Raw genomic sequence first — 383,849 nt, 5'->3', positions numbered from 1 at the left:
TTCTTATGCGCCTAATAGTAATAAGCTAATTAAGGTTACTGATACTGGTTATGATACTAACGATACCCAAGGTTTTAAAGACGGTACCAATACTGGTAATGATTATGACTATGATGACAATGGTAACATGACCCAAGACTTAAACAAAGGGATTACGAATATTGCTTACAACCATTTAAACTTACCAACCACAGTAACTATTAATGATGGAGGTAGTAATGTAGGAACAATTTCGTATATTTACGATGCAACTGGAGTAAAACTAAAAAAACTAGTTACAGAAGGTAGTAATACTACCAATACGGAATATGCAGGGAATTATGTATACAAAGACGGTTCATTGAAATTCTTTAACCATGCAGAAGGGTATGTAGATACTAGTGGATCTGGATATGAGTATGTATACCAATACAAAGACCATTTAGGGAATGTAAGGTTATCTTATAAAAATGGAACTAGTGGACTTGAAATCTTAGAAGAAAACAACTACTATCCTTTTGGTTTGAAACACAAAGGGTATAATAATGTCGTGAATGGCACGGAACATAAGTGGAAATACCAAGGAAAAGAACACGAAGAAGAACTTGGGTTAAATACTTATGATTTTGGAGCTAGAAACTATATGCCTGATTTAGGTCGTTGGACAACCATTGACCCATTAGCAGAAGATTTTGTGAATTATACACCTTATAATTCGATGATGAACAATCCAATTATGTTTATTGACCCAGATGGACGTGCAGCAATGGCACCAATTTACGACCCAGATGGTAATTTGTTAGGAACAGATGACCAAGGGTTACAAGGGAAGGCTATTGTTATGGATAAAAAAGACTTCAAACAAGGAATGTCTCACGATGATGCTTTAAAGAAGAATAAAGGAGTAAAAGGATTAAATGGAAAAGAAGCAGAATCAAAATTAGTTGACAGTTACGATGACTTAAAAGATAGACCTGATTATGATGGTAAGTTAACTCTTAGTGAAGCTAATGACTGGTTTAGTGAGGGTAATGGAGGTCCTCTATACGTTGATTCTGCAAAAATTGATTTATCACCAGTTGAAACCTCAGACTTTGGAGATAAAAAATCTATGTACTATAATTTTTTCACTGATGCCCAAGGCGATTATACAACAGGGAGAGTATATGGTACTATAAAATTAAGTTTAACGGATAAAAAAGGAGCTGTTAAATTAGGTGGTAGCAATGGTCATTTGGATACATATGATTTTGATATTAAAGAAAATAAGAATAATAATTTTAAAACTGGTTTAAGAAACTTCGGAACAAGAATAGGTAGAGCTGTTGCGGGAAAGGGAACAGCTTATAAAATTTATACTTATGGTACTGGTACAGTAAAAAAAACAAAAAAAAATAATTAACTATGAATAAGAAATTTTATTGCTTATTAGTTTTAACTATAGTTTTTCTAACAAGTTGTTCAGAGAGAAAGTTAGACTTGAAAGACGTTTTAGGTCTTAAAATAGACCTAATAAATAAAGATTATGAATATGGTGATTATTTGAGTTTTTCAGGTGAAGGATATACAGGCTTGCAATATTCTGTTTCTGAAACTGAAATGAATTCTATTATTAAAGAAATAAAGAGTCAAGAGCTACCATTAAAAAAGGAATTATTTAAAATACAATTTTGGACTAAAACACCAATAAATAAGAAAAGTGAAGATATTATAGATTTAATATCCAGCTACCATTCTAAGGATGAGCGATTTTTAAAATTCCAAAAAGAGCTAAGAAGAATAATATATAAGAATAATAATTATTTTAGTTATTATTATAAAGAAACCGAAGGTAATATAGATGACATTGAGTTGTATTTATTAGATACTACAAGCAATAAGATTTTTATAGTTAGACATAGTGTCTAATTAAGCTTTAGAAATGAATGAGAGCCACCTTTAACGAGGTGGTTTTTTATTTATAAGCTTTTTTTGTCTGTAAGAATATGTGTTTAAATATTTTTCAGTTTCACAGCTTTAACAATATTATCAATCATATAAAAAATATGCTGTTTGTCTTCTTGTGGTAGGTTTTCAATATCATCAATGCGTTTTAGCAGTTCCTTATCATAACTAGAAAGTTGTCCTTCTCCAATAATAAAATCTACAGAGACATTAAATTCCCCGCTAGTTCTCGAATGTCTCATAATCTGGTGCTTGCATTAGCGAGTACTTTTATCATAGAGTGCGTTTCCAAACGCATTTACAAAAACAAAAAACCACAACTTACGTTGTGATTTTTTATTTATAAGCTTTTTGTGTTTTATCATCACGTAAACACATATCTATAAAATCAAAAATATACTTCTTTTTATCCTGTTATAAATTAGAAATATCTTCAATACGTTGTAAAAATTCTTTATCCTTTACCAAAACAGAAGTATCACCAGAAAGAAAGTCAAGAGAAACATGAAGAGCTTGTGCTATGTTCTTGGCAATGTCAATAGACGGTGTACGTTCGTTACGTTATCATTCAAGAATCCTATCTAATTTACAACACAACAACACTTATCATTCCTAAGGAAAAACCTTAGTTTTTTCTTAGGGGTTTCTTGTAGTTTTAAGTTTATTTCTCACTTGTGATTATGAAAAAAATTATTCTGCTGTTTTGCTGTTTTTTATGTGTTTTTACTAGTTGTAAAACCTTGGTAACACAAAACAATTTAAAAACTACTAACCAACAACTTAGCCTCGGGAGTATTGGTATTACAAATGGTCATGTTTTTAAAAAAGAATTTAAAACTACTGCGTTTCCTAGTTACAAAAATCCTATTAAAATTACTGCACGCTTGTTGCCTTTTGGTAAAAAGACATCTAAAAACTATGTTACCGCTAAAGAAACACAATTGCATCAAACCAATTTATTATCAGTAGATTCTTTAGAGGTTCCACAGCATTACGTAATATTTACATTAACAGACAAAGTAAGCCTTGTGAACAGTCTTAATACTAGCGAAAACCAAAATGTAAAAGATTATTTAATCCATCATACCTCTGCAAACATGCTTACTCAGGTTGCTATGGCTTTTAACAATAAAACTTTAGAAACTTTGCAAAAAGCAGAAGCCATTTTTTTAATAGAAAGTAGTTATAAAACTTATGCTTTACAACTGTATCAACAAGGACAAAAGACAGCACGTATTTCTTTAAGTGAAGGAATTGTTTTTGGTTATGAAACTGCCACATTTTGCTGGCAAGAAAACAATAGACATCAATTAGACCTTATTGACATTGTATCTTCAAAAAACGGTTGTGAACAAAAAGTGCATCCACAAAAAAAAGAAAAAGATGTTTTTGACTTTTAAACGATTAAAATACATAATCTTAGTTTTTATAGGTTGCTCTTGTATGGCCTGTGAATACATCACCGAAATAGAGGATATTTCTACAAAAACGGTGACTATTTTAGCTCCTAGTAACGAAACGGTTTTAGATACTTTGCCTGTTACCTTTACTTGGCAAGCTTTAGAAGGGAGTGAACAATATCATTTACAAGTGGCCACTCCTAATTTTAACAATGCTGCAAGAATTGTGGTAGATACTGTTATGAGTAAGACCAATTATACCCAAACACTTTCTAAGAATAGTTATGAATGGCGTGTGCAAGGAAAAAATGCAGGTTATGTAACGGATTATACTACTCAAAAATTTAGCATTGAAAAATAAAACCAAAACATATCTTTTATTGGCCTTGGTAGTCGCTATATGGGGTGTTTTGGGATACAAACTTACCACTACAATCCATCCACCTGAAACAAACAATAGCGTTCCCAACCTAAACGTTTCTTTTACTCCAGAAAAAAGAACTGAAAAAGATACCTTTTCAATTCAATTGGCAAAAAGAGATCCTTTTTTAGGGACGCTTTATGTTCAAAAAAAACACATGGTTAAACCCAAAAAAGTAATTCAGCCTAAAGTTGTTTGGCCAAGTATTACTTACCATGGAATCATTAGCAAGCAGGGAGATAAAAAGCAACAAATATTTGTAGTTTCTATTAACAACCAACAATTCCTGATGAAAAAAGGGCAAGTAAATGATGACATCACACTCACCAAAGGAAATGACAAACAAATTTATGTAAGCTATAAAGGCAATAAAAAAACCATTACAAAAATATGAAAAGGCCAAGTGTTAAAGCTGGAGCTTTGCAGTTGACCCTATTTATTGTGGTTGTGATCGCCTTATTGTTGGGAGCATTTATTTTAATACTCTACACAAATAAAACTTTTAAAGCTCAGACCAGTTTTACCATAGAAACGATTCGCAATGCAGACAAAGGCATTCAGCACCTTTTACAAAACACCAACCCAAAAAAAGACACCGTAACTGTTCCTTTAGAAAATCCTGACTTTAAACAACTAAAAGTCCACACAACCTTTTGGGGCGTATTTGAAAAACTCACAGCCCTTGCATCCATCAAAAACAAAACCTTTGCAAAACAAGCATTGGCTGGAGCCCAACAAAGCCCTACAAATAGGTTTGCTCTTTATTTAGAGGACCATCACAAACCCTTTGTGGTAGTAGGTGATACCAAAATTCAGGGAACCGTATATGTCCCAGAGCAAGGAGTAAGAACAGGAAATATTTCGGGACACTCTTATTATCGAGAAAAACTTATTTATGGAGCTAGTAAAACAAGTCATCAACTTCCAAAAATTGAAGCTGATATTTTAAATCAATTAGAGAAACTCCCTAAAATGATTCAACACATTTCTGCAGATGCTTTTCTAGACATCAACAAACATCAAACATTTCAAAACTCTTTTCATCAACCCACTCAAGTCATTTATAACCAAAATGACATCACCCTAATTGATAAAACTATTACAGGAAATATTATCATTCAATCAGAAACTAAAATTACGATTGATGCCTCCTCTACTCTAACCGATGTGATTTTAATGGCTCCAAGCATTCAAATTAAAAACAAAGTACAAGGTGTTTTTCAGGCAGTTGCTAGTGAAAATATTGTTGTTGGGGAAGAATGTACCCTATCTTACCCTAGTGCTTTGATTTTAGATCAAAATAACAAAACGTCTATATCCGATGCTTCGAAAGATATATCTGCCATTCAAATTCAAAAAGGAACACATATCAAAGGAATCGTCGCTTATGTAGGGAGACTAAAAAACTATCATGCTCAAGTTTTTATCGCTCCGAATGCTTTTGTTACCGGACAAGTCTATTGCAGTCAAAATCTAGAACTTTTAGGAACGGTGTACGGAACGGTGTACACCTCTAATTTTGTGGCCCATCAAAACGGTTCTAGTTATCAAAATCATATTTACAATGGTCATATTTTAAATGATTCTTTACCACAAGAATACATAGGATTGTTACTTGAAAATTCTAAAAAAGGAGTTGCCAAATGGTTGTATTAAAAAAAATAAAAGCCTCTACCCTTATGGAAACTTTGGTCGCAACCGTTTTGATTGTGGTTCTTTTTATGATGACTAGTATGATTTTGAATAACTTGTTTTTCAACAGCATCAAAAGCAATACAAGAGACATTGATGCGTATTTAAACGAACTTGAATATTTATACAGACATCAAAAAATACAACACCCTTACAAAGATAATTTGAATACTTGGGAAATTACCCTTCAGAAAACAGCCAATACAACTAAAAGTATTTCCCTTGAAGCCATCAATAAAGAAACAAACAAAACCATTTTAAGACAAATTATTGAAAACTAAACAGCACATACCCGCCTTTACACTCAGTGAAATGATTGTTGTCATCATCCTTACCAGTATGGTGGTAGGACTGGCTTTTTCTGTTTTGTCAATGGTTCAAAAACACATGAGTACCATACAAGAAAACCTAACTAAAAACACCGAAATCAACAAACTTGAAGAAGTTTTATGGATTGATTTTAACAGATATGGAAATATTTATTATTCCTCCAACAAACAACAACTTATTTTTACTTCAGCATTAAAATCAACCACCTATACTTTTTTTACAGATTATCTGACTAGAGAACTAGATACTATTGATATTGCTACAAAAGAACTTACTTTCTTTTTTGATGGAAACAAGGTTCCTAATGGTACTATTGATGCTATAAAACTAGCTACTGATAAAAATTTTCAGAACCAGTTGATTTTTGTTTTTAAACATAATGATGCTACTCAATTCATGAAATAATGGCTTTTAAACTCACACCTACTTCTCAACAAAAAACCGTTATAAAAGAAAACGTTGATCAACTGTCTTTCTTAAAAAAAGAAATTCATTTTTTTAACCAAGCTTTTTCTAACAAAATAAAGGAAGACTTCTATACAGAGTTGAGTGTATTGCTAAAAGCAGGTGTATCTTTAAAAGATGGATTGGAATTGATTGAAAACTCTCTAAACAAAGAATACAACAAAAAAATCCTTCAGGAAATAGCCCATGATGTGGTGATGGGACAAACACTGTCTACAGCTTTTAAAAAACACAAACCATTTACCGATTATGAATTCTATTCTGTAAAAATAGGAGAAGAAACCGGAACACTAAGTAAAGTCTGTGAACAGTTGGGATGCTTTTTCTTTAAAAAGAATGAACAACGTAGAAATTTAATTAGTGCTTTAACTTATCCTTTCATCATTCTAACCACCGCTGTATTGGTTGTGATATTTATGTTACAATACGTGGTTCCTATGTTTCAAGATATTTTTAAACAACAAGGAGTCACATTACCCACCATTACTAAAATCATTATAAAAGTCTCTGAATTTATAGATCACTATGGCTTGTTTATTCTCATCTTCTTGGTTCTTGGTATTTCTTTTCAATCTTTTTTAACAAAAAGAAAACGTTTTAAACAGTTTAGAGACAAGTTCCTTTTAAAACTTCCATTCATCGGTCATTTTATAAAAGTAATTTATTTGGCTCAGTTTACACAAGCCGTTGCTTTACTTGTTTCCTCTAAAGTACCTATGATTAATAGTATTCAATTAGTCAAACAAATGATTCCTTTTTATCCATTACAGGAAGCCTTACAAACTGTTGAAGAACACATCTTAAAAGGAGCTTCTCTAAGCAATAGTTTAAAAGAACATGAACTATTTGATCGTAAAATGATTGCTCTTGTTAAAGTCGCAGAAGAAACCAATCAAACAGAATATATTTTTGAACGATTACATACACAATATAGTACCCAAGTAGAACAACAATCTAAAATGCTTTCTACCGTTATGGAACCTTTTATCATTCTGATTGTGGGTGTTTTGGTTGGTGTTATTTTAATCGCCATGTATTTACCAATGTTTAAATTGAGTAGTGTGATTGGGTAGTGATCATCTTTTATCCTTACAATTGTTATCAAAAGCCACTAAATTGAATAGTTGTCGCATTCGGGAACGAACTCTGGAACCGTAACGATTATCTATTTCTTCTGCATTGAGGTTGGTGGTGGCAAAGGTTAATTTTTTGCTTTGGATAAATAAATCATGTCTTGAGAGTAAAACCTCTCCCATTACATTGCAATCTTGTCCAAAGTGTTTGCCATCTGGTTCCACACCAATATCATCAAAACAATAGGAATTGGTAGAGCCATATAATTCAATTACTGGATATCCTTTTCCATTAAATTGAAAAGTAACGTATCTGCTTGGTACTACCTGGTAAGTATTTGTTGAAGGTGTAATATTTTTTAATAATTTCATCCAACTTGTTTTTCCACAACCTACGGGACCAGAAAGTAAAATTCCTTTGTGGGGATCTAGTCCGTATTTCTCACAATTTTTGTAATCTCTGATAAAATACAAGCAAAGCTTGTAAAGTAAAAACATATCATCTTCATAAATTTTAAAGTTTTTCCCAAAGGTTAATCTTCCTTTGTAGTTGAGGTATGCTACAACTTTATCAAAATCGTATTGTATGATGTTGTTTTCTATGGTTCCTAATTCGAATAGGGTTTCTTTTTCATGTATGATGTGTGGGTGCATGAGTTTTTTATTTTTTAATTCCCATACTTTATCTTGATAAAAAGTATGCAAAAATCAAGAAGGTTCCTATGAAATTACTTCGTACCAGTCACTACATCATTCCATGCTCCTTTTCTTCGAAACGCACTTCCATGATTACATGACTTATTTCTTGGAACTTTCAAATTCTTTTTATTTTTTTTGAGTTTTAAAATCGGCCGGAACTTGTATTTTTTTCATCTCGATTCCGCTCGATGACCATCAAAGTGGTTGGCTATAATCTTTGTCATTTTCAACTTTTAAATAATCAGAATTTTTATTTTCCTGTTTATAATGTTTATTACGTTTTATATGTTTATTATGTTTATAATAAGATACCAGTGCTTGTCCCACAGGTTGTTCCACTACCTGTCCCACATCTTGTCCCAGTACTTGTCCATTACTAGTCCAAAAATTGTACATGTTGACTTCGCTACTTTTAAATGGATTTTGTGAAGGTTTGTATTTTATGAATTTCCATTTATTTAGATCACGAATACATTTGTGGTAAGTTGTTTTTGAACCTATTTTAGCCATAATCATGACTTCATTTCTGTTTACATAAAAAGGAGTTTGAAACCTATTCACATTCCATAATTGAAACAAAGCCATGTAGAGACTAATGTGAGTTGGATTAAAGCGTTGGTCATCAATTATTTTATCATAAAAAACTTTTAAGTGTTTTATGTAATTGACTTCTGACATAATCTCAATGATTGACTTTATTCTTGTCCATGACTTTCTGAATTTCTTCAGCTTCATAATAGATAATCCCGCCTATTTTGGTGTAGGGTAACGTTCCGTTGATGCGTAATGTTTGAAGTGTTCCTGGACTCACTTGAAGTAGTTCCATAACTTCGTTAGACTTTAAATACTTCTTGGTTTTAGTAGAAGCGTGAGATTTAAATATTTTTTTAAACTCTTCTAACATTTCTAATTTAAAATCTCTTAAATCATCTGTCGTAATAATTTCTTTTGGCATAATTTGCAATTTTAATGGTTCACTAATAGTTTGATTTGACTTTCATTTTTCAAAATTGCAAAGCTTTGATGGATTTTATTCGGTAGTTTTTGGAACTACCGAAAATTAATTTTCAAAAAACAAACTCCCAATGTTTATAAGGGTTGAGTTTTTTTTTGAGTTTTTATAAAACGTAAAAAAGACGAAAATCGGTAGTTCCAAAAACTACCGATTTTTAAAAGTCATCTATTTCTAACTTTGAGATTAAATTCAAAGATAAGTTTGACAAAAATTTTGCTTGATTATTCTGTCTATTTTTAATCTCCCCGAAGGTTTTATAATAGTTACCTAAATCTACATTGAACAATTGTCCAAATACTTCTGTGATTTCTTTTATTTGCGTATCTCCACCATTGATAGCACCGGTAACTTTTAATGCGTAAATAAGCTCTACCAAATCAGTTTTTGAAGCTGTCCAAGTGAAGTTATTTTTCATAAGGTTATTTGATAATGTATCATAACAACCCGCTTCAAGATTCGACAAGCAATGAAGCTCTTGTTTAAAATAATTTGAAAGTAAATGATAAGTAACAACCTCACTTGCTAATAAATCATGAGAGGTGGTAAATTCAGGATCTATATCTGGATAATCTGTTTGTGAAAACAAAGCCAATTGCTCATTTCCTCTAACAAAATACATTTTATCCAATGCTGTTTGGCCTTGTTTTATATACCTATAAAAATTGATGTTTTTCTTTTTTTTAGATTCTAACCTCCTAAGCTCTCTGTGGATGTATTTCTTTTGTTTTTCTACGGAAACAAATGGCTTTTCAGTTTTATAAGACATTTGTAATTTTAAAAATTTAATCTCTCCACAAATACTAGGCTTGATGTTTTTAAAAAAGTTAATTTCTTCTTGAGTGTTTTTAAATGATAAAGTCCTAACGTAAACTCTTATTTGATGCAAGTGTTTCTTAGCTTCTTTGAGTTTTAATTTTAGTTCATCTTCTTTTTTAAGATGTTTACTTTCAATTTTCTTAATCGTGTTTTCATAATTTTTAACTAAATCTAAAATCCTTTTCATAGTATCTAAATTTTTAAAGACTATGAATTTATTTTATTAATCAAACAAATAATATCCTGCCTGAGAAATCACGCAGTTAAAAATGATTAAAATTTATGTAAAACACTCAAATTGAGGGTTGTGAAACTTTGTTTTTTCGTGCCAAATGTGAGTTTTCCGAGAATTTATTTCTAAGAATACTCATGTCTTCACTCACTTTTTTATCTATAATTTTTGCGTAAATCTGTGTCGTGGTAAGCTTGGTATGTCCTAACATTTTTGAAACCGTTTCAATAGGAATACCATTAGATAAAGTAACTGTAGTAGCAAAGGTATGTCTAGCCATGTGAAAGGTTAAATTTTTAGTAATGCCACAACAATCTGCAATCTCTTTTAAGTAGCTATTTACCTTTTGATTAGAGATGGTTGGAAAGATTTTATTGAAATCAATTTTTCGGTAGTTTTCGGTAGATGATTTTATCAACTTTTCAGCAGGTTCTAACAAAGGTACTTTTACAGAAATTCCTGTTTTTTGTCTTTTGGTGATAATCCAATTATTACCATCAATTCCTTTTGCAATATTATCTGGAGATAAATTTCTGATATCGATGTAAGATAAACCTGTATAACAACTAAATAAAAACAAGTCTTTTACCAAACGTAGTCGTTCTATTTTAGGTTGATATATATTGATAATATTTAATTCTTGTTCTGTTAAGAATTCTCTATTTGTTTTTTCTAATGATAGTTTATAATTGACAAAAGGATTTTTATGGAGCCAATCTAGGTTGATGGCAATATTAATCATCTTGTTGATACGCTGCATGTGCTTAACAATCGTATTATTACCTATTGGTTTATTATTCCCTTTTGAAATGTAATTTCTTAAAAACAACTCAAAACCTGAGATAAACTTATAATCTAATTCTTTTAAAAAAACATCAGTGGTTTTATACCTACTTTCAATATACTCAAGTATATAGTTTTGAGTAGTTACATAATGATTTAAAGTGTCTTTGGTTACTTTGTCATTAGCAATGGAATTATGATATTTAAAGAGGTCAGTAAAAGAATAGTTTTGAGTATCTAAACCTAAATATCTTGCTTTTACCAATTGTGATGTAATCAACTTACCCTCATATTGTAATTCTTGATGTGCGTTGAATAGTCCAGCTCTTACCTGTTCAATGTATTGATTGATTTGTTTGGCTTCGGAATTAGAACCTTTGACTTTTGATTTAGAGGTATCCCATTGTGATATTTCCACCTCCCGTTTAAGGCTAATATTAGCTCTCTTTTGATTGATGGTAACTCTAGCAAAGATTTGTGCTTTGTTGTTTTTAATGCGTGATGTGTTTATCCAGAACAGGATAGAAAAAGTACTTGAAACGTTCATAGTTGTCGTCTTTTGTGGTTAAACATTGGGACGAAAGTCAAAATCAACTATAATGTTACTGATAAGCGGTCAACAGTTTTTATTAAATATTTTGTTGACCGAATTGTGAACCTAATATATAAAATAATTTAATTCTATATATAATTATGGAACACAAAAAAACCTTATAAACATACAGTTTATAAGGTTTTGCTATTTGTTGGTATAAATAGTTGCGGAGAAAGAGGGATTCGAACCCCCGGACCTGTTACAGTCAACAGTTTTCAAGACTGCCGCATTCGACCACTCTGCCATTTCTCCTGAGTGTCTCACGATTTCTCGTTTGCGAGTGCAAATATAGCAAGAGTATTTTGTTACACAAATACTCATCACTATTTTTTAACATAAAAACATCATATTTATTAGCAAAAAAGTACTTAAAAAATAATTGTAGAAATACACAGTGTCAAAAGAAACCACTATATTAGTGTAGTCCCTTATAAGATAAACATTGGTTAATTACCTCTAAAAACACAAGCTATGAGAATTTTGATTGCAGAGGATGACGCTTTGATATTAAGCACTTTAGAGTTTAGATTAAAAAAAGATGGCTATGATATTATTACTGCCATTGATGGTCGTGAAGCACTAAGAAAAATAGAGGAACATAGACCTGATTTGATTATTTCTGACATTATGATGCCCTATGTTTCCGGCTTAGAAATCATTGGAACGGTTAAAGAAAAATATAAAGATGAAATGGCCATTATTATTTTAACAACAATGGGTCAAGAAGAAGTTGTTTTGGAAGCTTTTGAATTAGGAGCTGATGATTTTATTTCTAAACCATTTAGTCCTAGTGAATTATCTATAAGAATAAAAAGATTTGCGTTAAGAAAAAAATAATGAATGATTCAACTTAAACCATTAATTTATCTCTTTTTTGGTACTTCGTTAGTATTACTTATTTACATGCTTATTTTCTTATTAATTAAAAACATCAAAAGAGAAAAATATAAGCGATGGACAAAAATATGCAATAACATTATTAACAATACCGTGTACTCTGATGATTTAAATGTAAAACATCACCATAAAAGCATTGAAAATTTACTACTAATAAAAACATTTAGAAAACTACTTACTAAAAAAATACGATCAGCTACAGTCAGTTTTTCTGGAAACTCTAACAATTCATTAAGAAAACTATATCTTAAACTACGTTTAGATAAATATGTTATCGAAAATTTAAATACAAATAATTGGCATGTTAAAGCAAGAGCGATTCAAGAAATTGGTATCATGAAACTTGAAAACATGTATGATAAGGTTTATAAAAACACCAATCATAGAAATGAATTAGTTAGAGCCGAAGCACAAATAACCATTATTAAATTAGTAGGTTTTAAAGGATTAAAGTTTCTAGACTCCGTAACTCAACCCATTTCAGAATGGTATCAAATGATTTTACTTAGAGAACTATCTCATTTTGACTATGACAGCTTTAATGGTGTTGATATTTGGCTAAAATCAAAAAACACGAGTGTTGTAATTTTTGCCTTAAAACTGGTTGATGAATATCATTTATTTGAACTTTATAAGGAAGTAGAACTTTGTATTGAGCATCCTGATGAAAAAGTTAGACAACAAACCATTAGAAGCATCACCAAAATATTTAATACCACAACTGCTAATTTGTTTACTAGTATTTTTGAAAATGAAACATTTAACAATCAGCTAGAAATAGCAAAAGCATTGCAAAAAATAGGAACAGAAGATGACATTCCTTTTTTAGTTCATCAATTACAAACAGAAAATATTGAATTAAAAATAATCTTAACAAGAACAATTGCTCAAATCAACCCTAATAATTTTGAAACAATCTGTTCAGAATTAGATCCTGACACCTACCCCATGAATTTGATTATTTTACAAATAAAAGAAGAAATCACAATATGAGTTGGCAATCTCTACTATTTGATATATTTAGTTTTGGAATTATGTTGTATTCTATAATACTCATACTATCCTACATATTCATTGGTGTTTATTCTATTGGAGAAACTAAATACTATTTAAATAAAAATAGCTTTACAGATTACAATGCCATTTCCTCTTCTTCAGAAGCTCCTAGAGTTTCTATTATTGCTCCTGCTTATAACGAAGGAGCTACCATTATTGAAAATGTAAGATCATTACTTTCTTTACACTATAATAATTTGGAATTAATTATTGTAAATGATGGTAGTAAAGACGATTCTCTAGAAAAGCTAATTGCCAAATACGATTTATACAAGACTTCTTATTTTGTAAATTCTCAAATAAAAACAAAACCAGTAAAAGGTGTTTATAAAAGTAGAAAACTAATATACCGTAAACTTATTGTGGTTGATAAAGAAAACGGTGGTAAAGCAGATGCTTTAAATACAGGAATTAACATTTCTAGTTACGAGTATACTGTTTGTGTAGATGTTGATTGTATTTTGGAACAAGACTCCCTTTTAAAATTGGTAAAGCCTTTTTTAGAAAATACTACAAAAAAAGTAATTGCCACTGGTGGAGTGATTAGAATTGCCAATAGTTGTGTCATAGAAAATGGTAGACTTATTCAAGTAAACTTGCCAAAAAAATTCTTACCAAGGGTACAAACTTTAGAATATATTAGGGCTTTTTTATTGGGTCGTATGGCCTGGAGTAGGTTAAACGGATTGTTACTTATTTCTGGTGCCTTTGGAGCTTTTGACAAAGAAATAGCCATTAAATGTGGAGGCTATGATACCGAAACAGTTGGAGAAGATATAGAATTAGTGGTAAGAATGAGACGTTATATGGAAGAGTTAGATTTGCCATACAAAGTAAGTTTTATTCCAGACCCGCTATGTTGGACCGAAGCCCCTGATAATTTTAAAATCTTAGGAAGACAACGAAACAGATGGACAAGAGGAACCATAGAAACCCTTAAAATTCACAAAAAAATGTTTTTTAATCCCGATTATGGAATCTTAGGTTTATTAAGTTATCCTTATTGGTTTTTCTTTGAATTTCTTGCTCCTATTATTGAATTTTTCGGACTAATTAGTTTGGCTTTTTTTGCTTATTTTGGAATGATTAACTGGACTTACTTTATAAATTTACTATTAATGATTTTTAGTTTCGGAATTTTATATTCCGTATTTGCCATCTTAATGGAAGTACTTACCTACAATCAATATAAAAAGAAAACAGAATTATTAAAATTGGTTCTTACAGCCGTACTAGAACCTATCTTTTTTCACCCATTTGTAGTCTATTCAGCCATTAGAGGTAATATAGATTATCTTAGAAAAAAGAAAAGTTGGGGAGAAATGACAAGAACTGGATTTGGAACAACGAACAAAACACCAACATCATGAAATCAATCAAAGACACTTCAAAGTTTCATCAGTTTTTAGAGGCCAACAGAACGTTTTCAGGGGTGTTTATCACATGGCTTATCATCCTTTTTTTATTATCATTAGGAGAAATTATCTATAACGGTATTACCAATGAATACCCTAAAGATGTTATAAAAATAGGTCTTTGGTCATTTGTGTTAAACATCGTTTTTTGGTTAAAATGGTTGTTTTATGAATACATTGTCTATTTAATCTTATTCATGAATAATAAGAAAATAGCTAAAATAATAGCATATTCATTTATTCTAATCTTGGCTATTATCCAAATTTGTTTGATACAATATTTTAAAACTGCTTTGGTCCCTTTGGGAGCAGATATTTATAACTATTCTTTTGAAGACATTAAACAAACTCTTGAATCTTCTGGAGGTATTGGCTTTTTACCTATTGTGGGAATTATTATTTCATCTGTTTTAATTGTTTTCTTATTAAATGTTGGATACAAATTCTTAAAACTACCTTATAAGATTGCTTTTGTTTTACCAATCATCTCATTGTTACTTCTCTTTTTTGATGTTCCTAATTTTTCACAATCCTTAAAATTCAAAACTGATTTTGGCAATAATTTAGTGTTAAACAAAAGTGATTTTTTTTATAAAAGTTCTTATAAACATTTTTTTCCAGAAGAATACGAACTAGACATTTATGCCGATAGTTATATTGGAGATTATGAAGGTGAAGACGTAAAATTGTTGTCTTTTGAATACATCGATGAAGAAAACCATCCCTTTTTACATCAAAACAATAGTCCAGACGTCCTAAGTACTTTTTTTAACAAATCTGATCAGAAACCTAATATTGTTATTGTATTGGTTGAAGGTTTAGGACGAGCATTTACCAACAAAGGAGCTTATTTAGGAAACTTTACGCCTTTTATAGATTCTTTGTCTACCCAAAGTTTGTATTGGAAAAACTTTTTAAGTGAAGGAGGAAGAACCTTTGCGGTACTACCGTCCTTAATGGCTTCCCTCCCATTTGGAGAAAACGGATATTTAGCTCTTGGAAACAATATGCCAAAGCATTTATCTCTGTTTAATATTTTAAATAATAATGGTTACCAAAGCTCGTTTTACTATGGTGGAGAATCTAGGTTTGACAATATGAAATTGTTTTTACAACAAAATAATGTAACTATAAATGATTATGATAGCTTTCCTCCAAATGCTGTAAAATTACCTCCAATGGCCAATAGTGGTTTCTCTTGGGGATATAGTGATAAAGCTTTGTTTAAACACTACTTAAACACCAACAAACCTAACAATACACCTAGTTTGAGTGTATTATTAACCGTAGCAACACACAATCCATTCTTGATTGAAGAACAAAACAAGTACAATCAAAAATTTGAAAAAAGATTATACGAATTAAATTTTGATGAAAAAACAAAAACTACAAGAAGAAATTACAAAGCACAATTTGCTTCTATCATGTATGCAGATGATGCAATTAAAGAATTTATAAATGAATACAAAAAAAGACCTGATTTTAACAATACCATCTTTTTAATTACAGGAGATCACAGATTGCCAGAAATTCCAATGGCTACCAAAATAGATAGATATCATGTTCCTCTCATTATTTATTCTCCTATGCTAAAGCAAAACGAATTGTTTGCTTCGGTATCAACACATTTTGACATTACACCTAGTTTATTGGCTTATTTAAAAAACAATTATAATATTAAAACTCCTAGCATTACTAGTTGGATGGGAGATGGTTTAGACACCATTCGTAGTTTTAGAAATATTCATAGTTATCCATTAATGCAAACAAAAACAGATATTAATGATTATATTTTGGGTAATTATCACTTAAATGGAGACCAACTTTTTGAATTAAACCAAAACCTAGGAGAAGTAACTTATCAGGATGATGATATTAAAAGTAGAATTAAAAACGTATTTAATACTTTTAAAAGAAAAAGTAAGAGTATTACGGTAGATAAAAAAATAATACCAGATTCTATTTATAATAAATACAGCAAGTAAAATTCATATTATTTGTTAAGAATCTCTTTTTCTTCCTCAAGAATAGTGTTTAATAAAGGATAGTAAAACTCCCAAAAAAAACTTTTTCTTTCCATTGGATTAGATTCATCATAAAACAACCATTTAAAGTAATTAATCCCTTTAAAATAAGAACTACTTATACTTATAGGGTTGTCTGCAAAATCTCCTGAAAAATAATAAAATCTGTACCCTCCTTGTTTATGTCTAATCACTGCTGGAAAGTTTTTAGGAATTTTATTTGCTTTTAGTTTTTTTGCACCATGATCATTTACCTCTAATTCATAACCAGAAATAATTTCATTCACTTTAGGATTTACATTAATAACATCAAACCAAAAAGAGTATTTAATTTTTTGTGGCAACCCGTATTTTTCTTGTCCTTTTTTACCTGAGTGAATTTGTGGTAAATCATTATTTAAATCTAAACTGTCTTCTAAAACAACTACCTGACCACCATCATTTACAAAAGCAATTCCAGATTTTTTATAAGTCCATCCATCAGAATGTTGTTTTTCATAATTTTTAACCAACCACTTTGGTAACTCTAAATTTTTGATGGTGTCAAAACTATCAAAATAACGCCCTGTCCAACCTGTCCACTGCATCCCAAAAAGCTTTTCAAATTTACGTCTAATATCAGAAGAAGTAGGAGAAGCAATCGTATTAAATTCTGCTATAATTAACTTCTTTTTTTCTTTCATATATATCAAAAAATCTAGATCCTCTTGACTTAATCCACCATATAACTTCCCATATCTTGTTTTGGTAGTATCTTTTACATACCATTCGTTATTATATATCCCGTAGGTATCTGTATAATAAGTAAAGTCAACATCATCACTTAACTTTTGTAATTGTTGATCTGTAAATCTTTCTAATCCTTTGGTTCTAAACTTCTCATCTTCTCTTGGAAAAAAACCAAAATAATCATGTTCCACTTCATAAAGTTTTGTAGAAGTTTTTGTCATTTTTTTATGATTCAACATCCACGTTAAAGAGATATGTTCTTGTCCGTTATTTGTTAATACTGTTTTGTCTACAATAGACCCAAGCATTAATGTTTTGGGGGTAAAAAACCACAACAACCACATCCAAAAAGGAAGAAACAAAACAATGGATCCAACAATATATATGTATTTTCTTTTCATTTACCTAAAACGTCTTGAATAACTAATCCCAAAATCAATTTGATTTCCTCTAGTATTAACTTTATATTCTTGATTTTCAAAGCCAAAAGTAAGTCTAATTACATTAAAGGTTTTAAAGGTTTTTCTATATTCTAGATTGATATTATTTGAAATTAATTTATAGTTAGAAGTTCCAATTAAATTGGCATTTGAAGAATCATCCGGTGACAAACCAGAACCTATTCTTATTCCAATATAATCATCTGTTCCGCTATAATAATATCTTGTAGAAAAAGAAAAAGACCTAGATAAATCACTATTTGAAGGTGTTAAATAAGTTCTAAAATTAAACCAGTAACTTCTGTAATATTTACCAACAGATGCTGTATAAATCCATGTATCACTGCCAAAGTTTAAATATCTAAAACCTGCTTCTGCTTCAAAACTTTTAGGCAAATCCGCATATAAAGAAAAGCTTGCTCTATACTTTGGAAAAATACTAGCATCAGCATAACCAATGTTCATATAGGCTCTAAAAGTCTCAGAAAAACTTGGATAAGCATCTATTTCATACTGAAATCCATTGGTTAAAAATCTATTAGCATAATTCACTCTTGCTATTACAGATCCTATTGGTGTTTGCATGCTATAATCAACACTTGCCAATTGCCATGGATCACGTCCATTAAAACCGTCATCAAAATATACATATTCATAAGAAACTCCTACTTGGCTTTTAAAAGAATTATCTTTAATTTTTATCAGCATGGCTCTTGCTTTGTCATTCTTGGCATCTTGTTTTAACACCTGCTCTACCACCTCTTCTGCTTCGCTCCATTTTTTAATATCATTTAGCAGTCTGGCTTTGTAAAGCAATAAATCTATAGATGTTGGGTGATATTTTAATGCGACATTTATAATTTTTAAAGCTTCTTTAGAATTATCATTCCAAAATTCTACATTGGCTAAAGCAATGCTGGCCTCTTCATTTTCAGGTGTTTTTTGTAAAACAATATTTAACTCTTTTCTAGCCTCAGTCTTTTTATCTGACCAAGTATAAACTCTTCCTAAAAAAATTCTGATATCAGCATAATCTGGACTTTTTTCAAGTGCTTGTTTACTCAGTAAAATAGCCTTTGAATAATCATCTTCATCAAAAGCAGCTGTTCTGGCTTGTTTAAAAAGTTCATCTGAAGATAAATCTTGAGCAAAACTATATTGTGAGCAACATACAAATATAAATAACAAAGTAACTTTTTTAAAAGTCAAATGATTTTGCCTCATATGGGATTTATTTTTTATATTGAATAAAGTTAGGAAAAAAGTAGGCTTTAACTATGCTTAATCTCATAATATATTCTTATTTTCATTTACATATATTTATATGAGAATCTACTAAAGATTTTTGAAAAATTAAAAGACATATGAACAACTTCACAAAAGGCAATTCTAAAAAAGAAATTGACAGACTAAAAGCCTTGATTGATTATGATATTTTAGACACTGAGAGTGAAGAAGAATTTGACAGAATTACCCAATTAGCTTCTTTAATTTGTGAAACTCCTATTTCATTAATTTCTTTAATTGATGAAAATAGACAATGGTTTAAATCTAAAAAAGGAATTAGCACAAATGAAACTCACAGAAGTATTGCTTTTTGTAATGATGCTATTATGCAAGATGATGTTTTTGAAGTAGAAGATGCTTCAAAAGACAATAGATACTGTAACAATCCTTTGGTTACAGAAGACCCAAACATTAAATATTATGCTGGTCAACCCCTTATAGACCCTAATGGTTTTGCCCTTGGAACTTTATGTGTAATTGATACCATTCCTAGGAAAATTACAAAAAAGCAATTAAAAGCCCTTAAAATACTAGCTAAAGAAGCAACTAATTTAATTGTTAAACGAAGAAACTTAGAAGAACACAAATATTTTAGCAAGTTGTTTTTACACTCTAAAGATTTAATTTGCATTGCTAATACCAATGGTTTTTTTAAGAAAGTAAATCCTGCTTTTCAAGATTGTTTGGAATGGGAACTAGATGAATTGATAAACAATTCTTTTTTTGAATTTATTCATCCTGATGATTTACAAAGTAGTATCGATGAAATTCATAAACTTGGGCAAGGATTAGAAACCATTAATTTTACTCATAGATTTAGAACCAAAAAAGGAGACTATAGAGTGCTTCAATGGGTAGCAACGCCTGAGCCTAAGACTGGAAATATTTTTGCGAATGCAAGAGATATTACAAAAGATATTAACCTAACCTTAAAACTTGCCAATAGCGAAAACAGATTTAAATCTTTTTTTGAAAACTCTCAAGGTTTAATGTGTACTCACGATTTAGACGGTAAATTGTTAACCGTTAATTCTTCAGGTGCCGCTGCCATTGGCTACACAGTTAAAGAAGTATTAAATTTTACTTTATTTGATATTGTTCCTGAAACCAAACACGAAGAGCTAAAACAATATTTAATAGCCATTAAACACAACAAAGTTTTTAAAGGTCAAATGGTTACCAAATCAAAAAATGGAGCTTTCCGCATATGGTTATTTAGTAATATTTTACAAGCAGACGATTTAAACAATGAATATGTTATAGGTAATGCTGTAGATATTACAGAACAATATTTTCTAGAAAAAGATTTAAAAAAGACCAAAGAATTATTAGAACGAACAAATCTAGTATCAAGAGTTGGTGGTTGGGAAGTTGATTTGGTAAACAACCAAGTTTATTGGACAGAAATGACCAAAAAAATTCATGAAGTTGATGATGATTATGTTCCTGACTTAGAATCTGGAATTAAGTTTTATAAAGAAGGTTACTCAAGAGATACTATTGTGAAAGTCATAAAAGATAGTATTGAGAACAATAAAAATTGGGATTTAGAATTAGAATTCGTAACTAAAAAAGGTAATAATCTATGGGTAAGAGCTATTGGTCATCCAGAATTTAAAAACGGAAAATGTGTAAAACTTTTAGGAACTTTTCAAGATATCAATAGCCGTAAAGTTGCAGAAATCCAATTTAAAGAATCTAAAAAATTATTAGATGATGTACTAAATGCAGCCACACATGTTGCCATTATAGCCACAGATACTAATGGAATGATTACCGTTTTTAACAAAGGAGCTCAAAATCTTTTAGGATATTCCGACAAAGAAATGATAGGAATACATAGCCCTGTTATACTTCATGACCCTGAAGAAATTAACAAAAGAAGTATCGAGTTAAGTGAATTAGAAGGAGAAAAAATTGAAGGATTTAGGACATTTGTTCATCTGGCAGAAAAACATGGCTCTGAACAAAGAGAATGGACTTATATAACAAAAGATGGAGAAAAGTTAGCCGTTTTTTTAGTTGTTACCGCTATTAAAGATACCAATGACCAAATTATAGGTTATTTAGGGGTTTCCACCAATATTACCAAACGAAAACAAACTGAAAATGATTTATTGGCTGAAAAAGCAAGACTATCTGCTTTTGTAAAGCATGCTCCTGCTGCTGTAGCGATGTTAGACAATGATATGAAATACATAGAGGTAAGTAAAAAATGGATAGATGATTACCATTTAGAAAACCAAAATATTATTGGTAAATCTCATTATGACATCAATTCTGTATTAGGAACAAACATGAAAGATATTCATGAAGAGATTTTAACCAAAGGAACTGTATTCAAAAAAGAAGAAGATGAGTATATTTCTATAACATCTGGTAGAAAACATTCTATTACTTGGATCATGAGACCTTGGTACACCTATGATCATAAAATTGGAGGGATGATGATTTTTACTCAAAACATCAGCTCTATGATTCGTCAAAAGGAAGAGCTAAAAAACTCTAAATTATTGGCCGAACAAGCAAGTGTTGCCAAATCTGAATTTTTAGCGAACATGAGTCATGAAATTAGAACGCCTTTAAATGGAGTGATTGGATTTACAGATTTGGTATTAAAAACAAATTTAACTGAAACGCAACAACAATACTTAAACATTGTTAATCAATCTGCAAACGGATTATTAAATATCATCAATGATATTTTAGATTTTTCTAAAATTGAAGCAGGTAAATTAGAGTTAGATATTGAAAAATGTGACATCTATGATATTGGTGCACATTCAACAGATATTGTTAACTATCAAATACAACAAAAACATCTAGAAATGTTGCTTAATATTTCTCCTGATGTACCAAGATTTATTTGGGCTGATGCTATTAGATTGAAACAAATTCTAATCAATCTATTAGGAAATGCAACCAAATTTACCGAAAAAGGAGAAATTGAATTAAAAGTTGAAGTACTAGAAAGTAAACAAGATGTAAAAACTATTCGTTTTAGTGTTAGAGATACTGGGGTGGGGATAAAAAAAGAAAAACAACAGAAAATATTTGAAGCCTTTTCTCAAGAAGATTCTTCTACCACTAAAAAATACGGTGGAACTGGTTTAGGATTGACTATTTCTAACAAGCTCTTGTTAATGATGGATAGTCAATTACAATTAACTAGCACAATTGGTGTAGGAAGTACCTTTTATTTTGACCTTACTCTTAAAACAGAAAAAGGAGAAGAAATTATATGGGAAAACTTGGAATCAATAAAGAACGTTTTAATTGTAGATGACAACGAAAACAATAGAAATATTTTAAAACAAATCTTAAAACTAGAAAATATTACTTCTGACGAAGCTAAAAGTGGATTTGAGGCTTTACAATATCTGGCAGAAAATAATGAATATGATGTCATTATTATGGATTATCACATGCCTTATATGAATGGAATTGAAACCATCCAAAAAATTAGAGAAAGTTTCTTTCCTTCTCCAGACATATCGCCTATTATATTGCTTTACAGTTCTTCAAGCGATGCCGATATTTTTCCTAAATGTAGAGAATTAGGGGTTTCAAAACGCTTAACAAAACCTGTAAAAGCTCATGAAATATATAAAACTTTGTCGCAATTGCGAAGTCAAAATAATGATAGCAATAGAAATATTGAATTAGCAAAAGAGGTACATCCTATTTTTAAAAACCATGTCAAAATACTTATTGTTGAAGACAATAGCGTGAACCGATTTTTAGCAAAAACAATCATCCAAAAACAATTGCCACAAGCTACCTTAATAGAAGCGGTGAATGGTTTAGAAGGAATTAAATCTTATGAATCAGACAAATTTGACTTGATCTTAATGGATGTACAAATGCCCGAAATGAATGGATATCAAGCAACCCAAAAAATTAGAGAAATAGAAAACAACAACAACATCCATACTCCTATCATTGCGATTACAGCTGGAAATGTGAAAGGAGAAAAAGAAAAATGTTTGGCTATTGGAATGGATGATTTTTTAATAAAACCCATCGTAGAAGATCAACTAATCACTATGTTTGATAAATGGCTTCCTAAAGAAGAACAATCAGACTTAAACTCAACTCAAGAGCTTTCTTTAGAAGAAATAAAACAACATTTTAATATCAACCAATTAAAAATATATTACGGTGATGATATTGAGGCATTAACCCATATAAAGCAATTAATTAAAGAACAATTAAAAGAATCTATTGATACTCTTAAAGAACATATTGAAAATAAAAATCTAAAAGGAATTACTCAGATTGGACACAAATTAAGAGGAACCTCTTCTACAGCTGGAATGAATAAATTATCGGAAATGGCTACCGAACTAGAACAATTAAAATCATTAGAAAACAATGATTTACAAAATTATTATGATGAGATGCTACAAGAAATTAATTTTGTAATATCGCTAATAAACAAATAAATTCTGACTCAGTAAACATTCATCATTAAAACAATAATTTTTATGGATGTTTACTGAGTTCTATACATCCTTCCTTTTTAAAATTTTTCCTCTAGGTTCATCCCCCTCATGAAGCACAATTTCGGAATGTAAAAAATCTGCAGCAGCGGCAGATTCTTTTACTTTTACAGCACTCCTTTCTAACATTTCAAATTCAAATTCATTTAACACGCGTTTTCTTATCCCCTCTTCTTTCCAATTAGCATCACAACCCTTTGTAATAGCTCTAGCCAAAGCCAAAGCATCTAACAAAGCTTGATTTGCTCCCTGACCTTTAAAAGGACTCATTGGATGGGCTGCATCTCCAATCAAAGTGATCTGCTGTCCTTTTTTTAATAATTTTGGAGTTAATAATTCTCTATCATATACCGGATAGCCAGAAATATCTTTTTCTAAAGTAGCTGCTAAAATCTGAGGAATAGGATCATGCCATTGGGTTCTTTTACGAGCTTCTTCTTTTAGGGCTTTAGTTCCTTTAGAACTTAACTCCTTAGCTTCAGCTTCCTTCATAGGAAAACTAAGTTGCCACATGATTGAATCCTCTGTAAAAGGCATCATATAAATTCGTTCATGACCATTTGCTGTCTGAAAAACCGTAGCAGCATCTAACAATTCACTCTCCACATTTTTTAATTCAGACAAAGGACAAATTCCTAATATAACAATACAATCTAGATAACGTAAAGGAGCAATATCATCACCGATTATCAACTTTCTAACTGAACTACGAATACCATCTGCACCTACTACAAGATCTGCTTTTTTTTGAATGATTTTATTCCCTACTTTAAAGTTAAGAGTTACGCTTCCATCTTCGTTTTGTCTAAAATCTAAAAATTGATGTCTCCACTGTACGTTATTGTCATCTCCCAATTGCTTTAACAAGCTTAAGCGTAAAGACTGTCTTGCAATATGTATATTGGTGCGCTTTGGAGTTTTATTTTCTCCCAATTGCATCCACTTCCTCATTCCCCATTCACCAATCACTTTTCCTTCTGTTGTATGAACGATATGTCTTGTAGAAATGACTCCTTCTTCCAATGAAAAAATTCCAAATCCTTCCATGGCTTTACTCGCTTGTTGCAACGTAAGTCCATATCCTTGAGATCTTGCATCAAAATTATGATCACGTTCATAAATCGTAAAAGGTATTCCTCTATGGAAACAAGCCACAGCCAAAGCCATTCCTCCTATTCCACCTCCAATAATAGCAATGTCTGGGTAATTTTTTGTGTCTGCTTTTGGAAAACTATTAGAAGATATCAATCCTGAACCGTTACAAACTGGACAACTATATAATGGTCTCTTTGGGGGACTCGGAAGTTTTCCTTCTATATTTCCATTTTTAAACTGAGCCAATTTCCATTCATAATGCAAACGCTCTTTTTTCCGAATCCTCTTCTTCTTTTTACCTTGTCCTTTACAATCTAAACAAATGGTCCAATATTCTTTTTTATGACTCTTCATATTTACTTATGATGCTTAATCAAACTAACTTTTTTATAAAAAAACATATATATTTTAATAACTTTAAGATATACTACCAAATTATTAATTTTTTCTCTCTCAAACTTTTATTTTTGAACGAGCATCTGGTAAAAAGTGTTTTTAATAATACCCCATAAAAAAAACCTTATAAACTTAAAGCTTATAAGGTTTTTTAAATATTTGCAGAGAGACAGGGATTCGAACCCTGGAGCCGATTTCTCGACCACAGCTTTCCAGGCTGCTCCATTACCACTCTGGCACCTCTCTAAATTGGATTGCAAATAAACAAAATGTAATTGATTAATTACAATCTTTCTTGCTTTTTCTTATTTCATTAATTACATAGAATACCTTACTTTTAGGTAAAATAAAATCAACCTTATGAAACAAGTTAACTGGGGAATTATTGGAGTAGGAAATGTTTGCGAAGTAAAAAGCGCACCTGCCATGTATAAGACACCTAATTCGAGTGTAATTTCTGTGATGCGTAGAGATGCCGAAAAAGCAAAAGATTATGCCAAAAGACATCATATTCCTGAGTGGACAACTAGTGCTGAGGAAATCATCAACCATCCAGACATTAATGCGGTTTATATTGCTACACCTCCCAAATACCACAAAGCTTATGCTTTACAGGTTGCTGAGGCTGGAAAAGCTTGTTATATTGAAAAACCGATGGCTATTACCCATCAAGAATGTGTGGAGATTACCAAAGCTTTTAAAGACAAAAATTTACCTTTATATATTGCTTACTACAGAACTTGTTTGCCGAATTTTTTAAAAGCAAAAGAGTTGATAGATAATGGAACTATTGGAACTTTGTTAAATGTACAAATCAACCTAACCAAACCTTTAGATGTAGTTGATGAAAACTATGTAAAAAACAATTGGAGAGTGGATCCTAAAATTGCAGGTGATGGATATTTTTATGATTTAGGTTCTCATCAAATTAATATTTTAGAATTTTTAATTGGTGATATAGAACATGTGCAAGGCTTGGCTGTTAATCAATCTAAAATCAATAAATCTAATGATGTGGTGGCGGCCAATATTCTTTTCAAGAACAATGTAGTGGGTTCTTGTTTTTGGGCTTTTAACAACGGAATTAGCACCAAACGCGATGAATTAATCATTAACGGAAGTAAAGGAAATATTAAAATGGCCTGTTTTAATGACAATCCTGTAGTACTAACACTAGCTGATGGAAGTCAACAAGTTTTTGAAATAAATTATCCAGAACATGTACAAGGCCCATTAATTGCATCTATTGTAAATGATTTAATATACAACACTAAAAAAACATATAGTACTGGTAAAATTGGAGCCAAAACAAACTACTGGATTGAAGAAATCAGTGGTTTATTATCCTCATAAAAATCTAACCTTAAACATCAATCAACATGAAATTAGCTATCAAAATAAAATCACTCCTACTCTTTTCTATCCTATTTACAGGAAGTATAAATACTCAGGCTCAGAATCCAACTGAAAAAGCCAAAGAAATTGCTTTAGAAGTGATGGAACAAATGGGAGGTGTTAAAAACTGGAACAACACTCATTTTATCAAATGGGATTTTGGGAAAAGAACCTTGTATTGGGATAAATGGACTGGAGATGTTCGTGTAGAGAATCCTGAGCAAAATTTAGTTGTTCTGGTTAATATCAACACTTTAAAAGGAAAGGCTTTTAAAAATGGAGAGTTGGTTAAAAATACTGAAGAAATCCAAAAGCTGCTAGAACAAGGTAAAAAATGGTGGATTAATGATTCTTATTGGTTAACCATGCCTTGGAAATTATTAGACCCAGGAGTACAATTAATACATATCGGTACTGATAAACTTCCTGATGGACATACGGCTGACGTATTACAAATGACTTTTGAAAATGTGGGAGTTACTCCTGAAAACAAATATTTGATTTATGTAGACCAAGAAGAGCATTTGGTAAAACAATGGTCTTATTTTCCAAAGTTTAATGATAAAACACCTAAGTTCACTATGGCTTGGAACAATTATCAAAATGCTGGAAATGTTTTACTTTCTTTTGATCGATTAAACGGAACTTTTGGACCTAAAAATGTAGTAGTAAGCAAACAGATAGAGGATAAGATTTTTACAGCATTATAATTTTTTATAACAATTCTTAATTAAGCACATCTTATTACGACTAAACCATCAAACTACTAAATTCCTTAAATTTAGTAGCAGCTTTATGCATCATTTAAAATTAAACCCATGAACAATAGAGATAGTACTTATACCGGTTTTGTTTTTAAAAAATATGAAGCTCCAGAACTGAGTATTTTCGATAAGCTTTTAGATATTTTTAAAGAATTAATTACCCACACTTCAGGTGATGTTGATGAGGCGTTTGATTGGCTAGAACAATTAGATAAAACTTACCAAATCACCACTCCAGAATATACATTAGAAGATTTTAAACGTGATTTATTCGACAAAGGATTTATACAAGAACGTGTAAAACCCGATGGAAATTCAGGAACAGGAATTACGGCCAAAACAGAAAGAGCCATCAGACAAAGAGCGTTGAATCAAATTTTTGGGAAGCTTAAAAAATCTGGATCTGGAAATCACAATACTAAAAAAATAGGTACTGGTGATGAAACTACCGGAGAAACTAGAGCGTATCAATTTGGTGATGGATTAGACAATGTATCTATGACGGAAAGTATTCGTAATGCCCAAATCAATAATGGGATTACAGATGGTTTTCAGTTACATGAAGAAGATTTGGTGGTAAATGAAACCACTCACAAATCGCAAATGAGTACAGTTTTGATGATTGACATTAGCCACAGTATGATTTTGTATGGAGAAGACCGAATTACTCCTGCCAAAAAAGTAGCCATGGCCTTGGCAGAACTCATCACCACTCGTTATCCAAAAGACACGCTGGATATTATTGTATTTGGAAATGATTCTTGGCGAATTTCTATTCAAGACCTACCCTATTTACAAGTAGGCCCTTATCATACCAATACGGTGGCTGGATTAGAATTAGCAATGGATTTGTTAAGACGTAAAAGAAACACCAACAAACAAATATTTATGATTACCGATGGAAAACCAAGTTGCTTGCGTTTGCCTGATGGAAGATATTATAAAAACAGTAATGGATTAGATCAACATATTGTTCGTAAATGTTACGACAAAGCCAGTCAAGCACGAAAACTTCACATTCCTATCACCACTTTTATGATTGCACAAGATCCTTATTTAATGCAATTTGTAAGAGCTTTTACCCAAGCAAATCAAGGAAAAGCCTTTTACACCGGTTTACAAGGATTGGGGGAAATGATTTTTGAAGATTACGAACAAAATAGAAAAAAAAGAATTAAAGGATAATATGAAACAAATAGACATCAAAACCTTAGGAGCCTTAAAAGCTGCAGGATATCAATATAAAAGCATTAAAGAAGAATTAAGAACCAATTTAATCAACTTAAAAACAGCACAAAAAGAAACCTTTACAGGCGTTCACGGATATGAAAACACGGTAATTCCACAACTGGAACGTGCTATTTTATCAAAACACAACATTAACTTATTGGGATTGCGTGGACAAGCAAAAACGCGTTTGGCTCGCCAGATGGTGAATTTATTAGATGAATATATTCCCGTGGTGGCAGGTTCTGAAATTAATGATGACCCTTTAAAGCCCATTTCTCGTTTTGCCAAAGAATTGATTGCTGAACATGGAGAGGAAACTCCGATTACCTGGTTACACAGGTCTGAACGTTTTGCAGAAAAATTAGCCACTCCTGATGTGACTGTGGCCGACATTATTGGAGACATCGATCCTATAAAGGCTGCCAACTTAAAATTGTCTTATGCTGATGATAGGGTGATTCATTACGGAATGATTCCTAGAGCCAACCGTTCAATTTTTGTGATTAATGAATTGCCCGATTTACAAGCTAGAATTCAAGTTGCTTTATTTAATATTTTACAAGAAGGAGATATTCAGATTCGTGGTTTTAAGCTTCGTTTTGATTTGGATATGCAATTTGTATTTACTGCCAATCCTGAAGATTATACCAACAGAGGAAGTATTATTACTCCTTTAAAAGATAGAATTGGTTCACAAATTTTAACCCATTATCCTGATAATATTCAGATTGCCAAAGCCATTACACAGCAAGAAGCAAAACTAGAAGAAAATCAATCTAAAAACATTTATGTTCCCGAACTTGCCAAAGATTTGTTAGAACAAATTGGTTTTGAAGCCAGAGAGAGTGAATATGTGGATGTAAAAAGTGGGGTAAGCGCTCGTTTGAGTATTTCTGCTTATGAAAATTTAATGAGTACCGCTGAATTAAGAATGTTAAGCAGTGGAGCTAAAAAAACGAGTATTCGTTTGAGTGACTTTATGGGAATTATTCCTGCCATTAACGGAAAAGTTGAATTGGTGTACGAAGGGGAACAAGAAGGTGCCGCCTCAGTAGCTGAAATTTTAATCAACGACGCTATTAAAACCTTATTTCCAACATATTTTCCTGCTATTGAAAAATTAGTTCGTAAAGGTGCCACTACTCCTTACGATGACATCATTAAATGGTTTATTGATGGAACTGATTTTGAATTGGCCAATGATTTAACGGATAAAGAATATGAACAACAATTAGAATACATTACGCCTTTAACAGATTTATTAACAGAATATCAACCTGATTTAGACAAAAAAGATCTTCCGTTTTTTAAAGAATTTGTGTTGTGGGCCTTGGTGGAATATAAAAAATTAACCAAAGTAGAACTAAGCGAAGGTTACGGATTTAAAGATTCTTTTGAGAGTTTTATTGATGGGATATAATTAATGGTATTGGGTATAAAGTAGAAAGTAGAAGGTAGTTAGGAGTTGGGAGTTGGGAGTTGGGAGTTGGAAATTTTATCAATAAAGTAATTTTTCAATAATTTCCCGACCAACACTCAAAATCAATAAAAAATGGATACTACAGACAATTATTGTGATATCAATACAGGAATATGTTCTCCAAATAATAATGAGAACAGTCCTTTGGAAAACAACCAAATTGAAAAAATAAAAGAATTAAAAATTACATATTACTACGATGCTTTTTGTGGTTGGTGTTATGGTTTTTCTAAACCTTTTCAGGAATTCAAAAAAAATCATGCTGATGACATCCACTTTGAAGTAATTAGTGGTGGGTTGTTTTTAGGAAACAGAGTAGGAAAAATTAATGATATTGCTCCTTACGTTAAAAATGGAGCTTTTAGAAGCGTAGAAGAAGTTTCTGGAGTAAAATTTGGTCAAGCGTTTGTAAATAAACTTGAAACCGAAGAGAACATTTGGTTAGACTCTACCTTACCTGCCATCGCTTTAAGTATTATTAAGGAAAATGCTCCAAACAAAGCTTTAGATTTTGCTGAACTATTGTTAAAAACCATTAATTACGATGCAAAAGATGTTAGAGACATTGACTCTTACAAAAATGCTGTTTTAGCTATTGAGTACGATTTTGAACTTTTTAAAACTCAAATAAAAGAGGACAAATACTTAAATTTAGCAAAACAAGATTTTGAAACTTTTGCCAAAAGTGGCATCAGCGGAATGCCATGTTTGGTAATTCAAGGAGGTGGAAAAAGAGCTTATTTAAGTAACGGATTTGCTAGCTACAAAGATTTAGAAGCACGTTTAAAAATATTTAAGGAACAGATTTCTAATCCTTCTTAGAAACAAGATTTTTTCTTTAAAAACCAATAAAGGCATTGAAATTATTTCAATGCCTTTATTGGTTTTTGTCATTTATTGTTTTTTTTTGAGTCTTAACAAATGCTTAAAAATGATCTCAACTACTCTACAACACTAGTGTTTTAGCTATATTTACCCTGTAAACCACCTCTATGATTGTTAAATAATTTACAAGCTTTTTTGATATTATTAAATATTAAAAAGTAGAGGTATTAAAAAACATATAAACCTTATTTTATTTTATGAAATCCCTAAAAAACAACGTAAAAGCTTTTCTACTGATTTCCTTTGTTACTATTGGTTCTTCAGCGCAAGTAGACTTAATTAAATCTTTAGATGCTAACAAAAGTAATGTTTCCAAAGAAAGTTTTCAATTTACTGATGTCATCAACTTAGAAACCACCTCTGTTAAAAATCAAGGAAGTAGTGGTACTTGTTGGAGTTATTCTGGAAACTCTTTTATTGAAACAGAAATGATTAAAAATGGTAAGAAAGCGGTAGACATTTCAGAAATTTATACGGCTAGATGTGTGTACATAGAAAAAGCGATTAATTATGTTCGTATGCACGGAAATGTAGCTTGGGGTGATGGTGGTGCTTTGCATGATGTGATCAACATCTACAAAAAATATGGAGCCTTGCCACAAGAAGTTTATACTGGATTAAACTATGGAACTGATTATAACAAGTTTGGTGAAATGCAAGCTATCTTAAAAGGAATGCTTGATGGTGTAATTCAAAACAAAAACGGAGAATTAACACCAAACTGGTTAGAAGCTTTTACTGCCGTGGTTGATTCTTACCTAGGAAAAGTTCCTGAACATTTTAATTACGAAGGAAAAACATATACTCCTAAAGAATTTGCCAATAAAGTAATTGGATTAAATGCCAATGATTATATAGAAATGACTTGTATTCCTAGTGAACCTATTTATCAAAATGTGTTTTTAGCAGTGCCAGACAACTGGAGTTTTGATTATGCTTATAATGTAAACATGGATGATTTAACGGCTTCTATAGACAACGCTCTTAAAAAAGGATATTCTGTTGGATGGGCAACGGATGTAAGTGAAAAATACTTTAGTTGGAAAAACGGAGTGGCTTATGTACCTGCTGTTGATTATAAAGACATGACAACTGAGGAACGTACAACTATGTTTAACGGTCCAAAACCAGAATTAAAAGTAACTGTTGAAATGAGACAAAAAGCGTTTGACAATTACACAACTACAGACGATCATGGAATGCAAATTATTGGTTTGGCAAAAGATCAGAATGATAAAGAATATTATATTGTAAAAAACTCTTGGGGACAATCTAACGATTACAACGGATATTTATATGTAACCAAAGAGTATGTAAAATACAAAAGCACTGCTTTGTTATTAAACAAACATGCCATTCCTAAAAACATTTATAAAAATTAGTTTCAAACTACTTTTTAAATCGTTAAAGAATAAAAAATGAATGTATCTAAATACATTCATTTTTTATTTAATATCATCTTTAAAATTAAGATAACTCTTTGGATTTTATCATGGCAATATGTGGAATTCCATCTTCTAAATAAGAATCACCTTTTTCTATAAAACCCAAATTGTTATAAAAAGATTTTAAATACAATTGGGCTGAAATTTTTATTTTTTCTTCTTTTAATTGATCTTCAATTACCTTTATGGAAGCATTTACAATAGCATAACCATATTTAAAAGAACGTTCTTTTTTAGCCACTACTACCCTACCGATACTCGCCCATTCAAAATAATCTCCTGGGTTAAAAACACGAGTATAAGCTATTATTTTGTGATTCTTAAAACCTAAAACATGTAAAGCCTTTTCATCTTTTCCATCTATATCTTGATAAATAATTTGTTGTTCTACCACAAAAACTTCACTTCTTAATTGTAGTATTCCGTATAGCTCCTGAGTGGTTAATTCAGAAAAATATTTTACTTGTATGGTTATTGACATTCTTTTTTATTTATAATGTGATTTTAATTTTATAATAAAACATCTAAACTAACCTCTCTGTCATTATTTTTAATATTACCAAGTAACAAATCTAACTTTTCTATAAATTTTATTTTTGTTTTACTATCATCGTTACTATACTGAGGAGCTGATAAAGACAATTCAAAATTCCTAATCACACCATAATGACTTTCTTTTCCTATTACTCTATCAATATTTACCAACGTATCAAAATAACCTTGATAATCTTTATAATACATAATATTGATGTTTTTTACATTTTTGTCCGTAAAAATATCATTCAGTATTTTTCTATCTGAAACACCACAGGAATGACCAATTACAAAAACATTAATCTCTTCTGAATTCACAATATTTTTATCTGATTTCTCCAAGAACTCATTAAGCTTATTTTCGTTCTGAGTTTGTTTGTAATAATAACGTTTGATGTTTTTTAAATACTCATTATCATTTTTATCAATTAAGAGTTTAGTTTCCTCTTCTATGGGTGCATAACCAAAAATAATAGGATTTGTTTTACAATTTAACTGACCGTGAAAATTTAATACTTTGAACTTTTTATTTTTATTATATAACCTATCAAAGGTATTGGTGTAATTGAAGTTTAATACTAAACTCTCTCCCCCTTCTCCTATTTTATTAAAGAAAGAAGAGAATTCTGAAATCTCATTTTGTTCCTTATTAAATTGATCTAAATATTTTTCTAATTCATTTTTAACTTGACTTAGTTCATTATTTAGTTTTTTGGGATTCTTTGACGGTTTTAATAATTCATAATACAAAACTTCAATATCACACCACTTCTCTATGTTGGTTTTAGATATAATCTCTTTTAAAAATTCATTATCTACATGTAATTCATGCTGTAAAAGTTCTTTATTTATAATCATTTTATAACTGGTGTTATTTCCTCTAGCTGTTACTTGTAGAGATTTATTTGATTCAATAATTTTCCCCTTACCATCTCTAATATTAACCACTGTTAATAAACTATTTTTAGCTTCAATCATATATTCTAAAAAAGACCTATAATCAGTATCATACCCATGTGCCAAATCAAATCCATTTCCTATAATAAAAATATTTTTCATGTGTGCAATTTTGTCAATTCCTAAAGATACGATCAATATTACTTTCTAAACAAATTAGATCAAAATACTTACACACATATTACTAACAACTTCCCTATCTTTGCAAGACTAGTAAACACCATTTATGACATTTAAAGACTTACACTTAAACGCTAAAATTTTAAAAGCGGTAGCAGAACAAAACTACACCACTCCTACACCTATTCAAGAAGTAACCATTCCTTTGGTTTTAGATGGAATAGACGTGATTGGTTGTGCCCAAACTGGAACTGGAAAAACTGCTGCTTTTGCCTTGCCTATTTTAGATCGTTTGTTTTCGCAAACAGATGCTAGTACAAAAGACAAAAAAATAAAAGCTTTGATCGTAAGTCCTACTCGTGAATTGGCTGTACAAATTGAAGAAAACTTTAAAAGTTATAGTACTTACACCAATTTAAGAACAACTTCTGTGTATGGTGGAATGTCTATGGAACCACAAATAGATCAATTAAACAAAGGGGTTGATATTTTAATTGCGACTCCAGGTCGTTTGTTAGATTTACACAAAAGAGATCTTTTAAATTTAGATTACGTTCAGATTTTAGTATTAGATGAAGCCGATATGATGTTAGACATGGGCTTTATTGATGATGTTAAAAAAATAGAACGTTTGTGTCCGCCAAAAAAACAAACATTATTATTCTCTGCTACCATGCCTCCAAAAATTGAAGCTTTGGCCAAGGAATTACTAACAGAACCTGAAAAAGTATCGGTTTCTGCTATTTCTTCTGCTGCTAAAACTGTGAGTCAAGAATTGTACATGGTGCCAAAACCTAAGAAAATTGAATTGTGTTTACACTTGTTAAGAAACGATTTACAAGGAAATATTTTAATTTTTAGACGTACCAAATTTGGTGTTGATAAATTAGAAGAAACGCTTTTAAAAAATAAATATAAGGTAGATACCATTCACGGTGATAAAACACAAGCTGCCAGAACCAAAGCTTTAAACAAGTTTAAAAATAACGATGTCAACATTTTAATTGCTACCGATGTGGCTGCCAGAGGAATTGATGTACCAGATTTAGATATTGTGATTAACTTTGATTTGCCTAACATTCCTGAAAGTTATGTACACAGAATTGGTCGTACTGGTCGTGCAGGAAAAGAAGGTCGTGCTTTGGCTTTTTGTTCTGCTGATGAAAAACCTTATTTAAAAGACATTCAACAACTGATGGGTAAATTTATTACGGTAGAAGAAAACCATCCTTATCCTTTAGATCCTGCTGCCAAACCAGAAGTTCATAAAAAACAAGGTAGCAAATATAAAAAAGGTCGTAAATCTGAAGCTTCTAAAGCCAAGAAAAAACGTTGGTATTAAGCTAAAAACCACAACCAGATCATTAAATGGAAGCTGTTTATTACACATTGAACATATTAGTGGTTGTGCTTACTTTTTTACCAAAAGTTCCTCATCAACATTGGATTTATAGGATTGCTAGTTTTGGGAAGATACATCTTACGGTTTTTCAAATACTCATCTTGTTATTTGGATTCTTAACTTTAGAATCTAACTATTGTTTGATTATCGCTCAGCTGATTTTATCAGTCACCATTGCTCATAACGTTAAGGTATTATATCCTTATATCGCTTTAAAAAACAAAAAAGTGATTGCTGATGGTGATGATTTTATTTCCATCATTTCAGTAAATGTATATCAGTTTAACAAAGAATATCATCATTTAATTGATTTGATTGCCAAGCATCAACCAGACATTTTGTTAACCTTAGAAAGCAATCAAGATTGGGAAAATGCACTAGAAACAATAGAAGACAAGTATCCTAACCATCAAAAAGTAGCGCTAGAAAACACCTATGGAATGCATTTCTACACTAAATTAGACGTTGAAGATATGAAGGTAAACTATTTTGTTTCTGATGACATTCCTAGTATTGCTGCAAAATTAAAAACCAACAACGGAATTCCATTTATGTTTTATGGAATCCATCCACCTCCTGCAAGTCCTACAGAAGAATCTAATTCTAAAGAAAAAGATGGAGAGCTACTTTGTATGGCAAAAACAGTTAAAAAACAAACATTACCTACCGTGGTTATTGGTGATTTTAACAGTGTTGCTTGGTCTAGAATTACCAAAATGTTTACTAAAATATCTGGATTAAATGATGCTAGAAAAGGAAGAGGATTTATTTCTACTTTTCCAGCTAAATATCGTTTTTTTAAAATTCCCCTGGATTTGATATATCATTCTAATAACATCAAAATTCGTACAATTAAAACACTCGAGCCCATCAATTCCGATCATTTACCGCTTTATGTAGATTTTTGTATGGATCTAAAACAGCATTCAGCTCACAATACCTCTTCTAATTTGATGCAAGAAGCTGATGAATTAATTAACGAAGGTCGCAAAGAAGAATCAGACAATAGATAAAAGAAACAATTGTCAATGTTTTTTTCTATTTTAGAGAAAAACATAATTATATGAAAAAGACTTATAAAGCGCTAATAGTTCTTGTACTATTAACACAAATTACTTTTGCTCAAGAAGAACAAAAAACACCAAGCCAAGTAAACAAAGCCACTGTTTTCTTAAACAAGGCACAAATTAATAGAGACGTTAAAGTTTCTTTAAAAAAAGGAATTACTACTCTTGTTTTTAATGAACTCTCTCCTTTTATTGATGTAAAAAGCATTCAAGTAAAAACAGCTCCAAGTATTAACATTCTTGCGGTAAATCACAAAAAAAATTATCTCAACGAAATCAAAAAATCAGAGCAAGTAAAAGCTTTGGAAGAAAAACTTGAAGCAATCACTGATAAAATCACTTTAGAAAATACACAGTCTGAAATTGTGAGTCAAAACATCGATTTTTTACAAAAAAACAAAACCATTGGAGGAACCAATCAAACCTTAACGGTAAGCAATTTAAGTCAAACCGCTACTTATTATGCCAATCAATATAAAAAGCTAAAATTAGAAGAATTGGCTATTGCTAAAAGACTAAAAGGTTTGTACGAGGAGCAAAGAAAAATTAACAATGAAATTAATACCCTTAGCAATAACAATGAATTACCAACTGGAGAAATATTTGTAAAAGTAGAAACCACCAAAATAGAAAACACAAATTTTGAAATTACTTATTTAGTAGACAATGTTAGCTGGTATCCTTCTTATGACATCAAAGCGATTGATATTAACAATCCTTTAGAAATTACTTACAAAGCCAATTTACAGCAAAATTCCCAAGTAGATTGGAATGATGTGGTATTGACTTTTTCATCAGACAATCCAACAGTTTCTGGAGTTGCACCAGAATTAACGCCTTATCAATTATCTTTTAACCAAAAAAGAGGTGCTACTAACAATATTTCTTATATAAAAGGCCAAGTTTTAAATGAAAAAGGAAATCCACTACCAGGGGTGAATGTTTCTGCAAAAGGCACTAATATTATTACAATGACTGATTTTGATGGAGAATATGCACTGAGTTTACCCAACAATACCAAAACCATTCAAGCAAGTTATTTAGGTTTTGAAACGCAAGAAAAACCAGTTACTAGTGAAACCTTAAATTTTAGATTAAATCCTAGCAGTGAATCTCTAGATGAAGTTGTGGTGGTTGGTTATGGAAATCAAAAGAAAAATAGATCTGTAGGAAGAGCTTTAGAAGGAAAAACATCTGGTATACAAATAATGGAGACAAGAAGTGATATTGATGATTATGAATCATCTCCATTATATGTAGTTGATGGAGTAGCCATGAGTAATAATCCAAATTTATCTCCTGATGAAATCAAATCTATCGATGTTTTAAAAGATGCTTCTGCTACTAGTGTCTATGGAAGTAGAGGAAGCGATGGAGTGATTGTTATTACTACTAAAAATGGAGCCAATGTCGTTACAAGCATCAACCAAACAGCTGTTAATTTTAAGATTGAAAAGAATCAAACTGTCAAAAGTACTGTAAACGTAAAAGAAATCACTTTAAAAACATTACAAGTTCCTGCAGAGTATCAATATTATACGGTTCCAAAAGTGAACAAATCTGCATATTTAACCGCTAAAATTAAGGATTGGGAAAAATATCAATTGTTAGATGGTGAAACCAATGTGTTTTTTGACAACACTTTTAAGAGCAAAGGAGTGTTAGATTTAGGAGCTGTAAAAGAAGAAATTATTATTTCTTTAGGTGTTGACAAACAAATAGATATTAACAGAAGTCCTGTGACCGAAAATGTAGGTCAAAAGTTTTTTAGTAAAAACGTAGAAACGACTAGACATTGGAAAGTTGATATTAAGAATAATAAAAATCAACCGATTAATATTCAAATCTTAGATCAAGTGCCGGTTTCTGTAACAGATGAAATTAAAGTAGAGGTTTTAAATATTTCAGATGCAGCAATGAATAGCTTGTCTGGAGAATTAAAATGGAACTTAAATATTCCTAAAACAACTAGTAAAACTTTGAATATTGAATATTTGGTAAAACATCCTAAAGACAAAAGGTTGATTATTGACTAATTAATAATCTAAAACATTAGAGTAAAAGCCCCGTTAAAATTAATTAACGGGGCTTTTGGTTATTGAACAAAAAACAAACAAATTTACTCAACAATATAACTATCTATCAAAGAATCTATTTCAGCTTCTTTACCAGAAAAGTCATCGGCAAATAAGTATTTATACAAAGGTTTTCCATCAACCTCTTCTTTTAATTTTAAATCTTGATTTCTCCCGTAAACTTGCTCCCATTTGGCTCTAACCAACGCCCAAGTATTTTTATTTTTTGTCCACCAATCTTGAGCAGCCTTACATTTACTATCATCTACTTTTACATAGGTATTCAAGCCTTTTTCTTGAGCCAACAAAACATCGGGTTGACCATCTTTACGAATCAACTTATCATTGTCTTGATTATGAATCCATCCATTTTTAGTAATTTCTTGTCTATTTCTTCTTAAAGTAACATTATAATCATTTCTTTGAGTATACTCTCTTCTCGGTAATGGAGCTGTTGCTGTATTTTCCCAATAACTCTTTCCATCAACATGTACCCAAGTAGCAAAACCTTCGTAGCGAGGACTATCATCTACCTGAAATACTTTTTGAGTCCAAGTTCCTTTTGCTTGTTTTTTAGATATATTACTATATTTCCATACTAAACCTTTATCATATTCATACAGATCTCTATTTTGATATAACCAATCTTGTCGCCAATGTTTTACTACAAATTGTCTTTTAGGAGAACCTACAATTAATAAATGTTGTAATGATATTTTATCCTTATCATCTTCTACCAATTGAACCCATTCCAATGCATTTTCTTGTTTTACTTTAGAAGCTACATAGGCTGTGTCATTAGAATACTCAAAAGTTTCTGCAAAGTTAAATCCTACTTCGTAACAGCCACACATACTTTTAATTGCCTCTTGATCTTTCTTTTTTTGTGCATTTCCAATTGTTGATAACATCAAGATACTCATAGTTATCATTGCTACTTTTTTCATGTTTTAATTTATTTTTTATTAAAAAAATCCATCTAATATTATTTAGACTTGTTTAAAATAATATATATTTGCAGCAAATATAATACAGAATGAGTTTAAATAAAAATAATAAATATACTTATTTACTAATTTTTTTTACGATTGTAATAAATGCTCAAAAAAATAATATCAATGAAAAAACAGCAGTTTTAACACAAGAATTAGAAAAAGTAGTAGTGACAGCTACTAGAACAAAAAAACTAATTAGTTCTGTAGCCATGCCTGTAGAAATAGTAAGTAAAAAGGAAATACAACAAATAAATGCCATGCGTTTAAATGAAGTCTTAGAAGAACAAACAGGACTAATCACTGTTCCCGATTATGGAGGTGCAGCTGGAGTACAAATGCAAGGGTTAGACTCTCAATACACTTTAATTTTAATTGATGGAGTTCCCTTAATTGGTAGAATAGCAGGAAGTTTAGACATTAATAGAATTAGTGTAGGAAATATAGCACAAATAGAGATTGTAAAAGGAGCATCATCTAGTTTGTATGGAAATGATGCTTTAGGAGGTGTGATTAACATCATTACCGAGAAACCTATAAGAGGAACTAAAGTAAACATGAATTATAGAGGGGATTCTTTTAATACTCATGATTTTAATAGCACTATAGCCATTAAAAAAGGAGATGTAAGTATTAGTGCATTTATCAATAGATATCAAAATGCAGGATATGATTTAAACAAAACAGATGATATTAAAACCATAGACCCTTATGTAAACCATACTTTTAACACTACTATTATTTACAAAATAAACAACAAATTACGATTAAATGTTTCTAGCAGAATATACAATCAAGAACAAGAATACGTTCCCACAGCAAATTTAAAAGGAAAAGAAAATGCGAATGAATGGAACAATCATTTGGTTTTAAAATATAAAGAAAACGAGAACTTTAATGGATTGTTTGACTTTTACATAACCAATTACAAAACAAACTCATATTTAAATAATACAGATACCAATTCTCTAGATAGTGAGAGTTATTTTGATCAACTATTGGTAAAACCAGAATTAAGAATTGTATATAAAACCAAGTATCATTCTGAAATTGTAGGAGGAATAGGATTGAATTATGAAACATTGGACAGAACAGATTTTAGTACCAAACCTTTTTTTAGTGCTCCGTATGTGTTTTTACAATACGACAAAGTCATAGGAAAAAGAACCAATGTAATTTTAGGTGCTCGTTTTGACAATCACAACAAATACAAGTCACAATTTAGTCCAAAATTTGCCATAAATTACAAAGCAAACAACCATCTAAACCTTAAAGGATCTGTTGGTTACGGATTTAAAGCTCCCGATTTTAGACAACTTTATTTTGATTTCACCAACAATGCTGTAGGTTATACCGTTGTAGGATATAATGCGGTTAAAACAGTAATCCCAAGACTAGAACAACAAGGACAGATAAACAACATTATTGTTCCTATATCTTCATTTGATAACAAGCTAAATGCTGAAAATTCACTATCCATAAACTTTGGAGCAAATTTTAAAGCCTCTTCCCTGTTTTCTCTTAGTGCAAATGTATTTAAAAATAATATCAAAAATTTAATTGATACTAGAGTTATTGCCAATAAAACAAATGGTCAAAATGTATTTAGTTATTACAACATTCACGATGTATATACGCAAGGGATAGAAATAAACACAACTCTAAAACCTAGTCAGCAATTAAAAATTAAAGCAGGATATCAATATTTAATAGCCAAGGATGAAAGTGTTAAACAAAAATTTAAAAATGGAAATGTTTTTGCCAGAGATAAAAACGGCTCTTCTTTTTTACTAGCTCGAAACGATTATTTTGGATTATTTAATCGCTCTAAGCACATGGTGAATCTAAAGTTTTACTATAACATTCCTGCTTGGAAATTAGATACCAACCTACGAACTACTTATAGAAGTAAATACGGAATATCTGACACCAATGATAATGGTTACTTAGATAAGTATGACCGTTTTATTAAAGGTTATGCCATTGCTGATTTTGCCATTAATAAAAACATAGCAAAACACTACAAACTGGGATTTGGAATAGACAATATCACCAATTTTAAAGATGCCCAAAACATTAGTAACATTCCAGGAAGAATTATATACGGAAAAATAAATATTCAATTTTAAATAAATATAAACACCATGAACACAATTAAATTTTTAACATTCGCAATCTTATTTGCATTCACAACCATTTCTTGTAATGATGACAATGACGACAACATTGCAACTTCAGAATTAAAAGTTAAAACAGTAAGTAACTTACATGCTTTACAAGAATCAGACTATACCACAAATCCTCCAACTATTTCTGGTGATTATATCAAATTTTCCTTTTCTACAGGAACGACTACTACAGGGGAAGATTGGGACATTGCCTTTAGAGGAACCACCATTTTAGTAAATAGTGGTACAGCAACTGCTGCTGACCAACCAGCAAGAACAGGAAATGCTCAATTATATATAGCCAACGAAACTACTTTTGCTAATGTTACAGAAGTAGATACTTCTTTGTTTAAATCTGATGATGCAACCAACGGATTGGCAATTGCTGTAGCACCAAACAATGGATGGTACTCTTACTCAGGTGAGCCATATCATAGAATTACTTCTACGTCAGGAAAAATAATTGTGATTAAAACCAATGATGGACATTATGCAAAAATGGAGATTGAAAGTTATTACAAAGATAAAGACGCTTCAAATTCTGCAAATCCTGATAATTCTATTTCAGGGGCTCAATACTATACTTTTAAATATGTATATCAAGCGGAGAATACTACTAAGTTTTAATTTAGACACCAGAAAAAAGCCCGTTGAAATCTCAATGGGTTTTTATTTTTTCTTATACGATAAAACAATATTATCTTCTTCCTCCAGAATACGTCATGGCTTCTCCTTTACCAAATCCGTAACTAAAACCTAGCATAAAAAATCGGCCTCTACGACTATAACTATATTGATAATTATTTATATTATCACTTTCATTTTGATCAATTCTTGAAGCAAAAAGGTCTCTAACAGCTAAATTGATTACAGCTTTTCCTTTCATGATTTTTTTTCTCACCCCTAAATCTGCAAAAGCATAATCAGAAACATTGTTTTGTAAGGTTTTGTAAGAAGATCTATAATTTCCAGTTACTTCAATATCAATATCTGCGGGCAGCCCTAATTTAGAACTGATACGACTACTCCAACTAGTTCCAGTAAAATCAAATGTTTGATTGTTGTATTTTCCATTTCTATCAAAAGTATTCCAATTAAAATCCCCGTTAAAAGTCAGCCATTTTAAAGGACTATATTTTCCATTTACCTCAATTCCTAGCATTTTATTGGTTCCAATATTTAAGGGCATGGTGGTTTTTACATTGTCTACTATGGTAAAAACCCTTTCTACCAAATCAGTTGTATAACGATGATACAAACTAGTATTCATGGTTGCTTTTCCTATTTTATAAATCCCTGTCAATTCATAAGAATCAGAAAATTCTGGCAATAAATTTGGATTCCCTTTTCGCACGTTGTAATTATCTCTAATGTTAAAAAACGGATTCAAATCCCACAAACGAGGTCTGTAAATACGTTTAGAATATCCTAATTGTAAAGAAACATCACTATTAATTTTATATGAAGTATGTGCACTAGGAAAAAAATTTGTGTATTGTTGGCTGTTTTTTTCATTGGTATTGGTCAACACCGTTTTTAAATCGGTATTCTCCATACGAACCCCTAATTTAATTCCCCATTTATCTCCTTCGTAAGCTGTAGTCCCATAAATGCCCAATACTTTTTGATTGTATTCAAAATTATTGGTTAAACTATCAATGACTTGTGGTACTCCATTATTTAAATTTCTTACTTCGTAGTCATTTCCAACGTCATTGATTAAATATTGTGTTCCAGCTTCAATGGTAACGGTTTCTGTAATCGGATCAGTATAATCTAACTTAAACGTGTAATCTGTTTGATTGTAATTTGCTGCTGTTTGTTGATTAAAATTTGTGTTAGTTCCTATCACATCAGTATTATCAAACTCAGATGAAGTCTCTTTGGCAAAAGAGCTTCCCAAGGCACTGAATAGTAAAGTGTGCTCTTCATCATCTTTAAAGTCTTTTTTATAGTTTAATTCATATTGCCATTTTGGATTGGTGGCATCTGTCACCTCTGTTCTGTACCATTTGTTTTGTAAAACATCTTGATGATACAATTCAAAATTTGTACGAGAGGGTTGATCTTCTAATTCGTAAGCATAATTCCCCGAAAGTGTTAATACATTGTACTCGTTGATATGATAATCTGTTCCTAAAATAAGATTGAAAAAACTTTCATTTCTGTAGTTGGTTCCATTGCTAACAATAGTTGTATCATTCAGCTTATTGGTGTTGATATTCTCATTATACCTTGGAACAGAGCGATATCCTACTCCTAACTGAGTAAACAAATTAAATTTTTCTGTTCTACGATTTAAACTCACCCCAACACTATGATTGTCTGGAATTCCAGTATTTAAAGAGATTGAACCATTCAATCCTTTTTTCTCATTTTTTTTAAGAATAATATTTAAAACTCCTGCAGTTCCTTCAGCATCATATTTTGCAGATGGATTGGTAATAACCTCTATACTCTCAATCATATCTGCCGTAATGGTTCCTAAAGCATTTCCTCCTTGTTCTGCAATTACCGAAGGTTTTCCGTTGATTAAAATTTGTACTCCAGCACTTCCTCTTAAACTTACTTCTCCTTCTATATTTACATTTACAGATGGTACATTGTTTAGGACTTCAAGAGCGCTCATCCCTGTACTAGCAATGTCTTTACCTACACTAAATACTTTTTTATCTAATTTAAACTGTGTTTTAGAAACTTCTGCTCTTACCTCTACAGTATTTAACATTTGGCTATCTTCTTTTAAAACAATAGTTCCTAAATTGAGGATATTTTGATTGTAATCTAAATTCTCTAGTTTCTGAGTTTTGAATCCCATAAAACTGATTTCTACATAAAAATTAGTGGCATCGGTCTTAATGTTAAACTGTCCTTTCTCATTAGAAGTGGTTCCTCCAAGTACTTGCTTTGTAGTTTTATCTGCAATTACAACTGTTGCATAAGGAATTGTTGATTTGCTAACCGCATCTTTAATTTCTCCAAAAATGCTGATTTCTTTATTTTGAGTAAATCCTTTAAACCCTATTAACAGCACTAAAAATAAAGTTGTTTTAGCTAAAATGTTTTTCATATAATAATATTTTTTACTTATAGTTATCCAAACTAGCCTTGATTCTCTCTTTTATTTTTAATGCAAATTCTGGAGGAGAAATAACTTTAATAGCCTCTCCATAAGATAAAATTTGTTGTTCTAATTCATAGTTTGGAATCACTTCTAGCACAAAAGTCAATCCATTCTCATCTAAAACTCCGTTTTTCTGACTTCCGTGTAACGGAGATGTTAATATATAAGAAGCTAAACTTTTATTTGCATGGAGCGTAATAGTTGTTAATTCATCTTCTAGCCCTCTGGTTATACCTATAATATCTTCATAACGCTCTGTAAAATCTATGTCAGAAACTTCATATAAATCTTTACTTTCTTTAATGAATGCAATTCTATCAATAGCTAAAGTGGTAACAGGATTGTATTTAGAATGAGTTCCCAACACAAACCATCGGTTGTTGTATTGTTTTAAATATTGTGGATGCATAGAAAATTCTTCCACTTCATTATTCCTAAAGGTTTGATAACCTATTATTAATACTTTTTCATATAACACAGCATTAAACAAAGTGTTTAAATGTTCCAGTCCTTTTAAATATGGATTGTTTTCAAACCCTAAAATTTCTCTTGGTGTTTCATGAAAGTCGAAATCCTTTTCTAGCTTTAAGGTCAATTCTTCTACCCAACCAAATTGAGGCATTCCTTTAATTCTGTTTAAGGTTAACAGAGCTTCTTTTAATTGCTTAGCCTCTGTTTCATTCATGGGTTGATTGTTGATAGAAAAATCAGGATTTGCATATCTGTAATAAGCCGTTCTCCCTTCTTTGGTCACTTCTAACTCAACACCATAACCTTGCTCACTTTTCATAAAGTTGATGTCATCATAAATCTGTCTACGTTTGATTCCATCTGTTTCTCCATTAAAATCATTCAAGGCCTGATTACAAGATGCTATTAAATCATTGATATTATATCGTTTTCCTGTATTTCTAAAGCATTTGTCTAACGCTTGATAACGGATAATTGCATTTTTATTAGTAGCCATTGATGTGTTTTTACTGTTATAAATTTATCACGATAACCGATAATAAAAATAATCAATTGTGCAGAAACACAACACACATGAGTTAAATATTTGTATCAAATAAAAAACATATTATTATGACAAATGAATTGAGCTTACACGAACAAAGAAAAAAGTTGAATAACATTTACAACACCATCATCAAAAGAAAGGATTTACCAGAATTTGAATTTGATCATTTGATGAGGTTGTGGATTTTAGAAAACGAAAAGTTAGAAGAAAAAGAACAGGTATTTGAAATGAAATTCTTACATCAAACCAACATTCAAAATTATGCAAATGTGGCTATTTAAATAGTATCGGGTAAATATTTTTAAGGATGTTAATATGTTTACCCATACTTTATTTTAATACAAATTGGATTTTTCCTCCTATGGGTACTTGAGATAAGGCATCACAAGATTTTTCGGTTAAATTTACCAACCTTACATAACCACCTGTGGTAGGAGCATCAGCCATCATTACAATAGGTTGACCTGCTTTGGTTATTTGTACAGTACCTTTAATAATTCCCGATGAAATGATTTCATCTTTTTCAGGAAGTATTACTTTAATTCCCTCTAAACGAATTCCTATTCTATTAGCATCTTTTCCAATGGTAAAAACTGCATCAAAAAATGCTGCTTTGCTTGTTGTAGAAAACAAGTCCCACTCAGGACCTTTTACACAAAGTAATTGAGCACTTGGTAAAAAATCAGGAGCTTTCACTTTTGATTTAATTGGTTTTAGGGTGTTGTGTAAAACGGGTAATAAATCTCCTTTTTGTAAAACCCTTCCTTTAAACCCTCCTAATTTGGCAGGCACGTAAGTAGATTTACTGCCCAATACTCTCGGAATTTTTAATCCTCCTAATACAGCAATATATCCGTAAACCCCATGAGATGCTCCCTTAAAAGAAACAATTCCATCTTTAGGAATTTCTATGGCTTTGTACATGCTAATAGATTTACCGTTTAATTTGGGTTGCATATCTGCACCTGTAATGGCAATAGTAATGGCTTGATTTGCTTTAAATTTTATTCCCAACAAAGTCATTTCTATCACCGAAGTATTGGCTTCATTGGTAACCAAAGCATTGGCCAAATGAGCAGAAGTTACATCCATAAAACCACTTACAGGAATTCCTTTATCTTGAAACCCAAAACGACCACCATCTTGGACTGTACTGCTTAATCCTGGATTTAAAATTTCTATACTCATGTATTTTTCAATTTTTCAAATTCAGCTACAGAAATAGAAACAAATTGTACATAATCTCCCATAGCCACCAAAGATGGTTTTTCTTTAGAGAACAATGATATTGGCGTTTGTCCAATAATTTGCCATCCTCCTGGAGTAATCATTGGATAAACTCCTGTTTGTTGATCTGCCAAACCAACTGCTCCAGCAGGAATTTGCAATCTTGGGGTTTGCTTTCTAGGCGTATGTAAGCGCTTATCTAAACCTCCTAAATACATAAATCCTGGAGCGAATCCTATCATGTAAACCAAATATGGATCCGCTGTATGTATGTCTATAATTTCTTTCGTACTTAAATTCAATTCTCCTGAAACATATTCCATATCTAAAGCATAAGGAGCTTCATAACATACAGGAATTTCTACAATATTTTTGGTTAATTCTTCTTCAGCAAGTTTGTAAGGAGTATTTTCTAAAAACACCTTTAAAGTTTTAGGTTCTATTTCCTGCTGATCAAACATTACCGTGATGGAATTATATGCAGGAATTAAAGATTGAACCCCATGAATATGCATTTTTTTAAGTTGCTGATAACAGGCTTTTACTTGCAAATGTGTCTCAACAGATATTTCATCTGCAAACTGGATTAAAAAAGCACTTTCACCATATGGAACAACTTTAAATGACATTTTTGACTTCTATTTTATGTTTTACTAATTGTTGTTTTACGTAAGAAAGTAATTGCACCGCTTCAGGGGTATCTCCATGAAAACAGATACTATGTAAATTTAATGGAACTTCATTTTCTTCTAAGCTGATGACTTTTTGCTCTACAATCATGCTTTGTACCTGTTCCCAAACTTGTTCTTTAGAATGAATGACTCCTAATGGATTTTTTCTAGAAACCAAAGTCCCATCATTATGATATGCTCTATCTGCAAAGCCCTCTCTTAAAAAAATCAAATTTCCTTTTTTTGCTTCCTCCTCTAACACAGAACCTGCCAAGCCCATTAAAGCTACGCTTGGCTCTATTTGTTGAATAATATTGACCAACAACAATGCCATTTCTTTATCTACCGAAGCTTTATTATACAAAGCTCCATGTGGTTTTACATAACGCACATAAGCACCTTCTTCTCTGGCAATCCTTATCAAAGTTAAAATTTGATCTCTAATGACTTTCTTTAACATTTCATCAGAAATATTCATGACTTCTCTTCCAAAAACCTCAGGATTTGGATAAGATGGATGTGCTCCAATGGTTACTCCATGTTTTACAGCCAAACGGATGGTTGCTCTCATGGAAGTATCAGTTCCTGTATGTCCTCCACAAGCAATATTACACGAAGAAATCATTTCCATTAATTCTTCATCAAACAAAAAACCTTCTCCTAAATCTGCATTGATATCTATTTTCATTTATTTGTCTATGATTTAATTTCTAAATTAATAAACTAATTTAAGGAATACGGTTGGTAATCATGTTAAATATTGAAGTACTTTAAAAGCATCAAAATTTACGATTCATTTTCCTCAAAATATTCATTCTTAAATCCTATTAAATAAACTTTTTCTTTAGCACGAGTTATGGCTGTGTACAACCAACGCATACTGTCTTTTGTTAATCCATCAGGTAAATATGGCTGTTCTATAAAAACAGTATTCCACTGCCCCCCTTGAGATTTGTGGCAGGTCATGGCGTAAGCAAATTTAATTTGTAAAGCGTTAAAGTAATGGTTATTCTTTACAGATAACATTTGCTTATATTTAGATCTTTCCTCAGCATAGTCTTGTAATACTTCTTGATACAACCTATTGGATTCTTCATAAGTTAAAGAAGGAGTTTCCGAAGTTAACGTATCTAACAAAACAACCGTATCAATAGGTTTTAAATCTTCATAATCTATCAGTCGTAGTTTTACTTCTGCAAAACGGAATCCGTATAATTCTTTAATATTATAAATTTGTTGTACCTCACAAATATCACCATTGGCAATAAAATCAGCTTCTGTAGTATCTTTTAGCCAGAAATAATTGTTTTTTACGACCATGACATAATCACCCGCAGAAATCTCACTTTCTTGACCACGAATTTTAGTTCTGATTTGTTGATTGTATTGGTTGGCTCTTTTGTTAGAACGTACAATAAAAGCAGTATCTTCTACACCTGCTCTATCATATGCATTCACAATAGCATCTTCAATATCATATCCATCTTGTAAACGAATAATGTCTGGAAATTTTAAATCGAATTGAAAATCATAAAAACCATCCATTTCTAACTGTGCTCTTAACGCTGTTGCATTGCATAAAATTCCTGAATCTTTGTGTTGTCTCATCACTTGGTCTAACTCCAATAAATAAGGATTTTTACCATAATTGATAGCCAAAGTATCTTCGGACAATGCAGGACTTAATTCTGACTTTACAGGAGGTAACTGAGCAATATCTCCTATAAAAATTAATTTACAGTTAAAACCATTGTAAACATATTCCATCAAATCATCTAACAAAGAATTGCTATCAAACAAATTTACCTCACCAGAACCATCGGCAATCATAGAAGATTCATCTACAATAAAAAAGGTATTGGTATGCTTGTTTGGTTGCTTTACAAAGGCAACATTTCCGTTAGATTGCTTCTTAGGATGGTATATTTTCTTGTGAATGGTATGTGCTTTTTTCTTAGAATAGTTCGAAATTACCTTTGCTGCACGTCCTGTAGGGGCTAATAAAACTGCTTTTTTACCAATTTCCCACAAATGATTTACATAGGTGCTTATAGTGGTGGTTTTACCTGTACCTGCATATCCTTTTAAAATAAAAATAGCATCATCATCTGTATCAAACGAAAAATCAGACAGTTGACGTAATAATTCTTGCTGAATGGGGGTTGGTTCAAATGGGAATTTTTTTAATAAGGTCTTATAAAAAACTGTAGAAGATTTTATCATGAAAAAAGTTTACACAAATATAAGGATTGAAATATGTGTAAAAGTTTTTATGAATAAAAAAAAATTGTAAATTTGGCTTCGTTCATTATAAAATTAATACAAAAAAAAAATGATTTTATTTATTCTTTTAGGAATAGTAGTAGCGGTTGCCCTGGCTATACTTATTGTAAAATATTTACCTGTTAAATTTACTCCAATTGTTTCTATCATATTACTTGGTGTTGCAGGATATATTTCTTATTTAATTTATGCTGGGATCATGGAGCCTATCAGATTTAACAAAGAAAAAAAGGTACGTTATGTTGAAGTAATTAAACAATTAAAGTTAATTGCTGATGCTCAGGATGCTCACAATACAATTACCGGAAAATTTACAGGAAATGGTGAAAATTTAATTAAATTTATTGATACTGCTCAATTTGCGATTACCAATACACATACTGAGATTGTTAAAGAAAATAGAGGTACTACATGGTCTCCTTTGATGGTTGAAGTTGAGAAAAAAGTGACTGACACTATTGGATACGAATCTGTAAAAGAAAAGATTTTTGCAGGACGTGATTATAAAAACATGTTAAAAATTCCTAACTCAGATAAAGAATTCAAAATTCAATCTGCAGTAATCATGAGAGCTAATGATGTTTTGGCTTCAGTATTTCAAGTTGAAATTGATAAAGCAGACATCTTAGAAGGAATGAGTCCATCATTAATTAAACAAGAAAAATTAGCATTAGGAGGTGATGAAATTCCTGGAGGATACATTACTATTGGTTCTTTAAACGAAGTAAGCACCGCAGGAAACTGGCCACCATTATATGATGCTATGGCAAGTAACTAGTAATGAGTAAGGAAACACTTATACATAATTATAAAAAGTTATCCATCCAATTAAGTTCGGATGGATTTTCTTTTTGTGTTTATAACAATACAGAAAACATTTACGACCATATTGTCTCCATTCCGTTTTCTAACAAAATAACCACCCCTACAAGCATACTAGAAGAAGTAAAAAATATTTTTGAAAACAATGTACTTTTGCATGATACTTATGAAGAAGTTGTATTAATTCATCACAATGAACTAAACACTTTTGTCCCTCAATCTTATTTTAATGAAGATATTCTTAACAGCTATTTACAAAATACTGTTAAAGTATTTGAGAATGATTATGTAAGTTTTGATGAGTTAAACGAATTAAACATGAACAATGTTTACATTCCTTTTGTAAACGTAAACAACTTTATTTTTGATTCTTTTGGTGAATTCACCTACCTACACTCTTCTACTGTTTTTTTACAAAACATTTTAAAATCTAACGATGTTGGTCACAAAGCCATGTTTATAAATGTTTATGAAAACAATTTTCAATTGATGGTGATAGAAAATAATCAGTTATTATTGGGGAATCATTTTAGTTATCAAAGCAAAGAAGATTTTGTGTATTATGTTTTATTTGTAGCAGAACAATTAAAAATGGATCCTAATAGCTTTGCCTTAACCTTATATGGAGCTATTAAAGAAAAAGACGATGTTTATCAGCTACTTTACAATTATGTAAGAAATGTAAACATTTATGCTACTTTAAATCCTAAAGTAGACAAAAACGTTGTTACCTTACCACAAGCACATTATAACCTATTACAATTACACTTATGAGAATTATCTCTGGTAAATACAAATCAAGAAGATTAACCGCTCCTAAAAATTTACCTGTCCGTCCAACCACAGATATGGCCAAAGAAGGACTTTTTAATATTCTTAACAATTGGTACGATATTGATGATATTACTATTTTAGATTTGTTCTCTGGTACCGGAAACATTAGTTTTGAGTTTGGATCTAGAGGAAATACTCAGATTACTTCTGTAGATCAATATCATGGATGTATACATTACATCAATCAAATTAGTAAAGAATTAGAATTTAACATCAACACCATTAAAGCAGATGTCTTTTCTTTTTTAGAAAAACACTCAGGAAAATACGATGTTATTTTTGCTGATCCTCCTTATGAATTTAGTGATGAACAATTTGCCAAAATTCCTGAATTGGTATGGGAAAACAATTTGTTAGACGAAAAAGGAACTTTAGTGATTGAACATTCTCAACAAACAGACTTAAGCAACTTACCTAATTTTACACAAGCCAAACGATACGGAGGATGTATGTTTAGTTTTTTTGAGCTTTAAAACATTAATTTATGAAAACACTAAAAAAAGGTGATGCAGTAGGATTAGCTTTAGGAGGTGGAGCCGTTTTAGGAGCAGCGCATGTTGGTGTTTTAAAAGCTATTGAAGAATTAGGTTTACAGGTAAAGTGGATTAGTGGTACTAGTATTGGAGCCATGGTTGCAGCTCTTTATGCATTTGACAACAATTGTGAAAAAGTAAAAGACATTGCTCTAGATATTAGCTGGAAAGACATTACTTCTTTTTCCATCTCTAAATTTGGTTTGATGAGTAATAACAAAATTGCTCATTTTATGAAACAAAACATAGGAAACGTTAACATAGAAGATGCTAAAATTCCACTAGCCATTATGGCAACCAATATAGCCACAGGTGAAAAAGTAGTCTTAAAAAAAGGAAATGTTGCACAAGCGGTAATGGCAAGCTCTTGTATTCCCGGAATTTTTAATCCTATTACTATTGATGACATCATGCTAGTAGATGGTGCCATCGCTGAAAATGTTCCTGTAAGTCCTTTGCAAGAAATGAAAGCTGAAACCATTATTGCCATTGATTTAAATGCTAAACATCTTTATGGAGAACCTAGAAATATGATTGAGGTTTTACAAAATAGTTTTCATTTTACTTTAGAAACTGCTGTAAGATTACAAACCCAGCAAGCAGATATTTTAATTACTCCAGATTTAGGCTCTTTTGACAGGTATCACACCTCACAAACAGAAAGTTTAATTACCAAAGGGTATCATGAAACCCTCAGATATTTAACTCCATTGATGGAGTAGTTTTATTGTTAGTGAGTAAGATCTAATCTTCTCTTCTACATAGAAATCCTTACCTTCGTATAGTGTTTATACAAACACATGCTTTCTACAAAATCAAAACACATAATTTATGGAGCCTATCATCCAAATAGACAATCTTTTTATTGAAGAAAACACTGTTTTTACGGAGCTTATAGAAGTAATAAAAAAAAACTTTGCTGAAAATAAGTTAATGGTACCTAAGAGACATCATCATGATTTTCCTAATCCAAAAATGAATAGTGATTCAACATTGTTATTAATGCCTGCTTGGAATCCTAGTGAAACTGCTGGAGTCAAAATCATTACTGTAAGTCCACAAAATAGCCAATTTGACATCCCCTCTATACAGGGAACCTATATTTACTTAGATGCTACAAAAGGAACTATCAAAGCTATTATAGAAGCCAAGAGTTTAACCGCTAAACGTACTGCTGCTGCCTCTGCTTTGGCTTCTTCATATTTATCTCGTAAAGATGCTAGTTCTCTATTAATGATTGGAACTGGGGCTTTGTCTATCAACCTAATCAAAGCACATGCTAGTGTTCGTCATCTAAAAGAGGTCTTTGTTTGGGGAAGGAGTTATAGCAAAGCACAAGCCATTTGTAAACAACTACAGAATGAAGATTTCAACATCACTCCCATCAAAACTATTGAAGAAAAAATAAGTGATGTAGATATTATTTCTTCTGCTACCCTATCTAAAACTCCACTTATACTTGGGAAATACTTAAGAAAAGGTCAACATATTGATTTGGTTGGAGCTTATAAAAAAGACATGAGAGAAGCCGATGATGAAACCATTTTTAAATCAAATATTTATGTAGATACTTATGATGGTATACACGAAAATGGAGACATTACCATTCCTTTAAAAACGGGAATCTTAAAAAGAGAAAATATCAAAGCTGATTTATTTGAACTTACTTCGCTTCAAAAACAAGGAAGAACAAAAACCGAGGAACTTACCGTATTTAAATCTGTGGGGCATGCTCTTGAAGATTTAGCAGCTGCAAATTATTTCTATGAAAAGTATGTCAATCGTGATTTGGTAAAATCATCCTAATTAAATACTACTATATTTACAAGCTGTAATATTATTATTTAATGATTAAAATTCTTTTTCAAGACGATTATATTTTAGCGGTACACAAACCGAACAATATGCTGGTACATCATTCGGTGATGGCTAACAATCAGCTTGAAGAAAAATCTTTAGTTCAATTGCTAAATGATGAATTGAAGGCTAAATTTTATCCTGTTCATAGACTAGATAGAAAAACCTCTGGAATTATTCTATTTGCCAAAGAAAAGGAATATGTAAAAGCATTTCAAGAACTGTTTATCAACAATCAAATTCAGAAAACTTATTATGGATTGGTTCGTGGTTTTATTCCCGAAGAAGGAAAAATAGACAGTCCCGTAAAAGGTCGTGATGCCAACGTACATAAAGAAGCCCTTACCTATTATAAACGTATCAAAACTTTTGAAGTCCCTATAAAAGTGGGGCCTTATGAAACATCTCGTTATAGTTTGGTAGAGTTACAACCCAAAACAGGTCGTTTGCATCAATTAAGAATTCACATGAACAAAATTAGTCACCCTTTAATTGGGGATCCTAAATACGGAGATCGTTTTCACAATAGGATGTTTGAAGAGAAATTTCAAAATCAAGCCATGTTTTTACATGCCAAAACCTTAGCTTTTGTACATCCATTTACAGAGGTAAAACATTCTCTAGAAACTGATTTCCCAGAAAATTGGAAACTTGTCATTCAAAAACTAAAAGATTAAATATTGATAAGTCAACCCTATCAAAATGGCGATTCCAAAACTTAACAAAGTTCCCACCAATATATATTCAGTTAATTTTCTATCCTTGGCTTTGGTTAAATCCCCAAAACGGAATACCGATTTTGCAGCTAATAAAAAACCAATTGCTTGCCATTGGTTCAGCACCACAAAAGCAAACACAAACAAACGTTCTAAAATTCCGATGTATTTTCCTGCATTTTTTAATGAGCTATCTTCTTTACTTACTTCTTCTATCTCCTTATTCCATACACTAAAAACCACTTTTAACACAATAGAAGTTACTGATGTTAACAGTAACAAAGCCAATACAAGTAGTAAGTTTTGTTCTGTAACAATACTCTTTACATCAAACGTTAAACTATTCCACTGTTTAACTACCAAACCAATTACCATTAAATGTGCTATTTGATCTGCAAAAAATAATACCCTATTATTCTTTAAAGGTTTTAATAACTTAATACTGTCAATTATTAAATGAGAAATACTAATCATTACAATTGTCCATAAATATTGGACTTGAAAACCAAGAAATATCAATAACAACAAAGCATGAATTACAGTATGGATATACAAATATTTGGAGGCCCATTTTTTCTTTTCTTTATGTTTAACCCATTTATTAGGTTGTAATACAAAATCTCCCAATACATGAGCAATTAATAATTTTAGTATTAACATAACTCTCCTATTTTTTGTTTGTAAAACTGAAGACAATCTTGTATCTCTTCGTATCCCGCCTTTTTTAAACTGTAGCTAACATTGCTTTGTTTTTTATTTAAAGCTTGAGCAATCTCTATTTGTTTACTTTCTGGGTTTTCTAACTGTTTATAAACAATTTCTGCCATGGCTGGTTTCCAATAATCCATGGTTAAAGTGGCTAAGTTTAGCATGATATTGATTGTTTTATCAAACTCTTGCCATCGTGTTTTTATGGCTAAAGTATTTTTCTTTAAACCGTCAAAAGCTTCACCAGCATAAACAAATGCAGGTCCATTAGAAGTCGTTACTTTTTCTGATTGATAGGTAATTTCTCCAATACCAATTCCTATTCTAATATCAATATTTGGAATTTGTTTGATTGCCGACTTTAATAAAACTGCTACTTCTAAGGCTTTTTTAGGTTGTATGATAACTTGGATACTGTCCCCTCTAAATATTTCCCAAACGGCATATTCCTCCCCTATATTTTGTAAAGTGGTTTTTAAAGTCTTTAACCAAATTTCAGGAGAAACCTCTCTTGAATTAACGATATCTGCTGTAATTACTGCTTTCATTGTTTTATATGCTTTTTATCATATATACACAAATATATGCTTTTTATCATATAAACAAGAATATATGACTTTTAAGATATATTAGAGTTTCAAAAGTATTGGTTTTTCAAAAGTTACCCATTGCTCATAGCCCTTGTCATTCAAATGAACCCCATCTTTGGTTAATTCTTTTTTCATAAAACCAGATTCATCAACAAAAACGTTATATAAATCAACTACAGAATAAAAACCTTTATGCGCTCCTTTTTTAATAATTTTATTAATTTCTAAAATTTCATCTTTTAAAAATGGACGTGTGGTTGGAAGCACGGTTCTTACAAAAATTTTAGTATTTGGTGATTTTTGGTGAATGATTTTTGCAATTTTCATGATATTTTTCCCTACATATTTAGCCGATGGAATAATTTTATCATATTTTAAATTATGACTTTTATCTAAATCATGATGCATGTTAAACAAATCATTGATCCCTATTAAAATAAACACAGCTTTGGGTTTGTAATACACAATTTCATTTAGCCTAGCAATCACACCATCGGTTACATCACCTGCAATTCCTCTATTTTTAATGTGATTTAATTCAAACTTTTCATTCCAATCACCTGCTTGTTGGGTGATGCTATTTCCTATAAAAAAAACATCTCCAAACTCTGGAATATCTTTTTTGAACGTAGCTATTCTACTTTGATAATTTTTAATTGTCCAATCATTATGGTATCTAGTAACCACTTTTTCTGTTGGAAATAAATCTGAAGGTCTATTATTATTTTCTTGAGCAAAAAGACTTGTAAAAACAGTCATTATATAAAATAACAACACAGAAAAATTCAGTTTTGTAAACATATTATGGAATTCAATAGATTTTGATAATATCACAAATATATTATCTTATATTTTTTTCTTTCAATTTATGAAACAAAAAACGCCAATCATAAATTATGATTGGCGTTTTTAATAAGTATATTTTAACCTTAGTCTTTGTGTAAAAATGCTTGTTTGGCTAACAATTCCTCTTCTGTTTCTACCACATCTTCATCAGGTACACAACAGTCAACTGGACAAACAGCAGCACATTGTGGCTCATCATGGAAACCTTTACATTCTGTACATTTATCAGGTACAATGTAATAAACTTCATCAGAAATAGGCTCTTGCTCTTCATCAGCATTCCCACTATGTCCATTTGGTAAGACAAAGTCTCCCTCTAAAGAAGTTCCCTCAGAATACTTCCACTCTTCAGCACCTTCATATATTGCATTATTAGGACACTCTGGTTCACAAGCTCCACAGTTTATACATTCGTCTGTTATTATAATTGCCATCGTTCTTTTTTCTTTAAATTTGTGCCACAAAAATAATACATTTTGTATTCATTCAAAACCCACAAACTAACTTATAATGAGTTTAGATAAGAGAAAACAAGCATTTATTACCTTAGGGCAATTTCTTTCGCAATTTACAACAACTGAGATTCTTAAAAAAGAAGATATTCCTTTTAATGATTTATTTTTTGAGGTATTTGCTACTCAAATAAAAAGAGCCGAAGAATACAACAGTTGGTTTACTCAAAACAATGTGTTATTTGCTTTTGATAGTTGGGCAAAAACACTAACTAAAAAAAACATTGATCAGTGGTTACAAGAATATAACGTTCCATCAACTAATCATAAAACCATTGCAGTTATTATGGCTGGAAACATTCCTTTAGTAGGCTTTCATGACTTTTTATGTGTAGCCATTACCGGAAATAAAGTCTTGGCCAAATTATCGTCAAATGATAAACATTTTATTCCACTTATAGCAAAATATTTAGAATATATAGAGCCTAGCTTTAAAGGAACATTTACTTTTACAGAAGAAAAACTACAAAATTATGATGCAGTAATTGCTACGGGAAGTAATAATACGGCTCGCTATTTTGACTATTATTTCGGAAAACATCCCCATATCATTAGGAAAAGTAGAAATTCTGTGGCTGTTTTAGATGGTAATGAAACCCATGAGCAACTAGAAAATTTAAGTGATGATATTTTTAGATATTACGGATTAGGTTGTAGAAATGTTTCTAAAATATTTGTTCCTAGAAATTATGACTTTGATAAGCTTTTTAAAGCTGTTTACAAACACAAAGACATTCTTAATTATACTAAATACGCCAATAATTACGACTATAACAAAGCCGTATATTTAATGAGCTTATTTGACATTAAAGAAAACGGTTTTTTAATGTTAAAAGAAGATAAAAGCTACGCCTCTCCTATTGCCTCTCTATTTTATGAATTTTATGATGATTTTGATGCTCTTAAAATCAAATTAAAAGACGAATCAGATAAGATTCAATGCATCACTTCTGAGCTAAATATTGAAGATAGTGTAAAATTTGGGCAAACACAGGTTCCAAAATTATGGAATTATGCGGATAACGTTGATACTGTTAATTTTTTAATAACATTGTAAAAAAACGTTAAAAATAAATACTCAAACGTAAAGGTAAAGTGACTAGATTTTATAAATTTGTGCTTTCCAAAAATTAAATATATAATGAAAAAACATAATTTTAGCGCAGGTCCTTCAATCCTACCTCAAGAAGTATTTGAGAAAGCTAGTCAAGCTGTATTAGATTTTGACAACACAGGTTTATCATTAATTGAAATATCTCACCGTAGCAAGGAATTTGTTGCTGTATATGACAAAGCCGTTGCATTGGTAAAAGAATTATTAAATGTACCAGAAACTCACGAAGTATTATTCTTGCAAGGTGGAGCTTCTATGCAATTTTTAATGACTGCTATCAATTTAATGAAAAACGAAGGTGGTAAAGCTGCCTATGTAGATACTGGTGCTTGGAGTTCTAAAGCTATTAAAGAAGCAAAATTATTTGGACAAGTAGATGTAGTGGCCTCTTCTGAAGACACTAATTATAACTACATTCCGAAAGGATATAGTATTCCTACGGATGCTGATTATGTTCACATTACTTCTAACAATACTATTTTTGGAACTCAATTCAAAGAATTCCCTACCACAGAAGTTCCTTTGGTAGCAGATATGTCTTCTGATATTTTCTCTAAACCCGTAGATGTTTCTAAATTCGGAATTATTTATGCAGGTGCACAAAAGAACTTAGGTCCTGCGGGAGCTACTTTGGTTATTGTAAAAAAAGACTTATTAGGAAATACTGGTAGAACCATTCCTTCTATGTTAGATTACCAAATCCATATCAAAGGAGAAAGTATGTTTAATACGCCTCCTGTTTTTGCTATTTATGTTTCTATGTTAAACTTAGAATACATGAAAGCTCAAGGTGGATTAAAAGCTGTTGAAAAACACAATGAAGAAAAAGCGGCTATGTTGTACAATGAAATTGACAACAACCCATCATTTGTAAATAGTGTTGCTAAAGAAGATCGTTCTTTAATGAATGTAGTATTCTTATTAAAAGACGAATCTAAAGATGCTGAATTCTTAGCTGCTTGTGCAGAAGCGGGAATTAGCAACGTAAAAGGTCACCGTTCTGTAGGAGGATTTAGAGCTTCTATTTACAATGCGATGCCTAAAGAAAGCGTACAAGCTTTGATTGATGTAATGAAGAAATTTTAACGCTTAGACCCTAAGCATAAACAATAATTAAATGAAAGTTTTAGCAAACGACGGTTTAGCACAATCAGGTGTTGATGCCTTAGAAAAAGCAGGATTTGAAGTAATTTTAACTACAGTTGCTCAAGATCAATTGGAAAGTTACATCAATGAGAATAACATTGATGTCATCTTAGTAAGATCTGCAACTACAGTAAGACAAGAATTAATTGATGCTTGTCCATCTTTAAAAATCATCGGTCGTGGTGGTGTTGGTATGGATAACATTGATGTACAATATGCAAAAGACAAAGGATTACACGTAATCAATACACCAGCATCTTCTTCTCACTCTGTAGGAGAATTAGTATTTGCTCACTTATTTGGTTTGGTACGTTTTTTACAAGATGCAAACAGAAACATGCCTTTAGAGGGTGATACTAAGTTTGGAGCTTTAAAAAAATCTTACGCTAAAGGAGTTGAATTAAAAGGACAAACTTTAGGAGTAATTGGTTTTGGTCGTATTGGTCAAGCTACTGCTAAAATCGCTTTGGGATTAGGTATGAAAGTAATTGCTTTTGACCCTTTCTTTGATAAAGTAGATTTAGACTTAGAGTTCTTTGATGGACAAAAAGTTTCTTTTACAGTAAATACTGTCTCTAAAGAAGAAGTGTTAAAGAATGCTGATTTTATCACCTTACACGTACCTGCTCAAGATGGTTATGTAATAAGTACTCCAGAATTTAAAATGATGAAAAACACAGCAATCATTATCAACGCTGCTCGTGGTGGTGTAATTGATGAAGTTGCTTTGATTGAAGCTCTAGAAAGTGGAGAAATTGCAAAAGCTGGATTAGACGTTTTTGAAAGCGAGCCTAAACCATCTATGAAAGTATTAATGAATCCTAATATTTCATTAACGCCACATATTGGTGCAGCTACTTTAGAAGCACAAGACCGTATTGGAACTGAATTAGCTGATCAAATTATTTCTATTTTGAAGTAATTTATTTAACTATATAAATCAATCCCCATAAACATATGTTTGTGGGGATTTTTTATTTTTACACAACTTAAAACTAATCACATGAGTATTTCTCAAAATTTAGCAGATATAAAAAAAACACTTCCTAAAGAAGTTACTTTGGTTGCCGTATCTAAAACCAAACCTGTTTCAGATCTTCAAGAGGCCTATGATGCTGGACAGCGAATATTTGGTGAAAATAAAATTCAGGAAATGGTAGAGAAATACGATGTTTTACCCAAAGATATTTCTTGGCATATGATTGGTCATTTACAAAGTAATAAGGTAAAATACATGGCTCATTTTGTAGATTTGATTCATGGAGTAGACAAGTTTTCAACCTTAAAAGAAATCAACAAACAAGCTAAAAAACACAACCGAATTATTAATTGTTTGTTACAGTTAAAAATAGCAGAAGAAGATTCTAAATTTGGATTATCGGCTGAAAAAATCAAAGATATTTTAAGTTCTGATGATTATAAAAATCTTGAAAACATAAAAATAGTCGGTTTGATGGGAATGGCGAGTTTTGTAGAGGATGAAAATCAAATAAAACAAGAATTTTCATCGCTAAAAACCTTTTATGACGAACTAAAACCTACTCAACCACAATTCAACACTGTTTCTATGGGAATGAGTGGTGATTATGAATTGGCTATCGAACAAGGAAGTAATATGGTTCGTGTAGGGAGTGCCATTTTTGGAAATAGAAACTATAACAAATAAAAAAAGTTCCAGGGAAATCTGGAACTTTTTGTTTTAATCTTTATAAATATCACTAGGCCAAACATCATTTGAACTATTGACATCTGGTAAAATTTTATCAGGATCAATCTCAACTGATTTTAACCTTTTAGTTGTTTTTAATAAATAATTCCAACTATCTCCTCTTTGCCATATTTCTACTGGAATATTTTTTATTTCAGTGGTATCATCATCATAAGTTACTTTTAACTTTACAGGCATTGGAAAGTCTCCTCTATTTTCTAAAACAATCACATAATCTCCTTTGTAAGGCTGAACGTATGAAATAGCTAAATCAATATTACCAGTTCCATAAAACCAACCTCTCCAAAACCAATTTAAGTTCTCTCCTGCTCCATTTTCCATCGCATTAAAAAAGTCTGATGGTTGTGGATGTTTGTATGCCCAATTTTTAATATACTGCTTAAAAGCATAATCAAAACGTTCTGGACCTAAAATATATTCTCTTAACATAATTAATCCCAAACCTGGTTTTCCATAAGCGGTGTTACCCAAATTACGAGTATTTACCACATCAGGATAAGTATCTATTCCTTCTCTATTTTTAGAATTGTAAATCCTTAAACTTTTTCTTCCTTTAATTAAATCATTTGGATACTCTCCATTGTTAAAAGCTTTGGCACTGTAGTAATTAATAAAAGTATTAAATCCTTCATCCATCCATGGATATAAACGCTCATTAGAACCCACAATCATTGGAAACCAGTTGTGTCCAAATTCATGATCTGTAACTCCCCACAAACCTCTTCCTGTACTTGTTGAGTTACAGAAACTCAATCCTGGATATTCCATTCCTCCAACATTTGAAGCTACGTTTACCGCATTTGGATATGGGTACTCAAACCATTGATTAGAATAGTTTTCAACAGAACCTTTTGTATATTCTGTTGAACGCCCCCAAGCATCATTACCCGACACTTCTTTAGGATATACAGATTGTGCCATTATAGTTTTTCCACTTGGTAAATTAATTTTTGCTGCATCCCAAACAAAAGCTTTAGAAGTGGCAAAAGCAACATCACGAGTGTTTTCCATTTTAAAATGCCAAGTAAGTGTACCATTTTGGGTTGGACGTGTTTTATCAACATCATTTACTTCCTCTGGTGTAATAATATAAACCCTATCATCACTTTTAGCCGCTTTAGCAAAACGATCTCTTTGAGTTGAAGTTAGTACTTCTTTATCATTTACCAAAGCACCAGAACCAACTACCACATAATCATAAGGAACGGTTACTTTATAATCATAATTACCATAGTCTACATAAAACTCTCCTGCTCCCAAATAAGGCTCTGTGTTCCATCCTTTAACATCATCAAAAACAGCTACTCTAGGATACCATTGTGCTAATGAGTATACAGTACCGTTTTCTGTAGTTAATCTTCCCATTCTGTCCATTCCTGATTCAGGAATTTTATAAGTAAAATCCATACTTACTGTGGCAACACCATTTTTAGCAGCAATAGGGTCGTTAAAAAACACTTGCATTCTGGTATCTGAAATTACATGCTTTGAAGAAGCCTTACTTCTTTTATTTGATTTTGCTTCAAGATTAGAAATATCACAACCACCATCTACATCACCAGAATAACGATTCCCCATAATTGGAGTGGTTAAGGTTCCTCTAGAAGTTTCTGTAAAACGATTTTGTTCTACATACATCCATATATAATTTAAATCATACGGACTATTGTTGTGATAAGTTAAGGTAACGTGACCTGTAATGGTATTTTTTTCAGGATCTAAAGTAGCTTCAATGCTATAATCAGCTTGGTTTTGCCAATATTGATCTCCTGGTTGCCCCAATGCAGATCTGTAAGGACTGCTCTGACGATACATGATAGGATTAAAATCACTTTGATTGTTAGGGATTACTTCTTGGGCTGTGACTGAGAAAACTTGCAAAGCAAATAAACCTAACACAGACCAATTCATTATTTGTTTCATAAATGTGTGGATATATAATAATTAATAAAAGACCCTAAAATTACGGTATTCATCCTAAGTTATCAAAAGAAAAGCTTGGTTAAAAAACTGTTTTTAAAACATATTTCTTAACCAAGCCTACTAAAAAATTTATAAGAAATTAGTTTAACTACATGAGCCTGCCAATGCTATCGATTTATTACTTATTGCTTTGAAAATTAAAAAGATGATATTCCCGATTAAAGAACAAACAAACATTCCTATTCCAATAGGTACTAAATCATTGGTATGAAAAACAGCTACCAAAGTTCCCGCTAAAAATCCTAATACAAATCTTGTAATTCCAATAGCAGCATTTGCCGCACCACTTACCTCTGGTTTGATGTCTAACAAAATGGCCGATCCATTTCCAAATATAAATCCTATACTACCAATAAATAATGCGATTAAAGTAAATACACTCCAAAAAGTAACCAAATCAAACAGGGTGATGATGAATAATGAAAATCCTGAAATTAACTGAATGGTAATTCCTAATTGGAATAATTTTTTAGCCTCATAAACTCTCAATAAATAGGTATTTGTGAACGATGCTACTACATTTAAAATAATACTTGTTGCAAAAATTAAAGGAAAAACACTTACCTCTACATTAAAATATTCTAAATATATAAACGAAGCACTGGTAATAAAAACATACAAACCAGATACAGGAAAACATAGTGCAAATAAGAAAATAACAGCGTTTCTATCGGACAATAATATTTTGTACTTGACCACCAATTGTTTGGCTGTTATTTTATTGGTAATACTTTCTTTATCTCTTGATTCTGGAACAAGTAAATAGAAAATAATAAACAAAACTATTGACATGGCAAACAGGAAATAAAACACCAATTTCCATCCTTGTAAGTTGATTAAAAACCCTCCTAATACAGGAGCAAACAAAGGAACCAACATCATAATCATGGCAGTAATGGTAATTAACCTAGCCACTTGTTTTCCTTTATACCAATCTCTTATAAATAAATTAGCCGTAACAGTAGCAAAACCACCTCCAAAGGCTTGAAAAAACCTAAGCACCAGAACCATTTCTATGGTGTCGCAAAAAGGAATGGATAAGGCTGAAAAACCATAAAGTCCAATTCCAGCCAATGCAATTTTTTTTCTACCAAAAGCATCAGACAAAGGACCACCAAAAAAATTACCAATGGCAAAACCTAAAAAATAAACTGTAATAATTAACTCGATAGTGTTAATTTCTACACCAAAGAAATGAGCCATTAAGGGCATTCCTGATAAAAAAGAATCTATAGCCAATGATGACAAAGCAGTAAGCGAAGCTATTAATACTGTAATCACTCCTATATTTTTGCTTTTATCTAACCTTAAACTTCTCATACCTAAAACTACTTTTATTGATGAGGACAAAGTTAGGCAGTTTACAAATGATACAGCAATACAAAAGTATACTAAAATGATACTTTTTATGGTAGTTTTCTATAGGCCAAAGGCGTAATCTGTTGATCCTTTTTAAAAAATTTGATAAAATTAGTAGTTTCTTTAAAACCCATGACATGAGCAATCTCATCTATAGAGTTTGTGGTTTGTACCAATAAAGATTTTGCTTTTAGAATTTGATAGTTTGTCAATACTTTTTTAGCTGATAATCCTGTTGTTTTTTTAACACATTCTGACAAATACAAAGGTGTGATGCCTAATAATTTAGCATAAGAAACAATACTTTTATAACTTTCATCCTCTTGTAAAATCATTTCTTCAAAATTAGAAGTAATTTCTTCGTAACGTTTTAGTTTTACATTTCCTGAATCTCCTTTTAAAATTCGGGTAATATAATTTAATAAAATCAAAAGGTATGATTGAATAATTTCTTTACACTGAGATTTATTCTCTAAACTTTCTTTATGGATATTCTCTAAAATATTTTTTATGTATAATTTCTCTTCTTGGCTAATTTTATAAACAGGCGTGGTGTTTAACTTAAAAAAAGGAAAATCTTGCTGAATATTATATTGATGTCTTTCTGGGGTAAAAAACTTAGCATTAAAAAACATTACATACCCTACAGGTCTTTTAATTCTGTTGATAGACAGCGACTGCATGGGTGATGTAAAAGTGATCGCATTATTTAAATCTTTTAAAACAGTATGTCCTATTTGAGTTTTATTTTCATTTTCTTCATAAAAAGAAATCTCAAAAAAACGCTTATAATGAGGGAAATTTTCAATTCTTTTTTCATAATCAAGTTCGTCATACCTAAAAATATAGAAATATGGAGAAACCATTTTTCTAGTCAAATTAATTTCGTCTAACAACTCTTTTATGGAATTAAAAACTTTCACTTTTTGTGTTTTACCTTCTCACAAAGGTAGCAAAACCAAAAATCCTTAAAACCATCTAAAATCTATATTTTTAACATAGTTGAATAATAGCTAACATCAATCAATTTGGATATGTTATATTTGTGACAAAACATAGGGCTTATAAAGCTTAATACTAACTGTTAATTGATTAGATGTACGCTATTCTAGACATAGAAACTACTGGAGGAAAATTTAATGAAGAAGGAATGACTGAAATAGCCATTCATAAATTTGATGGCAAAAAAGTAGTCGATAAATTTATTACTTTGGTCAATCCAGAAATTCCTATCCAACCTTTTGTAGTACAATTAACAGGAATTAACAACAAAATGTTACGCAATGCCCCTAAGTTTCATGAAATAGCCAAGCAGATTATAGAGATTACTGAAGACTGTGTTTTGGTTGCCCACAACTCAAGTTTTGATTACAGAATTTTAAGAAATGAGTTTAACCGTTTGGGCTATAATTTTGTAAAAGACACGCTTTGCACTGTAGAATTAAGTAGAAAATTAATTCCTGATCAAGAATCTTACAGTCTAGGTAAACTCTGTAAAAGTCTTGGAATTCCTATGAGTGAAAGACATAGAGCCAATGGAGATGCATTGGCAACCGTAAAGCTTTTTAAGATGTTACTCAATAAAGATGTGGATAAAACCATTATTAAAACCAACATAAAAGCAGAAGGAAAAACCAAGAGTAAATTAAGCAACCATTTCCAAAAACTATTAGATAAAGCACCAAGAAAAACAGGCGTTTTTTATATTCATAATGAAAACGGTGATATTATTTACATCGGTAAAAACAAAAACATTAGAACGGGAGTCAATCAACTATTGATGCGTAAATCCAATCGCTCTAAATCCTTACAAAAAAAGATTCACGATATTACTTTTGAAGAAACAGGAAGCTTGTTAATCTCTAGCATTAAAAGCAACCAAGCCATTGAGAAAAATCAGCCTAGGTTTAATACTATTTCTAAAAAAAACATTCCTACCACCGTTTTTAATTCAGGCAATGCCATTTTTATTGATAACGGAAGAGGAACAGCAGAAAAATCTATTTTTTTATTAGAAAATGGGCAGTTAAAAGGATATGGTTATGTGGAATTGGCTTATCAAATTACGCATATAGACATTATACGAAACTTAATTTCTCCTATAGAAGACAATCTTTATAATAGAGAACAGGTTAAAAAATATTTAGACACTGGTAAATTCAAAAAAATCATTCGTTTTGAATAAAAAAGAGCACAAAACTTGGAAAAAGAAATTACATGAAATTATTTATGAAGCAGACACCCCTGCAGGTAAATTGTTTGATGTAATCTTACTTCTTTTAATCCTAATTAGTGTTTTGGTAGTAATGCTAGAAAGTGTTGAACACTTACAAGCTGTTTATGGAACTTATTTTCAAATCATAGAATGGGTCATTACCATTTTATTTACCATTGAATATATATTAAGAGTTTCTACCGTAAAATCCCCTTTAAAATATATTTTTAGCGCTTATGGTCTAATTGATTTGGCTGCAACTTTACCTAAATATTTAGGTCTTTTTATAGGAAATACCGAAGCTTTATTAGTGTTAAGATCTTTACGTTTGCTAAGGGTTTTTACCATTTTAAAAATTGTTAGATATGTAGGAGCTTCTAACGATTTACTCAAGGCCATTAAAGCCAGTAGAGCGAAAATTGGTGTCTTTGTTTTTGCTGTCGTAGTACTTTCCATAGTACTTGGAACCATTATGTATTTAATAGAAGGAAATGCCGATAGTGGTTTTACCAGTATTCCAAGAAGTATTTATTGGATTGTGGTAACCATGACTACTGTTGGTTATGGTGATATAGCTCCAGTTACCGCTTTAGGACAATTTTTTGCCACTATTGTAATGATAATGGGATATGGAATTATTGCTGTACCCACAGGAATTGTTTCTTCTGAATACAGTGATGTGAAAAAACATAAAATAAACACACAAGTTTGTAATAATTGTAATGAAGATCATCATGGTGACCATGCAAAATATTGTCATCAATGTGGAGAAAGACTATAGATAAATGAATTATTTAATTACGGTTGTAGGCCCTACTGCTATTGGAAAAACAGCGTTAAGCATTCAATTGGCTCAACATTTTAACGCTGAAATTATTTCTTGTGATTCTAGACAATTTTTTAAAGAAATGTCTATTGGTACAGCCGTTCCTGAACCCGAAGAATTGGCTGCAGCCACGCATCATTTTATTCAGAATAAAAGCATACACGAAGCATATAGCGTTGGTCATTTTGAACGTGAAGCATTGCAAAAATTAGAGGAGCTTTTCTTAAAAAACAACATTGTAATTATGGTTGGCGGTAGCGGATTGTATGTAGATGCCGTGATAAACGGATTAGACCACTTCCCTACTATTGATGCTTCTGTTAGAGAAGAATTAAATAAAAGATTAGAAAAAGAAGGATTAGAAAGTTTACAAAATCAATTAAAAACATTAGATCCTGAAACTTACCAAGAAATAACTATTGAGAATCCTCATCGAATTATTCGTGCTTTAGAAGTTTGTATAGGAAGTGGACAAACCTATAGTTCTTTTAAAAACAAACCTAAAACACCAAGAAACTTTACTCCTATTAAAATTGGATTGACCGCTGATAGAGAAATTATTTATGATCGTATCAATCGTAGGGTTGATATTATGCTAGAAAAGGGACTTTTAAAAGAAGTTGAATCACTTTACCCTTTAAAAAATTTAAACGCCCTACAAACAGTTGGTTATAGAGAATTATTCCAATATTTAGATGGAACTATTGATTTTGATTTTGCCATTTCAGAAATCAAAAAAAACTCAAGACGTTTTGCCAAAAGACAACTCACTTGGTTTAAAAAAGATGAAAACACATGGTGGTTTGATTATATGGAAGATGTAAAAAATATTATAAACAAAATTGAAACCTCTATATAAACTTATTGCTATGAAAAAAAACAGAATTTTTATCTACTCCATAATACTTATAGGAATTATAAGTTGTAAAAAAGACAATGATGATTTTGGCATAAATAATAGTTCATTAGATTTTCAAATGAATGACTTTAGTCAATTTGAAAAGAAACTATTTGATTCTCTAGATTTTAATAAAACCAATACTTATGAAAATTTATTAAACGAAAATAAACCAATAGAAGATGACGAAGGTAATCTGTCAATTGTAGATATTAATTATGATATTATTTTATATCCTAACCCCTTTCAAGATATTGTCAATTTATCATTTAGTTATCCTCGTTCTATAATCAATACCATTATTGTAAACAATAAATACGAAAAAATCATAGAATCAAGATCTCTAAAAAATTTAAAAGTAGCATATCATTTGACCGACAAACCTTCAGGTTTCTACAGACTTTATTTTGTTCTACAAGATTCTAATTATAATATTCTTGAGTATGGAAAAGTAAATATTCATAAAAAATGATCTTTAGGATTTATTTTAGCATCTAAAAAAAACAAAAAGCTATCTAAAATTTAGATAGCTTTTTTGGTTTTTAATAATCAATAAATTTTACTCCACCGTTACAGATTTCGCTAAATTTCTTGGTTGATCTACATTACATCCTTTTAACACTGCTACGTGATAAGAGAATAATTGTAACGGAATTACAGACACAATTGGCTGTAACATATCCGACACTCTAGGCACTTTAAAAACAAAGTCTGCCGTATGAATCATTTCGCTATCATCTTCGTTTACCACAGCAATAATTGGCCCCTTACGTGCTTTTACCTCTTGTGCATTCGATACTAATTTATCGTAATATTCATTATTGGTGGCAATAATTACCGTTGGTAAAGATTCTTCAATCATGGCAATAGGTCCGTGCTTCATTTCTGCTGCTGGATATCCTTCTGCATGTATATATGAGATTTCTTTTAATTTTAAAGCTCCTTCTAAAGCAATAGGAAAGTTGATTCCTCTTCCTAAAAACAAAAAGCTTGTCGTTTTGGTATAATTTTTAGCAACACTTTTAATATGATCATCAATATTAAAAATATGATTCACCACAGAAGGAAGGGTTTTGATTTCTTCTACCAAACTATTGGCTTTTTCTTGAGTGATTTCATTTCTTTCCAATCCTAACTGAATAGCCAATAAAGAAACTACCGCAACTTGAGCCGTAAATGCTTTGGTACTGGCTACTCCAATTTCTGCTCCCGCATAAGTATAGGCTGTAAAATCACACTCTCTTGCCATAGAGGAGTTAAACACATTACAAATACAAAAAGTAGTAGCTCCTTGTGCTTTGGAATAACGTAAAGCCGCTAAAGTGTCGGCTGTCTCCCCAGACTGAGAAATAGCCATTACGATATCATCTTTGGTAATGATTGGATTTCTATATCTAAATTCTGAAGCATATTCCACTTCAACAGGAATTCTTGCCAATTCTTCAATAATATATTCTCCTACAATTCCTGCATGCCATGAAGTACCACAAGAAACAATGATAATTCTACTTGCTTTGACTAGTTTTTCTTTTAGTTCATCTAAATTCTCAAAATGAATGTTTGAGTTCTCTGTATTTAAGTGACTAAACAAAGTGTTTTTAATGGTAGAAGGTTGCTCAAAAATTTCTTTAAGCATATAATGCTCATAATCTCCTTTGCTAACCTTATCTAAATTTAAATCAAGTGTTTTAACTTTGTACTGTTTTTCAACCCCATAAATATCAGTCACTTTCATTTGCTGACCTCTTTCTAACACCACCACATCATTGTCATTTAAATAGACTAAAGATTGTGTATGTTCAATAATTGGAATGGCATCAGAAGCTACATAAAACTCATCATTTGTATCTGTTAAACCAATAGCAAGTGGACTCCCTTTACGAGTCACCACCATTTTATTAGGTTCTTTTTTATCCATAATAGCCAAAGCGTAAGCACCATTTACATTTTGCAAGGCTTTTCTTACGGCAACATCAATCGTTGTCTGATCTTTGTCTTGAATATATTGGATGTAATTCACCAAAACTTCTGTATCAGTTTGACCTAAAAAAGTAAAACCATGATCTAAAAGTTCATCTTTTAAGAATTTATAATTTTCAATAATTCCGTTATGAACCAATACTATTTCTTGATTGTTAGATTTATGAGGGTGTGCGTTTTCTTTGGTAGGTTCTCCGTGTGTAGCCCAACGAGTATGAGCAACACCAATGGTTTTACCCACTACTTTCTCATCAATACTTTCTTCAAGATTCACGACTTTTCCTGGTTGTTTGTAAACCAAAATATCACTATCTAACACCGCAATTCCTGCGCTATCGTAACCTCTATATTCTAATTTCTTTAACCCTTCAATTAAAATATTAGAAGCTTGTTTCTTCCCAATATACCCTACGATTCCACACATAATTTATCCTTTAATCTCTTTGATTTGAGCAATTATTTTAGTCCCTAACTTTTCTTTTCTGTCGATATGACTTAATATTTCTAACACCGTTGAATTACTTTCAAAAGCTCCACGAACACTCTTGAAATCTGCTAATTTTTCTTTTTCATCACCATCAGCCCCAAAACCTACATAAGAATGCAAATCAAACTCTTTACTAGCATCTTTATAAAGCATTTTATCTAAATCTACTACCGATTTCTTCCAATCATTTACAATACTAATAAAATCTTCTTGTGTAATTTCTTCAATTTTAATTTTATAAAAACTTTCAATCAATTCTACCGCCCAATTCCATTCGTATTCATAATAATGATTGTTGATTTGATTCAATTCCTCAATGACATCCTCAATCGTTTTTACTTCTAATTTTTCTACTTTATCTACAAAAAGATTCAAAGCAGATATGGGACATAATAAACCACTAACATCTATCCACTTTCCTTTTCCTATGTTTGATGTAGGTTTTAGTATTTCTCTTAACTCATCAATTGTTTTAATATTTTTATCTTCTACCCTACTTATAATAGAGTTCCCTAAAAATTTATTAATCACAATATTGTACATTTTTATTCCGTTATGTAAACTAGATTTTTTTACAACCATATCTTTATAGTTATATTCCTCTAATTTATCTCCCGAAAGCTCTAAAATAGTATTTAAGTATTTTAATCCTTCTGAAACTTTATGAATGGTATACGGACTCAACAAGTTAAAATTGATAATGTCCATTCTATTTTTTGAATGCCTATTATCTCTTTTTGGCCATTTTTGTGCATCCCTAACCGTTCCTACACTTTTTAAATTTGCTCCTGGAATTAAATACGATTTGTTTTTATCTTCTATCAAATAAGAAAATGGAAAATCTGAAGAATCTACATGTTGATAATGTCTTCCCATCACCAATGTAAAAGGACCTATTTTTGATGGCCACAATACATAAGAATCACTCGTTGTTTTAGCACCACGCTCCATAATTCCTTGATGAATTGGTCCTAACTTATACATGTGATTGCTTTGGTTTGATCCACTTCCGGCATTCATAAAAGAAAACAATCCTGCAATTAACAAGGTAGATTTATGGTGTGTAACCGTATAAGGTCCAGCAAAAATAGAACAAGCTTCTCCATTAAAACCTTGACAATTGGCGAAAAATATGGAATGTTCTATGGAATAATGCTTATCAATTAAACAACCTTGACCTATAAAACAATTGGTCAACACAGAAGAGTTATCAACCTTTGAATCACTTGAAATAATAAAATTGGTTGCCATTACTCCCGTTCCTACATAAACCTTAGATTCATTGGTAGAATTAATACTCCCATTAATTAATTTTGAGGCAGAATTGATATAAGCTCCATCGCCAATACAAACACCTTTTATGGTGTTGGCATTTAAAATTTTAACATCATTTCCAATATATCCAACAGTCGAAGTAATCGATTTTGTATATTCTTCAATCATTCGTTTTAGTTCATCAACCAAAACTGTTTTGTGTCTGTATAAAGCTAATAAGTAAGCAATTTGCGCAGATAATTGATTAAAAATAAGAATATCTCTTCCTCCTCCTTCATTAATTACATCAACACAAACGCCATTTCCAAAGCTACAAGAACCATCAACCGCAATAATATCAACATTGTCTATCAGTACATTATCACCAATATGGTAATTGGCAATGTAACTTTTAACGTTGTTAATAAAAGCATTGTCTCCAATTTTACAATTGTGTAAATGAACATTTCTAATACTGTTTTGTTTTACAATTCCACCATAAAATGTTCTATCTCCTTCAATACTACCAATGTAGTTTTCTCCAGAAAAAGTGACTGATGACATTTTTGAGACATCAGTTGTTGGTTTTATAAAAATTTTGTCCCACGCATCAGACTGACATCCTTGTTGAATAAGTTGATCAATTTCTTCTTTAGTGATACTTCTATAATTGTTCAAAAGCTTGAGTTTTCTAAGTTCATCAAATATAAAAAATTAACACAGATCATTTTTAAAAAGACTCGTCAATTCTTTACTTAAAATAGATATAATTAACGGAATGACAATCAGTAAATTCTGCAAATAAATGGCCGTTTTTATAGCAAAAACACCTAAAACCAATTATTTAACTTTTAATTAAGCTAGCTTTAACAATGATGAAATAGGTTTGTCTAATTAATTATTGTCATTTTATGCCTACCACAAAAAAGAAACACAAAAGAAAAGTAGATGTAGTCGTTGTTTCAGATATTCACTTGGGTACTTACGGATCTAGAGCAAAAGAATTACTTAACTATTTAAAAACTATTGAGCCTAAAATCTTAATTCTTAATGGAGATATTATTGATATTTGGCAGTTTAAAAAGAGTTATTTTCCTAAACCTCATATGAAAGTCATTAAATATATTACCTCTTTGGTCACCAAAGGAACAGAGGTATATTATATCACTGGAAATCATGATGAAATGCTAAGAAAATTTGTTGGTTTTCAAATAGGGAACTTTCAACTGGTAAACAAACTAGTATTAGAGTTAGATGGCAAAAAAGCTTGGTTTTTTCACGGAGATGTTTTTGATGTAACCATGCAACATTCTAAATGGTTAGCAAAATTAGGTGGTGTGGGTTATGATTTGTTAATTATGATTAACACCTTGGTGAATTGGATTAGTGAAAAAATACTTGGAAGAGGCAGAATTTCTTTTTCTAAAAAGATTAAAAACAGTGTAAAATCAGCTGTAAAACACATTAATAATTTTGAAGACACAGCTGCTGATATCGCTTTTTTAAACGAATACGATTATGTGATTTGTGGGCATATTCATCAACCACAACATAGAACTATTGTGAATGATAAAAATCAATCTGTAGAATACTTAAACTCTGGAGATTGGATTGAAAATTTAACCGCTTTAGAATACCACAAAAAAAAGTGGAAAATTTATCATTATCAAGAAGATGAAATTGCTCAAAAATTAAATCCAACTGACCACGATCATGAAAACGATTTGGGAAAAGCAGATTTAAAAAACAAAGATTTATTTCAACAATTGATGCAGGAAATGAATGTGATTGATAAAAAACTACAACCTTAATGAAAGTATTATACGCCATACAAGGTACTGGGAACGGACACTTAAGTAGAGCTAGAGATATTGTGCCTATTTTACAAAAAAAGGTGGATTTAGATATTTTAGTGAGTGGTGTACAGGCTGATGTAAAACTTCCTTTTGAGATTAAATATCAATTGCAAGGCATGAGTTTTATTTTTGGAAAAAAAGGTGGAGTTGATTTATGGAAAACCGTAAAAAATTCAGATTTTAATCAATTTAGAAAAGAGATGAACAAAATCAACATCAAACAATATGATTTGGTGATTAATGATTTTGAACCACTTTCTGCTTGGGCTGCTAAATTAAATAACATTCCCTGCGTTTCTATGAGTCACCAAGCTGCGGTAAAAGCCAAAGAAAGTCCAAAACCTAAGAAGAAAGATTTTATAGGAGAACGAATTTTAAAACGCTATGCTCCTACTGATGCTTATTATGGATTTCATTTCAAGAAATACAATTCACATATTTATACTCCAGTAATACGCAAAGAAATTAGAGACTTGAATCCTATATCTGGAGATTATTATACCGTTTATTTACCCGCTTATGGTGACAAAAAACTAATTGCTTTTTTTAATCAGTTTGAAGAAACTAATTGGCAGGTTTTTTCTAAACACACCAAAAATGCATACAAAAATGGAAATGTAATTATTGAACCTATAAATAACACCACTTTTATTAAAAGTTTTGAAAATTGTACAGGAATGATTTGTGGAGCTGGTTTTGAAACACCTGCAGAAGCTTTATATCTTAAGAAAAAGTTACTTGTTATTCCCATGAAAAACCAATACGAACAACAATGTAATGCACAAGCATTACTAGAATTAGGAGTTCCTGTAATTAAAAAGCTAAAAAACAAACACGCACAAATAGTAAAAGAATGGATTAACGAAGAACAATTTATTCCTGTTGAATACGCCGATGAAACCGAAGAAATAATTGATTTGATTTTATCTAAATATTCTTATCTTTAAAATCTAAAAATTAGCATTCCATGGAAATTGTTTCAAAAATTTTAATTCTTTTAGTTGCTATAGAACATTTATACATCATGTATTTTGAAATGTTTGCATGGGAAACCATTGGAAAAAAAACTTTTAAAACTTTACCAGAAAGTTTATTTACGCCAACCAAAGGATTGGCTGCCAACCAAGGATTGTATAACGGTTTTTTAGCGGCAGGGTTAATTTGGTCTTTATTAATTAGCAACCCAGAATGGTCTACCTATATTAGTATTTTCTTTTTAGGTTGTGTAATTGTTGCAGGTATTTACGGAGCCATCTCTGCAAGTAAAAAAATATTTGTAACGCAAGCACTTCCTGCAATTATAGCGATGATTTTTGTTTTTCTTAAATAAACTAAAACGCTAATTGCCTTATTGACTCTCCTAAAACCATCGCAACTGCGTTTCCTAAATTAAAACTTCTAATAGGTCCTGGAAAAGGAATGGTTCTTAATTGATTCGCATATTTTTCTTGAATTTCAGTCGGTAATCCTTCTGCTTCTTTTCCAAACAACAACCAATCTCCCTCTTTAAAATTTGTTTGATAAATAGAAGTTGATGCTCTAGCAGACAATAAAAACATTCTTTCTTGATCTTTGATCAACGTTATTAAATCTTCAAAAGATTCGTGAATAGTAATATCTAAATCCTTCCAATAATCTAAACCAGCTCTTTTTACTCTTGTATCTGTAATTTCAAACCCTAAAGGTTTTACCAAATGTAATTTTGCATTACATCCCACACAAAGCCTACCAATATTCCCCGTATTATTAGGTATTTGTGGATGTACCAATACAATATTTAACGAAGTATTATTACTCAATTGATTCTCTTTTTAGAAATCGCAAAACTAAACAATTTTATGAGTAATATAATTTTGGACTTAACTATTAAGTCCTTTTATTTTTTTATATATTCTATGTATTAATAATTTAGCCATAAATATTAAAAGAATTTAAAATGAAATTAGAAGATTTAGAAGGAAAAATGATAGACACAAAACAAAGTATGATTACTTTACAAGTGATGAATTATGTTGATAACCAATTAATACTTAAAATTTTATCAGATAAATTTAATATTGATTTAAGTGCTTATAAAGAATTAGAAAAAAAATGGCAAGAAGAAGCTTTGGACCTTTTAAGCACAAGAGATTAATCATGATATATTATCATTCATTATAAATAATTATAAAAAAAGAACCCCTCTTTGAAAATTAATTCAAAGAGGGGTTATCTTATTTACAAAACTTGACTTAAGCCAATCCCGTCAATACCCATTTACCAGTTTCTAATAAAGGAATGGCTTGTTTAAACTTAGTTTCTTTTTTCTCACCTGTTTGCACATTTTGAATCACCACTTTATCATTTCTACCAATTTTTGGTTGTTCTCTAACCATCGTTTCAGGTCTAGCCTGCTCTGGTGATTGAGAATTCTGAATCGCTTGTCTGTTTGCTGCCTCAGATGAGTTTAACACTTCTTGCTTAGAAATCTGAACATTTTGTTGTGTTCTTTGTTCTTTTGCTTCAGAAATTTGTTGATTGCTTTCTGGCAACTCACCTTTAAACAAGAAAGACAATACTTCTTTATTTATTTTATCCAACATCTTTTTGAACAATTCAAAAGCTTCAAACTTATAAATTAACAAAGGATCTTTTTGCTCATATGATGCATTTTGTACCGATTGTTTTAAATCATCCATTTTACGTAAATGATCTTTCCATTCATCATCAATAATAGCTAAGGTGATGTTTTTCTCGAAATCAGAAATTAACTCTGCACCTTGAGATTCGTATGATTTTTTCAAATCAGTAACCACTCTTAATGTTTTTGTACCATCACTAAAAGGAACTACAATACGCTCGTATCTATCTCCTTCGTTTTCAAATACGTTTTTAATGATTGGATAAGCTGAATTAGCATTTCTAGCCATTTTATCTGTATAGTGTTTCATCACTACATCATACAACTTATCTGACAACTCTTGTGGTTGTGTGTTCTCAAATTCTTCTTTAGTAAAAGGAGAACTCATAGAAGTGTTTAAAATCAACTCAAACTCAAAATTCTTAAAATCATTAGTTAATTTGTTATCATCTACAATGGTAGCACAAGCATCATAAATCATATTGGCAATGTCTACCTGTAAACGTTTACCATCTAAAGCGTGACGTCTTCGTTTGTAAACTACCTCACGTTGAGAGTTCATAATATCATCATACTCTAACAAACGCTTACGAATACCAAAGTTGTTTTCTTCTACTTTTTTCTGAGCTCTTTCAATAGACTTGGTAATCATAGAATGTTGAATTACTTCCCCCTCTTCTAATCCCATTCTGTCCATCATTTTGGCAATTCTATCAGAACCAAACAAACGCATTAAATTATCTTCTAAAGACACGTAGAATTGAGAAGAACCAACATCTCCTTGACGACCTGCACGACCACGTAACTGACGGTCTACACGACGAGAATCATGACGTTCTGTACCAATAATAGCCAAACCTCCGGCTGCTTTTACTTCTTCAGACAATTTAATATCGGTACCACGACCAGCCATGTTTGTTGCAATGGTTACAATTCCTGGTTTCCCTGCTTCAGCAACAATATCAGCCTCTTTTTTATGTAATTTTGCGTTTAATACATTGTGCTTAATTTTTCTGATAGATAACATTCTACCTAATAATTCAGAAATTTCTACAGAAGTAGTACCTACCAAAACAGGTCTACCTGCCTCTACAAGTTTTACAATATCTTCTATAACCGCATTGTACTTTTCACGCTGTGTTTTGTAAATTAAATCTTCTTTATCTTCTCTTGCAATTGGTTTGTTAGTTGGGATTTCAACCACATCTAACTCATAAATTTGCCAAAATTCTCCAGCTTCTGTAACCGCAGTACCTGTCATTCCTGAAAGTTTACGGTACATTCTAAAGTAATTTTGTAAAGTTACTGTTGCATACGTTTGAGAAGCCGCTTCAATTTTCACATTCTCTTTGGCTTCAATGGCTTGATGTAAACCATCAGAGTAACGACGACCTTCCATGATACGTCCAGTTTGCTCATCAACAATTTTTACCTTGTTATCCATCACCACGTACTCTGTATCTTTTTCGAACAAAGTATATGCTTTCAATAATTGATTTAAAGTATGAATTCTTTCACTCTTAATACTAAAATCTCTATATAACTCTTCTTTTCGAGCTACCTTCTCTTCTTCTGAAATATCTTGTTTATCAAGTTCTCCAATTTTTACTCCAATATCTGGTAATACAAAAAAGTCTCCACCTTCTTCTCCTGATAAAGTAGCAATTCCTTTTTCTGTTAACTCAATAGAATTATTTTTTTCTTCAATCACAAAATACAATTCCTTATCTACAGCTGGCATTTCTTTATTGTTATCTGCCATGTAGTAATTTTCAGTTTTTTGCAATAATTGCTTAATTCCTTCTTGAGACAAGAATTTAATCAACGCTTTATTTTTTGGTAAACCTCTGTAAACTCTTAACAATTGAAAAGCACCTTCTTTGGTATCTCCTTCTTTGATTAATTTTTTAGCATTGGCTAAAACACTCACCAAATATTGACTTTGTAATTTAACAATATCAGCTACCTTAGGCTTTAACTCGTTAAATTCATGTCTGTCTCCATCTTGAACTTGTCCTGAAACAATTAATGGCGTACGAGCATCATCAATTAAAACAGAATCCACCTCATCTACAATGGCATAATTTGGTTTGCGTTGTACCAAATCTTCCATGGTACTAGCCATATTATCACGTAAATAATCAAAACCAAACTCGTTGTTGGTTCCATAAGTAATATCTGCATTATAGGCTGCTCTTCTCTCTGGAGAATTAGATCTATGATTATCTATACAGTCAATAGTCAATCCATGAAATTGGAACAAAGGTGCCATCCACGCACTATCACGTTTTGCTAAATAATCGTTTACGGTTACTACATGTACTCCTTTACCTGATAAAGCATTTAAGTAAATTGGTAAAGTTGCTACTAATGTTTTTCCTTCCCCTGTCATCATCTCAGCAATTTTACCTTGATGCAAAACAGAACCTCCAATTAACTGAACGTCGTAATGAACCATATTCCAAGTAACTTGTGTACCAGAAGCATCCCAGGAATTGTACCAAATGGCCTTATCTTCTCCAACTAACTCTACATATGCATTGTTTGCTGATAATTCCCTATCATAAGCATTAGCAGTTACTTCTATTTGGGTATTTTCTGTAAACCTTCTTGCTGTTTCTTTAATCACAGCAAAAGCCTCTGCTTGAATTTGATTTAGTACTTTTTCAGAAGCTTCATAAGCCTGATCTTGTAAAATGTCTATTTGGTTGTAAATAGCTTCTTTTTCATCTATAGCAGCCAATTTTGCTTTTTCTTCTAAAGCAGTAATTTCATCTTCTATAGACTTTGTTTCTTTGGCTATTAAATCTTTAAAATCAACTGTTTTCGCCCTTAATTCATCAATGGTTAATTTTTTAAAAGCTTCTTCAAAAGCTCTTACTTCACTAACAATTGGTTGTAATAATTTTAAATCTTTCTGTTGTTTGTCTCCAACAAATACTTTTAATACTGAGTCTAATATGCCCATCATTTATTGTTTTATGTCTCAAAAATAAATAAAAAAAAAGCCTCTAATGAGACTTTTTCTTTATTTAATATTCAAATATTTTAATATTCTTCCTCGTTCCAAAGATAATCTTCTTCAGTAGGATAATCTGGCCAAATTTCTACAATATCATCGTAGATTTCACCTTCATCCTCTAAACTTTGTAAATTCTCTACAACTTCTAATGGAGCTCCGGTTCTAATTGCAAAATCTATCAATTCATCTTTTGAAGCTGGCCAAGGTGCATCTGCTAAATAATTAGCTAATTCTAAAGTCCAATACATTTTTTATCAAATTATAATTATTGCAAAAATAATTTTTTAATTAAAAAAGTCAAGTTTTTTTTAGTCTTTTAAAGAACTTATTTATTTTTTGATGGAATCCACTTGGTTTCAACCACCTGTAACTGTTTAGACAACATTCGTGCCAACACAAATAAATAGTCTGATAGTCTATTTAAATACTGAAGGATACCTGAATTGACAGTCTCCACAGACTGTAACAAAACACAGATACGCTCTGCCCTACGACAGATTGTACGGGCGATGTGACAATGTGACACCGTAGTATTTCCTCCTGGTAAAATAAAATGTGTCATGGGTTCTAATTGACTATCAAGTACATCAATTTCTTTTTCTAAAACGGCCACTTCATTTTCACCAAAAACATCTAATTTCAACCTATTTTTACCATTTTTTAGTGTTTCGCTCTCTTCTGGAGTAGCTAAAAAAGCACCAACAACAAATAATTCTTGCTGAATGTTGGTTAAAAAAGTTTTATGATGTTGATCTATTTCTTGATCTCTTAACAATCCAATATAAGAATTTAATTCATCAACCGTTCCGTAAGCATCAATTCTAATATGTGATTTAGAAACTCTTTTTCCTCCAAACAAAGAAGTTTCTCCTTCATCACCAGTTTTTGTGTAAATCTTCATGTTTAAAATCTAATTTTAAAATGTTCTTTTTCTTGTTCTTTTCTAAAAAAAACCAATCCCCATTGAAACAAATCTACCGTAACTTTTACTTCAGCATGATTTTTAATTTCTTCCCAAGCTTGTTCCATATCGTTTGACCAATAAATGTCATCAAAAATAAAAACCGAATCATTGTGTTTTGCTTTTAAACATTCTTTAAAATATTTTAAAGTTGCTTCTTTTTGATGATTTCCATCAAAATAAATTAAATCGTATTTTTTGACAGACAATAAGGGTAACAAATCTGAAAAATCGCCACAATATGTGGTAATTTGATCTTGATTAAAATATTTTTTGAATTGTTTCTCTGCTATATTTAAAGTTTTGTCACATCCTTCAATAGTATCAACCTTAATATTTATGTTGTTAAAGCACATTGATGCTGTTCCCAAACCTACAGAAGTACCAAGTTCTAAGGCATAGTTTATGTTTAAATGATTGACGAGCCTATTTAGTAGTAAAGCATATTTTTTTGAAACACTAACCTTACTAACCAAATCGGACACCTTTCTTTTGTTATCTTTAAAGACCTTAGAACCAGCTCCAAAATCAGTAATGGTGATTTCAGTATGATTATTTTCGAGGATTTTTTTATAATATTCAAATTCGTTTAATACCGAAGAAGAAGTTTTTTTGTAAATGCACTCAGTCACCAAACGATATACAAATGGAGAATGTACCCCATGTTGGTTGGTCGCTTTTGTTAAGAATTTTATATATTTTTTAACCATATATCACAATAAAACAGGCGTAAAAGTAAAGCAAATTAAAATTAGATACTCAATTTTATAGTTTTATATTTGTGCTTAGAGCCATTATTTTAGTTAAATGAAAAAACTCCTTATCGCCTTTCTATCTTTAAGTTTTTTAATTTCTTGTGTTAGTAACAAAAGAACAACCTATTTACAAGGAAGTACTTCTGATGAAATTTACAATTTACAACACAAAACTTTTAAAACTCAAGTAAATGATATCCTTATTATTAAAGTCTCTTCTAAAGATAAAGAATTAACAGAGTTTTTTAATTCTTTGGCCAACAGTGGACAACAATCTAATGGAGTTAACAATATAAATCCTTATTTATCTGGATATAGAATAGATCCACATGGAAACATTAGACTTCCTTATATTGGAGAAATGAATGTTCTTGGCTTTACAATAGATGAAATTAGAGTTCATATTGAAAAAGAATTAGCTAAATATATTCAAAATACAGATAGCTTTTTTGTAGAAGTAAAATATGCTGGAATAAAATATACGATTCTTGGACAAATAGGAAAACCTGGAACCAATTACTTAATGCAATACGAAGCCAATATTATTGATGCCATTGCAAACTCAGGTGATGTTACAGAATATGGTAACAGAACCAATGTAGAAGTCATTAGACAAGAAGAAGATGGTTTAAAAAAATATGAGGTTGACCTTACTGATATCAACACTTTTAATTCTGATGTTTTTTTAATTAAAAACAACGATATCATTAACATCAAACCTATTAAACAAAAGCCTATTGGTGTAGGAACTACAGGTCTAAGTGTGTTTAACACTATTTTATCAACTTTTACCGTTGCAGTCACTACATTTTTATTCATTAATTCATTATAAAACAAGTTAATGTCTACAAAAAACTTAAAAGATTTTACCAAGGATTTTGGATCTATTGATATTAAAAGTTATTTACTAAAAGTTTTTAGCTACTGGAAACTCTTTGTACTATCGGTTGTGATATCGTTAGCTTTTGCTAAATATAAAAACATGATGGGTACAGATACTTATAAAATCAATAGTTTAATTACCATTGATGAAAAAACCAACCCAATGCTTTCTGCTAGCACCAATATTTCTTTTAAATGGGGAGGAGCAAGTGATATGGTTGAATCTATAAAAGCTGATTTTAAATCTAGAACTCACAACGAAAAAGTAGTTTCAACATTACAGTTTTACATCAACTATTTAAAGAAAGAAAAAATACTTTTAGAAACTAGATATAAAGACATATATGGCTATACACCTTTTGTTATTAAAATCAACAATCCAAAAAGTTATCAAGTACAAGGGAATAAAATTCAATTGATTTTTACTGATGAAAAAACAGTAGAAATTTCTTTAGATTTAAAAGATCAAGAAAGTACCCTTAATCTATATAATTACTCAAATCACACATCTAAGTCTATTGATTTAAATACTCAAAACTATACTCAGTCCTTTAATATTACTAAAAGTATTGTTACTCCTTTTTGTGAGTTTGATTTGCATTTGGTTAACAAACCAATATTAAATACCCCTTATTACATTAGTTTTAGTTCTTTTAATGGAACAGTAGCTACTTACAAAAATATTGATATCAATACAGCTGTAATGGGTACATCACTTTTAAACTTAAGTTTACAAGGAGCAAATAAAAAACGCTTGATTGATTATATCAATAAAACTATTTATGTACTTGGAGAAGCAGAAAAAGAAACCAAAATTGAATATGCTGTAAAAACCAAAAACTTTATTGATTCTTTATTTTATGTGGAGTCTGACAAGTTAAAAGAATTAGAAAATCAATTGATTAGTTTTAAATCTAAAAATGCCCTTAATTTATCTAGTGAAGGAGAACAAGCTTATCAAGAAATATTAGATTACACCAATCAGCAAAAGGAAATAAAAAACAATACAGAATTATTGCTAAGACTTAAAAATAATGCGCTTACTAATGATGTTGATATTAAAAACATTCCTTTAACGGAACTGGGAGATGTTGGATTACAAACCAATATTGCAGAATTGATTAACTTTTTGTTGCTAAAACAGAAATTGCTATCTAACCATATCTACCCTACACATCCTGAGTTTATAGAACTAGAAAATAAAATAAAACTTTCTAAGCAAAATATTAAAAGTAGAATTGATGCTTTGATTGAATACAACGGAATTAAAGCTCGTAAAATTACTGAAGAACTAAATAGAATTAAAACTTCTATTAAGGATTTACCTCTTAAGGAATATCAATTAATTCAGTTAGAAAAAAACTACTCTATTTCTGAAAGCAACTACAATCTTTTAAAACAAAAAAGTTATGATGCCGGAGCTGCCATTGCAGCAAATTCATCAAGTATAAAAATTATTGACAACGCAAAAGATATTGGTCAAGGACCTTTGGCAAAAAAATCATCATTTAATTATATTGTTGCTATTTTACTAGCCATTATACTACCGTTAATTTTTATTACTATTATAGAAGCTTTAGATGACAATATTTATACCGTAGAACAATTAGAGCGTTTATACCATATTCCTGTATTAGGGGTTGTTGGTAAAAATAATAACAAATCTAATTTGGTGTTGTATCACAGTCCAAAATCATCTGTGTCAGAATCTTACCGAGCATTAAGATCTAACATCCCTTACTTATTTCACAAAGAAGATTTAAAGAAACCTAATAAAACCATTTTATGTACCTCATCAATTAGTGGTGAAGGGAAAACAGTAACCTCTATGAACATTGCAAGTTCTTTTGCTATGAGTGGTAAAAAAACCATCCTTCTAGGGTTTGATTTAAGAAAACCTAAAATTCATAGAGATTTTAATTTAGAGAATGAATTTGGATTGGTAGATTATATTATTGGTCAACAATCTTTAGAAGAAGTAACACAAAAAACGGAGATAGAAAATCTTGATATTATTATTACTGGAACTATTCCTCCTAACCCATCGGAATTAATTTTGAGTCAGGCTACAAAAGACTTATTCTTAAATTTAAAGCGAAAATACGATTATATCATTATTGATACTCCGCCTATTGGACTCGTTTCTGATGCTTTAGATTTGATGGATTATGCTGATGCCAATATTTATGTTACTAGGCAAGGGTACACTAAAAAAGGAATGATGAAAATGATTGATCAAAAATATACAAACAATGAAGTAAAAAACATTGCTTTTATCATTAATGATTTTGCTCAAACTTCTAAATATGGCTACAGATACGGATATGGTTACGGTTACGGTTACGGATCTTATTCATATGGACATCATACCGATGAAAAATTATCATTAAGAACTCGTATTAAAAACATTCTTAATCCTAAAAAAGGAATATAAATGAAGTTAAACTTAAAAAACAAAAAAATAATAGGGCCAATTGTTATTGTCATCTTTATTATTTGGATGCTCTTTTTTGACTCTAACTCTTATTTGTATCAACTAGAATACAACCGAGAAATTAATAAATTAGAAAAGTCTATTGAGTTTTATAAATCAGAAATTAAAAAAAATAGAAAAACAATAGAAGAACATGCCGTGCAAAAAAACATCAATAATTATGCACGAGAAAAATACCATTACAAAAAAGATGATGAGTATTTATATTTAATTGAATATGATACCATAGATTAAAAAAAAAGAGCTTTCTAAAATTAGAAAGCTCTTTTTATATTAAAGAATTAAATTCTTAATAATCGTTTTTAGAAGCTTTTTTACTTCCTTCGTAAATTTCATACTTCACAAACTTACAATCTAAATCACTGTTTTTAATCGCAATTCTTCTACTTGTTTTTAAACCTACATGTTTTAAAGCTTCAATATCCGAAGTAATAAACCAAGCTGAAGAATTATGGTAGTTATGCTTTAAAGTATCTCCTATACTTTTATAAAAACCTTCTATATCATCTAACTTTAAACGCTCTCCATAAGGAGGGTTGAACAAAATGGTGGTTGGTCCAAAAACTTCTTTTTTAGAATTAAAAAAGTTGATGTGATGAACCCCTATAAATTCTTCTAAATTAGCGCTAGCAATATTTTCATTGGCTTTTCTTACTGCTGATGGAGCTTTGTCAAATCCCATAATTTTACACTTTGGATCTCTAATTTTTTTGATTAAAGAATCTTGAATGGCAAAAAATAAATTTTCATCGTAATCTTTCCATTTTTCAAAAGCAAATTCTTTTCTGTTAATGTTTGCCGGAATATTACAAGCCACCATAGCTGCTTCAATTAAAATTGTTGCCGATCCACACATAGGATCAATAAAATTTTGATCGCCAGTGTAACCAGACAACAACACCAAACCTGCTGCTAGTACTTCGTTAATTGGAGCCAAGTTGGTATTCATTCTATATCCCCTTTTGTGTAAAGAATCTCCAGAACTATCTAAAGAAACGGTACAAAATCCATATCTATCAATATGAACATTTACTTTTAAATCTGGATGTTTAATATCTACATCAGGTCTTGCATCATGTTTTGCCATAAAATAATCAGCAATGGCATCTTTGGTTTTTAAGGCCAAATAATGTGTATTGCTTGTAATTCCGCTAAACTGATTGGTTCCTTTGGTAGCAAAAGTTCCGTTTACTTCTAAATATTTTTCCCAACGAATTTTTAATAAATTCTTATATAAATCGTCTTCGTTTTTAACTTTAAACTTAATAATAGGTTTTAAAATTCTAATGGCAGTTCTTAAATACAAATTGGCTTTATACATAAATCCCTCATCCCCAACAAACTCTACCATTCTAATACCCGCTTTTACATCCTGAGCTCCTAATTGCTTTAACTCATTACTTAAAACTTCTTCTAGACCTTGTAAGGTAATGGCTACCATTTTAAAATTCACTCCCATATACTTGTATATTTTAGACCACAAAAGTAATTGATTGTAATGTCTTTTGAATAAAACTACTAAAGAATAAATTGCCTAAATTTGAATTTCAATTAAAAAAGTACATGGAAAACACTAAAACTTGGTTTAGCGAATGGTTCAATACTCGTTATTATCATATTTTATACAAAAACAGAAACAACGATGAAGCCAAAGTATTTATGCAAAATTTGGTTTCATTTTTAAAACTTCCTAAAGACAATTCTATTTTAGATTTAGCTTGTGGAAAAGGAAGACATTCAATCTTTTTAAACACACTTGGCTATCCTGTTATTGGAGCAGATTTATCTAAAAACAGTATTGATTATGCCAATCAGTTTGCCAATAGTACTCTAAAATTTATTGTTCAAGACATGCGTAAACCTTTTGCTATAAAGGTAGATGCTGTTTTTAATATGTTTACCAGTTTTGGTTATTTTGATGACGACAATGATGATATTAAAGTTTTACAAAACATTGAAGCCTGTTTAAATAAAAATGGTGTTGCCGTACTTGATTATATGAATGTAAACAAAGTAATAAAAAACTTGGTAAATACTGAAGTAATCACACGTGATGAGATTGAGTTTCGCATTAAAAGACACGTTACGGATGGATTTATTACCAAGGAAATTGATTTAACCGAAAACAATGAAGAACTACATTTTCAGGAACGTGTAAAGGCCATCGATTTAGAAAAATTCAGACACTATACCAAACAAGCCAATTTAAAAATTAAACATATCTTTGGCGACTATCATTTATCTGATTTTGATATTGAAAACTCAGATAGACTTATCTTGATTTTAACCAAATGATATACGTTTATTTAATTCTATCTGTCTTAGCAAGTGTATTATTTGTTAGCGTTAGTCACCCAAATAAAAAGTTTATTCAGTTACTACTTTCTTTTAGTGGTGCCTATTTGTTGTCTATGACCATAAGTCATTTATTGCCCGAAGCTTTTGGGTTATTAGATCATGATCACCAACATACGGAAACCATAAATTCTAAAATGGTAGGTGTTTTTATTCTCATTGGAATCATTATCCAATTGGTTTTAGAGTCCTTTTCTAAAGGAGCTGAACACGGACATGTACATATTCACGATGCTAAAAAACAATTTCCATGGATGTTGTTTGTTAGTCTTTGTATTCATGCATTTTCCGAAGGAATTCCTTTAGGCTATGCCAATAATCAATCTTTTTTATGGGCCATTGTTATTCACAAAGTTCCTGTTGGAATTGTACTAACCTCTTTCTTTTTAAAGCATGAATATGATTTAAAAAAAGTGATATTTTTTATGACTACTTTTGCCTTAATGAGTCCTTTAGGAAGTTTTTTAGCTTCTAAAATTCATTTTTTTCAAGATTATCAACATCAAATTACCGCATTAATCATTGGTATTTTCTTACATATTTCTACGGTCATTCTTTTTGAAAGTTCAGAAAATCATAAATTTAGTTACCCAAAATTCGTTGCTATTTTGTTAGGAATGGCTGTTGCCTTATTTTAAAAAAAGCCTATTAAAACATTTTTTAGAACATTTTTTTTTTTACTTTTAATTAAAAATTTTAAAATCACACTTAAGATTATTATAATCCTTTTCTAAAATTAAGTAAAATAGAAAATGAAATAATGATTTAACTGTTTTATTATCTGCTATGAAAAAAAAACTCATTATTGCTTTGTCAATGATTATGCTTTTTTGTGTAAAGTCATTTGCTCAAAATTCTTTTAAAGATGGTTACATCATTACCACTGAAAATGATACTATCTATGGTCAAATAAAAGATCGTTTAGATACTAATAATTATATTTCCTGTTTATTTAAAAAAAATCAACAAATAAAAGAATATTACCCTAGCGAAATAAAAGAATTTGGATACAATAATTACAAAGTATTCAAATCTAGAATTGTTATAGATGAATTCGCAGAGCTCCTAGTTCAAGGAAACACTAATCTTTATAAATCTAGAGATATGTATCATTTACAAAAAGAAGGGGATGTTTTTGATTTAAAATCGGAAGTGATGCTTGTAGAAGTAAATCGTTTGATAGGTCACACGGAAGTAAGAAATAATAGGTGGAAAGGTATAGTAGCTTATTTTATTAATGATTGTCTTACAAATGCAAGTAATATTATAGTTGATTTAAAATATGACGAAAAAGAATTAACAGATTTAATTATTAAATATAATAAATGTAAAGGAGGTGGTTATAGAGAAATTAAATCATCTAAAAAATGGAATATTATAAAATATGGGATTATTGTTGGTCTAAAAAACTCGTATATCAAAGCACGAGATGAATCTAGTAGGTACTCGTATATTAATGACAACTCTATACACCCAACTTTTGGATTATTAGTATCTATTAAATCTCCAAGAATTTCTGAAAAAATTTCATATCAAGGTGAGTTACATTTTTCAAAATCTAGTTATTCTTCATCTAGTTCAGAATTTAAGTATACAACTCTTAAAAATTATGATTCCTATATAGATTTAACTACCTTATCAATTCCTATATCTTTTAAATATGCCTTTTCCAAAAAAGAAACAAATTTATATTTTCAAGGAGGAGTAAATGTTGATTATCATCTTAAGTCTAAGCTGATAAATTATGAAGAATCTATAAACAACAACATCGTATATACTACTAATAATAATGATGATTTTGAAATAAATAAAACTCAAATAGGTATTTTAGCAGGACTCGGATTCCATAAAAGCTTTAATAATTTTAATGCAGAAATTTCACTTCGCTATACACATCAACTCAACAATTTGGATGCTCAAAAAGTATTTCGAGGTCAAAAAAACAGCTTTTCAATTAATTTAATTCTATTAAAAAAATGATGCCGATATTTAAAATTATTGTTTTACTTTTTGTACTTATAATATCCATTAAGTGTACAAAAGAAGAAATTACTACAAGAGAATATCCAAGACTAAAAACTTCATCAATTAGTAAAGTTTCTGGAAACTCGTATTTTAACGCTGAATTTATACATAAAGGTGATTTTGTAATAATGGAACATGGTTTTGTTTTTGGGGAAAAAAAAAATCCAACTACTGAATTTGATAATATTCTCAAGTCTGATGGAAATATACAAGGAGATACATTTTCTATTGAAATTCCTACAGAATTAAGAACAGGAGTAGGATACCACGTAAGAGCTTATATCATTACCAATAATTATAAAGTATACGGGACTAATATTAATTTTATCAATCCTTAAATTATTATTTTAACTCTTAGTCATTTCTTAGTTTTTAGTCTCTAAAAAAATCAACGAAAATTGTTTTTTAAGAAGAAATTCTAAAATATTTCATATTAAATAATTGATTTTTTAGTTTTGCAAAAAAAACATGATTTGTCAGTTAGAAAACAAAAAATTAGAAGAACTTAACGAAACAAATATCATCACTCAAACCCCTTTTTGGGGACGAATTAAAAAAGATCAAGGCTTATCACCCCTCGGGTTTGAATTAACCATCTCAAAAGATTTGCTAAACACCAATGAAGACTCTGATGTAAAAACAGGAGAAGATTTATTGGTTCTCACAAAAAAGATTGATGACAACAAATGTTTTGCCTATATCCCTTATGGTCCAAAACTAGAACCTTCTTTTGAAAATCAAGGATTGTTTTTAGAACAATTATCCGAAGCTATAAAACCGCATCTTCCCTCAAATTGTATGTTTATTCGTTATGATTTAGTTTGGGAAAATCAATGGGCTATTGAAGACGAATATTTTGACAAATCTGGAAATTGGATTGGTGCTCCTATCTCAAAAACACAAGAATATCGTGTAAATTTTAAAACCAATCATTGGAATCTAAAAAAAAGTATAGGAGACATACTTCCTAAAAACACCTTTTTTCTTGATTTAACACTGTCAGAAAAAGAGTTACTCAAAAACATGAGATACAATACTCGGTACAATATCAAGAAAGCTTTTAAAAATGGAATTAGGGTAAAAGAATATGGTGTTGAACATATTAAAGACTGGTATAAACTTTACAAAGACACTGCTATTAGACATAACATTCCTTTACAAGATGAAGCTTTTTTCACCACTATATTTACCAATCAAGATCACCACAATAAAGGAGTAACCGTTAAAATGTTGATGGCTGATTTAGAAGGAGAGTTTTTAGCTTCTATGTTTTTAGTTTTATCTAAAGAACGTGGAACATACTTATATGGAGCCTCTTCCTCTTGTAAAAATAACCAAATGGCTAGTTATGCTCTTCAATGGGAATCTATAAAAATTTCTAAAAATTGGGGGTGTGTAGAATACGATATGTTTGGATCTGCACCAAATTTAGAAAAAACACATCCTTTGCATGGAGTCCATATTTATAAAAAAGGATTTGGTGGAAATCTTTATCACAGAATGGGATGTTGGGATTATCCTTATAATAAAGAGTTTTACGACATCTATCAATATAAAGAACACTATCTTTAGGTTTATGAAAAAAGACATCCAAAACAGAACAGACATCAATAAATTGGTAATTTCCTTTTATGATGAAATAAGGAAAGATGATTTATTAGGGCCTATTTTTAACAAGATGATTCCTAATGAAGAATGGCCTATTCATTTGGAAAAGTTAACTGATTTTTGGGAAACAAATTTGTTTGGAGTTCCTAAATTTAAAGGAAATCCTACTCAAAAACATTTAAAAACAGATGCCACTTTTAACCATATGATTACCCAAAAACATTTTGACCATTGGTTAAGTATTTGGAAAAAAACTATTGATAGTTTGTACGAAGGAGATTTGGCAACTAGAGCTCAAATGGCAGCATATAGCATTGCACATATTCAGAATGTAGTTATTGCCAGAAATAAACCGAAATAATAGTACTGAGTACTGAGTCTTTAGTCTTTAGTACAGAGCATTAAGTAGCTTTGTGCTAAAGACTGAGGACTTTGTACTGAATACTGAAAACCTACCAATCAATAGGTTTGTAATCTTTTAAAAATTTTCCACACCAATGCTTTCCTGTGTTAATTCCATCAAACAATGGATCTATCACTCTGGCAGCACCATCAACAATATCTAATGGAGGTTGAAAATCATGTAAATCTACTTTCTTTTTAGACAATTCAACAGGATCTTCATCAGTTACCCAACCAGTATCTACTGCATTCATATAAATTCCATGCTTGGCAAACGTAGAAGCAGAAGTATGTGTTAACATATTTAAAGCTGCCTTAGCCATATTAGTATGCGGATGTCTATCTTCTTTTTTAAATCGATAAAATTTTCCTTCCATGGCAGAAACATTAATAATATGTTTTTTACCTGTATTTTCTTTTTTCATCAACTCTCCCAAACGGTTGATTAATACAAAAGGAGCCACAGAATTTACCAACTGAACCTCTAACATTTCTGTCGTTTCTATCTCCCCTATTTTTAATCGCCAACTATTGGTTTTACGTAAATCTACTTGTTGTAAATCTGCATCTAATTCTCCTTCGGGAAATACTTCATTGACTACTAAAGAATTATCAAAACTATAAGGAATTTGAGATAATTTTGCCGAGGCTCTTAATCCCACTCCAGGTTGTTCACCATGCCAACTTACAGGAGCATTCTTTTTGGTTGCTACAACACTACTGCTTAACAAATTCAATTCTTCTAAACAACTATAGTGATCGCTTAACAATTCTTGAGCATTGACTGGTAAAGCAGACAAAGGTTTCTCTTCATTCTCCATCATATGCTTGTAAAACCCTGCAGGTCTTCTTACCGTTTGTGCTGCATTGTTGATTAAAATATCTAATCGATCGTATTTTTGTTCTATATAATTACAGAAAATTTCTACACTTGGAATATGTCTTAAATCTAAACCATGAATTTTTAAACGATGTCCCCATTCATGAAAATCTGCTTCCTTAGCAAAACGAATGGCAGAATCTGCAGGGAAACGAGTGGTAGCAACTACAGTAGCTCCAGCACGTAACATCATTAAAGTGATATGATAACCGATTTTTAAACGAGAGCCTGTCATAATCGCAACTTGACCAGTTAAATCGGCTGTTTGAAAACGTTTCGCATAATTGTAATCTCCGCATTCTGTACACATACTATCATAAAAATGATGCAACTTGGTAAAAAAGGCTTTACATACATAACAGTTTCTTGGCGATTCTAATTCAGGAGTGTCCTCTTTTTTAACTTCCGTAAAAGTCAACATTTTAGGAGCTTCAAACACAGCAGCTTCTCTAGCGGAACGAATTCCTGTTTCTTTACGAGCGTGTTTTTCTCTTTCACGTTGTTTACGCTTGGCTGCTTTTTTAGCATCTTTTCTTCTCCTATCTTGCTCTTCTTTTGTGGGTCTACTTAACAAACCTGCTACCTTCATCAAAGTTACACGCTGGTCTTCAGGCATTTCAAAAAGCTGATTGGTATCATTTAATAAAGACTCCAACGTATGTATACATTGTTTTACTTCTTTATCATTTACCGAGTTTAGTTTAGAATCTTCTGACATATTGGTTGTAAAAATCGAATGCAAAGATACGATATGATAGAAGATTTATAACATAAATCTTATTGTAACTTTATCATATTACTTCTCATCCTCTGATGAAATTTCATTATTCAGTTTATATAATAGCTTGTATTTTGCTTGTCGTGTTTTCCAACGCTCTCTTGCAAATTTTTGCATGTCTGTAATGGTGTCTTTTTCATCCATAATTTCTAACCCCAAAAGAGTTTCGATCACATCTTCCATAGTTACAATACCATCTAAACCACCATATTGATCAACTATTAAAGCAATGTGTTCTTTTTTATCCAACAAATTTTCCCATAGAGAAAAAAGTACAATATCATTAGAAACTACATAAATGTCTCTTTTAATATCTTTTAGTTTTAACTCATATTGGTTTTCTGCTAACTTTTCAAAAACCTCTTGTCTAAAAACATACCCTGTAATATTTTCTTCGTTTTCTGAATACACAGGAATTCTAGAAAACTTTAAATAATCTTTGCTCTTTAAAAAATCATTTAGCGATAAATTTTCATCTGCCACCACAGCCACAACTCTTGGGGTCATAATTTCTATCACTTTTACATTTTTTAACCTTAAAATATTGTGAATTATTTTATGTTCTTTTTCAGAAAAAACTCCTTCATCAGCCCCAATACTGGCGAGCGCTGCAATTTCTTCTCTACTTGTGGTTTTTTCTTTTTTATCTGATGAAAATAATTTTGTAATTACTGCAGACATCAATACCAAAGGATATGTTAAAAAAACCATTCCCGACATGGTATGTAAAGAAATTACTGCCAACTGCCTCCAATATTTAGCTCCCAAAGTTTTTGGAATAATTTCAGTAAAAATTAAAATAAGAATGGTTAGTATAGCTGATATGATTGCAAAAGAAGCTTCTCCATAAATTTTTACTGCTTGTGCCCCAACACCAGCAGCCCCAATAGTATGAGCTACTGTGTTCATAGATAAAATCGCCGACAAAGGCTTGTCTATATTATTTTTATACTCTATAAAAGTAGTAGCCCAACTAGCTCCTTTATCTTGTTTCACAATTAAAAAAGATTGCGGAATAGAGAGCAATACAGATTCAAGAATTGAGCACACAAACGATACAAATAATGCCAGAAAAAGATATAAAAACAATAAAACCATTCGTTTTTAAATTAAATATACAAATTATGAATGATTAGACTTTAACTTTAAACCATTACTATTTTATCCTAGTAAGTTTTTACTTAGTTTTACTACTCATAATTAAAAATTAAAAACCTTATGCTTACTTGGAAAGATATTGTCAATTTTACTGTAAACGGAAATCCATCTCCTGAAAAAAGAGTAGAAAAAACAGACGAAGAATGGAAAAAAGAATTAACTCCAGATCAATTTAAAATCACTCGTATGTCTGGTACAGAAATCCCACATACTGGTGCTTTTTGTACTAGTTATGATGCTGGAATTTATAACTGTGTTTGTTGCGGTAATGAGTTATTTGACTCTACCATTAAATTTGATTCAGGTACAGGGTGGCCAAGTTTTACACAACCTGTAAAAATCAATGCTATTAAATATTTAAAAGACTTATCTGGAGGAAGAGATAGAGTTGAAATACAATGTAACAATTGTGATAGTCATTTAGGACATGTTTTTCCTGATGGTCCAGAACCAAGTGGATTACGTTATTGTGTAAATTCTGAATCTTTAATCAAAAAATAATGGCAAACATAGAACAAGCAACCTTAGGAGCAGGATGTTTTTGGTGTGTAGAATCTTTTTTTAACGAAGTGAAAGGAGTTATCAAAGCAATTTCAGGCTATAGTGGCGGGTCAGTTCCTGGAACTCCTACATACAAAGAAGTTTGTTCAGGTTTAACTGGACATGCAGAAGTGGTTAGGGTTGAATTTGATGCTGATATCATTTCTTATGAAGATATCTTATATCTATTTTTTACCGCTCATAATCCTACGACTTTAAACAGACAAGGAGCCGATGTTGGAACTCAGTATCGTTCTGTCATCTTTTATCATAATGAGGAACAAAAAATCATTGCCCAAAAAGTAACAAAAGACGTTCAGCAATATTTTGAAGATTCTATTGTGACAGAAATTAGTCCTCTCATCAATTATTTTGATGCTGAAGATTATCATCAAAACTATTACAAACAAAACCCTAATGAAGGATATTGTGCCATGGTGGTAGGACCAAAACTAAACAAGTTAAGAAAGCTGCATGCTGACAAACTAAAAGATTTTTAAACAATGGAAATTGAACATCAGAAAGACAAAAACAGATTTGTGCTAAATATTGATGGAGAAATTGCAAAAGTAGAATACAGCCTTAAAAACAAGGTCATGTATCTTACTTATTCCGAAGTCCCAAATAGTTTAAGAGGTCAGGTTATTGGAAAAATATTGGTAGAAAAAACTTTTGAACAATTAACCAAAGAAGGTTATAAAGCTGTTGCCGTTTGTAGTTATGTAAAACTCATTGCTGAAAGAAGCAACAAATGGAAAAACATTATTTCCTAAAAACAAGTACATGAAATTAAACATCCAAAATACTTTTACTAGTGAATTACCTGCAGATAGCAATCCTGAGAATTATACTCGTCAGGTAGAAAATGCTTGTTATTCATTGGCAACTCCCATTACGACAAAAGCACCAAAACTGTTACACGTAAACAAAGATGTTGCGAATGATTTAGGCTTTTCTAAGGACGACATCACTAGTAAAGAATTTGAAAATTTAATTACAGGAAATAGTATCTACACAAACACTGAACCTTATGCTATGTGTTATGGTGGACATCAATTTGGAAATTGGGCAGGACAATTAGGTGATGGTAGGGCCATTAATTTATTTCAGGTAAAAACTGATAAATCTTATACCTTACAATTAAAAGGAGCGGGTAAAACTCCTTATTCTAGAACTGCTGATGGTTTGGCTGTGTTGCGTTCTTCTATTCGTGAATATTTATGTGCAGAGGCCATGTATCATTTGGGAGTTCCTACCACAAGATCATTATCTTTAGCGCTTTCTGGTGATGAAGTTTTAAGAGATGTTTTATACAACGGAAACCCTGCTTATGAACCTGGAGCCATTGTTTGTAGAATAGCCGAAAGTTTTATTCGTTTTGGAAATTTTCAAATATTTGCTTCTAGAAACGATAAAACCACTTTAGCAGCTTTAATGAATTACACCATTCGTCATCATTTTCCTCATTTAGAAGAAAATAATAAAGATGATTATGCTAAACTTTTTCAAGAAATAGTCAATGCTACTTTAAAAATGATTGTGCACTGGCAACGTGTTGGTTTTGTTCACGGAGTGATGAATACTGATAATATGTCTGTTTTAGGTTTAACTATAGATTACGGACCTTATGGCTGGTTAGACAATTACGATCCTGATTGGACTCCTAATACAACAGATAGACAAAATAGAAGATACAGATATGGACAACAACCTAATATTGGATTGTGGAACTTGTATCAACTAGCCAATACTTTTTACACTTTAACAGAAGATGCTGCTCCGTTAGAAAAAGCTTTAAACAGCTACAAAACTCAATTTGAAGAGCAAAACTTAGCCATGATGTGTGCTAAAATTGGAATCCAAACTATAAACAAACAAGATTATATTTTAATACAGTCACTAGAAACCAATTTAAAGTTGATAGAAACAGACATGACAATTTTCTTTAGATTGCTAGCCACCGCTAATAATATTGAAGATTGTATAGAAGCTTTTTACATTCCTGAACAATTAACAGGAGAAGTTTTAACAGAATGGCAAGCTTGGTTTGACCAATATCATACAAGATTAGAAAGCGAGGAGATTTCTAAAAATGAAAGAATTAAAAAAATGAATGCAGTTAATCCTAAATATGTATTACGAAACTATATGTCTCAGCTTGCGATAGAAGCTGCTGAAAAAGGGGATTACAATCTTATAAACGAACTGTATGACTTAGTTCAAAATCCATATGAAGAACAACCCAAATATCAAAAATGGTTTGCCAAAAGACCCGATTGGGCAAAATCAAAAGTAGGTTGTTCTATGTTAAGTTGTAGTTCTTAAAAATACAAAATCGGTTTGATTATTTATCAAACCGATTTTTAATTTAAATACTAGAAATAACTTCCTCTAAAGGTTTTCTGCTTTTTGGCTTTTTCTCTAACTGATTAAAATCTTCAGCATCTCTTCCTCCTATAGTAACAGCTACTACTGTTTTATAATCTGTAAACCCTAAAATTTCATCAAACTTTTCTGTATCAATTCCTTCCATAGGTGTAGAATCAATCTCCATATTTGCACAAGCACTTAAAAACACCCCTAAAGACAAATATACTTGCTTATCAAACCAATTTCTAATATTTACTTCTCCTTTAGATTTCACAAAATTGGTATAATAACTAACAGCTCTTTCTGTTAAGTTTTCATTGATTTGCTTTTCAAACAATTCAATATTATCAATTTTACTAAAAACAATTAACGTGTCGCAATCGGTTACTTTTTGATGATTTGTTAAAGAAACTTCCGCAAGTTTTTGCTTGATTTGTGCATCACTTACAAAAGTAAATTTCCATGGCTGACTATTAATGGAAGAAGGACTCATTCTTAAAATCTCTTTCAATTCTTCAATTTTTTCTATCGGTAGTTTTTTTGATGCATCATACACTTTTGTGGTATATCGTTGTTGCATCGCCTTGATAAAACTCATATTGCTACTTTTTATTTTAGACCAAAACTAAGTATAGTTTTCATCCTATGCAATAAATCATCAGTAATCCATTTTATCTATTAAAATTTAAAAAATCACACCTAAATAAACATATAGAAATTACAAATTATGCTATATTGAAAATTGTTAAATCTTTATATAATGATAGATTTAACAAAAAAATCGCAATAAAAAAATGACAAAAATTGGATTAGGATTGGCTGCCTTGGGGAGACCGGAATACATCAATATTAGAGAAGATAAAAATATTGACAAAAGCCAAGAAGCCTTTAGAAAAAATGGCAAAGAAATGCTAGAAACGGCCTATCAATTAGGCATTAGATATTTTGACACCGCTCCTTCTTACGGTAAAGGAGAACAGTTTTTACAAGAGTGGCAAACGTCTCAAAATTATACAGATACTATTTTGGCGACCAAATGGGGATATACTTATGTTGCCAATTGGCAATTAGGTTACAAAGGAGACCATGAAGTAAAGGAACACAGCATAGAAAAACTAATAGAACAATGGGAGACTTCTAAAAAATTATTGCCCAATTTAAAAGTATATCAAATACATTCTGCTACTATTGAAAGTGGTGTATTAGAAAACGACAAGGTCTTAAAAAAACTAGCTGAAATTAAAAAAAATACAGGACTATTGATTGGCCTAACCACTAGTGGAACTCAGCAAAATGATGTTTTAAAAGAGGCAGTGCAAATAAAAATAGGACAACAATATTTGTTTGATGTATTTCAGGTAACTTATAATATTTATGAGCAGAGTACTTATCACACTTTGGTTGAACTCATCAAACAAGAAAAAAAGATTATAATTAAAGAAGGGGTTGCCAATGGTAGAATTTTTAATAACACTCCCCCTTTATTAGGTAGGCTTTCTGATAAATATAATATTGGTATTGATGCTGTTGCTTTGCGTTTTATTATTGATAGCCTAACCCCCTCTATTGTTCTTAGTGGAGCTTTTTCTAAAAAACAATTAAAAGCGAATTTAAAAGCATTAGATTTTAAATTAACACAAGAAGAACTACAAAAATTACAAAGCCTAAAAATGAACTCCGATACTTATTGGAACGAACGAAAGGGTTTAAACTGGAATTAAAATTAATGGAATTAGATTATATAGAAAATGTAAACGAATTTGATGAGCATGTGGTTAGACTTTATAATTTTAACCAAGTAGAAGCCATTTTATTCAGAGATTTAATTTTAGAAGTGATCAATAACAATCTTAAATTAAACTTAGAGAAACTAAATTTCATAAAAACACGTAACTGCAACCTAATCTTAGGACTTTTAGATTCAGATGAAGGAATCTTCACCAAAGACAATGAAACTTTTTTTTGTGCATTAACAAAAGATGGATATCAAAACATCGTTAAACTATTAGAACCTTATTGTACTCAAGAAAAAAAGAATCACCAATATTTATATGATTTAGATAATAACATCAACTTATTGTTTGCACCAGAAGGTACCTGGTAAATATATCTTCATAAAAAAACCTACACTTATAGGGTGTAGGTTTTAGTCTAATATTTCTTTATAATAATCTAGGAATCCCCGGTAACTGTCCAGCCAAGGCTAAAGAAACCACACAAACAACGAACATCACTCCTGGAATAACTAATTTTTCTTTCCAAGACATCCCTTTCGCTCTTTCTCTATCACCAATCAATCCCATGTTATCTAACAACATGGTTAAAGCCCATCCAAACACCGGATTTACAAAAGCACAGGCAAAAATACAAGTCCCTGCACTTACAGAATCTTTTTCCTTTTTTACCATTTGCATTCCCGCTTCTAATAAAGGTAAAAATACACCAACAATTAATGCCACTCTTAAAACAGGTTGCCACATGGCTAAATCCATCGGATAACCAAAAACAGATGCTAATACACAAAAAAGAGCAGTTAATACAGCTCCACCTGGAATAGGTCTTTTTGCAATGGCTGCAGGAATCATATAAGTTCCCCAAGAGGATGTAATATTTCCTCCTCCTAAAAATGAACCAATTACTTGTCTTACAGAAGCTATAGACATGGTGTCATCTACATCCATCAATGCTTTTTCTGATCCTTTTGGATAATTAATTTCTTGAAAAACTCTGTGTCCTAAAAAGTCTGGAGACCACATTGCCACTGCTAAAATAGCGAAAGGAATTACTGCAATATAATTTTCTATTGTAGGCCATCCCATTTGCCAACCTGTATTTTCTCCCCACCACCACATAGGATTCATATGTGGTAAACCTGGTGCTGTTGAAAATTCAAAATGAGCTCCCATAAAATAAGCTACTAACCCTGCTAAAGTAGAACATAGAGGAATCGCAATCCATCGTTTACCTACTCTAGCCAAATACGCATAAATCAATATAGTCATTCCAATAATTACAAATGATATAGTGCTTTGTCCCGATGAGGATGCCCAACCTTCTAACTTATCTATTTGACTAAGTAACCCCATAGCACCTAAATAAATTAACAAACCACCACGTACACCAATTCCTGTCAAATTCATCAATTTAGACCCTCCTTTAGTAACGCTTAAGATGATTCCAAAAACACCTATTAATATTCCAAGCGCTAAAGGATGCCCACCTGCTGCCGCGATAATTGGAATTAATGGAAGCATGGGGCCATGGGTTCCTGATAAATTTGCATTGGGATTTAAAATAGCAGAGAAAATAATCACAAAAATTCCTCCAGCAATTAACAATTCGTATCGTACATTTTCTGCAATAAATTCTGGAGACAAACCAAACTGAGCAGCAAAAGCTGCAACCACAGCTGTTACCATTACTACTTTTCCTATAGTTGCTGCAAGTCCTGGAGCAACATCTTCTATTTCTATAGAATAATCCCTAAAAGGTAAATTAACTCTCCATTTCCTAAAATTTAGAATAGACAATTCATGTTCTAAGTATTCTTTTCTATTTTTAAATTCTGATGATTTTTTCCTTTTTTCCTTATAGGTTTTATGATCCATTATTAAAAGTCAAGTTTAATTAGTAAAAACCTAAAAATATATATTTTATATTAACAATCCACACTGCACAATCCTGTTTTGTTAAAAAGTTATCAAAAAAAAATCCCATCATAAAATGATGGGATTTTTAAACTTATTTATTTTGTCCTTATACTAGTGATGACAAACTTGCTTTTATCGTTTCTATTTTTGCCAAGGCATCTGCCTCTTTCTTACGTTCACTTGCAATTACCTGTTCTGGTGCATTGCTTACAAAACGTTCGTTAGACAACTTCTTTTGAACAGATTTTAAGAAACCTTCTGTGTATTTTAATTCCTCATTTAACTTCGCTACTTCTGCCTCTACATCAATAGCTCCTGCCATTGGCACAAAATATTCGTTAGATTTTACACGGAAACTCAATGCTCCATCAACTGCAGCATCTACATAAGATAATGTTGCTACATTCCCCATTTTAACAATTACAGCATCAAAATCTTTTGATGTATTGTCGTTGTTCAGTACTAATAAATCAATGGTTTCTTTGAATGAGATGTTTTTATCTTTTCTTATGGTTCTAATTCCTGAAATTACTTCTGAAGCCATTTCAAAATTAGCAATGATTTCTTCATTATATGAAGTTGCTTTAGGATATTCTGCAATAATTATAGCTTCTTCTGGAGTTCTATCAGAAATTAACTGCCATACCTCTTCTGTTAAGTGAGGCATAAAAGGATGTAAAATCTTTAAATTATCCTCTAACAAACCTATAATTTCTTTAAACGTAACAGCATCCATAGGAGTTCCAAAAGCAGGTTTTACCATTTCTAAGAACCAAGCACAGAAATCTTCCCAAATCAATTTGTAAATACTCATTAAAGAGTCACTCAAACGATATACTTCAAAATTAGCATCAATTTCTGCCAATGTTTTTTGGAACTTCGCTTTGTACCAATCAATAGCTATTTTAGAGGCTTCAGGTTGTGCTTCTGTTTCTGAAACTTCCCATCCTTTTATCAACTTAAAAGCATTCCAAATTTTGTTCGCAAAATTACGTCCTTGTGCACATAAATCTTCATCAAACATTAAATCGTTACCAGCTGCAGCCGACAATAACAATCCTACACGAACTCCATCGGCACCATATTGTTTCATTAGCTCTATAGGATCTGGAGAATTCCCTAAAGATTTAGACATTTTACGTCTTTGCTTATCACGTACAATTCCTGTAAAATATACGTTACTAAAAGGCTTGTCATTTCTAAATTCATATCCTGCAAACACCATTCTAGCCACCCAGAAGAAAATAATATCTGGACCAGTAACCAAATCGTTGGTTGGATAATAGTAGTTGATTTCTTCATTCTCCGGCTCATTAATACCATTGAATACAGAAATTGGCCATAACCAAGAAGAGAACCAAGTATCTAAGGCATCTTCATCTTGTTTTAAATCAGACACTGACAGTGAATTATTTCCTGTTTTTTCTATGGCCAATGGTAAAGCTTCTTCAATAGAAGTTGCTACTACAAAATCCTCTACTCCTTCTCCGTAGAAAAAAGCAGGAATTTGATGTCCCCACCATAATTGTCTAGAAATATTCCAATCACGGATATTTTCTAACCAATGACGATATGTATTGTTATAACGCTTTGGATATAATTTGATTTCTTCATCTTTTAAAACCGCATCCAAAGCAGGCTTAACGATATCTTCCATACGTAAAAACCACTGAGCAGAAATTTTAGGTTCAATTACCGCTTTGGTTCTTTCTGAGGTTCCTACTTTATGTAAATGTTGTTCTACTTTTACCAAAGCTCCAATTTCTTCTAATTCTTTGGTGATTTCTTTACGAACCACAAAACGATCCTTTCCTTTGTAATGTAATCCATTATCATTTAAGGTAGCATCGTCATTTAAAATATCTATGACATCTAGATTGTGTTTCTCCCCTAAAACTTTATCATTTTGATCATGAGCTGGCGTGATTTTTAAACAACCTGTTCCAAATTCAATATCAACATATTCATCTTCTATAATAGGAATTACTCTGTTGGCAATAGGTACAATGGCATTTTTTCCTTTTAAATGAGCATATCTTTCATCTTTTGGATTGATACAAATAGCAGTATCTCCTAATAATGTTTCTGGACGAGTAGTCGCAATGGTTACTACTTCATCAGTTCCTTCAATTTTATAATTGATGTGATAAAAGTTCCCATGCTTTTCTTCAAAAATAACTTCTTCATCAGACAAAGTTGTTTTTGCTTCAGGATCCCAGTTTACCATTCGATATCCTCTGTAGATATCTCCTTTTTTGTATAAATCAACAAAAACTTTGGTTACGGACTCACTCAAATCTGCATCCATGGTAAATTTAGTACGTTCCCAGTCGCAAGAAGCACCCAATTTTTTAAGTTGGTCTAAAATAATTCCACCATGCTTATCTGTCCACTCCCAAGCGTGCTTTAAAAACTCATCACGAGTTAAATCTTCCTTGTTAATACCTTCAGATTTTAATTTGGCAACCACTTTGGCTTCAGTAGCAATAGAAGCATGATCGGTTCCAGGCACCCAACAAGCATTGTAACCTCTTAAACGAGCTCTACGAATCAATACATCTTGAATGGTATTGTTAAGCATATGTCCCATATGTAAAACACCAGTAACGTTTGGTGGTGGAATTACAATTGTATAAGGTTCTTTATCATTAGGTGTTGAATGAAAATAATTATTTTTCATCCAGTAGTCGTACCATTTTTCTTCTACCGCAGTAGCATTGTATGTATTCGGAATACTCATTCTTTATTTTTGTTAAATAACAGGTGGCCAAAAATACAAATATCTGCACTACTAAAAAAAATAACGGTATAGTTATTGAAAGTTTGAATATAAAATTTAATTTTACTTAAAATTTATATAGACATGAAGAAATTAGCTTTTATTATCTGTATGGCCTTAGCTCCAATGTTGTCTTTTGCACAACAAGCAACTGCTAAAACAGACAATACCTTAAAACCAATTATTAAATTTGAAACTGAAGTTATTGATTACGGAACAATTGCACACAACGCCGATGGAGTTCGTTACTTTAAATTTAAAAATGTTGGAAGCGCTCCATTAATTATAGAAAGTGTTAAAGGAAGTTGTGGATGTACTGTTCCAACAAAACCAGAAGAGCCTATTATGCCAGGAAAATCTGGAGAAATTAAAGTAAAATATGCTACCGATCGTGTAGGTAGATTTACAAAAACAGTAACTATTGTTTCTAACGCTACTGAACAACCAAAAGTAGTTAGAATTAAAGGAGAAGTATTGAAAGACTAAGATTTTTAGTATTACCCATAAAAAAAGCCACTTGATTAAAGTGGCTTTTTTTATGACGTAAATTTAAACACAGTCACATTTAAAAAAATCATCTGAATAATAGGGAGAAATTTCTAAATCTACACTGTGAATTCTTTCAATAGGAATTTCTAAACCACTTTTAAGAACTACCATTTCAGCTTTATCAACTTTTTTTATTCTTACAATTAAATCTTTGATGGTTTTTCTATTTCCCAAATGATCAAAAAATTTAATTTCATTTTCAGGTTTACTACCCGCTTCCATTAAAAGGATGGAAGAATATTTTGAGGAATTTTGCATATCTAAATTGTTCAAATTTCTTTTATAGTCGATTATATCATCAAAAACCTACAAATATCTATTATTGATTGACTTGTTAACTCTAGAATAACCTATGTTCTATGCTGTAAGGAATTAAGAAATTTGTACTTTTGTAGCCCAAAAATCAATAAAAAAACAATAAATAATGCTTAGAGTTTCTAACAAAGGTCGTGCTATTCCAGAGTCTCCAATTCGTAAATTGGTTCCTTATGCAGAAGCCGCCAAGAAACGTGGTATTGAAATATTTCACTTAAATATTGGTCAACCTGATATCAAAACGCCTAAAGTTGCTTTGGATGCCGTTAGAAATATTGATATGGAAGTTTTAGAATATTCTACCTCAAATGGTTCTGAACAATACAGAAACAAGTTGGTTGATTATTACAAGAAACACAATATCAATCTTAAAAACGATCAAATATTAGTGACTACAGGAGGTTCAGAGGCTTTGTATTTTACCATTGCGAGTATTACAGACCCTCAGGATGAAATTATTATTCCAGAACCATTTTACGCTAACTACACTAGTTTTTCTATTGCTGCTGGGGTACACGTGGTGCCTATTAACACTAACATAGATAATGGTTTTGCTTTACCAAAAGTAGATGAGTTTGAGGCCTTAATTACACCTAGAACTCGTGCTATTTTAATTTGTAATCCAGGAAATCCAACAGGAACTTTATATTCTAAAGAAGAAATTAAACAATTAAAAAAATTGGTTGTTAAGTATAATTTGTTCTTAATTGCAGATGAAGTGTATCGTGAGTTTGTGTATACTGATGAAGGGCACTATTCTATCATGGAAGAAAAAGGAATGGACATGAATGCCATTATGATTGATTCTACTTCTAAACGATACAGTATGTGTGGAGCAAGAGTAGGTTGTGTAGTGTCTCGTAATCCAGAATTGATTAGTACTGTGATGAAAATGGCACAATCAAGATTGTGTCCTCCTACCATTGCACAAATTGCTGCTGAGGCTGCTTTAGAAACACCTCAAAGTTATTTTGATGAAGTTCGTAATGAATACATAGAACGTAGAAATATTTTGGTAGAAGAATTGCTAAAAATAGAAGGTGTTCAGGTGGTAAAACCTAATGGTGCTTTTTATTGTTTGGCAGATTTACCCGTAGACAATGCCGATAAATTTGCAAAATGGTTGCTAGAAAGTTATAGCAACAACGGACAAACAGTAATGGTTGCTCCGGGAAGTGGTTTTTATTCCACTCCAAACATTGCGCTTAGCCAAGTAAGAATTGCTTACGTGCTAAAAAAAGAAAAATTAATTCGTGCCGTTGCCATTCTTAAAGACGCTATTGAGAAATACAACGCACAATAATCTTAAAACCTAAAACACAATTTTATGAAGAAAATAGTTGTTATTGGTGGTGGAAACATGGGTTTCACCTACGCAGAAGGAATTTACAATGCAAAAATTGCAAACATTGAAATTATTGACAAGTCTGATGACAGAGTTGCAGAAATCAATGGAATGAATAAGATGAAAGCAGCAACTAGTTATGATGCTTTAAAAGATGCTGATATTATTTTCTTAGCAGTAAAACCACAAATTGCTCCGTTGGTTTTTGCTGACATCAAATCTATTGTAAACAAAAATCAATTATTTGTTTCTGTCATGGCAGGAATGACGATTGAAACCATTCAACAAGGATTGGGAATTGACAAAGTAATTAGATGTATGCCTAATTTACCAGCTTCTATTCAATTAGGAATGACTACTTATGTAGGTTCTAAAGAAGTAGCTAAAGAAAATTTAGACTTGGTAGGAACTATTTTAAAATCTACCGGAAAAGCGTTTGAAGTGGAAACAGAGGATATGATTGACAATACTACAGGAATTTCAGGTAGTGGATCTGCTTACATTTTTTACTTCATGAATGCTATGGCTGAAGCTGCAGAAGATTTTGGATTCTCTAGAGAAGAAGCTAAAACCTTAACCGCTCAAACTTTTGAAGGAGCAGTAGAATTATACAAACAAAATGATATTTCTTTAGAAGAATGGATGAACCGTGTGGCTTCTAAAGGAGGTACTACTCGTGCTGCCTTAAACAATTTTGATGACAATAATGTACACAATTTAATTAAAGAAGGTACTATTGCCTGCGTAAACAGAGCTAAAGAATTGGCTGCTGATAAATAAAAAATAGTTACATAATTATATTTCAAACCCTTTGCATCAGCAAAGGGTTTTGTATTTTTAAACACAACCAAACATATTTATTATCCCTGTATGAATACTTACTTAACTGATCAAAAAAATACATATTTTGTAAATTCTTTAAAAGATGGCCTTTTAATTATTATTGGAATTTTTTCTGCTTCTTTTGGGTTTAAAGGATTTCTTTTAACCAATGATTTTATTGATGGTGGAGCTACAGGAATCTCCCTGTTGATTTCAGCAGTTTCAGGAATCCCTCTTTACGTTTTAATTATTGTTGTGAATCTCCCTTTTATTTTTATGGGTTATAAAATAATGGGAAAACAATTTGCTATTAAAACAGCACTGGCCATTGCCCGATTGGCTCTTTGTGTTGCTTTTGTGTTGCTACTGTTCCTTTTCCTAATGTCACCAATGATGATTTATTAGTAGCTGTTTTTGGTGGATTTTTCTTAGGAGCTGGAATTGGGTTATCCATTCGTGGTGGAGCAGTGATAGATGGAACTGAAATTCTAGCGATTTATTTAAGCAAAAAAATTGGGACAACCATTGGTGATATCATCATCTTAATAAACGTATTAATCTTTTCAATTGCTGCTTATTTATTATCTATTGAAATAGCATTGTACTCTATGATTACATATATATCTGCTTCTAAAACCTTAGATTTTATTATTGAAGGTATTGAGGAATATATAGGTGTCACTATCATTTCTGCTAAAAACACCGAAATCAAAAAAATGATTACCGACAAATTAGGTAGAGGAGTCACTATTTACAATGGTCAAGGAGGATATGATAAAAATGGAGTAATTAATAAAATTGATATTCTTTACACCGTGATCACAAGACTTGAGCTAAGTAGATTAAACAATGAAATTGAAAAGATAGATTCCAAAGCATTTATTGTAATGAATAGTATCAAAGATTTAAAAGGTGGAATTGTAAAAAGAAGACCTTTACATTAACAATTAAAATCTTTATCAAGAAGAAATCCCCATGTATTTGAATATATGGGGATTTCTTTGTAAAATTAGTTTAAATCACTTGACTTTTTTGGCTAAATAAATTTTTGGCGATTTAGGAATTTTCATTCCTACTCCTAAATAAAAACCCGTATGTGCTGGTTGATTATACGCTACATTTTGCCACGCAATACTTGTTCTATACAAGGGATCATGCATTAAAGTAAATATTCTTTCTTTGGTACTATATGGAGTTGTAAAAAGCACCAAAGAAGTGTTGTCATCTGTTCTCCAAATAACTTCTTCTCTCCAATCCCCTAAAATATCTGCAATAATACATGGATTAGATTTTGTTCCGTTATTACTTCTTAAAGCCATACCATCATATCGAAAAGCTTCCAATAGAATATCTGTAGTTTGTGTTGAAGCATCCCATTTAGCAATGACAGTTTTATCAACCATTTCTCTTAACAAATCTCCATCCCACCAACCAAACATGTTCCAACTAGCACCTCTATGTGTTCTTGGATAAATTTCAGAAATTACTTCTCCTTTGATATTAAAAATTCCTTTTCCGTTTGACGACCACATCTCTGCCCCTAAATGATTAGGATCAATATCTGCAATCACTCCCCTACCAATATCCCCTCGACCAGGAGTACTCCAAAAAATATTTCCTGTTTTAGGATCCCTATAATCTACTTGTGGTACTCTAGGATTATTAGCTTCTTCATGAACCATAAAATATTCTAACCCCTCTCTTGCAGGATCAAAATCTCCTAAATGAATAGCATCACCATGACCTAAACGCGTGGTGTATAACCCTATTCCATCATCATCAATAGCACAAGAACCATATTGAATTTCGTCTTTTCCATCACCATCAACATCTCCTACTGTAACACTATGTGCACCTTGTCCAGCATAATGTTTATTTCCTTTATCATTAGAATCAAAAACCCAGCGGTTTGTTAATTGACCATCTCTATAATCATAGGCAGCAATAACAGTTCGTGTATAATATCCTCTACAAAAAACCAAACTAGGTCTATGTCCATCTAAATAAGCTACACAAGCCAAAAATCTATCTACCCTGTTCCCATAAGCATCCCCCCAGCTTTCTACATTTCCTCTTTGAGGAATATAATCTTGAGTAGTGATAAAAGCTCCTGTTTCTCCGTTAAAAAGACTTAAATATTCTGGTCCTTCTAACACATACCCTACTCTATTTCTATAATCAGCAGAAGCATCTCCTAATACTTTTCCTGTTCCATCTATCGTTCCATCAGCTGTTTTACAAGCAACTTCTGCTTTACCATCACCATCTAAATCATACACCATAAATTGTGTATAATGTGCTCCTGAACGAATATTGATTCCCAAATCTATGGTCCAAAAAACAGTTCCATCCATTTTTAAACCTTGTAGATAAGTTTTTCCTGTGTAACCTCTATGAGAATTATCATGGGCATTGGTCGGTGTCCATTTTAAAACAAAATCATAAACTCCATCACCATCTAAATCAGCTACTGAGATATCATTTGCTGTATATTTATAAGCCCTACCATCGGGTGAAACACCACCTTCTGGAGCAGTGATTGGAATTTTTTTATAAATATCATTCCAAACTTCTACGGATTTTGATTTTTTTAATTCTTTACCATCAACAATAGCTGCAATACAATAGTGATGATTTTCTGAAGTTTTATCAACAAAATTACTTGCTCCCGTGATAGGTTCTTTATTTAAAAGCGTACTGTCTCTGTAAACGTTATAAGTTGTATTTTCAAATTCGGTTCCTAAAATTCGCCAACTAATTAAAACTTCCTCATTATTCGTTCGAACAGCTACTGCTCCTCTATCTAAATCTTCCATTTGTTTTTGAGAAAAAACAGTTGTCGCTAATAAAAATAAGATAGAAAACTTTAGAAAAATAGATTTGAAATGAAGAATAGAGGAATGATAATTCATAAATTTTATAGATTAAAATAAATCTGTCTAAAATAAGACATGGGCAATTCTCAAATATAAATTTTAACATCCAAAAAAGTATCCTGCTCTATCTTGTAATGAAAACTTTATTTACAGGTCTTTATCTTTTTTAGCCAAACAAACAACTCATTCTTCTCTAGATTTTTCCTAAAAATTATGAAAATTTTAGCATCTTTACCTTATGCAATATCACACAAATTTCTCTCTTAAAAACCACAATACTTTTGGTATTGATGTAAAAGCTAAAAAATTTATTTCTGTTAAAACGTTACAGCAATTAAAAGATGTTTTACAAGAAAATGAATCTGTTTTTTTATTGGGCGGAGGTAGTAATATGTTACTTACCAAAGACATTGATAAAACTGTAGTTCATATAGATCTTAGTGGCGTAATTGTGAACAATGAGAATGAAAATACGGTTGAAGTAACTGCAGCTGCGGGAGAAAATTGGCATGAATTTGTTTTGTGGTGTATAGAGCAAGATTTTGGAGGTTTAGAAAACTTATCCTTAATTCCTGGAAACGTAGGAACTTGTCCTATTCAAAATATCGGGGCTTATGGTTTTGAAGTAAAAGACACAATTGTTTCTCTAGAAGCTCTGAATAAAAAAACGTTAAAAATTAAGACTTTTACCAATGCTGATTGTGAGTTTGGATACCGAAATTCTGTTTTTAAAAACGAGCTGAAAGATCAATATATTATTATTAACGTTACTTTTAAACTTACCACCAAAAATCATCAAACAAACACCTCTTATGGAGCCATTCAAGAGGAGTTAAAAAACATTAACAAGCCTAGTTTAAAAGACATTAGTAACGCAGTAATTGCCATTAGAAACAGTAAATTACCCAATCCTAAAGAAATTGGAAACAGTGGTAGTTTTTTTAAAAACCCTGTAATTGATGTTACACTATTTCAAAAACTTAAAGAAAAATTTTCTGAAATCCCATCCTATCCTATTTCTGAAACGCAAGTAAAAGTACCAGCAGGTTGGTTAATTGAAAAAGCAGGATTTAAAGGAAAACGTTTTGGCGAAGCTGGAGTGCATAGTAAACAAGCTTTGGTTTTGGTAAACTATGGAAACGCAACGGGTAAAGAAATTTTTGAAATCGCAAAAAAAATCCAGAGAAAAATCAAAACTGAATTTGAAATTCCTCTGGAAATTGAAGTCAATGTTTTTTAAAGTAATATTACTTTTCTAAATCGTTAGAAATTCTTGTTCCTACATATTCATCATTGATGATATCTAAAATGATGTTTTCTGTTTTACCGTTTACAATATAAGTAGGAATGTTATTTTTTGCAGATTTTTGAGCCACACTAATTTTTGATCTCATTCCTCCTCTACCTTCACCTTCCCCTTTTTTATTAGGCTGAATGTATTTATCTAAATTTTCGGTAGAAGTAACTTCTTCAATTAGTTCTGTTCCTTCATCACTTGGATTTCCAGTATAAACTCCATCAATATCTGTTAAAATAATTAGTTTATCAGCTTCTACCAATTCAGCAATTAAACTTGCCATTTCATCATTATCTGTAAACATGGTTGATGTTAGTGATACTGTATCATCTTCATTTGCTACAGGAATTACGCCTTCTTCTAACAAACCTTTGTAACAGTTTACCATATTATCACGGTGAACTCCTGGTTGAAAGTCTCTTTTGGTTGGTAGGACTTGCGCACAATTAATTCCAAAATCATGAAAAATATTATAATACAAACGCATCATTCTAGGTTGTCCTATAGATGAATAAACTTGTCTTCTAATAGATGGGTCTTTAATTATTGAAGGTCCCAAAACTTCTTTACCAGCAATAGCAGATCCAGAAGAAACCAAAATGGTCATAATATTACGTTCATATAAATCAGCAATTTGAGACACCAAATTTTGAAGCACTGGGCGAACAATTCTATTGTTCTTGTTTTTCATTACATTGGTTCCTACTTTTACAACTATTAATTGATCGTACATAAAATATTTTTTTGTTAAAATTTACACAAATTTACAAAAACTCATCCGTATAGACGGGAGATGTAACAAAAAATTAACACTGATCAATTATAAATCAGTCTTTTTAAAGCTACAAAAAACAACACTAATATACTCATTTTCAAAATATAAAACACAACAACTTTAACTTTCATATCTTTTTTAAATTTTATTGATATAAAAGCATATTTACTCTATAAAAACCGATTTTATCGATATTTTTCAAGTTTTACAAGTTATTTATACCCTAAAAAATTCTTAATCAATGATGTAATTTTTAATAAAAAAAACTACTAAAAACAAGAGCGCTTAATCTGTCATATATGAATTTAGGTTCCGCTTAAAAATTGTATATTTGTTAAAATTATTTTTCATGAAACTATTCTTAATTTCATTTGGTTTGTTAGCCTTGGCTTTTGCAGGAATTGCTATTAAAATATGGGGGAAAAAAGACGGAAAGTTCTCTGGAACTTGTGCTAGTCAAAATGCTAATTTTAATCAATCTGGTGAACCTTGTGGTTTTTGTGGTAAAATGCCAGAAGATTGCGAGAATAAATAATTTAATCTTCATAGCATAGGCCTTTATGACCATTCTACTTTTATCAATTTGTATACTGATTACTGTAATACATTTTGGTTATTACATTATTGTGTTTAACTTTTTTAATTTTTCCAAAACATCACAAAAAACAAAAAACACCATTCCTGTTTCGGTTATTGTTTGTGCTAAAAATGAAGAAGAAAATTTAAAAACCTATTTACCTTTTTTGGTCAAACAAAAATATGATGATTTTGAATTGGTGTTAATTAACGACCGTTCTTATGATGAAACTGCCACTATTTTTGAAGAATACGAACAAAAATATGATTTTGTAAAAGTAGTGACCATTCAAGAAACAGATTATTTTTATGGAAACAAAAAATATGCCTTAACTCTTGGAATTAAAGCTGCTACCAACGATTGTTTACTATTTACTGATGCCGATTGTAAGCCTAATAGTGACTATTGGATTCAAGAAATGGCCAATCAATTTACAGGAGACACTAAAATTGTTTTAGGATATGGAGCTCATCAAAACGTTTCTAAAAGTTTTTTAAACAAAATCATTCGTTACGAAACTGTAATGACCGCTTTGCAATATTTTTCTTTTGCCAAAATAGGCATTCCATACATGGGTGTTGGTAGAAATTTAATGTATAGCAAAGCTGTATTTCTAAAAAATAAAGGATTTCATCAACACATCAGAGTCATGTCTGGCGATGATGATTTGTTAATCAATCAAATTGCCAACAAACAAAATACAGACATTTGTTTTGATGAAAATTCGCATACTGTTTCTCCACCAAAAAAAGATTGGAAAAGTTGGGCTACACAAAAAAGAAGACACATTAGCACCGCTAGTTTATACAAACCGGTACATCAATTTTTATTAGGACTCTATACTTTTAACAGATTGTTGTTTTGGTTGGTCTTACCAGCAAGTCTTATTTATATAGAAAACACTAACTATCAATTAATTATTACCGGATTAATTGCAATTAAACTTATAAGTGAATATATTGTTGTGGGAATTGCATCAAAAAAGCTAAATGAGAAAGGTCTTTTTTTATTAATTCCTGTTTTAGATATTTGTTTGTTATTTTTTCAACTATACATTTTTCTCTACAATAAAATCAATAAACCTTATAAGTGGTCATGACCTCACAAGATATTTTATTTACCCATATCAAAGCTGCTAAAAAAGGAGATCAAACTGCTTATAATTATCTTTTAAATTTATATTGGAACGATGTTTTTACATTTTTACAATCTAAAATAAGTGATGATTCTATTGATGCCGAAGACATTACCATTATTACTTTTTCTAAAGCTTTTGATAAAATTGACTCTTATAATGATGATTATGGTTTTAGAACATGGCTATTTACCATTGCCAAAAATTTGTTGATTGATGAGTTAAGGAAACAGAAAAATGTAACCATTTCTTTACAAGATGAAAACAGAGAAGTTTATGCTTTGTCTGATGCCAATCCATCTCCTGAAGATAAAATCATCATAGAACAAAATTTAGCGGAGCTTAAAAGAAACATAAAAAAATTAAAACTTAAATACCAAAAAGTCATCAACCTAAGATACTTTCAGGACATGACTTATATTGAAATTGCCAATCACCTTGATGAGCCTATTAACAATGTTAAGGTGAAACTTTTAAGAGCTAAAAAATTATTAGCAGAAATTATTACCAACTCAGAAAATGACAATTAAGGAGAAAATTCAAGCCTTTGGCCCTGGATTATTATTTGCAGGAGCCGCTATTGGTGTATCACATTTGGTACAATCTACAAGAGCAGGTGCAGATTTTGGTTTTAGTTTGTTATGGGCTTTGGTAGCCGTACACATTGTAAAATATCCTTTTTTTCAATTCGGAGCTCGTTATGCCAATGCTACAGGAGAAAATTTATTAAGCGGATATAACAAACTACACAAAGGAACTTTAGTGGCTTATTATATCATCAACTTTGCTTCTATGTTTACCATTCAAGCAGCCGTAACGTTGGTCACAGCAGGTTTGGCGATGAATATTTTTGGATTTACAGGAAGCGCTACTACAGTCAGTATTATCATTACCTTAATTAGTGCCGTAATCTTATTAGTGGGTCGTTATCAGTTTTTAGACAAAGTGATGAAAATGATTGTTTTGACTTTAACCATTACGACTATTGGAGCCTTATTTATTGCTTCTTCTAAAAATACTACCCCCATTAATTTGACTCAAAAATTTCATTTTGAAGGCGTAGAAATGGCTTTTTTAATTGCCTTTTTAGGATGGATGCCCGCTCCTTTAGATGTTTCTATTTGGCAATCTTTATGGTCACAAGCCAAACAAAATCAATCCACAGAAAAAAGAAGTCTCAAAACAACTTTGTTAGATTTTAATGTAGGATATGTCTCAACTTTAATTCTAGGAGCATGTTTTTTAGGAATGGGAGCTTTGGTAATGTTTAATAGCGGAGAGGTTTTTTCTAACGGAGCTTTAGGTTTTAGCAAACAATTGATAGAAATGTACACCAAAAATATAGGAGGAACTGCTTTTATTTTTATTGCTGTTGCTGCATTTACCACCATGTTTAGTACCACAATTACTGCTTTAGATGCTTCTCCAAGAGCCATGCAAACCACGGCTGAATTGTTGAATTTTAAAACCACAAAACACGCTTATGCTTGGTGGATTTTATTCTTATCTATAGGAACTATTATTTTGATTTCCTTTTTTACAGATCAAATGTTAACCTTAATTAAAATAGCAACTATTTTAAGCTTTTTAACCGCTCCTTTCTTTGCTATTTTAAATTACAAGTTAATTACAAGTAAACATACTCCTGTAGCGTATCATCCAAAATTATTCTTAAAAATTCTCTCTTGGCTAGGAATTATTTTTTTAATAGGGTTTAGTGCATGGTATGTAACCACTTTGTTATAAATTTAAACCTTATGGAAAATAAAGTTGGACTTAAAGAAGCGATATCTATTGGAATTGGAGGTATGGTTGGTGGTGGAATTTTTGCTGTTTTAGGACTTGCTGTTTCTATTGCCAAAGGAGGAACTCCCCTAGCCTTTTTATTTGCAGGAATCATCGCTTTTATTACTTCATATAGTTATGCCAAACTTTCTTTAGTTTATCCTGACAAAGGGGGAACTGTAAAATTTATCAACCAAGCTTTTAACAAAGGCATTTTTAGTGGTGGTATTAATAATTTACTTTGGATTAGTTATATTATTATGTTGTCCCTTTATGCCTCTGCATTTGGTTCTTATGCTCCCAATTTATGGGAAATTACTACAAACAAAAATATAGATTTTCATATTTATGCGAGTGCTATTATCATATTAGCCACAGCGATTAACTATTATAGTATTGAGGTGGTGAGCAAAATTGAATCTTATGCGGTGATTATTAAACTTATCATTTTAATCGCTTTTATTGGGATTGGATTTTATGGAATGACCGTTGTGGATACTTCTAATCTGCATCAACTATCTCCAGAGAACTGGGAAAATCCTATTTATATATTAGCTGGTGGAATGGTGATTTTTGTGGCTTATGAAGGTTTTGAATTGATTGCCAATGCTGCTCCTGATATTATCAATCCTAAAAAAAACATAGCCAGAGCTTATTATTACTCAGTCCTTTTTGTGATTATTTTGTATATCATTATTGCTTGTGTAACCGTTGGGTCTTTACCTTTTGATGAAATTGCCACCGCCGAAGATTATGTATTGGCAGAAGCTGCAAAACCCATGTTAGGAAACACTGGATTTACCATTATAACCATAGCCGCACTAATTTCAACTTTTTCTGCCATCAACGCTTCTTTATACGGTGGTAGTAGAGTGAGTTATGAAATTGCTGAAGATGATGAATTGCCACACGAATTAACAGGACAATTATGGAACCAACCTATAGGATTGTTAATCACTTCTATTTTAACTTTAGTTTTGACTAACTTTTTAAAGCTAGAAAGTATTTCAACAGCTGGGAGTGTTGGTTTTTTATTGATTTTTGCCATGGTTAATTTATCTGGATATAAAATGGCAACCAAAACAAATAGCAAAAAATCCATCCCCTTAGTTGGTTTTGTTTTATGTCTTTTGGCTTTTATCATTTTATTAGCACAACAATTTAAAGGAAATTTAGAAGGAGTAATTGTTGCACTTTCAATTATCACTTTGTGTTTTGTTGGTGAATATTTATACAAAAAAAGAGAATCTCGTTAGAAGTTTCTTTATTCCCATAGTTATTACTTCATCCTATTCACTTTTTGTATCTTTACAGCCCAAAGAAAAACATATGAGTACGGAAGCAACTACATTTAAATCTGTATTACCAAATAAAGCACAAACAACTACAAATCCTGGTACTATTCCTGTTGGAAATAAAAAACCAGATTGGTTAAGAGTTAAGTTACCTGTTGGAAAAAAATACACTGAATTACGTGGATTGGTAGATAAATATAAACTAAACACTATTTGTACTAGTGGTAGTTGTCCTAACATGGGAGAATGTTGGGGTGATGGAACTGCTACTTTTATGATTTTAGGAAATATTTGTACTAGATCTTGTGGTTTTTGTGGTGTAAAAACCGGAAAACCAGAAACTGTTGAGTGGGATGAGCCTGAAAAAGTAGCACGTTCTATTAAAATTATGAGCATTGAACATGCTGTATTAACCTCTGTTGATAGAGATGACTTAAAAGATGGTGGTTCTATTATTTGGGCAGAAACCATTGCTGCCGTTCGTAGAGCCAATCCAAACACTACAATGGAAACATTAATTCCAGATTTCCAAGGAGACACCAAAAACATTGATAGATTGATTGCTGCTGCTCCTGAAGTAATTTCTCACAACATAGAAACCGTTCGTAGACTAACTCGTGAGGTGCGTATACAAGCACAATACGACAGAAGCTTAGAAGTGTTAAGATACATCAAATCACAAGGACAACGCAGAACCAAATCTGGTATTATGTTAGGTTTAGGAGAAAAAAAAGAAGAAGTTTTTGAAAGCTTAAGAGATTTAGCAAATGCCAACGTAGATGTTGTTACTTTAGGACAATATTTACAGCCTAGTAAAAAGCACTTACCTGTAAAAGAATACATTACACCAGAGTTATTTAAAGAATACGAAGTATATGCAAAATCTTTAGGATTTAAACATGTAGAAAGTTCTGCTTTGGTAAGATCTTCTTATCATGCAAAAAAACATGTTAACTAACTTTTTGGCACGATACTTGATAAACCATATAATATAAAAAACATCATAGTTTTTTTCATAGTTTAGATAGTTTAGTTAGTTTGAAAAAACCTCCATCCCCAATGGAGGTTTTTTTATGCATCAAAATCTAGTAAAAAATCGATTTTATTTTATCCCAAAAAGTAGTTCTTGGCACACTAATTGAATATCTATATAATGTAAAACAAAATAGTTTTTCATAGTTTAAATAGTTTAGTTAGTTTGAAAAAACCTCCATCCCCAATGGAGGTTTTTTTATGCATCAAAATCTAGTAAAAAATCGATTTTATTTTATCCTAAAAAGTAGTTCTTGGCACACTAATTGAATATCTATATAGTGTAAAACAAAATAGTTTTTCATAGTTTAAATAGTTTTAGTTAGTTTGAAAAAACCTCCATCCCCAATGGAGGTTTTTTTGTGGATAAAGATCTAGTAAATAATTGATATTATTTTATTCTAAAAGTAGTTCTTGGCACACTAATTGAATATCTATTTAATGTAAAACAAAATAGTTTTTCATAGTTTAGATAGTTTTAGTTAGTTTGAAAAAACCTCCATCCCCAATGGAGGTTTTTTTATGAGAATTTTACAGATTTAGCAGGACTAATTCTTGTAATAATATAAGAGGGAATCAACATCATTAAAACACATAAAATAAGTGTTCCTAAATTTAAAATCAAAACTTGTACAAGTGTAATATATACTGGGGCTACATGCACATAATAATTTTGAGGATCTAATTCTATAAACTTAAACTGATATTGCAAATAAATAATTAGCAATCCGGCAATATTCCCGATTAATAAACCTCTACCTATAATGTAAGAAGCATTGTACAAAAATATTTTACGAATAGACCAACTCTTTGCTCCTAAGGTTTTTAAAACCCCTATTAACTGTGTTCTTTCTAATATTAATACTAGCAAAGCAGTAATCATATTGATTCCTGCAACAATCACCATAATAATAATGATGACGGCTATGTTTCCATCAAACAATTGTAGCCATTCAAAAATTTGAGGATATTGTTCAAATAAACTTTGACTATCTAAGGTCACATCAATCTCTTGATAAATTTCTTTTGATTTGCTATCAATCTCATTAAAATCATTTACAAAAACTTCAAAACCACCTACCTGATTATCGGTCCATTTATTTAAACTTCTAATTTGATTGATATCTCCAATCATGATATTTTTATCAAACTCTTCAAAACCAGTATCGTAAATTCCTGCAATTTTAAAAACTCTCCTATTTGGCATGGTATTAGGATCTTCTTTGATAAAAAAAGTTTCAAAAGTATCATTCAATTTAAATTGCATTCTATCAGCAATTGTTTTAGAAATTAATACTTCTTTAGAAATCTTATTACTAAAAACAGGTACTTTTCCTGTCACCAAATATTCTTTAAAAAAAGACCAATCGTAATCTTTATCAACACCTTTTAAAACAACACCTTCAAAAGTATTCTCGGTTCTTATAATTCCTGCTCTGGTAGCAAAAACCTGAACATGCTTAATTCCAGAAACATTAGTAAATTTTGGATAAAAATTTTGATGAATATTTATTGGTTTCTGTGTGGTTTTAGATTGATTGTTGTCGTAATTACTAATTACTACATGACCATTAAAGCCTGCAACTTTATCTCTAATTTTTCTTTGCAGTCCAATTCCTGTAGCAATAGAAATTAACATCATCATCATACCCAATGCTATAGCTATAATTGCTATTTTTATAATGGGAGATGAAACACTATTTTTATATTCCTGAGACCTAGTTAGTCTGTTAGCTATAAATAATTCGAAATTCAAATGCTTATGCCTTTTAAATTGGTTTTCAAAAATACATTTTTAATTCTTGTATTTTTCTCCTTTACCACACTATCCTCATGTAAAGCTCAAAATAAATCTATTAATAAAGAAATTTTGGTAGCAGCTAACAGAACCAATAGCTATTTACCCTTGCTTAAAAACCATAAAATTGGTGTGGTTGCCAACCAAACTTCTGTGATTTTTAAAAAAGACGGAAATACTCATTTGATTGATTCTTTGTTATTACTAAACATAAAAATAAGTAAAGTTTTTTCTCCAGAACACGGATTTAGAGGAAAAGCTGATGCTGCTGAAAAAGTAGACAATAGTATAGATGTAAAAACAGGTTTGCCTATTATTTCTTTATATGGAAAGCATAAAAAACCCACTGATGAAGATTTACAAAATTTAGATTTGGTAGTTTTTGACATTCAAGATGTAGGTGTAAGATTTTATACTTATATCTCAACCCTACATTATGTAATGGAAGCTTGTGCCGAAAATAACATTCCATTAATCGTTTTTGATAGACCCAATCCAAACGGACATTATGTTGATGGTCCAGTATTAAACCCAACATACAGTTCTTTTGTAGGGAAACATCCTGTTCCATTGGTATACGGAATGACCATTGGTGAATATGCCAAAATGATTCATGGAGAGCAATGGTTAAACAATGGCATTCAGTGTGATTTAAAGGTGATTGAGTTAGAAAACTACACTCATCAAAATACTTATCATCTCCCTATAAAACCATCGCCTAATTTACCTAACGATAAAGCTATTAACTTGTATCCTAGTCTTGGTTTTTTTGAAGGAACGCCTATCAATGCTGGTAGAGGAACAAAATATCAATTTCAACAATACGGTAGTACTTTATTTCCAAAAGCTAATTTTAGTTACACACCTCAACCCAATGATGGAAGCAAACATCCTAAAGATGAAAATAAATTATGTTATGGAGTTGATTTAAAAAATACGCCACATTTAAACAAAGTAAATATTGAATGGTTGGTTGATGCTTATCAAAAATATCCAAACAAAGAAAAATTCTTTGGTGCTACTTTTACCATTCATGCCGGAGATACAATTTTAGAACATCAACTAAAAAAAGGATTTACAGCCAAAAAAATTGAAGATAGTTGGCAATCTGAAATTGAAAAGTTCAAACTAATTAGAACTAAATATTTACTCTACCCTTTATAATTTTAACAATTCTTCTCCTTTAGTGTAGAAAGTTTCTTTGTTAATGTTTTTAATTATAATTAAAATAACTGCCGTAATAGGAAGTGCAATAACCATTCCTACAATTCCCCATAATTGTTCCCCTATTAATAAAGCCAAAATAGCCAACATTGGATTGATGTTTATTTTATCTCCAACTATTTTTGGTGTTAAAAAATTTCCTTCTATAAATTGAATTACTCCAAACATTACTAATATATAAAACAAAGTCTCAGGATCACCTTGTGTAAATAAAGAAACTGATAACACTAATAAACCACCTATAATTACACCAATATATGGAACAATGGTAAATAGAGCTGTTATAACTCCTAAAGCAATTGCATATGGAACCCCTAAAATTAATAAGCTTAAGGAGTTTAAAACGGCTAATATTAACATTACAATCATCATTCCTTTCAAATAATCCTGAATAATAATTGAAACTTCTTTAATAACCGGAGATGCTTTTATTTTTAAAGGTGTTAAAATCTTTTTAACATAGTTTATAATGTTGATTTTATAATACAACAGAAAAAAGACATAAATAGGCACTATTGATAAATAAACTAAAAAATCACCAATATTATCTAATACAATTTCAAAAAAATCAGTTCCTGAATTTAAAAATGTTTCTGTAGCATTGTCTATTTTCTCATTTACTTTTACATTTCTAATCCCTAAATTATCTTCTAATAATTCTTCTACTGATTTGGTTACAATAACCATTTGCTCACTAATATCAGGGAAATCTTCGTAAAAACTTAATATTTGTATTGTTAAAAGGGAAAGTACACCACTTATAAGCGAAAACAAAACCAATAGTAATTTAATGGTAGAGGCAAGTCTGTTTTTGACAAAATGATTTATTTTTTCAAGTGCAGGATTTAAAACAAAACTTAATAAAATTGAAACAACTAAAGGAGCTAATACAATTTTAGCTTCTTTTAAAATAAATACACAGGCTAACAATAAAAAAATTGAATAGGCTCCATATCTTATATAATTAATTTTTAATAGTTTCAATTATTTTGGTTTTATTGAGTATCGTTATTATTATTTTCTTTAGTAGTACTGTTTTCTATTGAAATACTCTTAAGCACTTTATTAAATTGATTGGGCTTAAACTCAAGAGTCCTAATAGGAAATGGAATTCCAATATCATTTTTATCAAAAGCTTTTTTAAGTGCTATAAGTGCATCGTTTCTTGCTTTTAAAAAACCTGGCTGATCATTGGTTTCTATCCAAAAATAAAGAGTGAAATTAATAGAACTTCCTCCATACTCGTTAAAGAAGATGTTGGTTTCTTTGCTTTTACTTACAAAATCTAAACTTTTTATAGCCTCTTCTCCTACTTTTATTACTTTTTCTAAATCAGCATCATAAGTAACTCCACAATTTAATTCTATTCTTCTATGTGCTAATGCTGAATAGTTTCTAACTTTATTTTGATAAACATCTTTATTGGGAATAATTACTTCTTGCCCATTAAAAGAATGCATAATTACATTTCTTAAATTGATATGTTTTACAATTCCCATTTCATCAGCTGTTTCTATTACATCATCAATCTTAAATGGTTTTCTTACCGCCATAAAAACTCCTGAAATAAAATTAGTAGCAGAATCTTGAAAAGCAAAACTTAATGCCAAACCAACAACCCCAGCACCTGCTAAAAGAGAAGTAACAGCTTTGTCTAACTTTAACACACTTAAACTAATAAAAATACCGATACTAAAAATGACAAAGAAAGATAGGGTACCTATTAATTTTACCAAAGCCAAATTATGTATAAAACTATGTACTCCTTTTTTAACTAGAGACCTAACTAGTTTTGATATAAAGTAAAAAACAATTAACAATATTATACTTAACAACATGTTTGGTAACATGGTTATAAGAACTTTATACCAAGAGACTAGTTTATCAACTATTAGATGATATGATTCGTTTAAGTTAAAATTGTCCATGTTTATGATTTTAAAATTGCTTGAATAGAAACTCCACTTGTTGGCATATCTATAGGATCTAGCAAAAAGACTTTGCCTCTATGCAAATAAGTAGTAATTGCTGCTAAATTAATTAGAGACATGTTTCCACTATTTTTTTCATTATCTATCATGGTGGTTTTATTTACATCATCATAAACACCATAAACACCATTTTTAGAAGACACATACAAGGTTTCTATTTTACCATCGTATGCTAATGGAATAATTTTTTCTAATCTATTTGTTGTCTTTTCTTCATCAAATAACACTTCCTTAATTCTTGAAGAATCTTGTTGTAGTTGTTGATTTGTTACACTTTTAAAAAGTGGTAATAAATAATAGTTTGATGTTAAGTGTACACTTGGTTTTAATTCTTTTTCTAATAAAAAAGAAGTCATATTATTTTCATTTAAGAAAATGACTAATATTTTATTATTAGCCACTAATTTTTGTTCCCAAAAAGCAACATCGTGGTAAACCTGTTCTAATGGTTTGATGATGTTGTAATAAGATTCTCCCGTAACACGTTTAACTTTTAACTTTACTTTTAATCTTTCTAACAGTTCTAAGAAAATATTTTTTGTGTTTGATATATTATTACTCAAGGAACAATAAAAAGAAACACAATTAAAGTCTATAGTTCCTGCTAGGATTCTAAAATCATTTTCAGAAAGAATAGTTTTTGTTCTTAACATTGTTTTATTAGCTTCTATTGTTTAATAACAAAATTAAACACTAATAAAAGTATATAGATTGACTCCAGTCATTACTAATGTTGATTTACATCAACTTTTAGCAGTGCTTACCAAATTAAATCCATTTGTTGAAGTTTAATTCTATCTAGTAAAATAATACGTTTACCATCTGTTTTAATAATATCACTATTTTTAAACTCTGTTAATGTTCTTGTTAAACTTTCTTTGGTTGTGCCCGTTAATTTAGCCAAATCAGACCTTTGCAAAGTGATTTCGTCTTTTTCTGTTAACAATTCTTGCAATTTTTTAGAAACTCTTTTTCTTACCGAACTATATGCCATTAACATTAAATCTTCTTCTTTAGAACTTAAGTTTTTAGAAATTAACATCATAAACTGTTTGGCCACGACTCTATTTTCATAAATAAGCGTTAAAAAATCATCTTTAGATATTTTAGTTAGTTCAGTATCTGCCAAAGTATCTGCCATTTCATCATAGGTTCTTTCTTCAAAAACAGGTTGAAATCCAAAAAAATCCCCTTCTTGATACACCGCTGTTATGTATTCTTTTCCGTCATCATTATATTTATAGGTTTTAATTTTTCCTTTTTCTATATAATAAACATAATGTACATGCTCCCCTTCTTTATATATATTCTCTTTTGATCCGTATTTAAAAATGTTAGATTTCTCTTTAATATCTTTTAAAGAAACTACTTGCTGAGCCGTTTCTAAAAAAGCATGCATACTTTTAGGATTGTATTGCTCTTTTAACAACTCCATTTTTTTTAACCTACTTTCTATGGCTCTAATTAATTCAGTACTTTCAAAAGGTTTAAATAAATAATCATCGGCACCTAATTCCATTCCTTTTCTAAAATCTTCTTTTTCAGATTTTGCTGTTAAAAAAATAAAAGGAATAGAGGCTGTTTCTGGTTTCTGACTTAATATATATAAAACCCCATAACCATCCAACTCAGGCATCATTACATCGCAAACAATTAAATCTGGAAAAAAATTAGCAACCTTTTCAATTCCATCTTTACCATTCTCCGCTGTTTCAACTTCATAACCGGTTAATGCAACCAATTCTGAAATATTTTCTCTCATAATAACATCATCCTCAATAATTAATATCTTTTTCATATCTAATCCTTTAATAAAATATTTAAATTGGTATTGTGTTCATTAAGCTTATCTATTGTAAAAGACAACGTAAATGTTGTTCCTATATTTTCTTTACTTTTAAATGATATGGTACCATTCATTAACTCTACATATTTTTTTACAATATTTAATCCCAAACCGGTTCCTTGTAAATTGGTTACATTTTTAGCTCTAAAAAATCTTCTGAATAAGTTTTTCTGATCCTCTATAGGAATTCCCATTCCTTCATCTTTAACAGTAATAGAAATGTTATTTTTTTGAATATTAGAGGTAATGTATACATTCTTATTTTTGGGGGTATATTTTACAGCATTAGACAATAAGTTGTTCATTACATGCCTTAAAATATTTCTATCTAAACAAACAATTCTCTTTTTACATTTGTGTTTATAATGAATGATTTGATTCTCTTTAGTTAAAGTAGAAAACTCTTCTATGTGATTTTCTAACATTTCTTTTAAATCAAAAACTTCTTCCTGGTATTCTATTTTACCCTCTTCTAATTGCCCTAACGATAAAAATTGATTTAAAGTAGCTGTTAAAGTTTTTATAGATGTTTTTATTTTTACAACATGAGAGTCCACTTTTGTTTGATGTATAAATTTTTGCCACAGTTGATCATCATTCTTTAAGTAACGTTCTATCAAATCTACCGATGATAATATTCCTGCCAAAGGAGTTCTAAACTCATGAGAAGCTATGGATATAAATCTAGATTTCATATCGTTTAACTCCTGCTCCCTTTCAAGTTTTTCAATAATTAAGTCTTTGGTCTTTGTTTGCCTCTCTAGTTCTTTTTCTAATTTCTTTCTTTTGGTAACATCGTTAATCAATCCAATGGTATATAACTCATGATCTTCCTCTGAATAAAAATTTTGATTACAATCTATCTCTAAAATTTTAATTTCTTTTTTTCTTTTTAAGACAACTTCGTATTTACCATAATTCCTAGTTTCTATATCAAAACAGTTTTTAAAATATTTTTCAAACGCTCTTCTATATTCTTTGGGTAAAACATCACTTAACTTTTTATTTTCAAGTTTTTTACTTGATATCCCTAATAACACCAAACTGGATTTATTAAATTCTATAACAATTCCTTTATGATTAATAAGCATTACTCCGTGAAACAAATTGTTTAATATGGAAGTGAATTTTTCACTATAAACATGATTTTTGGGCATAAAATTTTATATATCTACTCTCAAATATAACTATAAGCCTTGTAATTACTACACTTTACATCCATAAATTGACCAAGATCAATTTTTAGTCAAATCTTCATCAACAAATACATCTAGCTTCTACATTAACTTTGCAGGTATAAACAATAAAACAATTATGATGAAAGTATCTTTAAAAAGAAAAAAACAATACACAACCTTGTTATTGTTATTAGGTTTAGGAGTTTTTACAGCAAATGCACAAATTATTTCTAAAAATGCGATTGGTATTAGAGCTGGAGACAACGATGGATTTGGTTCTGAAATTTCATATCAAAGAGCTTTAGGTAATGCAACACGTTTAGAGTTAGATTTAGGTTGGAGAGATACTCAAAATTTTGATGCTATGAAATTTACAGCCTTACATCAATGGGTATATCCTATTGAAAACAGATTTAACTGGTATGTAGGTGCTGGTGGTGGAATTGGATTTTTTGACAACAATAATATCAATTCTGATGATGAAGTTTTTGTAGTAGCCAGTGGTGATATTGGTATTGAGTACAATTTTAAAATTCCATTGTTAATCTCTTTAGATTTAAGACCAGAAGTAAGTTTTAACAACGATTATTCTGATGGATTAGATTTAGATGCCGCTTTAGGTATTAGATATCAATTTTAATTAATAACCCCCTAAAAAAAATTAAAAGATTATGAAAAAGTTAATTTTATCAACCATAGTAATGTCTGTTATATCAATAACCGCTCATGCACAAGATTTGTACAAAAAATCTAGTGTTGGTATTAAAGGTGGTTACAACTTGGCTAGTGCTCAGTTTGATGGAGAATCCAACGTAGATCAAAGACATGGATTCCATGTAGGTTTTTACAATGAAATATTTTTAAAAGAACGTTTTTCTGTACAAACTGAACTTTTATATTCTCAACAAGGATATAAAATTGAAACCGACAACGGAGACTTTACTCAAAAAATTGATTATTTAAACCTTCCTATTTCGTTAAAAGGATATTTTACTGATCATTTTTACATAGAGGCTGGACCACAAATTGGAGTAGCAGTTTCTCATAAAGAAGAAATAGATGCTAATTTTGATTTTTTTGATGTTACTAATGATATTTCACCAAACGATTTTGATTGGGGAGCCAATATAGGTACTGGTTTTAAATTTGATTCAGGTATCAACATTGGTGCTAGATATTACTTTGGATTAGGAAAAGTATATGATGAAGAAAATCAAAAAAACAGAGTTTTACAAATTTCTTTAGGATACGATTTTTAATACTTACCCGTAAAAACCTATTAAAGAAAACTAAAAGCCATACAAATTGTATGGCTTTTTTTATGCAATTAGTTTTATTACAAAACCTTTATGATTAAATTTTAATTCTTTTATATAACTACCGTGTTCACCAATGGTAAGTTTCATTTTTTTTATATGATGGTTTTCTTTAACAACCTCTATTAACTTGTTTCTTAAATAAACATCTTCTATTTCAAAAAAACGATAGTCTTTTATATTTGATTTGATTTTTTGTAAATCTAATCCTCTCATAAAATCGAAAGAAAAAATCAAACTATTCTGTTGAATGGAAACACTAAAATTCTTGGCAAAAAACTCGCTCTCCTGAAGCTCATCAGCATAGCAAAATCCAAAAAATTTAGAAGTTCTAAGAATCTTCATATTTTATCTATGTTTCTTAGGAGTACTATCTAAAGGAATCGCTTTTTTTAAAGCTTCTACAATATTATAGGCAGCAGGACAGATTTCTGAATTGGTTATGGTTAAATCTGTTAACTGAATAAACTTTTTTCTGTTGGTATGTGGGTACTCCGCACAAGCTCTAGGACGAACATTATAAATAGTACAAGTATTATCACTTTCATCTAAAAAAGTACAAGGTGCAGTTTTTAACACATAACAATCATCCTCATCCCTTTCCAAATACAAGTCCATAAACTTTTGCTCTTTCATACGTAAATGCTTTGCAATACGCTCTATATCCTTAGCAAAAAACATAGGACTGGTTGTTTTACAACAATTGGCACAGGTTAAACAATCGGTACGCTCAAACTCTTTATCATGTAAATCTTGCATTACATAATCTAAGTCTTTAGGAGTTCTTTTTTTTAATCTTTTAAAATAAGATACATTCTCTTTTTTAACCGCTTGGGCCTTTTTAGGTAATTCCTGTAAAAATTCTTCCATAAATATACTCATGCCACAAAAGTAGTTAATCAGCTTTTAATTACAGGGCTTATATAAAAATTATATACTAATGATAATTATCATTTTAATGAGATAACCTTCTCTATAAATTTGCTCAATAACTACCAATTAAATGTAATGGAAAAACACACCTTTCATATTCCCGTAATGGGAATTGGTTACACAGTAGACAGCCCTTTAAAAGTAGCTGCCTATGGAATAGATTCTGTAATTTCTTTAGTAGATGATATTTTATTAGAGAAATTACGAAAATATTATTCAGAACTTAACAAACTGAAATACATAGAAATTAGCGATAGAACTATTGACTATAGAGCTTTAAGAATTACGGCTTATCTTAATTTAATGCATGATTTAATTCAAATAAAAATTGATAAACTAAAAAATGTATCTAGTTTAAAAGCAGATATTCTGATTGATTACATCAAACATTTACCCTCTGGATCTGAATTAAAAAAACGCCTATTACAAAGTGAAAATATTGAAGAAGTAAAATCTCTTATTCAATGTAATTTAAAACCGGGTCATATTGATGTAAATATTATGACCAAAATTGATAAGACCAATTATATAGATCACGAAGCTTTACCCGTTGAATATAATGATGCACATGCAGCCTTAAGAGGTTATGCCAACGCTAAGATAACGTCATCAATTGTTTTTTCTGCAGGAATGAATCCTAAACTATACAATTACCTAGAAAACTTTGAAGATTTTTATCCTGATGCAAGTGGATTTATTAAAAAGAAAATCATTCTCAAAGTAAGTGATTATCGTTCAGCATTGATTCAAGGAAAATATTTAGCAAAAAAAGGTTTATGGGTTTCTGAATACAGAATAGAATCTGGATTAAATTGTGGTGGTCATGCTTTTGCTACAGACGGATATTTATTAGGGCCTGTTTTAGAAGAGTTTAAAAAAAATAAAAAAGAATTATATAACACTACCCATTCTTTATTCATGGATGCGTTGGAAAATAAAAATAAAAAACGTTCCTTTTGTTTTCCCGATTTAAAAATATCAGCACAAGGAGGTGTTGGAACTGCAGAAGAACATCAGTTTTTATTAAAACATTATGGTTTAGATTCTATTGGTTGGGGATCTCCATTTTTATTGGTGCCAGAAGCCACTACTGTTGATGTTGATACTATAGATAAATTAGCCAGTGCTCAAGAAAAAGATTTGTATTTAAGCAATATTTCTCCTCTTGGAATTCCTTTTAACAATTTAAGAGGAAATACCAAAGATGAAGTAAAAGAGCTAAATATTATTAAAAATAGGCCTGGTAGTGCTTGTCCTAAAAAACATGTTGCTTTAAATCAGGAATTTAAAAAAGAAGGACAGTGTACAGCTTCTAGAGAATATCAATATCTAAAAATCAAACAATTAGAAGAAAATGATGCTCTAAGTCCCGTTGAACAACAAAAAGAAATCGCCAAAGTAAAAGAAAAGGCTTGCATTTGTGTGGGGTTAGGAACTACTGCCTTGCTAAATTATGGCATAGATACCAAAACCGAAGGAAAAGGTGTTTCTGTTTGTCCTGGTCCTAACCTAGCCTATTTTAGTGAAAAAGTAAGTTTATCTAACATGATAGATCATATCTATGGGAAAGTAAATATCATTAAACGTAATGACAGACCTAATCTGTTTCTAAAAGAATTAGATATGTATGTTACCTATTTGTCTAATCAAATTAATGAGCAATTTAATCCTAAGCAAAATAAAACGTTAACAAAATTCACCAATAATTTATTAGAAGGAATTTCTTATTACCAACAGCTGTTTCAAAGCAATTTTAATGAATTGGTAGAACAAAACAAACAGGCTTTAGACAATTTATCAGATAAATATCAAAAAGTAATTGATCTACAATTACAGTTACAAAGAACCTAATAACACAAAGTCATGGATACAAACCTAATTAACAAATACAACGTTCCTGGACCAAGATATACTAGTTACCCAACAGTTCCACATTGGAACGTGCAGGACTTTAGATTAAAAACTTGGAAAAGTAAAATGATTGACACTTTTACCAAAACCAACAAAACAGAAGGTGTTAGTGTTTATATCCATTTGCCTTTTTGTGAAAGCATGTGTACTTTTTGTGGTTGTAACAAAAGAATCACAAAAAAACACGATGTAGAAACACCTTATATAAATGCGGTGTTAAAAGAATGGTCTATGTACTTAAACTTGTTTGATGAAAAACCAGTGATTAAAGAATTACATATCGGCGGTGGTACTCCTACTTTCTTTAATCCTGAAAATTTAAATTATCTACTTACTTGTATCATTAATACTTCTCGCTTAGCAGAAAATTACGAATTTAGCTTTGAAGGACATCCTAACAACACAACCAAAGAACATTTACAAACTTTATATGATTTAGGATTTAGACGTGTTTCTTTTGGTGTACAAGATTATAATGAAACCGTACAAAAAGCCATTCATAGAATTCAACCATTTGAGAAAGTAAAACAAGTAACAGACTTGGCTAGGCAAATTGGTTATACTTCTATAGGTCATGATATTATTTATGGATTACCTTTTCAAACCATGAATGATGTTATCAATACTATAGAAAAAACAAAAGAACTAAGTCCTGATAGAATTGCTTTTTATAGCTATGCACATGTACCTTGGCTAAAAGGAAATGGACAAAGAGGTTATAATGAAGAAAACCTTCCTAACGGAAAAGAAAAATTAATGATGTATGAGGAAGGTAAAAAACTACTACAAGGTTTTGGATATCATAATATAGGTATGGATCATTTTGCATTGCCTACAGATTCTCTTTACAAGGCCTTAACAAACCATACCCTACACAGAAATTTTATGGGTTATACCCATGCAAAAACTGATTTAATGATTGGTTTAGGAGTTTCTTCTATTGGAGATAGCTGGAATAGTTTTTATCAAAATGTAAAAAATATCGAAGAATATCAAGACTTGGTCAACAATCAAATATTTCCTATTGCTAAAGGACATATTTCTTCTGACGAAGATCTTATTATAAGACAACATATTTTAAATCTCATGTGTCATTACGAAACTACCTGGTCAACCGAAAACAAAACGCTAGAAAAAGCACCATTAAAAATGTTTCCTTTGGTTCATGACGGTTTAATTACTATTAAAAAAAGTAAAATAGTAGTTACAGAAAAAGGGAAACCTTTTATACGAAACATTTGTATGTCCATAGATCAATACCTTGGCAACAACAATCAATTACAATTTTCTAAAACTGTTTAAAAAAATTAAAAAAACGCTCTATTAATAGAGCGTTTTTTTTGTGATATATTCCTTATAAAGGATAAAAATATCATCAGTTTTAAAACTGTTTTTCACAAATCTGACGTTTTGTATTTTTTTATTTCCCCTCTACTCTAATGTGTTTTTGTATTTCGCTTTTTTTAATCTCCGTTAACCTACACGCTTTTTTCTAAAAAACACTTTCAAAAAACACTATTCATGCATAACAAAAAGGTCAAAAAGAAAAATCAATGTAATAAACCTAAAACAATTGTCTAAAACTTTGTTAATATAAAAGCAACAAAGTAACAAACAAAGATAAACCAACAAAATGAGGGTTATTAAACATCAAAAAGCGATAACAGTTCTAATATAATTTTCTTAATCATTTATCTTCTAAAATAGAACAAACTATAAAATTAACATTTGTATAAAAAACACATAAGTACTTGATTTACATATTATTATTTCCTTTTTATAAAATACATTTTTATCAATAATAAATAGCTGTTATAAATCATATGTAATAATGATAATTCCCTTAAATATTTAAGGTAAAAATCATGTTCACAACTGTTAAATCATAAAATAGTAAAAAACATATTCCTCGTTCTTTGAAATATCAAAAAGAATATACATCAATTAATACCCCGATTTACCTGCAAATTTTGGGTATTGATACTTTCAAAGAACCTAATTAAATATCTATAAATATGAAGCTAAAAACTCCCAAAATCTTAATGCTAATGATAGCATTAACAACTCAATTTTCGTTTGCGCAAACGAAAACAATTAGCGGAACTGTTTCCGATGATTCTGGTCCATTACCAGGAGCAACTGTTATGATAAAAGGATCTTCAGCAGGAACCTTGACAGACTTTGACGGACTTTACAACATTAATGCCAAAGAAGGAGATATTCTACAATTTAGTTATGTAGGTATGGAAACAGTTGAAAAAACTGTTGGAACGAGTAGTATTATAAACACTACATTAAAAGGAAATATTGAATCCTTAGATGAAGTGGTCATTACGGCTCTTGGAATTTCTAAAAAAGAAAGAGGGCTAGGAGTATCTGTTGGAGAGGTAGACAATGAAAGCCTAACCAGAGCAAGAAGCACAAGTCCGATAGAAGCACTATCAGGAAAAGTTTCAGGATTAAAAATTACACAACAATCTGGAACACCCGGTGGAAGTTCTTCTGTAATTATTAGAGGTGCAACCTCTTTATCGGGAAGCAATCAACCTATTTTTGTTATTGATGGTATGCCAATAAGTAACCAATCATTTAATCAAGATGATATTACAGGAGGTGTCGATGGAGGTAACAGAGCTGGAGACCTTAACCCAGATGATATTGAATCTGTTTCTGTACTAAAAGGTGCCTCTGCAAGTGCTTTATATGGAGCAAGAGCAAAAAATGGAGCAATTATAATTACCACTAAAAAAGGAAATAAAAACAGTGGTTTAAAAATAGATGTTAATTCTTCTTTGCGCTTTGACTCTCCATTAAAACTTCCAGAATACCAAAATGAATATGCACAAGGAACGTCTGGAACATATGATAAAGACGCTGTAAATGGTTGGGGACCTAAAATTTCAGATGTTGCTAACCAAACATTTACTGATTTTAAAGGTGACGATGTTACTTTATCTGCAAAACCAAATAATGTTAAGGACTTTTTTAATACTGGAATAACAAAAATAAACTCTGTTGCTTTTTCTGGAGGAGACACAAAATCTGACTATAGATTTTCCTATACAAATTCAAATGTAGAAGGAATTGTTCCTAACAGCAATTACAAAAAGAACAACTACACTTTAAATGTAGGTAGAAATTTTACTGATAAATTTACACTAAGAACAAATATCAACTACATTAATTCAACTTCTAGCGGAAGGACTCAACAAGGTTCTAATGATGGTAACGTAGTTATTGATAATATTCTAGGGATGTCTAGAACCATTTCTTTTGACGACTTAAAAAATAATTATATTAATGCGGCAGGAGATCAGATACCTTTAACACAAAGATCAAACAATCCTTATTGGGTTTTAAACCAAAACCCATTCTCTATACGTTTAGAAAGGTTTATTGGTAGTGCCACATTAGATTATAAGATTACTAAAAACCTTAAATTAGTAAACAAGTTAGGTACAGATTTTTTCAATGAGAGTAGACAAAAATTATACGCCGTAGGAAGTTTGGGGACTCTAAAAGGTAGCTTTACCAATTGGGATTATTATAACCAAATTATTAACAACGATTTTTATTTAAGTTATACTAAAGATAGTAAAGACGGAATTTCTATAAGTGCTATTTTAGGACACAACTTATATCAAACAAAATATGAGCGTACTACTTTAACGGGGAACAACCTTACTGTACCTGGGTTATATGTACTAGGTAATGCTGAAACACTTAACGGAACAGATTTTAGTTCTAAAAAAGAATTATACGGTGTATATACTGATATTAACTTAGATTATAAAAACACTTTTTTCTTAAATTTAACAGGAAGAAATGATTGGAGCTCTACTTTACCAGCTGATAATAATTCTTACTTCTACCCTTCTGTAAACGGTGCCATTGTTTTTTCTGAATTTATAGAAGACAAAAGCATTCTTAGCTTTGGTAAAATTAGAGCAGGTTATGCAGAGGTAGGTTCAGATGCAGAACCATATAGCCTTCTATTTGGTTTTGTTCCTTCAAATGATTACTACGTACAATTTAGTCTTAGTAACAATTTGCCACAAGGAGGAATTATTGGATTTGAAGCTCCTAGAGTACTTCCAAATGCTGAATTAAAACCTCAACGAAAAAAAGAATTTGAATTAGGGTTTGATCTTAAACTCTTTAAGAACATTGCTAATATTGGCTTTACTTATTATAATTCAAATACTTCCGATCAATTACTTGATATTTCAGTTCCTGAAAGTACTGGTTTTTTTAGCAAAACATTAAACGCAGGAGTTGTTAATAACAAAGGGATTGAATTAGATGTTAATCTTTCTCCTCTTATCAATACCAACAGTAAATTTCAATGGGATTTAGGGATTGTATTTAATAAAAACCAACAAAAAGTTACTAGCTTAATTGACGGTCTTGATGAATTTCAATTAAAGAGTGGGTGGTCTGGATTAACAATAAAAGCAGCTCCAGGAGAAGAATTTGGTCTTTATGGTACTAAATTTAAAACAAATGATAATGGTGAGTACATTATAAACACTGATACTGGTTTAAAAGAAGTGGTTACAAATCAAAGATTAGGAGACACTGCTCCAGATTGGACAATGGGTATCAATAACTCTTTTACTTATAAGAATTTTGGTTTAGGTTTTTTAATTGATATCAAACACGGTGGAACTTTGTTTTCTGGAACAACTGCTAATTTACGATCATCAGGATTGGCAAAAGAAACGCTAGCTCATAGAGGTGAAACCTATATAGATGCTGGTGTTAACGAAGTAACAAATACTGATGGTTCTGTTTCCTATGTAGAAAACACAACTGCAGTTACTAATATGGAAGAGTACTGGACAAACCAAAGCGGAACATCAAATACAGAAGGTAACATATTTGATGCCTCATATGTGAAATTACGAGAAATTAACTTTTTCTATAATGTGCCTTCTAAATTACTTAAAAAAACAGGTATTACAAGACTTAGACTTGGTGTAGAAGCTAGAAATCTTTGGATTATTGATGATAATGTACCTCACATAGATCCAGAAGTAAACTTTTTTGGTACAGGAGGACCTGGGGCAACAGTTGAATTTGCTAGTGTGCCATCTGTTAAATCATTAGGGTTTAACATAAACTTAACTTTTTAAATAGAATATATTATGAGAATTAAAAATATAATTTTATACATAAGCAGTCTTTGTCTCACACTAAGTTCATGCGATAGTGATGAATTGCTAAAAGTAAATGAAAACCCAAATGTAGCTACTTCAATTGATCCTGATTATCTTTTAGGATATGCCGCATATGCATGGACAGGAGTTAGAACAGGTGGTGACTTATATCTACCAGTCGGTTGGGCAAACCAAGCATTTTCAACAGGAGGAAATGCTGGTTGGGGGTATGCAGAAGATAGATATGATATTAGTCCTTTTTCAACTGGTAATACTTGGAGTGGATATTTTGTAAGTGTTGGAAACAACTTAAACATTGCTATTGAACAAGCAGAATCTGCTGAACCAAAAAACAATAATGGTGCTGCTCAGTGTAAACTTGTGTTAGCCAACACGATGTTTGAAAACACTATGATATTTGGAGATATTCCTTTTAGACAAGCATGGAAAGCTGACGAATTTACAAGTCCAGTATTTGATCCTCAAGAACAAATATTAAACGATTTATTAACAATGATTGATGAAGCAATCGCTCAAATTGATATTACTTCGGTTCTAAAAATTTCCAATAATGATCCTTACTATAAAGGTGATATGGAAAAATGGATAAAATTTGGAACTTCCTTAAAATTAAAAATCTTAATGACAATGGTTGATAAAGATCCTAGTAAAGCTTCTGATATTGGAGCCTTAGTAAACTCTTCTGAATTAATTACTTTGTCTGCAGATAATTTTGAAATTGATTATTATGATGAAACAAATTCTGAAAATCCAAAATTTAAAATTTTTAAAAATTACGCTGGAGGAGAAAATCCATGGGTATTTGCAAATACAATAGGATTTACGTTTATGGAAGACCGCAATGACCCTAGAATATCCATTTATTTTGATGCTAATGACAACGGAGATTATTTACCTGTTGATACTGCTACAGAAGCTGCATTAGATACTGATGCCAATTTATTATCATCTCCAATTAGCGTTACCAAATTATGGACTGCTGATGCTCCAGATTTAATTCTAAGTGCTTCGGAAATACAACTTTTAAGAGCTGAAATCTATGCTAGAGGAATCGGAGTTACTGCTGACTTAAATATGGCAAACACATTATACAAAGCAGGTGTAAAAGAATCATTAGTTTATTATTCTGTTTCCGAAACAGATGCTACAACTTATGTTAATGGAGATTTACCAGACATATCTACGATGAGTGCCAGTGATGCCGAAAAAGAAATTCACATTCAACAATGGATTGATTTTCAAGACAGAACATTAGAAGGGTGGATAAACTGGCGTAGATCTGGACCAGAAGGAAGTGAAGTGCCTGACTTACAACTACCTCCAGGAGCTCCAGCAGGTGGTTTATTTAGAAGATATACTTATCCTTCAGATGAATTAACATCAAATAAAAATGCACCATCTGGAGCAGGAGATTTAAAACTTCATGACAACCTATGGTTTGACTTATAGTAACAAATAATTTTAAGTAAGTTTATATTTAAAACGTCCACTCTCAATATTTAGAAAGTGGACGTTTTTTTTAGTTTTAAAATTCATAAGTATTAAATTGATATTTAAATTAACATCACAATATCGCTAGCATTAATATTTTTTATCAAGGTTCAGTTTTCATAAAAGTACAAAGTTTATAAATCTTGACAATAATTTGTTAGAACGGGTTACAGGGTTAATAAAAAACCTAGCCTAGATTTTTATATCCATTAATGCTATATTCACTTTTTAACAACAACTTCTCTAAAGATTCTGCTGCCAAATCTTCATCCTCTATGATAACAATATCCATCTTATACTTATTAAATAAATATTACTTATTGTTTTGATATATTTATCTATTTAAAATATCAAAAATATACCCACAACAAAGTAAGCCAAATCATGCTAAATAGAAAATATTAATTAACAGATTAAAATATAATAAGAAAAAATAAGAATACTAATGACAACCTACAGGTACTAATTGTACTTGTAAACTCATATCTGTTGGAGATACAAAAGCAATACCTAAGCCCAAACCTCTTAACACAAATAAAGCCCCAACTACTAACAACATTACTGGGACAGCTTTTCTAAATACAGTTCTAAAACGTTGAGTACTTAATAACTTTGCTCCCATTAACAAAAGCATTAAAGGCAAAGTACCCAAACCAAAAACAAACATATAAAAACTACTATAAGCCACATTCCCAATGGCAATAGCTCCTATTAAAGCAATATAAACGGTTCCACAAGGCAACAATCCGTTGAGCATTCCTAAACTCATAAAATTAAGAACTGAATTAGATTTTGCAATGTTTTGATAAGTATTTTTAATCAACCCTATAATTTTAGAGGATGATTTTTTTTCTACATAATTCAATATTTTTTTCTGAAACAGCGCAATGGTTATCAACACAACTCCAGCAACAATAGAAAGTGCTTGTTGCAAACCTGCCAATTCAAAGGCTTTACCAAACAATCCAAAAACAGCTCCTATACTTGCATAAGTAATTAGTCTTCCGAAGTGATAAGCAATAATTTTAGACCATTTTTGACTTTTAGATCCGGCATGTACAGGCAACGCAAACGCAATAGGTCCACACATACCAATGCAATGTAAACTACTTAACAAACCAAATATAAAAGCGGAGAAAATCATTCGAAATATAATTCTTGTTTTTTGTAAAAACTTTTTGTCTTATCTTTTTTATAATGCCAGATAATGGCAACATTCCATCTTCCTTTTACCAATTTATCTCCTGAGTAAACAAACTCGTTTTTGTTTGAGTTGATACTTTCCGTAAAATCTAATTTATCATTAGAAGGTCTATAAAATTGTATTTTTCCAACAATCATATCTTTCTCAGGATTTGGAATTACAATTTTTAATTGATTAGAAGCATTCTCAAACAAAACTTTATCTTCTAATTTATCTCTATTTTCGGCATTGTTGATGGTTTTTTGAAAAGCCAATTCATCTTCGTAATAATGACTTGAGACCAAATCATATTCATATTCTTTTTGTGTAAATGTTTTGATCACAAAAAACATGATGAACACAATAAAACAACCAAATGCCAACACAATACTTGTACCCCAATTAATTTTCATGATTTCTTTATTTTATGTTTACCACTTGTTTTTAGGACTTAAAAAATTAGTAGAAGTTGTGGTAATTTGTTCTTCACCTCTATAAACACCTATCTTAATTTTCTCATTACTATCTTCTAATGCTGCTTCAGGAATTTCAATAAAAATAGTACCCTCATACATTCCTTGTTTTTTTAGTAAAAGATGAGTAGTTCCTACCAATTGAATATTTCCTTTATGCGATATCATTTTAAAAGATAAAGAATCTATGTCTTGCGTAGTTTTGTTGACCAATTTATAGGTATAAACATTGCTAATCACTCTACCTTCTTTTACTTGATACAATTCTCCTGGTACTCTAAAAAAGTTTGCTTGCACATTGCTTCTTACTGTTAAAAGAGCAATTAACACCACCATTAATATTCCTAAAATAACAGTATAAGCCTTTATTCTTAGGGTAAATTCAAAAGGTTTGTTTTTTTCTATATTTTCTTCGGATGCATAACGAATCAATCCTTTAGGCTGATCTGTTTTTTCCATCATAAAATCACAGGCATCCATACAAGCAGTGCAGTTTACACACTCTAACTGTGTTCCGTTTCTAATATCAATACCTGTAGGACAAACTTCTACACATTGATCACAATCAATACAAGCTCCTTTACCTTGTTTTTCTCTGTCCTCATTCTTTTTAAATTTAGATCTTCCTTTGGTTCTTTCTCCTCTAATATAATCATAAGCAACAATAATAGATTTGTTGTCTAACAAAACCCCTTGCAGCCTTCCATAAGGACAAGCAATGATACATACTTGCTCTCTAAACCATGAAAAAACAAAATAAAATACGCCTGTAAAAATCCAAATACTTATAAATCCACCAACATGTTCAGAAACAGGAGAAGTAATGATTTTAATAAGCTGATCACTACTAATGATATACGCTAAAAACACATTAGAAATCACAAAAGAAATAAGTATGTAAATACTATGCTTAAAAAGTCTCTTTCTTATTTTTTCAGCATTCCAAACTTGTTTGGCCAATCTTTTTTGAGCTCCTTTATCACCATCTATCCAGTATTCTATTTTACGAAAAACCATTTCCAAAAAAATGGTTTGTGGACAAATCCATCCACAAAAAACACGTCCATAAATTACTGTGAAAAGAATGATAAATACCACACCAATTAGCATGGAAATAACCAATAAATAAAAATCTTGTGGCCAAAAAGGAAATCCTAAAATATTGAATTTTCTTTCTATGATATTAAATAGAAATAATTGATTCCCATTAATTTTTATAAATGGAGAAGACAACAAGGTAGTTAACAAAAAGATACTGACCCAAGTCCTTAATGAATAATATTTCCCTTTAGGTTTTTTTGGATAAATCCACGATCTCTTACCCTCATTATCAATCGTAGCAATAGAATCTCTAAAAACTTCCTTGTTATCTCTTTCCATTTTTAATAAACTTTATTCTTCTTCATATAGATCTCCTTGAGGTTCTTTAGGCTCTGCTGGAGTTGTTCCTTTTAAGCTTTTTACATAAGCTGCTAACATTTGGCGATCTTGAGAACTAAAACTATTTTTCCAAGCAATCATCCCTTTTCCAGCCCTACCTCCTTCTGAAATAGTATTGTAAATATCTTCCATGCTACCTCCTAAAATCCAATAGTTATCAGTTAAGTTAGGTCCAATTTTACCTCCTCCATCAACAGCATGACAAACAGCACAATTACGTTTATACAACTTTTTACCTTGAGCATTATCTCCTTCTGCCAAAGCACTCATATCTACTTTTTCTTGAGTCGCTTCATAAGCAGCAATTTGTTTTTTGGCCAATGCAACTTCTGCTAAATATTCTTGTTTTTGATCTTTTCCATCTAGCACTTCATAATAAACCATGTAACTAACAGCAAATACAATCGTCATATAAAATCCATAAATCCACCATGGAGGAAGGTTATTATCTAACTCTTTAATACCGTCATAATCATGATCTAAAATAATATCACTTTCTTCAGCTACAGGTTTTGCGGCCATCAATCCATCTAAAACACTTTTCCAGTCAGACCAATTGATTTTATTTGCATTTTTCTTTTCATAAAAAGCTTTTTTCTCTTCTTCTGATGATAAAGACAAATAAAGATTATTCATTTTAGTGACCACAAAACGGGCACTAAATATGGCAGCCATAAAAATTAAATACAAGGTAATTTTTAAAGCTATTAAAGATGAATATCCATTTTCTGAAGGAAACATCCATTCTAACAAAAGGCCTACTAATACACTGATGATTACAAAGCCTATAATTTGTTTATTTTGTTTTTTAACACTCATAGTTTAGTCTTTTTTTATTCAAAGGGTAGATTACTCACTTTTTCTAAGTATTCTTTTTTAGCTTTAAACACCCAAAAAAACAACAGGGTAAAAAAGATAAAAAAGATAGACAAAGAGATCATTGGGTAAATTTCTATTCCCTCAATGCTTACCATATAATTTTTTACAAACTTTAACATCTTATTTCGTTTTTATATCTGTTCCTAATCTTTGTAAATACGCAATTAAAGCAACAATTTCTCTTTGCTGAATTGGCACAAACTCTTCTCCTTTTGCTTTTGCTTCGGCTTGAGCCGCTTCATAACTATCTACAAAAGAAGGATCTTGCGTTAAGTTTTCTGCAATCAAATCCGCCTGAGCTTTCATGTTCTGTGCTGCATTGGCAATTTCTTCTTCTGAATATGGCACCCCTAAAGTCACCATAGTTTTCATTTTATTTTGCGTATCACTTAAATCCAACTCATTTTTTAACAACCAAGAATAAGATGGCATGATAGATCCTGGTGAAGTACTTTGTGGATCGAGCATGTGGTTAAAGTGCCAGCTATCAGAATATTTTTGACCAACTCTGTGTAAATCTGGTCCTGTACGTTTTGATCCCCATAAGAACGGATGGTCGTATACAAATTCTCCAGCTTTAGAATATTCTCCATAACGCTCTACTTCTGAACGGAAAGGACGAATCATTTGAGAGTGACAACCCACACAACCTTCACGTATGTATAAATCTCTACCTTCTAATTCTAATGGTGTATAAGGTTTAACACTGCTAATGGTTGGAATGTTAGACTCCACCATAATGGTTGGAATGATTTGAACAATTCCTCCAATTAAAATTGCTACTGTTGCAAAAATGGTTAATTGAACTGGTCTTCTTTCTAATTGTTGATGCCAAGATTCCCCTAACATTCTTCCTTTTTTTAATCTTTGCAATGGAGCTGCTTCACTTAAATCATCCTCAACTTCTGAACCTCTTTTAATGGTTGCAGAAATGTTAAACAACATTACTACAGCACCAATAATATACATAGTTCCTCCTATGGCACGCATCCAATACATTGGAATGATTTGAGTAACCGTTTCTAAAAAGTTTCCATATACTAAAGTTCCGTCAGGATTGAATTGTTTCCACATAGATGCTTGTACAAATCCTGCAATGTACATTGGGAAAGCGTAAATAATAATCCCTAATGTTCCTAACCAAAAGTGAATATTTGCTAATTTAATAGAGTGTAATTTGGTTTTAAACAATACTGGAACCAACCAATAAATCATCCCAAAAGTTAAAAATCCATTCCAAGCCAAAGCTCCAACGTGAACGTGTGCAATAATCCAATCTGAAAAGTGTGCAATAGCGTTTACATTTTTTAAAGACAACATAGGTCCTTCAAAAGTTGCCATACCATATCCTGTAATGGCTACCACCATAAACTTTAAAACAGGATCTACTCTCACTTTATCCCAAGCACCTCTTAAGGTTAACAATCCGTTGATCATACCTCCCCAAGATGGAGCAATTAACATCACTGAAAATGCAACTCCTAAATTTTGTGCCCAATCTGGCAATGCTGTGTACAACAAGTGGTGAGGTCCTGCCCAGATATAGATAAAAATCAACGACCAAAAGTGTACAATAGACAATCTATAAGAATACACAGGTCTATTAGCCGCTTTAGGAACAAAATAATACATCAAACCTAAGAATGGAGTGGTTAAGAAAAATGCTACTGCATTATGTCCATACCACCATTGTACCAAAGCATCTTGTACTCCAGCATAAACTGAATAACTTTTTAAGAAAGATACTGGTAATGCCAAACTGTTAAAAATATGTAAGACAGCTACCGTAACAAATGTTCCTAAATAAAACCAAATAGCAACATACAGGTGACGTTCTCTTCTTCTTAAAATGGTTCCAATCATATTGATACCAAATACCACCCAAATAAGAGCAATGGCAATATCAATAGGCCACTCTAGTTCTGCATATTCTTTACTAGAGGTAATTCCTAAAGGTAAAGTAATGGCTGCTGCTACAATAATTGCTTGCCATCCCCAGAAATTAATTTTACTTAGCAAATCGCTAAACATTCTAGCTTTTAATAATCTTTGTAAGGAATAGTAAATTCCTGCAAACATGGCATTCCCAATAAAGGCAAAAATAACAGCATTGGTATGTAACGGTCTTAACCTACCAAAACTTAGCCATGAAACTCCTTTGGTGATGTTTGGAAACACAAACATTAATGCTAACAGTAAACCTACTGACATTCCTATGAGTCCCCAAAACATGGTTGCGTAAATAAATTTCTTTACGACTTTGTTGTCATAATAAAATTGTTCTTTTTCCATAAAATAGTAATTCGATTAGTGGTTTTGGTTTTAAATTATTCTTGTTTATTTTTTACATCATCATTAAAAAGCATTCTAATAGCAGGAGTTTCATCATCTTCAAACTGACCATTTTTTACAGCTAAAAAGAATACGGCTAAAAACACCACCGCCACGCAAAGACTTACTATAATTAAAATGTAAATAACACTCATGTTAACTTTTATTTATAGCAAAAGTATCGGCATCATGCATAACAAAAAATGATTATTATCATGGTTTGTTTTTTTTATGTGATAAAGGAAATTGTAGTGAAATAAAAAAATATGAATTTTTTGTGACTGAAAAATTACATATATTGAAAGAGATTTCTTACACCATAAATTAACAATATATGATCAATATTAATAAAATCAAAAAAGTCGTAAGTATACTATTAGTTTTCTTAATTGTTTTAACTACTAACCTGGTTGATAAAGACAACTTTAACAGCCTAAAAAAATCAGTAACTACCATTTATGAAGATAGAATTGTGGCTAGTGATTTATTGTTTGAATCATTACTTTTAATTCATGAAAAAGAAACCGCATTAATTTCTTCTGACTCTCTTTTTTATCAAAAAAGAAATAAGCAAACCAATGATGAAATAAAAAATTATATAGAAGTCTATGATCAGACAAAACTAACGAGTAAAGAACATATCCTTTTTAACGAGTTTAAGAATGAATTTAACCATCTAAAAAAATTAGAAGAAAGTTATGTTGGTTCTAAATCTGTCAATAAATCTGAACTACTTAAAAGCATTGATAAAATCACGAATAAACTTCAAAGTTTATCAAAAATTCAACTAGAGGAAGGTAAACAGCAAATGTTTATAAGTAATAAAACCATAAAAACCATTGATTTATTTACTCAGATTGAGATTGTTTTCTTAATTATGATGGCTATTTTGGTACAGTTTATTATTTTCTATGATCCTAAGAAAAAGTAAAAAACACATCAATCATGCTGAATTCTTTTCAGCATGATTGATGTATTACCATAAGCGAACAAAAGAATTAAATTTTTCTTCTAATTCCTCTTCCCAAAACATTTGTAGCAACCGTTACAAATACTACAATAGTAATAGAGCTTAAAGGCATTAAAATAGCCGCTATCAATGGGGTTAACATTCCTGAAATGGCAAAATACAAACCTACAATATTGTATAAAATAGAGAGTAAAAAACTTATTTTAACCACTACTAAACTCACTTTACAAAATTTAAAATAAATAGGCATTTTGTTGATTTTACTAGCATCAATAATAGCATCACTGGCAGGAGAAAACACATTTACATCTTCGGCAACGGCAATTCCAACTTCTGATTGTAACAATGCCCCCGCATCATTTAAACCATCCCCTACCATCATCACTGATTGATTTTTTTGTTGACAAGCTTTTACTTGCTCTAATTTATCTTGTGGAGATTGATTGAAATAAAAATGAGCTTTGTTGGTTAATTTGTTTTCTAAAAAAACTTTAGAAGCATCATTGTCTCCAGATAAAATATTGATTTGATATTTTTTAGACAATCTTTTTAAAGTCTTAAAAATGTCATTTCTATATTGATTTCCAAACTTAAAAAAACCTTTTAAAACACCGTCTATACTTACATATACCCTACTTTCCGTTTCTATTTCTTTTTTAGAAATTCCAACAAAATTAGCGGAACCTACTTTGACTGATTTTTGATTAAAAACTCCCTGAATTCCATTTCCTTCCAACTCATCAAAATCAACAATCTCCAACAAATCAGCTTTAATTTTTTTAAATAAAGTTCTACTTAAAGGATGATTAGAATTTCTAACCAATGATTTTACCATAGACAACTCGTCGTTTGACAAAATAGCTCCTTCATAGGTAAATTCTTGTTTATTTCTAGTGGTTAAAGTTCCCGTTTTATCAAAAAAGATGGTTTGTATATTCGCTATCTTTTCAATTACAGTGCTGTCTTTTAAATAAAACCCTTGCTTTCCTAAAATACGCAATACATTTCCAAAGGCAAAAGGAGCTGACAATGCCAAGGCACATGGGCAAGCCACAATTAAAATAGAAGTAACCACATTTATGATTTGACTTTTATCTACCAAAAACCAATAAATAGCGGATGCCAAAGTAATAAATAACAATCCCCAAGTAAAATACTGACTAATAGCATCTGTAAGATTGGTTAGTTTAGAAGTTTTTTCATAAGAATTCTGACTCCACAACTTCGTTAAATAACTTTGATCTACTGTTTTTGTGACTTTAAGGGTTATGGATTTTCCTTGTTGCTTTCCTCCTGCAAAAACTTTATCACCTATTTGTTTTTCAATTAAATTGGCTTCTCCTGTCACAAAACTATAATCTAGCTTTGGATTTCCATCTACCACAATTCCATCTGTAGGAATCACCTCTTCATTTCTAATAATGATAATGTCATTGATCTGAATTTCATTTACAGGAACAATCACTTCTTTTTCATCAACCCATGTAGAAATTGCTATGGGAAAATAAGATTTAAAATCTCTTTCAAACGATAAAAAATCATAGGTTTTTTGCTGGAATAGCTTTCCTAACAACAAGAAGAAAATCAAGCCTGTTAAACTATCAAAATACCCTTGACCCGTTCCTGAAAAAAATTCATAACTACTCCTTAAAAATAAAACTAACACTCCGATACTAATAGGAACATCAATATTTAAAATTCTTTTTCTTAGCCCTTTATAGGCAGAAATAAAATAATCATTGGCCGCATAAAAAACCACTGGTAACGAAAACAAAAACATCAACAACACAAATAAAGGTTGATAATGAGCTAGCCAAATATCTGGTTTTCCAAAATAATCTGGAAAAGATAAAAACATACTGTTCCCAAAAGCAAATCCTGCAATGGCTAATTTGTAAATACTACTTTTACTCTTGTTTTTTGCTTTTTCTCCATCTTCTAAACTGATGTATGGGTCATAACCAATCATAGCCAATAACTCAACCAACTGTTGTAAAGTAATTTTGTTGTTATAGGTTACTTGAACTGTTTTTTTAGAAAAATGAACTCTTGAATTTACAATACCATCATTTAATTTTTGCAAATGTTCTAGCACCCAAACACAAGAGCTACAGTGAATTTTAGGAATATAAAGCGTTACAACTTCAATGCCATCCTCCTGAAAATCTAACAACTTACTAACAACCGTGGTATTGTTTAAAAAACCATATTTTCCTTTAACACCATCGGGAGTTAATCCAGGATTTTTTTCAAAATCATAATAAGCGGTTAAATCATTGTCTTTAAATATTTGATAAACAGTTTTACAGCCATGACAGCAAAATGTTTTTTCATCAAAAACAACAATATCTTGATCGGCAACATCACCACAATGATAACAGGATTTTTCCTCCATTTTAAACTAAATATTTATAAAGTGTAAAATTGATAATATAAGAAATGCTATACAATGACTATTATCATACAAACTTTCCGTACTTTTGAAAGTAACAAAAAAATCTTTTTACTGTGGGTAGATGTGAACAATGTTTGATTAAACAATTTAACAACTTAAACGCTTTAAGCAAAGAGGAACTATCGCGAATTTCTGATTCTAAAGATGTACATACCTTTAAAAAAGGAGAAGTCATTTTTGATGAAGGTAAATTTTCTTCTGGCGTATATTGTATTAAAGATGGAGTTTGTAAACTCTCTCAATTGAATGCAAATGGAAAAGAGCAAATTGTAAAATTTAGTAAAAAAGGAGATTTAATTGGCTACCACTCTGCCATTACTCATGAACCAAGTACCATTACGGTTACGGCTTTAAATGATGTATCTGCTTGTTACATTCCGCAAGATTTAATAAAAAAACCACTTGAAGAAAACCCTAAGTTTGCTGGAGCGATGTTTAAAACCGTTTGTAGCGACTTAAAAGAGGCTAACAACGCAATGACCAATATTTCTACCAATACAGTTCATCAACGTATGGCGGATTTAATTTTGTTTTTAAAAGAGACTTATGGAGTGGATGATAACAACACGATTAATATTCAACTAAGCAGAAAAGAAATTGCAAGCTCTGTAGGAACGGCAACAGAATCTGCGATTAGAATTTTATCTAGCTTTAAAAAAGATGGTTTAATTGATTTGGATGGGAAAGCTATTGTAATTCTTGACGAAAGTGAATTAAAACACCTTGCAGAAGGAATTTAAACATTAAATATACAAGACATTATATACAAAGAGCTATCAAATAATTTGATGGCTCTTTTTTTGTTAAAAACTATTTAGTGACCTTATAGCAACCCTAGAAATATTGTTATTTGTTAAGAACTTTTTTGTTTTGTGAAAAAGTATTTCTTTTACTCACTGCTTTTTATATGTAGTTTTATAAAAAAACTGAACTGACGAAAAACTTAATTTATAAAAAAGGTTGGGTTATTCGGAAGTTGGCTGTAATTTGAACTAAAATCTAGAAAATAAAAGAAATTGAAGAGAATTGAATACAAAAGAAATGACGAAAACCTGAAAAAAGATTTCGTTCGTGCGGGAAAACTTCTGCAAGATTTTAATTCGGCAAACTATGAGAACGAACAGCTGAAAACGGAAATATTGACCGAGCTTTTCGGAACTGTAGGAAACGGAATTTCAGTCGAACACAATTTTCATTGCGACTTAGGTTACAATATTCACGTTGGCAAGAATTTTTACGCAGGATTTAATTGTACTATTTTGGATATGGCGGAAGTAAAAATTGGCGACAATTGCCTAATCGCACCGAATGTTGGAATTTACACGGCAGGACACAATATAAGCCCGGTTGACCGACACAAAACTGGATTTGCAAAACCTATAATAATTGGAAACAATGTGTGGATTGGTGGACATTCTGTAATAATTGGTGGAGTGGAAATTGGAGATAATTCAATTATTGCTTCAGGTTCTGTTGTGACAAAAGACGTTCCAGAAAATACAATTTTTGCAGGTAATCCAGCAAAAAAACTGAAAGATATAGAAGTTGATTAATAAAAAACTACAGCCAACAAAGCATATAGCTTATGGCGGGTGAACCGGTGCCAGCAAGGTTTTCGCTCCTTAGCCAGTTTTGGTTTCGGTGGACAGGAAAGTACTTCGAAACCGCCACAAGCCATATGCAAAACGTTACTGATAGACAACAAATAACACTAAAAAAACTATGGCAGACGACGGAAGTAAAGAAGGAGCAAATTGGCCTATACCTAAGTTTAGGTTTAAAGTAGACCTTGGTACTGAACTTAAAGAAATTTTCTTTCAAGATGTATCAGGAATGGACGTTGAAAGTCAAGTAATTGAATATCGAAAAAGTAACAGCAAGCTTTTTTCTACTATTAAAACACCAGGAATAGTAAAAAACGGAAATGTTGTGATGAAAAGAGGCGTGTTTTTAAACAACAATGCTTTTTTGGATTTTCGTTCACAAATAGCCATGAATACCATCAAACGCCGAACAATTATTATTCAATTACTAAATGAGAACAATGAGGTAACCATGCAATGGCAATTAAACAATGCCTGGCCAACAAAAATAACAAGTACCAATCTTGAGTCTGACGGGAATGAGGTGGCTGTAGACACCTTAGAAATAGCACATGAAGAATTAATAATTACAAATGGATAACAACATGAAAAAAAATCTTTTTCTTACCGCAATCATCATCATTGTAAGTATTGGAACAACCAAAGCAAATTCTTTTAAAAACAATATTTACCAAGAAATTAAAAAAGATTCTGCAAGATTGTCAGAACTTGATAAATTCTGGACAGAACTATCTCGCACAGTTCGAGAAGGTGATTTTGAGGGTTACCAAGCTGCTTACCATCCAGATGCTGTTCTTGTTATTAAACAAAATAGGTCAATATCAATTACAGAAGCGCTAGACAACTGGAAACAAGGTTTTATTGATACCAAGTTGGGAAAGAAAAATGATAAGGTAGAATTTCGTTTATCAAAAAGAATTGGGAGTAAAACTACTGCGTTTGAAACAGGAATTTTCTATTTTACTTCAACAGATAGCCACGGTAACCCTACTGAAGATTATATACATTTTGAAATGCTGCTTGTAAAACGTAATGAAAAGTGGTATGCGTTAATGGAAAACCAAAAATCTGAAGCTACCAAAGAAGAATGGAAAGCTTTAGAATAGTTTTCTTACATACCTAATAACTATATAACAAATCCAAAACATTGATAATAAATGCGTTTGATATTTTTGTGAATGGTAATTTTGAGCAACCTATATTTCTTTAACCTAAGTAAGTGTTAAATTCTGTCACATATATTTTTTGTATTTTACAAGGAACCCTTGATCCATTTCCGTATGCAGTTGAAATCTTCCTTGTTTAAAAAGCACTATTTGGTATTAATATTATGTCTGTTTTTAATTAATTGTGAGCAGCCAAAAAAAAAGAATGTAATTAATAAACAGCATATTTTGAAACGTGATTTAGAGTCCATTAAAAAAGATGGTAAACTTAAAGCGCTTACAGTCTATAGCGGAACAAGCTATTTTTTATACAAGGGACAACCCATGGGTTACGAGTATGAATTACTTAAAAAATTAGCCAAACATCTAGATCTTGAACTTGAAATGGTTGTGGTTAAAGATCTTAATGAACTTATTACCAAACTCAATAAAGGTGAAGGTGATATTTTGGCACACGGACTCGCAATTACTGGAAACCGTAAAGCATCTGTATCATTTACAAACTATTTGTACCTAACCAAACAGGTATTAGTTCAAAAAAAACCAGACAATTGGCGTACCATGCATTGGCACAAATTGGAAAATGCGTTAATACAGGATGCCATAGAATTACTACAAGACACAGTATCCATTCGTGAAGGTTCATCTTACAGCGAGCGTATTGAGAATCTTAGCGATGAGCTAGGTGGTAACATTTATATTAAGAAATTATCAGGTAAAATGGCTACAGATGAAATCATTAAACAAGTAGCCAAAGGGAATATTAAATACACGATTTCAGATAATAATATCGCCAAAATTATGGCTTCCTATTATCCTATTTTGGATATTGAGGTGCCTGTTAGTTTTTCACAAAGAATTGGATGGGCCACACGTATAAACTCACCCAAATTACTAAATGCCATAAATTTATGGCTAGAAGATTTTAGAAAAGAGGTTGACTATAATGTTATTTATAACAAGTACTTTAAAAATAAAAAGAACTTTAGACGACGTGTAAAAAGCGACTTCTATAGTTTAAACAAAGAGGAAATTAGCCCTTACGATGCACTTATTCAAAAACATGCCGAAAAAATTAATTGGGATTGGCGTTTAGTAGCTTCCCTAATTTATCAAGAATCAAGATTTGATCCAAACAATAGCTCTTGGGCCAATGCCAAAGGTCTGATGCAATTGATGCCTAAAACTGCTGAAGAACTGGGAGTCCAAGATCGCAGTGACCCAAAACAAAGTATTAGTGGGGGAACTAAGTATCTTAGACAGATTTGGAATAATTTCGACAAAATTAAAGACTCTGTACAGCGAACTAAATTTACGATGGCCTCTTATAATTGTGGATTGTATCATGTTAAAGACGCTCAAAAATTAGCTGCCAAAAAAGGTTTGGATGCCTTTGTTTGGGATGACAATGTTGAAGATATGATATTGGCTTTGAGCCATCCCAAAAACTACAACAATCCTATCATAAAATACGGTTATGTTAGAGGAATAGAGCCCTATAATTACGTCAATCAAATTTTTGAACGCTATGCTCACTACACCCAATTTATTAATAAATAGCTGTTTTAAATTGAGTTAAAAGAAACTTAAAACACCTAATACCCCTAAAATCAATATAGGCTTCATTTTAGATTTAGTTCTTTTTTAAACAACTTCAAAAAATTATTTTGAGACATTAAAACACCTTGCTGAAGGAGTTTTATTTTATTCTTTTTTAATCTTAATAAGATAGTAGAGTGTATTAGATTTTTTGGTATTTTTATATTTAATAACTGTAGGTTATATCACCTATGTATTAAGAATTATTTTTTATTAATACTATTCAATAATTGCTTTGCAATTAGACAACATATAATGAACTTATCCAAGTGGTTTCAATTTATAAGACCTAATATTAGATTTTATCAAAGTGGCTTTTTTGAATTTCCTTTTTTAGCAAATAGCCCTGAACTTATGATAGAAAGTACCATAAAAACTCCGGGAAGCAAACATATTAAAAAGGATCAGGCTGTTTTTAGAAACAATCCATTTACAAAAGGATCGTTTTATTATAGAAAAATTGAAGATGGCTTATGGTTAACTGTTACTGATATACAATTTAAACATAATACCATCATCAAATCTGTTTATGATGAGAATAAACCTAGTGATCACTACACAATTACTTTTACACTTTTTGAAAGTGAAGTGAAACTTCAGAATACTTTTATAGATAAAATTCCTTTTCAAAATAAATTTTGGGGATTTAAAAAACCAGGTACTGATGTAGGTGCTTGTTTTTATAAAGGAACTAAATCTAAATTCTTTATTTATTACATCAGTCCAAATTGGATTGAAAAAAATGTGCCTTTAAATAAATTAGACAAAAATATTCCTTTTAAAAAATTTCTAGATTCTGATAAAGGATTTATCTCTTATCAAGATATTGTTCCTAATGCTGAAGGACTCTCTCACGAAATTTTACACACTCTTAAAACATTTAATGATGATATATTTAATGAAACACAATTAAAATCTCAAGCTTTTAGTTTGATATCTTCTTTTTTTAAAAATGTTTTTAGAGATGTAAGAAAAGAAAAGTATCAGGAAAAAGGTAAAGCGGATTATAAAAAAATTTCTGAATGTGAACGCTTGATATCAATTAACTTAAATGAGCCTTTTGTCGGAATTGAGATTATTGCTAAAAAACTAAATATATCTCCATCTAAATTAAAAACCGATTTTAAATCTGTTTACGGAACTTCAATAATGCAATATCATATTCAAAAGAAAATGGATTTTGCTAAACAACTCATACTTAACACCGACCTACAAATTAAATACATAGCACAAGAAGTTGGTTATGAAAGTAAAAGTAAATTTAGTATTGCCTTTAAGAAAAAACACGGAAAACTTCCGTCTGAAATACGTGTAAATAATAGTGTTGATTAACTAAAATCTTCTCTTTCACTTCCTAAAAAAAACAAAAAAATGTCTGATTGGGCTATGGATTTGTCCTAATTGGCTACTCAAATGTTTTTATGTAGAATAAATTTGATCTTAATAAATAGCCATAGATAAGTAGTCAAGTTCATGAATGTTAAATATTCTAGTCTTTGTTCTTAGATCCTAAAACAAATGTCAAAACAACTTATCTAATTAAACTATTTATAAACAATTTTTTAATAGAAAAACTCTGATTAAAAATCATTTTTATGACTACAAACACTACTTCATCAATAACACCTTTAAAACCATTATGTTTTGATGTTGAGGGGATATCATATCTAGTCACTTCTTCATCAACCGTAAAAGTAATTCCAAACAAAAACAGATTTGATTCTGGCACTGTAACAATTCCAGAAACAATTACATTTAAGAATGTGAAATATATTGTTAATAAAATTGGAGCCTCTGCTTTTTCCAATAATTATAATCTAAATAGCATTACTATCCCAAGTTCCATTTGTGCTGTAGAAGAAAATGCTTTTAACAATAATCATAATTTAATTCAAGTTATTTGTAATGTTACTACTCCAATTCCACTTGACCGAAATGTTTTTGGAGATACTACAAAAAACTGCAAATTAGTTGTTCCTAAAACAAGTTTAACTGCTTATAAAACTTCAGAAATATGGAAAAATTTTAGTTACATTACTAATCTACTACCGTTTACAGTAGCGGGTATCACTTATGAAATTACATCCGAAACAACGGTCAAGGTTGTAAAAAATTTAGACAATAATTATGTTGGTTCTATAGTAATTCCTGCCTCTATCCTTCATAATAAGGTCAAATACGATGTTACTGAAATTAGTCAAACTGCTTTCAAAAATAATGAAAATATTACTGCAATTAATATTGGAAGTAATATTACGACCATTAAAGCATTTACATTTAGTTACTGTAAAAATTTAGCATCGATAATTATTCCTAATTCTGTTACTTCTATTGAAAAATCCGCTTTTAGTTCTTCTGGATTAATCAGTTTTACTTTTCCCAACTCTGTTACTACCATTGAAAATCATTTATTCATTGGTTGTGAAAAACTAACCACTATTACTATTCCTAATACCATTACAACCATGAAAGAGTATTCTTTTGGCTGGTGTCCAAAATTAACGACCCTTGTTTGTAATATTGAATCTCCTTTAAAAATTCATTCAAATGTATTTTTTGAAACAAATATAAACGCTTGTAACTTAAAAGTTCCTTCAAAGAATATTGAAGCCTATAAAACAACTAATGTGTGGATTGGTTTTAAATCAATCATGGCCATTACAACAGTTGATACAACAAATTTATAATTTAAAAGAATATGTCTATTGATCCAAATCCGATACAAAACAATTTATTAATAGAGTTCGAAGACTCAAATGAAGCTACTATTGAAATTTTTACTGAAAATGGACAATTGTTAATGCTAAAAACAATAACTAGCTCTCAAAATAACATCAATACTAGTAACTTACAAACTGGAATGTATTGGGTTAAACTTACATCCAATAAAGGAACTACTACTAAAAAATTCATAAAGAATTAGTGTAAGTTTATTCATTAAAGGAGGGAATCTATAAATAGTGAACCTCTTTTTTCTTTAAAGATGATTGTACCTTTTGCAACTTCTTTAATTGTACCTAAAATTACATCTATACAAAGCATACATAATTTTAAATTTAACAAGTAGTCAAAAATTAATTATTTCCGTACTTTCGCAGTTCATTAGAAATAAACCAAAATGAGTATCCAAAACCATTTAGAAATTGCTGTTAAAAAAGCATTTGTAGAAATTTTTGAAACTGAAATTCCAACAGTAGAATTCCAAGCAACTCGTAAAGAATTTGATGGAGACATTACCATTGTTGTTTTTGCATTTTTAAAATTTGTAAAAGGAAATCCTGTTCAAATTGGAACTCAAATTGGAGAATACCTAAAAACCAATGTTAATTTGGTTACCGATTTTAATGTCGTAAAAGGATTCTTAAACATTTCTATCAACCCTAGTTTTTTTGTGGATAGTTTTTACGAAATCTACGATACAGATAATTACGGAACCCTGACTCCTGCTCCATCTGAAAAGGCGGTCATGGTAGAATATTCTTCTCCAAACACTAACAAACCTTTACATTTAGGTCACGTACGTAACAATTTATTAGGTTTTTCCGTAGCAGAAATTATCGCCGCAAGTGGTAAAAAAGTTTACAAAACTCAAATTATCAACGATCGTGGAATTCATATTTGTAAAAGTATGTTGGCCTGGCAAAAATTCGGAAACGGAGAAACGCCAGAAAACACAGGTTTAAAAGGGGATAAATTAGTAGGAAACTACTATGTAGCATTTGACAAAGCTTATAAAGAAGAAATAAACAACTTAATTACCCAAGGAAAAACAGAGGAAGAAGCTAAAAAACAAGCTCCTATTTTATTAGAAGCACAAGACATGTTACGCAAATGGGAATCTGGTGATGAAGAAGTGGTAAAACTTTGGAAAACGATGAACCAATGGGTATATGATGGTTTTGCTGTTTCTTACAAAAACTTAGGAGTTGAGTTTGATAAAAATTACTACGAAAGTGAAACATATCTTCTAGGAAAAGACTGTGTACAAGATGGTTTAGAAAAAGGTGTTTTTTATAAAAAAGAAGACGGTTCTGTTTGGATTGACTTAACAGATGAAGGTTTAGATGAAAAACTAGTATTACGTGGTGATGGAACTTCGGTTTACATTACCCAAGATTTAGGAACTGCTATTCAACGTTTTCAAGAATTCGATATCAATGCCTTAACCTATACTGTTGGAAATGAACAAGATTATCACTTTAAAGTATTGTTCTTAATTTTAAAGAAACTAGGATTTTCTTGGGCTGAAAACATGTATCACCTTTCTTACGGAATGGTAGATTTACCAACTGGTAAAATGAAGTCTAGAGAAGGAACTGTGGTAGATGCCGATGATTTGATGGAAGAAATGGTCAATACTGCTCGTGAAATTTCTCAAGAATTAGGAAAACTAGAAGGATATTCTGATGAGAAAAAAGAAGAATTATACAAAATTATAGGAATGGGAGCTTTAAAATATTACATTTTAAAAGTAGATCCTAAAAAACGTATTTTGTTTGATCCTAAAGAATCTATCGATTTTAACGGAAATACAGGACCTTTTATTCAATATACCTATGCTAGAATTCAATCTATTTTAAGAAAAGCAGATTTTGATTATGCAGCCAAACAAAATGTTGAAATTTCTGACAAAGAATTAGCTGTAATTAAAACCTTACAGTTGTATCCAGAAACGGTTCAATTGGCCGCAAAAAACCACAGTCCAGCATTGATTGCTAACTATACGTACGATTTGGTTAAAGAATACAACTCATTCTACCAAAGTTCATATATTTTAGGTTGTGAAGACGAAGCTGTAAAAGTTTTCAGGACACAACTCTCTGCACAAGTTGGAAATACGATTAAATCTGCCTTTAACATGTTAGGAATTGATGTTCCTGAAAGAATGTAAAAGAATTATCATATCACTTAAAAGCCCATCAACATAAATTGATGGGCTTTTTTTAGGACTTCATTTTAGATTTTAAGTACCTTAACAAGGTGAACTAAGAACACACATTGATATGATTAAAATATTTAAAACCTTTGGAGAATCTACAGAAATTGAAAAAGCAGAAAAAGGATGTTGGATCAATGTAACCAATCCAAATTCTTATGAAATAAAAACATTAACCACTAAATATAATCTTCCTGGAGATTTGGTAAATGATATTTTAGATATTGATGAACGATCTAGGGTTGAATTTGATGAGGATTGGACTTTAATCATTCTAAGAATTTCTATAGCCTCTCTTAACAACAATAACCTTCCCTTTTATACTGTTCCCATAGGTGTTTTTATCACCGAAAACTTTACGGTGTCAATTTGTTTAGAAGACAATGAGGTGTTGCCAATGAACCATCCAACCATATTTAAAGGATATACACATCAAATTTCTGACAGTATTAATTTTGTACTTCATTTATTTTTAAACTCTGGAAAATTGTATTTAAGACATTTAAAGCAAATCAACAAAATGACGAATTTGATTGAGCAAGATTTGGAAAAATCTATCAAAAACAAAGAGTTGAATAAGTTGTTAAAAATGGAAAAGTGTTTGGTGTATTTTATCACAGCATTAAAAGCCAACGAAATTGTGTTAAATAGGTTGAGAAAAAACAAAAATTTTACCAAAGACATCAATAAAGAACTAATAGATGATGCTTATATTGAAAATAGACAGGCTTTAGAAATGTCTAAAATTTACGCCAACATACAAAGCGGTATGATGGCTACTTTTACTTCCGTAATTTCTAACAACCTAAATGTGGTGATGAAAAAACTAACATTGATTTCTATTATTTTAATGATTCCAACCCTGATTGCTAGTGTTTTTGGTATGAATATTCCTAACGGATTAGAAAACATAACTTTTGCAATGCCTATTATTATTTTCGTTTCTATTCTATTATCAGTAATTGGAGTATTTGTATTTAAAAAAAGACAATGGATTTAACCTTCTATAAAACAAGAAAATAATCAACTTAAATCATACAAAATAATTACCTAACATATTGGTAACACACTCATAACATACATTTTCTGGGGTATTTTCTTTTAGCTATGTCTTAGTATAAAAGAAAAACATGATTACGTCTGAAATAGAAAAGTGTATTATTAATTACCTAAATGGAACTGCTTCTACTAAAGAATTATATGTATTAGAAGATTGGATAAAATTAGCTGGTAACAAGGAGCTTTTTAAAGAATATATAAAACTAGATTATGTTACTAGTGCCGCGCTTGCAAAAAATGATAAGTCTGATTTTATAAATAAAGAAACCCTTAGAATTAAGAACCAAACAAAAGTTAGAAAACTACTCCCGTTTAACTTGCTAAAATATGCTGCAATATTATTAATTGCGATTTGTTCTACTTATTTAGTATATCAAAATATCACAAAAAAAGAAGGTTTTATTGCTGGTACAGACCAAATTATTCTTGATTTAGGAAATGGGAAAACAGAAATTATTCAAGAAAATGGTTCTAAAGAAATTGTAGATAGTAATGGAAATGTCATCGGTGTTCAACAAGCAAATAGAATTGTTTATAATACTCCTGATAAAATATCTGAAAAAGAAATCATCAACAAATTAACGGTTCCTTACGGAAAACATTTTGAATTGGTATTGTCTGATGGAACCATGATTACCTTAAACTCTGGTACTTCAATAAAATACCCTAGTCAGTTTTCTAACAACAAAAAAAGAGAAGTATCCCTTAACGGAGAAGCTTTTTTTAATGTAGCCAAAGATCCATCACATCCATTTGTTGTAAATGCAAATCAATTAAAAATTCGTGTATTAGGAACACAATTTAATGTTTCTGCATACCCCGAAGAAAAAAACATTGCGACTGTTTTAGTTGAAGGTTTAGTAGGATTGTATGACAATGATTACTACAACACTAACTCAACAACATTATTAAACCCAGGATTTAAAGGAGTTTACAATACAGACAAACAAACCTTTTCTACTGAAAAAGTAGATACTAGAATTTATACTAGTTGGAGGACAGGAACTTTAATTTTTAGAGATATTTCTTTTAAAAATATCATCAAAAAATTAGAACGCAACTATAACATCACCATTGTTAATAACAACAAAGAATTAGATCAACAATATTTTAATGCCAGCTTTAGCGCAAAAGAAAGTGTAGAAAAAATATTAAACACTTTTAGCAAAAGTTATCCCTTTAATTATGAAACAATCAATCAAAAAATAATTATTAATTAAAAAAAGAAATTATATGAAATAAAAGTAAAGTCTAAGTATGTATCAAAAAAAAAGAAGATGCGGGAACATCTTCCTTTAGAAAAAAGTGATATAAAAATTACCACTACAATAATCTTATCAAAAATATGAAAAAAATTAAACAAATCAAGAGTAACATCTTACGCTCTTTAAAATTTAACTTAAGAACTAAGTTAACAACTATTTTCTTGTTCATTAGTTTATTTAGCACATTTGCTAATAACTACGGACAAAATATAAAAATTACCTTAAACCTTCAGAAAGTAACTATTGAAAAAGTACTTGATGAAATTGAAGCTCGTACCGAGTATAAATTCTTATATAACATTAAAGATATTGATATAAAAAAAGTAGTAAGCATTGAAGTTAAAAATGAAAAAGTTGAAAATGTGTTAAATCAACTATTTAAAAACACAAACAAAACCTACGAAATAGTAGAGAAACACATTATTATAAAAGTTAAGCCTAAAAAATTTCAAAAAATATCTCAAACCACTCCTATTGAAATTAAAGGAGTTGTAAAGGATGCTGATGGAATGCTTTTACCAGGTGTAAATATTATTGTGAAAGGAACTAATAAAGGCGTTTTATCTGGTTTTGATGGAGACTTTAGCATATTAGTTCCTAACAAAGAAAGTATTCTAGTATTTTCTTTTGCTGGAATGACTACTCAAGAAATTCTTGTTAGCAACAATACCTACCTAACAGTAACTTTAGAAGCATCTGTAGAAAAAATGGATGAAGTTGTAGTTACCGCTTTAGGGATGAAAAGAGAGAAAAAAGCGCTTGGATATTCAGTAGGTGAAATTAATTCTGAAAAAGTAAATCTTGTTCCTCAAGAAAATGTCTTAGGAGGTTTGTCTGGTAAAATTTCTGGTTTAGATATTAGAAGAGGAGGAAATGATTTAAACAACGAAACTTACGTTAATATTAGAGGAAAAACATCTTTAACTGGTAACGATCAACCATTAGTTGTTATTGATGGTTCCCCTATAGGAGACACCAATGTAATGGCTGATATTAGCGCTATGGATATTGAAAACATATCTGTATTAAAAGGAGCTAGTGCCGCTGCTCTTTATGGTTCTAGAGCTGGAAATGGGGTAATTTTAATTACCACAAAATCTGGTAAAAACACCAAAAAAGGGATTGGCGTTACTTTTAACACTACCACTACTTTTAACACTCCATATAAATATATTGACTTACAAAACAGATTTACCAATGGTCAAAAAGGACAATTTGACGAAGCTACTTGGCAACATTGGTACGGAGCTGAAGCAGGAACACCAGCGGTACAGTGGAATAGTAACGGACAAGAAACACCTTTAAAATTTCACGATAATAGCTTACAAGACTATTTTAAAACAGGTGTAACCACTATTAATGATGTAAGTGTTTCTGGTGCGTATGATAAAGGGAACTTTCGTTTATCATTATCTCACTTAAAAGGAGAAGGTTTTACACCAGGTACAGAACTAAAAAAAATTGGTGTTAATTTAACTACTAGTTATAAAATAACAGATAAAGTAACGTTATCTACCAACATCAACCTATCTAATCCAAATTCAGACAACTACCCTATTCAATCTTTAGGAGGAAATGATCAATATTTTGATATTTATAATATTGCTCCCCATATCAATATCAATGATTTAAAAGATAATTATTGGGAAGTAAAAAACACCAAACAAAATAAAATAACAGAAGGATATAACAATCCTTGGTTTTCTGCATACGAAAGAAGAAATACGTTTGATAAAATAAGAGGTTTTGGAAACATTAAATTAGACTGGGAAATTACTTCAGACCTTAATGCAATGGCTAGGGTTTCTAATAGTAGCAATAGTAACAAAACAGAAATTATTAAACCTTGGTCTTTTGATGGGTTTGGAAGTAGTAAACCTTTTGGATCTTATAACATTAGTGAAAGTACCGCTAGAGAAACCAATGTTGATGTGTTATTTTCTTATAAAAAGAAGTTAGGAGATTTCCATATAGATCCTTCTTTAGGAGGTAATATTATGAATAGCATTAGCAAATCTATCAATGCTGGAGGTGATAATTTGGTTTTGCCTGGTCTTTACACACTTTCTAACGTATCTAGAGGTGGATTATCTTATGCAAGCGCTAGCTATAAAAAAGCTATATATAGTGCATACGGAATGTTGGCTTTGGCTTATAAAGATTATGTTTTTGTTGATGTAACCGCTCGTAATGATTGGTCTAGTACATTACCAAAAGAAAACAGATCCTATTTCTACCCATCGGTATCAACAAGTGTATTGGTATCACAATTTGTAAATATGCCACAATGGATCTCTCTTTTTAAATTAAGATCTAGTTGGGCACAAGTTGGTAAAGATACTTCACCATACTTAATCAACCCTACGCTTTCGCAAGGATATTGGGGTGATGATTTTACTTACTCACTTCCAAGCAGTATGCCTAACACCAATTTAAAACCAGAAATTGCAACTTCTTATGAAGTGGGTACAGATATCAAATTTTTTCATAGTCGTTTAGGTTTTGATGCAACCTACTATAAAACTCAAAACAAAAATCAAATTTTAAATGTTGCCGTTTCTCCTTTAACCGGTTACACTAGTACAACTATTAACGCTGGTAATGTTGAAAATTACGGAATTGAATTGGGAATGAACATTGTTCCTATTAAAACAAAAGATTTGTTATGGGACATGAACTTTAACTTTACCAAGCAACAAAGTAAATTAGTTGAATTAGTTGATGGTATTGATCGTGTTTCTTTTGGTGGAGGAAGAGATATGGGGGCTTTTACCAAAGTTGGTGGTATTATTGGAGATTTATATGCTCCTTATGTTAAAAAAGTAGAAGAAGGAGAGTACAAAGGCTGGAATTTATTAGATGCCAACGGTAGATGGGAAGTAGATAGAGCTCAAGAAAATCAACCAAAAATTGGTAACTTTAACAATGATTTCACTATTGGGTTTAACACATCTGTTTCTTATAAAAACTTTACGCTTTCTGCTAGTATCGATTGGAGACAAGGTGGTGACTTCTTTTCTGAATCCATGAAAAGAATGGCTCGTTCTGGTAAAATTGAAAGCTGGAACAATGGTATTAGTACAAGTACTTTTACAGGAGTCTTAAATGCTAATTCTTATGGTGGAGATAGAACTACGTTGGCAAATGAAATTAAATCTAACCCTATTTACAGAGATAACAATGTTTGGGTTGGTGGTAGAAATAAAGATCTTGGAGGATTTGAATATAACGGAAACTACAACGGTGCCTTTTTTCCTGGGGTAATAGACAATGGAGATGGTACTTATACCGAAAACTTTGGAGCTCCAGGTACTAAATTCTTTGATGCTTATAGAGTTGTGGAATCTAGCGGTAGTTTCTGGAGAACTGGAGATACTTTTATGTATGATGCTTCTTTTATAAAATTAAGAGACATTACACTAACCTATAAATTTCCTGAAAACATTACAAAATTTGTTTCTGCACAAAACATTTCGCTTTCTATTTACGCAAAAAACATCATGTTGTGGACAAAAGCAGACATAGGTATAGATCCTGAATTGGCTTTTAACGATGGAAATCAAGGTTTTGAAAAATGGAATCTTGCTCCTTGGACAGCTCCAGTGGGATTTAGACTTAATGTTAGTTTTTAATTTATAAATACAATCAAAATGAAAAAAAATATAATCACATTTTCACTATCAATTTTAGCGCTTTTTGCTAGTTCATGTAGTGAATCTTTAGACGATATAAACACAAGTCCAAACACACTTCCTGACACTGAAGTTGATATTAAATTTGTGCTTACAGGTATTCTGTCTGGATCTGCTAAAATAAACAGTAAAATGTCTTACGATTGGGGAGAACTTTCTGCAGCGAATCAATATTTACAGAGAGATTTTACTAGTTATGAAGAGAATAATTATCAATGGGGAGCTGTTGATTTTGGTAACTTTTATGAACCTTTAAAAGATAGTGAATACATTTACAAAAGAGCCGAAACAGAAAAAAAGGATGAAGTAAAAAACTATTATCAAGCTGTTGCACTCATCATGAAATCTTATCATTTTGGATTTATTACTTCTGCTTTTGGAGATGTTCCGTATAGCAAAGCTTTAAATGCTGAAAAAGGAGGAGATGAATTTTTTAAACCTCAATATGATACTCAAAAAGAAGTGTTTATAGGTATTATTAACAGTTTAAAACAAGCAAACACACTTTTAAAAAATACCACCATTTGTAAAGAAGCCATAGATAGTGATGTGATGTACCATGGTGATGGACAAAAATGGAGAAAGTTAGCAAACTCTTTACTTTTAAGATTTTACATGCGTTTGTCAGAAAAAAATGATACAGATATTAACGTATCCACAGAAATCGCAAACATTGTTAATAATCCTAATGAATTTCCTGTTCTACAAGACAATAACGACAATGCTGTAGTGTCTTACATTGGTACTGATAGTAATAATAGCTGGCCTGGAGGAGCATTAAACTGGAGTAACCGCTCTGAATTTTACCGTAGAAAACCATCTGCTACCATTGTTAATGACTTAATAAGTTTAAAAGATCCTCGTTTAACCAAATGGATAAAACCCGTTGATGCTCAACTTGTACAAGGAGCTACGAACCAAGTAGTGTTAGAAAACAACAGAATAAAACGTTATGTTGATATAGATATCAATGCTTTAAATACTGATAACAATTTAGAAAATGATATTAACACCAATTTGTTTGTTGGTTTACCAATTGCTTTAAGTGCTCCTAATGATTTTAATATGGGAGGAACGCTTAGTGATGTTAAAAATGATATCTCTAGTCTAAATGGAAATATTTATTTAAATGCTGCTGCCAATCCTCATACTTCTTATTTAGCAGATATGTATTCTGAAAATAGCCACGAAATGGTCAAATCTATTTTTATGACTTCGGCAGAAGTAAAATTCTTATTAGCAGAAGCTAGTGCCCGTGGATACATCAATAACAATGCATATGAATACTACAAAGCTGGAATTGAATTATCATTCAATCAATACCAAATTAATGATGGTGATGCAAATGCTGTTTATGATAACGTAAACAACACATTAATTGCTTTTAATCAAAATGAATACATCACAAACGCTAAACAAATTTTTGACAATGCAGGGAATAAACTAGCACCTATTATGCATCAAAAATGGATTGCTCTTTGGTTAACTACAGAATCTTGGTTTGACTTTAGAAGAACTGGATATCCTGATTTAAACAAAAACATCATTTCTGGAACAAAAGGAAAACAAACTCCTGTTAGGTTTTTTTACACCGATCCTTATAATGAGAACAATATGTTAAAAGCAATTCAAAACCTACAACCAACTACCAATGACCAATGGTCTAACATGTGGTTATTACAATAATTAGTATTTATAACAGGAGCTTTAAAAGCTCCTGTTTACTTATATCTAAAACCAAATAAAATAAAAATGAATAAAACAATAAGTACTCTTTTAGGATTATTAATCTGTGTAGCTTGTACTCAAAAAAGTGAAGAAACTCATACGCATAATGAAGATGATCACCATCATTCTCATTATTCATCGATGGCTAACATACCGGCTCATAAACTAATATTCCCTTCTAAAGCCCCAGACAGAATTATTGTGAGTCTTACCGAAGACCCAAATCATAGTTTTTCTGTAAACTGGAGAACTAGTCAAGAAATAGACACAGCCTATGTACAAATTGCCGAAGAAACCCATGGCCCTGATTTTTTACTTGATAAAGACTTGCAACAAATTATTGCTGCTACAGAATTAATTCAAGTTGAAAACACAAGAGATGAAGAACCATTGGTAAATGCAGCATATCACTCTGCAATTATAAAACAATTAAAGGCTGGTACTACTTATGTTTATCGTGTAGGAGACGGTGGCAAAAATGATGATACATGGAGCGAATGGTTTCAGATTAAAACCCCATCAACAAACCAAAATGAACCTTTTAGTTTTATCTATTTTGGTGATGCACAAAACGATGTAAAATCAATGTGGTCTAGAGTGATTCGAAAATCGTACAAAATGATGCCCGAAGTAGATTTTATGTTGCATGCAGGTGATTTAATTAATCACAGTGAATCTGACAGAGAATGGGGAGAATGGTTTTATGCGGGTAGTTTTATACATGCAACTGTGCCAAGTATTATGACTCCTGGAAACCATGAATATGACAAAAGTGTTGACCGAAAAAAACTATCTTCTCTTTGGAGACCACAATTTACATTGCCTGAAAATGGTCCTTTAGAGGAATTAAAAGAAACTTGCTATGCCTTAGATTATCAGAACATGAAATTGATTTCTATTGATGCTCAAAGTTTTAGCAATAGCGAACGATCAAGACAAGCACAAACCAAATGGCTAGATTCAGTTTTGTCTAAAAACACTAAAAAATGGATTACATTAACCATGCACTTTCCTATTTTTTCTACAGCAAAAGGGAGAGACAATAAAGAGTTAAGAGAATCTTTAAAACCTTTAATAGACAAGTATAATGTGGATTTGGTTTTACAAGGTCACGACCACACCTATGCAAGAGGATATGCTTCAAACGAAGGTTTAGGAAAAACTATTGTACAAGATGCAGGAGCGGTTTACGCCGTATCCGTTAGTGGACCTAAAATGTATGAATCTCAAAAACAAGACTGGATGGTTAAAAGAGGAGAATATGTACAACTATTTCAGATCATTACTGTAGAAAATAGTACCATTCACTACAACTCATATACAACTAAAGGAGAAGTATATGATAGCTTTAGTTTGATTAAAGATGAGAATGGAAATAAAAAGCTCATCAACAACAAATCAGAGGTAACAATGAGATTAAAAAAAGATTATGTTAAAGAAAAATAAGTTTTGTTTCTTTGTTTATGCAATCATGGTCTTTAGCAGGTAGCCATGATGGAAAACCGTCTATTTTTTAGACGGTTTTTTTATTTTATCACCTCCTATTAAGTTACCTCTAATAATGTTATAAGCATTTGTAATATGATTTTCTACAGCCTTTACTGTTATGTTTAAATGTTCCGAAATCTCTTGATTGGTTAAACCTTCTTGTTTGCTAAGTAAAAAAACTTGTTTACACTTAGTTGGCAAATTTTCAATTTCATTATGAACCAAAGCTAACCTGTGATCATCAGCACTTATATCATCTGATAAAGTATTAATTGTCTCAAAAAAAACAGTATCTAAAGAAATTGAAGATTGTTGCTTTCTATAATTATTAATAAATTCATTATACACAGATTTGTATAAAAAGCTTTTGAAAGATTCTTTTATTTTAAGCTGTTTTCTATTTTCCCAAATTCGCATAAAAACATTCTGAACAATATCTTCTGCTAAGACTTGGCTTTTAGAAATGCTATAAGCATAAAGAAATAGTTTTTTATAGTATGTCTCAATTAAATACATGTATGCTTTCTCATCACCTTTAATAAGTTTTTTTATCAGAGTTTCTGTATCCTTACCTACATTCATGATTATACTAAGAGTAATATGAAATGTAAATTTCAGTTATAAAAACTAAAAAACGGACGAATAATAATTACCTTATCATTAAGATAATTATATCAATAAGTAAAATTATTGGAGATTATTGATATTATCTTTTTTCACTATACTAATTTTACCATTATTTAATGCTTCTAAACATATAAATCCATATCAACCTAGAGAGTTTGATATTGAAAAAAGTTAAGAGCACCATCACAACCACTATTATTGGTATAATTCTTAAATCTAACGATTTATCAAAAAATTGACTTGCCACAAAATAAGTCATCAATGCTTCGGCAACGCCTAAACCATAACTAACATACATCGCTCCAATAAAAAAACCAGGTTCTTTGATAAATTTATTGTGACAAACACTACACTCATCATTCATCTTTGGCGTTTTAAGACTCAAAAAAATATTTTTGTCTTTATAAACTTTTCCTTTACCACATTTAGGACATCTATTACCAAATATAGATTTTATTGCTTTGAACATTTTACTTATTTTAATTGTAAATAATTACAAAATATTAATATAACAAAAGTAAGCACTTGTCAATGTTAAAATAATTCTTATCTTCTCCATTTATAGCACAAAAAAGACATCATGAATAAGGTACCTGTATATAATATTCAAAATTTTAATTTTAATACTAATATTCATAAAAATCATTTATACATCAATACGTTTAAAAATCATTTGATTGAACATAGTTTTATTGAAAAATCTCATCGTCATAATTTTTATCTTTTGGTTTTATTTACCAATGGAACAGGGAGACATCAAATTGATTTAGATACATATAATATTAAAAGAGGTAGCTTATATGTTATAAAACCAGGACAGGCACATGGTTGGGAGTTATCTAATGATATTGAAGGTTATATTGTTTTTTACTCTAGTGAAATTTACAACCTATACTTTGGTAATAAAAAAATTGAAGAATATCCATTTTATCAACCTGACAAAAACATCTCAGAAATTGTGCTCAATGAACAAGAAATTATAGATTTTAACTTTTATTTTAAATTGTTGATTCAAGAGAATCAACAAAAAAAATCTAGAAAAGCAGAGAAACTATTGAATATTATAGACATCATTCACATAGAAATTTCCAGAAAATTTTTATCGGAAAACAATTATTCTTTTCAAACTTACCATCATAAAATTCAGGTTTTTAACAAATTATTAGAGCAATATTATAAGTCTGAAAAATCGCCAACATTTTACGCAAAAGAAATGAACATCACCCTAAAACACTTGAACAGAATTTGCAAAGATTTATTAGATAAAACAGTAACAGAACTAATTACCCAGAAAATTATTTTAGAAAGCAAACGGATGTTAACATTTGGCACAGCCCCTATTAATGAAATTGCGCAAATATTAGGTTATGAAGACTATTCCTACTTTTCTAGACTTTTTAAAAAACACACACAATATACACCTAGTAAATTTAGAGCATCACTAAAAAAAGATCTGTCAACAAAATAAACAGATCAAAACAATATCGTTTTTTACACAGCCATGTCAAGAATTTCTATCTTCTTAACCTATGTAATATAGTTTGTAATTCTTACATTTGCATACATTATAATATTCAATCACTAGATTAAAAAATATACACATGAAATACGACGTTATTGTTATTGGAAGTGGTCCTGGAGGATATGTTACCGCTATTAGAGCTTCACAGTTAGGATTTAAAACTGCTGTTATAGAAAAAGAATCTCTAGGAGGTATCTGTTTAAACTGGGGATGTATTCCAACTAAAGCTTTATTAAAAAGTGCTCAAGTATATGATTACTTAAAACATGTTGATGACTACGGTTTAAAAGCTGAAGCAATTGATAAAGATTTTGAAGCAGTAATCAAACGTTCTCGTGGTGTGGCTCAAGGAATGAGTAAAGGGATTGAGTTCTTAATGAAAAAGAACAAGATTGATGTGATTATGGGTACCGGTAAAGTAAAGCCTGGGAAAAAAGTAGATGTTACAGATGCTGATGGTAAAGTAACAGAATACGATGCAGATCATATTATTATTGCAACAGGTGCTCGTTCTAGAGAATTACCTAACTTGCCTCAAGATGGTAAAAAAGTAATTGGATACCGTCAAGCAATGAGTTTACCAGAGCAACCAAAGAAAATGATTGTGGTAGGTTCTGGAGCTATTGGTGTTGAATTTGCTCACTTTTACAATTCTATGGGTACAGATGTTACCATTGTAGAATTTATGCCTAACGTAGTTCCTGTAGAAGATGAAGATGTTTCTAAAGCATTTTTAAACTCATTAAAGAAATCTGGAATTAAAGTAATGTTAAACTCTGCTGTAGAATCTGTAGATACTTCAGGAGAAGGAGTTGTTGCTACGGTTAAAACAGCAAAAGGTGAAGAAAAACTAGAAGCTGATATTTTATTATCTGCTGTTGGAATTAAAACGAACATTGAAAACATCGGTTTAGAAGATGTTGGAATTGTAGTTGATAAAGATAAAATCATCGTAAACGATTTTTACCAAACAAACATCCCTGGTTATTATGCTATTGGAGATGTAGTTCCTGGTCAAGCTTTAGCGCACGTTGCTTCTGCAGAAGGAATTACTTGTGTTGAGAAAATTGCAGGTTTACATACAGAACCAATCGATTACGGAAACATTCCTGGATGTACTTATGCATCACCTGAAATTGCTTCTGTTGGTATGACTGAAAAAGCTGCTAAAGAAGCTGGTTACGAATTAAAAATTGGAAAATTCCCATTCTCTGCTTCTGGTAAAGCATCTGCTGCTGGAAACAAAGAAGGATTTGTAAAAGTAATTTTTGATGCTAAATACGGAGAATGGTTAGGATGTCATATGATTGGTGCAGGTGTTACCGATATGATTGCTGAAGCTGTTTTAGGTCGTAAATTAGAAACTACAGGTCATGAAGTATTAAAAACAGTTCACCCTCACCCTACCATGTCAGAAGCAGTGATGGAAGCTGTTGCTGCTGCTTATGATGAAGTAATTCACTTGTAAAAAGAACAAACAAAATATAAAAAAAAGGAAAACTGTAAAAAGTTTTCCTTTTTTTTATATTTTAAAACTAACTATATTTGGATGTAAACCTAACATCAATATTGTTGCCAGTAAAAATTTAATTAAAGGCAATGTAAATAGAAACTCGTGTAGATCATTTTAATTCAAAAGTAAAAAATCTAGAGACGTTGTCTTTTTAGTAGACAAAAACAATGAGAGTCCTAAAGTTGCCCCCCCTTTGAGTTTATCGGTTTCAAAAGATAAATAAAACATCAATTTTACAAAGGTTAAAAATACATCAAACTAGTAAAATTTAAATATGATCAAGAAGTTCAAAAGCTAAAAACAGTAGAGTTGATTGCTAAAAAACAATCTGAAGAAGAAAAAAGAGAAGAAGAAATGAACAGTCTTACCGATTACGGTGAACCAATGAATGGTCAAAGATTAGACCTTTTAAATGACAAACATTCTGCCTCAACATTTACAGCATTTGAAATTGTTTCAAGAATGAATTTCGTGAATACTTTGGGAGATAGTATTTTTATTAGAAGAAGTAGAAATACTGCAAAAATTGTACTTGACGGACTTGAAATTAATGAAACTTTTCTACGTTCAATTCAAGGAAATGAAATTTCTTTTATTGATGTTTTAATTGGAAGTGATGCTGCCACTTTTTCTAATGCCAGTGGTGGAGTTATTGCACTTTATTCAAATACAGGAAATGTTGGTTCTAAAAATATTAAAAAAAAACCTGGTATTATTGATTACAATGCAAAAGGATTTTATAACGCAAGACAATTTTACTCTCCAGACCATATTAATGATTTTGAACTCATAAACAGAAGTGATTTAAGAACCACTCTTTATTGGCTCCCAAATATAAAAACCAATAATAAAACAGCTACCGAAATTTCCTTTTTTACAAGCGACATCAAAAGTGACTACATCATAGAAGTAGAAGGAATTTCTGCCAACGGACAACCTATTCACGCTATTAAAACGTTTAACGTGGAATAATTAACAGTAATTTTTAATGGTACATTATTTGAGGTGGTTAAAAAACTGCTCAAAAACTATGAAAAAACTATTGCTCATTGGTATTTCTTGTTGTGCTTTGTCTTTTATTATTTACAATAAAACTGAGTTCTTTAAACTTATTGAAGAAAAACTAAATCACTATAGTCAAAAAAACACGCCTGAAAAAGTTTACATTCAAACAGTAAAAAATCAGAAAAAAATAAATTATCCTATAATTTTAGATAAAAAACATCTCCATATATTTTTTTCATACATAACAAATCAATTAAACATATAGACAGCGTAATTAATATTTTCGTAAAAAAGTATGAAACAAAAGAAATAGGAGAAAAATTTAAAATAGAATCTGGTAGTGTTCATTTAGACTATGAAAATTGGGTATCAAGAATTAAACTATATGGTAGAATAAATCACATTGGGATATTTTTTTAGTATGTTCACATTAAACATTTTGACTTACTATGAGTCTAAAAGATAAATATGCCTAAAAAACTATGAAAAAACTACTTTTACTTATTTGTATATCATTTTGTGCACTATCCTTTACTATTTATCAAACCAACTTTTTAAACTTAATTGAAAAAAAATTAAACGACTATAGTAAAAATCATTATCCTGAGAAAGTTTATATCCAAACTGATAAACCTTTTTACGCTTTAGACGATGATTTATGGTTTACTAGTTACTTAGTTAATGGAATCACCCATCAAAAAACAAATAAGAGTAACATCTTACATGTAGAACTCATCAACCCAAAAGATAGCATTGTTGCAAAGAGAACATTATTTGTAGAAAATATAAGTGTTGCTGGTGATTTTAAAATAGAAAATAACTGGGCTACGGGAAAATATTTATTACGTGGTTATACTACTTACATGAAAAATCATGGCATTGAAAACTTTTTTCAGAAAGAGATTCCTATATATAGGGTTACAAAAGACAGTATTGTAAATACAGATACAGTTGTTACCTCTACAAACATTAAAAAAATTAACAAACCCGAAATCTCATTCTATCCTGAAGGCGGTTACCTTATTAATAATTTAACTAATAGGGTTGTATTTAAAATAAAAACACCTTCTTTTTATAACAATTTTAAAGCTGTATTAAAGGATAAATCAGGAAAAGAAATTAAGCAGATTGAAAGTATAGAATATGGACTTGGTAATTTTATATTTAAACCAGAAGCAAATAACAGCTACTACATAAGTACTATTGTTAATGAAAAAGAATATAAATATCAACTTCCAAAAGCATTAAACAAAGGATATGTTTTAAGTGTAACAAATACAGCAAATTCAATTATAATTAATGCAAAAAGCACCACTGAAAACGGATTAAAAGATACTTATTTAGTTGCTCATGAAAGAGGAACATTATTATTTAATAAATATGAAAAGACTAATAAAAAGTCATATATCGTATCTATTCCTTCAAACTCTTTAGTTGATGGTGTGGTGAATATTACTCTTTTTGATAATGATGGACACCCTGTAGCTGAAAGAGCAGTATTTGTTAACAATACAGAAGATAAACTAGAATTAAATATACAAACAAATAAATCCACGTATGATTCGCGTAAAAAAATAACACTAAACTTAAATGTACGTAACAAACAAGGAATTAGTGTGCCAAGCACTTTATCTATGTCTGTAAGAGACCTAAAAGCCTATCCATATAACACTCGTACAGCCAACATAAAAACGTATCTCTTGTTAAATTCTGATTTAAGAGGAACTATAGAAGATCCTAATTATTTCTTTGAAAAAGAAAATGATTCTAAAAGAAAATACTTGCTAGATTTAGTAATGATGACTCATGGTTGGAAACGATTTACTTGGCAAGAACTATTAAATTCTAAAGACAGTATTCAAAAATATAAACCTGAAGAAGGACTCTTTATTTCAGGAACCATAAAAAAACTAAAGAAGCCTTATACACCTCACAAAGGCCCTGTTAGGTTAACTTTTCTAGGTGAAATGTTTGCACAAGTTCCAACAAAAATATCAGATTCTCTAGGGCATTTTCAATTTGGTCCTTATGGCTTTTTAGATACCATTCCAATGTTATTAGAATCTAGATTAAATAATTTTAATAATAAAGAAGCTAGCTCTAGAAATGTAGTTATTTTACTAGATAAGCCTAAAGCTAGTCCTAAAATAAATAGAACACAAAACAGTACGGAATTATCCTCCAAAATTAAAGAAAAAGAGAACTTTGTTAAAGTTACTCAATACATAAAACAATTAAAGTTTGAATATAATCAGGAAGTACAAAAATTAAAAGCTGTAGAATTAATTGCTAAAAAAGAAACTGAAGAGTCTAAAAGAAATGAAGAAATGAACAGGAGAACTAGCTATGGATCTGTTGGATTAGGAGGTAGTAAAAGACTAGATATTAATTCTTTAGATAAAGTTGGTTCTCTAAGTGCTTATCAACTGTTAATGAGACTTGGAGGTATTTATTTTTCACAAGGTAATTTGTTCTTAATAAGGACTCAATCTCAACCTCAAATATTGTTAGATGGTATGGAGATTGATGCAGACTTATTAAGGTCTATCAATTCAGATGAAATTTCTTTTATAGATATATTAGTTGGTGCTGACGCTAATCTTGTTACAGTAGGCGGAGGTAATGGAGTTATTGCAATCTATTCTAAATCAGGTAATGAGGGAAGTAAAAATATTAAAAGGAAACCTGGAATTATTAATTTTGATGCTGTAGGCTTTTATACCGCTAGAAAGTTCTACGCCCCAGACCACATTAATGGTTTTGAAGAACTAAATAAAAAAGATGTAAGAACTACCTTACACTGGGAACCTATCATTAAAATATTTGATCAAGAAGACACTGAAATTTCGTTTTTCACAAGTGACATCAAAAGTGACTATATTATAGAAGTAGAAGGAATTTCTGCCAACGGACAACCTATTCATGCCATAAAAACCTTTAATGTAGAGTAACTACCTAAAATTCATAGGAATTAATACCTAAATCATTTAGTCATCTCTATAGAAAACCATAACTTTACTCGTTCAAATTAAAAAACAGAGAGATATGTCTCAAGCAAAACAAGGAAGTACTGTACAAGTACATTACACAGGAAAATTAACAAACGAGCAAGTATTTGATAGTTCTAGAGAAAGAGAACCTTTAGAGTTTACTGTTGGAGCTGGACAAATGATACCAGGTTTTGATACTGCTGTTGATGGAATGACTATTGGCGATAACAAACAAGTTACCATTCCTGCGGAAGAAGCTTATGGTGCTAGAAATGAAGAAGCAGTTTTTAAATTACCTAAAACTCAATTACCAGAAGATTTAGAGCCTCAGGTAGGAATGCAATTACAAGCGAGTCGTGAAGATGGACAAACTCAAGCTTTATTAATTGTTGGAATTGAAGAAGAAGAAGTGGTATTAGATGCAAATCACCCATTGGCTGGTGAAGACTTAATTTTTGATATTGAATTAGTTGCTGTAAACTAACTCTTTAACATTATTAAAATATTAAAAACACCTTTTACTCTAGTAAAAGGTGTTTTTTTTATCTACAAATACTCTTGTAAATAACATATCAATCACTATTTTGTATCTTTATAGTCTTGTAAAAAACACGACAAATGTCCTATCCTCATTATGAGTAATCAAAAAAAAGCAATAAAAACTATTTACTTTAGCTTATTTGGAAATATTCTTTTAGCTATAATAAAAGGAGTTACTGGAATTGTAGGACATTCCTATGCTTTGGTGGCGGATGCTATTGAATCTACTTCTGATATTTTTTCTTCTTTATTAGTTTTACTTGGCTTAAAATATGCCAAAAGACCTGCTGATGAAAATCATCCTTATGGACATGGTAAAATAGAACCTTTAATGACTTTTCTGGTGGTGGTGTTTTTAGTAGCTTCTGCTATCATCATCGCTTATAAAAGTATTATCAACATACAAACCCCTCATAAAGTACCGCATACATGGACTTTATATGTTTTGGGAATTATTATTATATGGAAAGAAATTTCATATAGAATTGTCATCCATAATAGTCACAAAACCAATAGTTCATCATTAAAAGCAGATGCATGGCATCATAGAAGCGATGCTTTAACTTCTATTGCTGCATTTATTGGTATATTAATTGCTGTTACTTTAGGAAATGGATATGAAACGGCCGATGATTGGGCTGCGTTGGTTGCATCAGGAATTATTATATACAATGCTTATCATATTTTTAGACCTGCTTTAGGAGAAATTATGGATGAACATAGATATGATGATTTAATTGAAGAAATCAGAAAAGTATCTGAAACAGTTCCTGGAATTATGGGAACTGAAAAATGTTTTATAAGAAAAGCAGGAATGCATCATCATGTAGATTTACATGCAAGAGTAAACGGAGAAATATCAGTCACAAAAGGCCATGAAATATCGCATCTATTAAAAGACACGTTACATCAAAAAGTTCCTAATCTAGGACATATTTTAATACATATAGAACCATATCATCAAAATAAATTATCATGAAAACTAACCTATTAGTATTCGCAATATTAACCATCTTGATTACAGGTTGCAAAACCTCAGAAAAACACAATTCACATCATATTGATGCTGCTTTTCTTGATGAACATAGCAGTAAAAATTCTTTAGACTGGGCAGGAACTTACACGGGTACGCTTCCTTGTGCTGACTGTGATGGTATTGTTACCAAAATAAGTATTAATGATGACCTAACTTACACCAAAAAAATTAAATACCTTGGAAAAAGTGATGATTTTATAACCAAAAAAGGAAACTTCTCTTGGGATGAAATCGGAAGTAATATTATTATTGATGGAAAAACTTACATGGTTGGAGAAAACACTTTGATTCAATTAAACAAACAAAACGAAAACATCAAAGGTGCTTTGGCAACTCAGTACGTACTTGCTAAAATAGCCATAGACAAAATGCTTACAGATGTTCAATGGGAATTGATAGAATTGGAAGGACAAATAATCGAAAAAGAAAACAATACCATACCTTATTTCACTTTAAATAGTTCTAGTGATGATATTACTGGAAATGCTGGTTGTAATAATTTTCATGGAAACTTTATGTTAAAACATGGGAATAGAATATCATTCACCAAATTGGCATCTACGCAAAAGCTATGTTTTAATACTCCTTATGAAGCACCTTTATTAAAAGTTTTAGAAACAGCCGATAACTATACCATTAAAAACGATACACTTTCTTTAAACAAAGCAAGAATGGCTCCTTTGGCTAAATTTGCTATCGTACAGAAATAAATAAAAACAGCCCCCTTAAAAAACATCTCACGGAATTCGATTTTGTATCTTTAGCTAGATTCAAAATCGAATTTTGTTTTATACAAATAACTACTTTTATGATTTTAGAAAAAAGAATTCCATTAAAATATTGGTTGAGTTTAATTAAGTGGGATGTTCTTATTGTGACTCTTTTTTCTTTAACCACTTACACCTTTTCTCTCTATTCTCCAGACCTAAATATTCCTGTGAGTATTGGTACATTTTTAGGTACTGCCATCGCCTTATTGCTTTCTTTTAAAATAAATCAATCTTATGAGCGTTGGTGGGAAGCTAGAATTATATGGGGAGCTATTGTAAACGATTCTAGATCTTTGGTTATTCAACTTAAAAACTTTAGTACCGAAAAAGACCATCACTTAATCAAAAAAATAGCTTTAAGACAAATTGCTTGGGCTCATTCCTTAGGACAACGATTGAGAGAACAAAATCCTTTGTCTAAAATAAATCAGTATATCTCTAGTGATGATTTTAATGTCGCTAAAGAATACACCAATGCTCCGTTGTGTTTAATCAACCTACAATCTAAGGATATTAACACTTTACATCAGCAACAAAAAATTAATAATTTTCAACAAATACAGTTAGATAGTACCGTTCAAAATTTATGTGCTTCTATGGGAAAAGCTGAAAGAATTAAAAACACCGCATTTCCAAAAACCTATAGAATTACCTTACATTTTTCTATTTATATTTTCTTAATTACCTTATCACTGTCTTTAACCAACCTACATAGCATTGCAGAAATTCCTTTATTGATTATAATTTCTTTGCCATTTTTCTTGCTTGAAAAAATAGCACAAAGTCTTCAAGATCCTTTTGAAAATAGACCTACAGATACTTCTGTAACAAGCATAGCCATTACTATTGAAACCGATTTAAAAGAATTAATTGACAATAAAAAAGCACCATACCCTGTAGAAATTGATTCGTTTTTTGTAATGTAATTAGATGCACTTTTCACAAACTCCGCTCACCTCGATCTCCACTTGTTTAATGACAACATTAGGGATTTGAATTTGAATTGGATTGGTTACATCTACACAAGATACTTCCAAACATTGCAAACATTTAAAATGTACATGTTTGTGATTATGACACTCCGATGTACAATATTCCCTACACATGGCATAATATACCTCATCACTGCTAACTGATGCTTTATGAATAATTCCTCCATCTAACATAGCATTAAGAGTTCTATAAAGTGTAACCCTATCAAAATGATGTAATTTGTTTTGAATTTCGCTATACGGTATTGCTGAGTTATAATTTGCAACCACAGAAAGCAACTCCAATCTTTTAGGAGTTGCTTTTAGGTTTCTATCTCTTAGTAATGCTGTAAATTTTGTTTCTATATCCATCGTAAAAAATTAAAATGAAATTCTAAATCCAACCGTAATACTCCTTCCTGTATCATCAGCAAAATATCTTAATCTGTTTAAGTAATCTCTGTAAGCTACATTTAATAAATTATTTCCTTTTGCATAAAAATACCATTTGGTTTTATCAAAATGTTTTTCTGTACTAAATTTAAACCCTAGTAATTGATAGGCATCAGGAGCAGGAGCGTAATCTTGACTTGTCAATAAATGATTTTGTTTCCAAACATAATGATATTCTATTCCAATTGAAGTATTTTTAAAAGTATTCTCAATAGGCAATTGATAATCTAAAGTAAGTAATGCATTGTTTGCAGCCATGTTGATTAAAGGAATATTTTCTGACAAATTATCTCCTTGTAAAAAACTATACTTTGCTCCCATTTTTAAAACATCAGAAAAAGCATAACTAGTTCCTAAATCAAGTCCAAAAAGCTGTGCATTGGTTTGCTCGTAAGTAAAAACAGGAAAAGCTCCTCTGATAGTTAAACGAAATTCATCTTGTGGATTTAAATAAATATAATCTTTAATATATTGATAATATAACAAGGTTTCAAAAAACCACTTCTGATATACATTTCCTTCAAGACCTAGAGTTGTTTTTATAGAATTTTCTTGTTTTAAATTCACATTTCCTTCTTCTATACCGCTTACTCCTTGATGTAAACCATTACTATACAACTCATTGATAGCTGGGTTTCTAGAAGCCAAACCGATATTAAAAGCCCAGTGTAATTGTTTCAAAGTTCTGTATCTAACTCCTGCCGATACATTTACATTATGAAATCTATTATTATAATTAATAATGGTTCTTGGGGTAGTTTTAGAAATAGCAGCAACATTTTGATAAGTAAAATTATACCTAGCTCCTACTTCATACATCCATCTATTAATTCTTTTATTTAATAGAGCAAAAGCACCTATTTGATGAGATAAATAATCTGGAATTAAAGGTAAAATTCCTGTTTCAGAATCGTTTGTATTATTGGTAAATGTGTATTGAATTCCTTTTTTAAACTCAATGTCATCTCCTATTTTATTTTGATGTTTTGCTTCTAAAAAATGAGTCATTTGATTTAAACTCAAAGCAGGAATATCAGAACGTCCACCTCTACGAATATCAAATTCTTTTCTAATATTTAATTGCCCTGCATAGGTAAATGTATAAAACTCATCATCACTAATTTTATAGGTGTTTAACAATTTTAATAAATGGTGATGTACTTCTTGTTTAGGAGATTCAATATTATAAGAAAAGGAATCTTCTGTAAAAAAAGGAGTTTCTCTTTGCAAAGCCTCTGTTAAGTCAGTTAAATTCCCAATATGAGAACCTCTTAAAACACCTAGTTCAGTATTAAAAGTACTGGCATAGATTTTAGTCTCCCAATTTTCAGAAAACTGTTTTCTTAACTGTAAAGCCAAATTTGCTTCATGATTTCCCGTATTGTTTAAATAATAATTGGCTGTTTTTCTATCTCCAATTTTTTTAACAGTTCCATTTATTTTCCATGCAATACTTTTAGCTCCTTTTTCTAAAGTAAGATTCAATCCATTACCTAGACCATTAGATTGAAAAAAATAATTAGAGGCACCATGTAAATGTGGATCTTGACTAATGTCTTTAGGAGTAACTAGAACCACAGCTCCTAAAGTACTTCCTTGATATTCTAAAGCTCCTACTCCTTTAATTACCTTTATATTATTGGCTATTAAAGGATCTATTTCTGGACTGTGATCATTTCCCCATTGTTGACCACTTTGTGCAATTCCGTTGTTTAAAATAGTCACTCTATTTCCATACATTCCGTGTATAACAGGCTTTGCGATACCACTTCCATTTTTTAAGGTACTTACTCCAGTTAAGGTTCCTAATAAATTAGATAGGTTTTCATTAGCGTTATTTTGAATGTTTTTTGAGCTAATGTTTTGAGCTGCTTGTGTAGTATTTTCTGCTTTGTGTCCTAATAAATGAACGCCATCTAGCATTTGCACAAAATGATTCATGACAATACGAATTTTCGTATTGTCATGAATCTCTATAAATTGTTGATTGTTTTCGCAACCAATATGGGTAATATCTAAATGATAATTTCCTTCACAAATGGAGTCTATTTTAAAATTTCCATCAAAATCACTAATGGTTCCTTTGTTTAAACCTTCTAAATAAATACTAGCCCCTACAATGGGTTTATCGTTACTACTATCTATTACAACTCCTGATAAAGAATAATTACATTTTTGAGCATTTGTTGTTATCACATTTAAAATTAAAAGAATAACAAACAAAGCGTAACTTTTATTTCTCATCATTTAAGTTAAATACAACTTCTACGTCTGTTTCTCCTCCTGCATTGGTAATATCTCCTTCAGGAACATTCGCTCCAGATTTATTTGGTTGATGTCTCAATGTTATGGTTAAGTCCCCTCCATTAAAATCATTATCTGTGATAAATTTAGTACTTAATCCAATTGGATGTTGATTATCATCTTTATCTGTATAATTAATATTTACTCCTTGAGGTTTTGTAAAGAAAAACTGATGATCTAAAGCCTCTTCTTTAATCTCTAGCGTTATATCATCTACAGGATCGGTTGTTTCATTTAAGACTTTTAAAACTCCTGTATAGGTTGTATTCTTTTTAATAATACCTGTTTGAGTATAGGTACCATTATTGGTATTGGTTCCATCTGAATAATATTTTAAAACAACTGTTTCTTCTGCTGCTACTTCTGGAGTTAACGTATAAATTACAGTTGTAATTACTTCTTCTTCATTTGGAATAATAGGATCATCTTTTTGACAAGAGGTAAACGCCAATCCTACTAACATTGCAATCACTAATTTTTTTAATTTCATGGTATATGTTTTTTATTTCTTTGGCAAATATAAAACATCTTTCCTTAATTGCAACATAGTTGCGTTTATTTTTTTTAGAGATAAATAAATCCATAAAATAAAAACTTATGTATCTTTAAAACTCAAACAAATCGAATGAAAATTATAAAGTCTACGCTAATTTTTGCAGCCATTTCTTTTATTGGTTGTAAAAACATCCATAAGAATAGTACTGATGCTAAATCAACGAAATTTTATGTTGGAACCTATACCAACAAAACAGATGATTCACAGAGTGAAGGAATTTATCAGTATCAATTAAACAAAAATGGAACTATAGACTCTATAAGTCTAGTTGCTAAAACAGTAAGTCCAACTTTTTTAACAAAATCATTTGATGGGAAATATATCATCGCCTCAAATTCAAAAAAAGAAGGAACAATTACTAGTTTTTTAATTCAAAAAGATAGATTAAAAGAAGTTAGTATTAGTAATACTGATAATGATCCTTGCTATGTAACTATTAATAAAGACAATTATATCTTAACTGCTAATTATGGTAGTGGAACCACCAACTTGCATCAAATAGATGAAAATGGTGTTTTATCTTCTGCTTTAGATACGCAACAAAATAAAATGAGTGCTCCAAGCAAACATCCAAGGCAAGAAAAAGCACATACACATTCATGCTATTTTGAACCAAATTCTACCAACGTAATAAGCATAGACCTAGGAGCTAATAAATTAATATTTGGAACCATTGATACTGATTTTAATAAAATAGTACCCAATGAGTTTAGTGAGTTAGAAATGCCTGCTGAAGCTGGTCCTAGAATCTTAACATTCCACCCAACCAAACCATGGATTTATGTGGTGAATGAGTTAGATGCAACCGTTACTTTTATTAAAAAAAATATCACAAACAATTCTTATAAAATTATCCAAACCGTAGAAACTTTAGCCAAAGAAGATAAAGATGGAAATACCGCAGCGCATATAGAAATTACCAACGATGGTAAGTTTGTATACATCACCAATAGAGGTCATGATAGTGTTGGTGTTTTAAAAGTTTTAGATTCTGGAAAACTGGAATTAACACAAACCATTAGTACCCATGGTAAACATCCTAGAAATTTTGCCTTAAGCCCTAACAATAAATTTTTATTGGTTGCCAATAGAGATACCAATAACATTTGTTCTTTTAAAAGAAATGAAAAAACTGGGGAATTAACTTTTGTCAGCGAGGTAAAAGCTCCTAAACCCGTTTGTATATTGTTTTAATAAAAAAAACAAATGATCTAAAAAATCCGATGCCTCTAACATCGGATTTTTTTATTTATCTGCATATTTAATCTCGTTCATTTCAGTGTTTTGATGTTTATTTTTTGCATAAGCATAACCATCTTCCCACCATTCTGTCATCAACACTTTGTCAAAAATTAAAGAGTTAGAGGTTAAAATAGTAGGTGTATAATATAAATTTAGTTGAACATTATTATAATGTGAAGCTAATTTTCCTATGGAAACATTGTGTTTTGATACTTGTTCCAAAGTAAAATCTATCACATCCGAAATTAAAGAAAATGGATTTTTTGCGTGTACATTGGCTACCAACTTCATTTCAGTATCTAAAATAATCACATCAATTTCTGTGGCTCCTCTGTTGATAGCCTCTTTTATAGGAACCAAAGCCCCAAAACCACCATCGGCATATTGATAATTATCTTTTTCGTACAAACTCATAAAAGGCACATAGTTACATGATGTCCATATCCAATCACAAAATTGTTTTCTATCACATTCTTTAATCGATTTGTATTCTACTTTTCCTAACGTTAAATTAGATACGGTTACCACCAAATCTTTTTCTGTAGCACGTATTTCTTTATAAAAATCTTCAGTAATAGTATTATGCAATAACTTTCTTAAATTTGCACTTTCACCAAATGTTTTACGTTTTTTAATAAAATTCCACAGTACTTTAAAGTGGTTAATCGATACTGTTTTTGCTCCTCTTTTTCCTTTAATAATGAAAGGATTAACACTAAAAATAGTTGACTGATCTACATTGGTATATAGGTCTTTTAACGTTTCTATTCTCCCCAAAGCCAAATGAGAAATCATTAAACTTCCGGTTGATGTCCCAACTAAAATGTCGTATTCTTTTTTTTCGTCTTGAATTAAATATTGAGCTACACCTCCAGCAAAAGCTCCTTTACTACCTCCTCCTGAAATAACCAATGCTCGCATAAAAATATCCTTATATGTAAAATTTAAAGATACATATTTAATAAATATAAAAAGGCAACCTTTTACAAGGGCTGCCTTTTATAATAACTCTTACGAAGATTTTTTTAAAAGTTTACAACTTCTCCATAGAAACAAGCATTGTAAATATCTTTTAATTCTTCTACAGTTGGTTTTCTTGGATTAAAACCAGTACAAGGATCTATAAAAGCATTGTTTGTAATATAATCAATATTTTTATCCCAGTCTTCTTTAGAAATTCCAAATTCCTTAATAGTAGAAATATTATTTACTTCTGAACGCAAATTCTCAATTGCCACAGCAAGTTCTTCAGCAGTTTCTTTTCCTATCACTTTTGCTAAATCTGGAAAACGCTTAGATACTTTTGCATTATAACGAATTACGTTTGGTAGGAAAATAGCATTAGAAGCACCGTGAGGAATTCCATACAAAGCTCCTACTTGATGAGATAATGAATGTACAATTCCTAACCAAGCGTTATTGAAAGCCAATCCTCCCATAAAAGAAGCATCGTGCATATTTTGACGAGCTTTGATGTTTGTTGGATTATTGACAGCTTCTTTTAAGTTATTAAACACTATTTCTAATCCTCCTTTTGCCAAAACATCAGCGTAATTATCTTCTATATTAGAAACATAAGCTTCTACACAATGTGTTAAAGCATCTAATCCTGTGTTTGATGTAACGTGGGCTGGCATAGAGGCACATATTTCACCATCTACAATAGCAATGTCTGGAGTTAATTCATAAGACACAATAGGATATTTTACTCCTTTATCTCTATCAGTAATTACTGCTAAACCTGTAGTTTCTGTTCCTGTTCCACTTGTTGATGGAATCGCAATAAACTTTGCTTTGTTTCTTAAAGTAGGTACAGAAAAAGGCTTAATCATTGCTTCAAAATCAGCATCTGGATGCTCATAAAAAACCCACATCATTTTTGCAGCATCAATAGCAGAACATCCTCCTAAACCAACAATCCAATCTGGTTGAAATTCTTGCATAACTTTAGCCCCTTTCATACAAGTTGAAGATGATGGATCTTCTTCCACTCCTTCAAAAATTTTTGTTTCAATTCCTGCCTCTTTTAAATAAGCCACTGCTTTATCTAAAGAACCACTTTTTCTCATAGAACTTCCACCTGTTACTATAACAGCTTTCTTTCCTGTTACATTTTTTAATTCTTCTAAACTTCCTGCGCTATGCAGTACTTCTCCTGCAATAAATAATTTACTCATTTTTTACTTTTTTTGTTGAGACAAAATTAGAGGAGTAAAAAAGTTTATAGATTATAAAAAAAATCCTAATACTTGTAAATTCGAGACAATTCTTCTTTTAGCTCTGTAGGTGTTTCTTGTAACTTAGCATAAACAAATTTATTTAAGGCAGATGGAGAATCAAAACCAAGTTCATATGCTATTTCTTTATGATTTTTGCCTGAAAAAATAAGCAATCTTTTTATTTCTGTTAAAATTCGCTCATGTATAATATTCAAAGCAGTCTTTCCTGTTTTACTTTTACAAATTTCATTTAATTTTTTAGAAGTAATCTTTAACTCATCTTTGTAATACGTTACTGTGCGTTTAGTTTTATAGTTAGTTTCTATTAAAGTTTTAAACTTAGCAAAATAATCTAACTGATTAGGTGATTGAAATCCCTGATATTTTTGATGAGCAAGCTCTATAATTTCCAAAAGCATTATTTTGATATAAAAACGAATTTGCTCTTTTTTAATGGGAGATAAACTCCTAAATAAATCAAAAATTTGAGTTCCGTAATTATTAATCTTTTCAAAACTCATCTTTTCTGACACAACATGATTTAATTTATTAACCAAGTCGTTATTGTAGGATATCAACTCATTTTTTAACAAATCTGAGCAAAACAAAACTTCATCAAACTGAATAACAATACCTTTGGCATTTTTTTCTATTTCTAAAGAATTTATTTGATGAGGAAATACTACGGAAATTTGATGCTTCTTTAATTCTAAAGTTTCATGTTCTATCTGTTGACATACTTTACCTTGTTCTAATAAAATAACTTGAAAATAATCACTTCTATGTAATTCTTTATCTTTTTTTATAAACTCATCATTCAATCCAAAAACATGAAATGAAAGACATGGAGATTTTTTTTGATCGAAATATTCTTTGAGGGTATAGTTTTTAATTTCCATTTAGGGGATAAATTTTACAGGCAAAGTTAGTTAGAAATCATGACGATTTCATCATAGTAAAATAAATTATCCTCAACTTTAAATAAACAATAAAAAACAAAATGTTTTATTTTATCAAAACATTGGGGCAGTTGTGAACACTTGGTTATTTTTGCCAAAAACTCCCAAATACTATGCAGCATATTTTAGATAGATTTGTTCGCTACATTACGGTAGATACTCAATCTGACCCAACAAATCCTGCTTTTCCTAGTTCAGAAAAACAATGGAATTTGGCACGTATGTTAGAACAAGAACTAAAAGATATTGGTTTATCTGAAGTTGTGTTAGATGAAAATTGCTATTTAACAGCCACTTTACCAAGTAATGTAGAACACAAAGTACCAACTATTGGTTTTGTGGCACATATTGATACCAGTCCAGATTTTAGTGGAAAAAATGTAAATCCACAAATTCATAAAAATTACGATGGTGGTAATATTGTTTTAAATGCAGAACAAAACATCATTTTAGATGCCACTTATTTTGATGACCTCCAACAATACAAAGGACAAACCATTATTACTACTGATGGAACTACCCTTTTAGGAGCTGATGACAAAGCGGGAGTGACAGAAATTGTATCGGCCATGGAATATTTGGTGAAAAATCCTGAAATCAAACATGGAACTATCAGAATTTGTTTTACTCCAGATGAAGAAGTTGGTAAAGGTGCTCATAAATTTGATGTAGAAGCTTTTGGTTCCGAATGGGCTTATACTATGGATGGAAGTCAGATTGGAGAATTAGAATACGAAAATTTTAACGCTGCTCGTGCCGTAATTTCTGTACAAGGAAAAAGTGTACACCCTGGTTATGCCAAAAATAAAATGGTGAATGCTATTTTGGTTGCTCAACAATTCATTAATGGATTGCCAGCTAATGAGATTCCTGAAAAAACAACTGGTTATGAAGGTTTTTATCATTTACACGATATTCAAGGGGATGTAGAAAAAACAACTTTAGAATATATCGTAAGAGATCACGATTTAGAAAAATTCAACCAACGTAAAGAAACCATGAAGTCTTTAGTATCTTCGCTGAATCAAAAATTTGGAGACGATATATTTTCTATAGAAATAAAGGATCAATATTTTAACATGAAAGAAAAAATAGCTCCTGTAATGCATATTATTGATATTGCTGCAGAAGCTATGGAAAAAGAGAACATCAAACCAATTTACAAAGCCATTCGTGGTGGAACAGATGGTTCTCAATTATCTTATATGGGATTGCCTTGTCCAAACATTTTTGCAGGTGGACATAATTTTCATGGTAAGTATGAATACGTGCCTTTGGAATCTATAGAAAAAGCAACAAAAGTAATTATAAACATTGCTGAAATTACAGCAAACAAGTATAAGTAAGTTAAAGGTTTTAAAGCAAAAGATTCATTTTTAAACTTTTCATTAAAAACATTTATGTTTTGCTAAAACCAACCTGTAATTTCATTTAAAATAAGAAGTTCTCGACTCCGCTCGAACACCTAGGTCATCGAGCGGAGTCGAGATGTAGTCACTAAGGTGACGTTGAATATTAATAGAAAGTAGATTTAAAAACAAGAATAATGGATAATCAATTTTTAATTTCATTAACAGAAAAATACGGAGCTCCGTTATATGTATATAATGCAGATGTGATTGAACATCAGTACAACCGAATGATGAATGCATTTTCATCTGTAAAAAATGTAAAATTAAATTACGCAGTAAAATCTAACACCAACATCAACGTTCTTAAATTTTTAAAAAATTTAGGATCTGGAGGTGATTGTGTTTCTGTGCAAGAAATAAAATTATGCTTGGCTGCTGGTTTTGATGTGAAAGATATTTCTTACACGCCAAACGGAGTTTCTTTTAAAGAAATTACAGAAGCTCACCATTTAGGAGTAAAAATTACTTTAGACAACTTGTCTAGTTTAGATAAGTTTGGAAAAGCATTTCCTAACGCACCTGTTTCTTTACGTATCAATCCGCATATTATGGCTGGTGGAAACGCAAAAATTTCTGTAGGTCACGTAGATTCTAAATTCGGAATTTCTCATACTCAGATTGAAGAAATCAAAAAAATAGTAACGGCTAATGGAACTCCTGTAAACGGAGTACACATGCACACAGGTTCTGATATTAAAGATCCAAGTGCGTTTGTAGAAGCAATGGAAGTTTTATTAGGAATTGCAAGACAATTTGATACTATTGAATTCATCGATTTAGGTAGTGGATTTAAAGTGCCTTATAAAGATGGTGACCACGCGACCAACTTAGAAGAATTAGGAAAAGTTTTAGGAGCTAGCTTTAATGCTTTTTGTGAAGAATATGGAAAAGAATTAAAATTGATTTTTGAACCAGGTAAATTCTTAGTGTCTGAATCTGGTAAATTCTTAGCCAAAGTAAATGTCATCAAACAAACCCCTAATATTAATTTTGTTGGGGTTGATAGTGGTTTGAATCATTTAATGAGACCTATGATGTATGATGCGTATCACAGAGTTCACAACATTTCTAATCCTGATGGGGAAAAGCAAACCTATAATGTGGTAGGATATATTTGTGAAACTGACACTTTTGCAAGTGATAGAGAATTGGGAAAAGTAAGTGAAGGAGATATTATTTGTATGGACAATGCAGGAGCTTATTGCTTTTCCATGGCATCAAACTACAACTCAAGATTTAGACCTGCTGAAGTTTTGGTCATCAAAGGTCAAGACTATTTAATTAGAGAAAGGGAAACTTTTGAAGATATTTTAAAAGGTCAAGTAATGATTGATTCTTTATAAAAATAAAATCGCTAATCTTAATAAAAAGGTTAGCGATTTTTTTATCCCAAAACTCACCAGTTTACACCTTATTAACATTGTGTTAGCTAATTTTATTTTTAAAAAATTACATTTGCTAAAAATGCATTTTAAATAAAAATTGATGAAAAAAATACTCTTTATTTTATTCTTATGCTCTGTAAACACCTTTGCTCAAGACAAATACACCATTAGTGGTACTGTTAAAGACAAAGCTTCTGGAGAAACTTTAATTGGTGTTAGTATTATTGACAAAGATAATTACCAAGGAACAGTAACCAATGAATATGGATTTTATTCTTTAACCCTTTCCAAAGGAACTCATACCATTGAAATTTCTTATATAGGTTACAACAACATTTCTAAAAAAATAGAAATCAACAAGAACCAAACCTTAAACTTTTCATTGGCTGAAAATGTAGAAAGTTTAGACGAAGTAGTTTTAACAAGTACTTCAGAAAAAATTAGCATTCAAAAAGCAGAAATGAGTGTAAACAAAATGAAAGTTCAGACCATTAAAGAAATTCCTGCCATTCTAGGGGAAGTAGATGTCTTAAAATCTATTACTACCCTTCCAGGAGTTACTACTGCTGGTGAAGGACAATCAGGATTTAATGTTCGTGGTGGAGCTGCCGATCAAAACCTAGTTTTATTAGATGAAGCAACTATTTTTAACACCTCTCACCTATTTGGATTTTTTTCTGTAATCAATGCAGATGCCATTAAAAGTTTAAAACTATATAAAGGTGGGATTCCTGCCAAATATGGAGGTAGAATTTCATCTGTTTTAGAAATACATCAAAAAGATGGTAATAAATATTCGTTTCATGGAAATGGAGGGATTGGTAGTATTTCGTCTCGTTTAACCTTAGAAGGACCTATTGTTAAAAACAAAGTTTCTTTCTTTCTAAGTGGTCGAAGATCTTATGCAGATTTATTTTTTCCTATTGTGATGCCAGACAATGATAATACTGCCTATTTTTATGACTTAAACACCAAAGTAAACTGGGAAATTGATGAGAAAAACAAATTGTACTTATCAGGATATTTTGGAAAAGATGTTTTTTCTTTATCAAATTCGTTCATCAATAATTATGGAAACGCTGTTGGAAACGTTCGTTGGAACCACGTATTTAACAATCAGCTATTTTCCAACCTATCTTTAATTTACAGCAAATATAATTATGGTTTAGAGTTAGATTTTGTTGGATTTAAATGGAACTCAGGCTTACAAAACGTAAATCTTAAATACGATTTAAAACAATATTTTAATGATAATCTTTCTATTGAATATGGGCTAAATACTATTTTTCATGAGTTCAATCCAGGTAAAATTGAACCTAACAGAGATGATAGTGGTATAGAAGAAGAGCAACTTGCAAAAAAATATGGAATTGAATCTGGAATTTATATTGATGTTGATCAAAAACTAAGCAATAAAATTGATTTGCGCTACGGTCTTCGTCTTTCTGGATTTTCTAGAATGGGTGAAAAAAATAAAAATATTTATGCTGGAAGTCCTGTAATTTATGACGAAGATTTAAAAATATACGAACAAGCAACTCCTATTGGTCAAAAAAATTATAGTGTTAATGATTTTATGAAAACTTACATAAATCTTGAGCCTCGTTTTTCTATTGCTTACAGCTTAAACAACACCAGTTCTATTAAAGCTAGTTATCAAAGAATGGCTCAATATTTACATTTAATTTCTAATACACAATCTCCATCACCTTTAGATATTTGGACTCCTAGTGGTGAACACATCAAACCTCAATTATCTGATCAAATTGCTTTTGGATATAATAAAGATTTTAAAAATAATTATAGTTTAACCGCTGAAGTATATGGTAAAACGGTAAAAAACAGACTGGACTATATTGATGGGGCTGATTTAATTGCACAAGAAGCTATAGAATCGATTATTTTAACAGGAGAATCAAGAGCTTATGGTTTAGAATTATTATTAAAAAAAGAAACAGGAAAAATTACAGGTTGGATTAGTTATACATTATCTAGATCCGAACAACAAACCAAAGGTAGAACAGCATCAGAAATTGGAATTAACAACGGAAAATGGTATGCTACAGGTTATGACAAAACACATGATATAAGTTTATTAACAAGCTATAAAGCTTCAAAAAGTTGGAGTTTCAACAGTAATTTTACATTACAAACAGGTCAGCCTGTAACCTATCCAACAGGAAGCTATCAATACTTAGGAAGTAATGTCCCAAATTACGGTTTAAGAAATACCTATAGGTTACCTATGTACCATAGACTAGATGTTTCTGCTACTTATAAACCAAAAAAATACAAAACCAAACAGTTTAAAGGTGAATGGGTTTTTAGTGTGTATAATATTTATAATAGAAACAATTGGTCGTCAGTATTATTTAGTCAAGATGTAACAACTGGACAACCTACTACAGAGAGACTTTCTATTTTCGGAATCATTCCATCGGTTACCTTTAACTTTAAATTCTAAAATGATGAAAAAATACATATACCTATTATTTTTGATATTAACTACCATTTCTTGTACGGAAGAAATTGTAATTGATGATTTAGACAACGTAGACCCTAGACTTGTGATTGAAGCAAGTATAGACATTAACAAGTACAACAATTCTTACAAAACACAAACCATTAAATTAAGTCAAACAACCAGCTATTATAGTAATAAATATCCTCAAGTAAAAAATGCCGTTATTTCCGTAACCGATGAAAATGGAAACTCTATGGGTACTTTTTTAGATGTAAATCCTGCCATTCCAAACGATGAAGAAGATGGTGTTTATACTGCTGTTGATTTTACCCAACCAAACTTAGGTGATAAATACTTTTTAAGCATTACTGTTGATGGTGAAACCTATACTGCAGAAGATACTTACACAGGTATTGTTGATATTAATGAGATCAATCAACAAACTATTTCTTTTGGAGACGATATTATTCAAATTAATGTAAATATTGATAATGAAATAGGAGTTGATAATTATTATTTAACTAAAATTGATTCTCCCTTTAGAATTATTTCTGAGTACGGATCTGGTAATGACGAAGAATTCACCGAAGAACCTGGAAAAAACAATTTTGACGTTATTACCTATATTGACGAAGAACTTGAAAAAGATATGAAAATAGATATTTCACTTTACGGAATCAGCAAAAACTACCAAAACTACTTATCCAAACTATTTTTAATTGCTCAAGGCTCTAATGGTCCTTTTTCTACTGCTCCGGCTTCTGTAAGAGGAAACATTTTAAACACTACCAATCAAGATAATTATGCTTTAGGTTATTTTTCTGTAAATCAATTTATAAAAACTAGTTATACCGTAGAATAGTCCTTTAAAATTATATAGACTTTTTCATTGTATTTCTCTATTTTAGAAGAAAAAAACAATGAAAAAGTTTATCGGTTTAGTATGTCTTTTATTTATTTCTTCAGTAGTCTTTTTTACTAGTTGTAAAAAACAACACAAACCTATAAACAACCAGGATTTTAACTATAGCGAATATATTTATAACCATACTTCTGGAGTGGTTTCTACCCAAGAAGAAATCAAAATATTTTTAGTAAAAGCATCAGAAATCACCAATGAAGATTTAAAAAACGCTTTTAGTACACAACCAGAAACAGAAGGAAAACTAGAAGTTATAAACAACAAACAAATTGTTTTTAAGCCCAAAACACCTCTATTAAACAATCAGGAATATCTAGTTAACCTAAACTTAGAAAGGTTATATCCAAACCATATAAAATCATTAAGTCCATATAGTTTTAAGTTTAAAACAAAAACACAAGATTTTGACATCAATACCCAAGCTTTACAATCATACAGCAAAGATTGGCAATACATTGTGGGAGAAATTAAAACCAACGATGTAACCTCTATTGATAAAATAAAACAAGTTCTTACCGCTACTCAAAACAACAAACAGCTATCCATTAAGTTTGATGAAATCAATATAAACACCGATGTTTTTCCTTTTAAAATTGATAGTATTTATAGAGAAGTTGAAGATTCTAAAATTCACATCAACTACAACGGTAAAAGTTTAAATGTTGATAAAAATGAAACCCGAGAAATTAACATCATAGGTAAAAACAACTTTAAAGTAGTAGATGTTAAAGTAGTAAACAATGCGGAACAATATGTAGAAATCAATTTTACTGATGCCTTGCAAAAAAATCAAAATTTAAAAGGTTTGATTAGTATTCAGGGAGTGAATGATTTAAAATATATCATTTCAGGAAACTTGGTAAAAGTATATCCAGACAATACTTTAAAAGGAGATTTAAAAGTATTTATTCATCAAGGAATTAAAAATACTTACGGATACTCCTATCAAACAACCATTTCAAAAACATTGTCTTTTGATGAGCCCAAACCTGAAATAAAATTTTCTAAATCTGGGAATATTTTACCTAATTCAGATAATTTAAATATTCAGTTTCAAGCCATCAATCTTAATGCTGTAGAAGTCACTATTTACAAAATTTTTGAATCTAATATTTTACAATTTTTACAAGAAAACAATTTAGAAGGAAATCAAAATATTAAAATGGTGGCCAGACCTATTGCTAAAAAAATAGTGCCCCTAAACGCTAACACCCCTTCTGATTATTCTAAATGGCAAACTTACGGAATCGCTTTAGATCAGTTAATTAAAATTGATAAAGGAGCTATATATAGAGTTCAATTAAATTTTAAACAAGCCTACTCAACTTATAAATGTAAAAACACTACAACTAATCCTACCAAAACGGTTCAAGAACAAAACTTTGATGAAGAAGACATAGAAAGTAGCAATTGGGATAATGATAGTTATTATAGTGACAATGAAAATTATAGTTGGAGAGATAGAGACAATCCTTGTACATACTCATATTATGCGAACAAATCTATCTACAAAAACATCATCGCTACCAATATTGGATTAACAGTAAAAAAAGGAAATAACAATTCCTTTTTTGTAGCAACCAACCACACGGTAACTTCAAATCCTTTGGCAGATGTAAAAGTTGAATTTTACAATTATCAGCAGCAACCTATCGCCAACATCCAAACCAATGCACAAGGAATTGCGATGATTGAATTGGACAAAGTACCCTTTTTTATCACCGCTAAAAAAGACGGTCAAACTACTTATTTAAAAGTAAATGATGGGAATGTATTGTCTATGAGTAATTTTAACACCAATGGTGTACAACCTATCAAAGGAATTAAAGGATTTATTTACACGGAAAGAGGAGTTTGGAGACCAGGTGACACTATTTTTGTTGGTTTTATGTTGAATGATCTTAAAAACAAAATTCCAGAAAACAACCCGGTAACTATTGATATTAAAGACCCTAACAATGTACTAAAATACCGAAAAGTAAAAACCAAAGGAGTAAATCATTTATACACTTTTAAAATTCCAACAAAAGACAGTGATCTTACAGGAAAATGGAATGCTACTGTTTCTGTGGGAGGAGCTACGTTTCAAAAAAGCTTAAAAATTGAAACCATCAAACCTAACAGGTTAAAAATAAACATCAAAACCGATGCAAAAGTACTGAGTAAAAACAACGAAGTAAATATTGCTGCTAAATGGTTACATGGAGCCATTGCTAAGGAGTTAAAAGTAGAAAGTTCTTTAATGTTAAAACCTCAAAAAACTAGTTTTGAAAACTTTCCTAGCTTTGTTTTTGATGATCCTAGCAAACATTTTGAAACCGAAGAAACCAATGTATTAAACTCCAAACTAAACACCGCTGGAGAAATTAAATTTGTTTTAAATCCTAAAATAAACAACAATGCTCCTGGTTTGTTAAAAGCTTATTTAACCACAAAGGTTTTTGAAAATGGTGGAGATTTTAGTACCGATGTTTACAGCCAAACTTACTCGCCCTTTACCACTTATACAGGTCTTAAAAGACCACAAGGAGACAAAGCTAGAAACATGCTTCTAACAGACAAAGAACATATTTTTGAGTTGGTAAGTGTTGATGAGAATGGAAAAACTGTTGCCAATCAAAAATTAGAAGTAAACATTTATAAAATGGAAAATAGTTGGTGGTGGAACAACACCAATAACTATTCTCAATTTAGCGCTTCTTCTTTTAAAACTCCTGTATTTTACAAAACGATAAATACAACCTCTAACGGAAAAGCTAGTTTTAAATTTGAAATTAAATATCCTGAATGGGGTAGATATTTTGTACAAGTAACCAATAAAATTTCAGGTCATAGTACTGGAGAAACTGTTTTTATTGATTGGCCAGGTTGGGCTGGAAAAGCAAAAAAAGGAAATCAAAAAGAAGCTGCCATGTTGGTTTTTACAACCGACAAGGAAACTTATCAATTAAACGAAGAAGTTCAAGTAAATTTCCCTTCTGCTGAAAATGGTCATGCGTTAATCACGATTGAAAACAACGAAAAAGTGGTTCGACATTTTACGGTTGATACTCAAAAAGAAAGCACCAATTTTTCATTCAAGGTGGATAAAAATATGACTCCAAATGTATATATCAGCATTACGTCTTTACAACCACATCACAATACCAAAAATGATTTACCGATTAGAATGTACGGTGTTAAAAATATTTTTGTAGAAGATGCTAGCACACATTTATATCCAACGTTAAACATTCCTAAAGAAGTAGAACCAGAAAAAGAATTTGAATTAAAGGTAGCCGAGAAAAATGGAAAACCATTTACCTATACCATTACTATTGTAGACGAAGGTTTGTTAGATTTAACTCGATATAACACTCCTGCCCCATGGAAATACTTTAACAATAAAGAAGCTTTGGGAATTAAAACTTGGGATATGTATGATGATGTGATTGGAGCTTTTGGCGGAAAATTAAATCAGGTATTTAGCATTGGTGGAGATCAAGATTTGGGAGCTGCCAAAACACAAAAAGCCAACAGATTTAAACCTGTGGTTCTTTTTAAAGGACCTTTTACTTTGTCTAAAAACAAAACCAATACACATAAAATTACACTGCCAAAATATATTGGAGCAGTAAAAACCATGATTGTAGCGCATCATCCAGAAAACGAAGCTTACGGACAAACGGATGCTAGCATTTTGGTTAAAAAACCTTTAATGTTATTGGCCAGTGCTCCAAGAAAAGTGAGTTTAAACGAAAAAATTAAAGTTCCTATTACTGTTTTTAATGCTTTAGAAAACAATCAAAATGTAACGATTGAAATCAAAACCAATGATGTTTTTTCAATTGAAGGAAATAAGACTAAGACTTTAAATTTTAAAGAATCTGGTGATGATATTGCTTATTTTGATATCAAAACAGTCAAAACAGGAATGGGGAAAATTACCATTACGGCTAAAAACAAATCACACACAGCAAGTTATGATATTGAGTTAGATTCTTACAATCCTATCAGCAAAGTAACCAAAAGTGAAGAAGTTTATATTGAAGCCAATAGCACCAAAAAAATAACTATTGATGGTTTTGGAATAGCAAATACCAACCATGCAAACATTGAAATTTCTTCCTTTCCACAAATTAACTTTAGTGATCGATTGCAATATTTAATTCGTTATCCTCATGGATGTTTAGAGCAAACTGTTTCGGCAGTTTTTCCACAATTGTACATGCATGATTTGTTTGAACTATCTCAATCTGATAAAAATACCATCACAGAAAACATCAAAGCAGGAATTCAAAAACTAAATAGTTTTCAATTAACTTCTGGTGGATTTACGTATTGGCCAGGAAATTACAAAGCCAACGAATGGGTGAGCAATTATGCAGGACACTTTTTAATTGAAGCTGAAAAACAAGGATATGCTTTGCCATATAATTTTAAAAATAATTGGATTGCTTATCAAAAAATAGTAGCCAGATCTTGGAGAAAAACAAAAGACAATTCTTATGTAGAACAAGCTTATAGACTTTACACTTTGGCTTTGGCTCAAAGTCCTGAATTGTCTATCATGAACCGTCTAAGAGAAGATAAAAACATTGATAATATTGCTAAATTAAGATTGGCATTGGCTTATGCTATTATTGGTCAAAAAGAAGCGGCAACTGAGTTGATGAACAATGCTTCTTTAATTGATTACACCAAGGTTTTTCAAGTAAATCATGGATCTACTTTGATTAACAAATCAATCGCTTTAGAAGCTTATCAAGTCTTAAATAATGAATCTAAAGCGCGAGAAATGCTACAAGATATTGCCAATGAATTAAATAGCGATAACTATTTAAACACCAAAACAACCGCAAATTGTTTGTTAGCCTTATGTAATTATTATCAACAAACAAGCAATCAACCTTTGCTAGCAAAACTTAATACAAACGGTGTAAAAACAGACATCAATACTCAAAAATCTATTTGGAAAAAAGAAGTAAAAATCAACCAAGGAGACAATCAAATCACGATTAATAATAATGGTAAAAAAGCCCTTTACGTTAAACTTACCTATTCGGGAATTCCTGAAATAAACAACGAGGAAAGTCTATCTAAAAATCTAATCACCCAAATAAATTACATGGATAATAATGGAAAACTGATAGATATCACCAACCTTAGTCAAGGGATTAGTTTTGTAGCGCAAATTGAAGTAAAAAACATTGTAAACAAATCAGTAAAAGACGTTGCGTTGACATATCAAATTCCATCTGGATGGGAGTTAATCAATACTCGTTATGCGATGGATGACAATAGTTCTACCAGTAACATTGATTATGCAGATATTAGAGACAATGCCATCCATTATTATTTTGATTTAAAAAATAACGAGACAAAAAGTTTTAAAGTAAAAATTAATACAACTTATTTGGGAAGTTACTATTTACCGGGTACGCACGTAGAAGCCATGTATGACCAAAATTACATGAGCCACACCAAAGGAAAATGGATTAATGTGATTCCTTAATTTTGAAACAAAAAATTATTTCATACCTAAAAAAACATAAAATCATTCTTATTATAAGTTTGGTTTTATGTGTTTGGTATGTCTTTTTATTACCTAACCATTTATTTAAAGAAGATTACTCAACCGTGATCTTTTCATCAGATCAGCAATTATTAGGAGCTACTATTGCCAACGATGAACAATGGCGATTTCCTCCTACTCAACAGATTCCTGATAAAATAAAAAAATGCATTCTCTTTTATGAGGATGAATATTTTGAGTATCATTTTGGATTTAATCCTGTAGCCATGGGGAAAGCAATGGTCATTAATTTTAAAAATGATAGGATTAAAAGAGGAGCCAGTACCATTACTCAGCAAGTGATTAGGCTTAGTAGAAACCAAAGAAGAACCTATACCGAAAAACTAATTGAACTTATTTGGGCAACACGTTTGGAGTTTTCAAAATCTAAAGAAGAAATTTTAAATTTATATATACATCATGCTCCTTACGGTGGAAATGTGGTTGGATTAGAAATGGCTTCTTGGAGATATTTTGGAACTTCACCCAATAAATTATCATGGGCAGAAAGTGCTACTTTGGCTGTTTTACCCAATGCTCCCAGTTTAATTTTTCCCGGAAAAAACAAAAACTTGCTAAAAAAGAAGAGAGATTTTTTACTAGCCAAATTAAAAGACAAAGGAATCATCAATCAACTTACATATGATTTGGCCATACAAGAAGCCATTCCACAAAAACCCGTTCCCATTCCACAAGACAACCTTCATCTTTTATCAGAATTAAAACAACAATCACAAGGTAAAAGAATTGTTACGAGTATTGATTATAATCTTCAACAAAGTGCCTTAAATACCATTGAAAAATATTATCATCAATATAAAAAAAACAACATACACAACATTGCAGTATTAATCTTAAACGTTAAAACAAAAAAAGTAGTTGCTTATGTTGGAAACAGTCCTACAGACGTAGAAAACCAAAAATTTGTAGACATGGTTCAAGCACAAAGAAGTACAGGAAGTACCTTAAAACCTATTCTTTACATGGGCTTGTTAAACAATGGAGAATTGTTACCCAACATGCTTGTTCCAGACATTCCAACGCAAATACAAGAATACACGCCTCAGAATTTTGACATGACTTATGCGGGAGCGATTTCCGCAAAAAAAGCCATTGCAAAATCTTTAAACATTCCTGCTGTTCGATTGTTAAGACAATATGGTTTACATAAATTTAAAAATGATTTGAATTATTTGGGCTTAAAAAACGTTAACAAACCTGTAGATTATTATGGCTTGACTTTGATTTTAGGTGGTGCAGAAAGTTCTTTATGGGACATGACCAACATGTATGCAAATCTCGCCAGTACGGTAAATCATTATACCGAAAATAACAGTCAATACTTTACCAAAGAACATCAATATAGCAGCTATTATTTACACCATAAAACAGATTTAGGAACAAAGGCTTACGATCAAAATATTTTTGATGCAGGAAGTATTTATTTAGGTTTTGAAGCCATGACAGAACTAAGCAGACCCGAAGATGACAAGGAATGGAAACATTATAGTTCTTCTGAAAAAATTGCTTGGAAAACAGGAACCAGTTTTGGAAACAAAGATGCTTGGAGTATTGGAGTCAATCAAAATTATGCTATTGGTGTTTGGGTAGGAAATGCTGACGGAGAAGGAATTGCCAACATGACTGGAGTGAACCACGCTGCTCCTATTATGTTTGAAGTATTAGAAAAACTACCTAAAAACAATTGGTTTACAAAACCTTTAGACGAACTAAAAACCATTGATGTTTGTAGTATAAGCGGACACAAAGCCACTTCTTTATGTCCAACAAAAAAAGAATGGATTCCTTTAAAACCAAATACTACGCTTCCATGTCCTTACCATCAAACCATTTTTTTAGACAAAAACAAAAGATACAGAGTGTTTAAAAATTGTGTTGATAATAATGAAATCACTTCTAAAACATGGTTTATTTTACCTCCAAATCAGGCTTGGTATTACAAAAAACAAAACGCTAATTATATGGAATTGCCTCCTATAAAAAAAGAGTGTTTAGAAGCAAATACCCGGGTGATGGATTTCTTAAGTCCAAATGAAAATGCTACTTTTATATTAACAAAAGATTTTAATGAAAAAACAAATCCTATTGTAATTAAAGCGACCCATCAGAGAAGCGAAGAAACTTTATTTTGGTATTTAGATGATCACTTTATAAAAACGACCCAACATCAACATGAAATTGCTATTATTCCTACAAAAGGAAATCACAAAATTATTATTGTTGATGAAAACGGAAACAAAATCACCAGAAAAATACAGATTGAATAAATCATGAAACACCATAAAACTACCGAACAAGATTCTCTTTATACTAACTTAGAAAATATGTCAACATCTGAATTGGTTCAATACATCAATGAGGAAGATCAAAAAGTAGCTTTGGCTATAAAAAACAGCTTGCCAAGTATTGAAAAACTAATTGATGTGGTGGCTGATAAATTAAAAAATGGAGGTAGATTGTTTTACATGGGAGCAGGAACCAGTGGCCGTTTGGGAATTTTAGATGCTTCTGAATGTCCTCCTACTTTTGGGGTTCCTCATGAATTGGTCGTTGGAATTATTGCTGGTGGAGATGTTGCGATTAGAAAAGCAGTAGAAAACGCCGAAGATGATGATATGCAAGGTTGGATAGATTTATTAAATCATCATGTTAATGAAAAAGATGTAGTGATTGGAATAGCGGCCTCAGGAACGACTCCTTATGTTGTGAGTGCTCTAGAGACTTGTCAAAAAAACAATATTGTTACAGGATGCATCACCATGAATGCAGACACTCCATTGGAAAGAGTTGCCAACTACCCAATTGTAATACATGTAGGACCAGAATTTGTTACAGGAAGTTCTAGAATGAAAGCAGGTTCTGCTCAGAAAATGGTTTTAAACATGATTAGTACTGCCAGTATGATTCTTTTAGGAAAAGTAAAAGGAAATAAAATGGTAGACATGCAATTATCTAATGATAAACTGGTAGATAGAGGTACACAAATGTTAGTAGACGAACTTCAAATGTCTTATGCCAAAGCAAAAGAATTACTATTGACCCATGGTAGCGTTAGGAACGTTATTAATTATGTAAATAATGAGCAGTAAAAAAAATCACTTACAAAAGGGAATCAATATCATGGCAGCGGTATTACCCCTGTTAATTTTAAGTCCAGTGGTTGTAAACATCGGTTTTAAAGCCCTACAAAAAGATGGTATTTACGTTTTTTTAATTATTGGAACACTGCTTGCCATTGTAACCATTATACTATTTGTACTAGGAATTAGAGCATTGCTAAACCATTTATTTAATAATTAGTTTTTTAAAACTTTTATTTTTGGTGTAGTAGGATTTAAGCCAAAACAATCATCGTGTAAACAAATATCTAAATGATGCATCATATAACCTATAGTTGCATAATGATGTATGGTGTGACTTTGAGCTTGAGCCAACACAGCTCCTAAAGTAGATTTTACGGTACAATTTCCGTTTCCCAAATCATCTACTACTTCTATAGACAAATCTAATTCAGACACTTTTAAGTTTAACAAATGCTGAATTATATTCTCTAAATACTCCAAACCATAACTAGGAAAGGTTTCAACATTAATATTTCTTTCTCTTTTGGTTAAATCTACAACTCCATTAGGATACCCTGTGAAAATACATTGAAACATATCTAAAATATGTCTTACATGTCCACCTATACTCGAGTAATAAGGAGGTATAGACTTATCACAATACTGTTCTTGGGAAATATCAACTAGTAAACTTTTTCCTTTCTGTAAATTTTTAACTATTTCGTTTATCATCAATCAATTTTGCTTAAATGTATCGTTTTATAGGTCGTTTAAATATAAAAAATTAACACAGGTTATCATAATTTAATTCAAAATCATAATTATTAATGTCATTAAAACAAGAATGAATACGTAGATTTAACAATTAACTAATGTTAATACACATAATTTAACAAATCATTAAAAATCAACACTTTCCCAAAAAAAACGTGACAGATATTGTATTTATACTTAAATTTGAAAATATATAAAACTAATAAACTATGGCTATAACTAAGAAATTTTTAAAGACCAAACCTGTATGTAAAGTAACATTTGCAATTTCTGCCCCAGATGCTGCAGAAGCTGTACTAGTAGGTGATTTTAATGAATGGGATACTACAGCCACTCCATTAAAAAAACTTAAAAACGGAACTTTTAAAGTTGTAATCGATTTAGACACTGAAAAATCATACGAATACAAATACCTTATTGATGGGGAATATGTAAATGACGATGAGCCTGAAGCATTGATCTTTAATGAATTTGCTAATGCCGAGAACTCTTTATTAGCATTATAAAAAATAAACCAATATAAACCTGAATGCCTTTAACAATGTTAAAGGCATTTTTTATATATTTATTTTTCTAAAAAAATAATCAAAATGGCAAATATTACATTAAAAAGCAATCCTATTACAACTATTGGAAACTTACCGGCTGTAGGTACAAAAGCTCCTAATTTTACATTAAGAAATACTGATTTATCAGAAGTAAGTTTATCTGATTTTGAAGGTAAAAATTTAATTCTAAATATTTTTCCTAGTGTTGATACTGGAACTTGCGCAATGTCTGTAAGGACTTTTAACAAAGAAGCTTCTGAACTTGAAAATACAAAAGTTTTATGTATATCTAAAGATTTACCTTTTGCTCATGCTCGTTTTTGTGGTGCTGAAGGAATTGAAAACGTATTGAGTTTATCCGATATTTCTGGAAACTTTGGAAAAGATTATGAAGTGACTTTTGCAGATGGACCTTTAGAAGGATTATTATCAAGATCTATAGTTGTTATCAATACCAAAGGAGAAGTAATTTACACAGAGCAAGTAAGTGAAACTACCAATGAACCTAACTACGAAGCGGCATTAGCTGTATTATAATAAGCTTATAAAAGGCTTGTCATGACAAGCCTTTTTCTTATAACATGGAAACAAAAAAACAAAATTTTGTAGTTAATAGAATAGAAAGCTTAAAGTATGCCATTGTAGGTGCTTTGTATTTAATTAAAACTGAAAACGCTATTAAAGTACATTGTACAAGTACTTTATTACTGAGTATTTTAGGTTATTTTACAGAACTTAGCAGAATTGAATGGATGTTTCAATTTTTAGCCATTGGACTTGTTATTAGTGTAGAGGCATTAAATACTTCAATAGAAAAAATAGCTGATTTTATTCAACCTGATTTTGATAAAAAAATAGGAACAATTAAAGATGTAAGTGCTGGTGCCGTTTTATTTGCAGGCTTATTTGGAGCCATCATTATTGGCTTTATTTATATCCCTAAATTAATGCTTTTCCTGTATCAGTAATTCTGTATCTTTACCAAAAATTTTATCGTCTTTAAATGCCCAAAAAAAGCAACAAAAAAGTTACTAAAAATACAGAACGAAAAGAAAAGCTACGAGAATTTGCAAACAACAGGCAAACTCAGACCGTTTTCGGTTTATTTATGCTGTTATTTAGTATATTCTTATTTACCGCCTTTATCTCTTTTTTCTTTACTTGGCAAGCCGATCAATCTACCGTTAATCAACTAGCTAATAAAGCTATAGAAGCTCAAAATTTACTTGGAAAATTAGGAGCTAACTTAAGTTACTTCTTTATTTATAAAGGTTTTGGAGTTGCTGCCATTCTTATTCCAGTTCTTTTATTTTTTACAGGGCTCTATATTTTATTAAAAATACCAATCAAAAAAATTTTTAAATCTTGGAACTGGGGAATGTTGGGTTTAATTTGGACCGCTACAACTTTTGGTTTTTTTGCTGATAAAAATGCTTTGATTGCTGGAGTGGTAGGTGTTGAATTAAACAGCTTCTTAATTCCATATCTTGCTCCTTTAGGATTGATTATTTTAATTGTTTTTGGATATGCCACATACTTTGTGATTCGTTTTAAAATCACACCTGAAAAAATTAAAGGATGGTTACCTAAAAAAGAAGACATCAGTGAATTAAAGAATAGTTTTAAAGCCACTGAGTCAGATGAAAACCTTGATGATGAAGAGGATAACAAAGATTCCGAAGAAAAAAATACCAGTATCAATGATGAAAATGAAATTATCAAAGAAAAGATAATTTCTTTAGATGAGTTTGAAGAAAAAGACCAAGAAGTAAAACCAACTTCCACTTTTGAAATGGCAGTAAAAAATGTAAGCCCTACCATTCAAAATCACTCAAACATCAACGTCTCTAAAAAAGAAGAGATCAAAGAAGAGCTTAAGATTGATGTAGAACAAGTAAAAAAAGAAGAAATTACAACTTCTAATTTATCAGATCAATTAGTCAAAGATTTTGGAGAATTTGATCCTACTTTAGATTTAGGAAACTATAAGTTCCCTACTCTAAATCTACTTAGAGAATTTGATGATAGTATTTCTGTTGATGCAGGAGAACTTGAAGCCAATAAAAATAAAATTGTTGATACCCTTAACAATTACAAAATAGGAATTGCACAAATTAAAGCAACGGTAGGACCTACTATTACTTTGTATGAAATTGTGCCTGAAGCCGGAATTAGAATTTCTAAAATTAAAAACTTAGAAGATGATATTGCATTGTCTTTATCAGCTTTAGGAATTCGTATCATTGCTCCAATTCCCGGTAAAGGAACTATTGGTATAGAAGTTCCTAACCAAAAAGCAACTGTAGTTTCTATGAACTCGGTAATTGCATCAAATAGATTCCAGCAATCCAAAATGGAATTGCCTATTGCTTTAGGAAAAACCATTGCTAACGAAACTTTTATTTTCGATTTAGCCAAGGCTCCTCACCTATTAATGGCAGGTGCTACTGGACAAGGTAAATCGGTAGGGCTAAATGCTATTTTAACCTCATTGTTATATAAAAAACATCCTGCAGAAATTAAGTTTGTATTGGTAGATCCTAAGAAAGTGGAATTGACATTGTTTAACAAAATAGAACGTCACTACTTAGCCAAATTACCAGATACTGATGAGGCCATTATTACAGACACCACCAAAGTAGTACATACTCTAAACTCTCTGTGTATAGAAATGGACAATCGTTACGATCTACTTAAAGATGCCATGGTTCGTAACATTAAAGAATATAATGAAAAATTCAAAGCACGTAAGTTAAATCCTAATGAAGGACATAAATTCTTACCATACATTGTTTTGGTGATTGATGAGTTTGCTGATTTAATTATGACTGCTGGTAAAGAAGTAGAAACACCTATTGCTCGTTTGGCTCAATTAGCCCGTGCCATTGGAATACATTTAATTGTAGCCACACAAAGACCTTCTGTTAACGTAATCACAGGAATTATTAAAGCCAATTTCCCTTTAAGAATTGCTTTTAGAGTAACTTCTAAAATAGATTCTAGAACCATTTTAGATGCTCCAGGGGCAGATCAATTAATTGGTCGTGGAGATTTACTAATTTCTAGCGGAAACGATTTAATTCGTGTACAATGTGCTTTTGTAGATACTCCAGAGGTTGAAAAAATTACTGACTTTATTGGTTCGCAAAGAGCATACCCAGAAGCATACCAATTACCTGAATATGTTGGTGAAGATGGAAGTGGTACAGAACTTGATATTGACATTGCCGACAGAGATAAATTATTTAGGGAAGCAGCTGAAACTATTGTGATTGCACAACAAGGATCGGCTTCCTTATTACAACGTAAATTAAAATTAGGCTATAACAGAGCAGGGAGATTAATAGATCAATTAGAAGCAGCAGGAATTGTAGGTCCTTTTGAAGGAAGTAAAGCCAGACAAGTTTTAATAAATGATTTAGCATCTTTGGACCAAATGTTGGCCGATGAAAAAAACAATTAACATGAAAAAAAACATCCTTATAGTTTTTACCTTATTTTTAAGTTCTTTAGGTTTTTCACAAAACGCTCCTAAAGCACAAGCTATTTTAGACAAAGTTTCTAGCGAATTAGAACAATACAAAAACATTACGATTCAGTTTACACACACTTTAGAAAACAAAGCTGTAAACATCAAACAAACCAGTAAAGGTTCTGCCATTATTGAAGGTGATAAATATGTATTAAATTATTTAGACAACATTATTTTATTTGATAAAAAGAACAATTATGTGATTTCTCCTGAAAATGAAGAAGTAAATATTACGCCAGCAAGTGATATTAGTGATGAAAGCATTACGCCTTCAAAACTACTGAGTTTTTACAAAAAAGGATATACTTATCAATTAGATAAAAAAGAAGGTGTTGTTCAATTTATCAAGTTAACTCCTACGGAAAAATCAGAAGAAGTTTCTCATATTTTGTTAGGAATCAATACTCAAAACAATCAAATTACTTCATTAACAGAAGTAGGAACCAACGGAACAAACACAAATTTTACTATTACATCATACAAAACAAATCAACAATTAGCCCCTAATACTTTTGTTTTTAATAAAACAAAATATGTATCATTAGGGTATTATATTAATGAATAATCCCTCTTTTTGTTGAAAATCCTAGACAAATATTTAATCAAGAGCTTTTTAGTTCCCTTTTTTGCTTCATTCTCCATTGTAATGTTTGTATTGGTTATGCAGGCTATTTGGTTAATGTTTGATGAATTAGCAGGGAAAGGAATAGGTATTGTTATTATTATAAAATTTTTATGGTACATGTGCTTGTATGTAACGCCACAAGCTTTACCAATATCTGTACTACTATCTTCCATTATGACCTTGGGAAATTTAGGAGAAAACTATGAGTTTGCAGCTGTTAAATCTGCTGGAATTTCATTTTTCAGATTCCTAAGACCTCTTATCATCTGTGTAGGTTTGATATCACTTGCAAACTTCTTTTTAATTAACTACGTTTATCCATACGCCAGTTTAAAACAAAAAAACTTATATGTAAACATCAAAAAAACACAACCTACTTTGGCTTTGGTAGAAGGTAGTTTTAACGATGAAATTCCAGGATATAGTATCAAGTTTTCAAAAAAATATGGAGAAGAAAACAACTTATTAAAAGATGTTTTAATCATAGAAACCAAAGGATCAAAAGACGATCAAATTACTATCACCGCTAAAAAAGGAAAAATTACAACTGAAGAAGGAAGTAAATACATGACCTTAATTTTAGATGATGGTTATTATTTTGAAGACCACACCAATGATCAAAGAAAACGTGCAAACAGATTAAAAATGCCTTCTTCCATGGCAAAATTTGATAGACACACCGTAAATATTGATATTTCTGACTTAACTAGTGGTGATTTAGAAGAAGAAAAACATAAATATCACTACACCATGAAAAACATGGGACAGCTAAAAGCTAGTTCTGATAGTTTAAAATACAATTACGATAAATACATCGACACCAAACTAAGATCTATGCAATCTAATATTTTAGTTAACGAAATGTCTAAAGAATTAGATACTACAAAATACAAGCCCTTGCAAAAAAATATTTTAGATAATTTTACGGATGGTAGTAAAATAAATATTTTAAGTCAGGCTTCAAGAGCTGTTGAAAACAAATTAAAGGACATAGAAGGCTATAAAGATTACTATAAAAGAAAGCGTAAAGACTTAAATAATCATGATTATCAATTTCACTTTATTTTAACGAATTCTTTTTCTTGTCTTCTTTTATTTTTTGTGGGAGCTTCTTTAGGCTCTATCATTAGAAAAGGAGGATTTGGAATGCCTATGATTATAGCTATTATTATTTATGTAGCTTATTATTTTATCAACACCTTTGGAAAAAATGTTGCTGAAGAAAGTAAAATTAGTGCCTTTTTAGGAGGATGGTCAGGAACATTAGTAATGCTACCATTGGCCATTATTTTTACGATAAGTGCCTCTAAAGATATGGGATTCGTTAAATTTGATGTAATTTTAACCCCATTTAAAAAACTATTCAATAGATTTAAAAAAACAAATGAATAATACCGAAAATACACCCCAAATAAAGTTAGATTCTATACAAGAAGCCATTGAAGACATTAGAAATGGAAAAATGATTATTGTTGTAGATGATGAAGACAGAGAAAATGAAGGTGACTTTATTGCTGCTGCCGAAAAGGTAACACCTGAAATGATTAATTTCATGGCTCAACATGGTCGTGGATTGATTTGTGCTCCTTTAATAGAAGAACGTTGCGAGGAATTAGGTTTAAATATGATGGTGTACAATAACACTGTTTTACATCATACTCAATTCACCGTTTCAGTAGATTTAATTGGTCATGGATGTACCACAGGAATTTCTGCTCACGATAGAGCTAAAACCATTTATGCTTTAACACAAAACGAAACCAAACCTTCTGATTTAGGAAGACCTGGACATATTTTTCCGTTAAAAGCTAAAGAAGGTGGCGTATTAAGAAGAACTGGACATACAGAAGCAAGTGTTGATTTAGCTCGTTTAGCTGGATTAAAACCTGCTGGAATCTTAGTAGAAATTTTAAATGAAGACGGTAGCATGGCTCGTTTGCCACGTTTAAGAGAAGTTGCTGATAAATTCAATTTAAAATTAATTTCTATTGAGGATTTGGTTTCTTACCGTATGCAACACGATTCTTTAATTAAAAAAATTGAAGATTTTGATATTGACACTCGTTTTGGAACTTTTAGATTAAGAGCCTATAACCAAACCACCAATAATCAAATTCATTTGGCTTTAACCAAAGGATCCTGGACAAAAGACGAAGAAGTATTATGCAAGGTAACACCTAATGCTTTTGGAAACGACATTCTAAATACTTTAACTACTGGTTCTGAAGATAAGTTGACAAGAATTTTTGACAAAATCAATGAAGAAGGAAAAGGTGCTGTGGTTTTTATCAACCAAGAACAATTAACCTTTAATCTTAAAAAACGCCTTACAGACCTTAAAAACACTCAAAAAGGAATTGCTCCAGAACAACCTACAAGCAATCCTATGGATGAAAAAGATTTTGGTATTGGAGCCCAAATTTTACACAATATAGATGTTAACAAACTAAGATTACTAACCAACTCTCCTGCTAGTAAAAAACGTGTAGGTATTACAGGTTATGGGTTAGAAGTAGTAGAAAGAATAAATTACTAAACAAAAAAGCTGAGCAAATGCTCAGCTTTTTTTATGCTTTTAAATTTGTATTGGCTTCAATTAATTTTACGGTTTTATTTTCAAACCAATAAGCATATTCCCCTCCCCTTAAAAAGACATCATCTCCCTTTACTCTTAACCAACTACCTTCTTGTAGTCCAATAACCGGAGTACTTTCTATGCATTGAAATTCTTTTATTCTGGTCTCTCTAGTTTCTCCTTTGTGAGTAGAGTTTTTATCAGCAGGTATAAAATGTGCATTAAAGTTAAAAGGAACAATTCCTAGAGTTTTAAAACTAGGAGGAAGCACTATTGGCATATCATTAGTAGTTTGCATAGTTAAGCCTGTAATATTAGTCCCTGCACTAGTACCCAAATACGGAACTCCTTGATCAATAACTTCTTTTAGTACTTCCAACAAACCAAATTCATACAACTTACTGACTAATAAAAAAGTATTCCCACCTCCTACAAAAATACCTTTGGCTTTTTTAATAGCCTCCTTTGGATCTGAATATTCATGAATTCCTTTCACCTCTATTCCTAAAGTACTAATGGCTTCTTGTACTGCATCTGTATACTCATCAAAACTAATTCCACTTGGTTGTGCATAAGGAATAAATAAAATTTCTTCAATGTCTTTGTATAACTTATCTATAGTAGGAATTAAATATTCTAAATACTCAGATCCATGTACACTTCCTGAACTCGCTAATACTAGGTTTTTCATAGCTCTTTAATTTTAATACTCTAAGATATTAATTTGAACTTAAAGACTTATCTTCTTTATAAAAAAGAGTAACCTTAAAACTAAAATTATAAATTAGTCTTTTTATTATTTTAATCTCTTTTAATGATTTCATTCAAAACAAGAATCCTTTTTACTTTTCACCTATTATCTTCTATCGTCTGTTACAGTCAATCAAAAAATAGCGAAAAAACAATAACAGAAGGTAATACATCAGAATTAAATGAAGTGGTCATTAGTGTTAGAAACAACGCAAAAAAAAACAAACAGATAGCAAGTACTATTGATACCATTTCGTCAAAAGAATTAGAACGTGCTAATAACACCAATTTTGCTCCTGTTTTAAATAGAATACCTGGTATTTTTATGCAAAGCGGATCATTAAATACCAATAGAATTACCATTAGGGGTATTGGTGCTAGAAACCTATATGGTACTGCTAAAATTAGGGCTTATTATAAAGACATTCCTTTAACCAACGGAAGCGGAGAAACCAATATTGAAGATTTTGAATTGGCTTCTATTGGAGCCATTTATATTATAAAAGGAACAAGTGCTCTTAAATATGGAGCGGGTCTTGGCGGAGTTATCCAAATAAAACCTCATGAATCTAACGGAAACCAATCAAGTATTTTTAATCAACTAACCATTGGTTCTTTTGGTTTATCAAAAGGAATTTTTAAAGTAAATTATAGTACTAAAAAAAATAATATCCAAACTATTTATAGTGATACCCACAGTAATGGCTACCGTGAAAATAATGAGTATAACAGACAAACTTTTACTGTAAGCACTAACCATTACTTTGGTAAAAATGATGAACTATCCCTCCTATCTAGTTTTGTAGATTTAAAAGCTTTTATTCCAAGCTCCATCAATCAAAATGATTATAAAAACAATCCAAAAAAAGCTGCTTTTACTTGGAAACAAGCAAAAGGATATGAAGATGTTATAAGAGGACTTCTAGGTCTCTCTTGGAAACATCAATACAACAATAATCTTATTCAAACCACTAGTGTTTTTTCCTCGTTTAAAGAGGCTTACGAGCCAAGACCTTTTGACATTTTAAAAGAAAAAACTCACGCCATAGGGATTAGAACAAAGCTATTAGGAAACCTAAAACTATGGAACAGTAATTTAGATTATACACTAGGAGGAGAGTTTTTTAAGGACACTTATCAATATCAAAATTATCAAAATCTATATCAAGATTATCCTTCAGGAACAGGGAGTGTTCAAGGGAATGAATTATCAAACTTTAAAGAAAAAAGAAACTACTACAATCTGTTTTTAGAAAGCAACTACCAACTTTCGCTTAAAACAACTCTTTCTGTAGGTCTAAACCTAAACAAAACTGCCTACAATTTAAAAGACAACTTTGCTTTTTCATCCTCCAATCCAGATCAGTCAGGAAATTTTAAATTTAAAAACATTCTTTCTCCAAAATTTGGAATCTCATATAACCCTTTAAAAAACATCCGTTTATATACTAGTATCAATCACGGATTTTCTCCCATCACTTTAGCAGAAACCTTGCTACCTGATGGACAAATTAACAACAACTTAAAACCTGAAACAGGTTGGAACTATGAAATTGGAACGCGTGGAGAAATGTTAAGCAATCGTTTACAATTTGGTCTTGCTTTATATAGTTTAAACATCAAAAATCTATTAGTAGCAAAGCGTACTGCCCAAGATCAATACATAGGTGTTAATGCTGGAAAAACACAGCACAATGGTTTAGAACTAACACTAAATTATTATTGGTTAAAGAACAAAAAACTATCTATTAGTTCCTTTACCAATTATACGCTCAATCATTTTACGTTTAAAAAGTTTATAGATGACAATAAGGATTATTCTGAAAATGATTTAACAGGAGTTCCTTCTGATGTTTTTAATACTGGAGTTGATTTTAATTCTAATATAGGAATCCATGGAAACCTCAACTATCAATACGTTGGAAGCATGCCAATAACAGATAGCAACAGTCTATATTCTGATAGCTACAGACTCACAAATTTAAAACTTGGTTATACTATAAGCCTTTTTAAAAAACTTGATTTAGATACCTTTATAGGAATCAATAATATTTTTAACAAAGCATATGCCTCACAAATATTAATCAATGCTTCAGGATTTGGAAATAGTGCACCTAGATATTATTATCCAGGAAACCCTTTGAATTATTACACAGGAATAAACCTAAAGTATTTATTCTAATTTAAACATATTATCAAACAAAAACGACCACTAATATTAGTGGTCGTATTTTATTTATTTCTTTTTGGCCTTTATCATAAAGTAAACCCCTATTATAATTAAAGGAATACTTAAAATTTGTCCCATATTTAAGATCATTCCTTTTTCAAAATCAACCTGATCTTCTTTAAAGAACTCAACCACAAAACGAACAGACCATAGTAGAGCAAAAAAGGTTCCAAATAGCAGTCCTTGCTTTTGTGCTGCATCGGTTTTCCAATACATATAAAAAAGAATAACAAATACTATTAAATAACCAAATCCTTCATACAATTGTGTTGGATGTCTAGGAAAATTTTCTCCTAAATTTGCAAAAATCACCCCATAATTTGTTCCTGTTGGATGTCCAATAATTTCTGAATTCATCAAATTCCCCAAACGGATAAACAATCCAGCAATAGCAACGGTAATCCCTACCCTATCCAAAATATAAAGTAAAGGTTTGTGCATTACTTTTTTAGAAAAATACCACAAAGAAGCAATAATCCCTATGGCTGCTCCATGACTTGCCAATCCTGCAAAACCAGTGAATTTAAAAGTAGGCTGAAATTTAAAAGGCAACAAGATTTCTGCTGGATGTTGACTAAAATAAGCCCAATCGTAAAAGAAAACATGTCCTAATCTTGCTCCTAAAATGGTAGCAAAGACTACATACATTAATAGTTTGTCTAATTTTTCTAATTCTACCTTTTCATGAATAAAAATTCGCTTCATAATTTGATATCCCAATGCAAACGCAATTACAAACATCAAACTATAATATCTTATTACAAAAAAACCTAAGTCAATCCCTAAAGAGGGATCCCAAGTAATGGCTAATACATTCATATCTCTTTTTTATTTTGTTTTTCTGGTACAGGATCGTAACCACTGCCTCCCCATGGGTGACAACTTGCAATTCTTTTAATAGCCAACCATCCACCATAAATAATGCCATGCTTTTGCAAAGCTTCTATGCTATAACTAGAACAGGTAGGTAAATACCTACACGTGGCAGGTGTAAAAGGAGAAATGGCTCCTTGATAAAATCTTATCAATAGGATAAAAGGAAATATTAATATCTTTTTCATTCTATCCATTCTTAATTTATTCTACAACAAAAGTAGTTCCTTCTTTTCCATCTTTTAATTGAATCCCTAAAGCTTTTAATTCATCACGAATCAAATCACTCATCGCCCAATCTTTATTATCTCTTGCTTGCTTACGCATTCCAATTAACATATTTACCACTCCCTCTAATTTGTTAGAACCCTGCTCAGTAGTTTCTGTTAACAAACCTAACACATCATAAACAAAAGCATGTAAAGTGTTTGTAAATAAATCTAAATCTTCTTGTGTTAAACTTGCTTTACCTTCTTTTAATAGATTGATGTTTTTAACAGCATCAAACAAATTAGCAATCAATACAGGACTATTAAAATCATCATTCATCGCATCATAGCAAGCCTGCTTCCAACTCTTAACATCTATGGTTGATGTTTTAGATGCCGTGATGTTAGATAGATACTTTAACGCTTCTACCAATTTATGATATCCTTTTTCTGATGCCTCTAAAGCTTCACTAGAAAAATCTAAAATACTACGATAATGTGCTTGCATCATAAAGAAACGAACAACTGCTGGCGAAAATGGTTTTGATAAAATAGCATTCTCTCCAGTAAAAATTTCTCCTGGTAAGATGTTATTCCCTGTTGATTTAGACATTTTTTGTCCGTTCATGGTTAACATATTCGCATGCATCCAATAATTTACAGGATTGTGACCGTTACAAGCTTCTGCTTGCGCAATTTCACATTCGTGATGAGGGAATTTTAAATCCATTCCTCCTCCGTGTATATCAAACTTTTCTCCTAAGTATTTTGTACTCATAGCAGTACACTCTAAATGCCAACCTGGGAAACCAATTCCCCAAGGAGAAGGCCAGCGCATAATATGTTGTGGACTTGCTTTTTTCCACAAAGCGAAATCTTGAGGATTCTTCTTTTCCGATTGTCCATCTAACACACGAGTGTTATGAACCGCATCTTCTATTTTTCTACCAGATAAAACTCCGTAAGTTTTACTTTCATTGTATTTTAAAACATCAAAATATACAGAACCATTTACCTCATAAGCCAATCCTTTGTCTAAAATATCTTTAATAATTTCAATTTGCTCAATAATATGTCCTGTAGCGGTTGGCTCAATACTTGGCGGTAAATTATTTAATTGTTGTAAAATATTATGGAAGTCTAAAGTGTAGCGTTGCACCACTTCCATCGGCTCTATTTTTTCAACACGAGCTTTTTTAGCAATTTTATCCTCTCCTTCATCAGCATCATCCTCCATATGTCCTGCATCAGTAATATTACGAACATAACGTACTTTATATCCCAAATGCTGTAAGTATCTAAACACCAAATCAAAACTCATAAACGTTCTTACGTTTCCTAAATGCACATTGCTATACACGGTAGGTCCACATACATACATTCCCACATTTCCTTCGGTTACCGGAGAAAAAGTTTCTTTTGTTTTGCTAATTGAGTTGTATACTTTTAAAGACTGATCTTGAAATAAGCTCATGGATTTCCTTTTAATTTTAAAAGCGTAAATATAAACTTTCTGTATTGAATATAGTAGCAAGAAAAAGCCCAATTAAGAAATTCTTAATTGGGCTTTTTATTTTATGACTTAAGTATCAAATTACTTTTTTACGATCTCTAATAATTCAACAATAAAGATAATATCATCACCATTACTTGGCTTTTGATCTTTATAAGCTAAATCAGCAGGAATAATAAGCTTGTACTTAGAACCTACAGACATTAATTGTAATCCTTCTGTCCATCCTGGAATCACTCTATTTAATGGGAATTCAGCTGGAGTTCCTCTTTCTACAGAGCTATCAAAAACTTCACCATCAGGTGTAGTTCCATGGTAGTGCACTTTTACAGTACTTGTTGCTACTGGCTTTTCTCCTGAACCTTCAGTAATTACTTGATATTTTAAACCGCTTTCAGTAGTTTCTACAGCAATAGACTCGTCTACTTTTGTAAAATCTCCAAGATCTCTCTTATACTTTGCATTTTTTGCTTCAGCTATTTTCTTAGTGTAAGCAATTAATATTGGAGCTAAATCTTTTTGATCTAACAAAGTTGTAGCAGTATCTTGAGATTCTTGTAATGCTTGATTAAAAACAGCTAAGTCTAAATCTTTAAAATCTTCACTTACTTTAAAGTTTGCATTAATATATGCTCCTAAAGCATAACTTACTGAATCCATTTCAGTTTCTAATTTTGTTTTCTTTGCTGCTTGTTGGTTACAAGACACCATTCCTGTAACTGCTAATCCTAAAGCTAATCCTTTAATGATATTCATTTTCTTGTTATTTATTAATTTTTAAAAGTTTAATATTTACTATTATGGGTGTGTTAGCACCTATTTTATTACCATCTCCACTAAATCCGTGGGATACAAATGAACTAAAAATAAATTTAAATTCCTCATCTTCTTGCATTAATTTAAGTCCTTCCTCGATTCCTTTTGTCTCATTTGATTTTCCAACCTTTATTGTTTGTTGTATTTCACTGTAAATCAATTCGTTTTTTAAATTAAAAACTGTTTTAGTGTAAGTAACCACATCGTTTTGTTGCACTTTAGTAGTTAATAAATCCGATGTTTTTACTTTAGCGTAGGCAAAACCATAAGGAGAAAAGGTATAGTTAAACAAAGTATCATTTGTAATGTACTTTTTGATGCTGTTTTCTTCCTCTGCTTGAATGATTTTATTTAAAGCAATAGAATAATCATATTTAGAAGATGATTTATTTTTATTAATAGGTCTTCTTGCTTTTGCGTTGTTACAGGAAACAAAAACTATTCCACAAACAAGTAGCCAACTATATTTCATATGAAACCAACAATTCTTGTTTATAATTAGGTACTATTGATACAAATTTATCAACAGTTTCTTGCAAACTATCCACTGATCTTCCTCCAGCAGCATTGTCATGACCTCCTCCATCAAAGTGATTTCTTGCAAATTGATTGACTGAAAAATTTCCTTTAGATCTAAATGATATTTTTACAATTCCTTGATCTGTATCCTCAATAAAAATACCCGCCAATACAATTCCTTTTAAAGACAATGCATAATTTACAATTCCCTCTGTATCTCCTTTGTTATAATTATACTGCTTTAATTCTTCTTGCGACAAAGTAATATAAGCTGTTTTACAATCTTCTAGCAAGACCAAATTAGTTAAAGCCTTTCCTAACAGTTGTAATCTGCTGTATGAATTATTGCTAAATACCTGATTGTGTATATCAGCATTTTTAGCTCCTTTATCAATCAAGTCCGCAATAATTCTATGGGTTGTACTTGTAGTTGACGGAAAACGAAAAGAACCCGTATCTGTCATAATACCAGTATAAATACTAGTAGCAATATCTTCATCAATCAAATCTGTTTGTCCTAAAGCATCAATATAATGATAAACCATTTGACAAGTAGAGCTAATTGAAGTATCAGAATAAGTAACCATCGCAATATCATCTGGTTGTTGATGATGATCTATCATGATAAAATCTCCTGTAAAGGTTTCTAATCCATTTTGCATATCATCGCCTACTCTGTGCAAAGCATTAAAATCTAATAAAAAAATCACATCTGCTTCGTTAATTGCCTTTTTAGATTGAATATTTTGTAAATCATACCTATAAACTTCCTCAGCTCCTGGTACCCATGCAATAAAATCTGGAATTCCATTAGGCAAAACCACTTGTACTTGATGACCTAATTTTTTATAAAACATAGCCATAGCTGTAGTAGATCCAACTGCATCACCATCAGGGTTTTTGTGTGCTACAAACACTATTTTTTTTGGCTCTTTAAAATACGTTTTTAAAACGTTAATATCATTTGTATTCATAAGCTGCTAAAATACAATTAAAAATGAGTATGCAAAGCAGCTAATATTTTTTTGAAAAAAGTATCTTAGCACTATAAAACATATCAACATGGCAAATAACAGAACCTTTACTATGATTAAGCCTGATGCTTTTGCAAAAGGCAATACTGGAGCTATTATTCAGAAAATAACCAATTCAGGATTTAAAATTGTTGCCCTAAAACTAACAAAACTTAGCTCAGAACAAGCGGCTGAATTTTATGCTATTCATAAAGAAAAAGTATTTTATAATAAACTTATTGATTTTATGACTAGTGGACCTATTATTGCTGCTGTTCTTGAAAAGAAAAACGCAGTGGATGATTTTAGAGCTTTGATTGGAGCCACCAACCCAGAAGATGCCGCTGAAGGTACCATTAGAAACTTATTTGCTACCGATGTAACCTTTAACGCCATCCACGGCTCTGATAGTGATGAAAATGCAGCTATTGAAACTGCTTTTCATTTTAAAAATGATGAAATTATAGCGTATTAAAATCTACGTCCTCTATAATTTCCTCTACCTCCCCTAGAATTACCTCTATCACCTAAGGTATTAAACTTCCAACTAAACCCAAGCATAAAGTATTGTTTTAACACAGTACTTTGTGAATCTTCTATATAGTCTGCATTTGCAATTCTTCTTACATTAGTATTTTGATTTAATAAATCATATGCAGATAAAGAGATAAGCCCCTTATCCTTTAATACGGCATATGATAAAGTCATATTCCAAAACCATGCACTTTTTTGAAATCCATCTGCAACATTTGGATTATAATTGTAATTAAGATTGTTTCTCCACTCTAATCCTTTAGGCACCATGGTAGTGGTATTTAAATCAATTCTATGAGACGTTATATTTCTATCACCTAAGTTAGCAAGATCATATTGACTATTAGAGTATGATATATTATACCTTGTATCAATATCCAGAACATCTCTCAACTCATACCTTAAACCAATATTGGGATTCAAAGAAATTGTCTTACTTGCATATAACACATTGTTATTATAGTTTACAGATTTTCTATAACTTGGACCACCACCTAGTCTTATATCTAAAGAAGATACATCTGTAAATTTAAACTTTTTATTAGCTCCAATCCCTCCAGAAATGCTGTAATTACCATCTACGTTAGCATAAGTAGTTCTTCTTTGTCCAGAAAGAGAATCAATTTCAGTTCTTCGCACTGTTTGATCTTGTGTTAAATTCCCGTTAACATAACCATAAAAACCCGTTTGGTTTTGAAAATCAAAATTATTAAAAAACATATTAAAGTCATGATCTTTCTGAGGTTTAAGATTCGGGTTACCTTGTACCGTATTGTCTGGGTCATTAACATTTTCAAACGCTTGTAAGTTTGATAAACTAGGTGGGTTATTTCTTAGATTATATCTAAAATTAAATGATGATTTTTCACTAAAACTATATCTAAAGTTTACATTTTGTTCAAAATTATTAAATTGTCTTTTAATACTATAAATAGGTCTTAGATCGTCTTTATTTTCCATAGTTCTAAAACGATATGAGCTATTAAGTCTTAATCTTATTTTTTCTGTTGAATAATTAAATCCTATTCTTGGTATATGACTTTGATCAGTATTTGTAAAATCTGTACTTAAATTACTGATAAACGAATTATTATTAGTTCGATCATATGATTTTTTATCAGATGAATTTTGATTTCTATTATATGAGTATCCAAAGTCAACAAATAACTCTTTTGGAAGAATTGGCAACCTATACGTAAAAGAAGTTCCAATGTTTTGTGAAGTATTGTCTATATCAGCATACAAATCTCTATCAACATTTTGAGAAGAGTCTTGGATTACATTAGTACTTGTTTTGTTAAAATCCTCACTGTCCGAAGCACTAACACTTAAATCTGCTCCAACTCTAAAAAAACCTCCTTTAGAACCATACCTTCTTGTCACATCAATATCAGTACTTATACTTCTATTATTACTTTCTACATTAGACGACGAATTAGACTCTCTAATTAGGTTTTGATTTTCATCTACAGTAATTCCATCATTTTCAAAAAAAGTATTACTTTTTGAAAACCTAAACGAAGGAGAAATGTTAATCAACCAAGTAGAGTCTTTTTTAATATCTACCTCAAAATTTGCAGAATGATTGTCATTAGTTGTTGATGATTTATTGTTAGAAGTAGAAAAGTTACTAAAAGTAGGAAAAAGATTCTCTCTTTCACTTGATGACTCATTTTCAGAATCACTTCTTGAGTAAAAGTAATTAGAAGTAAACTCTACATTTTTCCCATAATCATCTGCATAATTAACGCCAACATTATCTGAAGTCACAATACCTTGTCCTCCTCCAAAATTTCTAGGGCTAACTCCTCCTCCAAACATTTCTCTAATTTCTCCAAAACTAAAGCCGGGAGAATTTACATTATTCCCCCCTAAAAGAGCACTAAATTTTTGATCATTGTCAAAACGGTTATACATTCCTGCATATTGATATCTACTATCTGTTCCTACTCCTGCACCAGCTCTTCCAAAAACTCCTTTATTGTTTTCTTTTTTAATAACAAGGTTTACTGTTTTATTCTCTCCATCACTATCTTCACCAGTAAAAGCTTGCGATTTACTTTTGGTATCTAAAACTTGAACTTTTTCAATAATATCTTTAGGAAAGTTTCTAGTAGCGATCGTAGGATCATTTCCAAAAAAAGGCTTTCCATTAATTAATACTCTATTTACAGGCTTTCCGTTAATAGTAATATTTCCTTCTGCATCGACTTCGGCTCCAGGTAACACCTTAATCAAATCTTCTACATTTGCATCTTTCTTTGTTTTAAAAGATTTGGCATTAAATTCTATTGTATCTTTTTTAATTGTAATAGGAGGAGATAATTTAAGTACAACTTCATTTAACTCATTTGCATCAGGTTTTAACAAAACCTCTTTCATGTCTATCACAGCTTGTTTAGTTAAATCTAAATCTTTATGATATGATTTGTAACCTACGTAAGTAATATTAAAATTTAACTCAGCATCTTTAGTACTACCCTCTAATGAGAATTTTCCCTTGTCATCGGTAATAGTATAGCTAACAACAGTACTATCCTTTTTTCTTTCTAAATAAACTGTTGCAGATTCTAGTGGAGACTTATCATCGTTAGAAATTAAAGTTCCTGACACCTCAAACCCTATTGATTTTAACGACTGAGCATTGGTGTGCTGTAAAAATAAAATAATAATGATAAAGAAAAGTTTTTTCATAGTATTTGTTTTGCTGTTTTTTATTCACTAACAATACTATGACTCTAGGAATGTTATAAAGTTTAATATCTTTATTTTTTTCTTTAACATTAATGGATCACAGCCAAGGGATCAATCACAAAAGTTGTGTTTGAATTAATATAGTTTTAGCTTTGAGGTTTAAATTTATTGGTATTGGAACTTACTTTAGACCTTTTAAAGCTTATACTTCCTGAATTTTTAATCGACAACTATGGGAAACACAAAATGTTCTGTATAATAGATATCTAGTTTTAGTACATTGTCTGGACTTATTCCTACAAAAATAGGATCTTCCAAACACCACTTCTCCCACTGAGGTTTTATCTACATAAGGAAATGTTTTGTGTAATCTGTTTTCTAGTTTCTTAAAATCAATACTTACATAGGCTTCGTCAGTAAATAAGTCTATATCTATCGATTCTCTGTGACCATATTGCAAGCTTAATGATGTCCCCCCTACCAAACGAAAGGTATTGAATTCATGCTTATTCAATCCTTTGTTTTCTTTTTTTGTTGAATGAACGTGTAAAGTTTGGAGACTCTTTTATGGTGTTATTAATTGTATTAACTAAGGATTTACCGTAAAAGCTTATGATTTCTTCTTTTTCTTATTCGTTCCCTCTTTCTAAAACTCTTTTAATAATCGCTTTTTTATTTTTATTCCAATCTATTTTATCAAAAGTTGTATCCCAAAATAATACTTTCCTTATGTTATTTAAGTTTGGTGTATGTTTAGAAATGGAATCTAACTTTTGATTGACTTCATAACTTGCTTGTAGTAGCATAAAATAATCTGCTTCTGTATGAAAATAGTTGGCTAGTTTGATAGACAACTCAGGATTTACCCCTCTTTTTTGATTTACAATAGCACTAATAGTTTGCTTGTGCTCATTTATTTCCATAGCTAATACGGAGCTTTTTATATTGTTACGTTCTAATTCACGTTTTAATATCACCCCAGGATGAATTCCTTTAATTTTAGCTAATTGAGGTAACATAAGTCTTTTGTTTTTACAATAATACATATTTCAACTAGTAAACAAGAACGTTTACCTATTAAGTCACCAAAAGATTGAGCTACACACTTAAAATATATTCAATAGCCTGTCTAATTTTAACAACAATTCCTTGTATCTGATTTCTAAAATATAACTTATCGTTTGTTTCTTTTTAGTTTGTAGTTTTTTTTATAATACCTGTATTTAGGTATTTTATTTTCCACAATTTCAATTCCTCTATTCCTTAATATCATTTCAATTAGTTCATGTGTTTGATCAAATTGAAGCGCTAAATCTTTGATTGAAACACCTTTTAAATACCTCTCTTGTATTTTTTTCTGATCAAATTCTGTTATATGTTTTATCTCTGAAATAGATTCTTTCGGAAGTTTTGTCTGGTAGTTTTGTAATACTTTAAGTATGTCCGATAAAACAGAAGGATTTATTTTTATCGATTCTGATTTTTTCTCAGTGTTTAAAATTGTTTGTACAATTTCTATATAAAGTTGACCATTATCGTGTTTTACTAAGTCTATTAGAAAATCACTTTTGTCAAATTCAAGTTGAGTGGTTTCTAGGATCTTTTTCATTAGCTTTTATCTTTTATGTCATTTTAAAAACATTGTGTATCACACAATAGTTACATAAAATCAAATAATTACACATTAAATATAGTAATATTTAGATACTTAAACACAAGACAATCAACATTGTAAGCCTTGGTTACGATCGTTTTATGATTCTCAACCTCTAATAGGTTTAGGTTTCTATTAAATAAATTTAGTATCCAAATCATTTAATAGGTTTTCAATCATTAATTTGTGATTTGTTTTAATCACGGATTCTGAATTATTTTTTCTTGTATTTACTGTCCAATTATAGGAACCATCAAAACCAGTATCATTATCAATTATACAATACTTTTGATGCTTCATCCCATATCCTTTTCCTTTGATTTTAGTTATCATCCCGCCCAATTTTAATAACTCATTAAAATCTAGCTTTTCATTATCTTTATTATCACCAATAACAACAGATACTGGTATACCATCTTTTTGCTTTTCTACTAATATATCAAGCAACTGCTGATCAGTAAACCATGCAGTAACTATAATAATATTTTCTTTAGCATTATTTAAACTTTGTGATAAGGAATTGAAAATTTACTCCCCTTTTAAAACGGATTGTTTCATTTTAACCTTTTTAGGTAAACTTATAAGAAAAGTTTACATAGCGTTTTTCGGCTAATATAAAAAGTATTTGAATACGTTAAACTGTTAAAAATTAGTTTTAATGATGTTTGTTAAAAAACAACTTTTAGTTTGTGAATATAATGCATTTATTTTGATGTAATTTAATTTTATTCTCTACTTTCTTGTGTCTCTTTAAAGCTTTTTCCACTCTTAGTGACCCATTCTATAAAACCATTAGCATTTCGCCCTAAAACCATGTTTGCTGCAGCACTAGGGCTATTAAAAACAGCATCCTCAGTAAAAACAAGTTTGTCTTTGTCTATTTTAATATTTCTGTTTCTAACAATTTACGTCTCATTTTCTTATAGGTTTCTGTACAAGAATTTGACAATGTTTTTTTGGCTTCACTTCCTTTTAGCACAATATATCCTTGGTCGGTTTCTACCATAGTTGCTCTAAAGGATTTTGTTTTTATATCGTACGTTTCTTGTATTTGATTCGATATTTCTTTTTCACTTTCTAGAGACTGATTTACTGTAGAAGAAATTAAAAAATTGAATCCCATTACACGTAGACAATTTTATTGATGTTTGTTGGGTTTAGTATGTATTTGTGTGGGTGGGGTGCATTTTTGGTAGTAGGAATCTGGTAGTTGGTAGTTGGTAAAAGGACTATGGGTAGAACGATGAGTAGTGAGTGGTAAGGAAAATTAGAAATTCTTTACACTATAATTCATCTATTATGTTCTTTTGCCTTGTATGTGAACTTGTAATTATAAGTATTATCTCTTCATTTCGTCTTGATACTTCGACTAGCTCAAGTACAAAACGAACCAAAAAGTCAAATACAAACCTGTGAAATTGCTGTGCACCCCTCACTCCGTCAATTTGTACCTGTCCACCATCTGGCTCGTTCATTATTTCTTGGGTTGAACGTTAAAATATAAAAATCGGCATATAGTATAGTTAATACTTTACTTTAGAAAACCTATCTTCTAACAATACTATGTATTTCTTCTTCATCTCCTCACTTAAAAAAGATTGATGAATCAAGTCTGTCGCTATAGATTTCTTTTTAGAAAAACGTTTAAATACTCCAGAGATTTGTTTAGATGTTAGTAACAGATTTTCGCCGATTTTTTCAAAATCAGATTTATTTAAATTACTTTTTTTACCACAGATCGTTAAGGCTGATTCTTCTTTGTCTGCTGGATTTACAATGGCTACATTTAACAAATCATAAGCTGGAGCTAATTTCCAATTCCCTTGCTGCTCTATCATGGAAAAGTTTTTTAGATGCATGTTGTTGTTTCCTGTTAGGTAAGAAAATACCACCATTTCAAAAAAGAACAATTTGTCTAATTGGGTGTTGGTTGCATGGGTATGTAAAGCTTTTCCTATGCGTTCTATAGAACTTCTGTATTTATCAAAAGCTTCTGTTATCTGGAAGAAATCTAACATATGGATTTTGTCTCCCTCCATAGTTCTGTCTATACGTTTAGTGATGTAAGACAATTCTCCAGATTTTAAGCGAATCAAACTAGAAGGCACTACCTGAATCCCGAAAGCTTCTGCCATTCGCATGGTGACATGTTCGTTTTCGGGCATTTCTTGGTAATTTTTGTTTGGTGGTTTGAAAATGTAATTTCCACCCAAAGCTCCTAATACTGTTAAGCGAGAAGTGGTACTATTAAAATCCATCGATAATTTAGGCTGTACTCCTGGTACGGAAATATTTCGCTGTATAGTTTCTTTGGCCAAGCTTTCCATTTCTTCAAAAGAATATTCTAATACTGGTGAAGTCTTGGTTCCGAAAAACTCAAGACTACAAGTGTTATGAAAATCTTTTTCCTCTTTGTCTAATTCTTGATAACAATACAAACACTTATTCATCTGTTTTACTGTTTAAAGGATGAATACTTACCGCTCCAATACAATTGGAACAACAAGTTAATAATACCCCATTCTATCATTTGGATTGATTTTCCAATTTTTGGTTGCTATTTCTAACAACCAACCTTCGGGAATTAAACCTTCAAAAAAAGGAAACAATCGTTTTTCTTTGTAAATGGTTTCATCTACCGGAAATGAAAAAGAAATAAACTGTTTTGGATATTGAGTGATGTAATCTTTATCGTACTCAAACCAATATTCTCCTTCGTCTGTTTCTGTTAACACACCCACATGTATTTCTTTGTATAAAACATTTGCTTGCCTCATGAGTTTGTTATTTTGGTTGGCGTTAGTTCATGTCCAAACATAGCCAAAACAAGGTTTACTTTGTCTAGATTTAAATTTGTTTTCCCTTGTTCTATTTTACGAATTACCGTTAAAGCCACCCCTACTCTATCCGCAAACTCTTCTTGAGTTAACCCGACTTCTTTACGTTTCTCTTTGACAAATTCAGCAAGCATGATTATATGTTTTTAGATATACTATTGATACAAATTATATGTAAATGAATATAATTTAATTCAAAGCTATATATTTATATGTAAAAAAATATAATTAAATAATCTTTAATAGAAGGTTTTGGTTATTGCTAAATAAAGCTATTCTAAGCTACTGAAATATCTTTAGCATGATGGAATTACAACAAAAAATGTACTATACAGCACTTTAAGCCTTGTTTTAAATGATTTACAACCTTTTGTCACTATAATTCTTATCAAAAGCTACTAAATTAAATAATTGTCTCATTCTAGAACGAACTCTGAAACCGTAACGTTTATCAATTTCTTCTGCATTGAGGTTGGTGGTAACAAAGGTTAAATTTTTAGTAATGCCACAACAATCTGCAATTTCTTTTAAGTAGCTATTTACCTTTTGATTAGAGATGGTGGGAAAGATTTTATTGAAATCAATTTTTCGGTAGTTTTCGGTAGATGATTTTATCAACTTTTCAGCAGGTTCTAACAAAGGTACTTTTACAGAAGTTCCTGTTTTTTGTCTTTTAGTGAAAATCCAATTACTTCCATCAATTCCTTTTAAAATATTATCTGGAGATAAATTTCTGGTATCGATGTAAGATAAATCTGTATAACAACTAAATAAAAACAGGTCTTTTACCAAACGTAATCTTTCTATTTTGGGTTGATATTCATTGATAGAAAGAAGCTCTTGTTCTGATAAATATTCTCGTTGTTTCTTTTCGATAGTAGGAGAGAACCTTATAAAAGGGGCTTTGTCTATCCATTCCATTTCAATAGCCATTTTAACCATTTTACGTAGTCTTTGAATGTGTTTCATTATCGTATTGTTCTGAATGCTTGCTTGTCCATTGGTAGGCTTGAAATTGCGTAGATATGATTCAAATCCTAATAAAAATTGATAGTCTAATTCTTTAAGATATAAATCGGTAGTTTTTAGTAGTTCATTTAGGTAAGAAAAAAGGTATGTTTGAGAAGTTTTGTAACTACGTAAAGTGTCTTTATGGATTTTTTTCTCTACAAATTGGTTGTGATAAGCCACTAAATCTTGTAAAGTTTTATGTTTTTGGTCTGTTCCTAGATATCTAGACTTTACTAATTGAGCTGTGATTAGTTTTTCCTCAAGCTCTAACTCTCTATAAGCTTTGGCAATTTTAGACTCTTCTTCTTTAAGAAACTGATTTAAAATCCTTGCTTCATTAGAATTTCCTCTAATTTTAGATTTGGAAATATCCCATAAATCAATTTTAATTTTCTTGTTTAAACTAATATTAGATCGTTTAGAATTAATGGTAATTCTAAAATAAATAATTGCGTATCCTGGTTCAATCTTTTGTGTGTACAACCAGATAAGTAATGAATAAGTGTTTGATGATACCATAGTAATCGTCTTTTGTGGTGAAACATAGGACGAAAGTCAAAATCAAACTAATAGTATCTTTTCAAGGTAAAGAGGTTAGTAATTTTAAGCTTAAAATTATACTAACCGAAATACTTACCTAATATATAAAATATTTTGGTTTGTATTCAAATCAGCATAAATAAAAAAACCTTATAAACATAAAGTTTATAAGGTTTTGTAAGAGTTTAATGTTTCTCTTGCGGTCTGGACGGGACTCGAACCCGCGACCCCCTGCGTGACAGGCAGGTATTCTAACCAGCTGAACTACCAGACCGTTGCTGTTAGCGGTGGCAAATATACAACTAAATCACAGTTAAGCAAAGGCTTTCTTAGCTTTTTTCATATTTTTTTTAGTCAAAAATGATACTTTACTTAAAACCAGAATTTTAGACATAAAAAAAGATTACCATTGGTAATCTTTTTTTATCTATGATAATAGAAGAATTAGATAGCAGCATCAATTTTTGCTGCATATGTTGCTTTTGGTGCTACACCTACTTGCTTATCTACTACTTCACCTCCTTTGAAAACTAATACTGTAGGAATGTTACGGACACCGTATTTTGCTGCAAATTCCTGATTTGCATCTACATCTACTTTACCTATAACAGCTTTTCCTTCATATTCTTCAGTTAACTCATCAATAATAGGAGCTACCATTCTACATGGACCACACCAAGCTGCCCAAAAATCTACCAATACTGGCTTATCTGATTGCAATACTACTTCTTCAAATGTTGCATCTGTAATTTCTAATGCCATAATTTTATTTTTTTAATGTTTTATTTTATTCTTACGTATTAACAAAAATATACAATTATTCAACTAATCAAAGTTTTATATAATCGCTTTTACTTATAGGTCTATCAATCGTTTTTATACTTACAAATTTTATTCTTCAGCCATATTTGGACTTAACCACCTTTCCGCCTCTGCATTGGTTAATCCTCTTCTGTTGGCAAAATCATGAACTTGTTCTTTGGTTATTTTACCTAATCCAAAGTAACGAGCCTCTTTGTGAGCAAAATAGTGTCCAGAAACAGATGCTGTAGGGAACATGGCCAAACTATCGGTTAACTCTACTCCAATATTTTCTTTAACCTTTAAAAGATCCCATAATTGTATTTTTTCTGTATGATCTGGACAAGATGGATATCCTGGAGCTGGACGAATTCCTTGATAAGATTCCTTAATCAATTCTTCGTTAGATAAATCTTCTCCTTTGGCATATCCCCAATCTTGTTTACGAATCTTATCGTGTAAGTATTCTGCAAATGCCTCAGCAAATCTATCTGCCAAAGCTTTTACCATAATACTATTATAATCATCTAAATTTTGTTTAAACTCTTCAGCTTTTTCCTCAACTCCAAACCCCGCAGTTACACAAAATGCACCAATATAATCTTCTAATCCACTTTCTTTAGGTGCTATATAATCCGCTAAAGCAATATGAGGTTTTCCTGCTGCTTTTTTAGATTGCTGACGTAACGTTAACATGGTTTGTATGGTTTCTGAACGGCTATTATCTTTGTATATTTCTATGTCATCAGAATTTACAGTGTTTGCTGGAAATAATCCATAAACCGCTTTAGCTACAAACCATTTTTCTTTCACAATTTTATCTAACATTTCTTTAGCGTCTCTATACAAATCTTTGGCTTGTACTCCTACAATTTCATCCTCTAAAATGGCAGGAAACTTTCCATGTAACTCCCATGATTGAAAAAATGGTGTCCAATCGATAAAAGGCAATAACTCTTCTAAAGGTAAGTCATTTATAACTTGAACTCCTGTTTTATTTGGAGTATAAACTGTATTATGGTTAAACTCTAACTTGTAATTATTTTCTCTAGCTTTGTTTAATGGCAAATACACTTTCTTACGACCTCTACTTAAAAAGCCTTCACGAACTTTATCGTACTCTGCATAGGTTTTGTCTTTAAAAGCTTGAGATATTTCTTTATCTTCTCCAATTAAAGTACTTGTAACAGGTACAGAACGAGAAGCATCTAATACATGAATCACTCCACCATCATACTCTGGAGCTATTTTCACAGCAGTATGGGCTTTAGAAGTTGTTGCTCCACCAATCAATAAAGGAATGATAAAATTCAATCGCTTCATTTCTTTGGCAATATGAACCATCTCATCCAACGATGGGGTTATTAATCCACTTAACCCAATAATATCTACTTTTTCATCAATAGCTGTTTGCAGTATTTTTTCTGGGGATACCATCACTCCCAAATCTACAATAGCATAATTGTTACAAGCCAATACAACTCCTACAATATTTTTACCAATATCGTGTACATCTCCTTTTACGGTTGCTAATAATACTTTTCCTTGTGGCGGACTGTTTTCATCTTTTGCAGCTTCTATAAAAGGCATTAGGTGAGCTACAGCTCTTTTCATCACACGAGCAGATTTAACTACTTGTGGCAAGAACATTTTTCCTTCTCCAAATAAATCTCCAACAACGCCCATTCCAATCATTAAATGACCTTCAATCACTTCTAAAGGTTTGGCTACTTGTAAACGAGCTTCTTCTACATCTTCAACAATAAATTGATCAATACCTTTTACCAATCCATGTGTAATTCTATCTTGTAAAGGCAAGTCTCTCCAAGCTAATTTTTGAGCTTCAGATTTTACTTCTCCTTTAAAACTTTCTGCAAAATCTAACAAACGTTCTGTAGCATCATCACGTCTGTCCAAAATTACATCCTCTACATACTCTAATAAATCTTTTGGAATATCATCATAAACCTCTAACATGGCTGGATTTACAATCCCCATGTTCATTCCTTTTTTAATTGCGTGGTATAAAAACACAGAGTGCATCGCTTCTCTTACAGGATTATTTCCTCTAAAAGAAAAAGACACGTTACTAACCCCTCCACTAACACTCACATTTGGTAGATGGGTACGAACCCAGTATGTTGCTTCAATAAAATCGATAGCGTTTCTTCGGTGTTCTTCCATTCCTGTAGCTACAGGGAATATGTTTAAATCAAAAATAATATCTTCTGATGGAAAACCACATTCATCAACCATAATACGATAAGAACGTTCTGCTATTTCACATCTGCGATCATAATTGTCAGCTTGTCCGTCTTCATCAAAAGCCATCACAATAACAGCAGCTCCATACATTTTAAGTTTGCGGACATGCTCTTTAAAAATTTCTTCACCTTCTTTTAAAGAAATAGAGTTTACCACACATTTACCTTGTACAACTTGTAAACCAGCTTCAATGATATCCCATTTAGAAGAATCAATCATAATTGGAACACGAGCAATATCTGGTTCTGCCATGATTAAATTAAGAAAACGAACCATAGATTCTTTTCCATCAATCAAACCATCATCCATGTTAATATCAATGATTTGAGCACCACCTTCTACTTGATGTAGGGCAACGGCTAAAGCTTCATCAAATTTTTCTTCTTTGATTAGTCTTAAGAACATTTTAGATCCTGCTACATTTGTTCTTTCTCCAACATTGATAAAATTCATATCAGGACCTAAAACCAAAGGTTCTAATCCTGATAACTTCATGTATTTTGTTTGTTTGATTTTACTCATAATTGTAATTAGCTTTTGACTATTGGTCTTTAGCCATTAGTGCTTATCAATTTTAGTTTTTATAACTTAAAAACCAACTTTATGCTTCTTGTAATTTTCTTGGCTCTGCTAATGCAGCAATATCTGCAATGGCTTTGATGTGTGCTGGAGTGGTTCCACAACAACCACCGATAATGTTGATTAAACTTTTATCAAAATAACCTTGAATTTGTTTGGCCATTTGTGCAGGAGATTCATCATATTCTCCAAAAGCATTTGGTAAACCTGCATTTGGATGCGCTGAGACTCCAAATTGAGTATTGCTTGATATAGCCTCTAGATGAGGCACTAATGCATCTGCTCCCAAAGCACAATTTAACCCAACTGTTAACAAAGGAATGTGAGATACTGAAATTAAAAATGCTTCAGCTGTTTGACCAGATAAAGTTCTACCAGACGCATCGGTAATAGTACCGCTTAACATAATAGGCACATCAATTCCTCTTTCTGCTTTAACTTCTTCAATTGCAAATAAAGCAGCTTTGGCATTTAAAGTATCAAAAACTGTTTCTACCAATAAAACATCAACACCACCATCTAACAAAGCTTCTGTTTGTTGTTTGTAAGCAATTCTTAGTTCATCAAAAGTAACAGCTCTATATCCTGGGTCATTTACATCTGGAGACATACTTAATGTTCTGTTGGTAGGTCCTATAGAACCAGCCACAAAACGAGGTTTATGAGGTTCTTTTGCTGTAAATTCATCTGCTACTTCTTTGGCTATTTTTGCAGATTCATAATTTAGTTGATATACATAATTCTCCATTTCATAATCTGCCATTGCAATGGTAGTACTAGAAAATGTATTGGTTTCAGCAATATCTGCTCCGGCTTCAAAGTATTTTGCATGAATTTCTTTGATAGCACTTGGTTGAGTAATAGATAACATATCATTGTTACCTTTTACAGAAACATGCCAATCCTTAAATTGTTCGCCTCTATAATCTTCTTCTGTAAATTTGTATTGTTGAATCATGGTACCCATAGCACCATCTAACACTAAAATTCTTTTCTTAAGTTCTTCTCTAATATTTGCCATAGATTTTGTTTGGCTACTGGGTCGTAAACATAAAAATACCTTACCCTTATTTCCGACTTGCAAATATAAGGTTTATAGCTTTAACAAAAGAAAGGTTTGAGGGTTTATGTTAAAAGTATAATATGAACTTTAATTAAATGAAAAATCACTTTATTTTAACACATAGCAGGTGTTAAAATAAAGTGATTTAAAGAGGTAGTTTTATTATAGAATAACGAATAATCCTACATAACCACTAAAAATAAAAGGAGTTTTGTCATTGTACAAATCTATTAAATCTCCCCTTACTCTGTAGTTAGAAGTCAAATTTACACCGAAATTCTTACTTACTAAATACCTTAATTCTGCATTTAATGAAACAGTAAAAGCATCTGACGTTTTAGCCAAATCTCTTCTAATGTAACCAGCATCTAATCCAATTAGACCTATCATATTGTTTAATACAGATGAAACTTTAGCTAATTCCATTTTGTAATTATACAATACTCCAGCACTAGTGTATTCCATGGCTTTAAATTTTTCAAAATACAATCCGAATTCATTTTTAGAATCTCCGATTGAGGTTTTAATTAAAAAATCTAATGCCCCTTTTTGGCTATCACTGTAAGGTCCATTAACCAACATAGTTGGGTCAAAAGAAACTTGGATAATTCCTTTTTTTTGGGCAAACATTTGTAATGAAGCAACAATCATTACAAAAAACAACAACGAACGTATCTTCATAGCATTAAAGATTTGTTCATCATTTCATTAATGAAATAATTTTTATTTAATTTTTAGTCATATACGTTATTAAAAAAATGAAACAATGAGATTAATTAATAGGTTATTTTTAGTATACCTTAATTTATCACAAATAACACTGTAAACAAAACTTAAAATAGAAAATTATTAAAACATAACAATTAAATATTTGTTTATTAGTTGTTTACGCGTGTTTTTGCTTTGAAAAAGTTTGATTAATAGATGCTTTTTTTGCTAATAAACATATGTTTATTGAAAATAAGTGAATATTTATATTGATATATGATGTGGAAATTAATTAATTGATGAAGAGAAGTATAGAGGAGTGCTTAAAAATGCAAATTATTTAATGATTGCATCTTGTATAAGTTGTTGAATATTGGTTCTAATGTCTTTTTTACCTAATAAATTATTATCCATGCTAGGGTAGGTTCTATTAGATAGAAATATGTATATAAGATTTGTTTCAGGATCAGCCCAAGCAAAAGTACCAGTAAAACCACTGTGTCCAAAACTTTTAGATGAAACACAATTACAGGTGTTAAGAACTTTTGAATCAAAAGATGGTTTGTCTAAAATTAGTGCTCTTCTATTATCCCTGTTTTTAAAGTATGATTTGTTAAAATTATTAAAGGTGTTAGGTTTAAAATATTTATGACTACCATAAATTCCTCTATTTAAATATAATTGCATCATTTTAGCAATGTCATTTGCATTTCCAAAAAGACCTGCATTTCCTGTAACACCACCAAACATAGCTGCAGCCATATCGTGAACATTTCCTTGCAGTCTTTGGTGTCTATAATAATTGTCTTCTTCAGAAGGAACAATGCTATCTTTTTTGTATTTGTTTAACGGGGTATATAGCAATTTATCAGCTCCTAAAGAATTGGTGAAGTTTTCAGCCAATAATACATCCATAGATTTATGATAGTGGTTTTCTAAAATTTTTTTGAATAACAAGAAAGGCAAACCGCTATACAAATAATCTCTTTTATCTCTAAGAGGGGTTGTTTTGATGGTTTGATAAATACTATCAATATATTCATCTTTCATAAATACATTTTCTGCTACTTTAACATTGTAACCATTACCTTTAGTTGGGTGATACCATTTTTTCATGGGTTGATGAGATACACTATCTAAAGTTTTTAAATAAAAAGGAATCCATGCTTTTAAACCAGATTGATGTGCAAACATATCTATCACCAATAAATTACCTAAAGGACTATCTTTATACATAGGTAACAAATCTCCTAAAGTATCATCTAAGTGATAAACACCTTCTTCAAAGGCTTTTAGATACAAAGGAAAGGCTCCCAGTATTTTGGTTAAAGAAGCCAAATCATATAAAGAGTTATTGTTTACTTTTTGATGTTTGTCATAAGTATAATATCCATATGATTTTTCAAAAACAACTTTATTGTTTTTAGCTACCAATACTTGTAGACCAGGAGACATTTTTTCAGAAATGACAATATTCGCTATAGAATCTATTTTAGATAATTTTAGGGAATTCATTCCTACTTCTTCAGGAGTTCCATATTGTAATCTATGGATAGATTCTGTAACAATTCCACTACCAACATTATGTTGTTTAGAAACCGAAACAGGTAATTTTCCTAAAAAAGGTAAAGCACCAAAAATTTGTTGTGCTGCTACAGATTGAAAAACGGAATTGTTCTGATAAGCAACAATGATATTTGATATATTTTTAAATCCGTTTAGTTTTAATAAAGAATATGGACTTGCAAATACGGTTAATATTACTGTCTTGGTTTTGGAAATTTCATTGATAAGACGTATCTCAGCGTTAGAAATTTCATAAGATTTCCAAGGATTTGCATCTGATTTATGGATTCCAATGATAACCGTGTTATAGGTTACTAGTTTGTTTTTAAAATTATTTTGATCTACTCCTTTAACAATGGTAGCTTCTTTGTATTTGTTAATTGTTTTTACGAATTCACTACTACCTTCATCGCCTAAAGAAATAGAAGCGATGCTTAAAGTGTCTAATCTTTTTAAAGGTAAAAAGTCTTGATTGTTTTTTACCAAAGTAATGGCATTTTCTGCTACTTTTTTAAATAATAAATCATCTTCTACTGTGTGAATTCTTTGCTGAATGTTGGTTGTTTTTAACAATTCTAATTGATTTAACCCTGCCCAATATTTAGCTTGTAGAACTTTTATTACAGAACTATCTAATCTTTTTTCGGAAATCAAACTATCTGTAATTGCTTTGTGAATTGTAGCTATTCCTTTTTCAACATCTACAGGAATTAACAACATATCATTTCCTGCTTTAAATGCTTCTAAAGCCACCTGATCGCTAGTAGTATAACTTGCAACTCCATTCATATTTAAAGCATCGGTAAATACCAATCCTTTAAATTCTATTTTATTTTTTAGTAAATCAGTAATTACTTTTTTTGAAATAGAAGTAGGTCTACCTTTTTCGGTTTTTAAAGCTGGTACATCCAAATGAGCAACCATGACACTTGCCAAATTAGATTTTGCCAATTGTTTGTATGGATACATTTCAATACTATCCAATCTTTTCATATCAAAATTAACGACAGGTAATGTTTTGTGAGAATCTGAAGCAGTATCACCATGTCCAGGAAAATGTTTGGCATTTGCTAAGACCCCAACGCTTTGCATTCCATTGATAAATGCAATTGATTTTTGAGTAACATTCTCTCTATTTTCTCCAAAAGATCTATTTCCTATAATTGGATTTTTTGGATTTGTATTGATATCAACTACTGGAGCGAAATTTATATGTACACCAACTTCTTTACAATGGTTACCTATTTGTTTTCCTACCTGATATATTAAAGAATCATTTTGAACTGCACCCAGTGTCATGTTCCAAGGATAAGCAAATGATGGTTTAATTCGCATAGACAATCCCCATTCACCATCAAAACCAATTAATAAAGGAACTTTGCTTTTAGATTGATAATCATTATACAAATTAATTTGCTTTTCAGGACTTCCTTGCATAAAAATCAATCCTCCAATATGATATTTCTCAATTAAGTTGATGATTTCTTGTTTGTGTTTTTCATCTTTGTTTGAATAGGCTTGCACCATAAATAACTGGCCTATTTTTTCATCTAAAGTCATTTTAGACAATAAGCTATCTAACCAAATTTTTTGAGATAAAGTATCCTTTGCTATTAAAGGTTTTGCAATAGAACTTTTGGTTTCATTTGAGTTTTGAGCAAACAAAGCAAAACTAAATGAAACAAATAGTAAAAAAGTGTATTTCATAAAAGAGGTGATCTAGTTAAAAAAGCGAGCATGCCAACTCTGTGTAGCCGGCACCTCCCACAATGTAGCAACTCCTTTTTTAGAGTTTACCATATTGTTAAACACAATAGTATTAGCATTTACTATACCAGATTTTGCTAAGTGGGTAAAATCTGACATAGGAGTCACTTTAATTTCATCATTTTCTTTATAGGCAATGGCTAATTTGTTAAGCATGTCTACCTTTAAGCCTGCCTGAATTTGTTGTACTAATTTTACGGAAGCATCAATAGAACAACCAGATACTTCTACAAAATTTTGATCTACAGCAATGATTAAAAATTGATCATATAAAATTGTAAAACTACCACGAACATTTTCTCCATGTCGTGTCCATTGTTCTACAAATTCTGTAGTCATTTCATTAATTTTTTCTTTTTCTTGCTCGTTAAACTTTCTGTTAGATTGATAGATCCACACACGAGCAGTATCGGGTAATGTATTATAGGGTACGTACATTTTATTTTAATTTAGTGTTTAAAGACTTTAATCTAATATTGGTTAAAACCTTTTTTGTATACAACGGAAAATCCGCATTCATAATCCAATTATAATAGCCTGGATTCTCAGCTAAAACCTCTAAAACAGTTCGGTTTTTATATTTACCAAACGTAAAAATCTCTACATCATTATCATTAAACTGTATAAAACCAGCAAAATCTGCTCTCTTTTGATGAGAAGAATAATCGCTTAATTCACTAACAGTTGTTCCTATATCGTCGTATTTTTCTATTTGAGCTAACAAAATTTCATAAGTAGCATTGGTGTCAGCTTCTGCAGAATGTGCTCCTTCTAATTCTTTATTGCAGTAAAATTGATATCCAGCACTTAATGTTCTTTGTTCTTTTTTATGAAAAATTGTTTGAACATCTACAAATTTTATGTTTGTCAAATCAAAATCAACTTCAGCTCTTAACATTTCTTCTGCAAGTAGAGGAATATCAAATCGATTTGAATTAAATCCAGCCAAATCACATCCTTTGATTAATTCATGAACCCTAGGAGCTAATTCTTTAAAAGTAGGCTCATTTATTACTTTTTCATTGGTAATTCCATGAATATCTGAAGCTTCTTTAGGAATTTTAACTTCTGGATTTACCAACCATGTTTTACTTTCTTTATTTCCATTAGGAAATACCTTAAGTATTGATATTTCAACAATTCTATCTGTAGCTATATTGATTCCTGTTGTTTCCAAGTCAAAGAAAACAATAGGTCTGGTTAATTCTAAATTCATGTGATAATTATAAGAGTAGTAAATTTAAAAAAAATCAATCGAAAGACTTAAATTTATGAGCACTAAATCCTAATTCTTTTTATTGATGCCTAAACTCTTTACTTACGGAACATTACAAGATGAATCTGTACAATTAGCACTTTTTAATAAAACTCTAAAAGGGAGTATTGATTCAATTATAGGATTTGAAAAACAAGAAATAACTTTAGACGGAGTAATATATCCTATTTTAGTTAAAAATAATAAATCAACTAAAGTAATTAAAGGGACATGTTATGATTTATCAGATCAAGAAATATTGATTTGTGATGAATATGAGGGTAATGAATATAAAAGAATTGTTATTGAGTTATGTTCAGGAATAGAGGCCTGGGTCTATATCTCTTCTTAAAATTGCCCTACTCAAAACAACCATTCATCGATAAAAAACAACCATTCATCGATACATAAATACAAGTCACCGAATAAAACAAAAGGAAAGAAGAGTATAAACGTATCTTTGATGTAACAACAACTTTTTCATAGCAATTTTTTTACATGTTATATAATATGTAAGGAAAGAAAAGAGTTTGGTTGAAAATAGCAACAATTCTTTCAACTAAACAAACAAAGTTACTTAACTGTAACAAAACTCAAATGTATTTCAAAATACACAAAAGCCCTAAGAATAGCACTTAGGGCTTTTTTAATTTTTAAGAGTAATATGGATCAAGAACAAAAGTTGTGTTTGAATTAATATAGTTTTAGTTTTGAGATTTAAGTTTATTGGTACTAGAAGTTACTTTAGACCTTTTGAAACTTATACTTCCTGAATTCTTAATAGACAAATTCGATTTAGTAAAGCACACTAAAGTCAACCAAACTCTTCATCTATATTTTGAAGAGAAAATAACAGCTCCTAAAGAGAAGCGTTTGACTTGGCACAAGGACTCTGAAATATATTCAACCAAGCTAAATCAATAAAAACAACATACACAAGGTTAGCTCAGTGGTATAATCAAATAGAAAAATCAAGGTTTAAGGATTTTAATACAGTAGCAAATACCATCTATACTAACTATCGATCCACCTTAAATTACTTTAATAACAGAAGTACAAACGCAGCTGCTGAATCTTTCAATACCAAAATAAAAGCTTTTAAAGTACAGTTCATAGGAGTGAAAAACGTAGAATTCTTCCTCTTTAGATTAACCAATATTTTTACCTAAACACAACTTTTGTGATTGATCCATTTAAAGTTCGAGCATCTTGAAAATTCCCACGAGCTTTAGACTTTGAATTATCCCAAAGAGAAGTATTTATTTTCTTCTTTAGACTAATATTAGCTCATTTAGAATTGATAGTAATTCTAAAATAAATAGTTGCAAAACCAGGTTCTACTTTTTGAATATATAACCAGGTAAGTAATGAATAAGTGTTTGATAATACCATAGTAATCGTCTTTTGTGGTTAAACATTGGACGAAAGTCAAATCAAACTAATAGTATCTTTTCGAGGTAAAGAGGTTAGTAATTTTAAGCTTAAAATTATACTAACCGAAATACTTACCTAATATATAAAATATTTTGGTTTGTATTCAAATCAGCATAAATAAAAAAACCTTATAAACATAAAGTTTATAAGGTTTTGTAAGAGTTTAATGTTTCTCTTGCGGTCTGGACGGGACTCGAACCCGCGACCCCCTGCGTGACAGGCAGGTATTCTAACCAGCTGAACTACCAGACCGTTGCTATTAGCGGTGGCAAATATACAACCTTTTTATATTTACACAACAAAAAAATAAAACTTTTTTCAAAAAAAATAGCGATGTAAAAACATCGCTATCCCTATCTCCTATTGACAAATCCTTATACCAAATTCAACCAAGTACTATCTTGTTTATAATCAGTAATTAAGTTTGTGTTTTCTTGAAAAGTTAAAGAACTTACACAAGCAGTCACTTCATGTTTTAATGAAGTAATACATTCTGAAACCAAATCAGATCTAAATCCTTTTATTCCTAAATCAATCACAAAATTAGCAGAAACTACTCTACCGATAATCCTTCCTAAGTCTACCATTTTACGTTGTGGTAGTTCCATATTTAAATTGAAGTTTAAAATATCTTTAAAGAATTCCGAAGATTTAATGGTTAAATCATACTCTTTTAAGAAATCAAATAAATTGGTGACTTTTTTACGTTTCATCAACTTCATTACTGCTTCGGAAATCTGAGTATATAACATTTCGTTAGATCCTTCAAAAATCATAAACGCTCGACTATCCATAATTCCTCTCGCACCAATATTTTCTTCTTTGTAACCAGAAGAACCTGATAATTGAACTAAAGTTTGAGCAGAAAACTGCATCATATCTGTAATCACAGATTTCATACTGTTCGCTTCTACTTGATCCATAGCCAATTCATTGTCAATACCACTATGTTCAGCACTACGTGCACACATGGCAGAACAAACTGTAAATGCCGATTGAATATTAGCTATTTGCTCTCTTACTTTATCTAAAGCCAGTAAGTTTTTACCTCCTACTATTCTATTATTACAATGCTCTATAGCTTCATCCATCATTCTTTTAATGAATCCCATGGCCATACCAGGAAATTGCATTCTAGAACGGTGCAATAAGTCTAACATTAACTTAATACCTGTACTTCCTCCTTCTAATTTCTGATTTTCAGGAACCTTTAAATCTAATTTGTTATTTCCATAAGGAATGGCATACAAACCAGCATTGTTGTAATATTCATCAACAATTACTCTTTGTTCTGGATCTTGATTATCAGCAATAAAAAAATCGATATCTCTACCTAATCTTCCATCTTCTCCTTTTTTACGAGAAGTAATTAACCAATAATCAGCTAACCCTGTTAATCCTTGCCAATGCTTATACCCTTCGATGTGGTATTTCCCATCTTTAAAGGTGTTTGATGTTTCCATGCTTAAAGCATCTGAACCAAAACTTGGCTCAGTAATCATCAACCCTCCCATGTTTCTTTCTTCTAAAAAACGTTTAAAAATAGGAGCTTTTACTTCTGGTTTGGCATACTTAGCTACAGGTTCTAAAAAAAGTGCTATGTTAATTCCGAAGGTTAAAGAGAGTGGTAATGATTCGTATGAAGCAGCTTCTAACACCCCCAAACATTCTTTTACCTTAACTCCTCTTCCTCCATATTCAGTAGGAATTGCTACTGATAAAGGCTTTTTTGCCATGATATCTCTAAAAACCAAAGAAGGAAACCCTCTTAATTGGCTAAACTTTTGAATATCATCTTTCTCATAAAAAACGCTTTTTAAAGTATCTTTAAAATCCTTTAAAAAGGTATCATAAGAAATATTTGTAATATCTTTTATTGACATAAATTATTGTTGTCTTACTAATTAATGTCGCAAATATACAATTCTTATAAGTATATATGGAATATCAAAGTTTTTATTGCCTTATTTATAATTAATTTTATAAAAATTAAAGGTGCTGTTTTAAATAATTTCTTAATTTTGATGCGTGAAAAATACAGAGACTACATATTTAACAACTTCTTTCTTTACTACCCTTTGGGGTTGTCTTTGTTATTTATATATATAAACCGTAAAATCTTGTACTTTAATTGATATGACTTTCATTAAACATCAAGTACTGTTTTTTTTCTCAATCATTCCTACATTCATATGAAAATTTTAAAATTCGGTGGTTCTTCAATCGCCTCAGCAGCAAATATTAATCGCGTTATTGATATCTTAAAATCAACTAGCGAAAACAATCAAATTGCAGTCGTTTTTTCTGCTATTAATAAAACCACTGATGCCTTAATTAATATGGCATCAAAAGCACAAAAGCAAGATGATACTTATAATGCTAGTTTAAGCGAATTAGAAAACAATCATTTTGATATTGTACGTGAATTAATTCCTGTTAACAATCAAAGTGGTGTACTAAGTGGTGTTAAAAAAATATTCAACCAACTAGAAAATATTCTAGAGGGAGTCTATTTATTACAAGAACTTTCTCCTAAAACAAATGATACTATTGTTAGTTATGGAGAATTTTTATCAACTTTTATCATTACCAAAGCTTTACAATGCAATGAAATTGATGCTGTATATAAAAATAGTGGAGAGTTAATTGTAACCAATAGTAATTATGGAAACGCTGTTCCTATTATTGATTTAACTGATAAAAACATCAAAGAATATTTTGCAAATAACAATCATAATATAACAGTGTTACCTGGTTTTATTGCTTGTAATCAACAAGGAGAAAAAACTACTTTAGGTCGTGGTGGTTCTGATTATACTGCTGCTATTTTAGCGGCTGCCTTAGAAGTAGAACAATTAGAAATTTGGACAGATGTAAGTGGAATGTATACCGCCAATCCTAAATTGGTAAAACAAGCGGAGCCTATTAAAACTTTGTCTTATAGTGAAGCGATGGAATTGTCTCATTTTGGAGCTTCTGTTTTATATCCGCCAACGGTTCAACCTGTGATGAACAAAAACATTCCTTTATACATAAAGAATACCTTTCATCCCGAAGATGCGGGGTCATTCATTACCAATGAAAATGTTAAAGGTGGTGGTATTGTAAAAGGAATTAGTCATATCGATAATATTGCTTTGGCAACTGTAGAAGGAAATGGATTGATAGGAATTCCAGGGGTTTCTAAAAGATTGTTCAGTGCTTTGTCTGAGAAAAAGGTGAATGTAATTTTAATTACTCAAGCTTCCTCAGAACATTCTATTTGTATTGCTATTGATGGAAATGAAGTTGAAAAAGCAGAATTGGCTATTCAAGATGAATTTGCATATGAATTAAGCTTAGGAAAAATTGATCCTTTACATACACAAACCAACATGGCTATTGTAGCGATTGTAGGTGAAGAAATGAAAAGTCACCAAGGAATTAGCGGTAGAATGTTTAGCGCATTAGGTAAAGACAACGTAAATATTCATGCCATTGCTCAAGGGGCTTCTGAAAGAAATATATCTACAGTAATTGATGCCAAAAATGTTAAAAAAGCATTGAATGGTTTACATGCTGAGTTTTTTGAAGGTCACATTACCAAATTAAACTTATTTGTTGTAGGTGTTGGAAATGTTGGAGGAAAATTATTAGAACAAATAGAAAAGCAAAAAGCTTATTTATTAGATAAATTACAATTAAGCATAGAAGTTGTTGGAATGGCAAATTCTAAAAAAATGATTTTCAACGAAGAAGGAATTGATATTTCTGCCGATTGGAAACAAAACTTAATTGACAATGGTGAGGAATTAAACCTTGATTTATTCCACGAACATGTAAAAGAAATGAACTTAAGTAACAGTGTGTTTGTAGACAATACTGCCAACGCAACCATTGCTGGTTTATATGCTGATTATTTAAAAGAAAGTATTGGAGTGGTTACTTGTAACAAAATTGCTGCTTCATCAGAATATAGTGTGTATGCTGAGTTAAAAAGATTATCTCAAGAATACAATGCTCCTTACTTATTTGAAACCAATGTTGGAGCTGGATTGCCAATCATCAACACTTTAAATAATTTGGTACAATCCGGAGATCAAATCATCAAAATTCAAGCAGTGGCTTCAGGATCTTTAAACTTTATCTTTAACTCATTTGTAGGAGATGCTAATTTTGCTGAAATAGTAGACCAAGCTGGAGCCTTAGGATTTACAGAACCAGACCCAAGAATTGATTTAAGTGGTGTAGATGTTGCCCGTAAAATTTTAATTTTGGCTCGTGAAAGCGGTGCTAAAATGAATTTAGAAGATATTGAAAATAAAACTTTCTTACCTAAAGCTAGTTTAGAAGCGGATTCTATCGAAGATTTTAAAAAGACCTTAATTTCTGAGGCTTCTCATTTTGAAGCCATTAAAGAAAAAGCAGCTGCAAACAATGCTGAATTAAAATATGTAGCGGAATTTGTAAATGGTAAAGCCAATGTTTCTTTACAAGAAGTAGATAGCAAGCACCCATTCTCAAACTTACAAGGAAGTGATAATATTGTGTTGTTCTTTACAGAAAGATATCCTGAATTCCCTTTAATTATAAAAGGAGCTGGTGCAGGTGCTGATGTAACTGCTTCAGGTATTTTTGCTGATATTATTAGAATAGGAAAAGGATAATTTTTAGCCTTTAGCCTTTAGCAATTAGCTAATGGCCAAAAGCAAATAGCCAAAAGCTAAAAAAAATGAAAGAAATAAAATTATTTTGCCCAGGTACCATTGCCAATGTTTCTTGTGGATTTGATGTCTTAGGACTTTGTTTAGATTCCACTGGAGATGAAATGGTGATTCGTAAAATTGAAACTCCTGGCGTAAAAATCACAAAAATAATAGGTCAAGATTTACCTTTAGCTACCGAAAAAAATGTAGCAGGTGTGGCTGTTTTAGCAATGCTAGAAAAGTTAAACAATACTACCGATGGTTTTGAGATTGAAATCTACAAAAATATCAAACCAGGTAGTGGAATTGGTAGTTCTGCCGCAAGTAGTACTGGTGCCGTATATGGTGTAAATGAGTTATTAGGAAAACCTTTTAGCAATCATGATTTGATTGAATTTGCCATGAGAGGTGAAGAGTTAGCAAGTGGGGTTCCTCATGCTGACAATGTTGCTCCTGCCCTATTAGGTGGATTTACATTGGTACGTTCTACCGCTCCTTTAGATGTGATTAAATTAAACACACCTTCATTATTATACGCTACAGTCATTCATCCACAAATTGAAGTAAAAACTGCCGATGCTCGTCAAATCTTAAAAAGTAAATTAAGATTAAAAACTGCCATCACGCAATGGGGAAATATTGGAGCTTTAGTAAGTGCTTTGTATACAGAAGACTACGATTTACTATCTCGTTCTCTGCATGATGAAATTGTAGAACCAATTCGTTCAATTTTAATCCCTGCTTTTGACAAAGTAAAAGAAGAGTGTAAAAATGCTGGTGCTTTGGGTTCTGGGATTTCTGGTTCTGGACCTTCTATTTTTGCGTTAAGTAAAGGAGAAGAAACCGCTATTAAAGTGGCTGAGGCAATGAAAGCTGTTTACGATAAAGTGGGAGTTGCTTACGACATCCACATCTCAAAAATTAACGATCAAGGAATCAAGATTTTATAATAAGTGTATTCGTTTATTTGCTTATTCGTTGAACTGATAAAAAACGAATAAACAATTACACAAATAAACACATCAACATAAAAAAATGAAATATTTTAGTTTAAACGGAAACGCTCCTGAAGTCTCTTTTAGAGACGCTGTTGTCAACGGAATTGCTCCAGACAGAGGTTTATATTTTCCTGAAAGTATTACGCCGTTATCAAAAGAGTTTATTGATAATTTAGACAATTATAGCAATAGTGAAATTGGATACGAAATCATCAAACAGTTTGTTGGTGATGAAATTCCTGAACAAGACTTGAAACAAATTGTTGAAGAAACATTGTGTTTTGATTTTCCTATAGTTCCTATTGAAGAAAATATTGGTTCTTTAGAATTGTTTCACGGTCCAACCATGGCATTTAAAGATGTGGGTGGTCGCTTTATGGCTCGTTGTTTAGGATATTTTAACAAAAAAGAAAAAAACGATAAAGACATCACTGTATTGGTGGCTACTTCTGGAGATACTGGAGGTGCTGTTGCAAGTGGTTTCTTAGGAGTTCAAGGTGTTAATGTTGTTATTTTATACCCTAGCGGAAAAGTATCTAACGTTCAAGAAAAGCAATTAACTGCTTTGGGACAAAACATTACTGCTTTAGAAGTAGACGGTGCTTTTGACGATTGTCAAGACATGGTGAAAACTGCTTTTTTAGATGAGTCTTTAAAAGAACACAGAACGTTAACTTCCGCAAACTCAATCAATGTAGCTCGTTGGTTGCCACAAGCATTCTACTTTTTCTTTGCTTATAAACAATTAAAAGACAAATCAAAAGATATTGTATTCTCTGTCCCTAGTGGAAACTTTGGAAATATTTGTGCAGGAATGATTGCTCAAAAATTAGGATTGCCTATCAAAGAATTCATCACAGGTACAAATGTAAACAGAGTGGTTCCTGCGTATTTAGAAACGGGAATTTACGAACCTAAAAAAACCATCCCTACCATTTCTAATGCAATGGATGTTGGGGCTCCTAGCAACTTTATCAGAATAGAAAAATTACACGATTTTGATGTTGAGAAACTGCGTAAAAATCTAAAAGGATATTCTTATACCGATGATGAAGCTACAGCAGCAATGGGGCATTTGTATAAAAAGTTCAATTATGTAGCAGAACCTCATGGAGCGATTGGTTACTTGGCTTTAAAAAATTATTTAAAAACAGCAACCAACACACAAGGTTTGTTTTTAGAAACTGCTCACCCTGTTAAATTTATGGATGTTTTATATCCTGGAGTTGCAGAAACTATAGAATTACCAGAGCAAATTAAAGCCGTAATAGACAAACCTAAAGTTTCTATTAAAATTTCAGATTACAAAGGATTGACAGATTTTTTAAAGTCTTAAATCTCTAAATTTAAAAAATAGAGTTATTAATAAAAAAACCACTATCCTTAGATAGTGGTTTTTTGTGTTATATAATTATTATTGTACTAGTACTTTACTTGTCCATCTAACTCAGTATAATATCCCTTCTTTTTATATTCTGCATTCTGACCTTTTAAAAACTCATTATATACTTCTTCATAATCTCTGGTATAATCCGCACCTGTTACCACATTAATATCAAACTTAATTGTTTTCTTAAATACAGTATCTAAATTTGCATATACATCGATATAAAACTCTACATGTCCTATATTTTTACCACTATTATATTCAATATAAATTTCACCATAACTGCCTGGTGATATAAGACCTGGTGAATATTGTACATTTGTACAACCACAAGAAGTATTAACATCTTTAAGTACTAAAGGATGATCTCCTGTGTTATAAAATTTAAACGCCGTTTTTAATATAGCTCCTCTAATAATAGGAAAATAATGTCTCTCTGGATCCTCTATTCTCATAGAGGTCTGTTCTAAATAATCTACAGCTTTATCTCTACTAAGATCACCTATACAAGCAACTAGAGAGAAAAATAATATATATATAAGATATCTATTCATTATTTTAAAAATCTAATTTCATCAATGGCTATTGATTTGTTGGCATTAAATAATTTTATGGTGTATAAACATTTATTGCTATAAGATGAAGGTAAAGAAAACTCAATATTTTTTATAAAAGGATTTGCATTTTCTTTATTTATTAGGCTGATTTCTTTAATTACTTTTTTTTCCTCATTTAAAAGCTGAATTTTATTTGGCAAAAAGATTTTATGCTTAGCATCACTTAATAAGCTTAATTCAATTTTATGAAATACATTATCAACACATTTCTGACTGCTTATATTTATTCTCAACTCACCTCCACTAAAGACTAACCAATTGTTATTATAATCTTCAAAACCAAAAGCTCCATCATTTAAAATATTAATATTATTATAATCCTCATCTAATTTAGTTTCAGAAGAAATGTTAATATCATAAAAAGAAGGATTGCTTTTTATTTTAATTAAAAGTTGTTTCCACTGCTCTAGATAATTAGAAAATGTTTCATTTCTTTCACTTATTTTATATAATTGACTCAATTTTAGCAACTTTCCTAATTGATTAAGGTTAGATTCTACTTTAACATTAAGTTTGATTTCATCATTATTTAAAAAAGCATATCCTTCATTGTTTAAACCGTTAACCCTCATTAATTCAAGTTCTAAAAACAAGACACCTATTTTAAATTGATTTAACCTTAAATTTGAAGGAACTTTATTAATAGCTTCTTCTAGTTCTTTTAATTTATTTAAAGTAAGATATCTTTTTTTAGCTTCATTAATACTGCTGTAAATACCTTGCTTTGTTTGTGATTTCTCTTCAATAAATTTTAAATACTCATATATTTCATCAGTTATTTGGGGATAATATTTTTTAGTTCCTTCTAAAATTAAATCATCTACTGAACTTTCAACATCACTTAAAAGGGAGGCTAAAACATGATATTTTACTTCTTCTAATATTGAGTAATCATAACCACTACCATTAAAAAAAACACCTGTGACACCATTTTCTTTATATGCTTGTAGATTTTTTTTAGTTGAATTAAATATTGGGTAGAAATCCATATAGTTATCAAAATTCACTACATAATCCCATACATATATATTCTTAATTTTAGTATTCCAATCTGATATTTGGTTTAAAAAACTCTTGCCTTTTAAAGTATTAGTTAATGGTAAAGATTCCTGACAATCAATAGTACTTAACAAAACACCTACATTATTAGGAAGCTTAAAATTTGGTGGTGTTTTAGTTGTAACATATCCTAAAGACCAAAATGTTTTAGAAGGATATTGCATTGCCATTTTAGAAATTAAACTAAATACAGCGGGACTTGCATTCTTTTTAGTATTTCCTTTAGCCAAACACAAATTACACTGACAAACCAAACTATTATCATTTGGAGCAATCATAAATCGTTTTAAGGAAGCATCTTCTTCTGATATTCTTTTTACATTTTTATGAATGATGTTTTTTAATTCAGAACTCGAAAAACATAATTGATCGTGATTTCTCTTCCCATTTACTAAGGCATACAAATTATCTGTAACTTTTTCATTTTTTACCCATTTAATAATATTATGACCCCATAATCCCCATTCTAATTCTAAATATTGCGTATTATACTCAGCTCTAATATTTTTATTGAAGTTTTGAGAAAAATAAACTTCTCTATAATCAAAGCTGGTCTGTAAAGGTCTTTGAGCAATCTTATTATTTTTTAAATATATAATGGTATTTTCTTGTTTTACTTCTAATAAATCTGAAATAATATATCTTATGGCCTTTTCAAAATTTGTGTTTGAACTAGCTTTTATCATTAATTCTTTTCCATCTAAATAAACCTCGAACTCTTTGTTTTTTAAAGTTTCACTGTTAACAAAATTAAAACTTATATTAATTGCATTTGGATCATACTTAGGTGAGAATAAAATTCTTAAACCTAAAGCTTTCCTAATTTGTTTTTGAAAATTACTAATTGGAGTAATTAAGTTATTACTAACACTTGTAACATAAATAATGGGCTTGGTTACTCCTTTTTTATAAAAAAGTATATTTTCTTGTTGAGAAAACCCCAAAAAACAACAGAATAAAAATGAAATAACAAATAGTTTTTTCATAAAGAGTCCTTAATTAAAATTTAGTTTGGATGACAAATAACAAATGATATTGATCTACCCTAGAGCTTGGAACAGGTAAACCATTATTTGTAGTACCTGGTATATAAAAATTATACCAATTCCCTTGAATTCCATAAGTGTACTTATGTTTATGATTCCATCTATATCCGGCACCAACCATAGAGTTGGTATACGTTAAAAAAGTATTTATTTGAAAATTAGTTGCTCTATCTTCTTGAGGTGCATTACCCGTTGAAGCCATGGCTACAAAATAATCACCATTACCATTAATGTTATATCTAGCTTGACCAAACCAGTTGTTGTATACAGCTCCTTCACTAAATAAAACATTTAATCTAGCATTTAACCAAAAATCACCGATATCTTTTGACAAGATTCCTTGAACATTAAAAAATTCTTTTCCTGTAGGAACCTTGGTCAATCCAACACCTAAACCTACCTCCCAATCATTCTTTAAATATTTGTATGCAGTACCTGATATTTTAAATTTCGGAAAATAAAGATTTCCTATATAAGCATCTAACTGTGTGTAAAATGTAGAAGAAAATTTATGAGACCATTCTCCTTGTAGTTGTAAACCTACACCATCACTTTCTTTTGATGCATAATTAAGACGTAAACCATAAGTATTCTTTTTTAAAATTCTTTGATAGTAAATTCCTGCAACAGCAGAAGTAAAACTTTCTTGACCTGAGTAAACTTTTAAATAATTTATTCCTAGTATGTTCTTCATTTTTTTACTTAACAAATAATCTAAATGATCATTTAAATCTACATCTTCTTTCATCTTTTGATACTCATAAGCTTTTTCAAAATCTTCAGTCATTTCATAAACAACTCCTTTTTTATATAAAAAGAATTTTTGCTCAGGATTGGGGTCAATTTCTAAAGCTCTATCTACATATACCATTGCATTTGTATAATCTTTTTGATTGATAGATAAATTTACCAATCTTTGATAGGTGGGAATATTTAAAGAATCTAGTAATAAAATAGAATTATAAAGAGTATTGGCCGTGTCATAGTCTTCATTTTTTTCAGCATTGGTCGCTAGCTTATACCTTTCTTCTACTAAAACACCTTTCACTCTTATGTCTTGTGGATATTTATTTTCCAATTCCTCCAAAAGTTCCGTTGCTTTTTGATGATTTTTTAGATTAGAATATGCTGCTATTCTCTTTAACTTTAAATCAATATCATCAGGATAATGATAAACTGCACTATCAGTATAAACCAACATCTTATCATACTTTTTCATTGCTGAAGAAGCATTAATAGCATAATTATATGTTAACTTATTGGTTCTATCAACTTCTAAACTTTTATCTGCTACAGGAAGGGCTTTATAGTATAATTCATCAGTTATTAAATCCTTCATGTATAAATCAGAATAATATACATATTGTGTTTTATACTTTTTTTCCTCAGGAAATTCTAAAATCAAACTATTTACAATACTTAAAGCCGCATCAAAATCTTTAATATCTTTTAGTAATTCAGCTTTCTTAACTAGATTTATTTTTTTTTCAGGTTCGCTTTCAATCATTGCATCAATTTGACTTAATGCTCCTGTAGTGTTATTTTGTAAAGTATATACCACAAAAATATTATTATTTGCGATTTCAGAAAACTCCGAAAATTTAAGTAAGATAAAATAATTATCTAATGCTGCCTGATACTGTTTTTGTGAGGTATATTCTTTTGCTTCTGACAATAAAACAGATGCATACTCTTGTCTAATATCATAATCTTCTGGATACCTTTCGTATAAAGTATAAACTGACTCATAATATTTAGAAATATTATTTTGTTTTTTATAGATAAACATTTGTTTTACTAATAAATCTTTATCGTTTGGATATCTTAAAAGTCCTTGCTCTATTAGTTTCAAGGATTCATTATAATACCCTCTTTCTATTGATTTATTTAACAAATAATGATACGAATTTCTATTTCTATCTAAAGCATAAGATTTTTGATGCAGTATATATGGATCTGTATTTTCATAAAACCTAGCCGCTTCAGATACTAAATATCTTTCAATCTTATTAAAAAAATCTTTAGGAACATCGTTATTTTTAGATTTTAAATAACTTATGGCAACATCATATCTTTTTAAAGCCTCTAAAATCCCTATTTTCTTTTTGATTAATTCTAAATCATTAGGGTAATATTTCAATCCTCTTTCTGCATACTCTAATGCGGAGTTTAAGGATCCTTGATTGGTCTCTAGATTAATCAAACTTATATATATATTTTTATCATCAGGAGATTCTTCTAAAATATTTAAATAAATCTTTTTAGCCTCATCAGCGTTTCCTGTTTTAGCAACTTTAAATCCCTCCTGACTCATTATAAAATTATACTGTTTTTCAACTACCGTATCATTTGGAAAAATATCTCTTAATCTTTTAATGGATCTTTTAATTTCTCCATAATTTCCAATTTCTTTATATATCGATATTTTTTTTAGCCAAAGTTCTTTAGTATAGGGTTTCTTTTCCAATAATTCATTAACATAACATATAGCACTAGAATATCTTTTACTTTGATATTCTACATTTACTAAATATTGTCTAGCAGGTATATTATCTTCATCCTCATTTACAACTTTAGATAAAAAGAAACGAGCACTATCTAACTCTTTTAACTGCATATAACTTTTTCCTAACTGCTGCCTTAGGTCATTGTCAGAGGGACTTTTTTTCAATCCCTGAAGACATAAGTCAGCTGATTTTCTAAAATCTCCTTCTACACCAGCTTGTTTAGCTGCTTTAAAATAAGGATTTTCTATTCCTAAGAATTGAGAAAAAACATTTACATTTACTCCAAACAGCAAGAAAAACAAACATGTACGTAAACTTATTTTCATATACAAATTATTAATTAACTCCTGTTCTTGTCATTGTTCCCCATTTTAACTCTTTTCCTTTATAAAAGTTAAAATATCCTTTTATTGCAAAAAAAACAATTAAAGGATGATATAAAAGCGGTTCTAAAAACCCCATTAAAACCAACCGAAAAACTTCTCTGGTTCTTTTATAATGATGAAATACTATATGGTCTTGAATAATAACAAGTGTTGTTATAAAAATTGCAAAGGTGTAAGAATATAACATTATGATATAAGCCATGCTCCAGTTAATTTTATTCATAATTGCTAAATAAATAAAAAACAAGACCCCTACAAACTCTATAATTGGAGCTAAAAATTCGAATATAAAAATGTAGGGAAAAGTAATTAATCCTAATTTTTTATATTTTCTATTAAACAGTACTTTACGATGTACTTTAAATATTTGAGCCAAACCAGCTCCCCATCTTGTTCTTTGTCTGCCTAATACCTTAACAGTAGTTGGTCCTTCTGTCCAACAACACGAGACTGGAATGTATACAACTCTATATTTAAGATTATTATCCATCATGTAACATGCCATTTTAGTTGTCATATCCATATCCTCTGCATGGGAATCACCTGAATAACCACCTGACTTTATAACCACTTCTTTATCAAAAAGTCCTAAACCGCCAGATACGTTTGGTACTGAATTAATAAACGACCAACCCATTTTACTTAATAAATATCCTCTAATGTATTCTAATTCTTGAAAACAAGGAATTAGTCTTTTTGGAGGTTTTACCCGAGTAATCACCCCATTCTTCACCTCGCAACCATTTAACATCCTAAGAGTAGACCCAACAGCAATAACTTTTCCCTCTGTATTTAAAAAAGGTTTTATCATTTTTAACAAAGTTTGCCTACTTAATACACAATCAACATCAGTACATAAAAAATATGGAAAAACGGATGCATTAATTCCAGCGTTAGAAGCATCAGCTTTTGTTCCTCCATTCTCTTTATCTACTACGGTTAAAATAGAATACTGTGGGTTTGTAGACTTAAAAATTCGTTTAAAGGGTTTTGTTTTTATTTTTTCTAAATACAAAAAGTCGACCTCTATAAGTTCAAATTCATCTATCAGTTTATCTAATGTTTTATCTTTACTACCATCATTTACAATAATCACTTCAAAAAGTGGATATTCTAAGGTTAGTAAGGACTTTACATTTTCAATAATCGTTTTTTCTTCATTGTATGCAGGAGCTATTACAGAAATTCCTGGTACCAAAGGAGATTTCATTAAGACATCATCATCCTTATCTGAATTATAACTCTTATACTTTATTAAATTAATTATTGAAATAGTACCTAAGAATAGATAACTAAAAATCATTGAAGAAGCATAGTAAAAAATAAAATACTCGTAGTAATATGTAATACTTTCTAACATTTTATTTGTATAAAATTAAATCATTTTCTATATGCTTAAACAACTGTAAATTAAAATATAAATTTTCTTTATAACTGTTTATTTCTAGAGGCTTTTGGCTGAAATCTACTTTGTTTTCTATTTTTGATTTCATTTCAAAAAACAACATTTTACCATCGGTATCATAATCAAAAATAACCGTAGCAATCACTTTTTTAATATCCAAACTGGTAGCTTCATAAAAGCTTTGTTTTAAAAATTCTAAAGATTTACCACTACCAAGATAACCAATAGCTTTAATAATTGATACCTGACAAAGATCGGATTCGTTTTGATAAGTATTTTTTAAATGATCTTCAATTTCAAAATCTTTAAGTTTACCAAGAGCTGTAATAACTTCACTCCTTAATATATGATTATCACTTCTTATTTTCTCCCTAATGGTTCCTATCGCTTTTTTTTGATCAAAATAAGTAGCTGCTTTTAAGAGAAAAATTACTAATGAATCATTTTTGGAATACCCAATCCACTTACCAAAATTCGGCAAACCTTCAGTATTAGATTGTTCTATAAGTAAATTCATTAGCTTTATTTGACTCCAACTAGACATTTCTCCTTTGATTTCATCAAAAAAACGATACGGGTCGTTACGACTTAAACTTAGATATGATAATCTTGCTTCTGTTTGAATTTCATTGTTTGAACTGTAGGTATATGAAAGCACTCTAGAATCTGATGAGGACAATCCTAATTCTGCTAGTTCTAATATAGCCTTTTTCTTAGCACCATATGTAAGTTTAGAAAATTTAGTTCCTATGTATTTTTCTATATTTAATGCTCTAATAATTAACGAATACCTATCAGACTCTTCTTTATAATTTTGACGAATTTTTATTAAGCTTTCAATTGCTAAATCGTGTTTATACTTTTTGTTTTTTCTTACTTTTTTATGGTCAGAATCAATAATTTCTTCAAACTTTTCTTTAACCTCTTGTTCTTTCTCAAGATAATTATTGTGAATAATTTCCATAAAGAGCTGACTAACCTTTGGAGCGATATTATCCTGTAGCTTTTCTTTTATTTTATTTGTATTTCTAATTATTGTTAAGTAAATAACCAAAAAAACAGACATAAACAAACTTAAACATATAAATACTATAGAGACTTGTATTATAAAAGGAAAGCTTCCTATAGTGAGTTTTAAAGAATATAACCAGTTTATAAAATCCATGTATCTTTTCTGTAAAACATCTTAAATACTTATCAACCTATATTGCAGAAATAATAAATATTTCACACAAAAAGTGAGGTAAATCTATTATTCTTAACAATTGTTATGCAAAACTAGTCTAATCACAACAAAAAAACACTAAACATTTGTTAATAAAAAGAATATTAGTGTAAATAAAATAAGGGGGTCTTGAGATAAAAAACAAACCATATTCAAGAAAAAAAAGTCTAACGTTTTTGATTAGACCTTGTTAATCAAAAACTATATCAATAAGATTTAGATATGTTTTAAAACTCGATATATTTAACTGTCTTCAGAATTTAAAGACTATAATGATTTTATATAGTAAAATGATAACCTAAAATAATTGAAAAAAAAAATGTTTTTAAATTATTTTTTACTAAATTAGAATTGCTATGCTAAACATAAAATGCTATGAAAACTATACCCTACAAATTCAAAAATAATTTAGATGCCTGTCATATAAAAAACACTATTGAAAATGCTTCTAACATATCTGTTTCAATTATAAAAAAAACTGATAACTATAACGAAATATATTATAATATTGTTGTTGAACAAAGCAATTATAATAAAGCACTTATACTATTAGATCGTGAAATAGCAATTATTAATTATTTTAAAAGAAAAGAGCATATTAAAAATAATAATGATGATGACACCCCATCATATAGCCACGCTCTTGTTACAAATACAATAAAATCAACAGAAAACATTATAGCCTTGTATTACCTAAAATTCCTAAACTGGTTAGATAGCCCATTATAATCCATATTCTGTGCACATACACCACATGAAAATCCCCTTATTGGGGATTTTTTTATTTATTTTTGTCAACTATTATAATCCATTCAATGAAAAATACAGCACTTACACACATACACGAACAACTAGGAGCTAAAATGGTTCCATTTGCAGGATTTAACATGCCTGTTCAATACGAAGGAGTTAAAGCAGAACACGAAACAGTTAGAACAGCCGTTGGTGTTTTTGATGTTTCTCACATGGGAGAATTTTTATTAGAAGGTCCAAATGCTTTGGCTTTGATTCAGAAAGTCTGCTCGAACGATGCAAGTAAATTGGCTATTGGTGATGCCCAATACGCTTGTATGCCAAATGAAGAAGGAGGAATTGTAGATGATTTATTAATTTACCGTATAAAAGAAGAATTATACCTTTTAGTTGTAAATGCTTCTAATATTGAAAAAGATTGGAATTGGATAGAAAAACATAACGACCTAAATGTGGCAATGAAAAATCTATCTGATGTTTATTCTTTATTGGCCATTCAAGGTCCTAAAACTACCGAAGCTTTACAGAGTTTAACGTCTGTTGATTTGGCTTCCATTCCTTTTTACAAATTTGTGGTTGGTGATTTTGCAGGTATAGAACACGTTATTATTTCTGCTACAGGATACACTGGTGCAGGTGGTTTTGAAATTTATTGTAAAAATGATGAAGTAGCTCAAGTTTGGGAAAAAGTGTTTGAAGCTGGAAAAGAATTCGGGATCAAACCTATTGGATTGGCTGCTCGTGATACTTTACGTTTAGAAATGGGATATTGTTTGTATGGAAATGATATCAACGACACTACCTCTCCTATTGAAGCTGGTTTGGGTTGGGTGACTAAATTCAACAAAGATTTCATCAACAAAGAAAGTATCTTGGCTCAAAAAGAAAATGGACTTGCTAAAAAATTAGTAGGATTTGAAATTGTTGATAAAGGAATTGCCAGACATGATTATCCTATAGTAGATGCTGATGGAAATCAAATTGGAATTGTTACTTCTGGAACCATGTCTCCTAGTTTAAACAAAGCTATTGGATTAGGTTATGTAACTACTGAGAATAGTAAAATTGGTGATGAAATTTACATCGAGGTTAGAAAAAAACAAATAAAAGCCAAAGTGGTAAAATTGCCTTTTTACAAAGGATAATCAACTAAAGACTCTTTTTTATGGAAATGATATATATGCTGTTAAGCCTTTTAACAGGTGGTTTGATTGGATTTGTAATTGCTAAAAAAATTAGTGGATTACAAGCCGAAAAAGACTTGGCAACGGGTAACGAAAAAATCAACTTGTTACAAAAGGAAATAGAATATCAACAAAACAATGCAAAAGAAAACATTGCCAGATTAGAGCAATCTTTGTTGGAAAGTAAAAAAGAACAAGAAAGGTTGATTGAAAACGCTAAAATTGATTTAGAACAACTTCGTCATCAAAAAGAAGAACAGTTAACAGAGCTCTCTAAAGAAAAAGAAATATTAGCGGTTTCTTTAGAAAGAGCCAATGCAAAAACAGAAGAACTTTCTACTGATTTAAGAGAAAACAAAGCTGAAATTGAAAAGCTACAAGAAAAATTCACCAAAGAGTTTGAAAACTTAGCCAATAAAATTTTAGAAGAAAAATCTAAAACTTTCTCAGATCAAAATCAAAAGAATATCAATGATATTTTAAAACCTCTTCAAGAAAAAATTCAGTCTTTTGAGAAAAAAGTTGAAGATACCAATAAAGAAAGTATTGATAGAAACTCAGGTTTAAGACAGCAAATTGAAAGTTTAAAGGACTTAAACAACAAAATGAGTAAAGATGCTGAAAACCTAACTAAGGCCTTAAAAGGAGATAGTAAAACCCAAGGAAACTGGGGAGAAATGATCTTAGAACGTGTATTAGAAAAATCTGGTTTAGAAAAAGGTAGAGAATATGAGTTAGAAAAAAGTTTTGATACCGATATGGAATCTAAAACTCGTTTAAGACCAGATGTCATCATCAACCTACCTGACAATCGAAAAATGATTGTGGATTCTAAAGTTACACTAACCGCTTATGAAAAGTTAGTTAGTTCTGATAATGAATTAGAAAGAAATCAATATACTAAAGAGCATTTGTTATCATTAAACAGACACATCGAGCAATTAAGTGCAAAAAAATATTCGGAGTTGTATCAAATAGAATCTCCTGATTTTGTGTTAATGTTTATTCCTATAGAACCAGCTTTTGCTTTGGCTTTAGAACAAGACAATGAGTTATATAACAAAGCGTTTGCTAAAAACATTGTTATTGTAACTCCTAGTACTTTACTGGCTACTTTACGTACCATAGAAAGTATGTGGAAAAATGAAAAACAACAAAAAAACGCCATGGAAATTGCCTTACAAGCATCGCGTTTGTTTGAACAATTTGTTGGGCTTACAGAAGAATTAATCAAGTTAGGTAAACAATTAAAAACCGTTGAAGGAACCTATGACACAACCATGAAAAAATTAACTGGTAGAGGAAATTTAATAGTAAAAGTTGAAAACCTAAAACAATTAGGAATAAAAACAAACAGCAAGGAATTTAATCAAAGATTACTAGAAAGAGCCAAGGAAGAAGAATAGTTCCTCCTCATTTTTTACTGTAACAAATTGATAGTAAATCAACTAAAAAAACACTAAAAAAAAGTTAAATTTTTGTTTTGTCATAACAGAGTTATACTTTATATTTGCATCCGCAATGGCGAGGTAGCTCAGTTGGTTAGAGCGCAGGATTCATAACCCTGAGGTCACGGGTTCAACTCCCGTCTTCGCTACTAAAAGTTCTTTTAACAAGATGATTACCAAATAAAAAATAAGCGAAAGTAGCTCAGTTGGTAGAGCGTCAGCCTTCCAAGCTGAATGTCGCCGGTTCGAACCCGGTCTTTCGCTCTAGTTTTTTAAAAATAATTAAGTATATTTACAGTATGCGAAAGTAGCTCAGTTGGTAGAGCGTCAGCCTTCCAAGCTGAATGTCGCCGGTTCGAACCCGGTCTTTCGCTCTAAGTTTTTTAAAACTATAAATATATTTAATTAAGCGAAAGTAGCTCAGTTGGTAGAGCGTCAGCCTTCCAAGCTGAATGTCGCCGGTTCGAACCCGGTCTTTCGCTCTAAGAACACCATTCTATAATGGTGTTTTTTTTTAGATGACTTTTCGGGGTGTAGCGTAGCCCGGTCATCGCGCCTCGTTTGGGACGAGGAGGTCGCAGGTTCGAATCCTGCCACCCCGACAAAAAGCCTATGAAAATTTAATTTTTCATAGGCTTTTTACTTTTTATATCAATTTATTTCTACATTCATTATTTAAGCACCTTATTTTTATATAATTTAACTGTACATCTTATTTACAAGTGTTTTAAAAACACTTATATTTGTTTTTGTGTAATTTAAAAATATTAAATCTTGAAAACTATCACCCTTAAATCACTGCTATACGTAACTGTATTAATCTTTTCTTTATCTGGATGTAAATCTTTAAAACCAAACAAAAAAGAATCATCTGTTTATTTAATGACTTACTTTAAAGATGATGACCATAGTCTTCATTTTGCATTAAGTCCAGATGGTTATACATTTACGGATATAAACAAAGGAAAAGCTATTATCGGAGGTGACACCATTGCTAGTCAAAAAGGAATTAGAGACCCACATATTACCAAAGGCAAAGATGGAGCTTATTATATGGTAATGACGGACCTACATATATTTGCAAAAAAACTAGGATATAGAGACACTGATTGGGAAAGACCTACAGAAAAATATGATTGGGGAAATAACAGAGGTTTTGTGATGATGAAGTCATATGATTTGATTCACTGGACTCATAGTAACTTTCTTTTTAATGAAGCTTTTCAAGAATTAAAAGAAATAGGTTGTGCGTGGGCTCCACAAACTATTTACGATTCAAAAGAAGATAAAATGATGGTTTATTTTACAATGAGAATAGGTCATGGATTAACAAAAATGTACTATGCTTATGCCGATGACGATTTTACTAAAATAACAACCAAACCAAAAATTTTATTTGATTATCCTAATGAAAAAATTCAGGTTTTAGATGCTGATATCATTCAAATGCCTGACGGTCGTTATTGTATGACCTATGTTGCTCAGGAAAATCCAGGTGGAATTAAAATTGCTTTTTCTGATGATATAAACAAAGGATATAAATATGATACTAAATGGATAGATTTTGAACCAGGATCTTGTGAAGCTCCAAATATGTGGAAGCGAAATGGAACAAACAAATGGGTCTTAATGTATGACATTTTTAGTATTAAACCTCATAATTTTGGTTTTGTAGAAACTACTGATTTTGTCAACTTTAAAAATCTTGGGCACTTTAACGAGGGCGTAATGAAAACCACAAATTTTACCTCTCCAAAACATGGTTCTGTAATTTCTATTTCAAAAAAAGAAGCTTTAAAACTTGCCAAACACTGGAATCTGGATTTTTCTATTCACTAATAAAAATATCAAATAAACATGAATCAATATTTTATAAAAACCATTCTTTTTACTTTTCTGAGTTTGTCATCATTATTTGCTCAGAACAAAAATCTTGAAGGTTATTTATTCGCTTATTTTGAAGGAAAAGGTCCAGATGATCAACAAGAACAACTTCGTTTTGCTGTTAGTAATGATGCCATTCATTGGAATGCTTTAAACAATAATCAACCTATAATTCCTTCGGAGAAAATATCCAACACGGGTGGAATTAGAGACCCACATATTTTAAGAGGAGAAAACAATGATTTTTATATGGTTGCTACAGATATGTACACTCGTAAAAATGGTTGGGACTACAATCCAGGAATTAGCCTATTACATTCTAATAACTTAACAGATTGGACTTCGGCTGTAATAGATTTAGAAAAACAATATCCAGTAAAGTTCAAAGACATTAAATGGGTTTGGGCACCACAAACTATTTATGATCCTATAGTAAAAAAATATTTGATCTATTTTACAGTTCGTTTTAATTACAATCAAAAACTAGATTTTTATGCGGCTTATGCCAATAAAGATTTTACAGGTTTTGAAAGCACTCCTACCCTTTTGTATAGTGCTAAAGACGGTGCTATAGATGGTGATATTATTTATAAAGACGGAACTTATCACTTATTTTATAAAGGAAATACTAAAGATAAAAATGGAAAAGAAATTCAAAACGGAATAAAACAAGCCACCAGTAAAACTTTACAAGGACCTTGGAAAGAAAGTTTTGAATACATAGATTTTTATGCGAATCAAAAAACAACCGTAGAAGGATCTTCTATCTTTAAATTAAATAATTCTGATGAATACATTTTAATGTATGATTTGTATTCTAATGGAAGATATGAGTTTCAAAGAACTAAAGACTTATACAACTTTACCAAAAAACCAGAATCTTTTACCAAAAACTTCTTTCCTAGACACGGAAGCGTGATTGGAATTACACGTGAAGAAGCACAAAGATTAAACCAAAAATGGGGAGGGGTTCCAAAGGAATTATTACCACAAAAAACTCATCAATTTAAGTCTAAAGGAAATCCAATTATTACTCATAAATACACTGCTGATCCAGCTGCTATTGTGGTAAATAAAACCTTATGGTTATATACGGGACATGATTTTGCTGGAGGACAAAATGGATATAAAATGAAAGATTGGTGTGTGTTTTCTACAGAGGATATGCAAAATTGGACTGAACACCCTACTCCACTTGATATTACTGATTTTTCTTGGGCAAAAAGTGGTGATGCTTATGCAGGACATGTGATCGAAAAAAACGGAAAATATTACTGGTACATAAGTACCAATTGGAGTGGAATTGGAGTAGCTGTATCAGACCAACCCCAAGGCCCTTTTAAAGATGCTTTAGGAAAGCCATTATTAACCAATAAAGATTGTTTTGCTTCTACACATTCATGGGCCTGTATTGATCCTGCTATTTTTACTGATGAAGATAATCAAAGTTGGATTTTCTGGGGAAACAGAGAATGCTACTATGCCAAATTAAAAGACAATATGGTAGAAATTGATGGAGAAATTAAACAAATTAATTTTAAAGATTTTGATTTTACTGAAGCTCCTTGGATACACAAATACAAAGGGAAATATTACTTAAGTTATGCCACTGGTTTTCCTGAAAAAATTGCTTATGCTATGGCGGATAACGTTGAAGGTCCATACGAGTATAAGGGAATTTTAAATGAAATTGCAGGAAATAGTAATACCAACCATCAAGCAATTGTAGACTTTAAGGGAAAAATATACTTTATTTATCATAATGGGGCTATCCAAACTGATGGAAGCAGTTATAGCAGATCTGTTTGTATAGAAAAGTTAGAATATAACAAAAATGGGACTATAAAACCTATACAAATGACCACCAAAGGAATTTATAAATAATCATCGATTTTCAATTAAAAGAAAAAGCCTCTCAATATTTACATTGAGAGGCTTTTTTTATAAAAAATTTCAGAAACTTTATAACGCAATCATTTTTTTGGCAACAGGTCCTGCTTTTATAATTTCTTTATTCACTCCTTCTTCAAATTGTTTAAAGTTTTTTTGAAATAATAAAATCAATTTATTTTTAACTTTTTCATACTCTTCTTTATCCGTCCAAGTATTTTTTGGAGTTAAAATTTCAGAAGGAACATTAGGACAAGTTGTTGGAATTTGGAAACCAAAATTTTCATCAACCACAAACTCAACATTATTAAAGTCTTCGTTGTGAATAGCATCAATCATCGCTCTGGTATATTTTAACTTCATTCTGCTTCCAACACCATAAGCACCACCGGTCCAACCAGTATTTACCAACCAAGCAGTAGTATTGTGTTCTTTTATTTTATTAGATAATAACTCGGCATATTTATTAGGATGCCACATCATAAAAGCCGCTCCAAAACAAGCACTAAAAGTAGCCTGAGGTTCTGTAACTCCCATTTCTGTACCTGCAACTTTAGCCGTATATCCTGATATAAAATGATAACTTGCTTGTTCTGGAGTTAATTTACTTACAGGAGGTAAAACCCCAAAAGCATCACAAGTTAAAAAGATAATATTTTTAGGATGTCCGGCAACACATGGTATTTTGGCATTGTTGATATAATTTATTGGGTAAGATGCTCTTGTGTTTTCGGTTATAGAAATATCTGAATAATCTACTGTTCTGGTTTCTTCAGAATATCCTACATTTTCTAAAACAGTTCCAAATTTAATCGCTCCAAAAATGTCTGGTTCTTTTTCTTGACTTAAATCAACAGCTTTAGCATAACATCCACCTTCAATGTTAAAAGTTCCTTCGTTTGTCCAACAATGCTCATCATCTCCAATTAATTTACGTTTAGGATCTGCACTTAAAGTGGTTTTTCCTGTACCTGAAAGTCCAAACAAAATAGTTACATCTTCTTTTTCACCAACATTTGCAGAACAGTGCATAGACATTACATCTTGTAACGGCATTAAATAATTCATAACAGAAAAAATTCCTTTTTTCATTTCACCTGCATACTCTGTCCCTAGAATCACTATTTCTTTACGCTCTAAGTTTAAGTCAATACTTGTTTTAGAGGTCATTTTAGTCGTATAACTGTTGGCTTTAAATCCTCCTGCATTAAAAATAACGTAATCTGGTTCACCAAAGTCAGCCAACTCTTGTTGGGTAGGCATAATTAACATATTTTGCATAAACAATGCATGGTAGGCCCTTGTACAAATAACTCTTACTTTAATTCTGTAATTCGGATCCCAACCTGCATAAGCATCCACTACGTATAAATGTTCTTTAATATTTAAATAATCAATAGCTCTTTCATGATTTACCATGTAAGTATGTTCGTCTAAATCTATGTTGATTTTTCCCCAATCAATATTTTTTTCTGATGCAGGGTGTTTTACAATCCTTTTGTCTTTAGGGCTTCTTCCTGTTTTTTTTCCAGAATAAACCAACAAAGCCCCAGTGTCTGAAATAGCAGTTCCTTTTTCAAGTCTTAATCCTAATTCATACAAAACAGGCACATTACTGTTTCTGTAAATTTCAGTTACTTCAATTCCGTATTGTTTTAAATTAAATTCCATATCAATTATTTTTTAGTTGTTAATTATTTAACCACTATAAAGGTCTGTTATTATATTGGTTAACAACATGATATGTATCATATTTAAATGTTAAATTGACTAAAAATCAATAAGATTATCAATATCAAAAAAACTTAAGAATAAATTTAATTTTCAACTAGAATAAATTGTAACTTTAAAAAAATGCTATGGGTGATCAATCAAATATTTATAATCAAACTATTGTCTATAGAAATGATATTGTAAACATTTCTATGGTTTATTAGGTTACAGAGATTGGTCATTAAAAAAGGAAAAAGCACCTCTTTTTGAGAACTAAAAAAATAGTTAAAATATGATTGATTTTAAAAGATTGAACCTCCCTTTAGAGTGATTACAACTATTTTAAAAATTTATATATTCTTATCAATAAATTAACAAAAACACAACACAACTTAACCAATACAAAATCAATGTTTTAGCAACACATAAAGATCAAACTGACATATCACAGTTTAAAAACTGTCATAAAATCTCACAAATAAAATATAAAAATGCGTTCTTTATTATATAAATCAAATAGGTATGGAATCTAAAAAAACACTGCCCATATTTTCATCATATAAAACCAATCCAATTTTTTATGATGAAATTTTTAAGAATGACAAAGAAATTCGAAATACTTATGACGAACTATTTAAGTTGTTTAATGAATATAAAGTTGATGACTTTAAATTATTAAATGAGAAAGCAAAGTTATCATTCTTAAACCAAGGAATTACCTTTCAGGTTTATGATAAAACCACTGTAGAAAAAGTCTTTCCATTTGATTTATTTCCTAAGATAATTACTGCTGACGAGTGGGATCATATTGAATCTGGAGCGTTACAAAGAAGTAAGGCTTTGAATTTATTTTTGTATGATGTATATCACAAAAAACAGATTATTAAAGATGGAATCGTTCCTATTGAATTGATTAGTAGTTCTGAAAACTATTTAGATCAAATGAATGGTTTAGAGCCTCCTGGAGGAATCTATAACCATATTTCTGGAACTGATATCATTAAACATTCCGATGGTGAGTATTATGTACTAGAAGACAATATTCGTTGTCCATCAGGAGTTAGTTATGTAGTTAGTAACAGGGTTGCGCTTAAAAGAGCTATGTTTGGGGTGTTTAACAACTACCCTACTTGTCCTGTAGCAAATTATTCCGAAAACTTATTAGAAATTATGCAGTCCGTAAAACCTGCTGGAGTGGATATACCTACTTGTGTAGTAATTACCCCAGGTATTTACAACTCTGCATATTACGAACATTCCTTTTTGGCCAAATCTATGGGAATAGAATTGGTAGAAGGTAGAGATCTTTTTATTGAAAAAGATTTTGTGTACATGAAAACCATTTACGGACCTGTTAAAATTGATGTTATTTACAGACGTATTGATGATGCCTTTATTGATCCATTAGAGTTTAACCCAGATTCAGTTCTTGGAGTTCCTGGATTGTTTGCTGCCTATAAAAAAGGAAATGTAACTTTAGTAAATGCTCCTGGAACTGGAGTAGCAGATGACAAAGCCATTTACACTTACATGCCTCAAATTATTAAGTATTACTTAAATGAAGAACCTATTTTAAACAATGTTCATACCTACCACTGTAGCAGACCAAAAGAGCTAGCATACGTGTTAGATAATATTGATAAATTGGTTATAAAACCTGTTGATGAATCGGGTGGTTATGGAATTTCAATTGGTAACAAACTAACCAAAGAAGAAATAGAAAAAGTAAAAGCGGTGATTAAAGAAACCCCTAGAAAATATATTGCACAACCTATTATGGCATTATCTACACACGCTACTTTTATAGATGAAAAACAATGTTTTGAACCTAGACATGTAGATTTAAGAACCTTTACACTTTTAGGAAAAGATAAAGAATTTGTACTAAAAGGTGGACTTACACGTGTGGCTTTAAAAGAAGGAAATTTAATTGTAAACTCATCACAAGGTGGTGGATCTAAGGATACTTGGGTTTTAAAAAGATAGATATATGTTAGCAAGAGTAGCCAACAATTTATTCTGGATGGGGAGATACCTTGAAAGAACTGAACACATTGCAAGATATTTAAATGTGAACTATTTTTCTTCTTTCGATGCACCAAATGAAACCTCTCAATCAAGACAATTTGTTTTAAATTCTATTGTTAGAATGGTGGATGATGATCCTGAAAAAGAAACGGTACTATTTGAGAAAAAAGTTCTTTTTGATGCAGCTCTAAATGATGAAAAGATTTTTTCTATAAAAAGTTATTTTAGAATGGCTAGAGATAATGCCTCTAGTGCCAGAGATATGATTTCTACTGAATTGTTTGAATCTATTAACAAATTACATCATTATATTAATAATTACTCTATTGAATATTTTACCGAAAGAGGATTAGACGAATTTACAATGTATGTATCCAAAGCTGTAGCTCAAATTAAATCTAATATTGTTACAACCATGATGCATGACGATACTTATGCCATCATTCATTTGGGAATTAATTTAGAGAGAGCAACGGATGTAATTAGGATTATAGATACCAAATACAAAGATGCACTTAGCGTACAAAATGAAACAGATTTTGCTACGTCATATGAGTGGACTATTTTATTAAGATGTATCCAGTCTTTTGATATGATGAAACGTCACTATAAAAAAGCACCTACAAGCAAAAACACTTTAGACTTTTTAATCTTAAACCCTGAGTGTCCAAAATCTGTTATGAGTTGCTTAAATAATGCCAAATGTCATATTGATTATTTAAATAAAAATCATCACAGTTTAGCTTCTGCATTTTTAATTGGGAAACTAAGAGCAAAATATCACTATAAACGCATTAACGAAATTGAAATTGGTTTTGATAAGTTTATTCAAGAAATTATTAGTGAATTAGATGAAATTTGTATAAGCATTGAAGATGAGTTATTTAAGCATTAAAAACAACTAATGTTTATAGATTAAATATGTTATATGTGTTATATTTGCATATTACACATATAACAACAATATATCATGCAATATCATTATAAAATAAAGTATGCTACCCACAATACATACGAAAACCCCGTGAATAATGCTTTGTGGCAATTTTTAATAGAACCTAAAAACAATGACTCTCAGTTTTTAGAAACCTCTAATTTTAGAGACTCTTACAATACCTTAGTAAGTAAATCTGTAAATGGTTATGGATTTAAAACTTTTAGAGTTACACCTAAAAATCAAATTACTGATATTATTTTTGAAGCCGAATTTTCTTTAATAAAAAATCAAGTTGAAGTTCAAAGTCAAGACTCTAATCTTTACAGCAAAGATATTATAGAAATTAATAGTGATCCTTTTAAAATTGAATATCATTCTTTTTTAAAAGACACCATTTTAACCACGTTACCATCCGATAAAAAAAATATCTTTTTATTTGATGATCAGAAAACAACTTTTGAAAACTTAAAAGCTTTGAACAAATGGGTTTTTATATTTCTATACTACACTATTGGAGTTACTAATAACAGAACAGAATTAAAAGATCTTATTACAAACAACAAAGGAGTTGCTAAAGATTTTGCACATTTATTTTGTGCCATAGCAAGACAACACAACATCCCTACAAGATATGTTTCTGGATTCTTAAATCAAGACAACACTTATTTTGGAGCCTCCGAAATTCACTCTTGGGTAGAATGTTTTGTTCCTAATGTTGGTTGGGTAGGTTTTGACCCTACAAACAATATGATGGCTGATTTTAATCATATAAAAATTGCCCACGGAAAAGACTATAACGATTGTGCTTCTTTAAAAGGAATTATTTTTAGTGTAGGTAAAAACACTACAAAATACTCTGTTGATGTTGTTTGTCAAGAATTTATTCAAGACAAATCAGCCTCTTTAAATCACATATCCGCTTATAATATAATCAATAAAAAAGCTTTGTAAAATATAATCACTAAGTCTTATAACAAAAAAACCTGTTACTATTTGTAACAGGTTTTTTTATTATGGATTGTATATAAATAATTGAGATTTTTTATTAGTCCCAATCAAAGTTAATTGTTCTTTAAAAACTTCTGGCATATTTTTATAATGTGAGTTTCTTGATAAAATATAAAAAGGATTTTCATCTTTCATCAACTCCCCTAACTCTTCAGCAGTATCAATTACTTTTATTTTACCCGAAGTATAAAATTGAGAAGAATAAGATTTAAACTCCCATGCAAACACATCTGTCACCTCTTTATGAGTCATTTCTTTTAATAAATGCTTATCTGTATTTTGCCAATTGGTATCGGTATAAAAAGTATTCATTCCTATAAATCCTATAAAAACCAACACAGGAACCACCATAGCGCCAACAAACCAAGCTTTTTGTTTTTGATAACTTTTAAAATAATGCATCACCAACAATCCTAAAGGAATCATGCTTGGTAAGGTGTAAGTGTGAATTAAACTTTTAGAAACAGTAAAGAATAATGGAGTCCATAACATCCAAAACCATAAATAAGTAACCCACTTATTTTTAATTATCTCCTCTCTTTTCTTAATTGCTTTGGCAATTACAAATTGAATCCATGGGATAGAAAAAAGCAATAAAAACACCCAAATCATTCCCATCGGTTGCTGCTTAGCAAAACCATATTTATCTCCTTGCCATCCTGATTCAAAAAAACGTTTGTAATGTTCCCCAACAAAAAAGTAATCAATAAAACCAGGCGTTCTAACTTCTGCCCAATAGTACCAAGCAAAAGAAGTTATAGTGGCTAAAATCATTCCTGGTAACCATAATGCTTTCTTAAAAAACGTTACTAATTGACCTTTATACAAACAAGACCATATAAAAATTGGGGGTACAGTTAAGACCAAAACAATAGGTCCTTTTGCCAACATTCCAATGGAAACTCCTACCCATGCAACAAATTTCCATGCTCGTTGATTGTAATTGTCTTTTAAAGAATTCCAAAAACCAATCATCACAAAAGTAATTCCCACCAACAAAGAAGAATCTGTAGATACCACACCACAATGAATATAATATTCTGGAATGGTAAACAAAATTAAAGCAAACCAATAGATTTGTTTTTTGGTAAAGTCTAAAGCTTTGGCTACAAAAATAATTAAAGAAACTTGAAGTAAAAAAGATGGAAAACGAGCAGCAAACTCATTCACCCCAAATATTTGATAACTAAAAGCGGAGAGCCAGGTGGACATTGGTGGTTTTGCCCAAAAAGGCACTCCGTAATCTATTTGTGGAGTTACCCAATTCCCAGTATCGTACATAATTCTGGCGATTTCGGCATATCTTGCTTCTGTTTTGTCTAATAATGGAAGCCATGCACTTACTAATAAACGAAGTCCTGCAAGAAAAAACACCGTAATTTCTAGAGCATACTTTTTAATATTTGCCAACATGAATTTTATAGTTTTTTATAAGCTTGGTTAATTTTTAGCAAATCTAACCATAACTTAAAGAAGTAGCTCATTTTAACCTTAGAATCTCCTTTGTCTACCCATTTTCTTAATGGGATTTCTTTCATTTTTACAATGGCAATTTCCCTTGTATAAAACTGAATAATTCTAAAGAAAATTTCCACGTCAAAAAGCCATTTTGATAAAAACGGTTTGCTAAAAACCTCTTTACTTAGCTCTTTGGTAAATACTTTAATTCCACATTGCGTATCATACACCCCTAATTTTAAAATATTAGAAATAAAGGTGGCGATAATTCTTCCTGTAAAAAATCGAAAAGAACTTCTTTCTATTCTTGATCCTAATTTTTTAATTCTAGAACCAAAAACAAAAGTCAATTTACCATCTAACTTTCTACTAATTCTGTAGCATTCTTTAAGAGGAGTAGCCAAATCAGCATCCAAATAAGCTATTTTATCAAAATTAAAATGTTCAGCACAATAGTTCATCCCCATTTTAGTAGCTCCTGCTTTACCCTGATTTTCAACACAATCAAAAACCACAATTTGATTCTCCGACTTACTTTCTAACTCTTTTAAGATTTCTAAAGTATTGTCTGTAGAACCATCATTTACAAAACAAATAGCCACTTCTTTTTTATTTTGTAAAAAAGAGAGAAACTTTTTTTCTCGTAAAGATTTAGACTCATTGTAAGAAGGAATCACAATGATTAAATCATAGTTTTTAGTGGTATCTAACATATAGTTATAAACTAGCTTAGGAAATTTAATACTGTTTAACCTTTATTTAACAGTAGCGTAAAAATAGAATTATTTATGGATATAGAAAACGAATAAACATGGCTTTTCTTTTCCATTAAAATGCTATTAGAAAAATCAATAGATAGATTGTTAAAAGTTATAAACATTCATCTCTAAAAGTGTAAAAAAAAATTATTTTAGCGACTCATAAATTCTAAAAAATATTAGAAAATGTCAGATACTATTGAAAGAATTAAATGCTTGATTATTGGATCAGGTCCTGCAGGTTATACTGCTGCTATATATGCTTCAAGAGCAGACTTAAAACCTGTAATGTATACGGGAATGCAAATGGGTGGACAGTTGACTACTACTACAGAAGTTGACAATTTTCCAGGATATCCAAATGGTACAGATGGTACTGCAATGATGGAAGACTTAAAAAATCAAGCAGAGCGTTTTGGAACAGAAGTTCGTTTTGGAATGGCGACTGCTGTTGATTTTAGCAATGAAGTTGGTGGAATTCACAAAGTAACTATTGATGGTACCAAACAAATTGAAGCTAATACTGTTATTATTACCACAGGAGCAACTGCAAAATATCTAGGTTTAGAAAGTGAAGAACGTTTAAAAGGTGGTGGAGTTTCTGCTTGTGCTACTTGTGATGGATTCTTTTACAGAAAACAAGATGTAATTGTAGTTGGAGCTGGAGATACGGCTGCTGAAGAAGCTACTTACTTGGCAAATATTTGTAACAAAGTAACCATGTTGGTTCGTAAGGATTATATGCGAGCTTCTAAAGCCATGATTCATAGAGTAGAAAAGACTGAAAACATTGAAGTTTTATACAACACTGAATTAGATGAAGTTTTAGGAGATAATGTAGTAGAAGGAGTTCGTGTGGTAAATAATCAAACAGGTAACAAACATGAAATTGTAGTTACTGGTGTTTTTATTGCTATTGGTCATACGCCAAATACTGATATTTTTAAAGGTCAGTTAGACATGGATGAAACAGGATACTTGGTTACCAAAGGAAAATCTACCAAAACTAACAAACCTGGAGTTTTTGCTGCAGGTGATGTACAAGATCATGAATACAGACAAGCAGTTACTGCTGCTGGTACAGGTTGTATGGCTGCTTTAGATGCTGAACGTTATTTAGGAAACTTAGAATAGTTTATATAGCTATATAAAACTATAATATTATAAAAAATACCTTCGCTGTTGTGAAGGTATTTTTATTTTCCCATAAAATTGATTTAAATATAAAATGAAACTTTAAATCATAATATAAAAACAATTATTAAACTTTTGTTACTGACTCAAGTCTAACATCAAAAAATATAAGTAATGACAAACAAATACATGAGAATCATCCATCGATATTTAGGATTTTTCTTAATTGGAATTATGAGTGTTTATGCTCTAAGTGGAATCGTTTTGGTTTTTAGAAACACCGATTTCTTAAAAAAAGAAACAGTTATTGAACGTAATATTGGAGAAAATATCCCCAATAAAGAATTAGGTAAAAGTTTAAGACAAAAGCACTTTAAAATTTTAAAAGAAGAAAACAACATTGTCTTTTTTGAAAATGGACAATATAACAAACAAACAGGAATCGCCAATTACACCACTAAAGATCTACCTTATGTAATGAAACAAATGACCAAATTACACAAGGCAACTTCTAACGATCCGTTGTATTGGTTAAATGTATTTTTTGGAGTTTCTTTGTTATTCTTTTCCATTTCTTCTTTTTGGATGTTTATGCCCAAAACAGCTATTTTTAAAAAAGGGATGTGGTTTACTTTAGGTGGAATTCTATTGACTTTGGCTTTATTGTTTATTTAGAACCAATTACTATATACAGTATAAAAAAAGCCTTCACGTTTGTGAAGGCTTTTTTTATTTAATATTTTAAGTAAACTACTCTTGATCTTCAAAAGCAGCCATAATCTCATTAGAAACTCCCATGTTAGAGAATCCTCCATCGTGGAATAAGTTTTGTAAAGTTACTTTTCTTGTCAAGTCAGAAAATAATGTAATGGTATAATCTGCACATTCTTGAGCTGTAGCATTTCCTAATGGAGACATTTTCTCAGCATAGTTAATAAATCCAGAGAATCCTTTTACTCCGTTACCTGCAGTTGTAGCTGTAGGAGATTGAGAAATTGTGTTTACACGTACTTTGTGATCTCTACCAAAGAAATATCCAAATGAACGAGCGATAGACTCTAAATAAGCTTTATTATCAGCCATGTCATTATAATCTGGAAATACTCTTTGAGCTGCCATATATGTTAAAGCAACAATAGATCCCCACTCTGCCATCGCATCTTTTTTGTATAAAACTTGCATTACTTTATGGAAAGACAATGCAGAAATATCAAAACCTTTATGTGTAAAATCGTAGTTATTATCTGTATAGTGAATTTTTTTACGAACGTTTACAGACATTCCAATAGAGTGTAAAACGAAATCAATTTTACCTCCTAAAATCTCAACTGATTTCTCAATTAAGTTTTCGATGTCTTCTAACTTAGTAACATCCGCTGGAATAATTTCAGAACCTGTCTTTTCAGCTAATTCGTTAATTTCTCCCATACGCATTGCTATTGGGGCATTTGTTAAAACAAAAGTTGCTCCTTCTGCATGTGCAGATTCTGCAACTTTCCAAGCAATTGAATTAGAGTCCAAAGCTCCAAAAATGATTCCTCTTTTACCTTTTAATAAATTGTACATATGTAAATAATGGTTAATTGTTAATGGTTAGTAGTTAATGGTGATTGATTAATTATTCATTCATTTCACTCAATACTAGATACCAACTACCTGATACCAGCTACCAAATACTTTTTGGCAAATATAAGTTTTTCCGATTAAATACTTAGCAATTGTGTTGCATGTTCTATGGCTGATTTAGATTTTTCCTTTCCGCCTAGCATTTCTGCAATCTCTTCTATTCTTTCATTTTTGGCAAGTTGAGTTAAATAACTCACCGTTTCTTCTCCTTCAACTTTCTTAAACACCTTATAATGTGTTTGTGCTTTAGAAGCAACTTGTGGTAAATGTGTAATGGTTATAACTTGCATATTTTGTCCCATCGTATTCATAACATCCGCAATTTTAGTTGCCACATCACCAGAAACTCCAGTATCTATTTCGTCAAATAAAATAGTAGGTAAACTCACAAATTTTGATAAAATCATTTTGATTCCCAACATAATCCTGGAAAGCTCTCCTCCTGATGCCACTTTTTTTAACAAACCAAAATCAGATCCTTTGTTTGATGATAATAAAAAAGATACATCATCAATTCCAAACTCTGTAAATTCTTTTACAGGTTGGATATCAACTACAAATTGTGCATTTTCCATGCTCAACTTGGCCAAAACAGTTTCTAATTCCAATTTAAAATCACCCACCACTTTCTTTCTCTTGTCAGAAATTTCTTGGGCAATTTTTAAAGTAACTGCTTTTTGAGACTTTACTTTCTTTTCTGCAGATGCTAACAAATCAGCTGCATCTTCAACTTCTCCTACTTTTTTATCTAAACTTTCTCTAACTTCAATTAATTCCGCTAAAGAAGTCACAAAATGTTTCTTTTGTAAATCAAACAATAAACTTAATCTGTCATTTAATGTTTCTAATTCTTCAGGATTGGCTTCAACATTTTCCGCATGTTTTTCTAATTCAAAAACCAAATCATCTAATTCAATTTTTAAACTTTTTGCTCTTTCATACATAGATGAATAAGCAGTATCAAAAGGAGCTATTTTAGACAAAGCTACTTGTAATTGATTTAACAAGGTTTGCACCCCTATTTGTTCTTCGGTGGAAACTTGCAAACTCTCAAACAAATAAGTTTTGATGTCCTCTGCATGAGATAGTTTTTCTATTTCAGCTTCTAAAGTTTCAATTTCATCAACTTCTTTTAATTTGGCATTTTGTAACTCTTTAAACAAATGCAAATTGTATTCGTATTGTTGTTGAGCTTCTTGTTGATTGGCTTTTAATAGAGCCAATTCTTTTACCGATTTCTTGTATTTTTTATGTTCAGCTTGATAAGTTTTTAAAAGTTCTAAATTTCCAGCCAAAGCATCTACCACATAAAACTGATAGTTTTTATCTGATAAAGATCGAGTATTATGTTGAGAATGAATATCTAACAAATATTCTTTAAGTTCTTGCAATGCTTTTAAATTTACAGGCGTGTCATTTACAAAAGCTCTAGATTTTCCGTTAGGCAACAACTCTCTTCTAATAATAGTTAAAGGCTCGTAATCTAACTCTAACTCCTCAAATACTTGCTCTATTTGGTAAGAACCGATTTGAAACTCAGCTTCAATTACACATTTTTTGTCTTTATCTTTTAAATTCGTTAAGTCGGCTCTATTTCCAAGAACCAATCCTAAGGCTCCTAAAAGAATAGATTTACCAGCACCTGTTTCTCCAGTAATAACAGAATAACCTTGGGTAAAATCTATTTGTAATCTCTTGATCAAAGCATAATTTTGAACAGATAGTGAAACTAACATAAATGTGAATTAAAGTTTATAAAGAATCTATTTGTCTCCACTTTTTAGAGTTGTTAGAGGAAACTCTTTTTAGTACAGATACCAATTCTGAAGTATCTACAGAGGAATTGTCTTTAAATATGTTGACAATTTCATCTGCTTTGGCATCCATAAAAATACGAATCATAAAACTATTAGGATTCTCATCGTACATTTTTTCTAAAGGTAGTAATAGCTGAACCATTCTTGAAGCTGCTGACTTTTGATTTCTCTCAAAAACATCCATAATATCAAAATGATATTGATACTCCAATTTTCTGTAAGGTTCGTTAACCGTAGCCAACATTTGGTCTATTAGAGTAAAACGAGTAATATTTCCTTTGCTATTTTCCCATCCCAAATAACCAGATTGTTGAGACTGATTTGCTATAGTTAAGGCATTATTTAAATAAGGGGTTCCTCCTTCTAAACTAAAAGTATCTACATACATTCCTAAAATAAGATATGCATAATAAGACATTACAGAAACCAAATTAGATTCAAATCCGTTTGGATTATAGTTTATAGGTTGAAATTCTGTATACTGAAAAGAAAAACTATTGTCTTTATAATTTAAAAGAGGACTGTAATAAGCTGAATTAAAAACAGGTCTAGATGCTTGTACCTGAAGCGTTCCTACAAAAGAGTTTGTTGATTTTTGTTCAGTCAACAAAATTGTGATTCCACATTTAATTTTTTCATGATCTTTAAACGCAATATTTGTCCACTGCGTTTGATTCATAAATTCTGTTAACGAATTTTCTAAAGTTTTAAAAATCTGATTGTTAGAAACCTGAATTTGATCCGCATTAACCGTTACATTACAATTTAATTCCTGTGCTTTTACCAAAGTAAAAACAAATAGAAAAAAATAGAAAAATAATTGTTTATACATGTAACTTTTGAGTAATAACTGTTAAAATATCTTGAGCAACTGCTGCTTTAGATTTCATTTCAAATTTTTGTAAATTAAAATCTTTATCAATAATAGTAATTTTATTGGTATCTGTAGCAAAACCAGCTCCTTTATCTCTTAACGAATTTAATACAATTAAATCTAAGTTTTTACGCTCAATCTTTCCTTTTGCATTTTCTTCTTCGTTATTGGTTTCTAAAGCAAAACCTACCAACAATTGTTGCTCTTTAATAGCTCCTAAAGAAGCTAAAATATCTTTGGTTGGAGCTAGTTCAATATGCAAACTAGCATCCTTCTTTTTAATTTTTTGGTTGGCTACATTCGCTGGTTTGTAGTCTGCAACTGCTGCAGACAAAATTGCCACATCCATGTCTTTAAAATAATTATGACAAGCGATGTACATGTCTTCTGCACTCACCACATCAATTCTTTTCACAAAGGAATGTGTTATTTTTTGACTTGAAGGACCACTAACCAAAATGACTTCTGCCCCTAAATTAGCTGCACATTTTGCAATTTCAAAGCCCATTTTACCTGAAGAATGATTTCCTATAAAACGAACAGGATCTATAGCTTCGTATGTTGGACCAGCGGTAATCAATATTTTTTTACCTTTTAATGGTAATTTAGAACGAATGTCTTTTTCTATAAAAGCAACAATATCTTCAGGTTCTGCCAACCTTCCTTCACCTATCAGGCCACTTGCTAACTCTCCACTAGTGGCAGGAATACAAATATTTCCAAAAGAAGTTAATTTTTCAATACTTGTTTTAGTTGATGGATGTTGATACATATCTAAATCCATCGCTGGTGCAAAATACACAGGACACTTGGCTGATAAATAAGTAGCTAATAGTAAATTGTCACAAACACCATTGGTCATTTTAGCCAAAGTATTTGCTGTAGCTGGAGCAATAAGCATGAGGTCTGCCCAAAGTCCTAAATCTACATGATTATTCCATATAGCATTCTCCTCTTCTTCATTATAAAAAGTAGAATGTACAGGATTTTTAGATAAGGTAGAAAGTGTTAGCGGTGTAACAAATTCTTTAGAAGCAGGTGTTTGTACAACTTGTACTTCTGCACCTGCTTTGATAAATTGTCTTACTAAATGAGCCGTTTTATATGCTGCAATACCCGCGCTAACACCCAATAAAACTTTTTTCCCACTTAATATACTCATAGAAATTTAGTCTTGTTCTGGTCTTCTGTGATAAATTTTCCCTTCTAACCACTCCTCTACTGCAATGGCATGAGCTTTAGGTAATTTTTCATAAAATTTAGAAACTTCAATTTGTTCTTTGTTTTCAAAAACCTCTTCTAAACTGTCGTTGTATGTAGCAAATTCTTCTAATTTATCTACCAACTCCTTTTTTAAATCACTACCAATTTGAGTAGCCCTTTGAGATATAATTGAAATCGCCTCGTAAATGTTTTGCGTTGGCGCTTCTACTTTCGATTTGTCATAAGTAATTGTAGACAAAGGAGCTTCTGTTTTTTTGTAATCCATGATTTTTATATAATTATCTTAACTATTTTGTTCTTGTTTTGGCTGACTTTCTTTTAATAATTTATTGTATAAATCATCAGCTTCTTTTATATATTCTGAGTTAGGGTATGCTTTTTTATATCTTGTATAAACTTTTATAGCATCATTAATCCTAGCTTCTTTTTTATAGTAAATACTATTAATTCCTAATTCATAAGCAGATTTAAACTTATAAAACATTGCTTCTTCTTTATAGGATGTTCCTAAGTAATCTAATATCACATTATCAAAAGCGACCATTGCAGAACTATAAATTCCTATTTTATAATACTGTTTTGCAATTTCAAAAGCTTTAGTTTCTAACTTATAACTTAACTCATTAATTCTTTTGTTTGCATCTGCAATTTTATCAGAGTCTGGATTATTGTCTATAAAATTTTGAAAAGCTTCCATAGCCTTTTTAGTATCTGTTTGATCAATACTATATTTTGGAGACAAATTAAAATAACTTTCAGCAATTTGATATTGTGCTGTTTCTAACTCGGTACTTTTAGGAAAATTTCTGATAAATTTTTCGTAATAATATATGGCAGTGGTATAATCTTTTTCCTTAAAATATCCATCAGCTAAACGAAACACTACCACTTCTTTTTGTGGTTTACTTTCATAAGATGGTAAAATAAGCTCAAACAAACGATTTGCTTTTTGATATGATTCTTCTTTATATAAATCATTAGCCATTATATATCGTTCTTCAGAAGTACCCTTATTTAACACTTTATTGTATTTACCACACGATGCTAATAGAACAACCCCTAAAACTAAACTTAACTTTACACTTCTTAACATAAATTGATTTTATTACGAAGCAACGTAAAATGACTCTACAAATTGCTTCAATTCACCTTGTAACTTATCAGTAGCTTTTACCAAAGGCAATCTTACACTACTGTTACAATGTCCTAATATTTCTAACAAGGCTTTTACTCCTACTGGGTTTCCCTCAGAAAAAATCAACCCTATACTTTCTTGTATTCTATATTGTGTTGCAAAAGACTTTCTTGCTTTGTCTAACAACCCTAAACGAACCATATGACTAAATTCACTTGGAAACGCTTGTCCAATTACAGATATTACTCCAGCTCCACCTGCTAATACTATTGGTAAAGCAATCATATCATCTCCTGAAATTACTAAAAAATCACTAGGAACCAACTTAATTAATTTTAAAGCTTGATCCATATCTCCTTTAGCTTCTTTAATTCCAATGATATTTGGAATTTCAGCCAATCTCGCTACAGTTTTTGGAGCTACATTAGAAGCTGTTCTTCCTGGTACATTATACAAAATAATATCCACAGGACAAACTTCAGCAATGGCTTTATAATGTTGATAAATTCCTTCTTGAGTTGGTTTGTTATAATATGGTGATACGGATAAAATAGCACTGATACCGTCAAAATTAGTATTCTTAATATCTTCTATAACCGCACGTGTGTTATTTCCTCCTATTCCTAAAACGATTGGTAATCTTCCAGCATTTGTATTTATGATGGTAGCTTTAACCAATTCTTTCTCTTCGTTAGTCAAAGTTGCTACCTCTGCAGTAGTCCCAAGAACTACCAAGTATTCTACAGCATTATCTATCTGGAATTCTACCAACTTCTCTAAAGCCTGAACATCCACATTCCCATCTTGATCAAAAGGAGTTACCAACGCAACACCTGTACCCAAAAAAATACTCATCTTTTACTTTTAATTATGCTAGCCTGCAAATTTACTATTTTATTTACATAAAATCCACACAAATAAAAAGACTTACACAATTGGCTATAATAATTTAACATAAATAAAAAATGAGTATTTTTTTTAGCAGTATAAATACTTAGGTTTACCAACGTATAATGATGGTTTCTTTATCTTTATTTAAATTTACAACCGTTAATTTATGAATATCTTCTTCACTATCAACTTGAGATTTTATTTTTTCAATATCTGACAGATTATTGATTTTGTAATTGTTAATTGACAAAATCACATATCCAGGTTTAATTCCAATTTTTTGCAAATAATTATTATTGATTTCTTTTACCACCAATCCATTATCAATATCCAACTTTTTCTTGTAGGCATCAGACAATCCACCAAACTGAATTCCAAAAGCTTCGGTAGTCATGTCATTAATTTCAGATAGTTTTACTTTAAAGTCTTTAGTAATCCCATCTCTATTAACTGTTACCAAAACTTCATCCCCAGGTCTTTTTGCTGTTAGTTGTCCAACCAAATCAGCAAACTTATGAATAACTACATTATCTATTTTTGTGATGATATCTCCAGATTGCAAACCTGCTTTCTTAGCTCCTGTATTTTCAGAAACCTCTGATATATAAACACCATTAACATCTTTTTTCAACTCAGTAGAAATTCCTAAAACAGCTCTTTTAACCGTTCCATTTTCCATTAAATCTTCTACCACTCTTTTGGCAATATTAGAAGGAACTGCAAAAGAATATCCTACAAAAGAACCTGTTTGAGATGAAATTGCCGTGTTAATTCCTATCAATTCTCCTCTTGTATTTACCAAAGCTCCCCCACTATTTCCAGGATTTACAGCTGCATCGGTCTGAATATAAGATTCAATTCTACCATCACCTTCTAAATCTCTTCCTTTAGCACTGATGATTCCTGCCGTTACTGTAGAAGTTAAATTATATGGATTTCCTACTGCCAAAGCCCATTCTCCAATTTTAGTAGCATCTGAATCTCCAAAAGTAATGTAAGGTAACTCTTCAGCATCTATCTTTAACAAAGCGATGTCTGTTGCTTTATCAGTTCCAATCAATTCTGCTTTGTATCTTTTTTTGTTATTTAAAACAATTTCTAAATCTGTAGCATTGTCAATTACGTGGTTGTTTGTAATAATGTATCCATCAGGAGAAATTAATACACCACTTCCGGTTCCTACTCTTTTATACTCTCTACCATAACTTTGCCCAAAAAACAATTGAGAAAAAGGATATTGTTGAACACCTACCGAAGTATTCGTTACGTGTACTACTGCATTAACAGTTGCTTCTGCAGCTGTGGTAAAGTCTACTGAATTTTCAGCAGCTACTAATTTTGAGTTATTGGTGTAAACCGGAAAATTATTAATAGTTTCGGTTTGATTTGCTTGTTGCCTTTCTGGCGTTATAAAACGATTATATAGGGTTAATGAAATAAAACCTCCTAAAAGAGCAACTACAAATAACTTAATATTTTGTTTCATGATTTCTATATTTTTTATGATACATTAATCAAAATTCCAAAAACTATGCCAATAGAATATTACTATCTTTTTACACTGTCAATCTTTCAGTCCAAATACAGCAGACAACACTGATTCCAAAATAGATAACAGCAAACTAAATAAAATAGCTATTCCAATTCCATTGACTGTAAAACCTGAAATTAAAGCATCAGCCATACTAATAATAATCGCATTGATAATTAACAGAAACAATCCTAAAGTCAATACTGTTATCGGCAAAGTCAATACAATTAAAATTGGCTTTACCAATAAGTTTAAAATACTTAAAATTAACGCCACCCACACAGCCGTTCCCAAACTTGCTACCGCAACACCTGGCAATAAATTTGCAATTAATACTACAGCTAAAGCATTCACTAATAATTGAACTATTTGTTTCATCTTTTTTTCTTTTAAAAATACAACCTATTTAAACGAAACACAAAAATCTGTTCAATCTATTCTGAGTTTTATGTGCCCTCCTTTTTTTCTTTGTATTTTTGTGTGATTAAAATTTTAGAAATGGATATTACTTTTTATAAATACCAAGGAACAGGAAATGATTTTGTTATTATTGACAATAGAGATCTTAGTTTCCCTAGAGAAAACACTGACTTGGTTCACTTTTTATGTAACAGACGTTTTGGAGTTGGAGCTGATGGACTGATGTTGTTAAATCCTTCTGATCAATACGACTTTACCATGGTATATTATAACGCCGATGGATCTGAAAGTACTATGTGTGGTAATGGTGGACGTTGTTTGGTGGCTTTTGCTCACAAACTTGGTGTTTTTAAAAAAGAAACGACTTTTGATGCCATTGATGGTTTGCATTATGCTAGCTACGAAAACGGAATTACCAATTTACAAATGATTGATGTGAACAAAGTTGAAGTTTATGACAATCACTGCTTTTTAAACACAGGATCTCCTCATCATGTACAAATAGTTCATAATATTGGGGGATATGATGTAAAAACAAATGGTGCAAAAATTAGATATGGAGCTCCTTATTTTGAAGAAGGAACCAATGTAAATTTTGTAGAGTCATTAAATAATGATAAATTTAGAGTAAGAACCTACGAGCGAGGCGTTGAAGATGAGACACTTGCCTGTGGTACTGGAGTAACAGCGGTAGCCATTGCTATGTACGAACAAAAACAAACTACTAGTACCAAAATTCCTTTAAAAGTTGAAGGTGGTGAACTAGAAGTCTCTTTTGAACCTACTGAAAATGGCTACAAAAATGTGTTCCTAAAAGGACCAGCTACATTTGTATTCAACGGAAATATCAAATATCATGGGAAAGCTAACAGGTAAAAACATCAGATTACGTGCTCTTGAGCCAACAGATTTAGAATTTCTATACAACATAGAAAATAATGAAGCTTATTGGGAAGTAAGCAATACTCAAACACCGTATTCTCGTTATATACTAAAGCAATATTTAGAAAATGCTCATTTAGATATTTATGAAGCCAAGCAATTGCGTTTTGCTATTGAAGATAAAAAACATCAAATTGTAGGAATGATTGATTTATTCGATTTTAGTCCACAGCACTTAAGAGCAGGGGTTGGGGTTTTAATTGATCAAAATCATCAACAAAAAGGCTATGCTACTGAAGCTATAAAACTCTTAAATAAATACGCATTTTCTTTTTTAAACCTTAGACAGTTGTACGCAAACATTACAACAGACAACAAAAAAAGCATTCAATTATTTGAAAAATTAGGATACCAATTGGTTGGTATTCGTAAAGACTGGATTTTTAGTGATGGAGATTTTAAAGATGTCGCTTTTTATCAGTTAATTCACCCTTCAATTTTACATGAAAAAAACATATTATAGCCTAGGAATATTTAGCCTAGCAATTACCGTTATAGGAATTTATTTCTATAGTATTATTTATGGTGCACAAATAAAAAAAGACACTAAAATCTACATAAAATCAACAGATTCATTAACACAGGTTCTTATTACTTTAGATACTATTTGCAATGATATTAGCGATATTAAAACAGTAGCTTCTTTAAAAAACTACAAACACATTAAACCTGGAATGTATGTTCTAAAAGAAGGTATGAGTGCTAATGGCATCATCAATTTATTGCGAATCGGAAAGCAAACTCCTATCAAAGTTACTTTTAACAATCAAAATTACATTGAAGATTTAGCAGGAAGGTTGGCTCAACAAGTTGAGGCAGATTCAATCAGTATTTTAAATAGTTTAACAGATATTGATTTTTTAAAACAAGAGGGATTTACGCACAAAACAGTTCTAAACATGTGTATGCCTTATACTTATGATTGTTATTGGACCATAAGCCCAAACCTACTAAGAGATAAGTTATTACAAGCTTACAAAAGGTTTTGGAATGCAAATAGAATTGCCAAAGCTAAACAATTAAACCTAAGTCAAAACGAAATTATTTCTTTAGCTTCTATTGTTCATAAAGAAACTTCATACAAACCTGAAAGATCAAAAGTAGCGGGCGTTTATTTAAATAGAGTTAGAGTTGGAATGCCTTTACAAGCAGACCCAACTATTATATATGCATTAAAAGAAAAATACGGAAGAGATACCGTGATCAAAAGAGTCTTGAAAAAAGATTTAGATATTATTTCTCCTTACAACACTTACAATAACAGAAGTATTCCTCCGTCAGCTATTGCCATGCCAGATATTGATGCTATTGATGCTGTTTTAAACGCAGAAAGACATTCTTATTATTATTTTTGCGCAAGTCCTGAAAAATTAGGAACTCATAATTTTGCTAAGAATTTAAGTCAGCATAACAGAAATGCAGCTGCTTATCAACGTTGGTTAAATAACCATAGGATACATAGATAGGAATTTTGTTGGAAAAATAATTATCTATTCCACCCCCTTTTTACATTAGTAAAAAATGTAAACATTAAAAAAATTCAATGAACATTTGTCCTAAACTATCTTTAAGACAACCTAAACATTTTTAAATCTCATACCTTTGCATCCTTAAAAGAATCATCTTTATCATGAGAAAAGAAATCATCAGAAAAGGATATTTTAATCTAATATTAAGTACGATATGGATAGGAATTTTAGCAACACTATTAGGCTTCTCTTTAAAAAATAGTACTGCTTTTTTTGAAGAATCACTATTAGAAAAGGTACACCATTTACCTATGTTGTACTTCTTCCTTCCCTCTGTAGGAATTACCATCATTTACTTTACAAGAAAATATCTATTCAAGGGAAAACAAAATAAAGGAATCAAAGAGATTTTTAATACGCTTGAAAACCGAAAAGACGAGCTTCCTTTTTATAAAATTCCATCACATTATATTAATGGATTTTTAACCGTCGTTTTTGGAGGATCTACAGGTGTAGAGGTTTCTACTGTAGTAGCCACAGCAGCCATAGGGAGTTCTGTTTACAAAAAAGATAAAGTTGCCAACGCTTATAAAACCGAATTAATTTGTGCAGGAGTTGCTGCAGGAGTTACCACATTGTTTGGGAGTCCCATTGCCGGACTTTTATTTGCCATAGAAGTCATTTCACGAAAAGTAACCAAAACCATCTTTTTAAGTTGTGCTATTTCTATTAGCATCGCTCAAACGTTTATTTATTTTTTTGACAATAATAAGTTATTTGATTTTGAGGTTTTTAAATGGAATTACCAAGCCATTCCCTACATGATTTTATTGAGTATTTTAGCGGGTTTATTTGCCGTGTTTTTTACCAAAAGTGTTATTTTCATCAAATCTGCCTTTGCCAAAATAAAAAACAACTTTATACGTGTAAATACAGGAGCATTATTGGTAGGTACTGCTATTTTTATTTTCCCTGCTTTGTATGGAGATAGTTACCATGCCATTCCCGAATTATTATCAACTACAGATTACAAAACCATTTCTATTGGTTTTATGTTATCAATTATATTGATTGTTTTTTTAAAACCATTGGTTGCTTCATTAACTTTAGGTGCTGGTGGCGATGGTGGTGTTTTTGCACCAAGTATTGTAACAGGAGCTATTTTAGGAATATTTATCGCATTGTTTTGCAACCACTTTTTTAATACAGAGTTAATTGTCTTAAATTTTGCATTGATTGGAGCTGCTACTATGTTAAGCGCTGCCATACATGCTCCTTTAACAGCATTGTTCTTAACATGCAATATTGTAAACAATGGTTTTGCTCTTTTTATTCCTTTATTATTTGGTGTTTTTATTGCTAAATACATTGCTTTTTATGTATGTAATTATACCGTCTACACCTATGAAAAAGGGAATAAAAAACTATCTATTCAACTGAAGTAATTAGTGATTGAATATCAATCCTCTAGATAAGTTTTTTTTCGTCAAAAAAAACGACTATTTTTAAGCGTAGTTTGAAAAAAAAATTACATTTGCCGAAATTTATAAATCATTTAACAACATTAAAAATGTCTAGAGTTTTAATCATTGGTGCTGGTGGAGTTGGTAGCGTTGTTGCACAAAAGTGTGCTGCTTCTCCCGAAGTTTTTTCTGAAATTATGTTAGCAAGCAGAACAAAATCTAAGTGTGATGCGATTGCTGCTTTAATTAAGGATAGAAATATTCAAACTGCACAAGTGGATGCTGATAGCGTACCAGAATTGGTTGCTTTATTTAATGAGTTTAAACCAGAATTGGTAATTAACGTTGCATTGCCATATCAGGATTTAACTATTATGGATGCTTGTTTAGAAACAGGTGTAAACTATTTAGATACTGCTAACTATGAGCCTAAAGACGAAGCTAAATTTGAATATAGCTGGCAATGGGCTTATCAAGATAAATTTAAAGAAAAAGGATTGACAGCTATTTTAGGTTGTGGTTTTGATCCTGGTGTAACTAGTATTTATACTGCTTATGCTGCCAAACATCACTTTGATGAAATTCACTATTTAGATATAGTAGATTGTAACGCAGGTGATCATGGTAAAGCTTTTGCCACCAACTTTAACCCAGAAATCAACATCCGTGAAGTGATTCAAAAAGGACGTTACTGGGAAAATGGTCAATGGGTAGAAACGGAACCACACGAAATTAAGCAAGCCTTAAATTATCCAAACATTGGTCCTAAAAATTCTTATGTTATTTATCATGAGGAATTAGAATCATTGGTTAAAAACTTTCCAACCTTAAAACGTGCTCGTTTCTGGATGACTTTTGGTGATGAATATTTAACACATTTACGTGTCATTCAAAACATCGGTATGGCTAGTATTGAGCCTATTATGTACAAAGGAGTAGAAATTGTTCCATTACAGTTTTTAAAAGAAACCTTACCTAAACCAGAAGAATTGGCTGATGGTTATACAGGAGAGACTTCTATTGGATGTAGAATTAAAGGAATTAAAGACGGTAAAGAAAAAACGTATTACGTTTGGAACAACTGTAAACACCAAGATGCTTTTGATGATGTATCGTCTCAAGGAGTATCATACACTACAGGAGTACCTGCCATGTTAGGAGCAATGATGTTCTTAACAGGAAAATGGAAAAAACCTGGAGTTTACAACGTTGAAGAATTCAACCCAGATCCTTTTATGGAACTAATTGGTCAATACGGTTTGCCTTGGCAAGAAGAGATCAATGGTGATTTGGAAATGAAATATTAATACAACTAAACAAAACTTGGTTGTTTAACTAAGTAGCCTGTTTACAAAATATAGGTAGTAGGTATTTCTTTTTAAGAATTGCTTACTACCTTTTTAATTCTCCATCATGGATTACAGCAAAATACCCTCTACTGCATTTGTGCTAGAAGAAAAATTGTTAAGAGACAATTTAAGTTTAATTAAAAATGTGCAAGACCAAGCAGGTATAGAAATTATTCTGGCTTTTAAAGGTTTTGCCATGTGGGGAGCTTTCCCTATTGTTCGCGAATATATAAAAGGAGCAACAGCTAGCTCTTTATATGAGGCTCGTTTGTGTTTTGAAGAAATGAAAACCAAAGCACATACCTATGCTGCTGCTTATGTTCCTGATGAATTTGAGGAATTAATGAGCTATAGTTCTCATATTGTGTTCAACTCCGTAGCTCAATTCAACAAATATTATCCTCAAACTTTAACAGCAGGTCATAAAATTTCTTGTGGAATTAGAATTAATCCTGAGCAAAGTGATGTAGAAATCGATTTATACAATCCTAGTTCTCCTAAATCAAGATTAGGTGTCTTAAAGGATTTCATGCCAGAAACTTTACCTGAAGGTGTAGAAGGTTTGCATTTTCACGTGTTATGTGAATCGGATTCGTATAGTTTAGGGAGAACATTAATCGCATTAGAAAAAAGATTTGGTGAATATTTACATCAAATTAAGTGGATTAATATGGGAGGTGGTCATTTAATGACTCGTAAAGGATATGATACCAAACATTTAATCAACCTGTTAAAAGCTTTTAAAGAAAAGTACAACATTCATATTTTATTAGAACCAGGAAGCGCTTTTGCATGGGAAACAGGAGTCTTAACTTCTACAGTATTAGATATTGTAGAAAGTCGTGGGGTAAAAACAGCTATGTTAGATGTATCTTTTACAGCACATATGCCTGATACCTTAGAAATGCCTTATAGACCTAAAATTGTAGGAGCTTCAGATCCTGATGAAAACAGCAAAAATGTATATCGATTAGGGGGAACTAGCTGTTTGGCAGGTGATTTTATGGAAAATTATGCCTTTGAAAATGAATTACATATAGGAGATACTATTATTTTTAAAGATATGATTCATTACACCATGGTAAAAACAACTATGTTTAATGGCGTAAAACATCCTGACCTTTGTATTTGGACCTTAGATAACACCTTAAAAACACTACGTAAGTTTAGTTACGAGGATTATAAATCAAGACTTTCTTAATAAACTATTGATAACCAAATAATTATATTTTAAAATAAAAGTAAGTTTATAGTATTTAATCGCTTAAATAGACTACCTTGCGGCTTTAAAATATACAATTTATTATTATGAGTAACGGTACAGTAAAGTTTTTCAACGATTCAAAAGGATTTGGATTTATTACTCCAGACGATGGAGGAAGAGATGTGTTTGTTCACATTAACGGTTTAACAGATGAAATCGCTGAGGGTGACAAAGTTTCTTTTGATGTTGAAGAAGGACGTAAAGGATTAAACGCAGTAAACGTACAAGTTATCTAATTTGATTCCTTTACTATAAAGTTTAACAAAAGCCTATCATTTATTTGATAGGCTTTTCGTTTTAATACCCTTCTGCTTTTTTTATTAAAATTATTAATCATAAAAAAACCTATCACGCAAACGCAATAGGTTTTTAAATAAACTATATAACAGTTTAAAACTTCTGTTTATCAATCAGCAAGTTCATATTTTTTATTCACTCTTAATCCATACCAAGTAATGTAAACAAAACATAATAGTGGTAATATAAAAGAGAACCTTACTTCAGAGACTCCTATTATTTTGGTATCTGCTACTCCATTTCCTCCTAGGTCAATAATCATCCCTTGTAATTTTGGCATCAAAGCTCCTCCTACAATCGCCATGATCAATCCAGCGGAACCTACTTTAGATTCTTCTTCAGTTAAATCACCTAAAGCAATTCCATAAATCGTTGGAAACATCAGCGACATAAAGAACGAAATCATCACCAAACAGTACAATCCGTATACATCATTCATAAACATAGTTCCCACAACAGCTCCCATAGCAAGAATAGCAAAAATCATGAGTAATTTTCCTGAGCTAATAAAACGCAACATGTAAGTCCCCACAGCTCTACCTAACGTAAAAAGCACAAAAGCAACCATTTGATAATAACCTGCCGTTACACTATCAACTCCAATACCTTCAGCATATTGATAAATATACGTCCAGCTCATAATTTGAGCACCCACATATAAAATTTGAGCCAACACTCCTAAAACATATTTTTTGTTTTGAGCCAAAGAGGCAAATGTATCTCCAATACTTGGCATTCCTCCTTCTTCTTTAGATTGTGGCATTTTACTAACCACAAACAATACAAAAACACCAATAATTACCAATCCTAAAATTACATATGGATTTCTAATCACTAACAAATCTGAGGTTTTGATTAATATTTTAGAAGCTTCATCCAAAGCGCTAAAATTATCAATATCATCACTTTTTAAGTTCTTCAACACAAATTGTTGCGCTACAAACAAACCTGCTATCAACCCAACTGGATTAAATGCTTGAGCTAAATTTAAACGTAAAGTAGCTGTTTCTTTTGCCCCCATGGCCAATGCATAAGGATTAGCTGCCGTTTCTAAAAATGCCAAACCAAAAGTCAATATATATAATCCCAAACAAAAGAACCAAAACTGTTCTGTAATCGCAGCAGGATAAAATAACAATGCTCCCACAGCATACAATCCTAAACCAATTAAAATTCCAACTTTATAAGAATATTTCCTCATAAACATCGCTGCAGGTAGAGCCATACAAAAATAACCTCCATAAAAAGCCATCTGTACCCAAGCGGCTTGAGAATTAGATAACTCTAATACTTTTTTAAAAGCTTGAACCATCGGATCGGTAACTGCATTGGCAAATCCCCATAAAGCAAACAAAGAGGTTACTAAAACAAATGGAATTATCATCTTCTTAGGGACTACAGGTGTATTTTGTTGCATATTTATTTTTTGAGTTTAATTTTTATGAATCATGAAATTAAGTTTTATAAAATACATGATATCTCTTTTTTCGACGAAGGATAAAAATAACAATCTAAAGGATACAAATTAAGCTATTAAAAACTTTTTTTACAATATTGACAAAAGTGATAATATAAAAATATCAAACTATTAAAATAACTAGTAAATAAAAGTCATTTGTATAAAATATTGCACTTTTTTTCATTCCTAAATATTGTGTTTACCAACAACCAAAACATCCAATAGACTTTAAAAACCGTTATTAGTCGAAATAGTAAGTATTTATCTTTATTAATTTTGATATTAGCGTATTACTTGCTAAAACATTTATCATGATAAAAAATATTATTCCCTCTATTCTTATTGCTAGTGCTTTAGTTTTTTTTAGTAGTTGTAAAACTCCTGTTGCTCCTCCAACAGCAATTACCCCTATTCCATCTGAGAAACAGTTAAAATGGCACGACATGCAGTTTTATGCATTTACCCATTTTTCATTAAACACCTTTACTAATAAGGAATGGGGATATGGTGATGAATCTCCTGAACTTTTCAACCCATCTGCTTTAGATACCAGACAATGGGCAAGAATTGTAAAAGAAGCAGGAATGAAGGGTATTATTATTACCGCCAAACACCACGATGGTTTTTGTTTATGGCCATCGGCTTATACAGAACGCTCCGTTAAAAATTCTCCATGGAAAAATGGTCAAGGAGATGTGGTTAAAGAGTTGGCTGAAGCTTGTAAAGAATACGGATTAAAATTAGGAATCTATCTTTCTCCATGGGATAGAAATCACCCAGAATACGGAAAACCAGGTTATATCACTTATTTTAGAAATCAGCTAAAAGAACTATTAACCAATTATGGAGATGTTTTTGAAATTTGGTTTGATGGTGCTAATGGAGGTGATGGGTATTATGGTGGTGCCAATGAAATGAGAAAAATTAACACCTTAGAATATTACAATTGGGAAGAGACTTATAAAATGATATATGATCTTTCTCCTAATACGCTTACTTGGGGAGTTGGTCCATCAGAAGCAAGATGGATTGGGAATGAAGAAGGAAGAGCTGGTAAAACCAATTGGGCTCCACTACGCCAAAAAGATGAATTGGCTGGAAAAGTTCATTATACCGAATTTATGCAAGGACATATTGATGGTGAAAAATGGGTGCCAGGAGAAGCTGATGTTTCTACAAGACCTGGATGGTTTTATCATGAAGTAGAAGATGACAAAGTAAGACCTATTGAAGAAATGGTTGACATTTATTATGAGTCTATTGGTAGAAATGCCAATCTTTTATTAAACATTCCTATAGACAAAAGAGGACTTGTAAATGAACATGATGAAGCCCGATTAAAAGAATTAGCCGCGATTATTAAAGCTGATTTTAAAACTGAATTACTTGTTAACAGTAAAGTATCTGCTACTGATGTGCGTGGTAATGATGATACTTATGCTGCAGAAAATGTAATCAACAATCAAAAAGATAATTATTGGGCTACCAATGACAGTATTAAATCGGCCTCAATTACTTTTGAATTTAATCAACCTACGGATATCAACAGATTGCTTTTACAAGAATATGTAAAACTAGGTCAACGTGTTAAAACTTTTAATGTGCAAGCCAATATCAATGGAGTATGGAAAACCATAGCTAACGAAACTACTATTGGATACAAAAGAATTCTTAGATTTCCTCGTATCAAAGCAAATGCTATTAAAGTTAACATTACCGATGCTAAAGGATGTTTAGTAATTTCAGCTATCAAAGCTTACAACGCCCCTACCTTGGTACATTCACCAAGTATAGCGCGTAACAAAAACGGCTTGGTAACTTTAACTACAAACAAGAAAAATAAAATATTTTACACCCTAGATGGTTCTACCCCAACAATCAATAGTTTATTATACAAAAAACCATTTATATACAATGAGGCTGTAAAAATAAAAGCCATTAGTTTTAATTCTCAAGAAAATATTTTTAGTGCTGTAACAGCATCAAACTATGGAAAATCAAAAGAAAAGTGGAAGGTTGTTACTGCTACTAGTGGTGATTTAAACACTGCTGATAAAATTATTGATGGAAACCCAAGAACTACTTGGGGATTAGGAAGTGATGAACATAAACTTCCACAAGAAATTATCATTGACATGGGAAGTCAATTAACCATTAACGGATTTACTTATTTCCCTCAACAGGTAGGAAGTAATTTGTATTTAATTTCTAAATATGAATTTTATACAAGTATCAACAAAACAAAATGGATCAAACAATCAGCAGGAGAGTTTTCTAACATCAAAAATAACCCTATAGAACAAATAAAAACCTTTAAAAGCTGTAAAGCCAGATACTTGAAATTTGTAGCCAAGGCATCTATCGGAAATTCAAACAGTGTTGCTATTGGAGAAATTGGTGTATTAGAAGATAAATAAATTAAACATCACTCCTTTAGGGCTTTAAAATGGTTACTAGTCGAATTTATATCACAAAAAAGATACATAGTAAGTAATTTTGGTATAAAAAATTAGCAATCCAAAATATGAATAAAGAAGGAATACATTATAAGGAAGCTGGAAAATTTGAAGAAACTCGTTTTGAGAAAATTCACAATATTATTTTTGAATCCTCTTTGGAAGCTTCAATACTTGTTGCCAAAGAAATAGCAAATTTAATTGAACGTAAAGAAGAAATAAACGAACCATGTGTACTTGGGTTGTCTACAGGATCATCTCCTATTAAAGTTTATGAAGAACTTGTTAGATTACATAAGGAAGAAGGTTTGAGTTTTAAAAACGTAGTGACTTTTAATTTGGATGAATATTATCCTATGGATAAAAACAACATTCAAAGTTATCATTACTTTATGCATGACCATCTTTTTAATCATATTGATATTCTTCCTGAAAATATTAACATTCCCGACGGAACGGTTTGCTTTGAAGAAATTAGACAATATTGTATTGATTATGATATGAAAATTAAATCTTATGGAGGAATTGATTTTCAACTTTTAGGAATTGGAAGAACAGGACATATTGGATTTAATGAGCCTGGTTCACATATCAATTCTGGAACAAGACACGTTACTTTAGACCATGTTACTCGTAGAGATGCCGCTTCTTCTTTTTTAGGAATAGACAATGTACCTAGAAAAGCAATTACCATGGGAATTGACACCATTAGAAGAGCCAAAAGAATTGTGCTTTTAGGATGGGGAATTAGCAAAGCTAAAGTAATTAAAAAGGCCATTGAAGGAGAAATCACCTCAAATGTTCCTGCTACCTATTTGCAAGAACATAACAATACAAGTTTTGTTTTAGATAGTGAGGCTTCATCAGCACTGACAAGAGTACAAACGCCTTGGTTGGTAAAATCATGTATTTGGACAGAAGAATTAAAAGCCAAAGCGGTTATTTGGTTATGTGAATTGACCCAAAAGCCTTTTTTAAAATTAACTGACAAAGATTATAACGATCACGGAATGTCTCCTTTAATTGCAAAAGAGGGAAGCGCTTATGATTTAAACATAGAAATGTTTAACAAATTACAGCACACTATAACTGGTTGGCCTGGAGGAAAACCCAATGCCGATGATACAAATAGACCAGAACGTGCTATCCCAGACAAAAAAAGAGTCATTATTTTTAGTCCTCACCCCGATGATGATGTGATTTCTATGGGAGGTACTTTTAATCGTTTGGTGGAACAAGGTCATGAAGTTCATGTTGCTTATCAAACTTCGGGAAACATAGCCGTTTCAAACGAAGAAGCTTTAAAATTTGCAGAAGTCTCTACTTTTTTAAATGCTTCTTCAACGGAATCAGAAAACATTATAGAGTTCTTAAAAAACAAATCTAAAAACGATATTGACTCTGTAGAAGTTAGACGCTTAAAAGGATGGATTAGAAGGAGTGAATCATTAGGAGCAACCAGATACATGGGCGTTCCCGATGAAAATGTACATTTTTTAAATCTTCCTTTTTACGAAACAGGTACGGTAAAAAAAGACAATTTATCAGAAGCTGATATTAAAATTATGTGTGATTTGATAGAAAATATAAAACCACATCAAATTTATGCCGCTGGAGATTTGGCAGACCCACACGGGACACATAAAGTATGTTTAGACAGTTTGTTTGAAGCTTTAAAAGTCTTGAAACCAAAAAGTTTTATGAACGACTGTTGGGTTTGGTTATATCGTGGAGCTTGGCATGAATGGGAAACCTACCAAATTGAAATGGCGGTACCTATGAGTCCAGACCAAGTATTAAAAAAACGTCATGCTATTTTTTATCATCAATCTCAAAAAGATGGAGTCATGTTTCAAGGAGATGATGCTAGAGAGTTTTGGGTAAGAGCTGAAGATAGAAATAGAGAAACAGCAAAAAAATACAATGATTTAGGCTTAGCAGATTATGCTGCAATTGAAGCATTTAAGCGCTATCATTTTTAAGATATTAATACTTTTAGTTTAGTATTAGTTTGAGTTTTATTAAGTTAAGTTTTTGAAGGTTGTCAGGAGTGGCAACCTTCTTTTTGTTTATATAGAAGAGTTCAGTATTTTTTGCTTGGCCTCCTCTAAATAAGACCTACCAATTACATATCTTAAACCTTCTATTTCTATGCTATTTCCTTCTACTGCATCAATTTTATCAATGGCTACAGTATAAGATCGATGTATTCTTATAAAATCTCTTGAAGGCAATAAATTAGTAAAATCTGTTAAAGTACTATGTACAATATATCTTCCTGAAGTTGTGTTGATTTTTAAGTAATCTTTTAAACTTTCTATCACCAATATTTCATCTAAAAAGATTTTTTTCATTTTCTTTTTATCAATCTTTACAAAAAGAAAAGATCGTTCTTTTGAACTCTCTGTCCCAGAAGGTTTGGTTGATGAATCTAACCTTCTTTCTATCTTATTTAAAGATTTCATAAACCTTGGAAACTCAATAGGTTTCACCAAATAATCCAATACATCTAATTCATATGTTTCAATAGCAAATTCATCATAAGCACTTGTAATGACTAGTAAGGGAGGTTCCTCTAAACTTTTAATAAAATTTATTCCATCTAAAACAGGCATGTTGATATCTAAAAAAATAACATCTACTGAATTATTTTTTAAAAAGTTTAAACCATCTATTGCATTTCCAAACGTATTAACAATTTCAAAGTTTTCTATTTTTTCTAAATAGTTCTCTATGATGTTAATTGCTAGAGGTTCATCATCAATAATTAAACATTTTATTTTCATATACTTCCATAATATCTTTTCTGCCATCAAACAAAAAAAGTTCTTTGTTATAAAATTTCTTTAACCGACTTTAATTTTAAGCTTAACAATAAATTTATTCTCTTTACTCTTAAGTTTTAAATTATAATCCTTTTTATGATATCCTAATTCTAGCCTTTTTTTAACATTTTCTAAACCAATTCCACTTGACTGTTTTAAATTGTCTTTATGTTCTGTAACACTTGGTAATGGATTGGAAATTGAGAAGTATAAAAAATCTTCAACAATTTTAAATTTAATATTAATTTTTACTTTTCCTATGTTTTTATTTGCTCCGTGTTTAAAAGCGTTTTCAACAAAAGTTAACAACAGTATAGGGGCAATTTCTTTGTCTTGAATATCACCAGAAACTTTCACCTTAACCTCTAAAGATTCACTATGCCTAACCCTTTCTAAATCTAAGTAATTTTGAATACAAAGAATTTCGTTTTCTAATGTTTGCCTAGTTCCTCTTGTTTCATATAACAAATAACGCATTAACTCCGATAGCTTCAAAATTATTCTTGGAGTATTTTTAGATTGCACAACTGCCATCGAATAAATATTGTTTAATGTGTTAAAAAAGAAATGTGGAGAAATCTGATTTTTTAAAAACAACAATTCTGTTTGTAATTGTATTTTTTCTAAATCAGATACTCTTCTGTGTTCTTTTAAAAAGTCTAAAGTTATTTTTATAGCAGCTACAAATGCAACAACATACAACTCCCCTATCATCATATCTATCGTGTAGTTAAGAGATAATCTGTCAATAGGTTTTGGGCCTTCCGGCCAAACATTATGACTTATTAAAAAATAGGTTAAATTAAACTTAACCATTACCATGATAAATATGGCTGATAAAACAGAAATAACATATAAAAAGTATTTCTTTCTATAAATAAGTAAAGGCATCAATACAAAAATATTTAGGTAACACAAGGCCATGTGAATGGGAAAACCCAATAAGTTTGTTTTTAATGAATACAAATAATCATCAAAATAACTTCCCCAACGAAAGGTGTTAAATAAAAAATAGATGACCCAGAATATAACATGGTAATACCAAGATATTCTATATATTTTAATATCGTCAGAATTCATTCGATAAAAAGATTAAAAATTGAGTTTTTTGGTGTTTAGGGATGTAAACGTGTTATCCGTCTAAATTACTTTTATAAAACGTAAAATTAATGAAAATTTATACTTAAATAATGTTAAACCACTATGAAGAACTTTAAATTATCTATTTTATTATTGGTTTTTATAACTAGTTGCAAAAATAACACAACTAGTAAGAATACTAATAAACAAACATTTACAAATGAAGTAAATCCTTTTATAGGAACAGGTGGTCACGGACATACTTACCCAGGAGCAACCGTTCCTTTTGGTATGTTACAAGTAAGTCCTGACAATGGAATTTCTAGCTGGGATTGGTGTTCTGGTTATCATTATACAGATTCTATTATGGTTGGTTTTAGTCACTTACACTTAAGTGGAACTGGAATTGGAGACTTGGCAGATATTTTATTGATGCCTTCCAACAAAAAAGTTGACTTAACTATTGACACCAAAAACAGAGATTCTATTCCTTATAAATCTACATACAGTCATAACAACGAGACTTCTAAGCCTGGATATTATCAAGTCTTTTTAGAAACTCCTAAGATTAACGTTGAGTTAACATCTTCACTAAGAACCGCTTATCATAAATATACTTTTACTAAAAATGATGAGCAATCAGTCGTGTTAGATTTAGGTTTTGCTATCAACTGGGACACTGCTTTAGATACACAAATCAACATAGAAAATGAATATACCATTAGTGGTTATCGTTTTAGTAAAGGATGGGCTAAAAATCAAAAAGTATTTTTTGTTGCAGAATTTTCTAAGCCAATAGCTCATTATAGTTTAGTAGCCAATCAAGAAAGTGTTGATGGAACGACTGTAAAAGCTGAAAAAACAAAATCACAATTATTTTTTAACACAGAAGATAGTGATGAATTGTTGGTAAAAGTAGCCGTATCATCAGTAAGCATTAACAATGCCAAAGAAAATTTAGATACAGATTTAAATTTTGACAACACAAAATCTAACGCCAATAATATTTGGGAAAACGCTTTGTCTAATATACAAGTAGAAACTCCAATAGATTCTCTTAAAACTATTTTTTACACAGCTATGTATCATACACAATTGGCTCCTGTAACTTTTAGTGATCAAAATGGTCAATTTAGAAAAGAAAATGATGCAATAGAAACTGCTAATAATTATATAGCCTATTCTACTTTATCTCTTTGGGACACTTTTAGAGCAGAAAATCCTTTATTGTCTATTATAGCCCCAGATAAAACCTCTGATATTATCAACTCTATGTTGGCCTATTATGAAACCCATAAAATTTTACCTGTATGGACATTGTATGCCAATGAAACCAATACCATGACAGGATATCATTCTATTCCAGTTATTGTAAATGCTTATAAAAATGGAATCAAAGGATTTGATATCGAAAAAGCTTACGAAGCGATGAAAACAACCATGATGCAAGACGAACGTGGTTTAAATTATTATAAAGAGTACGGATACATTCCTTATGAATTGTTAGATGAATCTGTAACCATTACGCTTGAATATGCTTATGATGATTGGTGTGTGGCACAAATGGCTAAAGAATTAGGAGAAATGGAAGACTATGAATTTTTCTTAAATCGTTCTAAAGCTTATGAGTACTTATTTGATGCTAAAACAGGATTCATGAGAGGAAAATCTAAAGATGGAAAATCATGGAACGAACCTTTTGATCCTAAACATTCTAATCACAGAGAACAGACAGATTATACCGAAGGAAATGCTTGGCAACACAGTTGGTTTGTCCCTCATAATGTAGACAACTTTATTTCATTACATGGTGGTGATGAAATTTTCACCACAAGATTAGAACAATTATTTACCGAAAGTTCTGAAATAACTGGTAATAATATTTCTGCTGATATTTCTGGATTGATTGGTCAATATGCACATGGAAACGAACCTAGTCACCACATTGCTTACATGTTTAATCATGCCAATCAACCATGGAGAACACAATATTGGGTTCGTCATATTTTAGATACTCAATATAACACAACTCCTAATGGATTAAGTGGAAATGAAGATTGTGGACAAATGTCTGCTTGGTATGTTTTTAGTTCTATAGGTTTATACCCTATGAATCCTGCTTCTGGAGATTACGAAATTGGAAGTCCAATATTTGAAAAATCTACCATCAAACTTGCCAATAATAAAACCTTTGTTATTAAGGCAGAAAATGTTTCAGATAAAAATATTTACATCCAATCTGCAACACTAAACAATCAAGCATTTAACAACACTTCTATTTCTCATCAACAAATCATGAAAGGTGGAACCTTAAAATTTGTCATGGGAGCTACACCTAATAAAAATTGGGGAACTGTTAACAAGTAAAATCTAAGAAATAATCAACATAAAACTATACTGAGCATGCACATTATTGATTTAACAATTATCATATCATACATCCTATTAACCGTAGGTGTAGGTATATGGATTTCTAAAAAAGCCTCAAAAGGATTAGATAGTTATTTTCTAGGAGGAAAATCTATCAAATGGTATTATTTAGGACTAAGTAATGGATCTGGAATGTTTGATATTTCTGGAACTACTTGGATGGTAGGAATTTTGTTTTTGTACGGTGTAAAAAGTTTTATGTTTATGTGGCTTTGGCCCATTTGGAATCAAATTTTTGTAATGATGTTTTTAGCCATTTGGATAAGAAGATCTAAAGTGATGACTGGTTCTGAGTGGATTTTAACTCGTTTTGGAAACGATAGATCTGGAAGGGCATCGCACATTATTGTAGCCATTTTTGCCATTGTTTCAGCCATCGGATTCATCGCTTACTTTTTTGAAGGAATTGGGAAGTTTATGACGGTTATTTTACCATGGGATTTAACCATTCTTATGGGAGATAGTACTTTTCTAAAATCAGAACAAACCTATGCACTTATCATCATTCTTTTAACAACCATTTATACCATTAAAGGAGGAATGTTTTCTGTAGTTGCTACCGAGGTATTACAATATGGAATTATGGTAGTTGCGGGTTTATTGGTAGCTGGTTATACCCTTATTTATTATACAGACGTTCAAATAAATGCTATCATTTCAGAAGAATGGAAAAACATTTTCTTTGGATGGGAATTAGATACACATTGGAGCGATAAATACAGTGCATTTAATAATTTGATAGATTCTGAAGGATACAAAATGTTTGGAGCCTTGGTAGGAATGTCTCTATTTAAAGGATTTTTTGCTAGTGTTGCAGGACCTACACCTAGTTACGATTTACAAAGAATTCTTTCTACCAAATCAGTAAAAGAAGCAGCTTACATGAGTGGTTTTACGAACTTAATTTTATTCATTCCTAGATATTTATTAATTGGTGGAATTGTAGTGATTGCCTTGGTTACATTGGCTCCACAAATGAATGCCAATCCATTATTAAGTGGAAATGATTTAGAGTTAATATTACCTACTATTATCAATTTTCATGTACCTGTCGGAATCAAAGGTTTGTTATTGGCTGGGTTATTAGCCGCATTTATGTCCACTTTTTCAGCTTTTGTAAATGCTGGTCCAGCTTATATAGTAAACGATATTTATAAGAAATATTTTAAGCCTGAAGCAACAAGTGAACATTATATCAAAGTAAGTCATATTGCATCATTTTTAGTTGTTGGTTTAGGAGTTTTTATGGGATTCTTTGCCAACTCCATCAACTCATTAACCCTTTGGATTACTAGTGCATTGTTTGGTGGTTATGTAGCTGCAAACTTTTTAAAATGGGTATGGTGGCGTTTTAACGGATGGGGATATTTTGGAGGAATGTTAGCAGGACTAGTTGTTGCTTCTTGTCAATTTGTTTTAGATCAAAACAAAGGAAATTTTGCAGAAGGAACTTTGTTATATGATTTAACAGAATTACAAGCCATTTACCTATTCCCTATCATTTTTACATTCTCTATTATTGGTTGTATTGTTGGTACTTTTTTAACAAAACCAACAGATATCAACGTATTAAAATCATTTTATACAAATGTAAGACCATGGGGTTGGTGGAAACCAATTTATACACAATTAAAAAATGAAGATGCTAGTTTTGAGAAAAACAAAGATTTTGCAAAAGATATGATGAACTGTACCGTTGGAATTATTTGGCAGTCAAGTATGATTGTTCTTCCAATTTTTCTACTGATTAGAGACTATCCAAAAACACTTATCTCTCTAGCCATTTTCTTAATTACCACCATATTTTTAAAGTTCACTTGGCTAGACGGTGTAAGAAAAATAAAAGACTAAAAAAATAAACAAAAACAAAATAAATTAATAAAAGAAACATACAATGAAAAATATTCCTTGGCAAGAAAAACCAGAAAACAGCAATGATGTTGTTTGGAGATATTCTAACAATCCAATAATCGATAGATATGCAATTCCTTCATCAAACAGTATTTTTAACAGTGCTGTAGTTCCTTTTGGAGATGGATTTGCAGGGGTTTTTAGATGTGATAACAAAGCAGTACAAATGAATATTTTTGCTGGTTTTAGTAAAGACGGAATCAATTGGGACATTAACCACGAACCTATTGTAATGCAGGCTGGAAACACCGATATGATTGAATCTGACTACAAGTATGATCCTCGTGTGGTATTTATAGAAGATAGATATTGGATTACATGGTGTAACGGATACAATGGTCCAACCATTGGTATTGGTTATACTTTTGATTTTAAAGAATTTTTTCAATGTGAAAATGCTTATTTACCATTCAACAGAAACGGTGTGTTGTTTCCTCAAAAAATAAACGGAAAATATGCCATGTTAAGTAGACCTAGTGATAATGGCCACACTCCTTTTGGAGATATATGGATTAGCTACAGTCCAGACATGAAGTACTGGGGAGAACATAGATTGGTGATGAAACCTACTCCTTTTGAAGATAGTGCATGGCAATGTACCAAAATTGGTGCGGGTCCAATTCCTATTTTAACAGATGAGGGTTGGTTGATGTTATATCATGGGGTTATTAACACTTGTAATGGATTCCGTTATTCTATGGGAGCTGCAATATTAGATACAGATCAACCAGACAAAGTAAAATACAGAACACAACCTTATTTATTAGCTCCTGCTGAATTGTATGAGCAAGTTGGTGATGTAGGAAATGTAGTATTCCCTTGTGCTGCTTTACATGATGTTGAAGAAGACAAATTAGCCATTTATTACGGAGCTGCAGACACTGTTGTTTCTATGGCATTTGGTAAATTAAGTGAAGTGGTTGAATTTACAAAAAACAATAGTTTATAAAATATGAGAGGTAGATTTACATTATTATCCCTAGCCATTGGTTGCACTTCATTATTAAGTTGTGCCCAAACGGAAAACAAAATCACTCCTAAACAATTTATTGCCTACAAAACGTCTCAAGAAATGGTAATAGACGGTCAAGGTAATGAAGATGCTTGGAAAAAAGCCGAGTGGTCTGATGCTTTTATTGATATTGAAGGAATTGAAAAACCTAAATATGATACAAAAGTAAAAATGCTATGGGATGATAAATACTACTACATTCTTGCAAAAATGGAGGAACCTCACGTTTGGGCAACTTTAAAACAACGTGATACCATTATTTTTTATAACAATGATTTTGAAGTTTTTATAGATCCAGATGGAGATACTCAAAATTATTATGAATTAGAAATTAATGCTTTAAATACGGCTTGGGATTTGTTTATCAACAAGCCGTATAGAGAGCAAAATGTGGTGCTAAATGATTGGAATCTTACAGGATTAAAATCAGCCGTTACCATTGATGGAACGCTTAACAACCCTAAGGATACCGACAAAGGATGGACCTTAGAAATTGCCATTCCTTGGAAAGCATACCGAGCTTCTTATTTTCATCAAAATGTACCAAAAGATAATTTTTGGAAGGTTAATTTTTCAAGAGTCAATTGGCAACATGATATCACCAATGGAAAATATACTCGTAAAAAAGATGCCAACGGTAAGTTTCTTCCAGAATACAATTGGGTATGGTCTCCAATGGGCGTAATTAACATGCACGAACCTGAAAAATGGGGATATGTTTATTTTTCATCAAAAGAAGTTGGAAAAAAAGACAATTTTACCATACCACAAGATGACAAAGTAAAATGGGAATTATACACTTTGTACAGAGCTCAAAAAAACTACTATAAAACACATCAAACATGGGCTAAAACCATGGATAAAATCCTTAAAGAGGAAGTAATTTTGGCAGGTCAAAAATTAAGTTTCCAATTAGAAAATCACGCTAGCGGATATAACATCATCACGACTAGTCCTTTTTCTAAAAAAACATACATCATTAAAGAAAACGGTCAAGTTTTTGAAAAATAAAAATTAATAAAAAACAGTTAATTTTAATAGCAAACCAATTAAATCATACATCACAAATGAAATCAATTTACATCCTATTAATTACGAGCTTATTTTTTGCTTGTTCTAGCTTACAAAAAAAGCAAGACGAAAAACAAGATTTAAAAGTAATTGGTTATGTAGCAGGTTATGAAGATTTTGATCCTGCTAATATTGATGCTAAAAAATTAACACACATCAACTATGCATTTGCCAATATTGTAGATGGAAATGTGGCTTTTGAATTGCCTGCAGATAGTTTAAAAATTGTACACACGCTTAACTTAAGAAAACAAAATCCTGATTTAAAAGTATTGTTCTCTATAGGTGGTTGGGTTTGGTCTGATCAATTCTCAGATGTTGCAGCCTACCAGGATTCAAGAGTTAAATTTGCCAAAAGTGCTGTAGATTTAATGAAATCTTATGGCTTTGATGGAATAGATATCGATTGGGAATTCCCCGGTCAACGTGAAGAAGACAATGTTTTTAGACCTGTAGATAAAGACAATTTTACTTTGCTTTTAAAAGAATTACGTAAGCAATTAGAATTAGTAGAAAAAGTAGATAACACCCATTATTTATTAACCATTGCTTCTGGTGCCAATCAACTTTATATTGATAATACAAATTTAAAAGAAGCACATCAATATCTTGATTTTATCAATGTGATGTGTTATGACTATTACAACGGATGGTTTCATCAAACAGGACACCATGCCAACCTATATCCATCTAAACATGAAAAATATGGAGGAAATAGTGGACTTGAAGCTATTGAAAGACATTTAAAAGCTGGAGTACCTGCCAACAAGTTAATTATGGGAATTCCATTTTACGGAAGAAGATGGGAACAAGTAAATCCTAAAAACAACGGTTTGTATCAAACTGCAAAAACAGCCAATAGCATTGTTGCTAGATGGAAAATATTAGAAGAAATGAAATCAGGTAAATTCCAAGAATTCTATGATGAATCTGCCAAAGCCTCTTACTTGTGGAATGCTCAAGATCGAATTTTTATTTCATGGGAAACCCCTAAAGAAATAGAAACCAAAGCAGCTTTTATAAAAAAACATCAATTAGGAGGTGCTATGTTTTGGGAATATAGTTTAGATAACAATCAAGAACTATTAAATCAACTAGACAAAAGCATCCACTAAAAACTAACAAATACCTACCCATAAATTATGAACTATTTTAAATTACTTATCATCTCATTATTTTTTGTGGCTTGCAATCAACAAAAGCAAGATTCATCAAAAGTTGAAAAAAATGTATTTGAATTTGGTGTATGGACCACTGCAAATCCATCAAAAACAAATGAAGATTATATTGCTGAATTCAAAAAATATAAAGACGGTGGTATTGATGAAGTATTGATCAACACCAATACAGATCCAGAATTATTAAAAAGATTGGTTCCACTTGCTACACAACAAGGTTTAAAAGTTCATGCTTGGATCATGACTATGAATCGCCCAGGAGATACTATTGCCTTAAAACATCCTGACTGGTATATGGTCAGTAGAAATGGTAAATCTTGTTTTGATGACAGACCTTATGTAGATTATTACCAATGGTTATCCCCTAGTCATCCAGAAGCTCGTGAACACATATATGGATTGTTAGAAGAATTGGCAAAAGTTGAAGGAATAGAAAGTGTACATTTAGATTACATTCGCTACCCTGATGTGTTTTTACCTGTAGGTTTATTGCCTAAATACAACTTAGAACAAAACACAGAATTACCAGATTATGACTTTGATTATTCTGATGCTAGTGTAAATGCATTTATAAAAGAGTTTGGAAAAGATCCTAGAAAAATGGAACATCCTGAAATTGATATGGAATGGAAAAACTTTCGTTTAAATCAAATTAAAAACGTGGTAGACCATGCTTATGAAATTGCTCACAAACACGGAAAAACATTAACGGCTGCAGTATTCCCTTACCCTGAAATGGCAGACCATATGGTTCGTCAACGTTGGGACAAATGGAATATTGATGAAGTCTACCCAATGATTTATCATAACTTTTATAATGAAGGTGCCAATTGGGTTGGTTTTGCCACCAAACAAGGAGTTGAAGATTTAAAAGGAAGAAAAACTAAATTAAATACAGGTATTTATATTCCCGGGGTGAATTCTCAAGAAGAATTAAAAGAAACCATTTTACTAGCTAAAAAAATGGGAGCCAAAGGTGTTTCTTTCTTTGATGGAAATGCTTTAACCGAAGAAGATTTAAAAACCATAAAAGAAATAAAAGCGAGTTTATAATAACAAGGACTCATAAAACTTAATATCATGTCAAACAGAAGAGATTTCATCAAAAAAACTGCCTTAGGAACCATCGGATTAGGGACTGCTTTAGGAGCAAATGCCATGTTAAAATCTGAAAGTTCTAAAGAAAATACCATCAAAAAAAACAAGAAAAAACCATTAATTATATCTACATGGAATCATGGATTACCTGCCAATGAGGAAACTTGGAAACAATTAAAAAATGGAAAACCTACGTTAGATGCTATTGAGGCTGGAATGATGATTCCCGAAGGAGATCCAAAAGTGAGAAGTGTTGGTTATGGTGGATATCCAGACAGAGAAGGTCACGTTACCTTAGATGCTTGTATCATGGATCACAATAGTGATTGTGGTTCAGTATGTTTTTTAGAAGGAATCAAACATCCTATTTCTGTAGCCAAAAGAGTTTTACAAAATACTCCACATGTAATGCTATCTGGTGAAGGAGCTCTACAATTTGCTCTTGAAGAAGGATTTAAAAAAGAAAACTTATTAACACCAGAGTCTGAAAAAGATTGGAAAAACTGGTTAGAAGCCTCAAAATACAAACCTGTCATCAACATAGAAAATCACGATACCATTAGTATGTTGGTCATTGACAATGATGGAAATATTTCTGGAGGTTGTACTACTAGTGGTGCTGCTTGGAAAATGCACGGTCGTGTGGGAGACTCCCCTATTATTGGTGCTGGATTGTTTTTAGACAATGAAGTGGGAGCTGCTGCAGCTACAGGTTTAGGAGAAGCTGTTATTAGAACTGCTGGTAGCGCTATGGTTGTTGAGTTAATGAGACAAGGAAAAAGCCCAAACCAAGCTTGTAAAGAAATTGTGGAACGTATTTACGACAAACATAAAAACCATAGAGATATGGAATATTTACAAGTAGGATTTATTGCTGTAAACAAAGAAGGTGAATACGGTGGATATAGCTTAAGATCTGGATTTAATTACGCTGTTTACGATGAAAAAAACGGAAACAGAATGGAAGATTCTAAATTTAAAATGACTTGGGACGATAAATAAAAACTTAATGAAAACCAACCCCTATATATTATTCTTATTTGTTTTAAGCTCATTTTTAAGCAGGGCTCAAGATTCTATTCCTTATTGGCAAAACCAAAATATTAATGAGGAAAATAGACTTCCTATGCACGCTTCTTACTATGTATATAATAATTTAGAAGATGCTACTTTAAATGATTGGAAACAGGCTAAAAACTACCTAAATCTAAACGGAGTTTGGAAGTTTAAATATGTAAATGCTCCCTCAGAAATTCCAAAAGGATTTGAAAAAAATGATTATAACGACACCACTTGGGATGATTTTAAAATTCCTGCCAATTGGGATGTCAACGGATATGGTGATCCTGTTTACACCAACACCACTTATGACTTTGACAATATCATTGAGGTAAACCCACCAACGGTTCCTACAAGTTATAACCCCATAGGTATCTATAGAAAAGAAATTACTATTGATGAAAGTTGGGAAAAAGAAACCATTCTTTTACATGTAGGTGCTGCAAAATCTAATCTTACCGTATATGTAAACGGACACTATGTAGGTTATGGTGAAGACAGCAAACTACCACAAGAGTTTAATTTAAGTTCATTTTTACATACAGGAAAAAACACCATTGTGTTAAAAGTGATGAAATGGAATGATGGTTCTTATTTAGAATGTCAGGATTTTTGGAGAATGAGTGGAATTACTAGAGATTCTTACTTGTACACCAGAAATAACACACATTTGGTTGATTTTGAAATCACTCCAGATTTAGACAAAACTTACACTGATGGAACTTTAAATATTAAAACTATTTTTTCTACCATTGAAAAGAAAAACAAGTACAAGCTAGAGGTTCAATTAAAAAACAAGGATAAATTAATTAGCACTGAAAATTTTAAAATTAATAACGAAACACGTAAGAACAGTCTTCAATTTAAGGTAATCAATCCTAAAAAATGGACTGCTGATACCCCTAATCTTTATCAAGTAAATTTTATCTTAAAAGATAAAAAAGATAGAGTTGTTGAAGTTATTACTCAGAATGTTGGTTTTAGAAAAATAGAAATTAAAAATGGCCAATTATTGGTAAACGGTAAAGCTATTTATATCAAAGGGATCAACCGCCAAGAAACTGATCCTACCACCGGACAAACCATTTCTAGAGAAAGAATGGAGCAAGACCTTAAACTTTTAAAAGAGTTTAACATGAATGCCGTAAGAATGTCTCACTACCCTAACGATGAATACTTTTATGACCTTTGTGACAAGTATGGAATCTATTTGGTAGATGAAGCCAATTTAGAATCTCACGGAATGGGTTACGATTTTACCAGAACTTTGGGAAACAAACCTGATTGGGAAAAAGCACATTTACAAAGAATTCAGAGAATGGTAGAAAGAGATAAAAATCATCCTTCTATTATTATTTGGAGTATGGGGAATGAGGCCGGAAACGGATATAATTTTTACCAAGCTTATTTATGGTTAAAAGATAAAGATCCATCAAGACCCATTCAATACGAAAGAACTTCTACAGCTGGTTGGGAAGGAAAATCTATGAAGTTTGATTGGAATTCAGATATTATTTGTCCGCAATACAGTTCTCCTAAAGGAATGCAAGAGTATATTGATTTTAACCCAAATAGAAAACGTCCTTATATTTTAAGTGAATATGCACATGCGATGGGGAATTCTATGGGGAACTTTAAAGATTATTGGGATTTGTTTAGAAGTGTAGACAATTTTCAAGGTGGGTTTATTTGGGACATGATAGATCAATCAATTTACAAAACTCAAAAAGATGGAACCAAAACTTTTGCTTACGGTGGAGACTTTGGTCCTAAAAATGTACCTAGTGCCAACAACTTTTTAAACAATGGTGTTTTTAATCCAGAAAGAAAACCAAATCCTCATGCTTTTGAAGCTAAAAATGTGCTGCAAAATATTTTAACTTCTTGGGAAGATAAAAACACTTACAAGCTAAAAGTTTTCAATGAATTTTTCTTTAAAAATCTTAGCAATGTAAGTTTACACTGGCAATTAATATTAGATGGAAAACCTGATTTAGATGGAGTTATTGATGTTTTAGATATTCAACCTCAACAATACAAAACCTACTCCTTGCCTATTTCTTTAAAGGGAAAAACATATCAAGAAGCTTTTGTAAATATTAGTTATCATTTAAAAAGTAAAGAACCCTTTTTATCAAAAGGATATGAAATTGCCAAAGAACAACTTCATGTACATGGAACATGGAAAAATGATATTTCTTTAAATACAACTTCAAAGTTAAATATTCATCAAACAAATAAGGATGTAACTTTTAGTGGAAAAGATATCAGCATTACTTTTAATAAAAAAACAGGTTTTATTGAGGACTATAGCTATCATCAACAAAACATTTTAAAAGAAGGAACTGCCATTCGTCCTAATTTTTGGAGAGCTCCAACGGACAATGACATGGGAGCTAGTTTTCAGAAAAACTTATTGCCTTGGAAGCAAGCTAGTGAAAATCCTAATTTAAAAAGTTTTAAATACTACAGAACCAAAAACAATAGCATTATTGTAACATCTGAATATCATTTACCACAAGTTTCTGCTGATTTAATCTTGACTTATGAAATTAATAATCATGGAGAAATCATCATTCATCAATCTTTAAATATCGATGAGAACATTAAAACTCCCATTTTACCAAGATTTGGAATGGAAATGATATTACCAAAAAGTTTTGATCATATTTCATACTACGGAAGAGGACCTATAGAAAATTATGTAGATAGAAAATACAATACACAAGTAGGTCTTTACAACCAAACAGTTTCTGAGCAATATTACCCATATATCCGTCCGCAAGAAACAGGAAACAAAACCGATGTTAGATGGCTTTCTTTAAACAAACAAAACATCAACTTAAAAATTACTTCTGATGAGTTGTTTAGCATGACAGCTTTACACTATTTAACAAGTGATTTAGATGATGGGTTAGAAAAAAATCAAAGACATGCTTCTGACATAAAAGAAAGAGAATTAACCAGTCTTAAAATTGACAGCAAGCAAATGGGACTTGGTGGTATAGATAGTTGGAGTGCTTGGCCAATGGAAAAATATTTGCTTCGCCAAAAAAACTATCAATATCAATTTAAAATAACACCTTCAAAAAAATAATATGAATCAGTACAAACAATTATTAGCCCTTATTTTATTGGTTATTTTTAGTGCTTGTACAAAGCCTAAAACTTTTACAGAAAGTGATATTCACATCACTCCAAAACCTGTATCCTTAAAACTAGAAAAAGGAAATTTTAAATTTTCCAAAAACACGCAATTCTATGTTGTTACTGAAGAACAAAAAGAAATTGCAAAGATCTTAATTGATAAATTTAAAAAAGCAGCAGGTTTAAACCTGATTACCACCCCAAATATTCCTACGGAAAACTACATTGTTTTTAAAATCAATAATGATTTAAAAAAGGAAGCATATGAATTAAATGTTACTGAAGATCATATTGAGATTATTGCAAGTGAAAATGCAGGATTTTTATATGGTATTGAAACACTTCGTCAATTACTACCTGAAGAAATTGAATCCTCTAAATTACAAAGCACCACAGAATGGGTGATTCCTACTTTAAAAATTAAAGATGAACCTAGATTTTCACACAGAGGATTGATGTTAGATTTGTCTCGTCACTTTTTTGGAAAGGATTATATTCTAAAAACCATCGATCGATTGGCAATGCACAAAATGAATGTATTGCATTTACATTTGGTAGATGATCAAGGTTGGAGAATTGAAATAAAAAAATATCCTAAACTTACAGAAGTTGGAGCTTGGAGAGTTGACCAAGAAGAGAAAGCTTGGAACTCAAGAGAAATTAATGATCCTAATGAAAAAGGAACTTACGGTGGTTTTTTAACACAAGAAGAGTTAAAAGAAATTGTGGCTTACGCTACTTCAAAAAACATAGAAGTCATTCCAGAAATAGAAATGCCTGCACACGTAAGTTCAGCCATTGCTGCTTATCCAGAACTTTCTTGTAAAGCAGAACCTATTGCTGTTCCTTCTGGTGGAGTTTGGCCAATAACAGATATTTATTGTCCGGGAAAAGAAACTACTTTTGAGTTTTTAGAAAATGTTTTAACAGAAGTGATGGATATTTTTCCATCAAAATACATTCATATTGGTGGAGATGAAGCCACAAAAACCAACTGGAAAACTTGTCCTCATTGTAAAAAAAGAATTCAATCAGAAGGCTTAGCTAATGTTGAAGAGCTACAAAGTTACATGGTAAAAAGAATGGAAAAATTCATCAACTCCAAAGGGAAAAATTTAATAGGATGGGATGAAATTTTAGAAGGTGGATTGGCTCCAGAAGCAACCGTAATGAGTTGGAGAGGAACCAAAGGAGGAAAAGAAGCTGCAGAACAAGGACACGATGTAATCATGACTCCAGAATCTCACTGTTATTTAAACTTTTATCAAGGACCACAAAACGAAGAGCCAAAAGCTTTTAATGCCTATACACCATTAAATAAAGTCTATGAATTTGATCCTGTGGTAGAAGGAATGACTCCTGAAGAAGCAAAACATGTGTTGGGTGGTCAAGCTAACTTATGGTCTGAATTTATAACCTCTGATGAATTATCAGAGTACATGTTATTCCCAAGATTATCTGCTTTGGCAGAAACTTTATGGAGTCCAAAAGAAGCCAGAAATTGGTCAGATTTTTCTGCTAGAATCCCATTTTTATTTAAGCGTTTTGATTATTTAAACATCAACTACTCAAAAAGCGCCTATTTAATTACTGCAAAAAGTAGCGTAGATATCAACACAAAAAAGGTGTATTTAACTTTACAAAACGAATTTCCTAATCCAGACATTCGTTATGTGTTAGGTGATCAAGACATCCATAATAATGCTATAAAATATAATGATTCTATTCAGGTTGATGACACAACTGTGTTAAAAGCTTCTTTGTTTAAAGACAATCAACCTGTTGGTAAAGTATTTGTAGATACAATTAAATTCCACAAAGCGGTAGGAAGTAATATCACCTTTAAAAAACCTTTTAACAGTAATTATACAGGTGATGGACCGCTGAGTTTGGTAAACATTATTAGAGGTAGTAAAAACTTTCACGATGGACAATGGCAAGCTTGGTTGGTAGATGACATGGAAGCTGTGATTGATTTAGGCGATGAAAAAGAAATTACACAAATAACTGTAGGAACTTTAGAAAGTCAAGGATCTGGAATTTACTACCCTACTGCTGTAAAAGTAATGATTTCTAATGATGGTAAAAACTACCAAGAAGTTGGAAGAACAGTTCGTGATTACAAAGCAAATCCTGATGTTAAATTGTTAAATTTTAATATTGAATTTAAATCAACAAAAGCTAAATACGTAAAAGTAATTGCCAACAACCTTAAAGAAACTCCCAAAGGAGGAAACACTTGGTTGTTTGTTGACGAAATATTGGTAAATTAATATTCCTCAATCAAAATAAAAAAGAAATAGTTAGTTATATATTAAATCAAAAACAGAAAAACAATGAAGAAATCAATAGCAATGTTAGCCCTACTGTTTTCGGCTCAATTATTTTCACAAGCCATTTATGAAGATGAAAGATATGTGCCTGAAACAGACCCGTTAGTACTAGAAAAACTAGATCAGTGGCAAGATAAAAAATTCGGACTATTAATGCACTGGGGAACTTATAGCCAGTGGGGAATTGTAGAATCATGGTCTATTTGTCCAGAAGATTACGGATGGTGTGAACGCAAAAAAGGAAGTAATCCTGATAACTATAACCAATACGTAAAGGATTATGAAGATTTAAGAAAATCTTTTAACCCTACAAAATTCGATCCTACAAAATGGGCAAAAGCTGCTAAAGATGCTGGAATGAAATACATGGTTTTTACCACCAAACACCATGATGGTTTTAATATGTTTGACACCCAATATTCTGATTATAAAGTAACAAATTCAGATGTTCCTTTTAGCACCAACCCTAAAGCAAATATTGCTAAAGAAGTATTTAGTGCTTTTAGAAATGAAGACATGTGGATTGGAGCATATTTCTCTAAACCAGACTGGCATAACGAAAACTACTGGGATCCTTACTTCCCTCCTTTTGATAGAAATGTAAATTACAACCCTGCTGCTTATCCTAAAAAGTGGCAAAAGTATGTTGATTTTACTCATAACCAAATTTTAGAATTGTTAACAAATTACGGAAGCATAGATATTTTATGGTTAGATGGTGGATGGGTTGCCAAAACACCTAAAGAAGAAATTAAACAAGGATATACCGCTAAATTTCTTGAAAACAAATCTGAAAACGGATTTATCAAACACAGAGTGGTAGATCAAGACATTAAAATGGATGAATTGGTAGTAAAAGCTCGTCAAAAACAACCAGGTTTAATTGTGGTTGACAGAGCTGTACACGGTAAAAATCAAAACTACTTAACACCAGAAAACAGAGTTCCTGAAAAAACTTTGCCTTATCCTTGGGAGTCATGTATTACCTCAGGAGGTGGATGGTCTTATACGCCAGATGCTAAATACTTAACAGGTAGACAAGGAATTCATATGTTAATTGATGTGGTTGCCAAAGGTGGTAATTTATTGTTAAATGTTGCTCCAGGACCTGATGGAACTTGGCAACAAGGTGCTTATGATTTATTGGCTGATTATGGTGCTTGGTTAGATGTAAATGGAAGTGCTATTTACAACACAAAACCAATTGCTCCTTTTAAAGAAGACAATATTTGTATGACACAAAACAAAAAAGAAAATGTGTTCTTGTTTTACATGGCTAAAGAAGGTGAAAACACCATTCCGTCTGAAATTATTGTAAAATCAATCAATCCTAAAAAAGGAACTAAAATTACCATGTTAGGTTCTAAAACCAAGTTAAAGTGGGAAAAATTAGATGAAGGATTTAAAGTTACCATTCCTGAAAAACTAAGAAACAGCTTACCTTGTAAAGAGGCTTGGACCTTAAAAATTGACAAAATAATTAGATAATTATATGTACTTTATTCACAAAACTAGCGCAGCCGTAAAATCTTTTTCTATAGGAGTAGCACTTATGTGCTGCTCTAGTTTTTACGCACAACAACCTGTAGACTATGTTAATCCTATGATTGGTACTTCCAATTTTGGAGCTACTTATCCTGGCCCAATTGCCCCAAGAGGTATGGCCAGTATTAGTCCTTTTAACGTTGCAGGGCCTAAAAATTTACCTTTGGAAAAAGATAGTGGTTGGTTATCTACTCCTTATGTACACGAGAATACTTTTTTAACTGGATTTTCACAAGTAAATTTAAGTGGTGTTGGGTGTCCAGAATTAGGAGTGCTTTTATTAATGCCAACTACAGGAGAAGTAGAAACCAATCATTTAAAATATGGTTCTACTTATTCTAACGAAATTTCAAAAGCCGGGTACTATAGCTCAACCATTGATAAATATAATGTGAAAGCTGAATTTACCACAACTAAGAGAGTTGGGGTGAGTAAATTTACTTTTCCTAAAGGAAAATCTAACCTATTATTAAACCTTGGTCTTGGACTTACCAATGAAGAAGGTGCTATGGTTAAAATTGTTTCTCCTACAGAAATTGAAGGAGTCAGAAGCGTTGGTTCTTTTTGTTATTACAATCCAGAAGATGCATATCCTGTTTATTTTGTGGCTAAATTTTCTAAACCCGCAGATGATTTTGGCGTTTGGAAAAAACCAGCGACTTATAAAGGTGTTGAAGCACAATGGATGGGTTATAACGGAAAAACTCGTATGATGAAAAACAACACCAAAATGGTTGTTGGAGATAGTATTGGGACTTATTTTTCTTATGATTTTAACAACCCCCAAACGGTAGAAGTTAAAATTGGAGTATCATATGTAAGTATAGAAAACGCTCGTGAGAACTTAGAAAAAGAAACTCAAACTAAAACATTTGATGCCGTTTACACGGAAACAAAAAATGAATGGAATCAATTACTTTCTAGAATTAAAGTTGAAGGAGGTTCAGAAGATGATAAAACCATTTTTTATACCGCTTTGTACCACACCTTAATTCACCCTAATACTTTAAATGATTTTAATGGAGAATATCCTGAAATAAAAACAGGGAAGATTGGAAAAACCGATGGAACTCGTTATACCGTATTTTCTTTATGGGATACTTACAGAAATTTACATCAATTGATGTCTTTGGTATATCCAAAACAACAATCTAACATGGTTAAAAGTATTATTGACATGTCTGATGAAAACGGTTGGCTACCAAGATGGGAATTAAACTCTACTGAAACATTTACCATGGTGGGAGACCCTGCAGGAATTGTTATTACTGATACTTACTTAAAAGGAATAAAAGATTTTGATGTAAAAAAAGCTTATGCTGCTATGTTAAAAGGAGCCGATACCATTAAAGGAAATCCTTTGCGTAATGGGCTTAAAAATTATATTGAAAAAGGATATGTAACTACCGATGAAAAAGGATCAGTATCAACTACTCAAGAGTATAATGCTTCAGACTATGCCATTTCATTATTAGCAAAAGAATTAGGTCACCAAAAAGATTACAAACGTTTTAAAAAGAGATCCATTTCTTACAGAAAATTATATGATAAAAATTTAAAATCATTACATCCTAGAAATAGCGATGGTTCTTTTTACGAACCATTTGATCCTAATGCTGGAGCAAATTTTGAAGAAAACATTGGTTTTATTGAAGGAAATGCTTGGCAGTATGCCTTTATGACTCCTCATGACATCAAGGGGTTGATAAAGTTAATGGGAGGTAAAAAAGGTTTTACAAACCAATTACAAAAGATTTTTGATGACAAACAATTTGATATGGCTAATGAACCAGACATCGCCTACCCTTACTTGTTTAACTACATCAAAGGAGAGGAACACAGAAGTCAAAAATTAGTGCAAAAATTAGTCAAAGAATACTTTAAAAATACACCTGATGGTTTACCAGGTAATGATGATACAGGAACAATGTCGGCTTGGTTAATTTACAGTATGATGGGCTTCTACCCTATTACACCAGGAGAACCAAATTACACCATCACCACACCTATGTTCGATAAAATTACAATTGAGTTAAACTCAGAATATTATCAAAATAAAAATATTGTCATCACAAAAGAAACCAATAATAACGGTAACATCAAAAAAATTGAATTAAACGGAAAAGAATTTAAAGGTTACTTTATTACACACGACGAGTTAGTAAATGGACACACTTTAAACGTGATTCAAAATTAAAACAACAAACAAAATGAAGAAGATAACGATTGCTTTAGTAGTTTTTCTTGGATTTTTAAACCAAGGATTTGCTCAAAAAAAATATCCGTATCAAGATGCTACACTTCCTGTTGAGGAGCGTTTAACAGACTTATTAAGCAGAATGAGCTTAGAGGAAAAAGTACGTCAAATGGATATGTACAAAGGAGAATATTTTAAAGAAGATGAAAATTTCTCTAAAACAAAAACCAAAAATAAAATTGGAAATCTTGGTGTGGGTGCTATTCACGACATCTACCCTCGTTCTGCCAAAATGATTAACGACCTTCAAAAAAATGTGATTAAAAGTAACCAATGGGGAATTCCTGCATTAATTATGTGTGAAATGCTTCACGGATATTTAGATGAAGGAAGTACTGCTTTTCCTATGAATATAGGTTTAGGAGCTACTTGGGATACTCAATTAATGGAAAAAGTTGGAGGTGTTATTGGTGCTGAGGCTAGAGCTCATGGGGTACATTTTGGATTAGGTCCTGTGTTAGGAATTGGTCGTGAACCTCGTTGGGGACGTGTTGCCGAAACTTTTGGTGAAGACACTTACTTAGCAGGAGAACTTGGATTGTCTATGGTAAAAGGAATGCAAGGTGATACTTTAGCTTCAGACAGATCAATTATTGCAGAACCTAAACATTTTGCTGTTCATAGTCAACCAGAAGCAGGTGGAAATTCATCACCTGTTTTAGTTGGAGAGCGTACTGCTCGTCAAGATTTTTTACCATCATTTGAAAAAGTATTTACCAAAGGTGGTGCTTTAGGAACCATGTGTGCTTATTCTGAATTAGATGGAATTCCTTGTGCTGCCAATCATTGGTTGTTAACTGATGTTTTAAGAAAAGAATGGGGATTCAAAGGAATTGTAGTATCTGATTTAGGAGCAATTAAATATATTCAAACCACTCATTACGCTGCAAACTCACCTAGAGAAAGTATCCGTCAAGCAGTGGCTGCTGGTGTTGATATGCAGTTCTATGATTTTACCAATGAATTTTGGCAAGAAACCATTGTTGATTTGGTAAAAAAAGGAGAACTTTCTATGGCAGATATTGATCGTGCCGCAGGTGGTGTTTTAAGATTAAAATTTTTATTAGGATTATTTGAAAATCCTTACACTGCTAAAAACTTAATCAAAGAAAGATTTCATTCAAAAGAAAATCAAGAAATTGTTTTAGAAGCAGGACGTAAGTCTATCACTTTATTAAAAAACAAAAATAATTTATTGCCATTAAGTAAAGACATCAAAACCATTGCGGTTATTGGTCCTAATGCTGATGCTTCTCGTTTAGGTGGATATTCTGTAAAGAATAAAGTAGCCACTACGGTTTTACAAGGAATTAAAGAAGTTGCTGGAAAAAATACTGAAGTTTTATATGAAGAAGGAGTTCCTTTAATTGTAAAAGGACAAATTATTCCATCAAAATACTTGTTTACCCCTGATGAATCTCAAAACGGATTAAAAGGAGAATATTTTAACAATAGAAATGTTGAAGGTAAACCAGCCTTAACTCGTATTGACGATAAATTACAATTTGACTGGCCTTGGAATCCTGGTGTAGGGGTTAATGATGATGATTTTTCTATTCGTTGGACAGGGTTTATCAAATCTGATACTTCTTTTGATGGATGGATTGGTTTAAGTTCTGATGATGGAATTAGAATGTGGATTGATGATCAATTAGTCATTGACAATTGGACCAAAGGAGCTACAAGCATTGTAACAACTCCAAAGAAAATTGAAGCTGGTAAAAAATACAAAGTCCGCATAGAAATGTGGGAAGGTGGTTGGGGAGCCAGAGCTCACCTAAGATGGAACTTAGAAAAAATCAACTTACAACCTGCTATTAACATTGCTAAAAAAGCAGATGTAGCAGTTGTTGTTTTAGGAGAATCTAGAGAATTGGTAGAAGAAAACAGAGATGTTGCTACTTTAGATTTACACGGAATGCAACAAGAATTAATAGAAGCTATTCAAAAAACAGGAACTCCAGTAGTTTGTGTATTGTTAAACGGTCGTCCATTATCTGTAAATTGGATTAATGAAAACATTCCTGCTATTTTAGAAGGATGGTTTCCTGGTGAAGCTGGAGGTAAAGCAGTAGCGGATGTTATTTTTGGGGATTACAATCCTGGAGGAAAAAATCCAATTACTTTCCCTAAATCAGTTGGACAATTGCCAATTTATTACAATCAAAAACCATCTGCTATTCACAGATATGTAAGTGAGAGTGAAAATCCACTGTACACTTTTGGTTACGGATTAAGCTATACTAGTTTTGAATATTCCAACCTTACCTTAAGTAAAGATAAAATCAAAACTGATGGAAGTGTTGTTGTAGGTGTTGATGTTAAAAACACTGGTGATTACGACGGAGATGAAGTAGTTCAATTATACATTAATGATATTTACAGCAGTGTAACTACTCCACAAAAAACACTAAAAGGTTTTGAAAGAGTTTTTATCAAAAAGGGAGAAACAAAACACATTCAATTCACGCTTACTCCAGAAGAATTATCTATTTGGAACAGAGACATGGTTCGTGTTGTAGAACCAGGAGACTTTGAAGTAATGGTGGGAGGAAATTCTATAAATTTATTAAAAACTACTTTTACGGTTACAAAATAAACAAAAGCATATAGTTTATATCATGAAGTTGAAAAATGCCAGAGAAAAAATTTTCTCTGGCATTTTTTTATGAATTCTCTACAGTATTAAATACTTAAAAAAATACTTAGAGCTTAGAAAAGAATTATTATTTAAAGTTTAATTAAAATAAAAATCACATTTGAAAGTAACACTCAAGTGTTTCGTCTAACAATATTGAGTAAATCACAACAAAAAACATGCGATTAAACACTTTTTTTTACAGCATAAATCAGTTCTTTCAATCTCACACAAACATCACTTACTCCTTTAATATCAAGGAGTTCTAGCTAAAAAATATTTTAAACAACTTTCAAATAAACGATTTTTTATCATGAAAAAGCTTAAAATTGTACCAACACCATTTAAGAACTGTCATTGGTCGAAATAATAATAAAAAGGAATAAATCATTTATAGATTTAACATACAATTAATTCATAAAAAACATATTTATTAACTAAAAGACTAAATTATGATTCAGAAAGTACTTAGATTAGTGCTACTTGTTTTTTGCGTAACTAGCTTTCAAAATGCTAGTGCACAAACTACAGTAACAGGAACAATTACGGATGGCGACCTAGACATGCCCCTTCCAGCCGTAAGTATCGTCGTTAAAGGGACATCAAATGGAACAGCTTCAGATTTCGATGGTAACTATAGTATTACCATCCCTAATGAATCGGCTGTTTTAGTATTTAAGTATATTGGATATACCTCTCAAGAAATCCCTTATACAGGATCTAACATTATTAATGTTAATTTAAAACCAAGTACAGAGCAATTAGATGAAGTCGTTGTAACTGCCTTAGGTATTAAAAGAGAGAAAAAAGCGATTACCTATTCTGCTCAAAATGTTAGTGTAGATGAGTTGTCGGAAGCAAGATCTCTAAACGTTGCCAACTCTTTATCTGGTAAAGTAGCTGGTTTAAACTTTTCTACAACATCAAATGGAGTTGGTAGTTCATCTAGAATTACTTTAAGAGGGAACAGATCTCTTAACGGAAACAACCAACCTTTATATGTGGTAGATGGGGTACCAATTAGTAACGGTACCACAGACAGAAACTCAGATATTGATACAGGAGGTACTTCTCAACCAGATGGTATTTCTAACTTAAATCCTGAAGACATTGCCTCTATGACAGTTTTGAAAGGGCCTTCTGCTGCCGCTTTATACGGTACAAGAGCAAGTAATGGTGTAATTGTTATTACTACTAAATCTGGTGCTGGAGCTCAAGGGACTAAAGTTTCTATTTCATCTAACTTTATGGCTTCTTCTGCAATTGATTTATCAAATTTACAAAACGAGTATGGACAAGGTGCTCAAGGAGTTTACAATCCTACTTCTCAAAGTAGCTGGGGTGGTAAACTAGATGGTAGTCAAGTTTCAGCATGGCAATTGGTTAACAATCCAAATTATCAAGGACCTGCTACGACTAGTTATTCTGCACAACCAAATAACATTACTGATTTTTACCAAACAGGATACAACTTAGCAAACACAGTATCTGTGACTAGTGGATCTGATAAAACACAAGCTTATTTTTCTTATACCAATACACTTGCAGAGGGGATTGTAGGAGGAAATAAAATGAATAGAAACAATGTTAACTTGAGAATTACAAGTAAATTTAATGAAAAATTTACTTTAGATACTAAGGCTAATTACATTACACAAAACATTGATAATTTAATGAGAACTGGTGAAGAGTCTATAGGTACTTCATTATACTTATTACCTAGAAGTATTTCTCATGATTCTTATAGTGATTATGAATATTTTGATGAGCAAGGTCAAAGAAGAGTAAATTATTACAGAGATGAAGTTGGTCAAGCGGGTGGTAACCCATATTGGTCTGCGTTACGTGATGATGATCGTGATGATGATAGAACTAGATTTATCGGATTTGCTTCTTTAAAATATCAGCTAAACGATGATTTAAGTTTTCACTTTAGAACTGGTTTAGACCAAATGACTAACACTACATTTAGAAATAGGTACGCTACAAATCGTTTTAATAATGACCAAGGTTCATATAGCGAATTCTACGAAACAGTTAGTGAATTAAATACAGATGTTTTAGCTACTTACGATAAAAAATTTGGAGACTTTTCTGTAAACGTAAATGCAGGTGCTAATATTTTAAAACAAAAAAGCTCTTCACTAACATCTGGAGGAGTTTTAGGGAACAGAAATGGTTTCTTTTTATCAAATATTCAAAACCAAACACCTATTTCTTCATTGTCAGAAAAACAAGTAAATTCTATTTACGGGTTTACACAAATTGGATATAAAAATTACTTATTCTTAGATGCTACTGCTAGAAATGATTGGTCATCTGCTTTACCTGCTGAAAACAGATCTTTCTTTTACCCTTCTATTGGTTTATCTGGTGTAATATCTGATATGATTGAAATGCCTGAGCCTATTACCTATGTTAAGCTAAGAGCTTCTTATGCACAAGTTGGTAATGATACAAACCCATATCAAACAAGTCCTCAGCTATCATACATAGGAGGAAATGGTGGTATGCTTTATGGGCAATCTACTGCTGCAAATCCTGATTTAAAACCTGAAATTTCTAGTTCTTCAGAATTTGGTGCTGATTTTAGGTTCTTTCACAATCGCTTAGGATTAGATATTACTTATTTTGATTCTCAAACAAAAAATCAAATTTTCTACATCAACACTCCTCAATCTTCATCAAAAAGTAGGGCTGTAGTGAACGGAGGGAATATTCAAAATAAAGGTTTAGAAGTGGTGCTTACAGCAACACCGATTGAAACAAAAGATTTTGCTTGGGATATTACTGCTAACTATGCTTCATACCAATCAGAAATTAAATCAATTTTTGAAAATAGAGATGAATTGGTTCTTGGATCTGGAAGATTATTAAGAAGTAAAATTGTTAAAGGAGGTGAATACGGAGATTTATACATCAAAGGATTCGAAAGAAATGAAAATGGAGATGTTTTAATAGACGAAAACACTGGTTTACCTATCGCTCAAGGTGATTTTGAAACACTTGCTGGAAACTTTAACCCAGACTGGACAGGTGGTTTAAAAAATAACTTTAGTTATAAAAACTTCAACTTCAGCTTCTTGATAGATATGAGAATTGGTGGTGAAGTTATTTCTTACACACAAGCTAGACAAGCAGGTTTAGGTGTTAATGATATCACTTTAGCAGGAAGAGAAAATGGATTTGTAGTAGATGGAGTTGTTGACAATGGTAATGGTAACTATACAGCAAATACTAAAACTGTAACAGCAGAACAATATTGGACTGCTATCGGACAAAGAACTCCAGTTGCTGAGCAATTTATTTATGATGCTACTAACATAAGATTAAGAGAAGTTATTTTAGGTTACTCAATGCCTAAAAACGTTTTAAAAAAATCTCCATTTTCAAGTGTAAATATCTCTTTTGTAGCACGTAACTTATTCTTTATACTAAACAAAGCAAAATACTTTGATCCTGAACAAGGAGCTGGTACTGGTAACTTACAAGGTGTTGAATCATTTAACTTACCTTCAACTAGAGATTATGGAGTTAGCTTAAAATTTGGATTTTAATAAAAAAAGGACTTATCATGAAAAAATATAATAAAATAAAATCAATCGCAGCCATACTAATGGTCTGTGCGTACACAACAAGTTGTACAGATAATTTTGATGAATTAAATACGAACAAAAACGCTATTACCGAAGATCAACTTGATGCTTCTTTAGCTGGGCCTTCTTTTGCATCAGCCTTATATGCAGGTATCCATAACGGTTCTTATTCTTCTCCAGGGGTTGATGATCAAGGAACTTGGGGAATTGCTACAGGGATTCTTTCTTCACAATTTGTACAATACCTAAACACAGGATATAGTACTGATAGAAATGAATTAAGCGGCTGGTCTGATCGTGGATGGTTAAGATTTTATACGGTAGCCGTTCCTGCTTTAAACAATGCTTTTAAAGCTAGTGAAGGTAACGCAGAAGCACTTGCTGTTCTAAAATTATGGAAAGTATTTATGTACAATCAAATGACCGATCATTACGGACCTATTCCTTATACAGAAGCTGGAAATAATTCAGAAAAAGTAGCATATGATAGTCAAGAAGCTATTTATGAAGACTTTTTCAAATTGTTAGATGAAGCTGATAGTGTACTAAGCAATACATCTGAATCTACAGTTGGGTTATTTTCAATTTCTGACAGAGTTTATAATGGAGATGTTGAAAAATGGAAAACTTTTGGAAATAGCTTAAGACTTAGATTAGCATTAAGAATTTCTGATGTTCAACCTGCAAAAGCAAAAACACAAGCAGAATTAGCAGTTGCTAATGGAGTTATGGAAAGTAATGACTATAGTGCTACATTTAAAACTAGTAATATTACTCCTAACAACTTAAACATGATTGTAAATAGTTGGGGATATGTGATGACTGCTGGAATGGAAAGTATTTTAAAAGGATATAACGATCCTAGATTAGAAATTTGGTTCTCTGAAACAGAAGAAGAAGACGAAACTGAAAGAGCTTATCGTGGAATGCCAGCTGGAGGATTACAAGATCAATTTGGTACAATTCAATTCTCAAAATTTAACGATGATGTATTAGGAAATGACTTTAGTGAAGAAAAACCTATTGAAATCTTAATGGCTTCAGAGTGTTATTTAAATAGAGCTGAAGCTGCTTTAAATGGATGGAATATGAACGGAACAGCTCAATCTCTATATGAAGAAGGTATCAGATTATCTCTATCTCAATGGGGAGTTAACGATGCTTCTAAAATATCTAATTATATTGCAGAAACTTCTACTCCTGTGGCTCCAGACATTACAAACAACCCTGATTATGCTAACATAGGTTTAGAGACTCCTCCTGTTAGTGTTCCTGTAGCTTGGGCTAACACAGAATCTGAACAACGTACACAAATTGCTGTTCAAAAATACTTAGCATTGTTCCCAGAATCATGGGAGACTTGGGCTGATTTACGTAGAACAGATGAACAGATTATTTATCCATTATTAAATTCAGAAAACTTTGAAGTAGGAAAAGGATTGATGAAAAGAGTGCTTTTTGTTACCAATGAAATTTCTACAAATGGTGAGGCTGTTGATGATGCTATTGATAAATTAGGTGGTCCTAACACTGGTGCAACTAAACTTTGGTGGGATAAAAATTAATCGCATCAATTTAATTAATAAGTTATACAATACTTCAATAAAAAAAGAGGAGAGATTTTTAAATAAGTCTCTCCTCTTTTATTTATATTTCAAGTAAAATCCAAAACCTCATAAATTTTATAGACATGTCTAATACAAACGCTTCAACGGTTCAAGAGAAAAACAGTACGCTAGTTCCTATTTTAATTATAGCAGGACTATTTTTTATCTTTGGATTTGTAACCTGGATTAACGGAGCTTTAATCCCTTTTATGAAAGCCATTAATGAACTAACATCAGCTCAATCACTTTTGGTAGCTTCTGCTTCTTATATTTCTTTTGTAGTGATGGCTATTCCTGCTTCTTACATTTTAAATAAAATAGGTTATAAAAAAGGAATGTCTTTGGGTTTGTTTGTGATGGGAATTGGAGCCTTGGTTTTTATTCCTGCTGCAGAGGCAAGAACTTATTGGATGTTTTTAACTGGAATTTTTATTCAAGGAGCTGGAATGACTTTGCTTCAAACAGCCTCAAACCCATATATTACTATTTTAGGACCTATTGATAGTGCTGCAAAGCGTATTGCTATTATGGGAATTGCCAATAAAGTAGCTGGAGCATTGGGATCTATTATTTTTGGAGCTTTATTATTATCTGGAATTGATGAAATACAGGAAAAATTAACAACTGTTACTTCTGCTGAAAAAACAGAATTATTGAATACCATGGCAGATAGTGTAGTCACTCCATATATTGTGATGGCTATTGTATTATTTGTTCTTGGAGTTTTAATTAGAAAAGCCCCTTTACCGAATGTAGAAGCGGAACCTATAGAAGAATCTAAAGATGGAACAACTAACAAAACGAGTATTTTTCAATTTCCTCATTTATGGTTGGGAGTGTTGACTTTGTTTATGTATGTAGGTGTAGAAGTTATTGCGGGTGACACCATTATTGCTTACGGTATTTCTTTAGGAATTCCAACTGCTGATGCAAAATTCTTTACCACATTTACCTTAATGGCCATGGTAGCTACTTACGCTTTAGGAGTCATATTAATCCCTAAAATTATTAGTCAAACTACCGCTTTAAAATTAAGTGCCTTGTTAGGAATTATCTTTTCTTTTTGTATTGTTTTTACCTCAGGAATCACTTCTGTTTTATTCGTTGCTGCTCTAGGAGTTGCTAACGCTTTAGTATGGCCTGCAGTTTGGCCTCTAACTTTAAACGGATTAGGTAAGTTTACCAAAACAGCTTCTGCCCTATTAATTATGGCCATTTCGGGTGGAGCTATCATTCCTCCTCTTTATGGAAAATTAGTTGACAGCAACAAAGTAGTATATCTAGCACAAGGAATGAATGATGCTTTGGCAACAGCTACAGCATCAACAAAAGGATATTGGATTTTATTGCCTTGTTATATCATTATTTTATATTATGCCACGGCAGGACATAAATTGGGTCTAAAAAAATAGATCAAATCACACAAAATAAAAACCTATCACTAAAAAAGTGATAGGTTTTTCCAAAAAATGATACTTGATTGACCAAACCAAGTACGTATTAACAAATAAACAAATTATCTTATATAGCGTCTTTTACCAACTGTAACCAGCTATTTATTCTTTCTTCATTTAAATTTGACTCGTTATCATTATCCAAGGCCAATCCATAGAAATATTCCTCATCATTAGGAATAATAGCTTTTGATTCTGTATGTCTATATCCCTCAACAGGCCATTTGGCTACGACTTCTCCACCATTTTGTAAAATTACTTCTGCCAAAATTCCAACGCCATCAATAAAATACTCTGCATATCCAATTTGATCTCCTAAACCATATATTGCTACTTTTTTCCCTGTAAAATCAATGTTTTTAAACTCCTCAAAAAAAGCTTCCCAATCACTTTGTAAATCTCCATCATACCAAGTAGACAAACCAAGGATAATGGTATCATACAATTGAAAATCACTTACAGTTGCTTCTGAAATCTCTTTGACAACTATATTGTCAAAAGCCTCAACAATATCATGTGTTAATTCCTCTGTTATTCCTGTATCTGATCCAAAAAACAATCCTATTTTCTTTTCCATTATGTATTACTCTTAAAATTGTTATTCAAATGTAATAATTATTTTTATCAGTTCTAAATAAAAATAAGTTTATATTAAAAACAAAGCTTAATTTTGCAAACAATTGATCATCAATCATTTTTTATAAATAGATAAATGAAACGTGTTACTGCTAAAATTTTTATGGAACAATTGATCTTTGCTGATTTATTAGGAAAAGATTCGCAAAGAGGTGTTAGTTTAACTTATGCATGGTTAGCCAATCAACTTGGTCATTTTAGTTTAGGCTTTTTCCCTACCATAGTATTTAGTCTTATTTTTAAAAAATTTGAGACTCCTATATATTATAGTATTTATGTGATGATATTTTGGATAATCTTTGAAACGTTAAATCTTACCATCCCCATATTTATCAAACAAAAGTACTGTTATTTTAAACCCGATTGGAAACATTTAATTTTTGATACCATTACAGATCTTTTATATTTTAGCTTAGGGGCTTTAGGAGCTGCTTATTTATTGACTGAAGATAAAATGATAGGTATTATAACCATAGTAATATTACTCTTGTTATTTTATCCTTTTATTTATTGGTATACCCTTAGAATTTATCAGCAATATGCTTTTTTTCCTTTTCAATTTAGATTGTCTCAATGGATTGGTGCTATAGATGATGTAGAAAAAAATATCATTTTAAATTTTGTAAATAAGAAACCTCAAAATCAGCGAAACCATTTACTTATTTTTGGGAATGTGAACGAGGGAAAAACAAATTTAGGAGTTGCCATTGCCAATGAATTGGCTCTTAAAAAACAAAGTTGTACTTATATAACTGCTACTAAATTATATAGTTTGTTTTATAAAAATCATGAAAACAATGATTTAATATGGAACTGGAAAAGTTGTGATTATTTAATTATAGATGATATTAACCCCGACAATCTTAAACACAATAAATTAATTACTCCAAAAGAATTTTTAAGCTATGTAGATAGATTTACTCCAAAAAACACGCATAACAGAAATATTCTAAAAAACAAAAATGTTATTTGGATTTTGGGAACCAATGAAACCAAACAAAGAGAGGAATGGCGAATGGTATTACAAACTATTGGTGTTGCTAAAACTGATATTTACAGTGTAGATTTATCAGATTAGTTTAAAGAATGTTATTTTCATAAGCAAAACTAACCAAATGAGGTAAACTTTTTACATTAAACCTTTTGTACATAGGAATAATTCTTTTTTCAATAGCAGATTGAGAGACATTTAATTCATCAGCAATTTCTTTAAAAGCATAACCTTTAGCTGCTAAATACAATGCTTCTTTTTCTTTTCTAGAAATAGCATAGTGCTGAAATAATTCTTTATTTAATGCAGCTTCAAAATCTTTTACTTTAGGACCATAAGCAGCATATTGCATAATATCGCCCAACTTTAAGGTTTTTATTACATGAGAAATTCCAATAATTTCTTCTATTTTTCCATTACATGCTTTGTGAACAGCAACCCTAGAGAATAATGGCACTACATGACCTTTTTTATGAAACTTCTCAAGTTCTAAAGTAAAACTATATTTTTCTAAATCTTTGTCTATTTTATTCAGAAACATCATGGCTTTATCATTCAATTCGCTTGAAAATTTTAAAAACTTAGGCGTTGTAATGCTTACTATGGTCATCATGGTTATTTCATCATCCTTATACCCCAAAACATCTTCCCAACCAGCAGCATAAACCATTCTATTTTCTTTAAAAGAATAAACATAAACTGCCTGATCTTTAAAATTGGGTAATGTATTTCTATAATACTCATATGACTTATGAGAGTCATCTAAAGGGATGTCTGTAATCAACCTTTTTGAATATTCTCCTAACTTCTGATTTTTCATTTTCTTTAACTTAACAAAAAACTGCGTTAAAACGCAGTTGACAATTCTTTAAATGAATCGTAATTTCGTTGCGTAAGGTACATAAAATCTTATTTTTTTAAAATAAAAAATAGCTATAGTCTATGGGTTGAGCTTTTTTTTATGAATTGGATGTTAAAAATGCTATGAAAAAGAATTTTAATGATATCCATAAACAAAGTGTTAGTTTTTATTTTTAAAACTAGCACTTTTGTTTTTTTACCAGTCTTTTTTCTTTTAATGCCTTAATTATTTATTTTTATTAATTCTAAATAAATATTATATTTGAGCAAAAATATAAAAATGAGATCTATCAAAACCATTTATGAAAACATAATAGGCATTACTTTTGAATTGCTTAATGAAGAGAAGAAATCAATAATAGTCCTCGAAATTGGTAGTGTAAGCTTTATGATTAATCATAAAGAATTATCAAACTTTATTAAATCGATGGAAGAAATTATATCACATTACAAGAACTGTAACTGTTCTAAGGATCTAAAAAACAAAATGGTAGTGTATCAAGCTGATTGCACTGAAATTAGAATGAAACTTAGCTATGATGAACTATTCCTCTTGAAAGATTTATTAAAAGGAACAAAGTTTAAACTAGAAATGGATGATATATTAAATAATTACAGAATAAAATAATATTATGCTGGTAAATAAACTACTGTAAATTGTTGTTCTAAAGGTTTTAAACTTTTGAATAAAATAATCAATAATTCTTTTCCGTAAGATTCGTAATAATCAGCAAAATTACGCTGTCTTTCTTCTAAAGATTGATTTGGAAATAATTCGTTTTGTAACAATTCAATTCTAGTGACCAAATCGTACATTTTTTTCTTCTCCGCTTTTAACAATCTTTTTTCAAGATGATCTAAACCTTTTAATTGCTTTTTTTCTTGTGCTTTTACTGCACCAATAAAAGAAGCATCGGTTTTACTAGCAAGCATTTCTAATTCCTTAAAGTTTTCTTCTAGCTGTTTTCGTTTGCTTTCAAAATCAAAATGGATGTTTGATTTTTCATTTACTTTTTTGGAAATCAACTCATTTTGAGACAAGAACAATTCTTGTAAAGTAAGGTTTAATTTCTCTGATTTTTTTTGTTGTTTTTTGGTAACCAACAAAGCTGAATTACGCATCAACAACATTGGAAATGGGATATTAAAAGCTTTAAAAGTTGATTTTAATTGCATCCAATAAGCCAACTCTCCTCCTCCTCCAACATAGCAAAGATTTGGTAAAATAACTTCTTGATACAAAGGCCTTAATAAAGCATTTCCTGAAATTACATCTGTTACGTTTTCTTTTTCTTCAAAAATAGCTTCTGCAGATGAAAAGCTTAAAGAGGTATTGTTTACCGTATAAACATCGTCTTTTTTTAATATTCTTTCTCGATAACCATTCCCTATGTAAAACAAGTTAATTTCTCTAGGGTGTACTTGGTTTGGATAAGATTCACGAGCCAGTTGCTCACTTGTTCTGGTTACTTCTTTAAAACTGGTTTGCTCTTTTAATTCTTGTAATGCATAAGGTTTGAATAATGATTTTAATTGCTGATCATCTCCATCAACCACAACTAAGCCATATTCTCCAAACAATTCATTCACTAAATAACGAGAAGCCTCCGTTAAATGATCATGCTCTAAATAAGCTTTTTTAAACAACTCTCTTAATTCATTTGCGTTGATGCTTGAATTTAATAAACTTGAAAAAGTTTCAAAAACAGCTTCTAATCCATCCGTAGACAAACGACCCACAGCTCCACCAGCCTCTTTTTCCCAAATTACTTTTTCACTTTTAAAATTAAAATATTGAATTTCTTCAAAATCATGATCTTCTGAAGCCATCCAATAAATAGGGACAAAATTCTGTTTTGGATACTTTTCCTTTAACTCTTTACACAAATTGATTACCGATACAATTTTATACAAAAAGTACAAAGGCCCAGAAAACAAATTTAATTGATGTCCAGTAGTAATGGTGAAAGTATTCGGTAAAACTAAATTGTTGATGTTGTGTTGTGTAAGCGTACTTAGTGTTATGTTTTGATATTGCTGCTCTAAAGCATTAACCAAAACTTTTCTGCTTTCTACAGGAAAAGAATCTGATTTTTCCTGAATCTGAGCTTCAAAATTATCTATGGATGGAAAACGATGATAAAAAGGCTGAATACTTTTTTTTTGCTCTAAATAATCTAACATGATTTTAGAAAAATATCCGGTCTCTTTATAAGGTATTTGTATACAATCCATAGGTAATTATTGCTCTGAGGTATGTCGTAAAAAATTACTTTTATTACGAGGGTGAATTTACAAAAATCACAATTAAATAAATCTAATTGATCATCAAACTTGTAATTTTTTAATTGGTAACAGGTAAAAGATCACAATACCAAAAACCTGTGTCCCAATTTACCTCTTTGTCTTTTTGATAACAATTGTCATCATCATTTTCTGAGGGTTGGTAGGTTCTGTGTACTTTCTCCCCAACAGAAAATGGTACAGGTGTTTTAAAAATAGGACCGTCAAAAACAAAAGTGTGGAATTCTCCATTTTCACCACACACATCTACATTTTCTGGTAAATCATCTATAAACTGTTCGTCTATCACTCTACCCACAAAACTTTTATCTAAATATTGTGCATTTACACAAACTGTAATCGCTTTAAAACCTAAAGACAAGAATTCTGTTAACAAGGCTTTGGTATCTTGTTTCCACAACGGATATACGCCCGTAATTCCTACTTCTGATAATTTTGTGTCTCTATAAGCTTTTAAATCTTCTAAAAAAATATCACCAAAAAAACAATGTTGATAATCATCTTTAATAATAGATGCCATAGCATTACGCATGGTTTCATCATATTCTTTCATGGTTACATTTCCAGAAAATTCAATTTTACGCAAAGGAATTCCAATAGCTGCTGCCTGAGCATCTAATAATTCTTCTCTTAAACCGTGCATAGAAACACGATTGACATCTTTGTTGATATTGGTCAACAAAAAATCAACCTGATAGTCAGATTGATTCAATGTTTTATATAAAGCTAAGGACGAGTCTTTTCCAGAACTCCAATTAAAATAGGCTTTCTTCATTTTTTTTGTTGATTTGTTTAATTGTGTAACCGTTTAATTGTTTTGTTTGTTTTTCTAATATCAACTCAACAACTAAGCGTATCAACAGATAAACAATTACTGATCTATAGATCCTAAAACACGTTTCATAAAACCGTTTAAGGCTTCTTTTTGAGGAACTCCGTTTTTAATTTCTTTGTCTACCTCAACAGCACCATATAAATTAGAGATAATTTCTCCAATCACATCTAATTCTTCATCTTTTAAAGAACTTACTTCTGTAAGTGCTTCTAAAGTTTCAATGGTTTCGTGTATATAATCTACATCGTTCTCAGCAATAAACTGAGTCATGTGTTTAATTATTGGCAATTTCATCTATAAATGATTTTAAAACGTCTGCTTTGTTTGTTTGAGTTTGGTTAACCAATTCTCCATTTTTAAAAGCAGCGAATGTTGGTAAATTATTTACGTTCGCTAATTTTCTTGATTCAGGATTTTTCTCTGCATCAATCACAATAAATTCAGCTCCCTCTACTTCAGTAGAAAACTTTTTGAACTTTGGTTTCATAATTCTACAGTTTCCACACCATCCGGCAGAAAATTGTACAAATACCAAACTGTTATTGTTTACTTCTTCTTGAAGCGTATCTGTTGTTAATTCTTTCATAATCAATATTCATTTTAAAAGTGAAACCTCTAAATAATAGGTGTTAAAAAACCGGATGATTGATTTCATCAACTTTAAACATCCGGTTATTTTTTAATTAGGAATTACAATAAATCATAATTCTTAATTATTATGATTTAGTTTTTAGCTAAGTAAGCAGCAGTTCCTTTAGCGTTTGCTTGCATTGCTTCTTTACCTTCTTCCCAGTTTGCAGGACAAACTTCTCCATGAGATTGTACGTGAGCATAAGCATCAATCAATCTTAAGAATTCGTTTACGTTACGTCCAACTGGCATGTGGTTAATTCCTTCGTGGAATACAGTTCCTTCTTCATCAATTAAGTAAGTAGCACGGTAAGTTACGTTGTCTCCTTCTTTAACGTAAGTTCCAGTTTCTTCGTTAAATGTTTCGCTAGCAATGTCTAAAATTCCTAAAACTTCTGATAAGTTACGGTTAGAATCTGCTAACAATGGGTAAGTTACACCTTCAATTCCTCCGTTGTCTTTTGCAGTACTTAACCATGCAAAATGTACTTCAGGAGTGTCGCATGAAGCTCCAATTACAATAGTATTTCTTTTTTCAAACTCACCTAAAGCTGCTTGAAAAGCATGTAATTCTGTAGGACAAACAAAAGTAAAATCTTTTGGATACCAGAACAATAATACTTTTTTATTGTTTTTTTGAGCTTCTTCTAAAACGTTTACTTTAAAAGTATCTCCTAATTCGTTCATTGCATCTACTGCTAAATTTGGAAATTTTTTCCCAACTGCTGTTGCCATATTTATTAATTTTTAAATGATTTATTTTTTATTTGTAGGACAAATTTACGTCCAATGTTGAATAAAACAAGTCGATTTCTATCTAATGTTTTTATTGCAGTATTGATTTTATTTATGGTTTTAAATTAAACATCAAGTTTTCTTATTTTAATCTAATAAGAATAGTATTTATGGGCTCTTGTAATGAAACAATTAACCTGTCGACAAAGGCTAAAAACAATATTTAATATGAGAACTTTATTAGTTGCGCTATTTATTTCTAGCTCCCTTTTTTCGCAAACCACAAAATTACCTACCAATAAAAATTTAAAAGTAGCATACTTTGCTAGCGGATGTTTTTGGTGTGTAGAGGCTATATACGAAAGTGTTCCTGGAGTTAAAGAAGCCATTTCTGGATATGCTGGTAGTGATGTTAAAAATCCTACATATAAAACCATTCACAAAACCGGACATGCCGAAACTGTTGCCGTGTATTACGATCCACTAGAAATTGATTATGCTGAATTGGTAAATGTGTTTTATTTATCACAAGATCCAACCACTGTTGGACAAAATCCTGATTTTGGTAACAGTTATCGTTCAATCATTTTTTATAGCAATGAGCAAGAACATAAAATCGCACAAGCAAAATTTAACTATGTTAACAAACTTTTTAATGGAAAAGCAGTCACGGAAATTAAGATGATTGACCATTTTTATCCTGCAGAAGATTATCATCAAAACTACGAGAAAAATCACCCTGAAAACTCCTATATAAAAGCAGTTTCTATTCCTAGACTAAACAGATTTAAAGCAAAATACTTTAAAAAGTAAATAAGAGAGTATTATAAAGTCTCGCTCATTTTTTGTAACTTAAAATAAAATCACAAAAAATGGAAACTCAAAATTTTGAAACACTTTCTGAAGCTATCAACAATCTAACTCAAAAAGGATATACTGATAATTTTGTAGCAAACGACACTTGTATAAAGGCTCTTTATGCTAAAAAAGAATACCAACCAAATGATTTAAAAGTTGATAGTTTTTACAGATTTGAAGGAATTACAAACCCATCAGATCAGTCAGAATTATTTGCTATTTCTACCCATGATGGCATCAAAGGAACACTGACCATGTCTTATAGTGCTAATCATTCACAAAATATTGAGTTAATCAAACAAATAAAATAAGTTTATCGCTCGTAATATAAGGAGGAAATTGATTTTAGATAGATGATTCCATCTTCCTAAATTATTATTACTTTTACACCTTCATTAATTATTATGTTTTGAAAGAAAAACTAATCAATAGCATCAACCATCATCTTATTTACAGAATTGCTTTTTTATTAAGCCTTTTAGGAATGGTTGTGTTGGTTATAGATTTTGGATATACACAAACCAAAGACTTACAAGTTTCTGTAAACGAAATTTATTTTGTGGTGTTAATTACAGGACTTATAGCCACAGCTTTAAGATATATCAAACAAAGTAAGGTCTTAAGAAAAAATGTTATTTTTTTTGATGTGATTAGTATTATTGTAATACTTTTTATTATTTATTTTCACTTTTTTTCAGAACAATCTCAAAAGCAACTTTCTTTATTCTATGATGATATATGGATGAAACTTGCCATTATCTTAACGTTTATTAGAGAGTTTGCCGAACGTAAGGTAACCTACAAAAGAAAATTTTTAAATCCAGCCCAACTTTTTATCCTTAGCTTCTTTTTACTCATTGTAATAGGAGCTTTTTTATTGATGCTACCCAATGCAACCTATACAAACATTTCTTTCTTAGATGCCCTGTTTACCTCTACCAGCGCTGTTTGTGTTACTGGTTTGATTGTAGTAGATACTGGAAGTTTTTTTACCGACTTTGGACAAACCATTCTAGTTATTTTAATACAAATTGGTGGTTTGGGAATCTTAACTTTTGCTAGTTATTTTAGTTATTTTTTTAAAGATGGTGCTACTTATGAAAACCAATTGGTTTTAGGTGACATGACCAATTCTAAAAAACTAGGAGAAGTATTTACCACCTTAAAAAGAATTTTATTCATCACCTTTTTTATAGAATCTATTGGAGCACTATTAATTTATACTAGCTTAGATGAAAGTTTATTCAACTCATTATTAGAAAGAATTTTCTTTTCTGCCTTCCACTCCGTTTCAGCGTTCTGTAATGCTGGTTTTTCTACTTTGCCAAATAGTTTGTACGAAACTGGTTTTAGATATAACTATACTTTACAGACCATTGTTATTGCCATTTTTATGTTAGGTGGCTTAGGATTTCCTATTGTTGCCAACTTGGTAAAATACACCAAGTATTTTATCATCAGCAGGTTGTTTAGAAAAAAACAGATTAGCTACAGACCATGGGTGCTAAATATTAACAGTAGAATTGCTTTAATTACCACAATATCATTAACCGTTTTTGGAACAATTATCTTTTTTATAAACGAATACAATTACATCCTTACCAGTCAAAAAGGAATTGTAGGGAAACTTGTTGCTTCATTATTTGCAGCCACTACTCCAAGAACATCTGGCTTTAACACCATTGATACTGGAGCTTTACAAACCTCATCCATCCTCTTAATTATTTTATTAATGTGGATTGGGGCTTCGCCAGCTTCTACAGGAGGGGGTATTAAAACCAACACCTTTGCCATAGCCACTTTAAACTTTTTTAGTTTGGCAAAAGGAAAATCTAGAATAGAAATATACCGAAGAGAAATTGCAGAAGTTTCTATCCGTAGGGCTTTTGCAGTCATCTCATTATCTTTAGTAGTCATAGGGTTTGGAATATTTGCCATCTCTGAATTTGATCCACAACTAGATTTACTAAGCATTGCTTTTGAATGTTTCTCTGCTTATAGTACCGTAGGGTTAAGTTTGGGAATTACGGCTAGCTTAAGTAGTTTTAGTAAATTTGTACTTATCATCATCATGTTTATTGGTAGGGTAAGTATGTTGTCTATTTTAATTGCAGTATTTAAAAAAGTAAAACATAAAAACTACCGTTATCCAACGGAAGAAATCACGATAAATTAAGAACGAAATGAAGTATATTATTATTGGTCTTGGAAACTTTGGTTCTTCTTTAGCAGAAAAGCTAACCGAACAAGGAAATGAAGTGATTGGAATAGATACCGACATGTCTAAAGTAGATGCTTTTAAAGAAAGAATTACCCACACCATTTGTATGGATGCTACTGATGAGTTTACCGTTTCTGGATTGCCTTTAAAAGATACTGATGTGGTAGTGGTAGCAATTGGTGAAAACCAAGGAGCAAATGTAATGACCACTGCTTTATTTAAAAGCTTAAAAGTTAAAAGGTTGATTAGTAAAGCAACCAATAAAATTCACAAAAGAGTTTTACAAGCTATTGGGGTAGATGAAATTGTATTACCCGAAGAAGAATCTGCAGAACGTTGGGCTAAAAAATTGTGCTTAAAAGGAATGGTAAATTCTTTTGAGTTGAGTAGTGATTACAGTATTGTACAGGTAAATATGCCTGAAAAATACAGCGGAAAAAGTATTCTAGACATCAACATTAAAGAAAACTATAACCTGTTAGTATTAACCACAATTTCCCATAGAGAAGTTGATACCGCTATTGGTAAAAGTAGAAATGTAACTACGGTTAGAGGCTTGGCAGACCCTAACGATATTCTTTATAAAGAAGATGTTTTGGTAGTATATGGTGCTAATAAAGACATACAACGATTTTTAAAATAACTAAAAAGTTTTTTTCGTGAACCTGAACTTGTTTAAGGTTCTCATGGATACTATCTCACAGTTTTAATTCTAAAATAAATATAGAATCAGGTTTTCTAATATTTCTCTCGTTTCTACTTTATTAATGTTCTGTAACCTACTTTTGATTCCTCATATAAAAATACAATTTGAAATCAATTCGTAACAGTATTTTATAACGTTTAGTATATGGCAAGTAGGGCAGTAGAAAGCAATAAACTTTCAATTTTGTACTGAGCCAAAGCGTTGTATTTTGTTTTTAATTTAATCATTCTTAAAAGCCAAATCTACGATTTGGCGGTGTTTGTAAATAGCAGTGGACTTTCGCAAACCACCAAACGCCCTATTTGCTATATATCGTGTTAGCTTTAGTTTTTAAAAAGTCATTTTCATTTCTTGCCATTCTGTTATTTTAGTCTTGTCTGCGTTATGCGGTATATACATTTTGTTTATATCAATTAACTCTGGTTTTGTTATTAAAATATTTGATAATGGGCTTTCATTCCAAAACTCATGATAAGGTCCAAACTGGGCATGCAGTAAAATTAACAATGCAGATACTGATTCAATTGCACGGAGTAAGCTAGCTGAGCTTAATTCATCCTCTCTGTTATGTTTTGTCTTGTTATAAGCATCATACCAAGGGATACTTTGAGTTGGCGAACTTGAATCCCAATTTTCAAATGGGCGATATTCATTTATGTCAGGGTAAAATTCAAATTTAACTGTGTAATGTGATAATTGTAAAGGCTCATGGAGTTTCACATAATCTTGTGTATTCATTCTGTCTCCTCTAGGACTAGCGTAGTCATTAGCTCTTAATATACCTGCTAGATTAGTTTCTACTTCCATACAAGTTAGCAATAATAGATTCCTTATTTCATGACCGTAAGAATCTAGGTTGACTAAGTTCGGTTCAATTGTTTCAAAGATTACGAGTAGTTTTTTTACTAAAATTGATGCTGTAGTAACTGCTTGTCTTAAAACACTATTGTTGAAGGTAGGTTCTCCAATAGACTTAAAATTATCTTCCAAACTTCCTATTCTCCATATTCTTGGATAAAAACATCCTGGTTTATGAGAAATGGCTTGTTTATTTATTATTCCAAAATTATTATCACTTCTTCTGCCTAATAATTCTGTTAATCCCTCTTCAAGAGTTTTTCCAGAGTTGTCAATTCCAGAGCATTGATTTAACATTGCTTTACGCTGTATGTCATATCTCCACATGTAAAGATTATCGTCAACTATATAGGTGAAATGAGGATGCCCATGAAATCTATGGCCTGCTTCAAATTCAAATGTTATTACATCAATCATGTTTTGGTTTAAATTAAAGCTAACAAGTGATATCAAAACTAAAAGTAATAATTAAAACTAATATATACAGGCTATCACAACCTTTTATCTTTACCGTTTTATCAAAATCAACCAAATGGAAAAGTGATCGCATTCTGGAGCGGACTCTAGAACCATACCTTTCACGAGTTGCAGTTAGTTGAATAAATGTAATAAAGTTTTGAAAACCTCCTATCCCCCCGCTATGACTTATACATCGTGTTGTATGCTGGTGTTCATTGCTCAAAGTCAATCTGTTTCAAGTTTTTACAAATCTAATATTTTATCTTAATCAACTTGAAATGATGTTGATTCGAAGCACAAATTTATTTTGCTATTTGTGGATAATGAAACACAAAACTTCCTTTAAATGAAGTGTTTAAAGCTGACTTTTTAAGCTCTTTGGCAAGTTTTGGACTGAGCATGACTTGGTTGACTTACCAATGTGTTTAAAAAATTAGGGTTGCCTTAACTGTCACACAAAGTAAAAATGAATTATTAAACTTCTGATTGTAAAGTTAACTTTCAAGAAATAATAACAACAGGAATGTCGTTTTTCTAATTCAGCAGTTTATATTCACTCGGAGACTTCCCCGTTTTACTTTTAAATAATTTTGAAAAATGCGAAGGATATTCAAATCCTAAATCATAAGCGATTTCACTAACAGTTTTGGTTGTGCCCAAAAGCATTGTTTTGGCTTTATTCACAAGGGCTAAATGAATATGTTCCTGAGAGTTTTTCCCGGTTTGATTTTTTAATACATCTGTGAGATAAGTTGACGAAAGATTCAGTTTATCCGCAAAATAGCTTACAGTTGGTAAACCGCTTTCAACGAGGTTGTTTTCGCTAATATATTCTCTCAGCAAGCCTTCAAAACGTTCAATGATGCCAGAATTTACTTTCTTTCGGGTAATAAATTGCCGTTGATAAAAGCGTTTGCTGTAATTGAGCATCAATTGAATAGAATCAACAATCAATTCCTGCGTATGATGGTCGGTATTCTGATGATACTCTCTACTGATATTATGAACACTAGTTTTAAGTATTTCATTTTCCTCCTCAGAAATATGCAAGGCCTCATTGGTCTCATAATGAAAAAAGGAATAATCTTGAATTTTTTTAGCTAAATCAGTTCCATATAACAAGTCGGGATGAAAATATAAAGCCCATCCATCATTAATTTTTAAATCAGGATTTGAAGATAACACCTGACCCGGAGCATGAAAAATTAAAGATCCTTCTTGAAAATCATAAATACTACGACCATATTTTAAGGTTCCTTCAAAACTTTTACATACAATGGCATAAAAGTTCATGGCGAAAAAAACCTCTTTTGCCTGAGTCTCTGTATTTATCTTAGTAAGGTCAACAAGTGTAATAAGGGGGTGCTTAGGTTTTTCATAACCCAACATCGCATGTAATTCACTAATCGTTTTTATTTTTTTTATTACTGTCATAATTGTACATTTTTAACCTAAACACTCCCTTTTCAATTTGTTATTTACCTTGAGCTTCTTCTGATACAGTACGCCACTCTTTCCAGGTACTTAACCTTTGCTGATAAATAGAATCTATCATTTCAACAGTTCCTTTACCTAATAATACACGCAAAGGTGGATTTTCAGCATCAATCACTTTGAGAACAGCAGGGCCAGTAGCTAATGGATCACCTGATTCATAACCAGCAAATCCCTCGTAAAAAGTTTTACGCAATTCCTCGTATTCTTCCATAGGTGTACTCATCGATGCAGATGTTGTCCCCCAATCGGTTGAAAAACTACCAGGCTCTATCAAAGTTATGTTAATTCCAAAACCTTTCACCTCCTGACTCAAGGATTCACAAAGGCCTTCCACCGCCCATTTGGATGCATGATAAACACTAATAATTGGGAATGCTGCCACGCCACCAATGCTGGATACTTGAAGAATATGACCTGATTGCTGTTTACGCATAATAGGCAGTACTGCCTGAATTACCCAAAGAGAACCAAACACATTGGTCTCTATTTGATTTCTGGCCTCTGCTTCACTGGTTTCTTCAAGAAAACCAAAGTGTCCGTAACCAGCATTAGAAATTAATACGTCAATGCTACCAAATTGTTCATTCGCCTGATTTACTGTATCAAAACACTGCTGGCGGTTATTCACATCCAGTTTCAAGCCTAAGAAGCTATCTTTGTATTGCTCAGTCAAATCTTTGATGTCATCAAGGTTTCTTGCTGTACCTGTAACTTTATCACCACGTTTCAAAGCTGCTTCAGCCCATACGCGTCCAAATCCTTTAGACGCTCCTGTAATAAAAATTGTTTTTGCCATTGTTTTAATTTTTAAAATTTACAAATACAAAACTACAATTAGAACAAATGATGGACATATATCTATTTCGGATGGTCATATACATTTCTCTGATTCAATATTTTAAAAAGCACGCATGGTATAAAACTGGGAATATCTTTAAGTTTTGCATTGATGCGATGGGAAAAACAACTCTTTTGCAAACTTTGTTTTGAAAGGGAGCCTGCAGCGGTTTGCAAATGTGCTGTTTTGTAGGTGGGGTTTTTAATGTTTTACGCGGGGAGAAAAAACAAAATAAATTCACACCAAAATGCATTGCCCTATAAACGGAGTACTAATCCAATCAGTCCGTTTTTTTTTGATTATTTCAATTTTCTGGTATTGCATCAATATGTTGAGCCGTTTTTTCACACTTGCATACAACCAAATGGTATCAAAACTAAAAGTAATAATTAAAACTAATATATACAGGTTATTACAACCTTTTAGCTTTTACTGTTTTATTAAAATCAACCAAATGGAGGAGTAATCACATTCTGGAATGAACTCTTGAACCATGCCTTTCACCAATTTCTGTTACATTAAAGTTAGTTTGTACTTAGAATTCTTGAACGTTTGGTATATGAAAAGTGGCGTGTTTGAGTGCGAGGATTTTCAGAAGGAAAATCAGAAGCTAGCAAACGAGCAACTAACTTTGGTTTAGCATAAAACTAACATTTTTTTATATACTTTGTTCTCTATAGGTTTTTCAATCACATTTAAAACTTATTTTTATAAGACCATAATCAGGTGCGGCAAGCCATACTGTTTCCCCATCTATTTCTATATCACTAATGTATAAATTGGGGAAGTTTTTATTAGATAATACAAACCATTTTTCTCCATTATAAACGGATAATTGATATCTCAAATTAAATGTTGGTTCCACAGATGTAGCAACCCAAAGATTACCATTACAATCAAACTCCATCGCGGTAACTCTGTTTGATGTTTCGCCAGAGTTTGCAGGATTGTGGTCTATGAAATCATCGTTGATTAAATTTTGTATTCCTCCGTGAAGATCTTCATCTAGATAAACAGGGGCATTAGTTCCCGACCATATATTCCCTGATGCATCATTTTTTATTATTGTTATCCAATTATAATTCAAATTAGAGTTATCTGTATTATAAACCTTTTCCTGCCCATCAGTACTTTTTCTCCAGATTCCACCTAAACCATTTACCATTCCTAGTCCAGCCCAAACTGTTCCGTCTTCAGAAATGTGAACATCGTTTATAATTCCGTTAGGAATATCACTATTATCAGGAGTATATAGTTGCCTATTATTTGCTGTTTGATTAAATCTCATCAGACCGCCCTCCTCAGAATTGCCGTTTCCAAACCATATATTATTACTTTCATCTACAGCAATGCAAAGTGCATTGTTTAATATCATATCTGAGTTTGTTGAATTATATACAGTTAAATCTGTTTTATATTTGAATAAGCCCTTTGCTGTTCCTCCCCACACGAATCCGTTATTATCAGAATCTATAGCATAGATTACGTCATCAGGCATTGTAGAGTTTTCGGTTGTCAATTGTGTTATATCTTCACCTTCAATTTTCATCAACCCATTACCAAAAGTGCCAACCCATAGTACGTTGTCTTCATCAATATGAAGCCGAAAAGGCTTATCAATGGTAACTCCTTCAATTTCTGTAATCAACTCCCAGGGACTTATACCCAATGGGTGGTTTGTCTCCGAAAAGTTATTTTCTTTAGTACAACTATTTAATATTAAAAAAGATAATATTAAAAACAGGTATATAGCTTTCAATTTATTCATTTTTTTAATTCATAGAGAACGGTAAATTGTATGAGTAGTGGCAGATTTCGTGGTAGTTTCCTGTCAAACCGCTTTGCAGTTTGAGCGAGCTACAAACCTTGATTTTTAGAACTTTGCCTGCCATTACTTATACAAAATGTTAGCGGTAGTGCTTAATTAAACTTTCAAATGTCGATAAAATTTACAAATATCTTCAACAAACAAGTCTGGCTCTTCCATTGCTGTAAAATGTCCTCCGCGAGGCATCTCTGCCCAATGTATTACATTCAAATTTTTTATTGTCCATTCCTTAGGTGGCAATAAAATATCTTGAGCAAATAAAGCAATACCAGTTGGTACCTCTATTTTACCCATTGGAGGCAGAGAATGTGTATTTTCGTAGTATATATTTACCGAAGAACTTAGAGTATTCGTTAACCAGTAAATCATTACATTGGTCAATAGTTCATCTTTACTATACGAATTTTCAAGCTGACCTTTGCAATCACTCCAAGAACGAAATTTTTCAAGAATCCATGACGCTGTACCAACCGGAGAGTCCGAAAGTCCGTAGGATAATGTTTGTGGTTTTGTTGATTGAATAGATATATAGCCAGCTTCCTGAGCCATCCATTGTTGAGCAGTCTTTTTGTAGGCCATTTCTGCCGTGGATAGTTTGCTTTCATCAGGTGCCATTAAAAGGTCTCGAATAATACCAACGTCTGTCAGGTGGATACCAATTAATAAGTTTGGATGATTTAGAGCCATATAACGGGTAACACCTGAACCTATATCGCCACCTGCTGCTGCAAATTTGGTATAACCTAATTTTTCAGTCATCAGTTTCACCCATAATTCAGCTACATAAGCATTATTATATCCACTATGTTCCGGCTTATCTGAGAAACCAAATCCAGGTAAAGATGGAATAATTACATCGAAAGAATCGTTTGGGTTGCCTCCAAAACGGGCAGGGTCTGTAAGCTTGTTTATGATTTTTTTATAACGAAGAAAACTATCAGGCCAACCATGTGTTAAAATGATTGGTGTCGGATTTTCCCCTTTTCCTTTTTCCCAGATAAAGTGAATATTAATTCCGTCAATTTTGCATTTAAATTGAGAATGACTGTTCAACTCTTTTTCCTGAGCACGCCAGTCATAACCATTCTGCCAATAATCAACAAGAGACTGTAAATAGTCCTTTTCCATTCCTCTTTCCCTGTCTGAGTCTTTTAGTTGTTTAGGCCATCGTGTATTGGATAATTTGGAAGAAAGTTCCTCCAATACACTATCCGGTATTTGGATTAGAAATTTTTGAAGTGTCATATTAATCCTGAATTTATCTATTTTCTAATATTGTTTTTGATTCCAGCAAAACTGATAGCGCTTTGTTTACCGACGTTTCCTTCCATTACCGCTAACAAGTGATATCAAAACTAAAAGTAATAATTAAAACTAACATATACAGGTTATTACAACCTTTTATCTTTTACAGTGTTTGTCAAAATCAACCAAATGGAGGAGTAATCGCATTCTGGAGCAGACTCTAGAAACCATGCCTTTCACTAATTTCTGTTGCATTAAGGTTGGTTTGTATTTAGAGTTTTTGAACGGCTCGGCTATGAGTAGTTGCGTGGGTTAGCACTTAACTTTGCAAGTACACACCAAACTGAAAATCCGCGAGGATTTTCAGAAGTAGGCGAGAACGAGCAATTACTTATAGCCAATGTTGGGCATAGTTTTTAATTTTCAATCCAACTGTAAAATTTGATATTATTCCAACTATATATTGAAATGGTAACTCCAGAATTCTCTTCGATATTTTCGGAAGAATAATCATTCAGTAAATTAGCCAAATTGTTAAATTCTTCGGAATTCGAATATTTATAGTATTTAGAAGGGTGGTTTACCCAATTTCCATCAGTTGTTTCTGGGTAAGGTATTCTCCCTTCTCCTTCAAATTCAAATTCTATGAAATTAGGATTTTGCTCTATAATCGATGAAAAATCTGTGTAAATGTTTGTGTTATTTGTATTAGTTCCGCAAACATATGCGAATGAATTTTTAGGAATTCTAAAAGTTTTGTCGTAAGAAGAAGTTGTGAAATTATTTTCGATATCCGTTAACGATATTTTTTGTTCATTAATGTCTATAGAGTACTTATCAATTACAGTTCCATTTAAAAAGGTTATTTTATTTGTGTTTTCAGGTAATTCTATATAGGATGTTGCAGATCCCATTGCAGTAAAACATATTTCGGGTTCAATTATCTGCTCAAATCTTATAATTAGTTCATTACCATTTATAAATTGAGTAGTAGACAATCTGTAGTTAATACAAGGGAATATTTCAGAGGTAATTAATTTTAGTCCTAAAACTGGTTCTTGAATTTCGTTAGTTGTATATGTTTCTTCCACCATAAAATTAATTTCTGAATCAATAGAGTTCTGAATTATATATTCGGCATAATCAGAATCATTCAGAACTTCATCATTATCAGAGCCACAACCTAAAAGAGTAAATCCAATTAAACTAAAGATTAATAATTTTTTCATATCGATTGTTTAAAGATTAGATGCGATTTTTTCCATTTGGTTGCGTCAAATTATGCCCAACAAGTGATATCAAAACTAATATATACAGGTTATTACTACCTTTTAGCTTTTACTGTTTTATTAAAATCAACCAAATGGAAGAGTGATCACATTCTGGAGTAGACTCTAGAACCATACCTTTCCCAAATTTCTGTTGCATTAAGGTTGGTTTGTACTTAGAAATTTTTAACGGTTTTGGCTAGGCTTTGTGCGGGATTGAAAATCGGCCAGATTTTCGAACACGGACTAAGCCGAAGCTTTTTGTTTGGGTTTGTTTCTTTGGTTTCACAAAGCCAAATCAACAAGATTTGGCGACCTAGTAAATATACACAAAACTTTGAAGTTAGCATAAAACCCGCATGAAGTTTAGCCGGTGTTGTATGCAGTTTTTTTAGCTTTTATTAATTAAATAATTCACAAATGCTGAGCAAGTAACTAACATAAAACGTGCTTCTTCAATTTCAATATTTATATCTTTTTCAAGTAGAGAATGTCTTATTCCTCCTTCACCTGATGTATATCCATAGAGAGCACTAAAAGCAGATTTTAAACTATTAGGAATTTGATGTTTTTTTTCAATAACTTTTAATGCCTGACCTAATGTTGTCTTAGGGTCATTAACTAAGATTTTAGATAAAGCTTCAACAGCTGAAATAGATTCTTTTATAGAATTACGATAATCTGGGTTTTTTCTATCAGAATAAAGTTCAATAGAACGTTTTAGATGTTCTTTTACAGGTCTAAATTCATCTAAATTATTTATAGCGTTTTCAATTTCAATAATTTCTTCTTTTGAATTTATTTCAACCAAATTTCCATTAACAAATCTATAAGCGGATAATTCACGTTTCAGAAACTTATTTGTGATTTCTTGAAAATTATTTTTATAGGTAGAACAAAATTCTATAAAATCAAAAATTAAAAACCAATCTGCTTTAAAAAACCATTCTCGAACAACATTCGTGGCATTAGTTTTATGAACTTTTGAACTATAAAAAGGTAAATTGTCAATAGGATATTTAAAAAAATGTATCCATAAATCTTTAAAAAAAATTGTTAAATCAGTATTTTTTTTAGCTTTTCCGTATACATCATAATCCAATTCATTACTTAAATTATCTATAAGTAATTCTCTAACTATAGTCCACAAAGAATTTCTCAAATCATTACTTAAGCCTTCTTTTTCTAATTCTGTTTTCATAGGTGATTTCCCTATTCTTTGTGAAAATTTCATTTATTTTTTTCGTTTAAAATTGCATACAACAAATAATATCAAAACTAAAAGTAATAATTAAAACTAATATATACAGGTTATTACAACCTTTTATCTTTTACCGTTTTTGTAAAAATCAACCAAATGGAAGAGTAATCGTATTCTGGAATGAACTCTTGAACCATGCCTTTCACTAATTTCTGTTGAACTAAAACTAAAGTTCAGCAAATTCTATTTCATCATTCACACTTAAAAATTGTCTGTCCTCCCAAGGGTTTTTGTAATTTGTCATATCTACCTGATTTAAAACCACACTACATCCATAATCAGCCTGTATAATACATGCCTAATCATTTCTAATACAGTCATTGCATTTTCGTCAGGTTTCCAAATCTTAATACTCTTCCTTCTTATTTCATTAAAATTTAAAATGATGAATTCAGTTTGAGTCATTTTTTTATTGTTTCTGAATATCGTTTTACATTAAAGCCACTACCTGCTATAAGTACCTGTTTTAATTTCTTACCTGAAAATAAATTTAAAATGAATTCACAACTTAAATATCTTGTTTTATAGGAGCTAAAATACTTACCATAATTAACCAACAATGATAACACAAGCTGACTTTTTTTGACCTTTATAGACACAAAATGAAACACGCTGACACATGGTGATACAAAAATGCATTTTTCAAGGGGTTTTGTTCGGGTTTTGTTCGGGAATCCTTCGGGAACGCTTCGCCTGTATTTTTTAAAAATAGAAGTTTTTGGGAGAAACCCCGAAGGATACTCCTACAAAACCATACTGAAAAGATAGTTTACCTCTGTTTTTCCATAATCTTTGTATAGGGTTTTAGGTCTTCGAGCGTGGTTGCAGATTTCTATGACGTAACCAAACGATTTTGGAATAAATTTTCAGATTTAATAATAGCAAAAATGAGGTGTATAATTTTGTTTCTGACAGCACTCGAACACCGTGTAAGTTTATATAATTACGTGTATAGTCATAAGGTCTTCGAGCGTGGTTGCAGAGCGGAGACGAAGTGCAGTCGAGAAGCACAATATTACTATCAAAAATTTAAATCATCGCTAAAAAATCATCTTCTGATATAATAGCAATCCCTAAATCTGTGGCTTTTTGTAGTTTGGCAGGCCCCATATTGTCTCCTGCAACAATATAATCTGTTTTCTTAGAAATAGAACTACTTACTTTTCCACTATTGTCTTCTATCAATTTTTTTAATTCGTTTCTAGATACTTTGTGAAACACTCCTGATACTACAAATGTTTTGCCAGCCAAAGTATCTGTCTGATTTTGCAAATCTTCTTCAGACAAAGAAAATTGTAATCCGTAATCTTTTAAACGAGCAATCAACACTTGGTTTAAAGGTTCTTTTCTAAAAGCAATAATACTTTCAGCAATTCTCTCCCCTATTTCATCTACAGCAATCAGTGTTTCTAAATCTGCTTCAAATAAATCATCTATGTTTTTAAAAGCTTTGGCTAATTTTTTAGCCACTGTTTCTCCCACATAACGAATTCCCAAGGCAAACAATACTTTTTCAAAAGGCATTTGTTTAGAAGCTTCAATTCCCGCAACCATGTTGTTGGCAGATTTTTCGGCCATGCGCTCAAGAGGAATAATTTGCTCCGCTTTTAAATCATATAAATCAGCATAATTTTCAATCAACTTTTCTTTACAAAGTAAATCCACAGTTTCTGCTCCCAAACCATCAATATTCATGGCTTTTCTACTGATGAAATGGATAATTCTTCCCGCTACTTGTGGAGCACATCCATATTCATTTGGACAATAATGCTTGGCATCTCCTTCTTTTCTAACTAGTGGAGTGCTACATTCAGGACAATGAGTTGCATAAATAGTAGGCAAAGAATCCTCTGGTCTTTTGGTTAAATCTACGCCCACAATTTTAGGAATAATTTCTCCTCCTTTTTCTACATATACCTCATCACCTACTCTAATATCGTGTAATGCAATTTGATCTGCATTGTGTAAAGAAGCTCTTTTTACCGTAGTTCCTGCCAACTGCACAGGTGTTAAATTGGCTACAGGCGTAATGGCTCCTGTTCTCCCTACTTGATAAGTGATTTCATTCAACTTAGTAGAAACTTGTGCTGCCTTAAATTTATAAGCAATGGCCCAACGAGGGGATTTTGCTGTGTACCCTAATTCTTCTTGCTGACGGAAATTATTGACTTTGATGACAATTCCATCCGTTTCATATGGTAAGTCAAAACGAGCTTTGTCCCAATAATTCACAAACGTAACTACTTCCTCTATCGACTTGGCAACTTTAATAGTTTCTGGCACTTTAAATCCAACTTGTCTTGCTTTTTCTAATGCCTCGGCATGACTTTCAAATTCGTTGTTATACGTCAATACCTGATACAACAAACAATCTAACGGACGTTTGGCAACCTCTGCACTGTCTTGTAATTTTAAGCTACCACTAGCGGTGTTTCTTGGGTTTTTATAAATCTCTTCTCCCGCTTCTTCCCTCGCTAAGTTCATTTGATTGAAACCCTCTAAAGGCAAAATAATTTCTCCTCTAATTTCAAAATTATCAACAAAATCTCCTTGTAATTTTAAAGGCAAAGATTTAATGGTTTTTACATTGGCCGTTACATCATCACCTTGCACACCATCTCCACGAGTGACTGCTTTGACCAATTCTCCATTTTCATAAGTTAAATTGATAGAAGCTCCATCAAACTTTAACTCACAGGTATAAGTAATTTCCCCTTCTATAATTTTAGAAATACGCTTTTCCCAATCTAACAAATCTTCTTGACTGTAAGAATTATCTAAAGAATACATTCTGTTTTTATGAGTAACGGTCTCAAAATTTTTAGTGATGGTTCCTCCAACTTTTTGTGTGGGAGAATTGGCATCAAAAAACTCAGGATGAGCATTTTCTAAAGCTTGTAATTCTTTCAACAATTGATCAAATTCAAAATCTGAAATAGTCGCATTGTCTAACACATAATATTCATAATTATGTCTGTGCAATGTATCTCTTAAATCTGTTATCTTTTGCTGAATGGGGTGACTCATTTTGTAAAAATTTTAAGCGTAAATTTAACACGTTTATTTTAGATATTGCAAAGAATAAAAACATCTTATTACATAAATAATGACTCACAAATCCATTATATTATTTCTAGCCATTATTTATGGAGTTTCTATACTTGGTTTTCTATTCCCTGTTCTAAAACTGGGTATTCTCCCAAGAAAATCAAAAGGATTAATTGGAATTATCACCTCTCCTTTTTTTCACAACCATTGGAAACACCTACTTTCTAATACGCTTCCATTAATCGTCTTACTTTTTACGCTACAATATTTTTATGCTAGTCAAACACTATACGTTTTAACAATCATTATTTTTATGGGAGGTGGCTTACTTTGGCTTTTTGGCAGAAAAGCCAATCATATTGGAGCTAGTGGTTTGATTTATGGACTCACCGCTTTTATTATCACCAACGGATTTGTAAGTTTTAAACCCATTCCACTTTTGGTTTCCATCATCACAATTGTTGTTTATGGTGGATTGATTTTTGGAGCTTTTCCTTCAAACAAAAAAAATACTTCTTGGGAGGGGCATTTACTATATGCTGTTGCAGGAGTTTTTGCAGCATATATCTGTAAAAATGCTTATTATATCATTCATTAATCACCATAAAAAAAGCCATCATTTACTGATGGCTTACTATATTTTAATGAGAAGCTAGCTTGCTTTTCTTTTTCTTAAGTTGTGGTTCAAGTTCCTTGATGACTTCCAAAACTGCATTTTCAAAATTATCTTTACTAGCTTCTGCAAAAAAAGTAACACCATTTCCATGTATACGTATGCCACAAATAGCACCCGTTTTGTCTGATGTAGTGTTCTCTTTTTTGAAGTACACATCTGCATTAATTAAAAAATTATATTTTACATCTAAATTTTTTAACTTTTCCTTAGCATATGCTTCTAAACGGTCACTAGCTGATACGTTTGGGTATTCAAAGTTAATTTCCATATTGTTGAATTTTAGGATTTATAAATTAAACTTCACTCGGTATATTAATCTATTTTAAGCTTTTGGGTAGTCTACATAGCCTTTTTTTCCTGGTGTGTAAAATGTTTCTTCATCCCAGTCTGCTAATTCTTTATTGTTTTTAAAACGCTCTACCAAATCTGGGTTTGAGATAAATGGCTTACCAAAGGCAACCATATCTGCATTACCACTCTTTAAAACTTCTTCCGCTTTTTCTTTATCAAATCCTGCATTAATAATAATGGTTCCATTGTAAATAGGCCTAAAATGTTCTGCAATATTTGTTACGGCATAAGGTATATCAGACACATCGCTAAAAGGTTCTGACAAGTGGATGTAAGCCAAATTATAATCGTTTAATTTTTTAATGATGTACTCAAAAGTAGGAATGGTTTCTTCATCCATTTCCATTCCAAAAATATGATGTAGAGAAGGGTTAAATCTAGCTCCTATTTTTTGCTCGGGTAATACTTCTTTAACAGCATCTAATACCTCAAAGAAAAAACGAGCTCTATTTTCTATACTCCCTCCATACTTATCCGTTCTTTTGTTAGAGGTTTTATTAAAGAATTGATGAAATAAATAACCATTTGACGAATGAATTTCAACCCCATCAAAACCAGCTTCTAAAGCATTCTTAGCCGCATTCTTAAAATCTAAAATGGTTTGATCAATATCTTCCTGAGTCATTTCTTTTGGAGTTACCGTCTCTGTTTTTCCATTTTCTGTAAACACCTCTACATTAGGGTTTAATGCCGATGGAGCTAATGGCAATGCACCATTATGAAAATCTGGATGTGAAATTCTACCTACATGCCACAATTGTATAAAAATTTTACCATCCTCGTTATGTACATTTTGGGTTACTTTTTTCCAACCCTCTACTTGAGCTTTAGAATGAATTCCTGGAGTGTTAATATACCCCACAGCTCTTTTAGATACTTGGGATCCTTCTGTGATAATTAATCCTGCAGAGGCTCTTTGTTTATAATACAATCCTTGTAATTCCTCCGTAGGCTTTCTTTCATCATTTGTTGCTCTACTTCTGGTCATAGGAGCCATTACTACTCTATTATTTAAATGCAAACCATCTATATTATTAAATGGTTGTAAAAGAAAATCTGTATTCATTGTATTCTATTTTTTTATGGTTTAAACAAAAATACTTAATACATGACTTTCTTATTAGTGCATTAGATTTAGAAATGAACTCAATTGATAACTCAGTAAAATAAAAAGATCATTTTAGAAGTCTTCCCTTACAAGTTATGCGGATTTTTAAAAAAGTCCATTTTTAATTTATAAAAATAAAATCGCTTACTTAAGCTTATAACTAAAACAAATTGCTCGTTGCACAATGCTAATTGAAAATGTATCTTTGCCATCCGAATTTATCGGTTTTTAAATCAACAGAATGGCATTTATAGACGAAATTAAACGTAGAAGAACTTTTGGAATTATCTCTCACCCCGATGCGGGTAAAACTACTTTAACCGAAAAATTATTACTTTTTGGTGGAGCGATTAGTGAAGCTGGAGCGGTAAAAAACAACAAAGTTAAAAAAGGAGCGACTTCCGATTTTATGGAAATTGAACGTCAACGTGGAATTTCTGTGGCTACTTCTGTATTGGCATTTAACTATAAAGACCGTAAAATTAACATTCTTGATACGCCTGGTCACAAAGATTTTGCCGAAGATACTTTTAGAACTTTAACAGCTGTTGATAGTGTGATTGTGGTGATTGATGTTGCCAAAGGAGTTGAGCCTCAAACCGAAAAATTGGTAGAGGTTTGTAGAATGCGTAAAATTCCGATGATTGTTTTTATCAACAAATTAGACCGTGAAGGTAAAGATGCTTTTGATTTGTTAGATGAAGTAGAACAAAAATTAGGACTAACCACCACTCCATTGTCTTTCCCTATTGGTATGGGATACGATTTTCAAGGAATTTATAATATTTGGGCAAAAAAAATCAATCTTTTTGCAGGTGATAAAAAACAAAAAGTAACCACTGGAGTTGAGTTTACAGACATTAATGTTCCAGAATTGGACAAAATGATTGGAAACAAAGCTGCAGATAAATTACGTGAAGAATTAGAAATGGTTGAAGGGGTTTATCCTCCTTTTGATCAGGAAGCATATTTAAATGGAGATTTACAACCTGTATTCTTCGGTTCTGCTTTAAACAACTTTGGAGTAAAGGAATTGTTAGATTGTTTTATTGAAATTGCCCCTACCCCACAGCCTAAAAAAGCAGAAGAGCGTTTGGTAGATTCTAAAGAACAAAATATGACTGGTTTTGTTTTTAAAATTCACGCCAATATGGATCCTAAACACAGAGACCGTTTGGCATTTGTTAAAATTGTATCGGGAACTTTTCAAAGAAACGTACCTTACTTACACGTAAGAAATGGTAAAAAAATGAAGTTTTCTAGTCCCAATGCTTTCTTTGCAGAGAAAAAAGAAATTGTGGACGAATCTTATCCTGGAGACATTGTTGGTTTACACGATACAGGAAACTTTAAAATTGGAGATACTTTAACAGAAGGTGAAATTATCAACTTTAAAGGAATTCCAAGTTTTTCTCCAGAGCATTTCCGTTATGTAAACAATGCAGATCCTTTAAAAGCAAAACAGTTATACAAAGGACTAGACCAATTAATGGATGAAGGAGTTGCACAGCTATTTACTTTAGAACTAAACGGACGTAAAGTAATTGGAACGGTTGGAGCTTTACAATACGAAGTAATTCAGTACCGTTTGGAACATGAATATGGAGCTAAATGTACTTATGAAAATTTAGCCATGCACAAGGTTTGTTGGGTAGAACCTACAGATAACAAAGCTGAGTTTGCCGAATTTAAACGTGTAAAACAACGTTATTTAGCCAAAGACAAACAAGGACAATTGGTATTCTTGGCAGATTCTGCCTTCACTATCCAAATGACTCAGGACAAATATCCTTCAGTTAAACTTCACTTTACTAGTGAATACAAATAAAATAAGATGAAAATAAGGTTGTTTTTTTGGGGATTTATCCTTTGTTTCTTTCGGGGAATTGCCCAAGAAAACAACTCTTTAACTACGCTTGAACAATACGCCCTAAACAAAAAAGTAAGACTAAATTATATCCCCGTTAGCATGCCCCAAAATGCTAATGAAAGAATTATGGATTTAGGAGGATTACACTACTTAATTCCAATTTCTAAAAATTTATATGGAGGTATCAATACCCATGCTGCTTTATGGGGAGATCAAGGTGGTTTGTTTACTTTGGGGGTTGAATTAGGAATCAATCAACATCTATTTTCTAAAGTTTTTTTAGACGCCAACCTTGATTTTGGTGGTGGTGGTGGTTACCGATTATTGATAAACAAAGGAGCTTATATCAACCCTAACATTGGTCTTTCTTATCAATTTCCTAAATTCAATATCGGTTTACAATACAGTCATTTTAATTTTTATACAGGAAGAATTAAAAGTAATGCTGTTTCTTTATATGTAGAAATTCCTACAGACATACATGTTTCAAACTATCAAAAAAGTCATCAAACTTACAACATCAATAATAAATCTGCTTGGAACAAACCATTTACCAAAGGAGGTTTTATGATGAAATTTGATCAGTTTTTTCCATTTGGAGGCACAAAAAAAGATGCAGAAAGAAATTCAGAGCTTTTAACCAACACCCTTTATTTAATAGGATTTGAATATCAAAAATACATTTCTGAAAATAGTTTTGTTTTCATTCATACCGATGCCATTTATAAAGGTTTAGAGGCTGGTTTTATGGATATATTTGGAGGTTTTGGTTACGAGCCCATACAAACTAAATATGTAGATGTTTTTACCAAATTGGCTTTAGGAGCTTCTGGTGGTAGAATTCAAGCTGAAGGAGGAGCTACTATTTATCCTACTGCTGGATTAGACTTTAAACTCTCTAATCATTTTACACTAAGTACACATGCAGGTTACGTTAGAGCTTTAGATGGTGATTTTGAAGCCTATGCTTTAGGTGCAGGGTTAAGGTATATTAGTAAAACTGGAGGTAGTTACTCTAAATTCAACCCTAATGAAAAAGTTTCAAAAGTAAAAACACAAGGAATTAGAGTGAGTGTACAACATCAAACATATTTTAAATTACAAAGGTTTGAACGAGAAAACAGAGGTCCAATAGATTTGCACTTATTGGCCTTACAACTAAACTATGATATGACCCCTTACTTATACCTAGCAGGGCAAACAGCTTTTGCTTACGAAGCTACTTATCTAAAAGATGATAGTAGAAATAAAATAGGAGCTGGAGGTTATGCCGATGGAATGGTTGGATTAGGAGTCTATTCTCCTATATTTGCAAAAGAAAAATTACAGCTATTTGCAGAAGCATTTGTTGGTGCTGGTGGAGGTGCTGGAATTGATACAGGAGAAGGAATTATATCCAAAATAAAACTAGGAGCTTATGTTAGAATCAATGATTACCTATCATTATTAGCTTCTGGCGGAAAGGTCATTTCTCCAATAACAAATTTAAATTCAAACAATATAAACTTAGGTTTAAGTATAGATTTTTCTACACTTACCGCCATATTTTAAATAAAAAGAAAGATGAACAACGGATTGTACGCAAAATTCAACACCTCTAAAGGGGCAATTTTGGTAAACTTAGAGTTTGAAAAAACTCCTGGAACTGTAGGTAACTTTGTTGCTTTGGCAGAAGGAAACATGGAAAACAATGCAAAACCACAAGGAACTCCTTATTACGATGGTTTAAAATTTCACCGTGTAATTGCTGATTTTATGATCCAAGGAGGATGTCCTCAAGGAACTGGAACAGGAAACCCTGGTTACAAATTTGATGATGAAATTGTTGCAGAATTAAAGCACGATACTCCTGGAGTATTGTCTATGGCAAATGCAGGACCTGGAACCAACGGTTCTCAGTTTTTTATTACACACACCGCTACTCCATGGTTAGATGGTAAACATACTGTGTTTGGTAAAGTAGTAGAAGGACAAGATATTGTTGACTTGGTTGAACAAGGTGATTTAATTGAATCTTTAGAAATTGTTCGTGTGGGGGAAGCGGCTGAAAAATTTAATGCTATTGAAGCTTTTAGAAAGTTTGAAGGAGCTAGAGAAGCTAAATTAAAGGCAGAAAAAGAAGCAGCTGAAATGGAGTTAGAAAAATTAGCTGCTGGTTACGATAAAACCAATAGTGGATTAAGATATAAAATTCTTCAATCTAGTGGTTCTGGTAAAAAGGCTGCTAAAGGAAAAATGGTGTCTGTACACTACAAAGGACAATTGGCTGATGGAACTGTATTTGATTCTTCATACAAAAGAAAAGAGCCTTTAGAATTTGCTATTGGAGTGGGACAAGTAATCTCTGGATGGGATGAAGGGATTCAATTATTAGAAGTTGGAGACAAAGCTCGTTTGGTTATTCCATCTCACTTAGGATATGGTGCTCGTGGAGCTGGTGGAGTAATTCCTCCAAACGCTACCTTAATTTTTGATGTAGAATTGATAAAAGCATAACTTTTACAATAACATAAACCAAAAAAGGCTTCACTAAATAGTGAAGCCTTTTTTTGATGACAATATATTGTAGTTTAAAAAAGCTTAAACCTTCCCCCTAACATTACAGCTGCTTGCATGTAAATAAAGTCTTGAGAAGCAGAATCTGCTTTGTCGTAAGTAGTTCTAATATCAGGCATATTAATGTATCCTCCTCTTACATCTGTTTGAATAAAAAAGTATTTATAAATCACAAAGTTGAATCCCATTTGTGCAGAAATCCCATATCCAGAGACATGAAAATCATCGTGTCTTTCTTTTCCTAATAAAGTTACATTGGTTCTTGGCATTAAAATTCCTGCTCCAATTCCTTCTGTTAAGTTAATCACAAAATTTTCTGAATGTATTCCAAAATTACTACTAATATCATCAAATCTGTTTAAAGAAACATGGATGTAATTTAGACCATCAGTGTGTTCAAACTTTAAAAAATCATCAGTTTCCTGAATTACATCTCCATTATAGGTTCCTTGATAGTTAGGATAGCTAGCACCAATAGTCCCATCAATAGTCATGTATTGATTTTGAACCGTTACATATTTCATATGATCTACTCCTACAAAAACGCTATAATGTTCATTAAAAAAATATCCAATTCCGTAATTGGTTTGTGGAATTGATATGTTAGCAGGATTGATATATTTATCAACAGAAAAAGGGGTTTGCCTGTCTTTTGCGACTACATCCGTTAAGGTAAAATCGTAATCGGGTCCTTTAAAGTGAATATCCGACTGTGTGTAAGCAGCACGATTCCACCCCCAGTAAGCATAAAACTTTCCTTTGTTTTTAAATTCTGTTTCTTGAGCCTGTACTGCTGAGGTAGCAACAACAATCAACAATAAAATTTTTATAATTCTCATGGTATTTTAAATAAGTATATTTGTTCTTAAAATGGGCACAAATTTAAGGAATCAAAATGAGTAATGGTTTGAAAAACATTGAAGATATTGTAAAGAAACAACCAATCCTTTTGTTTGATGGAGTCTGTAATCTTTGTAACCATTCTGTTCAACTGGTTATTAAAAATGATGTAAAAAACAGATTTCTATTTGCTCCGTTACAAAACCCTGATATCATTCATTATTTAGAAAAAAATCCAAACAATTTTAAAGGTATTGATTCTATTATATTATTAACTCCTAAAAAAATATACACCAAATCTAGCGCAGCCTTAAGAGTTGCAAAACAATTAAGAGGATTGTATCCTTTATTATATATTTTTTACATCATTCCAAAACCTATGAGAGATTTGGTTTATGATTTTATTGCTAAAAACAGATATAAATGGTTTGGAAAACAAACGTCTTGCATGATTCCTACACCTGAATTAAAAAATAAATTTTTATAAATAGTCCTTCTTAATTTTATAGTTTATTTTTGCTTTTTAAAGTTTTATATATGGAGAAATTAAAAGAACGTTGGGGATTAACATCTAATTGGCAGGTATTGGCAATCATCATTGCTTTTAGTATAAATGGTTCTTTTGCAGCTTTTATTGTTAGACCTATTTTAGGTCAAATAGGAGTTACCAAGGAAAACTTGAATATTGTTATTTTTTACATCCTTTATATTGTTCCTGTCATTTTTGTTTATCAATTCACTTTGCCCTACGTAGGTTGGCTTGTTGGGCAGTATCAGTTTTTTAAAAATATGCAAACCAAAATGATGGTAAGAATGAAGTTAAAAAAAGCTTAATCGTTTTTATCTAACCATAAACTTAATAACCAAGTAATGGTAAAAGTGGGTACAAAATCTGTAAAGGGCAAAGCCTCTTCTATAAAACCAATCACAGCAGTATATTTAGAAACTTTATTCTGATAAATTTTTACAATTAAATATGCTGATAAAGGAGCCCAAACAACATCAACCATTTCTCCCAATCCGGGAACAAAAAAAGGAAGCATTCCCAAGACATCTAATATAATACTCGCTAATAATTTTATATATTTAGATTTCATATTATTACCTTATTAAAATGGAATTTGATTATTTATATAGCAATATAGATCAATTGATAAAAATGCCACTTCCTGGTATTGAAGCTCATAAAACTTTATCGCCATTACAAAGACCTTTGTTTACCAAATATAACATTCCTATCTCAGCTAAAAAAGCAGGTGTTTTGGTTTTATTATACCCTAATCAAAAACAAGAAACTACTATTTTACTAACCAAAAGAGCACATTATAAAGGAACACATAGCAACCAAATTAGCTTTCCAGGAGGTAAAAAAAATCCTGAGGATAGAGATTTGGAAACTACAGCGATAAGAGAAACATATGAAGAAGTCGGTTTACCACAAACAGATATCACCGTACACAAACAACTTAGCACCATATACATACCTCCCAGTAATTTTGAAGTAGATTCTTATCTAGCCACCATCCCCTACACTCCTATATTTAGCAAAAACTATGAGGTTGAGGAAATTATACATCTTACCTTGGAAGAACTTTTAAATCCTAATAATTTAACTACCTTTAAAACCGCTACCTCATATGCAAACCACGCAGAAGTTCCTTGTTTTATGTTTAACAAACATTGTGTATGGGGAGCTACAGCAATGATTTTGAGTGAAGTGAAAGAAGTTTTAAAAAACTTATGATAAGGGGTAAAATATTGTAAATTTGCGATCCTATTCATATTAAATAATATATAGATACAATGAGCCTATTTAAAAAGAACCCTTTTGGGCATTACCTTTTTCTCAAAAAAATAATCATTAGTATTTTTGGTATTGTTTCTTACCGTAGATATAACGGTTTTAACAAATTAAACATTGAGGGTTCTGAAATTTTAAAAGACCTTCCTGACAATAAAGTTCTATTCATTTCAAACCATCAAACTTATTTTGCTGATGTTGCTGCCATGTACCATGTGTTTTTTGCAACCTTAAATGGTAGAGATAATTCTTTAAAAAGATGGACTTACTTATTAAAACCTAAACTAAATCTTTACTACATCGCTGCTTTAGAAACGATGAAAAAAGGCTTATTACCTAAAATATTTGCTTATGCAGGTTCTATTTCTATTGAAAGAACGTGGAGAGCAGCCGGTAAAGAAGTAAATAGACAAGTTAAAATGTCTGACATTTCTAATATTAAAAAAGCTTTAGATGATGGTTGGGTAATTACGTTTCCGCAAGGAACCACCAAACCTTTTAACCCTGTAAGAAGAGGAACAGCACATTTAATTAAAACCTACCAACCCATTGTAATTCCTATTGTTATTGATGGTTTTAGACGTTCTTTTGATAAAAAAGGATTGATGATTAAAAAAAGAGGTATTCTACAATCTATGGTCATCAAACCACCTTTGGAAATTGATTACGATACAGAAGATGCAAATGATATTTTAAAGAAAATTGAATACGCTATTGAGCAACATCCTTCATTCTTAAAAGTAATTTCTGTAGAAGAATATGCAGCACAAGAAAGAGAATTAAACAAACAAAGAGAATTTTGGAGCTCTGATAGTAAAGAAGAATAATATCATATAGTAATGGTATGAAAAAAAATGCATTCCTACTTTTCTCTATCATTCTTTTGGCTTGCTCAAAACAGGAAAATATAAATACTGGTATTACAGTAGCAACAACCAGTAAATCTCTATATAAAGGAGATCAATTTCAAATAAAAGCCATTTCTGATTTAGATATTCTTTTTGAATCAGAAGATGAATTTCATGCTACTGTAACCGATAATGGATTGGTAACTGCTGGTTATGTTGGAAACACAACCATTCTTATCTCTAATGAAATTTACAATATTCAACATTCTATTAAAGTAAACCCTAGATATACTTTATATCCAGATCCGCTATTAGATTTTAAACTCACAAAAGAAGAATTCATTACGCTATTAGGAGCTCCTAATGAATACAGTGAAAATTTTATCAAGTATAATAATTACTCTGATGCTTCAAATTTTATTAGCTACACTTTTAATAAAGAAAATAAATTAGAATACGTACGAGTGCTTGTAAATAAAAACAACTACGAAGATTTAGTACTAGATTTTCTAAACGAAAGATATGTTTTACAAGGAACAGTAGCTTATGAAGAACTGGGAAGTGGAACTTTATACTGCAATAACTTTAAAAAAAGTACCGCTACATTATCTGTTTTTGTCTATAACTTTGATGCTACAAATTATGCTGTTTTGTATTTTCCCACTTCAAAAACAGCATCAGCACTTAAATTATTGTCTAAGTGAGTTTTCAAAAGGAATTCTATTCACAATACTTCTTCCTAAAGTAACTTCATCAGCATATTCTAACTCATCTCCTACGGAAATCCCTCTGGCAATGGCAGATATTTTTACATCAAAATCTTTAATCTGTTTGTAAATATAAAAGTTTGTGGTATCTCCCTCCATGGTAGAACTTAAAGCAAAAACCAATTCTTTAACTACTCCAGATTTTACTTTTTCTAAAAGACTATCTATTTTTAAATGCCCTGGACCTATTCCTTCCATTGGAGAAATTTTTCCACCTAACACATGATACAATCCTTGAAATTGAGAAGTATTTTCAATGGCCATCACATCTCTTACGTCTTCTACCACACAAACAATAGTTTCGTCTCTTTTGTGACTAGAACAAATATCACAAAGCTCTACATCTGAAATGTTGTGACAACTTTTACAAAGTTTAATATCATTAACCAAAGTATCTAAAGCTTTGGTTAAATAATGTGTTTGTTCCTTAGGCTGCCTAAGTAAATGTAATACCAAACGCAATGCGGTTCTTTTACCAATTCCTGGTAATTGAGAAACCTCATTCACTGCATTTTCTAAAAGTTTTGATGAAAAATCCATAAGTCCACAAATGTACACATATAGCGTTACAGAATAAAAAAAATATTTAATTTGGTAGTACCTAAAACAAAATGAATGACTCCTATTACGATAGCTCTTTTAGTCGGTGCATATTTTATAGTTTTATACTTAATTTCTTTATTAACAGGAAAAGAAAACAACAACGAAACTTTTTTTAAAGCCAATAAAAAAGCACCTTGGTACGTGGTTGCTTTTGGAATGATTGGGGCTTCTTTATCTGGAGTCACCTTTATTTCTGTTCCGGGTTGGGTAGCTACCAGTCAGTTTAGCTATATGCAAGTCGTAATCGGTTACTTTTTAGGTTATATGGTCATTGCTTACATACTGATTCCGCTTTACTACAAATACAACATCACCTCTATTTATGGCTATTTAGAACAGCGTTTTGGAAATAATAGTCACAAAGTAGGAGCTGCTTCTTTTCTAGTTTCACGAGTATTAGGAGCCTCGTTTAGATTGTATTTGGTTGCGCTAGTTTTACAATATTTTATTTTTGATGCTTGGCACGTACCTTTTGAGCTTACGGTAGTTTTTTCTGTTTTATTAATTTGGATCTACACTTTTAAAGGTGGAATTAAAACCATTATATGGACAGATACGCTTCAAACTTTATTTATGCTGATAGCCTTAATGGTAATTGGATATATTTTATTACAAAAATTAGACACCAATTTATTCGATTTTATTGCTTCTAAAGAATATAAAAACTACGGACAAATCTTTTTTAATGATGATTTTAACGATAAAAAACATTGGATAAAATCGATCTTAGGAGGGGCTTTTATTGCCATTGCGATGACAGGATTAGATCAAGACATGATGCAAAAAAACTTGGCTTGTAAAAATACCAAAGAAGCGCAATGGAATATGTTGTCTTTTGCCCCGTCTTTGGTCATCATCAACTTTTTGTTTTTACTATTAGGAGCCTTATTATTTACTTATGCTCAACAAGAAGGAATTGCCATCCCTGTTCAAGATGGAAAAACAAAAACAGATTTGTTATTTCCTGAAATAGCCCTAAACGGAGGATTGGGTCTTGGAGCCTCTATTGTTTTTTTATTAGGATTAATTGCTGCTGCATATTCTAGTGCCGATAGTGCTTTGACTTCTTTAACCACTTCTTTTTGTATCGATTTTTTAAAGATTGAAAACAAACCTAAAAAAGAACAAGAAAAAATCAGAAAGAAAACACATATTTACATGTCCTTAGTTTTAATATTAACCATTATTTCTTTTAAATATATTTTGAGTGAGAATGTCATTAGCAATTTATTAAAAGTAGCTACTTATACCTATGGACCTCTTTTAGGGCTATTTGCTTTTGGAATTTTTACCAAACATAAAATTCACGACAAATGGGTGTTATTTATTACCATTATTGCCATAATTTTTAGTTATTTTATCAATGAGAATAGTACCTTACTGTTCAACGGATTTCAATTTGGATATGAATTATTGTTATTAAACGGAACACTCACATACATAGGACTTTATCTTATCAAACAAAAAAAATGAACAACGATTTAAGTAATTATCGTAAAGTATATCAAAAAGGAGAATTGCTAAAAGCAAATGTTCCCGAAACTCCTATTGAGCTTTTTCAACAATGGTTTCATGAAGCCGAAGGTGCTGAAAGTGGATCAGAAACCAATGCCATGAACATTGCTAGTATTGGTTTGGATGGATTTCCTAAAAGTAGAATTGTACTTTTAAAACGTTTTACGTGGGAAGGATTTGTATTTTACACCAACTACAATAGCGAAAAAGGAAAAGCCATTGCCAACAATCCCAATGTTTGTGCTTCGTTTTTCTGGGAACATCAAGAAAGGCAAGTTATTATTAAAGGAAAAGCTGAAAAAATATCAGCAAATTTATCAGATGGTTATTTTGAAAGTAGACCTGAGGGTAGTAAATTAGGAGCATGGGCATCTAATCAAAGTGAAGTAGTAGCCTCCAAAGATATTTTAAACAATCAACTAGAAGAGTTTACAAAAAAATTTGAAGGACAAGAAATTCCAAGACCAGAACATTGGGGAGGATACATTATTAAACCTATATCTGTTGAGTTTTGGCAAGGAAGACCCAACAGAATGCATGATAGAATTAGATATACATTATTAGAAAATTTTGAATGGAAAATCGAAAGATTGGCTCCATAAAAAAACGATTTACATGAAAACTATTTACATTGTAAGACACGCAAAATCTTCGTGGGAGTATGAAGGAATTCAAGATATAGACAGACCGCTAAAAAAGAGAGGTATTAAAGATGCTTATTTATTAGCCAATGTTCTTAAAGATAAAATTAAAAAACCAGATGCTTTTATAGCAAGTTGTGCCAATAGAGCATTACATACTGGAATTATTTTTTGTAATGTAATGGGATTTCCCATGGCAAACTTAAAAATAAGCAAATCTTTGTACAGCTTTAGTGATGGCTATTTGGTAAAAACCATTCGTGCTTTAGACGACGCTTATGATTCTGCCATTGTATTTAGCCACGATCACGGAATTAACACTTTTGTAAATACCTTTGGTAGTAAACCTATCTCTCACGTACCCACCTGTGGTGTTATCGGAATTCAATTTGACACGGAACACTGGAAAAACATTAAATCTGGTAAAACAGTATTAAAAGAATTTCCTGTAAATCATAAAGATTAAATACTAATTTAAAAGAGACTATTTTGATTCGTATAAGAAAATATGCAGCCATTGATATTGGTTCCAACGCAGTAAGATTATTGATTGCCGACATCATTGAGAATGATGAAAACGACAAAGTGAAGTTTAAAAAATCTGCTTTGGTTCGTGTTCCAATCCGTTTAGGAGAAGATACTTTTGGTGTGGGAGAAATCTCAGAAAAAAATATTATGAGGCTTACAGATGCTATGAATGCCTTTCAATTGTTAATGAGCGTTCACAAAGTTGAAAAATACAAAGCTTGTGCTACCTCAGCCATGAGAGATGCTTCTAATGGAGAATATGTTATCAATAGAATTCTAAAAAAATCTGGAATTAAAATTGACATCATTGATGGTGAAATTGAAGCTCAAATTATTGCTGCAACAGATTTAGGGGAATTGTTAGATAATAGCAAATCTTATCTTTATGTTGATGTTGGTGGAGGAAGTACAGAAATGACCATTTATAAAAAAGGAGAAATTGCCAACTCTAAATCTTTTAAAGTGGGTACCGTACGTATGTTAAACCAAAAAGATGCTTTGAGTGATATTTGGGACGAAATGAAAGAATGGGTAAAACACAACACCAAAGGCATTAAAAATATTAGCTTAATTGGTTCCGGAGGAAACATTAACAAAATATATAAAATGTCTGGAAGAACAGATGGTTCTCCACTTTCTTTTATATACATGAAAGCGAATTACAAATATTTAAAAGCAATGACTTACGACGAACGTATTTCTGAATTAAACTTAAATCAGGATAGAGCCGATGTAATTATACCAGCGACTAAAATTTATGTTTCTGCCATGAAATGGTCAGATGCTAAAAAAATATATGTGCCAAAAATTGGACTTTCTGATGGAATTGTTAAAAGCTTATATGCCGGTATTATTGAGTAATATTATTAAACATACAAAATACTTTACTGCATTATTTTTAACCATAATGCTTATGGCTTGTGGCAACAATTCATCAAACAAACAAGCCACAAAAAAAACTACTCCCCCTGCTCCACCCAAACAAGAAATTGTTAAAAAGAAAACAATAATTCCTGTTCCTAGAAAAGATACCATGTTAGTGAAAGACATCATTAACGATAAAAATGTACGTAAATTTTTTACTGAATATGGTAGAAAAAATCCTGAAACAAAACTATTGTTAAAAACTCGCTTAGGGAATATGCATATTACCCTGTTTAAAGAAACACCTTTGCACAGAGCTAGTTTTATTTATTTGATAAAAAACGGATATTACAACAAAACTTGTTTCCACAGAATTGTAAAAAACTTCATCATTCAAGGAGGTTGGTCTGATACTGAAATCGTTCAAAAATATAGAAGTCAGTTAAACGACTACAGAATTCCGCCTGAATTTAGAAAAGGAATTATTCACAAAAAAGGAGCATTATCTGCCACCAGAAGATGGGTAAACAATCCCAACAAATTATCAAATCCTTTTGAATTTTTTATCATGCAAACCAGTGTTGATTGCTCTCACTTAAACTTTGAACACACCGTTTTTGGTCAAGTTACTAGTGGTTTTGATGTCATTGATAAAATTATCGATCAAAAATTAGATGGTAATTCTGAATGGCCAGAAGTGGATGTAGATATTGAGTTTGTTATACTGGATTAATTACCAAACTTCATATTTGATCCCTTCGTTATTCATATAAGTATTTTCCTCTTTATTTAAGTTGATTTTATTTCCAAAGTAATCCGTAGGCATACAACCAGCAGCCTCAGCAATACAAGCGCTTGCTGCAAAATCCCAAGCACAACCTCCTCCTTGTTTATCTCTGTGAGGTTTTATATATACTGCTGGAGCATTTTCTAGAACTCCCATAGCATTCATCACCGCTCCCTGATGAGTCACTACTTTTAGTGGTGCATTGTATTTCTCTAATGATATTTTTTCTAATGATTGAACCAAATAAGGATGCGCTCCAGAAGACACAAAACTTAAATCGCTATAAAAAGTTAAACCTTTATTTTTGTTGTATTGAATGGTAAATTCAGTTCCATCTTTGTAAACTTTTCCTCCTTTTACTGCATCGTATAAATGATCGTGATAAGGATCATAAGCAACTCCCACAACTGCTTCACCATTTTTGTTTACCAAACCAATAGCCACAGCAAATCCTGGTGTTTTTTTGGTAAAAGGTAACGTTCCATCAATAGGGTCTACTGTCCAAAAATAATCTTTCACCAACCTACTTTTATCGTCTTCAGATTCTTCTCCTAACCAACCTAAATCATAATTTTTAATACTTTCTTGTAAACTAGAAAAAATAATTTCTTGAGATTTTATGTCAACTTCTGTCACTACATCGGCAGCCAAGCTTCCTCCCTTATTTTTACTTCCAATTTTAAAATCAGTTCCAAAACAGGCAATTACATGCTTTCCTGCTTTTAAAGCAGCTTTTTTGGCTATTTCTCTTAAAACTTCTAAATCCTTTATGTTTAATTCCATGTTATTTTAATGATTTAATTACTTGTTGAGCTACTTGCTCGCTATAACTATTAATTTTCCAATGTGAGGGACTCCATCCTTTTAAAAACCTATGAAAATCTGTCCAAGCAACAGGAAACAAAGCCCTCCATTCTTTTTCTAAAGCTTGGACATCTATATTTATATTTTTAATATTGATGGCTTTTTTTAAAAGATGAAAGTACAAGTCTAATATTTCTGTTTCGTATTCTTTACAATCTTCTTCAGACAAACAACTTCCCATAAAATAGGCCAAATCTTTCACGCCACAACCACCACCTACATATTGAAAATCTACAGCTGCAACTTTTGAACCATCTTCTGAAAAACAAAAATTAGCCAATTTGGCATCACCATGTACAAATGTTTTAAAAGTTGCATTATTTAATGTTTCATCAATTTTAGAGGCTATCTTTTTTAAAGCTTTATCTTCTAACACCTCTAATTCTTCTGGTCTTGTGTCCAAATGCCAATAAGTACCAATCTTCCATAAATCTTTAGGGGCTTGTTGTAAAAAAGTAGCATGGAAATTTGCCAACCATTGAACACAAACATTGATGTGTTGCCATGAAACCTTATGAATTCTTTTAGAAAACCCAGCATCATCTAAATCTTCTAACACTAATAAAACCTCATCATTATAAGTATCAAAAGCATACAATTTAGGGATTCTACAAAATGTATCACATTGCTTAGCATACGTTTTATAAAAAGCGGTTTCAACTTGATACGATTTCACCTTTCTATCATGCGAAACATTGGTATTCCATCCTCTTGGGTGCTCTTTTATTTTTGGTAATTGTACCCATTTTACCACTACTTGTTTTATAGGACTCTCTATAAGTTGATATCGGACAATTTTACCATAACCACTCCAAAGTGTTTGGATGACTTCTACCTCGATAGCTTCTTTGGCTTGGGTACTTGTCGTTAGTGTGTTCTTAAATTGTGAATTCATGAGGATATTCTTATAGAATAAAGATACAAAAGGGAAAGGAAGCACTATAAAAAAAGCCTAGTAGAATTTCTACTAGGCTTTGTATATTTTTAATGAAATATTTGACTATTTCTGTTTTTTAGCGGCTGCTTTTAACTGAAAGTTTTCAATAATTGTCCCTGTAATCCAGTAAGGTACTACAAAAGTTAATAAGAAAATTAACAACCAAAAACCAGCTGTAAATACAAATAAGAATGCTAAAAATCCTAAGAATTGTGAAATATCCATTTTATATTAAATCTTTTATTCGTGAGTTATATCTGCAAAAATAAACTTTTTTTCGATTTTACCTCATCAAAACATGAATAATTATTGACTAAAATAAACCATTGTTTAAGGCAACCAATGCTTCTTTTTTATTTTCGGTATTAATCACTAATGATACGTTGTAATTAGAACCTCCGTATGAAATCATACGAATAGGAACATTTCCTAAACTGTTTAAAATTGGAATTCCTGCCCCTGTTCTTTTTGATGAAAATTCACCCGCCAAGCATACAATACTCAAATCAGAATCTACCTCTACAGAACCTATTTCTTTTAACTCTGCAACAATTTCATTTAAATGAGTCGTGTCATCAATGGTTACCGAAACCGCAACTTCCGAAGTGGTAATCATATCAATAGAAGTTTTATACTTCTCAAATACTTCAAACACTCCTTTTAAGAAACCGTAAGCCATTAACATTCTGTATGACTTAATCTTAATTGCTGTGATACCATCTTTAGCAGCAATGGCTCTTACACCACTTGGCACTTCACAGTTTTTAATAATAGTTCCTGCTGCGTTTGGCTCAAAAGTATTTTTTAACAAAACAGGCACATTTGCTTTGCGTGCTGGAATGACAGACTGTGGATGCAAAATTTTCGCTCCAAAATAAGCCAACTCGGCAGCCTCATCAAAAGAAAGTTCTTTTAAAGAAAAGGTATTTTCTACAAAACGAGGATCGTTGTTATGCATTCCATCAATATCAGTCCAAATCTGAATTTCTTCAGCCAAAATAGCCGCACCAATTAAAGAAGCAGAATAGTCAGATCCTCCTCTTTTTAAGTTGTCTATTTTTCCTGTATCACTCAAACAAATATATCCTTGAGTTACAAAAATCTCAACTTCTTTATTTGCCTCAATTATTTTACCGTATTCTTTGGTGATTTTTTCAATCACAGGTTCATTCGCCTCATCAATAGCCATAAAATCAAAAGCAGATACCAACAATGCATTTGCTCCTAATTCTTTTAAATGAAAACTAAATAAGTTAGTAGACAAAACTTCACCTTGTGCTACAATGTTTTTTTCTATTTGCTTAGATGGAATTTCAATTCCGATATGCTCTCTAATATATTCAAAAACTTCTGAAACCAGTTCAATAGCTTCATTTTGGTTTTCTTTTTCTGACAATAATTCATTTACAACATCAACATATTTTCCTATCAATGTATTAATTAAATCATTTGCTTCTTCTTCTCTATAGTTAATAATATGATCTGCAACTTCATGTAAAGCATTGGTTGTACCAGACATTGCAGACAAAACTACTGTTTTTTGCCCTTCAACATTTCTTACAATGTTTGCAACTTCTTTAATGCTTTCTGGACTCCCTACTGAGGTACCTCCAAATTTTAATACTTTCATACTTGTTCCTAATTAGTCTCTTGTTAGTGTTTCTAGTTTCTCTTTTTAATACCTGAGGGTAATAAAAGCGCAAAGGTTTCACAAAAGTGTTATCTGTACAAAAAAATAATAATATCTTTACATCTTGATACTAATTGTTAAAATTTGAACAGGTATGAAAACCATACAGGAATCTGTTGAGGGGATTATTAGAAAAACACCTTTTTTAGAAGAGGCTTTAAATGACAAGTTAATTAATGTTTCTTCATTGGCTAGGGTGATTCAACCAGATGTTGAAAAAGACTTAAACAAGGATGTAAAGTCTGGAGCTATCATGATGGCTATCAATAGGCTATCTCCTTCAAGTATTTTAAAAATTAGAAAGAACATCAAAAAAATAACCTTGACTTTAGGTGATTTTATTGTACGTTCTGATTTGGGAAATTTTACTTTTAAAAACACACCTACTTTACTAAAATGTATTTCTGATTTGATCAAAGAATTTGGAGAAGATAAAGATTATTTCTTTACCATTTCTCAGGGTATTTTTGAGACAAACATCATTACTAGTAGAAAGTTACATGATAAGGTTTCTGAAATTTTTAAATCCGAGTTACTCTTGTCTTCTGCAGATGAATTGGCTTCAATTACTATAAAGTTACCAAAGTCTAATTCTCAACAATCTGGTATTTACTACTTTATATTAAAACAATTGGCTTGGGCTGATATTCCTGTACAAGAAATCATCTCTACCACTCATGAAATTACCATTGTAGTTAAAGAGGCAGACATCAATAAAACTTTTTCTATTTTAATAGACATGAAAAAAAGCTAGCCCCGTCTTTTTTATCTTATAAAAACAGCCAATCTAATATTTAAGATTGGCTGTTTTGTTTATTAACATAATTCATAAAAATACTATATTTAGACATCCATCAACATAATCAACTACTTTACATGAATCGTTATGCAACAATTTTTCAAATGATAAGCATTGTGTTATTCAGTAGTTGCAAAAGTAATTTATTTGATAAAAAAGAAGCTGTGGAAAATATTCCTTTTACAGAAAACTTTAACAATCTAGAGCTCTTTCATCAAAATTGGAAAGACAATTCTTTTGGACATCCCAAATCTTATCAATTAGAAAATGATGCCTTAAAAGTCTCCACTCGTCCCAATAGTAAGGATAGAGTTAAAGTAAAAACCAAACGAAAAGATTTTGGATTAGGGACTTATGAGTGGAAAATTTATATACCCAAATTTAACATCAATGACCAATGTAGTATTGGTGCATTTATTTATCATTCTGGTAAAACTCCCTATGAAATAGATTTTGAAATAGGATCGGGAAATATTAAGGATAGAAAAGAAATAAAAGCAAAAACAAATGAAGCTATTGTACATTGTACCTCACAACATCACCCTCATACTTCTGATGTTTTTAAGGTAACTACCGAACAATGGCATTATTTTAAAATGGAACTAAGTGAGAACAACAACAGGTATTTTATAAAATGGTTTATCAACAATGTTTTGGTAAAAACACTACAAACAGATATTAAAACAAAACACAAGTTTACTGTACATAACAGTTTAGAAAACTTATCGTTTATGGGAGAACATTTACCCACCAAAGAAAACTACGCATTGTTTGATTCTTTTAACTTTAAGTAAACTTAATACTCCAAACCTATTTTTTTTCTAACTGTATCTAAAGTTTGAATCAGTTTTTTAGAAAAATCAAAAGTCATGATATTACTTTCTTTTTTACCTTCTCTTAGTAACTTATTAAAGTGTTCGGCTTCATAATTATACCCTATGGTTTTTACACCAAAATCTACAATTTCCTCTTTACCATTTTTTATGATGGTTACAGAAGTGGGAATATGAAACTCTGTATTTATTTTAATCATTCCTTGTTCACAAGTAAAAATAGCTTCGGTAGCAGTTTGTTCTTGAATAGAACTTTTTAAATAAGCTTTGGCTTTTTGATAATGAAAAATCATATCACAACTTGCATCGGCTCCATTGTCAAAAAAAGTGGCTTTCGCTTCAATATTTTCTGGTATTCCTAAAGTTGATAAAGCCGCAAAAATAGGATAGATTCCAATATCTAATAAACTCCCTCCACCTACTTCTTTTTTAAACAACCTGTTTTCATTATCAAAAGGTCTATGAAATCCAAAATCTGCTTCTAAAGAAAGAACTTCCCCTAAAGCTTTATTCTTAATTAACTCCAAAACATATTGATAATGTGGTAAAAAATAGGTCCACAAAGCTTCCATTAGCAACACGTTTTGTTCTTTAGCAACAGTAATCATTTGCTGAACTTCATTAAAGTTCATGGCAAATGGTTTTTCACACAAAACAGCTTTGTTATTTAATAAACATAAAATAGAATGATCTTTATGAAAACTGTGTGGTGTGGCAATATAAACAGCATCTACATTTTTATCTTTTGCCAATGATTCATAAGAATCATAAGCGATGGTAGCATTGAAATCTTTAGCGAATTTATCAGACTTTTCTTGGTTTCTTGAAGCCACTGCATATAATTCAGCATCAGAAATGGTCGCTAAATCTTTGGCGAATTTTTGAGCTATATTTCCCAAACCTATAATTCCCCATTTGATTTTCTTACTATGTAATAACATGAATGTTGTTTTTAAACGGAAAGATAGTCATTCTAAAAGATTTCTTCAACCTGAACATTTTGCTCAATCGGATAGACAGAAGGTCCAAATTGATTAAAAACAGCTACATCGGCAGCATCTCTACCAACTCCTAAAACCACATAGCCTCCAGGATTTCCTGTTTGAGTAGCATCAAAAGTATACCACCTGTTTCCTATATATGCCTCAAACCATGCATGCATATCCATAGGATGTAAACCATGTAAATATCCAACCACAATACGTGCAGGAATACTTAAACTTCTGCACAAAGCGATGCCCAAATGAGCCAAATCTTTACAAACGCCAAATCCTTTGTTTTTAACTTGTAAAGCCGACAAGGGTTCACTGTTACTACCCGGAACATAATCTATATTTGTACGTAACCAATTTGTAATTGCCGATACTTGATTGTAACCTAAATATTGTCCTTCACCAATACTCATCGCCAATTCATTAAAACAATCAGACTCACAATATCTACTTGGCAATAAGTAACTCAATACCCCATCGGGTAAATTCTGAATTTCAATAAATGGGGCTCCATAACCTTCATCAATAAAGTTTGAAGTTATCACCTCTGAGGAAGTCATAATTGAAAACATTCCTGGATCAGCGATTAAGCGTTGACAAAGATTTCCATAACTATCCGTAAACTCAAAAACAGGAATACTCGGTAAAATTTTATATTCTTCTTTTTCTACCCACTGATGCGCTCCACTACGAGGCCTAAGCATTAAAATAAATGGCGTTGGTTCTGAAATTTCAAACTTTAAAAAACAACTTGTACGTAAACGCATATATCAAATTTTCAACACTTTCATTACACAGTCAATACCGACCAACACTCAAATATAGACTATTATTTAATGGAAATATACTTGAAAACAATATTAAAAAAAGAACTATATTATCCTTAAAAAAAGCTTATAAATAATCCTTTTTTCTAATTTTTTCAACAATTAATTTCTTAAAAAAAGAATAAAAAAACTGTTAACATTATTAAGTAACGTTAACAGCTTTATATTGGTAATAATGGAGTGATTTAAAAAACCAAGCCTTTTAATTTTTCTTTTATCTTTTTATTAATGTCTTTAGGGTAAGTTCTTTCTCCCATAAAAATATCTGTCATGGCTTCACTAAAATGTTGACCATAGTTTTTTAATAAAAATTTTCTGACAATTTTACTACCGTAAAATACTTTAGCCAATTTCATTGAAGTAAGTAACTCTGGCATTAAAGTATCTTCTATAATATCTGTATAAATTTTAGCTGCTTTTTCTTCATCTCCTTTTGCTTGGGCTATAGCTTCTGCTACTAATTTACCACTTAATATAGCATTTGAAATTCCTTCGGCAGTTAATGGGTCTGCAAAACCAGCAGCATCTCCTATTAAAAAAACATTCTCTTTTACAAAACCATCTAATCGAGGAGTTACAGGAATTTGATATCCATGTTTTTCGATACTTAAAATTTCTTCTATTCCTAAAAACTTGATATAATCAGCACAATACTCTTTTATTTTTTTATCATCTTTTAAAATAGCTCCTACGCCTATTGATAAATGATTTTTCTTAGGAAAACACCATCCATAACCTGCTGGAATTGCATCAATATCAAAACGGATTTCTTTAGAAAGTCTTTCAAAATCTGCCTGATTCACTTCTATTTCATATTCTAATGCTGGAATTAAAGTACGAGTATCTTCTTTCCAACCTGCCATTTTTGCTACCTGACTATAAACACCATCTGCAGCAATAACAAATTGTGTTTTAATCAAACCTTGAGTGGTTTCAATTTCAACCAATCCATCAACTTTATTGAGTGATTTTACTTTGCAATCTTCAATAATTTCAACTCCTAATTCTTTTGCTTTGTTTACAATTAATTGATCAAAAGTGTCTCTCATTACCAAAGAAACAATTGGATTTTCTCTTTCGGTAACAAAATGTAAATCATCTCCCATGTAAACATCAATTTTATTAAACTCAATATCTACAACTTCCGATACATCAAACGGCATGTTTTTTCTACCTCTATATACAAATCCACCACCACAAACTTTATATCTTGGCAAGATTTCTTTTTCTAAAATAACAGTTTTGATACCTGCTTTTGCCAAATGGAATGCTGCCGAAGCACCTGAAGGACCTGAACCTACAACCGCAACTTGATAATTTTTCATAAATTAAAAATATGTTTACGGCAATAATAGAAATTAATGCCTATTAAATCAAATACTATCTCTTATTTATTTCTTTTATTAAAAACAAAAAACAACTTAGATTGGCACTGATATTGACAGGTTTTTGACGTTTATTTACGTAATTTAGCACCTTAAAATTTTAATGTTACCCATGAAAAAAATCTGGAATATTTTATACAGTACTCGCCTAATGGCAATTCTATTCTTATTGTTTGGAGCCACTATGGGAATTGCAACTTTTATAGAAAATGATTACGGTACAGAAACCTCTAAAGCTTTGGTATATAACACATGGTGGTTTGAAACCATTATGTTGTTATTTGTAATTAATTTTTTCGGAAATATTTTTAAATACAAACTACACAAAAAAGAAAAATGGGGAATTTTATTATTCCATGTTTCTTTCTTACTAATTATTATTGGAGCTGCTGTTACAAGATATGTAAGTTATGAAGGGGTAATGCCTATTTTAGAGGGAGAAAAAACCAATGAATTCTTTTCCGAAACCACTTATCTTAACTTAAATATTCACAATTTTAAAGAAGAAAAATACGTACACAGTCCTATTTTACTTTCTGCAAAAGGAAAAGCTTCTTATCATTTTTCTACAGATTTTAGAGGTCAGGACATTGATTTTGAATTAACGGATTATATTCCAAATGCCAAAACAGAATTTACAAAATCTGAAAATGGAGAAACTTTTTTACATTTTGTAGAATCTAGTTCTGGTTCTAGACATGATCATTATATTAAAAAGGGAACTTTAGAGAATATTCACGGAATTTTAGTGGGATATGAAAATCCAGAAAACGCTTCTATTAATTTTACTGATAAAGATGGAACCTTATATTTAGAATCTAAATCTGATGGATCTTTTATGCGAATGGCCGATCAATTTCAAGGAACGGTTACCGCTAATACTCCTGAAAAATTTAACTATTTAAGTTTACATCAAATTGCAGGGTTGAGTTTTGTAGTGCCCGAAAAACCAATTACTGGAGAAATGAAAGTAATTTCTGCAAAAGATAAAAAAGCTTTTCCAGAAGCTTTGTTAACTTTTAAAGTTACCTCTAAAGATAAAATGACCTTAATTCAAGTAAAAGGAGGAAAATACACCTCAAACAAACCTGTAACTTTTACTTTGGCTGATCTAAACTTTAATTTATCATACGGTTCTAGAATTTTAAAACTTCCATTTTTTATAAAATTAAATGATTTTCAATTAGAAAAATATCCAGGTTCTGAGTCTGCTGCTTCTTATGCTAGTGAAATAACGCTTGTTGATGAAGAAAAAAATAACACCTTTGATTTTAGAATTTTCATGAATCATATTTTAGATTATAGAGGATATAAATTTTTCCAATCTAGTTATGATTTGTCTGGTCCTAAAGAAGAAACCAGATTATCTGTAAACCACGATGCTATTGGAACTACCATTACTTACATTGGATACTCTATGTTATACACAGGATTGATGATGATTTTATTTATGAAAAATTCTCGTTTTGGTCAATTAGGTCAAAAACTTAGAAAATTAAAAAGTAAAACGACCGTAATTGCTTTAATTTTAGGATTGACTTCTACTTTTAGTTTTGCTCAACACACAGATGAAGATCACAATCACGAAGGACACGACCATGCTTCTGAAATAGTACAAGAAGAAAATCACGAAGGTCATAATCATGCTGCTGAAGAAGCACACGATCATCAAATGGAAACTTTATCACCCGAAAAGGTAAAAGAGGCCATTGTTAAAAATGCTGTAAAACCAGAACACGCACTTGAATTTAGTAAAATTGTAATTCAAGATGCAGGAGGTCGTATGAAACCTATCAATACTTTTGCAAGTGAATTGTTAAGGAAAGTAAGCAAAAGTGAAACTTATGAAGGCTTAGATGCCAATCAAGTGTTTCTATCTATTGTAGAAAATCCTAGACTTTGGTTTGATGCTCCTGTGATTTATTTAGAAAGAAATGATGAAAAAATCAGAAAAGTTTTAGGCATTGATGTCAAAACAAAATATGCCTCTTTATCAAACTTTATAGATCCTAGTGGAAATTATAAATTGGTATCCTATGTGGCTGATGCTGAAAAAAGTCAAATTAAAAGTGCTTTTGAAAAAGATGTCATCAACATAGACAAGCGTGTAGGTTTGTTATACACCGCTATTAGCGGAAGTATTTTGCGTATTTATCCTAAAATAGGTGATGAAAACAACAAATGGGTTTCTCAACTAGAATTAGAAACTGCCGGATTTAAAGGAACTGATTCTGTTTTTGTAAAACAAATTTTACCTGCTTACAAACAAGTTTTATGGCAAGCAAAACAAAGTGGAAATTATGCTGATGCCAATGAAATTTTAGGAGGAATTAAAAACTTTCAGAAAAAATACGGAGCTGAAGTGTATCCTAGTCAAAAGAAAATAGATTATGAAATTACTTATAATAAATATGATATTTTTAAGAAGTTGTTTTCCTACTACACTTACATCAGTACTATTTTATTCTTGTTAATTATTTTCCAAATTTTTAAAGACGGTAAAATTGTTAGAGCTTTAATTAAAGGTGCTATAGGAATTGTTGTTTTCTTATTTATATTACAAACGGCAGGATTAGGAGTTCGTTGGTTTATTAGCGGACACGCTCCTTGGTCAGATGCTTACGAATCTATTATTTACGTAGGATGGGCAACCATGCTGTTCGGATTAATTTTTGGTAGAAAATCATCATTAACCATTGCTGCAACAGCTTTTGTTGCTGCTATGATTTTAATGATAGCACACTGGAACTGGATGGATCCACAAATTGCCAACCTACAACCAGTATTAAATTCTTATTGGTTAATGATTCACGTAGCCATTATTGTGGCTAGTTATGGTCCTTTTACTTTAAGTATGATTTTAGGATTAGTTGTGTTAATCTTAATGATATTAACCACTAGCAAAAACAAAAAATCTTTAAAAATTAAGATTGATGAATTAACCATTATCAATGAAATGAGCATGACAGTTGGTTTGGTAATGTTAACCATAGGAAACTTTTTAGGAGGTATGTGGGCTAACGAAAGTTGGGGACGTTACTGGGGATGGGATCCTAAAGAAACATGGGCTTTAATTAGTATTATGATTTATGCTTTTGTGTTACACATGCGTTTGGTTCCTGGTCTTAGAAGCAAATTTGCTTTTAATATTGTTTCTGTATATGCTTTTGCTAGTATTATGATGACTTATTTTGGAGTGAATTTTTACTTATCAGGATTACATTCTTATGCAAGTGGTGACCAAGTTGTCACTCCTAGTTTTGTGTATTATTCTGTTATAATTGTAGCTATACTTGGAGTTTTAGCCTTCCTAAAATTTAAAAAATACTATAAAAAATAAATAGCATTCTGATTTCCGCAAATATTAATGTAAATTCGCGAATCTTATAAAACCAAACAATTCATATGTTTCACAAGTATTTAAAATTAGTTTTAGCAGTAGGAGTTACTGTATTGGCTGTATTACAGTTTATTGATGAAAATATAGGTAATGGTATTTTATTACTATTGTTAGCTGGTATTTTTGTCTTTTTATATTTCAAAAATGAAATTTTATTATTAGCTTTTTTACAAATGAGAAAGCAAAATATGGAAGGAACTGCTAAGTGGTTAGATAAAATTAAAAAACCAGAAATGGCTTTAATTACTTCTCAACAAGCATATTTTTACTATTTACAAGCTATTTTATTAGCTCAAAAAAACATGACTCAATCAGAAAAGTTGTTCAAAAAAGCTTTAGGAATTGGGCTGCGTATGAGTCACGATATTGCCATGGCAAAATTAAACTTAGCAGGTATTGCCATGAGTAAACGCAGAAAAAGAGAAGCAACAACCTTGTTAAACGAAGCTAAAAAGTTAGACAAACACGGAATGCTAACTGATCAGATTAAAATGATGAAAGATCAAATGAAAAGGATGTAAATCACTCTATATATCACATAAAAAAAGTCTTCATAGAAATATGAAGACTTTTTTATGTAATTAAGTTTTATGATCAGGCTGTAAGCACCAAACTTTTATAGATAGCCTCATATTTTGGCAATACATTGTCTATACTAAACTCTTTAGCTCTTTCTAAAGCATTTTGTTTATATACATTTAATACCTCTCTACTTTCAATTAATTTTAAGGCATTTTTAGCCATATCATCAACATCTTTTACATTGCTTAAAAACCCTGTAACTCCATGCACATTAACTTCTGGTAAACCTCCTGTATTCGTAGAAATCACTGGAGTTCTAGCCGCCATGGCTTCTAAAGCAGCCAATCCAAAACTCTCAGATCTTGATGGTAATAAGAATACATCAGAATAACATAAAATCTTATCTACTTCTGTGCTATTCCCTAAGAAAACAATTTTATCAAACACCCCTAATTCTCTAGCCAAATGTTTCACATCAACCATTTCTGGACCTTCGCCAACCAAAATTAATTTTGCTGGTTTTACCTCTAAAACTTTGGCAAAAATTCTCACAACATCTTTAGCTCTTTTTACAGGTCTGTAATTACTAATGTGAGTAAGGATAAACTCCTCTTCGGTGGCAATACTTCCTCTTTGACAATCAGCTCCTTTTAAAGGATGATTTTCATATTTTTCAAGTTCAATAAAATTATAAACAACTTCAATATCTTTTTTGATATCAAACAAACGGTAAGTATCTTCTCTTAAACTATTAGAAACGGTAGTCACAACATCAGAGTGATTGATACTAAATTCTACCGCTGTTTTATAGTTAGGGTGACTTCCCACCAAAGTGATATCTGTTCCATGTAAAGTGGTTACCACTCTAATATCAATTCCTTTTTCTTGTAGCATTTTTTTGGCCATATAGGCTGCATATGCATGAGGAATTGCATAATGTACATGCAGCAACTCTAAATCATGTTTCTCTACAATTTGCACCATTTTACTAGACAAAGCCAATTCATATGGCTGGTAATGGAACAAAGAATATTCCTCTATTTGAACTTGATGAAAGTGAATTCCGCTAGAAATCAAATCTAGCCTCACCGGTGGGTGATAGGTAATAAAATGTATTTCATAACCTTTTTGAGCCAATACCATTCCCAATTCAGTAGCTACGACTCCACTACCTCCAAATGTAGGGTAACATACAATACCAATTCGCATATTTTATAATTTCTATATAAGTACGTAAAAATACCTTTAACTTACGTGATACCCAAAATAAATATGAGATGTAAATATATTTTAACAAAGAAAAAAACATAATATACTCATAATGAAAAGCATAGAAAATATTTTAAAAAAAGGTTTATTTTTTATGCAAAAACCTACTGTTTATCTATAAAAAAGTATAAATTTGCAACCGCTAAGTTAAGCATGGTGCCTTAGCTCAGTTGGTAGAGCAAAGGACTGAAAATCCTTGTGTCCCTGGTTCGATTCCTGGAGGCACCACATTAAAAACCACAACATTTTTGTTGTGGTTTTTTGTTTTTTATATATTAGAAAATAAAATGCACTTCCTATATATTCTTTATAGTAAAAAACTAAATAAATTTTATATTGGTGAAACAGCTAATATAACTAACAGATTAACACTACATATGAATAAAACATATTATCAAAGTTTTACTTCAAAAGCAGATGATTGGAAAGTCCTTCTAGAATATCAAACTAACTCTAAAGAAAACGCCATCTATCTTGAAAGATTTATCAAAAGAATGAAAAGCAAAAAGTTTATTCAAAAAATTATAGACGACAAATCTATCCTAAATGATATACTAACTAAAAAATAGCCCTGGTTCTCCCGATGCTTCGGGACTGGAGGCACCACATTAAAAACCACAACATTTTTGTTGTGGTTTTTTGTTTTTTATATATTAGAAAATAAAATGCACTTCCTATATATTCTTTATAGTAAAAAACTAAATAAATTTTATATTGGTGAAACAGCTAATATGACTAACAGATTAACACTACATATGAATAAAACATATTATCAAAGTTTTACTTCAAAAGCAGATGATTGGAAAGTCCTTCTAGAATATCAAACTAACTCTAAAGAAAACGCCATGTATCTTGAAAGGTTTATCAAAAGAATGAAAAGCAAAAAGTTTATTCAAAAAATTATAGACGACAAATCTATCCTAAATGATATACTAACTAAGAAATAGCCCTGGTTCTCCCGATGCTTCGGGACTGGAGGCACCACATTAAAAACCACAACATTTTTGTTGTGGTTTTTTGTTTTTTATAAACTTGGTTTAAATCTTTTTTTGATTTTAAAATACAACTATTATATAAAAAGCTCGTAAAATATTTACGAGCTTTTTATACAATACAATTCTAGATTTATACTTCATATCGTTTATTGACTCTTAATCCATACCAAGCAATATAAACAAAACATAGCAATGGTAATATAAATGAAAAACTCACTTCTGATACTCCCATAATTTTGATATCCGAAACGCCATTACCTCCTAAATCTATAATCATTCCCTGCATTTTTGGCATCAACGCTCCTCCTACAATAGCCATAATCAATCCAGCGGAACCTACTTTTGATTGCTCTTCGGTTAATCCTCCTAAAGCAATTCCATAAATGGTTGGAAACATTAATGACATACAAAAAGACACTCCTACCAAACTATACAAACCTACTATTCCTTCAATTAAGATAACAACAGACACAAATGCAATTCCTAAAATCGCAAAAATCATCAATAGTTTTCCTGAGCTTACAAACCTTAACAAATAAGTTCCTACTGCCCTACCAATGGTAAAAAGCACAAAAGCAGCCATTTGATAATATCCTGCCGTAACACTGTCAATCCCTATCGCTTCTGAATATTGATAAATATAGGTCCAACACATGATTAAACATCCCATATGGAAAATTTGAGCTAACACTCCCAATACATACTTCTTGTTTTTTGATAAAGCCATAAAAGTATCTCCTATTTTTGGCATCAATCCGTCATCTTTAGATTGAGGCATTTTGTTCACCACAAACAATACAAAAACGCCAATTAATACCAATCCTAAAATTACATAAGGATTTCTTATCACCAATAAATCTGAAGTTTTAATTATAATTTTAGATGCTTCATCTAAAGCGCTAAAGTTATCAATATCATCACTTTTTAAATTTTTTAAAACAAATTGTTGTGCTACAAACAAACCTGCTATCAACCCTAAAGGATTAAAAGCTTGAGCTAAATTTAAACGTTGGGTAGCCGTTTCTTTTGGCCCCATAGCCAGTGCATAAGGATTTGCTGCCGTTTCTAAAAAAGCCAAACCAAAAGTTAATACATACAAACCCAAACAGAAAAACCAAAATTGTTCTGTAATAGCTGCAGGATAAAATAACAATGCCCCAACAGCATACAATCCTAAACCTATTAAAATTCCTACTTTATAAGAATATTTTCTCATAAACATCGCTGCAGGTAGAGCCATACAAAAATAACCTCCATAAAAAGCCATCTGTACCCAAGCGGCTTGAGAATTAGATAACTCTAATACTTTTTTAAAAGCTTGAACCATCGGATCGGTAACTGCATTGGCAAATCCCCATAAAGCAAACAAATAGGTTACTAAAACAAAAGGGATGATCATTTTTTTTGGGACAACTGGTGTTTTTAATGAGTTTTCCATATATAATAAATATTCTTGATTTTTGTAACCTCAAATATTGATTTTTAATCTCCAAAACACCATGAAATTTTAATCAAAAACATGGATAAACACCTGTAATGATTTAAAGCAAAAAACTGAAATTGTGCATCTTATAAAACACCTACTTTACTTTAACAAAGTACTTGGAGAATGTCCAAACTGTTTTTTAAAACACCTACTAAAATATAAAGGATCATTAAAACCAACCATATCGGCAACTTCTGAAACATTGTAATTTTTAGTTTTTAACAATTGTGCAGACTTTTTTAAACGAATAGTTCTGATAAATTCATTGGGTGATAAATCTGTTAATTGTGTAATCTTTCTATATAATTTAGAAGAACTCATGGCTAATTGTTCACATAAAAAACCAGAAGTCAATTCTGGATTGCTAATATTATCTTCTATAATACTTTTGATGTTAGATATAAGTTCTATGTCTATTTGTGAGTGTGCCAAAGAAATTACATCACTTTCTGCTTCTCCAGAAAATTTTTGTTTTAAATCAAAATGTATTTTTATGATATTATCGATACGTGTTTTAAGTAATGACGGATCAAAAGGTTTTACCAAATAACCATCTACCCCTATTTTATATCCTTTGATTCTATTTTCGTTTTCAGCCAAAGCGGTTAATAATACAACAGCAGTGTGACTTAAATTTTCATCTGCTTTTAAGGCTTCTACAAAATCAAAACCATCCATAACAGGCATCATTACATCTACCACACATAAAACTGGTTTAATTTTTTTACATACCTCTAATCCCTCTTTACCATTTTCTGCTTCGTACACTTTAAAATAAGCAGATAGATATTCAACCACATATTTTCTTAACTCAGTATTGTCATCAATTACTAAGATTTTATGCTTTACATCTGTATTTGTTTTTGCTTTTTTGGTATTAATATTTTCAAAAGAAGCTTCTATTTGTTTTATTGGAATTAAAGTTTCTACTTCATCTGTAGGACTAATATCAAATCTTTCATCTTCACTGTAAGCTTCTTTTCCAACAGGTAGCTCTACAGTAAAAATACTTCCTACACCAGGAGTACTTTCTACCTTAATTTCTCCTTTGTGAATTTCTACCAAAGCTTTTACCAATGACAGTCCAATTCCCGTTCCTGTAGTGCTAGATTTACTGTTTTGCGCTTGGTAAAATCTAGAAAATATTTTTTCTTGACTTTCTAAAGGGATTCCAATTCCATCATCACTTACTTCAATCTTTAGAATTTTTTCATGCCCCTCTTTTAAACCTATAAACAAATCAACATTTCCATAATGATCAGTAAACTTCATAGCGTTAGACAATAAATTGTATAAAATTTTATTGTATTTATCCATGTCAATCCAACAAAACAAAGAATCTGTCTCTATATTCAAATTAAAATTGATGTTTTTTGTGTGAGACAATTCTATAAAAGAAGTGAATATATTTTTGGTATTGATGACAATATCAACCTTATAAACTTTTAACTTTAGCGCTCCCGTTTCTGCCCTTCTAAAATCTAAAATCTGATTAACCAATCTAAGGAGTCTATTAGCATTTTGATAAATTAAATCTACCCTACTTCTTTCATAAGAACTGGCGTTTTCTTGTTGTAAAAGTTGTTTTACAGGTCCTAAAATTAGAGTTAAAGGAGTTCTTAATTCGTGAGAAATATTGGTAAAAAACCTTAATTTTTCGTTGTTTAATTTTTCATCTCTTTCTCTTTTTACTTTTTCCAATAAAAGTTCCTGCTTTAGCTCTAAACGTAATTTTATTTGCTTGCGAGAAAAATAAATCAATAGTCCCAACACAAAAACAATCAAAGAAATTCCTTTATAAGTTAACCAAAATGTTGGCAATACTTTTATATTGTAAGTTGATGTTTCGCTCCAAATACCATCGCTATTACTAGCTCTAATTTTAAAAACATAATCTTTAGAAAACAAGTTGGTATATTGTACTGTTCTAGAATCACTAGTCGTTTCTATCCAATCTTTATCAAAACCTTCTAATTTATATTGATACTTATTTTGCCTCTCGTTGGTAAAGGATGGAGAAGAAAATTGAATGGAAAAATTCCTGTTATTATAGTCTAAAACAACGCTTTTACTGTAATTTAAATCTTTTTCAAACAAAACCTGACCATTGATGGTTGTTCCTGGAAATATTTCTTTGTTCTCTACTTTAAACTCTGTAATGACTGGTGAAGGAGAATATTTATTTTCTTTAATATTCTGAAGTGAAAAATAAAGGACCCCTTCTTTTCCTGCGATATATATTTTTGAATTGTTAAAATTATAAAAACCACTAGAGCTAAAAACATCTAGCCTATTTCCACTCATGATATTATATATTTTAGCTTTTTTAGTGTTGGGTTCGTATTGTGCAATGGTATTGTTATTCATATTTAACCAAATTCTTCCATAACTATCGGTAGTTAAATCTGTAATCCATTTTCCTTTTAAAGATTTTGGTTCTAAAACCAACTCAAAATTATCTTTTTCATAATTATATACGGAAAGAGCTTTTCTGGTAGCTGCCCAAATATTTTTATTCTGATCTATTAAAACATCGCTTACATTGTCATGAGGAAGCCCATATTTGTTATTAGAATCGTATTCGTAATGTTTTGTTGTTTTCTGAAGTGGGTTGTATTTTACCAACCCTGTTTCTGTGGCAAACCACAAATCATTTTCGTTTTTTCTTATTTTATTGACTTCAAAACCTGGAAGAATTTTACCATAATTAGCATTTAATTTTAAAGTTTTTAAATCTAAAACCACCGTTCCTTGTCCAAAAGAAGAGATAAACAAAGTGTTTTTATCGTATTTTAAAAATGAAAAAACAGGAACATTTACAAAACCCACATCTATTATTTTAGATTTGTTTTTTAAATAATCATAAATCAAAACTCTACCATCCCACAAACCACAATAAAACGTTTTTCCATCGGTTGCATATATACTAGCAATATTGGTTTTGTTATCATATAAAGGGGTTATTTCTTCATCTTTATTAATAAAAAGTCCATTATGCCACGTAGCCACAATAGTATGTCCATCATAGGTTTTTGCAAAACCTCTAATTCTAGGTGCTTGGTTGTCTATGTAAAGAGAAATATCTTTGTTTAAGTAAAATTGGTTTTCATAAGGATCATATTTATCTAAGCCATCTTCTGTACCAATCCACAATACACCTGATGGATCAAAATATAAAGAAGAGATTAAGTTATCAACCAACGAAGTATCATCAGACAAGACCGAATAGTACCATTCATAATTTCCTAATGGAATATCTTCTAATTGATCGCAAACCAAAAGCCCTCCTAAAGTTCCTACCCAATATTTACCATTCGGAGCTAGTGCTATTGATAAAAAATAAGGTCCTAGTTTTTCTCTTATAGTCTTATCTTCTACATATAAATTTTTAAAGGTATTGGTTGATTTGTCTAACTTATACAAACCTTCTCTAGTACCTATAAAAATATCAGATTTAAAATCTTCGAAAATAAAATTTAAATATGGATTCTTTTTATTTGAATTAGGGACTGATAATGTGTACTCTTTTATTTCTGAAAATTCTCCTTTTTTATTTAATGAAATTTTTGCTACAGATGCAGTTCCAAAACTTCCTATCCAAATATTTCCTTTTTTATCCTCAAAAATCTCTTTGACATATTCAAAGTTTGGCAAATCAATTTTTTCAAATATTTCTGTATCTGGATAAAATAAATAAACACCTGAAGTCCTTGTTCCTACCCAAACCCTTTTAAATTTATCTACATAAACCGATCGAATTTCTTCGTCGGGTAAACTATTCGGATTGTTTTTTTCTGTTAAATATGTTTTAAACTTTCTTGTGTCGGTTTTAAAAAGTGTCAATCCTTTTCTGGTTCCAATCCATAAACTATTTGTGGTTTCATCAAATTCAAGACCTGTAATATCATCATTATGGATAGTTTGTTCTTCAAAAGAAGAACTTAAATAAGATTTAAATTGATATCCGTCAAATCTATTTAGTCCAGAAAATGTTCCTAACCAAAGAAAGCCTTGATTGTCTTGAACTATATGTCTAACAGAATTATGAGAAAGACCATCTTCATCATTGTAGTGTTCAAATTTTAACTGTTGCGCTGAAACAGAAAAAAATCCGACAAAAAAAACAAGAAAAACAAAAAAAACAGAAAATCTTATCATAAAATAATTATCTAACCCAAAGTTAATATAAAAAAAGAAATACTAATATAAAGGATTAATAGAGGTAATAGTACTTGATTGAGTATCAATTTCAAAATGATTGGCTGGTTGTCCATTACAAAACTTAACAAAGATACTTCCCCATAATTTTAAGTTTGCGTGATTTGAACTTTTAAATAAGTCACAAATTAAAGTATATTGTTTTAATCTAACTTGCCCAACATCCGTAATAGCTAACTTATCAGCACTTTTAAACTTATAAAAATCATGAATCATGTCTAAACCTGTCCAGTCCTTAAAAACTTCTATAGAAATGTTTTGATCTTTTAATTTTACTTCAAATGTTTTTATATCTGCATTATTTTCTTTGGCAACTTGTATCAAATCTTGACCCGTAGCATTTATCAATAAGTTCTTAAATTCTTGTGGCCAGTCATTTTTTAAAAATCTCAATCTCACCAATTCTTTTAAATGCCAAGCAGTAAATTCTTTGTAAGTATTTGCATTTAAAATAGCTGAATCCCAAATATGAGGTTGATTTGTTTTTACCAAATAATCATGCTCTTGTTGATATAATGGAAATAAAGTTTTAAAATCGGCAACCGAATCTAACACAATGGTTTCTATTTCAAAAACACCCTTATTTTTAAGGGTTAATAATTTATATGCAGGGATATAAGCGGCTAAAGATGGAATTTGAATATTAACCAATCCGTTTCCGTCCTTAAACTTTCTAAGTCCAGTATCATTAATATGCATATGTCCTCCAAAATGGACTTTTACGCCAGCATCGGCCAAAACTTTGGCTACTTCTTCATTAGGGACTCTTTGCATTTGCATTTTATCTTTTCCAAACAAAGTCTTCATATCCTCCGTAGCATCATCATTAAAATCGATGGTTGGAAAATGACTAAAAACAATTAATTTTTTTCCTAGTTTTTCAGCTCTTTCAGTAACCGATTTTATCCAAGTAAGTAAATGTTCTTTATGTGTTAACACATTGTTATAACCTGTACTTGCTCCATCAAAATTAACCGGATCATAAGAAGTTTCTTCTCCTTTAGGAACGTAAACATTGGCATCAATAGCTAAAAACCACAAATCATCTCCAAACTCTGTTAAATAACTTAAATCAGGAACTTCTGCGTTTGTAGGTTGAATTTTATAGGTTCTAAAACTTATATCAGAATATGTTAAAGCCTTATCATAAGTATACTCCTGATAATTATAGGGAGTAAAAGGGCTTTCCCAATAAGTAGTCGTTTTCTTAGGATAAAAACCAAAATCTTTTAATTCCTTTAAAATTCCTTGATACCCTAACCTCGCAATATCTTTAGTAATAATGATAGGTAAAGCTTTTTCTTCTTTAGATGGATACAATTCCTCTTTGCTAAAAATGGCTTGAGATTTTCCTCCTTTTCCTAAAAAATCTTTCTTTCCTGCATCTTGATAAAACGGTCTTACAGGATCGTGATTTCCTGTGGTTAAAATAAAGTTGATGTTATATTTCTGTGAATATTCTTGTAAAATATTTTTCAATCCTCTGATGTTTACCAATTGTCCATCATCACTAAAATCGCCAGGTAAAGCCACATATTTTACACCTCTTTTAACCACATCATTCAACGCTGCTTTAAAAGCAAAATAATTCTCATTAAATAACCTTGTAGATTCTAATTGTGACTGCATGGTTCTAGCCAAAGTATATTTTTGGGTAGCTGGATTTAATACTCCTCGATAGGTATTATCAGAAAATTCACCATAAATATCTAACAAATGGACATCCGATAAAAAGGCAATTTGTAAAGGATTACTTTCTTTATTTTCTGGTGCTGGTTTACAGGAAAACAGTAAAACAACAATGGTTATAAAACTTAAAAATCTTATCATAAGAGGTTTGAAATACTTCATTACAACTTGGTTTCTTTAGGAAAAGCATAAGATTTTTTCCATCCTCCTAAATCTATCAATACTTGATCTATCATAACTCCTGGATCTACCATCCAAATTTTTAATGTGTGTTTTCCTGCCTTGTCAACTATTTGTTTAGCAGATTTTACGGTCGCATTTTTTAATACATTTTCTTTCCAAGCATCACTTCTACCTGAAGTTTGAAAATCTACAATCACAGGTTTTGCATCATCAATAGAAACAGCACATTTTACTCCGCTTCCTTCAAAAAACGCATGCGTTGGAATAGCTTGAATTTTTACATCTACTTCTCCAAAATTAAAAGTGTAAAAGTCATATTCTAAAGCGGGACTATTTTTAACAATATCTGACAACCAATTTTGTGATTTTGCAGTTCTTGGTAAAGCAACGGCAACCTTTCCTGAATACCCCATTCCTTCATAAGTTTCCCATTTTGCCTCTTGCCCCTCTTTTTTTCGGGTATAATTCTCTGCTTTTATAGATACAAACCCCTTGTCTTCTACAAACCCTTTATAACCTTTTAATGCTTCTAATTTTGGATTAAAAACCGAAACTCCTACGGTATATGTTTTGTCTCCTGAAACAAAGTCAATGGCTGAATTTACTTTAAAACTTGGAGGAATCATTTGATAATCGTGTCCTAATGGAGCTTCTTTTTTATTTTCTCCTTTTGGAACTTTATCCCAATCTATAGTAACCCACAATCTTTCTTCTGGTTGATTGGCATTTAATTCTCCCGAAGTTTTAGAGATTTTAATCCAATTTGCTTTCGGTTTTGCTTCCCATTTTAAAGTACCTTCATCTTTTAAATACACATCCACATAATACTTGTTTTTGGTATAAGCATTAAACACTGGTAAAACATCTGCATAGGAATTGATAGCTTCATGATTTAATTCCATTTCATAACTCTCTAAAGCCAGCCCTAAATCATTTGTACTCTTTGGAAATGCTACCGCTATAGAAGGTCTTGAAAAAACAGGTAAATATCTTGGAGACATATTCATGATATGATTCCATTTACCATTCTGAAGTGTATTATTATAATAATTTGTTTCGGCTACAATACGATTATAGGCTAAAAAAGATTTTTCTCCATAGTACAAAGCACTATTTCTACCTTGAGAAGCTACAAATTTATTTTTATAAGCATATAACCACTTATGATTCATACTTGCTGCAGCTACTACAGGATAATAAACCAATTGATAAAAAGCATCTTTTCTATATACAGAAACTTTAGTATTAATACTGTCTACAGCAGTGATTAATGATTGATAAGCCTCAATTCTTTGACTCACTTCATCACCATAATGAAACTGAGTTAATTCTGTTTCTTTCGCTTTGGTTACTGGTTCTACTTGACTCCAAGCCATAAATTCTGGTCTTCTTTGAAATGCCAATTCATCATATTTCAACATTACCTCAGTGATATCTTTAGCTGTTTTTTCTCCAAATTCTCTGGTTGCCCAATTGTTTTTATGTTGTTTTACATCGCTGTTTTTTTCAAATTTAGTCATGTCCCAAGCCATGTCTAAAAACAACTCGATATTGTATTCATGTGGTTTGATGTCTCCACAATTTAAAATCCATAAATCTTTAGATTGATACTCGTAAGCTTTAGACATTTCTTCCCACATCAAAGCTGGATTGGTTGAATTTAACCATAAATAATCATGTGGTCTTCCCCAATAAGAAGTATGATAATAAACTCCTGCTCCTCCACTACGTTTTTGTTCTCTATAATTACTCAACTGACGGATATAACCATAGTTATCATCTGTCCACATAAGCATTACATCTTCTGGCAAGTTCAACCCACTTTGGTAATAATGCAATACTTCTTTATAAGGCACAAAAACCTGTGGTCTAGCTTCATCATTTTTAGAATATTTTTCTAAAATTTCCCTTTGATCAGTAATTACTTGCTCCAATAACTCTACTTGAGATTCTGTATCATCTTCTCCTACAATCATAGGAGAATCGTGTTCCCCTCTCATTCCAACAGTATAAATTCCTTCGTAGTGTTCTGTTTCTTTGGCTCTTTTTTTGAATAATTTTTTAATGGATCTTGAATTGGTATCATAACGATATTCTCCCATAGTTTTATGATCCCATTCTGCATTGATATTACTCAACATAGGTTCTGCATGAGAACTTCCTACAACAATGGCATAATTGTCTGCCACCACTTTGTTCTCTGGATAAAAATAAAATGCTTTGGTAGATTTATGCATGGCTGGCCAAATAGTATTGGCACGTAAACGCAATAGCAATTCAAAAACTTTGGCATACGTTTTCGGTCCAATATCCCCCGTTTCTGGTTCATAATTTAAAGCAGCCCAACGTTGTAACCCCCAATCTTCATCATTTAAAAAGATTCCTCTATATTTTACGGAGGGAGATCCATATGTTTTTGAGGTAACAGAAATAGACACTTCTTCTTTTACTTCAGGAGTTACATCTGCCCACCATTCCCAAGGAGACACGCCCATCATTCTAGAAACCTCTAACAAACCATAAGCAGTCGCTCTTCTATCAGAACCAACAATTACCAGTGCTTTTTCAATTCCTGGCAAAGGTTTTTCAACTACCTCAATTTTATAAGTTTCCCATTTCCCTTCAATATCAGCAATTGTTATTTTTCCATCATCTACCAATCTTCCAATCAAACTACTTTGTCCAACTGTTCCTGCTAGAATAGAATATTTATGAACATCACCATTAATTTCAATATACTTTTTGGTGATTTTAGAGATATCATCAACCAACATTTTAGCTGCTATTTCTACAACTTTGGCATCACTTTTATCATAAAAAACACCCACCTTTTCATTTTTTGAAACAATGGTAAATGGGGTTTGAGCACTTAAACTGTTTACTATTAAAACAATTAATATGAAAATACTTGGGGATTTTGGTTTAAACATGAACTATTATTTTATTCTTTCGTAACTATTGTTTTCAAAAACGACCTTATAATCAGACTTATAAAGTTTGGTTGGTACGTAATAATCTGTTGAGATGATTTGTGCACCAGATTGTTTTGCTTTTTCAAATTTACAATAATCATTGGTTCTAGACTCATTTGTTCCATCATCTGCACGAGTTCTTACCATATATCCTCTTAAAACCAGCTCTTTAATATACTCAAAATCTTTAATCGGATTATTAATCACTCTAAAAGCGGCTTCAGGATTTCCCTCTTTGCTATTGATAAACATTACCCTATTTTTTAAACTAGGATGTCCTTCTAAATATCGATTGTTTTTTGCTTCTTTCTCATCTAACACAAAAAGAAATCTACCTTTTACGGTATTCATATCTGGCCAACCATCAGTTAAAATGGCCTCTTCTAACGTTTTATGATTTCCTCTCACCAAATCTGGAGTGATTAATTGAGAATCTTTAAAAACAGAACGAATCTCAAGATCAATACTGTCTAATGCATTTTTTGTAAATGGTAACAATTCGCTTAAGTCATGATGACTGCTATCTTTTGCATTGATTAAAATAATTATAGGGGTATGATTAGGGTGTTCATCAGACCATTTCTTAATTACTTTTAAACCATCTTTAAACAATAAATAATGACTTCTAAAATCAATATCTTGTATGTGAAACATTTTTAAACCTGGCTGTCGTAACTTTTTATCTTCATCATAAAGTAAAGGTTTATCGCCTAAAGATTTTACAATCTCTAATCCTTTAGGATGGGTAAATCGTCCTCCGTTGGGATCATACAAAACGTCTAATTCCAAATTTCTAAGCCCTAAATTCAATTGTTTTATGATTGGAATATGGCCGTATTGTAAGGTCTTAGCCCTAACAGAATCTATTTGATATAAATATTCCCACAGAGGTTGTTCTATGGGAATTTTATATGAATTATGACTACCTATCACTTGAATCTCGTTTAATCTAATCGTTTTTGTTTTGTGACAAGAAATCATCAAAAACAAAGCCGTAAAAAGGATTCCTATAAAAAATATAAGAGTGATTGTTTTTTTCATTCTACTATTTACTTCCTAAATTTTAATATAGATTTTTTTCTTGTTTAACCACCAACCTATTGACCAACAAAGCAGCATAAAAACAATGGCCGTTACAAACGCTCCAAAACTCCCAGGAAAGAGTCTCT

General features: G+C 31.1%; 329 protein-coding genes and 10 tRNA genes. 190 read left to right on the top strand and 149 right to left on the bottom strand.

Annotated elements, in window-relative coordinates; genetic code table 11:
* Both QVZ41_RS08745 and QVZ41_RS08740 read left to right on the top strand, forming a co-directional pair.
* Positions 1-1,381, top strand: a 1,381-nt coding sequence (locus QVZ41_RS08745; RefSeq protein ID WP_302884183.1) for an RHS repeat domain-containing protein, incomplete at its 5' end; no start/stop codon positions are given.
* Positions 1,382-1,383: 2 nt separating this feature from the next.
* Entirely contained in the window at positions 1,384-1,887 is a 504-nt protein-coding gene (locus QVZ41_RS08740) for a hypothetical protein (protein WP_302884182.1), read from the top strand.
* Positions 1,888-1,970: 83 nt separating this feature from the next.
* On the opposite strand, the gene QVZ41_RS08735 is transcribed toward QVZ41_RS08740, so the two are convergent.
* Complete coding sequence (locus QVZ41_RS08735) at positions 1,971-2,165, bottom strand: hypothetical protein (RefSeq protein ID WP_302884181.1); 195 nt, start codon at positions 2,163-2,165, stop codon at positions 1,971-1,973.
* A gap of 498 nt (positions 2,166-2,663) precedes the next feature.
* On the opposite strand from QVZ41_RS08735, the gene QVZ41_RS08730 reads away from it, so the two are divergent.
* From QVZ41_RS08730 to QVZ41_RS08700, 7 genes are read left to right on the top strand one after another with little or no spacing between them, the layout of a single operon-like run.
* On the top strand, positions 2,664-3,323 hold the full coding sequence (locus QVZ41_RS08730; protein ID WP_302884180.1) for a hypothetical protein: 660 nt from the start codon (positions 2,664-2,666) through the stop codon (positions 3,321-3,323).
* A 43-nt stretch (positions 3,324-3,366) separates the two neighbouring features.
* Entirely contained in the window at positions 3,367-3,684 is a 318-nt protein-coding gene (locus QVZ41_RS08725) for a hypothetical protein (protein ID WP_302884178.1), read from the top strand.
* Entirely contained in the window at positions 3,674-4,138 is a 465-nt protein-coding gene (locus QVZ41_RS08720) for a hypothetical protein (RefSeq protein WP_302884177.1), read from the top strand. Before QVZ41_RS08725 ends, QVZ41_RS08720 begins: the two co-directional genes overlap by 11 nt.
* On the top strand, positions 4,135-5,400 hold the full coding sequence (locus QVZ41_RS08715) for a hypothetical protein (RefSeq protein WP_302884175.1): 1,266 nt from the start codon (positions 4,135-4,137) through the stop codon (positions 5,398-5,400). Before QVZ41_RS08720 ends, QVZ41_RS08715 begins: the two co-directional genes overlap by 4 nt.
* Positions 5,388-5,717, top strand: coding sequence for a hypothetical protein (locus QVZ41_RS08710; protein ID WP_302884174.1), 330 nt, complete (start codon positions 5,388-5,390; stop codon positions 5,715-5,717). The genes QVZ41_RS08715 and QVZ41_RS08710 overlap by 13 nt, the downstream gene beginning before the upstream one ends.
* A 31-nt stretch (positions 5,718-5,748) precedes the next feature.
* Positions 5,749-6,171, top strand: coding sequence for a hypothetical protein (locus QVZ41_RS08705; protein ID WP_302884172.1), 423 nt, complete (start codon positions 5,749-5,751; stop codon positions 6,169-6,171).
* Positions 6,171-7,304 carry a type II secretion system F family protein gene (locus tag QVZ41_RS08700; RefSeq protein WP_302884171.1) on the top strand — a complete coding sequence of 378 codons (1,134 nt, stop codon included), beginning with the start codon at positions 6,171-6,173 and terminating at the stop codon, positions 7,302-7,304. The genes QVZ41_RS08705 and QVZ41_RS08700 overlap by 1 nt, the downstream gene beginning before the upstream one ends.
* Before the next feature lie 3 nt (positions 7,305-7,307).
* Here QVZ41_RS08700 and QVZ41_RS08695 read toward each other — a convergent pair whose 3' ends face one another.
* The 6 genes from QVZ41_RS08695 to QVZ41_RS08670 all read right to left on the bottom strand — a co-directional run bounded on the left by QVZ41_RS08695 (position 7,308) and on the right by QVZ41_RS08670 (position 11,696).
* The gene (locus tag QVZ41_RS08695; protein ID WP_302884170.1) at positions 7,308-7,958 is read right to left on the bottom strand and encodes an ATPase; all 651 of its coding nucleotides are present in this window, start codon (positions 7,956-7,958) and stop codon (positions 7,308-7,310) included.
* A 240-nt stretch (positions 7,959-8,198) separates the two neighbouring features.
* Positions 8,199-8,681, bottom strand: a complete 483-nt coding sequence (locus QVZ41_RS08690) for a hypothetical protein (RefSeq protein ID WP_302884169.1) — start codon at positions 8,679-8,681, stop codon at positions 8,199-8,201.
* Between the two features lie 4 nt (positions 8,682-8,685).
* Positions 8,686-8,958 carry a helix-turn-helix domain-containing protein gene (locus QVZ41_RS08685; RefSeq protein ID WP_073120430.1) on the bottom strand — a complete coding sequence of 91 codons (273 nt, stop codon included), beginning with the start codon at positions 8,956-8,958 and terminating at the stop codon, positions 8,686-8,688.
* Positions 8,959-9,172: 214 nt separating this feature from the next.
* On the bottom strand, positions 9,173-10,021 hold the full coding sequence (locus QVZ41_RS08680) for an RteC domain-containing protein (protein WP_302884168.1): 849 nt from the start codon (positions 10,019-10,021) through the stop codon (positions 9,173-9,175).
* A gap of 106 nt (positions 10,022-10,127) precedes the next feature.
* The gene (locus QVZ41_RS08675; protein ID WP_302884167.1) at positions 10,128-11,396 is read right to left on the bottom strand and encodes a site-specific integrase; all 1,269 of its coding nucleotides are present in this window, start codon (positions 11,394-11,396) and stop codon (positions 10,128-10,130) included.
* A 215-nt stretch (positions 11,397-11,611) separates the two neighbouring features.
* Positions 11,612-11,696 (bottom strand) — tRNA-Ser (locus QVZ41_RS08670).
* A 219-nt stretch (positions 11,697-11,915) separates the two neighbouring features.
* Here QVZ41_RS08670 and QVZ41_RS08665 point away from each other — a divergent pair.
* The 4 genes from QVZ41_RS08665 to QVZ41_RS08650 are packed head-to-tail and all read left to right on the top strand — an operon-like array spanning position 11,916 to position 16,797.
* The gene (locus tag QVZ41_RS08665) at positions 11,916-12,281 is read left to right on the top strand and encodes a response regulator transcription factor (RefSeq protein ID WP_302884166.1); all 366 of its coding nucleotides are present in this window, start codon (positions 11,916-11,918) and stop codon (positions 12,279-12,281) included.
* Positions 12,282-12,284: 3 nt separating this feature from the next.
* Positions 12,285-13,334 (top strand): HEAT repeat domain-containing protein, encoded by a 1,050-nt coding sequence (locus QVZ41_RS08660; protein ID WP_302884165.1) that lies wholly within the window; start codon positions 12,285-12,287, stop codon positions 13,332-13,334.
* Entirely contained in the window at positions 13,331-14,767 is a 1,437-nt protein-coding gene (locus QVZ41_RS08655) for a glycosyltransferase family 2 protein (protein ID WP_302884164.1), read from the top strand. Before QVZ41_RS08660 ends, QVZ41_RS08655 begins: the two co-directional genes overlap by 4 nt.
* Positions 14,764-16,797, top strand: coding sequence for an LTA synthase family protein (locus QVZ41_RS08650; RefSeq protein WP_302884163.1), 2,034 nt, complete (start codon positions 14,764-14,766; stop codon positions 16,795-16,797). The genes QVZ41_RS08655 and QVZ41_RS08650 overlap by 4 nt, the downstream gene beginning before the upstream one ends.
* Before the next feature lie 8 nt (positions 16,798-16,805).
* On the opposite strand, the gene QVZ41_RS08645 is transcribed toward QVZ41_RS08650, so the two are convergent.
* Together QVZ41_RS08645 and QVZ41_RS08640 are read right to left on the bottom strand one after the other, a co-directional pair.
* The gene (locus QVZ41_RS08645; RefSeq protein WP_302884162.1) at positions 16,806-17,966 is read right to left on the bottom strand and encodes a hypothetical protein; all 1,161 of its coding nucleotides are present in this window, start codon (positions 17,964-17,966) and stop codon (positions 16,806-16,808) included.
* Complete coding sequence (locus tag QVZ41_RS08640; protein ID WP_302884161.1) at positions 17,967-19,229, bottom strand: YaiO family outer membrane beta-barrel protein; 1,263 nt, start codon at positions 19,227-19,229, stop codon at positions 17,967-17,969.
* A gap of 140 nt (positions 19,230-19,369) precedes the next feature.
* Here QVZ41_RS08640 and QVZ41_RS08635 point away from each other — a divergent pair, with 140 nt between their 5' ends.
* A complete protein-coding gene (locus QVZ41_RS08635; protein WP_302884160.1) occupies positions 19,370-23,737 on the top strand; it encodes a PAS domain S-box protein in 4,368 nt (1,455 codons plus the stop codon).
* Between the two features lie 60 nt (positions 23,738-23,797).
* Here QVZ41_RS08635 and QVZ41_RS08630 read toward each other — a convergent pair whose 3' ends face one another.
* Entirely contained in the window at positions 23,798-25,243 is a 1,446-nt protein-coding gene (locus QVZ41_RS08630) for an FAD-dependent oxidoreductase (RefSeq protein ID WP_302884159.1), read from the bottom strand.
* Between the two features lie 204 nt (positions 25,244-25,447).
* Positions 25,448-25,531, bottom strand: a tRNA-Ser gene (locus QVZ41_RS08625).
* A gap of 114 nt (positions 25,532-25,645) precedes the next feature.
* On the opposite strand from QVZ41_RS08625, the gene QVZ41_RS08620 reads away from it, so the two are divergent.
* The 6 genes from QVZ41_RS08620 to QVZ41_RS08595 all read left to right on the top strand — a co-directional run bounded on the left by QVZ41_RS08620 (position 25,646) and on the right by QVZ41_RS08595 (position 32,421).
* Positions 25,646-26,638: a Gfo/Idh/MocA family protein gene (locus QVZ41_RS08620; protein ID WP_302884158.1), complete on the top strand. Its 993-nt coding sequence runs from the start codon at positions 25,646-25,648 to the stop codon at positions 26,636-26,638.
* A gap of 26 nt (positions 26,639-26,664) precedes the next feature.
* Complete coding sequence (locus tag QVZ41_RS08615; RefSeq protein WP_302884157.1) at positions 26,665-27,390, top strand: hypothetical protein; 726 nt, start codon at positions 26,665-26,667, stop codon at positions 27,388-27,390.
* Between the two features lie 108 nt (positions 27,391-27,498).
* Entirely contained in the window at positions 27,499-28,629 is a 1,131-nt protein-coding gene (locus QVZ41_RS08610; RefSeq protein WP_302884156.1) for a vWA domain-containing protein, read from the top strand.
* A 1-nt stretch (position 28,630) separates the two neighbouring features.
* Positions 28,631-30,094 (top strand): magnesium chelatase, encoded by a 1,464-nt coding sequence (locus tag QVZ41_RS08605; RefSeq protein WP_302884155.1) that lies wholly within the window; start codon positions 28,631-28,633, stop codon positions 30,092-30,094.
* 132 nt (positions 30,095-30,226) lie between these two features.
* Positions 30,227-30,976, top strand: coding sequence for a DsbA family protein (locus QVZ41_RS08600; RefSeq protein WP_302884154.1), 750 nt, complete (start codon positions 30,227-30,229; stop codon positions 30,974-30,976).
* A 260-nt stretch (positions 30,977-31,236) separates the two neighbouring features.
* Positions 31,237-32,421 (top strand): C1 family peptidase, encoded by a 1,185-nt coding sequence (locus tag QVZ41_RS08595; RefSeq protein ID WP_302884153.1) that lies wholly within the window; start codon positions 31,237-31,239, stop codon positions 32,419-32,421.
* An 85-nt stretch (positions 32,422-32,506) separates the two neighbouring features.
* On the opposite strand, the gene QVZ41_RS08590 is transcribed toward QVZ41_RS08595, so the two are convergent.
* Positions 32,507-32,965, bottom strand: coding sequence for a GNAT family N-acetyltransferase (locus tag QVZ41_RS08590; protein ID WP_302884152.1), 459 nt, complete (start codon positions 32,963-32,965; stop codon positions 32,507-32,509).
* Positions 32,966-32,994: 29 nt separating this feature from the next.
* Positions 32,995-34,077 carry an AbiH family protein gene (locus QVZ41_RS08585; protein WP_302884151.1) on the bottom strand — a complete coding sequence of 361 codons (1,083 nt, stop codon included), beginning with the start codon at positions 34,075-34,077 and terminating at the stop codon, positions 32,995-32,997.
* Positions 34,078-34,201: 124 nt separating this feature from the next.
* On the opposite strand from QVZ41_RS08585, the gene QVZ41_RS08580 reads away from it, so the two are divergent.
* From QVZ41_RS08580 to QVZ41_RS08570, 3 genes are read left to right on the top strand one after another with little or no spacing between them, the layout of a single operon-like run.
* The gene (locus tag QVZ41_RS08580; RefSeq protein WP_302884150.1) at positions 34,202-35,437 is read left to right on the top strand and encodes a DEAD/DEAH box helicase; all 1,236 of its coding nucleotides are present in this window, start codon (positions 34,202-34,204) and stop codon (positions 35,435-35,437) included.
* A 26-nt stretch (positions 35,438-35,463) separates the two neighbouring features.
* A complete protein-coding gene (locus tag QVZ41_RS08575) occupies positions 35,464-36,510 on the top strand; it encodes an endonuclease/exonuclease/phosphatase family protein (protein WP_302884149.1) in 1,047 nt (348 codons plus the stop codon).
* 50 nt (positions 36,511-36,560) lie between these two features.
* Positions 36,561-38,600, top strand: coding sequence for a DUF4139 domain-containing protein (locus QVZ41_RS08570; RefSeq protein WP_302884148.1), 2,040 nt, complete (start codon positions 36,561-36,563; stop codon positions 38,598-38,600).
* Between the two features lie 83 nt (positions 38,601-38,683).
* On the opposite strand, the gene QVZ41_RS08565 is transcribed toward QVZ41_RS08570, so the two are convergent.
* Complete coding sequence (locus QVZ41_RS08565; RefSeq protein WP_302884147.1) at positions 38,684-39,586, bottom strand: DUF6607 family protein; 903 nt, start codon at positions 39,584-39,586, stop codon at positions 38,684-38,686.
* Positions 39,587-39,675: 89 nt separating this feature from the next.
* Between QVZ41_RS08565 and QVZ41_RS08560 the strand changes: the two genes are divergently transcribed.
* Both QVZ41_RS08560 and QVZ41_RS08555 read left to right on the top strand, forming a co-directional pair.
* On the top strand, positions 39,676-41,760 hold the full coding sequence (locus QVZ41_RS08560; protein ID WP_302884146.1) for a TonB-dependent receptor plug domain-containing protein: 2,085 nt from the start codon (positions 39,676-39,678) through the stop codon (positions 41,758-41,760).
* 15 nt (positions 41,761-41,775) lie between these two features.
* Positions 41,776-42,426 carry an HmuY family protein gene (locus tag QVZ41_RS08555; RefSeq protein ID WP_302884145.1) on the top strand — a complete coding sequence of 217 codons (651 nt, stop codon included), beginning with the start codon at positions 41,776-41,778 and terminating at the stop codon, positions 42,424-42,426.
* A gap of 70 nt (positions 42,427-42,496) precedes the next feature.
* On the opposite strand, the gene QVZ41_RS08550 is transcribed toward QVZ41_RS08555, so the two are convergent.
* The gene (locus QVZ41_RS08550; RefSeq protein ID WP_302884144.1) at positions 42,497-44,869 is read right to left on the bottom strand and encodes a TonB-dependent receptor; all 2,373 of its coding nucleotides are present in this window, start codon (positions 44,867-44,869) and stop codon (positions 42,497-42,499) included.
* A gap of 13 nt (positions 44,870-44,882) precedes the next feature.
* On the bottom strand, positions 44,883-45,890 hold the full coding sequence (locus QVZ41_RS08545; protein WP_302884143.1) for a helix-turn-helix transcriptional regulator: 1,008 nt from the start codon (positions 45,888-45,890) through the stop codon (positions 44,883-44,885).
* Positions 45,891-46,006: 116 nt separating this feature from the next.
* Here QVZ41_RS08545 and QVZ41_RS08540 point away from each other — a divergent pair, with 116 nt between their 5' ends.
* Positions 46,007-46,222 (top strand): hypothetical protein, encoded by a 216-nt coding sequence (locus QVZ41_RS08540; RefSeq protein WP_302884142.1) that lies wholly within the window; start codon positions 46,007-46,009, stop codon positions 46,220-46,222.
* Between the two features lie 49 nt (positions 46,223-46,271).
* On the opposite strand, the gene QVZ41_RS08535 is transcribed toward QVZ41_RS08540, so the two are convergent.
* The 4 genes from QVZ41_RS08535 to QVZ41_RS08520 all read right to left on the bottom strand — a co-directional run bounded on the left by QVZ41_RS08535 (position 46,272) and on the right by QVZ41_RS08520 (position 50,062).
* Positions 46,272-47,129 (bottom strand): 5-oxoprolinase subunit C family protein, encoded by an 858-nt coding sequence (locus QVZ41_RS08535; protein WP_302884141.1) that lies wholly within the window; start codon positions 47,127-47,129, stop codon positions 46,272-46,274.
* Complete coding sequence (pxpB, locus tag QVZ41_RS08530; protein WP_302884140.1) at positions 47,126-47,797, bottom strand: 5-oxoprolinase subunit PxpB; 672 nt, start codon at positions 47,795-47,797, stop codon at positions 47,126-47,128. Before pxpB ends, QVZ41_RS08535 begins: the two co-directional genes overlap by 4 nt.
* On the bottom strand, positions 47,787-48,527 hold the full coding sequence (gene pxpA, locus QVZ41_RS08525) for a 5-oxoprolinase subunit PxpA (protein WP_302884139.1): 741 nt from the start codon (positions 48,525-48,527) through the stop codon (positions 47,787-47,789). The genes pxpB and pxpA overlap by 11 nt, the downstream gene beginning before the upstream one ends.
* Positions 48,528-48,625: 98 nt before the next feature.
* Positions 48,626-50,062: an ATP-dependent DNA helicase gene (locus QVZ41_RS08520; RefSeq protein WP_302884138.1), complete on the bottom strand. Its 1,437-nt coding sequence runs from the start codon at positions 50,060-50,062 to the stop codon at positions 48,626-48,628.
* Positions 50,063-50,171: 109 nt separating this feature from the next.
* On the opposite strand from QVZ41_RS08520, the gene QVZ41_RS08515 reads away from it, so the two are divergent.
* The 6 genes from QVZ41_RS08515 (at position 50,172) to QVZ41_RS08490 (ending at position 54,845) form a co-directional block, all read left to right on the top strand.
* Positions 50,172-50,900 (top strand): hypothetical protein, encoded by a 729-nt coding sequence (locus QVZ41_RS08515; RefSeq protein WP_302884137.1) that lies wholly within the window; start codon positions 50,172-50,174, stop codon positions 50,898-50,900.
* 2 nt (positions 50,901-50,902) lie between these two features.
* Complete coding sequence (locus QVZ41_RS08510) at positions 50,903-51,718, top strand: DUF3822 family protein (protein WP_302884136.1); 816 nt, start codon at positions 50,903-50,905, stop codon at positions 51,716-51,718.
* A complete protein-coding gene (locus QVZ41_RS08505; protein ID WP_302884135.1) occupies positions 51,715-52,251 on the top strand; it encodes an RsmD family RNA methyltransferase in 537 nt (178 codons plus the stop codon). Before QVZ41_RS08510 ends, QVZ41_RS08505 begins: the two co-directional genes overlap by 4 nt.
* Before the next feature lie 11 nt (positions 52,252-52,262).
* Positions 52,263-53,033, top strand: a complete 771-nt coding sequence (locus tag QVZ41_RS08500) for a patatin-like phospholipase family protein (RefSeq protein WP_302884134.1) — start codon at positions 52,263-52,265, stop codon at positions 53,031-53,033.
* 109 nt (positions 53,034-53,142) lie between these two features.
* Positions 53,143-54,117 carry a bifunctional Delta(1)-pyrroline-2-carboxylate/Delta(1)-piperideine-2-carboxylate reductase gene (gene lhpI / locus QVZ41_RS08495; protein WP_302884133.1) on the top strand — a complete coding sequence of 325 codons (975 nt, stop codon included), beginning with the start codon at positions 53,143-53,145 and terminating at the stop codon, positions 54,115-54,117.
* 41 nt (positions 54,118-54,158) lie between these two features.
* Positions 54,159-54,845, top strand: a complete 687-nt coding sequence (locus QVZ41_RS08490; protein WP_302884132.1) for a pseudouridine synthase — start codon at positions 54,159-54,161, stop codon at positions 54,843-54,845.
* Here the strand turns inward: QVZ41_RS08490 and QVZ41_RS08485 are convergent.
* From QVZ41_RS08485 to QVZ41_RS08470, 4 genes are all read right to left on the bottom strand, one after another.
* Positions 54,834-55,544, bottom strand: a complete 711-nt coding sequence (locus tag QVZ41_RS08485; protein WP_302884131.1) for a DUF3307 domain-containing protein — start codon at positions 55,542-55,544, stop codon at positions 54,834-54,836. The genes QVZ41_RS08490 and QVZ41_RS08485 overlap by 12 nt on opposite strands.
* Positions 55,538-56,140, bottom strand: coding sequence for a SatD family protein (locus QVZ41_RS08480; protein WP_302884130.1), 603 nt, complete (start codon positions 56,138-56,140; stop codon positions 55,538-55,540). The genes QVZ41_RS08485 and QVZ41_RS08480 overlap by 7 nt, the downstream gene beginning before the upstream one ends.
* Positions 56,141-56,221: 81 nt before the next feature.
* Entirely contained in the window at positions 56,222-57,016 is a 795-nt protein-coding gene (locus QVZ41_RS08475) for a GDSL-type esterase/lipase family protein (protein ID WP_302884129.1), read from the bottom strand.
* Between the two features lie 95 nt (positions 57,017-57,111).
* On the bottom strand, positions 57,112-57,462 hold the full coding sequence (locus QVZ41_RS08470; RefSeq protein WP_302884128.1) for a 4Fe-4S dicluster domain-containing protein: 351 nt from the start codon (positions 57,460-57,462) through the stop codon (positions 57,112-57,114).
* Between the two features lie 76 nt (positions 57,463-57,538).
* On the opposite strand from QVZ41_RS08470, the gene QVZ41_RS08465 reads away from it, so the two are divergent.
* From QVZ41_RS08465 to QVZ41_RS08450, 4 genes are all read left to right on the top strand, one after another.
* Positions 57,539-58,597, top strand: a complete 1,059-nt coding sequence (locus QVZ41_RS08465; RefSeq protein WP_302884127.1) for an acyl-CoA reductase — start codon at positions 57,539-57,541, stop codon at positions 58,595-58,597.
* Positions 58,598-58,681: 84 nt separating this feature from the next.
* Positions 58,682-59,740 (top strand): 3-phosphoserine/phosphohydroxythreonine transaminase, encoded by a 1,059-nt coding sequence (gene serC / locus QVZ41_RS08460; RefSeq protein WP_302884126.1) that lies wholly within the window; start codon positions 58,682-58,684, stop codon positions 59,738-59,740.
* Positions 59,741-59,771: 31 nt separating this feature from the next.
* The gene (locus QVZ41_RS08455) at positions 59,772-60,722 is read left to right on the top strand and encodes a D-2-hydroxyacid dehydrogenase (RefSeq protein WP_302884125.1); all 951 of its coding nucleotides are present in this window, start codon (positions 59,772-59,774) and stop codon (positions 60,720-60,722) included.
* 81 nt (positions 60,723-60,803) lie between these two features.
* Complete coding sequence (locus QVZ41_RS08450) at positions 60,804-61,466, top strand: YggS family pyridoxal phosphate-dependent enzyme (RefSeq protein ID WP_302884124.1); 663 nt, start codon at positions 60,804-60,806, stop codon at positions 61,464-61,466.
* A 33-nt stretch (positions 61,467-61,499) separates the two neighbouring features.
* Here the strand turns inward: QVZ41_RS08450 and QVZ41_RS08445 are convergent, their stop codons facing one another.
* From QVZ41_RS08445 to QVZ41_RS08435, 3 genes are all read right to left on the bottom strand, one after another.
* Complete coding sequence (locus QVZ41_RS08445) at positions 61,500-63,452, bottom strand: M1 family metallopeptidase (RefSeq protein WP_302884123.1); 1,953 nt, start codon at positions 63,450-63,452, stop codon at positions 61,500-61,502.
* A 144-nt stretch (positions 63,453-63,596) separates the two neighbouring features.
* On the bottom strand, positions 63,597-64,832 hold the full coding sequence (locus QVZ41_RS08440) for a multidrug effflux MFS transporter (RefSeq protein ID WP_302884122.1): 1,236 nt from the start codon (positions 64,830-64,832) through the stop codon (positions 63,597-63,599).
* A gap of 86 nt (positions 64,833-64,918) precedes the next feature.
* Positions 64,919-65,794: a helix-turn-helix domain-containing protein gene (locus QVZ41_RS08435; RefSeq protein ID WP_302884121.1), complete on the bottom strand. Its 876-nt coding sequence runs from the start codon at positions 65,792-65,794 to the stop codon at positions 64,919-64,921.
* A 173-nt stretch (positions 65,795-65,967) separates the two neighbouring features.
* Between QVZ41_RS08435 and QVZ41_RS08430 the strand changes: the two genes are divergently transcribed.
* From QVZ41_RS08430 to QVZ41_RS08415, 4 genes are read left to right on the top strand one after another with little or no spacing between them, the layout of a single operon-like run.
* Positions 65,968-67,056 carry an exonuclease domain-containing protein gene (locus QVZ41_RS08430; RefSeq protein ID WP_302884120.1) on the top strand — a complete coding sequence of 363 codons (1,089 nt, stop codon included), beginning with the start codon at positions 65,968-65,970 and terminating at the stop codon, positions 67,054-67,056.
* Entirely contained in the window at positions 67,049-67,867 is an 819-nt protein-coding gene (locus tag QVZ41_RS08425; protein ID WP_302884119.1) for an ion transporter, read from the top strand. The genes QVZ41_RS08430 and QVZ41_RS08425 overlap by 8 nt, the downstream gene beginning before the upstream one ends.
* Positions 67,868-67,871: 4 nt before the next feature.
* Positions 67,872-68,771 carry a tRNA (adenosine(37)-N6)-dimethylallyltransferase MiaA gene (gene miaA / locus QVZ41_RS08420; RefSeq protein WP_302884118.1) on the top strand — a complete coding sequence of 300 codons (900 nt, stop codon included), beginning with the start codon at positions 67,872-67,874 and terminating at the stop codon, positions 68,769-68,771.
* 10 nt (positions 68,772-68,781) lie between these two features.
* On the top strand, positions 68,782-69,282 hold the full coding sequence (locus QVZ41_RS08415; protein ID WP_302884117.1) for a hypothetical protein: 501 nt from the start codon (positions 68,782-68,784) through the stop codon (positions 69,280-69,282).
* An 87-nt stretch (positions 69,283-69,369) separates the two neighbouring features.
* Here the strand turns inward: QVZ41_RS08415 and glmS are convergent, their stop codons facing one another.
* On the bottom strand, positions 69,370-71,214 hold the full coding sequence (gene glmS / locus QVZ41_RS08410; protein WP_302884116.1) for a glutamine--fructose-6-phosphate transaminase (isomerizing): 1,845 nt from the start codon (positions 71,212-71,214) through the stop codon (positions 69,370-69,372).
* A gap of 3 nt (positions 71,215-71,217) precedes the next feature.
* Positions 71,218-73,209, bottom strand: coding sequence for a DUF4954 family protein (locus tag QVZ41_RS08405; protein WP_302884115.1), 1,992 nt, complete (start codon positions 73,207-73,209; stop codon positions 71,218-71,220).
* Positions 73,210-73,442: 233 nt separating this feature from the next.
* Here QVZ41_RS08405 and QVZ41_RS08400 point away from each other — a divergent pair, with 233 nt between their 5' ends.
* From QVZ41_RS08400 to QVZ41_RS08390, 3 genes are read left to right on the top strand one after another with little or no spacing between them, the layout of a single operon-like run.
* The gene (locus QVZ41_RS08400; RefSeq protein ID WP_302884114.1) at positions 73,443-74,342 is read left to right on the top strand and encodes a UDP-2,3-diacylglucosamine diphosphatase; all 900 of its coding nucleotides are present in this window, start codon (positions 73,443-73,445) and stop codon (positions 74,340-74,342) included.
* Positions 74,342-75,334: a glycosyltransferase family protein gene (locus QVZ41_RS08395; RefSeq protein WP_302884113.1), complete on the top strand. Its 993-nt coding sequence runs from the start codon at positions 74,342-74,344 to the stop codon at positions 75,332-75,334. The genes QVZ41_RS08400 and QVZ41_RS08395 overlap by 1 nt, the downstream gene beginning before the upstream one ends.
* A 20-nt stretch (positions 75,335-75,354) precedes the next feature.
* The gene (locus QVZ41_RS08390; protein WP_302884112.1) at positions 75,355-75,717 is read left to right on the top strand and encodes a DUF1304 domain-containing protein; all 363 of its coding nucleotides are present in this window, start codon (positions 75,355-75,357) and stop codon (positions 75,715-75,717) included.
* A 1-nt stretch (position 75,718) separates the two neighbouring features.
* Here QVZ41_RS08390 and QVZ41_RS08385 read toward each other — a convergent pair whose 3' ends face one another.
* Entirely contained in the window at positions 75,719-76,186 is a 468-nt protein-coding gene (locus QVZ41_RS08385) for a tRNA (cytidine(34)-2'-O)-methyltransferase (RefSeq protein WP_302884111.1), read from the bottom strand.
* Positions 76,187-76,323: 137 nt separating this feature from the next.
* Here QVZ41_RS08385 and QVZ41_RS08380 point away from each other — a divergent pair, with 137 nt between their 5' ends.
* Positions 76,324-76,521, top strand: a complete 198-nt coding sequence (locus QVZ41_RS08380) for a hypothetical protein (RefSeq protein WP_302884110.1) — start codon at positions 76,324-76,326, stop codon at positions 76,519-76,521.
* 97 nt (positions 76,522-76,618) lie between these two features.
* On the opposite strand, the gene secA is transcribed toward QVZ41_RS08380, so the two are convergent.
* The 4 genes from secA to QVZ41_RS08360 all read right to left on the bottom strand — a co-directional run bounded on the left by secA (position 76,619) and on the right by QVZ41_RS08360 (position 81,700).
* Positions 76,619-79,975: a preprotein translocase subunit SecA gene (gene secA / locus QVZ41_RS08375; RefSeq protein WP_302884109.1), complete on the bottom strand. Its 3,357-nt coding sequence runs from the start codon at positions 79,973-79,975 to the stop codon at positions 76,619-76,621.
* Positions 79,976-80,055: 80 nt separating this feature from the next.
* Complete coding sequence (locus QVZ41_RS08370) at positions 80,056-80,277, bottom strand: DUF2795 domain-containing protein (protein ID WP_068825177.1); 222 nt, start codon at positions 80,275-80,277, stop codon at positions 80,056-80,058.
* A gap of 77 nt (positions 80,278-80,354) precedes the next feature.
* On the bottom strand, positions 80,355-80,930 hold the full coding sequence (locus QVZ41_RS08365) for a cob(I)yrinic acid a,c-diamide adenosyltransferase (protein WP_302884108.1): 576 nt from the start codon (positions 80,928-80,930) through the stop codon (positions 80,355-80,357).
* Positions 80,931-80,932: 2 nt separating this feature from the next.
* Complete coding sequence (locus QVZ41_RS08360; RefSeq protein ID WP_302884107.1) at positions 80,933-81,700, bottom strand: O-methyltransferase; 768 nt, start codon at positions 81,698-81,700, stop codon at positions 80,933-80,935.
* A gap of 97 nt (positions 81,701-81,797) precedes the next feature.
* Between QVZ41_RS08360 and QVZ41_RS08355 the strand changes: the two genes are divergently transcribed.
* Genes QVZ41_RS08355 through QVZ41_RS08345 form a run of 3 tightly spaced genes read left to right on the top strand, consistent with a single transcriptional unit; the run spans position 81,798 to position 85,355 of the window.
* Positions 81,798-82,577, top strand: coding sequence for a polysaccharide biosynthesis/export family protein (locus tag QVZ41_RS08355; RefSeq protein WP_302884106.1), 780 nt, complete (start codon positions 81,798-81,800; stop codon positions 82,575-82,577).
* A 9-nt stretch (positions 82,578-82,586) separates the two neighbouring features.
* On the top strand, positions 82,587-85,061 hold the full coding sequence (locus QVZ41_RS08350) for a polysaccharide biosynthesis tyrosine autokinase (protein WP_302884105.1): 2,475 nt from the start codon (positions 82,587-82,589) through the stop codon (positions 85,059-85,061).
* Complete coding sequence (locus QVZ41_RS08345) at positions 85,062-85,355, top strand: FtsB family cell division protein (protein WP_302884104.1); 294 nt, start codon at positions 85,062-85,064, stop codon at positions 85,353-85,355.
* Positions 85,356-85,410: 55 nt separating this feature from the next.
* Here QVZ41_RS08345 and QVZ41_RS08340 read toward each other — a convergent pair whose 3' ends face one another.
* Positions 85,411-86,580, bottom strand: coding sequence for a THUMP domain-containing class I SAM-dependent RNA methyltransferase (locus tag QVZ41_RS08340; RefSeq protein ID WP_302884103.1), 1,170 nt, complete (start codon positions 86,578-86,580; stop codon positions 85,411-85,413).
* A gap of 104 nt (positions 86,581-86,684) precedes the next feature.
* Between QVZ41_RS08340 and QVZ41_RS08335 the strand changes: the two genes are divergently transcribed.
* The 6 genes from QVZ41_RS08335 to QVZ41_RS08310 all read left to right on the top strand — a co-directional run bounded on the left by QVZ41_RS08335 (position 86,685) and on the right by QVZ41_RS08310 (position 91,470).
* Positions 86,685-87,416, top strand: coding sequence for a class I SAM-dependent methyltransferase (locus tag QVZ41_RS08335; protein ID WP_302884102.1), 732 nt, complete (start codon positions 86,685-86,687; stop codon positions 87,414-87,416).
* Complete coding sequence (locus QVZ41_RS08330; RefSeq protein ID WP_302884101.1) at positions 87,413-88,114, top strand: ZIP family metal transporter; 702 nt, start codon at positions 87,413-87,415, stop codon at positions 88,112-88,114. Before QVZ41_RS08335 ends, QVZ41_RS08330 begins: the two co-directional genes overlap by 4 nt.
* Positions 88,115-88,262: 148 nt before the next feature.
* Positions 88,263-89,456, top strand: coding sequence for an outer membrane beta-barrel protein (locus QVZ41_RS08325; RefSeq protein WP_302884100.1), 1,194 nt, complete (start codon positions 88,263-88,265; stop codon positions 89,454-89,456).
* Entirely contained in the window at positions 89,456-89,839 is a 384-nt protein-coding gene (locus QVZ41_RS08320) for a hypothetical protein (RefSeq protein ID WP_302884099.1), read from the top strand. Before QVZ41_RS08325 ends, QVZ41_RS08320 begins: the two co-directional genes overlap by 1 nt.
* Before the next feature lie 130 nt (positions 89,840-89,969).
* Positions 89,970-91,073: a lipid II:glycine glycyltransferase FemX gene (locus QVZ41_RS08315; RefSeq protein WP_302884098.1), complete on the top strand. Its 1,104-nt coding sequence runs from the start codon at positions 89,970-89,972 to the stop codon at positions 91,071-91,073.
* Between the two features lie 4 nt (positions 91,074-91,077).
* Complete coding sequence (locus tag QVZ41_RS08310; RefSeq protein WP_302884097.1) at positions 91,078-91,470, top strand: group III truncated hemoglobin; 393 nt, start codon at positions 91,078-91,080, stop codon at positions 91,468-91,470.
* A gap of 91 nt (positions 91,471-91,561) precedes the next feature.
* Here the strand turns inward: QVZ41_RS08310 and QVZ41_RS08305 are convergent, their stop codons facing one another.
* Together QVZ41_RS08305 and QVZ41_RS08300 are read right to left on the bottom strand one after the other, a co-directional pair.
* Positions 91,562-93,109, bottom strand: coding sequence for an SDR family NAD(P)-dependent oxidoreductase (locus QVZ41_RS08305; protein ID WP_302884096.1), 1,548 nt, complete (start codon positions 93,107-93,109; stop codon positions 91,562-91,564).
* Positions 93,110-93,187: 78 nt separating this feature from the next.
* Positions 93,188-94,267 carry a CNNM domain-containing protein gene (locus tag QVZ41_RS08300; RefSeq protein WP_302884095.1) on the bottom strand — a complete coding sequence of 360 codons (1,080 nt, stop codon included), beginning with the start codon at positions 94,265-94,267 and terminating at the stop codon, positions 93,188-93,190.
* A gap of 120 nt (positions 94,268-94,387) precedes the next feature.
* On the opposite strand from QVZ41_RS08300, the gene msrB reads away from it, so the two are divergent.
* Genes msrB through QVZ41_RS08280 form a run of 4 tightly spaced genes read left to right on the top strand, consistent with a single transcriptional unit; the run spans position 94,388 to position 97,192 of the window.
* Positions 94,388-94,828 carry a peptide-methionine (R)-S-oxide reductase MsrB gene (msrB, locus tag QVZ41_RS08295; protein WP_302884094.1) on the top strand — a complete coding sequence of 147 codons (441 nt, stop codon included), beginning with the start codon at positions 94,388-94,390 and terminating at the stop codon, positions 94,826-94,828.
* Positions 94,828-95,367 (top strand): peptide-methionine (S)-S-oxide reductase MsrA, encoded by a 540-nt coding sequence (gene msrA, locus QVZ41_RS08290; protein ID WP_302884093.1) that lies wholly within the window; start codon positions 94,828-94,830, stop codon positions 95,365-95,367. Before msrB ends, msrA (QVZ41_RS08290) begins: the two co-directional genes overlap by 1 nt.
* Before the next feature lie 3 nt (positions 95,368-95,370).
* Positions 95,371-95,640 (top strand): GNAT family N-acetyltransferase, encoded by a 270-nt coding sequence (locus QVZ41_RS08285; protein ID WP_302884092.1) that lies wholly within the window; start codon positions 95,371-95,373, stop codon positions 95,638-95,640.
* A 10-nt stretch (positions 95,641-95,650) separates the two neighbouring features.
* The gene (locus tag QVZ41_RS08280; RefSeq protein WP_302884091.1) at positions 95,651-97,192 is read left to right on the top strand and encodes a protein adenylyltransferase SelO; all 1,542 of its coding nucleotides are present in this window, start codon (positions 95,651-95,653) and stop codon (positions 97,190-97,192) included.
* A gap of 43 nt (positions 97,193-97,235) precedes the next feature.
* Here QVZ41_RS08280 and QVZ41_RS08275 read toward each other — a convergent pair whose 3' ends face one another.
* Positions 97,236-97,835 carry a nitroreductase family protein gene (locus QVZ41_RS08275; RefSeq protein ID WP_302884090.1) on the bottom strand — a complete coding sequence of 200 codons (600 nt, stop codon included), beginning with the start codon at positions 97,833-97,835 and terminating at the stop codon, positions 97,236-97,238.
* A gap of 196 nt (positions 97,836-98,031) precedes the next feature.
* Between QVZ41_RS08275 and QVZ41_RS08270 the strand changes: the two genes are divergently transcribed.
* Together QVZ41_RS08270 and QVZ41_RS08265 are read left to right on the top strand one after the other, a co-directional pair.
* Complete coding sequence (locus QVZ41_RS08270) at positions 98,032-98,958, top strand: aldo/keto reductase (RefSeq protein WP_302884089.1); 927 nt, start codon at positions 98,032-98,034, stop codon at positions 98,956-98,958.
* Between the two features lie 5 nt (positions 98,959-98,963).
* Positions 98,964-99,341 carry a hypothetical protein gene (locus QVZ41_RS08265; RefSeq protein WP_302884088.1) on the top strand — a complete coding sequence of 126 codons (378 nt, stop codon included), beginning with the start codon at positions 98,964-98,966 and terminating at the stop codon, positions 99,339-99,341.
* Positions 99,342-99,399: 58 nt separating this feature from the next.
* Here the strand turns inward: QVZ41_RS08265 and QVZ41_RS08260 are convergent, their stop codons facing one another.
* Entirely contained in the window at positions 99,400-100,845 is a 1,446-nt protein-coding gene (locus QVZ41_RS08260) for a DUF3360 family protein (RefSeq protein WP_302884087.1), read from the bottom strand.
* Positions 100,846-100,993: 148 nt separating this feature from the next.
* A complete protein-coding gene (locus tag QVZ41_RS08255) occupies positions 100,994-103,627 on the bottom strand; it encodes a valine--tRNA ligase (protein ID WP_302884086.1) in 2,634 nt (877 codons plus the stop codon).
* Between the two features lie 123 nt (positions 103,628-103,750).
* Here QVZ41_RS08255 and QVZ41_RS08250 point away from each other — a divergent pair, with 123 nt between their 5' ends.
* Positions 103,751-104,152, top strand: a complete 402-nt coding sequence (locus tag QVZ41_RS08250; RefSeq protein ID WP_302884085.1) for a DUF1573 domain-containing protein — start codon at positions 103,751-103,753, stop codon at positions 104,150-104,152.
* A gap of 63 nt (positions 104,153-104,215) precedes the next feature.
* Here the strand turns inward: QVZ41_RS08250 and QVZ41_RS08245 are convergent, their stop codons facing one another.
* Positions 104,216-104,473, bottom strand: a complete 258-nt coding sequence (locus tag QVZ41_RS08245; RefSeq protein WP_302884084.1) for a hypothetical protein — start codon at positions 104,471-104,473, stop codon at positions 104,216-104,218.
* 166 nt (positions 104,474-104,639) lie between these two features.
* Here QVZ41_RS08245 and QVZ41_RS08240 point away from each other — a divergent pair, with 166 nt between their 5' ends.
* The 4 genes from QVZ41_RS08240 to QVZ41_RS08225 all read left to right on the top strand — a co-directional run bounded on the left by QVZ41_RS08240 (position 104,640) and on the right by QVZ41_RS08225 (position 107,641).
* Complete coding sequence (locus QVZ41_RS08240) at positions 104,640-105,833, top strand: pyridoxal phosphate-dependent aminotransferase (RefSeq protein WP_302884083.1); 1,194 nt, start codon at positions 104,640-104,642, stop codon at positions 105,831-105,833.
* Between the two features lie 24 nt (positions 105,834-105,857).
* Positions 105,858-106,655: a pyrroline-5-carboxylate reductase gene (gene proC, locus QVZ41_RS08235; protein ID WP_302884082.1), complete on the top strand. Its 798-nt coding sequence runs from the start codon at positions 105,858-105,860 to the stop codon at positions 106,653-106,655.
* A 90-nt stretch (positions 106,656-106,745) separates the two neighbouring features.
* Complete coding sequence (locus QVZ41_RS08230) at positions 106,746-107,102, top strand: YitT family protein (protein ID WP_302884081.1); 357 nt, start codon at positions 106,746-106,748, stop codon at positions 107,100-107,102.
* A complete protein-coding gene (locus QVZ41_RS08225; RefSeq protein ID WP_302884080.1) occupies positions 107,042-107,641 on the top strand; it encodes a YitT family protein in 600 nt (199 codons plus the stop codon). The genes QVZ41_RS08230 and QVZ41_RS08225 overlap by 61 nt, the downstream gene beginning before the upstream one ends.
* A gap of 75 nt (positions 107,642-107,716) precedes the next feature.
* On the opposite strand, the gene QVZ41_RS08220 is transcribed toward QVZ41_RS08225, so the two are convergent.
* Positions 107,717-109,609 (bottom strand): rhamnogalacturonan lyase, encoded by a 1,893-nt coding sequence (locus QVZ41_RS08220; protein ID WP_302884079.1) that lies wholly within the window; start codon positions 109,607-109,609, stop codon positions 107,717-107,719.
* Positions 109,610-109,811: 202 nt separating this feature from the next.
* Between QVZ41_RS08220 and murB the strand changes: the two genes are divergently transcribed.
* Complete coding sequence (gene murB, locus QVZ41_RS08215) at positions 109,812-110,813, top strand: UDP-N-acetylmuramate dehydrogenase (RefSeq protein WP_302884078.1); 1,002 nt, start codon at positions 109,812-109,814, stop codon at positions 110,811-110,813.
* Between the two features lie 7 nt (positions 110,814-110,820).
* Here the strand turns inward: murB and proB are convergent, their stop codons facing one another.
* The gene (proB, locus tag QVZ41_RS08210; RefSeq protein ID WP_073120701.1) at positions 110,821-111,603 is read right to left on the bottom strand and encodes a glutamate 5-kinase; all 783 of its coding nucleotides are present in this window, start codon (positions 111,601-111,603) and stop codon (positions 110,821-110,823) included.
* Between the two features lie 391 nt (positions 111,604-111,994).
* On the opposite strand from proB, the gene QVZ41_RS08205 reads away from it, so the two are divergent.
* From QVZ41_RS08205 to lipA, 6 genes are all read left to right on the top strand, one after another.
* Positions 111,995-112,180: a membrane or secreted protein gene (locus QVZ41_RS08205; protein WP_302884077.1), complete on the top strand. Its 186-nt coding sequence runs from the start codon at positions 111,995-111,997 to the stop codon at positions 112,178-112,180.
* A 25-nt stretch (positions 112,181-112,205) separates the two neighbouring features.
* On the top strand, positions 112,206-113,321 hold the full coding sequence (locus QVZ41_RS08200) for a glycosyltransferase (protein WP_302884076.1): 1,116 nt from the start codon (positions 112,206-112,208) through the stop codon (positions 113,319-113,321).
* The gene (locus QVZ41_RS08195; protein ID WP_302884075.1) at positions 113,318-113,887 is read left to right on the top strand and encodes an RNA polymerase sigma factor; all 570 of its coding nucleotides are present in this window, start codon (positions 113,318-113,320) and stop codon (positions 113,885-113,887) included. Before QVZ41_RS08200 ends, QVZ41_RS08195 begins: the two co-directional genes overlap by 4 nt.
* Positions 113,877-115,103 carry an NRAMP family divalent metal transporter gene (locus tag QVZ41_RS08190; RefSeq protein ID WP_302884074.1) on the top strand — a complete coding sequence of 409 codons (1,227 nt, stop codon included), beginning with the start codon at positions 113,877-113,879 and terminating at the stop codon, positions 115,101-115,103. The genes QVZ41_RS08195 and QVZ41_RS08190 overlap by 11 nt, the downstream gene beginning before the upstream one ends.
* Before the next feature lie 11 nt (positions 115,104-115,114).
* Positions 115,115-116,398, top strand: a complete 1,284-nt coding sequence (locus QVZ41_RS08185; protein ID WP_302884073.1) for an APC family permease — start codon at positions 115,115-115,117, stop codon at positions 116,396-116,398.
* Between the two features lie 73 nt (positions 116,399-116,471).
* The gene (lipA, locus tag QVZ41_RS08180; protein WP_302884072.1) at positions 116,472-117,395 is read left to right on the top strand and encodes a lipoyl synthase; all 924 of its coding nucleotides are present in this window, start codon (positions 116,472-116,474) and stop codon (positions 117,393-117,395) included.
* 594 nt (positions 117,396-117,989) lie between these two features.
* Here lipA and QVZ41_RS08175 read toward each other — a convergent pair.
* A complete protein-coding gene (locus QVZ41_RS08175) occupies positions 117,990-119,225 on the bottom strand; it encodes an ABC transporter permease (RefSeq protein ID WP_302884071.1) in 1,236 nt (411 codons plus the stop codon).
* Positions 119,226-119,231: 6 nt separating this feature from the next.
* Between QVZ41_RS08175 and QVZ41_RS08170 the strand changes: the two genes are divergently transcribed.
* Complete coding sequence (locus QVZ41_RS08170) at positions 119,232-120,431, top strand: exo-beta-N-acetylmuramidase NamZ family protein (protein WP_302884070.1); 1,200 nt, start codon at positions 119,232-119,234, stop codon at positions 120,429-120,431.
* On the opposite strand, the gene QVZ41_RS08165 is transcribed toward QVZ41_RS08170, so the two are convergent.
* From QVZ41_RS08165 to QVZ41_RS08145, 5 genes are all read right to left on the bottom strand, one after another.
* Positions 120,426-121,475: an AI-2E family transporter gene (locus tag QVZ41_RS08165; protein ID WP_302884069.1), complete on the bottom strand. Its 1,050-nt coding sequence runs from the start codon at positions 121,473-121,475 to the stop codon at positions 120,426-120,428. The two genes, QVZ41_RS08170 and QVZ41_RS08165, sit on opposite strands and share 6 nt — an antisense overlap.
* A gap of 11 nt (positions 121,476-121,486) precedes the next feature.
* Complete coding sequence (locus QVZ41_RS08160) at positions 121,487-122,419, bottom strand: mechanosensitive ion channel family protein (RefSeq protein ID WP_302884067.1); 933 nt, start codon at positions 122,417-122,419, stop codon at positions 121,487-121,489.
* Between the two features lie 2 nt (positions 122,420-122,421).
* Positions 122,422-123,135 (bottom strand): hypothetical protein, encoded by a 714-nt coding sequence (locus tag QVZ41_RS08155; RefSeq protein ID WP_302884066.1) that lies wholly within the window; start codon positions 123,133-123,135, stop codon positions 122,422-122,424.
* A 107-nt stretch (positions 123,136-123,242) separates the two neighbouring features.
* Complete coding sequence (locus QVZ41_RS08150; protein WP_302884065.1) at positions 123,243-124,280, bottom strand: response regulator; 1,038 nt, start codon at positions 124,278-124,280, stop codon at positions 123,243-123,245.
* 2 nt (positions 124,281-124,282) lie between these two features.
* Positions 124,283-125,485 carry a PAS domain-containing sensor histidine kinase gene (locus tag QVZ41_RS08145; RefSeq protein ID WP_302884064.1) on the bottom strand — a complete coding sequence of 401 codons (1,203 nt, stop codon included), beginning with the start codon at positions 125,483-125,485 and terminating at the stop codon, positions 124,283-124,285.
* A 160-nt stretch (positions 125,486-125,645) separates the two neighbouring features.
* Between QVZ41_RS08145 and QVZ41_RS08140 the strand changes: the two genes are divergently transcribed.
* Both QVZ41_RS08140 and QVZ41_RS08135 read left to right on the top strand, forming a co-directional pair.
* Positions 125,646-126,146: a hypothetical protein gene (locus QVZ41_RS08140; protein WP_302884062.1), complete on the top strand. Its 501-nt coding sequence runs from the start codon at positions 125,646-125,648 to the stop codon at positions 126,144-126,146.
* Between the two features lie 31 nt (positions 126,147-126,177).
* A complete protein-coding gene (locus tag QVZ41_RS08135; protein WP_302884061.1) occupies positions 126,178-126,765 on the top strand; it encodes a porin family protein in 588 nt (195 codons plus the stop codon).
* A gap of 60 nt (positions 126,766-126,825) precedes the next feature.
* On the opposite strand, the gene QVZ41_RS08130 is transcribed toward QVZ41_RS08135, so the two are convergent.
* On the bottom strand, positions 126,826-127,167 hold the full coding sequence (locus QVZ41_RS08130) for a hypothetical protein (RefSeq protein ID WP_302884060.1): 342 nt from the start codon (positions 127,165-127,167) through the stop codon (positions 126,826-126,828).
* 3 nt (positions 127,168-127,170) lie between these two features.
* Entirely contained in the window at positions 127,171-127,692 is a 522-nt protein-coding gene (locus QVZ41_RS08125; protein WP_302884189.1) for a YkgJ family cysteine cluster protein, read from the bottom strand.
* A gap of 138 nt (positions 127,693-127,830) precedes the next feature.
* Between QVZ41_RS08125 and QVZ41_RS08120 the strand changes: the two genes are divergently transcribed.
* The 4 genes from QVZ41_RS08120 (at position 127,831) to QVZ41_RS08105 (ending at position 136,295) form a co-directional block, all read left to right on the top strand.
* Entirely contained in the window at positions 127,831-129,606 is a 1,776-nt protein-coding gene (locus QVZ41_RS08120; RefSeq protein WP_302884059.1) for a hypothetical protein, read from the top strand.
* 12 nt (positions 129,607-129,618) lie between these two features.
* Entirely contained in the window at positions 129,619-130,968 is a 1,350-nt protein-coding gene (gene hemN / locus QVZ41_RS08115; RefSeq protein ID WP_302884058.1) for an oxygen-independent coproporphyrinogen III oxidase, read from the top strand.
* A gap of 746 nt (positions 130,969-131,714) precedes the next feature.
* Positions 131,715-134,801, top strand: coding sequence for a SusC/RagA family TonB-linked outer membrane protein (locus QVZ41_RS08110; RefSeq protein WP_302884057.1), 3,087 nt, complete (start codon positions 131,715-131,717; stop codon positions 134,799-134,801).
* Between the two features lie 12 nt (positions 134,802-134,813).
* Positions 134,814-136,295 (top strand): SusD/RagB family nutrient-binding outer membrane lipoprotein, encoded by a 1,482-nt coding sequence (locus QVZ41_RS08105; RefSeq protein ID WP_302884056.1) that lies wholly within the window; start codon positions 134,814-134,816, stop codon positions 136,293-136,295.
* Positions 136,296-136,779: 484 nt separating this feature from the next.
* Here the strand turns inward: QVZ41_RS08105 and QVZ41_RS08100 are convergent, their stop codons facing one another.
* Genes QVZ41_RS08100 through ccoS form a run of 7 tightly spaced genes read right to left on the bottom strand, consistent with a single transcriptional unit; the run spans position 136,780 to position 142,798 of the window.
* Entirely contained in the window at positions 136,780-137,481 is a 702-nt protein-coding gene (locus QVZ41_RS08100) for a sulfite exporter TauE/SafE family protein (protein WP_302884055.1), read from the bottom strand.
* Positions 137,478-137,933, bottom strand: a complete 456-nt coding sequence (locus QVZ41_RS08095; protein ID WP_302884054.1) for a FixH family protein — start codon at positions 137,931-137,933, stop codon at positions 137,478-137,480. Before QVZ41_RS08095 ends, QVZ41_RS08100 begins: the two co-directional genes overlap by 4 nt.
* Before the next feature lie 18 nt (positions 137,934-137,951).
* Positions 137,952-139,373, bottom strand: coding sequence for a cytochrome c oxidase accessory protein CcoG (gene ccoG, locus QVZ41_RS08090; RefSeq protein ID WP_302884053.1), 1,422 nt, complete (start codon positions 139,371-139,373; stop codon positions 137,952-137,954).
* 12 nt (positions 139,374-139,385) lie between these two features.
* The gene (locus QVZ41_RS08085; RefSeq protein ID WP_302884052.1) at positions 139,386-140,252 is read right to left on the bottom strand and encodes a cbb3-type cytochrome c oxidase N-terminal domain-containing protein; all 867 of its coding nucleotides are present in this window, start codon (positions 140,250-140,252) and stop codon (positions 139,386-139,388) included.
* Between the two features lie 14 nt (positions 140,253-140,266).
* Positions 140,267-140,431, bottom strand: a complete 165-nt coding sequence (locus QVZ41_RS08080; protein WP_302884051.1) for a CcoQ/FixQ family Cbb3-type cytochrome c oxidase assembly chaperone — start codon at positions 140,429-140,431, stop codon at positions 140,267-140,269.
* Position 140,432: 1 nt separating this feature from the next.
* Positions 140,433-142,604, bottom strand: a complete 2,172-nt coding sequence (ccoN, locus tag QVZ41_RS08075; RefSeq protein ID WP_302884050.1) for a cytochrome-c oxidase, cbb3-type subunit I — start codon at positions 142,602-142,604, stop codon at positions 140,433-140,435.
* A gap of 35 nt (positions 142,605-142,639) precedes the next feature.
* Entirely contained in the window at positions 142,640-142,798 is a 159-nt protein-coding gene (ccoS, locus tag QVZ41_RS08070; protein ID WP_302884049.1) for a cbb3-type cytochrome oxidase assembly protein CcoS, read from the bottom strand.
* A 179-nt stretch (positions 142,799-142,977) separates the two neighbouring features.
* On the opposite strand from ccoS, the gene QVZ41_RS08065 reads away from it, so the two are divergent.
* A complete protein-coding gene (locus QVZ41_RS08065; RefSeq protein WP_302884048.1) occupies positions 142,978-143,574 on the top strand; it encodes an MCP four helix bundle domain-containing protein in 597 nt (198 codons plus the stop codon).
* Between the two features lie 67 nt (positions 143,575-143,641).
* Here QVZ41_RS08065 and QVZ41_RS08060 read toward each other — a convergent pair whose 3' ends face one another.
* Entirely contained in the window at positions 143,642-146,008 is a 2,367-nt protein-coding gene (locus QVZ41_RS08060; protein ID WP_302884047.1) for a heavy metal translocating P-type ATPase, read from the bottom strand.
* A 134-nt stretch (positions 146,009-146,142) separates the two neighbouring features.
* On the opposite strand from QVZ41_RS08060, the gene QVZ41_RS08055 reads away from it, so the two are divergent.
* The 14 genes from QVZ41_RS08055 to QVZ41_RS07990 all read left to right on the top strand — a co-directional run bounded on the left by QVZ41_RS08055 (position 146,143) and on the right by QVZ41_RS07990 (position 164,563).
* Entirely contained in the window at positions 146,143-146,808 is a 666-nt protein-coding gene (locus QVZ41_RS08055; RefSeq protein WP_302884046.1) for a Crp/Fnr family transcriptional regulator, read from the top strand.
* A 276-nt stretch (positions 146,809-147,084) separates the two neighbouring features.
* Entirely contained in the window at positions 147,085-147,621 is a 537-nt protein-coding gene (locus tag QVZ41_RS08050) for a sugar O-acetyltransferase (RefSeq protein ID WP_233777165.1), read from the top strand.
* A 169-nt stretch (positions 147,622-147,790) separates the two neighbouring features.
* Positions 147,791-148,252, top strand: a complete 462-nt coding sequence (locus QVZ41_RS08045) for a phage tail protein (RefSeq protein ID WP_302884045.1) — start codon at positions 147,791-147,793, stop codon at positions 148,250-148,252.
* Between the two features lie 4 nt (positions 148,253-148,256).
* Positions 148,257-148,778: a Cif family virulence factor gene (locus QVZ41_RS08040; RefSeq protein ID WP_302884044.1), complete on the top strand. Its 522-nt coding sequence runs from the start codon at positions 148,257-148,259 to the stop codon at positions 148,776-148,778.
* 210 nt (positions 148,779-148,988) lie between these two features.
* A complete protein-coding gene (locus QVZ41_RS08035; protein ID WP_302884043.1) occupies positions 148,989-150,398 on the top strand; it encodes an MltF family protein in 1,410 nt (469 codons plus the stop codon).
* Between the two features lie 393 nt (positions 150,399-150,791).
* On the top strand, positions 150,792-151,769 hold the full coding sequence (locus QVZ41_RS08030) for a helix-turn-helix domain-containing protein (protein WP_302884042.1): 978 nt from the start codon (positions 150,792-150,794) through the stop codon (positions 151,767-151,769).
* 263 nt (positions 151,770-152,032) lie between these two features.
* Positions 152,033-153,124 carry a leucine-rich repeat domain-containing protein gene (locus tag QVZ41_RS08025; RefSeq protein ID WP_302884040.1) on the top strand — a complete coding sequence of 364 codons (1,092 nt, stop codon included), beginning with the start codon at positions 152,033-152,035 and terminating at the stop codon, positions 153,122-153,124.
* A gap of 11 nt (positions 153,125-153,135) precedes the next feature.
* Positions 153,136-153,360: a T9SS type A sorting domain-containing protein gene (locus QVZ41_RS08020; RefSeq protein ID WP_302884039.1), complete on the top strand. Its 225-nt coding sequence runs from the start codon at positions 153,136-153,138 to the stop codon at positions 153,358-153,360.
* A gap of 195 nt (positions 153,361-153,555) precedes the next feature.
* Entirely contained in the window at positions 153,556-155,328 is a 1,773-nt protein-coding gene (argS, locus tag QVZ41_RS08015) for an arginine--tRNA ligase (protein ID WP_302884038.1), read from the top strand.
* A 112-nt stretch (positions 155,329-155,440) separates the two neighbouring features.
* Positions 155,441-156,373, top strand: coding sequence for a magnesium transporter CorA family protein (locus tag QVZ41_RS08010; protein WP_302884037.1), 933 nt, complete (start codon positions 155,441-155,443; stop codon positions 156,371-156,373).
* A 130-nt stretch (positions 156,374-156,503) separates the two neighbouring features.
* Positions 156,504-157,652, top strand: a complete 1,149-nt coding sequence (locus QVZ41_RS08005; protein WP_302884036.1) for a FecR family protein — start codon at positions 156,504-156,506, stop codon at positions 157,650-157,652.
* A gap of 125 nt (positions 157,653-157,777) precedes the next feature.
* A complete protein-coding gene (locus tag QVZ41_RS08000; RefSeq protein ID WP_302884034.1) occupies positions 157,778-161,329 on the top strand; it encodes a SusC/RagA family TonB-linked outer membrane protein in 3,552 nt (1,183 codons plus the stop codon).
* A gap of 18 nt (positions 161,330-161,347) precedes the next feature.
* Positions 161,348-163,075 (top strand): SusD/RagB family nutrient-binding outer membrane lipoprotein, encoded by a 1,728-nt coding sequence (locus QVZ41_RS07995; protein WP_302884033.1) that lies wholly within the window; start codon positions 161,348-161,350, stop codon positions 163,073-163,075.
* Positions 163,076-163,141: 66 nt separating this feature from the next.
* Positions 163,142-164,563, top strand: a complete 1,422-nt coding sequence (locus QVZ41_RS07990; protein WP_302884032.1) for a purple acid phosphatase family protein — start codon at positions 163,142-163,144, stop codon at positions 164,561-164,563.
* A 60-nt stretch (positions 164,564-164,623) separates the two neighbouring features.
* On the opposite strand, the gene QVZ41_RS07985 is transcribed toward QVZ41_RS07990, so the two are convergent.
* A complete protein-coding gene (locus tag QVZ41_RS07985) occupies positions 164,624-165,187 on the bottom strand; it encodes an RNA polymerase sigma factor (protein WP_302884031.1) in 564 nt (187 codons plus the stop codon).
* Positions 165,188-165,341: 154 nt separating this feature from the next.
* A complete protein-coding gene (locus QVZ41_RS07980; protein WP_302884030.1) occupies positions 165,342-165,701 on the bottom strand; it encodes a DUF983 domain-containing protein in 360 nt (119 codons plus the stop codon).
* A 111-nt stretch (positions 165,702-165,812) separates the two neighbouring features.
* On the opposite strand from QVZ41_RS07980, the gene QVZ41_RS07975 reads away from it, so the two are divergent.
* The 8 genes from QVZ41_RS07975 to QVZ41_RS07940 all read left to right on the top strand — a co-directional run bounded on the left by QVZ41_RS07975 (position 165,813) and on the right by QVZ41_RS07940 (position 175,534).
* Positions 165,813-166,700: an AraC family transcriptional regulator gene (locus tag QVZ41_RS07975; protein ID WP_302884029.1), complete on the top strand. Its 888-nt coding sequence runs from the start codon at positions 165,813-165,815 to the stop codon at positions 166,698-166,700.
* Between the two features lie 133 nt (positions 166,701-166,833).
* Positions 166,834-168,222, top strand: coding sequence for a dihydrolipoyl dehydrogenase (gene lpdA, locus QVZ41_RS07970; RefSeq protein WP_302884028.1), 1,389 nt, complete (start codon positions 166,834-166,836; stop codon positions 168,220-168,222).
* Between the two features lie 354 nt (positions 168,223-168,576).
* Positions 168,577-169,239: a hypothetical protein gene (locus tag QVZ41_RS07965; RefSeq protein WP_302884027.1), complete on the top strand. Its 663-nt coding sequence runs from the start codon at positions 168,577-168,579 to the stop codon at positions 169,237-169,239.
* Between the two features lie 515 nt (positions 169,240-169,754).
* Entirely contained in the window at positions 169,755-172,223 is a 2,469-nt protein-coding gene (locus QVZ41_RS07960) for a TonB-dependent receptor (protein WP_302884026.1), read from the top strand.
* Positions 172,224-172,317: 94 nt separating this feature from the next.
* Positions 172,318-172,746, top strand: coding sequence for an FKBP-type peptidyl-prolyl cis-trans isomerase (locus QVZ41_RS07955; protein WP_302884025.1), 429 nt, complete (start codon positions 172,318-172,320; stop codon positions 172,744-172,746).
* 150 nt (positions 172,747-172,896) lie between these two features.
* Positions 172,897-173,781, top strand: coding sequence for a cation diffusion facilitator family transporter (locus QVZ41_RS07950; protein WP_302884024.1), 885 nt, complete (start codon positions 172,897-172,899; stop codon positions 173,779-173,781).
* Complete coding sequence (locus QVZ41_RS07945; RefSeq protein ID WP_302884023.1) at positions 173,778-174,548, top strand: copper resistance protein NlpE N-terminal domain-containing protein; 771 nt, start codon at positions 173,778-173,780, stop codon at positions 174,546-174,548. The genes QVZ41_RS07950 and QVZ41_RS07945 overlap by 4 nt, the downstream gene beginning before the upstream one ends.
* A gap of 98 nt (positions 174,549-174,646) precedes the next feature.
* Positions 174,647-175,534 (top strand): bestrophin family protein, encoded by an 888-nt coding sequence (locus QVZ41_RS07940; protein WP_302884022.1) that lies wholly within the window; start codon positions 174,647-174,649, stop codon positions 175,532-175,534.
* On the opposite strand, the gene QVZ41_RS07935 is transcribed toward QVZ41_RS07940, so the two are convergent.
* The 3 genes from QVZ41_RS07935 to QVZ41_RS07925 are packed head-to-tail and all read right to left on the bottom strand — an operon-like array spanning position 175,535 to position 178,826.
* Complete coding sequence (locus tag QVZ41_RS07935) at positions 175,535-175,951, bottom strand: Fur family transcriptional regulator (RefSeq protein ID WP_302884021.1); 417 nt, start codon at positions 175,949-175,951, stop codon at positions 175,535-175,537. It abuts the gene before it with no gap.
* Positions 175,952-175,960: 9 nt separating this feature from the next.
* Positions 175,961-178,276 carry a TonB-dependent receptor gene (locus QVZ41_RS07930; protein WP_302884020.1) on the bottom strand — a complete coding sequence of 772 codons (2,316 nt, stop codon included), beginning with the start codon at positions 178,274-178,276 and terminating at the stop codon, positions 175,961-175,963.
* Positions 178,266-178,826, bottom strand: a complete 561-nt coding sequence (locus QVZ41_RS07925) for a type 1 periplasmic binding fold superfamily protein (protein ID WP_302884019.1) — start codon at positions 178,824-178,826, stop codon at positions 178,266-178,268. The genes QVZ41_RS07930 and QVZ41_RS07925 overlap by 11 nt, the downstream gene beginning before the upstream one ends.
* 135 nt (positions 178,827-178,961) lie before the next feature.
* Here QVZ41_RS07925 and QVZ41_RS07920 point away from each other — a divergent pair, with 135 nt between their 5' ends.
* The gene (locus QVZ41_RS07920) at positions 178,962-180,086 is read left to right on the top strand and encodes a lactonase family protein (protein WP_302884018.1); all 1,125 of its coding nucleotides are present in this window, start codon (positions 178,962-178,964) and stop codon (positions 180,084-180,086) included.
* Between the two features lie 51 nt (positions 180,087-180,137).
* Here the strand turns inward: QVZ41_RS07920 and QVZ41_RS07915 are convergent, their stop codons facing one another.
* The 3 genes from QVZ41_RS07915 to QVZ41_RS07905 form a co-directional block, all read right to left on the bottom strand.
* Positions 180,138-181,055, bottom strand: a complete 918-nt coding sequence (locus QVZ41_RS07915; RefSeq protein ID WP_302884017.1) for a patatin-like phospholipase family protein — start codon at positions 181,053-181,055, stop codon at positions 180,138-180,140.
* 104 nt (positions 181,056-181,159) lie between these two features.
* Positions 181,160-182,311, bottom strand: coding sequence for an iron-containing alcohol dehydrogenase (locus QVZ41_RS07910; RefSeq protein WP_302884016.1), 1,152 nt, complete (start codon positions 182,309-182,311; stop codon positions 181,160-181,162).
* A gap of 65 nt (positions 182,312-182,376) precedes the next feature.
* Complete coding sequence (locus QVZ41_RS07905; RefSeq protein ID WP_302884015.1) at positions 182,377-183,252, bottom strand: helix-turn-helix domain-containing protein; 876 nt, start codon at positions 183,250-183,252, stop codon at positions 182,377-182,379.
* A gap of 173 nt (positions 183,253-183,425) precedes the next feature.
* Here QVZ41_RS07905 and pepT point away from each other — a divergent pair, with 173 nt between their 5' ends.
* The 8 genes from pepT (at position 183,426) to QVZ41_RS07865 (ending at position 198,370) form a co-directional block, all read left to right on the top strand.
* Positions 183,426-184,658 carry a peptidase T gene (gene pepT / locus QVZ41_RS07900; RefSeq protein WP_302884014.1) on the top strand — a complete coding sequence of 411 codons (1,233 nt, stop codon included), beginning with the start codon at positions 183,426-183,428 and terminating at the stop codon, positions 184,656-184,658.
* A 200-nt stretch (positions 184,659-184,858) separates the two neighbouring features.
* The gene (lysA, locus tag QVZ41_RS07895; protein WP_302884013.1) at positions 184,859-186,067 is read left to right on the top strand and encodes a diaminopimelate decarboxylase; all 1,209 of its coding nucleotides are present in this window, start codon (positions 184,859-184,861) and stop codon (positions 186,065-186,067) included.
* Positions 186,068-186,209: 142 nt separating this feature from the next.
* A complete protein-coding gene (locus QVZ41_RS07890) occupies positions 186,210-188,573 on the top strand; it encodes a TonB-dependent receptor (protein WP_302884012.1) in 2,364 nt (787 codons plus the stop codon).
* Between the two features lie 4 nt (positions 188,574-188,577).
* Entirely contained in the window at positions 188,578-189,435 is an 858-nt protein-coding gene (locus QVZ41_RS07885) for a DUF4249 family protein (RefSeq protein ID WP_302884010.1), read from the top strand.
* Positions 189,436-189,493: 58 nt separating this feature from the next.
* Entirely contained in the window at positions 189,494-194,989 is a 5,496-nt protein-coding gene (locus QVZ41_RS07880; protein ID WP_302884008.1) for an alpha-2-macroglobulin family protein, read from the top strand.
* 2 nt (positions 194,990-194,991) lie between these two features.
* Complete coding sequence (pbpC, locus tag QVZ41_RS07875; protein ID WP_302884007.1) at positions 194,992-197,337, top strand: penicillin-binding protein 1C; 2,346 nt, start codon at positions 194,992-194,994, stop codon at positions 197,335-197,337.
* 3 nt (positions 197,338-197,340) lie between these two features.
* Positions 197,341-198,159, top strand: a complete 819-nt coding sequence (gene murQ / locus QVZ41_RS07870) for an N-acetylmuramic acid 6-phosphate etherase (RefSeq protein ID WP_302884006.1) — start codon at positions 197,341-197,343, stop codon at positions 198,157-198,159.
* Positions 198,149-198,370, top strand: a complete 222-nt coding sequence (locus QVZ41_RS07865; protein ID WP_302884005.1) for a DUF6095 family protein — start codon at positions 198,149-198,151, stop codon at positions 198,368-198,370. Before murQ ends, QVZ41_RS07865 begins: the two co-directional genes overlap by 11 nt.
* Here the strand turns inward: QVZ41_RS07865 and QVZ41_RS07860 are convergent.
* Complete coding sequence (locus tag QVZ41_RS07860) at positions 198,367-198,864, bottom strand: DinB family protein (RefSeq protein ID WP_302884004.1); 498 nt, start codon at positions 198,862-198,864, stop codon at positions 198,367-198,369. The two genes, QVZ41_RS07865 and QVZ41_RS07860, sit on opposite strands and share 4 nt — an antisense overlap.
* Before the next feature lie 251 nt (positions 198,865-199,115).
* Between QVZ41_RS07860 and QVZ41_RS07855 the strand changes: the two genes are divergently transcribed.
* The 7 genes from QVZ41_RS07855 (at position 199,116) to ribB (ending at position 206,147) form a co-directional block, all read left to right on the top strand.
* Complete coding sequence (locus QVZ41_RS07855) at positions 199,116-199,412, top strand: isoamylase early set domain-containing protein (protein ID WP_302884003.1); 297 nt, start codon at positions 199,116-199,118, stop codon at positions 199,410-199,412.
* 84 nt (positions 199,413-199,496) lie between these two features.
* Positions 199,497-199,991, top strand: coding sequence for a thiol peroxidase (tpx, locus tag QVZ41_RS07850; RefSeq protein ID WP_302884002.1), 495 nt, complete (start codon positions 199,497-199,499; stop codon positions 199,989-199,991).
* A 44-nt stretch (positions 199,992-200,035) separates the two neighbouring features.
* On the top strand, positions 200,036-200,422 hold the full coding sequence (locus QVZ41_RS07845) for a diacylglycerol kinase family protein (RefSeq protein WP_302884001.1): 387 nt from the start codon (positions 200,036-200,038) through the stop codon (positions 200,420-200,422).
* A 35-nt stretch (positions 200,423-200,457) separates the two neighbouring features.
* Positions 200,458-202,917: a DNA translocase FtsK 4TM domain-containing protein gene (locus QVZ41_RS07840; protein ID WP_302884000.1), complete on the top strand. Its 2,460-nt coding sequence runs from the start codon at positions 200,458-200,460 to the stop codon at positions 202,915-202,917.
* A 1-nt stretch (position 202,918) separates the two neighbouring features.
* A complete protein-coding gene (gene lolA1 / locus QVZ41_RS07835) occupies positions 202,919-203,551 on the top strand; it encodes an outer membrane lipoprotein periplasmic chaperone LolA1 (protein WP_302883999.1) in 633 nt (210 codons plus the stop codon).
* A gap of 12 nt (positions 203,552-203,563) precedes the next feature.
* Positions 203,564-205,003 carry an LptF/LptG family permease gene (locus tag QVZ41_RS07830; RefSeq protein WP_302883998.1) on the top strand — a complete coding sequence of 480 codons (1,440 nt, stop codon included), beginning with the start codon at positions 203,564-203,566 and terminating at the stop codon, positions 205,001-205,003.
* A complete protein-coding gene (gene ribB, locus QVZ41_RS07825; protein ID WP_302883996.1) occupies positions 204,996-206,147 on the top strand; it encodes a 3,4-dihydroxy-2-butanone-4-phosphate synthase in 1,152 nt (383 codons plus the stop codon). Before QVZ41_RS07830 ends, ribB begins: the two co-directional genes overlap by 8 nt.
* A 31-nt stretch (positions 206,148-206,178) precedes the next feature.
* Here ribB and pepE read toward each other — a convergent pair whose 3' ends face one another.
* Entirely contained in the window at positions 206,179-206,877 is a 699-nt protein-coding gene (gene pepE, locus QVZ41_RS07820) for a dipeptidase PepE (protein ID WP_302883995.1), read from the bottom strand.
* A gap of 123 nt (positions 206,878-207,000) precedes the next feature.
* Between pepE and QVZ41_RS07815 the strand changes: the two genes are divergently transcribed.
* A complete protein-coding gene (locus QVZ41_RS07815) occupies positions 207,001-209,118 on the top strand; it encodes a TonB-dependent receptor family protein (RefSeq protein ID WP_302883994.1) in 2,118 nt (705 codons plus the stop codon).
* A 54-nt stretch (positions 209,119-209,172) separates the two neighbouring features.
* On the opposite strand, the gene lgt is transcribed toward QVZ41_RS07815, so the two are convergent.
* From lgt to QVZ41_RS07785, 6 genes are all read right to left on the bottom strand, one after another.
* Positions 209,173-209,985 (bottom strand): prolipoprotein diacylglyceryl transferase, encoded by an 813-nt coding sequence (gene lgt, locus QVZ41_RS07810; protein ID WP_302883993.1) that lies wholly within the window; start codon positions 209,983-209,985, stop codon positions 209,173-209,175.
* On the bottom strand, positions 209,982-210,227 hold the full coding sequence (gene yidD / locus QVZ41_RS07805) for a membrane protein insertion efficiency factor YidD (RefSeq protein WP_302883992.1): 246 nt from the start codon (positions 210,225-210,227) through the stop codon (positions 209,982-209,984). Before yidD ends, lgt begins: the two co-directional genes overlap by 4 nt.
* A gap of 16 nt (positions 210,228-210,243) precedes the next feature.
* Entirely contained in the window at positions 210,244-211,722 is a 1,479-nt protein-coding gene (cysS, locus tag QVZ41_RS07800; RefSeq protein ID WP_302883991.1) for a cysteine--tRNA ligase, read from the bottom strand.
* A gap of 120 nt (positions 211,723-211,842) precedes the next feature.
* A complete protein-coding gene (locus QVZ41_RS07795) occupies positions 211,843-212,517 on the bottom strand; it encodes an FKBP-type peptidyl-prolyl cis-trans isomerase (RefSeq protein WP_302883990.1) in 675 nt (224 codons plus the stop codon).
* A gap of 7 nt (positions 212,518-212,524) precedes the next feature.
* Positions 212,525-213,049, bottom strand: coding sequence for an FKBP-type peptidyl-prolyl cis-trans isomerase (locus QVZ41_RS07790; protein ID WP_302883989.1), 525 nt, complete (start codon positions 213,047-213,049; stop codon positions 212,525-212,527).
* Complete coding sequence (locus QVZ41_RS07785) at positions 213,039-214,070, bottom strand: DHH family phosphoesterase (RefSeq protein ID WP_302883988.1); 1,032 nt, start codon at positions 214,068-214,070, stop codon at positions 213,039-213,041. Before QVZ41_RS07785 ends, QVZ41_RS07790 begins: the two co-directional genes overlap by 11 nt.
* 88 nt (positions 214,071-214,158) lie before the next feature.
* Between QVZ41_RS07785 and QVZ41_RS07780 the strand changes: the two genes are divergently transcribed.
* Positions 214,159-214,584: a nucleoside-diphosphate kinase gene (locus QVZ41_RS07780; RefSeq protein WP_302883987.1), complete on the top strand. Its 426-nt coding sequence runs from the start codon at positions 214,159-214,161 to the stop codon at positions 214,582-214,584.
* Here QVZ41_RS07780 and QVZ41_RS07775 read toward each other — a convergent pair.
* From QVZ41_RS07775 to QVZ41_RS07690, 19 genes are all read right to left on the bottom strand, one after another.
* The gene (locus QVZ41_RS07775) at positions 214,581-217,337 is read right to left on the bottom strand and encodes an outer membrane beta-barrel protein (RefSeq protein WP_302883986.1); all 2,757 of its coding nucleotides are present in this window, start codon (positions 217,335-217,337) and stop codon (positions 214,581-214,583) included. The genes QVZ41_RS07780 and QVZ41_RS07775 overlap by 4 nt on opposite strands.
* A gap of 202 nt (positions 217,338-217,539) precedes the next feature.
* Positions 217,540-217,851 (bottom strand): nucleotidyl transferase AbiEii/AbiGii toxin family protein, encoded by a 312-nt coding sequence (locus tag QVZ41_RS07770; RefSeq protein WP_302883985.1) that lies wholly within the window; start codon positions 217,849-217,851, stop codon positions 217,540-217,542.
* A 115-nt stretch (positions 217,852-217,966) separates the two neighbouring features.
* Positions 217,967-218,356: a HigA family addiction module antitoxin gene (locus QVZ41_RS07765; protein WP_302883984.1), complete on the bottom strand. Its 390-nt coding sequence runs from the start codon at positions 218,354-218,356 to the stop codon at positions 217,967-217,969.
* Between the two features lie 155 nt (positions 218,357-218,511).
* Positions 218,512-218,946 (bottom strand): hypothetical protein, encoded by a 435-nt coding sequence (locus tag QVZ41_RS07760; protein ID WP_302883983.1) that lies wholly within the window; start codon positions 218,944-218,946, stop codon positions 218,512-218,514.
* 180 nt (positions 218,947-219,126) lie between these two features.
* Positions 219,127-219,519, bottom strand: coding sequence for a phospholipase D-like domain-containing protein (locus QVZ41_RS07755; protein ID WP_302884188.1), 393 nt, complete (start codon positions 219,517-219,519; stop codon positions 219,127-219,129).
* A gap of 197 nt (positions 219,520-219,716) precedes the next feature.
* A complete protein-coding gene (locus QVZ41_RS14600; protein ID WP_420896127.1) occupies positions 219,717-219,872 on the bottom strand; it encodes a DUF4357 domain-containing protein in 156 nt (51 codons plus the stop codon).
* Entirely contained in the window at positions 219,869-220,114 is a 246-nt protein-coding gene (locus tag QVZ41_RS07750) for a hypothetical protein (protein ID WP_302883982.1), read from the bottom strand. Before QVZ41_RS07750 ends, QVZ41_RS14600 begins: the two co-directional genes overlap by 4 nt.
* Positions 220,115-220,514: 400 nt before the next feature.
* Positions 220,515-221,441, bottom strand: a complete 927-nt coding sequence (locus QVZ41_RS07745; protein ID WP_302883981.1) for a HipA domain-containing protein — start codon at positions 221,439-221,441, stop codon at positions 220,515-220,517.
* Between the two features lie 57 nt (positions 221,442-221,498).
* Positions 221,499-221,768: a HipA N-terminal domain-containing protein gene (locus QVZ41_RS07740; protein WP_338140794.1), complete on the bottom strand. Its 270-nt coding sequence runs from the start codon at positions 221,766-221,768 to the stop codon at positions 221,499-221,501.
* A complete protein-coding gene (locus QVZ41_RS07735) occupies positions 221,765-221,962 on the bottom strand; it encodes a type II toxin-antitoxin system Y4mF family antitoxin (RefSeq protein ID WP_073117779.1) in 198 nt (65 codons plus the stop codon). The genes QVZ41_RS07740 and QVZ41_RS07735 overlap by 4 nt, the downstream gene beginning before the upstream one ends.
* A gap of 226 nt (positions 221,963-222,188) precedes the next feature.
* Positions 222,189-223,358, bottom strand: a complete 1,170-nt coding sequence (locus tag QVZ41_RS07730; RefSeq protein WP_302883980.1) for a site-specific integrase — start codon at positions 223,356-223,358, stop codon at positions 222,189-222,191.
* Positions 223,359-223,579: 221 nt separating this feature from the next.
* Positions 223,580-223,653 (bottom strand) — tRNA-Asp (locus tag QVZ41_RS07725).
* 170 nt (positions 223,654-223,823) lie between these two features.
* Positions 223,824-224,141 carry a thioredoxin gene (gene trxA / locus QVZ41_RS07720; RefSeq protein ID WP_073120423.1) on the bottom strand — a complete coding sequence of 106 codons (318 nt, stop codon included), beginning with the start codon at positions 224,139-224,141 and terminating at the stop codon, positions 223,824-223,826.
* Positions 224,142-224,270: 129 nt separating this feature from the next.
* Positions 224,271-226,967: a methionine synthase gene (gene metH, locus QVZ41_RS07715; protein WP_302883979.1), complete on the bottom strand. Its 2,697-nt coding sequence runs from the start codon at positions 226,965-226,967 to the stop codon at positions 224,271-224,273.
* A 79-nt stretch (positions 226,968-227,046) separates the two neighbouring features.
* Positions 227,047-228,045: a homocysteine S-methyltransferase family protein gene (locus tag QVZ41_RS07710; protein WP_302883978.1), complete on the bottom strand. Its 999-nt coding sequence runs from the start codon at positions 228,043-228,045 to the stop codon at positions 227,047-227,049.
* A gap of 204 nt (positions 228,046-228,249) precedes the next feature.
* Complete coding sequence (locus QVZ41_RS07705) at positions 228,250-228,768, bottom strand: hypothetical protein (RefSeq protein WP_302883976.1); 519 nt, start codon at positions 228,766-228,768, stop codon at positions 228,250-228,252.
* A gap of 363 nt (positions 228,769-229,131) precedes the next feature.
* The gene (locus tag QVZ41_RS07700; protein ID WP_302883975.1) at positions 229,132-232,068 is read right to left on the bottom strand and encodes a serine hydrolase domain-containing protein; all 2,937 of its coding nucleotides are present in this window, start codon (positions 232,066-232,068) and stop codon (positions 229,132-229,134) included.
* Positions 232,069-232,080: 12 nt separating this feature from the next.
* Positions 232,081-232,566 (bottom strand): ABC transporter ATPase, encoded by a 486-nt coding sequence (locus QVZ41_RS07695; RefSeq protein WP_302883974.1) that lies wholly within the window; start codon positions 232,564-232,566, stop codon positions 232,081-232,083.
* 1 nt (position 232,567) lies between these two features.
* Positions 232,568-233,344, bottom strand: a complete 777-nt coding sequence (locus QVZ41_RS07690; protein WP_302883973.1) for a 3'-5' exonuclease — start codon at positions 233,342-233,344, stop codon at positions 232,568-232,570.
* Positions 233,345-233,429: 85 nt separating this feature from the next.
* Here QVZ41_RS07690 and QVZ41_RS07685 point away from each other — a divergent pair, with 85 nt between their 5' ends.
* Both QVZ41_RS07685 and QVZ41_RS07680 read left to right on the top strand, forming a co-directional pair.
* The gene (locus QVZ41_RS07685; RefSeq protein WP_302883972.1) at positions 233,430-233,735 is read left to right on the top strand and encodes a gamma-glutamylcyclotransferase family protein; all 306 of its coding nucleotides are present in this window, start codon (positions 233,430-233,432) and stop codon (positions 233,733-233,735) included.
* A 547-nt stretch (positions 233,736-234,282) separates the two neighbouring features.
* Complete coding sequence (locus QVZ41_RS07680) at positions 234,283-234,552, top strand: transposase (protein ID WP_302884187.1); 270 nt, start codon at positions 234,283-234,285, stop codon at positions 234,550-234,552.
* Between the two features lie 443 nt (positions 234,553-234,995).
* Here QVZ41_RS07680 and QVZ41_RS07675 read toward each other — a convergent pair.
* Both QVZ41_RS07675 and QVZ41_RS07670 read right to left on the bottom strand, forming a co-directional pair.
* A tRNA-Asp gene (locus tag QVZ41_RS07675) sits at positions 234,996-235,069 on the bottom strand.
* Between the two features lie 122 nt (positions 235,070-235,191).
* A complete protein-coding gene (locus tag QVZ41_RS07670) occupies positions 235,192-236,700 on the bottom strand; it encodes an acyl-CoA dehydrogenase family protein (protein ID WP_302883971.1) in 1,509 nt (502 codons plus the stop codon).
* Positions 236,701-237,009: 309 nt separating this feature from the next.
* Here QVZ41_RS07670 and thrA point away from each other — a divergent pair, with 309 nt between their 5' ends.
* The 3 genes from thrA (at position 237,010) to thrC (ending at position 241,836) form a co-directional block, all read left to right on the top strand.
* The gene (gene thrA, locus QVZ41_RS07665) at positions 237,010-239,463 is read left to right on the top strand and encodes a bifunctional aspartate kinase/homoserine dehydrogenase I (RefSeq protein ID WP_302883970.1); all 2,454 of its coding nucleotides are present in this window, start codon (positions 237,010-237,012) and stop codon (positions 239,461-239,463) included.
* 65 nt (positions 239,464-239,528) lie between these two features.
* Positions 239,529-240,452 (top strand): homoserine kinase, encoded by a 924-nt coding sequence (locus QVZ41_RS07660; protein ID WP_302883969.1) that lies wholly within the window; start codon positions 239,529-239,531, stop codon positions 240,450-240,452.
* An 85-nt stretch (positions 240,453-240,537) separates the two neighbouring features.
* Positions 240,538-241,836, top strand: a complete 1,299-nt coding sequence (thrC, locus tag QVZ41_RS07655; protein WP_302883968.1) for a threonine synthase — start codon at positions 240,538-240,540, stop codon at positions 241,834-241,836.
* A gap of 86 nt (positions 241,837-241,922) precedes the next feature.
* On the opposite strand, the gene QVZ41_RS07650 is transcribed toward thrC, so the two are convergent.
* Genes QVZ41_RS07650 through QVZ41_RS07630 form a run of 5 tightly spaced genes read right to left on the bottom strand, consistent with a single transcriptional unit; the run spans position 241,923 to position 250,072 of the window.
* On the bottom strand, positions 241,923-242,441 hold the full coding sequence (locus tag QVZ41_RS07650) for a DUF1573 domain-containing protein (RefSeq protein WP_302883967.1): 519 nt from the start codon (positions 242,439-242,441) through the stop codon (positions 241,923-241,925).
* A complete protein-coding gene (locus QVZ41_RS07645; RefSeq protein ID WP_302883966.1) occupies positions 242,441-244,549 on the bottom strand; it encodes a DUF4838 domain-containing protein in 2,109 nt (702 codons plus the stop codon). The genes QVZ41_RS07650 and QVZ41_RS07645 overlap by 1 nt, the downstream gene beginning before the upstream one ends.
* Before the next feature lie 13 nt (positions 244,550-244,562).
* Complete coding sequence (locus QVZ41_RS07640; RefSeq protein ID WP_302883964.1) at positions 244,563-247,442, bottom strand: hypothetical protein; 2,880 nt, start codon at positions 247,440-247,442, stop codon at positions 244,563-244,565.
* A 10-nt stretch (positions 247,443-247,452) separates the two neighbouring features.
* Complete coding sequence (locus QVZ41_RS07635; RefSeq protein WP_302883963.1) at positions 247,453-248,862, bottom strand: glycosyltransferase family 2 protein; 1,410 nt, start codon at positions 248,860-248,862, stop codon at positions 247,453-247,455.
* Position 248,863: 1 nt separating this feature from the next.
* A complete protein-coding gene (locus QVZ41_RS07630; protein WP_302883962.1) occupies positions 248,864-250,072 on the bottom strand; it encodes a HEAT repeat domain-containing protein in 1,209 nt (402 codons plus the stop codon).
* Between the two features lie 435 nt (positions 250,073-250,507).
* Here QVZ41_RS07630 and QVZ41_RS07625 point away from each other — a divergent pair, with 435 nt between their 5' ends.
* The 10 genes from QVZ41_RS07625 (at position 250,508) to QVZ41_RS07580 (ending at position 257,285) form a co-directional block, all read left to right on the top strand.
* A complete protein-coding gene (locus QVZ41_RS07625) occupies positions 250,508-250,861 on the top strand; it encodes a hypothetical protein (RefSeq protein ID WP_302883961.1) in 354 nt (117 codons plus the stop codon).
* Between the two features lie 86 nt (positions 250,862-250,947).
* On the top strand, positions 250,948-252,030 hold the full coding sequence (gene gcvT, locus QVZ41_RS07620) for a glycine cleavage system aminomethyltransferase GcvT (RefSeq protein ID WP_302883960.1): 1,083 nt from the start codon (positions 250,948-250,950) through the stop codon (positions 252,028-252,030).
* Positions 252,031-252,050: 20 nt separating this feature from the next.
* Positions 252,051-253,475 (top strand): DNA recombination protein RmuC, encoded by a 1,425-nt coding sequence (locus QVZ41_RS07615; RefSeq protein WP_302883959.1) that lies wholly within the window; start codon positions 252,051-252,053, stop codon positions 253,473-253,475.
* Between the two features lie 117 nt (positions 253,476-253,592).
* A tRNA-Met gene (locus QVZ41_RS07610) sits at positions 253,593-253,666 on the top strand.
* Between the two features lie 42 nt (positions 253,667-253,708).
* A tRNA-Gly gene (locus QVZ41_RS07605) sits at positions 253,709-253,781 on the top strand.
* A gap of 37 nt (positions 253,782-253,818) precedes the next feature.
* A tRNA-Gly gene (locus QVZ41_RS07600) sits at positions 253,819-253,891 on the top strand.
* Between the two features lie 35 nt (positions 253,892-253,926).
* A tRNA-Gly gene (locus tag QVZ41_RS07595) sits at positions 253,927-253,999 on the top strand.
* Between the two features lie 45 nt (positions 254,000-254,044).
* Positions 254,045-254,119 (top strand) — tRNA-Pro (locus tag QVZ41_RS07590).
* A gap of 172 nt (positions 254,120-254,291) precedes the next feature.
* Entirely contained in the window at positions 254,292-255,356 is a 1,065-nt protein-coding gene (locus QVZ41_RS07585) for a glycoside hydrolase family 43 protein (RefSeq protein WP_302883958.1), read from the top strand.
* An 18-nt stretch (positions 255,357-255,374) separates the two neighbouring features.
* Positions 255,375-257,285, top strand: a complete 1,911-nt coding sequence (locus tag QVZ41_RS07580; protein WP_302883957.1) for a family 43 glycosylhydrolase — start codon at positions 255,375-255,377, stop codon at positions 257,283-257,285.
* A 78-nt stretch (positions 257,286-257,363) separates the two neighbouring features.
* Here the strand turns inward: QVZ41_RS07580 and pckA are convergent, their stop codons facing one another.
* Entirely contained in the window at positions 257,364-258,962 is a 1,599-nt protein-coding gene (gene pckA, locus QVZ41_RS07575) for a phosphoenolpyruvate carboxykinase (ATP) (RefSeq protein ID WP_302883956.1), read from the bottom strand.
* A 564-nt stretch (positions 258,963-259,526) separates the two neighbouring features.
* On the opposite strand from pckA, the gene QVZ41_RS07570 reads away from it, so the two are divergent.
* The 3 genes from QVZ41_RS07570 to QVZ41_RS07560 all read left to right on the top strand — a co-directional run bounded on the left by QVZ41_RS07570 (position 259,527) and on the right by QVZ41_RS07560 (position 262,920).
* Complete coding sequence (locus QVZ41_RS07570; RefSeq protein ID WP_302883955.1) at positions 259,527-260,990, top strand: circularly permuted type 2 ATP-grasp protein; 1,464 nt, start codon at positions 259,527-259,529, stop codon at positions 260,988-260,990.
* A gap of 4 nt (positions 260,991-260,994) precedes the next feature.
* Positions 260,995-261,927, top strand: coding sequence for an alpha-E domain-containing protein (locus tag QVZ41_RS07565; protein WP_302883954.1), 933 nt, complete (start codon positions 260,995-260,997; stop codon positions 261,925-261,927).
* A gap of 75 nt (positions 261,928-262,002) precedes the next feature.
* Positions 262,003-262,920 carry a transglutaminase-like domain-containing protein gene (locus tag QVZ41_RS07560; RefSeq protein ID WP_302883953.1) on the top strand — a complete coding sequence of 306 codons (918 nt, stop codon included), beginning with the start codon at positions 262,003-262,005 and terminating at the stop codon, positions 262,918-262,920.
* Positions 262,921-262,980: 60 nt separating this feature from the next.
* Here the strand turns inward: QVZ41_RS07560 and QVZ41_RS07555 are convergent, their stop codons facing one another.
* Both QVZ41_RS07555 and QVZ41_RS07550 read right to left on the bottom strand, forming a co-directional pair.
* Entirely contained in the window at positions 262,981-264,387 is a 1,407-nt protein-coding gene (locus QVZ41_RS07555; RefSeq protein ID WP_302883952.1) for an ArnT family glycosyltransferase, read from the bottom strand.
* Positions 264,388-264,395: 8 nt separating this feature from the next.
* Positions 264,396-265,148, bottom strand: a complete 753-nt coding sequence (locus QVZ41_RS07550) for a glycosyltransferase (protein WP_302883951.1) — start codon at positions 265,146-265,148, stop codon at positions 264,396-264,398.
* Between the two features lie 231 nt (positions 265,149-265,379).
* Between QVZ41_RS07550 and trxB the strand changes: the two genes are divergently transcribed.
* Positions 265,380-266,327, top strand: coding sequence for a thioredoxin-disulfide reductase (gene trxB, locus QVZ41_RS07545; RefSeq protein ID WP_302883950.1), 948 nt, complete (start codon positions 265,380-265,382; stop codon positions 266,325-266,327).
* A 174-nt stretch (positions 266,328-266,501) separates the two neighbouring features.
* On the top strand, positions 266,502-267,002 hold the full coding sequence (locus tag QVZ41_RS07540) for a hypothetical protein (protein WP_302883949.1): 501 nt from the start codon (positions 266,502-266,504) through the stop codon (positions 267,000-267,002).
* A 75-nt stretch (positions 267,003-267,077) separates the two neighbouring features.
* Here the strand turns inward: QVZ41_RS07540 and QVZ41_RS07535 are convergent, their stop codons facing one another.
* The 9 genes from QVZ41_RS07535 to QVZ41_RS07495 form a co-directional block, all read right to left on the bottom strand.
* Entirely contained in the window at positions 267,078-267,893 is an 816-nt protein-coding gene (locus QVZ41_RS07535) for an enoyl-ACP reductase FabI (protein WP_073120371.1), read from the bottom strand.
* A gap of 137 nt (positions 267,894-268,030) precedes the next feature.
* Positions 268,031-269,689 (bottom strand): DNA repair protein RecN, encoded by a 1,659-nt coding sequence (gene recN, locus QVZ41_RS07530; protein WP_302883948.1) that lies wholly within the window; start codon positions 269,687-269,689, stop codon positions 268,031-268,033.
* Positions 269,690-269,705: 16 nt separating this feature from the next.
* A complete protein-coding gene (gene porD, locus QVZ41_RS07525) occupies positions 269,706-270,602 on the bottom strand; it encodes a type IX secretion system protein PorD (RefSeq protein ID WP_302883947.1) in 897 nt (298 codons plus the stop codon).
* Entirely contained in the window at positions 270,595-271,806 is a 1,212-nt protein-coding gene (gene coaBC / locus QVZ41_RS07520; RefSeq protein WP_302883946.1) for a bifunctional phosphopantothenoylcysteine decarboxylase/phosphopantothenate--cysteine ligase CoaBC, read from the bottom strand. Before coaBC ends, porD begins: the two co-directional genes overlap by 8 nt.
* A gap of 6 nt (positions 271,807-271,812) precedes the next feature.
* Positions 271,813-272,133 carry a DNA-directed RNA polymerase subunit omega gene (locus QVZ41_RS07515; RefSeq protein ID WP_068825941.1) on the bottom strand — a complete coding sequence of 107 codons (321 nt, stop codon included), beginning with the start codon at positions 272,131-272,133 and terminating at the stop codon, positions 271,813-271,815.
* An 18-nt stretch (positions 272,134-272,151) separates the two neighbouring features.
* Positions 272,152-272,961, bottom strand: coding sequence for an outer membrane protein assembly factor BamD (locus tag QVZ41_RS07510; protein ID WP_302883945.1), 810 nt, complete (start codon positions 272,959-272,961; stop codon positions 272,152-272,154).
* A 12-nt stretch (positions 272,962-272,973) separates the two neighbouring features.
* The gene (gene dapA, locus QVZ41_RS07505; protein WP_302883944.1) at positions 272,974-273,858 is read right to left on the bottom strand and encodes a 4-hydroxy-tetrahydrodipicolinate synthase; all 885 of its coding nucleotides are present in this window, start codon (positions 273,856-273,858) and stop codon (positions 272,974-272,976) included.
* Between the two features lie 145 nt (positions 273,859-274,003).
* Positions 274,004-275,380, bottom strand: a complete 1,377-nt coding sequence (locus tag QVZ41_RS07500) for a trypsin-like peptidase domain-containing protein (protein WP_302883943.1) — start codon at positions 275,378-275,380, stop codon at positions 274,004-274,006.
* A gap of 78 nt (positions 275,381-275,458) precedes the next feature.
* Positions 275,459-275,803, bottom strand: coding sequence for a phage holin family protein (locus tag QVZ41_RS07495; protein WP_302883942.1), 345 nt, complete (start codon positions 275,801-275,803; stop codon positions 275,459-275,461).
* Between the two features lie 120 nt (positions 275,804-275,923).
* Between QVZ41_RS07495 and dapF the strand changes: the two genes are divergently transcribed.
* The 7 genes from dapF to QVZ41_RS07460 all read left to right on the top strand — a co-directional run bounded on the left by dapF (position 275,924) and on the right by QVZ41_RS07460 (position 282,568).
* Positions 275,924-276,721, top strand: coding sequence for a diaminopimelate epimerase (gene dapF / locus QVZ41_RS07490; protein WP_302883941.1), 798 nt, complete (start codon positions 275,924-275,926; stop codon positions 276,719-276,721).
* Positions 276,702-277,250 (top strand): GNAT family N-acetyltransferase, encoded by a 549-nt coding sequence (locus tag QVZ41_RS07485; RefSeq protein WP_302883940.1) that lies wholly within the window; start codon positions 276,702-276,704, stop codon positions 277,248-277,250. The genes dapF and QVZ41_RS07485 overlap by 20 nt, the downstream gene beginning before the upstream one ends.
* A complete protein-coding gene (gene mltG, locus QVZ41_RS07480; RefSeq protein WP_302883939.1) occupies positions 277,231-278,253 on the top strand; it encodes an endolytic transglycosylase MltG in 1,023 nt (340 codons plus the stop codon). Before QVZ41_RS07485 ends, mltG begins: the two co-directional genes overlap by 20 nt.
* 164 nt (positions 278,254-278,417) lie before the next feature.
* Complete coding sequence (locus QVZ41_RS07475; protein ID WP_302883938.1) at positions 278,418-279,701, top strand: chloride channel protein; 1,284 nt, start codon at positions 278,418-278,420, stop codon at positions 279,699-279,701.
* Positions 279,702-279,826: 125 nt separating this feature from the next.
* Positions 279,827-281,026, top strand: coding sequence for a saccharopine dehydrogenase family protein (locus QVZ41_RS07470; RefSeq protein ID WP_302883937.1), 1,200 nt, complete (start codon positions 279,827-279,829; stop codon positions 281,024-281,026).
* Positions 281,027-281,132: 106 nt separating this feature from the next.
* Positions 281,133-282,269 (top strand): carboxynorspermidine decarboxylase, encoded by a 1,137-nt coding sequence (gene nspC, locus QVZ41_RS07465; RefSeq protein WP_302883936.1) that lies wholly within the window; start codon positions 281,133-281,135, stop codon positions 282,267-282,269.
* Positions 282,270-282,376: 107 nt separating this feature from the next.
* Positions 282,377-282,568, top strand: coding sequence for a cold-shock protein (locus QVZ41_RS07460; protein ID WP_068826343.1), 192 nt, complete (start codon positions 282,377-282,379; stop codon positions 282,566-282,568).
* A 170-nt stretch (positions 282,569-282,738) separates the two neighbouring features.
* On the opposite strand, the gene fucP (QVZ41_RS07455) is transcribed toward QVZ41_RS07460, so the two are convergent.
* Positions 282,739-284,046: an L-fucose:H+ symporter permease gene (gene fucP, locus QVZ41_RS07455; RefSeq protein ID WP_302883935.1), complete on the bottom strand. Its 1,308-nt coding sequence runs from the start codon at positions 284,044-284,046 to the stop codon at positions 282,739-282,741.
* Between the two features lie 353 nt (positions 284,047-284,399).
* Here fucP (QVZ41_RS07455) and QVZ41_RS07450 point away from each other — a divergent pair, with 353 nt between their 5' ends.
* Both QVZ41_RS07450 and nagB read left to right on the top strand, forming a co-directional pair.
* Positions 284,400-286,505 (top strand): alpha-L-fucosidase, encoded by a 2,106-nt coding sequence (locus QVZ41_RS07450; RefSeq protein ID WP_302883934.1) that lies wholly within the window; start codon positions 284,400-284,402, stop codon positions 286,503-286,505.
* A gap of 107 nt (positions 286,506-286,612) precedes the next feature.
* The gene (gene nagB / locus QVZ41_RS07445) at positions 286,613-288,526 is read left to right on the top strand and encodes a glucosamine-6-phosphate deaminase (protein WP_302883933.1); all 1,914 of its coding nucleotides are present in this window, start codon (positions 286,613-286,615) and stop codon (positions 288,524-288,526) included.
* 87 nt (positions 288,527-288,613) lie between these two features.
* Here the strand turns inward: nagB and QVZ41_RS07440 are convergent, their stop codons facing one another.
* Complete coding sequence (locus QVZ41_RS07440; RefSeq protein ID WP_302884186.1) at positions 288,614-289,330, bottom strand: LytR/AlgR family response regulator transcription factor; 717 nt, start codon at positions 289,328-289,330, stop codon at positions 288,614-288,616.
* A 60-nt stretch (positions 289,331-289,390) separates the two neighbouring features.
* Positions 289,391-290,449 (bottom strand): sensor histidine kinase, encoded by a 1,059-nt coding sequence (locus QVZ41_RS07435; protein ID WP_302883932.1) that lies wholly within the window; start codon positions 290,447-290,449, stop codon positions 289,391-289,393.
* 123 nt (positions 290,450-290,572) lie between these two features.
* Between QVZ41_RS07435 and QVZ41_RS07430 the strand changes: the two genes are divergently transcribed.
* The 15 genes from QVZ41_RS07430 (at position 290,573) to QVZ41_RS07360 (ending at position 318,743) form a co-directional block, all read left to right on the top strand.
* Positions 290,573-292,816: a GH92 family glycosyl hydrolase gene (locus QVZ41_RS07430; RefSeq protein WP_302883931.1), complete on the top strand. Its 2,244-nt coding sequence runs from the start codon at positions 290,573-290,575 to the stop codon at positions 292,814-292,816.
* Positions 292,817-292,852: 36 nt separating this feature from the next.
* On the top strand, positions 292,853-294,730 hold the full coding sequence (locus QVZ41_RS07425; protein WP_302883930.1) for a sodium:solute symporter family protein: 1,878 nt from the start codon (positions 292,853-292,855) through the stop codon (positions 294,728-294,730).
* 43 nt (positions 294,731-294,773) lie between these two features.
* Positions 294,774-295,739: a glycoside hydrolase family 130 protein gene (locus tag QVZ41_RS07420; protein ID WP_302883929.1), complete on the top strand. Its 966-nt coding sequence runs from the start codon at positions 294,774-294,776 to the stop codon at positions 295,737-295,739.
* Between the two features lie 3 nt (positions 295,740-295,742).
* Entirely contained in the window at positions 295,743-296,813 is a 1,071-nt protein-coding gene (locus QVZ41_RS07415) for a carbohydrate-binding family 9-like protein (RefSeq protein WP_302883928.1), read from the top strand.
* 56 nt (positions 296,814-296,869) lie between these two features.
* Complete coding sequence (locus QVZ41_RS07410; protein ID WP_302883927.1) at positions 296,870-297,988, top strand: glycoside hydrolase family 18 protein; 1,119 nt, start codon at positions 296,870-296,872, stop codon at positions 297,986-297,988.
* A 27-nt stretch (positions 297,989-298,015) separates the two neighbouring features.
* Positions 298,016-299,104, top strand: a complete 1,089-nt coding sequence (locus QVZ41_RS07405; protein ID WP_302883926.1) for a family 10 glycosylhydrolase — start codon at positions 298,016-298,018, stop codon at positions 299,102-299,104.
* A 27-nt stretch (positions 299,105-299,131) separates the two neighbouring features.
* Positions 299,132-300,151 (top strand): isoaspartyl peptidase/L-asparaginase family protein, encoded by a 1,020-nt coding sequence (locus QVZ41_RS07400; RefSeq protein ID WP_302883925.1) that lies wholly within the window; start codon positions 299,132-299,134, stop codon positions 300,149-300,151.
* 7 nt (positions 300,152-300,158) lie between these two features.
* On the top strand, positions 300,159-303,305 hold the full coding sequence (lacZ, locus tag QVZ41_RS07395; protein ID WP_302883924.1) for a beta-galactosidase, LacZ type: 3,147 nt from the start codon (positions 300,159-300,161) through the stop codon (positions 303,303-303,305).
* 1 nt (position 303,306) lies between these two features.
* A complete protein-coding gene (locus tag QVZ41_RS07390; RefSeq protein WP_302883923.1) occupies positions 303,307-305,628 on the top strand; it encodes a glycoside hydrolase family 20 protein in 2,322 nt (773 codons plus the stop codon).
* A gap of 63 nt (positions 305,629-305,691) precedes the next feature.
* Complete coding sequence (locus tag QVZ41_RS07385) at positions 305,692-307,176, top strand: alpha-L-fucosidase (protein WP_302883922.1); 1,485 nt, start codon at positions 305,692-305,694, stop codon at positions 307,174-307,176.
* A 64-nt stretch (positions 307,177-307,240) separates the two neighbouring features.
* Complete coding sequence (locus tag QVZ41_RS07380) at positions 307,241-309,430, top strand: GH92 family glycosyl hydrolase (RefSeq protein ID WP_302884185.1); 2,190 nt, start codon at positions 307,241-307,243, stop codon at positions 309,428-309,430.
* Positions 309,431-309,443: 13 nt separating this feature from the next.
* A complete protein-coding gene (locus QVZ41_RS07375; RefSeq protein WP_302883921.1) occupies positions 309,444-312,089 on the top strand; it encodes a glycoside hydrolase family 3 N-terminal domain-containing protein in 2,646 nt (881 codons plus the stop codon).
* A 491-nt stretch (positions 312,090-312,580) separates the two neighbouring features.
* Positions 312,581-315,685, top strand: a complete 3,105-nt coding sequence (locus QVZ41_RS07370) for a SusC/RagA family TonB-linked outer membrane protein (protein WP_302883920.1) — start codon at positions 312,581-312,583, stop codon at positions 315,683-315,685.
* Between the two features lie 17 nt (positions 315,686-315,702).
* Positions 315,703-317,289, top strand: a complete 1,587-nt coding sequence (locus QVZ41_RS07365) for a SusD/RagB family nutrient-binding outer membrane lipoprotein (RefSeq protein WP_302883919.1) — start codon at positions 315,703-315,705, stop codon at positions 317,287-317,289.
* A gap of 125 nt (positions 317,290-317,414) precedes the next feature.
* Positions 317,415-318,743 (top strand): sugar MFS transporter, encoded by a 1,329-nt coding sequence (locus QVZ41_RS07360; RefSeq protein ID WP_302883918.1) that lies wholly within the window; start codon positions 317,415-317,417, stop codon positions 318,741-318,743.
* A 109-nt stretch (positions 318,744-318,852) separates the two neighbouring features.
* Here the strand turns inward: QVZ41_RS07360 and QVZ41_RS07355 are convergent, their stop codons facing one another.
* Positions 318,853-319,362, bottom strand: a complete 510-nt coding sequence (locus tag QVZ41_RS07355) for a flavodoxin (protein ID WP_302883917.1) — start codon at positions 319,360-319,362, stop codon at positions 318,853-318,855.
* Between the two features lie 135 nt (positions 319,363-319,497).
* Between QVZ41_RS07355 and QVZ41_RS07350 the strand changes: the two genes are divergently transcribed.
* Positions 319,498-320,499, top strand: a complete 1,002-nt coding sequence (locus tag QVZ41_RS07350) for a DnaA ATPase domain-containing protein (protein WP_302883916.1) — start codon at positions 319,498-319,500, stop codon at positions 320,497-320,499.
* Position 320,500: 1 nt separating this feature from the next.
* On the opposite strand, the gene QVZ41_RS07345 is transcribed toward QVZ41_RS07350, so the two are convergent.
* Entirely contained in the window at positions 320,501-321,232 is a 732-nt protein-coding gene (locus QVZ41_RS07345; RefSeq protein WP_302883915.1) for a helix-turn-helix transcriptional regulator, read from the bottom strand.
* 321 nt (positions 321,233-321,553) lie between these two features.
* Between QVZ41_RS07345 and QVZ41_RS07340 the strand changes: the two genes are divergently transcribed.
* Positions 321,554-321,901 carry a hypothetical protein gene (locus tag QVZ41_RS07340; protein WP_302883914.1) on the top strand — a complete coding sequence of 116 codons (348 nt, stop codon included), beginning with the start codon at positions 321,554-321,556 and terminating at the stop codon, positions 321,899-321,901.
* Between the two features lie 2 nt (positions 321,902-321,903).
* Here QVZ41_RS07340 and bshC read toward each other — a convergent pair whose 3' ends face one another.
* From bshC to QVZ41_RS07315, 5 genes are all read right to left on the bottom strand, one after another.
* On the bottom strand, positions 321,904-323,508 hold the full coding sequence (gene bshC / locus QVZ41_RS07335; RefSeq protein WP_302883913.1) for a bacillithiol biosynthesis cysteine-adding enzyme BshC: 1,605 nt from the start codon (positions 323,506-323,508) through the stop codon (positions 321,904-321,906).
* A gap of 109 nt (positions 323,509-323,617) precedes the next feature.
* Entirely contained in the window at positions 323,618-324,352 is a 735-nt protein-coding gene (locus QVZ41_RS07330; protein ID WP_302883912.1) for a Dph6-related ATP pyrophosphatase, read from the bottom strand.
* A 96-nt stretch (positions 324,353-324,448) separates the two neighbouring features.
* The gene (locus QVZ41_RS07325; RefSeq protein WP_302883911.1) at positions 324,449-324,706 is read right to left on the bottom strand and encodes a DUF6952 family protein; all 258 of its coding nucleotides are present in this window, start codon (positions 324,704-324,706) and stop codon (positions 324,449-324,451) included.
* Entirely contained in the window at positions 324,687-324,998 is a 312-nt protein-coding gene (locus tag QVZ41_RS07320; protein WP_073119268.1) for a thioredoxin family protein, read from the bottom strand. The genes QVZ41_RS07325 and QVZ41_RS07320 overlap by 20 nt, the downstream gene beginning before the upstream one ends.
* Positions 324,999-325,135: 137 nt before the next feature.
* Positions 325,136-325,777, bottom strand: coding sequence for a peroxiredoxin (locus QVZ41_RS07315; RefSeq protein ID WP_302883910.1), 642 nt, complete (start codon positions 325,775-325,777; stop codon positions 325,136-325,138).
* A gap of 228 nt (positions 325,778-326,005) precedes the next feature.
* On the opposite strand from QVZ41_RS07315, the gene msrA (QVZ41_RS07310) reads away from it, so the two are divergent.
* The 4 genes from msrA (QVZ41_RS07310) (at position 326,006) to QVZ41_RS07295 (ending at position 329,499) form a co-directional block, all read left to right on the top strand.
* Entirely contained in the window at positions 326,006-326,590 is a 585-nt protein-coding gene (msrA, locus tag QVZ41_RS07310) for a peptide-methionine (S)-S-oxide reductase MsrA (protein WP_302883909.1), read from the top strand.
* Positions 326,591-326,649: 59 nt separating this feature from the next.
* The gene (locus QVZ41_RS07305; protein WP_302883908.1) at positions 326,650-326,946 is read left to right on the top strand and encodes a phosphoribosylpyrophosphate synthetase; all 297 of its coding nucleotides are present in this window, start codon (positions 326,650-326,652) and stop codon (positions 326,944-326,946) included.
* Between the two features lie 173 nt (positions 326,947-327,119).
* Complete coding sequence (locus QVZ41_RS07300) at positions 327,120-328,811, top strand: TrkH family potassium uptake protein (protein WP_302884184.1); 1,692 nt, start codon at positions 327,120-327,122, stop codon at positions 328,809-328,811.
* A gap of 7 nt (positions 328,812-328,818) precedes the next feature.
* Positions 328,819-329,499 (top strand): potassium channel family protein, encoded by a 681-nt coding sequence (locus tag QVZ41_RS07295; protein WP_302883907.1) that lies wholly within the window; start codon positions 328,819-328,821, stop codon positions 329,497-329,499.
* Positions 329,500-329,892: 393 nt separating this feature from the next.
* Here QVZ41_RS07295 and QVZ41_RS07290 read toward each other — a convergent pair whose 3' ends face one another.
* From QVZ41_RS07290 to ligA, 8 genes are all read right to left on the bottom strand, one after another.
* Entirely contained in the window at positions 329,893-330,837 is a 945-nt protein-coding gene (locus tag QVZ41_RS07290; protein WP_302883906.1) for a hypothetical protein, read from the bottom strand.
* Between the two features lie 576 nt (positions 330,838-331,413).
* Positions 331,414-332,313 carry a helix-turn-helix domain-containing protein gene (locus QVZ41_RS07285; RefSeq protein ID WP_302883904.1) on the bottom strand — a complete coding sequence of 300 codons (900 nt, stop codon included), beginning with the start codon at positions 332,311-332,313 and terminating at the stop codon, positions 331,414-331,416.
* A 40-nt stretch (positions 332,314-332,353) separates the two neighbouring features.
* Positions 332,354-333,172, bottom strand: coding sequence for an oxidoreductase (locus tag QVZ41_RS07280; RefSeq protein WP_302883902.1), 819 nt, complete (start codon positions 333,170-333,172; stop codon positions 332,354-332,356).
* A 727-nt stretch (positions 333,173-333,899) separates the two neighbouring features.
* Positions 333,900-334,982 carry a ligand-binding sensor domain-containing protein gene (locus tag QVZ41_RS07275; RefSeq protein WP_302883901.1) on the bottom strand — a complete coding sequence of 361 codons (1,083 nt, stop codon included), beginning with the start codon at positions 334,980-334,982 and terminating at the stop codon, positions 333,900-333,902.
* Positions 334,983-335,138: 156 nt separating this feature from the next.
* Complete coding sequence (locus QVZ41_RS07270; protein ID WP_302883900.1) at positions 335,139-336,287, bottom strand: epoxide hydrolase family protein; 1,149 nt, start codon at positions 336,285-336,287, stop codon at positions 335,139-335,141.
* Between the two features lie 416 nt (positions 336,288-336,703).
* Positions 336,704-337,516 (bottom strand): hypothetical protein, encoded by an 813-nt coding sequence (locus QVZ41_RS07265; RefSeq protein ID WP_302883899.1) that lies wholly within the window; start codon positions 337,514-337,516, stop codon positions 336,704-336,706.
* Positions 337,517-337,946: 430 nt separating this feature from the next.
* Entirely contained in the window at positions 337,947-338,789 is an 843-nt protein-coding gene (locus tag QVZ41_RS07260; RefSeq protein ID WP_302883898.1) for an AbiJ-NTD4 domain-containing protein, read from the bottom strand.
* Between the two features lie 1,056 nt (positions 338,790-339,845).
* Entirely contained in the window at positions 339,846-341,843 is a 1,998-nt protein-coding gene (ligA, locus tag QVZ41_RS07255) for an NAD-dependent DNA ligase LigA (RefSeq protein ID WP_302883897.1), read from the bottom strand.
* Positions 341,844-341,922: 79 nt separating this feature from the next.
* Between ligA and QVZ41_RS07250 the strand changes: the two genes are divergently transcribed.
* Positions 341,923-342,462: a rhomboid family intramembrane serine protease gene (locus QVZ41_RS07250; protein ID WP_302883896.1), complete on the top strand. Its 540-nt coding sequence runs from the start codon at positions 341,923-341,925 to the stop codon at positions 342,460-342,462.
* Positions 342,463-342,505: 43 nt separating this feature from the next.
* Here QVZ41_RS07250 and hpf read toward each other — a convergent pair whose 3' ends face one another.
* Both hpf and QVZ41_RS07240 read right to left on the bottom strand, forming a co-directional pair.
* Positions 342,506-342,808, bottom strand: a complete 303-nt coding sequence (gene hpf / locus QVZ41_RS07245; RefSeq protein ID WP_302883895.1) for a ribosome hibernation-promoting factor, HPF/YfiA family — start codon at positions 342,806-342,808, stop codon at positions 342,506-342,508.
* A 54-nt stretch (positions 342,809-342,862) separates the two neighbouring features.
* Entirely contained in the window at positions 342,863-343,957 is a 1,095-nt protein-coding gene (locus QVZ41_RS07240) for an alkene reductase (protein ID WP_302883894.1), read from the bottom strand.
* Positions 343,958-344,240: 283 nt separating this feature from the next.
* Here QVZ41_RS07240 and QVZ41_RS07235 point away from each other — a divergent pair, with 283 nt between their 5' ends.
* Genes QVZ41_RS07235 through QVZ41_RS07225 form a run of 3 tightly spaced genes read left to right on the top strand, consistent with a single transcriptional unit; the run spans position 344,241 to position 348,365 of the window.
* A complete protein-coding gene (locus QVZ41_RS07235) occupies positions 344,241-345,827 on the top strand; it encodes a peptide chain release factor 3 (RefSeq protein ID WP_302883893.1) in 1,587 nt (528 codons plus the stop codon).
* 6 nt (positions 345,828-345,833) lie between these two features.
* A complete protein-coding gene (locus tag QVZ41_RS07230) occupies positions 345,834-347,420 on the top strand; it encodes a hypothetical protein (protein WP_302883892.1) in 1,587 nt (528 codons plus the stop codon).
* Between the two features lie 12 nt (positions 347,421-347,432).
* Positions 347,433-348,365 carry a peptidylprolyl isomerase gene (locus QVZ41_RS07225; protein ID WP_302883891.1) on the top strand — a complete coding sequence of 311 codons (933 nt, stop codon included), beginning with the start codon at positions 347,433-347,435 and terminating at the stop codon, positions 348,363-348,365.
* Between the two features lie 74 nt (positions 348,366-348,439).
* Here the strand turns inward: QVZ41_RS07225 and QVZ41_RS07220 are convergent, their stop codons facing one another.
* Entirely contained in the window at positions 348,440-349,264 is an 825-nt protein-coding gene (locus QVZ41_RS07220) for a hypothetical protein (protein ID WP_302883890.1), read from the bottom strand.
* A 56-nt stretch (positions 349,265-349,320) separates the two neighbouring features.
* Here QVZ41_RS07220 and QVZ41_RS07215 point away from each other — a divergent pair, with 56 nt between their 5' ends.
* A complete protein-coding gene (locus QVZ41_RS07215; RefSeq protein WP_302883889.1) occupies positions 349,321-349,752 on the top strand; it encodes a thiol-disulfide oxidoreductase DCC family protein in 432 nt (143 codons plus the stop codon).
* 50 nt (positions 349,753-349,802) lie between these two features.
* Positions 349,803-350,099, top strand: coding sequence for a DUF6787 family protein (locus QVZ41_RS07210; protein ID WP_302883888.1), 297 nt, complete (start codon positions 349,803-349,805; stop codon positions 350,097-350,099).
* Here the strand turns inward: QVZ41_RS07210 and QVZ41_RS07205 are convergent.
* Complete coding sequence (locus QVZ41_RS07205; protein WP_302883887.1) at positions 350,096-350,362, bottom strand: hypothetical protein; 267 nt, start codon at positions 350,360-350,362, stop codon at positions 350,096-350,098. The genes QVZ41_RS07210 and QVZ41_RS07205 overlap by 4 nt on opposite strands.
* 17 nt (positions 350,363-350,379) lie before the next feature.
* On the opposite strand from QVZ41_RS07205, the gene QVZ41_RS07200 reads away from it, so the two are divergent.
* Genes QVZ41_RS07200 through QVZ41_RS07190 form a run of 3 tightly spaced genes read left to right on the top strand, consistent with a single transcriptional unit; the run spans position 350,380 to position 352,618 of the window.
* Complete coding sequence (locus tag QVZ41_RS07200; RefSeq protein ID WP_302883886.1) at positions 350,380-351,009, top strand: NUDIX hydrolase; 630 nt, start codon at positions 350,380-350,382, stop codon at positions 351,007-351,009.
* Positions 351,010-351,068: 59 nt separating this feature from the next.
* Complete coding sequence (locus tag QVZ41_RS07195) at positions 351,069-351,893, top strand: lysophospholipid acyltransferase family protein (protein WP_302883885.1); 825 nt, start codon at positions 351,069-351,071, stop codon at positions 351,891-351,893.
* A gap of 17 nt (positions 351,894-351,910) precedes the next feature.
* The gene (locus QVZ41_RS07190) at positions 351,911-352,618 is read left to right on the top strand and encodes an Ig-like domain-containing protein (RefSeq protein WP_302883884.1); all 708 of its coding nucleotides are present in this window, start codon (positions 351,911-351,913) and stop codon (positions 352,616-352,618) included.
* On the opposite strand, the gene recR is transcribed toward QVZ41_RS07190, so the two are convergent.
* A complete protein-coding gene (gene recR / locus QVZ41_RS07185) occupies positions 352,604-353,221 on the bottom strand; it encodes a recombination mediator RecR (protein ID WP_302883883.1) in 618 nt (205 codons plus the stop codon). The two genes, QVZ41_RS07190 and recR, sit on opposite strands and share 15 nt — an antisense overlap.
* 75 nt (positions 353,222-353,296) lie before the next feature.
* On the opposite strand from recR, the gene QVZ41_RS07180 reads away from it, so the two are divergent.
* Genes QVZ41_RS07180 through QVZ41_RS07160 form a run of 5 tightly spaced genes read left to right on the top strand, consistent with a single transcriptional unit; the run spans position 353,297 to position 357,565 of the window.
* Positions 353,297-354,757, top strand: a complete 1,461-nt coding sequence (locus QVZ41_RS07180) for a sodium:solute symporter (protein ID WP_302883882.1) — start codon at positions 353,297-353,299, stop codon at positions 354,755-354,757.
* Positions 354,754-355,401 carry a pyridoxamine 5'-phosphate oxidase gene (gene pdxH / locus QVZ41_RS07175; RefSeq protein WP_302883880.1) on the top strand — a complete coding sequence of 216 codons (648 nt, stop codon included), beginning with the start codon at positions 354,754-354,756 and terminating at the stop codon, positions 355,399-355,401. The genes QVZ41_RS07180 and pdxH overlap by 4 nt, the downstream gene beginning before the upstream one ends.
* A gap of 13 nt (positions 355,402-355,414) precedes the next feature.
* Complete coding sequence (locus QVZ41_RS07170; RefSeq protein WP_302883879.1) at positions 355,415-355,906, top strand: SixA phosphatase family protein; 492 nt, start codon at positions 355,415-355,417, stop codon at positions 355,904-355,906.
* Between the two features lie 23 nt (positions 355,907-355,929).
* On the top strand, positions 355,930-356,829 hold the full coding sequence (locus tag QVZ41_RS07165) for a Ppx/GppA phosphatase family protein (RefSeq protein WP_302883878.1): 900 nt from the start codon (positions 355,930-355,932) through the stop codon (positions 356,827-356,829).
* Positions 356,810-357,565 carry a peptidylprolyl isomerase gene (locus QVZ41_RS07160; protein ID WP_302883877.1) on the top strand — a complete coding sequence of 252 codons (756 nt, stop codon included), beginning with the start codon at positions 356,810-356,812 and terminating at the stop codon, positions 357,563-357,565. The genes QVZ41_RS07165 and QVZ41_RS07160 overlap by 20 nt, the downstream gene beginning before the upstream one ends.
* On the opposite strand, the gene QVZ41_RS07155 is transcribed toward QVZ41_RS07160, so the two are convergent.
* The 4 genes from QVZ41_RS07155 to QVZ41_RS07140 form a co-directional block, all read right to left on the bottom strand.
* Positions 357,566-358,402, bottom strand: coding sequence for an inositol monophosphatase family protein (locus QVZ41_RS07155; protein ID WP_302883876.1), 837 nt, complete (start codon positions 358,400-358,402; stop codon positions 357,566-357,568).
* A 1-nt stretch (position 358,403) separates the two neighbouring features.
* Positions 358,404-359,378 carry an oxidoreductase family protein gene (locus QVZ41_RS07150; protein ID WP_302883875.1) on the bottom strand — a complete coding sequence of 325 codons (975 nt, stop codon included), beginning with the start codon at positions 359,376-359,378 and terminating at the stop codon, positions 358,404-358,406.
* A gap of 105 nt (positions 359,379-359,483) precedes the next feature.
* Positions 359,484-359,645, bottom strand: a complete 162-nt coding sequence (locus QVZ41_RS07145; RefSeq protein WP_169816819.1) for a hypothetical protein — start codon at positions 359,643-359,645, stop codon at positions 359,484-359,486.
* An 88-nt stretch (positions 359,646-359,733) separates the two neighbouring features.
* Positions 359,734-361,050 carry an aspartate kinase gene (locus QVZ41_RS07140; RefSeq protein ID WP_302883874.1) on the bottom strand — a complete coding sequence of 439 codons (1,317 nt, stop codon included), beginning with the start codon at positions 361,048-361,050 and terminating at the stop codon, positions 359,734-359,736.
* A gap of 154 nt (positions 361,051-361,204) precedes the next feature.
* On the opposite strand from QVZ41_RS07140, the gene QVZ41_RS07135 reads away from it, so the two are divergent.
* Positions 361,205-361,864, top strand: coding sequence for a hypothetical protein (locus QVZ41_RS07135; RefSeq protein WP_302883873.1), 660 nt, complete (start codon positions 361,205-361,207; stop codon positions 361,862-361,864).
* Between the two features lie 122 nt (positions 361,865-361,986).
* Positions 361,987-362,703: a LamG domain-containing protein gene (locus QVZ41_RS07130; RefSeq protein ID WP_302883872.1), complete on the top strand. Its 717-nt coding sequence runs from the start codon at positions 361,987-361,989 to the stop codon at positions 362,701-362,703.
* A 2-nt stretch (positions 362,704-362,705) separates the two neighbouring features.
* On the opposite strand, the gene QVZ41_RS07125 is transcribed toward QVZ41_RS07130, so the two are convergent.
* The 3 genes from QVZ41_RS07125 to QVZ41_RS07115 form a co-directional block, all read right to left on the bottom strand.
* A complete protein-coding gene (locus tag QVZ41_RS07125; protein ID WP_302883871.1) occupies positions 362,706-363,683 on the bottom strand; it encodes a Gfo/Idh/MocA family protein in 978 nt (325 codons plus the stop codon).
* Between the two features lie 32 nt (positions 363,684-363,715).
* Positions 363,716-364,501: a transglutaminase-like domain-containing protein gene (locus QVZ41_RS07120; RefSeq protein WP_302883870.1), complete on the bottom strand. Its 786-nt coding sequence runs from the start codon at positions 364,499-364,501 to the stop codon at positions 363,716-363,718.
* Between the two features lie 245 nt (positions 364,502-364,746).
* The gene (locus tag QVZ41_RS07115; protein ID WP_302883869.1) at positions 364,747-365,886 is read right to left on the bottom strand and encodes an NAD(P)/FAD-dependent oxidoreductase; all 1,140 of its coding nucleotides are present in this window, start codon (positions 365,884-365,886) and stop codon (positions 364,747-364,749) included.
* Positions 365,887-366,058: 172 nt separating this feature from the next.
* On the opposite strand from QVZ41_RS07115, the gene QVZ41_RS07110 reads away from it, so the two are divergent.
* Together QVZ41_RS07110 and QVZ41_RS07105 are read left to right on the top strand one after the other, a co-directional pair.
* Positions 366,059-369,286, top strand: coding sequence for a cytochrome c biogenesis protein CcsA (locus QVZ41_RS07110; RefSeq protein WP_302883868.1), 3,228 nt, complete (start codon positions 366,059-366,061; stop codon positions 369,284-369,286).
* A gap of 65 nt (positions 369,287-369,351) precedes the next feature.
* On the top strand, positions 369,352-369,867 hold the full coding sequence (locus tag QVZ41_RS07105; RefSeq protein WP_302883867.1) for a DUF2892 domain-containing protein: 516 nt from the start codon (positions 369,352-369,354) through the stop codon (positions 369,865-369,867).
* A 73-nt stretch (positions 369,868-369,940) separates the two neighbouring features.
* Here QVZ41_RS07105 and bshA read toward each other — a convergent pair whose 3' ends face one another.
* On the bottom strand, positions 369,941-371,077 hold the full coding sequence (gene bshA / locus QVZ41_RS07100; protein WP_302883866.1) for an N-acetyl-alpha-D-glucosaminyl L-malate synthase BshA: 1,137 nt from the start codon (positions 371,075-371,077) through the stop codon (positions 369,941-369,943).
* 215 nt (positions 371,078-371,292) lie between these two features.
* Here bshA and QVZ41_RS07095 point away from each other — a divergent pair.
* From QVZ41_RS07095 to QVZ41_RS07090, 3 genes are all read left to right on the top strand, one after another.
* Positions 371,293-371,365: transfer RNA gene (locus QVZ41_RS07095), tRNA-Phe, on the top strand.
* Positions 371,366-371,424: 59 nt separating this feature from the next.
* Positions 371,425-371,706: a GIY-YIG nuclease family protein gene (locus tag QVZ41_RS14595; RefSeq protein ID WP_420896126.1), complete on the top strand. Its 282-nt coding sequence runs from the start codon at positions 371,425-371,427 to the stop codon at positions 371,704-371,706.
* 96 nt (positions 371,707-371,802) lie between these two features.
* Entirely contained in the window at positions 371,803-372,084 is a 282-nt protein-coding gene (locus QVZ41_RS07090; protein ID WP_302883865.1) for a GIY-YIG nuclease family protein, read from the top strand.
* 178 nt (positions 372,085-372,262) lie between these two features.
* Here QVZ41_RS07090 and fucP (QVZ41_RS07085) read toward each other — a convergent pair whose 3' ends face one another.
* From fucP (QVZ41_RS07085) to QVZ41_RS07065, 5 genes are all read right to left on the bottom strand, one after another.
* Positions 372,263-373,570, bottom strand: a complete 1,308-nt coding sequence (gene fucP, locus QVZ41_RS07085) for an L-fucose:H+ symporter permease (protein WP_302883864.1) — start codon at positions 373,568-373,570, stop codon at positions 372,263-372,265.
* 147 nt (positions 373,571-373,717) lie between these two features.
* Positions 373,718-377,776, bottom strand: a complete 4,059-nt coding sequence (locus QVZ41_RS07080; protein WP_302883863.1) for a hybrid sensor histidine kinase/response regulator transcription factor — start codon at positions 377,774-377,776, stop codon at positions 373,718-373,720.
* A gap of 42 nt (positions 377,777-377,818) precedes the next feature.
* Positions 377,819-379,666, bottom strand: coding sequence for a metallophosphoesterase (locus tag QVZ41_RS07075; RefSeq protein ID WP_302883862.1), 1,848 nt, complete (start codon positions 379,664-379,666; stop codon positions 377,819-377,821).
* A 20-nt stretch (positions 379,667-379,686) separates the two neighbouring features.
* Positions 379,687-382,638, bottom strand: a complete 2,952-nt coding sequence (locus tag QVZ41_RS07070) for a glycosyl hydrolase 115 family protein (RefSeq protein WP_302883861.1) — start codon at positions 382,636-382,638, stop codon at positions 379,687-379,689.
* Between the two features lie 6 nt (positions 382,639-382,644).
* Positions 382,645-383,721, bottom strand: coding sequence for a phosphatidylinositol-specific phospholipase C1-like protein (locus QVZ41_RS07065; RefSeq protein ID WP_302883859.1), 1,077 nt, complete (start codon positions 383,719-383,721; stop codon positions 382,645-382,647).
* Positions 383,722-383,849 lie beyond the last annotated feature (128 nt).

Origin of the sequence: Wenyingzhuangia gilva, from assembly GCF_030519655.1 — a bacterium.
Taxonomy (GTDB): domain Bacteria; phylum Bacteroidota; class Bacteroidia; order Flavobacteriales; family Flavobacteriaceae; genus Wenyingzhuangia; species Wenyingzhuangia gilva.
Note: the sequence above shows the minus strand (reverse complement) of the source record. Positions and strands in the feature narration are given on the sequence as shown.

Coding starts and splice junctions, on each gene's coding strand:
- QVZ41_RS08740 (WP_302884182.1), top strand. CDS start 1,384: ATGAATAAGAAATTTTATTGCTTATTAGTTTTAACTATAGTTTTTCTA.
- QVZ41_RS08735 (WP_302884181.1), bottom strand. CDS start 2,165: ATGAGACATTCGAGAACTAGCGGGGAATTTAATGTCTCTGTAGATTTT.
- QVZ41_RS08725 (WP_302884178.1), top strand. CDS start 3,367: ATGGCCTGTGAATACATCACCGAAATAGAGGATATTTCTACAAAAACG.
- QVZ41_RS08715 (WP_302884175.1), top strand. CDS start 4,135: ATGAAAAGGCCAAGTGTTAAAGCTGGAGCTTTGCAGTTGACCCTATTT.
- QVZ41_RS08710 (WP_302884174.1), top strand. CDS start 5,388: ATGGTTGTATTAAAAAAAATAAAAGCCTCTACCCTTATGGAAACTTTG.
- QVZ41_RS08705 (WP_302884172.1), top strand. CDS start 5,749: ATGATTGTTGTCATCATCCTTACCAGTATGGTGGTAGGACTGGCTTTT.
- QVZ41_RS08700 (WP_302884171.1), top strand. CDS start 6,171: ATGGCTTTTAAACTCACACCTACTTCTCAACAAAAAACCGTTATAAAA.
- QVZ41_RS08695 (WP_302884170.1), bottom strand. CDS start 7,958: ATGCACCCACACATCATACATGAAAAAGAAACCCTATTCGAATTAGGA.
- QVZ41_RS08690 (WP_302884169.1), bottom strand. CDS start 8,681: ATGTCAGAAGTCAATTACATAAAACACTTAAAAGTTTTTTATGATAAA.
- QVZ41_RS08685 (WP_073120430.1), bottom strand. CDS start 8,958: ATGCCAAAAGAAATTATTACGACAGATGATTTAAGAGATTTTAAATTA.
- QVZ41_RS08680 (WP_302884168.1), bottom strand. CDS start 10,021: ATGAAAAGGATTTTAGATTTAGTTAAAAATTATGAAAACACGATTAAG.
- QVZ41_RS08675 (WP_302884167.1), bottom strand. CDS start 11,396: ATGAACGTTTCAAGTACTTTTTCTATCCTGTTCTGGATAAACACATCA.
- QVZ41_RS08665 (WP_302884166.1), top strand. CDS start 11,916: ATGAGAATTTTGATTGCAGAGGATGACGCTTTGATATTAAGCACTTTA.
- QVZ41_RS08660 (WP_302884165.1), top strand. CDS start 12,285: ATGATTCAACTTAAACCATTAATTTATCTCTTTTTTGGTACTTCGTTA.
- QVZ41_RS08655 (WP_302884164.1), top strand. CDS start 13,331: ATGAGTTGGCAATCTCTACTATTTGATATATTTAGTTTTGGAATTATG.
- QVZ41_RS08650 (WP_302884163.1), top strand. CDS start 14,764: ATGAAATCAATCAAAGACACTTCAAAGTTTCATCAGTTTTTAGAGGCC.
- QVZ41_RS08645 (WP_302884162.1), bottom strand. CDS start 17,966: ATGAAAAGAAAATACATATATATTGTTGGATCCATTGTTTTGTTTCTT.
- QVZ41_RS08640 (WP_302884161.1), bottom strand. CDS start 19,229: ATGAGGCAAAATCATTTGACTTTTAAAAAAGTTACTTTGTTATTTATA.
- QVZ41_RS08635 (WP_302884160.1), top strand. CDS start 19,370: ATGAACAACTTCACAAAAGGCAATTCTAAAAAAGAAATTGACAGACTA.
- QVZ41_RS08630 (WP_302884159.1), bottom strand. CDS start 25,243: ATGAAGAGTCATAAAAAAGAATATTGGACCATTTGTTTAGATTGTAAA.
- QVZ41_RS08620 (WP_302884158.1), top strand. CDS start 25,646: ATGAAACAAGTTAACTGGGGAATTATTGGAGTAGGAAATGTTTGCGAA.
- QVZ41_RS08615 (WP_302884157.1), top strand. CDS start 26,665: ATGAAATTAGCTATCAAAATAAAATCACTCCTACTCTTTTCTATCCTA.
- QVZ41_RS08610 (WP_302884156.1), top strand. CDS start 27,499: ATGAACAATAGAGATAGTACTTATACCGGTTTTGTTTTTAAAAAATAT.
- QVZ41_RS08605 (WP_302884155.1), top strand. CDS start 28,631: ATGAAACAAATAGACATCAAAACCTTAGGAGCCTTAAAAGCTGCAGGA.
- QVZ41_RS08600 (WP_302884154.1), top strand. CDS start 30,227: ATGGATACTACAGACAATTATTGTGATATCAATACAGGAATATGTTCT.
- QVZ41_RS08595 (WP_302884153.1), top strand. CDS start 31,237: ATGAAATCCCTAAAAAACAACGTAAAAGCTTTTCTACTGATTTCCTTT.
- QVZ41_RS08590 (WP_302884152.1), bottom strand. CDS start 32,965: ATGTCAATAACCATACAAGTAAAATATTTTTCTGAATTAACCACTCAG.
- QVZ41_RS08585 (WP_302884151.1), bottom strand. CDS start 34,077: ATGAAAAATATTTTTATTATAGGAAATGGATTTGATTTGGCACATGGG.
- QVZ41_RS08580 (WP_302884150.1), top strand. CDS start 34,202: ATGACATTTAAAGACTTACACTTAAACGCTAAAATTTTAAAAGCGGTA.
- QVZ41_RS08575 (WP_302884149.1), top strand. CDS start 35,464: ATGGAAGCTGTTTATTACACATTGAACATATTAGTGGTTGTGCTTACT.
- QVZ41_RS08570 (WP_302884148.1), top strand. CDS start 36,561: ATGAAAAAGACTTATAAAGCGCTAATAGTTCTTGTACTATTAACACAA.
- QVZ41_RS08565 (WP_302884147.1), bottom strand. CDS start 39,586: ATGAAAAAAGTAGCAATGATAACTATGAGTATCTTGATGTTATCAACA.
- QVZ41_RS08560 (WP_302884146.1), top strand. CDS start 39,676: ATGAGTTTAAATAAAAATAATAAATATACTTATTTACTAATTTTTTTT.
- QVZ41_RS08555 (WP_302884145.1), top strand. CDS start 41,776: ATGAACACAATTAAATTTTTAACATTCGCAATCTTATTTGCATTCACA.
- QVZ41_RS08550 (WP_302884144.1), bottom strand. CDS start 44,869: ATGAAAAACATTTTAGCTAAAACAACTTTATTTTTAGTGCTGTTAATA.
- QVZ41_RS08545 (WP_302884143.1), bottom strand. CDS start 45,890: ATGGCTACTAATAAAAATGCAATTATCCGTTATCAAGCGTTAGACAAA.
- QVZ41_RS08540 (WP_302884142.1), top strand. CDS start 46,007: ATGACAAATGAATTGAGCTTACACGAACAAAGAAAAAAGTTGAATAAC.
- QVZ41_RS08535 (WP_302884141.1), bottom strand. CDS start 47,129: ATGAGTATAGAAATTTTAAATCCAGGATTAAGCAGTACAGTCCAAGAT.
- pxpB (WP_302884140.1), bottom strand. CDS start 47,797: ATGTCATTTAAAGTTGTTCCATATGGTGAAAGTGCTTTTTTAATCCAG.
- pxpA (WP_302884139.1), bottom strand. CDS start 48,527: ATGAAAATAGATATCAATGCAGATTTAGGAGAAGGTTTTTTGTTTGAT.
- QVZ41_RS08520 (WP_302884138.1), bottom strand. CDS start 50,062: ATGATAAAATCTTCTACAGTTTTTTATAAGACCTTATTAAAAAAATTC.
- QVZ41_RS08515 (WP_302884137.1), top strand. CDS start 50,172: ATGATTTTATTTATTCTTTTAGGAATAGTAGTAGCGGTTGCCCTGGCT.
- QVZ41_RS08510 (WP_302884136.1), top strand. CDS start 50,903: ATGAGTAAGGAAACACTTATACATAATTATAAAAAGTTATCCATCCAA.
- QVZ41_RS08505 (WP_302884135.1), top strand. CDS start 51,715: ATGAGAATTATCTCTGGTAAATACAAATCAAGAAGATTAACCGCTCCT.
- QVZ41_RS08500 (WP_302884134.1), top strand. CDS start 52,263: ATGAAAACACTAAAAAAAGGTGATGCAGTAGGATTAGCTTTAGGAGGT.
- lhpI (WP_302884133.1), top strand. CDS start 53,143: ATGGAGCCTATCATCCAAATAGACAATCTTTTTATTGAAGAAAACACT.
- QVZ41_RS08490 (WP_302884132.1), top strand. CDS start 54,159: ATGATTAAAATTCTTTTTCAAGACGATTATATTTTAGCGGTACACAAA.
- QVZ41_RS08485 (WP_302884131.1), bottom strand. CDS start 55,544: ATGTTAATACTAAAATTATTAATTGCTCATGTATTGGGAGATTTTGTA.
- QVZ41_RS08480 (WP_302884130.1), bottom strand. CDS start 56,140: ATGAAAGCAGTAATTACAGCAGATATCGTTAATTCAAGAGAGGTTTCT.
- QVZ41_RS08470 (WP_302884128.1), bottom strand. CDS start 57,462: ATGGCAATTATAATAACAGACGAATGTATAAACTGTGGAGCTTGTGAA.
- QVZ41_RS08465 (WP_302884127.1), top strand. CDS start 57,539: ATGAGTTTAGATAAGAGAAAACAAGCATTTATTACCTTAGGGCAATTT.
- serC (WP_302884126.1), top strand. CDS start 58,682: ATGAAAAAACATAATTTTAGCGCAGGTCCTTCAATCCTACCTCAAGAA.
- QVZ41_RS08455 (WP_302884125.1), top strand. CDS start 59,772: ATGAAAGTTTTAGCAAACGACGGTTTAGCACAATCAGGTGTTGATGCC.
- QVZ41_RS08450 (WP_302884124.1), top strand. CDS start 60,804: ATGAGTATTTCTCAAAATTTAGCAGATATAAAAAAAACACTTCCTAAA.
- QVZ41_RS08445 (WP_302884123.1), bottom strand. CDS start 63,452: ATGAAACAAATAATGAATTGGTCTGTGTTAGGTTTATTTGCTTTGCAA.
- QVZ41_RS08440 (WP_302884122.1), bottom strand. CDS start 64,832: ATGAGAAGTTTAAGGTTAGATAAAAGCAAAAATATAGGAGTGATTACA.
- QVZ41_RS08430 (WP_302884120.1), top strand. CDS start 65,968: ATGTACGCTATTCTAGACATAGAAACTACTGGAGGAAAATTTAATGAA.
- miaA (WP_302884118.1), top strand. CDS start 67,872: ATGAATTATTTAATTACGGTTGTAGGCCCTACTGCTATTGGAAAAACA.
- QVZ41_RS08415 (WP_302884117.1), top strand. CDS start 68,782: ATGAAAAAAAACAGAATTTTTATCTACTCCATAATACTTATAGGAATT.
- glmS (WP_302884116.1), bottom strand. CDS start 71,214: ATGTGTGGAATCGTAGGGTATATTGGGAAGAAACAAGCTTCTAATATT.
- QVZ41_RS08400 (WP_302884114.1), top strand. CDS start 73,443: ATGCCTACCACAAAAAAGAAACACAAAAGAAAAGTAGATGTAGTCGTT.
- QVZ41_RS08395 (WP_302884113.1), top strand. CDS start 74,342: ATGAAAGTATTATACGCCATACAAGGTACTGGGAACGGACACTTAAGT.
- QVZ41_RS08390 (WP_302884112.1), top strand. CDS start 75,355: ATGGAAATTGTTTCAAAAATTTTAATTCTTTTAGTTGCTATAGAACAT.
- QVZ41_RS08380 (WP_302884110.1), top strand. CDS start 76,324: ATGAAATTAGAAGATTTAGAAGGAAAAATGATAGACACAAAACAAAGT.
- secA (WP_302884109.1), bottom strand. CDS start 79,975: ATGGGCATATTAGACTCAGTATTAAAAGTATTTGTTGGAGACAAACAA.
- QVZ41_RS08370 (WP_068825177.1), bottom strand. CDS start 80,277: ATGTATTGGACTTTAGAATTAGCTAATTATTTAGCAGATGCACCTTGG.
- QVZ41_RS08365 (WP_302884108.1), bottom strand. CDS start 80,930: ATGAAGATTTACACAAAAACTGGTGATGAAGGAGAAACTTCTTTGTTT.
- QVZ41_RS08360 (WP_302884107.1), bottom strand. CDS start 81,700: ATGGTTAAAAAATATATAAAATTCTTAACAAAAGCGACCAACCAACAT.
- QVZ41_RS08355 (WP_302884106.1), top strand. CDS start 81,798: ATGAAAAAACTCCTTATCGCCTTTCTATCTTTAAGTTTTTTAATTTCT.
- QVZ41_RS08350 (WP_302884105.1), top strand. CDS start 82,587: ATGTCTACAAAAAACTTAAAAGATTTTACCAAGGATTTTGGATCTATT.
- QVZ41_RS08345 (WP_302884104.1), top strand. CDS start 85,062: ATGAAGTTAAACTTAAAAAACAAAAAAATAATAGGGCCAATTGTTATT.
- QVZ41_RS08340 (WP_302884103.1), bottom strand. CDS start 86,580: ATGGGAGTGAATTTTAAAATGGTAGCCATTACCTTACAAGGTCTAGAA.
- QVZ41_RS08335 (WP_302884102.1), top strand. CDS start 86,685: ATGGAAAACACTAAAACTTGGTTTAGCGAATGGTTCAATACTCGTTAT.
- QVZ41_RS08330 (WP_302884101.1), top strand. CDS start 87,413: ATGATATACGTTTATTTAATTCTATCTGTCTTAGCAAGTGTATTATTT.
- QVZ41_RS08325 (WP_302884100.1), top strand. CDS start 88,263: ATGAAAAAAAAACTCATTATTGCTTTGTCAATGATTATGCTTTTTTGT.
- QVZ41_RS08320 (WP_302884099.1), top strand. CDS start 89,456: ATGCCGATATTTAAAATTATTGTTTTACTTTTTGTACTTATAATATCC.
- QVZ41_RS08315 (WP_302884098.1), top strand. CDS start 89,970: ATGATTTGTCAGTTAGAAAACAAAAAATTAGAAGAACTTAACGAAACA.
- QVZ41_RS08310 (WP_302884097.1), top strand. CDS start 91,078: ATGAAAAAAGACATCCAAAACAGAACAGACATCAATAAATTGGTAATT.
- QVZ41_RS08305 (WP_302884096.1), bottom strand. CDS start 93,109: ATGTCAGAAGATTCTAAACTAAACTCGGTAAATGATAAAGAAGTAAAA.
- QVZ41_RS08300 (WP_302884095.1), bottom strand. CDS start 94,267: ATGGTTTTATTGTTTTTATATCTTTTTCTGGCATTATTTGTATCGTTT.
- msrB (WP_302884094.1), top strand. CDS start 94,388: ATGCTTACTTGGAAAGATATTGTCAATTTTACTGTAAACGGAAATCCA.
- msrA (WP_302884093.1), top strand. CDS start 94,828: ATGGCAAACATAGAACAAGCAACCTTAGGAGCAGGATGTTTTTGGTGT.
- QVZ41_RS08285 (WP_302884092.1), top strand. CDS start 95,371: ATGGAAATTGAACATCAGAAAGACAAAAACAGATTTGTGCTAAATATT.
- QVZ41_RS08280 (WP_302884091.1), top strand. CDS start 95,651: ATGAAATTAAACATCCAAAATACTTTTACTAGTGAATTACCTGCAGAT.
- QVZ41_RS08275 (WP_302884090.1), bottom strand. CDS start 97,835: ATGAGTTTTATCAAGGCGATGCAACAACGATATACCACAAAAGTGTAT.
- QVZ41_RS08270 (WP_302884089.1), top strand. CDS start 98,032: ATGACAAAAATTGGATTAGGATTGGCTGCCTTGGGGAGACCGGAATAC.
- QVZ41_RS08265 (WP_302884088.1), top strand. CDS start 98,964: ATGGAATTAGATTATATAGAAAATGTAAACGAATTTGATGAGCATGTG.
- QVZ41_RS08260 (WP_302884087.1), bottom strand. CDS start 100,845: ATGGATCATAAAACCTATAAGGAAAAAAGGAAAAAATCATCAGAATTT.
- QVZ41_RS08255 (WP_302884086.1), bottom strand. CDS start 103,627: ATGAGTATTCCGAATACATACAATGCTACTGCGGTAGAAGAAAAATGG.
- QVZ41_RS08250 (WP_302884085.1), top strand. CDS start 103,751: ATGAAGAAATTAGCTTTTATTATCTGTATGGCCTTAGCTCCAATGTTG.
- QVZ41_RS08245 (WP_302884084.1), bottom strand. CDS start 104,473: ATGCAAAATTCCTCAAAATATTCTTCCATCCTTTTAATGGAAGCGGGT.
- QVZ41_RS08240 (WP_302884083.1), top strand. CDS start 104,640: ATGCTTAGAGTTTCTAACAAAGGTCGTGCTATTCCAGAGTCTCCAATT.
- proC (WP_302884082.1), top strand. CDS start 105,858: ATGAAGAAAATAGTTGTTATTGGTGGTGGAAACATGGGTTTCACCTAC.
- QVZ41_RS08230 (WP_302884081.1), top strand. CDS start 106,746: ATGAATACTTACTTAACTGATCAAAAAAATACATATTTTGTAAATTCT.
- QVZ41_RS08220 (WP_302884079.1), bottom strand. CDS start 109,609: ATGAATTATCATTCCTCTATTCTTCATTTCAAATCTATTTTTCTAAAG.
- murB (WP_302884078.1), top strand. CDS start 109,812: ATGCAATATCACACAAATTTCTCTCTTAAAAACCACAATACTTTTGGT.
- proB (WP_073120701.1), bottom strand. CDS start 111,603: ATGTACGATCAATTAATAGTTGTAAAAGTAGGAACCAATGTAATGAAA.
- QVZ41_RS08205 (WP_302884077.1), top strand. CDS start 111,995: ATGAAACTATTCTTAATTTCATTTGGTTTGTTAGCCTTGGCTTTTGCA.
- QVZ41_RS08200 (WP_302884076.1), top strand. CDS start 112,206: ATGACCATTCTACTTTTATCAATTTGTATACTGATTACTGTAATACAT.
- QVZ41_RS08195 (WP_302884075.1), top strand. CDS start 113,318: ATGACCTCACAAGATATTTTATTTACCCATATCAAAGCTGCTAAAAAA.
- QVZ41_RS08190 (WP_302884074.1), top strand. CDS start 113,877: ATGACAATTAAGGAGAAAATTCAAGCCTTTGGCCCTGGATTATTATTT.
- QVZ41_RS08185 (WP_302884073.1), top strand. CDS start 115,115: ATGGAAAATAAAGTTGGACTTAAAGAAGCGATATCTATTGGAATTGGA.
- lipA (WP_302884072.1), top strand. CDS start 116,472: ATGAGTACGGAAGCAACTACATTTAAATCTGTATTACCAAATAAAGCA.
- QVZ41_RS08170 (WP_302884070.1), top strand. CDS start 119,232: ATGCCTTTTAAATTGGTTTTCAAAAATACATTTTTAATTCTTGTATTT.
- QVZ41_RS08160 (WP_302884067.1), bottom strand. CDS start 122,419: ATGGACAATTTTAACTTAAACGAATCATATCATCTAATAGTTGATAAA.
- QVZ41_RS08155 (WP_302884066.1), bottom strand. CDS start 123,135: ATGTTAAGAACAAAAACTATTCTTTCTGAAAATGATTTTAGAATCCTA.
- QVZ41_RS08150 (WP_302884065.1), bottom strand. CDS start 124,280: ATGAAAAAGATATTAATTATTGAGGATGATGTTATTATGAGAGAAAAT.
- QVZ41_RS08145 (WP_302884064.1), bottom strand. CDS start 125,485: ATGCCCAAAAATCATGTTTATAGTGAAAAATTCACTTCCATATTAAAC.
- QVZ41_RS08140 (WP_302884062.1), top strand. CDS start 125,646: ATGAAAGTATCTTTAAAAAGAAAAAAACAATACACAACCTTGTTATTG.
- QVZ41_RS08135 (WP_302884061.1), top strand. CDS start 126,178: ATGAAAAAGTTAATTTTATCAACCATAGTAATGTCTGTTATATCAATA.
- QVZ41_RS08130 (WP_302884060.1), bottom strand. CDS start 127,167: ATGAAGATTCTTAGAACTTCTAAATTTTTTGGATTTTGCTATGCTGAT.
- QVZ41_RS08125 (WP_302884189.1), bottom strand. CDS start 127,692: ATGGAAGAATTTTTACAGGAATTACCTAAAAAGGCCCAAGCGGTTAAA.
- QVZ41_RS08120 (WP_302884059.1), top strand. CDS start 127,831: ATGGAAAAACACACCTTTCATATTCCCGTAATGGGAATTGGTTACACA.
- hemN (WP_302884058.1), top strand. CDS start 129,619: ATGGATACAAACCTAATTAACAAATACAACGTTCCTGGACCAAGATAT.
- QVZ41_RS08110 (WP_302884057.1), top strand. CDS start 131,715: ATGATAGCATTAACAACTCAATTTTCGTTTGCGCAAACGAAAACAATT.
- QVZ41_RS08105 (WP_302884056.1), top strand. CDS start 134,814: ATGAGAATTAAAAATATAATTTTATACATAAGCAGTCTTTGTCTCACA.
- QVZ41_RS08100 (WP_302884055.1), bottom strand. CDS start 137,481: ATGATTTTCTCCGCTTTTATATTTGGTTTGTTAAGTAGTTTACATTGC.
- QVZ41_RS08095 (WP_302884054.1), bottom strand. CDS start 137,933: ATGAAAATTAATTGGGGTACAAGTATTGTGTTGGCATTTGGTTGTTTT.
- ccoG (WP_302884053.1), bottom strand. CDS start 139,373: ATGGAAAGAGATAACAAGGAAGTTTTTAGAGATTCTATTGCTACGATT.
- QVZ41_RS08085 (WP_302884052.1), bottom strand. CDS start 140,252: ATGAGTGTTAAAAAACAAAATAAACAAATTATAGGCTTTGTAATCATC.
- QVZ41_RS08080 (WP_302884051.1), bottom strand. CDS start 140,431: ATGTTAAAGTTTGTAAAAAATTATATGGTAAGCATTGAGGGAATAGAA.
- ccoN (WP_302884050.1), bottom strand. CDS start 142,604: ATGGAAAAAGAACAATTTTATTATGACAACAAAGTCGTAAAGAAATTT.
- ccoS (WP_302884049.1), bottom strand. CDS start 142,798: ATGAGTGTTATTTACATTTTAATTATAGTAAGTCTTTGCGTGGCGGTG.
- QVZ41_RS08065 (WP_302884048.1), top strand. CDS start 142,978: ATGATCAATATTAATAAAATCAAAAAAGTCGTAAGTATACTATTAGTT.
- QVZ41_RS08060 (WP_302884047.1), bottom strand. CDS start 146,008: ATGGAGGAAAAATCCTGTTATCATTGTGGTGATGTTGCCGATCAAGAT.
- QVZ41_RS08045 (WP_302884045.1), top strand. CDS start 147,791: ATGGCAGACGACGGAAGTAAAGAAGGAGCAAATTGGCCTATACCTAAG.
- QVZ41_RS08040 (WP_302884044.1), top strand. CDS start 148,257: ATGAAAAAAAATCTTTTTCTTACCGCAATCATCATCATTGTAAGTATT.
- QVZ41_RS08030 (WP_302884042.1), top strand. CDS start 150,792: ATGATAGAAAGTACCATAAAAACTCCGGGAAGCAAACATATTAAAAAG.
- QVZ41_RS08025 (WP_302884040.1), top strand. CDS start 152,033: ATGACTACAAACACTACTTCATCAATAACACCTTTAAAACCATTATGT.
- QVZ41_RS08020 (WP_302884039.1), top strand. CDS start 153,136: ATGTCTATTGATCCAAATCCGATACAAAACAATTTATTAATAGAGTTC.
- argS (WP_302884038.1), top strand. CDS start 153,556: ATGAGTATCCAAAACCATTTAGAAATTGCTGTTAAAAAAGCATTTGTA.
- QVZ41_RS08010 (WP_302884037.1), top strand. CDS start 155,441: ATGATTAAAATATTTAAAACCTTTGGAGAATCTACAGAAATTGAAAAA.
- QVZ41_RS08005 (WP_302884036.1), top strand. CDS start 156,504: ATGATTACGTCTGAAATAGAAAAGTGTATTATTAATTACCTAAATGGA.
- QVZ41_RS08000 (WP_302884034.1), top strand. CDS start 157,778: ATGAAAAAAATTAAACAAATCAAGAGTAACATCTTACGCTCTTTAAAA.
- QVZ41_RS07995 (WP_302884033.1), top strand. CDS start 161,348: ATGAAAAAAAATATAATCACATTTTCACTATCAATTTTAGCGCTTTTT.
- QVZ41_RS07990 (WP_302884032.1), top strand. CDS start 163,142: ATGAATAAAACAATAAGTACTCTTTTAGGATTATTAATCTGTGTAGCT.
- QVZ41_RS07985 (WP_302884031.1), bottom strand. CDS start 165,187: ATGAATGTAGGTAAGGATACAGAAACTCTGATAAAAAAACTTATTAAA.
- QVZ41_RS07980 (WP_302884030.1), bottom strand. CDS start 165,701: ATGTTCAAAGCAATAAAATCTATATTTGGTAATAGATGTCCTAAATGT.
- QVZ41_RS07975 (WP_302884029.1), top strand. CDS start 165,813: ATGAATAAGGTACCTGTATATAATATTCAAAATTTTAATTTTAATACT.
- lpdA (WP_302884028.1), top strand. CDS start 166,834: ATGAAATACGACGTTATTGTTATTGGAAGTGGTCCTGGAGGATATGTT.
- QVZ41_RS07960 (WP_302884026.1), top strand. CDS start 169,755: ATGAAAAAACTACTTTTACTTATTTGTATATCATTTTGTGCACTATCC.
- QVZ41_RS07955 (WP_302884025.1), top strand. CDS start 172,318: ATGTCTCAAGCAAAACAAGGAAGTACTGTACAAGTACATTACACAGGA.
- QVZ41_RS07950 (WP_302884024.1), top strand. CDS start 172,897: ATGAGTAATCAAAAAAAAGCAATAAAAACTATTTACTTTAGCTTATTT.
- QVZ41_RS07945 (WP_302884023.1), top strand. CDS start 173,778: ATGAAAACTAACCTATTAGTATTCGCAATATTAACCATCTTGATTACA.
- QVZ41_RS07940 (WP_302884022.1), top strand. CDS start 174,647: ATGATTTTAGAAAAAAGAATTCCATTAAAATATTGGTTGAGTTTAATT.
- QVZ41_RS07935 (WP_302884021.1), bottom strand. CDS start 175,951: ATGGATATAGAAACAAAATTTACAGCATTACTAAGAGATAGAAACCTA.
- QVZ41_RS07930 (WP_302884020.1), bottom strand. CDS start 178,276: ATGAGAAATAAAAGTTACGCTTTGTTTGTTATTCTTTTAATTTTAAAT.
- QVZ41_RS07925 (WP_302884019.1), bottom strand. CDS start 178,826: ATGAAATTAAAAAAATTAGTGATTGCAATGTTAGTAGGATTGGCGTTT.
- QVZ41_RS07920 (WP_302884018.1), top strand. CDS start 178,962: ATGAAAATTATAAAGTCTACGCTAATTTTTGCAGCCATTTCTTTTATT.
- QVZ41_RS07915 (WP_302884017.1), bottom strand. CDS start 181,055: ATGCGAGCATTGGTTATTTCAGGAGGAGGTAGTAAAGGAGCTTTTGCT.
- QVZ41_RS07910 (WP_302884016.1), bottom strand. CDS start 182,311: ATGAGTAAATTATTTATTGCAGGAGAAGTACTGCATAGCGCAGGAAGT.
- QVZ41_RS07905 (WP_302884015.1), bottom strand. CDS start 183,252: ATGGAAATTAAAAACTATACCCTCAAAGAATATTTCGATCAAAAAAAA.
- pepT (WP_302884014.1), top strand. CDS start 183,426: ATGCAGCATATTTTAGATAGATTTGTTCGCTACATTACGGTAGATACT.
- lysA (WP_302884013.1), top strand. CDS start 184,859: ATGGATAATCAATTTTTAATTTCATTAACAGAAAAATACGGAGCTCCG.
- QVZ41_RS07890 (WP_302884012.1), top strand. CDS start 186,210: ATGAAAAAAATACTCTTTATTTTATTCTTATGCTCTGTAAACACCTTT.
- QVZ41_RS07885 (WP_302884010.1), top strand. CDS start 188,578: ATGAAAAAATACATATACCTATTATTTTTGATATTAACTACCATTTCT.
- QVZ41_RS07880 (WP_302884008.1), top strand. CDS start 189,494: ATGAAAAAGTTTATCGGTTTAGTATGTCTTTTATTTATTTCTTCAGTA.
- murQ (WP_302884006.1), top strand. CDS start 197,341: ATGAAACACCATAAAACTACCGAACAAGATTCTCTTTATACTAACTTA.
- QVZ41_RS07865 (WP_302884005.1), top strand. CDS start 198,149: ATGAGCAGTAAAAAAAATCACTTACAAAAGGGAATCAATATCATGGCA.
- QVZ41_RS07860 (WP_302884004.1), bottom strand. CDS start 198,864: ATGATAAACGAAATAGTTAAAAATTTACAGAAAGGAAAAAGTTTACTA.
- QVZ41_RS07855 (WP_302884003.1), top strand. CDS start 199,116: ATGGCTATAACTAAGAAATTTTTAAAGACCAAACCTGTATGTAAAGTA.
- tpx (WP_302884002.1), top strand. CDS start 199,497: ATGGCAAATATTACATTAAAAAGCAATCCTATTACAACTATTGGAAAC.
- QVZ41_RS07845 (WP_302884001.1), top strand. CDS start 200,036: ATGGAAACAAAAAAACAAAATTTTGTAGTTAATAGAATAGAAAGCTTA.
- QVZ41_RS07840 (WP_302884000.1), top strand. CDS start 200,458: ATGCCCAAAAAAAGCAACAAAAAAGTTACTAAAAATACAGAACGAAAA.
- lolA1 (WP_302883999.1), top strand. CDS start 202,919: ATGAAAAAAAACATCCTTATAGTTTTTACCTTATTTTTAAGTTCTTTA.
- ribB (WP_302883996.1), top strand. CDS start 204,996: ATGAATAATACCGAAAATACACCCCAAATAAAGTTAGATTCTATACAA.
- pepE (WP_302883995.1), bottom strand. CDS start 206,877: ATGAAAAACCTAGTATTAGCGAGTTCAGGAAGTGTACATGGATCTGAG.
- QVZ41_RS07815 (WP_302883994.1), top strand. CDS start 207,001: ATGATTTCATTCAAAACAAGAATCCTTTTTACTTTTCACCTATTATCT.
- lgt (WP_302883993.1), bottom strand. CDS start 209,985: ATGAATGTATTAGCCATTACTTGGGATCCCTCTTTAGGGATTGACTTA.
- yidD (WP_302883992.1), bottom strand. CDS start 210,227: ATGAAAAAGATATTAATATTTCCTTTTATCCTATTGATAAGATTTTAT.
- cysS (WP_302883991.1), bottom strand. CDS start 211,722: ATGAGCTTATTTCAAGATCAGTCTTTAAAAGTATACAACTCAATTAGC.
- QVZ41_RS07795 (WP_302883990.1), bottom strand. CDS start 212,517: ATGAATATCATTAAAGGATTAGCTTTAGGATTAGCAGTTACAGGAATG.
- QVZ41_RS07790 (WP_302883989.1), bottom strand. CDS start 213,049: ATGAAATATAGTTGGCTACTTGTTTGTGGAATAGTTTTTGTTTCCTGT.
- QVZ41_RS07785 (WP_302883988.1), bottom strand. CDS start 214,070: ATGAATACAAATGATATTAACGTTTTAAAAACGTATTTTAAAGAGCCA.
- QVZ41_RS07780 (WP_302883987.1), top strand. CDS start 214,159: ATGGCAAATAACAGAACCTTTACTATGATTAAGCCTGATGCTTTTGCA.
- QVZ41_RS07775 (WP_302883986.1), bottom strand. CDS start 217,337: ATGAAAAAACTTTTCTTTATCATTATTATTTTATTTTTACAGCACACC.
- QVZ41_RS07765 (WP_302883984.1), bottom strand. CDS start 218,356: ATGTTACCTCAATTAGCTAAAATTAAAGGAATTCATCCTGGGGTGATA.
- QVZ41_RS07760 (WP_302883983.1), bottom strand. CDS start 218,946: ATGAAAAAGATCCTAGAAACCACTCAACTTGAATTTGACAAAAGTGAT.
- QVZ41_RS07750 (WP_302883982.1), bottom strand. CDS start 220,114: ATGGGATTCAATTTTTTAATTTCTTCTACAGTAAATCAGTCTCTAGAA.
- QVZ41_RS07745 (WP_302883981.1), bottom strand. CDS start 221,441: ATGAATAAGTGTTTGTATTGTTATCAAGAATTAGACAAAGAGGAAAAA.
- QVZ41_RS07740 (WP_338140794.1), bottom strand. CDS start 221,768: ATGAGGCAAGCAAATGTTTTATACAAAGAAATACATGTGGGTGTGTTA.
- QVZ41_RS07735 (WP_073117779.1), bottom strand. CDS start 221,962: ATGCTTGCTGAATTTGTCAAAGAGAAACGTAAAGAAGTCGGGTTAACT.
- QVZ41_RS07730 (WP_302883980.1), bottom strand. CDS start 223,358: ATGGTATCATCAAACACTTATTCATTACTTATCTGGTTGTACACACAA.
- trxA (WP_073120423.1), bottom strand. CDS start 224,141: ATGGCATTAGAAATTACAGATGCAACATTTGAAGAAGTAGTATTGCAA.
- metH (WP_302883979.1), bottom strand. CDS start 226,967: ATGAGTAAAATCAAACAAACAAAATACATGAAGTTATCAGGATTAGAA.
- QVZ41_RS07710 (WP_302883978.1), bottom strand. CDS start 228,045: ATGGCAAATATTAGAGAAGAACTTAAGAAAAGAATTTTAGTGTTAGAT.
- QVZ41_RS07705 (WP_302883976.1), bottom strand. CDS start 228,768: ATGAAGATACGTTCGTTGTTGTTTTTTGTAATGATTGTTGCTTCATTA.
- QVZ41_RS07700 (WP_302883975.1), bottom strand. CDS start 232,068: ATGAAATACACTTTTTTACTATTTGTTTCATTTAGTTTTGCTTTGTTT.
- QVZ41_RS07695 (WP_302883974.1), bottom strand. CDS start 232,566: ATGTACGTACCCTATAATACATTACCCGATACTGCTCGTGTGTGGATC.
- QVZ41_RS07690 (WP_302883973.1), bottom strand. CDS start 233,344: ATGAATTTAGAATTAACCAGACCTATTGTTTTCTTTGACTTGGAAACA.
- QVZ41_RS07685 (WP_302883972.1), top strand. CDS start 233,430: ATGCCTAAACTCTTTACTTACGGAACATTACAAGATGAATCTGTACAA.
- QVZ41_RS07670 (WP_302883971.1), bottom strand. CDS start 236,700: ATGTCAATAAAAGATATTACAAATATTTCTTATGATACCTTTTTAAAG.
- thrA (WP_302883970.1), top strand. CDS start 237,010: ATGAAAATTTTAAAATTCGGTGGTTCTTCAATCGCCTCAGCAGCAAAT.
- QVZ41_RS07660 (WP_302883969.1), top strand. CDS start 239,529: ATGAAAGAAATAAAATTATTTTGCCCAGGTACCATTGCCAATGTTTCT.
- thrC (WP_302883968.1), top strand. CDS start 240,538: ATGAAATATTTTAGTTTAAACGGAAACGCTCCTGAAGTCTCTTTTAGA.
- QVZ41_RS07650 (WP_302883967.1), bottom strand. CDS start 242,441: ATGAATAGATATCTTATATATATATTATTTTTCTCTCTAGTTGCTTGT.
- QVZ41_RS07645 (WP_302883966.1), bottom strand. CDS start 244,549: ATGAAAAAACTATTTGTTATTTCATTTTTATTCTGTTGTTTTTTGGGG.
- QVZ41_RS07640 (WP_302883964.1), bottom strand. CDS start 247,442: ATGAAAATAAGTTTACGTACATGTTTGTTTTTCTTGCTGTTTGGAGTA.
- QVZ41_RS07635 (WP_302883963.1), bottom strand. CDS start 248,862: ATGTTAGAAAGTATTACATATTACTACGAGTATTTTATTTTTTACTAT.
- QVZ41_RS07630 (WP_302883962.1), bottom strand. CDS start 250,072: ATGGATTTTATAAACTGGTTATATTCTTTAAAACTCACTATAGGAAGC.
- QVZ41_RS07625 (WP_302883961.1), top strand. CDS start 250,508: ATGAAAACTATACCCTACAAATTCAAAAATAATTTAGATGCCTGTCAT.
- gcvT (WP_302883960.1), top strand. CDS start 250,948: ATGAAAAATACAGCACTTACACACATACACGAACAACTAGGAGCTAAA.
- QVZ41_RS07615 (WP_302883959.1), top strand. CDS start 252,051: ATGGAAATGATATATATGCTGTTAAGCCTTTTAACAGGTGGTTTGATT.
- QVZ41_RS07580 (WP_302883957.1), top strand. CDS start 255,375: ATGAATCAATATTTTATAAAAACCATTCTTTTTACTTTTCTGAGTTTG.
- pckA (WP_302883956.1), bottom strand. CDS start 258,962: ATGGAATTTAATTTAAAACAATACGGAATTGAAGTAACTGAAATTTAC.
- QVZ41_RS07570 (WP_302883955.1), top strand. CDS start 259,527: ATGGAATCTAAAAAAACACTGCCCATATTTTCATCATATAAAACCAAT.
- QVZ41_RS07565 (WP_302883954.1), top strand. CDS start 260,995: ATGTTAGCAAGAGTAGCCAACAATTTATTCTGGATGGGGAGATACCTT.
- QVZ41_RS07560 (WP_302883953.1), top strand. CDS start 262,003: ATGCAATATCATTATAAAATAAAGTATGCTACCCACAATACATACGAA.
- QVZ41_RS07550 (WP_302883951.1), bottom strand. CDS start 265,148: ATGTTAGATACCACTAAAAACTATGATTTAATCATTGTGATTCCTTCT.
- trxB (WP_302883950.1), top strand. CDS start 265,380: ATGTCAGATACTATTGAAAGAATTAAATGCTTGATTATTGGATCAGGT.
- QVZ41_RS07540 (WP_302883949.1), top strand. CDS start 266,502: ATGACAAACAAATACATGAGAATCATCCATCGATATTTAGGATTTTTC.
- QVZ41_RS07535 (WP_073120371.1), bottom strand. CDS start 267,893: ATGTACAATTTATTAAAAGGTAAAAGAGGAATCATTTTTGGAGCTTTG.
- recN (WP_302883948.1), bottom strand. CDS start 269,689: ATGTTAGTTTCACTATCTGTTCAAAATTATGCTTTGATCAAGAGATTA.
- porD (WP_302883947.1), bottom strand. CDS start 270,602: ATGTATAAACAATTATTTTTCTATTTTTTTCTATTTGTTTTTACTTTG.
- coaBC (WP_302883946.1), bottom strand. CDS start 271,806: ATGAGTATATTAAGTGGGAAAAAAGTTTTATTGGGTGTTAGCGCGGGT.
- QVZ41_RS07515 (WP_068825941.1), bottom strand. CDS start 272,133: ATGGATTACAAAAAAACAGAAGCTCCTTTGTCTACAATTACTTATGAC.
- QVZ41_RS07510 (WP_302883945.1), bottom strand. CDS start 272,961: ATGTTAAGAAGTGTAAAGTTAAGTTTAGTTTTAGGGGTTGTTCTATTA.
- dapA (WP_302883944.1), bottom strand. CDS start 273,858: ATGAGTATTTTTTTGGGTACAGGTGTTGCGTTGGTAACTCCTTTTGAT.
- QVZ41_RS07500 (WP_302883943.1), bottom strand. CDS start 275,380: ATGAAACAAAATATTAAGTTATTTGTAGTTGCTCTTTTAGGAGGTTTT.
- QVZ41_RS07495 (WP_302883942.1), bottom strand. CDS start 275,803: ATGAAACAAATAGTTCAATTATTAGTGAATGCTTTAGCTGTAGTATTA.
- dapF (WP_302883941.1), top strand. CDS start 275,924: ATGGATATTACTTTTTATAAATACCAAGGAACAGGAAATGATTTTGTT.
- QVZ41_RS07485 (WP_302883940.1), top strand. CDS start 276,702: ATGGGAAAGCTAACAGGTAAAAACATCAGATTACGTGCTCTTGAGCCA.
- mltG (WP_302883939.1), top strand. CDS start 277,231: ATGAAAAAAACATATTATAGCCTAGGAATATTTAGCCTAGCAATTACC.
- QVZ41_RS07475 (WP_302883938.1), top strand. CDS start 278,418: ATGAGAAAAGAAATCATCAGAAAAGGATATTTTAATCTAATATTAAGT.
- QVZ41_RS07470 (WP_302883937.1), top strand. CDS start 279,827: ATGTCTAGAGTTTTAATCATTGGTGCTGGTGGAGTTGGTAGCGTTGTT.
- nspC (WP_302883936.1), top strand. CDS start 281,133: ATGGATTACAGCAAAATACCCTCTACTGCATTTGTGCTAGAAGAAAAA.
- QVZ41_RS07460 (WP_068826343.1), top strand. CDS start 282,377: ATGAGTAACGGTACAGTAAAGTTTTTCAACGATTCAAAAGGATTTGGA.
- fucP (WP_302883935.1), bottom strand. CDS start 284,046: ATGCAACAAAATACACCTGTAGTCCCTAAGAAGATGATAATTCCATTT.
- QVZ41_RS07450 (WP_302883934.1), top strand. CDS start 284,400: ATGATAAAAAATATTATTCCCTCTATTCTTATTGCTAGTGCTTTAGTT.
- nagB (WP_302883933.1), top strand. CDS start 286,613: ATGAATAAAGAAGGAATACATTATAAGGAAGCTGGAAAATTTGAAGAA.
- QVZ41_RS07440 (WP_302884186.1), bottom strand. CDS start 289,330: ATGAAAATAAAATGTTTAATTATTGATGATGAACCTCTAGCAATTAAC.
- QVZ41_RS07435 (WP_302883932.1), bottom strand. CDS start 290,449: ATGAATTCTGACGATATTAAAATATATAGAATATCTTGGTATTACCAT.
- QVZ41_RS07430 (WP_302883931.1), top strand. CDS start 290,573: ATGAAGAACTTTAAATTATCTATTTTATTATTGGTTTTTATAACTAGT.
- QVZ41_RS07425 (WP_302883930.1), top strand. CDS start 292,853: ATGCACATTATTGATTTAACAATTATCATATCATACATCCTATTAACC.
- QVZ41_RS07420 (WP_302883929.1), top strand. CDS start 294,774: ATGAAAAATATTCCTTGGCAAGAAAAACCAGAAAACAGCAATGATGTT.
- QVZ41_RS07415 (WP_302883928.1), top strand. CDS start 295,743: ATGAGAGGTAGATTTACATTATTATCCCTAGCCATTGGTTGCACTTCA.
- QVZ41_RS07410 (WP_302883927.1), top strand. CDS start 296,870: ATGAAATCAATTTACATCCTATTAATTACGAGCTTATTTTTTGCTTGT.
- QVZ41_RS07405 (WP_302883926.1), top strand. CDS start 298,016: ATGAACTATTTTAAATTACTTATCATCTCATTATTTTTTGTGGCTTGC.
- QVZ41_RS07400 (WP_302883925.1), top strand. CDS start 299,132: ATGTCAAACAGAAGAGATTTCATCAAAAAAACTGCCTTAGGAACCATC.
- lacZ (WP_302883924.1), top strand. CDS start 300,159: ATGAAAACCAACCCCTATATATTATTCTTATTTGTTTTAAGCTCATTT.
- QVZ41_RS07390 (WP_302883923.1), top strand. CDS start 303,307: ATGAATCAGTACAAACAATTATTAGCCCTTATTTTATTGGTTATTTTT.
- QVZ41_RS07385 (WP_302883922.1), top strand. CDS start 305,692: ATGAAGAAATCAATAGCAATGTTAGCCCTACTGTTTTCGGCTCAATTA.
- QVZ41_RS07380 (WP_302884185.1), top strand. CDS start 307,241: ATGTGCTGCTCTAGTTTTTACGCACAACAACCTGTAGACTATGTTAAT.
- QVZ41_RS07375 (WP_302883921.1), top strand. CDS start 309,444: ATGAAGAAGATAACGATTGCTTTAGTAGTTTTTCTTGGATTTTTAAAC.
- QVZ41_RS07370 (WP_302883920.1), top strand. CDS start 312,581: ATGATTCAGAAAGTACTTAGATTAGTGCTACTTGTTTTTTGCGTAACT.
- QVZ41_RS07365 (WP_302883919.1), top strand. CDS start 315,703: ATGAAAAAATATAATAAAATAAAATCAATCGCAGCCATACTAATGGTC.
- QVZ41_RS07360 (WP_302883918.1), top strand. CDS start 317,415: ATGTCTAATACAAACGCTTCAACGGTTCAAGAGAAAAACAGTACGCTA.
- QVZ41_RS07355 (WP_302883917.1), bottom strand. CDS start 319,362: ATGGAAAAGAAAATAGGATTGTTTTTTGGATCAGATACAGGAATAACA.
- QVZ41_RS07350 (WP_302883916.1), top strand. CDS start 319,498: ATGAAACGTGTTACTGCTAAAATTTTTATGGAACAATTGATCTTTGCT.
- QVZ41_RS07345 (WP_302883915.1), bottom strand. CDS start 321,232: ATGAAAAATCAGAAGTTAGGAGAATATTCAAAAAGGTTGATTACAGAC.
- QVZ41_RS07340 (WP_302883914.1), top strand. CDS start 321,554: ATGAGATCTATCAAAACCATTTATGAAAACATAATAGGCATTACTTTT.
- bshC (WP_302883913.1), bottom strand. CDS start 323,508: ATGGATTGTATACAAATACCTTATAAAGAGACCGGATATTTTTCTAAA.
- QVZ41_RS07330 (WP_302883912.1), bottom strand. CDS start 324,352: ATGAAGAAAGCCTATTTTAATTGGAGTTCTGGAAAAGACTCGTCCTTA.
- QVZ41_RS07325 (WP_302883911.1), bottom strand. CDS start 324,706: ATGAAATTGCCAATAATTAAACACATGACTCAGTTTATTGCTGAGAAC.
- QVZ41_RS07320 (WP_073119268.1), bottom strand. CDS start 324,998: ATGAAAGAATTAACAACAGATACGCTTCAAGAAGAAGTAAACAATAAC.
- QVZ41_RS07315 (WP_302883910.1), bottom strand. CDS start 325,777: ATGGCAACAGCAGTTGGGAAAAAATTTCCAAATTTAGCAGTAGATGCA.
- msrA (WP_302883909.1), top strand. CDS start 326,006: ATGAGAACTTTATTAGTTGCGCTATTTATTTCTAGCTCCCTTTTTTCG.
- QVZ41_RS07305 (WP_302883908.1), top strand. CDS start 326,650: ATGGAAACTCAAAATTTTGAAACACTTTCTGAAGCTATCAACAATCTA.
- QVZ41_RS07300 (WP_302884184.1), top strand. CDS start 327,120: ATGGTTGTGTTGGTTATAGATTTTGGATATACACAAACCAAAGACTTA.
- QVZ41_RS07295 (WP_302883907.1), top strand. CDS start 328,819: ATGAAGTATATTATTATTGGTCTTGGAAACTTTGGTTCTTCTTTAGCA.
- QVZ41_RS07290 (WP_302883906.1), bottom strand. CDS start 330,837: ATGATTGATGTAATAACATTTGAATTTGAAGCAGGCCATAGATTTCAT.
- QVZ41_RS07285 (WP_302883904.1), bottom strand. CDS start 332,313: ATGACAGTAATAAAAAAAATAAAAACGATTAGTGAATTACATGCGATG.
- QVZ41_RS07280 (WP_302883902.1), bottom strand. CDS start 333,172: ATGGCAAAAACAATTTTTATTACAGGAGCGTCTAAAGGATTTGGACGC.
- QVZ41_RS07275 (WP_302883901.1), bottom strand. CDS start 334,982: ATGAATAAATTGAAAGCTATATACCTGTTTTTAATATTATCTTTTTTA.
- QVZ41_RS07270 (WP_302883900.1), bottom strand. CDS start 336,287: ATGACACTTCAAAAATTTCTAATCCAAATACCGGATAGTGTATTGGAG.
- QVZ41_RS07265 (WP_302883899.1), bottom strand. CDS start 337,516: ATGAAAAAATTATTAATCTTTAGTTTAATTGGATTTACTCTTTTAGGT.
- QVZ41_RS07260 (WP_302883898.1), bottom strand. CDS start 338,789: ATGAAATTTTCACAAAGAATAGGGAAATCACCTATGAAAACAGAATTA.
- ligA (WP_302883897.1), bottom strand. CDS start 341,843: ATGAGTCACCCCATTCAGCAAAAGATAACAGATTTAAGAGATACATTG.
- QVZ41_RS07250 (WP_302883896.1), top strand. CDS start 341,923: ATGACTCACAAATCCATTATATTATTTCTAGCCATTATTTATGGAGTT.
- hpf (WP_302883895.1), bottom strand. CDS start 342,808: ATGGAAATTAACTTTGAATACCCAAACGTATCAGCTAGTGACCGTTTA.
- QVZ41_RS07240 (WP_302883894.1), bottom strand. CDS start 343,957: ATGAATACAGATTTTCTTTTACAACCATTTAATAATATAGATGGTTTG.
- QVZ41_RS07235 (WP_302883893.1), top strand. CDS start 344,241: ATGGCATTTATAGACGAAATTAAACGTAGAAGAACTTTTGGAATTATC.
- QVZ41_RS07230 (WP_302883892.1), top strand. CDS start 345,834: ATGAAAATAAGGTTGTTTTTTTGGGGATTTATCCTTTGTTTCTTTCGG.
- QVZ41_RS07225 (WP_302883891.1), top strand. CDS start 347,433: ATGAACAACGGATTGTACGCAAAATTCAACACCTCTAAAGGGGCAATT.
- QVZ41_RS07220 (WP_302883890.1), bottom strand. CDS start 349,264: ATGAGAATTATAAAAATTTTATTGTTGATTGTTGTTGCTACCTCAGCA.
- QVZ41_RS07215 (WP_302883889.1), top strand. CDS start 349,321: ATGAGTAATGGTTTGAAAAACATTGAAGATATTGTAAAGAAACAACCA.
- QVZ41_RS07210 (WP_302883888.1), top strand. CDS start 349,803: ATGGAGAAATTAAAAGAACGTTGGGGATTAACATCTAATTGGCAGGTA.
- QVZ41_RS07205 (WP_302883887.1), bottom strand. CDS start 350,362: ATGAAATCTAAATATATAAAATTATTAGCGAGTATTATATTAGATGTC.
- QVZ41_RS07200 (WP_302883886.1), top strand. CDS start 350,380: ATGGAATTTGATTATTTATATAGCAATATAGATCAATTGATAAAAATG.
- QVZ41_RS07195 (WP_302883885.1), top strand. CDS start 351,069: ATGAGCCTATTTAAAAAGAACCCTTTTGGGCATTACCTTTTTCTCAAA.
- QVZ41_RS07190 (WP_302883884.1), top strand. CDS start 351,911: ATGAAAAAAAATGCATTCCTACTTTTCTCTATCATTCTTTTGGCTTGC.
- recR (WP_302883883.1), bottom strand. CDS start 353,221: ATGGATTTTTCATCAAAACTTTTAGAAAATGCAGTGAATGAGGTTTCT.
- QVZ41_RS07180 (WP_302883882.1), top strand. CDS start 353,297: ATGACTCCTATTACGATAGCTCTTTTAGTCGGTGCATATTTTATAGTT.
- pdxH (WP_302883880.1), top strand. CDS start 354,754: ATGAACAACGATTTAAGTAATTATCGTAAAGTATATCAAAAAGGAGAA.
- QVZ41_RS07170 (WP_302883879.1), top strand. CDS start 355,415: ATGAAAACTATTTACATTGTAAGACACGCAAAATCTTCGTGGGAGTAT.
- QVZ41_RS07160 (WP_302883877.1), top strand. CDS start 356,810: ATGCCGGTATTATTGAGTAATATTATTAAACATACAAAATACTTTACT.
- QVZ41_RS07155 (WP_302883876.1), bottom strand. CDS start 358,402: ATGGAATTAAACATAAAGGATTTAGAAGTTTTAAGAGAAATAGCCAAA.
- QVZ41_RS07150 (WP_302883875.1), bottom strand. CDS start 359,378: ATGAATTCACAATTTAAGAACACACTAACGACAAGTACCCAAGCCAAA.
- QVZ41_RS07145 (WP_169816819.1), bottom strand. CDS start 359,645: ATGGATATTTCACAATTCTTAGGATTTTTAGCATTCTTATTTGTATTT.
- QVZ41_RS07140 (WP_302883874.1), bottom strand. CDS start 361,050: ATGAAAGTATTAAAATTTGGAGGTACCTCAGTAGGGAGTCCAGAAAGC.
- QVZ41_RS07135 (WP_302883873.1), top strand. CDS start 361,205: ATGAAAACCATACAGGAATCTGTTGAGGGGATTATTAGAAAAACACCT.
- QVZ41_RS07130 (WP_302883872.1), top strand. CDS start 361,987: ATGAATCGTTATGCAACAATTTTTCAAATGATAAGCATTGTGTTATTC.
- QVZ41_RS07125 (WP_302883871.1), bottom strand. CDS start 363,683: ATGTTATTACATAGTAAGAAAATCAAATGGGGAATTATAGGTTTGGGA.
- QVZ41_RS07120 (WP_302883870.1), bottom strand. CDS start 364,501: ATGCGTTTACGTACAAGTTGTTTTTTAAAGTTTGAAATTTCAGAACCA.
- QVZ41_RS07115 (WP_302883869.1), bottom strand. CDS start 365,886: ATGAAAAATTATCAAGTTGCGGTTGTAGGTTCAGGTCCTTCAGGTGCT.
- QVZ41_RS07110 (WP_302883868.1), top strand. CDS start 366,059: ATGAAAAAAATCTGGAATATTTTATACAGTACTCGCCTAATGGCAATT.
- QVZ41_RS07105 (WP_302883867.1), top strand. CDS start 369,352: ATGTTTCACAAGTATTTAAAATTAGTTTTAGCAGTAGGAGTTACTGTA.
- bshA (WP_302883866.1), bottom strand. CDS start 371,077: ATGCGAATTGGTATTGTATGTTACCCTACATTTGGAGGTAGTGGAGTC.
- QVZ41_RS14595 (WP_420896126.1), top strand. CDS start 371,425: ATGCACTTCCTATATATTCTTTATAGTAAAAAACTAAATAAATTTTAT.
- QVZ41_RS07090 (WP_302883865.1), top strand. CDS start 371,803: ATGCACTTCCTATATATTCTTTATAGTAAAAAACTAAATAAATTTTAT.
- fucP (WP_302883864.1), bottom strand. CDS start 373,570: ATGGAAAACTCATTAAAAACACCAGTTGTCCCAAAAAAAATGATCATC.
- QVZ41_RS07080 (WP_302883863.1), bottom strand. CDS start 377,776: ATGATAAGATTTTCTGTTTTTTTTGTTTTTCTTGTTTTTTTTGTCGGA.
- QVZ41_RS07075 (WP_302883862.1), bottom strand. CDS start 379,666: ATGATAAGATTTTTAAGTTTTATAACCATTGTTGTTTTACTGTTTTCC.
- QVZ41_RS07070 (WP_302883861.1), bottom strand. CDS start 382,638: ATGTTTAAACCAAAATCCCCAAGTATTTTCATATTAATTGTTTTAATA.
- QVZ41_RS07065 (WP_302883859.1), bottom strand. CDS start 383,721: ATGAAAAAAACAATCACTCTTATATTTTTTATAGGAATCCTTTTTACG.